Genomic DNA, 456,732 nt, shown 5'->3' with positions numbered 1-456,732 from the left:
GATAGAGATCGTTGAGGTCCGAGGTCGCGAAGCGGCCGCCATCCAGCGGAACCAGCGGGCGCAGTTCCGGCGGAATGACCGGCACCACGTCGAGGATCATCCATTCCGGGCGGTTGCCGGAATCGATGAAGCTTTCCACGACCTTGAGGCGCTTGATGATCTTCTTGGGCTTCAGCTCCGACTTGGTTGTCGCCAGCTCTTCCATCAGCGCCTTCTGCTCGCCCTCGAGATCGAGGTCCATGAGCATCTGCTTGACCGCCTCGGCACCGATGCCGGCGGAGAAGGCGTCCTCACCATATTCGTCCTGGGCTTCGACCAGCTCGTCCTCGTTGAGCAGCTGATACTTCTCCAGCGGGGTGAGGCCCGGCTCGATGACGATGTAGCTCTCGAAGTAGAGGACGCGCTCAAGCTGCTTGAGCTGCATGTCGAGCAGCAGGCCGATGCGCGAAGGCAGCGACTTCAGGAACCAGATGTGGGCAACCGGCGCGGCCAGCTCGATATGGCCCATGCGCTCGCGGCGGACCTTGGAAACGGTCACTTCCACGCCGCACTTTTCGCAGACGATGCCCTTGTACTTCATGCGCTTGTACTTGCCGCACAGGCACTCATAGTCCTTGATCGGGCCGAAGATGCGCGCGCAGAACAGGCCGTCACGCTCGGGCTTGAACGTGCGATAGTTGATCGTCTCCGGCTTCTTGATCTCGCCGAAGGACCAGCTGCGGATGCGCTCGGGCGACGCAATGCCGATCTGGATCTGGTCGAAGGTTTCCGGCTTGGCCATCGGATTGGCGAAGGTGGTCAGTTCGTTCATGTCTCAATTCCCTGCAGAGGGCTGAAGTTCGTAAAGGGGCGAAGGGGAGGGGCGCCGCGCGAGCAGCGCCCCTTTTCCCATTATTCCGCCGCCTCGGGCAGTTCGTCGTCGCCATCGCTGTCGGAGAGGTCTTCCAGCGCCGCCAGCTCCACATTGAGGCCGAGCGAGCGCATTTCCTTCACGAGCACGTTGAAGCTTTCCGGAATGCCGGCCTCGAAGGTGTCGTCACCCTTGACGATCGCCTCATAGACCTTGGTACGGCCGACCACGTCGTCGGACTTGACCGTGAGCATTTCCTGCAGCGTGTAAGCTGCACCATAAGCCTGCAGTGCCCAGACCTCCATCTCACCGAAGCGCTGACCACCGAACTGGGCCTTACCGCCCAGCGGCTGCTGGGTGACGAGGCTGTAGGGGCCGATGGAACGGGCGTGGATCTTGTCGTCCACAAGGTGGTGCAGCTTGAGCATGTAGATGATGCCCACCGTCACCTTGCGGTCGAACGCGTCACCGGTCCGGCCGTCATAGAGCGTGGACTGGCCCGACGTATCGAGCCCTGCCAGCTGCAGCATAGCGGAAACGTCGGCTTCACGCGCACCGTCGAACACCGGTGTCGCGATCGGAACGCCGGTCACGAGGTTGGAAGCGAGCTCGATGACCTGCTCAGCCGAGCGGGACTTGATCTCGTCCGCATAATCCTCGCCATAGACGGTCAGCAGACGCTCCTTCACCGCTTCCGGCATTTCACCGCCGGTTGCGTTCGGGTTGGCCTCGCGCCAGTCGCGCAGGGCATGCTTGATCTGCTGGCCAAGGCCGCGGGCGGCCCAACCAAGGTGCGTCTCGAAGATCTGCCCGACGTTCATGCGCGACGGCACGCCCAGCGGATTGAGCACGATGTCGACCGGGGTGCCATCCTCCAGGAACGGCATGTCCTCGACCGGCAGGATGCGCGAGATGACGCCCTTGTTGCCGTGACGGCCGGCCATCTTGTCGCCCGGCTGCAGCTTGCGCTTCACCGCGACGAAGACCTTGACCATCTTGAGCACGCCCGGGGGCAACTCGTCGCCGCGTTGCAGCTTCTCGACACGGTCCTCGAACTTCTCGACGATGACCTTCACGGCCTCGTCATACTGCGTCTTGACCGCTTCGAGCTGCGACTGGCGGGCATCGTCCGCAACTGCGAACTTCCACCATTCGTGACGCTCGACCTCGGAGAGCAGCTCCCCGGTGATGTCGATGCCCTTCTTGACGCCCTTGGGTGCTGCCGTGGCCGTCTGGCCGATCAGCATCTCGCGCAGGCGGTTGAAGGTGGCGCGATTGAGGATCGCGCGCTCGTCCTCGCGGTCCTTGGCGAGACGGTCGATTTCCTCGCGCTCGATGGCCATCGCGCGCTCGTCCTTGTCGATGCCGTGCCGGTTGAACACGCGCACCTCGACGATCGTACCAGCCACGCCCGGCGGCAGGCGAAGCGAGGTGTCGCGCACGTCGCTGGCCTTCTCGCCGAAGATGGCGCGGAGGAGCTTCTCTTCCGGCGTCATCGGGCTTTCACCCTTGGGCGTGATCTTGCCGACGAGAATATCGCCAGGCTCCACCTCGGCGCCGATGTATACAATGCCCGCCTCGTCGAGGTTGCGCAGGGCTTCCTCGCCGACGTTGGGGATGTCGCGGGTGATGTCTTCCGGCCCGAGCTTGGTGTCGCGGGCCATCACTTCGAACTCCTCGATGTGGATCGAGGTGAAGACGTCGTCCTTCACGATCCGCTCGGAGATCAGGATGGAGTCCTCGTAGTTGTAGCCATTCCAGGGCATGAACGCGACGAGGCTGTTGCGGCCCAGGGCCAGTTCGCCCAGCTCGGTCGAGGGACCGTCGGCGATCACGTCGCCAGCCTTCACATGCTCGCCCACTTTCACCAGCGGACGCTGGTTGATGCAGGTATCCTGGTTGGAGCGCTGGAACTTCATCAGCGTGTAGATGTCGACGCCGGACTTGCCGGCCTCGATCTCTTCGGTGGCGCGGATCACGATGCGGGTGGCGTCCACCTGATCGACGATGCCCGACCGCTTGGCCGCGATGGCGGCGCCGGAGTCGCGCGCAACCGTCTCTTCCATGCCGGTGCCGACGAACGGCGCTTCAGCCTGAACGAGCGGCACGGCCTGACGCTGCATGTTCGATCCCATGAGCGCGCGGTTGGCGTCATCGTTTTCCAGGAATGGAATGAGCGATGCGGCAACGGAAACGAGCTGCTTGGGGCTGACGTCCATCAGCGTGATGTGGTCGCGGGGCGCCATCAGGAACTCGCCGGCCTCACGGGCGGAGATGAGATCTTCGGCGAAGGTGCCGTCCGGGTTCACTTCGGCGTTGGCCTGCGCGATCGTGTGCTTGGCCTCTTCCATGGCGGAGAGGTACACGACCTCGTCCGTCACCTTGTTATCGATGACCTTGCGATAGGGCGTCTCGATGAAGCCGTACTTGTTGACGCGCGAGAAGCTCGCCAGCGAGTTGATCAGACCGATGTTCGGGCCTTCCGGCGTCTCAATCGGGCAGATGCGGCCATAATGGGTTGGGTGAACGTCGCGGACCTCGAAGCCGGCGCGCTCACGGGTGAGACCACCCGGGCCCAAGGCCGAAACGCGACGCTTGTGCGTGATTTCGGAGAGCGGGTTGGTCTGGTCCATGAACTGCGAGAGCTGCGAGGAGCCGAAGAACTCGCGCACCGCGGCCACGGCGGGCTTGGCGTTGATGAGGTCGTTCGGCATCACCGTCGAGACGTCGACGCTGGACATGCGCTCCTTCACGGCGCGCTCCATGCGGAGCAGGCCGACGCGATACTGGTTCTCCAGCAGCTCGCCGACCGAACGCACGCGGCGGTTGCCGAGATTGTCGATGTCGTCGATCTCGCCCTTGCCGTCCTTGAGGTTCACCAGTTCCTTGACCACGGCGAGGATGTCCTCGCGGCGCAGCGTCGTGATGGTGTCCTCGGCGTCGAGGCCAAGACGCATGTTCAGCTTCACGCGGCCCACGGCCGAGAGGTCATAGCGCTCGCCGTCGAAGAACAGGCCTTCGAACAGGGCTTCGGCAGTCTCGCGCGTCGGCGGCTCGCCGGGGCGCATGACGCGGTAGATGTCCGAGAGCGCGTGGTCGCGGTCCTCGGCCTTGTCGACCTTGAGCGTGTTGCGGATCCACGGACCCGTATTCACATGGTCGATGTCGAGCAGTTCGAGGCGGTCGATGCCGGCCGCATCCAGCTTGGCGAGGTTCTCGGGCGAGACCTCGTCGCCGGCTTCGATGTAGATCTCGCCGGTGCTCTCGTTGATGAGGTCATAGGCGCTGTAGCGACCATAGACTTCCTCGGTCGGGATCACGAGCGCTTCCAAGCCGTCCTTGGCAGCCTTCAGCGCCGCACGCGGGCTGATCTTCTGCCCGGCCGCGAACACCACTTCGCCGGTCTTGGCGTCGATGATGTCGAAGGTGGGCTTGAGGCCGCGCCAGGCGTCCGCCGTATAGGGGATCTGCCAGCCATTCTCGCCGCGCACATAGGTGACCTTGTTGTAGAACTCGCCGAGGATTTCCTCGCTGTTCAGGCCAAGCGCGAAGAGCAGGGCAGTGACCGGTAGCTTGCGCTTGCGGTCGATACGCACGTTCACGATGTCCTTGGCGTCGAACTCGAAGTCGAGCCAGGAGCCGCGATACGGGATCACGCGCGCGGCGAAGAGATACTTGCCGGAGGAGTGGGTCTTGCCACGGTCATGGTCGAACAGGACGCCCGGCGAGCGGTGCATCTGGGACACGATGACGCGCTCTGTACCATTGACGATGAAGGTGCCGTTGCCGGTCATGAGCGGCATGTCGCCCATGTAGACATCCTGCTCCTTGATATCGAGAACCGAGCGGGTCTCGGTGTCCTGATCGACTTCGAAGACAATCAGGCGGAGCGTGACGCGCATCGGCGCGGCGTAGGTGATGCCGCGCTGACGGCATTCCTCGGTGTCGTACTTGGGATCTTCCAGCTCATAGTGGACGAAGTCCAGCTCGGCCGTGCCGGCAAAGTCGCGGATCGGGAAGACGCTGCGCAGCGTCTTCTCAAGGCCGGACACATAGCCGATTGCGGGATTGGACCGCAGGAACTGCTCATAGCTTTCGCGCTGAACCTCGATGAGGTTCGGCATTTCCACGACCTCGTGGATGTTGCCGAACACCTTGCGGATGCGCTTGGTGGCGCTTTCGCCGGGCTTGATGGGGAGAGCCTTGGTTGCCATGCCAGAGATACCTGACCTTCCTGCGTGTTGTGGTCCCGATAATATTTTTCGCATTGCAGCGAAAATTCAGCCTTTTGCTGCGTCTGCGCACCTCGATTCGAGGGCTGCGAGCACGCAAAAAAGTGCGGGCCGGGGCTGTCCGATCCGCACTTGAGCGTCATATGAACCTCGCCGTCACCCCATATGTGATGCATGTCGTGCGCAACGCGTCATGCTTGCCCGGGTAGCGGAAGGCGACTGGCGGGCAGATACCCGACCAATCCGAATGACCAGCGATATAAGGCCATCGCGCGGCATTGCAAGGGGCTTACGGCCCGCTGCAATGCCTTTGCGGCGCCGGTCGGAGACGAACCCAGATCTGCGATCAGGATTCCTTGCGGTAGAACACGCCGCACATCACCCGGCCGCCGCTGTTACCGGTGGGATCGGTGCGCATATCGTCGGCGTCTGCGTGGATCACCAGCGCCGCGCCATCGTCGTCCAGTAGGGTTGCCATGTTGGTGTGCGCCATGAACGTCACCTTGGCCGCGCCGCGTGCGTCAGCCGTGACCATCGGCAGGTCGCCGGCATGGGGGCCTTGCGGGTTCTCGGTGCCGTGCTGCTTGCTTTCGGGGTTGAGATGACCGCCGGCCGATACGAAATCGGGCAGGGTGCATTTGCCGATGGCGTGAATGTGCATCCCGTGCGCGCCCGGCGTCAGCCCGCGTGTCACCTCGACGCTGCCGCGCATATGGCCGTCTTCCGGCACCAGCGTCGCGACACCGGTGCGGTTGCCCTGGCCATCATAGAGGATCGCTTCAGCGAACGGCTCGGGCGTGGGCATCGGCCCCGCCGGGGCCTTGGCGCCGCAGCCCTGCAAGGCCAGGCAGAAGCCGGTGGCGGTGAGGAGGAGGGGGGAAGCAGCAAAATGAGCCATCATGTCTCTCTGTGTTGGGGCGATGCAGTCGGCGTAATCTAGCGTGTTGTCCGGCGAGGTCAAAGCAGGTCAAGCGCCCGTTCCATGGCAAGCGCCGCCCGGCGGGAAGCGGCGCGGAGGTTGGCGTGGAAATCCCCCGCGCTGTCGGGATTGGCGTCGTCCGTCGTCGCCTTGATGCCGCCCCAGGGGAGGCCGCACAGGGCGGCATATTGGGCGAGCGCGCCGGTTTCCATGTCGACGATGTCGGCATCCAGCGCAGCCACGAGATGGGCGGCATAGGCGCCATCCTCGATGAATGCGTCACCGCTGGCGATGCAAGCATGGGGCAGGGCGCTCCCGGGATCGGGCATGGCCGCATAAGGCGTGACATTTGCAGGCCCCATCGGCCAGGCGCCAGCGGGATAGTGCACGAAGGCATCCGGGCGACGCGCGCCATAATCATGCTGGACGGCGCGGGCGAGCCAGAAGCAATCGCCGGCGAGGGCGCTCAGCTTGCCGGCCGTCCCGAGGATCATCAGCATATCCGCTGCGTGGAGCGCGTGCAGCCGCGCGGCGGCGGCGGCGATGTTGACCTTGCCGATCCCGGTCGTCGCGATGTGCACCAGATGGCGCCCGGTGTCGACGCGGCGCACCAGCGGCCAGTCGCCGTCCAGCCTGTCCCCCGCATCCGGCAGGAAGGCATCGGCCTCTTCGGGCAGGGCGGCGAGCATCAGGATGCGCATGCGTCTCAATGCCCTTCAAAGGTGATGAGGGAGAGGGGCGTGATGCCCACGTCCCTGAGGCGTTCCGCGCCGCCCAACTCTGGCAGGTCGATCACGAACGCCGCCTGATCGACAATGGCACCTTCGCCCCGCAGCAAGGCGGCGCCGGCGAGCGCGGTCCCGCCGGTCGCCAGCAGGTCGTCCACCAGCAGCACCCGTTGCCCCGGCCGCACGGCGCCCTGATGCATTTCGATCCGGTCGGTGCCATATTCGAGCGCATAATCGATGCCGACCGTCGCGCCGGGCAGCTTGCCGGACTTGCGCAGCATCAGCTTGCCCTTGCCGAGCTTGTAGGAGAGCCCGGCTGCGACGATGAACCCGCGCGCCTCGATGCCGGCGACGAGGTCGACCTGCGCTGGATCGACCAATGCCGCGATCCGGTCGATCGTCGCCCGAAAGCCCTCGCCATCCAGCAACAGGGTCGAAACGTCGCGAAACTGGATGCCGGGAATCGGATAATCCGGGATGGTCCGCACCAGCGCTTTGAGATCGTCATTGTTCGTCGTGGTCAGAGAAGATGTCTCGGCCATGATGATGTGTCCCTTCGATAATCGGCTGGCGCAGGCCGCACGTGTCGGCGCAAGGATCGGGCGGCACAGGGCGCCTTGTGTCCCTCACGCTTTACATTGGCGCGACGATATGCTGATCGCAGTCTGTCCCGAAATGGGTCGGTGGGGTCATAATGAGATTGCCTGTTGTCTTTCCAGGGATGGCGTCGATCGCCTGCCTTCTCGCCGTGAGTCCGGCGGCAGGGCAAGCGGAAACTGCGTTTGCCCGGGCAAGCTCCAGCCTTATCGATCTCCAGAAGCTGACCAGCCTGCTGCTCCCGCCTGCCTTCGGGCAGGATAATCAGGTGCGGGCGCCGATGCTGATCGCCAATGAGGTGCGGCCCGAGAGCCAGGACCGTCTGGCCCAGCCCTCCGCGCGGCCGGAGTCGCGCGACCGCCTCGCCCGGCCGGTGAGCGAACTGCCAGCCTATCGCCCGGAGAGCCGCGATCCCTTGGCGCGCTCCTATGAGGATGTGCGCAAGGCGCGCCCGGAGTTGCTGGACTCTGGTTCAAAGGCGGTGGCTCTGGCGCAGGATGTCGCGCCGGCCAACGAGGGCGCTGCCACCGCGCTTTCCATGAATAGCGCGGATGGGCCACCCGTGCCGATCGCGCTGTCCGCAGTGCCGATGGGCGCCGGGCCGGCGGGCCCCACCTTGCAGCGCACGCAGGGCAAGGCCGAGGGGCTTGGTCTGGCGCAATATCTTTCCGCGCCATGGCAGCAGATCGGCTTCATCGCCGGCCTGGTTTTGTTGGCCAGTCTGCTCTTCTGGCGGCTCGGGATGCGCGGGCGGCAGGGGCCATTGGCCCTGACCGACTATGGACGGGCCGATCGCTCCGCTGCCCGAGAGGAAGGCGACCGGGCGCGCTACCCGACGCTGCGCGAAGCCATCGAGGCGATGAAGGCCGAGGCTGCCACACGCCGTTGATCGGCCTCCGGGCGCCCATCGATCACGCCTGATCCACGCGACGATCCCTCAAACGCAAAAAAGAAGCGCGCCCGGATCGCTCCGGACGCGCTTCTTTTGTCGGGCGGGAACGGCTGGGCCGCTCCCCTCCCATCAAGCTTACTTGATCTCGACGGTCGCGCCGGCTTCCTCGAGCTTCTTCTTCAGCTCTTCGGATTCCGCCTTGTTCACGCCTTCCTTCACAGCCTTCGGCGCGCCTTCGACGAGCGCCTTGGCTTCCGTCAGGCCGAGACCGGTGATGGCGCGGACTTCCTTGATGACGTTGATCTTCTTGCCACCGTCGTTGACGAGGATCACGTCGAACTCGGTCTTCTCTTCAGCAGCGGGGGCATCGCCACCGGCGCCACCGGCGGGCGCAGCAACCGCGACTGCGGCAGCAGCGGAAACGCCCCACTTCTCTTCGAGAGCCTTCGACAGCTCGGCAGCTTCGAGAACGGTCAGCGCGGAGAGCTGGTCGACGAGCGAGTTGATATCAGCCATGTAATTCACTCCATTTTCTAGCGGGGCCGGGTCTGGCCCAAGTCAATTGATTGCAACTGTCTGCCGGGGAGGCGGCCTGAAGATCAGGCAGCATCCTTGGTGGCATAAGCGTTGAAGACGCGCGCGAGCTGCGCGGCCGGTTCCTTGGTGACGACTGCGAGCTTGGTTGCCGGGGCCTGAATGAGGCCGATCAGCGTTGCGCGCATCTGGTCGAGCGACGGCATCGAAGCCAGCGCCTTGATGCCATTGGCGTCCAGGAGCGTAGTGCCCATGGCGCCGCCGACGATCTCCAGCTTGTCGTTCGTCTTGGCGAAATCGATCGCGACCTTTGCAGCCGCAACCGGATCGGAAGACGTCGCCAGGCCCACCGGTCCAACCAGCATCTCTTCGATGCTGGCATAATCGGTGTCCTTGATGGCGATCTTGGCAAGGCGGTTCTTCGTTACCTTGTAGGTCGCGCCCGCATCGCGCATCTTCTGACGGAGCTGGGTCGACTGGGCCACGCTAAGGCCCAGATTGCGGGTCACGACGACCACGCCCATTTCCTTCAGAGATTCGTGAAGCGCGGAAACGACCTCGGTCTTTTCATTGCGATCCATGCCATTCTCCTCTGCGGCAAGGCCCGGAAGGCCCGGCCGCGTTCACACATGTGCCGCGCACGACCCGAGAGGGGCCGCAAGCGGCGAAGCAGTCCGAGGGGAAGGGTTGACTGGTCCAGCACGAGAGTGCGGACAGACCCGGATTGAGCTGCGCATCGAAGCGGAGCGCCGTCCGGCAAGAACTTTTCCCCGTCTCGGCTGGACATTAAGATGGGCAGATCCCATCACCAGCTGTCTCGGACGGTGCACCGGGACGGACCCGGTGAGCGAAGGCCCGATAGGCGGGGCGGCGGTGAAAAGCAAGCCGTTTCCAATTCCGGCCACGGCGAGGGAGCCGGGGAGGGCGGTAGACGCCTAATTTGTGACCCTTTGGCAACGTCCTTCCGCCATCTGCGCAAAGGTGGTTAAGACGTGGGAAAAGAAGGTTAAAGCGCTTTAATTCTTTCCGCCGCAGGTTTAGCACGGGTTCATGGAAAGCTTATCGACAGACTCGCTCCGTTGGGCGCGCCGTGAAATTGAACGGCACCGGGCTTTGATCGGTCTGGCCGTGGTGGCCAGCGCCTTGATCGCAGCCGCGCCGCACAATGAGCGCCGGATGTTCACCATCCCCGAGTTCGCCTCGGCGTTCGTCGCCGTGCCCGCGCCGGAAGAGACGTCGCTGCGCTCCGCGATCATGGGCTATCTTCGCGATGGCTGCGCGCCTGAGTTCGTCAATTCCAAGGGTGACCTGACCCAGCTGGTCAATCGCGCCGATTGCGGTCCTGGCCGTTCGCGCAACCAGGGCAGCAGCCCGTTCGCGCAGAAGCCGACCGCGACGCCGAACAAGTCGCCGGTCGCGCCGACCGCCTTCTTCGCCGAGCCGGAAGCTGCCGATTTCGTATCGAACCTCAACAGCCCGCTGATCGTGACGCAGCCGACGCTGGAGCCCTCCATGGCCTCCTTCACGCCGCCCACAGGCGGTACGGGCGGTGGCGGCGGGTTCATCCCCGGCATTCCCATTCCTTTGCCCGATTTCGTGCCGCCGGTGTTCGGTTCGGTTCCCGAGCCGTCGACCTGGGCGCTGATGATCGCGGGCTTCGGTCTGGCCGGCACGATGATGCGCCGCCGCAATCCGGTGAAGGTTACCTTCGCCGCTAGCTGATGGCTGGCCTCACACGCGTTTCCCGCTGAAAAGGCCAGTCCGGGGGGGCTGGCCTTTTCTTTGCCGATTGCGAGGCGGGATCGGTTTGGCACGGAAGCCCGGTTCAGTGGATGGTCAAGGTGTCGCCGCTCAGGGTGACGGTGCCGAGCTGCTGCAACGCGTTCTGGCCCATCAGCGAAACCGGCAGGGCGCCGTCGACCACGGCGGCGCTGATCTGCTCGATGCGCTTGCCGGCCATTTCCATCCGCTCGATCTTCGCCCAGCGCATCGCGGACGATCCGTTGACGGTGCGCATCTGCGCGCGACCGGGCAGGCTCTCATAAGTCAGGCCGAGCTTGGCCGCGTCGGCGCGATTGAGCACGACGACCGTCGCGCCGGTATCCACCACGAAGCGGATCGAATGGCCATTGGCCTTCGCCTCGACATAGAAGAGGCCGTCGGCATGGCGCTGCACGGTGTTGGCAGGCAGTTGGATGGCCGAGGCATCCAGAACTGCGGCCTCCGGCACAGCGATGTTTGCGGCGGCTTCCTTCTGGATGTTCTGGTGATCCGTGAACGGGTTGCTCAGCGCGACGGCAATGGATGCCATTGCCGCCATGATGCTACCGAATTCGAGATGGATGCCGATCATGCCGCATTATCACCCCGACTCACCCAAGAAGCGGTTTCGAGATTGAGTTAGCGCGGCATTAAGAAAGGGCGGTCAGGCGGGCGCCTGTGCCGTGCGGGAGGCCTCGATCTCGTCCTCCATCCGCTGCTTCACCCGGCGGCGGCGGCGGCCGAAGATGAAGGCGGCAAGGCCGGAGATCAGGGCTGAAATCCCGAATTCGGCGGCAAGGACGTTGTAGCGCCAGGTCAGCTTGTTGAGCCCGCTGAACAGTACGAAATTATCGTCCTCGACGTCATAGCCTGCATGGCGATACAGGTTGACGATCTCGCCCGGCAGGGCCTCGCGCCGCAGAACACCGTCGAGATAGGGGGTGAAGACGAGGTGCGAGAGGCGGAACCGCCAGACGCGCACCAGATCCTCATCCTTGGGGAAGGTGATGGGATGATAGCCTTCCGGCACATCGTTGCGCCGCACCTCGACGAAATAGCGCAGCGGCGAGCGGTCGTCCGGCCCGGAGCGAACCGGTGCGAAATAGAGCGAGCGCTTGACCAGCAGCAGATCCTCATTGAACTGCGCCGTCTCGCGCAGATCGATGCTGCCGGTGATGACGGCGCGGCCTTCCACCGGCGCGATCGCGTCGGGCGAGCCGACGACGATGCTGCGCGGGGTGCCCTCATCGGATGGCAATTGCAGCCGCAGGATCAGCACAATGACTGCCGCAAGCAGACTGCCGACGCAAACGCCGGCGAAAAAGCCCTGGAGGCGAGCGAGGCGTCCCTTCACGATGCGCAGATCGTCCTGCCGGGCAGGGCCGAAGGATTCGGTGCGGCGTTGGCGCGTACGCAGCAGCCACACCGCAGCGATCAGCGGCGCGGAGAACAATGCCGTCACCGCGACGAAGGTCAGGGTGGGCCAGTAACGATCGAAATGAAGAAACTGCCATTCGGCCAGTCGCGCGATCAACCCGCGATAATCGAGCGCCTGAAAGAGGAAGAACAGGCTGACAAGAGCGATCCAGAAGCCGAGCAGGCGAACCGCCAGATTGAGCTGTTTCGACACCCGGTCATAGGCATCCTGTCCAGCAGTTGGATGTCGCTTCTTCACCCCAATTTCCCTGTTTTTCATCTGAGTTCTATCGTCGCGTGCCTCGCCAAGCAATGCCATCGCAGGGTTAACAGGCGCTTTACGAAAAAACGCCTAATCAGACAGCCGACTCAGATCACAACATCGGGCAATAAAAAAGCCCCGCCGCGGTGGATACCGGGCGGGGCGTTTTTAGAATTGGGTGAGATCAGGCCGAGGCGACCTGAGCCACGTCCACCTTCACTCCCGGGCCCATCGAGGACGACAGAGCGATCTTGCGGACATACTTGCCCTTCGAGCCCGAGGGCTTGGCCTTCACAATGGCATCGACGAAGGCGTCGAAGTTCTTGCGCAGGTCGGCTTCGGTGAAGCTGGCCTTGCCGAGACCGGCGTGAATGATGCCGGCCTTCTCGACGCGGAACTCGATCTGGCCGCCCTTGGCAGCCTTCACGGCTTCGGCGACGTTCGGCGTGACGGTGCCGAGCTTCGGGTTCGGCATCAGGCCCTTGGGACCCAGCACCTTACCGAGGCGACCGACCAGGCCCATCATGTCGGGCGTCGCGATCACGCGGTCGAAGTCAAAATTGCCGTTCTGGATGTGCTCGAGCAGATCCTCGGCACCCACGATCTCGGCGCCGGCTGCCTTGGCGGCATCAGCCTTGTCGGCGCGGGCGAAGACGGCAACGCGCACATCCTTGCCGGTGCCGGCGGGCAGGGTGACGACGCCACGGACCATCTGGTCGGCGTGACGCGGGTCGACGCCCAGGTTCATCGCGACTTCGACGGTCTCGTCGAACTTGGCGGTGGCGTTCTTCTTGATGAGCGCGATGGCTTCATCGACGCCGTGCAGCTTGTTCGCATCGACTGCGGCGGCCATTGCCTTGGCCTTCTTGGTCAGCTTTGCCATGTTCTTAGCCCTCCACCACGGTCAGGCCCATCGCGCGGGCGCTGCCTTCGATGATCTTCGTCGCGGCCTCGATGTCGTTGGCATTGAGGTCGACCATCTTCGCTTCGGCGATCTCGGCGAGCTGGGCACGCGTGATCTTGCCGGCGGAGACCTTGCCGGGCTCCTTGGAGCCGGACTTGAGGTTCACGGCCTGCTTGATGAGATAGGTTGCCGGCGGCTTCTTGGTGACGAAGGAGAAGCTGCGGTCAGCGTAGACGGTGATGATCGTGGGCAGGGGCGTACCCTTCTGCTCCTTTTCGGTCGCCGCGTTGAACGCCTTGCAGAATTCCATGATGTTCACGCCGCGCTGACCCAGGGCAGGGCCGATCGGCGGCGAGGGGTTGGCGGCTCCAGCGGGCACCTGGAGCTTGATATAGCCCGTGATTTTCTTGGCCATTACACTCACTCTGTAGAAGGCGGGGCCAATGGCGCCGCCCGGTTCAAGCTTAGCGGTCAAACGGCTGACCCTAAGGGGTCGTCCTCCCGCAATGGGCTTCCATCAGGCCTGCAAGACCGTCCGGAAGCCGGCGCCTATAGCGGTGACCGGTACAAAAGGAAAGAGCGGTCTTCTCGATTCACTTTTGCCCGGCAGTACGCCGCGCCAGCGCATGAAGCTCCGCCTGGGAGAGCAGCAGGGCGAGATCGTCCCGGCTGATGTCGAAACTCTCGTCCATATCCTCCAGCGCCTTGTCGATATCCTCGCTGTGCAGCCCTGAAGCCTCCCGCATTTGGTCGCTATGGATTGTGGGCGCAGCCGGCTGATGCGGGTAGCTGTGCCCGGTCATGCGATGGAAGAACATGGCAAGCGACACCAGCGCGATGGAATTGAGCCCAACGGGCGCGAAGGCGAAGGCATAGCCGGCATCGTGAATGCCCTGGCTGCCGATCACGGCGGTCAGCGCCGCCGCCCCGCCGGGCGGGTGTAGGCAGCGGCAGAGCGACATCACGAGGATCGCGCCGCCGACAGCCACCCCGGCGGCCAGCGCCATTGGCGGAATCCAGCGGGCCGCCGCCACGCCCACCAGTGCCGAGAGGATGTTACCGCCCACCACCGACCAGGGCTGGGCGAGCGGACTGGTCGGCACGGCAAAGACCAGCACTGCCGAAGCGCCAATGGGCGCGACGATGATCGGCAGATCAGCATAAGCGATCGGGAATTGCAGGCAGAGCACGATCGTCAGCCCGATCCCCGCCGTCGCGCCGATCACGGCCAGCAGGCGCGGCATCAGCCGGGCGCCGGCGAGGATCGGTTTGAAGAGGCGCTCTGTGGTCATGGGTTTCGTCGCACTGGCTTGGAAGAGAGGCGCGCTATTGGCGCGGCTTCACCCAGAAGACCAGCGAGCATTTCCGCTTGCCGATCAAGCGGGGCTTTCAGTCCGTTGCGCCGCCACTCATTCGGCCGCCGCAGGTTGTGCCGTGTTGAGCACGTCTGCTGGTGCTTTGCGGCGCTTCACGATCATGCCGATGCCGAGCGCGCACAGTGCCAGAACGGCAGGGCACAGCGCCAGAATGGCAAAGCTGCGCACGATCGGCAGGCCGCTCGCCAGCACGAACGCGCCGATGATCGGCCCTGCAATGCCGCCGATCTTGGCTACGGATGTTGCCCAGCCGGCGCCGTTCGCCCGGATTGCGGAGGGATAGAAGACGCCGGCAATCGACAGAATACCGAAATGCGCGCCGCCCACGAAGCTGGTTGCGGCGACCGAGACGATCAGGAAGAGCGTCGGTTCCATCGGCACCAGGCCGACCAGCAGCAGGAGCGGGAAGGCGACGGCGGGATAGACCGCGACCGCGAGCGGCCCCTTGCCATCGGTAAAGCGCATCAGCAGCAGGCCCAGCACCGCGCCAGCAATGCCCCCGATGGACGAGACATAGGCTGCCGTCTCCCGCGAGAATTTGAGATCCTCATAGACGATCGGGCCCCAATTGGCCTTGAAATAGACGGCCAGCGTGCTGGCGATATAGGCCAGCCAGAGCAGCGGCGTCAGCCATTTAAGGTCGCCCTTGAACAGCTTGGCGGCGGTGAAGTTGCTGGTGTCCTGCTTCTCGTCGCTGAGCACGAAGCGGTCCTGCGCGGTCGCGCCGAGCGTGGGATCGACCTTGTTCAGCGTCTTGGCGATGAGGTCCGGCTTGAGGTTCTTGCTGGCGAGGAAGCGTACCGATTCCGGCAACCAGAACAGCAGGGCAAAGGCGCAGACGATTGTACCGAGGCCGCCGAAAACGAACACGCCCTCCCAGCCATAGGTGGGGGCAAGCCACACGGTCACCGGCCCGGCCAGCGAGGAGCCGAGGCTGTAGCCGACCATGATCACCGTCACCACGGTCGAGCGGTATTTGGTGGGCACATATTCGATGTTGAGCGCCCAGGCGAGCGGCAGCATGCCACCAATGGCAAAGCCATCGAGGAAGCGCAGGATGAGAAGGGCTTCATAGCTCTGCGCCAGCGCGGTGGCGGTCGTCAAAATGCCGAATGCGAAGGCGGCGCCGATGATCGTCTGTCGCCGCCCGATCCTGTCGCCAATGTATGCGAAGGCAAAACCGCCGACCATCATGCCGAACAGACCGGCGGAAAACACGTTGCCCAACTGGTGCGTGGAGAGGCTCAACTCATCGCGCATCCAAGGCGCGGTGAAGCTGATCAACATCATGTCGAACCCGTCGAACACCGTGATCAGCCAAGAGAGAACGATCAGCCGGAAATTGAACGGGCCGAGCTTCCGCTCGTTGATGAACGTGGCGATATCGATCGAGCGGGGCGCGCTGGCCATGCTGGCTGTCCTCTCCGGCTGTGCCTCGAATCGTTCGTAAGGCAACTATTCTTTTAATGGTTAGCAATCTATCGGGCGGCGGCAAGCGATACCTGCTGCGCCGCCCGGTTCAGATATCGGTCGAAAGTACGAAACCACGCAAGGCGCGGGCGTCGTGCAGCGCATTATGCGGCACCTGGCTGTTGCGCGCACTGCTGAACCCGGCGGCGTTGACCAGCTCGAAGCGGAGGCCGCGCACATCGATCATCTCGCCGGGGCCTGTCATCAGCAGCGTTGCGAAATGCGCGATGTCCTCGGGCCAGTCTGCGACGATCATCGGCTCATTGTCGCCGGCGAGGTAGGTGGCGACCAGTTCGGACGCATTGGCCCGCTCCACGGCATAATCCAGCCCGGTCGGCACATGGCGCAGATAAGGGATCACATTATGCTCGACCCAAGGGTGGAGCGGTTCGGGAAGCGGCAGAAGCGAGAGATACAGCTCCTGATCGCCATATTCGGGCACCAGGGCCAGGCTGATCAGGGCGCCGCCAAAACCATTATATTCGGTATCGAGAAAGTAACGCATGAAGCTCCGGGGATTGGATTGGGGGGAGAGTCGCGCGGAGGCATACAGTGCCGGGACCGTTTGCGCGATGCCTCCGGGTCTGCCAGAGGGACGGCTCGGTTGAAAGGAACGATATGAAGCCCCGCGAACATCTCGGCACGGCAAAGGTGCCCGGCGGCGAGGATCTGCGCCTGTTCCGGCGCGGCGACGATTTCATGATCGTGCTGGACCGCAACGAACTGATGAACAGCCGGATGAGCGGATCGGAAAAGGCGCTGGCGCTGATGACGCTGGAGCGGCTGCCTTCCCGCGCGGGGCGTCACCTGCTGATCGGCGGCTATGGCATGGGCTTCACGCTGCGCGCGGCGCTGGGCGCGCTCGACGCCCAGGCGAAGGTCACGGTGGCCGAGCTGGTGCCGGAAATCATCGAATGGGCGCGGGGGCCGATGGCCGAATTGGCGGCCGGCTGCCTGGATGATCCGCGCGTGGATCTCGTTCACAGCGACGTCGCGGAACTGATCGAGGACGGGCAGGGGCACTACGATGCCATCTTGCTCGACGTCGATAACGGCCCCGACGGCCTCACCGTGCCGGCCAATGACCGGCTCTATTCCGCGCGCGGCCTCCCCCAGGCGATGCGGGCACTCAAGCCGGGCGGCATTCTCGCCGTCTGGTCCGCCGGCTCTGACGAAGCCTTCACCCGCCGGCTGAAGAGCGCGGGGTTCATCGTCGACGAGGTGGCGGTGAAGGCGCGGGAGAACGGCAAGGGGCCGCGCCACGTCATCTGGTTTGCCCAGCGGCGCGGCTAGGCCGCACGCAGCGACCCGTCATTGTCGCACGGCATCGTCCTGCCAGTCCTCATTGCCGCGCGCGATGAGGTAGGCGTGGATCGCCTCCGCCTGTGCCTTGTCCAGCACGCCCTTGAAGCTGGCCATGCCCAGATCGGCCTTGGTGCCCTCCAGCACGATATCGAGGAAGTGCGCGCGGGTATCGGGCGTCATGTAGCGCAGATCCTTGAGGCCACCGCGCGCATTCTCGCCATGGCAGCGGGCGCAAGTCTCGCCATAAAGTTGCGCGCCCAGCCGCACCTGCGCTTCGGTGGCGCGGAGGAAGGGCGGGCGGGGCAGGGCCGTCGGCGGCGGTAGGGGCGGCAGCGTCACGCCTTTGGCATCCAGGCGGAACACCAGCAGTCGCGCCGGTGACACCCGGAAGCCGCCGGGTATCTTGCTCAGCCCCGCGACGATCGATCCGCCCCAGCCGACATTCACCGCCACATATTGCACGCCGTCGATGGCGTAAGTGACGGGCCCGCCGATGGCGACATTGTCGACATTCATGTCCCAGAGCTTCTGCCCCGTGTCGGCGCGATACGCCGCGAAGGTCTTCTCGATGGTGCCCTGAAAGACGAGATTGCCCGCCGTTGCCAGCGTGCCACCCGAACCCGGGAGCGAATAGGGCACCCGCCAGGCTTCCGTCTGTGTCACCGGGTTCCAGGCGAGCAGATAGCCTTTCTCCATGGCGTCCGCCTCTGCCTGCAAGGCCTTGCGTTGCGCGGCCCATTCCGGCGTTGCGCCGGCATAATCGAAGCCGGCATTGTTGCGGAACGGCACGAATGCGAAATCCTTGTCCCGCTGCCGGGCATAGACGATGGACTGTTCCATGGCCGGGAAATAGACCAGCCCGGTCTTCGGGCTGAACGACATGGGATGCCAGCTATGCGCGGCGAGCAGGCTCGGCGTGATCCGCTGGGGCGTCGTCGTCAGGTGCACGCCCGGATACAGCACCGGCCGCCCGGTCTTCATGTCGATATGGCTGGCCCAGTTGCTCGGCACGAATTTCTCGGCCGAGAGCAATTCCCCGGTCTTGCGGTCGAGCACGTAGAAAAAGCCGTTCTTGGGCGCCTGCATGATGACCGGGCGGGTCTTGCCTTTGATCTTGAGGTCCGCGAGCATCATCGGCTGGGTGCAGGTAAAGTCCCAGTCTTCTTCCGGCACCGCCTGATAATGCCAGCGATAGGCGCCGGTATCGGCATCCACCGCCACGATGGAGCACAGGAACAGATTGTCCCCCTTGCCCGCGCTGCGGAAATGCCAGCTGATCGGCGATCCGTTGCCGGTGCCGATATAGACGAGGTTGAGCGCCGGATCGTAGACGAAGCTGTCCCACGCAGTCCCGCCACCGCCATATTTCCACCACTCCCCGTGCCAGGTCGGCAGCGCGATCTTCATCGCCGCGTCCGAGGCTTCGCCGTCGGGGCCATCGGCGGGGTTGCCGGGTACGGTGTAGAACTTCCACAGCCGCTTACCCGTCTCCGCATCCCAGGCGCTGACGAAACCGCGCACGCCATAGTCCGCGCCGCCATGGCCGATCACCACCTTGCCGTCGAACACGCGCGGCGCGCCGGTGATGGAATAGGGATGCGCGCGGTCGAAGGTCTGCACCGTCCAGACCTCCTTGCCTGTCCGCGCATCCACGGCGATCAGCCGGCCGTCGAGCGCGGCGACGTAGATCTTGCCGTTCCACGCCGCAATGCCACGGGTCGAGGGGCCGCAACAGGCCAGCCGCGCCCACTGCCGCTCGACCTGCGGATCATAGGTCCACAGCTTGCGGCCGGTCCGTCCATCATAGGCGGTCACGATGTTGAAGGCGGAGGCGTTGTAGATCACGCCATCGACCACCAGCGGCGTCGCCTGCACGCCGCGATAGGTGTTTAGATCATCGTACCAGGCCAGTCCCAGCCTTTGGATGGTCTTGTCGTTGATCTGGGTGAGCGGCGAATAACGCTGCTCGTCATAGCTGCGCCCATAGGCCATCCAACTGCCGGCGCTGGCCGGTGCGTCTGGCGCCCGCATCCGCTCGCTGGTGACATGGGCTAGCTGCATTCCGCCTGATCGTGCGTCCTGCCCCGCGAGGAGCAGCGGCGCCGTTATCAGCGCGATGCCTGCGATCCACGATCTCCTGCTCCCTGCCACGACCATTCCCTCCCGATGCCGCACCGTTGCGGTGCTTGCGCAATCAAGGGATCATTCGCCGCGCCAACGCAATCGCCCTGCGCGATGGTCAGGTTGGATGAGGTGGAAGAACGGCTGAGACCGGCGCGGCGCGTTTGTGCCTTTTCGGCGTTTCCTGCCCGTCATTCCCGCGTTCGACACAAGAAAAGAGCCGCCGATCAGGGACCGGCGGCTCGAAAAATTGGCTGTCGAAGGCCTTATTTGGAAAGCTCGACTTCCTCGAAGTCCAGTTCCACCGGCGTCGCGCGGCCGAAGATCGAAACCGAGACCTTCACGCGGCTCTTCTCGAAATCCAGTTCCTCGACGGTGCCGATGAAGCTAGCGAACGGGCCGCTCATCACCTTCACGCTGTCGCCGATTTCGTAATCGACATTGACCTTGTGACGCGGCTGGGCGGCTGCTTCCTCGCGCGCGCCGAAGAAGCGGGCGGCTTCCGCCTCGCTAATCGGCTGCGGCTTGCCGGAGTTGCCGAGGAAGCCGGTGACCTTGGGGGTGTTCTTGATGAGGTGGTAGATATCATCGTTCATGCTGAGCTTGGCGAGCACATAGCCCGGCATGTTCTTGCGCTCGACCTGAACCTTCTTGCCGCGCTTCACTTCGGTCACGGTCTCGGTCGGCACCTCGACCTGCTCGATGAGCTGGGCCAGACCCATGCGCTCGGCTTCGGACAGGATGGACTCGCGGACCTTGTTCTCGAAGCCCGAATAAGCGTGGATGATGTACCAGCGCGCCATAATTTTATCGTTTCCTCAATTCGTCTTGGTCGGGAGAGCGGCGATCAGCTCTGGCCCGCGGCCAAACCCAGCAGCGTGCGAACGATCCAGCCAAAGAACGTGTCGATGCCAAAGAAGAAAAGTCCGAGCACCGTGGTCAGGATCACCACCATGATCGTGGTCATCACCGTCTCGCGCGAGGTCGGCCAGGTGACCTTGTTCCACTCGGCCTTGACCTGGTTCACGAATTCGATGGGGGAGGTTTTCGCCACGCTCAGCCTGCTCTTTCAGATGAAACCAGAACTCTTTGAAACACAAGAAAGCGGACCGCACCCGGAGCTTTCTCCGGCCGGCCCGCCGCCTGCATTTCGCAACCGTCCTTGCCTCTACGCGCTCGGGCGCCTCGGGGCAAGTTTTGGCAGGGGCGATAGGATTCGAACCTACGACATTCGGTTTTGGAGACCGACGCTCTACCAGCTGAGCTACACCCCTATGCCGGTGAAGGCGCTGCCCTTAACGCGACCCGAAGGCGGGCGCAAGCGGTCAACGGCGCTTTCCGCAACTTGTCGTCATTCGTCCTTCGCTGCGTCATCGAGGAGGATGCGGGTAATGCCCGGGAGATCATCGTCCCACATCATATGGCTGGTGGGGAGTTCGTGGACGTCCCAGGCCGGGTCTGCGGTGCAGCGCGCGCGGAACGGCGCGAAAGAGCCGAGCGGGCTGGCCGACGCAAAGACGTAAGTCCGCCGGGCGACCGCGTCCTCCTCGCCACCCAGTTTGACCGGTTCGAGCAGGGTGAGGAGCGGGTGGCCGGAGACGCGCCCGGCCCGGCCCGGCGGAATCGGGAAGATCGGCTGGACGAGGCCCGGCGACTGCCGCTGATTCTCGATATACATCGCCCGCGTCCCGTCATCGACGATGTCCCAGAGCATTTCGCCATCCTTCGGCAGGAAGGCGTCGAGATAGATGAGGCTGCGGATGCGGGTGCCGCGCAGGGCCGCGACGCCGGAGATGACCATGCCGCCATAGCTATGACCGACGAGGATGATGTCGCGCAGGCCCTCGCAATCGATGAGGCCGACCACATCGGCGATATGATCGCTGAGCCTAAGGCCGCCATGAGCCAGATGAGCACGCTCCCCAAGGCCGGTCAGCGAGGGGACATACACCTCATGGCCGGCGGACCGCAGTTCGCGGGCAAGGGGGCCATAACCCCAGCTGCCGCCCCAGGCGCCATGAACCAGCACGAAAATTGCCACAGGCTTGCTCCTCTCCAGACTATGCCGGATCGCTATCGCCTCCCCGTGGGGCCTGCCAGCGCTTTTTGCACCAAGGGACGGGCGCGACAAAGGCCGGTGGGGATGCTAAAGGCCGGGAATGGCGATCGATTTACCGATCCTGTTGCGCGCTTATGCGGTCGGGCTGTTCCCTATGGCCGACGACCGTGCCGCCAATTCGGTCTTCTGGGTGGAGCCTGAGCGGCGGGCAATCCTGCCGCTCGATGCGTTTCATCTCTCCAAATCCCTGCGCAAGACCGTGCGCGCCGACCGGTTCGAGGTCACGGCGGATACCGCGTTCGAGCAGGTCATCGCTCTGTGCGCGCAGAGCGCCACAGATCGCCCGACGACGTGGATCAATCGGGACATTGAGGAAGCCTTTGTGCGCCTGCACCACGGCAAGCTGGCGCACAGCGTGGAAGTGTGGAGCTACGAGGATGGGGAGCGCCATCTCGTCGGCGGGCTCTACGGTCTGGCGTTGGGGCGGGGGTTCTTCGGGGAGAGCATGTTCAGCCGCCGGCGCGATGCCTCAAAGGTGGCGATGGCCTGGCTGGTCGCCCGGTTGCGGGTCGGCGGATTCACACTGCTCGATTGTCAGTTCATGACCCCGCACCTTGCCTCTCTGGGCGCGGTGGAGATCGACGCGCAGACCTATTCGGGATTGCTCGGCGATGCGCTGTCGGCAGGCGCGGACGGCGCTGCGGGGGCTTCTGCCGCGTTCGATGCGCTCGATTCGTTGCCGGATGCGCCGGCCGAACGTGCGCTGCGATCCGCCACGCGCACCGTATCCGGCCCGGTCTCCGGCCAGCTCATCGCGCAGCTGATCACCCAGACGTCGTAGATCGGATGCAGCACCACATTACGGTCGGGCCGTTCCTTGAACAGCCAGCCGGAGAAGGTGCGGTGCCATTTATTGTCGCGGCTTTCCAGCACGTCGAGCTGCACGAATGCGCCGGTTTCCTTGTCCATTTCCCACGGCGCGGTGGTTTCGCAAGCGCGCAGGCGGATGATGGCATTGCCCGAGCGCAACGCCACGCCCGGCTTCATCGTGAATTTCTGGGTGATCCCGTTGCGCTTGTTGAGCAGGCCGATCTCCGCGACGCGCTCTGCCATCGGCGTTCCGGGCAAGCCGGTCTCGACCTTCACGGGGCGCTCGTCCTGCGTGCGTTCTTCCGGCACGACCGCGACATTGCGGGCTGCCTCGGGGTCTCCGCAGGCCGTCAGCGGTCCAATGATGCCGAGCGCGAGCAACCATCGGCCCGGCCGCGCGGACCGGAGAATCGTCACGTATTCGGAGTCCAGGCTTCGTAATCGCCCGTCGCCATCTGGCGGCGACCGCCGGCAGCTATGGCGCCGGACGGCAGATGGGCCTGCGGCGTGCCGGTCTGGTTGGGCGTGAATTCGGTTTCCCAGATGCGGGGCGGCGGCAAATGGCTCTCAGGCGTGCCGTCGATGCTGTGATGCAGCCAGCCATGCCATTCTGCAGGCACGCGGCTGGCATCATTGGCGCCCTTGTAGATCACCCAGCGGCGCGTGAGGCCGTTGGGGTCCGTGCCGCCTTCATAATAGACATTGCCCTGATGGTCCTCGCCCACTTTCGTGCCTTTGCGCGAAGTGAACAGCGAGGTGCCGATGGTGGCGCCGTCCCACCAGGTGAAGATCTTGCCGAGCAGTCCCATGGCCAGAGCGCTTAGCCGCACTCACGGGGGATTGGCAACGTGGAATCGAATGAAGTGCGCTCAGCGCTGCGACGAGGGGCAGAAGCGATCCGCTCGCCACACGGGCGCGCGACCTGCACCGGCGCCTGCATCCGTGGCGCAATCGCCCCATTCGATCCGGTCACCCTTGGCGATGCCGAGCGCCTCTGCACGTCCCTGCCGGATTTCCAGCACCGCCGTCACCGGCTCATTGGCCGCGAGCGGGCGCAGGCTGTTCGGCTCGCCCTGCAGGATGTCGGCAATCGTGCCGTCGGTGCGGATGAACAACAGGTCCAGCGGAACGCGCGTGTCCTTCATCCAGAAGGATGCCATGTTAGGATAGGCGAACGGAAAGATCATGCCGGCATCGTCGGCCAGCGTCTCGCGGCCCATCAGGCCGTGCTGCTGGGCCTCCTTGTCCACCGCCAGTTCCGCGACGAAGCGATGGGTCTGGCCGCTGGACGTGTGAATGCGAACTTCGGTGCTGCCAGCGGGCAGGGCCGCGCTATTGGCAACCGCTGAGGTGTTAGCGCTGTCCTCCGGCGCCGCATGGCAGGCGGCCAGCGCGAGCGCTGTCGCCAGCGCGCCGATGTTCAGACCACGCCCGATCCGCCGCCTCTTCGTCATTCCCAATCCTCTGCTGACAGGGTCTCTGGTCGCTCGGGCAACTCGCCCGGCGCGCTTTCGATCCAGTCGCGGGCGGTCTGCATGCTGTGGCCGGCCCGCAAAAAGGTCGCGATCTGCTTTTCCCGCATCGGCCGGTCGGCGGGCTCGGCCGCGAACGGCCCGATTCGCTTGCGGCGGGCGAGGCGCTCGGCCGCATCCCATTGCGCGGCAGCGTCGGGGGCGGCCTGCTCGGATGTCGTCTCGTCGATGTCGTCCTGCCGCAGCGTCTGCGCGATGCGGCGTTGCCCGAGGCCCCGCCGCTGCATCGCCCCGGATTTCATCTCGGCATAGGCCCGGTCGTCCACATAGCCGAGATCGACCAGCTTTTGCGTGATCCGCTCGGTCGGGGGCGGGGAATCGCCGGCCCAGCCACGCTCGCGCAGCTTGCGCGCAAGATAGGCGGCGAGCCGGCCCCGGCTGGTGGCGAAGCGCCCGACATAGTGGATAGCCAGCGCCTCAAGGCTCGCTTCCACAAGCGGTTTTGGCGGCGATTTTTGCGGGCGCGGCGTCATGCGCCATTTTTGTGCCACACTCCCTGTCTTAAAGTAAACGCGCCTAACTCGCGCAAGAACGGGGTAGGGCCAGGCATAGAATGCGGCTTTTCGGTTCAGACAAGCGCAAGCCAGCCAGGCGTAGACGCAAGAGAACAGCCGCCATGCCTTGACTTAAGGGGATGATATCTGGCGGAAAAAGAAGGGTCATTTAAGATGCAGCCAACACCGACGGAAGATCGGCTTGAGCGGCGCTTTGCCGATTTCGATACTTTGGGTGCCGCGCTTGATTATGCGGCGCAGGGTGTTCGTGGAGTTAACTTTCACGATGCCCGCGGCAATCTTGCGCGTCCTTATCCCTTTTCGGAGATGCGCGGCGATGCACTGGCCTGCGCCTATCGGTTGATTGCGCGGGGCGTTCAGCCCCAGCAGCGGATCGCCCTGATCGCCGAGACCGGCCCCGAGTTCGCCCAATTGTTCTTCGGCATTGTCTATGCCGGTGCCTGGCCTGTGCCGCTACCGTTGCCCACCAGCTTCGGCGGCAAGGAAAGCTATATCGACCAGCTGTGCGTCCAGCTCGACAGCTGCGACCCGATCATGCTGCTCTTCCCCGCCGAGCTGAGCGAGATGGCCGGTGAGGCCGCGCGCCGCAAGGGCGTGGAACCGCTCAGTTTCGATGACTTTCTCGCGGCACCGGTCGCGGCCTGTGCGCTGCCGCAAGCGGGTCCGGATGACATCTGCTATCTGCAATATTCCAGCGGATCGACGCGGTTTCCGCATGGCGTGGCGGTGACGCACAAGGCACTGCTCAGCAATCTCGCCGCCCATAGCCACGGCATGGAACTGATCGCGAGCGACCGCTGCATCAGCTGGCTGCCCTGGTATCATGACATGGGCCTCGTCGGCTGCTTCCTGTCGGTCGTCGCCAATCAGGTCTCGACCGATTACCTCAAGACCGAGGATTTCGCGCGCCGCCCGCTGGCGTGGCTGGATATGATCTCGCGCCATCAGGGCACCGCGATCAGCTACTCGCCTACTTTCGGGTACGATATTTGCGCCCGTCGCATGTCCAGCCAGACGCGGGCATCCGAACGCTTCGACCTGTCCCGCTGGCGCTTGGCCGGTAACGGCGCGGACATGATCCGCCCGGATGTGATGCAGCAGTTTGTCGATGCCTTTGCGGAAGCCGGCTTCTCGCCCAAGGCCTTCCTGCCGAGCTATGGCCTGGCTGAAGCGACGCTGGCCGTGACCATCATGCCGCCGGGTGAAGGCATCATGGTGGAGCTGGTCGAGGAAACCGAACTGTCCGGCGGCCATGCCGTGGAGGATCGCCCGCAGCGCTTCCGCGCGATCGTCAATTGCGGCAAGCCCGTGATGGGCATGACTGTCGAAATCCGCGACGAATTCGGCGGCCCGCTGCCTGAGCGGACCATCGGCAAGGTGTGGACGACCGGTCCCTCGCTCATGGTCGGCTATTTCCGCGATCAGGAATCGACCGAGGCCTGCATGGCCGACGGCTGGCTGGACACTGGCGACATGGGCTATCTCTCGGATGGCTATCTGTACATTGTCGGCCGCGCCAAGGACATGATCATCATCAACGGCAAGAATCACTGGCCGCAGGATATCGAGTGGGCGGTGGAGCAGCTTCCGGGCTTCAAGCAGGGGGACATTGCCGCCTTCGCCATCACCACCGCTGGAGGCGAGGAAGCACCCGCCGTCCTCGTGCATTGCCGCGTCTCCGACAATGTCGAGCGCGCACGGCTGCGGGAAGAGATTCGCGAGCGCGTCCGTTCGATCACCGGCATGAACTGCGTGGTTGAACTGGTACCGCCGCGCTCGCTGCCGCGCACCAGCTCGGGCAAACTCAGCCGCTCGAAGGCGCGGACCCTGTATTTGACCGGGGAAATCGTGCCCTATGACATCGCGGCCTGATCGGGGCGGTTGACGCGGTAAAAGACTGCGAGCGCTTGCTTACGGGTTGATAACCTGCGCGCGATATGACCGCGCCGTGACCAAGCGTTCAACCGTCCCAGACCAGCGCGCAGCGCCCGCCACGGAAGTCGTTTCGCTCGGCTTGTTGTGCGGATTCCGCCCGCTTCCCGGGGCGCAGGGGCGCCTTGTATGCGGGAGCCAGATGCGCTCCGCAGACCGGATGCTGGGGCTCTTCACCACGATCACGGCCATCTCTGCCATGCTCGTGGGCGCGCGGTTTTACAACCATATCAATATCTGGATGTTCGTTGTCTGGATGTTGGTGCTCGGTATTTCACAAGCGCAGTTGCTGCGGTTACGCCGGGTCAATGTGGCGTCGGATTATGCCGATGCGACGCGGGCCGCATTGTTGCGACATGGCGCGATCTGCTGGCTGCAGGGCGCCATATGGGTCGCCGCAATGGTGCTCTTCACCGGTGAGGCCAGGCCGGAAGAAGTGGTCACATTCTGGACCATCGCCTGCTGCCTGATGGCGTCGGTGGCCATTTCGTTCCAGTCGACTCCCTTGTCCGCCAGTGGCTTCATCCTCTCGATCGGCACGGGCACCGTCTGGATGATGCTCCGCCATGCCGATCCCTTTCTGGCGGGCGTAGTGGCGATCTATGCTCTGCTCGCTTTGGCGACAAGCCTCTGGCAGGCGCACCAGTTCGGCGTGCAGGTCTCGACCAGCAAGGCGCTGGCCGAAAAGCGGGAGGTCGTCAGTCTCCTGCTGCGCGAGCATGATCGCGACGGGGCCGATGTGCTGTGGCAGACCGACCCCGCCCGGCGTCTGACCGGGGTTTCCCCGGCCTTTGCGCGGATGCTCGGCAAGACGGTGGAAGAGGTGGACGGCCAGTCCATCCTTCAGGTGCTGGCGGGATCGACCTGGACGAATGGGGACTTCGACCCGGCCCTTCATGTGCTGGCGGAGAAGCTCAAGGACCGCGTGTCCTTTTCCGACCTGTGCCTGTCCGGCATAGTCGATGGTGCGCGACGCTGGTGGTCATTGTCCGCATCTCCCCGGCTGGATGAGGCCGGCAATTTCCTGGGCTTTCGCGGGGTCGGCTCAGACATCACGGTGCAGAAGGAGACGAACGAGCGCATTTCGCAGCTTGCCCGGCTGGATACGCTCACCAATCTTCCCAACCGCCTCAATCTGGGCGAGGAACTGGCTAAATCCGTCGAAGACACGCAGACGTGGCAGACGCGGTGTGCCTTCATGATGATCGATCTCGATCGGTTCAAATCGGTGAACGACACGTTGGGTCACCACGTCGGCGACCAGCTTCTGGCCCAAGTTGCCGAACGTTTGCGCGGCGTCTGCTCGCTCAACGAAGTTTGCGGACGGCTCGGCGGCGATGAGTTCGCGGTGGTCGTCCGTGAGGTGGCCGACCCCATCTATGTCGACCGGCTGGCGAGCGCGATCATCGAGGTCGTGTCCAGACCCTATGTGCTCGATGGGCAGACGCTGTTCATCGGCGCCAGCATCGGCTCGGCCATGGCACCGCAGGACGGCACGGATGCGGATATGCTGATGCGCAGCGCCGATCTGGCCATGTATCGCGCCAAGGAGGCCGGGCGCGGCAAGCATCTGCGCTTTACGGCATCGATGCACGCCGATGCAGAGGAGCGTCGCAATCTCGAACTGGCGTTGCGCAACGCAATCGAGGCCGGCGAATTTCACTTGGTCTACCAGCCCATCGTCAACGCGCGGTCCCGCCATGTCATCGGCTTCGAAGCGCTCTGCCGGTGGACGCACCCCCAGCTTGGTCCGATTCCGCCCAGCCGCTTCATTCCTATCGCCGAAGATACAAGGCTCATCTCCCGCCTCGGGGCTTGGGTGCTGGAGACGGCGTGCAAGACAGCCTGTCACTGGCCCGACGCGGTGAGCCTCTCGGTCAATGTGTCGGCCCAGCAACTATGCGATCCCGAGATCGTCCCACAGATCAGCGCAGCTCTGGCGCAGTCCGGGCTTCCCGCCAGCCGGTTGGAGCTGGAGGTGACCGAGAGCGTATTCATGCAGGAGGAGACGGGCGCGTCGCAGGCGCTCGATCGGTTGGCGAAAATGGGCATCCGGCTTTCGCTGGACGATTTCGGGACGGGCTACTCGTCGCTCGGCTACCTTTCCCGTGCACGGTTCGACACCATCAAGGTCGATCAAAGCTTCATTCACGGCGCCGCTCGCGGCCAGCGTGAGAGCCTCGCCATCATCAACGCGGTGGTGGCCATGGCCACCAGCCTTGGGCTGGAGACCACCGCCGAGGGTGTAGAAACCGAAGGGGAATATGACATCATCCGGGCGCTGGGATGCTCGAAGATTCAGGGCTATTATTTCGGCCGGCCCATGTCGCGAGACGAGAGCATCGGCCTGTTCGGGCGCTCGGCGACGCAGGTCGCCTAATCCTTTCGCCTCACCCTTTGGCGAGACGGCGCTCGATGGCTTGCCAGATCGTCGCAAATTGCTCGGCCGGCTGGCTCTGGGCGGCATAAGTGGCGAGCGGCGCACGCCGGAAGCCCATCTGCTCGACAAGGCTGGAGTAGCTGACGATCGGCCAGTCTGGATGGGCTTCGAGCGCCTCGGCATGGAGCTTGCGCCGCCGGTCCACCATCGAGAACACCGGCAGGATCGGGGGATGCCATCCGCCGCGCCGGATCAGGATGCTGGCCAGATCATCGAGCGATTTGCGGGCGAGCGGTGAGGGGATCACCGGCGCCACGACAAGATCTGCGCCCCGCAGCACCTGCTCGGCTGTCTCGGTGAGCCCGGGCGGGCAATCCAGGATGACGCGGTCATAACGCGGCGCGAGGCCCGAGAGGAGCTTCGCCAACCGGCGCTTTTTACCCAGATCGAAGAGCAGCCGCTCCAGACCGTGAAGGGACATGTCTGCGGCCAAGAGATCGAGGCCGGGGATGGCGGTGGGTTGGCAGATGTCTTCCGGTTCCAGCTGCCGCGCGAAGACCGCTCGGGCGGCGTCGCGCGTTTCTGTTTGCGCGGCCAGGAGCCAGGTCGCTGCGCCCTGCGGGTCGAGATCCCACAGCAACGTTCGCCGCGCAGAGAGGCTTGCCGAGGCCCATGCCAGATTAACGGCAAAGGTGGATTTGCCGACGCCTCCCTTGAGGCTGAACACCGCGATTGTCTTCATCTCGGGTTGCGCTGCCATGATCCTGTGATGGATCGATGACAGAAATGTTGCAAATTAAAGTCATGCGATGGGCCCGTCCGCGCCACCCGCCGGGCACCCGCACGCGATCCCTGCTTGCAAGATCGCCCGCTGCTGCGCAAAGGTCACCGGCGAAACAGGAGCAGAATTCCCATGCAATGGCAGTTGCCGGCCCTTGTCGCGCTTGTCGGCTATCTTCTGGGGTCCATCCCCTTCGGCATCATCCTTACGCGGCTGGCTGGGGCAGGGGACCTGCGCGCGATCGGCTCCGGCAATATCGGCGCGACCAATGTGCTGCGCACCGGGCGCAAGGGCCTCGCGGCTGCGACGCTCCTGCTGGATGGCGCGAAAGGCGCCGTCGCGGCGATGGTCGGCGCATGGCTGATGCCGGTCGGTGATATGGCCCTCAGCGGCGCCACTATTGGCGGCGTCATGGCCTTTGTGGGGCATTGCTATCCGGTCTGGCTGAGTTTTCGCGGCGGCAAGGGCGTGGCGACGATGCTGGGCGTATGTCTTGCACTGTCCTGGATCGCCGGACTGGTCTTTGCGGCGGTCTGGCTGGCCGCGCTTGCCCTGTTTCGGATCAGTTCGGTGGGCGGCATGAGCGCGGCCATCAGCGCGCCGGTGGCAGCGTTGCTGATTGGCCGGCCCGATCTGGCGGCGCCCATCGCCGGCATGGCGCTCGTGGTGCTGTGGCGGCATCGGTTGAACATCGCGCGCCTGCTGCGCGGGGAAGAACCGCGCGTGGGAAGCTCCCGCGCCGCATGACGACGCTCAACGCAGATCGGTACGATCGCCTGCGGCTCATCCGGACGCCGAATATCGGCCCGGTCGCCTATCGGCAACTGCTAGCCCGCTTCGGCACGGCGGGACGCGCTCTGGAGGCGCTGCCCGATCTCGCCTCGCGCGGCGGAAACCGGCGCTTCAAGCCCTGTGATCGCCACAGCGTCGATGCCGAAATCGCGCAGGTCGAGCGGCTGGGCGCGCATTATCTGTTTCTGGGCGAGGCGGATTACCCGGCTCTGCTCGGCCAGGCCGAAGGTGCCCCGCCGGTGCTCATCGCCCGGGGCAACGTGGGGCTGGGCGTTGAGCGCTGTGTCGCCATCGTCGGTGCGCGCAATGCCTCCGCCGCAGCCTGCCGATTTGCGCGAGAACTGGCCCATGCCCTGCAAGAGGCCGGCATCGTCGTGGTCTCCGGTCTCGCGCGCGGCATCGACACCGCCGCGCATCAGGGGGCCGGGATCGCGCGGACCGTTGCGGTGATCGGGTCCGGCATCGACGTCAATTTCCCGGCGGAAAATGCCGATCTGCAGGAGCGGGTTGCGCGCGAGGGCTTGCTGCTCACCGAACTGCCGCCCGGCGCTGAGCCGCTTGCCCGCCACTTTCCCGCCCGCAACCGGATCATCGCCTGGATGAGCCTGGGTACGGTGGTGGTGGAGGCTGCGCCGCGCTCGGGCTCGCTGCTGACTGCGCGGCTGGCGGGCGAGGAGGGGCGGGAGGTGATGGCCGTGCCCGGCTTTCCGGCCGATCCGCGCGCCCATGGCTGTAATGCCCTCATTCGCGACGGCGCCACGCTGGTGCAAAGCGCGCAGGATGTCGTGGAGGCGATCGCGTCGCTCGATCCGCGCGCGCTGCGCTCGGGGCAGCGCGACTTCCTGTCGCAGCCGCCATCTGACGATCTGGGGGAGGCGGAACGGCAGCGCGTGACGGGCTTGCTCAGCCTCAGCCCGGTGGCGGTTGACGAACTGATCCGGCAGAGCGGCTTAGCACCGGCGAGCGTGCAGACGGCGCTGCTGGAGCTTGAGATTGCCGGTCGTCTGCAGCGCCATGCCGGGGGACGGGTGAGCTTTGCCTGAGGTGGCATCGCCTGACACGCCGCCCGCCTGGCAGGGGCGAGGACTGCCCGGCGCGATGATGCGCCGGCTGCTATCCTTGTTGCTCCTTGCGCTCATCGCGGTGCAGGCATGGCCCGACGGTGCCGCGACATTCCAGCCGCGCAACGGCTCGGCTTTCAGCGCTTCGACGGTGGAAGTTGCGCTGGTCCCGCCGGGGCGGAGCGAGTTTACCAAGGCGGAGTTGCATCAGGCGCTGCCGCCGCTCCCCTATGCGCCCGATGTCGTGGCGGCAGGGCACACAGAGGCTTTCCCCCAATTCTTGCCGCGGCTGGACCGCACTGACCCAACCCACGATCAGGCGGCGCGCCGCAATCGAGGCCCACGCCCACCTCCCTCTGTCTGAAGCTCGGTAATCGCGCCTTCTCGGCGCCCTATCTCACCCGAACTTCGGACAATTATCATGAAACAACTGACGACCCCCGACTCCGGGGCTGTCGCTGCGCAGGCGCGCATCGACGCCTTGATCGCCGCATATCCTGACCTGAACGAGGACGATTTGCGCCGCCTTCTCCACTGGTATCGCAAGGAGGCCTCCTCCTATGATGTCGCGATGCTGTCCGCTCGCGATGACCTGCGGCCCGGCTATGAGCGCTTCTACAAGGATCATATCGAGCGGATTTCGCCCTTCGGCTATACGGCGATATCGATAATTGTTCTGCTCTGCGCCATCGGCGTTTATGCGATCATCAACTATTTGCGCTGATGGGTGTTGAGGCAGGGCGGGTCTGCGTGTTGCAGATCCGCCCGTCTCCTAACGCTAACGCGCGCTGGACTGGAGTTTTCAATGCAGGATTGGGTGTTTGATATCGTGGAGAGCACCGGCCTGTTCGGCGTGTTCCTGCTCATGCTTCTGGAGACCGTGTTCCCCCCAATCCCATCGGAAGTGATCATGCCGGTCGCGGGCGTGCTCGCCGCGCGGGGTGGCATGGGGCTGGGCGGCGTGATCCTGGCCGGTACTGCGGGCGCGATGGCCGGCAATCTGTTCTGGTATGCGCTGGCGCGGATGATCGGCCTGCATCGCTTCCGCCCGCTCATCGAGCGATATGGCCGCTGGCTGACGCTCGACTGGCCAGAGGTGGAGCGCGCGCAGGGCCTGTTTCGGCGCTTCGGCGGGCCGATCGTGATGATCGGCCGGGTCCTCCCGACCATTCGCTCGGTCATTTCCATTCCCGCCGGCGTTCTGCGGATGCGGCTGATCCGCTTTTTTGTGTGGTCGGCGGTCGGCACTGCGGCATGGAGCTCCGGCCTGGCGATTGCCGGTTGGGTGCTCGGGCGGCGATTCAGCAATATCGAGCAGTTCCTCGGGCCGCTGTCGACGGGCATCATCCTGTTGATCGTGCTGATCTATATCTGGCGGCAGGCGACGTGGCACCGCCGGCATGTGGCAGCCGACAAGCCCGATGTCGGCGAGTAAGCATTTCGCTTGACGTTGCGGCCGAGCCGTTTCCAGACTCGCGCGTACACGTAAGGATCGTTAGCGGAACTCTATGCAACTCGTCATCGTCGAATCACCGGCCAAGGCCAAGACCATCGAAAAATATCTGGGAGGCGACTTCCGGGTGTTGGCGTCCTACGGCCATGTTCGAGATTTGCCTGCCAAGGATGGCTCGGTCGATCCGGACGATGGTTTCTCGATGGCCTGGGAAAATTACGGCGACAAGGCCCGTCAGCTCAAGGCGATTACCGACGAGGCCAAGAAGGCCGACCGTCTGATCCTCGCGACTGACCCTGATCGCGAGGGGGAGGCGATCAGCTGGCATGTGCAGGAGGTGCTGCGCAATAAGAAGGCGCTGCCCAAGCTGGTCGATCGCGTGACGTTCAATGCCATCACCAAGGCCGCCGTGACGGAGGCGATGAAGGCGCCGCGCGCCCTCGATGAAGATTTGATCGATGCCTATCGCGCCCGCCGCGCGCTGGATTATCTGGTCGGCTTCACGCTCTCGCCGGTGCTGTGGCGCAAGCTGCCCGGCGCCAAGTCCGCCGGGCGCGTTCAATCGGTTGCGTTGCGCATCATCGTCGAGCGTGAGCGCGAGATCGAGGCGTTCACGCCGCAGGAATATTGGTCGGTCACCGCCGATCTGGAGCAGGCCGGGCAGAGCTTCGAGGCGCGGCTGGTGCGCTGGCGTGGCGACAAGATCGACCGGCTGACCATCGGCAAGGAAGGCGATGCCAAGGCTGCCAAGGCTGATGTGGAGGCCGGCCGCTTCACCGTCTCCTCTGTCGAGACCAAGCCGGCCACCCGCAATCCGCCGCCGCCCTTCACCACCTCGACGCTGCAGCAGGAGGCCGCGCGCAAGCTCGGTCTTTCAGCCAACGAAACCATGCGCGTCGCCCAACAGCTCTACGAAGATGGCGCGATCACCTATATGCGGACCGACGGCGTGCAGATGGATGGCAGCGCCATTTCCGCCGCGCGCAAGGCCATCGCGGACCGCTATGACGGTGGCTATCTGCCGGACAAGCCGCGCATGTACCAGACCAAGGCCAAGAACGCGCAGGAAGCGCACGAGGCGATCCGCCCAACCGAGTTCACGCGCGAGAGCGTGGGTTCGGGCGTTCATGCCAAGCTGTACGATCTGATCTTCAAGCGCGCGCTGGCGAGCCAGATGGCCTCGGCGCGGCTGGAGCGCACGGCGGTCGAGTTCACCGACGGCACCGGACAGCACGCGCTGCGGGCGACCGGGCAGGTCGTGCTGTTCCCCGGCTTCCTGGCCCTGTATGAGGAAGGTCGCGACGACGTGGCCGATGAGGACAGCAAGCTGCTGCCCGCGATGTCCGCAGGTGACCAACCGGCCAAGCGCGATGTGCGCGCGGAGCAGCACTTCACCCAGCCGCCGCCGCGCTACAGCGAGGCGAGCCTCGTCAAGCGGCTGGAGGAACTGGGCATCGGGCGCCCGTCCACCTACGCCTCGACGATCCAGACACTCAAGGATCGCGATTATGTCCGTGTCGAGAAGAACCGGTTCTTCGCTGAAGAGAGCGGGCGGCTGCTGACGGCCTTCCTCGAGCGCTTCTTCGAGCGCTACGTGGCCTATGAGTTCACTGCCGGCCTTGAAGATGAGCTGGACGAGATTTCCGGCGGCCGCGCCCAGTGGCAGGCGGTGCTGGAAGCCTTCTGGCGCGACTTCAAGCCCAAGACGGTCGAGATCATGGATCGCAAGCCGTCCGAGATCACCGCGGAGCTGGACGAATTTCTCGCGCCGATGCTCTTCCCGGACAGGGCCGACGGCAGCGATCCGCGAGCCTGTCCGCTGTGCGCGGACGGGCGCCTGTCGCTACGCGGCGGGCGCTTCGGCGCATTCATCGCCTGCTCCAATTATCCCGAGTGCAAGTTCACCCGCAAATTCGGCCAGCCTGGGGGCAGTGGCGAGGCGGATACCGGGCCCGAGGAGCTTGGCAAGCACCCCGAGACCGGGGAGCCTATCCTGCGCAAGTCGGGTCGCTTCGGGCCTTATGTCGAAATGGGCAATGGTAAGGAGGCCAAGCGCGCCTCGATCCCCAAGGATCTGCCGGATGGCGAACTGACGCTCGACTGGGCGGTCAAGCTGCTCTCGCTGCCGCGCACGATCGGCGACCATCCCGAAACCGGCAAGCCGATCGTGGCCAGCCTCGGGCGCTATGGCCCCTATCTAGCGCATGAGGGCAAATATGCCCGGCTGGGCTCTACCGTGGAGATTTTCGAGACGGGCATGAATGCCGCCGTCGCGAAGCTAGCCGATGCCGCCAATCGCGGCGGCCCCCGCAAGGCCGCCGAGCCGCTCAAGGTTTTAGGCGCCCATCCCCGCACCGAGGCCGAGATCAAGCTGATGGAAGGCCGCTATGGCCCCTATGTCACCGATGGCACCACCAATGCGACTCTGCCCAAGAGCGTGGCGCCGGACGCGCTGACGCTGGAGGAAGCGGCTCAGCTTATCGATGCGCGCGCGGCCGCCGCGCCGGCCAAGAAGAAGGGCAAGAAGGCACCGGCCAAGAAGAAGGCCGCGACCGCCAAGGCGCCTGCCAAAAAGGCCGCCGCCAAGAAGCCTGCCGCGAAGAAAGCGCCGGCAAAGAAGAAGGCGGCAGAAGAGGCTTAAGGGCCCGCTTCTCACGGGGCAGTCGCAAACTCAGGCGCGACTGCCCAAGCCAAACTGTGGCGGATCGTAGGAAAAGCTTGCTGCACCGCCTCTGGTGCTGGGCTAGCAGCGTGGCCAGATTAATCGGCCACGATTAATCGACATGCCACCGGCCCTTCCAGTCCAGGACTTTCCATGACCCGTACGCTCACGCATCTCGAACGCCTCGAAGCCGAGAGCATCCACATCATGCGTGAGGTGGCGGCCGAGGCGGAAAAGCCGGTGATGCTCTACTCGGTGGGCAAGGACAGCGCGGTGATGCTGCATCTGGCGCGCAAGGCCTTCTATCCCTCACCGCCGCCCTTTCCGCTGCTCCATGTCGATACGACATGGAAGTTCAAGGCGATGTACGAGCTGCGCAACCGCATGGCGGAAGAAAGCGGGATGGAACTGCTCGTCTACCAGAATCCCGAGGCCAAGGAGCGGGGCATCAACCCGTTCGATCATGGCCCGCTCCACACGGACATGTGGAAGACCGAGGGTCTCAAGCAGGCGCTCAATCTCTACGGCTTCGACGTCGCCTTCGGCGGCGCGCGCCGCGATGAGGAGAAGAGCCGCGCCAAGGAGCGCATCTTCTCCTTCCGCACCGCAAGCCATGGCTGGGACCCCAAGAACCAGCGGCCCGAGCTGTGGAACCTCTACAATGCGAAGAAGGCCAAGGGCGAGAGCATCCGTGTCTTCCCGATCAGCAACTGGACTGAGCTGGACATCTGGCAATATATCCAGCTCAATCGCATCCCCATCGTGCCGCTCTACTTCGCGCAGCCGCGCCCGACGGTGGAGCGCGACGGGATGCTGCTGATGGTCGATGACGAGCGCTTCCCGCTGCGCCCCGGCGAGGAGCCGGTGATGCGTTCGATCCGCTTTCGCACGCTGGGCTGCTATCCGCTCACCGGCGCGGTCGAAAGCGAGGCGAGCACGCTGTCCGAGGTTATTCAGGAAATGCTGCTCACCACCACCAGCGAGCGGCAGGGGCGCATCATCGACAAGGATGGTGGTGCCGCCAGCATGGAGAAGAAGAAGCAGGAGGGCTATTTCTGATGGCCGACGCCACCCTCGAGACGCCGGTCTACCAGACCGATGCCCTCATCGCGCAGGATATCGATGCCTATCTGGAGCAGCATCAGCACAAGTCGCTACTGCGCTTCATCACCTGTGGCAGCGTGGACGACGGCAAGTCGACCCTGATCGGGCGGCTGCTCTACGACAGCAAGATGATCTTCGAGGATCAGCTTGCCGCGCTGGAGGCCGACAGCAAGCGCGTCGGCACGCAGGGGCAGGAGATCGACTTCGCGCTGCTGGTGGATGGTCTCGCCGCCGAGCGCGAGCAGGGCATCACCATCGATGTCGCCTACCGCTTCTTCACGACGGAAAAGCGCAAGTTCATCGTCGCCGACACGCCGGGCCATGAGCAATATACCCGCAACATGGTGACGGGTGCTTCCACGGCCGACCTCGCCGTGATCCTCATCGACGCGCGCAAGGGCGTGCTGACCCAGACGCGGCGGCATAGCTATCTCGCGCAGCTTGTCGGCATCCGCCACATCGTGCTTGCCGTGAACAAAATGGATCTGGTCGGTTACGACCGCGCCCTGTTCGACAAGATCGTCGCGGATTATGGTGCTTTCGCCAAGGAAATCGGCATCGAGCAGTTCGTGCCCATGCCGATCTCCGGCTTCAAGGGCGACAACATCACGACCCTCTCGGCCAACACGCCCTGGTATCAGGGGCCGACGCTGGTCGATTATCTGGAAACGGTCGAGGTTGATAACAGCGCCGATCAGGCCCGTCCGTTCCGCATGCCGGTGCAATGGGTCAATCGGCCGAACCTGGATTTCCGCGGTTTCTCGGGCCTGGTCGCCAGCGGCGCGATCAAGCCGGGTGATGCCATCCGCGTGCTCCCCTCGGGCAAGACCAGCACGGTCACGCGCATCGTGACGCTGGATAGCGATCTGGACGAAGCCGTTGCCGGCCAGTCGGTCACGCTCTGCCTTGCCGATGAGGTCGACTGCTCGCGTGGCGATGTGATCGCGTCCGCCGAAAACCCGCCGCAGGCGGCCGATCAGTTCGAATCCACCGTCGTGTGGATGTCCGACGATGCCCTGATTCCCGGCCGGGCCTATTGGCTCAAGATCGGCACGCAGACTGTCTCCGCGACGGTCCAGCCGCCCAAATATGTCGTCAACGTCAACACCATGGAGCATCTCGCAGCCAAGACGCTGGAGCTGAATGCCATCGGCGTCGCCGAGCTGACGACCGACAAGGCCATCGTGTTCGAGCCTTATGCCGAGAACCGCACGCTGGGCGGCTTCATCCTCATCGACAAGATCACCAATTCCACCGTTGCGGCCGGCATGCTGAACTTCTCGCTGCGGCGGGCGCAGAATGTTCACTGGCAGGCGATGGATGTCAGCCGTGAAGCTCATGCGGCGCAGAAGGGCCAGCAGCCTGCAGTGCTTTGGTTCACCGGCCTGTCCGGCTCCGGCAAGTCGACCATCGCCAACATCGTCGAGAAGAAGCTGTTCGCGCTGGGCCGCCACAGCTTCCTGCTCGACGGCGACAATGTCCGCCATGGCCTGAACAAGGATCTGGGCTTTACCGAGGCCGACCGGATCGAGAATATCCGCCGCGTCGGCGAGGTGACCAAGCTGATGGCAGATGCCGGGCTGATCGTGATCACCGCCTTCATCTCACCCTTCCGTGCCGAGCGGGACATGGTCCGCGCGATGTTGCCGGCGGGCGAGTTCATCGAGGTGTTCGTCGACACCCCGCTGGCCGAGGCGGAGCGCCGGGACGTCAAGGGCCTCTACAAGAAGGCCCGCGCCGGGGAGCTCAAGAACTTCACCGGGATCGACAGCCCCTATGAGGCGCCCGAGAAGCCGGAAATCCGCATCGATACCCAAGCCCTCACGCCCGAGCAGGCGGCGGACCTCATCGTGGAGCGTATCGTGGGCGTGTGGAGCCCGGATCTGTGACGGACGCAGAGCTGGCCGCGCACCTCGCGGAGGAAGCGGGCCGGCGGCTGCTCGCCTTGCGGGATGAAGCGCGCTTCGACGGAAAGGCGCTGGGCAATGAGGGCGATGCCCTCGCCAATGCCTATCTGTGCGAGGCGCTCGGACGCGAGAGACCCGACGACGGCCTGCTCTCCGAAGAGAGCCGCGACACAAAGGATCGGCTCGCCAAGTCCCGCGTCTGGATCGTCGATCCGGTCGATGGCACGCGCGAATATGGCGAGGCGCGAGCGGACTGGGCGGTCCATGTCGCGCTCGCCGTGGATGGCGTGGCCACCCTTGGCGCCGTCGCCCTGCCGGACATGGGGCTGGTGATGCGCTCGGACCGGCCGATTGCCGTACCGCCGGCACCTGCGACGCCCCGCATGGTCGTCAGCCGCACTCGCCCGGCGCCCGAGGCGCTGTCGGTCGCGCAGGCGCTGGGTGCCGAACTGGTCCCGATGGGCTCGGCCGGCGCCAAGGCGATGGCGGTCGTGCGCGGCGCGGCGGATATCTACCTGCACAGCGGCGGCCAATATGAGTGGGACAGTTGCGCACCCGTCGCCGTCGCGCTGGCTCATGGTTTGCATTGCTCGCGCATCGACGGCACGCCGCTGCGCTACAATCAGGCCGATGTCTACATGCCCGATTTGCTGATCTGCCGCCCCGACTATGCCGACCGGGTGCTGGACCTGGTCGGCGCGAAGGCGGGGTGACGGGCGGGCTTACCGCTTGATGATCAGCGATTCCGGGCGCTTGCGGGGCACCCATTCGCCCTTGCCGGGGAAGTTCTTCAGCACTTCGCCATCCCAAAGGCGCACGGTGCGGCGATGGAGCAGCCAGCCCCCGTCCGCGCCCTTCACGGCATGGTCGTCATACCAGCCGGCAAAGCGCAGCAGATAGGGCGGCTCGCCCTCGCATTCGGTCACGAAGGCGAAGGAGCGCATCTTCACCGATCCGTCCGGCTGCGGCATGAACTGCGTCTGGGTGACATGATGCTGCCGGCCCGGAAAGCCCGGCGCATTGCGATAATGCTCGGCAATGCCGCGAATGCCCTCATGGCCTTCCCAGATGTCTGGATCCTCGAAGACCTCCTCCACCATGCGCGCATCGGGGGTGAAGCAGGCGACCAGCCCATCGACATCGCCGGTATCCAGCGCCCAGCTATAATTGGCGATAAGATCCTGCAGGCCGAGCCTGTCTTCGATCGGCAAAGTCATTGCGCGCCTCTCCTCTTATGTGTGCCATCCCCGCCACGGACGGGGTGACATTTTAGTACAAATTGCAGGATTGAAGGCGGCGGCGGCATTTTGCAATGCGGTCTTGGCGGACAGGCCAGAAATGAACCCGTTTCGCTGTTTGCCATCCCCATCCGGTCGAGCCTCGGCTCTCCCTCGTTCTGAAGGTTTCTATGCCAGCCAAACGACGCACTGCCGCCGCTCTGTTCCTGGCGACCTCTTCCTTTCCCCTGATCCCAGCAATGGGCCAGGCGCAGGAAGCGGATACCCATCTCGATGAGGGCGTGGGGACGGATATCGAGGAGATCGTGGTCAGCGGTCAGCGCGAGCGGGGCGCGGTCATCGGCAATGCCACCCCTGAGTTGCAGCTGCGCCCAGCGGACATCCGGGCCCTGGGCGTCAGCACGATCAGCGACCTGCTGACCGAACTCGGTCCTGAGCTGCAGAGCGCGAGCGGAAAGCCGCCGGTGACATTGCTCGAAGGGCACCGCATTTCCGGCTTCCGCGAGATCGCCCGCCTCCCGGCCGAGGCCATCGCGCGGATCGACATCCTGCCGGAAGAGGTTGGGCTTCGCTATGGTTACGGCGCCGACCAGAAGGTAATGAACATCGTCCTGCGCCAGCGCTTCCGCGCGGTCACGGCCGAGGTCGATGGCCGGGTGCCGACCGCTGGCGATGGCGCTTCGCTGGAGCTGCAGGGCGGGCTCTTCCTGATCCGCAACAGCCAGCGGGTGAACATCAGCGCCGAGCATGAGAGCGTCGATCCGATTCTGGAGAGCGATCGCGGGCTGGACCGTGCAGAGAGCCCGGCGCGCAGTCTGCAGGCCGCGCAGGAGACGCTGACGCTCAATGCCAGCTATAGCCGCCCTTTGGGCGAACGCACCAAGGCGACGTTGAGCGGCGAGCTGGTAACCAATCGGCGGGACAGCCTCGTTGGCCTTACCCTGCCGGGCGTGACGATTCCCGCCGGAACGCCTTATGCGCCGGGCGCCGACGATCTGCTCTTCTACCCGCAACTGGCGGGCGCCAGCGCTCTGGGGCGCGCCTCCAAGAGCCAGACGGGCACGGTCGGCCTCACCGTCAATGCCGAGCGCAGCACGGGGCAATGGACGCTGACCGCCAATTATGCGCGCGCCGAGAGCCGCGTCATCACCGGCCGCCCGTTCGATCTGTCAGATTATGCCGACGCGCTGGCGGCCGGCGATCCGGCGGCCGACCCTAGCCTGCCGATCGATGCCGCCTTTCTCAACGCGCGCGCTGCGGACCTCACACGCAGCACCTCGGATACGGCGGACATCACCTTCATCCATAACCGGCCGCTGTTCAGGCTGCCGGCCGGTGAGGTCATGGCCACGATGAAGCTGGGCGGCGCGCTCACGCGGATCGAGAATATGCGCGAGCGCGATCTGGTCCCTTCGGTTCGCGACCTTGGGCGGGACAGCGCGACCGGGTCGCTCACCGTGGACATCCCCCTCGTGCCCGCCTCCTCGGGCATCGGGCGCATGTCCGCCAACGCTACGCTCGGGCTCGATCATTATTCGGATGCCGGCACGTTGCGGAACTTCGGGCTGGGTCTCAACTGGTCGCCGCTTGGCTTCCTGTCCCTCTCGGCCGGTTACAGCGATGAAGACTCCGCCGCGACGGTGGCTCAGATCGGCGACGCGCAGACCTTTACGCCCTTCGTACCGATCTTCGATTTCGCGCGCGGCGAATCCGTGCTGGTGACAACAATCACCGGCGGCAATCCCGATCTCGACAAGGCGCGGGTGAAGACGTTCCGGCTCGGGGCGGACATCTCGGTTCTGCGCGAGCCGCGCCTGCGGTTCGACATATCCTACAATCACCGCGCGACCGAGGGTGGCGTGTCGGCCTTTCCGGGCGTGACGGCGGACACCATCGGCGCTTTCCCGGAGCGGTTCCTGCGCGATGAAAGCGGCCGCCTCACGCAGGTAGACCTGCGCCCGATCAACATCGCCGAGCAGACGCGGGAAGTGCTCCGCTGGGGTTTCAGCTTCAGCAAACGCCTTGCCACCCCGCAGAGCCAGATCGATGCCATGCGGGCTGCGTTCCAGCGGCGGCAGGCCGAGCGGGCCGCGCGCGGGGAAACGGGCGGTGCGGATCGGCCGGGCAGGGGCGGACAGGCCGGAGCCCAGACGCCACCCGGCGCGGATGGACCCCCTCCGGGCGATGCACCCGGCCCCCGGCCGGGCGGCTTTGGTCCCGGTGGTCCCGGTGGACGGGGCGGTGCAGGCGGTGGCGGCGGCGGACGCGTCGACTTCTCCATCCATCACGAGTGGGCGCTGACCAACACCACGCAATTGGCCCCGAGCCTGCCCGTGCTCGATCTGCTAGATGGCGATACGCTGGGCGACACCAGCGGGCCGTCGCGGCATCTGATCGAGCTGCGCACCGGCGTTTCGCAGAGCGGCTATGGTCTGCGGCTGACCGGCAGCTGGCGCAGCCCCTCGCGCGTTAATGGCACGGCAGGGCTGCCGGCCAGCCAGCTGCGCTTCGGTGCGCTGGCCAAGGTGGACGTGCGGGCGTTCGTGAACTTCAATCAGATGCCCGGCCTGATCGAGAAAGCCTCGTTCCTGCGCGGCGCGCGGCTCCAGCTTGGGGTCGATAACGTCTTCGATGCGCGCCAGCGCGTCACGGATGGCAATGGCGCAGTGCCCTTCGCCTATCAGCCTGCCTTCATCGATCCTCTGGGCCGCACCGTCCGGTTGAGCTTCCGCAAGCTGTTCTAGGGTTACAGGTCGCGGGACCAGAACTGCATCGGGTGGCTGGTCTCGTCCGTCTGGTCGATGTCCTTCCAGCGATATTCCGCCATGATGCGCTCCAGCAGCTGATAGCCCCGCTTGCGCCAGAATGGGCCAAGGTCGCGGGCCTCAGCGGGGCGGAGCGGATGATCGGCAGGGCGAATGACGCCGCAAAAGCAGGTCGCCGTCGCGCCGGCCTCGCGTGCGGCGGCTTCGCGCGCATCGAAAAAGGCGTGGCCAAGGCCGTGGCCACGATAGGCATCGAGCAGCACGGACTCGCCGAAGTAGAAGAGCCGATCCACCTCGATGCCCTGCGCGCGGAATGGCGCCTGCAGCGGTTCGTCCTGCCCGCTCATGGGCGAGGCGGTGGCTGCGCCGATGATGGCGCTGCCATCCCGTGCGATGACCAACGCCGCATCGGCGCCGTCGAGAAACGCGCTCAGATAGCGCTGCTCGTAATCGACCGAGCCGTCATAGAGATAGGGCCATTCACGAAAGACGGTGATGCGCAGGCGGGCGAGATCGTCGATGGCGGCATGGCGCGCCTCGCGGTCCCGCAGCGTCTCGACGGTCAGGTTGCTCACGCTGGCGCGTCTTCCCGGCTGACCTGCGCGATCCAGTCGGCAAGATTGTAGTACACCGTGACACGGCGGATCAGCTCGTCCCGCACCTCGAAGAAGGCCGCGGCCGGCAGCACATAGCTTTGGCCATGCGCGGGAGGCAGGCCGGCCTCGCCGACGAGATATTCGCCATGGACGATGAATTCCGCCGCGGCGCGACTGCCGTCCTCATTCACCATCAGCGCGATGTCGGCGAGGCGCTCGCGATAGGCGCGGTCCATCCGGCCCAGAAAGGCGCGGAAGGCGTCCTTGCCGGATTCCCGTTCGCCCTGATTGATATCATGCACCACATCGTCGGCGAGGCAGGCCAGCATGGTCTCGGCATCGCCGACATTGAAGGCGTCATAATATCGCGCGAGGAGGGCGCGGGTCTGGCTTGCTGAGGTCATCGCAGGTCTTTCCTGATCCATGGGAGGCGGATCGCAAACCTATTCACGGTTCAACAATCGAGCGCAAGACATGGCCGAACTGGGTGCGCCTTGGCGTCAGTGGCAGTAGGTCTGCTTGAGGGTCACCCCATCGATCATCAGGCCGCCCACGATCATCACCGCGCCGCAGCAGCTGGCGTAGAGCAGATAGCCCGGAAAGCCGGGATAGATCTCAAGATAATGGGCCCCCCGCGCGGTCGCGCCCATCGCGACGCCGAAGATCGCGAGATAGGCCTCGAACTTGGTGCGAATGGTGAAGAGGCGGGCGATCTTGCGCATCTCTGGTCCTGTGCATCGCGAGTCCGAAGGGCGAGATGCAAAGGTAAGGATCGCGTTAACCATGCGCAATCGCAGGCGGCGGGCGCGTGCTGCAGTTGTTTCAGGATGGGACGGTGCCGGCGTGCCTGCCGGCCCCGATTTTTAGAGCAGGTGCGCAAATTCCTGCACGACGGCGCGATAGACCGGGCGCTTGAACGGCACGATCAGATCCACCAGCCGGTCGGACGTGACCCACTGCCACGCCATGAACTCCTGATGCTCGGTGGCAATGTCGATATCGCTGTCCTCGCCCTTGAAGCGTAGCAGGAACCAGCGTTGCGTCTGGCCGCGATATTTGCCGCCCCACAGCCGGCCCATCAGCTCTTCGGGCAGATCGTAAAGATGCTCTTCGGTCGAGCGGGCGATGATGTCGACGAGATCGGCCGCAATGCCGGTTTCCTCGCCCAGTTCGCGCAGCAGTGCCTGCTCTGCCGTCTCGCCCTTGTCGATGCCGCCCTGCGGCATCTGCCAGGCGTCGCCTTCCTTGGAATCGAGTCGCTGACCTACGAACACCTCGCCCTGACGGTTGGCCAGCATGATGCCGACGCAGGGGCGATAGGGGAGAGAGGCGGGGTCGATCTTGGTCATGACGAGGTCGCGATTTCATCCGTTAAAATATGTTCACGGCCGCGATGGCAAGCCGGAGAGAAAAAGGCAATGCTCTGTCGCGCGCAGCTTTTCTACTTTGCTCGGCTGGGCTCGACGGACTAGGGGCGATGCAACCACTGCATTACTAGAGTCTGAGCATGGCATCTGCCGCACCCACATCGACCATAATTCACAGCAGCGAAGAGGCTGCGCCCGAAGCCGTTGTCGTCCGTTTTGCCGGAGACAGTGGCGATGGCATGCAGCTCACCGGCGGGCAGTTCACCCTGTCTACCGCGCTGGCAGGCAATGACCTTGCGACCTTCCCCGATTTTCCGGCGGAAATCCGCGCGCCGCAGGGCACGTTGTTCGGCGTTTCGGCGTTCCAGATCAATTTCGGCTCGTCCGAGATCACGACGGCGGGCGATGCGCCCGATATCCTGATCGCGATGAACCCGGCTGCGCTCAAGACCAACGTCGTTGATTTGAAGCCCGGAGGACTCATCATCGCCGACACCGGCGAGTTCAACGAGCGCAATCTCGCCAAGGCGAAATATGAGAGCAATCCGCTGGAGGATGGCTCGCTGGCGCGCTGGCAGGTGCTGGCGTTCGATATTTCCGCGCTGACGCTGGAAAGCGTGAAGCCCTTCGGCCTTGGCAACAAGGAAGCGCTGCGCTCCAAGAATATGTGGACGCTCGGTCTGGCGTTGTGGATGTTCGACCGCAGCCGCCAGCCGATCATCGACTGGCTGAAGGCCAAGTTCGCCAAGGCGCCGGAAATCGCTGATGCCAACATCGCCGCGCTCAATGCCGGCCATGCCTATGGCGAGACCGCCGAGCTGGCCGCGCCGCTCAAGCAACTCCATGTCGCGCCGGCGCCGGCCCCCGAGGGCCTGTATCGCACGGTGACGGGCGCCGAAGCGATCTCGCTCGGTCTCGTCGCGGGCGCACAGTTGGCCAGCCTGCCGATGTTCTTCGGCGGCTATCCCATCACGCCGGCCAGCTCGATCCTGCATCATCTCTCGCGCCTCAAGGAATATGGCGTGACGACGTTCCAGGCCGAGGACGAGATTGCCGCGATCGCCAGCGCGATTGGCGCGAGCTATGCCGGTTCGCTGGGCGTCACCAGCTCGTCCGGCCCCGGCATCGCGCTCAAGGGCGAGGCGATGGGCCTTGCGATCATGACCGAGCTGCCGCTGGTGATCGTGAACTCACAGCGTGGCGGTCCGTCCACGGGCCTGCCGACCAAGACCGAGCAATCCGACCTCTATCAGGCCGTCTACGGCCGCAATGGCGACGCGCCGATGCCGGTCATTGCCGCGCGCTCGCCCGCCGATGCGTTCGATTGCGCCATCGAGGCCTGCCGGATCGCCATCGAATATATGACGCCGGTGATGCTGCTGACCGACGGCTATATCGCCAATGCCGCCGAGCCGTGGAAGGTGCCGGATATGAGCGGCTACACGCCGTTCCCGGTGAAGTTTCAGGATGCGGTGCCGGAAGGCGGCCTCAAGCCTTATGCCCGCAATGAGAAGCTTGCGCGGCCGTGGATCAAGCCGGGCACGCCCGATCTCATGCACCGCATCGGCGGCATCGAGAAGGAAGTGAACACCGGCCACATCAATTATGCGCCGGCCAATCACCAGGCGATGACCGAACTGCGCCGCGACAAGGTGCTGGGCATCGCCAAGGGCGTGCGGCAAGATGTGTCGCTGGGCGAGGAGAGCGGCAAGCTCGTCGTCGTCGGCTGGGGCTCGACCTACGGCCCGATCCATCAGGCGGTCCGGCGCGCCCGGCGCAAGGGGCTGGATGTCTCGCACATCCACATCCGCCATATCTGGCCGCTGCCGGAAAATCTGGGTGAGCTGCTCGCCGGCTATGAGAAGATTCTCGTGCCGGAGATGAACACCGGTCAGCTCAAGACCGTGCTGCGCGACCAGTATCTGCTGGATGCCCGCCCGCTCAACAAGATCTCGGGTCAGCCCTTCCGCATCGCGGAAATCGAGGCGGCCATCGAGGGGATGCTCGCATGAACGACATGACCACATTGACCAAGCCGCGCGTCGAGACCAGCCTCAAGGACTGGGAGACCGATCAGGAGGTGCGCTGGTGCCCCGGCTGCGGTGACTATGCCATCCTCAAGGCCGTGCAGCGTACGCTGCCGCAATTGGGCGCGGACCCGAAGAACACCGTGTTCGTTTCGGGCATCGGCTGCTCATCGCGCTTTCCTTATTATGTCGAGAGCTACGGCTTCCACACCATCCACGGCCGCGCGCCGGCGGTGGCGACTGGCGTGAAGCTGGCCAATCCGGAGCTGGACGTGTGGATCGTTACTGGCGACGGCGACGGCCTCTCCATCGGCGGCAACCACACGATGCATATCCTGCGTCGCAACCTCGATTGCCAGATCCTGCTGTTCAACAACGAGATCTACGGCCTCACCAAGGGGCAGTACTCGCCGACCAGCCGGGAGGGAACCAAGAGCCCGTCGACGCCATTCGGTTCGGTGGACCATCCGGCCCGGCCCTGCGCCTTCGCGCTCGGCTCGGGCGCCCGCTTCATTGCGCGGGCCTATGACGTGTCCAAGCAGCTGCCGGACGTGCTCAAGGCCGCCTATGAGCACAAGGGCGCGGCGTTCGTGGAAATTTTCCAGAACTGCATCGTGTACAACAAGGATGTGTTCGCCGACTTCACCGAGAAGAAGAATGCCGATATCGGCCAGCTCTGGGTGGAGCATGGCAAGCCGCTCCTTTTCGATAAGGGCGCTAAGGGCATCGCACTCGACCGTGACGCGCTGACGCTCAAGGTCGTGGATGTGGTCGATGGGGACTGGCAGGCAGCCGGCGTGATCGTCCATGACGTCACCAACCGCGCCGTGGCGCACATGCTGGTGGAAATGCCCTTCGGCCTGTTCCCGATGGCGCTGGGCGTGCTCTACGATGCCCCCAAGGCGAGCTTCGAGCAGGCGGTGGTGGAGCAGAACGCGCTGCTGGCCAAGGGCAAGACGCCGGACCTGCAGAAGCTGGTGAGCCAGGGCCAGACCTGGACGGTGACGAAGGACGGCCCGGCGCTCTGAGGGCGCCGGTTCCGTTTCTTATCCGGCCAACGCCAAAGAAGGCGCAAGCCGACCTTGTCTCAGGGTGGATTGGCCCGTAATCCACTCCCGTGATTGCCAATGTCCCGTTCTTTCCGCTGATCGTGGGTGCCGTGCTGGCCGTGTGGCTGGTGCTGGCGGTCTGGGCGCTGTTCACCGGCCTCTCGATGCGGCGCAAGGCGGCGCTGGCGCGCACGCACGCCGCGCAACTGGTCGATCTGCTCAACTCTGCTCCCGCCGTCCCCCTGCTCATTCGCCCCGATGGCAAGCTGGATGCGCCGGACAGGCTGGCCGCATGGCTCGGCCGTGAGACGGCGCCCACCGACCTTGATGCGCTACTGGATGCAGATGGCGGCCTGGAGCCGGATCATGCCCGCGCGCTCGCGGCGGAGATCGCAGCAGCGCAGCAGGGCGGCCGACCCTTTACGCTACCGGTGCGGGTCAACGGGTCGGACCGGATGCTGCTCGTGCGTGGCGGTCCGGTGGGCACGCGGCTCGGCAAGGCCGGCACGGTGGTGCTTTGGGTCTTCGACACGACTGACAGCTTCGCGCAGATCCAGGAGCTGCGCGGGCAGGTCGGGCAGTATCGCCAGGCCCTCGATGCGCTATCGGGTGTGATCGAGGCGGCGCCCATGCCGGTCTGGCATCGCGGCGCCGATCATCAGATCAGCTTGGTCAACAGCGCCTATGTGAAGGCGGTGGACGGAAAGTCCGCGCAGGATGTCATCGAGCAGGGCATTGAGCTTGTCGAAGCGGTCGACGGCATTTCCCCGCGCGCATCCGCTGCCAATGCCGCCGCGCGCAAGGCCCCAACCGCCCGGATGCTGCCGGTCACCATCGATGGCAAGCGCCGGTTGATGAAGGTCGTCGATGTCCCGCTCGGCCCCTCGGGCGTTGCAGGTTACGCGATCGACATGCAGGAGCTGGAGGAGGTGCGGGCCGAACTGCGCCACCTCTCGCAGGCCAACCGGGACATGCTGGACAGGCTGTCGGCCGGCGTCGTCCAGTTCGGTGCCAATCAACTGCTGCAGTTCTGCAATCAGCCCTTCCTCAGCCTGTTCGGCCTGACGCCGGAGACAGCGGCGTTCGATACCCATTTTGACCGCGTGCTGGATGCCATGCGGGACAGCGGGCAGGTGCCCGACACACCGGATTTCCGCGCGTGGCGGCAGGAGCGCCGCAACTGGTTCCTCTCGCCCTCCGCGCATGAGGAGCAGTGGCGCCTGCGCGATGGCGTGCATCTGCGCGTCTACGCCCAGCCGCTGCCCGATGGCGGCCTGCTGGTCATCTTCGAGGACCGTACCGAGCATGTCCAGTTGGCCTCGGCGCGCGATACCCTGCTGCGGGTGCGCACGGCCACGCTCGACAATCTGTTCGAGGCGATTGCCGTGTTCGCCTCCGACGGTCGTCTGCATCTGTGGAACAGCCGCTTCACTAAGATCTGGTCGGTGCCCGACACAACCATGGCGGCGCATCCGCGCGTCGATGAACTCATGTCGGCGCTGGCGGATCGCCTGGCGCGACCCGAACAGGCAGGCCTTGTCCATCAACTCATCCGCGCGGCGACGATGGAGCGCCGCCAGCGGGGGGGACGCATCGCCTTTGCCGACGGGCGCTTCTTCGAGTTCGCGGCCATCCCGCTGCCGGACGGCAACGCGCTGTTCACCATGCTCGACACCACCGACAGCCGCCACATCGAGCAGGCCCTGCGGGACCGCAATGAGGCGCTGGAGGATGCGGACCGGGTGAAGACCGCGTTTGTCTCCAACATGAGCTACGAGTTGCGCACGCCGCTCACCTCGATCGTCGGCTTCGCCGAGATGATGGAAGCCGGCTATGCGGGCGAATTGAGCGCCCAGTCGCGCGATTATGTGAATGCCATCATGACGGCAACGACGCGGCTGACGCGGCTGATCGATAATGTGCTGGACCTGACTCAGGGTGCAGCGGGCGGCTTGCCTATCGAGAGGCGCGATATCGATGTGGCCGCGATGGTGCGGCAGGTGGTCGAGGGCCTGAGCGACAAGGCGGACTCGCGCGACGTGACGGTCGACATGTCGTTCGAGCAGGAGCCGGGCACCGTGTCGGGCGACGAGCGCCGGCTGCGGCAGGCTCTCGCCCATGTGGTGGATAATGGCGTGAGTTTCGTGAGCCGGGGCGGGCGGGTGCTTGTGCATGTGCAGCCCGCGCCGGACGTGGTGCGCATCATCGTGTCCGATGACGGCCCGGGCATCGATGCTAAGACACAGGCGCATCTGTTCGACGTTTTCGTGCGGTTCGGGCGTCACGGCGATGGGGCCAATCAGGGGCTCGGACTGCCCTTGGTGCGCCAGTTCGTGGAAGCGCATGGCGGCAGCGTCGATCTCGTCTCCGAGCCGGGGCAGGGGACCAGCGTCACGCTCACTCTGCCGCGCGGAGAATGATGGCGTGTCCGATCGTGCCCTTGCCTTCTCCTCAGCAGACGCGCTCGCCGATTTCGGGGCAGCTTTGGGCGCAAAGTTGCGGCCCGGCGATGTGATCACGCTCACCGGCGGGCTGGGCGCCGGCAAGACGACGCTCGCCCGCGGCCTGCTCAGGGGCCTTGGGCATGAAGGCGATGTGCCGAGCCCGACCTTCGCCATCCTGCAGGGCTATGAGCCGCCCGAGACGCGTCTGCCTGTGGGCCATGTCGATCTCTATCGTATAGAGGATGCGGGTGATCTCGGCGAACTCGGGTTGGACGAATGGCTCGAAGATGGCGCGTTGGCGATCGAATGGCCCGATCGGCTGGCGGGGCGCTACGATGCCATTGCCCTCGCCCTGCAAATCGACATTTTGGCGGACAGCACGCGCCGCTTGACAGCGCGGGTGCCGCGCGTTTGGGAGAGCCGATGGCCAGTCACATGATCCCGCCGCCAAGCGCGCGCCCGTTTCTCGATCAAGCCGGATGGGAAGGGGCCGAGATCCTGCCGCTTGCCGGTGACGCCTCGTTCCGGCGCTATTTCCGCGTGGTCGAGGGTGATCGTCGCGCCATTTTGATGGACGCCCCGCCGCCGCACGAAGATCCGCGCCCGTTCATCAGCGTGGGCGAGTGGCTGTGCGAAAGCGGATTCGCGGCGCCCGCCATATTGGCGCGGGATCTGACGCCGGGCCTCGTTCTGCTCGAGGATTTCGGCGATGCGCGGGTGCGCGAGCATCTGGATGCCGCGCCGGCCGAGGAAATGGCGATCTACACCCGCGCCGTGGACCTTCTCGTCGATCTTCATGAGCAGCCGGCCCAGAGTGGCCTCGCGCCTTATGACCGCGCCGTCTTCCAGCGTGAGGCAGCGCTGTTGACCGAATGGTTCGCTCCGGCGGCAGGGCTTGCGGTCGATGCGTCGGGATACACCGCAGCGTGGGACAAGGTGCTCCCCATTGCCGAGCAGGATGTCGCGCCAGTGGTGACGGTGCTGCGCGATTATCATGCCGAGAACATCATGCTGCTGCCGGACCATGCGCGCTCGCATGGGCTCGGTCTGCTGGACTTTCAGGACGCGCTGGCGGGCCACCCGGCCTATGACCTCGTCTCGCTGCTGCAGGATGCCCGGCGGGATGTGAGCCCGGCCGTGGAGCAGGCAATGCTGGCGCATTATCAGGCGCGCGCGAAAGTCTCGCCGGATTTCGAGGCGGCTTATGCGGTGCTGGGTGCCCAGCGCAATGCCAAGATCATCGGCATTTTCACGCGGCTGTGGAAGCGCGACGGAAAGCCGCGCTATCTCGATTTCCTGCCGCGCATGTGGGGGCTGCTGGAGCGCGATCTCGCCCATCCCGCGCTGGCGCCCGTGGCCGACTGGTTCGCGCAGAATGTGCCCGCCTCGGCGCGGGGCCAGCTCGATGCGGGGCAATCCGCGCAATGAGCACCACGCTTGAGACGGCGATGCTGATGGCCGCTGGCCTCGGCAAGCGGATGCGTCCGCTCACGGCCACACGGCCCAAGCCGCTGATCCGCGTCGCCGGCCAGCCGCTCATGGATCATGCGCTCGATCGCATCGAGGATGCCGGCATCCGTCGCACGGTGGTGAACGTCCATTATCTTGCCGGGCCCATCGAGGCGCATCTGGAGTCGCGTGCCCGGCGAACGGGTGCGAGCTATCCTGTCTCCGATGAGCGCGCCCGGTTGCTGGAAACCGGCGGCGGCCTCGTCAAGGCGCTGCCGCTGCTTAGCGACAAGCCCTTTCTTTGCGCGAACAGCGACAATCTGTGGATCAACGGGCCGTTCGATTCCATCCGCGCGCTGGCGGACCGCTGGGATGACGATGCGATGGATGCGCTGCTGCTGCTCGTCCCGCATGCCCGCGCCACCGGTCATCGTGGCCTTGGCGATTTCCACATGGAGGCCAATGGCCGCCTGAGCCGCCGCAAGCCCGGTCGCGTGGCGCCCTTCGTCTTTACCGGGGTGCAAATCCTCTCGCCGCGGCTGGTGCGCGATCCGCCAGGCGAGGTCTTCTCGACCAATATTTTCTGGGACCGTGCGATCGAACAGGGCCGCGCCTTTGGCCTCAGCCATGGCGGCCAATGGTTCGATGTCGGCACCCCGCAGGCGATTCCGCTGGTCGAGGCAGGATTGGCCGATGGCTGAGCGCCGCGCGCCGGCCCTCTTTACCATCCCCGCTCACCGGGCATTTTCGGATGCGCTCGCCGCCGGGCTGCTCGCCCAGCATGGTGGGCGTGATGGCGGGCTGGCGCTGGCGCGCGGGATCATATTGCTGCCGAACAATCGTGCGGTGCGGGCGGTGCGCGATGCGTTCGTGCGCGCGTCCGGCAACGGGCTGCTGCTGCCGAGGCTGGTGCCCATCGGCGATATCGATTTGGACGAAGCGCTGGGCAGCGCGCTCAGCCCGATCGGGGCGGAAGCGGATATTCCGCAAGCCATCGCGCCGGCCGCGCGGCTGATGATCCTGACCCGGCTGGTGATCGATCAGCGCGCGCGTCGCGGCGAGCGGCTGGAAACGGGCGAGGGCTGGCGGCTGGCGACGGCGCTGGCGGCCGCTTTCGATCAGCTCACCGTCGAGCGCAAGGCGCTGGCCGATCTCAAGGCGCTGCAGCCCGATGACCTCTCGCACCACTGGCAAGCCGCGTTCAGCGATTTCGATGCATTGGCGGCCCAGTGGCAGCAGGAACTGACCGCGCGCGGGCTGATCGACACGGCCGAGCGGCGCAATCGCCTGCTCGATCATGTCGCGGCCCGCTGGCGCGAGGTGCCGCCGGAGCGCTTCGTGGTTGCCGCGGGTATCGTCACCAATGCGCCAGCGGTGGCCGGGCTGCTCAAGACGGTCGCCGGCCTGCCGCGTGGTGCGGTGGTGCTGCCCGATCTGGATCAGAATCTCTCGGATGAGCAATGGGATGCGATTGGCCCCGTCGCGCGGCCCGAGCCGGGGCGCGATCTGCCGCCCCCCGCCAATGAATCGCACCCGCAATTCGCGCTCAAGCTTTTGCTGGAGCGGATGGATGCCCACCGGGCCGAGGTGGCGCTCTGGCGCTGGGGCAGCGAGCATGATGCCCGCGCCGCACGGGGCAAGGCGATCAGCAACGCCCTGCTACCTGCCTTGCTCACCGGGGGCTGGCCGGATGTGCCGACCGCGCAGCGCTCGCTCAAGGATGTGCGCGCCATCGAGGCGGCGAACCCGGCGGAGGAGGCGCAGGCCATCGCCATCGCCCTGCGCGAGGCGGTGGAGACGGAAGGGCGCACGGCCGCGCTCGTGACGCCGGATCGCACACTCGCGACGCGCGTGTCCGCACATCTGCGCCGCTGGGGGATCGAGGCGGATGACAGCGCCGGCCGCCCGCTCTCCCAGCTTCCGCCCGGCACGCTGCTGCTGGCGCTGGTGCAGGCCGGGGCGGAACAGTTCGCGCCGGTGCCGCTGCTCGCCCTGCTCAAGCATCCGCTGGTGATGGCCGGCGACGAGCGGCTGGCGTGGCTGGAATCGGTGCGCCGCCTCGATCTGGTGCTGCGCGGCCCCCGGCCGGCGGCGGGATTGGCCGGTGTCACCGCCTTGCTCGCGGAGAAGGGCGGCCGGCAGCAGGCGATGAGGGAATCGCTGCGTCCCTGGTGGGCGCAGGTCGTGGCACTGCTGGCGCCTCTGGAGGTCGCCTTTGCCGGTGAGCAGAGCCTGCCCGCCTTGTTCGCCGCCGTTCGCGAGGCAGCCTCGGCCCTGACGGAGGAGCGCGTCTGGGCCGGTCATCAGGGCCATGCCGCCGCGCAATGCCTGGGCGATGCGGAAGCCGCAGCACCGCAAGGGCCGGCGCGCGCGGATGGCGCCGGCTTCGTGGGGATGCTCGCGCAGATCCTCGGCGGGCAGGCCGTGCGTCCCCCGCAGGGCGGTCACCCGCGCCTGCAGATCCTGGGCTTGCTGGAAGCGCGGCTGCAGCAGGCCGATCGGATGATCCTCGCCGGCCTCAATGAAGGCGTCTGGCCCGGCCTGCCATCGCCTGACCCATGGCTCGCCCCGCGCATCCGCCGCGCGCTTGGCCTGCCGGGGCTGGATTATCGCATCGGCCTCTCCGCGCATGATTTCGCCAATGGGCTGGGCGCGCCGCAGGTGCTCCTCTCCCGCGCGCGGCGGGATGCCTCTGCGCCAACCGTCGCCTCGCGCTTCTGGCTGCGGCTCAAGGCCATGACCGGCGCGCGCTGGGTGGAGGATGACAGGCTGATCGCGCTGGCACGGGCCATCGACCGGCCCGATGCTCCTGCGCCGGCCTATCGCGCGCCTGCACCTCGCCCCCGCGTCGACCTGCGCCCGCGCGAGATCGCCGTCACCGATGTCGATCGCTTGCGGGCCGATCCCTATGCGTTCTACGCCGCGCGCATTCTGCGTCTGGCGCCGCTGGACGTCGTGGATGCCGATCCCGGCCCGGCTTGGCGCGGCACCCGCGCGCATGATGTCCTCCAGCGCTGGATGGAAGAAGGCGGGCACGATCCCGCGCGGCTCTCCGCGCTGGCGCAAGAGATGATCGCGCAGGCGCAAGCCCATCCGCTGCTCAAGACGCTCTGGCAGCCGCGTTTACTGGCCGCGCTGGACTGGGTGGCGAGCGCGGTGCGCGATCAGGCCGGGCAGGGGCGCGAGGTGCTGTTCGGCGAAAAATGGGGCCGCATCGAGCGGGCAGGCGTGACCCTGCGCGGCAAGCCGGACCGGATCGACCGGTTTGCAGACGGCACACTCGCCATTGTCGATTACAAGAGCGGCGCGACCGCCTCGGTCAAGCAGGTGAAGGCCGGTTTCTCGCTCCAGCTCGGTTTGCTGGGGCTGATCGCGCAGGCCGGCGGGTTCGCCAAGGAAGCGGGTCTTGCCGCCGGATCGGATGTGAGCGCCTTTGAATATTGGAAGCTCGGCAAGGGCACGGATGGCAATTTCGGCTTCAAGCGTCCGTTGACCGACCCCAAGGGCAGCTACAAGCGGATCGTGACCGCAGACTTCCTGGCGATGGTCGCCGGCTTCTTCGATGATGCCGTAGCGCGCTGGCTGATAGGCGACGAGCCATTCGCCGCACGCCCGCACAGCGATGCGCCCGTGTTTACCGACTATGACCAGCTCATGCGACTGGATGAGTGGTTCGCGCGGGATCGGCGGGCCGAGCCCCTGCCGGAGGTGAGCCATGGCTGAGGCGGGCGAACTCAACCGGCTGACGCACGAGCAGGCCAGCGCCTCGGACCCCGCTGCCCATCGCTGGGTGCGCGCCTCTGCCGGCACCGGCAAGACCGCCGTGCTGTCGGCGCGGGTGCTGCGGCTGCTGCTGAGCGGCGTCGCGCCCGAGCGCATCTTGTGCCTGACCTTCACCAAGGCTGGCGCGGCGGAAATGGCCGAGCGCGTCCACAGCCGGCTTGCCCGCTGGGTGCAGGGGCAATCGGTCGATGTGGCGCGCGATCTCGTGGCGCTCGGCGAGGATCCGGGGCCGGAGGCGATCGCCCGCGCCCGCCTGCTGTTCGCGCGCGTGCTGGATGCGACCGGCGGCGGGCTGCGCATCCAGACCATCCACAGCTTCTGTCAGGCGCTGCTCGCCGCCTTCCCGCTGGAGGCCGGGCTGGTCCCCGGGTTCCGCCCGCTCGACGAGCGCGGGCAGGGCGAGCTGGCCCGGCGTGCGTTGATCGCGATGATCGAGGAGGCCGGGCAGGCGCAGGACGATCCGGTGCTGGCGGCGCTGGAGATGCTGGCCCTGCGGCTGGGCGAGGAAGGCACGCAGGCCTATCTCGCGCGCTGCGTGCCCGCGGCGCAACTGCTGGAGATGTTGCCGGAAGATCTGGCGGGCTTCCTCCTTGCCTTCCTCGACCTGCCGGATGGCGACATCGATGCGCATCTGGCGGATCGCTGCGCCGAGGGCGTGTTTCCGGTGGCCGCGTTGCAGGCCGTCGCGCGGGCCAATGGTGCATGGGGTGCCAAATCCGGCCTAGCGTGCGCTGATATGATCGCGGCTTGGCTAAGCGGCTCCGAGGTCCAGCGCGCCGAGGGACTGGCGGACCTGCTCGGCGTGCTGCTCACCAAGGAAGGCGAGGTCAAGAACCGCGCCAACAAGAACCTGCTGGAAGCCGAGCCGGATTATGTCGATCTCGCCAGCGCGTGCGGCGCGGCGATCAAGGCTCTGCTCGATCTGCGCAAGCAAGCCGCCTTCGCGCGCACGGCGGCGCAGGGACTGACGGCGGGCCGTGCTTATGCGCGGGCCTATGCCAAGGCCAAGCGACAGGCTGGCGCTGTCGATTTCGATGATCTGATCGGCCGCGCGAGCGCGCTGCTCATCCAGCCCGGCATGGCGGACTGGATCCGCTACAAGCTCGATCAGCAGGTCGACCATATCCTGGTGGACGAGGCGCAGGACACCAATGACGCGCAGTGGGACATCGTCTGGTCCATCGTCGAGGAGTTCCTCGAGGTTGAGCCCGACGAGCAGGCGCGGCTGCGCACCCTGTTCGTGGTGGGCGATACCAAGCAGGCGATCTTCGGCTTTCAGGGCACCAGTCCCGAGGCCTTTTCCAGCGCCCTGCAGCGCTTCCGCGAGGCAACCGAGCGCGTCGGCCACCCCTTCGCCGAATTGCCTTTGGCCCGCAGCTTCCGCTCCATGCCGGCCGTGCTCGATGTCGTCGACGCGGTGCTGGACGCGGTGGGGCATGATCGCCTGGGGCTGGAGTCGCCGTCCGCCCCCCATCAGGCCGCCCGCCAGCATCCCGGCGAGGTGCTGCTGCTTCCGCCGACCTCATTGCTGCCGAGCGAGAGCGATGAGGACGGCGAGGCTGACGAGACTGCCGGCGAGGGAGAGGAAGACTGGCTGGCCGATCACCAGCGCCGCCATGCCGAGAAGATCGCGCGGCTGGTCAAGGGCATGATCGGCACGCCGCTGGCCACGCAAGGTCGCCCGGCGCGCGCCGGCGATGTGCTGATCCTGCTCCGTAGCCGCAGCGCGCTCTCCCGGCTGATCGTCGCGCGGCTGTATGAGGCGGGGGTGCCGGTGGCGGGTGTGGACCGGCTGCGGCTTCAGGCCCCGCTCGCCGTGCGCGATCTGTTGGCGGCCCTGCGCTTTGCGGTGCAGCCCGAAGACGATCTCAATCTCGCCAACCTGCTGGTCTCGCCGCTGATCGGCTGGACGCAGGATGAATTGCTGGCGCGCGCCGTCCCGCGCGATGGCTCGCTGTGGAGCCATGTCCGGGCCACGTTGGCGGCGGAGCTTCAGGCCCCGCTGCGCACGCTGCTGGGGCAGGCCGATTTCACGACGCCCTATCGCTATCTCGAGGCCATTCTCTCCGGCGCCATGGACGGTCGGCGCAAGCTGATCGCCCGGCTCGGCGAGGAAGCGCGCGATGCCATTGACGAGCTGCTCAATGTCGCTCTGGGCTTCGAGGCCGACGATCATCCCTCGCTGCAGCGGTTCATCGACTGGTTCGACCGTGGCGACGCGGACATCAAGCGCGAACTGGGCGAGGGCGGTGACATGGTGCGGGTGATGACCGTGCATGGCGCCAAGGGGCTGGAGGCGCCCATCGTCATTCTGGCCGATGCCGCCTTTGATCCCAGCCAGCGCCCCCGCGCCGACGCCGTGAGCCTGCCGGTGACCGAGGCCGCCCGCTTGCCGCTCATCCGCCCCGCCAAGGGCGAAGCCGCGCCGGCGATCGAACAAGCCATGCAGTCCGCCGAGCGGCTCGACATGGAGGAGCATTGGCGCTTGCTCTATGTCGGCCTCACGCGCGCAGAAGAGCGGCTGATCGTCACCGGATCGCTCGGCAGCCGCGCCAAGGGCGAGCCGCCCCGCGAAAGCTGGTATCAGGCCGTCGATCTGGCGATGCGGACGCTCGGGGCCGCCGATGCGGACGTGCCCGACTGGGGCAAATCCCTGCGCTGGTCGGGCCCGGCGGATCTCGCCCCAGCCAAGCCCAAGAAGGTACGCGAGTCAGACGCCAGCAGCGCAGAACCCGCGCTGCCCGCCTGGCTGCGCGCACCGGCGCCGCAGGAAGCACGGCCGCCGCGTCCGCTGTCTCCCTCCGCACTGGTCGAGGATGATGTGCCCAATCCACCGCCGGATGCCGCCATGCGTGCGGCGGCAGAGCGGGGGCGGCTTCTCCATGCGCTGTTCGAGCGTCTGCCGGATCTGCCGGCCGCCCAGCGTTCCGCCGCCGCCCTGCGCTGGCTGGAGCGTGCCGGCGTGGCCGATGCCGGGATGCGCGCGGACCTGCTCGCGCATGTCAGCGCAGTGCTGGACGACCCTGACCATGCCGCGCTGTTCGGCCCGGACGCACTTGCAGAGGCGCCAATCGCCGCCGTGGTGGCCGGGCAGGTGATCGCGGGAACAGTGGACCGGTTGCTGGTGACGGATGATCTCGTTCATATCGTTGATTTCAAGACCGGACGGCATGTCCCTGACAATGCGCTAGATTTGCCTGTGACGCATGTCCGTCAGATGGCGGCCTATGCGGCTGCGATGGCCGAAATTTTCCCAAGTCGTCCGCAACGGGTCAGCCTGCTCTACACGGCGGCGCCCCGGCTCATCGATCTGCCACCGGCCATGCTTGACGCGCACAAGCCCTCCTTGCTGGCACAGGAGCACAAGTTGGGCAGCACTGACCTTGAGGCCGACGCTTCGGCAACCTAGATAGGCGTTCGACAGAAGGAGTTTCGACGATGGCTACCAAGGCAATTTCCGACGCCAGCTTCCATGAGGACGTGATTGCGTCCGACAAGCCCGTTCTGGTCGATTTCTGGGCGGAATGGTGCGGCCCGTGCAAGATGATCGGACCCGCTCTGGAGGAAATCAGCGAGGAACTGGGCGAGAAGGTGACCATCGCCAAGCTCAATATCGATGACCATCCCGATGCGCCGACTCGCTATGGTGTGCGCGGCATCCCCACGATGATCCTGTTCAAGAATGGCGCGCCGGCTGCCACCAAGGTTGGTGCCGCCCCCAAGAGCGCGCTCAAGGGCTGGATCGAAGGCGAACTGTAAGGCAACCGACCACCATTGGCGGTGAACCGAAGAAAGGGCGCCAAACGGCGCCCTTTTTGTTTTCAGTTATCGTTAAAAAACAGCATTTTGTGCTGGGTATTGATTAACCGTACAGAACCGCCGCTGCGCGATCCCACAGAGCCGGAGACGCCGCCGCAAGCAGGCCGCGCCCCGGATCGGCCGCCAGCCGATAGGGTGAGCTATCCGGGCGGGCGACACGGCCACCCGCCTCGTTGACGAACAGCGCGCCGGGAGCGTGGTCCCAAGGCAAGGTGCGCTCGAAGGCCGCGAGATCATGCACGCCCAGCACGATGCGGGGATATTGCTCCCCGGCACAGCGCGGAATGTCGGCAATGGCGAACTCGCCTTCGACGCGGTCGATCATCGCCTGCCGGTCGGCGGGGTTCAGGAACAGCACCGACAGTCCGGCGACCGGGATATCCGCACCGCTCTCCCTGGCCGCGACCCGTTCGCCATCGATCCACGCCCCCTGTCCGAGCGAGGCCTCGCACAGGCGCCCGGTCAGCGGATCAAGAATCCAGCCCGCCTGGATCACGCCGGCATCGGCCAGCGCGACCATGATGGCAAAGGGCGGCTTTCCGGAAGCGAAATTCGCTGTCCCATCAATGGGATCGATCACCCAGTTGAGGCCGGTTTCGAGCTTTTCAGTAAGGCCGGGGTCGGTCGCGCAGGCTTCCTCGCCGACAAGGCCCGCCTCGGGCAGGATGCGGCTCAGCCCCTCGTTGAGGCGCAACTCGGCTTCGCGGTCGGCAATGGTCACCAGCTCGCCGACCGTCTTTTCCTCCACCTCATGATTGGCAAGGTTCTGGTAGCGCGGCAGGACAACGTCGCGCGCGACATCACGCAGGAGCGCGCTGACGGCGCTGCTGAGGCTGTTCATGAGGCTTAGCTCCGGTAATCGGCGTTGATCGAGATGTAGCCATGGGTGAGATCGCAGGTCCACACGGTCGCGCGGCCTGTGCCCAGCCCAAGGTCGACACCGATGCGGACATCCTGCCCCTTGAGATGCGCTGCCACCGGGGCCTCGTCATAACTGTCCACGGCAAGCCCCTCCTGCGCCACCCATTTGTCGGCAAAGCGGATGGCCAGCTTGTCGCGATCCGCCGGCTCGCCGGCCTTGCCGACCGCCATGACTACGCGGCCCCAATTGGCGTCTTCTCCGGCGATTGCCGTCTTCACCAGCGGGGAATTGGCGATGGAGAGTCCGATGCGCCGGGCGCTCTCGTCGCTGACGGCACCGGTCACCTCCACCTCGATGAACTTTTGCGCCCCTTCGCCATCACGCACCACCAGCTGCGCGAGCTGCGTGCAGATGTCATTGAGCGCCGCCTGAAACGCGTCGGCACCGGCATCGTCCGTGCTCGTAAGGGGGACGTTGCCGGCCTTGCCGGTCGCGAAGAGCAGCACGGTGTCGCTGGTGGAGGTGTCGCCATCCACGGTGATGCACGAGAAGCTGCGCCGGTTGGCGGCGCTCAGCATCTGCTGGAGCAAATCGGGGGCGATGGCGGCATCGGTGAAGATATAGCCCAGCATCGTCGCCATATCAGGTGCGATCATGCCCGAGCCCTTGATGATGCCGGAGAGGCGGACGGTCTTGTCGCCGATCACCGCGCTTGTCGTCGCACCTTTGGCAAAAGTGTCGGTGGTGCCGATGGTCTCGGCCGCCTGCTCCCAGGTGCAGGGCGTAGCGGCCAGTGCCGCCTCGACGCCAGCGCGGGCCTTGTCGCGGGGCAGGGGCACGCCGATCACCCCGGTCGAGCTCACAAACACGTCGCTGGCGGCGCAACCCAGGTGCCCGGCGACCTGATCGCGAATCTGGTCCACGGCTTCGCGCCCCCGAAAACCGGTGAAGGCGTTGCTGTTTCCGGCATTGACGATCAATGCGCGCGCCTTGCCCTGCGCGGCGCTTTCGCGGCCAAGCTCGACCTCGGTCGAGCAGCAGACGTTCCGGGTGAAGACGCCGGCCACAGCGGTGCCTTCCGCCAGTTCCACATAAGTGAGGTCGCAGCGATCCCATTGCTTGTATCGGGCGCGGGCGACGCGCGGCGTCACGCCGGCAATATCCGGGAGGGCGGGGAAGGGGCGAGCGAGAGGCGATCGATCAGTCATGCCGCGCGATTAGCGCAAGATGGGGCAGGGGCCAATGCTTCTGGTGCGGCTATCGATATGGTCAGGGTGAGCGGTTGCGCCTTGGCGGAAGCGGTGGTCCTCGGCGCGCCCGAAGCGATCGAGGACGACTATGCGCATGTCGAGGTTCCGCCGCCTTATGATCCGGCAAAAGATGCCCTGAAAGCGCCAGCAACGCGGGCCAGGCTGCAGGGAGCCGTGCCAGCCGTCGACTATCCTCGCCCGGCGTAACGGCTGGGAAGACGCGACCGTCATCCATTTCACCGTCGGTGAGACCGGCCAGCCTTCCGATCGCAGGCTGGTGGAAAGCAGCGGTCGTGATGTGCTGGACAAGGCCTCATGCGAGATGATCACGACGCGTGCGCGGTACACGCCGGCGCGCGATGCGCTGGGCCAGCCCGTGATGAGCGGCTTTAACCAGCGTATTCACTGGCGGCTGGAGGAGTGATGCGCGCCGAGTTTGCGCCATAAAAAGCGCCCGGGTCTCCCCGGGCGCTCATCTCTCCGACTGGTGAGAGAGGGTTGAAACGGATCAGGCGGCGTTCTTGTCGCTTGAGAGGTCAATAACCTCGCCCTTGCCGTTAATGGCGATCTTGCGCGGCTTCATCGCATCCGGCACCTCACGGACCAGCTCTACGATGAGCAGGCCGTCGGCGAGGTCGGCGCGCTCGACGCGCACGAAGTCGGCCAGCTCGAACCGGCGCTCGAAGCTGCGGTTCGCGATGCCGAGGTGAAGATAATTGGCGCGCTCGCTCTCCGCGACCTCGGCTTTGCGACCAGTGATCTGGAGCAGGTTCTGCTGCGCCGTGATGTCGATTTCTTCCGCCTTGAAACCGGCGACGGCGACCGTCACGCGATAGCGATCCTCATCAAGGCGCTCGATGTTATAGGGCGGATAATTGTCCGTCTGCTGCAGGCGCGCGCTGTTCTCGATAAGGTCGAACAGGCGATCGAAGCCGACAGTGGAGCGGCGATAGGGAGTCAAATCAAAGCCACGCATAATCAAATCCTCCATTGGAGCGTGTTTGAACTGCGATGCCAGGCCCGAAGTCGGCGCCCGGTGCATCAGCCGATCCCCATCATGGGCGACCGGACAGGGCAGAGATATGCGCGCGCCATGCCCTTTCAAGAGGGGCAGGTGAGGCGACTGATCATGATTTTTGCACAGCCAAGCGGTGCCGCTCGCGCTGACATCATCCGGCAACAATCGGGTGCTAGGCGTGCGGGGAAGATCGCCACAAAGACTAAGCGCCCAGATCGTTGCCGATCCGGGCGCCCGTGGACGATTAATCGTCTCCCCCTTTGGCGTCGCTTCCGCTCACCTGTCCGGCCCCCTCAAGCGAGTCAGGCGGGATGCGACATCCCTGAACCACGGCCTGCTATGATTGCCTGTGTTTCGCCGCTGACGCTAGGATGGCGCACGGCGGCTGTCATCAGGCAAGTTACGACGCTACGAAATTGTTAAGCGCCCTGTGCCATATCCGCAACAGGCGCGCCATGCCCCCGGTCAGGCCGCAGGGCCTTGCCACTCCCTCCCCCGCACCATAGAGGTGCGCAGACTGTCCCCCCGCGAGGCTTCTGCCCCTGCCATGATCCTCAATCGTTACGAACGCATGATCGCCCGGCGCTACCTGCTGCCTGGCAAGGGCGAGGGATTCATCTTCCTCGTCGCCTCCATCAGCCTCGTCGCGGTGATGCTGGGCGTGGGCGCGCTGATCGTCGTGATGAGCGTGATGAATGGCTTTCGGGCCGAGCTGTTCGACAAGATCGTGGGTTTGAATGGCCATGCGGTGGTGCAGGGCTATGGCGGGCGGCTGGACAATTGGGAGGAGATCGCGCGGCAGTCGCGAGCCACGCCTGGTGTGACCAGCGCGACCCCTCTGATCGAGCAGCCGCTGCTGGCGACGTTTAACGGCCGCGTGGAAGCGGCCCTGATTCGCGGCATGACGGAAGCGGATATTCACGACAATGCCTCGCTCTCCGGTAAGGTGCTGGCAGGCTCGCTCAAGGATGTGCGGGCCGGCAGTGGCAAGGTGGCGATCGGCTCCCGCCTGGCCGAGGCGCTGGGCGTGGGCGTTGGCCAGTCGATCAGCGTCATTAATCCGGCCGGGCGCTCGACGCCCTTCGGCACGGTGCCGCGCCAGCTCCCCTATGAGATCGGCGCCATCTTCGAGATCGGCATCTACGATTATGACAAGGCGTTCGTGATCATGCCGATGCAGGATGCGCAGACCCTGCTGCTGATGGGCGACAAGGTCGGTATGGTCGAGCTGCAGACGGAAGATCCGGACCGGGTCGGCGAGATCCTGGCGCCACTGGCCAAGCAGGTAGCGACGCAAGGCCAGGTGATCGACTGGCGGCAGATGAATGCCAGCCTGTTCGAGGCCTTGCAGGTGGACCGTGTGGTCTCCTTCGTCATCCTCTCGCTGATCATTCTCGTCGCGGTGTTCAACATTCTCTCCTCCCTGATCATGCTGGTCCGCGCCAAGACGCGCGACATCGCGATTCTGCGCACGATGGGCGCGACTCGCGCCAGCCTGTTGCGGATTTTCGTGACAGTGGGCGTGACCATCGGCACGCTCGGCACCGGCGCGGGGCTTGTCCTTGGCTCGGTGATCCTGTTCTTCCGTCAGGGCATTGTCGATGGCGTGCAGATGCTCACCGGCCAGCAGCTCTGGGACCCGTCGATCCGCTTCCTGACCTCGCTGCCGTCCAAGCCCGATCCGGTCGAGATCGGCGCGATCTGCATCATGGCGGTGGGCTTCAGCTTCCTCGCCACGCTTTATCCGGCCTTCAAGGCTGCCAATACCGACCCCGTACAGGTGCTGCGCTATGAGTGAGGTGCTCTCCGTTCACAGCCTGTCGCGCAGCTTCACGCAGGGCGGCGCCAAGATCGACGTGCTGCGCGGCGTGGACCTGAACGTTCAGGCCGGCGAGATCGTGGCGCTGCTCGGCCCGTCCGGCTCCGGCAAGTCGACCATGTTGCAGGCGATCGGGCTGCTGGAGGGCGGCTTTGGCGGCTCGATCCGCCTCTGCGGCGTTGAAGTTGCAAGCGAGGGCAATGATGGCCGCACGACGCTGCGGCGGGAGAAGCTCGGCTTCGTCTATCAGTTCCATCATCTGCTGCCGGATTTCAGCGCGGTCGAGAATGTCATCCTCCCGCAGCTGATCCTCGGCAAGAGCAAGGCTGAGGCGCGGGCGCGTGCGGAAAGCCTGCTCACCAGCCTTGGTCTCGGGCATCGGCTCGAGCACAAGCCCAGCCAGCTTTCCGGCGGCGAGCAACAGCGCGTCGCGGTGGCCCGGGCCCTTGCCAATCGACCGGCGCTGGTGCTGGCAGATGAGCCGACCGGCAATCTGGATGAGCGCACGGCCGATGTGGTGCTGGACGAATTCATCCGGCTGGTCCGCGAGCAGGGCTCAGCCGCGCTCATCGCAACGCATAATGAGCGGCTGGCGGCACGGATGGACCGGATCGTTCGGCTGCATGACGGGTTTCTCGATTAGCGATTTGTGCCGGCGCGCCATGGTGGCCGGCGGCACGCGACAGGAGACGACTCATGGCAACCATCGTGATCGCCGGCGCCAATCGGGGCATCGGCCTGGAACTGGCGCGGCAATATGCGCAGGACGGGCATGATGTGATCCGCGCCATGCGCGGCGAAGACCGGGCCGACCCCATCTTCGGCACCACCATGGCGCTGGATGTGGCGGATGCGCAATCGGTCAGCAAGTTCGCTGCGGCGCTCGATGGCAGGCCGGTCGACCTGCTGCTTGCCAATGCCGGAGTGATCGGCCCCGAGCGTCAGAGCAGCACGGACATGGACTTCGATGGCTTCCTGCGCACGCTCGATGTGAACGTGCTCGGCCCGCTGCGGGTGATCCAGGCACTGCTGCCCAATTTGCGCAGGGCGGCTCATCCCCGCGTGGCGGTGACCTCCAGCCGCATGGGGTCGATGGCCGCGCCGCAGTCGGGCCATCTCGCCTATCGTGCCTCCAAGGCGGCGGTCAACAAGATCGTCCAGTGCCTCGCCGCCGATCTGGCAGGCGAGGGGATTGCGGTGGCCTCCCTCCACCCCGGCTGGGTGCGCACCGATATGGGTGGCCCCGGCGCGGACATCGACGTCGAGACCAGCGCGGCGGGGCTGCGGCAGGTGCTCGATGGCCTGAGCATGGCGAACACGGGCCGCTTCTGGGCCTATGATGGCGAAGTGCTGGACTGGTAATCGCCGACGCTTTCAGCCTCGCGCCTGAACCGCTCAGGCGCAGCCTATTTTTGAACGGATCGGCGCCTGATTAGCGCCCCAGGCCTTTCAGCTTGGCCATGTCGATGGCAGCGACGGCGGCCTTCAATTCGTCGATGCTGCCCGCGTCGCCCTCTGCCTCGACCATGAAGCGCTTGTCGACCGTGGTTGCGAACGATCCGTTGCCGGCGCCGCGGTCCCACCGCTCGATGACCATATTGTCGTCCACCGTCGTGGTGCGCTCGTAGCTGTCGCCATCCTCACGGTTGGATTCAACGCCCATGGCGCTCGCCATGCCGGCAATCGCGCCCATCGCCGCCATATCGGAGACCTTGAGGGTGAAGCGCTTGCCACCTGCCTCATAGCTTGCCTCGGCCTGGCTGGTGGGGCCGGCCTTGACGCTGCTGATCGCCGTGCGCTGATAGACACCGATGCTGGCAGGCAGGAGCGCCTGCAATTGCGCCGGCGCGACGGCTTCACGGGTCTGCGCGGCTTCCATGTCGCGCGCTGCCTGCTCGATCTTGCCGGTATCGATGTTGCCGACGCCGGGCAGGGTAATCGTATCGCCATCTTCGGTCGTCACCGTGCCGCCGCCCAGGCTTCCCGAGGGCGAGAAGCCGAAGGTGCGGCCCACCGTGGCGGTGATCGCGCCGATGACGATATAGATCACCAGCACGCACAGCACCGTCACGATCGTGTAGGTCAGCGCCTTCTCGGGCAGCACTTTCATCAGCGGGGCCGCGCCGACATAGAAGAGATAGAAAGAATAGAGGCCGAGAATTCCAAGGAAGCTGAGCGACGGCATGATACTGAAGATGCCGGCTAGCCAACTGGCCGTCATCGAATAGGCGACGAGCTTGAAGGCGTTGCGAGAACTGCCGACGCCGCCGAATTTGGGCGCGAGCTTGTTGGCGATGAAGCTGATGAGGAACAGGCTGACCAGCGCCAGAATGAAGCTCGTCACCGCCATGGAGAGGCCGCCCATCAGCGACGGGCGATAGCTGAAGCCGAACGCGCCGAAGCCGAAGAGCTGGCCGCCGACGAAGGCCGCGATCGGGCTGATCCCCGCCAGTGGCAGGGCGTAGTTGGTGAAGATGTCACCGCTCGGCGTCGTCTCCGCCGCAATCACCGGCCATTCCGCCTTGGGCTTGAGAATGATCGCCTTCGCGCGTTCCATGAGCGATGGCGCCCTGCCACCCGTCGGTTCGATGTCCATAATCCCGTCCCCTGTTTCTGCGACTCATTGAACCATCTTGGGTCCGGGGCGCAAGTCCTTGCAAGATCGGGCGTTCAGGGGGATTGCGGGAATGACCCAGTGCCGGCGGTCTCAGTGGTGCAAAGCCTGTGGGTAACTTGCGCGCGGCCCTTTCCAGATGGGCGCCAAGGCCCCATAACAGCGGTCATGCCGCACCAGCCCTATGTTCCGCTCCGTAACCTGTCGGCCTACACCCTGCTGGAAGGCGCGATTGCGCCCAAGCAGCTTGCCGCGCGGGCCAAGGAGCTGGGCTTTCCTGCCGCCGCGCTAACCGATCGGAACGGCCTCTATGCGGCCATGGCCTTCTCGGATGCGGCGGCGAAGGCCGGCGTGCAGCCGATCATCGGCACGACGCTTGCGGTGGCGCGCCCCGGCCGGCCGGACAATGCGCCGGTGCAGATCGACTGGCTGGTCCTGCTGGCGCAGGATGATGTCGGCTATGGCAATCTTTGCGCGCTGGCGAGCCGCGCCCATGTCGAGCGGCCGGAAATGGAGGAGGCGCATGTCTCCTTCGAGGCGCTGGAGCGCCATGCCGACGGTCTTATCTGCCTGACGGCCAGCGGCGAAGGTGCACTCGCCCGGTTGCTGGCGGAGGGCCTGCCGGAGGAAGCCGGTCGCTATCTGGGCCGTCTCTCCGCGCTGTTCGGCGATCGCCTCTATATCGAGCTGTCCCGCACGGACGATGCGATCATGGCGGCGGCGGAAGACGCGCTGATCGACCTCGCTTATGCGCGCAACCTGCCGCTCGTGGCTACCAATCCCGCCTGTTATGCCGATGCCGGCTTCCATCCGGCCCATGACGTGCTGCTCTGCATCGCCAACAGCAGCTATGTGGAGAGCGAGGACCGCCCGAAAAGTTCGCCGCAAAGCTGGATGAAGCCGGCCGATGCGATGCAGCAATTGTTCGCCGATCTGCCGGAGGCCATCGCCAACACCCTTGTCGTTGCGCAGCGCTGCGCGGTGATGGCGCCCAAGCGCAAGCCGATCCTGCCCAGCCTCGCCGGCGACCGCGACGGTGAGGAGGCGCAGTTGCGCGTCGATGCGACGGCGGGTCTGGTCGGGCGCCTGCGCAAGATCCACCAGCAGACGCATGGCGAGGCCGCGGCCGAGCTTGACGAAGCTGCGCTGCGGGCGCGCTATCCGGATTATTTCACCCGGCTCGATTTCGAGCTGGATATCATCATCCAGATGGGCTTCCCCGGCTACTTCCTGATCGTGGCCGACTTTATCAAATGGGCCAAGGCGCAAGATATTCCGGTGGGGCCGGGGCGTGGTTCGGGCGCTGGCTCGGTCGTCGCCTGGGCGCTGACGATCACCGATCTTGATCCGCTGGCGCTGGGCTTGCTGTTCGAGCGCTTCCTCAATCCCGAGCGCGTCTCGATGCCGGACTTCGACATCGACTTCTGCGAAACTCGGCGTGGTGAAGTCATTCGCTATGTGCAGGGCAAATATGGCCATGATCAGGTCGCGCAGATCATCACCTTCGGTACGTTGAAGGCGCGCGCGGCACTCAAGGATACCGGCCGCGTGCTGCAGATGGGCTATAATCAGGTCGATCGGCTGGCCAAGCTGGTTCCCAATCACCCCACCGACCCATGGACGCTGGAGCGAACGATGAACGGCTCCGCCGAGTTCGTGGCCGAATATAAGGCGGACGGGCAGATTAAGCGGCTGGTCGATCAGGCGATGATGCTGGAAGGCCTGCCGCGCAACAGCTCCACCCACGCCGCCGGCGTGGTGATCGGCGACCGTCCGTTGTCGGAGCTGATCCCGCTCTACCGTGATCCCAAGTCCGACATGCCGGTGACCCAGTTCGACATGAAATATGTCGAGAGCGCCGGGCTGGTGAAGTTCGACTTTCTGGGCCTCAAGACCCTCTCGGTGCTCCAGCGCGCGGTCAAGCTGCTCGCCAAGCGCGGTGTTAGCGTCGATCTGGAAGGGCTGAGCTGGGACGACGCGAAAGTCTACGATCTGCTCAAGCGCGGCGACACGGTCGGCGTGTTCCAGCTGGAATCCGAGGGCATGCGCAAGACGCTCGCCGCCGTGAAGCCGACCAATTTCGGCGACATCATCGCGCTCGTCTCGCTCTACCGGCCCGGCCCGATGGACAATATCCCGCTGTTCGGACGCCGTAAGAATGGCGAGGAGGCGATTGAATATCCGCATGATCTTCTCGAGCCGATCCTGAACGAGACCTACGGCATCTTCGTCTATCAGGAACAGGTGATGCAGGCCGCGCAGATACTTGCCGGCTACTCGCTCGGCGGCGCCGATCTGCTGCGCCGCGCCATGGGCAAGAAGGTGAAGGCGGAGATGGACGCCCAGCGCGCGACCTTCGTCGAAGGCTGCAAGGCGCACAACCAGATCGACAAGAAGAAGGCCAATGAGCTGTTCGACTTGATCGACAAGTTCGCCGGATATGGCTTCAACAAGAGCCACGCGGCCGCCTACGCGTTGCTCGCCTATCAGACCGCGTGGCTCAAGGCGCATTATCCGGCCGAATTCTACGCCGCCTCCATGGCCTTCGATATCCACCAGACGGACAAGCTGACCGTGTTCGTGGATGATATGCGCCGCATGGGGCTGACCTGCCTGCCGCCCGACATCAACGTGAGCGAAGCCGATTTCTCGGTGGAGCCGGACCCGGAGGACGCCAGCCGCCATGCCGTCCGTTATGCGCTTGGTGGCCTCAAGGGCGTGGGCGAGAAGGCGATGGAGACGCTGGTTGAGGAGCGGGTCCGGGGCGGCGCGTTTCGCGATCTCGATGATCTGGCCGGGCGGATCGAGCCGCGCCTGCTCAATCGCCGGCAGCTTGAGAGTCTCGCGGCGGCCGGCGCCTTCGACAGCCTGGGGCTGGACCGCGCGGTGGTCCATGCCGCGGCCGAGGCGCTGCTGGCGGTTGCCGCCAAAGCCGCCGAGCAGCGCGAGAGCGGGCAGGGCGGTTTGTTCGGCGGGGAGGATGTTTCCCATGCGGATGTGCCGCTGCCGGATGTGAAATGGGCCGCCGTCGAGCGCATGGCGCAGGAGAAGGAGGCGTTCGGCTTCTATTTCTCGGCGCACCCCGTGGACCGCTACCGCATCCTCGCGCGCGGCAAAGGCGTGCGCAGCTATGCGGAACTGTGCGGCCAGTCGGATGGCATTGGCGGGGGCGACCGCACGGGCGCGATGATGGCCGGGCTGATCGAGGATATACGCTGGCGCGAGACCAAGCGCGGCGCCCGCTATGCTTCGGCGACCTTCTCGGATTCGAGCGGGCAGTTCCAGGCCAGTTGCTTCGATGAGGAAAGCTGCAAGCTGCTCGCAACCCTGCACGAGAGCAACGAGTGCGCCCTGCTGACCGTGGAGCTGGATCGCCAGCCCGGTGAGGAGACCCCGCGCGTCACCGTGCGCAACGTCCAGTCCTTTGCGCGCCTCGCGGGCACGGCGCGAATGCGGATGGTCATTTCCGTGGAGGAGCCGAGCGCTATTCCTTCGCTCCGGCAGATGCTGGGCGAACGGCGCGGCACGCGCTCGACGGTGGAGCTGGACGCGGCGCTGCCCGATGGCGGGCGGGCGCGGGTCATCCTCGGCGAGGATTTTCAGCTCGATGCAGAGCTTGGCGAGCGCGTGGAAACGGTGCGCGGTGTGACCAAGGTGGTGCTCGCTCAGCACGGCCCACAGCTGGCGTTGGTCGCCTCCCGCTAAACCGTGCCTGACGCGCGATGTGTTGCACTGCACAGCGCGGGAGCGCGAACCAACGCGGCTTTCCTCGCCTCGTGAGCACAATTGAACGCAGCGCTATTGTGCGTTTGCGAAATGTTAACCATCGCAACGGCGGGGGTGCCATCCCGTTCCATCGGGTGGCGCCGGGGGTGACTCTTAGGATTTGGGAGTTACCGATGAAAACTATGTACAAACTGCCGCTTGTCACAGCGGCGCTCATGGCCGGAGCCGCCTTGGCGGCACCATCACAGGCCGCAATCATCAGCTTCGATGGTCTCTCCGGATCGGGTGATCCGTTCACCAGCTACACGCAGGATGGGTTTACCTTCGCCAATGTGCTGGGGTCTTCCGTGGTCGATACCGGCTCGGGCAATAGCGCGCCCAGCGTCGGCTTTGGCGGCGGGACGGCGCTCAGCCTGTTCGATCTGACGGCGGGCGGCGCGAGCTTCACGCTGGACAGCTTCGATCTGGCGACCGTGGACAGCAACCTGCTCTACAGCGTGACCGGCTTTGCGGGTCAGGTGCCGGTGTTCAGCCTGCTCTCGACCTTCTCCGGGGATTTCTCCACCATCGCCGGCGCCAGTAATTTGGTTGACCGGGTCGTCTTCGGCTTCGTCGTCGGTGGCGCTTCGGCGAACATCGACAATATTGCCGTAAACGGAACCAACGCTCCGCCGGTGCCCGAGCCGGCTGTCTGGGCCATGCTGGTCATCGGCTTCGGCGCGGTTGGCTACACGTTGAGGGGGCGCAAGGCGACGATGCGCGTGTCCTTCAACTGATCTGACATAGCCGAAGGGCGGTCTGTTCATCGCAGCATGCTGAACAGATCGCCCTGATCGGATGGCGGCACGAACAGGTCATGCCGCAGCGCAAGGCGGCCCTTGCCAAGGCCATGGCGTGCCTGAGCGACGCGGAAGCGGGTGCCGATCAGCTCCGCATAAGCCCCGGACCCGCGCATGCGCGTGCCGAAATTGGGATCATTGTCGCGCCCGCCCCGCATCGACTGAATGAGGCTCATCACCTTGGCGGCCCGGTCTGGATAATGTGCCTCGAGCCAGTCCCGGAATAACGGCGCGACCTCGAAGGGCAGCCGCACCGGAATGAACGAGACCGATTGCGCGCCCGCCTCTGCGGCCGCCGCGACAAGCGCCTCGATCTCATGATCGTTGATCGCCGGGATCATCGGTGACAGGCTGGCATGGGCCGGCACCCCCGCCTGTGAGAGCCCGCGGATCGCCGCGAGCCGACTGGCAGGCGAGGGCGCGCGCGGCTCCAGCTTGCGGTGCAGCCCGGCATCCAGCGTGGTCAGCGAAATCGCCACCGCGACCAGCCCCTGCGCCGCCATCGGCGCCAGCAGATCGAGATCCCGCAACACCCGGTTGGATTTGGTGGTGATCATCAGCGGATGGCGGCAGTCCGCCAGCACCTCGATGCACGCCCGCGTGATGCGATACCGCGCTTCGATGGGCTGATAGGGGTCGGTGTTCGTCCCCATCGCGATGGTCTTCACCAGATAAGCACGCTTGGCGAGTTCCTGCCGCAGCAGCCTGGCCGCGTCCGGCTTGGCGAACAACCGGCTCTCGAAGTCCAGCCCCGGCGAGAGATCGAACCGGGCATGGCTCGGCCGCGCAAAGCAATAAATGCACCCATGTTCGCAGCCCCGATAGGCATTCACCGATTGCTCAAACCCAATGTCGGGGGAATTGTTCCGGGTGATGATCGTGCGCGCCTGCTCCAGCGTCACGGTGGTGCGCAGGGGGGGCGGCTGATCCTCCTCGTCCGCCAGTCGCGCATCCAGCCAGTCGCCATCCACCTCGCGCGCGGGCAGGTGGAAACGGCTCGATACCTCGTTGGCCGGGGCGCCGCGCCCCTTGATCGCACTCATGCGTCAATAGAACATATGAAGAACATATCTGCAATAGGCTTTGCGGTGTGGCGATGTCCGCTTCATCGCGATAAGGCCGTGGCGGTAACGAGCAATGGGGACGACGATGAAGACGACCGCTTGGATTTCCGCTGCGGCATGTGCGTTTGTGATGATGACGGCGCCCGCTCATGCGGCCGATGAGGAACCGTGCGGCAAGGGGCTCGTCTGCGCCAATGCGCCCGAGACGGTGGTGAAGGCGATCCAGGACGCCGGCTACAAGGCCAGCCTGAGCAAGAGTGAGTCGAGCGGCAACCCGATGATCACCAGCGCGGCGAGCGGCTACAACTTCAACATCTATTTCTACGAATGCGAGGACGGCAAGAACTGCGCCTCGCTGCACTTCTCGACCAGCTTCGTGGATGACGGCAAGAACACGCCAGAGCTCGCCAATTTGTGGAACCGCAAGAACCGGTTCAGCCAGATGGCGGTGGACGAGGATGGCTCGCTCGACCTGACTTATGACGTGACGACCTATGGGGGCCTGACCCAGCGCAATTTCGCCGATGTCGTCGATTGGTGGCAGACGATGCTCGGCGCTCTCAACAGCTTCTTCCGCGAGCAGGGCCATATCGACTGACGGGCTTGCGCGATAAGGACAATTTCTGTGGGTAAGAGGTTTTAATCTCTTTTCATCCGTCCAGATGGGCGTAACCTCATGATGTTCTCCGTGAACCGAGAACCGTATCGAGGAGGCGCCCATGACCTAGCGATATTCACCTAAAGCATGTCATTCGGTCGATATGAAGACACGAAACGACGAGGATCTTTGGAGCGAAGCGCAAACGGTAAATCCATGCGCGCCTAGCCCTCGTACAGGTTGTTTCTCAAGATCCGATATCGCCCGATCGGTCCCACCTTTTTTAGGAGGTCGCCATGGCGTGTCTCAATCCTCTCACGAAAATGGGCTCAGATGGCCGTTGGCGTTGGTATTTTTCCGACGCTTTCGGAAACGCTATCTTCGAGTCCACTGGCATCTTCGCTTCGCGATCCGATGCCTTGAGGGATTTTGAAGCTATGTTGCCGATCATTCGGCAGCAGTTGATCTAATCTAACTTTGTTCACGGGGAACGCGGGCGGCCTCAGGCTGCCCGCAACACCGGGAGAAAAATTGTGGAAGTGGGAAGTATTCTGGTTGGGTTAGTTGCCTTGCTTATTGGGCTTGCTATCGGCTGGCTGATGCGCGCCCGCATGGCTGCCCCGGTAGAGGCCGAGCGCAAGGCTCTTGCCGACCGACTCGCCACCATTGAGGACATGCGCAACGCCGCGCTGCGCGACCTCGCGGTGGCGGCGAGCCGGGCGGAAGAAACGGACCTGTTGCGCGCGAAATTGGAGGACACCGATCGCGCGCGGGACGAGGCCGAACGGATGCTCGCGGCTGTGCAGGCCGATCAGAAGGCGCGGATGGAGGGCTTCGAGGCCCAAATTCGCGCGCTGGGTGAGGCGCGCGAGCAATTGTCTGCGCAGTTCAGCGAGACCGCCGGCAAGTTGCTGAACGAGGCGCAGCGCATGCTCATCGAGCGCGCCGATCAGCGCTTCCATCAGGCCCATGAGAAAAGCGAGGCCAGTCTCAAGGCGCTGTTGCAACCGGTCGAGACGACGCTGAAGCGCTATGAGGAAGGCCTCGGTAAGGTCGAGAAAGAGCGGGTGGACAGCTACGCCGCGCTGCGCGAGGCCGTCGAGCAGGTGCGGTTGGGCAGTGCCGAGGCGCGGGTGGAGACGGCGCGACTGGTGAATGCGCTGCGCTCCAGCCCCAAGGCGCGCGGGCGCTGGGGCGAGCAGCAATTGCGTAACGTGCTGGAAATGGCGGGGCTGAGCCAGTTCGCCGATTTCCGCTCGGAAGTTTCGGTGGATACTGCTGACGGGCGCTTGCGCCCGGACGTGATCGTGCGTCTGCCCGGGGGGCGGCAATTGGTAATCGACGCGAAGTGCTCACTCAATGCTTATCTGGAAGCGGCAGACGCTGTGGATGAGGTGGTGCGCACGGGGCATCTTAAGGCTCATGCCAGCGCAATCCGCAACCATGCGCAGCAGCTCGGTGCCAAGGACTACTGGACGCATTTTGGTCAAGCTGCCGATTATGTGGTCATGTTCATTCCTGGCGAGCATTTCCTCACTGCAGCGCTCGAACAAGACGATGGTTTGTGGGAATGGGCCTTCGAGAAGCGCGTCTTGCTGGCAACCCCGACCAATCTGGTTGCCATTGCGCGCACCGTGGCGAGCGTCTGGCGTCAGGAAAAAATGGAGGAAGAAGCGCAACAGGTCGCGGCTTTGGGTAAAGAGATGTATGAACGGCTCGCGGTGGCAGCCGGGCATCTCTCATCGCTCGGACGTAGTTTAAACGGATCAGTCGCGAGTTATAATAAGTTCGTCGCCAGCTTTGAGAATCGCGTGCTAGTGACTGGCCGGCGTTTTAAGGAGTTTAGCGTGGAAACTGGGTCGAGGGACATTGATGTCATAGAGCCGGTCGAGGCGCTTGGGCGCTTGCCAGCGCCATCACCCGTCGAAGGCGCCCCTCAAGAGGCCGATGCCATGGCCGGCGAGCGAGTGACAGGGCGCGCGGACTAGCGTCGTTCGACCAGGTGGCCTTCCGAAAGCGACGTCAGCACGATGTCGCGCACGGCATGCAGATCCTCGACGATGTGGGCGCACAGGTCCTGCATTTCTGATGTGGGCGCCATCAGATCCGGCACCATCACCGTCATCATGCCTGCCGCGGCTGCAGAGCGCACGCCATTGTGCGAATCCTCGAGGGCTAGGCAATCGGCGGGCGCGATGCCCAATCGCTCCGCGGCGAGGAGATAGGGATCGGGCGCCGGTTTTCCCGCCTGATAATCGCCGAACGCGACGACATGCATGAACCGATCCGCCAAACCATGATGCGCCAGATGATGCCGGACCTGCTCATGGCCTGAGGATGTGGCGATCGCGCGGGGCAACCCCGCTGCATCGAGCACATCGAGCAAGGCCACGACGCCGGGCTTGAGCGGCAAGTCCTGCGCCACGAACTGGTCGAAATAGGCCCGCACGCGATGCCGAAAATCATCGGCCGGAAAATCGCTGCCGAAATGGTCGAGCAAGTGCTGGCGCGCCGTCGGCCATGGGCACCCCAATGTGGCATTGAACAGCGCCTCGGTGATCGTATGACCGCCCTCATCGCCGGCGGAAAACATCGCCGCGCGATAGAGCATCTCGGTGTCGAACAGCACGCCGTCCATATCGAACACCACGGCTTTTGGGGGGCGGTCCAGCTTCATGCCTGCCTCATAGGCAGAGAGCAGGCGGGTTGGAAGCGCTGCGGTCTCACCGCCCTTCCAAGGCGCGCAAAAGCGCCTATGATCGTGACCATCAAGGGCAAAAGGAACGTCCATGTCTTTCAACGAAGCGTCCAACGAAGCCATTGCGGCCTCCCAGATAGACGCGACCATCGATGCGGCGCTGCCCGAACTGCTGGAGATCTACCGCGACCTGCACGCCAACCCGGAACTGAGCTTTCAGGAAGTACGCACCGCGGCGACGCTGGCGGCGCGGATGCGGGCGCTTGGCTTTGCCGTTACCGAGCAGGTCGGGCAGACGGGCGTCGTGGCTGTGCTGGAGAACGGCCCCGGCGCGGTGGTGATGATCCGGGCCGACATGGATGCGCTTCCGCTCGAGGAAAAGACCGGTCTGCCCTACGCCTCAAGGGTCCGGGCGACGACGCGCGACGGCATCGAGAGCCCGGTGATGCACGCCTGCGGCCACGATACTCACATGACGGCCTGGACCGGCGCGGCGCAGGCGCTGATTGGGCTGCGGGCGCGATGGTCGGGGACGCTGGTGATGATCCTGCAGCCGGCCGAGGAGATCGGTCTGGGCGCCAAGGCCATGCTGGACGATGGGTTGTTCACGCGCTTCCCCAAGCCGAGCCATGTCCTTGCCTTCCATGACAGCGCCGAGCTTGCATCCGGCACCATCGGCTACACGCCGGGCTGGATATTGGCGAATGTGGACAGCGTCGACCTCACCGTGCGCGGCCAGGGCGGCCATGGCGCCTATCCGCACAAGACCATCGACCCGATCGTGATCGCCGCGCGCATCGTCACCAGCCTGCAGACGCTGGTCAGCCGCGAGTGCGATCCGCAGGAGGCGGCCGTGGTCACGGTCGGCAGCTTCGTCGCCGGCGCCAAACACAATGTCATTCCGGACGAGGCAAAGCTGCTGATCACCGTGCGCAGCTATTCCGATGAGACGCGCGGGCGCCTGCTGGGCGGCATCGAACGGATCGCGCGGGGCGAGGCGATGGCGGCCGGCGTGCCGGAGGACCGGATGCCGATCATGGCGGTGGAGCAGGATTATACGCCCGCCACCTACAACACGCCGCAGTTCAGCGATCATGTCGCGGGCGTGCTGCGCGCCCATTTCGGCGCCGATCGGGTCCGCCAGGTGCCCTCGGTAATGGGCGGGGAAGATTTCGGCCAATATCACCGCGCCGATAGCAGCATCGAGAGCATGATCTTCTGGGTCGGAGGGGTGGACCCTGACAAGGTGGCCGCTGCGCAGCGCGGCGAGATCAGCCTGCCGTCGCTCCACAGCCCGCTCTGGACGCCCGATCCCCATGCGGTGATCGGCACGGCCGCAAAGGCGCTGACGGTGGCGGCGCTGGATATTTTTGGGAAATCGTAGGCTGACTTTGCCGGGGGGCATAGCTTATGTTTTTCGGTTCGAAATACGTTGGTCCGAAACAGCAAAATGCGGACCTTTAGGTCAGATTTCGAAATGCTGGCCAGGAAGCTCATCCTCCCCCTGCTGATCATGTTCACCGCGGCTTGCTCTAACGCGCTGCCAGATGACCAGTCCACGACTGATGCGCCGTCTCACGCCCCTCAAACGCAGGCGGAAGTCGCACCCATTGGCCGCGTCAACGACTTCGCCAACATCATTCCGGACAAGCAAGAAGCGGCACTTTCCAAGCGTCTGGCGCGGTTCGAGAAGACCACCCGTCATCAAATGGTTGTGGTGACCGTCAAATCTCTGGGCGGGCGGGATGTTTCAGAGTTCACCCGTGACCTTGCCAATGCATGGGGGATCGGCCGCAAGGATTATAATGACGGCGTGGTTCTGCTTGTCGCGCCTCACGAGCGGCACGTGCGGATCGAGGTTGGCTATGGGTTGGAACAAGCGTTGCCCAACTCACTTTGCAGAAAGATCATCGCCGAACGGATATTGCCGCGCTTCCGAGCGGGGCAGATGAGCATCGGGATTGACGCCAGTGTGAGCGCCCTGATTGACATTTTGACAACGCCGCGCTGAGCGGCCGGCCTCCCGCTTCGTCCGTCAAGATCACGCGCGCCTCAATAATGCGGTTTGCCGTCGTCGCCGCCAAAACCGGACTGCGGCGAGAAGTTTTCCGCGTGGGCAGGGGGCGGCGGTGCGGGAACATCCTCGGCGACCGGCTCGGGAAGCGAGACGCGAGCGGACTCCACGTCCAGCGTCGGGTTGGCATCGAAGAGGGGATCGGTCGATCCGGGCGCCTGTTCCACCATCGGCGGGGGCGGTGCCTCCGGGTCCGGCTCGGACTGCGCCTGTTCCACCGACGGTTCTGGGGCCTGCCCGCCGTTTGCCGCCACCTCTACCGCCGGGTCCGAAGGGAGGACATTGCTGATGCCCATCACAAGCATCGGGCCACCGATGATGAAGGCGAGGGCGATCAGCAGATAGATGCGGTTGGGCATGAATGGCTCCGGCTCGTCCGGTCTTCGCGGACGTGGGCATGATAAGCAAACAGGCTTAGCATCCGGTAAAAATCGGCATCGCGCACGGGCAGTCTGCGACGTTCAGCATATTTTTGCTATTTGACCATAAGTCGGACGGGTGTCGGATCATCTTACACTGACCTGTAAAGCGGGATGGCGGAGCTGCGGCGTGGGCGGCGTGATCTTCACGGCCGCGCAGTCGCTTAGCCCGGGGGGGGGATGCACATGGCTGTCTGGCTGATTGCCGGCCATCTGGGTCACGCGCTCGCGGCGATCCTGTTCGCCACGCTCGCGATCCTGATTTCGCGGCAGCCCCACCGGATTGCCGCGCCGCAGTTCGTCATCGTCGCGCTGGCGCTGACGGCGCTATGGTCGCTGCGGCACGCCTTTGTCGGCTTCAGCCCGCTCGGCCAATTGAGCGATGGAGTCACCGAGACCATGCGCAACGCGGCCTGGCTGGCGGCACTGGCCAGCCTTTCGCGGGTCTGGCGACCGGGCGGGCGGGCCGGCCCCAAGGTCGTGGTGCTGGCTCTGGCGCTTGTGCTCGCTGTTCAGCTGATTTTCGATCTGCAGATGGGCGAAGGCATTCGGTTTGATCGCCGCATTCTCGTTTATTTCGAAATGACCTGGATGTTGCGCGCTGCCTTCGCTCTGGGCGCGCTGCTCCTCCTGTTTCGCTGGAATACCGGGCGCGGTGACCCGGAATCGGCCCGCCGCGAGGGCTGGCTGGCCGCCGCGCTGGCCTGCATGTGGGCCTATGATTTCAACCATTATCTGCTGGTCTGGTTCGCCGAAGGGAGCATGACCCCGCTCGCGCCGATGCGCGGGTTCGTGATGGCGGTGCTGGCGATCATGCTCGCATTGGGCCTGCGCAGCGACGGCACGCGCGCCTTCGCGCTCTCGCGCACACTGAAGACCCGGCTCGTCTCTGCAGGCCTCGCGCTGTTCTATATCTGCGTCATCCTGCTGCTGGTCGGCTTGCTGAGCGGCATGAGCGCTCCCATGGCGCGCATCGTCCAGTTCGCGCTCCTGTTCACCCTTGCCGTCGCGGTCCTGGCCTTTCTGCCGTCGGCATCCATGCGCTCCTGGCTGCGGGGCGAAATCTCCAAGCATGTGTTCGCGCATCGATATGACTATCGCAGCCTCTGGCTCCGCTTCTCCGCCACGATGGATGGCGGAGACACGGATGACACCAGCCTCGATTGCCGGATCGCGCGGGCGATTACCCAGGCGGTCGATGCGCCTGCCGGTGCGCTGTATCTGAGGCAGGATGAGCATCTGGTCCGCGTCTGCGCCTATGCGTGGCCAGAGGCTAGCGCCCCGCCGCTGACCCTGCCACTCGCCGTCACCGACCGGATGGTTCCGGCCGGAAAGATCCTCGACATCGCACGCGAGGGACATGATCTGGGCGACCTTCTCCCGGCCTCGATGCTGGAGAGCCGTGTCGCTTGGGCACTTGCGCCGCTCATCTGCCGCGATGAGATCATCGGCGTGATGCTGCTCGCGGCACCGCCACGCTCTCGCGCGCTCGACTGGGAGGATTTTGACGTTCTGCGCGTCGTGTGCGGCGAAGCTGCCGCACGCGTCGCGGAGGAGCGCCATCGCGAGGCTTTGGCTGAAGCGCAGCGGTTCGAAGAGTTCAACCGTCGCTTCGCCTTCATCCTGCACGATCTCAAGAATCTCGTGAGCCAGATGACGCTGTTGGCCGGCAACGCCCGCCGCCACGCAGACAATCCGGCGTTCCGGGAAGATATGATCCTGACGCTGGAAGAAACTTCATCGCGGATGAACGACCTCATCCAGCGCCTTGGGCGTGGCGGGCAGGCACGCCCCTCCGAGCGCGAGGAACTGCTGCTGGGGCCATGGCTCGGCGATCTCGCCCGCGCCTGGGCCGGCGGCACGCGCAATGTCGTCGTGGAGGGCGCGCTCGACCAGCAGGTGATCGTCGACGCCGATAATCTGCAGCGCGCGCTCACCCATCTGGTGCGCAATGCCATCGAGGCCAGCCCGGATGAGGCCTTGGTGCGGATCGTCGTGGAGCAAGGCGATGCCGGGCTGGATCTTCACGTGATCGATCGGGGCAAGGGGATGAGCGCCGCCTTCATGCGCGACCGTCTGTTCCGCCCGTTCAGCTCGACCAAAGCCAATGGATTTGGCCTTGGCGCGCATGAGACGCGCGCGCTGGTCGAGGCGATGGGCGGCCGGCTTCTCGTCCAGAGTGTCGAAGGAGAAGGCAGCCAGTTCACGATCCGGCTGCCAGTCACCAGCCCAAGTGAGAACGCAACAGACATGCCGATGCGGAGTGCGATGTGATGGGGGATAGCCGCCCGAAATTGCTGATCGTCGAAGATGATCCAGGTCTGCAGCGCCAGTTGCGCTGGTCCTATGACGGTTATCACATCCTCATCGCCGGAGACCGGGAGGAGGCGATGGACATCCTGCGCGCAGAAGCGCCGCCGGTGGTCACGCTCGACCTGGGGTTGCCGCCGGACCCGGATGGAATCACCGAAGGCATGGCCGCGCTGGCGCAGATCCTGGCCGAAGCCCCGGCGACCAAGGTGATCGTAGCGTCCGGTCAGGGCGACCGCGCCAGTGCCCGGCGTGCGATCGGGCAGGGGGCGTGGGACTTCTACCAGAAGCCGCTCGACATCGACTCGCTGGGGCACATCGTCGCCCGCGCCTTCCACGTCCACACGCTGGAGCAGGAGAACCGGCGGCTTGCCGAGGCGGTCCCCGCCGATGCGCGGGTGCTCGGGCATATGATCACGGCATCGCCGGAAATGCTCAAGGTCGCGCGCATGATTGAGCGCGTGGCGAGCGCCAGCGTGTCCGTGATGCTGCTTGGCGCCAGCGGCACTGGCAAGGAGTTGCTCGCGCGCGGCCTGCACCAAAAGAGCGACCGCGCCGCCGGGCCGTTCGTCGCGATCAACTGCGCGGCGATCCCTGAGACGCTGCTGGAAAGCGAACTGTTCGGGCACGAGAAGGGTGCATTCACCGGTGCAGTCAAAACCACGCCCGGCAAGATCGAGCAGGCGCAGGGCGGCACGCTGTTCCTCGATGAAGTGGGCGACATTCCGCTGGCCCTGCAGGTGAAGCTGCTGCGCTTCTTGCAGGAGCGGACCATCGAGCGGATCGGCGGACGCCAGCAGATCGCGGTCGATTGCCGGATCGTTTGCGCGACCCACCAGAATCTGGAGGAGATGATCGCGCAGAGCCGCTTCCGCGAGGACCTCTATTACCGCTTGGCAGAGATCATCGTGCGCATCCCGGCTCTGGCGGAGCGAACCGGCGACGCCGTGCTGCTCGCACGCCATTTCGTCGCCCGCTTCGCTCCGGAACTGAATGCACAGGTGCGCGGCCTGGCCAGCGATGCCATTGCCGCCATCGATGCCTGGCACTGGCCGGGTAATGTGCGAGAGCTGGAAAACCGCGTCAAACGTGCGGTCATCCTGGCCGAGGGCAAGATGGTCACCGCAGGCGATCTTGATCTGGATGGAGCAGCTGGCGAGGATGGGCCGGTGGTCAATCTGCGCGCGGTCCGCGAGGCGGCCGATCAGGCGGCGATCCGGCGGGCCATTGCCCGGTCCGAGGGCAATATCTCAGGCGCGGCGCGGATGCTGGGGGTGAGCCGGCCGACGCTCTACGACCTCATGAAAAGCTATAATCTTCAGGGTTGAGCGGCTCGTGCCGGAGCGACCTCATGGCCACTCTGGCACGTCCAAACTCAAGCGGCGATCAGCGGCAGCGCGCGCCGCTGCGCTCGATTTCCCGACCGAGCAAAGCGCCACCAGCCGCACCGAGCACGGTGCCGAGCGTGCGGTCGCCCCGCGTGTCGATGGTCCGGCCGAGCAGTGCGCCACCGGCCGCGCCGATGATCAGGCCCGTCGTGCCGTTCGCGCGCTTGCAATAATAGCGGCCATCGTCGCCGCGCCATGTGCGCGTGTCGCGAGTGATCGGGCGGGGTTCGCGATAATAGCCGCGGTCGTCATACATACGGCTGGCGCCATGCCCGTGCCGGTGCTTGCTCTTATGGGCTTCCGCAGGGGCTGCGCTCATCATCACGCCGACGGCGGCGAGGGTAGCAAGGGCGGTCTTGATCATGTCTTGTCTCCGTTCAACCTGATGCGACAAGTCTGGCGAGGCCAACCGCAACGGCAGATGAACGAGAGATCAGACGCGATAGATCGATGGGTTGGGGCGACGGGCCGTGATCAACCAGTGGTTACGCGATCTCGCTCGATCAGCTCTTCCAGCGTGATTCCAATGCGATGCATCTGCTCGGAGACGCCCGGCCAGACCGCGCTGAAGAAGCGTTCGCGCTCCATCGCCCGCAAGCGCCGCGATGCGCCCGGCGCGACAAACATGCCAACGCCGCGGCGGACCTGCACCAGCCCTTCATCCTGAAAGCTCTGATAGGCTTTGGCGACGGTCAGGGGATTCGCGCCTTGCTGGGCCGCAAAGGCCCGCACCGATGGCAAGACATCGCCATCGGCAAAGCGTCCATCCAGAATGGCAGCGGCGATTTCGTCGCGCAGGCGCAGATAGACAGGCCGGCTCTCATCGATCATGCTGCATCAGTGACATAATACAGTGGATCGGTCAAGGCGCCGGTCAGGAAGCGTGCGGTCAGCCGCCCGACCAGATCGACAACACGTAGTGCAGCTCCGGCCGGGGGCGCTCGTCCAGATCCCGCGAGGGCGTGCCGATGAACACGAAGCCGGCGATCCGCTCCTCGCTGGTGCCGAACGCATCGCGCACGGCCTCGTTGTAGGACGGCCAGCCGGTCAGCCATCCTCCCGCAAAACCCATCGCATGGGCGGCGTGCAGCAGGTTCATGGTTGCCGCACCGACGGAGAGCTCCTGCTCCCACACCGGAATCTTGGAAGGCTTGGGCGAGGACAGCACGACGATCAGCGCCGGCGCCTGATGCGCGAACTGATGCATCGCCTCGATTTCCAGCCGACCGGCGTTGGGCTTTTCGGCCAAATAGGCGCGCTCGAGCAGGGCCGCCAGCGCCGCGCGCTGGTCGTCGGCCACGATCACGAACCGCCAGGGGGCGAGCTTGCCATGATCGGGGGTCCGCGTCGCGATCCGCACCATCTCGCGTTGCTCATCGAGCGAGGGGCCAGGCGCCGCGAGGTCGCGCGGTTTGCCGGACCGGCGGGATGCGAGATAGGCGGGGAGGGAAGAGCGGTCGTTGAACATGCCGCATCGCTAGACAAATCCGGTCGATCCGCCAAGCGCCTTTGCGAATTGATCGCAATGTCGGTGCGGTAGCGGCGGTTTTCGCTACGGCAGGGCCGATGGAGCGGCTCCCATCGAGGCCGGCGGAAAAAAGCGCTTTTCTCAAATGTCAGACTCTCTAAGTCTCGTGGGCATATTGTCGCGGCCGGCGTCTCGCCGTTGCCCGGACCAGGAGACTTTATGGCGACCATTCCAGCCATCGCCCTCATCGCGCTCGTCGTGCTTCTTGCCGGCGGCGCGGTCGGGCTTGTGAGCAAGAAGCAGGAGTTTATCGGCCATCCCAAGGGCCTCTACATCCTGTTCTTTGCCGAGATGTGGGAGCGCTTTTCCTATTATGGCATGCGCGCCCTGCTGATTTTCTACCTCACCAAGCATTGGCTGTTCAGCGATGGACAGGCGAACCTCGTCTACGGGGCCTATACCAGCCTCGTCTACGTCACCCCGGTGCTGGGCGGCTATCTCGCCGACCGTTATCTGGGCCAGCGCAAGGCCGTGCTGTTCGGCGCGCTGATCCTCACCGCCGGCCACTGCCTGATGGCATTCGAGGGATCGGGCGGACAGGATGATCCCACGATCAATATCTTCTGGCTGGCGCTGAGTTGCATCGTTGTCGGCTCCGGCTTCCTCAAGGCCAATATCTCGGTGATCGTCGGGCAGCTTTACGGCCTTACCGATCCCCGCCGTGATGGCGCCTACACGATCTTCTATGTCGGCGTGAATGTGGGCGCGGCCATCGGCACCATCATGGCCGGTTGGCTCGGCGAGACCTACGGCTGGAAATATGGCTTCGGCGCGGCGGGCGTTGGCATGTTGCTGGGCGCGGCGGTGTTCGTCATCGGCAAGCCGTTCCTGATGGGCAAGGGAGAGCCGCCCAAGCCGCTCACCTTGCGCACCGAATGGCTGCTCTACGCTATCGGCGTTGCCTCCATCGGCGTGATCTGGTTCCTCGTCCAGTATCAGGATATCATCGAGACGCTGCTCATCGTCGCCGGCGTCGCCCTGCTCGGCTATGTGCTCTACGCCGCGATGAAGCTGCAACCGGATGCGCGCGACCGCATCTTTGCGATCGTTTTCCTCGTCGCGCTCAACCCGGTGTTCTGGGGTCTGTTCGAGCAGGCGGGCGGCAGCCTCAATCTGTACACGGATCGCTATGTCGACCGTGGCGGGTTCCAGACCACCTTCTTCCAGTCGCTCAACCCCATCTACATCGTGCTGCTCGGGCCGGTCTTCGCCTGGCTTTGGTTGTGGCTGGGCAAGCGCGGCTGGGAACCGTCCGCACCGGCCAAATTCGGTCTGGCGCTGGCGCAGGTCGGCTTCTCCTTCCTCATCTTCGTATGGGGTGCCCAGTCCGCGGGCATGGCGGCGCTGACGCCGGTGCTGTTCGTGTTCCTGGTGTATCTGTTCCAGACCACCGGTGAACTGTGCCTTTCGCCTGTCGGGCTCTCCGCGATGAACCGGCTGGCGCCCAAGCATCTCGCCAGCCTCATCATGGGCGCCTGGTTCTACATGTCGGCGGTCGGCAATTTCGTCGCTGGCAAGATCGGCGAGGCGACCGGCGGTCATGATGGCGAGATGACCAAGGAGGCGACGCTTTCCGTCTACAACACCATCGGCTGGTGGACGATTGGCATCGCCGTCGCGGTGCTGGCGGTCTCCCCGCTGGTCAAGCGCCTGATGCATCTCGACACGCTGAAGGAAGAGGATGCACCGGTCGATGATCGCCCGGAGGAAGGTCTGCGGGACCAGACGGCGCCCGTGCGATAAGCAGTTATGGGGGCTGGCGTTGCCGGCCCCCGATCCGCTAAGCACCGGCGATGACCAGACGCTTCTTCGGCACGGATGGCATCCGGGGCCGCACCAACCAGTCCACGATGACGGCCGAAATGGCCATGCGAGTGGGCATGGCCGCCGGCCGCCACTTCATGCGCGGCAGCCATCGCCACCGCGTGGTGATTGGCAAGGATACCCGGCTTTCCGGCTATATGATCGAGAATGCGCTGGTCGCAGGCTTTACCAGCGTTGGCATGGACGTGGTGCAATTCGGCCCGATCCCGACCCCCGCCGTGGCGATGCTGGCCGCATCGATGCGCGCCGATCTCGGCGTGATGATCTCCGCCAGCCACAATCCTTATTATGACAATGGCATCAAGCTGTTCGGGCCGGATGGATACAAGCTCTCCGACGCCGATGAACTGAAGATCGAGGCGCTGATCGAGGGCGGCGAGATACCGCTGGCTCCGTCCGAAGGCATCGGGCGCGCGCGGCGGGTCGAGGATGGGCGGGGGCGCTACATCCACTTCGTCAAATCGACCTTCCCGCAGCATCTGCGGCTCGATGGGCTCAAGGTCGCGCTCGATTGTGCCAATGGCGCCGCCTACAACACCGCGCCCTACACCTTCTGGGAGCTGGGTGCTGAGCTAGTCCAGATCGGCGTGACGCCCAACGGCACCAACATCAACGATGGTTGCGGCTCGACCGCGCCGCTGCTGCTGCAGGAGACGGTCGTGGCATCCGGCGCCGACATCGGCATCGCGCTCGATGGCGATGCCGACCGGCTGATCGTGGTGGATGAGACCGGCACCATCGTGGATGGCGACCAGATCATGGCGCTGATCGGCACGAGCTGGGCGCGGCAGGGCATGTTGAAGGGCGAGGGGGTCGTCGCCACGGTGATGTCCAACCTGGGGCTGGAGCGAAAGCTCGCTAGCGAGGGCATTCCCCTCATCCGCACCAAGGTCGGTGACCGTTATGTGCTGGAGGAGATGAAGGCGTGCGGGTGCAATGTCGGGGGCGAGCAGTCCGGCCACATGATCCTCTCCGATTATGCGACGACGGGCGACGGCACCATTGCCGCGCTCCAGGTGCTCGCCGCGCTCGTGCAGAGCGGCAAGCCGGCGAGCGCGCTGCTGCGCCAGTTCGAGCCGGTCCCGCAATTGCTCAAGAATGTCCGTTTCGCCGGCGGCAAGCCGCTGGAGGCGCAGAGCGTCCAGGCCGTGATCGCGCAGGCCGAAGCGGAGCTGGAAGGGGTGGGGCGCCTCCTCATTCGGCCGTCCGGCACCGAGCCGGTGATCCGCGTGATGGCCGAAGGGGACGATGGCGATCAGGTCGTCCGCGTGGTGGACCGCATCTGCGATGCCGTGGCAAGCGCGGCAGCCGCCCATGCTTGAGATGCGCCCGGACTGCGAGCGCTGCGGCGCCGATCTCCCCGCCGATGCCGGCGGCGCCTTCATCTGCTCGTTCGAATGCACCTTCTGCGCCGAGTGCGCCGAGGACATGGATGATCGCTGCCCCAATTGCGGGGGCGAGTTGCTGGATCGGCCAAGCCGGACTGGCGACGCGCTCCAGCGGAACCCGGCTTCGACGGAGCGCCGCTTCAAGGGCTGAGCGTCCGCGCGACCTGTTTGATCTGGCGCATGGATTGGCGCGCATCACCGCCTAGATTGGCATCAAGCAGTCGGACGGAGAGGGGGTTGCCATGGACATGATGGACGCAAAAGCACGGCTTCTGGCCATGCGCGATGATCTGAAAGCTCGGCAAAAGCGGCTTGCGGTCGATCTGGACGAACCACTGAATGCCGATTCAGCTGAACAGGCAAGCGAAGTGCAGGATGATCGCGCGCTGGAGCAGCAATCTGCACTGGTGGCGCGCGAGATCGGTTCGGTCAATCGTGCGCTCGCGCGGATCGAGGCGGGCGTTTACGGCGCCTGCCTGCTGTGCGGCGAGCCCATTGCCCCGGCGCGTCTGGCGGCCCGGCCTGAGGCATCGCTGTGCATCGCCTGCGCCCGCAAGGAACAGTGAGGCGCAGCGCCAGCGGCTCGACTTCCGCGCTGGCAAGGGGCAAAAGCGCCTCATGAGCTATCCTCGAATCCTGATCATCGCCGGCTCGGACTCCGGCGGCGGCGCCGGCATCCCGGCGGACGTCAAGACCGTCACCATGCTGGGTGGCCACGCCATGACGGCGATCACCGCGATCACCGCGCAGAATACGCTGGGCGTGCAGGCCGTACATCCCGTGCCGACGGACATGGTGCTCGCGCAGATCGACAGCGTGGTCAGCGACATCGGCGTGGACGCCGTGAAGATCGGCATGATCGGCTCTGCGGAGACGGCGCTGGCGGTCGCCGACCGGCTTGAGAGCATTGGCGCGCCGGTGGTGCTCGATCCGGTGATGGTCGCGACGAGCGGCGGCGTGCTGGCGGACGCAGCCACCATCGAGAGCTTGCACGAGCTGATGGGCTGGGCGTTCGTCACGACGCCGAACCTGCCGGAGCTGGCGGCGCTTGGCGGCGAAGCAGAACTGACCGCGCGCGGCGAGATGCTGCTCATTAAGGGCGGCCACGCCCCCGGCGAGATCATCACCGACCGGCTGGTCGGATCGGAAGGCGAAATCGCCCGTTGGGAAGGGGCACGCATCCATACCGAGGATACCCATGGCACGGGCTGCACCCTGGCCAGCGCCATCGCGACCGGGCTGGGGCAGGGGCTGGACCTGCCGGAAGCGATCGCTCGGGCGCGCCTGTTCGTACGGCTGGCTTTGCGTACTGCGCCCGGCCTCGGTCGCGGGCATGGTCCGATGGCGCATGGCGCGGTGCGGCTCGATATGGGACCGAGCGGCCGGCTCAATCAGATATCCGTGCCGGTCAGCGACTATGCCGCCTCCCGCGATTTCTACGAGGATCTGGGCCTGACCCTGATCGTGGACAGCCCGGACCAGCCCTATGCCCGGTTCGAGGCGCCGGGCGGCGCAACGCTGTCTCTCCATGGCCAGCAGCATGGCGTCTATCTGGAATGCGATGATCTCGATGCCCGGGTGACGGCGTTGATCTCGGCGGGCCTCGTCTTCGATAATGAGCCGGTGGATCAGGCATGGGGCTGGCGCGAGGCCTGGCTGGTCGATCCCGCCGGTAACCGCGTCTGCCTCTATTCGGCGGGCGAGAACCGGCGCTATCCGCCCTGGCGGGTCGAGGGATGATCGCGGGGGTCGACGAGGCCGGGCGCGGGCCGCTGGCCGGGCCGGTGGTCGCGGCGGCGGTGGTGCTCTGCAAGCCGCGCCCGTCCGGCTTGGATGACAGCAAGAAGCTGAGCGCCGCCAAGCGCGCGGGTCTGGAAGCGACGATCAAGCGCCGCTGCCACTGGGCGGTCGGCGTGGTGGACGTCGCCGAGATCGACCGGCTCAACATCTTTGGCGCGACGATGCTGGCGATGACGCTCGCGGTCGAGGGGCTGTGCGCCCGCCTAGGATGCGATCCGCGCGAGGTGCTGGTGGACGGCAATCTCACGCCCCATGGCCGGCGCCCCGAGTGGCGCTGGTCGGCGCGGGCGATCGTCGGGGGGGACGCATTGGAGCCCTGCATTTCCGCCGCGTCGATCATCGCCAAGCAGCATCGCGACGCGCTGATGCGGGAAGCCGCGCGCGACCATCCGCATTATGGCTGGGAGCGGAACAAGGGGTACGGCACCGCCGATCATCTCGCCGCGCTGCGCCAGCACGGCCCGAGCCCGCTTCACCGCCGCAGCTTCGCGCCAGTCGCGCAACTGGCCTTTCTGTAGGGCGCCCGTTGACGGGAGACGGCCGAAGGCCTAAGGCGCTGGGGTCATCTGGGGAGTAGCCAGCTGCCGGTTTCCGGCAGGCCTGCCCGTCAACATACTCGGTCGAGAGGCCGTGGCGGCAGGGAATCCAAGCATTCCGGCGAGACCAATGACATCGAGCTTCCGTCCAGGCCGGGCGGGAGGCGCGGTGTCATTGTTTGTCTTGTTGCCCGGCTGAGGATTTTTCATGGAAGCCCTGTTCACCTCCACCGCCGTCGTTGCGCTCGCCGAAATCGGTGACAAGACGCAGTTGCTGGCCATCCTGCTCGCCACCCGGTTCAAGAAGCCGGTGCCGATCATCCTCGGCATTCTCGCGGCGACGCTGGCCAACCACTTTCTGGCGGCTCTGCTCGGCGCGAGCGTGGCGTCCATCTTTCAGCAAAATTGGTTCCACTATCTGGTCGCAGCCGGCTTTCTCGCCATGGCGATCTGGACGCTGATCCCCGACAAGATCGACGATCTGGAGGACAAGCCGGCCCGCTTCGGCGCGTTCGTCACCACCACGATCGCCTTCTTCCTGGTGGAGATGGGCGACAAGACGCAGATCGCGACCGTCGCGCTTGGCGCGCAGTTCCATCAGGTCGGCCTCGTGACGATGGGCACGACCCTCGGGATGCTGATCGCCAATGTCCCGGCAGTGTTCCTCGGGCACGAACTGCTCCGCCGCGTGCCGCTCAAGGTGGTGCGCATCGTGGCGGCCAGCCTGTTCGCGGTCATCGGCCTGTGGTTGCTGATCCAGGGGCCGGGTAGCTTCTGAAAATCGATAATGCCGGAGGCTCGGGTAAAATATTTTTCGGCCCCTCGCGGCCCTGAGTCTTCGGCGCAACACCACAACATGTTGAGTCCTGCCTGAATCGCAGGACTCCATCCCTCGTGTGGGACTCGTTTCGTTCTCATTTCCGGCCCGGATTCTTCGCGTGACTACAGTCCGTTACCGCTCTTGACGGTGGACTCGTCGTGACTCACACCGGGCGCACAAACGGGGGTGAGACGACATGAGCGTGATGGAAAAACTGACGAAGCGACCGGTGCGCGCAAAGGTCCTGCCGGCCAACGCGCCGCCGGTCCTGCCACTCGACACGCTGCTGCAGGGCGACTGCATCGCCATCATGCGCACGCTGCCGACGGCAAGCGTAGACATGATCTTCGCCGATCCGCCGTACAATCTCCAGCTCGGCGGCGATCTGTTCCGGCCCGAGGGCGGGCGCGTGGATGCCGTCGATGATGCCTGGGACCAGTTCGACAGCTATGCCGCCTATGATGCCTTCTGCCGCGAGTGGCTGGCCGAAGCACGCCGCATCCTCAAGCCGGATGGCACGATCTGGGTGATCGGCAGCTATCACAATATCTTCCGCGTCGGCGCGCTGATGCAGGATCACGGCTTCTGGATCCTCAACGATATCGTGTGGCGCAAGGCCAACCCCATGCCCAATTTCAAGGGCACGCGCTTTACCAATGCGCATGAGACGATGATCTGGGCGAGCCAGGGCGAAAAGGCGAAATACACCTTCAATTATCGCGCCATGAAGACGCTGAACGACGAGCTGCAGATGCGCTCGGACTGGGTGCTGCCGATCTGCGCCGGGCAGGAGCGCCTCAAGCGCGGCGGCACCAAGGCCCATCCCACCCAGAAGCCGGAGGCGCTGCTGTACCGCGTGCTGCTCTCCTGCACCAACAAGGGCGATGTCGTGCTCGATCCCTTCTTCGGCACCGGCACCACCGGCGCCGTGGCCCGCCGCCTCGGGCGCCGCTGGATCGGCATCGAGCGGGAAGACAGTTATTGCGAGGTCGCGCGGGAGCGTATTGCTGCAGCGCTCCCGCTCGATGAGAGCGCGCTGACCATCATGCAATCCCCCAAGAGCCAGCCGCGCGTGGCGTTCGGCACGCTGGTCGAGACTGGCATGATCGCGCCCGGCACCTTGCTCACCGCCAGCAAGGGGCGCTTCAAGGCGCATGTCCGCGCCGATGGCTCGCTGGAGTGCAATGGCCAGACTGGCTCGATCCACAAGATGGGCGCCACGCTGCAGGGCGCGCCAAGCTGCAATGGCTGGACCTTCTGGCAGATCGAGCACGAAGGCGCCGTGAAGCCGCTCGATGCAATGCGCCAGCTTTACCTGCTCGCGACGGAGCCATAAGGCACCGTCGTTGGGGCCCGGACGGCGCGCTCCCACCGCGGGTCCGGGCTCCTGCTTCCGCTTTTCTGTCGGGCAAGCTAAGGCGCGCGGGATGCACAAGGATATCGCCCGATGATGATGGAAATCCCGCCGCCGGACGCCCGCCTCTATCTGCGCCCGATCTGGTTCATCGACACGCCTGTCGGGCTGGAGACGCATGAATTCCGCAGGCTTGCCGGGGGACTGATCTGGTTTCAGGGCCTCGAGGTTCGTTGGGCGGGCGCGGAAGGCACCGCCGGCAAGGCCAGCGTTCCCGTCTCCATGTTTGAGGACTGGCAAAGCCGCCTGAGCGATGCGCAGGCTGAGCGGATCGCAGCGCAAATGCAGGGGCTGACGGCGCCTCGCGCACCGTTGACGCTGGGCGAGCGCGTCATTCGCTTCGATACGCCGCAGGTCATGGGCATCCTCAACATGACGCCGGACAGTTTCTCGGATGGCGGCAAGCTCATCGGCGATGCCGAGCGCGCCGCCGATGCCGGCTTTGCGATGCAGCTGGCCGGCGCCTCGATCATCGACGTCGGCGGCGAGTCCACCCGGCCCGGCGCCGCCACCGTGTGGGAGGGCGACGAGATCGCCCGGACCGTGCCGGTGATCGAGCGACTGGCCAGGAACGGCATCGTGGTCTCCATCGATACGCGCAAGGCGGCGGTGATGGAGGCCGCGCTCGCGGCCGGTGCCGGCATCGTCAATGATGTGACCGGCCTCACCCACGATCCGCGCGGGCTTGAGGTGGTGGCGAAGGCGGGGTGCCCCGTCATCCTGATGCACAGCCCGTCCGCCGGCGACGATCCGCATGGCGGGCCAGTCAAGTACAAGGCCGGTGCCGTCGCTGGCCCGACTGTGGACATGGCCGTGTTCGACTGGCTGGAGGCGCGGATCGCCGCCTGCCTCGATGCCGGCATGGCGCGGAGCAAGATCATCCTCGATCCCGGTGTCGGCTTCGGCAAGGCGTTGCAGGACGATACGCGGATCATCAACAATCTGGCCATGTATCAGGCGCTGGGCGTGCCGCTGCTGTTCGGCGCCAGCCGCAAGCGCATTGTCGGCGCGCTGACCGATGGTGCGCCGGTCGAGGAGCGGCTCGGCGGCTCGGTCGCCTTGGCGCAGGTCGCGATCGGGCTGGGCGCGCAGATCGTTCGGGTGCACGATGTGCAGGAAAGCGTGCAGGCCGCCCGGGTGTGGCGCGGCTTGCGCGACGCCGCCTTGGTTGCTGGCTGATCGCCGGGGAAGCGGAGGGCCTGTCATGTTGAACATGGCCATGATCGGCGGAGGCGGGCCCATGTCCATCGGCCAGACCCACCGCATCGCAGCGGAGGCGACCGGGCAGATCAGGCTGGTTGCGGGCGTGTTTTCATCCGATCCGGCGCGATCCCGACAGGCTGGCCTTGCTTATGGCATCGATCCCGCCCGCGCCTATGCCGATGTCCCCGCCTTGCTGGCGGGCGAGCGGGACCGGGCGGATGGGGCCGATTTCGCGACCATCGTCACGCCCAATCATCTCCATTACCCGGCGGCCGTGGCCGCTCTTGAGGCTGGCCTCGCCGTGATGAGCGACAAGCCCATGACCGCGCGGCTCGATGAAGCCCGCAGGCTCGCCGCGCTTGTGAAGGAGACGGGCCGCCCCTTTGCGGTCAGCTATCCTTATGGTGGCTTTGCCGCCGTGCGCGCCGCCCGCGCGATGATCGCCGAGGGAGAGTTGGGCGCGATCCGCAAGGTCAGCGCGACCTATGCGCAGGGCTGGCTGGCGAGCGCAGCCAGGGATGCGCAGGCGGCCTGGCGTGTAGACCCCGCGCGCTCCGGAGTAGGCGGCTGCATCGCGGACATCGGCGTCCACGCCTTCCATCTCGCCGAGTTCGTCTCCGGCCTGCATGTAAGCCGGATCATGGCCGACCTTGGCAGCGTCGTCCTGGGGCGCACGCTGGACGATGACTGCGCCGTGCTCCTGCGGTTCGAGAACGACGCCCGCGGGACCATAATGGCCTCGCAGATCGAGGCGGGGGAGGGCAACCGGCTGCGCCTGCGCTGCGATGGGGAGGCCGCCAGTCTGGTCTGGACGCTTGATGATCCGCATGCCCTTACGCTGCATCCGATCGACGGTGCCAGCCTTCGGCTCTCATTCGAAGAGGCCGCGCCGGCGATCGCCTGTCCGCCGGGCGTCCACCATGCCGAAGGTTATATGGCGGCCTTCGCCACCCTCTATCGCGATTTCGCGGCGGTTCTTCAGGGCAATGCGGCGCCTTCGCTGCCCGGCGTGCAGGAGGGGTTGCGCGGCGTGGCGTTTATCGAGACGGCCGTCGCCGCCTCTCGGGCCCAAAGTGGGTTGGTGGATCTGGCGCTCTAGGCCCGCGCTGTCCCCTCAACTGCTGCAGGTCGAAGCGGTGACGCCTTCATTATTGTAGACGCCCGTGCCGCCATTGCCATTATAGTCGCGGTCGTCGCGCACAGTCATAGCGGCAGTGTCCACAATGACGGTCGTCGGCACGATGCTCGCCGAAATGAGCGGCGTATAATCATAGGCCACTTCAACGAAAATGACCGCGCCGCCATCGGGCGCCGTCACCTGCTTGCCGGTTTCGCCCATCGCCGGGAGATCGGTGTCGCCCTGCACGCCATGGGTGGAGGCCCAGCTTTTGGCGCCGAAGCAACGCTGCCAGTGAATGTGGAATTTTTTGGGTTCGGGATTGGGATTGGCGACCGGCTCCAAGCTTGAAATGATGATCCGCCCATTGGTAGCAAGATCGAGCGAGCCGGACTGCATATTGGCGCCGATCAGTAAATCGTTGATCTGCGCCTCGCTGATCTGCGGCGCGGTGAGCAGGCTGTTGGTGCCGATGCGGGAGGCATTATCGGCAACATGCAGGGCGATCTGGCTCACCTGCATCCGCGTGATCGCAAAATTAGTGAGTTCCGCGCCGGCGAGGAACATCCCAAGGATCACCGGAGCCGTGAGTGCGAATTCCACGGCGGCTACACCGCTCTGGGCGTGCCCTACACGCGCGACGTTGCCAAGCCGAACACCGCAGAGCGCGCTTTTGCGCTTGAGGAGCCTCACCGCACTCATGAGCAATACCGCACGGTCGGCGTGCCATCGGTGCCCTGGTCGCCATAGGGCTGGTTTGAGAGCACGGTTCTGGCCACGACATGCGTGGTCCCATGCCCGCCGATCAGTCTGTCGATCGGAAAAAGGCGCGGATAGGAGACCGTCACCGTGAACACGACATTGTCACGCGCGCCCGCGGCGTTGATGGCATTGCCACCGTCGGCATCCCAAACGCCGTTGTTATTGTTGTCTACAAACGGCTCCCCGCCGTCGCAAACGCCATTCTTGTTGGGGCCGCTCGCACTGTCCGTAAAGGGCTCGGCCTGAGCAGCAGCGGCTTGCGAGAAGCTGCGATAAAAGCGCCGCTGGACCGAAACCTCCGCGTCATTATGCAATTGCTTGATCTGGCTTTCCACGACTGCGTCGATCGCATCGCGCGAGGTCGCGTTGGTGCCGGCGGATGTCTCCAGCGTGCCGTCCCGCGCGGCCTTCTGCACGGCGCCCTGCACGACGCTCTGCATGTAGAGCGTGTGCCCAACATCCAGCGCGCCCAGCAGCATGATGAGGAAGCCCGGCAGAATGAGCGCGAACTCGATGATCGTCACGCCGTCCTGCGCCCGCGCGAAACGGCGCAGGACAGGCAAGGCGCGTGCGCCGAACAGATGAGGCGCGCGCCTCATCTCAGTTGGTCAGCCTCAAATCGGCGATTTCGGACGCGATCTGCTTGAAGTTGCTGATCAGCGTCGGTGTATCATCGGCCTTGAAATATTTGCCCGGCGTTGCGCAGTTCTGCAGCCGCGCTTCGGTCGTACTGTCGACGCCGCCGCCATAGGAGACCACCCACAAGGTGATATTGCGGTTGCGGATCGCGGTACACAGCGCAACGAGCCGGCTGTTGAGAACGCTATCGAGCTGGCTATCGCTGGGCGCGTAGGTCGTCTGGCGGCGGTCCCACCACGGAATGCCATAGGCGGTATAGTTTGTGTTGCTCGTCATCGTCGCCCCATCGGTCATGAAGATGATGTGACGCTGTATGGCACCGCCGGTCGGAGTCTCTCTGTTCTCGTCGGCAAAGATTCCGGTCGGCGAAATGAATCGGGCACCCCAGATCATCCCGATGTCATGATAGGTGTTACCGATGGCGCGCAATGAATTGACATAGTTCACAAAGCTGCCCGGTGTGTACCAGGTCTGCAGTTTCTTGGCTTCCGTCGAACAGTAGTAAGTGAATCTGTCTTTGCGAGGGTGAGAAGGGTCGACACCGGAAGCGTCGACATTGTTCAGGGTCCAGTTATTGTTATAGTTTGTCCCCGTATACCGCGCCCACGCCGCGCCGGGCAACATTGGCTTCCACTGCGTGTCCGGGTTGGACGGATCAGGCACGGCGTCGATGTTCATGTCGCGAGCGCCGGTGGGAATGGAGTTCCACTCGTCGCTGGGGTCGCCGTCACTGTTTTTGACTGTGGCCCGCTCCTCGATACAGCCGTCCCAGCCCACATCGGCATTTGCCGGGAAATAGAGCGTCGTGTCGCTGGTGGAGCCGGACAATTTGACCGTCGGCCCTGTGGTCGTGGTCAAGGGTAGTGCGACGCTATTGTTCCAGCTGGAACCGCCAGCCTTCAGCCCGGAGACGTCGAACGAGACCTGCTTGTATCGCCATCCAAAAACGCGTTCGTAATCCGTCCAGCTGATCTGGCGCGTGCCAGTTGTCGTCCTCGACCGGGTGTAGGTGCGCGCACTGCTGCTCTGCAGGCGGCAACTGCTGTTTGACCACGCATAGCGATACGCGACGACGGTGTGATTATCATTCTGCTGGTACGTCCGCGTCTGTTGAGTGGCCGGATATGTGGGCGCGGCATAGTCAGAGACCGTCGCGGCTTGCAGGCTGCCGTTGTCCGTGTAAGTTAAAATGGTGCCGTTGGTGTTAAGGTTCGTGCAGTTTGAAGAGGTCCGGTCTGTTCGATTGTTGCTGTAGGACGTGCCGTTAATTGTGGTTGAGCCATTATTGCCGAGGTTAGTCCCCCAGGAATAGCTGCTGGCAGTGTTCAGATTGGTTGGCGCGCTCGACCAGTTGCTCCAGTTGCCCATGGCCTCCCCGCTTGCCTGCCATGCATAGACCGTTTCCATCCGGGGTTCGCGTGACTGATAGGACCAGTTGTTGGCGATCCAGTCATTGTTCAGTAGCTTGCCCACATTCACGTTCACCGAATAGGGCATGAACCCAAGGCGGATCTGCGCTGTGCCGGTGTAAGTGGTGGCCGTAGGGTCGCTGCCGCAGACCTCGGCTGTGTTGACCCGCAGCAATGCTTCATAAAAGCACTTTACTGCGCTCTTCAGGCCGACAAGGCGAGCATTGGTGGCTGGAACATTATTGTTGTTGCCGCTCGGGCAGTAGCTACCATCGGCCGGGCAATTCATCGATCCCGTAACGTCCAGCACGAACATCACGTCGGTGTTCGGGATTTCCATCTTGGCGGTGCAGGTTACGTGCATGGTCCGCTCGGTGATGCCGAAGATGCGCATGATGGTCATGGGCACGGAGACGTCCGCAAAGCCGGTGACCTCGCCGTCATCCTCCGAGAAATCGTGGTCGAGCAAGGTCGTGCCGTAGGCGCCATCCGTGAAATTGGCGTTGAACAGTTCGAGCGCGCGGCTGCGGGTGCTGGTGCTGCCCTCTTCGGTCCAGCTTCCCGATCCCATCGCGCGGCGACCGGCCAGCACGCCGGCGTCACAAGCCTGTTGCAGTCGCGTCTTTGTGAGGTAGAGACGGCTCATGTCCACGCCGCCGCCAATCAGCCCCGCCAGCGGAATGAGCGCCGCTGCCGAAATGGCGATGACGTTGCCGCGCACGTCGCGGCCAAGCCTGGTCATGAAGCTTGCGCCTGCCCGGTTGCGCATTCCTGTCCTCACTGCCCTTGAAGCCACCCATCCGGCGAACGATTGCACCGCCACCGGCCCGATCCTCGCCTTATTCAGAAGTGGTGGACAAATGCCTAATTCGGTTGGTTGATCGTTGGTGAATGCGCCGCCTACCGCGCTCGGTGCCGATCACGAGCCCGCCCCGTTGCAGCGCCTGTTGCTCGCACACACGCCTGCGGCGGAACGCTCATGGCATGCGCTGTGCTGGCAATTGGATGCCCGGTTGGCGGAACTGATCCGTCGACGGGCCGATCCGACCATCGCCGCCATTCGCTTCGCCTGGTGGGATGCCGTGCTGGTGGAACGGGATGATGCCAAGGGGCGCGGCGAGCCTCTGGTCGATGCCTGGCGCCAGCAAGCGGACGCCGGTGCCAGCACCGCGGCCGAACGGCTGATCGACGGATGGCGCGTGCTTGCCTCGCCCGATCCTCTCAGCGACGAGGATTTGCTGGACTATGCGCTGGCTCGTGGCGGGGGGCTGTTTGCGCTGCTGGCCGGAGGAGAGAGCGAGGCGGCCAATCGGCTCGGCGCGCTCTGGGCCTTGTGGGATCTGGCCGGTCACGCCAGCGAGGAGGCTCTTGGGCGCCGGAGCCTCACGCTTGCCTCGGATTTTCTGCCTCGGGATGCACGATCAGCCCGCAGTCTGCCGCGCCCCCTGCGTTTGCTCGCCGCTGTTGCCATGCCGGACGTCCGCGCCGCCCGGCTGCCATCGCGCGGCTTCACGCCCCGCCAGTACAGCCGCTTGCTGATCGCCGCCCTGCGCGGTTAATCTCCCTGCGGGGGGCCTGCGATGGGGCGATTCTTTGCCGGTGTACTTTCCGCGCTGCTGTTCGTCGCGGCGGGGCTGTTCTGGTGGCAGTCCGCCGTGGATGCGGACATGCAGCCGCGCGTCGCCAATGGTGGCCTGCGCGCAGAAGCGCCGCCCTTGCCCGGGCCGGGCGATCCCAATGCACGCGGGGCGCCGCCGCCCGACGTCCCGGAAGCCACAGAGCGCACCCGCGAGCAGAAGCGCTTCGACCGCTATGATCGCAATCGCGATGGCGTGGTGACGCGTCTGGAAATGATGGCGAGCCGAACGAGCGCGTTCCGCAAGCTGGATAAGGACGGCAACAACCTCCTCTCGTTCGAGGAGTGGGCCGTGGCGACATCGACCCGTTTTGCCGGAGCGGATGCAAACCGCGATGGGCGTCTGGTCCCAGTCGAATTCGCGACGACCGCACCCCGGCCCAGCGCGACGCGCGCGGGGCCGGTCTGCAAGTGCGAAGAGGATTGAGCCGAAGCGGATTGGGCCGGAGGCGGGAAGGGGGCCGTAGCCCCCTTGGCCTTACTTGGCGGCGTCAGTCTGCTCGACCAGATCGAGCAGACCATTGACAATGCCGCTTTCCGCGCAGCCGGGCTTCAGGCGCGAGGACACCACCTCGAAGGTATATTGGCCAAAAGCCGCATCGTTCGGGATGTAGCCCGATGGGCCAAAGCCGTTCGTCAGCGTCGCCATCATCGTGCGGCGCGAGGGCGCCTGCGCCTTGAAGCTGGTCGCGATGGGATTGAACACCTCGCCATTCACGCCGCCGATGAAGACATCGCCGATCTTCAGCATGCTGAGGTGAATGGGGATATCTGCCGCGTCGACATAGGTGCCGGCATAGCCTGCGCGGCCCTTGTCGGTGCGCTCGCGACCGGGGCACACCAACGTCTTGCTGGCGCCGGCGATGCCGTTCACCTTCTCGGGCCGTTCGAGGCGCAGGCGCATGGTCTGCAGCACTTCCTCACCCAGCATCTGGCCCATGGACTGGGCCATCTGCTTTTGCTGTTCCATCAGCTTGGCGACTTGCGGGTTCTTGCGGTCCATGCCGACGCCGCCGGGCGGCATGGCATTGCTGATGTCTTCGCCGCGCTTGGCATAATCGGCGATGCGGATCGCGCGCAGATCGTAGGTCTGCTGGAAGAAGATCGGGTTTTGGTCGCCCGCAGCACCCTCGGACCATACGGCCACCACATCATCGCCCATCGCATTTTCGATATAGCGGGAGGCGGCGCCGGGCAGATCGCCGCTCACCAGATCGAGATTGCCGGTCAGCACGGCATGGACGGCGTAGTTATAATAGATGGCGACCGGCTTTCCGGCCGCATTCTCGAAGCGCAGCACGGCCACGGTCTTGTCGGACGGGCCATCGACATTGGGGCCTTCCCACCAACGACGGTTGTCCGGGTCGATGATGTTGCGGTTCACGTTGATGTAGGACTTGCCTTCGCCGAAGGCGACCTTGCCCGGCTGCATCTTGCCGACCGCTTCGCGCACGGCCTGGACGATCTGGTCCTCCAGCTTGGGGTGCGGACCCCAGGGCACGCTGTGGGTGTGGGTCGCGGTGAGCATGACGCGCTCCGGCGCGATGCCGAGATCGCTGCTCAGGCGAGCGGTGACGCCGCTCCACAGGTCCGTCGGGATTGCACCCACATCCACCGTCACGAGCGCGGCGCGCTCGCCATTGCTCTCCAGCGCGATGGCGCGGACGTAAATGGGGTCCAGAACGCCGGTATAGGGCTCTTTCAGGCTCTTGGCGGCCGGGGTCCAATCGACCTTGGCGGCGCCGACTTTCAGTTCTGCCTGAGCAGGCGCGGCGATCGCGGTCCCCATGGCCAGCATGGCGGCGCCGGCGATCAAAAATCTCTTCATTTCAAAGCCTCCTCATCCTCGTGCGGCTGCGGCGAGTCTCGCATCCAGCGGGCCGATGGGTGGGAGGGGTAGCGAAGCGAGGCGGGAAGGGCCAGCAAAAATGCAATCGATTGCCGCGGGGAGTGTCCCCCTTCAGCCGGACTGCGGCGGGACGACGCCCAGAATCAGGTCGGCGGCCTTTTCCGCGATCATGATCACCGGCGCATTGGTATTGCCGCCCACAATGCGAGGCATGACAGAGGCGTCGGCCACGCGCAGGCCCTCAATGCCACGGACCCGCAAGGCCGGGTCGACCACAGCCTGCTCATCGGTGCCCATGGCGCAAGTCGAGGAGGCATGATGGGCGAGCACGCTGCTGCGGCGATTATAGGCGTCGATCTCCGCATCGCTCTGCACGCGATCGCCGGGCATGATCTCGCCTCCGGCAAGGTCGCGCAGCGGCGCGGTGGCAAAGAACTCCCGCAACATGCGCACCGCCCGGCGCATCGTCACCAGATCCCGTTCGTCCTCATACATGTTGATTCGGATCTCGGGCGCGTCCGCCGGGTTGCGCGAGCGCAGGCGCACGCTGCCCCGGCTTTCGGGCCTCAGCAACACGGCGAACGCGCTCATGGCATGACCGGCGCCCTTGCGGATGCCGGGGAACCAGACGCGGGCATCGAGCCGGGTGGGGTAGATATTGGCCTTGATATCCGGCCGCGCCAGCCCGGGCCTGGTCGGCATGAAGCCAAAGGCGGTGACCGGCAATTGAGTCGCCCGGTCCCCCCGGCCGAGGAAGAAGCGTCCCACATTCAACAGAAGCCGGTCGAAGCGCAGATTGCTTTCGAAGCCGATGGGCTCGGTCAGCGTGTAGCCAAGGCCGGTGAGGGGATGCTCCTGAAGATTGCGGCCAACCCCGGGCAAATCGGTCACGACATCGATACCGAGCGCGCGCAAGTCGTCCGCCGGGCCGATCCCGGAAAGCATCAGCAACTGCGGCGAGTTGTAGGTGCCCGCGCACAATATGACCTCGCGACGTGCGCGCAGCAAAGTCGGCCGGCCTTTATCGATGATCTCGACGCCCACCGCGCGCCCGGCCTCGATGACGATCCGGGTGACCGTGCAGCCGGTCCGAATGGCCAGATTGGGTCGATGCGCGACGGGATGCAGGAACTGCCGCGCACTGCTGGCGCGGCGGCCTTTGTCCACCGTCACTTCGGGCGGTGCAAAGCCGTGCCCGCTATTTGGCCCATGCTGATCGTCGAGAATTGGATGGCCAAGGGCGCGCGCGGTCTGCATCACCGCATCATGCAAAGGCCCAGTCGTCTCGACCGGGCTGACCGTCAGCGGCCCGTCGACGCCATGATCTGCGCTGTCGCCGCGCCAGCTCCGTTCGGAGCGGCGGAAATAGGGGAGCACCTCGTCCCAACTCCAGCCGGTGGCGCCGAGTGCCGACCATTCATCATAGTCTGCTGGATGGCCGCGCGCGTAGACCATGCCGTTGATCGAGGAGGTGCCGCCCAAAACCTTGCCCCGTGGCAGCCACAGGCGCCGGCCATCCAGCCCCGGCTCGGGCTCGCTCCAATAGGGCCAGGTCAGGAACGGCATGGTTTGCAGCTTCATGAAGGCAAAGGGCATGCGGATCAGCGGGTGGCGATCGTGCCCGCCTGCCTCCAGCAACAAGACCCGGTTTTCCGGCGCGGCCGACAGGCGGCTGGCGAGGACGCATCCCGCCGACCCCGCGCCGATGATGATATAATCTGCGCTTTCCGATTGCGGCACCGGCGCCTCTCTGAAATAGTATATTCTCGTGCTATACAATCCTCACGCCAAGGTGTCACGACTTTGAATGCTCCGCTGTATCAGGATCGTCTCTTCATCGGCGGCGCTTGGGTCGAGCCGCACGGCCGGGACATCATCGAGGTTCGGTCTCCGGCGGATGGAACGTTGCTCGGGCGCGCGGTCCTCGGCGATGCGATCGACGCAGATCGCGCCGTCGCTGCTGCCCGGCAGGCGTTCACCTCATGGTCGCAGAGCAGCATCGCGGAAAGGCTGGACGTGCTCGCCCGGATGCGCGCCGCCTTCGAGACGCTGGCACCCGCGCTGGAGGATCATCTCATGCGGGAGATCGGCCTGACGCGCATGGTCGCGCAGGGGCAGAGCATGATGTGCCGGGCGCATTTCGATAGCATGACCGAGATTCTCGCGCGCTATCCCTTCGCCCGGACGATGCCCGGCGGCTTCGAGATCGTGCGGGAACCGATTGGCGTGGTGGTGGCGATCACCAGCTGGAATGCCCCGGTCAATCAGATGCTGTGCAAGGCTGTACCGGCGATCGCTGCGGGATGCACGGTGATCGTCAAGCCGAGCGAACATGCGCCATTGTGCGGCGGGCTGCTCGCGGAGGCGATGGCACAGGCGGACCTGCCGCCCGGCCTGTTCAATCTCGTCAACGGTCGCGGCGCGGATTGCGGGCAGCGCCTCGCCGCGCATCCCGATGTAGACATGATCTCGATCACCGGATCGGTGGCGGGCGGCGCGGCGGTCGCGGCGGCGGCCGCACCGACGATCAAGCGGGTGCATCAGGAATTGGGCGGGAAGGGCGCCAATATCCTGCTGCCGGAAGCTGATTTTGCGGCGGTCGTCCCGCGCAGCGTGGCGGCGTGCATGATGGTGGCAGGGCAAGTCTGCGCCGCGCCGACCCGGCTGATCGTCCCGGCCGACCGGTTCGAGGAGGTTGCCGCGCTTGCCGTGGCCGCCGCGCAGGGCCTTGTCGTGGGGCCGCCTGATGATCCCGCAACAAGCTTCGGCCCGCTGATGAACGCGGCGCAGTTCGATCGCGTTCAGGGCCTGATCCAGCAGGCGATCGATGAAGGCCAGTCCCTATTGACCGGGGGTCTCGGACGACCCGCCCATCTGCCGACCGGCTATTACGCCAGGCCAACCATCTTCGGTCCGGTCGCACCGGATGCCGCCATCGCCACGCAGGAGGTCTTCGGCCCGGTCCTGTGCATCCTCACCTATCCCAATGTTGACGAGGCCATCGAAATCGCCAATGCCACCGACTTCGGCCTCGCCGCCTATGTGCAGTCGGCCCATCCCGCGTCGGCGCGGGCCGTCGCAGCCCGTGTGCGGGCCGGTTATGTGTCGATCAACTTTCCGCCATGGACGGCGGCGGCGCCGTTCGGGGGATACAGAAGGTCCGGCAATGGCCGGCAATATGGTGTCTGGGGACTGGAAGAGTTTCTGGAGACCAAAACAATCATCGCAAGCTAAAAGGGGCAGGAGCAATCATGGGTGTGGTCGTACAGAATATCGAGCGTGCTGATCCTGAGGTGATTGACGGTTTGGCGGCGTGCGGTGTTGCGACGGTTCATGAGGCGCAAGGGCGCACGGGTTTGCTGGCCAGCTATATGCGGCCGATTTATGCCGGCGCGCGGATCGCGGGTAGTGCAGTGACGATCAGCGCGCCTCCGGGTGACAATTGGATGGTGCATGTCGCCATCGAGCAGTTGAAGGCCGGCGACATCCTGCTGCTGGCCCCGACCAGCCCCTGCGAGGATGGCTATTTCGGCGATCTGCTGGCGACCTCGGCGCAGGCGCGGGGGTGCCGCGGCCTGATCATTGATGCCGGCGTGCGCGATGTGCGCGACCTCACCGAGATGAACTTCCCGGTCTGGTCCAAGGCCGTCTATGCGCAGGGCACAGTCAAGAACACCCTGGGCAGCGTGAACATCCCGGTGGTCTGCGCCAACGCGCTGGTCAATCCCGGGGATGTGATTGTCGCTGATGATGACGGCGTGTGCGTCGTCCCCCGCGCCAACGCCGCCAAGGTGCTGGAAGCATCGCGGGCCCGTGAGGCGAACGAGGCTGGCAAGCGTACGCGCCTTGCAGCCGGAGAGTTCAGTCTCGACGTATTCGATCTGCGCCAGCGGATCATGGACGCCGGGTTGCGCTACGTCTGAGCCAAAGATTCGCTCGGATCGGGCTGCATCCAATATCGGCCTTGCGCGTTAGGCTATCGGGTTCCCGATCAAGCGTGGAGGCAATTGTGGCCGATCTCAGCAACGTCAAAGAGCATATGTCCATCATCGGCGCGGATGGCGTGCATATCGGCACCGTCGACCATGTCGAGGGCGACCGCATCAAGATGACGCGCGCGGACAGCGGTTCGCATGGCAAGCATCACCATTATCTGTCGGGCGGGCTCGTTGCAGAGGTGGAAGGCGACAAGGTGCGCTTGTCCGCAACCGGAGCAGCGGCCCTGCTGTTCGAAGAGGAGCAGGACGGGAAGCCGATCGCGGACATGAATCCCTGAGATGGCGAGCCGCGCGCAGGTCGCCGAGGCATGTTCTGCGGACCTGGCTGACCGCTTCCAATCCGTCCGCTCGCTTTCTCTCGACCTGTCGGCGCCGCTGAGCGATCCTGACGCGACGGTGCAGTCGATGCCCGACGCCTCGCCGGCCAAGTGGCACCTCGCCCATACGACCTGGTTTTTCGAAACCTTCGTGCTGCGCGACCATGTGCCGGGCTATGTCGCGCATGACGATCGCTGGGCCTATCTCTTCAACAGCTATTATGAAGCGGAGGGGCCGCGACACCCGCGCCCTCATCGAGGCCTGCTCACGCGCCCCACGCTCGCGGAGGTCCGCGATTATCGGGGGCGGGTCGATGAGGCGGTCCTGAATGCGATGCCTCGGCTTGCGGAGGCGTGCCCGGACTTGCTCACCCTCGGCCTCCATCATGAGCAGCAGCATCAGGAACTGATGCTGACCGATCTCAAGCATCTGTTTTCGTGCAACCCGCTGGATGTCGCTTTGTGGCCCGCACAACCGCGAGGACATAGCGAGACCCCGGCCGTGCGCTGGATCGAGCGACCCAACGGCCTTGCCGACATTGGCCACGCAGATGGCGATGCCGCCTTCGCCTTCGATAATGAGCAGCCGCGTCATCCCCATTATCTCGCGCCCCACGCGCTCGCCAATCGACCGGTCAGCAATGGCGAGTGGCGCGCGTTCATCGAGGATGGCGGCTATCGCACGGCATCCCTGTGGCTGTCAGACGGATGGGACTGGTGCAATCGTGAGGGGATCGGCCATCCGCTTTACTGGCGGAAGTCGGATGGCGCCTGCGAGCAGTTCAGTCTTTCGGGCTGGCAGGCCGTGGATGATGCCGATCCGGTCACGCATATCAGCTTCTACGAGGCCGATGCCTTTGCGAGCTGGTCCGGCGCGCGCCTGCCCACCGAGCAGGAACTGGAAGCGGCGGCACAGGGTGCCGATCCTCACGGCGGCATCCAGCTTGACGGGCCGGGACCGGTCGCGCCGCGATGCCCGGAAGATGGGCCCGGCCTTCTCTCGCTGTTCGGCAATGTCTGGGAATGGACCGGTTCGGCCTATCGACCCTATCCCGGCTTTCGCACCGCCGAGGGCGCGGTCGGCGAATATAATGGCAAGTTCATGAGCAGCCAGTTCGTGCTGAAGGGCGGGAGTTGCGCCACGCCGCGCGGCCATATGCGCGCCTCGTACCGGAATTTCTTTCACCCCCATCAGCGCTGGCAGTTCACCGGACTGCGGCTCGCAAAGGACTGCTAACCATGGCGACGATGCCCAAACTCGATCTGCTGGACCGCTGCGCACCGGATGAAGGCACCAGTGCATTTTGCGAGGACGTCCTGTCGGGGCTTTCGCAACGGCAAAAGGCCATCCCGGCGCGCTGGTTTTACGATCTTGTCGGCTCGGAACTGTTCGAGGATATCACGCGGCTGCCCGAATATTACCCGACCCGCACGGAAGTCGGCTTGCTCAAGACCCATTGCGGTGATGTCGCAGGCCTGATCGGGGAGGGGCGGGTCGTTGTGGAGTTCGGCTCCGGCAGTTCGCTCAAGACCCCGCATCTGCTGCGGCAGGTCATCCCTTCCGCTTATGTGCCGATCGATATTTCGGGGGAATTTCTCCTCCAGTCCAACGCCGATCTCGCGCAATTGCTGCCGGACCTGCCGATCTATCCGGTCGAAGCCGACTTCACCAAAGCCGTGGCGCTGCCCTCCGCGCTGCGTGGCAGTGCGATGCTCGGCTTCTTTCCGGGCTCCACCATCGGCAATCTCGCGCCCTTCGCCGCGACGGACCTTCTGCGCTCGATGCGCGACACGCTCGGCCATGGCTCGTGGCTGCTGATCGGCATCGACCGGGTGAAACCAATCGATCGCCTGATTGCCGCTTATGACGACGCGCAAGGCGTGACCGCGCAATTCAACCTCAATCTCCTGCACCGGATTAACCGGGAGCTGGGCGCGGACATTCCCGTGGACGATTTCCACCATGTCGCCCGTTGGAACCCCTCCGCGAGCCGGATCGAAATGCATCTTGAGGCGCAGCGGGACGTCGCGTTCCAGGTCGAGGACCGCCTGTTCTTCATGCGCGATGGGGAAACCATCCATACTGAGAACAGCCACAAATATACTGAACAGTCCGCTCGCGCTCTGCTTTCAGCCGGTGGCTGGACCCCCCGACAGGTTTGGACCGACGCCCGGGAGGACTTCCTCCTGATCCTCGCCGAGGCTGAGACGATTCCCCTCGCTCCCTGACCTCGCTGGGGGGGTCTGGTGCTCAGAAACCGCCATCCGAGTGGACTTTTTCAACGCAACACGCCAGTTTTGTGACCGATATGTCACACCTCGCCAATGAGGCAGTTAACTCGCGCTAAAGGTGTTGAGGGATCAATTCTCCCTTGATAGTCCGTCATCGTTGTTTTTCCAGCATGTCGAACGGGGGCGGGCATTGTCTTTGCGCGCGCGTCGTTCGGCAAAGCTTGTGCCTAGTGCCTGATCAGGAGAGGAGATTGTCCATGTCCCCATTCATTACCCGTTCGCGCATTTTGCGGGCCGGTGCCGGTGCCAGCCTGAGCGCTCTCGCGCTCGGCATGGCTTTTGTCGCCACGCCCGCTTTCGCCCAGGACGCCGCGCAGCCGCAGGATGATGAGGCCGGCGAGGCGATCATCGTCACCGGCTCGCGCATCGCGCGCACCGGCTTCGATCAGCCCACGCCCGTTTCCGTCGTCGGCGGTGAGCAGATCGCGCGCCAGGCCGCCGTCAACGTCGCGCAGGTGCTGAACGAGCTGCCGTCCTTCCGTCCGCAGGCGACGCCGAGCACCAACGCGATCTTCGCCAACAACATCGGCGCCTCCACCGCCGACTTGCGCGGCCTCGGCGCCAACCGCACGCTCGTGCTCATCAACGGTCGCCGCGTGGTGGCCTCGACCGTGCAGGGCAGCTCCTTCGCCAATGCCGGCGCGGTCGACCTCAACATCATCCCGACCTCGCTGGTCGAGCGCGTCGACGTGGTGACCGGCGGTGCCTCGGCCGCTTACGGCTCGGACGCCGTCGCGGGCGTCGTCAACGTCATTCTCGACACCAACCTGACCGGCCTCAAGGGCTCGGCGCAGTACGGCATCAACGATGCAGGCGATGGCAAGGAATATCAGTTCGCCCTCGCCGGCGGCATGGGCTTTGCCGGTGGCCGTGGTCACATCGTCGCGGGCGTTGAATATTCCGACAACAAGGGCACAGGCGACTGCTACACCCGCGACTGGTGCGCGCTGGGCTACAACACGGTTGCCAATCCCTATCGTGTTGCGACCAATCCCTCACTCGGCCGGGTGGCGCCGGGTCTGCCGGCAACATTGATCCTGCCGAACACGACCACCGGTTCTTCGTCCTATAATGGTTTGATCCCTCTGGTTCCCAACACGCCGGCAAACGCGGCACTGATTGCCTCGGGACTTCCGGGTCTGGAGTTCCGGTCCAATGGCACGACGGGTCGTCACGACTTTGGAACCTACTACGGCTCCGGCCTCTTCCAGAGCGGCGGCGGCGATGGGCGTCAGCCTTTTTACGATAACTTCCCCATCGCCGCGCCTGTCGAGCGTCTGAACGCCTTTGTTCATGCAAAGTTCGAGGTCGCAGACGGCATCGAGCTGTTCACCGAAGGCTCGTACAGCCGGGTGAACGGTTCCACCATCGGCGCCCAGCGCCGTGACCTCGGCAATCTGACGATCCGTCAGGACAATGCCTATCTCCCTGATTCCGTCGCGAATACCATGGCAACGTTCGGCCTCGCATCCATTCCCTTCGGTCGCGTGTGGGAGGATCTTGGACCGCAGCGTTCGACGGTGAAGCGTGACACCTACCGCGCGGTCGTGGGTATCAATGCTGAAATGTGGGGCGACTGGAAATTCGATGCTTATTACCAGTTCGGTCGCACCGATTACTGGCAGCGTGGTTACAACACCTCGATCACGCCGCGCATTCAGCTGGCGATCGATGCCGTCGATCAAGGTGAATTCACCACCGGCGTTGCGAATGGCAACATTGTCTGCCGTGGCACCCTACAGGGCGTTGCCGCTGCTGCAGGCTGTGTGCCTCTGAACCCGTTCGGCGAGGGTAATGTCTCGGCTGCGGCCAAGGCTTGGACGCACGGCACGGTTGAACAGGACACCCGCCTGACCCAGAACGTTGTGGCAGCCTCGATGAACGGTACGCTCTTCCAAGGTTGGGCTGGCCCGATCAAGGCGGCGACTGGCGTGGAATTGCGCCAGGACATCGCACGCGGCCGTGCCGACGCGATTTCCCGCGCGCTCCAGTTCTACACCGGTCCGGGTGCGCCGATCGATGGTAAGGTCGACATTTTCGAAGCATTCGGCGAGCTCGATGTGCCGCTCGCGCCAGGTGTGTTCTTTAACGGTGCCGTTCGCTACACCGATTATTCCACCAGTGGCGATGTGATTACCTGGAAGGCCGGCCTGGAAGCCGCGCCGCTCGACTGGCTGCGCTTGCGCGGTACGCGGTCGCGCGACATTCGTGCGCCCAATCTGTTCGAGCTGTTCGGCCCGACGCAGACCAGCTTCCAGAGCGTCAACCCGGCAGCCGGTGGCCAGGTGCTCGCCTCGGTTCTGCTGGGCGGCAATCCCAATCTCGTCCCTGAGGAAGCGGATACGCTCACTGTTGGCGTGGTTCTCCAGCCCGACCTCGGCAGTGCTGGGCGCCTTCGGTTCTCGGTTGATTACTTCGACATCAAACTCAAGAACGCCGTTTCTCAACTTGGGGCGCAGGTGATCGTCACGGGTTGCGAGGTGAGCAATATCGCGACACTCTGCGACCTCATCACACGCGCTCCGCTGCAGTCCGGTCAGACGCTGGGTACGATCCAGTCGATCACCAACCGCAACATCAATCTGGGTAGCCTCATCACGCGGGGCTGGGATATTGAGGCGGCCTACACGTTGCCGATCAACGTGTTGGGCGGTAGCGTTTCGTTGCGCGGCATGGCCACGATCATCGACGATCTGATCACCGACTCGGCAAGTGGCGTCATCGACCGTGCGGGCATGAATGGCTCGCCCGTGTCGCAGCCCTCGGGCATGCCGCGTTACATCATCAATGGCTATGTGACGTTCAACGCTGATCCTGCGACCCTGCAGGTTCAGGTGCGGCACATCTCCGGCGGTACCTATAACAATGCGCTCGTGGGGCCGGGGCAGTACGGCTACGATCCGAACCGTACGGACAGCATCAACGACAACTACATCGCGCCTTGGACCTATGTGAACCTGAACGGCAGCGTCGCGGTCTGGAACCGTGGCGACCAGAAGATGGAGATCTTCGGCGCGATCAACAATCTGTTCGACAAGGATCCGCCGGTGGACGCACCGTCCAGCTTCGGTCCGACCAACAACGTGCTGTATGACGTGGTTGGCCGTTCCTACCGCATCGGTGCCCGGTTCAAGTTCTGATCCGTTAATGATGTGCCCGGCGGTCGAACCGATCGCCGGGCATTTTTAATTTCCAGACGAGAGGATAGTCGATGAGCGATACGGCCGGCTTCACGCTGATCATGAAGGATAGCATTGATCCCACGACAGCACCGGGCAAGCCGCCGCTGCCGCCGATTGCCCATGAGCAGTGGGAAGAGGACGGCCTCCTCATCGACCGCAATATCCAGGTGACGCTGCGCGACGGCGTTCACATCTACGTCGATCTCTATCGTCCCGCCGATGCCGCGGACGGCCCGCTGCCCGTGCTGCTGGGGTGGAGCCCTTATGGCAAGCATGGCCTGTCCGATAAGCTCTTCCCGCCTCATTCGGGCGTGGAGGCCGGTTGGATGTCCCGCTTCACCGCCTTCGAGGCGCCCGATCCGGCCTTCTGGTGCGCGCATGGCTATGCCGTGTGCAATGCGGATTCTCGCGGCATGTGGCAGTCCGAAGGGGACGTGCGCCACAACGGCCTTGGCGAGGGCGAGGATTGCTACGATCTCATCGAATGGCTCGCCGTGCAGGATTGGAGCAATGGCAAGGTCGGCATGACCGGCGTCTCCTATCTCGCGGCGATCCAGTATCTCGTCGGTCAGCTCAAGCCGCCGCATCTGGCCGCCATCAATCCATGGGAAGGCTTCTCGGACTGGTATCGCGAGTTCGCATATCATGGCGGCATTCGAGAGACGGGCTTCCTGCCGCGCGGCAGCAGCAATCTGCGCTTTGGCCATCAGCGCTACGAGGATACCAACGCCAATGTGCAGGCGCACCCTTTGTACGATGCCTATTGGGCGAGCAAGGAAGTCGACCTGTCGGCCATCGACATTCCGGCGCTGGTCGTCGGCAGCTGGGCGGATCAGGCGCTGCATACCCGCGGCACCTTCGAGGCCTTCCGCCAGTTCTCCTCGGCGGATAAATGGCTGATCGGCCATGGCCGCAAGAAATGGGCGCATTATTATATGCCCGAGAGCAAGGAACTGGCCCGCGTCTTTTTCGATCGCTATCTCAAAGGCGTCGAGAGCGGCCTTGCCGACTGGCCCAAGGTGCTACTCGAAGTCCGCGAAAGCGCGCAGACATGGACCATGCGCGGCGAGCAGGAATGGCCGCTGGCACGCACGGTCTACACGCCGCTCTATCTCGATGCCGCGACCGGCACGATGCAAGGCGAGCCCGTGGGCAATGCAGCCAGCGCCTCCTATGACCCGCTCGATGAAGCCGGCGAGGCCGGCTTCGATATCCGCTTCGACACGGATACCGAGCTGACCGGCTACATGAAGCTGCGCCTGTGGGTGGAAGCGCAGGGCGCGGACGACATGGACCTGTTCGTCGCGCTGCAGAAGCTCGATGCCGATGGCAATCCGGTGGGCATGACCTTCTACGCCTTTTTCGAGAACGGCCCTGTGGCGCTCGGTTGGCTGCGCGCCAGCCATCGTGCCCTGGATGACGCACGCTCGACGCCGTTCCAACCGGTCCACAGCCATCTGGTCGAGGAGCCGCTGGAGCCGGGCGTTCCGGTGCCTGTCGATATCGAGATCTGGCCGTCCTCCACGCTGTTCCGGGCGGGCGAGCAATTGCGCGTCGTCGTGAAGGGCATGGATATCTATCGCGAGGGCCTGCCGATGCTGCCCTTCGCGCGCCACGAAGAACTGCGCAACGCCGGCACACATATCATCCACACCGGTGGTCAGTATGACAGCCATCTACTGGTGCCGGTGATCCCCAAGGCTTGAATGCGAACGCCCGCGACGTGGAGTTTTCCACGTTGCGGGCGCGCTGGCGCAGTCTCAATGCTGGTGGAACTGAGAGGGTGGGCGGCTGCGCGTTGTTCAGGCTTCGCTCCCTGATTGGCGGCGCTTAGCGTTGAATAGCGGGCTGCTTCAGAGGTAGCGTTCCGACCAATTAAATGCCTCCATGCCTTGAAAGACATGATATACCATATCATAATAGTGGCATGGAAATGAATCACGCAGCCGCCGCATCTCCCCTCACGCAAACCCGGAGCAGAAACGACTGGCTGGATGGCTTTGCCGTCTGCGCCTCCGTCGCCTGCATGATCCACTGTCTGGGACTGCCGCTGCTGCTGGCAGCCCTCCCGGCCTTCGCCGATCAGATCGATCCGGGCGAGAGCTTCCACGCGATCGTCCTCGCGCTCGCGGTGCCGACCAGCGCCTTGGCGCTGGTGAGTGGTTGGCGCAGGCATCGCGCGCCCGTGCCCTTGGCGATCGGCGCGGTCGGCCTGGCGCTGATGGCGGTCGGCATCCTGTTCGCCAGTCTAGAGATTCTGGAAACGGCGATCACGGTCTCGGGCAGCCTGCTGCTCGCGGGGGCGCACATCGCCAACTGGAGGCTGCGGCGCGCGCGGAACCGGTGATGTCCTTCACGACACCGGCAATGGCTCCCGCCCGACATGCAAGGTCGAACGCGGTGGTTTGATAGGCCTCGTTGATCCAGTTGGCGAACAGCAGATGGGCGTGGCTCCGCCAGCTGTTCAGCGGTGGACGCGTTGGGTCATTCTGCGGGAAATAGTCGACAGGCAAACAGGCCCCGCCATCGCGGGCATATTCGCGTGCGAGCGTCTCCGTATCATATTCCAGATGGTTGAACATGTGGAGCATGTGCCGGGCCTCGTCATAAACCAGACCCGCGCCTGTTCCGGCCGCATCGGCAAGAATCTGCAGATGCGGCGCCGTCTCCAGCTCCATCTGCGGCACCTCGGTCCAGCGCGACACCGGCACGTCGAACACGTCGGACATGCCCCGCAGATATGGCGAGGTCGGCAGGCGATTGCGATGCGGGAAGATCCCGAACGCCTTCTGCTCCAAGGTGCGCTTGCGCAGGCCATGGAAGTGATAAAGCGCCGCCTGCGCCGCCCAGCAGATCGTCAGGCTGCGGTGAACATGCGTCTGCGTCCAGTCGAAGATGTCGGTCAGTTCCGGCCAGTAGCGTACATCCTCATAATCGAGCCGCTCCACCGGCGCCCCGGTGATGATGAAGCCATCGAACCGCTCATGACGTACCGCGCTCCACGGGCGATAAAAGGCGGCCATATGATCGGCGGAGGTATTGCGGGTGGCGTGATCCGTAATCCGCACCAGCGTCAGCTCGATCTGGAGCGGCGTGGCGCCGAGCAGCCGGGCAATCTGCGTCTCGGTGCTGATCTTGTCCGGCATCAGGTTCAGCAGGCCGATCCGCAATGGCCGGATGTCCTGCCGCGTTGCGGTGCCTTCGTCCATGACGAGGACGCCTTCCGCTTCCAGGGTACGGCGGGCGGGGAGGTGGTCTGGTATCTTGATCGGCACAGTGCGTCGGTCCTTGTCCGGGTCGACGCTGAGTGGCTTGATCCGCATAATTGCCGTTCGGCCACATCCTCCTTGCGGAGTGCCACCTTGCCCGGATTGGCAGGTTGGCGTTGGGCGTCGCCCCAACTCTTGATGTACCGAGCCTGCTAGACGCTCGCGCGGGCTTTGGCAACCGCGCCTGCTATCAGTCTGTGAGATCGATGCCGAAAAAGGCCTCGCCTTCCACCTGCTTGCCATCGACGAACCGCATCGTCTCCAGCGCGCGCCGGGATCGGCCGTTCCGCTGCGCGAGATAATGCACGTCCAGCACCTGTGCCTCGATGTCGCACACCGCCGCGATCAGGGTGAAGTGCATGTCCGTCGTGGCCGCAAGCGCATCGCACCAATAAGCGCGCAACGCGGCCTTGCCCTCGATAATGCGCGAACCGGTAACCTCCCTGGCCAAGGGACTGATGAAGCGCGCGTCCTCGGCGAAGTGCGAAAGCACCGCCTCCAGATCGCGCGCGTTCCAGTTGGCGATCCACCGGGCCGCAAAGCGCATCATCTCGTCGCGGGTCATGCGCCTATCTCCCTAGATCAGAAACAGCAGGGCGGTGAGCGCCGTCATGATGGCCATGGTACGCACGAAAAGTGTCATGGCCTTGCGACTCTCGAGCAATTCGCGCGCGCCGGCGCCCATGGCCGCCCAGCCCGCGATGGAGGGCAGGCCGACCAGCGAGAAAGCCGCGACGATCACCGCAAGCTGCAGACCCAGCGGACGGTCCGGCACGGTAAAGGTGGCGATGGCAGGCACGGTGATGGCCCATGCCTTGGGATTGATGAACTGGAAGGCCGCCGCCTGCCAGAAAGTCATCGGATGCGCGCCTTCACGCCGGGCCATGCCTTCGGATTGCCAGAGTTTCACTGCAAGCCAGGCCAGATAGGCTGCGCCCACGATGCGCAGCACCCAGCGCAGGATCGGCCAGGCTTCGAAGATCGCGCCAAGGCCCAACCCGCTCAAGGCCAGCATCGCCGCACAACCGAAGTTGATGCCGAAAATATGGGGCAGCGTCCGCCGGAATCCGAACACCAGCCCGGATGAGGCGAGCATGATGTTATTGGGGCCAGGCGTGGCCGTGCAGACGAAACTGTAGAGCGCCAAAGGCGCGAGCAGGCTGGTATCCATTATGATCTCCCGCTTGCGGAAATGATCGCGATTGACCCATGTGTCAAATGTGATATTGAACCGGTTCAATCTTATTGAGGATGGCAAATGAAGGGCTGGCGGCCGGAAGTGTCGGGCGACGATGCGCCGATGTACGAGCGTCTCGTCGCCGCGCTGGAGCGCGACGTGCGCGAGGGGCGGCTCGTCCCCGGTGATCGCCTTCCGCCGCAGCGCGACCTTGCTCATCGTCTGGCGCTGAGTGTCGGGACGGTCAGCCGCGCTTATGTCGAGGCGGAACGGCGGGGCTTTATCTCCAGCCATGTCGGGCGCGGTTCCTTCGTCGCGGACCGGGCGCGGCCGCAGTCGCCGGCCGAGGCGGGCGGGCCATTGGACATGGCGCGCAACATTCCGCCGCTCGCGCCTGCCGAGCGCTGGATCGGTGAAGGGTTGAGCCGTGTGCGACAGCGCGCGGATCTGGCGACAGCCGTCAATTATGCCCCGCCCGAGGGGCTTGAATCCATCCGGGAGGCCGGAGCCTCCTGGCTCCACCGTCGCCATGGCGTTCAGCGCGCCACGCGGGATCGCGTGATCCAGTGCAATGGCGGCCAACACGGCCTTGCGCTGGCCTTCTCGGCGCTGGCGCGGCCCGGCGATACGATCTTGTGCGAGGCGGCCACTTATCCCGGCATCCGGACGCTGGCCGATCATGCCGGCTATCGCCTGGGCGGTGTCGCCATGGATCAACGCGGGCTCGAACCCGAGGCACTGGCTCGGGCCGCCCGCGAAACCGGTGCGCGCGTGGTGGTGTTGATCCCGACCCTGCAGAACCCTACCACCATCACGCTCGATGCCGCGCGACGCGCAGAGATCATCGAGGTGGCGCGCGCGCAGGATCTGATGATCGTCGAGGACGATGCCTATCGCGTGTTCGCGGATCGCGACGCCCCGGAGAGTTTCGCCGATCTGGCGCCCGAGCGTACGCTCATGGTCGCGGCCGTGTCCAAGGCCGTGGCGCCGGGCCTTCGCCTCGGCTTTTTACTGCCGCCGGAGGATGCCGGGATTCGCGACCGACTGCTGCTCGGTGTCCGCGCCTTTGGTTATACGCCGCCGTCCTTGGGCGGTCTGGTGTTCAGCCAGTGGGAGCAGGATGGCACGGCCGATCGCATCGCCGACGAGCTGGTCGCCGAGACGGAGATGCGGACACAGCTTGCCCGCGACATTCTCGGCAAGGCCATGGCCGTGCCCGGCGCGTCGCGCAGCCTGCATGTGTGGATGCCGATGCCGATGCTCGATGCCGAGCGCCTGAGCGCCCGCGCCCTGCGTGCCGGCATTGCGCTCACCCCGCCCGATGCGCCGGCCGTCGATCCCTGTGCGCCCTCGGGCGTGCGGCTGTGCCTCGGCGCAATCCCGTCACGGGATCGTCTCGAGCACGCGCTTCATGAGGTGGTGGAGATGCTGACGCCGGCGGGCGACAGTACCGCGCGAGGGCTGGTGTAACGCGCGGTCGTTGGTCAGGCTGAGGCGTTGGCGCTGATCCTGCGCAGCACGAAATCCGCCCGCTCGTCTGGAGTCGTAAGCGGTAGCGGCACGAGATTATATCCAAGGTCGGAATAAACCCGGGCCATGACCTCATGGGTTGCCAAGGCTTCCGACCAGTCCTGTTTGCGCTCGGCATCCTGCGCATAAATGTCCGCCCAGGGCGGGGCGATGAAGACGTCGTTATTGTAGCGGTGCGCGCTGGCGGTCCGCTCCAGATCGTGCGGAATGGAAAGACCGCACAGAGTACGATAACCGATGACATCCGGGATGCCCCGGTCGAAGAGGATCGGGCCGAATTGTCCCTTTGCGGTCTCATAGGACGTCACGTCGAAGGCCAGCATCTTCTCCGCAAACGCCTCCCGGTCGGCCCAGGGCAGGGCGCTGCCGCCTGCGGCCATCTGTTGCTGGATGATCGCGCGCCCGGCCTCGGCCATGGTCGCGATGCCATGCCGGGCCAGCGCATCGAGCAGTGTGGTCTTGCCCGATCCGGAGCCGCCGGTGACGATGAAGAAGCGATCCAAGCTGGCCGCTCAGCGCCCCGCGGCGTTCGCGAAGGTCAGGACCAGCGTATCCCGCCAGGCCGGCAGATCCCCGGCTTCCGACTGAATCGGCGTGGTTCCGTGGCGCACCTTTCCATCATCGAGGAGCAGCGCTTCGCCGGCGTGCGCGAGCCGGTGTTCGAGCAGGCACGCGCCCGAAACAGTTTCGACGCGGGTCTCTCCGCCGGAATAATTGCTACCGCCGACCAGCAGGATCAACACCCAATCGCGCCCATCCTGATGCATCCCCTCAGGGGTCGGAAGGCCGGGGAGGTCGGGCAGGGCCTCAATGCGAAACTGATGGGCTTCGACCATCCATGCGTACTCTTCGCAACCGCTGGCCTGCGAAATGCGCGCCGCAGTATTCCGCATCAGATCGCGCAATAGCGCGCTCTCGGCCTGTTCGTCCGCCATTGGTGCAAACCAGCGTTCGACTCCGCCATTCAAGGGATTGTGATCGCGATCCTGATAATGGGCGCGATGCGGCAGGCGCGCGCAGGCGTCGCCATCGATCTCAAAGGCAGCGTAGCGGCGGCGGCGATAGGTTCCGCCATCGGCCATCCACATGTCGCGGGGCAGCTCATCCCAACTTTGCGCGAACGAGCGCCATTCGGGCCGGGCAGGGAGCGCCAAGTCGCCGGGCTGCAGCAGCAGCGCTGTGGGACTAGTCAGGATCTCGATGCGTGGCCTCATAGCGTGAGGCCAGCTGTACGGTGAATGTGCATGATTGAACCAATACATTAGTTCGTTTGGTCGGCGGACCTGATGATACAATGACGCCGGCCTGTGGGCAACCCTGCCGCGCTTGTTCACCTGGAAAGATCGGCGGCGCGGTCAGCGGAGCCGGTCAAACGGCCTTGTCATCATCTTCCTGCTTGGCTGGCCCATCGTCCTTCTTTGCGATGAAGCTCATTTTGCCATTGGGTTCAAGGATTGCCCAGGCGACCTCCGATATGTTGGCGATGCCCGCCAGCCGCATCTCGATTTCGACCTCGGCCCGGGTCACGCGATCACGGCGCATGTTGGGGGTAATCAGTTCCCCATCCTTGATCAGCACGCGTGGCACGCCTTCCAGCAGCCGCTCGGCGCGTGGGGAAAGATAGGTGATCCAGCTCAGCGCCAGTGCCCAGAAGGCGATGGTGCCAATGGCGAGGGCGGCGCCGGTCATGCTGAGATCATTATGGGTGATGCCCTGCTGGACGAGATCGCCCATCACCACCAGCAGCACCAGCTCGAACGGCGTGACCTGACTGAGCTCGCGTTTGCCCAGCAGCCGGAGCAGCATGTACATGATGAAGAACATCACGCTGGCGCGCAGGATGATATCCATCAGGGCAAGACCTTGATGTGGACGGGCAGGGCAGCGAGTTCGCGCTCCCCGTCGAGAGCGGCGATCTTGCCGCGTGTACCGGCGAACAGCGGCGGGTTGATCTGCCCGTCGATCTTGAAGCGGAAGGTCTCGCCGGGCTTCGCCTTGCCGAAGGAGAACTGACGAGAGCCGTCCTTATAACGTTCCTCGCTTGCAGCCGGGATCATCGTGTTGATCGTCATCTCCCGCCAGAGGTCATCCGACACGGCAATGACCAGATCGTCGATCGGTTTGCGCGGCGTCACCTCGACGATGGTCTCAAAAATCATCCCGTTGCGCAGCGTTTCCGGCGTTTGCACGACGAGGGTGATGCGGTCGTTCGAGGTGTTGCGCACGACAGGGGCCTGCCCCGCAAACAGGCCGGTCAGGCCGGCGCCCAAGATCACCGTGAGCAGAACCAGCGGCCAGGGATTGGCCCGCCGGCTGTTGCTCTCATGCTCCTGCGTGATACCATCGGGTGCCGGTGTCGCCATGGGCGGCCTCACGCGGCCCGCTGCGGATCGGCGGCCACCTCGGCGAGCATGACAAGCGCAACGCGCAGGCATTCGATCCTGGTCGCGCCGCGCCCGATGTCGCCGAAGTGATGGACGCCGTGGCGCGTATCCGCCCCATGCGCGGCGCAGGCGAAATGGACCAGCCCCGGCTCATCGTCCGAGGCACCGGGGCCGGCAAAGCCGGTGATCGCAATGGCCAGTCGCGCTCTGGATCGGCGCAAGGCCCCTTCAGCCATCGCGCGCGCGACAGGTTCACTCACCGCGCCGCAATCCTCGAGAAGCTCATGGCTGAGCCCGAGCAGATCGCATTTGGCATCCTTGCTGTAGACGACGAAGCCCCGGTCAAAGGCGTTGCTGGTCCCCTCGATATCGGTCAGCAGCGATGCGAGCAGGCCCCCGGTGCAACTTTCTGCGGTGGCGATCCCGATCGCCGCCTGCCTGGCGGTTTCGAGCACGGCCATGGCTGCCGCAATGATGTCATCGGGTAGTGCCGGGGATAGGGTCTCGGCATAAGCTTCTGAGGGTTTCTCCTGCGGAAACATCATCTCTCGACCTGTTATCCTCATCGCTGGAGAGAAACTTCCATCCGTTCGACATCGTTCCCGGCGCCGGGGGGCTCCGCGAAGAGGCGACCGGCGGTCGCCCCGTCCCTTGACCGTTCCAGTCCAAGCTTGCGTTGCATCTGAGACCGCGCAGTTATTTGGTCTTCTGATGCCTTTGCGCTTCCTCGCCGGCTTCGATCAGGCTCTCGCCCGTGGCAACGGCTGCGTCCGCCGTCATGGTTACAGCGATCCCGCCCGGGCCCTCGAGGATGACATGATCCTCCTCAGCCGTGGCGACGCCGGGTTCGGCATAGGGCTCGATTGGGGAGTGGACAGTCATGCTGGTCCTCCTTGCTGGATATCTGCGCAGGGGGCGAGATACAGATAATCTGATGAAAAATTGCCCCGGCGGGCCAGACCGGCATAATCGTTGATCTGGACCAGTGAGGCGTGCCTCTCGCACAGTCCGGCTTCTCTTAATTGGCGGAGCACCCGATTGGTGTGAACGGTGGTCAGGCCGCAAATCTCGGCAATGTCGCCCTGCGTCAGGGTCAGCACGAAGCGATGTCCGTCCGATAATCCCACTGCATAGAGTCGGGCATTCATCTCGCACAGGAAATGGGCGACACGCCCGACCGCGTCGAGCCTCCCGACCCGGAACAACCAAGCACGATGAAGGGCGGCATCGATCAGCGTCGAAAACCACAGCTTGCGCGCCAGATCGGGCCGGGGGTCGAGTACTTCCCTCAAGGCTTTGTGCGGCACGATGGCGATGCTCGCGGTTGTGAGCGTGCCGATAGCATGGTCCAGCTCCCGCATGGGATAAGCATGGAGATCAACGAATTCGCCAGGCACATGGATGGCGACGAGTTGCCGCAAGCCTTTGCGATCATCGATATAGCGCGACATGATCCCTTCGACCAGGAAGCTGCTGACATCCACAATCTGACCCGCGTCGACAATCGTCGTGCGGGGCTCAAAGGTGCGAACCTCGAGAATCGTGTCTTCGAGCGCGGCTCGTTCTTCCGGCGTCAGGGCCACGCCGCGGCGGTTTGCAAGGAGGCGATCCATCAACATCGAGTGGCTAACGGATAAGCCGCGCTGGCGATCCAGCCCCGATCGGCTTTCACTATGATCAATGTTAATTCCTAGCCTTAACAGGCAACTGTCATCCGGACGGCGTGTTGGTGAAGCACGAGACGAACTCGTTCACATCCCAGCAATGACAAGGAACCGCGATGGCGAAACAGGCAACGCGTGCGGCGAAAGGCCGTGCGCCTATGAAATCCGATCAGCAGCGGTCATCGGCAAACAGCCCTTCTGCAGATGCCGCCTTTGAGGACATGCCTGTTTTTGAAGGACCGATGGGCGAGGGTGGCGAAACGCGGCAGACCGCTGGCGGTGATGTCGCGACGCTGACGACCGCGCAGGGCGTTCCCGTTTCCGATGACCAGAACAGCCTCAAGCAGGGCGCGCGCGGCCCCGCGCTGCTGGAAGACTTCCATTTTCGCGAGAAGATGTTCCACTTCGATCATGAGCGTATCCCGGAGCGCGTGGTTCATGCGCGCGGTTATGGCGCCCACGGCTTTTTCGAGCTGACAGACAGCCTGTCCGACGTCACCCGTGCCGATCTCTTCCAGCGGGTAGGCGAGCGGACCGAGGCCTTCGTGCGCTTCTCGACCGTGGCTGGGTCCAAGGGCTCGTTCGATCTCGCGCGCGATGTGCGCGGCTTTGCGGTGAAGCTCTACACCAAGGAGGGGAATTGGGACCTCGTTGGCAACAATATCCCGGTCTTCTTCATCCAGGACGCGATGAAGTTTCCCGACCTGATCCATGCCGCCAAGCCCGAGCCGGATCGCGCCTTTCCGCAGGCCCAGACGGCGCACGACAATTTCTGGGATTTCATCAGCCTGACGCCGGAATCGATGCACATGGTCATGTGGATCATGTCCGACAGGACGATCCCGCGCTCCTTCCGCTTCATGGAAGGCTTTGGCGTCCACACCTTCCGGCTGGTCGATGCAGACGGAAAGTCGACATTCGTCAAGTTCCACTGGAAGCCCAAGCTGGGCCTTCAGTCGGTAGCTTGGAACGAAGCGGTCAAGATCAACGGCGCCGACCCCGACTTCCATCGGCGGGACCTCTGGGCCGCCATTGAAGCCGGCGACTTCCCGGAATGGGAACTGGGGCTCCAGCTTTTCGATCAGGAATTTGCTGACAGCTTCGATTTCGATGTGCTCGATGCCACCAAGATCATTCCCGAGGAACTGGTACCGATCCGCGTCGTGGGTCGTCTGGTGCTCGATCGTCTGGTCGATAACTTCTTCGCCGAGACCGAGCAGGTTGCTTTCTGCACGCAGAATGTCGTGCCGGGCATCGACTTCAGCAACGACCCGCTGTTGCAGGGGCGCAATTTCTCCTATCTGGATACGCAGCTCAAGCGCCTCGGCTCGCCCAATTTCACGCATTTGCCGATCAACGCCCCGCGCTGCCCGTTCACGCATTTCCAGCAGGATGGGCATATGGCGATGCGCAATCCCGTCGGCCGCGCCAATTACGAGCCCAATAGCTGGGGCGCGGAAATCGGCGGTCCGCGTGAGGACCCGCAGCGCGGGTTCAAGAGCTATGCGGAGGCGGCCGACGGCGACAAGCTGCGCATCCGCCCGGAAAGTTTTGCCGATCATTATAGCCAGGCCACGCAGTTCTATGCGAGCCAGACGTTGATCGAGCAAAAGCATATCGGCGATGCGCTGGTGTTTGAGCTCTCCCGCGTGGAGCGGCCGGACATCCGCTCCCGCATGGTTTCGCATCTGCTGAACATCGATGCGGACCTCGCGGCGACCGTCGCAAACGGGCTGGGGCTGGCCATGCCGCAGGCGGCGACCGCGGCGGTACAGCCGCGGACCGATCTGGCGCCGTCCGATGCGCTGAGCATCATCAAGCGTGGGCCGCAGAGCTTTGCCGGCCGCAAGCTGGGCCTGCTGGTGACGGACGGCGCCGACGCGACGCTCGTCCAGGCGATCATCAATGCGGTCGATGAAGCCGGTGCGATGATCGAGTTCATTGCCCCCAAGATCGGCGGGGTCACCTTGTCGGACGGTAAGATCCTTGGCGCCCACTACAAGGTGGATGGCGGGCCTTCGGTCCTGTTCGATGCCGTCGCGGTCGTCGCCTCGGCCGAAGGCGGGCAATTGCTCGCGCTCGATGCCACGGCGAAGGACTTCGTGACGGACGCTTTTGCCCACTGCAAGTTCATGGGCCTGAGCAAGGAAGCAGAGCCGCTGCTGACCAAGGCCGGTCTGATGCCCGACCTCGATGAAGGCTGCTTCGCCCTCAAGAGCAAATCCGATGCGACGGCATTCGTCGCAGCGCTGGCGCCGCTGCGGTTCTGGGCACGCGAGCCGATCGTCGATCTCGATGCCGTTGCCTGAGTTCCTTCGGAAAGGAGATTAATCATGTCCATCATCGATAAGGTCATTGCCGCCGTCACCCCGCCCGAAAGCGAGGAGGCGCGGGCCGAGGCCCGGGCCAAGGCCGAAGGGCTTGCGACGCGCGGCAGCTGGCTCGCGCATATTCTTGATCATCATCGGCAGATCGAGGCTCTGTTCGCTGCGGTGAAGGCCGCAGCCACGGCCGAGACGCGTCGCGATGCGCAGGAGCGGCTGGCGCTGCTCCTCACGGGCCATTCCATCGCGGAGGAAGCGGCGATCTATCCCGCGCTGGCCGCGGACAAGCAGGTCGGCCATGCCGAGCTTGCCTATCAGGAACAATCCGCCGCCAAGATGGAGGTGGGTCTGCTGGAACGGCTGGACCCGATGAGCCAGGATTATCTCGACAAGCTCGAGCATATCCGCGGCGCGGTCGCCCATCACATCTATTCCGAGGAGGGAACCTGGTTCCCCAAGCTGATGGAAGACGTCTCGTCCAGCGAGCAGGCGATGATCACCCGCCGCTATTCTGAGGAGTTCGTCCGATATGTGGGCAACGGTCCCAGCTGAGACGCGTTGACTGATCATATGCTCACTGAGCCAACCCGCGACAGGAGAAGTAGAATGCCCGATGCGCGCGACGACGCACCGCTGACGACCTCCAAAGATCGCCACGCGGTCGATGAGGCCGCGGCGACCCTGATCGAACCCCACGGCGACAGTCTGGTCGGCCGCTCCGTGACGATCAATCGCCCCCGTGCGGAGCTATACGCTTATTGGCGCGACTTCACCCGGCTGCCGACCTTCATGGACAATGTCGTGCGGGTTGACATGATCGATGATGTGACCAGCCATTGGGTGGTGAAGGCGCCCGGCGGCCGGACCGTCGAGTGGGATGCAGTGATCACCGAAGAGCAGCCCGACGCGTTCATCGCATGGGCCTCGACCGAGGGTGCCGACGTGCCGAACAGCGGTCGCATCGATTTTCGCGATGCAGGCGCGCGCGGCACCGTGGTCACGGCGACGATCCTCTACGATCCGCCCGCAGGGTTCATCGGCAAGGTCATCGCCAAGATGTTCCAGCGCGAGCCGGCCATTCAGGCCCGGCGCGACCTGCGGCGCTTCAAGCAACTCATGGAAACCGGCGAGATCGCCACGTCGGCGTGGACGCACAAGCAACTCGAAGAGGAGACGGCCTGATGCGCGCGCTCACCTGGCACGGCAAGCATGACGTCCGTGTGGACACCGTGGACGATCCCGAAATCATCAATCCGCGCGATGCGATCATCAAGGTCACATCCACCGCAATCTGCGGCTCGGACCTGCACCTCTACGATGGCTACATTCCCACGATGAAGTCCGGCGACATTCTCGGCCATGAGTTCATGGGCGAGGTGGTCGAGACCGGACCCGGCTCGACGCTCCAAAAAGGGCAGCGGGTGGTCGTGCCGTTCACCATTGCCTGCGGGAGCTGCTACCATTGCGGCAAGCACCAATATTCCGCCTGCGACAATTCCAACCCGGCCGACAATCAGGACATCGCACAGACGCTCTACGGCCAGCCGATGAGCGGGCTGTTCGGCTATAGCCACATGACAGGCGGCTATGCCGGCGGGCAGGCGGAATATGTCCGCGTGCCATTCAGCGACGTTGGCCCGATCGTCATTCCCGACGGGATCGACGACGACAAGGTGCTGTTCCTGTCCGACATTCTGCCTACAGGCTGGCAGGCCGCCGAGTTCGCGCAGATCGAGCCCGGCGATACGGTCGCTGTCTGGGGATGCGGGCCGGTCGGCCTGTTCTGCGTGCAGGCGGCCTTCCTGATGGGCGCCGAGCGAGTGATCGCCATCGACCATTTCCCCCGCCGCCTTGAGCTGGCGGCAAAGTTCGGCGCGGAAACCATCAACTTCGAGGAGAGCAAGACCTACGAGGCGCTGATGGAGATGACCGGCGGCATTGGCCCCGACGCCTGTATCGACGCAGTCGGACTGGAGGCGCACGGTCTTTTCGCCGACAATGTCTGGGACCAGATCAAAGTCTCCACTTTCACCGGCACCGACCGCACCCATTCGATCCGCCAGGCGATCATTGCCTGCCGCAAGGGTGGGCGCGTATCGATGCCGGCGGTCTACGGCGGCTTCGTCGACAAGTTTCCGCTCGGCGCCTTCATGGAGAAGGGGCTGACGCTCAAGACCGGCCAGACCCATGTGCAGCATTATCTGCCGGGCCTGTTGAATGCGATCATGGAGGGGAAGATCGATACCACCTTCCTCATCAGTCACCGCATGCCGCTGAGCGAAGCCGCGCAGGGCTACAAGATGTTCCACGATCACCAGAACGAAGTGACCAAAGTGGTGCTGAAACCAGGGCTCGACCGGGTCGCCGCATGACTCATGCAAGGAGACGGATGATGAAACTCTATTTTGCGATACCATTGGCGGCCTGTGTATTGGCTGGGTGCAGCCAGGGCAGCACACCGGCAAATGATACAGCCATGACCAACAACGACATGGCCATGACGGGAAATGCCACGAACATGTCCGTGGGCGCGCCGCCACCGGGCGAGATGTCCGCCACGCCCACCGACGCGACGGGCTATCTGGCCAAGGCAGGCGCCGGCGACCTGTTCGAGATCGAATCGTCCCGCGCCATCCTGGCGAAAAATCCGGACAAGCCGGTTGCCGACTTCGCGAACATGATGGTCGATGCGCATGGCCAATCCACCGCCAAGCTCAAGGCAGCGGCTGAGAAGGCTGGCCTGACCGTCACGCCGCCGGCGCTCGACGCCAACCAGCAAGCCAAGCTGGACGCCATCAAGGCTGCAGAAGGCACTGCCGCCACCACGGCTTATCTGACGGCCCAACGCGAAGCCCATGCAGCGGCGCTTGCGCTCCATCAGGGTTACGCCGCCAACGGCGACACGCCGACGCTCAAGGCTGCTGCGGGCGAGATCGTTCCGGTCGTCCAGAAGCATATCGACATGCTGGCAAAGATGCCGGGCGCATAAGGAGGCATGGGATGGGCGAGAAATTCGCAATCGTCACGGGCGCGTCTACCGGCATCGGTTTCGAACTCGCCCATCTCATCGCGCAGGATGGCTATGACCTGCTCGTCGTCGCTGACGAGCCGCTGATCGACGCGGCCGCGCAGGACTTCAGGCGCCATGGCGGCGACGTGCGATCGCTTGAGGCCGATCTCTCCACGCTCGACGGCGTGGATCGGCTTCTGGCCGCAGCGGAAGGCCGGAGGATCGACGTGCTTTGCGCCAATGCCGGGGTCGGTACGGGCGGACCCTTTCTGGAGCAGGATGTCGCCATGTGGCGACGGTCTGTCGACACCAATGTCACTGGCACCGTCTATCTTCTGCAGAAGGTGCTGGCCGACATGGTCGCGCGCAATGACGGCAAGATTCTCGTCACCGGCTCCATCGCCGGCTACATCCCAGGCACCTTCAATGCCGTGTACAACGCGACCAAGGCGTTCATCGACAATTTCACCGAAGCGCTGCGCAACGAGGTCAAGGAGGCCGAGGGCGTTACCCTCACCACATTGATGCCCGGCCCCACGGACACCGAGTTCTTCGAGCGCGCCGGTCTGCTGGATACGCAGGTCGGCCAGCAGGACAAGGCCGATCCCTCCAAAGTCGCACGCGATGGCTGGAAGGCGCTGCTGGATGGCAAGGGGCATATCGTCTCGGGCCTCTCCAACAAGCTGCAGGTTGCCGCCGCCGGCGTCGTGCCACAGGCGATGCTCGCCGAGCAACACCGCAAGCTGGCTGAGCCTGGCAGCGGGAAGGACTGAGCCATGGCCGACAAGAAATGGTCTCAGGATGTGACCGAACATTCGGACGCGCTCGATCTGGATGAGGGCGTCTTCAAGCAGGACGATCCGGCGAAGATCGCAGCCTCGCTCAAGCGCTCGGCGGAGCATAGCAAGCGGCGCAAGGGCACCGCGCTCCAGTCTGCGATGAGCATGCTCACCTTTTACATCAACCGCGCCGGCGACAATCTCGGCAAGGACCAACGTCAGATCCTCGAGAAAGCCAAGGATGAGCTGCGTGAGGCTTTTGGCAAGGAGCCAAAGACCGCTGGAAAGGAGAAAGCCCATGGATAAGGATCGCGAGGCGAAGGCCAATTCTCCCAAGGACAAGGGCGAGAAGGGCAATCCAACCGAGATGCCCCAAGGCCCCATGGGCGACGCCCGGCCGGACGCTGCCGAGAATGACAATCGCACCGGCGGTGGTCAGTCTCAGGAAAAGGTAGAAGACCGCCCCATGGTCGGCTCGGTCAAGCCAGAGGATTATCCCGAGCAGCAGTAGTCTGTTGCGGGAGGGCGAATACATCGCCTGACTTGGCATTCTGAACACCTGACTTGGCATTCTGAACATTTGCGCCATCACCGCCGGATGAAGATAGCACCGCGTACCATCTGCATCGTGCTTCCGCGTCATTGACGTGAGAAGCTGAAGGCGGGCAATCCAGTGATTGCCCGAGCACGTTGTCTTGCGCCAGCGGCCGTCTCAAGGCCCCGAAGCTGGCGATCAAATCTTCAGGCCAGACCAACCATGCAAAATATATTTGAAAGCCCCTTCAAGGGCATCACGCTTGATCGTCTTGTCGCGCACCCGAACATCCGCGTGGGACGCTACAGCTATTATTCCGGCTATTATCATGGCCAGGGTTTCGACGATTGCGCCCGCTACCTGTTGCCCGATGAAGGCGCGGACAAGCTCATCATCGGCTCGTTCTGCTCCATCGGATCGGGCGCGTCCTTCATCATGGCGGGCAATCAGGGGCATCGCAGTGACTGGATCAGCACCTTCCCCTTCTTCTGGATGCCGGACGTGCCGGCATTTGCCGGTGCGGACAATGGCTATCGGCCGGCAGGCGATACGGTCATCGGTCATGACGTGTGGATCGGGTCGGAAGCGGTGATCCTGCCCGGCATCACTATCGGGTATGGCGCGATCATCGGCACGCGCAGCGTCGTGACGAAGGACGTCGCCCCCTATGCGATCGTCGGCGGCAACCCCGCCAAGCTCATCCGGCAGCGCTTCGCAGAGGCAGACGTTGCGCGCCTACTTGAGCTGTGCTGGTGGGGCTGGAGCGATGACGACTTGCGACGCGCCATGCCCATCCTGACCAGCGGCGATATCCCGGCTCTCTACGAACATTGGCGCACGAACATCGCTGCCGACAGATAAGGGAGAAGCCTCGAGCCGGCGCTGGCGTCAGGGAAGGCGGCAGGCTAGATCACAGCTTGCCGGTGCCCTGGCGCCGCGCTGTCCGCTCGGATGATGGGGGAAGGAACATGGCGGGGCTTTTTACGACCTCCGATGGCTTGGCCCGTTGCAGCTGGTGCGCAGCGTCGGAGGATTACATCGCCTATCATGACAATGAATGGGGCTATCCCGTGTCCGACGATCGGCGTCTGTTCGAGAAGCTGAGCCTCGAAGGCTTCCAGTCAGGACTGAGCTGGCGCACGATCCTGACCAAGCGCGAGAATTTCCGGACCGCCTTTCGCGGCTTCGATTTTCATCGCGTTGCGGCGTTCGATGAAAGCGACGTCGAGCGCCTGCTGCAGGATGCCGGAATCGTCCGCCACCGCGGCAAGATCGACGCGGTGATCAATAACGCGCAGCGGGTGCAGGATCTCGTGCGCGAAAGCGGCTCCTTCGCAGCCTATGTCTGGAGCTTCGAACCCCGAGACGAGGTTCAGCATCTCGTTTCAACGTCCCCCGCATCCATCGCCATGTCCAAGGACCTCAAGAAGCGCGACTGGAAGTTCGTTGGCCCGACCACGGTCCATGCCTTCATGCAGGCCATGGGGCTGTTCAACGACCATGCCGAAGGCTGCGCGATCCGGGCGCGGGTTGCCAAGGCTCGCGCCGGGTTCCAACCCCCGCAGGGCTGAGTGGCCGTGCGGGCGTGCGATCAATCCGGCGCGCGCCTGTTGGCCTCGATCGCCGAGACCTCCGGGCCATATTCGTTGATCGTCGCGCGGCGCATGTCGCGCTTGTAGCGATAGCGCTCGAAAGACGTCGCGCTGTGCATCGTGCAGCGATTGTCCCATACGACCATGTCGCCCGGCCGCCATTTATGCGCGTATACATAGCGCTCCTGCGTGGCAAAGCGGTAGAGCTCGTCCAGGAAGGTGCGGGCCTCGTCTTCCGGCCACCCTTCGATGCCCACGCCATGCCAGCCCATGTACAACCCCTTGCGGCCATTGGCCGAGGTGCGGACCAGCGGATGAGCCATGCGCGGATAATTTTTGCGCATCTCCTCATCCTCGAATTTGACGCCGTTCAGCTGCAGCGCGCGGAAGAGGTCGTGGTCGACCTTGAGGTCGGCGACCTTTACCTTCATGTCCTCCGACAGATCGTCATAAACGGCACGGGTGTCGATGAACTCCGTATCGGCACCCTCCGGCGGCGTCACATAGGCCAGCAACATGGACCATTTCGTGGGCCAGGAATTGAACGGGCTGTCGGTATGGAACAGCTCGAAATCGGCCGGCTGCGCGCCATCGGGCTTGGGCTGGATGATCTCGCCCTCGGCCGTAAGATTGCTGATGTCGTAAAGCTCCGGCGCGATCCGCTTGCGCCCGGGCGGTGCCAGTTCCAGCGGGCCGAAGGACCGGGCGAAAGCGATATGATCCTCGTCCGACAGGCTGGCATTGCGGATCACGCAGACGGCATATTGCGCCATCGCCGCCTCGAAGAACTCGATGGTCTCGGGCGAGAGGGGGCCGGAGGTATCCAGATCGGTGATCTCGCCCACGAACCGGGGGTGCAGTTGGTTGATCATCATCGCTCCGCTCATTCCTCATCCCACTCTTTATCTCAGCCCGGCGCGCGCAGGTGCTGCCGACGCGCAAAGCCATTCTTCCTCGATCTGACATCAGCGCTGGCCCTCAAAATAGTGTGTTCTTTTGCAGCGGCCACTTCATGCCTGTCGCCAGGCTGCTTTCATGATGCTTTGGGACCGCAACCAATTCACAGCACTATTTTCGTCCCGCGTGCTTAGCCCAAAGGCGAGTGGACAAGAGAGGATGTCATCGACCGGACCTCGTCTGCGACACGCGAGCAATGCGGCGCAGTACCGGATGGTGCATCCCGAAACAGCCGCAAGGCCGGGAGGGTGAACATGACTGCAGGCCATCGTCTTTCATTCACGTCGCGCGCGCAATTCGCGCTTCTGCTGCTCAGCAGCGCCTCGATGCTGGGGCTGGCCCAGCCGGCCGGCGCGCAAGCCGGCTCGGCGAGCGCGGATGTCGGAGCGCAGGATAGCAATGGCGATAATGAGCGCGCGATCATCGTCACCGGCACCCGCATCGGCGGCGAAGCACCGGTCGGCACGGCGCTCGTCCAGTTGGGCAAGGAGGAGATCAGGGCCACCGGCCTCTCCAGCACCGCCGACATTCTGGGCACGGTGCCCTCCATCCTGCGCCTGGGCGGCGGCGATAATTATGCCGGTGGGCAGGCGCAGCAGGCGAACACGATCAACTCCTTCAACTTCAACAAGTCGCCCAATGTTCGCGGCCTGGGCGTGGGCGCAACGCTCAGCCTCGTGAACGGGCACCGCGTGCCGTATGAAGGCGGCAACATGAACTCGTTCGACGGGGATAATTACCCCGCGCAGATGATCCAGCGGATCGACGTGGTGCAGGACGGCGGCTCGGCCCTCTACGGCGCGGACGCGATCGCGGGGACGGTCAACTATATCCTGCGACGGCCGGAGGACACGCTTGAAGTCCACGGCGGCTATCGCAAGAATGACGGTCAGGATGGCTGGTATGTGACCGGCATCGGCGGGGTGCGCTGGGGCGAGGGCAGCGTGGGTGAGGGCGGCATTATCCTCTCCTACCAGCACTCCTATCAGACCGCCTTCGCGGCCTCGGCACGCCCGGATCTCTATAATGACGATCTCTCGCCTTATGGCGGGGCGCCCTCATCGCTTTACTCGGCGCCGGGCAATGTCGTCATCAACGGCATCTATTACGGCATCCCGGCGGGTCAGGACGGGTCGAAGCTGACTCTCGCAGATCTCAAATCCACGCCCAACTATTTCAATACCTGGAGTGGCATCGAGGTTATTCCGCAGGTTGAGGCAGACCGCTTTGCGATGAACTTCGAGCAGAATGTTACCGATTGGCTCCGTGTGTTCGCGGACGCGCTCTATGTACGGCGCGACTTCACCATTAACGGTCCCAACTCGTCGACCAGCAACCGCGTCACCAATCTTGGCCAGTTGCCGCGCATTCCCAACAGCAATCCGTTCAGCCCGTGCAACCCCAGCCATTATGCGGGCGGCGTCGTCACCGGTCCCGCCAACCTCCTCGCCGCCTGCGCGACGGGCGCGCTCTCCGTGGCCTACAGCACCGTCTACGACATCGGGTCGCCGCGCCGCTTCGGCCAAACCGAAACCTGGACCTATGGCGGCGGTGTCGACATCAAGCTGCCCTATGACTGGTCGGTAACCCTGTCGGCCTTCGCCGGCACGCATGATGCGCCCTCGACCACCACGCAGACGGGCGGCGCGCCGGCGCCGGTCTTCGCGACGTTCAACTTCTTCTGCGATCCCACCGCCTTCCAGTGCACCGATCAGGCGACGGCCGATTCCATCAACGCGCGCGGCACCTCGCTCATCAACCGGACCAAATATGACATGCAGGTCTATTCGGCGACCGCGGACGGCCCGCTCTTCTCTCTCCCGGCCGGGCAGGTGAAGCTGGCTGTGGGCGTCGAGCGCTATGAAGGCTCGCTGCTCAACGAGAATAATTTCGGCGGCAACAACTTCAATCCCCGCAGCGTCTCTTCGGTGTTCGGCGAATTGTTCGTGCCGGTCGTGAGCCCGGATGCGGAAAGCGGCCTCATCTACAAGCTCGAGCTCAATGGCTCGATCCGCTACGATGATTATAGCGACGCCGGCACCACGACCAATCCGCGTCTGGGCTTCAACTTCTGGCCGACGCGCGGCCTCAAGATCTTCGGCAGCTGGGGCACGTCCTTCCGGGCGCCGGGCCTTGCCGATAATGATCCCTTCTCGCAGACAGGTGTCATCCCGCTGGTGACGGCCGGCAACCAGCTCTCGCCGGCGATCTGCGCGGCGTGCCAGGGCGTGCCGATGGGCGCGATCTATCAGTCGATCGGTGGCGCCAATCGCGATCTCGCGCCCGAGACCTCCGAGACCTATGCCATCGGCGTCGACTGGACACCGCCCTCGCTGCCGGGCCTCACCATGTCCGCCAAATATTGGTGGCTGAGCTATGAGGGCCAGATCACCACGCCGGCCTTCAACGTCGGCAGCGTGCCGGCGATCAACCAGCAGATCTACAATTCGCAGATCATCTACAACCCGGCCTATTTCCCGACTTTGGCGGCAAACAACCCGACTGCCTTCTTTGGCGATTTCCCGACGATCAATCAGGCAAACCCTTCCTGCGCCGCAGCCTTCGGGAAGAATGTGACGACGCAGGCGCTCTACGATGCGATGATCAGCTGCTACAACACCGGCGGGGAGCGGGGCGGTCTGTTCGGTCCGCCAACGGCGCCGGGCAATGTGTTCGCGCTGGTGAGCGGTCGCCGGATCAACGCGGGCAAGACGGTCGGCCGGGGCATCGATTTCAACATCGATTACGCCTTCGATAGTAGCGTGGGCCGGTTCAACCTGGGCGCGGTTGCCTCCTACACGATGAGCTGGAAGGTGTCCCCGCTGCCCGGCGCCGACCTTGTGCAGGAAGTAAACCAGCTCGGCTTCCCGCTCACCTTCCAGGCGCGCGGCCAGCTTGGTTGGCGGCGCGATATCGGCATGGGCGATCTGTTCGCCAGCACCTTCATCAACTTCCGCAATTCCTATGAGATCGATCAGGCACAACTACCGGTCGGCGTCGACCCGTCCTATGCCAAGATCGGCTCCTACACGACCTTCGACCTGACCATCGGCTTCGACACCGGGGACCGGGGCGGCTCATGGCTGACGGACAATTTCAGCATCGTCCTCAGCATGCAGAACGTCTTCGATAAGGACCCGCCACTGGTCGTCAATCAGGCGGGCCTCGCCGGCAGTGCGATCCGCTTCGACCCGACTTATGGCAGCGCGCTGGGCCGTGTGATGCAGATCCAGGTCGGCAAACGCTTTTGACGCGGGGTTCGCTGGGCGGGGTGGCGGCCTGCATGCTGCTTGCGGCATGCACGGCCTCCTCGGGCGACGGGTCGCCCTCGCTCGCACCGCCCGTGGCTGCCGCGAGGGAGGGAAGCGTCGTGCCGGTCATGGGTCACCCTGCGCCACTGTCTCTGCTGGAGGACAAGGACCCGCGCCTGGCCCAGAACAAGCGCCTCGCGTTCGACATGTGGCGCAGCATCGTCAATGCCGGCCATGTCGAGCGGGCAGACGATCTTCTGACGGAAGACTATATCCAGCACAGCCCGGTGCTGCCGAGCGGGCGCGCGGCCTTCAAGCAGATTTTCTCGGCCGTCCCCCGCCGCGACATCCCGGCACTGGTTTCGCCGCCGCTCGTCACGATGGTTGCAGAAGGCGATCTGGTGGTGATGGCCTTGCGGGAAGAGCTGCCCGAGCCGGAGGGGGCCGGGCGCTATACCAGCACGCACTTCAACCTGTTCCGGGTGGAAGGGGATCGTCTGGCCGAGCATTGGCACTCGGTCGAGGCCCCGCCCGGACCAGATCTGCCTTCGCCGGAGGAGGGTGGTCCGCAGCCGGTGACGGGCGCGACCGGGCCGGCCCAACAAGCGCGGCTCCAATCGGACGATCCGGCGCTGGCAGCCAACAAGCGGCTCGTGTTCGATGCCTGGCGCCATCTGGTTGACGCCGGTGAAGCGGCGGCGGCTAAGAGGTATCTGGCCGACGACTTCATCGAACATGATCCACGCGCCACGCACGGCGCGCCCGCGATCATCGCCGCAGCCAAGGGTCGCACTGCGGTACCGCTTGCGCAGGCCATGCAGGCCACACTGGTCGCCATGGTCGCGCAGGGCGATCTCGTGATCGTCGTCACCGGCCATGAGCATCCGCATCCGAGCCGGGCAGGGGCCAGCTACACGACAACCCAGTTCAACATGTTCCGGATCGAGAAGGGGCGCCTCGCGGAGCATTGGACCGGCGCGATGAAGCCGGGGACCGTGCCCGGCCCCTATACCGATTGATGACCTGCTGCGTGGAGAGACGATTTGACTGACATCACCGCCGCGCAGCCCGATCCGGATCGCGCCGCCAGTCCCGCTTATCGCCCCCATTATTCGGAAGAAGCCTGGCCGGCCGCGCGCCAGGCCTATCATGTCGCCTGGGTGCTGGCCGCCGTGCAGATGTGCGCCCAGCTCAATAACGGCGTCATGACGCTGCTGGTGGAGCCCATCAAGCGCGACCTGCAATTGACCGATATGGAGATGAGCTATCTGCTCGGCTTCTCGGTCAGTCTCTTCTACGTGCTGATCGGCATTCCCGCCGCTCGACTGGTGGACCGGCATAATCGCAAACATCTGCTCGCCGCATCGGTCTTCCTGTGGAGCCTTGCCAGCGCGGCATGCGGCCTAGCCCAGAATTTCTGGCAGTTCTTCGCGGCACGCTTTGGCATCGGCGCTGGGGAATCGATCAGCGGGCCGCTCTCCTATTCACTGATGGCCGACTATTTTCCGCCGGAAAAGCTGCCCCGCGCCATCGCGATCTACAATGTCGGCTTTCAAGGCGGCACGGCGCTCTCGCTGCTGCTGGGCGCGGTGATGATCCATCTGCTTTCCGGGATGCCCGCCATTCACCTGCCCCTGCTCGGCGCCGTGCGCGAGTGGCAGGTCGTGTGGGTGGTGACCGGCCTGATGGGCATCCCGATCCTGCTGCTGGTCGCCACGATCGTGGAGCCCAAGCGCCGCGGGTTCAGCGCGGCCGCGGTCGTGGGGATGCAACCGCGCAAGGTCGGCCTGCGCGAGACCTTGCGCTATCTGCTCGCCCATTGGCGGCTTTACGGCCCGATGTTCCTCGGCCTGTGCTTCACCGCCATGCACATGTTCGGCACGGCGGCATGGAGCGCGGCCTTTTACGCGCGGACCTATGGATGGGCACCGGCGAGCACGGGCCTCTACACCGGGCTTCTCAGCCTCATCCTGGCGGTTCCGGCCCTGTTCGGTGCGGTCTGGCTCAACGATCATTTCCGCAACCGCGGCCATGCCGATGCGAACATGCGGGTGCTGGCCATCGGCTTTACTGCATCGGCGCCCTTCATGATCGCGGCGCCACTCATGCCCAGCCCGTGGCTGGCGCTCGGCATGGGCGGCATCGGCACGGCCTTGATGCTGATGGCGGCGCCATCGCTCAACTCGGCCTTGCAGGTGGTGACGCCCAACGAGATTCGGGGGCAGATCACCGCGCTCTATCTGTTCACCATGACGGCAGTGGGCGGCGGGCTCGGACCGACCTACTTCGCCTTCCTCACCCAATATGTGTGGGGGGACGAGGCGCTGTTGCGATATGCCATCGCCACCTCTGCGGCGATTTCCTTCCCGCTGGCGGCGATCACCTATTGGGCGGGGGTGAAGCCCTATCGGCGGCGCATCCTGGAGATGCGGGCCGATGGCGCGCCGCTCTGAACCGCCCACCGCATCTGCCTATTGTCGCCACTATTTTCGCGCCCGGCGCAGCGGCACTCGCTGGGGAAATCAACGGCATGCCTCTTGCGTGAGGCGACGCCGGCAAGCTGACACATATCGAGGGAGAGAATGATGGCGAACAAGCGTGGAACGATCGTGATCGTGCATGGCGCGTGGGTTGGCGGGTGGCGCTGGCGCAAGGTAGCCGATCTGCTGCGCGATCGCGGCCATTATGTGTTCACGCCCACGCTGACCGGGCTGGGTGAGCGCGCCCACCTCACCAGTCGCGACGTCAATCTGGCCATGCACGCGCAGGATATCGCCAATGTCATCCGCTATGAAGAACTGGAGAATGTGCTGCTGGTCGGCCACTCCTATGGCGGCATGCCGATCTCGCAGGCGACCGAACTGATCCCCGAGGGGGTGATCCAGTCGATCCTCTATATGGACGCTTTCATGCCGGAGAACGGCCAGTCGCTGAACGATCTGGTGCCCGGCGAGCCGCACCTCCCGCCCGAGGAAGGGGATTATCTCGTGCCGCCGCCCCGGCTGCTGCTGCAGGGCTTCAATGCGCATATGGACCCCGCCTCGCGCGCCTCCTACGAGGATCGGCGCACGGCGCAGTCCGTCTACTGCTTCTCGCAGAAGGCGGAGCTGACGGGTGCACGCGACCGCATCCCGCAAAAGACCTATGTGATCGCCACCGGCTACAAGAACGATACGTTCGCCCCCGTGGCCGAACGGTTGCGCACTCAGCCGGACTGGCGCGTGGAGGAAATGCCCTTCACGCACGATCTCCAGCATGTCGCCGTGACGGAATCTGCCGACATGATCGAATCCGCGCTGCCCTGAGGCCACTCTGCTCGGCTCAGCCTTGCAATGTAGGCACTATTTTCAAGCCGGCCCGTCCGCACACTGGCGCGAATTGAACGAAAGGCGGCCGCAGCGGCATCGCCAGATCGGTCGGATAGCCCGTCGACTGCGATACCCCGGCCGCCATGAGGAGAGAGAATCGTGAAGAATCAGGCTGCCGCAGTCGCCTCGCGCCCGACCTCGGTCGAGAGCTTCATTCGCTATTCGGAGCGTGCGGCCGATGGGGGCTGGATCGAGAAGAACGGCTCCTATTCCTTCTCGATGGAAGACCATGACGTGACCGTGCACAACGCCCGGCTGGCGGACACCTCGTTCGATGCGCAGGGCTTCACCCTGGTGAAGCACGCCACGGATGTCGATTTTACGGACAAGGATGATTTCGAGCGCCGCTATTATCCCGAGGTGGCGCGTCTGGTGAAAGAGCTGACGGGCGCCAGTGAAGTGTTCGCCTTCATGGGAATTTTAAGGGGCGGGGAGGATGCCAAGGGCGGCGGTCCGGCGCTGAGTGCTCATGTGGATTTCAACGGGCCCGCGCTGCAGCAGTGGATCGCGCGGCTCGCGCCCGATCGGGCCGAGGAACTGGCGGCGAAGCGGCTCGTCAACATCAATGTCTGGCGTGGCACCAAGCCGGTCGAGAATTATCCGCTGGCGGTCTGCGACAGCCGCAGCGTCGAGAAGCGCGACTTCTTGAGCGTATCGCTGGGCAAGCCAGAAGGCGGCTTCCGCCAGGGCATGCCGGCCGGCCTCAACATGGCCTACAATCCCCGGCATCAATGGTATTATTATCCGGATATGCAGCCCGATGAGGCGCTGATCTTTCGCCTGTACGATACCGGCAATCCCGATTGGCAGATGACCGGCCATACAGCGTTCGAGGATCCGACGAGCAAAGCGGGTTCGCCGCGCCGGGAGAGCTTCGAGGTCAGGACCATCGCGGTGTTCGACGCATGATGGCGCAGCGCTCTCCTGTCCGCTCCGCCACCCTGCGCGCCGGATCAGCCCGAAGCTGCGCCGGCCGGCGCGCCGATGCGGAAATGGCCTTCCTCCAGCCGGGTGAGCTTCGCCCGTCCGCTCTGCTGCCAGGGGTCTTTCGCCAGTCGATCGAGCACCTCTTCGCGGCTGTCGGCCAGAAACACGAACAGCACGTCCTCGGATTCGGCCAGCAGGCCCGCCATGGCGATGAAGCCCTCCTCCTCGAGCGCGCCCATATAGCCCGCATGGTCCGCAAAGCCGGGCTGCTCATGCGCTTCCTTGCTGGGGTCCCAAAGGTCTGTTCGCTCGACCAGAGCGACGAAGGTCTTTTTCATAAGAACGCCTTTCAAGTTTTTCAGACTGCATCAGTATAAGTTCAGTCTAACAATATATTCAAGCGTTACGTTGGAGAATAAATCATGAAGGTCTTTGTATTCGACTGGACCGCTTATCAGGATAATGTTGATAAGTATCGCGAGGATGGTGTTCTTCCGCGCTTGGGTGCAAGTCATTTTGATCCGCAGGCCGCTGCAAAGACTTACAAGAACCATCTCGAAGCATGGGCGGAGATGGACAAGCAGGGTTTTGATGGCATTGCGATCAATGAACATCATGGCACGCCCTTCGGTCTGGGCAATTCGCCCAATCTGATGGCGGCGGCGCTGTCGCAGGTGACGGAGCGCCTGAAGATCCTGGTCTACGCCAATCTGCTGCCCATCCACGAGCCGCTGCGCCTGGCTGAAGAGATCGCCATGCTCGATTGCATGAGCAACGGACGGCTGATCTGTGGTGTGGGTCGCGGCGCGCCCCGCGAATATAAGATATTCAACGTGCCCATGGGTGAATCACGCGGTCGCTTCAATGAGGGCTTTGAGGTGATGCGGCGCGCCTGGACGCAGGACAGCTTCTCCTTTGACGGGGAGTTCTACAAGTTCGACGACGTGTCGCTGTGGCCGCGCACCTTCCAGCAACCCCACCCGCCGATCTGGGTGCCGCTCACCGGCTCGAAGGAGTCCATCGAATGGGCCGCCGAGCATGATGCGACCATCACGCCGGGTATCTTCCGTGGGTCCATGCGCGAGGATACCATCCGCTATTTCGCCGAATGCCAGGCCCGCCATGGACGCGAGGTCCAGTCGGACAAGATCAGCATCATGGTCGACTGCTACGTAGCCGATTCCAAGGAGCAGGCCATCGAGGAATATGGCAGCCACCTGATGTATCTGTTCAACACGCTGCTGCGCTACGATCAGGTCTGGCAGTCGGATGTGCGCAAGACGAAATATTATAGCTCCACGGCGTTCGAGCATCTGCGCGAAGGCGCGAAAGGCACGCTGGCCGAGGATGACACGGTGTTCAACGAGTGGACGATGGACACGGTCCGTGGCGCAGCCCAGCACATGCCGATCGGCACCGCCGACGAGATCGTCGCGCGCATCATCGATGAGTGCAACGATGCCGGCGCCAACAATGTGCTCCTGGTATGCAACCGCGGCGACATGCCCCACGACATGTACATGAATCAGGTGCGCCGTATCGGCAAGGAAGTCTTGCCCCGCCTGCAGGCACACAATGTCACCTTCGTTCCCCATGCCGAGCGGCAGCAGGCAGCGGAATAGCAGTCGGTCAAAAATACAGTAGAACCGACGGACGAAATGGGGGGAGTGACGATGGCGACGACGACACAGCATGACACGGCTGAGCCGGTCGCGGACGAAACGCATCCGCTGCTGCGACCCGGCTACAAGAAATGGGCCGTGTTCGTGCTGCTGCTCGTCAGCATTTTCAACTTCGCCGATCGCGCGATCCTCGCGGTGCTCGCCCAGCCGATCAAGGAAGACCTCGGGCTCACCGATACCGATCTCGGCATTTTGCAGGGGCTGGGTTTTGCGATCATGTATTCTGTGCTGGGGGTGCCGCTCGGCATGTTGGCCGAGCGCGTCAACCGGACGCGACTGATCGCCATCTGTGTGGCCGCCTGGTCTGCCATGACCGCGGTCTGCGGCCTTGCGACGGGTTTCACGACCTTGCTTTTGGGGCGGATCGGCGTGGGCATCGGCGAAGCGGGGGTGCAACCGCCGACATCATCACTCCTGTCCGATCATTACAAGGCTAATCGCCGCGCCTCGGTGCTGGCCGTCATCTCGCTCGGTTCGCCGTTCGGCTTTCTGCTGGGCCAGTCGCTGGGCGGTTGGGTGGCAACGCAATGGGACTGGCGCACGGCCTTCTTCGTCATGGCCGCACCGGGCATCATGGTCTCGCTGCTGGTCTGGTTCACCCTGCGCGAGCCGCCGCGTGGATTGGCGGATGGCCGCATCACCCGCGCACCCGTGCCCTCGCTGGGGACGGTGCTGCGCTTCCTCCTGGCCAAGAAGACCTACATCCATTTGCTCGCGGGGGTGACCATTGCCGGTTTCACCCTCAACGCTATCGCCAACTTCGTGCTGCCCTTCTATCTGCGCAGCTTCGAGATCAACCTGGCGACGCTCGGGGTGATCTTCGGCATCGTCACCTTCACCTCCAACGGCATTGGCATGCTGCTGGGCGGGTTCGGCTTCGACTGGCTGTCGCGTCGTGACATGCGCTGGGTGCTCTGGGGCCCGGCCCTGTGCATGTCGCTGTGCGTGCCCATCTATTTCGGCGCCTTCATGAGCCGCGAACTGTACGTCTCGCTCGCCTGCATCTTCTTCGGCAATATGGCCCTCATCACCTTCATGGCCCCCACGATGGGCACGATGCAGAACCTTGCCGGGCCGCAGATGCGCGCCATGACCGCCGCGATCACCGCGCTGGTCGGCGGTCTGCTGGGTGCCGGCCTCGGACCGACTGTCACCGGGGTGCTCAGTGACTTCTACGCTAGGCGCGCTTATGGCGCGGCTGATTTCGCCACATCTTGTCCGGGGGGCAGGGGGCCGGACGGCATCGGCACGGCTCTGGACGCCGCGTGTCTCACGGCGTCTTCGACGGGTCTGCGCTATGCACTCGTCACAGTGCTGGTGCTGTTTTTCTGGGCAGCTCTGCACTATGTCCTCGCCGCACGCGATCTGCGCAAGGACGTCTACAAGCCCGAGGATGAGGGAGGGGTCGCGTAAGAACCGCGCCCCCTCGCGCGCGCCCTCAGATCGGGCGCGTCGAACTCATGGACAGCATGACCCGCGAGGCTTCTGCCTTCGCCCAGTCCAGTTGCGTGTCGCCGCCGATCGGCATCCGGTCGAGAAGTGTGCGGAGCAACTGGAAATATTCGGCCTGCTTGTGCGCCGGCAGGCGCTCCAGCAGGAAGGGATGGAACCGCGCCTCATAAGCCGCGAGGCAGCGCGAGAAGAGATCGATGATCGGGCTTCTGGCCAGCTTGGAGACATATTGGACCAGCGCCAGCAGATCATAGCGATCGATGGGGTCGCTGCGCTGTGCCCGGTCGAGAAGTTCCTGCAGCCGTGCTCGCTCCGCCGCACTGGCGCGGCTCACGGCCAGCGCCGGTACGAAGCGATTCAATTGGAACAGCGTCGTGCCGGCGGTCTGGGGATCGACCTGCCGGCTGATCAGGAAGGCAAGGACAAGCCGGATGCTGCCGGTGCCGCGCAGATCCCGCACGATGAGGCCATTGCCCCGGCCCCGGCGGCACTCGACGAGCCCGCTGTCCTGCAACTGCCGGATCGCCTGGCGCAAGGTAACGCGGCTGACGCTGAAGCGCTCGCACAAATCCCATTCGGAGCCGAGGCGCTGGCCGGCATTGCCGCTCGGCAGGATTTCGGCCGCCAGCCGGCGGGCGACGAGGAGGGCGAGCGTCCGGTCGGCATCCTGACGGGATGCCTCGATGGTCGGCGGCGAAAGCGGCGCATCGCGCGCGGCCAGCCAGTCGCCGAGGCGCCGGTGAAGTGTGTCGGCCTCTTGCTGTGCGGCCGCCACGTCACGGTGAGCGACGGCCTGGTTGATCGCTTCGGCCTGCTGCTTGGCTTGCCCAAGCCAATCGCCGTCATGCGATTCAACGCCGGCAAACAGCATCGTCAGTTCGTTGAGGCATTGCACGAACAGCGGCAGGACGGGGTCTCCACTCATCGCCGCCAGGTGGGAGCGCACCCGCAAATGCCAGGCAAGGCCGCCCTCGCGTTCGTCCGGCGCGTCCAGTCGCATCCCATGGTCTGAACGATCGGCTGTGGCCGCAAGCGTTGCGAGCAGCGGGTCGACAGCTTCGCGCGCATCCAGCACCTGCTCGCACGTCACGCCAGCCAGCTGGAAGTAATTGGCGAGCTCAAGCCCGATCCGGCCCACGTCGGGCTGCGCCACCATGAAGCCACCGCTCGGTCCGGGACGTAGCCGGCCCAATCCGCGGCGCTCGAGCAGGGCGACCGCTTCGCGCATAGCTGCGCGCCCCACGGCATAATGCTCGCACAGACCCCGCAGTGACCCCATCACGCCACCGACGGGCAAAGGGCTGGAGGCGATATCGTCCTCGATCCTGCGGGCCAGCCGCTCGGCCAGGCGGGCCGTGCCGGCGTCCTCGCTGGTGGACGCGCTATATATCTTTTCCGCTGTGTTCATGCGATCCTCTACGGACCGATTGAAACTGTCTGATCCTTGTTATGCAAGCGAAATTCAGCCAGCGACAACTATATTTTCGCTCGGAATTGTTGCCACTATTTTAGTCTGCCCAAGTCCGCCAAGCTCTGGCACACTCGTATCTGTCATACGCATGATGGAACTCAGGAAGATATCTTGAAAAGGCAGCTGCTCGGCGACCTAAGCGCCAAGGTCGTGATCTCTCCATTTCGTCGCAAGCTGCCCCCGCCGCCGGTGATGACGGTCCAAGGTCGCCTCGCGTGACCATTTCCATGCCTGCCCCGGACCCACACATTCTGGGTCGTCGCGCGGATATCGTGCGGGCGATGCAGGCGATCGTGCCGGGGGAGGGCGTCGTCTCCCATCCCGATGGCCTGCGCCCGTTCGAGACCGATGCGCTCACCGCCTATCGGCAGATGCCGCTGGCCGCTGTGCTGCCTGAGACGGTCGCGCAAGTCTCGCAGGTGCTGGCCTGGTGCCACACCCATGATGTGAAAGTCGTCCCGCGTGGGGCAGGGACGTCGCTTTCGGGCGGCGCGCTGCCACTGGCCGATGGCATCCTGCTCGGCCTCTCCCGCATGAACCGCATCATCGAGATCGATTATGCCAACCGGGTCGCCGTCGTGCAGCCCGGCGTCACCAACCTCGCGATCACCAAGGCGGTAGAAGCGCAGGGCTTCTATTATGCGCCGGACCCCTCCAGCCAGATCGCCTGCTCCATCGGCGGCAATGTCGCCGAGAATAGCGGCGGCGTGCATTGCCTCAAATATGGGCTCACGACCAACAATGTGCTCGGCGTCGAGCTGGTGCTGATGACCGGCGAGATCATCCGCCTCGGCGGGCGCCATCTCGATGCGGCTGATCTGGATCTGCTGGGTGTGGTGACCGGATCGGAAGGGCTGCTAGGTGTCGTGACGGAAGTCACCGTGCGCATTCTCCCCAAGCCGCTGCAGGCACGAGCAATGCTGATCGGCTTCCCGAGCATCGAGACGGCGGGGCGCTGCGTGGCGGATGTGATCGGCGCCGGCATTATTCCGGCCGGCATGGAGATGATGGACCGCGCCGCCGTCGGCGCTGCCGAAGCCTTCGTGAAGGTCGGCTATCCGCTCGATGTCGAGGCCTTGCTGATCGTCGAGATCGATGGCGTCGATGCTGAATGCGATCATCTCGCGGCGGAGATCAGCGCCATTGCGACGGCGAATTGCGCCGTGAGCCTTCAGGTCTCGCAGGATGAGACGCAGCGCCTCGCCTTCTGGGCGGGGCGCAAGGCCGCTTTTCCCGCCGTGGGCCGCCTCGCGCCGGACTATTATTGCATGGACGGCACCATTCCCCGCCGCCACCTGCCGCATGTGCTGCGACGCATCTCCGAGCTGGCCGCAGCGCATGGCCTTGCCGTCGCCAATGTCTTTCATGCCGGCGATGGCAATCTCCATCCGTTGATCCTCTACGATGCCAACCAGCCCGGCGAGCTCGACCGCGCGGAAAAGCTCGGCAATGAGATCCTTCGCCTGTGCGTCGAGGTGGGCGGCGTGCTCACAGGCGAACATGGCGTCGGAATCGAGAAGCGTGATCTGATGCCGGAGATGTTCAGCGAGACCGATCTCGCGCATCAACAGCGGGTGAAATGCGCGTTCGATCCGGCCTTGCGCCTCAACCCCGGAAAGGTCTTCCCCACCTTGCATCGCTGCGCCGAGCTGGGCCGCATGCATGTGCACAAGGGGCAGGTGCCTTTCCCCGAGCTGCCGAGATTTTGATGACCACCAATATGGTCACGCCGACCGACATCGCTGAGCTCTGCGCGATCATTCGCGATGCGGGTCGCGACGGCATGCCTGCGGAACTGCGCGGCGGCGGGACAAAGGCGGATATCGGCCAGCCGGACCGGCAGGCGTTGATCGTGGAAATGTCCGCTTTTGCAGGGATCATCGATTATGATCCCGCCGAACTTGTGCTCACGGTAGGGGCTGGCACCCGCTTGTCCGAGATCGAGCTACTTCTGGCGGAGCAGGGCCAGATGCTGGCGTTCGACCCGTTCGATTACGGCCCGGTCTTCGCGCGCTCATCCGGCGCCTCGACCATCGGGGGTATCATCGCGGCCGGCGTCTCAGGCTCGCGCCGCCTCTCGGCCGGGGCGGCGCGCGATCACATGCTGGGCTTCGAGGCCGTCTCGGGGCGGGGCGAGGCCTTTATCGGCGGCGGCAAGGTGATGAAGAACGTCACTGGCTACGACCTGCCCAAGCTGATGACTGGCAACTGGGGCAGGCTGGCCGCGCTCACCAGCCTCACTGTGAAGGTCATGCCCCGCCCGCAGACATGCGCGACGCTGCTGTTGCGCGGACTGGACGACGAAGCGGCCATCGCCGCAATGGCCCGCGCCATGGGCTCCCCGGCCGAGGTCGCCTGCGCCGCGCATCTGCCCGAAGCGGGGATCACGCTGCTGCGCGTCGAAGGCTTTGCGCCATCGGTGGCAGCGCGCAGCGACATGTTGCGGGCGCTGCTCGGGCAGGCGGATCTGCTCGCTGACGGTGCCGACGAGCCTTTGTGGGCAACGGTGAGGGGTGGAGGCGCCCTGCAGGGCGAGGCCGTGTTGTGGCGGATCAGCACCGCGCCGTCCCGTGGGCCGGAGGTCTTCCGGGCGCTCCAGCATCTGGGTGCGCGACGCTGCTATGACTGGGCGGGCGGCCTCGTCTGGCTGAGTTTGCCGCAAGATGCCGATCAGCACCGCGTGCGCCAGGTCATCGCGCAGACGGGCGGGCACGCGACGCTGATCCGCGCGCCAGCCGCGCTGCGCACCAGCATGTCGGCCCTCCATGTCGAAGAGCCCGGCGTCGCCGCACTCTCGGCGCGGGTGCGGGCGGCGTTTGATCCGCTGGGCATCCTGTCACCCGATCGCTTTGGAGCCGCCCATGCGCACTGATTTCACGGCCGAGCAACTGGCCGATCCGGCGATGGCAAGCAGTGAGCGCGCGATCCGCAAATGCGTCCATTGCGGCTTCTGCACCGCGACATGCCCGACCTATGTGCTGCTCGGCGATGAGCGGGATTCGCCGCGCGGGCGCATCTACATGATGCAGGATATGCTCCAGAACGAGCGCGTGCCCTCCGGCGAGACCGTGCGCCATATCGATCGCTGCCTGTCCTGCCTCTCCTGCATGACGACCTGCCCCTCGGGCGTGAACTACATGCACCTTGTCGATCATGCGCGCAGCTGGATCGCGACGCATTACAGGCGCCCCTGGCACGAGCGGCTGATGCGGCGGCTGCTGGGCGCGGTCTTGCCGCACCCGCGCCGCCTTGCCCTGGCCCTGCGCCTCGCACCGTTCGGTCGCCCCTTCGCACCGCTGCTGGCGCGCTGGCCCGTGACGCGCCCGCTGGCTGCCATGTTGCGACTGGCGCCGTCCGAACGCCCAACGGCTGCTGGGGTGCCGCCACCCGCCATCGGCAATCTGGGCCGCGTCATTCTCCTGCAAGGCTGTGCAGAGCCGGTCCTGAAGCCCAACATCCGCGCTGCCACGCACCGACTGCTATCGCGCGCCGGCTATGATGTCCTGTTCGCCAAAGGCGAGGTTTGCTGCGGCGCGCTGGTCCGGCACATGGGGCAGGACGCCGAGAGCCTGAACGCCGCGCGTCGGAATGTCGATGCCTGGACTCCTCATATGGACGCCGGCCTGAAAGCCATCATCATCACCGCCTCGGGCTGCGGCACGACGATCAAGGATTATGGCTTCATGCTGCGCGACGACCCGCTTTATGCGGAGAGGGCCGCCCGCCTATCGGCGCTGGCCTGCGATATCAGCGAGTTTCTCGCGAAAATCACGCTTCCGCGGGGACGTCCGCAGGGCATCCGCGTCGCCTATCAATCGGCCTGTTCGCTCCTGCACGGGCAGTCGGTCGACCATGAGCCGCGCGCGCTGCTGGAGCGTGCTGGTTATGAGGTCGCGACCCCCGCCGAGCCCCATTTGTGCTGCGGCTCTGCCGGCACCTACAATATCCTGCAGCCGGAAATCTCCGCACAACTGCGCGATCGCAAGGTCGCGAATCTGCGAGCCTTGCGGCCCGATGTCATCGCCACGGGCAATATCGGCTGCGCGATGCAGATCGGCAGCGCCACGAACATTCCCGTTCTGCACGTCGTTGAACTGCTGGATCGGGCGTGGGGCGGAGTGGACGCCCGCTAGAGTCCCAGACGCCCAAGCCCTTCATTCGCCGCAGCTTCGATCAGTGCGGCGCAAGCCCCATTTCTACGCCGGTTTTGTCGTGCAACGCGAAGCGGTCGACAATGTCGGCGCTGGCGCGGTTGTAGCCCACGACCTCGACCTCGCGTCCATCGCGGCGGAGTCGCGCGACGATCTTGTCGAGCGCCCCGACAGCCGAGATGTCCCAGAAATGCGCGCCGGTCACGTCGATGACGACGCGCGTCGCTGTGCCTTCCGATTGGAACGCGCGGGTGAAGCGGTCGACCGACGCGAAGAAAATCTCGCCAGTCACGCGGTAGATGGCCTGCGCGCCGTCCGCAGTTTCGTCACGCTCGACGGCGAACATGCGCTGGACCTTACCGGCGAAGAAGATGCCGGAGAGCAGCACGCCCGCCAGCACGCCAAGCGAGAGGTCATGCGTGGCGACGACCACGATGACCGTGGTCAGCATCACCACTGACGAGGTTGCAGGATGGCGGCGCAGATTGGGGATGGAGTTCCAGCTGAACGTACCAATCGAGACCATGATCATCACCGCGACCAGCGCCGGCATCGGCACCCGGCCTACGAACGGCCCGAGCACGGCCAGAAGGAAGAGGAGGAAGGCACCGGCGACGAAGGTCGAGAGGCGTCCACGGCCGCCCGACGTGACGTTGATCACCGACTGGCCGATCATCGCGCACCCGCCCATGCCGCCAAACAGCGCGGCGACGATGTTGGAGCCGCCCTGGCCGGCGCATTCGACCCGCTTGTTACTGTCCGTATCGGTCATGTCGTCGACGATCTGCGCGGTAAGCAGGGATTCCAGCAGGCCGACCGCAGCCATCGTCAGGGAATAGGGTAGGATGATCCGCAGGGTATCGAGGGTCAAGGGCACGTTGGGCAGCGCCAGGCTGGGCAGTCCCTCGGGCAGCTTGCCCATATCGCCTACCGTGTTGACCGGCAGGCCCATGCCGATGCTGATTGCGCTGAGCACGAGGATGGCGACGAGCGGCGAGGGGATGGCCTTCGTGATGCGCGGGAAGCCATAGATGATGACCAGGCCGCCGGCGACCATGGCATATGTCTGCCACCCGACATTGGTCAGCTGGGGCAACTGAGCCAGGAAGATGAGGACCGCCAGCGCGTTGACGAAGCCCGTGATGACCGAGCGGGACACGAACTGCATCACCAGATCGAGGCGCAGCAGACCCGCGATCATCTGGATAAGGCCCATCAGGATGGTGGCCGCGAAGAGATAGTCGACCCCATGCTCGCGGACGAGCGGCACGACGAGGACGGCGACAGCCGCCGTGGCCGCAGAGATCATGCCCGGGCGGCCGCCGATCAGGGCGATGGTCATGGCAATCGCGACGGACGCATAAAGGCCAACGCGCGGATCGACGCCGGCGATGATCGAAAAGCCGATCGCCTCCGGAATGAGGGCGAGAGCGACGACGACGCCCGCCAAGATGTCGCGACGGGCGGTCGGTCCGTCAGTGAACCACTGGCGGCGGTAAGATGTCAGATGAGAGGTCATGCGGATTCCACAACAAGGCACATGGCGCACATTGGGCGCGGGGGGAGTTGCATGTGTGATGTTGTCCGGCGGATCGGCGGCCGGAATAGCCACCCGGGGTTTCACCGGGTCCTTGCGATTGCCCGCCTGCTACACGGCAGAACGCGGTCGGGCAAGGGACTGTTGGGTATCAGCAAGAACCACCGCTTGGCATCGCCTTGGGGTCGGCCGCATAGTCCTGACCGCCCTATCGGCGCTCATCGCCCATCGGTCAGCGCCGCCGCCGCGCGGTCCGCAGAAGGATCCACGCTGACACCCCGCGCTTTCCGTTCGGAATAGCGGTCGACCAGTTGCGCCGCATGCGGCCGCATGAGCACGGTGATCCGCACCAGCTCCTCCATCACATCGACGATGCGGTCATAATAGCTGGAGGGCTTCATGCGGCCGGCCTCATCGAACTCCTTATAGGCCATGGCCACCGACGACTGGTTGGGGATGGTGAACATCCGCATCCAGCGGCCCAGCAGGCGGAGCGTGTTGACCGCGTTGAAGGACTGCGATCCGCCCGACACCTGCATGACCGCGAGCGTCCGGCCCTGTGTCGGGCGCAGGCCTTTCATCTCCAGCGGCAGATGATCGATCTGCGCTTTCATGATGCCGGTGATCTGCCCATGCCGCTCCGGGCTGCACCAGACCTGTCCCTCCGACCACAGCGACAGCGCGCGCAGCTCATGCACGGCCGGGTGATCGTCGCCGGGCACCTGATCGGGCAGCGGCAGGTCCGAGGGATCGAAGATGCGGGGCTCCGCGCCGAAGAACCGCAGCAGGCGCGCGGCTTCCTCGACCGCAAGGCGCGAGAAGGACCGCTCCCGGAGCGACCCGTAGAGCAGCAGGATGCGGGGCGGCGGCTGATCCTCGCCAATCCCGAGGGCGGGCCTGGGTATCGCATAGGAACGGTCCAGCGCCGGAAGATGATCAGGATCGGGCAGGATGCGCACACGGCTCACGAAACGAGGTTCCTTTCATACCAGGGCCGGCTGCGCTTCACGATTGCGACAACGGAGAGCATCACCCGCACTTCGACCAGCACGATCATCAGCCAGATCAGGGCGGCGACGATGAGGTTCACTTGCGCCACTTCGGCCGATGCGATCGCGGCGAAGACACCGGGCACGGCCTGCCCAAGCAGAATGCCGACGACGATGCACAGGGCCACCCAGAGCGAGAGATAGCGCTCGAACGTGCCCATCAGCTCACCCGCTGCCCGGCGGCATCGACGACCGGCTCGCCATCCTCCTTGGTGAAGGCGCCGCGCTGCGCACCGGGCAGGATATCGAGGACAAGCTCGGACGGGCGACAAAGCCGCACGCCCAGCGGCGTGACCACCAGCGGGCGATTGATGAGGATCGGGTGCGCCATCATGACATCAAGCAGCGCGTCATCGCTCAGGCTCTCATCATCCAGTCCGAGTTCGGCAAACGGCGTGCCCTTTTCCCGCAGCAGTGCGCGCGGCGTCAGCCCGGCCCGCGCGATCATCTGGGCGAGCAGCGCTCGCGTCGGCGGGCATTTCAGATATTCAATGACATGCGGCTCGACCCCGGAATTGCGGATGAGCGCCAGCGTGTTGCGCGAGGTTCCGCAATCGGGGTTATGATAGATGACGATGGTGGTCATGATCCCGTCCTTCAGCAGCAGGAGAGTTCGGCAAGCAGCGGCGCACACAAATCCGCGCGGCCCTGGCAGCAATCCTTGGCGAGGAAGAGCATCAGATCGCGTAAAGCTGCGATATTGGCGCGCTGGATTTGCTGGCGCCCCCGCTTTTCCGAGATCACCAGCCCTGCCTTCGCCATGACTGCCAGATGGGTCGAGAATGTGCTCTGCGTCAGCCCGCTCGCCGCGACAAGCTGACCCGTCGAAAGGCCCTCCGGCTCATGCCGCACGAGCAACTGGAAGGTCGTCAGCCGGATCGGGTGGGAGAGGGCCGCCAGAATGCCGAGGGCGTTATCGGTGTTCATCCATCGGAAATATCCGATAGGACGGGCGCGCGTCAATATCGAACGGGAAAACCCGATGCTACTTTCCAGATGACGAACGGCGGCTGCCGCTGGACGCCTGGAACCTAAAGCGGAAGCAATGTCTCGCTTCGCTCTAGAGATTGAAATTTAGGAGAAAAGTGGTGGACGCACTTGGGCTCGAACCAAGGACCCGCTGATTAAGAGTCAGCTGCTCTACCAACTGAGCTATGCGTCCACTTCGGCGGCTCGTTGATCGTTTGATCAACATCCCGTCGGGAGGTGGGCCGTTAACATGGTGTTTTCAGGATGCCAACAAAAAATCCGAGGCGCGGCGAAAAAAGATGCTGCTTTGCGAGAAAACCGCGTGCGGTTCAGTCGGTGTCGCGGGTGCCGGGGCCGACGGGGGCATCGATGTCACCATCCTCGCTTGTATTGGCGCCGTCTTCGCTCCCGGTCTGCGCCGGGGTGGCGGGAGTCGGGGCGGCCGGGGAGGCCGCATTGCCGGGCTCGGGCATGAGGGGCGCAGACTCAAGGCCGCGCGCAATGCGGAAGGCGTTGAGCTGGCGTTCCATGCGCATCTGCGGCGTGCCGCCCCAGGTCGCTTCGAAGCGCTGCAGCTTCTCCATCGCCTTGGCGGGATCGTAGAGATAGGTGATGCAATCGCCCGAGATCATCGGCGCGTCCTGCACCCGGTCCATGTGCCCGCCATGTTCGATGATCGTGGCGATGGCGTAGCGCGGATTGTCATGCGGCGCGAAGCCCTGGAACAGGGCGTGATCGCGCAGGCGGAAGGGCTGGCTTGCCGCGCGCTGGCCGCGGGTGCTGATCGCCCCGACCTGCGCCGTGCCGGTCTTGGCGGCGAGCATCACGCCGGGAACGTCCAGCCGCGCTGCACGGCCGGTGCCGCCGCCGTTGACCACATCCTTCATGGCATTGCGGATGACCGTAAGATGCTCGAGCGACACGCCCAGCGGCTCGCCCTGATGGCGCTTGCCATCGACGATGAAGTGCGGATCGAGATCGAGCCCGGTGGCGAGGCGCGCGGCCATCACGCACATCTGTGTCGGGTTCACCAGCATATAGCCCTGGCCGATGGTCGCGTTGACCGTGTCATAGGTCTGCCAGGGCTGGTTGTATTTCTTCATCTTCCAGGCCGGGTCCGGCACGGTGCCATAGCTCTGGTTGGGGAAGGGCAGGTCGAAGCGCTGGCCGAGGCCCAGCCGCCGCGCCATCATGGCGATGGCGTCCATGCCGATCTTCTGGGCGAAGTAATAGAAATAGATGTTGCAGCTCTGCTCGATGGCGCGGTGCATGTTCGTCGTGCCATGGCCCCGGCGCGCATGGCAGTGGAACAGGCGATTGCCCACCCGCAGCGCCCCGGTGCAGTTCACCGTCGCATCCGCTGGCAACCCGGCTTCGAGGAAGGAGAGGGCGATCATCGGCTTGACGGTCGATCCGGGCGGATACAGCCCGCCCAGCGTCTTGTTGCGCAGCGGCACATGGTCGTCTTGCGAGAGCATCTGCCATTCGTGATGCGAAATGCCCTCGGAGAAGCTGTTGGGGTCGAAGCTCGGCATCGAGGTCGAGCAGAGAATGTCCCCGGTGTGGCAATCCATGATCACCACGGCGCCGCTTTGCGTGCCCAGCCGCCGGCCGGCAAATTCCTGCAGGCCAGCATCGATGGTCAGCTTGATCGAGCGGCCCGGCGTATCGGGCCGGGTTTCGAGGTCGCGCACCATCGCCCCGCGCGCCGTCACTTCCACGCGGCGGGCACCGGGCTTGCCGGTGAGAACGGAATTGAGCGACTTCTCCAGACCCTGCTTGCCGAGCTTGAAGCCTGGCGTGATCAGCAAGGGGTCGCGCGATGCGTTATATTCTTCGGCTGACGGCGTGCCGACATAACCGAGTAGATGGCCGACTGGCGGGCCAGCAGGATAGTAACGCGAAAAGCCTTGCGAGGGCACGACGCCGGGAAAATCGGGCAACCGCACCGAGAGCGCCGCATATTGCTCGTAGCTCAGGTCGTCGGCCACCTGAACGGGCTGATAGCCCGCCGCGCGGTCAAGATGCTCGTTTATGCGGTCCACATCATTGGGCGTCAGGGCCAGCAGCGTGGCCAACTCGCGCACCACCCGCTCCCGGTCGCGCAGGCGATCGGGAATGATGTCGACACGGAAATTGGTGCGGTTCGAGGCCAGCGCCTGCCCGCGCCGATCCAGAATCCAGCCGCGCCGTGGCGGGGTGATGGTCAGGTTGATGCGGTTGCTGTCGGAAAGGAGCTGGTACTTCTCATTCTCTGCAATGGCGATCCACCCCATGCGCCCCACCAGCAGGCCGCCCACCGCCAGTTGCGCCCCACCGAGCACGAAGGTGCGGCGGTTGAAGCTGTAGGCCTGGCTGGCGGGGGTGACGACTTTGTTGGGGAACAGGATCTTGCGGAAGGAAATCACGGAAGCCGCCATTTGTCCAACGCGGCACAGATGCGCACGATGAAGGGGAACAAGGCGACACTATAGAGGAACTGCGGGAGGATTTGAATGATTTCCCCGCCATGGCCGGAGAGATGTACGGCAAGCCAGCCACCGGCCAGCGCAAAGCCGATTGCCAGCGAGCCGAGTAGCCAGCCATGCCAGTAATCGCGCCACAGGTTCCGCTGCCCCTCAAAGTCGAAAGCGAGCAGCAGGATCGTCCACAGAAATACGGCGCTGCCGACCGGCTGCCCGTTCATAAGATCATCGGCCAGCCCCAGCGGCACGCCGATCCACAGCGGCCAGATGTCCGGACGCAGCACCCGCCAGGCGATCAGCATCATCAGGCCGAACGGCGGGAGCAGGGGGGTCTGCGCGATGACCGGCATGAGCGGCGCCAGCATCGATCCCAGAATGACGGACGCGACCGGCACGCCGCGCAGGTGCAGCCAGGTCCGCTTGCGGCCGATCCGGTTGCTGTAGCGGCTGTTCATGGCGCGGCGGGCGGCTGCGCGGCATTGCCGGCACGCTCGGCTTCTTCCGGCCGGAACGGAGCCTGCACGACCACCAGCTCAACGCGCGAGGGATTGGCGAGCGGAATGGCGATGGCCTTCTCGCCTTCGCGCCGCGCGACGATCGCCACGGGGATATTAGAGCGATACAGGCCGCCAATGCCGGACGTGACCAGCACATCACCGGGCTTGAAGGGATTGCGCTCGGCATTGAGGGCGCGGATCTCGACCGTGCCGTCGCCCCGGCCGGAGCTAATGCCCGGAATATTGTCGCTCGTGCGTCGTACCGGCACGATATTGCCTTCATCGATGAGCAGTAGGACGTCGGCGGTGTTCGGCCCGGCACGCAGCACGCGGCCAACCAGGCCCTCCGGCGCGCGCACCGGCATGCCCGCGCTCACGCCCTCGCTGCGGCCCATGTCGAGGCGCGCCAGGCGGGCGGCGCTCGCCGGTGTAGAGGAAATCAGATGGCCGGCAGCAACGACGCCCTGATCGGTTTCGGTCAGCTTGAGCAGGTCGCGCAGGCGGATATTCTCCTGGCGGATCGCTTCGGCCTCGATGAGGCGCGTGCGGTTCGCTTCCACCTGCCGGCGCAGGGCGGCGTTCTGCGAGCCTGCGTTGATATAGGCGGCAAACTCTTCCTCGATATTGCCGACGCCGACGACGACCGAGCGCAGATTGCTGGAGATGGGGCGCGTGACTTCCGCCGCCGCCGACCGCAGGCCAGCAAAGCCAGCGGGATCGGCAATGGAGACGATCAGCATCAGCAGGCCAGTGACCGCGCCGAGCAGCGCGATCACATAGCTGGCGAACAGTCCATATTGCGCTTTCCGGTTGAAGCCGGGGCGCCTGTTGCCGGGTGGCGCCATGCGAACAACCTCGGGCTTAGGCGGTCTGGAGCACGCCGCGGAAGACCGGGTCCTCCATCGCGCGCCCCGTGCCGATGGCGACGCAGGTCAGCGGGTCTTCCGCAACGGTCACGGGAAGCCCCGTCTCGTCGCGCAGTTCCTCGTCCAGCCCCTTGAGCAGCGCGCCGCCGCCGGTGAGGACGATGCCCTGATCGACGATATCGGCGGCCAGCTCCGGCGCGGTGTTTTCAAGCGCGATGCGCACGCCTTCCACGATGGTGCCAATGGGCTCGGCCAGCGCATCGGCGATCTGGCCCTGATTGATCGCGATTTCCTTCGGCACGCCGTTCACGAGGTCGCGGCCCTTGATGTGGATCGTCGCGCCCACGCCGTCGGCCGGCTTCTGGGCGATGCCATATTCCTTCTTGATCCGCTCGGCCGTGGCCTCGCCGATCAGCAGATTGTGGTGGCGACGGACATAGGAGACGATGGCTTCATCCATCTTGTCACCGCCCACGCGCACGCTGGTGGTGTAGGCCAGGCCGCGCAGCGAGAGCACGGCGACCTCGGTCGTGCCGCCGCCAATGTCAACGACCATTGAGCCGATGGGCTCGGTCACGGGCATATCGGCGCCGATCGCAGCGGCCATTGGCTCCTCGATCAGGAAGACCTGGCTCGCGCCGGCATTGCTGGCGGCATCACGGATCGCGCGGCGCTCGACGCTGGTCGAGCCGGACGGCACGCAGATCACGATCTCGGGGAAGCGGGGGAAGCGGCGGTGGCCATGGACCTTGCTGATGAACCATTTGATCATCTGCTCGGCAATGTCGATGTCGGCGATCACGCCGTCGCGCAGCGGGCGGATGGCCTCGATGGATTCCGGCGTCTTGCCCATCATCAGCTTGGCGTCTTCGCCGACGGCCTTGACGCGCTTCACGCCGTTGATCGTCTCCACCGCAACCACGGATGGTTCATTGAGGACAATGCCGTGACCGCGCACATACACCACTGTGTTGGCCGTGCCGAGGTCGATCGCCATGTCCCTGGAAGTGAACTTGAACCAATTGGAGAAGAACGCCATTGACTGTCCTGTTCATGCCGGTCGCGCCGGTGAGGACGCGGCTTTCAGATGCTCCGGGGAATGCCCGCCCTGCCGACTCCAGCCACCGGAAAAAGGGGTGGCTTTCGCTCGCGTAGGAGGCTCGCTTGGTCTAGTCGCAATCCAATGTCAATACGCCGCCTCCCCGAGTCCCTCGTTAATCGAATTGCCGCCGGAGAGGTGGTCGAGCGCCCTGCGAGCGCGCTCAAGGAGTTGCTGGAAAACGCGCTGGATGCGCAGGCCCGCTCCGTTGCGATCTCGCTGCAGCAGGGCGGCCTCGGTGGCCTGAGCGTCACCGATGATGGCCATGGCATGAGCCGCGACGATCTGCCCCTCGCGCTGGAGCGCCACGCCACATCCAAGCTGCCGGACGAGGCCATTGAGGCGGTCAGGACGCTCGGTTTTCGGGGTGAGGCGCTGCCCTCCATCGGCAGCGTCTCGCGCCTCAGCATCGCCAGCCGCCAGCGCGATGCGGATGGCTGGCGCGTGGTGTGCGACAATGGCGTGCTGGCCACCGCTGCCCCCTGCGCGATGGCGCCCGGCACGAGGGTGGAGATGAATGGGCTGTTCGAGCGCGTTCCGGCGCGCCGCAAGTTCCTGCGCTCGGCCCGGTCGGAATATGCCGCCTGCCTCGACATCGTCCGGCGCCTCGCCATGGCGCGCAACGATGTCGCCTTCGTGCTGGAGCATGACGGACGCCGGGTGTTCTCGCTGCCGGGCGGGCAGACCCGCGAGGATCGCGTCGCCCAGCTCATCGATCGCGAGCTGGCCGACAATCACGTCATCGTGTCGCTGGAACGGGAGGCGGTGACGATCAGCGGCGTCGCCTCGTTGCCCACCTATCATCGCGGCTCGGCCGATCATCAGTATCTCTTCGTCAACGGCCGCCCGGTGCGCGACCGCCTGCTGGTGGGCGCTGTGCGCGGCGCCTATGCCGATTTCATCGCGCGGGACCGGCATCCGGTGCTGGCCTTGTTCCTGAATGTGCCGATGCCGGACGTGGACGTGAACGTGCACCCTGCCAAGACAGAAGTACGCTTCCGCGATCCCGCCTTCATGCGCGGGATGATCGTCAGCGGCCTGCGCCGGGCGCTCGATGATGCCGGGATGCGCGTCGCCAACCGGCCCGAGGCCAGCGCCGCCGATCTGTGGCAGCGCGAAGAGGCGCCGGCACCCGAGGCTCCCACAACTTGGCGGGCGCCGTCATCCGGCGGTGCTTATAGCGCCGCGCCGCTGTTCGCGGACCGCCAAGCCCGTTTCACCGGTTTCGCACCGTCTGGCCGGGCGGAAGCGCCGGTCGCGCAGCCGCCGGCCGAGCATCGCGAGTTTCCGTTGGGCGTGGCGCGCGGGCAGGTGGCGCGAACCTATATCGTCGCCGAAGCCGAGGATGGGCTGGTGCTGGTCGATCAGCATGCCGCGCACGAACGCCTCGTGCTGGAGCGGATGCGGCGGGCTTTGGCCGACGGCGCGGTCGCGCGGCAGGCGCTGCTGTTGCCGGAAGTGGTCGAGCTGGATGAGCCGGCCTGCGACCGGATCGAGGCGCGCGCCGCCGAGCTGGCCGAACTCGGTTTGGAGGTCGAGCGCTTCGGCCCGGCCGCAATTCTCGTCCGCGCTGCACCGGCCCTACTTGGCACCAGCGACGTGCCCGGCCTCGTCCGCGATCTCGCCGACGATCTGGCCGCGCTTGGCGATGCCGCCTCGCTCAAGGCCCGGCTCGATCTTGTCGCGGCGACCATGGCCTGCCACGGCTCGGTTCGGGCAGGGCGGGTGCTCTCCGTGGCAGAAATGAACGCGCTGCTCCGCGAGATGGAGGTCACCCCCCATAGCGGGCAATGCAACCATGGCCGGCCGACCTGGATCAAGCTGGCGCATGGCGACATCGAGAAGCTGTTCGGCCGGCATTGAGCCGGCGCGGCCTGTTCGCTCTGCTTATTCGCTCTTGCCGGCCGGGATGAATTCCCGCCGGAACACCGCCGAGCGGATGTTGGTGAAGACGTCGCCCACATATTCATACAGCGCGAAGCTATTGATGTGGATGCGGTCGCCCTTCTTGAGCGGGCCGGAGGTGAAATCGGGCGCATCGACCGTGGCCAGAAACTCCGATTCCAGCTCGGCGACCAGCCGCTTGCCGTCGGTGAAGACATTGCGGACCTGGATGATCCGCCGCGTCTGCTGGTTCACCTTCTTGTAGAAGGCGACAATGGCATCGTGCCCGATCAGCTCTGTGCCATTGCCGATGACCAGATGCACGTCCGGCGCGTAATTCTTCACCAGCGCGGGCCAGTCCTGCGCGTTGAACGAGGCGATATAGGCCCGGAAGCGCTCTTCCTGTGTCATGCGCTGCGCCCCTTCTGCGGACTGAACCGGGCCGAGCGGACCCGCGTGAACCGACCATCCTTGATGTCGTACATGACGAAGTTGACGCTCGAGCGCGTGTCGCCCGCCTTGAGCGCACCGGTGGGCATGTCGGGCCAGTCGGTATGGGCCACCAGCGTCGTGCGCAGCACCGCGAGGATATGCGCGCCGGACGGATCGCCCACATAGGTCAGCAGATCGACCTTCTCGTGCAGATGCTTGCGCACACCGCGATAGAAATCGATCACCGCCTGTCGGCCGGTTACCTGCGCGGCCTGGCCGAAGAACTGCACGTCATCGGCATAATAAGCGCTGAAAACCGCTTCGTCGGCGCGGTTGAACGCGGCTAGATACGCCTCGAACCAGGGCTGCGACGGCACGGTGCCCTCCTGCGTTGCGGCCCTTGCAAGCGCGCTGGTGCTGCCGATGCCGAGCGCTGCCGCCCCGGCGATGAACGTCCGCCGCGATGGTGCGAGCGCACCCGGCACAGCCTTGTCGTCCTTCATGATCCTCTCCTTGCCGCCCCCATGGCCGACGCGCACAGGGTGCAGCAAGGATGTTGAGAGATCAATACATCTTGTGCAGCATTCGTCGCATCAGGCCTTCGGGCGGCGACGATGGAGCACGACGGAGACGAGGCTGAGCACTTCCTGATCGTCCTGATTGAGCAGGCGGGTGCGCCATTTGAGGATGCCCGTCTCCGGACGGCTGCGCGATTCCAGCTTCTCGACCAACTCGCTCGATCCGCGTAGCACGTCACCCGGGAAAACCGGCCGGCGCCAGCGCAGTTCGTCCAGACCCATCGCGCCCAGCGCATTGGCCTGCCAGCCGCCGCTATTCTGCCGCGCCCGCACCATCGCGCCCATCATCATCGCGCAGGTCTGCCAGCCGCTCGCCGCGAGACGGCCGAAATGCGTCTTGGCGGCGGCTTCTTCATCGAGGTGGAAGGGCTGCGGATCATAGCGCTCGGCAAAGGCGATCACTTCATCGCGATCCACTTCGAACGGGCCGAAATGCTCGGTGAGGCCGAGTTCCAGGTCTTCCCAATAATAGTCCATGTCTGTGCCTTCGGTTCCGGGATCGGATGACCGTTTGCCTAAGCGGCGAGGGCAAGAAGGGCAAGCGGCGCTCATTTGGCTTGAACAGGGCGCGAATATGTAACATGATATGTTGCATGAGTCGCAACAGCAGCAAATTGTCCGGCGTCCTTCACGTCCTCCTCCACATGGCCGAGCAGCAGCGTCCGGTTACATCGGAGATGCTGGCCAGGATCATGCAGACCAACCCGGTGGTGATCCGGCGCGTCATGGGCGGGCTGCGGGATGCCGGTTATGTCCGCTCGGAAAAGGGGCATGGCGGGGGCTGGTCGGTCGCTTGCGATCCGGCGGCTGTCACGCTGCTCGATATTTATCGGGCCATCGGGGCGCCGCCGCTCTTCGCCATCGGCAATCGCAGCGACAACCCCGGCTGCGCGGTCGAGCGAGCCGTTAACGCCGCGCTCGATGCACCGCTGCGGCAGGCCGAGTCGTTGCTGCTCGACTCCTACGCCACCGTCACGCTCGCCAGTCTCAGCGCCGGCTTCCACCGTCTCTTGCCGCCCGATTATCCGGGCCAACATAGGATCGAAAATCCATGACCACGCACGACACCGCACCGGACGAGACAGTGGACCCGGACATGTTCATCAAGGCCTTCGATGATCCGGCGGCCACGGCGCGCTACTGGGATAGCCCGCGCCGCTTCGTGCCGGGGCTGGATGCGCTGCACCGGATGACCGGACTGCTGCTCGCCGAGCGCGCCCCATCGGAGGCTAGGGTGCTCGTGCTCGGCGCGGGCGGCGGCATGGAATTGAAGGCGCTCGCGGAGGCACAACCAAACTGGCGCTTCGTGGGCGTGGACCCGGCCGGCGAAATGCTGAAACTGGCCGAACGGCAGCTCGGTCCGCTGATGGAGCGCGTCGAGCTGGTGCAGGGGCTGATCGATGACGCACCGGACGGGCCATTTGACGCGGCGGTCTGCCTCCTGACCCTTCATTTTCTCGATCCCACAGAGCGGACGCGCACCGTGCAGCAAATCCACCGCCGCCTGCGCGCAGGCGCGCCCTTCGTCGCTGCCCATAGCAGCTTCCCGCAGGATGCCGAGACCCGCGATGTCTGGCTGGACCGCTATGCGGCTTACCCCAAGGCGATGGGCGCGGACCCGGCGGACACCGCCAAGGCCCGTGCCGCCGTCGCCGCCAGCCTCCACTGCCTCTCGCCTGAAGAAGACGAAGCCATCTTGAGAGCCGGCGGCTTTGCGGACGTGGCGCTGTTCTACGCCGCCTTCACATGGCGGGGCTGGGTCGGCCACGCCTGACAGCTCAATTAGCCCCTCCTGTTGAGCTTCGCTCGCCTGCGGCTCAGAGAAGGGGTTGGGGTGGTGCAGCAACCTCGCGGTCAAACACTGACTGTGCGATGCTGGCGCCACCACCCCCGGCCCCTCCTTGCAGGAGGAGGGGAGGCTGATGTCAGCGCCCCAAGGAAAGCCGCGCGAACAGCGTGTAGCCCCAGGGATTATCCCCATAGACCGCATCCAGCGCCGCGGGCTTGGCGTAGAGATTGACGCTGCCGCCAAGCGCGAGGTGGACCGGGCCGTCACCGATCGGGGTGTTCCACGCATAGCCAGCCTTCATCTTGGTGATGCGGAACGGCACGTCGTGGAGCGGATCGTCATGATCGGGGATCAGCTCATCATTGGCGACATTCTCGACCCGGCCGAACAGGCTGTGTCGCGGCGTCAGGTCGTAAGTGATCTCGCCGAGCCAGGCGGTCAGCGTATCGCCGGGGTCGCGGTTCTTGGCGGAGAAGGCCGCGGTCGCCGAGAGGGCGCCGTCCGCATAATGGACGCTCGCCGTGGTACGATGCTCGTTCTGGTCGCCATGAAGCGTCTCGGGATTTTTGAGGAAGCCATGGCTGACCTGCGCGGCCCAGTTTGGCGTCGGCGTCCAGCTCAGCCGCACCGACCAGCTATCGAGCTTGGGCGTCTCGATGCCCCAGCGCTCCTCATCCGGCTCACGCCCCCGGAAGGCCGAGCCTTCGAGCTGCCATTGCGGCAAGGCGACGCCCGCAGTCACCACGCCATAAGTGATATGGGTGGAATCGAACCAGTGGTGCGTGATCGGCGGCTCGGGATTATAATGCGCGCTCGCCCGATGCATGAAGGCCGATGGCCCCAGCGCCGGCTCGCCGACCGGTCCGCCATAGAGGAAGACGCTTGCGCCGGGCGCGATGTCCACGTCCAGGCGCGCGGCCAGCTCCATGAAGAGATCGTGCGGATGCTGGCGGTCGACCAGCGCCGCGCCGCCCGCCGTCTCGCCCGTGGCAAAGAGATTGGGGTAGCCCCGCGCTGACATGGTCGGTTCAAGGCTGAGCATCGAGCGGAGCGCGAGCCGCGCGCCGCCGAGATCCCGCTCCGCCGCCAGCATCAGCATGGAGGTGGCGTAGACCAGATCGTCGCCGCGCGGCCCCTTGTGGTCGGTGTAATTGAGCTGGACATTGCCGTGCGCCATCAACATCCAGTCGCCGCTCATCGCATGAAGGCCGCTCATCGGGCCTTGCGCCGCCGGGAGCCGCGCCGTGCCGGAGCCATCGACATAAGGTTGGGCGGTGTCGGTGGGGTGGATGTGGTTCGGCGCCGAGGCGGGCGCTTCGGCATTGTGCTGGGCGTGATCCATCCCCGAATGATCCATGCCAGAGTGGTTCATGCCGGCATGGTCCATCGCGCCATGATCCATGGTCGAATGGTCCATCGTCTCGCCAGCATTTTCGGCGGACGGCGTCACCGGGCTGGCGCTCTGGTGTCCGGCATGGTCACGCCCGGCCATCGGCGCCTGCGCGAAGAGGGCAACGGGCGAGGCTGCCGCGAGCAGGCTCGCAGCCACGTTCAATCGAAAACTCATGATATAAAAGTCCTGTCTGAGGCTGTGTGGGAAAAGCGTTCAGAGGACCTGTCGGGGAGGGGGCGTGTCGGGCGAACCCAGCCAGTCGGTCAGCCGGGCAGGGTTGGGGGACCAGTTCGCCTTGCCCGGCAGCAAGGACAGTCGATCGACCGGGCGATAGGTCCGGCTGTCGATCGGCGCTACGCAGCCAATGCAATCGTGATGTGCCACCGCCGGCTTGGACCCATCCGGCACGGACGGCGCATGGCCGCTATGGGCAGCGTGGTCGCCATGCGGCACGGCAGTCTCGGCGCTCGCTTGGTGCGCGACGCCCGTCCCCTCGCTCCCCGGCGCGCATGCGCTGGCCTGCATCGCCGGCAAGGCCAGCAGCAGCGTCAGCAGCGCGCAGAGGAGTCGGCGGGGGAACGACATGATGGCGAGGTTATCGCACCGATCTAGCTGTGAAGGAAGTGCATCACGTCGCCGTCCTGCACCACATAGGCCTTGCCTTCGGCGCGCAGCTTGCCGGCCTCACGCGCCTTCGCTTCGCCGCCGAGTGAGATGAAATCGTCGAAGGCGACGGTTTCGGCGCGGATGAAGCCCTTCTGGAAATCGCTGTGGATTTCGCCCGCCGCTTCCGGTGCGCTGGCGCCGCGATGGACCGTCCAGGCGCGCGCTTCCTTGGGGCCGACAGTGAAGAAGGTGATGAGGTGCAGCAGGTCGTAGCCGGCGCGGATCACGCGCGCCAGACCGGCTTCCTCCAGACCCATGGCCTCGAGGAATTCGGCGCGGTCCTCGATTGGCATCGTGACGAGATCGGCCTCGATCGCGGCGGAGACCACCACGGCTTGCGCGCCCTCGGCCTTGGCCTTCTCGAACACGCGGGCGCTGAAGGCATTGCCCTCGGCCGCGCTCTCTTCCTCGACATTGCACACATAGAGCACGGGCTTGGAGGTCAGTAGCTGCGCCTGCTGGAAGATGCGCGCTTCCTCCTCATCGTTGATCTCGACGAGCCGCGCCGGCTTGCCCTCACGCAGCAGATCGAGCGCACGGCCGAGCACGGCTGCGGCGATCTTGGCTTCCTTGTCGCCGCCGGTCGCCTTCTTGGCGAACGCCGGCACGCGCTTTTCGAGGCTTTCAAGGTCGGAGAGCATCAGCTCGGTCTCGACGGTCTCGGCATCGGCAATGGGGTCCACGCGGTTGTCGACATGCTGGATGTCGTCATTCTCGAAGCAGCGCAGCACATGCACGATCGCGTCGACTTCGCGGATGTTGCCGAGGAACTGGTTGCCCAAGCCCTCGCCCTTGGAGGCGCCGCGCACCAGGCCCGCGATATCCACAAAGGCCAGCTGGGTCGGAATGATCTTCTGGCTGCCGGCAATCGCCGCGAGCTTGTCGAGCCGCGCATCCGGCACCGAGACCTGGCCGACATTCGGCTCGATGGTGCAGAAGGGATAGTTGGCAGCCTGCGCGGCCTGCGTCTCGGTCAGCGCATTGAAGAGAGTCGACTTGCCGACATTGGGCAGGCCGACGATCCCGCATTTGAAACCCATGGAAATCTGTCCGTTCGATCTGGAAGCACGTGATGTGGCCCCTTAGCGCCGTGTCGCTGCCATGGCCAGCCGTCTCGACCGTAGCGCCCAACAAGAAACCGCCGCGCCGGGGTGGGCGCGGCGGTGATGCTGTGTCGGATCGTGAACCGATCAGGCGCCGACAGGCTTGCCGTCCGTCCGGGTGATGACGACGGTCGAGGAGCGCGGCTGCTCCCCGGCGATCGGCCAGTTGCCGGTCGGGTGCTGGATGTTCACGAAGAAGGTCTTGAGGTCCGGCGTATAGGCAAGGCCGGTGATCTCGCAGCCCGTCGGGCCGACGAGGAAGCGTTTGCTCTTCTTGCTCGTCTGGTCGATGTAGAACATCGCATTGTGCCCGACGACCTGCTCGATGGTGACGCCGCTCGCGCCCGATGTGCCCGGCACGCTATGGTCGGTCTGCACCCACAGGCGCCCCTGCGGATCGATGCGGATGCCATCCGGGCTGGAGAAGGTGTCGCCATTGATGTTGCCGACCAGATTGGTGCCGCCGGCTGCATAACCGGGGTCGCCGGCCAGCAGGAACAGTTCCCAGGTGAAGCCGGTCGCCAGCGGAGAATCGCCACTCTCGCGGAACTTGAGGATATGGCCGTGGCGGTTGGTGACGCGCGGGTTCGCCGCATCCGTCACCTTGCGGCCGCTGTTGTTGGTCAGCGTCACGAAGATCGCCTTGCCGTCCGGCGAAACCGTGATCCACTCCGGCCGATCCATCACGGTGCCACCAGCAACGCGCGCGGCCGAGGCGCAATTGATCAGCACGTCGGCCTGGCTGTTGAAGCTCACCGGCGTCGGCGCAGGGGCCGTCGTGAATTGGCTGACATCGCCCGGATCGGACGCATTGGCGACGAGGCCGTTCTGGCCCTGCACCAGCGCTTTCCACTCGCCCGAGCCGTCCGCATTGAACTTGGCGACATAGAGCGTGCCATAGTCGAGCAGGTTGCTGTTCGCCGCCCGGTTGGTGGTGCTGTAGGCCTGATCCGGCACGAACTTGTAGATGCAGCCCGGCGTCGAATCATCGCCCATGTAGAAGGCCACGCGGCGATCGCTGTTGGTGAGGTGCGCGACATTCTCGTGGCTGAACCGGCCCATGGCGGTCCGCTTAGTCGCCGGAGCCAGCTCCTGCAGCGGATCGATCTCGACCACCCAGCCATAATCCCGCTCGGGGCGCGTGGGGTCGAGATAATTGTCCGTCGTTTCCTCGCAGGTGAGGTAGGTGCCCCACGGCGTGCGGCCGCTCGAACAATTGTTGAGCATGCCCTTGATCGTGCCGGAGAGCAGCCCGGCGGCCGGCCCACCCGCGCGGTAATTGGAGTTGCCGGTATAGCGCTTGTTATATTGCGAGCCGGCCTTCACCGCCCAGCTGCCATCACTGCCCTTGGCGACTTCCACCACGCCGATGCCCACAGCCGAGAGGGCGAGCGCCTTCTGGTCCGCGGTGGCGGTAGCGGCATCGTAATTGCCGTTCATCAGAATGTTGAAATCGGGATATTCAAAGTTGATCGCCAGCAGGCCGCCCTTGTTGGGGTCGACGCCGGAGAGTTCGAAATATTCCATGCCGTCATGGTTGCCGCCGGCCCATTTCTCGGCCGTGGCAGGCGTCGGGAAGCTGCCGGCATAGCCGCTCACGCCGGCCTCGATCGCGTCGCCCGCCTTTAGCAGGACCTTCACGTCATAGCCCGCCGGCACCGTCACCTTGTCATCCTGGTTGGCGGCGACGGAGGTGAACTCGATGGCGTAGCTGACCGCCGGCGTGGGCGTGGGGGTCGGCGTCGGACTGGGTGTCGGCGTGGGATTGGGAATGGTCACCATCCCGTCCTTGTCCTCCCCGCAGGCCGAGAGCATCGCCGCGACCGGGAAGATCGACAGGCCGAACAGGCCGTTCTTGATGATCGTGCGGCGCGAGGGATTGGCCTCGACAATGGCTTCCAGACTGTTGGGATTGGCCTCGTCAGACATCGCGGTCCGGTAGGGCGCGCGGGCTTCGTCGGTAAGATGTGACATGTTTTCCCCTGATTTGGTTCCGCCACGGCTCGCGGAAGGTGCATTTGCCGCTCAGGCGGGGCCTGATCGCAGAGGCGCATGACATCATGATTGCGAGGCGATGGCACCGCCGTGAAGATTGCAAGTCAGTTCTGTGACTTAGGTGAGGTGAGGGATGGGGCGGAACGGGAGGCACAAAGCTCGGAGCTACAAAACTCGGTCATTCCCGCGCACGCCGGAACGACGCGGGGCTGGGCGGCTTGGATAAATTCAGGGGCATGCGACGTCCGGTTTCAGACACAGCCCAGGAGGTCTGTACGGCTGACTTGGCGTAGAAAGCGGCCGTTGCAACAAGGCCCAACTCCTATAGTCTGTAGGCGTGGAAATGGACGAGCTACGCAGCCGCTTAGCGGCCATTCTGGCTGTCGAACAACGAGAGCCAACAGATTGGCTTGAGGTGGATCGGCTAGCAAGCGAGCTTCAGCAGGAACTGCCAATCGACGCGACGCCGGAGGCCGTTCACCACTATCTTAATGATGCTGACATTCGATCCCGCGACGGCGCATACGGGGCGCGTCAAAGGCAAGCAGTGCAACGGTATGTCGACTTGGGAGATTATGACGATGGCACCCTCATCCCGTGGTCGGGATGCGGTCTGGTCCTCTTGGCTGGCGCGTGCGTCGTGAAGTGGCTGCTGCTATAGTGAGCGAATTTCGGCAATGTTGTCGTGTCGGGAATATCTGCATCGCGACGACAATGCAGGATAGCCGACATTACCGGAAGCAGCCAGCTTGTGCCCGCACCCTAGCTGACGACTCATCTCTTCACCGTGGCGGCCCAGTGGGTTAGGGGAAGGCAATGCTTGCGATCCGCTCTTCCATGCCGCGCGCCTTGCCGGGGCGTTCTCTCTGGCTCGCGTTGCTTGTCGTGCCGGCCCTCGCCGGGTGCGCCGGCAGCACCAAGTTCCGTCCGGTCAGCGATACGCCGGTGCGCATTGGCCCGCCTTATGTGGTGCGGGGCGTCACCTACACGCCGACCGATGATCGCACGCTGGACATGCTGGGCGATGCGAGCTGGTACGGCGGCGAGTCCGGCAATCAGACCGCCAATGGCGAGCGCTTTGCAAAGCACGGTATTTCCGCCGCGCACACCACCTTGCCGCTGCCCAGCTATGTCGAGGTGACGGCGCTGGATACAGGGCGGACGATCCTGGTGCGCGTCAACGATCGCGGGCCGTTCGCCCGGAACCGGATCATCGATCTCTCGCAAGGGGCGGCAGAACTGCTCGGGATCAGGCAGCAGGGCACGGTGCAGGTGCGGGTGCGCCGGGTCGAGCCGCCCGAGGCCGATCGGGCGCGGCTGCGGGCGGGAAAACCGGCCATGGCCCGGCCGGACGTGCCGCAACAGACGCTGGCGCCTTGGCGTGCCCGTCTCGCGGCCTATCGCGCCGCGCAGGCGCAGAATGGCGGCAGCCGGTAACGGCGCCCGCGCCCGCTGTCAGTCCTGCAGGCGGCGCGCGACCTCGTTCATGAAGCGCACATCGTCGCCCGCAGCCAGCCATTCCGCCTCGCGCGACATGGCGCCGAGCAGGTCGGCCAGCGGATCGATCTCGATCTTGGCATAATTGCCGAGCACATGGCCGGTCACGCGGTCCTTGTCGCCGGGATGGCCGATGCCGATGCGCACGCGGCGAAAGTCCTTGTCCAGATGCGCGTCGGTCGAGCGCAGGCCGTTGTGGCCGGCAGTGCCGCCGCCGCGCTTCACCTTCATCTTCATCGGGGCAAGGTCGAGCTCGTCGTGGAAGACGGTCACGTCCTCGACACCGAGCTTGTAGAAATCACAGGCAGCACGGATCGATTGGCCGCTTTTATTCATGAATGTCTGGGGTTTGAGCAGCAGCACCTTGTGCGGGCCGATGCGGCCTTCGGAAACGAGGCCCTGAAACTGCTTCTTCCACGGCGAAAAGCCGTAGTCTGCGGCAATGACGTCCAGCGCCATGAAGCCGACATTGTGGCGGTGGAGCGCATATTGCGATCCGGGATTGCCGAGGCCAACCCAGAGTTGCACAGATGCGCTCCCCCCGCGCGGAGAGGCTTACGCCTCGCCGGCCTCTTCGCCGTCCTTCGTCGTGTCGCCTTCGCTCGACTTGAGCGCGGACGGTGCAACGATGGTGGCAATGGTGAAATCGCGATCGGTGATCGCCGGCTCGGCGCCCTTGGGCAGCTTCACCGCGCTGATGTGGATCGAATCGCCCACATCGAAGCCGGTGAGGTCAACCGTGATGCTGTCCGGAATCTCGGCGGCGTCCACGATCATTTCCAGCTCGTGACGGACGACGTTGAGCACGCCACCGCGCTTGAGACCGGGAGCGGCCTCTTCGTTCTCGAACACCACGGGCACATTCACATGCACCTGGGCGTGTTCGGAAACACGCAGGAAGTCGGCATGGAGCGGACGATCCGTAACCGGATGGAACGCCACGTCCTTGGGGAGCGTGCGGACCTTCTTGCCGCCCACTTCGACCATGACGACCGAATTGAAGAAATGGCCCGTGCCGAGCAGCTTGTTGACGATCTTTTCCTCAACGTGAATCGACTGCGGCTCTTCATTATTGCCATAAATGACGGCGGGAACGCGGCCCTCACGGCGGAGAGCGCGGGAGGCTCCCTTGCCTGCCCGATCGCGTGCCTCGGCCGACAGCGTAAGCGTATCGCTCATGTGCGTGTCTCCAGAAGCTTAGTGCTAGAATCTCCGCCACGCCTCCAGGGATGACCATGACGGAAGCCGGGGCGCTTAGCGGCAAATTGCGGGGAAAGCAAGCGAAGCGACCGAGCGCGCGTTCATTGCACCCGATCGATGCGCCATCCGCGCGCGGCAAGGCGGGCCTGCAGGCTGGCATCGCCGACCAGATGCCCGGCGCCGACCGCGACGAAAGCGGTGCCGGGTTGGGCCGTCATGGCCGCATCGAGATGCCGCGCCCAGCGCTCATTGCGCCCGTCGATCAGTCTTGCGCGCAGAGCCGGCGCGCGCGCGAACGGGGCGATGAACTCGCGCTCCAGCCGGGCCACATCGCCCCCCGCCCAGGCGGTGAACAGGCTGCGGTAGAGGGCAGGGGCCTGCGCCGCATCGGTAAGGGACTGGCTGAGTAGCAGCCGTTGCTCGCTCTCCGGCATCCTGTCGAACAGGCCCAGCTGCTGGTCGATGGTCTCCAGCCCCAGAACCGGCCGGGAGGCCTTGTTGAAGCGCTGCTCCAGCACTGCTTCGCCCGCCTCCGCGGCGGTGAGCGAGAGGCCGGAGGCGGCCGCAGCGTTGAGGAGCAGCGCGGCGGCCCAGCTCTCATAGCTGTCCAGCTGATCGAGCGCCGCGCCGTGGTTCGCCTGCAGCGCCCGATAGCGCTCGGCATCCTCAGGCGAGAGGCGCGCGGCGATGGGCGGCAGGCCGGCGCGCCGCCCCAGCCGCTCGAACACCGCCCGGCTCTTGCGCTCACCTTCAAGCCCGGTGACCTCCAGATACAAGCGGTCGCTTTCGTCGGCCGCCTTGGCGATGGCCGGCGAGAGCCAGGCCTCGCCGCGCGGCACGGCATGGATGGTGCCGAACAGCCAGAGCCGCGCCTCGCCCTTGCTGGCCTGCCACAGCGCCGGGCGCGCCGTGACGGTGGCGGGATCGGGCTGCGTCGGCGCGCCGATCCGCCAGCCCAGCCACAGCAGGGCCGCCAGTGAGGCCAGCGCGAGCAGCAGCAGCGGCGCTAGGCGGCGCTTGTTCAAGGCTGGGTGCGGCGCACTCATCGATCAGCCCTTATGCTGCCCCGTCCATCACCGGGGCCATTTCACCCGCTTGGCGAACAGACCGTGCTTTTCCAGCATCGCCTGCACGCTCTTGTCTCCCGACAGATGACCCGCGCCCACCGCCATGAAGACCGTGCCGGGCTGCTTCATCCGCGCGGCGATCCACTCGGCCCAGCGGGCATTGCGGTCGGTGAGCAGGATGCGCTCGATCTCTTCGCTGCTCTCGGTCGTCTCGTTCATCAGCGCCGCGAGCCGCTCTTCGTCGCCAGCGCTCCACGCGGCGACCATGCCGTCGATGGTTTCGGCCAGCGTCGGCAGCTCCGCCAGCGTCTCCTTGAGCAGCGTCAGTTGCACGCCCTCGGCCATCTGGTCGAAAAAGCCGATCTGCTCGCTGGAGGTCTCCAGCCCGACCAGCGCCTTGCCCGCGTTGACCGCCGCAGTCTTCACGGCCTTGTCGACGCCGCTTTCCGGCGAATAGCCGAGGGCATCCAGGGGCAGCACGGTCAGGGTCGTGGCCGCGAACCAGGGCTTCACATGGTCGAACAGCAGGGTCGAGACGCCATATTTCTCCAGCGCGGCGAAATAAGCGGTGCGGGTCGCCTCATCGAGCTTGTTGGAGAGCGGCAGGCCCGGCGCCACCGCCCGCTGCATGATTGCCTCCCGCGTGGCGCCCTGATCCTGATCGATGACCTCCAGCACGACGGTATCCGCCTTGTCGAACGCCTTGCGCACCGGTCCCTCGAACCAGCTGATGCCGGGCTTGAGCAGGTGGATGGTGCCGAAGAGGTAGATCGTCGTATCCCTGTCCCGCACTACCCACAGGGCGGGGCGCGCGTGAATGGTGGGCGCCTCCGCAGCGGCTGCCGGTGTGGCCGGCGCCTTGGGTTGCTGGGCGAGCGCGGGGCCGGCGAGGGCCGGGGGCAGCAGCAGCGCCCAACCGAGGATCAATGTTTTCCAGTTCATGCACGCGCTCCTCAAATCACCGCCTGCATTGGGCAAGTTGGCGCGCGGACGCAACCCCGCCCGGCGGCCTGCTACCGCGCGGCTTGACCGCGTTAGCCCCATGGGCCAAAGCGCGCGCGTTCAGACGGGCGGCGAACAGCCGCTCAAGCTTAGACGTGAAACGGTTGAACCATGCAGGATAAGGCCTCCAAACCGCTGAGCTTTCAGCAACTCATCCTGACGCTGCATGACTATTGGGCAGCGCAGGGGTGCGTGATCCTCCAGCCCTTCGACATGCGGGTCGGGGCGGGCACCTTCCACCCCGCGACCACGCTGCGCAGCCTGGGGCCGAACCCGTGGAACTGCGCCTATGTGCAGCCCTCGCGCCGGCCGACGGACGGCCGCTATGGCGAGAACCCCAACCGGCTGCAGCATTATTACCAATATCAGGTGATCATGAAGCCGAGCCCGCCGGATCTACAGGATCTGTATCTTGGCTCGCTCAAGGCGATCGGCATCGATCCGCTGCTGCACGACATCCGCTTCGTCGAGGACGATTGGGAGAGCCCGACGCTCGGTGCCTGGGGCCTGGGCTGGGAAGTCTGGTGCGATGGCATGGAGGTGACGCAGTTCACCTATTTCCAGCAGATGGGCGGCTTCGACTGCAAGCCGGTGGCGGGCGAGCTCACCTACGGGCTTGAGCGCCTCGCCATGTATATCCAGGGCGTCGACAGCGTGTACGACCTTGTGTTCAACGAGGCCGTGGGGGACCGGCCCGCCGTCACTTATGGCGACGTGTTCCTCGAAAATGAGCGCCAGCTCTCCAAGTGGAACTTCGAGGTGGCGGATACGGACAAGCTGTTCCGCTGGTTCAAGGATTGCGAGGAAGAGTGCAAGGCGAGCATCGCGGCCGGCGTTCCCCTCGCGGCCTATGAGCAGGCCATTGAGGCGAGCCATGTCTTCAATCTGCTGCAGGCGCGCGGCGTGATCAGCGTGCAGGAGCGCGCCAGCTACATGGGCCGCGTGCGCGATCTCGCCAAGGGAAGCTGCGAGGCCTGGATGACGCATAACGGGTGGTCGGAATGATGTTGACCAGAACTAAGCCCCCGTTCGGTTCGAGCGAAGTCGAGAACCGTTTTGGGCTGCGTGAGCGTGTCTCGACTTCGCTCGACACGAACGGAGAGCGATGATGAGCGCTGACTTCCTTCTCGAGCTGCGCTGCGAGGAAATCCCGGCGCGCATGCAGGCCAAGGCCAGCGAGGATTTCGCCCGGCTGTTCAGCGACGCACTGGCACAGGCTGGTCTCAAGCCCGAGGGCCTGACCGTCCATGTAACGCCCCGCCGCCTCGCGCTCATCGCGCGCAGCCTGCCGCTCTCGACGCAGGCCGTGAGCGAGGAATTCAAAGGCCCGCGCACCTCGGCCCCGCCGCAGGCGCTGGAGGGCTTCCTGCGCAAGACCGGCCTGACGCAGGACCAGCTTGAGGATCGCGACGGCGTGTGGTTCGCCACGGTCGAGAAGCCCGGCCGCGCGACTGCCGATGTGCTGGCCGAGGCGATCCCGCAGGTGGTGCGCGCCTTCCCCTGGCCCAAGTCGATGCGCTGGGGCGATGCCAGCCTCTCCACCGAGAGCCTGCGCTGGGTCCGTCCGCTGCAGGGCATCATCGCGCTGCTCGGCAATGATGTGGTGCCCTTCGCCATCGAGGGGATCGCAACCGGGCGGGCGACGCGCGGCCACCGCTTCCATTCCAGCGGCGAGATCACCATCGAGAGCGCCGCAACCTATGCCGATCAATTGCGTGCGGCCTATGTCATCGTCGATCAGGAGGAGCGCAAGGCGATCATCGACCGGCGCGCCAACGAACTGGCGACGCAGGCCGGTCTGGAGCTGATCCCCGATGCCGGCCTCGGCGCCGAGAATGCCGGGCTGACAGAATGGCCGGTGCCGCTGCTCGGCCGCTTCGATGCCGCGTTTCTGGAGGTGCCGCCCGAGGTCATCCAGCTCACGCTGCGCATCAACCAGAAATATTTCGTGCTGCGGGATAGTGCTGGCAAGCTCGCCAATGCCTTCATCTGCACGGCGAATATCGAGGCGATTGATGGCGGCACGGCGATTGTCGAAGGCAATGGCAAGGTGCTCGCCGCGCGCCTCTCCGATGCCCGCTTCTTCTGGGAGCAGGACAAGAAGACGAAGCTTGAGGATCACGCGAAGAAGCTGTCGCGCATCACCTTCCACGAGAAGCTGGGCACCGTTGCCGACAAGGTGGAGCGGGTCGCGAAGCTCGCCCGCTGGCTGGTGGAATCGGGTGTCGTTGGTGCCGATAACCAACCCCGTGTTCCTGCGAAGGCAGGAAGCCAAGGCGATGTCGCCCAAGCTGGCCCGGGGCTCCTGCCTTCGCAGGAGCACAGCAAAGCGCAACTGGCCGACCTCGCCGAACAGGCCGCCCGCCTGTGCAAGGCCGATCTCGTCACCGAAATGGTCGGCGAGTTCCCCGAGTTGCAGGGCCTGATGGGCGGCTATTACGCCCGCGCCGAAGGTCTGCCGGATGCCGTCGCCGATGCCATCCGCGATCACTACAAGCCGGTCGGGCAGGGGGATGAGGTTCCGACTGCGCCAGTGACGGTGGCGGTGTCGCTGGCGGATAAGCTGGATAATATTACTGGATTTTTCGTTATTGATCAGCAACCCAGCGGATCACGTGACCCTTACGCACTACGCCGCGCTGCAATTGCGGCCTCATTGGTAGTGACAGCAAATGGTCTCCGTATTCGGCTATTAAATGCCTTCGCTAACTCTATTCTTGGCTATGCCGAAACCGCAACAAATTGGGCCGGTCGCCTTCTTCCTGAACTTCGCGAGGAAACGATCAAGCTCGAGCGATGGACCGCACTTCGAGAGTATGCGACCCAGCAGAGTTATTTTGAAGCCTTCCCTCCTAAGCCTGAGCTTAAAACAGACGTGTTGCGTCCGGCCTTTGAACTGAAATCTGCGCTTAGTTATTCTTCTCCCCAAGCGATGTATGAGAAGATTCTCTCGATCGTTACCTTTGTTGCCGACCGCCTCAAGGTCCAGCAGCGGGAAGCCGGCGTCCGCCACGATCTCATCGACGCCGTGTTCGCGCTCGGTAGCGAGGACGATATCGTTCGCTTGCTCGCCCGCGTCCATGCGCTCCAATCCTTCGTCAGCACCGAGGACGGCAAGAACCTCCTCGCCGGCTACAAGCGCGCAGCCAATATCCTCAAGAAGGAACAGCCCGAGGGCGGCAAGCCGCAGAGCCAGCTTGGCGAGGAAGACCCCGGCGAAGCGCTGACCGATCCGGAAATGGCCGATGCCATGCGCGCCCACGAGGCGCAGTTTGCGGCTGAGCCGGGTTACGCGCTGGAGCCGGCCGAGGCTGTGCTGGTCAATGCGCTGGACGAGGCGGAGCCGCGCGCCCAGGCCGCGATCGAGGCGGAGGATTTTGAAAGCGCCATGGCCGCGCTGGCCACACTTCGCGCGCCGATCGATGCGTTCTTCGAGACGGTGACGGTGAACGATGCCGATCCGGTCAAGCGCCAATCACGGTTAAGTCTGTTGACCCGTATTCGCGCTGCGGTGCACAAAGTTGCCGACTTCTCGAAAATCGAAGGTTAGGTTCGCGAGCAATAATCGCGCGTCGGCGGCGAGACCATAACGGCTGCTTGCGCGCGCATTCCAATGCAGGTGGAGTGTCTGAATGACGAAATATGTGTACCGTTTCGGTGGTGGCGTCGATGATGGCGGCAAGGGCGACAAGAACCTGCTTGGCGGCAAGGGCGCCAATCTGGATGGCATGGCCGCCATCGGCCTGCCGGTGCCGCCGGGCTTCACCATCACCACCGAGATGTGCACGCGCTATTATGAGGATGGCGAGACCTATCCCGAGAGCCTGAATGCGGAAGTCGCGGGCGGCATCGCGCATATCGAGGGCGTGACCGGCAAGCGCTTTGGCGACAAGGCCGATCCGCTGCTCGTCTCCGTCCGCTCCGGTGCCCGCGTCTCGATGCCGGGCATGATGGACACCGTGCTCAACCTCGGCCTCAACGACGAAACCGTGGAAGGCCTCGCCACCGTCTCCGGCGACGCGCGCTTCGCGTGGGACAGCTATCGCCGCTTCATCCAGATGTATTCGGACGTCGTGCTCGGCCTCGATCACGGCAAGTTCGAGGAAGCGCTGGAGATCGCCAAGGAAGACAAGGGCGCCTTCCTCGATACCGAGCTGAGCGCGCAGGACTGGCAGGCGCTGGTCGCCGAATATAAGGCGCTGGTGCAGCAGCTTTGGGGCAAGCCTTTCCCGCAGGATGTGCATGAGCAGCTCTGGGGTGCCGTGGGCGCCGTGTTCGGCAGCTGGCAGGCTGATCGCGCCAAGGTCTATCGCCGCCTCAACAATATTCCGGGCGACTGGGGCACGGCCGTCAACGTGCAGGCCATGGTGTTCGGCAATATGGGCGAAACGTCCGCCACCGGCGTCGCCTTCACCCGCGATCCCGCGACCGGTGAGAACGCTTATTATGGCGAATATCTGATCAATGCGCAGGGTGAGGATGTCGTCGCCGGCATCCGCACGCCGCAATATCTGACCAAGGCCGCGCGCGAGCGGGCCGGAGCCAAACCGCTGAGCATGGAGGAGTCCATGCCGGAGACCTATGCCGAGCTGGCCAAGGTCTTCCAGATTCTCGAGACGCATTATCGCGACATGCAGGATATCGAGTTCACCGTGCAGCAGGGCAAGCTGTGGATGCTGCAGACCCGATCGGGCAAGCGCACCGCCAAGGCTGCGCTCAAGATCGCGGTGGACATGGCCCATGAAGGCCTGATCAGCAATGAGGAAGCCGTGGCGCGCGTCGATGCCGCCGCGCTCGACCAGCTGCTGCACCCGACGCTTGATCCGCAGGCGCCGCGCGATGTGCTGACCAAGGGCCTGCCGGCTTCGCCGGGCGCGGCCTCCGGTCAGGTGGTGTTCGATGCCGAGACCGCCGAGCGGCTCAATGAGCTGGGAGAGGCGGTGATCCTCGTGCGCATCGAGACCAGCCCCGAGGACATTCACGGCATGCACGCCGCCAAGGGCATCCTCACCGCGCGCGGTGGCATGACCAGCCACGCCGCCGTGGTGGCGCGCGGCATGGGGCGGCCTTGTGTGTCCGGCGCAGGCAGCATCTCCATCGACACCGCCGGCAAGCTGATGCGGATCGGCGACCGTCTGCTCAAGGAGCGCGAGATCATCACCATCGACGGCGCGACCGGCGAAGTGATGGCCGGCGAAGTGCCGACCGTGCAGCCCGAGCTGGCCGGCGATTTCGGCACGCTGATGGAATGGGCCGATCAGGTCCGCCGCCTCAAGGTGCGCGCCAATGCCGAGACGCCGCTCGATTGCCGCACCGCGCGCGAGTTCGGCGCGGAGGGCGTGGGCCTGTGCCGCACCGAGCATATGTTCTTCGATGCCGCGCGGATCACCGCCGTGCGCCAGATGATCCTCGCCGAGACCGAGGCAGGCCGTCGCGAGGCGCTGGCCAAGCTGCTCCCCGAGCAGCGCGCCGACTTCACGGAGATCTTCACCGAGATGGCCGGCCTGCCGGTCACGATTCGCCTGCTCGATCCGCCGCTGCACGAGTTCCTGCCGCATGAGGATGTCGATTTCGCCGATGTGGCCGAGGCTGCCGGGGTGAGCGTCGATCTGCTCAAGCGTCGCGCGGCTGAACTGCACGAGTTCAACCCGATGCTCGGCCATCGCGGCTGTCGTCTGGGCGTCACCTATCCCGAGATCTACGAGATGCAGGCCCGCGCCATCTTCGAGGCGGCGCTGGATGTCGCCAAGGCCAGCGGTGACGCGCCGATCCCCGAGGTCATGATTCCCCTCGTCGCCACCAAGCGCGAGCTGGAGCTGATGAAGGACATCGTCGACAAGACCGCCAAGGCCGTGTTCGCCGAGCGCGGTGCCTCGGTCGAGTATCTGGTCGGCACCATGATTGAACTGCCGCGCGCCGCGCTCAAGGCCGGCGAGATTGCCGAGGCCGGCGAGTTCTTCTCCTTCGGCACCAACGATCTGACGCAGACGACCATCGGCATCAGCCGGGATGACGCCGGGCGGTTCCTCACCCAATATGTCGACAAGGGCATCTTCGCCCGCGATCCGTTCGTGAGTCTCGATGTCGAGGGCGTGGGTGAGCTGATCGAGATCGCGGTGGAGCGGGGCAGGGCGACGCGCCCGGCCATCAAGCTCGGCATTTGCGGCGAGCATGGCGGCGATCCGGCCTCCATCGCCTTCTGCGAAAAGGCGGGCCTCGATTATGTCAGCGCCTCGCCCTACCGGGTGCCGATCGCCCGTCTGGCGGCCGCGCAGGCAGCGCTCGCCGCGCGCGGTTGAAAGGACAAAAAGAATGCAAAAAAGGGGGTTGCCACGGACGGCGCCCCCGACTATCTGCGCCTCTCCCACGGCGGCCAACCGGCACCGTGAGATTGGCAAGCGCCCGTAGCTCAGCTGGATAGAGCATCAGACTACGAATCTGAGGGTCGGACGTTCGAATCGTTCCGGGCGCGCCATTTCTCCCCATCGCAAGCATGATGACCCGCACGGCCTAGCGCCGGCGGATGGGGCTAGAGGGCGGTCCAGACCACATAGCCGCCGACGCCGATCACCAGCATCGCAAAGCCCTGCTCGAGCAGCTTTTTGTGCGCAGCAAGCGCCGACCCCGCGCGCATCCCCAGCACCGAGCCCGCAGCACCGCCGGCGATCAGCAGCGCCGTCAGCGGCCAGTCGACATAGCCGGACAGCGCATAGGATGTCGCAGTGGTTAGTCCCAATGCCGTCACCACCACCAGCGAGGTACCGACGGCCGTGGCGAAGGGCATGGCCGTCGCCGCGATGAGCGCCGGGACGATCAGAAACCCGCCACCAATCCCGAAGAACCCCGCCGCCAGACCCACGCCGGCGCCCATGGGGATCAGCCGCGGCAGCAGCCGCCCGGCGGACTGGCGGGTGAGGCGCACGTCGGGATCGTCAACGCCCTTGCGCCTGCGCAGCATCGCGATACCGACGCCGATCATCAGCAGGCCGAACAGCGCGAGCAGCCGCCGGCCGTCCACCGCCTTGCCGATCTCTGCCCCCAGCGCTGCCGCCACGACGCCCGACGCCGCGAACACCAACGCGCAGGGCCATTTGACCCGCCCGGCCCGCGCGTGACCCGCAAGCCCCGTCGCCGCATTGGCCGCGACTGCCACGGCTGCTGTTGCAATCGCGGCATGGGTCGATCCGACCCCGACGACATAGACGAGCAGCGGCACGGCAAGGATCGATCCTCCGCCGCCCACCATTCCGAGTACGATGCCGATAATGCCGCCCGAGAGGAGCGCGAGGAGGATCTGCGCGGTCGTCATGGCCTCAGGCCGCCTTGCGACGGTTCCAGGGCATGCGCTGGAGCAGCGTCGCCATGCCGCACCAACCGGTCGCCCCCGCGAACATCAAGCCCGCGCCGACAAAGGCGGAAAGGCCGAAGAACCCCGGCGCGACGAGGAAGCCGAGCAGCACACCGATGAGCACCAGCCCGCCGGCGGTCAGTTGCACCTGCCGCATGATCTCCAGCGGCTGCCCGCTGTCGATGTGCACATCCAGCCCGGCCTTGCGCCAGGCGTCGATGCCGCCCTCCAGAATGAAGCAGGGGGCATCGCTGGCTGCGGCCAGACGGTCGGCATTGGCCTGTGTCCGCATGCCCGAGCGGCAGTGAAACACGATGGCATTGTTGCCGGGGTCGACCGTGTCGATGCGCTCCAGCGGCACGTTAATGGCCCCCGGAATGCGCTCGCGGGCATGTTCGTCCGCCGCGCGGATATCGATGAGCTTGGCGCCACCCTCAATGAGGCGCTTGGCGTCGGCGGGGGAAAGTGTCTGGATCGTCATGGGGTCAGTCCCCTGTGCAATAGAGTTGATAGAGCGTGGCGAGCAGGGTCTCGATCCGCGGATCGGCGATCCTGTACCAGATGGTCTGGCTCTCGCGGCGGGAGGTCACGAGGCCTTCCTCGCGGAGCCGGGCGAGATGTTGCGAGAGGGCCGATTGAGAGAGGCCGACATCGTCCGCCAGATCGCCCACCATGCGCTCGCCATGTTCGACGAGCTTGCACAGCAGCATCAGGCGACGGCCGTTGCCCAACTCCTTCAGCACCTGCGCAACCTCTCCGGCGCGCGCCTCGAACGTGTCGAGATCCATGGCAGCTTTTAACATCAGTATCCTCTAAATTAGATATTGCTAATGTAGAAGACGCTTCTATATTGTCAAGCATCGAATGGAGGCACTTATGACCCAACCCATCATTGAGGCATTTTTTGACGAGCCCACCAACACGGTGAGCTATCTGGTGGTCGATCCGCAGACGCACATCGCGGCCGTGATCGATCCTGTGTTGGATTTCGATCCGGCCAGTGGCGAGGTCGATACCGGCTCAGCCGAGCGCATTCTTGCCCGCGCCCAGGCGCAGAACTGGTCGATTGCCATGGTGCTGGAAACCCATGCCCATGCCGATCATCTTTCCGCCGCGCCCTTCTTCAAAGCGAAGACGGGCGCGAAGATCGGCATTGGCGAGCACATCCGGGACGTTCAAAAGATCTTCCGCCCGGTCTTCGCGCTGGACGATTTGCAGACCAACGGCTCGGATTTCGATTGCCTGTTCGCCGATGGCGAGCGGTTCTCGATCGGGTCGCTGGAGGTCGAGGTGCTTCATCTTCCCGGTCACACCCCGGCGGACATCGCCTACCGGGTCGGCGATGCAGTTTTCGTGGGTGATACGCTGTTCATGCCGGATTATGGCACCGCGCGGGCCGACTTCCCCGGCGGCGATGCGCGCACCCTCTACCGCTCGATCCGCCGCTTGCTGAGCCTGCCTGACGAGACCCGCCTGTTCATGTGCCATGATTACAAGGCGCCGGGGCGGGATGATTATCGCTGGGAGAGCACCGTCGGCCAGCAGCGGAAAAACAGCGTGCATGTGCGCGATGATGTCAGCGAGGAGGACTTTGTGGCGATGCGCACCAAGCGGGACGCCGGATTGTCCGCGCCGCGCCTGTTGCTGCCCTCGATCCAAGTCAACATCCGCGCTGGGCGCTTCCCGAAGGCGGAGGCCAATGGCGTGCGCTATCTGCGCATTCCGGTGACGGTGAAGGGCGAAGCCGCGATAGGTTGATGCCCGGGAGGGGAGGGGCCGTAGCCCCGCTCAGCCCAACGCTTCCAGCGCGGCGAGCAGCGCCTTTTCCTCGATGGTCAGGCGTTTTTGGAACTTGCGATTGCTCGCCTTCACCCGCTTCATCGCTTCGCGCTGCAGGGCTTCCCCCTGCGGCGTGAGCGTCAGGCTCAGGGATCGCCCGTCAATGGGCGCATCGCTGATGAGATCGCGAGCTTTGAGCCGGCCGATGAGTGGCGTCAGGTTGGCGCGCTTGATCGCCAGCGCCCGCCCGACATCGCTCTGCCGGCAACCCGGATTATGGCCGACGAGAATCAGCAAGGAGGCCTCGCCGACACTCAGGTCAATGGCGCGCAGCGCGGCGATGACATCGCCCATCATCGCCATGGAGGCGCGGCGCAGCCGATAGCCGAGCGTCCCGTCGAGCGGGCTGGCGAGCGTGGTGGCGACCGGGGGTTCAGCCGGTGAATCCAGCGCCTTGTCGCGTCCCTGCCTCTGGTCCCTTGCCATCATGCCCCCGGATGAAAACCAGTCGCCAGCCCCTTGTGAGCCATGGTCGATAATGCTATGGCGCATAGCATAAATTGCCTTGAAGGGAAATCAAATGGCTGAGGAAAATACGTCCGTCGAGCGGGAAGAGGATACCGTTCGGGTCGAGATCGAGAATAATATCGCATGGGTCTATTATAATCGCCCCGCCAAGCGGAACGCTCAGAGCCCCAAGCTCAACCGCCAGATGCTCAAGGTTCTGACGGATCTCGAATTCCGTGACGATGTCGGTGTCGTGGTTCTGGGTGGCGAAGGTCCCGCCTGGTGCGCCGGCATGGACCTCAAGGAATATTTCCGCGAGACTGAGGCGCAGGGCCTGGCCGGCACGCGCAAGGCACAGCGTGAGGCCTATACTTGGTGGGAGCGTCTGCGCTGGTTCCAGAAGCCGACCATCGCCATGGTGCATGGCTGGTGCTTCGGCGGCGCTTATGGCCCGCTGTTCGCCTGCGATCTCGCTTTTGCCGCTGACGAAGCGCAGTTCGGCCTGTCGGAAGTCAACTGGGGCATTCTCCCCGGCGGTGGCGCCACCAAGGTGGCCGTGGACCTGATGCCCATGCGCGTGGCCATGTATCACGCTATGATGGGCGAGAACCTCTCCGGTCAGGAAGCGGCCCGTTACAATCTCGTCAACGAGTCGATGCCGGTCGGCCAGCTCAAGGCCCGCGTGAAGCAGGTCGCCGAGACGCTGATCGCCAAGAACTGGGCGACGGTGAAGTACACCAAGGACGCAGTCCGTCGGGTGAAGGAAATGACCTACGACAATGCGGAGGATTATCTGATCCGCCTGCAAGAAGGCCTCAACTGGTTCGACAAGTCGGATGGCCGCCATGTCGCGATGAAGCAGTTCCTCGACGACAAGACCTTCAAGCCGGGCCTGGGTCACTACGACAAGACCAAGACCGACGTCTGAGTTGCCGGAAGGGTGGCCCAAGCAGGGCCGCCCTTTCCTGTGTGTTATCCTTCGCCCCGGCTGCATCCGCCTCCGGGGCGAAAGGTCTGATTGCCACGAGCTGGTTTCGCGAAGGAGAGTTGAGTTATGACGGTTGAGGCCGGAGAGCGCCCGCAGGCGGGAACGCGTGACATCAATCGGTTGCTGCGTCCGCGGTCCATCGCGATCGTCGGGGCGTCCGAAACGCCGGGTTCGCTCGGTGCCAGCGTTCTGGCCAATCTCGTTCGGAACGACTTTTCCGGTGACATCCATCTCGTCAATCCCAAGCGCGAAACGATCAGCGGTCGCCCTGCGGTGCCCAGCGTCGAGGCGCTGCCCGAGGGCGTGGACTGCGCGATCCTCGCCATTCCCCGCGTCGCCGTGCTGGATACGATGCGTCAGCTTGCTGCGCGCAAGGCCGGCGCCGCCATCATCTTTGCTGCAGGCTTTGCCGAGGGCGGCGAGCAGGGCATGGCCGACCAGCAGGAAATCGGGCGCATTGCGCGCGAGGCCGGCATCGTGGTCGAGGGGCCGAATTGCCTGGGTTCGGTGAACTATCTGGACCGCATTCCGCTCACCTTCATCGATACCGACATCAAGGCCCCGAGCCCCGGTGGCGTCGGCATCGTCTCGCAGAGCGGCGCCATGGCGGCCGTGCTCGCGGTGATGCTGGAGAGCCGCACGCTCGACCTCACTTACTCGGTCTCCACCGGCAATGAAGCTGGCAGCGGTGTCGAGGATTATGTCGAGTTCATGATCGCCGACGAGAAGACGCGCATCATTGCGATGATCGTCGAGCAGTTCCGCGATCCCGCCCGCTTCCTGGCGCTGATGGACAAGGCCCGCGCCGCCGGCAAGCTCGTTGCCTTGCTGCACCCCGGCAAGAGCAGCGCGGCGCGCGAATCCGCCGCCACGCACACCGGTGCCATGGCTGGCGACTACAAGCTGATGCGCGCCAAGGTGGAGCGGGCAGGGATCGTCGTCGCCGAGACACTAGAAGAGCTGGGCGACATCACCGAGATCGCGGCGCGTTGCCCGGCGCTGCCGAGCGGCGGCACCGCCGTGCTCGGCGAATCCGGTGCGCTCAAGGCACTGACGCTGGATCTGGCTGAAGAGCTGGACCTGGCGCTCCCGACCCTCGATGACAGCAATGCACCTGCCTTGCGCGCGGCGCTCCCCGAGTTCGTCCCGGTCAGCAATCCGCTCGATCTGACCGCACAGGGCCTTGTCGATCCGGACATGTATTACCGCACACTCGCGGCGCTGTTCGAGGATGATCGCGTCGGCACCATCTTCGCCGGGATCATCCAGACCAACCCGGCGACGATCGGCATCAAGCTGCCGCCGTTCCTCAAGGCCGTTCGTGAGCTCAAGGCGACCAAGCCGGTGATCTTCGGTGGCGTGGATGAGGGCGCGCACGTGCCGGCCGACTGGATCGAGCAGCTTCGCGCCGAGGGTATTCCCTATTTCCCGACCACCGAGCGGGCGTTGCGCGCCATCAAGCGGCTCTCGGCCGCCGGTCAGCGCGATGCGACCAAGACGGACGCAGCGCCGGCAAGCGTGCCTGCGCTCGCCAGCGAGAAGGGCGTCGTGCCGGAATATAAGGCCAAGGCCTTGCTCGCGCCGCTCGGCATTCCCTTCCCCAAGGGTCAGTTTGCCGCGACCGTCGAAGAGGCGATTGCCGCGGCCGACGCTATTGGTGGCCCAGTGGTGATGAAGGCGCAGGCTGCCGCGCTTAGTCACAAGAGCGATGCCGGCGGCGTGGCGCTCAATCTGGTCGGCGCCGACGCGATCCGCGCGGCGTGGGACAAGATGTTCGCGGACGTGAAGCGCTATGACGCATCCATCATTCTCGATGGCGTGCTGATCGAGGCGATGGGCGCGCGCGGCATGGAGCTGATCGTCGGCGCCAAGAACGATCCGCAATGGGGTCCGGTGATCCTCGCCGGCTTTGGCGGCGTGACGGCGGAAATCCTGCAGGACGTGCGCCTGCTCTCGCCGGACATGACCAAGGCGGCCATCGTGGGTGAACTCGGCAAGCTCAAGCAGGCCGCGTTGCTCAACGGCTATCGCGGTGCGCCCGCGCTGGACGTCGAGGCGGTGGCCGATCTTATCGGCGGCATCGGTCGTCTGCTGCGCGGTGAGCCGCGCATTCAGGAGCTCGATCTCAACCCGGTGGTCGTCTATCCCAAGGGCCAGGGCGTGGTCGCTCTCGACGCGCTGATGCTCGTCGACTGATACCAGCAGGTCAATTCGTCCCGCAAGGACACCGCCTTATATAGTAGACCCTCCCGCGCCCGGCGTGGGAGGGTTGCTTGCATTGGGTGCCTGTGCATTCCTGACGTGCAGCAAAATTGCAGTCTGAACTTCGAATTGGTCTGGCCTTGCGCGGCGTTTTCGGGTAGATGAAGTTTTCGTATATACGAACGATTGGAAGCGATGAACGACTCGCCCTCTCTGGCTGTGCCGGTCTTATTGTTGCCGGGCCTCATCTGCGATGCGCGCATCTGGGCGCCCCAGGTCGCCGCCTTGGGGCCGATCATGCCGATCACAGCCGTGGATGGATATGGCGAGGCGGACAGCCTCACCGCCATGGCCGATCAGGTGATCGAATCCGCCCCTGCGCGCTTTGCAGTCATCGGCCATTCGATGGGCGGCCGGGTCGCGCTCGAAATCTTCCGCAAAGTGCCCGAGCGGCTTGCCGGCATCGGCCTTATCAGCACCGGTGTTCATCTGCCCAAACCCAATGAGGCGGACGGGCGCTTCGCGCTGCTTAACCGCGGCGTGGAAGAGGGCATGGACGCCCTGATCGATTCCTGGCTGCCGCCGATGGTGTGGGAGCGCAACCGGCTCAAGCCGCAGCTGATGGACATGCTCTGGCAGATGTGCAGCGATGCCGGTATCGACATGTTCGAGCGGCAGATCCGCGCCCTGCTGGCACGCCCCGAAGTCGAGAGCCTGTTGCCGCAAATCCATTGCCCCGCGCTTGTCGCGACCGGCGCGCATGATGCCTGGGCGCCGCCGGTGCAGCATGAGCGAATTGCTGCAGCAATTGCGGGCGCGACTTATGCTGTGATCCCGGATTCAGGGCATATGCTCCCGGTCGAACAGCCCGATGCGATGTCCGCCCTGTTGCGCACCTGGCTCGACCGGGTCGCGCAGCAAGAGGCTGCGGCCACCGCGAACCCCTAACCAATTATAACTGCGTTTCTAACTTCAGTCCGAAGGAGAGTATCATGGCGAAGAATCTTCAAGACGTGCTGGATGGCGCCGGCAATGCCGTCGACTTCCTGCGCAACCAGCAGACCGGTCCGAACGTCTATCCGGGTGTGCCGGCGGAATATTCGAACTGGCGCAACGAGCAGCGCGCATGGGCCAAGACGGCCGTGCTGTTCAACCAGAGCTACCACATGGTCGAGCTGATGGTCGAAGGCCCCGACGCTTTCGAGTTCCTCAACTATCTCGGCATCAACAGCTTCAAGAACTTCAAGCCCGGCAAGGCCAAGCAGTGGGTCCCGGTGACGCCTGAGGGTTATGTCATTGGCGACGTGATCCTGTTCTATCTCGCCGAGAACCAGTTCAATCTCGTCGGCCGCGCGCCGGCCATCGAGTGGGCCGAGTTCCACGCCTCCACCGGCAAGTGGAACGTCACGCTGACCCGCGACGAGCGCACCGCGCTGCGCACGGACGGCAAGCGTCGCCACTATCGCTTCCAGCTGCAGGGCCCCAACGCCATGGCGATCCTGACGGACGCGATGGGCCAGGCCGCGCCGGACCTCAAGTTCTTCAACATGGCGGACGTCCAGATCGCCGGCAAGACTGTTGGCGCCCTGCGTCACGGCATGGCCGGTCAGCCGGGCTATGAGCTTTATGGTCCCTGGGCCGATTACGAAGCGGTGCACAGCGCGCTCGTCGCCGCCGGCAAGAAGCACGACCTCGCCCTCGTCGGCGGTCGCGCTTACTCGTCGAACACGCTGGAGTCGGGCTGGATCCCATCCCCGTTCCCGGGCTATCTGTTCGGCGAAGGCTCTGCGGACTTCCGCAAGTGGGCCGGCGAGAACAGCTATGGCGCCAAGTGCTCCGCGGGCGGTTCGTTCGTGCCCGAGACGCTCGAAGGCTACGGCCTGACGCCGTGGGATGTCGGCTATGGCATCATCGTCAAGTTCGACCATGACTTCATCGGCAAGGAAGCCCTTGAGAAGATGGCGAACGAGCCGCACCTGGAAAAGGTGACGCTGGCGCTCGACGACGAGGACATGCTGCGCGTGATGAGCAGCTACTTCGCCGAGTCCGGCCGCGCGAAGTATTTCGAGTTCCCGAGCGCAGTCTACTCGATGCACCCCTACGACTCGGTGATGGTCGACGGCAAGCACATCGGCGTCTCCACCTGGGTGGGTTACTCGTCGAACGAGGGCAAGATGCTCACGCTCGCCATGATCGACCCGAAGTACGCCAAGCCCGGCACGGAAGTCTCCCTGCTGTGGGGCGAGCCCAATGGCGGCACCTCCAAGCCGACCGTCGAGCCGCACGAGCAGACCGAGATCAAGGCGATCGTCGCACCGGTGCCTTACTCGGCCGTGGCCCGCACCGGCTATGCCGACAGCTGGCGCACCAAGAAGGCCTGATCGGTCTCAAGAGTTCAAGAGCGGGGCTGCCGAAAGGCGGCCCCGTTTTTTATGGGCTGGACGACAGCTCAGTGAATAGCGATGAGTTTTGTGCCAGTGCCGACCGCAGAATGACGCGGCGGACTGGGCAGGCAGCGCGCAGGGGGCAAAGATGGTCGAAGACGAGAAACTCCCGCCATTCGAGCAATCGCTGGCTGCGATCCTGTTGAGCGCCAAGGAAGCGGTGATCGCCCCGATGCGCACCAAGTTGCGCGACTTCGACATCACCGAGCCGCAGTGGCGCGTGCTGCGGGTGATCAACGACCGGGGCACCACCGATGCAACCGACCTGGCCGAAGTCGCGCTGCTCCATGCGCCAAGCGTCACCCGCATCTTGCGCGAGCTGGAAGGGCGCGCGCTGATCGTTCGCACGGCGGATCCCGACGATCGCAGGCGCTCCACCATCGCGCTCTCGCCGGCCGGCGCGCAGATCGTGACAGCGATTTCCGCCCATGTCGCGGCCATGATGCGGGTCTATTCAGCCCGTTTCGGCGCGACCCGCCTTGAGGGGCTCGCCGCTGAGTTGCGCGCATTGTGCGCAGCAATCGATGAGGAGTGAGCCCACGCGTCCCTCTTGCGGCAGTTGCGACGATATGCTTATCATGTTAAGTGATTTCGCATGATGCGCGCGATGGTCTTCCAGCATCTTGTCGCGCGACCAACATGACCCTTGGGAGATGAGTGAACGATGACCGGCTTTGCGCTTCGCGACCTGATCGACGACCGTCCGGAAGACGGCGTGTTCCGCGTCAACCGCGCCCTGTTCCGCGACCCCGATCTGTTCGATCTGGAGATGAAGCACATCTTCGAAGGCGGGTGGGTGTTCATCGGGCTCGCCACGCAAGCCGAGAATCCCCATGATTATTTCACCGGCTTCATCGGGCGAGTACCGATCATTGTCAGTCGTGATGGCGAAGGGGTGCTGCACTGTTTCGTCAATGCGTGTCCACACAAGGGCGTGCGCCTCATCCAGAAGCTGTGTGGCAATGCGCGCCGGCACGTTTGCCCCTATCACAGCTGGACGTTCGACAGCGCCGGCGCGAACAAGAACATCAAGTGGCAGAAGAGCGGCTGCTATGGCGCCGGGTTCGACGATGAGAACCACGATCTGGCACCCGTTGCAAAGTTCGGCGAGTATCGCGGCTTCCTGTTCGCCAGCCTGAATGCCGAAGTGCCCAGCCTAGACGAGCATCTTGGCGAGGCCCGCAAGTTGCTGGATCTGGTGGTCGACAAGAGCCCGGAAGGCGTGGAGCTGGTCCCCGGCCGCGTCACCTTCACTTATGCTGCGAACTGGAAGATGCAGCTCGAAAACTGCTCGGACCAGTATCACTTCACCTCCACCCACCCGAGCTACATCCGCATTCTCGATCAGCGCGCCAAGGAGCAGGCCGAAGATGTCGTGCAGTCCTCGCTGGGGGCCTCCGACTTCTGGCAGGAGGAAGCCAGCGGCACCAGCGGCGGCACGATGAGCTTCGATCATGGCCATGTGCTCAACTGGGGCATCATGCCCGTCTCCTCGGCCATTCCAGAGTTTGAGCGAGCCGAACAGCTCGCCCGCGATCACGGCGAGGCCAAGCGCAACTGGATGTTCAACATGCGCAACCTGACCATTTTCCCCAACCTGCAGATCGCCGAAAATGCGTCGAGCCAGATGCGCGTCATCCGCCCATTGGCTGCCGGCCTCACCGAGATGCAGACCTGGTGCATCGCGCCGCGCGGGGAGAGTGCGCAGGCGCGGACATTCCGCATCCGGCAATATGAGGATTTCTTCAATCCGACCGGCATGGCGACACCGGACGACACCGTCTGCTATGAGGAGGCCCAGCTGGGCATGGCTGAGCAGGACCGTCCCTGGCTGCAAGGCCACGCGCGCGGTCTGACCGCCTCGAAAGAGGGCGGGAACATGTATGCCGACATGATCGACCTCAAGCCCGCGCGCAACGTCGTCGCGGATGCGCAGCTGTGCGACGAGAGCCTGTTCGCGAGCTACTATCGCGCCTGGGCGCAGCGCATGGCGGAGGTGATCGCATGAGCCAACTGAGCCACGCCGACGCCGCGCAACTGCTATATCGCGAGGCGCTGCTGCTCGACAGTCTCGATCTCGAGGCCTGGCTTGAGCTGTTCACCAAGGATTGCGTGTTCTGGATGCCCGCCTGGCGCGACGACGGCACGCAGACCGAAGACCCTGAGGCTGAACTCTCGCTGATCTACTATCGCGGTCGCCGCAACCTGGCGGACCGGATCCAGCGCATCCGCTCCGGCTTTTCGGTGGCGTCTGCGGTCATGCCGCGCGTGTCCCACATGATCGGCAATGTTATCGCCGAACCGGCGGGCGAAGGGATGGCGCGCGTGAATTCGACCTTCATCGTGAATGTGCACGATGTGCGCAGCAATCGCTCGCACGCCTATTTCGGGCGTTACGAGCATGAGCTGCGACACGAGGACGGCGCGTGGAAAATCTCTCGCAAGGTCATCCGCCTGCTGAACGACCGGGTGCCGACCATGCTGGACATCTACGGCATCTGACCGCCCAGAAGGCGCCCGCTTACATCGCCCGGTAGAAGCGGATGCGGACGGCGCTCACCTTGCCATCCGCCATCACCGGCTCCAGCGTGCCCAGGAATGCGCTCTGCCCGAGCCATTCATATTTGCCGAGCGGTGCCTCGAACACCGGGTGGGTTCGCCCGGGCCGGGGCTTACCGTCCTTGTCCGGCCCGCACAGCGTGCCCTTGTTGACGACGTTGATGATCACGCCATCATCGGTGCGGATCATATAATCGGCCTTGATGTCCGTGCAGCCATCGCTGCGCCGCAACTGCCAGTCCCATCCGCCGGGAATGATTGTGCCCTTGATGCCCGGTCCCTCAAACGTCCCGCCGGTGATCGGAATGATCAGGCGCTCGCCATAGGGCGTCTTCCCGGCCGGCATGGCCGGCGAGAGCGTGACCATCTCTTCAAAGGCGAACTCCAGGCTGGGCTTGCTGGGGTCAGCGTCGGCGGCATGAGCCGGGAGCGCCAACACGGATATCAGCGCGACTGCACCGAGGCCGCGGCTCATGGCTTTTCCTCCACGTCAGGTTGGGTGCAGGTGAAGCTGCTGGCCTTCGTGGCATCGCCGCCGGTATAGCGCGCATATCCCGGGAACGGGCAGAGCGGACGACTGGCCGATCCATCGCGCCGGCTCGCAGTCACGCCTTCTGGCGCCTTGCCTTGCTCGACCCAGTCCACCACGGCGCCGAGCAGATCGAACTGGTCGAAGGCATTGCCGCCGCCGCAATGGGCCATGCCCGGCACCATGTAGAAGCGGCTCGCCTTGTCCCAGGCTTCTCCATTGGTTTCGGACGCGCGCAGCCAGTAATCCCACGTATCCCAGGCCGAGAACCAGGGATCGCTCACGCCGTGGAAGAAGAGGATCTTGCTGCCCTTGTCGAGGAAGGTGTTGAGGTTGGTCCAGTAGGATGTGTCGGTGAGCCGCTGCTGGGCGTCGTTGCGCACCTTGTTGATGCGGGCATCGAGATCGATCGTGAGGTCGCGCAGTGGCGGGCCGAACACGCCTGGCGCGCCGGTGGTGATGTAGCCGGATACCGGGCCGGAGGTATCGACGATGCCGGTATCAAAGGGCACCGGCGCATAGAGCGGATAACCGGACCTGTCGCGCGGCCCGGCAAAGGCGCGCTCAAGGGCCTCGACCTGCGCCTTGCTCAGGCACGAATCCGCCTTCGCGCCGGTGCATTGCAGCCGGGCAGGCTGGAAGCGGCATTGACCGACATTCTCGATCATCCCGTCCTTAATGCCATCGAGACCGTCGCACTGGTTGAGCAGCCCCTTGAGGATGAGCTGGCGGTCCGCCGGCGAGAAGGTTTTGTCGATCAAGGGCGAGCCCTTGTCATCCTTGGGTGCGGCCTGGTTGAACATTACCTGTGCATAGCTCATGCCGAGATTTGAGTTGCCGGTCCGCATGGCCGGCGCGCCGACCACAATTCCATCGAACAACTCGGGATAACGCTGTGCGGCGAGCATGCCCTCCCGACCGCCGGTCGAGCATCCGGTCATGTAGCTGCGCGTGGCCGATTTGCCGTAGAAGCCCTGCGCGATCGCCTTGCCGGCGAGCGTGACGGTGCGCACCGAACTCTCCGCAAAGTCGAGCGTCGCGCGCTGGTCGACCATGAAGGCGTTGTCGAACACCGCGCCTTTGTGGCCGCTGTCATGGCTGAGCACCGCAAAGCCGCGGGCGAGGGCAGGGCGGTTGCCGGCCGCAACCGGACCGATCGGCTCGCGAATGCTGCCATTCAGTCCGCCGCCGCCCATCAGGAGGAAGCGACCGCTCCAATCCTTCGGCAGCGCAAGGGCGAAGCCGATGCCATAGGTCTTGCCACCGGCGCCCGTGCGCTGGTTGATGACGCCATCCACGCGGCAGTGCTCAGGGAGGACCAGCGTGGCGGGAGGCTCGCCCGGGGGTGGCGGGGCCTTGGAGAGGCCGGCCGGTACCAGCATAGCGCTGGTGATCTTCACCTCGGCGCCGAAAGTCTGGCTGGTGAGGGCCGCACAGCGCTGGGCCGCGTCCTGTGCGGCTGCGGGCGTCGGCGCAAACGCGGCGCCGGCCAGCAAGGCGGCCAGAGAGGCGATGGATTTGCCGTTCATATATTCTCCCCTGTCTTTGCGTCTTATTGGATCGTCGCCGTCGCGCACGCAAGGCGCTCCGCCTTAGTTAGGTGAGGTCGCTCAAGCCGATCTTTGCGCCTTCCAGCGCGGCCTTGTTAGCGGCCCGGCGCATCCGCTCGACCTCAAGGCGCTCCGGCGGCGCGAGTTCATCCGGCAGGGCGGCGAGGCTGGTTTCGTAGATGTCCTTGAAGTCTTCCGCAAATTCGGGGTGGGTGAAGATCAGGCCCCGGTTCTCGACCATGCCGGCAAAAATCTTCTCACCGGCCTCCAGAGGGTCCATGCCATTCTCGAAAGCGGTCGCGAACTGGCGGATTTCCGCCTCGTCCACCGGTGCGAAACCGCTGCCCGAAAATTCGGCCGGGCGCTTGAGCGCGGAGAGCGCCGCATCCGTCGCGACCAGCGCCGGGCAGACCAGCGAGACGCCAATGCCATAGGGCACCAGATTATAGCGCAGGCACTCCGTCAGGCCGCGCACGGCAAATTTGCTGGCGGTATAGATCCCGGCTTGCGGCCCGGAGAGATAGGCCGCCATGCTCGCGACGTTGACCACATGGCCGCCTTCGCCGCTCGCCTTGATCTTGGGCAGGAAGGACACGATGCCGTTCACCACTCCGCCAAAGTTGACGCCCATGATCCAATCATAATCGTCATAGCTGGCTTCATCTGTTGGGCCGAAGACGGAGACGCCGGCATTGTTTACCAGCACATGGCAGGCGCCGAAATGGTCGACGACCTGCTCTGCCGCCTGTTGGAACGCTGCCCGGTCGGTCACGTCGAGCTTGATCCAGAGCGGCACTTCCCGCTCGCGCTCCTCGAACCATTTGGTACAGCGCGCCCGCTGCTCTTCATTGCGGTAGGAGAGGGCAAGGCGCATGCCGGCGTTGCTGAAAGCCCGCGCGATCCCGAAGCCGATTCCGGTGCCCGCGCCGGTGATGAACGCGACTTTTCCGGACCAATCCGTGCTGCTCATGATGACTCTTTCCTCTCGCCGGCTATTTGTGCTTTGTTAGCAAAACATACAGTCAAAGAGAGAGGAGTCGATAATGTCTGAGGTGGAATCGCGCCTGGCCAAGCTGGAAAAGAAGGTTCAGGAACTCGAAGATATCAACGCGATCCGTCGGCTCCAATGGGCCTATGGCTATTATATCGACTATAACCGCCCCGAGGAGGTTGCCGGCCTCTTCGCCAAGGAGGGTGTCGTGGTGTTCCTCTCCGGCGAATATGTCGGATATGAGGGCGTGATGCGGCTCTATGGAACATGGTTCCAGAACCTATTCACCGGCGGCCGGCGCGGCCCGGTTCATGGCCTGTTGCTCGACCATTTCCAGCTGCAGGATGTGATCACCATTGCCGAGGACGGCCAGACGGCCAAGGGTCGCTTCCGCGGCATTCTTGCGGGTGGCTGGCATGACGACGCGCTGCACGAAAAGCCCGAAGGGGTGCCGCAGCAATTCTGGGAGTCCGGCATCTACGAGAATGACTATGTCAAGGAAGACGGCGTCTGGAAGATCAAGCGCCTCGACTATATGATGCAGTGGCAGGGCGACTATGAGAAGGGCTGGGCGCACACCACCGCGCACCTGCAGCCGGCGCAGAAGCCTTATCCAGAAGATCCCAACGGCCCTGACCGCATCCTGCCCGAGAAGGAAGTGCGGCAGACCTGGCCGCACCGCTACGAAGTGCCGATGAGCTTCGCGCATCCGGTGCTGGGCCGCGCCTTCATCATCGAGAATTTCACACCGATGATGACCAAGCATCCGCGCGGCAACTGATCGGCTACGCTCCGCCCGGCAGTTCAGTCTGCCGGGCCATCCTGCGGGAAATGCACAGCCAGCCAGACGGTCGGCGGTGCCGCCTGCGTCCAGACGACCCGATGACGGACATGAGCCGGAATGAGCAGCGCATCCCCGGGTGACAGCGGGCACTCGCCACGGTCCTCCAGCCAGAGCCGGGCCGCGCCGGCCATCAGCATTACCCACTCGTCATGGGGTTGATCGTATGGCGCGACCTCGGGCGTGGTCTGACCCTGCGACACGATCCGCTCGATCCGGGCGCCTGCCTTTTCGAGGATCAGGTCGAAGACTTCCTCGACGCTGGCATCGGGAAGCGGTGCGAGGAGGTTGATGACCCCCTGCGCCTTGCCTTCATTCTCCGCCAAGGGCCTGGGCCGCCTGGGTGAGCAGGACGGCCGCGCGCTCCTCAAGCTCTGATGTAGCCCGCGCAACCGGGATGGCGGCGCTGATCGCGCCGACCAGACTCGCGCCCACATGCACGGCATGGCCGATGCCGATGATGCCGGGGGTGAACTCTTCAGCAGTGCGCGCAATACCGGTTTGCGCGATCTGTGCCAGTTCGCGGCGCAGCTCTGCCTCGGCAGTGCGCGTCTGTGGCGTGAACGCGGCGCGACTGGCCGCCGCGAAATAGGCGTCCAACTCCTGCGGATCGAGCGCGGCCAGAATGGCCTTGCCGGCGGCAAAGGCATGGAGCGGGACTAGGCGGCCAACCTCGATGGTATAGCGCAGGGCTTGCGGCGCCACTTCCCCCGCAATCGCCTCCATATTCTCACCATGGCGGACGAAGAAGGAGACGGTCTCGTTGAGTTGCCGCGAGACTGATCTCAGCACCGGATAGACCCGGTCCTTGAGCGGGATGGCCTCGGGCGCTGGGTTTAGACGGGCGAGCGCTGGCCCGGGCGAATGGAGCCGGCCGCTGCGTAACAGATAGCCGCGCTCGACCAGCGTCCCGAGCAGATAGGAGAGGCTGCTGACGGGAATCGCCAGGGAGAGCGCAATCTCGGCAGCACTGACCGGACGGCCACTGCTGACGACATATTCCAGAATGTCGAGCGTCCGCGTGGCCGATTTGACCGACGAGGACTCCGCCTTCGCTTCCATGCCGCGATCCCCCAATAGCCGTCGGCGGGCCTGCCCTATTGTGCCCGCCTCACTGCTTAAGCCCGAGCATCTGCCGGGTCTCACCCGGCGTGGCAAGCTCACCGCCGATCTTCTCAAGAATCTCGACGCCCTGCCGCACCAGATCGGCATTGCTCTGCGCCAGCACGCCCTTGCGCAGGTAGATGGTATCCTCGAACCCGACCCGCATATGCCCGCCCAGCAACACGGACTGCGCCGCCATGGGGAAGCTGTGGCGGGAAATGCCAAAGCCGGTGAAAGGCGCACCGCGCGGAATCTGGTTCTTGGAATACATCATCGCCTCCGGCGTCGCGGGCAGACCATATTTGGTGCCGAGGACGAAGGTGAACGGTGCGTTCTTTGGAATGAGGCCCTTGGCCATCAGATCGTCCGCGAAGACGAAATCGCCGGCCTCGAAGCATTCGATCTCGGTCAGCACGCCGGCATCCTGCAGCATGGTGCCCATCTTACCGACGATCATCTCCAGATTCATGGCGATGCCGCCCCACAGGTTCATGGTGCAGATGTCGAGCGTGCACATGTCGGGCTTGAGGTCGAGAATGTGCTCGATGCGCCGCTCCGCGGTGAACATCAGGGTCTTTTCGAGGTCCGGCATCGCCGGCTCCTCGGCGCTCTTGGGGAACCACATGCAGCCCGGGCCGGTCGTGACGTTGAGGATCACGTCGGTGTTCCTTTCCCGGATGAGGCTCACCACCTTGCGATAGTCGTCCATCTCCTGGCTCGGCGTGCCATCTTCGCCATTGCGGACATGGACATGGATGATCGACGCGCCGGCCTCGGCCGCGTCGAGCGCTTCCTGCGCCACATGCTCGGGGCGGAAGGGAAAGTTGGGATGCTTGGGCATCGGCGATGCGCCGGTGATCGCGCAGGTAATGAATGTCTTGCTCATCTTTTTCTCCTATCGGACACCGGCGCTCGCCGCTCATGCTGCGTGCAGCATAAGCCTCAGCGCGCCCGTTCCACCATGACTTCCAGCAAGCGGGGGCCGCTGCCGGCAAACAGATCCCGGATCGCATCGTCCAGCGCCGCAGGATCGGAAACGCGCGCGCCGGGCACGCCCATGCTCTCACCGAGCTTCACGAAATCGATGCCCGGGAGCTTGCTGCCAACCACCTCGATGTCGAACAGCGCGCCGAATTGATCGAGCGCTGCATAGCCACCGTTGTTGACGATGAGGAAACGCACGTCGAGCTTGAGGTCGCCCGCCGTCCAAAGGCCCTGGATCGAATACATGGACGACCCATCGCCTAGCAGGCAAAGCACCGTGCGGTTTGGCTGCGCGAGCGCTGCACCGACTGCCGCAGGCAGCGCAAAGCCCAGCCCGCCGCTGGCGGTGGCCATGAACTCATCCTCGAGCCGGATCGGGAAATGATCGTGTAGCGGTCCGCGCGTGCTCGGCGCTTCCTCGCTGATGATGATGCCCTTGGGACGCAGGGCATCAAGGCGCTGCATCAGATAGGGCTCGAAGATGGCGGCGCCATCGGGGCTTTCAGCTGCATGGCTCGCGGCCGGTGCGGGCGGCGTCCGGGGTGCAGCATTGGATGCAGCATTGAGGCGCGCAATCGCATCCGCGACATTGCCGACGATAGCGGTGCCGACCGGCGTGCGAGCGGCCGTGGCGGGATCATCGACAATCTGTATGATCTGCGCGCCCTCGGGCACATATGGGCCGAAGCCCTCGACATGATAAGTGAAGACCGGTGCACCGAGCACCAGCACGAGATCATGACCGTCCAGCGCGCCCACAATGGCTTCACGCGAAGCCGGAAGGAAGCCTGCGAACAGGGCATTGTCTTCCGGGAACACGGCGCGAGCAGCCATTGGCGCGACCCAGACGGGTGCCTGGTGCGCAGTCGCCAAGGCATGGAGCGCGGCGCGCGCATTTTCGCGACCCACGCCTGCGCCGGCAACGATCACCGGGGATTTCGCGGCGTTCAATGCATCCGCGGCGGCACCGATGAGGGCAGGGGACGCCATCGATTCCTGAGAGACAGTCGATACGCTGATCGGCTGACAGGCGCGATCCCAATCGTCGATGGGCACCGAGACGAACACCGGACCGCGCGGCGCCTGCATCGCCATATGATAAGCGCGCAGGATCGCCAGTGGCACATCCTCTGCGCGCGCCGGCTCGCACGTCCATTTGACGAAGGGTTGCGGAAACTCCGTGGCGCGCTCGGCATAGAGGAACGGGTCGTAGGGGAAGATGCTGCGGGCCTGCTGCCCTGCGGTGATCACCAGCGGCGTCTGGTTGCGGAACGCGGTGAAGATGTTGCCAAGCGCATGGCCCGTGCCGGCAGAGGAATGCAGGTTCACAAAGGCGGCATTGCCGCTCATTTGCGCGAAGCCGTCCGCCATGCCGACGACGACGCTTTCCTGCAGGCCCAGGACATATTGGAAGTCCTGCGGCATGTCGCGGAACAACGGCAGCTCAGTCGAGCCGGGATTGCCGAACAATGTCGTCATGCCTAGATCGCGCAGCAGGCTCATCACGGCATCACGCACCGTCGGTCCTTCGACTGCCTTGGGCTTCTCGACTGCCAGACCCCGCGCCGTCATGCCGCCGCTCCCATCATGTTTGTTGCTGCCGTCATCGTCATTCTCTCTATATATGAAATTATCACATACGCGAACGCATAATCGCTCCCGCGGCCGGGCCGTCAGCCCACGCAAAGTAATTAACATGTTCAGCAAAAGATGGAAGCGGCAACGCTCGCTGATCATCAGCGAGCGAGCCAAGCCGCACCCGAAGGAGAACGGGCGCGGCTTGTCGGAGATCAGGCTACCGGTCAGGCGTCCATCACAAGGACGGGCTTCACCACCGCGCCGCTCTCGCCGGCATGGAAGGCTTCATCGATCTGCGCGAAGGGGAACGTCTTGATCAACCGATCGTGCGGGAAACGACCCGCAAGATGATGGTCGATCAATTCGGGCAGAAAGCCGAACAGATCGGAATCGCCACCCAGGATGCCCATCAGCCGCTTGCCGCCGCCCATGAATGCCGACTCATTAAGCGTCAGATTGGCGGCGGGGTCGGATGCACCGACGATGCCGACGATACCCAGCGGTGCAATCAGTCCGGCGGCGCTCTCGATAATCGCCTTCAGGCCCGTCGTATCGAACGCGTAGCCCAGCCCCTGCGGGCAGAGTTTGCGGATTTCCTCCTCGGCATTGCTGGTCTTGCCGTTGATCGTGTGGGTCGCGCCCAGTTCGCGGGCCAGCGCCAGGCGGTTGTCGTGGATGTCGACGGCAATGATCGGATTCGCGCCAGCGATCTTGGCGGCCATGATCGCGCCGAGACCGACAGCACCCGTCCCGAAGACGGCGATGGGCATGCCGGCGCGCACCTTCATGCTGCGCAGCACGGCACCGGCGCCGGTCATGAAACCGCAGCCGAGCGGCGCGAGGGTCGAGAGCGGTATATGCGCGGCGCTTTCGGGCACCTTCACGACGTTGCGAGCATGGCCGATGGCGTGGGTGGCGAAGGAAGACTGGCCAAAGAAATTCGCATTCACGCCCTCGCCATCGCGATGCAGCGTGTGGCTGCCGTCCGGCCTGGTGCCGATCCAGTTCTCGGGCACGAAATTGTAGCAATAAGTGGGCTTGTCGACCTCGCAGCTCGGGCAGGTGCCGCAGCTGTTGAAGCTCATCAGCACCCGGTCGCCCGGCTTCACATGCGTCACCTCGGACCCGACCTTCTCGACCACGCCGGCCCCTTCATGGCCCAGCACCATGGGGAGCGGGGTCGGGAGCTGCCCATCGCGTGCGGCCATATCGGTGTGGCAGATGCCGCAGGCGTGGATGCGCACCAACACCTCGTCAGCGCGGGGCTCGTCCAGCGTCACGGCTTCGATTGCGAAAGGCGCTTCGCCGCCCTTGCAGATGGCGGCCTGTGCGGATGTGGTCATGCGTGTCACTCCTGTTCTGGTCTTGGCTTGAGGCGGCGCGATGTTGCTCAGCCGAGCCGGCCGAGCGACATGCCGCCATCGATCATCATCTGCGCCCCGGTTACATAGCTCGATGCGTCGGAGGCAAGGAACAACGCCAGCGGCTTGATCTGATATGTCTCGGCAATCCGCCCCATCAAGGTCGCATCGTCCCAGGCCTTGCGAACCACGGGGTCCTTGAGCGATCCATCCGCGATGTTTGTGACGAACGGCCCGGGCAAGATGGCGTTGACGCGGATCTGATAGGCCCCCAGCTCCAGCGCGAGGTGGCGGACCATATGGCTCACCCCGGCCTTGGACGGCATATAGGGCATCGGCACAATCGGCTCGCAGATCACGGCGGCGTTGGACGAGGTGGCGATGATCGAGCCGCCTTTGCCGCCCTTCTTCATCAGCCGCGCAGCATCGCGCATCGTATTGTAGGCGCCGGTCAGGTTGATCGCGATGATCCGGTCCCAGATGGCCGGATCGTAGGTGTCGATCTGGCCCTGCGGGTCGCGGCCGCCTTCCGGCTTCCAGAAGCCGGGGCCGATCCCAAGCCCGGCATTGGCAAAGGCGATGTCCAGTCCGCCATAAGCAGCCTCGTGCGCATCGAACACCTGGGTGGTGCGGGCGCGGTCGGAAACATCGAGCTGGTCGGCGCGCACCTCATAGCCTTGCGCCCGCAGGCGTGCTGCTTCCCGCTCGGCGGCGGCACCATCGACATCCGTCAGCGTGACCCGTGCTCCGGCTTCCGCCATCGCCTCGGCATAAGCGAGGCCGATGCCGGAGGCGGCGCCTGTCACGAGCGCGCTGCGCCCCGCGATGTCGAACTGCTCAAGTGCCTTGGGCGGCTGTCCCGTGCCGGCTTCGGTCATTCTGTGCGGTCCTCTCCGGTTAGGCGCGTTCAGGCCGGGTCTTCGTCGAACACATTCAGCTCGATCTGCACACCTGTTGGGTCGTGCAGGAAGACCTGCGTCATCTTGATCACCTCGACCCGATTCTCCCGCCAGGGCACGCCATGCGCCTCGAGCCGCTCGATCAGCGGACCGAGGCCGACGCACTGGAAGGCGACATGATCGAGGCCGCCCGTCGTCCCGGTGATATTGTCGTAAACCCCATGTTCGGACAGCGCGCCCGGCGTGCTGATGTGGACGATCGGATCGTCCTTGTGATCGTACATCCATCGCACCATCGTCCGGTCCAGATTGGACGGCGGATCGCGCTCCTCAAGCAGCAGAATGTCGCGGTAAAACGCCACCACCGGCGGCAGGTCACGGGTGCGGATGTTGACGTGGTCGAGCCGTTTGATGAGCATGTACGAGTCCTGTTCGTGGGAAGGCAGGCGGTCGGCTTATTGATAGTGTCCAAAGTATCTGCGGCGCAACCGCTTCCGACCTTTTTGTGCGGCGATTGTGCGCACAATAAGATCGGGAGAGGCGACGGCGCGCCACTCCCGATACATTGGCTTGACGAGGCGGTCAGAAACTGCGGCGCACGGAGACCGCCCAGGTCCGCAATGGCGCAGGTACGCCCGTCACGACGCCAAGCGACGCGCTGACATCGCTCTTGGTCAGGAAGTAATATTTGTTGAACATGTTCTGCACTTCCAGCGAGACGCGCCAGTCCTTGTCCGTCGTGGTGAAGGACAGGCGGCCGTTGGCGAGGAAGTTGCCCTCGACCCGGCTCCACTCAGAGTTGGATGTCTCGGTGAAGACATCGGACTGATAGGAGCCATCGAACCGCACGCTCACCGTGCCGGGCGTGATCTCATGATCATATTGCAGGCCGAAGCTGTAGGTCCATTCCGGCGTGTAAGGCGTCACCGCATCCAGTGAGATGCCGGACGTGCCGACTTCCTTATACTGGAAGTTGATGTAGCTAAGGCTCCCATCGACGGTGAATCCCGCGAACGGATGAATGGTCGTTTCCAGCTCGAAGCCCTTGACGTCCGCCTTGCCGACATTGGTCGGCTTGAGGCACGGCACGGATGGGCAGGCCGAGAGCGTGAGGATCATGTCATTATATTTGTTCAGGAACACCGCGCCGTTCAGCCGCACGCGCCGGTCGAACAGGTCGGACTTGAACCCCAGTTCATAGGTGGTGAGCGTTTCCGGGTTGAAACTGCCGAGCTGGTTGCAAGGCGCCGGAGCGACATAGCCCGGTGCCGTGCACGAACCCGCCGACGGCCCGAAGAACGGCCGAGGGTTGACGCCGCCACCTTTGAAGCCAGTAGCGACTGAGCCATAGACCAGCAATTCCGGTGAGAAACGGAAGTCGGTTGAAATCCGCCAGTCCCAGCGATCGCCCTTGAAGCTGTCGCTGACATTGTAGAGGCCGGAAAGCAGGCAGTTGGGCGTATTGCCGATGCCGGTCGGTCCTGCGGTCGGCGCGCCCTGGAAGAACTCGCAGATCGGCAGGGACGGCAATTGCGCCGGCGTCCAGTTGCCGAACGGAACCGTGCCGTCCGGGTTGCGGCGGAAGTAGGTGTAGGTCTTTTCATCCCGTGTGTAGCGCAGACCGCCAGAGATGCTCCATCCTTCCATCGGCCTGATCACGCCATTGGCAAACAGCGCTTTCGAGGTGGACGGCGTGGTGTCAGGACCATGCAGGAAATCGATGCCGGCATAGTTGAGGTCGACACGGGCGGAGTAGGTGCCTTTCTGATCGAAGTAGAAGCCGCCGAGGGTGAAGTCGGCGAACGTGCCGACCTTGCCATTCAGGCGGAGTTCCTGGCTCCAGGCATGATGGTTGAGCTGGTTATCCAGTTGCGCCACCGGAACCGGAGTCGCGTCCTGATCCTGCCCGAAGTTCGACTGATATTCTCGATAGGAGGAAATCCACACGACATTGAGGCTGTCGCTCAACGTCCACGTCACATTCCCGTGAATGCCCCAGCCCTTGAAGTCCTGGTTCTGCAAGGCCGTGTAGGGCTTGTAGGGGGATTGGGACGTGGGCAGCATTCCATCCACGAAATTGGCGTAGCTGATGAAGCGGCGGTCACCGCCATAGGCCGAGCTGGCCAGGGAATCGCAGCCATAGGCCCCATAAGGCACGAAGGCGCAGCCTACCGGCACGGGGCTGCCATTCTTGCCGGGCAGCCAGGCACCGCCATTGGCATTCGTGCCGGGGTTGGGGATGGCCGGGTTGAACGGATTGGGGTTGGTCGAGGTCGGCCCCGGCAGACCGGCCGCGATCAGCACGGTTGGCGCCGGCTCTGACTTATCCGACGTATAGTCCCCGGACAGGTTCACTTCGAGCGCATCGGACGGCAGCCAGCGCAGCGCGATCCGCCCGGCGACATAGGATTGGCCGCCCTGCGTCCCGACGACGGGGTCGGCGCCCCGGTTGTTGCTGGCCGGCACGTTGGAGCCGGGGTGGGTCGCGCCATAATCCAGAAGTTTGAGGTAGCCATCGCGGCTCTTCGCGGCGCCAGACAGGCGGACGAACAGATTGTCCGTCACAGCGAAGTCGGCCACGCCGCGCAGATCGAGACGGTTGTAGGAGCCGTAGGTGGCCTCGAGCGTGCCGCCGCCAGAACCATCGGGCTTGGCACTGAACAGCTTGATGGCGCCGCCGATCGAGTTCTTGCCCGCCAGCGTCCCCTGCGGGCCGCGAAGGATCTCCACCCGGTCCAGATCCATGAGGTCCAGCAGCGAGCTGGAGAGGGTCGGAATGTAGACATCATCAATATAAACGCCCACGCCGGGGTCGAGGGCATAGTTGAAGTCGGTCTGCCCCACGCCGCGGATGAAGGCGATGAGGCCGGCGCCGCCATTTTGCGGTTGTGGCCGCAAGGTCACGTTGGGTGACTGGTTGGCGATGTCGGCAATGCTGGTCTGCCCGCGCTGTTCCAGCAGGGCGGCGTTGACCGCCGTGATGGCGATCGGCGTATCCTGAAGCCGTGTCTCGCGAAACTGGGCAGTGACGATGATATCGCCGGTAACATCCGTATTCTGGGCACTTTGGGGCTGTTCGCCGCTCTGGGCATAAACCGGCGCGGCTAGCGCACAGGCCAGGGCATAGGACGCAACGGATCGCGCGCAAAATCTGCGCATGGGCAATCTCCTCTCCATGTTGCCGTTGCTGATTTTCATGTCTCGTAGCGGACATGCAACGGCGTGGCGGCGGCATAACATGAGGGTTTGGGGCCAGCAATATGTGCAATAGTGTGAACAGCGGCGGGCCGGGCGGCTGCCCGGGTGATGCTGAGACATCATTGGATATTGTCAACAATGGCCGTCTCCGCAAATGGCGGTAACCCTTGCGTTTTTGGCCCGGCCTCTCTCGGGCTTGCCTGATTGCATCGGTCGTGCGAGGGGCGGCGGCATAGCGTTGACTTGAAGAAAGGGTTGAGTACTGTGATCGCAACGACACATGTCGGAAGTCTGCCGCGCGGGCCGGAACTTGTTCCCTTGCTGCTCGCGAAGGATCATGGCGAGCCTTATGACGCCGCGCAGTTCGAGACGGTTGTGCAGCAAGCCATCGACGATGCCGTCGCCAAGCAGGTCGAGGCCGGAGTCAGCGTCGTGTCCGATGGCGAACTCGGCAAGGTCGGTTACTCAACCTATATCATCGAGCGTCTGGAGGGCTTTGGTGGCCACACCGATCGCAAGCCGGCGCTCGACCTCGCGCCCTTGCCGGAGCTGCGCAAGAAGTTGGCCGCGATCATGGGCGATCAGGAGTTCACCCGCGCCTCATGCATCGCACCGGTGAAGCTCAAGAACCTGCAGCCCTGCCATGACGACATTCGCCGGTTCGATCAGGCGCTCAAGGCGCAGGGTAGGGGTGCGCGGGGCTTTATGAATGCCGCGTCACCGGGTCTGATCACGGCCTTCCAGCCCAACGCCTACTATCCCAGCCACGAGGCCTATCTCGCGGATCTGGTGACGGCCATGCGCCCTGAATATCAGGCGATCATCGATGCGGGCTTCGACCTGCAGCTTGATTGCCCCGACCTCGCCATGTCCCGCCACACCGGCTATCAGGATGTGAGCGACGCAGAGTTCGTGAAGATTGCCGAGGCCAATGTCGAGGCACTGAACGCGGCCACCGAAGGCCTCCCGCGCGACCGGCTGCGGATGCACATCTGCTGGGGCAATTATGAAGGCCCGCATGATTGCGACATCGATCTTGCTAAGGTGCTGCCGACGATCCTGCGGGCCCGCCCCGGCGTGGTGCTGTTTGAATCGGCCAATCCGCGCCACGAGCATGAGTGGACCGTGTGGCGGGATGCGAAGTTGCCCGACGATCTCGTCTTGGCGCCCGGCCTCATCGACAGCTGCTCGAACTATGTCGAGCATCCGGAACTGGTCGCCCAGCGGATCGAGCGCTTTGCGGGCATCGTCGGCGCTGAGCGCGTGATCGGCAGCACGGATTGCGGCTTCGGCACCTTTGCCGGCTATGGCAAGATCGATCCCGCCGTCACGTGGAAGAAGCTGCAGGCCCTGCGGGAAGGCGCCGATATTGCAGCCAAACGCCTCGCGAGCGTGCCGGCCTAATCGCAAGAACTACGATGCCGGGCCGCGCTTTCCAGATGCGTGGCCCGGCATCGGATTCTGTCAGGCCGCGACTGCCGTCCTTGCGCGTTGCGAGGGGGCGGTTTCGGTGAGGAACATCGCCACGATCCCGCCGAGGATCGCCAGCACCACCATGATCCACAAGGGCGCGGCAAGGCTGGTCGCGTCCGCCGCTACACCGGCCAGCGAAGGCGCGAAGACCCCGCCCAGGATTTCCGCCGATCCCATGGTGAGCCCGAGCGCGGTCGCGGCTTGGCGCGGATCGACGCTTTCGGATGGGACGGTGGCCATAAACAATGGGAAGATCCCGTTCAGGCCCCAACCAAAGAAGAAGATCGGGACCAGCCCCCAGATCGACCCGCTCCAGTAGAGAGCGCCCAGCGGCAGGATGATGCCGAGCAGAGGCATGGCGATCATGACGGGCCGCCGCCCGATCCAGTCCGAAAGGCCGGAGATCGCGAAGCTGCCGATGGTGGCGGAAATGCCGAGCGTTGCAATCAGCCAACTCATTTCCGTCGGCGTGTAGCTTCTGACGCTGGTCAGGTAGATCGGCAGGAAGGTTAGGCAGATGACGAAATAGCTGACCATCAGCACGCCCAGCAGCACGCAGACCAGCACATTGCGGGTGCGCAACACACTGAGGACACCTTGGGCTTGGCCATCCTGTACCTGTGGCCGTGCCGGCGCTGCGGGCTCCTCCAGCGTGAACCAGATCAGCAGGGCACAGATGATGCCGGGAATGGACGCGAGGAAAAAGGCGTTGCGCCATCCGAATTCCAGGCCGAACCACACCAGCAAGACCGGCGCGAGAAAAGACCCAAGCAGGTTGGACCCGAAATTCTGGGCGATGCCCTGCGCAAGGCCGCGACGGCGCGGATCGACTTCGCTGGCGACCATGGCATGGCTGATGGGCATCACGCCGCCCTCCGCCGCGCCCATCAGCATCCGTGCGCACAGCATGAAGAGGAAGCTTGTCGCCATGCCGCTCAGAAAGCAACAGAGCGAGAAGCCGAGCGTCGCGCCGACGAGCAGCAGCTTGCGATTGCCGATCGTGTCCGACAGGCGCCCGATGGCGAAGGCGGCAATGGCCCAGGTAAAGGAGAGGCCGCCCGCGAGCAGGCCGATCTGAGCGTTGGACAATCCCAGCTCGGGCTGGACGAATGGCATCAGCACGTTAAGTGCCTGCCGATCGAAAAAGACGATGCCGAAATTCAGGCTGAGCAGTCCGACCAGCCACGCCTGATAGCCGCCGCTACGCAGACGCGGCGTGCCCGCATCCCCCATCACCATAAGCCCCTCCATGAGTCCTCTTGTTATGAGGGTATCATGGCGCAGGCTTTGGGAAATGAATAGCCCTCTATCGAATGGCGGTGCGCCCTCGATAGTTGGGCAGCCTTACGCTCCGGGCAGAGCGAACCGGGCCCGAATGTCATCGGGCACGCGCTCCGCGCGCATCCCGCCCGGGCGCTCGCTATCCCGCACGGTCCACACCCTCTTTTCCGTGCCGCTCACGCAGACATGCCCGTCCTTGAGCAGGCGATGCCGAATGGTGAAGCTGGAATTGCCGAAATCGGGCGCTTCCACCTCCAGCACCACATCATCGCCATAGGCGGCGGGGCGCTGGAACTTGGCCGACACATCGACCATCGGAAAGCCGACCACGCTCTGGGTTTTCAGCATGTCCCGCTTGCGCACGCCCAGCGCCTTCTCGAACAGCATGATCGTGCTCTCGCCGAACATCTCGAGGAAGCGCGGCGCATAGACGATGCCCGCGGGGTCGCAATGTCCCCATTCGATGCGATAGGGTCGGGAGAGGAACGCCTGGAAGTCATCCGGCTGTGATGCAGGGGCGCCGGTCATGCCGCGAAATCCAGACCGCCGCGCCGTTCTGCAAAGCGCCAACCCTCCGGTGTCTTGCGCAGGCGGTCCGCATAGGTACCGATCAGCGGCCCCTTGGGATCGCGCACGGGCAGCCCACCAGTGTCGCTCGCGACGCCCTGATACAGGACGATGACGGACAGCGCCGTCGCTTCGGTCTCGCTTACGACGTCCACGACCACGTTGGAAACCACATGGCGCGCCGCACGGGCCGGCCTGCTTTTGAAGGTCGCAAGAATGGCGTCACGTCCCTTGATGGGCTGATCCGGCGCGCTTGGCCGGGCCATCTGACCATCCTCGGTATAGAGGGCCGCGACGGCGTCCCAGTCGGCCGCATCGTTGAGCAGCGTGTAGCGATTGATGAGCGTGGTGCAGTCCCACTCGATCGCCCGCCGCGTCGCGTCGTCCAGTGTCACGCTCATGCCGCGTCCGCCTCTTCGGGCAGCAATTCGGTATCGATCTGCTTCTGCACCGGTGCGGGATAACGCGCGCCGGCAACCGCGCCAGGCGCGAAGATCTCGTCCACGGCTGCGATGGATTCCGGTGCGAGGGTCATGGAGGCCGCTTTCACATTCTCCTCGAGATGCGCGATGGAGCGCGTGCCGGGAATGGCGATGATCTCGGGTGCGCGCGCCAGCACCCAGGCCAGGCTGAGCTGGGCAGGCGTGATGCCGAGATCGGCCGCAACTACATTGAAACGCTCGGCGAGCTTGAGATTGTGGCTGAAATTGGGTTCCTGAAAGCGCGGCATCGGGATGCGGATGTCGCCGGCCTTGAAATCGATGCTGCTGATGGCGCCGGCGAGCATCCCGCGCGCGACCGGCGAGAAGGCGACGAAGGCGATGCCGAGTTCCCGGCAGGCATCCAGCACAGCGACTTCCGGATTGCGCACCCAGGGCGAATATTCGGACTGAATGGCCGCGACGGGATGCACGGCATGGGCGCGGCGGATGCTCGCTGCGGACATTTCGGAAAGGCCGATGGCGCCGATCTTCCCGGCTTCCTTCGCCCGCACCAAAGCGCCCATCGAGTCTTCGATGGGCACGTTCCGATCGAGCCGGTGCATATAATAGAGATCGATAAAATCGGTATCGAGCCGCTTGAGCGAGCGTTCCAGCGATCCAGTGATCGTCTCCGGTCGCCCGTCGAGCACACGCTCGCCGTCGATCAGATCGAGCACGCACTTGCTCGACAGTACGAAGTCCTTGCGGCGATGGCCGACAGCGCGGGCAATCAGGCCCTCATTCTTGCCACCGCCATACAGCGCTGCGCTGTCGAGATGCGTCACGCCGATGGCGAGCGCATGATTGAGCAGGCGCCCGCCTTCCTCCTCGCTCGGCGGGGCATCATAAGCGTGAGAGAGGTTCATGCAGCCCAGACTGATGGCGGAGACGGCCATGTCCGCGATGCGGCGGGTGGGGAGGGGTGTCGATGGCGAAGTCATGGCCCGGCTTGTGTCGCCCCGGGCATCAAAAATCAATCCTCGCGGCGCTTTTGGCGAGGATTGCGTGCCTATCGCCCAAAGCCGAGGGTGGTTTCGGTCCAGTCCCAGAAGTCCCAGGACGCATCCTTCACATGCTGGGATGCGTCGCGATAAGCGATGGGATCGTCCCGAACACGGATGACCGGCCAGTCCGCCTGATTGATGGCATTGCGTGAGCGGAAAGCCGCGAGCAGACGCATGGCCTGCGTCATCAGAGCTGGCGAGGCGAGCAAGAGGGGTTCGCGCTGGAGCGCGGCGCTTACCAGCCCGAATTGCTCGACGAACTGCCGACGGAGCTGGAGCAATTCATGCATCCGCGCCGCTTGCGCGATCGTGCCTAACTGCACGATTTCAGTTTCGGTGGCAGAAAACGCGCGCAGCAGGTCCGCGAGATCTGAACTTAGCCCGGTCGCCACTGACATGCATCTCTCCCGCCGCCTATGGTCTGACGGTAGAGCGGCGCCTTAAACGGCAAAGCTTGAGAAATGCCTACGGGCATGACGCCGATGATTGAGCGTCGCCGGAAATGAAGCGGTGTGCAGCCGCGAACAGGCCGCACACCGCCAGTCTTTATCAGCCGGCCTTGTTGAGCTGAACTTCCAGCTCGCCGAGCACGCGATAGCAATCGAGCACCTGTGCGACCGAGCTGTTGGGCTCGCGGCCCTCGCGGATCGCGGCGATGAACTCGCGGTCCTGCAACTCGATGCCGTTGCTGGAGACGGCGACGCCGCTCAGGTCCACAGGCTCTTCCTTGCCGGTGACGAGATCGTCATAGCGCGCGATCCAGGTGCCATTGTCGCAGATGTAGCGGAAGAAGGTGCCGAGCGGCCCATCATTGTTGAACGAGAGGGAGAGGGTGCAGATCGCGCCGCTCTCGCTCTTGAGCTGGATGGACATGTCCATCGCGATGCCCAGTTCCGGGTGCATCGGACCTTGCACGGCATTGGCCTGCACGATCTTGCCGGCCTGATAGGCGAACAGGTCGACCGTGTGCGCGGCGTGGTGCCACAGCAGATGGTCCGTCCAGGAGCGCGCTTCGCCCTTGGCATTCATGTTCTTGCGGCGGAAGAAATAGGTCTGCACATCCATCTGCTGGATTGCGAGTTCGCCCGCCGTAATCTTGTTATGGATATACTGGTGGCTCGGGTTGAAGCGGCGGGTGTGGCCGACCATGCAGACGAGGCCGGTTTCCTTCTGCGTGTCGATGACCGCCTGGGCGTCGGCCCAGCTGTCCGACAGCGGGATTTCCACCTGCACATGCTTGCCGGCCTTCATGCAGGCAATGGCCTGCTGGGCGTGCATCTGCGTGGGCGTGCAGAGGATCACCGCGTCCACGTCATCACGTGCAAGCGCTTCGTCCAGTTCGGTGCCGCTGTGCTTCGCGCGATATTTGGCGGCGACTTCGGCGGCCTGCTCGGCACGACGGCTGATGATCGAGACGATCTCCACGCCGTCGATGTTCTTGAGGCCGTCGAGATGCTTTTCGCCGAATGCGCCGGCGCCTGCGAGTGCTATTCTCATGAGGGGGAGTCCTTTCTCCAGCTAACCCCTCCCTTTCAAGGGAGGGGCAAGGGGTGGGTGAGAGGTATCTAAACGAACGGCGGGGGCTCAATGCCCCCGAAGTCACTTCAAATGGGGTGATGGCCAGCACCACCCCAACCCCTCCTCTGAAGAGGAGGGGTCTTTGCGCGTGTCAGGGCTTCGCCATGCTGTGGCCGCTCATGACCTTGCGCGGTTCCAGCGGCGCTCCGGCCGTTTCTTCCGGCTGCAGGATCATCGCGCCGAGCGCGGTGTTGGAGGCCGGGATGTGGTAGAAGGTGTAGAGGTCACGCACCTTCTCCGGCAGCGCGCCGCGCATGATCAGCCACATGACCAGCTCAATGCCTTCCGATCCGCTTTCGCGCAGATACTGGATGTGCGGCATCTTGCTCAGCTCTGCGGGGTCGCTGATCAGCTTGTCGATGAAGTTCAGGTCGAACTCCTTGTTGATCAGGCCAGCGCGCGGCCCCTGAAGCTGGTGGCTCATGCCGCCTGTGCCCCAGACGTGGACGTTGAGGTCTTCCGGGAAGCTCTCGACCGCGGCGCGGATGCTGTCGCCCAGGCTGAAGCAGCGCTTGCCCGACGGCGGCGGATAGGTGACCACGTTGACCGGGAAGGGAATGACCTTGCACGGCCACTCTTCCGGCTCGCCGAAGATCATCGAGAGCGGCACGGTGCAGCCATGGTCGACGTCCATCTGATTCATGATGGTCATGTCGAACTCGTCCAGGATCAGGCTCTGGGCGATGTGCCAGGCAAGGTCCGGATGGCCCTTCACGTCGGGCACGGGACGCGGGCCCCAGCCTTCGTCAGCCGGCTTGAAGCTCTCGGCGCAGCCGATCGCAAAGGTCGGGATGATGTTCATGTCGAACGCCGAGGCGTGGTCGTTATAGACCAAGATCACAACGTCGGGGGTGTTGCCCGGCTGCTTGATCCACTCCCGGATCGGCTCATAGCCCTTGAACACCGGACCCCAATAATCGTTGTCGCTGGTCTTGGTTTGCATCGCCGCGCCGAGCGCGGGAATGTGGCTGGACGTAATGCCCGTGGTAACGCGTGCCATGATCAAAATCCTCCCTTGATCGAGCGCACGCCCTCGGGCGAACGACCACCGTCGATCATCATCTGTGCATATTCTTCCTGCGTCATGCCGGTCATCGATCCGGCTGCGAACTGGAAGCTCTTGCCATCGGTCGAGAAAAGTTTGGAGAGGAAGTAAACATTCCCGCCCTCGTCGATCATGGCATTGTAGTCGCGGGCCAGCACGGCCGCTTTGGCGGCGGGCGTCAGGTTCCACTCGTCGAGATAGGCGCTCTCGTCCGCCTTGAACCGCTCGCGATTCTCGGCCTTCATCAGGCTCATCGCGAACTGGTTGAGGTTATAGCCCCGGCGCGCGCGCTGGGCCGTGAACACGCGGGTGCCGGGAATGTCGTCAAACTCGGCAAGATAGGCGTGAACGTCGATTCTCTCTTTCTTCTCGGTCATGATATCCTCTCTTAGAGCCCGCGGGCGTTCAGCTTGGCGTCGAGACGCGGGAAGACGCGGCGGGTATTGCCCTCAAAAATCGCGTGACGCTCCTCGTCAGAAATGTCGAGCGCATCGATATAGCGCTTCGTATCGTCGAAATAATGACCTGTGGTCGGGTCGATCCCACGCACGGCACCGACCATCTCGCTACCGAACAGGATGTTCTTGTTGTCGATCACGTCCGCCAGCAGGTTGATGCCGGGCTGGTGATACACGCAGGTGTCGAAGAACACGTTGTTCATCAGCAGCGTATCAAGGCTGGGCTGCTTGAGCATGTCCGCGAGGCCCCGGAACCGGCCCCAGTGATAGGGCACCGCGCCGCCGCCATGCGGGATGATGAAGCGCAGCGTCGGGAAATCGGCGAACAGATTGCCCTGCAGCAGCTGCATGAAGGCGATCGTATCGGCCGCCAGATAATAAGCACCCGTCGCGTGCATCGCGGGATTGCAGCTGCCCGAGACGTGGATCATCGCCGGGACGTCCAGTTCGACCATCTTCTCGTAGAAGGGATACCAGAATTTGTCGGTCAACGGCGGCTGCTTGAAGTGGCCACCGCTCGCATCCGGGTTCAGGTTGCAGCCGATGAAGCCCAGCTCGTTAACGCAGCGATCCAGCTCGGCGATCGAGCTGGTCATGTCCGCCTCTGGCGACTGCGGCAACATGCACACGCCAGCGAAGGTCTCGGGATAGAGGTCAACCACGCGGGCAATCAGGTTGTTGCAAGCCTGCGCCCACGGGACCGCCACCGACTGATCGCCGACATGCGGCGCCATGGCCGAGGCGCGGGGCGAGAAGATCGTCATGTCCGCGCCGCGCTCCTTGATGAGGCGCAACTGGTTCTGCTCGATGGTCTCGCGAATGTCGTCGTCAGAAATCTCGGGATAGGGCGGGCAGGGCGTGCCATTCTTGAACGCCGCCTTCTGCTGCTCGCGCCACTCATCATGCGCCTTGGGCAGCACGGTATAGTGGCCATGGCAGTCGATGATCATCGTCATTCCGTCACCTTCCAGACTTTTCTGTTTCTGTAATTTTGGGCTGCGCAGCGGACACGGGCTTCGCGATCATTTCGGGATGCATGGCATCCAGAAAGGCCAGCTTTGCCTCAAGCCCCTGCGGCATCTCGATCGAACCGAGCAAGGCGCCCATCGCCCGCTGGCGTGCCACTGTCCCGCGTGTCATGGCCGGTTCGATGCCCAGCTCGGTAAGCGTCACGACCACCTCGTCCATCTCGGCAGCGCGGCGCGTGCCATGGGCGAGCATGCGGTCGAGATTATAATCGATCTTTTCGGGCCAGTCTCCGCCGAGTGAGGCCAGCACGTTCTCGGTCACGCCCGCACGACGGGCCGCGAGGATCATCTCCGCCGTCAGCGCCTCGATGCCCTTGATCATGACAGAACGGACCATCTTCGTCGCGCTGGCGGCGCCGACCTGATCGCCCGCAATCGTAACCTTGCTGAAGCCGATCGCGCGCAGCGCCGCTTCGCCCTGCGCAGCGTGCGGGCCGCCGATCAGCAGCGGCACAGTCATCGCGGCGGGCTGCACGGGCGACATGACCGCTACATCGACGTAACGACCGCCAGCCTGCTCGATCGCTGCGGCATTGCGCATCTTGGCGCCCGGCGACACGGAATTCATGTCGAAGAACAGCGCGCCGGGGGACAGGTGCCGCGCGGCTGCGGACGCTGCCGCCTCGGTCTGATCGGCGGTGACGAGGCTCAGGATCATTTCCGCGCCGGCTAGCGCGTCCGCCAGAGACTCGCAGCCCGTGACGCCCGTTTCGGTGTAAGCGGCGCGGATTGGGGCGGCCGTCTGCGGTTCGATTGCCTTGAGGTCGAATGCGCGCGCGTCGCTGCGCCATCCGGCGGCACCGGCGAAGGTTCGGCCCGCTTCCCCGAAGCCGATAAGGGCAATTCTCCCGCTCATGATCGACGCTGTGCCGCCTATCGAGCAGAATCGCAAATTTGTTCCCGCTCCGTGCCATAAGCAGAAGCGAATGGTTCCGTCGCGGCCCGGTCCAGCTCGGCGATGAAGGCGGCTTGTGCCGGGGCCGGTCGCCACTGCGCCCGGGTGGTGAGCGCGACCGCGCGGGAGAAGCCCCCGGGCGGGGCGCCAAGCGAGACGAGCCAGCCCGCCTCCTGCTCGACCGAGACCTGATCGGGCGAGAGCAGGGTCAGAAAGTCGGTTTGCATCAGGATCTCGCGGATCATCATCACCGAACCGCATTCGATCGGAACGGGCGGCGGGGCAAGTCCGGCCGTGCGGAACATCTCGTCGAAGCGCGTCCGCAGGGGCGCGCCGGGCGACGGCAAGATCCAGGCATAGCCCGCGAGATCGCTCAACGGGCGATCCCGTGCTGGCCCTGCCTCGGGATGGCCCGCCCGCGCGATGATAATCACCTCATCCTCGAACAGGGGGCGCTGCATGAGGTCCGGGCCGGGCGGCGGATCGCGCATGGCGCCGACCATCATGTCGATGCTGCCGTCGCGCAGGGATTCCGCCAGTTCGCCATGCGATCCTTCCACGATCACGATTTCGATGGCCGGAAATGCGGTGTTGAACCTTGCCAGCGCGCGCGGCAGCACCCGAGCGCGGGAGAGCGGCATCGCCCCGATGGTGATCCGCGCGGGCACGCCGCCGGATTGGCCTAAGGCTTCGTCGAGGCCTGCTTCAAGCTCTGTTCGGGCAAGACGAAAGTTACGGGCGGTGCGCCGGCCCGCGTCGGTCAGCGCAATCCCCCGTCCGCGCCGTTCGACGAGCGAGCGCCGGAGGATCAGCGACAGATCGCCAATGGCGCGATGCAGGGTCGGCTGCGAAAGGCCGCTCTGTGCTGCTGCCGCCGCATAACTTCCGCTATCCGCGACGGCGAGGAAGGCCCGCAATTGCGCCATGGTCACCCGTCGCGAGCCGATCAGTTCGGCCGCTTGCTCGACGCGCTCCGCCAGCGCCATCGCGGGAGGGAGGGGCGTCATGCCGTCCGTGCGCCGCTCGAACAGTTGCACGTCCATGATGCTTTCCACGCGGGCAATGGCTTGGGTCACAGCAGGCTGCGTCAGGTGGAGCGTGCTCGCGGCGGCGGACACACTTCCCTTGTGCGTCACCGCCGCCACGGCGGCGAGGTGGCGCAGATTGAACGAAAAGGGTGAGAGGCCCGATGCCATGAGGGCCAGACTTAGCAGATGCTTATGATCTGCGCAAAGTTCGGGGTGGATTGACCGGACGCCGTTCCCCTATTCTATACGGGAGCAAGGCTGTTGCCAATTAATGTTGATCGAGAGGAGCAATCATGGGTGTGGTCGTACAGAATATCGAGCGTGCTGATCCTGAGGTGATTGACGGTCTGGCGGCGTGCGGTGTTGCGACGGTTCATGAGGCGCAGGGACGCACGGGCCTGCTGGCGAGCTATATGCGGCCGATCTATGCCGGTGCGCGGATCGCGGGCAGCGCGGTGACCATCAGCGCGCCTCCGGGCGACAACTGGATGGTGCATGTCGCCATCGAGCAGTTGAAGGCGGGCGACATCCTGCTACTGGCCCCGACCAGCCCGTGCGAGGATGGCTATTTCGGCGATCTGCTGGCCACCTCGGCGCAGGCGCGCGGCTGTCGCGGCCTGATCATCGATGCCGGCGTGCGCGATGTGCGCGATCTCACCGAGATGAACTTCCCGGTTTGGTCCAAGGCGGTTTATGCGCAAGGCACGGTCAAGAACACGCTGGGCAGCGTGAACATCCCAGTCGTCTGCGCCAATGCGCTGGTCAATCCGGGCGATGTGATTGTCGCTGATGATGACGGCGTGTGCGTCGTCCCCCGCGCCAATGCCGCCAAGGTGCTGGAAGCGGCCCGTGCGCGGGAAGCGAATGAAGGCGAGAAGCGCGAGAAGCTGGCCTCCGGCGTGCTCGGCCTCGACATGTACAAGATGCGTGAGCGTCTGGAGAAGGAAGGCCTGAAATATGTGTGAGGATTTTCAGTCCGAAACCATCCTTCCGTTCGCTTCGAGCGAAGTCGAGAAGCGTGCTCTCCGTGTCTCGACTTCGCTCGACACGAACGGGATTGTGAAATGAAGTCCGCACCCTGCATGTGGATGCGCGGCGGCACGTCCAAGGGCGGCTATTTCCTGGCGGACGATCTGCCCACGGATACCGCCGCCCGCGATGCCTTCCTGCTGCGCGTCATGGGCTCGCCAGACCCGCGCCAGATCGATGGCATGGGCGGTGCCGATCCGCTGACCAGCAAGGTTGGCGTTGTCAGGAAATCGAGCCGCGAAGGCGTCGATGTCGATTATCTCTTCCTGCAGGTGTTCGTCGATCAGGCGATCGTCACCGACGCGCAGAATTGCGGCAACATCCTTGCGGGCATCGGCCCGTTCGCCATTGAGCGCGGTCTCGTGCAGCCAACCGGCGATGAAACCCGCGTCGCCATCTTCATGGAGAATACCGGCCAGGTCGCCGTCGCCACCGTGCAGACGCCCGGCGGCCAGGTTCGCTATGATGGTGACGCCTCGATCAGTGGCGTGCCTGGTACATCGGCGCCCATTCCGCTGTTGTTCCGCGATACCGCTGGCTCATCCTGCGGGGCTCTGCTGCCGACCGGCAATGGCGTCGACGAGATCAATGGCATCAAGGTCACGATGATCGACAATGGCATGCCCTGCGTGGTCATGCTTGCCAGTGACGTCGGCGTGACCGGCTATGAGGATCGCGACACGCTCGACGCCAATGCGGAAATGAAGGCGAAGGTCGAGGCCATCCGCCTCAAGGTCGGCGAGATGATGAACCTTGGCGACGTGACCGAAAAGTCCGTCCCCAAGATGATGCTGGTGGCGCCCCCGCGCGAGGGCGGGGCGGTCACGGTGCGTTCGCTCATCCCGCATCGTGTTCACGCCTCCATCGGCGTGCTGGGCGCGGTGAGCGTGGCGACCGCGTGCCTCATCGAAGGCTCGCCCGCCGCCTCCGTCGCCAAGGTGCCCGGGGGCGCGACGAAGACGCTGGGGGTGGAGCATCCGACCGGCGTCACCGAATGCGTCGTGACCGTGGACGCCGATGGACAACCGGTGGAAGCCGGCATGTTGCGCACCGCCCGCAAGCTGATGGACGGGGTGGTGTTCGGCTGAACATCCCATGCGTCCATGGCAGGCTCCCTGCACCTCGGAGCAAGTCCGTTCGCCCTATACTTGTCAAAGGGCTGTTTCATCTGGAACAACCGAGCGGAAAGTGAGAACCGGGCTTCGACAGGCCCAGCCCGAACGGAACCAATGAGATGACCGAACGCATCCTTTCCTGGCATAGCAACCCGAGCAAGCCCGCCTACACGCCGCCGCCGGGCGCCGTGGATGCGCATTGCCACGTGTTCGGGCCGATGGCGCAGTTCCCGTTCAGCGCGAAGGCCAAATATCTGCCGCAGGATGCAGGCCCGGACATGCTCTTTGCCCTGCGCGATCATCTGGGCTTTTCCCGCAACGTGATCGTCCAGGCGAGCTGCCACGGCACCGACAATGCTGCGACCTTGAACGGCATTGCCGTTTCTGACGGGAAGGCGCGCGGTGTCGCCGTGGTCGATCCCGCGATCAGCGAGGCCGAGCTTGAGGCGCTGCACGCCGGCGGCATGCGCGGCATCCGCTTCAACTTCCTCAAGCGCCTGGTAGACGATGCTCCCAAGGACAAGTTCCTCGAGGTCGCGAGCCGACTGCCGGAGGGCTGGCATGTGGTCATCTATTTCGAGGCGGACATTCTCGAAGAACTGCGCCCGTTCATGGATGCGATCCCGGTGCCGCTGGTGATCGACCATATGGGCCGGCCCGATGTACGCCAGGGACCGGACGGTGCTGACATGAAGGCCTTCCGCAACCTGCTCGATAGTCGCGATGACATCTGGTTCAAGGCGACCTGCCCGGACCGGCTCGATCCCGCCGGTGCGCCTTGGAATGATTTTGCCAATGCCGTCGCGCCGCTTGTCGCCGATTATCAGGATCGGGTCATCTGGGGCACCGACTGGCCGCACCCCAACATGCAGGATGCCATCCCGGACGATGGCTTGCTTGTGGACATGATCCCACGCATCGCGCCGACGGAAGCGTTGCAGCGCAAGATGCTGGTGACCAACCCGATGCGTCTATACTGGCCTGAAGAACTTCGCGCTGGGTCATAGCCAGTTCGATAACGAGAGACCAAACAGGCCCGAAACCGCAAGCTGACTGGAGAGAAGAATGCCGTTTCCCGCAACGCCGGACTATATGGGCCTCAACACGCCAGTCCGTCAGGAAGTTTCGCTCAAGGGCCTCACGGCATCCGAGGGCACCATTCCGGCGGATGTGCGCGGCGCTTTCTTCCGGGCAGTGCCCGATCCGCAGTTCGAGCCGTTCTTCCAGCCCGATACCGCGCTCTCCGACGACGGCATGATCAGCCGCATCCTCTTCAATGAGGACGGCACGGTCGATTATGACATCAAATATGTCCAGACCCCGCGCTGGAAGGCCGAGAACGCCGCCGGCAAGCGTCTGTTCGGCCGCTATCGCAACCCCTTCACCAATGACGCGTCGGCCGAGGGCGTGGAGGGGACCGTCTCCAACACCACGCCGGTCTGGCATGCGGGCAAGCTCATCATGACCAAGGAGGATGGGCCGGGTCATCAGGTCGATCCGCACACGCTGGAGACCATCGGCGCCTATGATTTCGGTGGCGCGCTCAAGTCGCAGACGATGACGGCCCATGTCCGCATCGATCCCGAGACCAAGGAGATGTTCGTCTATGGCTATGAGGCGGATGGCCTCTGCTCTAAGACCATCGCTTATTGGTGGACCGACAAGGACGGCAAACTTGTCAAGGAACAGTCGTTCGAGGCGCCGTTCTGCAGCCTTGTCCATGACTTCGTGATCACCGAGAACTACGCGATCTTCCCGCTGCAGCCCACCACCGCCGATCTTGAACGCGTGAAGGCGAAGGGCGCGCACTGGGTTCACCAGCAAGATCTGGAATATCACATCGGGGTGATGCCGCGTTATGGCGATGTGTCCGAGATCCGTTGGTTCAAGGGACCGAAGGGCTCCTCCAGCTTCCATATGATGAATGCGTTCGAGACGCCGGACGGCAAGGTCCATATCGATCATCACATCACCGACACCATCGCCTTCCCGCACATCCGCGCGGACAGCGGTATCGATGTACAGCCTTGGGAGCTGGGCGGCGGCTTTCAGCGCTGGACGGTCGATATGAAAGGCGACGGCGATGGCGTGGAGGTCACGCCGCTCGGGCCTCCGGGAGACATGCCGCGCATTGCCGATGCCGATCAGGGGCGCCCGTACAAGCGGGGCTGGTATTGCAGCATGAACCCGCAGCCCATGGGGCCGCCGCTGATGGGCGGCGTCGTCGGCGCCATGTTCACCGCGCTCCTCCGGAAGGATTTCGAAACCGGCGCAATCGTCGGCTATAATCTGCCGCCGGCGCATGGAATGAGCGAGACCGTGCATGTGCCATCGAGCGAGCCCGGTCATGAAGGCTGGCTGGTCGGCGTCGTCGATCATGAGACCGCGCCGGACCAGTTCGAGCACGCGGTGTGGATCTGGAACGCGGGGGATCTTCCGGCCGGGCCAGTCGCCAAGGTGCCCGTGCCCACCCGGATGCGGCCGCAGGTCCATGGCTGGTGGGTGCCGATGGCGGCCTATCAGGCGGCGAAAGCGGCCTGATCCTTTCGCACGCCCAAGGGCGCAGGTGTTAGAGCCTGCCCCCTTGGACGGCGGTGATGTTTCGTCATACCACCTTGGCGATCAAAGCGTGCTGATCATCCGCACAGTCTCGGCAAACCGTCCCTCGCGCTCCGCCGAGCGAAGGAAGCGGACATTCTCGACGAGAATTTCCTCGGGCGTGGGCACTTGCTGAAAGAGCGCCATCACTTCCGCAGCATAATCATCGAGCGGCATATAGTTTTCCCGGGTGGACTGGCCCGGGGTTAGCTCGGTGCGCACAGCTGGCGGGGCCAGCTCGATCACCTCCACCTTGCCGCGCAGCTGTTCCCGCAGGGAGACCGTCCAGCTATGCAGGGCCGCCTTGCTCGCGCTGTAGCTCGGCGTGCCGATCAGTGGCACGAAGGCGAGGCCGGAGGTCGTGTTGACGATCGCGGCGTCTTCCTGCGCCGTCAGATGCTCGATCAAGGCATTGGTGAGACGGATCGGCCCCAGCACATTGGTGATAAAGGTCTGCTCCGCCACAGTCGTGTCGCCACGTCGCGTCAGATCCTCGCGCTGCATGATGCCGGCATTGTTGAACAGGATGTTGATCGCCGGAAAGCGGGCGATCGCTTCGGCCGCGAATGCTTCGATGCTTCCCGGATCGCTCGAATCGACGGTGAGCATGTGCATGCCCGCGCGACCCTCGATGGTTTCAGCCAATGTCGCTGCGGTCCGCCCCGCGACGATCACCGTGTTGCCGAGCTCGTGGAAATGGCGCGCCAATGCGCGGCCAATACCGGAGCCGCCGCCGGTGATGAGAATGGTGTTGCCCGTGGTCTTCATGCCGTCTGCTCCAAATTCTGCTGGTGGACGACTGCTCATTTAAGTCCTAGCTTTCAGAACGAAAGAAGGCACCGGAAAGATTGATACTCACCGGAAAGAGAGTGTGAATGACGACTCAAGCGGAGCGCCCAAGCGTGCCAGCCAGCCCGGACCGCTACGACCAGATCGATCCCCGCGTAGAAGCGCTGGTCAATGACCTTATCGGCCAGGTCGCAGACAAATGGACCATGCTGCTGATCGAAGTGCTGCACGATCATGGCGAGCAGCGCTTCACACGCATCTTCGAGAAGATGCCCGGCATCAGCCAAAAGATGCTGACGCAGACCCTGCGGCAGATGGAGCGCAACGGTCTGGTCCACCGCACGGTGCATCCGGTCGTGCCTCCCCATGTGGATTATCGGCTGACGGAGCTGGGTGCCAGTCTGGGCGAAGCATTTTGTGGCGTGTGGACCTGGGCGGAAGATCATCTGCAGGCCATCGACGCCGCTCGCCTGAGATTTGATGAGGCACGCGCTCGCTAAGTGAGCCGGGCAGGGCGACCGCTAACTCGCCACATTCTGTTTTCACGAACGCAGCGGCAACGAATCGCGCAGCCAAGTTGGGGCCTTAGCGACCTCCGCCTCCATCGCGGCGGCTGTTCGCCTTTGCCGTGCTTCAAAGATGCACAACCAGACATGTTTCTGCGCTCCTGAACAAGCGCCCTGATGCATAAGTCCCACGCCGGGACCAAAAGTTTGGCCGTCACGCTGCCGCCGTCTCCTTTAAGTTGATCCTGTCCGGAATTCCTGCCTATATCAACGAGCCTAAAAAACGGCTCCTGTATGCTCCGCGAGAGGTCGCAAAGACCCGCGCGATGTGAGGCTGCATCGAGCCGCACAGGTGAGGAGAAGATGTGATGAACAGGAAGTCCAGAATCCGCCCATTGCTGTGCGCCGGTTCGGTTATGGTGTTGGCCACCGCGGCAACGACGCCCGCTATCGCGCAGCAAGATACCGCCCCGCAGGCCGACAGCACCCCCGATATCATTGTTACTGCACAATTTCGGTCCCAGCGCCTGCAGGATACGCCTTTGGCGATCACGGCGGTGGATGCGGCGCTGCTCGAGGCGCGCAATCAGGATGACATCGCTGCGGTCGCCCGGCAGGCGCCCAGCGTGACCCTCACCCCCATGGGTGGCGCGTTCGGCGATTCCATGGGCGCCTCCATCCGCGGCATCGGGCAGTTCGATTTCAACCCGGCTTATGAGCCGGGCGTCGGGCTTTATGTTGATGATGTCTATTATCCCACCCTCACCGGTGCCAATTTCGACCTGCTTGACCTGGAGCGCGTGGAGGTGTTGCGCGGCCCGCAGGGAACGCTCAGGGGTCGCAACTCGATTGGCGGCGCGATCAAATTGTTCTCGAAGAAGCCGGAGGCGGATCCGAGCGGTTTTGCCGAAGTGAGCTATGGCTCGCGCAACCGCGTGGAAGTACGGGCCGGGGCGAATTTCCCCATTACGGACATGCTCTTCGCTCGCGTGTCCGGCGTCCACAAGAGCCAGCGCGGTTACGTCCAGCAGATCGATTATGGCTGTGCCAATCCCGGCAATCCCGAGGGCATCCTGCCGGCCGTGCCGACCAACACCGACTGCGTGGTCGAGGATCTGGGCGGCATCAACTATTCAGGCGTGCGCGGCGCGCTGCGTTATGCCGGCGAGAAGCTCGATATCCAGATCATCGGCGACTATCAGTATTCCGACCGACCGAGCGCTGCGGAAGTGCCGATCGTGGCGCAGGGCGACGCCTCGAACTTCCTGTGCGGACCGTGGTGCACCTATGCAAGCTGGGGGCTGCCGGCCGGCGGTCAAGCCGGCAACTGGAATACGGGCAATCGCAACAAGTTCCGTGGCTGGGGCGTGTCTGGTCATATCGATTGGGACGTGACCGACAATCTTCAGGTCCAGTCGATCACGGCCTACCGCTCCTACAATAACCGCTGGGGCACGGACGATGATTTCACGCCGACGCTGACGCGGGCTGCCGGCGGCTTCAACGATCTCGATTTCTGGTTCGTGAGCCAGGAACTGCGGGTCAACGCCAAGCTTGGCGACATGGCCGATTTGACCGTGGGCGGATACTATTCCGACCAGCGTAGCACCTACTTCACCATTCAGGATATTCGCTACATCATCCCCGGCGTTCCGCTCCAGTTCCTCGGCAACGATCCGATCAATGCGGATAGCAAGGCTGTGTTCGGCACTGCGATCGTCCGTCCGGTTGATGGCATGACGATCACGGGCGGTATCCGCTACACTGAGGAGCATAAGGACTACACGTTCATCCGGCGGAACCTCGACAATACCGCGCCGCTCTTCCCCGATCCGTTCGGCCTCTCGGCTCTCAACAATCTGAAGGCCGTGTATGACGGTAGCCGGGTCGACTGGCGCTTGTCCGTCGATTACCGCTTCTCGCCGGAAGTGTTGCTCTATGGAACCGTGGGCACGGGCTTCAAGGGTGGCGGCGTCACCGCGCGCCCGTTCCTGCCGACGCACGCGACCCAAGGCACGTTCGGGCCGGAGACCGTCACAGCCTATGAGATCGGCCTCAAGACAGACTTGCTGGACCGTCGCCTGCGGGTGAACCTCGCGGGCTTCTATAACGACTATAAGGCGATCCAGCTGCCGCTCTCCGACTGTTCGGCTTATGGTGGCGGGCCCTGCGCGGTCATCGCCAATGCCGGCGACGGCAAGATGTGGGGCTTTGAAGCCGAGGTTTCGGCAACCCCGGTCGACAATCTGATGATCGACGCGTCGCTGAGCCTGATCGGTTCGGAGTACAAGTCGATCTCGCCCGCCGTCGGCAGCACGATCACCGCCGGCAGCCCCATCGTTTCGCCCGAAACACAGTGGAGCGCAGGCATTCAATATGAGATCGACATGGGCGGGTCCGGCTCGATTACACCGAGGCTGGACGTCGCCTATCGCGGCCGGCAGTTGGCCAGCAGAACGCTGAACGCGGTCAATCCGGACTTCGAATATTTTCCGTCCTACGTGCTCGGCAGCACCCGGCTGACCTGGCGCAATCAGGATCGCGACCTCGCCGTGTCGTTCGAAGTGACCAACCTCTTCGACGAATATTACTACACGTCGCGGTTTGACGCCGTCTACGGCTTCGCGGGCACGGCCTATGCCAATGTCGGCGCGCCGCGCGAATGGCGCGTGTCGATCAAGAAGGACTTCTGAGGCCCTAGGGCGAGATAAACTTGAGGAGGGCGGCCGCGTGGTCGCCCTCATTTCCTTTGACCGCCCCATGATCCCACAATAGCAATAGTCGCAAGAGCGAGAGGCTGCACAGGCCCGCAAGGAGAGGTGAGCGCATGAAGCTAGTTTTGCCGCCTGGAATGTCACCGCAACGCTTCGATGCCGCTGTTAAGGCGTTGCAGGCTGCGGTCGGTGCGGGCTGGGTGATGACCAGCGATGAAGATCGCGATGCCTATGCGGATATTTACGCGCCGGGGCCCGAGACGCTTTGGACGGCATCGGGCGCGGTAGCGCCAAGCACGGTCGAGGAAGTGCAGGCGGTGGTGCGCATCGCCAATGAGCACAAGCTCCCCCTGTGGACTGTCGCGCGCGGCAAGAACCTTGGTTATGGCACGGCAGCGCCGCGGATGCCGGGCTGTATGGTGCTGGATCTCGGGCGCATGAACCGCATTCTCGAGGTCGATTCGGAGCTGGGCTATTGCGTCATCGAGCCGGGCGTCGGCTTCATCGACTTGTATGAGCATATCCAGCGCGAGAAGCTGCCGCTGATGATGTCTGTCCCCGGCAATGGCTGGGGCTCGGTGCTTGGCAACGCGCTCGATCACGGCATCGGCTACACGCCTTATGGCGTCCACGCCAGCAACCTGTGCGGCATGGAAGTCGTGCTCGCCAATGGCGATGTGGTGCGCACGGGCCTTGGTGCCATGGAGAACAACAAGGCCGCGCATCTTTTCCCGTTCAGCTATGGCCCGAGCTGGGACCAGATGTTCACCCAGTCCAACCTGGGCGTCGTGACCAAGGCCGGCATGTGGCTGATGCCGGAGCCGGAAACCTCCGTAGAGCTGAACCTTGAAATCCCACAGGCCGAAGACATTGCCTGGGTGATCGATACCCTCACACCCTTGCGGCTTAATCGGATCATCGATCAGTCGATCTTCATTCCGAGTTGGCTTGGCAAGATGACGATCCTGGGGCAACGCAAGGACTTTTGGGACAAGCCGGGCGCCATTCCTGACTGGCGCGTGCAGGAGCTGCTCAAGGAGCACAAGCTCAGCTACTGGAACATGCAGCTGCGCCTCTATGGCGAGGAATCGGTGACCAAGGCCAAGGCGGCTGTCGTGAAGGCGGCTTTCGCGCCGCACCTCAAGACGCCGATCGGCGAGCGCTGGTGGCGCAAGGGCGATGCGACCAATGTGATGGACCTGACGCTCGGCGTACCATCGGCCGTTCCGCTGCAGATGGGCGACTGGGTTGGCGGGCGCAGTGCCCATATGGGCTTCTCGCCGGTCGTCCCGGCCACCGGCAAGCATGTGCTCGATCAGATGCGCCGCAGCCGCAAGATCATCAACGATCATGATGTGGATTTCTACGCCAGCTTCACCATCGGCGGGCGGTTCTGCAACAATGTGAACATGCTGATGTACGATCGCGACAACGACAAGCAGGTCGAGACGATCAAGACGCTGTTCAACGCGCTGATCGCCGACGCTGCCGCCCATGGCTATGCCGAATATCGCACCCACCTCGGCTGGATGGACGCGATCTCCGATACCTTCGGGTTCAACAACCACGCCATGCGGCGGATGACCGAGCAGGTGAAGAACACGCTCGACCCGAACGGCATTCTCTCTCCCGGCAAGAACGGCATCTGGCCCAGCGCCTATGCCGACCAGCGAGGAAAGGCACTGGCATGAGGATAGGGCAGGTCACGAGCCTCATGACGCTGATGGCGGTCGGCGTGCTGATGACGACCTATGATCTGGGGACAAGGGATGCGCGGGCTGCCCAGCCCGGCGGTGCTCCGGCAGGCGGCCCGCCGCCGCCCTCTGCTTACGGTATGCGGGCGCAGATGGCGCCAGGGGACCGGCAGCATAATGCCAATAGCGGTGAAGCCCTTTTCTCCAACCGGTGCGGGGCCTGCCATTTCGATTGGGGGATGGGCACCAATCTGATCACGAAGCAGCAGGTGATGATGGGGAACCCGCCCGCCATGGGCCTGATCGCCAACCGGGACGATCTGACCGCCGATTATGTGAAGGCGGTCGTGCGCATGGGCAAGGGCGCGATGCCGCGCCAGACGCGCGTGGACATCACCGATTCCGAACTGGAAGCCGTGGCGGCCTATCTGGGGAAGGGCAAATGAGCGGCGTCTCCCGGCGGCAATTGCTGGGCGGCGCGGCGGTTGCAGGGGCTGTCGGCTTATTCGGCGCCCGGGCCGTCGCTGGCGCGGAGAAGGCAGCTCGCATCGTCGTCTATGACAGCCGGAGAGCCGCAAGCCGGTCTTTCGCCGGGCAGTTCTTCGGCGTGCAGCAGATCGATCTTGCCGGAGAGCATAGCCGTAACTGGGCCGGCGTCCGCGCGATCCGTCGCAGCGGTGGGATGTCTGGTCCGGTGGCCGGTCTGACCGGCTGGAATGACTATGTCGCCGCCCGGACCTGGCTTGAGGATCGCGGGCTGCGTCTGCGCTCTGAACGGCGCGACGCGACGCATGACCTCATCGCCTGGACGATGGCCTGAAATTGATCGAGAGGAGAGGGCAGCGGCCCGCGTTACGATGAGCAGCAGCAACGACGTCACTTTGTACCATTGGGAGCCCAACGCCAATTCGGGCAAGCCCATGCTTACTCTCATCGAGAAAGGCGTGGCCTTCAACAGCCATTATCTCGACCTGCTCTCGTTCGATCAGCACAAGCCGGACTATCTTGCGATCAACCCGATGGGGACGATCCCGGCGATGACCCATAGCGGCCGGCTGCTCAATGAATCGACCGCCATGATGGAATATGTGGAGGAGGCCTTTCCCGGCCCCTCGATGATGCCTGAAGACCCGGTCGATCGCTGGCGCGTGCGCTGGTGGATGAAATATCTCGACCAGTGGCTCTGCCCGTCGTTCAGCATGATCGGCTGGAGCATCTTCATCGGCCCGCAGGTCCGGGCGCGCGACCCTGAAGAACTCAAAGCGGCGATCGACCGCATTCCGTTGCCGGAGCGCCGCACTGCCTGGCGCAAGGCGATCTACGGCTTGTTCAGCGAAGCCGAGCTGGCAGAGTCGACGCGGCGGGTGAAGCTGGGCATCACCAAGCTGGAGGAGGCGCTGGGGCAGCGCGCGTATCTCGGCTCGGATCAATACTCGCTGGCGGATATCAATTGCTTCAATTCGGCTTACGGGCTCCCCTCCATGCAGCCCGATGACGTGAACGACGCAAAAACCCCCAACATCATGCGCTGGCTGCGCGCCATTGCGCGGCGCCCTGCGGTGCGGGAGACCTGGGCCTATAGCCGCGTGCCCCGTTTTGCCGAGCGCATCATTCCATTGATCGAGGAGGCAGCGTGATGGCGATGACCCTGTATCATGGCGAGCCGACCGGCCCCTCGCTCACGGTGCTCGCCGCGCTGTTCGAGAGCGGTCTGAACGCGGAGCTTCGCCCTATCGACCTCGGCATGGCCGAGCGCCATGGCGGGACTGTGCCGCGCGCTTTCGAGGTGGATTACAGCGTCGAAGGGGAAGGCCCCGTGCTCGTCGTCGACGGGCACGCGCTGTGCGATAGCGTGTTCATCGCCTGCTATCTGGATGACGCCGCGCCCGGTTGTGGCCTGCGCCCCACTGATCCCTATGCCCGGTGGGAAATGATGGCCTGGTGTCGCTGGATGATCGAGCGCGTCGCGCCCGGCGCGGCGGCCCTGGCCAACCTGGCGTGGACGACGCCGCGCTTGGCTGCGCTCGATGACGCGCGCTTCGATGCGCTGATTGCCCCCATTGCCTCGCAGGATCTGGCCGAGCGCTGGCGCGAGACGCGTAGCGGCCAGCTCTCGGCCGAGCATCGTGCTGCCAGCGAGGCACGGGTCCGGGAAGCCACGCAGAAGATTGAGGGCCGCCTTGAGGCGCGCGACTGGCTCATGGGCAGCTTCTCCATCGCCGATCTGGAAAGCTACGCCTGGGTGGCGCCGATGCGTGACCTGCTTTCCGATGCCTTCGCCGACAAGCCGCGCCTGGCGGCGTGGCTGGCGCGGGTTGAGGCGCGGCCCAGCGTGCAGCGGGCGCTCGCGCAGGCGGGCAGCCCGCAGCCGGCTCACGCTTTTGCGCCCGGGCCGGAAATCAATCGCTGGGGCTAGGGCGGAACGTCCGCCGCGCTCTCTCGTTGGATGATCGGCGGCGCCTCTCGCGCCGCTGAGCCATCGGAGAGGAGCAGCATGAGCACCCAAGCCCGCGACCTGACCAGCTTGCTGACCGTCTGTCTGGAAGACCTCTATGCAGGACGGGTTCTTGCCGCCGAGGCTTTGCCCTCAATCGCTGCTGCCGTCGGCCTGCCGGTCTCCCAGATTGTCGATGCCCTGGCGCGCAGCTGGGGGGATCAGGCCCGTGCGATCAACGCGCTCGAGCCGATCGACGATCCCGCTGAAAACCTCTGGATGGGCGGCATCGTCAAGGATGCCCACCGCGATACCGAGACGATCCCGCAGGGGTCGTTACGCGACATCGCCATCATTGGCGCCGTGCGAAAAGCCGTGGCGGCCGATGCCGTCTCCCTGGAGACCGCCATCGCTCTTGCGAACAGGCTATCCAATGATCGTGCGCAGGACGCTCTGACCGCGATGCGCACGCATGCCCACGCCACCGACGAGCAGTTCCGCACGCTGCTGCTCGATGTGACGCAAGCCGCCGGTTGAAGGCTCCCTTCTGCGGGCTAGAAGAGTCTGGAAGGCGGCGATGGCGCGAGCCTAGGCGGGAGGCGTTTTGCCGGTCTTACCATCGATGAGCACCGCCTGCTGCCATCGCCCGGGGGCCTTGTCCGTCCGGTGAATGCACCCGGCCCAACAGCAGGGCCGCTTCTTGCCTTCGCGCAGTTCTTCGCAAGTTCGCTGGATCCGCCTTTCGCGGGTCTTCGCCTGTTTGGCGTCCTCCACCCAGCAGATGAACTCGTTCCGGCCGAGTGGGGTCAGCTTTTCCCAGAGAGCGGGCAAATCGGCATCTGCGGTTAGCGCGTGCCGAAGATCGTCTGCGGCCCGATGGACGGTGCCATGCGGAAATGCGTCTGCCGTCTTGCCTACCAAATTACCCATGGCCGCATGGTGCCCGCGATGACCGGCCAATTCAATGGGAAGGAAGCGCTGACTGCGTAGGGCGGACCCGCATTTGCGCTGCCCCGGCGCGACCTCGCAATGCGTAGTTTGACGTATTCCCTCCGAGCCCCTGGCAGCGCTCAATCATGGCACTTTCCGGCCGGTTTCGGAGTGCCTTATGACCCAGACTTCCCCCTCACGCCGCCAGTTTCTCGCTGCCGTCGGCAATCTGGCCAGCGCGGCCTGGGTGACCTTGAACTGGCCACAGATCGCGTCCGCCGCAGAGCATGTCGGGCATGGTCATGGCGGCGCAGGAGCGGGCGAGGGGCATACGAGCTTTACGACGCTGAACCCTGCGGAAGCGGCCAATGTCGATGCGATCGCCAACCAGATCGTGCCGGGCGGCGCCATGCCGGGCGCGCGGGATGCGCATATCGTCTACTTCATCGACAATGCGATGGGCAGTTTCTTTGCTGAGCAATGGCCGTCCTTCAAGGCCGGCCTGACCGAGTTCAACGCTGGCTATGCCGCGAAATATGGAACGCAGGCGCCATTCTCCGCCGCGCCGGACGCCCAGCAGATCGCCTGGCTCAAGGAGGTCGACAAGACGCCCTTCTTCCTGGCGGTGCGTCGGCTCACGGTCCTCGGCCTCATCGCCATGCCCAAATATGGCGGCAATTTTGAGGGGGTTGGTACCAAGCTGATCGGCGTGGTCGACAGCCATTATTGGGAGCCGCCCTTCGGCTATTACGACAAGGATTATCCGGGGTTCGAGCCCTATCCCGGCACCAAGCCCTACATGGCCTGACGGAGGCGCCCCATGGATCGCAAGACATACAAGACCAGCGAAACAGTCGATTTCATTGTCGTCGGCTCGGGCGCTTCGGGCGGCATCATGGCGCGGGAACTGGCGCGCGCCGGCAACAGCGTCGTGGTGATGGAGCAGGGGCCTCGGCTGGAGGCCTACGAGTTCGAGCATGACGAACTGAAGTACCGGCACCTGTCCGGCATCACCAACAGCCCGACGGCCAATCCGCAAACCTTCCGTAGCGACCCGAGCAAGGCGGCGCAGCGCATGGAGCGGAATGCGCTGACCTATGCCCGCGTGGTCGGCGGCAGCAGCGCGCATTTCAACGCCAATTTCTGGCGACTGCACGAGATCGATTTTATCGAAGGCAGCCGGTGGGGCTCCATTCCCGGCGCCGATCTGGTCGACTGGCCGATCACCTATGCCGAACTCGAACCCTATTACACGATGGTGGAATGGGAAGTCGGGGTGTCCGGTCTCGCCGGTGCCAGCCCGTTCGACCCGCCGCGCAGCAAGCCTTATCCCATGCCGCCGCTGCCGGTGAAATCTTCCGGCGTGCTGTTCGAGCGCGGGGCGCGCAAGCTCGGCCTGCATCCGTTCCCGGCGCCGCTGGCGATCAATTCCGTGATCTACAAGGATCGGCCGCCTTGCGCGCAATGCGGTCTGTGCGGCGGCTTTGGCTGCGAGGTGATGGCCAAGTCCTCCTCGGTCTGGACGGTGATCCCCGAGGCCGAGGCAACCGGCAATTGCGAGATCCGCTCGGAGAGCTACGTGTTCCGCATCGGCATGAACGATGCCGGGCGCGCCACCGGCGTCCATTATTTCGACAAGGATCGCAAGGAGCAGTTCCAGAATGCCCGCGCCGTGGTGGTGTGCGCCAATGGTGCGGAGACGCCGCGGCTGCTGCTCAACTCCGCGACCAATGCCTTCCCGGATGGGCTGGCCAATTCCAGCGGCAAGGTCGGGCGCTATCTGATGTGCAACAAGGGCGGCGGGGCGATGGCCCGGTTCGAGCAGCCGCTCAACGAGTATAAGGGCGCGAACGTCACCCGCATCTTGCACGATTTCTATGACGCCGACGAGAAGCGCGGTTTCTACGGTGGCGGCGGGTTCGACGCGCGGTCGGGCGGGCCGCTCACCTGGGGGCAGAGCGTTCCCAAGGGCACGCCGACATGGGGGCCGGGATTCAAGGAATATCTCGAATCCTACACCTATTGGATGAACTGCTCGGGCCACGGCACGTCGCTGGCGCAGGAGACCAACCGCGTCGACATCGATCCCGAACTCAAGGACGAGTGGGGCATTCCGGCCATCCGGGTGACCTACAGGGATCACCCCGACGATACCAAGCATGCGAACTGGCAGGCCGATCGGGCAGTGGAGATCATGGATGCCGCCGGCGCGACGCAGGTCGTCCGCAGTGAAGTCGGCGAAGGGCGTGGCGGCGTCCACCTGCTCGGCACCTGCCGCATGGGGAACAACCCGGAGACGTCGGTCATCGACAAATATCACCGGACCCATGACGTACGGAACCTGTTCCTGTGCGATGGATCGAGCATGGTGACGTCCGGGCGCGGTCAGCCCACGCAGACGATCGAGGCCCTGGCCTTCCGCGCGGCCGAACATATCGCCCGGTTCGCGCGGACCAACCAGATCTGATCGCAGCCACAGGGGTCGTCTGACACCAATCAGACGGCCCCTGAGCACGCGCATTAGAAGCGTTCGCCGGCATGGATGGCGGCAATGACGGTTATCGCTACGCTCCCGCAATCACCCCATCGACTCTCATCATGACTTTGTCCTAAACCTGTCGTCGAGATCGATGATTTGGGTCATGCGCGTTCCTTCGCCGCCAAGTAGCGTCGGAGCGCTCTGGGCAGATGATATGCCCGGCACGCGGAGCCGGGTTCAAAGAGGAGCTGGATGAATGAACCAGATGAGCAACGTGAAGCTCGAGCAATTCCCTTATTCGGAAGCGGCCAAGAAGGCGCTCGCCCGCAAGCCGCAGCTGTTCATCGACGGGCAGTGGGTGGATTCCACCGGCGGCGAGACTCTGGGCGTGATCGATCCCAGCTCCGGCAAGGAAATCAGCCGCTTCGTTGACGCGAGCGACGCCGATGTTGATCGCGCCGTAGCCGCTGCCCGCCGCGCTTTCGACGATGGCCGCTGGTCCGACCTGCCGCCCATCGTTCGCGAGACGATGATGCGCAAGCTCGCCGACATCCTGGGCGCCCATGCCGATGAACTGGCTGAGCTGGAAGCCATCGACAATGGCAAGCCCAAGGGCATGGCCGGTGCCATCGACGTGCCCGGCGCCATCGGCATGATGCATTATATGGCAGGCTGGGCAACCAAGCTGGGCGGCGAGATGATCGAGCCAATGTCGGCACCGCGCGGTGCTTTCCACAGCTATGTCCGCCGCGAACCGATCGGCGTCGCCGCGCAGATCGTGCCCTGGAACTTCCCGCTGCTGATGGCGGTGCTGAAGATCAGCCCGGCGCTGGCCGCCGGTTGCACCGTGGTGCTCAAGCCGGCCGAGCAGACCTCGCTCACCGCGCTGCGCCTAGCCGACTTCATCGCCGAGGCCGGCATTCCGGCCGGCGTCGTGAACATCATCACCGGCAACGGTCATACCGCCGGCGATCGGCTCGTGCGGCACCCCGATGTCGACAAGGTCGCGTTCACCGGCTCGACGGAAGTGGGCAAGATCATCAACCGCACCGCGACGGACAGCCTCAAGCGCGTCACGCTGGAGCTGGGCGGCAAGTCGCCGGTGATCGTGCTGCCGGACGTCGACCCCAAGGTCGTCGGCCCCGGCACGGCGCAGGCGATCTTTTTCAATTCCGGCCAGGTCTGCGTGGCCGGCTCGCGGCTTTATGCGCACAAGAGCGTGTTCGACAGCGTGCTGGAGAACTTCGTGGAAGCCTCCGCATTCTGGCAGCCGCGCGCCAGCCTCGATCCCGATGCGCATATGGGGCCGCTGGTCAGCGACGAGCAGATGCAACGGGTGATGGGCTATATCGAGGACGGCAAGAAGGCGGGCGCCTCTGTCGCCGTCGGCGGCGATGCGCCGGCCAGCGAGGGTGGCTATTATGTCAACCCGACCGTGCTCGTCGACGTGAAGCCGGACATGCGGGTGGTGCGCGAGGAGATATTCGGCCCCGTCGTCGTGGCCCAGCGCTTCGATGATCTGGATGAAGTCGCGCGGCAGGCGAACGATACGAGCTTCGGCCTTGCGGCGGGCATCTGGACCAAGGATCTCTCAGCCATGCACAAGCTGGCCGCGAAGCTGAAGGCCGGCACGATCTGGGGCAATTGCCACTCGATGATCGACCCCGCGCTGCCGTTCGGTGGTTATAAGGAAAGCGGCCTTGGCCGCGAGCAGGGCCGTCAGGGCGTCGAGGCCTATACCGAGCTGAAGTCGGTCATCATCGCCCTCTAACTCACAAATGAGCGCCCCCTTCTCAGCCGGGGAGGGGGCGAGATCGGTCGAGGGACATGGCGGACCCGGACGACATCCGGAACTTTCTGCGCGTCGATGCGCGGATCACGACGTCCGGGCGACTTCAGTCGGGCGATCCTGCGCGCCTTGCCGAGATTGGCGTGCGCCATGTCATCAATCTCGCGCTGGATAGTCACCCGGAGGCCCTGCCGGATGAAGCCGGAGAGATGGCCGGGGCAGGGCTGCGCTACACGCATATCCCCATCCCCTTCGATGCGCCGACCGAAGATCACTATCAGGCGTTCGTCGCGGCGCTGGAGGCCGATGACGCGCCGGTGCATATCCACTGCATCATGAACTGGCGCGTTTCGGCCTTCGTCTATCGCTACCGCCGGGATGTGCTGGGCGTCACCGACGAACAAGCGCGGGCGCTGATGACGCAGATATGGGATCCTGCCGACATGGCGAAAGCCGCGAGCAGCCCGGACCTTGGGCCATGGATCGAGATCATCGCGCCGCGCTAGACGGCGCGCAGGGAGAGGAGAGAGGCCATGACAGACTTTGCGGGGCGGCATGTGATCGTCACGGGCGCATCCAGCGGCATAGGACTGGCGACGGCGCGGATGCTCGCCGCCCGTGGCGCGAGGGTTTCCATGCTCGCGCGGCGCAAAGAGGCGCTGGCCGATCAGGCGCGGGCCATCGGCGATCATGCCGCTGCCTTCGCCGCCGATGTCGGTGACAAAGCCGCGCTTGAAGCCGCGCTGGCAGAGGCCGTGGGGCATTTCGGGCCGGCTTATGGGTTGTTCGCCAATGCCGGGCTCGCGGGCAACTTCGCGCCGGCGCTGGCCTATTCGCCCGAGCTGTTCGACGAGGTGATCCGTGTCAACCTCACCAGCGTCTTCTGGGCGATCCAGGCGCTCGCGCCGGGAATGGTGGAAGCGGGCGAGGGCAGCATCCTCGTCACCGGATCGATGGCCAGCAAGCGCGGCATGGCGATGAACCCGGCTTATGTCGCGTCCAAACATGGCGTACTTGGGCTCTCGCGCGCCATCGCCGTCGAACTGGCGCCGCAGGGTGTGCGGTGCAACTGCATCGTCCCCGGCTTCATCGAAACGCCGGCCTTTGACCTGATCCCGCCCGAGCAAGCCGCGCGCATCAATCAGCGCGTGCCCCAGCGCCGGATGGGCAGCGCCGATGAACTGGCGGAGGTCGCCTGCTTCCTCCTTTCACCGGCTGCCAGTCATGTGACGGCGCAGAACTGGGCAGTCGATGGCGGCGTGCTCGATACGCTCGAAGTTTAAGGAAACCTCACGATGACGCTCAAATATTACCACGCCGAGCCGCTGGCCAATTCGCTCAAGTCGATGATCCCCTTGAAGGAGAAGGGGTTGGCTTATGAATCGATCTATGTCGATCTCCACAAGTTCGAGCAGCATTCGGACTGGTTCAAGGCGATCAACCCGGAGGGGCAGGTGCCGGTGCTGGTCCATAATGGCGCCGTGATCACCCACACGACCGTCATCAACGAGTATCTGGAAGACGTCTTTCCCGAAATCCCGCTGATGCCCTACGATCCGCTCGGCAAGACCAAGGTGCGCTACTGGAACAAGTTTGTGGACGAGCATGTCATGAACTATGTCTCCATGCATGGCTGGCACCGGCTCGTCGGCGTGATTGCCCGCAACATCGAGAATGGCGAGTTCGAGAAGTTGCTCGAGCATATTCCGCTCCCCGATCAGCGCAAGAAATGGGCGACCGCGCGCTCTGGCTTTTCCGAGACTGACCTCGCCAACGCGACCGATAAGATCATCTATGCACTGCGCAAGATCGAGGCCCAGCTTGGTGAGACGCCCTGGCTGGCCGGCGAGATGTACACGACGGCGGACATCAATTTCTTCAGCCATTGCGGCGCGATGGTGGAGCGGATGTTCCCGGAGCTGGATGTTACGACCAACTACCCGCGGATCGTCGATTGGCGCGAGCGGTTGAAGGCGCGCCCGGCCGTCGCCGAGGCGCTGGCCAGCGAAGACCGCACCGCGCCGGGCCTGCGGACTTGGTCTGGCGACCGCTAGGCGCTGTAGCCGGCGACACAGTGAATTGAGATGAGTGAAGGAGTTTGACGATGCGTGCATGGCAACTGGCGGCGGGGGCCACCTCGATCGACGATCTTCATCTGGTCGAGCGCGATCAGCCCGCGCCCGGCCCCGGCCAGGTGGCGATCCGGGTTCATGCCTGTTCACTCAACTATCGCGATCAGGCGGTGGTGCTCGGGCGCTATCTCGGCGGTCCGGTGCCCAACCCCACCATTCCCTTGTCTGACGGGGCGGGCGAAGTCATTGCCGTGGGTGCGGGCGTCAGGCAGTTCAAGCCTGGCGACCGGGTAGCCGGCACCTTCTTCCAGAGCTGGGACGATGGCCCGCCCAATCCGGCAGCTGGCCTCGCGCTCGGCGCGGCCGGCGCTGACGGGATGCTCGCCGAAGTGGTCGTTCTGCCGGAGCAGGGCGTGGTCCCCATCGCCAAGTCGCTCAGCTACGCCGAGGCTGCCTGCCTGCCCTGCGCCGGTGTGACGGCCTGGAACGCCCTGTTTGAAGGCCCACGGCCGGTCAAACCCGGCGAACGCGTGCTGCTGCTCGGCACCGGCGGGGTGTCGATCCTCGCCCTGCAGCTCGCCAAGGCGGCCGGCTGTGAGGTCATCATCACCTCTTCCAGCGACGCCAAGCTGGAGCGCGCCAAGGCGATGGGGGCCGATCATCTCATCAACTATCGCGAGATCGAGGACTGGGGTCAGCATGTCTCCACCACGATGGGCGGCGTCGACAAGGTGGTCGAGGTCGGCGGTGCTGGCACGGTGCAGCAAAGCATGGCCGCACTGCGCCACAATGGCGAGGTTGCACTGATCGGCGTGCTCAATCCGGTCGGCGGACCCAACCCGTCGGGCCTGATGTTCGTAGGTGGCACGCTGCGGGGCATTTTCGTCGGCTCGCGCGGCATGGCGCGGCGACTGGCTGCGGCAATTGACGTCAACGGGATTAAGCCGGTCATCGGCGCCCGTTATGCATTCGAGGATGCCAAGGCGGCCTTTGCGCATGGCAGCGGTACGGAGCATTTCAGCAAGGTGGTGATCGACGTTCGCTGAGATCGCGTGGCCCGCTTCCTGTTCATACCCGGCGCCTGGCATGGCGGGTCGTGCTTCGAACGGCTGCGTGCGCCGCTGGAGCGGGCCGGACACAGCATGCTTACGCCCGACCTACCGGGTGCCGGTGGCGATGCGCGCGCCATGGCGCAGGTCTCGTTGGAGGGCTGGGCGCAGTTTATCGTTGGGGAGGCCCGCCGCCAGGCTGAGCCGGTGATCCTGTGCGCCCATAGCCGCGGCGGCATCATCGCCAGCCAGGCCGCCGAGCTGGCGCCGGAGGCGTTCGCGGCGCTGGTCTATATCAGCGGCGCGCTCATCCCAGACGGGCAAAGCCTTTATGACATGATCGGGCGCTCGATGGAGACGGGCCGTTTCGGCGCCGCGCTCAGCCCCGTCCATGGGGGTCTTGGCTTGCGGTTCGATCCAGCGGCTGCGGCGGAATTCTTCTATCAGCTGTGCAGTCCTGAGGACCAGCGGCAGTCGGCCGCGCAGCTTATCGATGAGCCGGTCAGGCCATTCAGCACAGCGCTGCGCCTCACTGCGGCTCGCTTTGGCCGCGTACCGCGCCATTACATCGAATGCGCGCAGGACCGGACCTTTCCATTGGACGTGCAACGCGCGATGCAGGCGGTGCTGCCTTGCCGCAGTGTGACCACGCTCCAGAGCGACCACAGCCCGTTCATTTCCATGCCGGAAACCCTCGCGGGTGCTCTGGCGACCATCGCAGAACAAGAATGAAGAGGAGAGACGGATGACCAGGAAATTTGGCTTCGGCGGCGACATCGGCACCATCTGCCAGATGGCCTATGTGGTCCGCGACATCCATCAGGCGATCGACTGGTGGATCGAGCGCACCGGCGTCGGGCCCTGGTTCGTCCTGCCGAGCTTCGGGGGGCCGGATCATGTCTATCGCGGCGAGACCTGCAAGAGCAGCAGCGCCATTGCGATGAGCTTTGCCGGCTCGACCAATATCGAGCTGATCCAGCCTTTGGACGACCATCCATCGGTCTACAAGGAGACCATCGATCGCGTTGGCTATGGCTTCCATCACTTTGGCGTCGCGCGCGAGGACATCGAGGACGAGGTGGCGCGCCGGATTGCCCGTGGGGAAACATTGGTCCAGCGGGCGCCGGTTCCGACTGGTGGCTCTGTCGCGTTCTTCGAGGGTGGGCCGGGCGCGCCGGGCTTCGTCGAGCTGATTCCGGCAACGGCGGGCATGGATGCCGGCTTCACCGCCTTTTGGGAGCAGACGCAGGATTGGGACGGCCGCGACCCCATCCGGCCCTTCCTGTGAGCCGGTTTAGGCCCCGTGCGGCCTCAATCATATTGCGCAGCAACATCGCTGCGCCTGATACCGCCCGCCGTGGAAATGGCATGAACCGGCGATCCGTGCGAACCGGCTCCGAAGGGACCCGAAACTGGTTCGCTGGTGCAGCATGAACGTGCAATTTTTTGACGCCGTTGCGAGGTGATAAATCCCTATCAATTCGCTAATTTCTGCGCCGGAGGGTCTGGGCGGCCTTCCAATTTTTCGTTTGTGTAACATACAAAATTTCGTATGTTCCGCCCGTCCATCGATTCGACGTTCTCGTCGAACGCAGACCCTTGTTTCTCGCGATCCAAATGGAGAGGCTCTCTGATGTCCAACCCTACCAATCTTGAGCAAGTGCTCAACGCCGCCGGCAATCCGGTGGAAATGCTGCGCAACAGCCAGATCGGCGCCTATGTGTATCCGGTCGTTGCTCCGGAATTCTCCAACTGGCGCTCCGAGCAGTGGGCCTGGCGCAACGCTGCCGTGCTGTTCGATCAGTCGCACCACATGGTCAACCTGTTCATCAAGGGCAAGGACGCGCTCAAGCTCCTGACCGACACGATGATCAACTCGCCCAAGGGCTGGGAAGTCAACAAGGCCAAGCAGTATGTGCCCGTGACGCCTTATGGCCACGTCATCGGCGACGGCATCATCTTCTGGGAAGAGCCCGAAGTGTTCTGCTATGTCGGCCGTGCGCCGGCTGCCAACTGGCTGCAGTACCATGCCGAGACCGGCGGCTACGACGTCGAGATCGTCTATGACGACCGTTCGCCCTCGCGTCCGATGGGTAAGCCCGTCAACCGCAGCTACTGGCGCTTCCAGATCCAGGGCCCGAACGCCTGGGACGTGATCGAGAAGCTGCATGGCGGCAAGCTCGAGCAGCTCCGCTTCTTCAACATGTCCACCATGAACATCGCTGGCCGCTCGGTGCGCACGCTCCGTCACGGCATGGCCGGTGCGCCGGGCCTCGAAATCTGGGGTCCGTACGAAGAGATGGAAGACATCCGCGGCGCGATCGTCGAGGCTGGCAAGGATCTCGGCCTCGTGCAGGTCGGTTCGCGCGCTTATCCCTCGAACACGCTGGAATCCGGCTGGATCCCGAGCCCGCTGCCGGCCATCTACACCGGCGAGAAGCTGAAGGCCTATCGTGAGTGGCTGCCGGCCAAGAGCTACGAAGCTACCGGCGCGATCGGCGGTTCGTTCGTCTCGAACAACATCGAGGATTATTACACCAATCCTTATGAGATCGGTTACGGTCCGTTCGTGAAGTTCGACCACGACTTCATCGGCCGGGAAGCGCTCGAAGCCCTCGACGCTTCGACGCAGCGCAAGAAGGTCACGCTGGCCTGGAACGGCGACGACATGGCGAAGATTTACGGTTCGCTGTTCGATGCCGATGCGGACTCGCACTACAAGTTCTTCGACCTGCCGCTGGCCAACTATGCCAACACCAATGCCGACGCCGTCCTCGACGCCGCTGGCAACACGGTCGGCATCTCGATGTTCACCGGCTACTCGTACAACGAGAAGCGCGCGCTTTCGCTCGCGACGATCGACCATGAGATCCCGGTTGGCACCGAGCTGACGGTTCTGTGGGGCGAGGAAAATGGCGGCACGCGCAAGTCCACCGTCGAGCCGCACAAGCAGATCGCTGTTCGTGCCGTCGTGAGCCCGGTTCCCTATTCGGTGACCGCGCGCGAGACGTACGAAGGCGGCTGGCGCAGCGCTCGCGTCGACGCCTGATCCTGATCCGTTGCGGGCGGCCATCCTCCGGGGTGGTCGCCCCGACGACCTTCCGAAGACACTATAAGCCCCAATCGAGGCGAGGACTTTTCATGGCTACGGCAACCCTGGACAAGACCGCACTGGCGCGGCTGTTTGAAGACTACTCGCTCGAAATCACGCCCAAGGACGTGGAAGCGCTGCAGAATGCCGCGCACATGATCCCGCAGGGTACGCTCATTTCCTGCACCTTCTTGCCGGGTGCCGAGTTCGAGGATCGCGTCCGCGCGGCTCGGGCCATTCAGGATCTCGGTTTCAAGCCGGTTCCGCACATTTCCGCACGGCGCCTGCTGGTAAAGGAAGACCTCAACCGCTTCCTCGACATGCTCGCCGCCCAGATCGACCTCAAGCATGTCTTCGTGATCGCCGGCGATCCTTCCGAACCGCTCGGACCCTATGACGACGCGCTGGCCGTGATCTCCTCGGGCACGCTCAAGGAATATGGCATCCAGCATGTCGGCATCTCCGGCTATCCCGAAGGTCACCCGGACATCACCAACGAAAAGCTCGTCAAGGCGATGCATGACAAGGTCGCCTCGCTCAAGGAGCAGGGGATCGACTATTCGATCATGACCCAGTTCGGTTTCGATGCCGATCCGGTGCTCGATTGGCTCAAGCAGATCCGCGCCGAGGGCATTGACGGCCCCGTGCGCATCGGCCTTGCCGGCCCGGCCTCGATCAAGACGCTCCTCCGTTTCGCCGCGCGCTGCGGTGTCGGCACCTCCGCCAAGGTCGTCAAGAAGTACGGCCTCTCGATCACCAGTCTGATCGGCAGCGCCGGTCCCGATCCGGTGATCGCCGATCTCGTCCCCGCGCTGGGCGAGGAACATGGCAAGGTCCACCTCCATTTCTATCCGTTCGGCGGTCTGGTGAAGACCAATGAGTGGATCGTGAACTTCAAGGGCAAGCAGGGCATCTGACGCTCCGGCGTCCGTTGCCGCTCAATTAATTCCAGACAAAGACGGTCGGCCCGTTCCGGGCCGTATCATGGAAAGGCTAGGAGAATCATGGCTCAAGGCTCCGACATCGAAATCGCACGCGAAGCGAAGATGCAGAACATCGCCGAGGTCGGCGCAAAGGTCGGCATCCCGCAGGACGCGCTGCTGAACTACGGCCCTTACAAGGCGAAGCTGTCCTGGGACTTCATCAACAGCGTCCAGGGCAATCAGGATGGCAAGCTCATCCTCGTCACCGCGATCAACCCGACGCCAGCAGGCGAGGGCAAGACCACGACGACGGTCGGCCTTGCTGACGGCCTGAACGCCATCGGCAAGAAGACGGTTGCGGCGCTGCGTGAGCCGTCGCTCGGCCCGTGCTTCGGCGTCAAGGGCGGAGCCGCCGGCGGCGGTTATGCGCAGGTCGTGCCGATGGAGGACATCAACCTCCACTTCACCGGCGACTTCCACGCCATCACCTCGGCGAACAACCTGCTCGCCGCGCTGATCGACAACCACATCTACTGGGGCAACAAGCTCGGCCTCGACCCGCGTCGTATCGCGTGGCGTCGCGTGCTGGACATGAACGACCGCGCGCTGCGCTCGATCGTTAACTCGCTCGGTGGCGTGTCCAACGGCTATCCCCGCGAGGACGGCTTCGACATCACCGTGGCGTCGGAAGTTATGGCGATCCTCTGCCTCGCTTCGGACCTCAAGGATCTGGAGCGTCGCCTCGGCAACATCCACGCCGGCTACACGCGCGACCGCAAGGCCGTGCTGGCCCGCGAGCTGAACGCCTCGGGCGCGATGACCGTCCTGCTCAAGGACGCGCTGCAGCCCAACATCGTGCAGACGCTCGAGAACAACCCCGTGCTGATCCACGGCGGCCCGTTTGCGAACATCGCGCATGGCTGCAACTCGGTGCTCGCCACCAAGACGGCGCTCAAGATCGCCGACTATGTGGTGACCGAGGCCGGCTTTGGCGCTGATCTTGGCGCCGAGAAGTTCTTCGACATCAAATGCCGCAAGGCCGGCCTGAAGCCCTCCGCGGCCGTCATCGTTGCCACCATCCGCGCGCTCAAGATGCATGGCGGCGTCGACAAGGCCGATCTGGGCACGGCAAATCCGGACGCGGTCCGCAAGGGCGGCGTCAACCTCGCCCGCCACATCGAGAACGTCCGTCAGTTCGGCGTGCCCGTGGTCGTGGCGATCAACCAGTTCGTCACCGACACGGCCGAGGAAATGGCCGTTGTTCAGGAGATCGCGGAAGCCGCTGGCGCCGAGGCGGTCGAGTGCAGCCACTGGGCCAATGGCTCCAAGGGCACCGAAGAGTTGGCCCGCAAGGTTGTCGCCCTGGCCGAGGGCGGTTCGTCCAACTTCGCACCGATCTACGAGGACGGCCTCTCGCTGTTCGACAAGATCGACACGATCGCTAAGCGCATCTATCGCGCCAGCGAAGTGACGGCCGACAGCAGCGTGCGCAACAAGCTCAAGGGCTGGGAAGCCGATGGCTATGGCCATCTGCCGGTCTGCATGGCCAAGACGCAGTACAGCTTCTCGACCGACCCGAGCCTGCGTGGTGCGCCGACCAACCATGTCGTGCCGGTGCGCGACGTGATCCTGTCGGCAGGCGCCGAGTTCATCGTCGCGGTGTGCGGCGACATCATGCGCATGCCCGGCCTGCCCAAGACACCGTCGGCGGACTTCATCCGTCTGGACGACAAGGGTCAGATCGAAGGTCTGTTCTGATCAATTAAGACAGAGGGGAGGCGCACGGCCTCCTATTTTGAGAGATTGGCCCGTCGGCGTTGCTGGCGGGCCATTTTCTTTTCCGGTTAACAAATGTTTGCCACGCATTAACCATCGGTTAAATGAGACTTGTCTGTGGGGGGCAAGCGAACGATGGTGCGCTATAAAGTGATGCTGGTTTTCGGCACGAGGCCCGAAGCCATCAAGATGTTTCCTGTCTATGATGCGCTGAAATCTCTACCGCAGATCGAGACGAAGGTCTGCGTTTCCGCACAGCATCGGGCCTTGCTCGACCAGGTTCTCGACCTCGCCGGGATTGTGCCGGACTTCGATCTCGACATCATGGCGCCGGACCAGACGCTCGATACGTTGACGGCGCGGCTCATCCTCGCCTTGGGCGCCGTGTTCGACGCCGAACGGCCCGACAGGGTGCTGGTCCACGGCGATACCAAGACCGCAATGATGGCCGCCCTTGCGGCTTATTACCGCCGCATTCCGGTCGGGCATGTCGAGGCGGGCTTGCGCAGTGGCGATATCTATAACCCATGGCCCGAAGAGGTGAATCGCCGCATCATCGCCTGCGCGGCCAATCTGCATTTCGCCCCGACGCCGGGGGCAGCGGCAGCGCTGGAAGCCGAGCATACGCAAGGGCGGATTATCGTTACGGGCAACACGGTGGTGGATGCCTTGCTCGCGACTCAGGGCAGGCTGCGGGAGCAGCCTTTTTTGGCGGGCTCGATCGCCCCCGTGCTGCGGCACTTTTCAGGGCGCCGGATCGTTATCGTCACCAGCCACAGGCGGGAGAATCTGGGGCAGGGGCTCTCGAACATTGCCGCCGCCATCCGCACCCTCGCCCAGCGCGACGATGTGGCCATCATCTGGCCGGTCCATCCCAATCCACAGGTCCGCGCCACGCTGGAGCCCGCGCTTTCCGGCTTGGAGAATGTCGCGCTGATTGAACCGGTGGATTATCCAGGATTTGTGGGCCTGCTCGATGCAGCCTCCCTGGTGTTGACGGATAGTGGCGGCATCCAGGAGGAAGCGCCCACATTTGGCAAGCCCGTGCTGGTCATGCGGGAGACGACCGAACGGCCAGAGGGCATCGAGGCCGGCACCGCCCGTCTCGTCGGCACCGTCCCTGATCGCATAGTCGCCGAAGTCGCGCGGTTGCTGGACGACCCGCAGGCCTACGCCGCCATGGCCCATGCCCATAGTCCTTTCGGGGATGGCCAAGCCGCCGCGCGCATCGCGGCAGTGCTGGCCGAAGAAGCCGCAGCGCGATGGGTGGTGGTGCCCAGCCTCGGAAACCTGCAATCGGTTTCCCACGTGCCCAGCGCGCCATAGAGCGCGGCTTGGCATCATGATCTCGCCTGCGACCGGGCAAAAACCCGGCGGAGTCTATGCGGTGCGAGTGATTGTCGAAGTCGGGCGACCGGCCTGAATCGCGTTTATCGGCGATTTCTACGGGCTTGCCAGAGCAAGGCTGATTAGAATCGCCGACATCTCCTTTCGACGCAGTTCGATTTGTTCTCCTTCGCTCAGTCATCAGGAAAGAGCGGATCACCCAACGACCGACCAGCAGAATCCCACACAATCTAAAGCAGTTGTATTTGTCGGAGCAATCGATTGCAAAAATGTTTAGACAAAGTGTATTCATTTTCGTAAGTCGATATCGACGATCGACAGTAGGGCCGATCGCGCTGTCATATTGGGGAGGATCATGGCCAACAATGGCTTCCGGCGCGCATCTGCGCTTGGCTTCGTGTCGTTTGCCGCGCTTGTTGCGTCGCAGGGTGTCAGCGCTCAGACGGGCACCGCACAGACCAATCAGTCCGAGGATGATGCCGCGAACACCGCTGACATCGTGGTGACCGGCACCCAGCTGCGCGGCGTTGCGCCGGTGGGTTCCTCGGTGATCGCGGTCGGCCAGCAAGAAATCCGCGACACGGGGCTGGCCACGACATCGGATATCCTCAAGACCATTCCGCAGGTGTCCGCCTTGGGGCCGGGCGAAGCCACGCTGGGCACCAACGTCAACAGCGCGACGCTCAACAGCACCCGCGCCAATGGCGTTAACCTGCGCGGCCTCGGCACGCAGGCGACGCTCACCTTGCTCGATGGCCGCCGCGCCCCTCCGGGCGGTGTTGCCGGCCAGCTCTTCGATGCCTCGGTGATCCCGGCCATTGCGCTCGAACGGATCGACATCGTGGCGGACGGCGCTTCGGCCACTTACGGCTCGGACGCTGTCGCGGGCGTTGCCAACCTGATCCTGCGCCGCAACTTCGACGGGCTGGAGGCCAGCGCGCGTTACGGCTTCGCTGATGGCTATGACGAATGGCAGGGCAATGCCATTCTCGGTAAGAAGTGGGACACCGGCTCGGTGATGATTGCCGGCGACTATTATTACCACAGCCGCCTGCGCCAGGAAGATCGCGCGGAGCTGTTCCAGTGCGATCAGCGTGCTTTTGGCGGGTTGAACAACTGCGCCTTCGCCAGCTCGCCGGGCAATGTGATCGATCCCGCGACCTTCACCCGCTACGGACTTCCGGGTGGCAGCGGTGAGAATCTGACGCCTGCCAACCTCTCGACCACGCCCAACTTCCAGCAAAGCTATGTGAACAATGATCTTCTGCCGCAGCTCAAGCGCTGGAGCGTCATTGGCCGCCTCGATCAGGAACTGACGCCTGCGCTCAAGATGTGGGCCAGCGGCTTTTACTCCAAGCGGACCCTGAACCAGCGCGCGGGGTCTCTGACGCTGGGCGCCGCGACGCCCGTACCGAGCAGCAATCCCTATTTCATCGAGTTCGCGCCGGGGCAGACCTCGCAGATCGTCGAATATGCCTTTAACGAATATGGGCCGATCCAGGGCAATATCTACGAAAGCTCATACCAGCTGGCGACCGGGTTTGACTATTCGCTGGATGGCAACTGGCAGCTTTCCATCTACGGCTCCCATGGCGCCACGGAAGGCGGCGCCAAGACGGACGGTTTCCTGAACACGGCTTTGCTCTCCGCCGCGCTGGCTGATTCCAACCCCGCGACGGCCCTGAACGTCTACGGGACCGGGCAGAACAGCCGCGATCAGATCGACCGCCTTGTCGCCTTCTTCGACGTGACCGGCCTCTACACGGTCGACCTCGTCAACGTGAAGACGGACGGTGCGCTCTTCAACATCGGCGGCGGCGCGGTGCGCATGGCGGTGGGCGGCGAGTTCCACCATGATTATTACCGCAACACCGCCGCCGAGAATATCAACGGGCCGTCGCTCTCGCAGATCAACCTCTTTGGCGATACGGCCAGCTCTCGCGACGTCTGGTCGGCCTTTGCGGAAGTAAACGTGCCGCTGGTCGGTGCGGCCAATGCCATGCCGGGCATCGATCGGCTCGAGTTGAACATTGCCGGCCGCTATGATCACTATAGCGACGTCGGCGGAACGACCAATCCGAAGTTTGGCATTCGCTACGATCCCGTGCCGGGCGTCTCGGCTCATGCCAGCTACGGCACCTCATTCCGGGCGCCGACGCTGTCCGATACCAACCCCGCCAGTACGGCGACGGTGTTTTCGATCCCCAATTTCGGGCCGTTCGGCAATGTGATCGAATATGTCGGCGGCAATCCCGATCTCAAGCCTGAGAAGGCCACGACCTGGTCGGTTGGCGTCAAGTTCACCCCGCCGAGCAGCGGCTTCACTGCGTCGCTGGATTACTTCAACATCGATTATAAGGACGTGATCGAGACAGCGCCGGTGTTCAGCGTGCAGGTCTTCACCGACCCGGCCTACGCGCCGTTCGTGACCTTCAACCCGACCGTCGCGCAGGTGAACGCGATTTACGATCTGCCCTGGGCGCCGCCGGCGATCATTGCAGCTTCCGATGTCGATGCCATTGTCGATGCCCGCCGCAACAATGTCGGGCGCATCAAGATGGACGGGCTGGATTTCCTCGCCAACTATGCGTTCGATCTGGGCGGTGGATCGGCCAATATCGGCGTCTCGGGCACCTATCTGCTCAGCTATGGGCGAGCGACCGGCCCGACCTCGCCAACGGTGGACCGACTGAACCTGGCCAACTTCCCGCTGCGGTTCCGTGGCCGCGCCAATCTCGGGTGGCGAGGCGACAATTTCGGCGCCACGATGTTCGTGAACTATACCAATGCCTACACCAACACGGTGGGCACCATCGCGCCATCGCAGTCCGTCGACTCCTACACGACGGTCGATCTGACGCTGACCTACGACGTGCCCAAGGCGGATGGCGTGCTGAGCGGCCTGTCCTTCTCGCTGAGTGCGCTCAACCTGTTCGATGCCGCGCCACCCTTCGCGGCGATCGCCAACAATCAGGTCTATGACTCGACTGTGGCAAATCCGCTCGGCCGGTTTGTCTCGTTGACAGTCCGCAAGGCGTTCTGACCCGGTGTCACCCGTGCCCTCCAGCAGGGCGCGGGTGGCCGGATTGCTCTCGACGGGCAGGGGCGAGCGCGCTACCCCGCCGACATGATCGACTGTCCCTCATCGCCGCTGGCCCTGCATCTGGATCGTGACGCGCTGATCGCCAATTGGCGCTGGCTCGCAGGGCAGAGTGGGGCGGCAGCCTGCGGGGCAGCCCTCAAGGCCAATGGCTACGGCCTCGGCGCGACCGAGGTTCTTCAGCATCTGCTGGCCGCCGGGTGCCGGGATTTTTTCGTCGCGACATGGCAGGAAGCGGCAACACTGCTGCCATTGCTGGAAGGCGCATCGCTCAGTGTGTTGCACGGGGTGCGCGCGGAAGATTTGGCTTTTGCGCTGACAGCACCGGCAAGACCGGTGCTGAACAGCGCCGCGCAAGTCGCCCGATGGAAAGCTGCAGGCGGCGGCCCGTGCGATGTCATGATCGATACCGGCATGAACAGGCTGGGTCTGCGCCCCGATGAGCTTGGCTCCGGCGTGCTCGATGGGCTGGAGATCGAGACATTATGCAGCCATCTGGCCTGCGCCGATGAAGCGTCCGATCTGAACGCTGTGCAGCGCGCGCGCTTCGATGCCGTGCGCCAGCAGGTGCCAGCGCGGCGCTACAGCCTGGCCAACAGCGCAGGCATTCTGCTCGGAAGCGACTACGCCTTCGACCTCACCCGTCCGGGCCTGGCGCTCTATGGCGGCTTGCCGACGCAGGTTGCGTCCGGCCATATCCGCCCGGTCGTGCGGCCCCATGCCCAGATTCTCCAGCGTCGCCGGGTCGAAGCTGGCGAAACCGTGGGCTATGGCGCAACCTTCACCGCGACAGCACCTGTCGAGACGGCGATCGTGAATCTCGGTTATGCCGATGGTTATCTGCGCGCCTTTGCCGGTGGAGGGGTGATGCTCCACGATGGACAGCGACTGCCGCTGCTGGGGCGTGTGTCCATGGATTTGATCGCCGTAGATGTCAGCACGGCGCCTGATCTGGAGGAAGGGGCGTGGCTGGAGGTCGCTTATGACCTGCCCGGCGCCTCAGCACACACGGGGCTATCTCAATATGAATTGCTGACTGGGCTCGGCCAGCGGTTCGAGCGGCGCTGGGTCTGATCATGAACCGCCCGCCAGCGCGCTCAAGGCAACGCTGACGGGCCTGTTCCTCATTCCGCGGTGTCGGAGGCCTCGCCCTCGGCCGCCGGCATGTCCGCCTCGACCTCGTCCGTGCTTTCCTCAATCCGCGCGGCACTCACGACATGCTCGTTCTGCGCCACGTCGAACAGGCGCACGCCCGCAGAACCACGGCCGATCACGCGCAAACTGCTTAGCCCCATGCGGATGAGCTTGGCCTGATCGGTCACCAGCATGAGCTGATGCTCGCGGGTCGCCGGGAAGCTCGCCACGACCGGGCCGTTACGCTCGATATTGTCGATGTTGGTGATGCCCTGGCCACCACGCCCGGTGCGGCGATACTCGAAGGCTGAGGAGAGCTTGCCATAGCCATTGGCGCAGACGGTCAGGATGAACTGCTCGCGGGCGCGCAGGGCCTCGAAACGGTCGGCAGCCATCTTCGGCTCGCCCTCCTTCTCGCCCTTCCATGGAGCAAAGCGCAGATACTCCTCGCGCTCTTCCATGTCCTGAATACCGGCACGCTGGAGCACGGAGAGCGAGATGACCTCGTCGCCTTCCTTCAGCGTCATGCCGCGCACACCGGTGGAGTTGCGGCTCTGGAACTCGCGCACATCATCGCCGCGGAAGCGGATCGCCTTGCCCTGGCGGGAGGCCAGCAGCACGTCATCTTCTTCGCTGAGGAGTGCGACGCCGATCAGGCGGTCGTCGGCGTCCTCACCCTCAAACTTCATCGCGATCTTGCCGTTCGAGGGGATATTCGCGAACGCATCCATGCTGTTGCGGCGCACACTACCCTTGGCGGTGGCGAACATGACATGGAGCTGCGCCCATTCATTCTCGTCTTCCGGCAGTGGCAGCACCGTCTGGATGGTCTCGCCCTCGGCCAGCGGCAGCAGGTTGACCATCGGACGTCCGCGTGTGGCCGGCCCGCCTTCCGGCAAGCGCCAGACCTTGAGGCGATAGACCTTGCCCAGCGTCGAGAAGAACAGCACCGGCGTGTGCGTGGAGGTCACGAACAGCTCGGTGACGACGTCCTCTTCCTTGGTCGCCATGCCGGCGCGGCCCTTGCCGCCGCGATTCTGGGCGCGGAAGGTATCGAGCGGCGTGCGCTTGATGTAACCTGACATGGTCACGGTCACGACCATGTCTTCGCGCTCGATCAGATCCTCATCCTCAATGCCGTCGGCAGCGGGGGCGAGGGTGGAGCGACGCGGCGTGGCGAATTCAGCTTCGATCGCATCGAACTCGGCGCGCATCACCTCGAACAGGCGAACGCGGCTGGCGAGGATCTCGAGATAGCCAGCAATCGCATCGGCCAGCCCCTTGAGCTCATTGCCGATCTCGTCGCGGCCAAGCGCCGTCAGCCGGTGCAGGCGCAGATCGAGAATGGCGCGAACCTGCGCGTCCGACAGATGATAGACGCTGCCCGAGGGCTCATCATCCGCGGCCTCGACCAGCTTGAGATAGGGCGCGATGTCCCCGATCGGCCAGGCGCGCGCCAGCAGCGCCTCGCGGGCCGCCGCCGGACTGCTCGCCCCGCGGATCATGCGCACGACTTCATCAAGATTGCTGACCGCAATGACGAGGCCGAGCAAGATGTGGGCGCGGTCCCGTGCCTTCGCCAGCTCGAACTTGGTCCGGCGCGTGATCACTTCCTCACGGAAGCGCACAAACGCCTCGATGATGTCGCGCAGCGTCAGCAGCTCCGGCCGCCCGCCACGGATGGCGAGCATATTGGCCGGGAAGCTCGACTGGGCGGGCGTGTGCCGCCACAGCTGATTGAGCACCACATCCGCCGTGGCATCGCGCTTCAGCTCGATGACGACGCGAACGCCCTCGCGGTTGGATTCATCGCGAATGTCCGAGATGCCCTCAATCCGCTTGTCCTTGGCCGCCTCGGCGATCTTTTCGACGAGACCGGCCTTGCCGACCTGGAACGGAATTTCGGTGAGGACGATCTGTTGGCGGTCCCCGCGCAGAGTCTCGATGATATGGCGCGAGCGCATGATGATCGATCCGCGCCCGGTCGTATAGGCCGAGCGGGCGCCAGACTGGCCCAGGATGAGCGCGCCGGTCGGGAAGTCCGGCCCCGGCACGATTTCCATCAGCTCTTCAGCCGAGATCGCGCCATTATCCATGTACGCCTTGCAGGCGCGCAGCACTTCGCCGAGATTGTGCGGCGGGATATTGGTGGCCATGCCGACCGCGATGCCGCCGGCACCGTTGACCAGCAGGTTCGGGAAGCGGGCAGGAAGCACCTGCGGCTCGCTCTCGCTGCCATCATAGTTCGGCAGGAAATCGACGGTGTTCTTGTCGAGATCGTCGAGCAGCGCATTGGCGACCTTGGCGAGGCGCGCCTCAGTATAGCGCATGGCCGCCGGCGAATCCGGGTCCATCGAGCCGAAATTGCCCTGACCGTCGATGAGCGGCACGCGCATCGACCAGTCCTGCGTCATGCGCGCCAATGCGTCGTAGATCGAGCTGTCACCGTGCGGGTGATATTTACCCATCACGTCGCCGACGATGCGGGCCGATTTTCGGTAGGGCTTGTTATAAGTGAAGCCCATTTCGTGGGCGCCGAACAGGATGCGGCGATGCACGGGCTTCAGCCCGTCGCGCACATCCGGCAGCGCGCGGGACACGATCACCGACATGGCGTAGTCGAGATAGCTCGACTTCATCTCATCGACGATGTTGATCGGGCTGATATCCGAGGGTTCGGCGAGGATTGTCTCGTCGCTCAAGCGTTTTCTCTTATGATTACGTGGTGGGAACTCGAAGCGGTGTGACTAGCCCGCGACTGCAGAAAAGGCCAGAGAAAAGGGCAAAATTGCACGCTGTCACGAACCGGTCGAAGCCGAATGGGGGCGGGAGCACGACGGCTTGCCGATTTCCCGTACCAACCGGCATCGCGCCCTCATGACAAGCCCCGGAACGGTGGTTATAGCGACATTCAATTCCCGTTCACGCGTGATCCTGCAGTGCAGGGCCATGAAGTCAGCGGGATCCGCGACTTGGGGGCCGAGATCTTAGTTCTGGAGGAATATTTGATGCGTCTGTTCAATACCACTGCTCTTACGATCACCCTGGCCGCGTTTGCGGCGGGCGCCTTCGCAACGGCTCCCGCATCGGCGCAGAGCCGGGATGGCAAGCAGGCCGAACAGAGTTCGGCACCCAAGATTTCGCTGAGCCGCAGCTTCCAGAAGGGAGCGGTCGAGGCCCAGGAGCTGGTCAAGAAGCAGGATTTTGCGGGCGCCAAGGCGAAACTGGACGAGATCCAGTCCACGGCCACCAAGCCCGACGATCGCTACTTCTTCGGCAGCCTGCTGCTGCAGGTCGGCATCAACCAGAAGGATGAGGCCATCCAGCGCCAGGCTCTGGAAGCGATGATCGACTCCGGCATGACGCCGGCGACCGAAGTGGCGAAGTTCCACTATTTCGTCGGCCAGTTCGCCTTCAACGCCAAGCAATATGATCAGGCCCGCACGCACTTCCAGTCGGCGATCGATGGCGGCTACGGCGGCCCCACGCCCGACGTGCTGATCGCCAACACCTATTTCAACGAGGCGCAGGACCAGATCGTCAACAACCAGTTCACCGATGCCGGCAAGGCCAAGGTGGAGCAGGGCCTGCCGCACCTCAAGCGCGCGATCGAACTGCAGAAGGCATCCGGCCAGCCTGTCGATGCGAGCTGGTACAACAAGGGCCTGAGCATGGCGGTGTTCGCCAAGTCGCCGACCCTCTCCGACTGGACCAAGCTGGCACTGCCGGTCAGCGGCACCCCGGACAACTGGGCGCTGGTGCTGCGGATGTTGCAGGACGAATATCCCAATGCGACCCGCGACGAGAGCATCGACATCATGCGTCTGATGGCGGCCACCAAGTCGCTCAAGAGCGCCTATAACTACAATGAATATGCAGAGGCGGCCAATCGCCTCGGCCTGCCCGGCGAGGTCAAGGCAGTGATCGATCAGGGTCGCTCCAGCGGCGTTCTGAGCGGCACCACGCTGTCCGACCTCTATCAGGTCGCGACCAGCGGGATCACGCAGGATCGCGCGTCGCTTGCAACCTCTGAGAAGAGCGCCGCGTCCGCCGCTACTGGCAAGCCCGCCGCCAACACCGCCAGCGCCTTCATGAGCTATGGCGACAATGCCAAGGCCGTGACCCTGTATCGCCTCGCGCTGCAGAAGGGCGGCGTGGACGCGGACGAGGTGAACACACGCCTCGGCATCGCGCTCGCTCGGTCGGGCGACAAGGCCGGTGCTCTGGAGGCATTCGGCAAGGTCAGCGGCACCGGCGTGCGCAAGCGGACCGCCGACCTCTGGACGGTTTGGCTGAACAGCTCCAACGCCTGAACCCCTGCGGTTCGATTGAAAAAAGTTAGAATGCCGGCGGCTCTGTCGCCGGCATTTTTATTGGGCGTTGGACGGACTGCCTCAGCCCTCAGCCACGCCCGGGCTCAGCGGCCGACCGGCACCCCTGGCAGGTTCTTGGACGTGCGGATCGTCAACGACGTCTTCACGCTGGCCACATTGGGCGCTTGCGTCAGCTGCGAGGTGAGGAACTGCTGAAAGCTGCGCAGGTCCTGCGCCACCACCTTGAGGATGAAATCGATCTCGCCGTTCAGCATGTGGCATTCGCGGACCTCCGGCAGCGCCGCGACATGGGCCTCGAACGCCTGCAAATCCTCTTCCGCCTGACTTTTCAAGCTGACCATGGCGAACACCGTCGTCGTGTAGCCCAAGGCGACCGGATCGAGATGGGCGTGATAGGAGGCGATGAAGCCGCGATCCTCCAGGCTTTTCACCCGGCGCAGGCAGGGCGGGGCGGTCAGGCCGACGCGCCGTGCCAGCTCGACATTGGTCAGGCGGCCATCCTCCTGAAGCAGGTCGAGCAATTTGACGTCGGTCTCATCCAGCGAACTACCGGGCATAGAGGACATTTCCTTTCACGGCAGATGTTCTTGCAGACATATAATGTCGCTGCAACGTAATTGTCCCACAATGCAACGTCCCATTTTTTAACGCTAGGCGGGTGGGTTTACCATCAGTACACGCGGTTCCGTTACAGGGGCCAACTGAATGCGTTTCAACGATCTTCTGCGGACGGTGCTGGCCAATGGCGGCGAGGGCACAGGTGCCGCCGTGACGCGCTGGCGCCAGTGCATGGATCTGCTTGCCCAATATGATGTCTCCGGCGCGGAAACCCAGAAGCTTTCACCGGACGAGGCGCACACCATCCTGACCATCCTGCAGGAGGCCCGGCCGAAGGTGAGCTTGGAAGGCCGCATCGCATCCGTCGTGGAGCTTGGGTCCAGACTCCGCTCGCCCACGCTGGTGCAATGGTTGGCGGGCGACCATCCTTCGGTTGTCGTGGCGATGATGAAGTCGGTCCGGCTGACCGGCGAAGACTGGGCCGCGATCATACCGCATCTGGGTCCGCTGGCGCGCAGTGTTCTGCGTCGCCGTCCGGATCTGCCGGAAGCCGCAATGGCCGCGTTACGACGCTTCGGCGAAGTCGATCTGTCGCTGCCGGCGGCCGAGGTTCGGCAGGCGGAAGCAGAGACGTTGAGTGCGGACCGGGTCGCTGGGACCGACGAGCTTGATCGCTCGGGCAGCACAGACGAGGCAAGCCAGATCGGCCGTCTCGTTGCGCAGATCGAGCGGTTTAAGAAGGCGAACCCGTTCAAGGCGGCCGGCGCCGCTGACCCGGTGCCGGATGCAGTCCAGCAAGAGTCTCGGGTCCAGAATACGCCGGACGCCGATGTCGACAGCTTTCAGTTCGAGACCGATGCTTCGGGCCTCGTTCGCCTGACCGACGGCGCATTTCCCGAAGCGATCATTGGCCTGAGCATTGCGACGCCGGGCGTGGATGTCAGCCATGGAGTGGATGGCGCCACGCTTGGGGCATTTCGGCACCGCGCCGCATTCGAGAATAGCCGCCTGACCTTGCAGGACGGTGCGCTGGCGGGCGAATGGCGCATCTCTGGCGAACCGCATTTTGACCGGCAGAGCGGTCGCTTCCGGGGCTATACCGGCATTGCCCGGCGTGAGCGGCGGTTCGAGGCGCCGGTTCGCCCCATCGACACGCAGCCGAGCGACGAGGGCACCACGCTCTCCGCCACCAGCACGCGGCAACTGATCCATGAGCTGCGCACGCCGTTGAACGCCGTTCAGGGCTATGGCGAAATGATAGAAGCGCAGATCCTGGGCCCGGTCCCTGAGGTCTATCGCGACATCGCCCGGGCCATCCTAGCGGATGCACGGGCATTGCTGACGACCTTCGACGATCTCGACGCGGCAAGCCGACTGGAGCGGGGAGACCTCTCGGCCCAGCAGGATGATGTCGATCTGACCGCTGCCCTGCATAGGGTGGTGGACGCCGCCGGCTTTGGCCAGGCCGTCAATCTCTCGGTCGAGAGCGGCTCCAGCCTTGTGCATGGCGACCGCAACCAGATCGAACGCATGTTGAATCACCTGATCCGCATCGGCCATGCCGGTTTGGCTGCGGGGGAACAGCTTGTCCTGTGCGTCTGTCCGGCGCCGGAGCGCGCCTCCGTGAGCTTGACGATGAGTCGCCCGACGGCCTTGCGCGGCATCGAGGCGCGCGCCTTTCTCGAACAGGGTTATGTGGTCGAGCAGCGCCTCTATGGCGACACGCCGCCGCTCGGCCTTGCGTTCACCCTCAAACTGGTGCGGGGAATCGTCCGCCATCTCGGCGGGGAGTTCGCCATCACGGCACAGGCCTTTGGCATCGTGCTTCCGACCGCGCCCGAGGCCTATCGCGAGCAGGGCCATAACGGCTGATCCGACGCCTGTTCGCTCCGCTCGCCACCATGCATCAAGACTTGCCAAGCAGGATCGCCGCAAGCTAACGCGCCCAGAGCCGGCGCCATGCGCTGCGGTGGAGAATGGGGCCTGTAGCTCAATGGTTAGAGCTGGCCGCTCATAACGGCTAGGTTGCGGGTTCGAGTCCTGCCGGGCCCACCATCCATCGAAGAGCGGACGTTGCTGCGCCTTGCGCTTGCCGCAAAGGCAGAGCGACCGCCCGGCCCAATCATGGCCGCGCGGGTTATGATATTCAGAAAATAAGGGAAAAGTGGTCGGGGAGACAGGATTCGAACCTGCGACCCTCTGCTCCCAAAGCAGATGCGCTACCAGGCTGCGCTACTCCCCGATCCAGGGCGGGCCTTAGCTTTCGCTTTGCCCTTGATGCAAGCACAAAGGCCGCGCCGATGCCGGATGTGCCCGGTGGCGAGGCGGCGATGATCGCAAGGAGATCACCGGTGCCTGTAACTGGCGGGCACGATCCAAACGGCAGAGCCGGCGACCGTACCACCAAATGTAAAGGCGGCGCCGATGATCGACGCCGCCCTTGAACAATGCGCAGAAGCGCAGTCGCAGATTACTCTGCTGCGTTCGCCGCGTTGTTCGAGACGTTGGCGAGGTTGTCCATCGCGTTCGCAGCATTGTCAGCAGCGTTGGCAGCGGCGTCCAGCTCGTTCACAACCAGCTCGTTGGAGACGTTGTTGGTCTCAGCAGCCGGCTTCTCGCCGCACGCTGCAAGGCTCATGAGCGCGATCGCGGCGCCGGCCACAGCAAACTTCTTCATATTATTAGGCTCCCATAGCAAAGGTCGTGCACAGCAAAGGGCACGAGCGGCCCAATTAACGCATGCCGCAGGGAAATCAATAGCCTTATCAACCAAAGTGCTTGGCAATAAGGGACGGTTTTTCGCGTGGGACAGCGCTTTGATGGTGATGGGGCGAAGAGCGGCGGAGCGGGACAACCCGGGATTTGCCAATGGACCCGCCGTAAGCTAACCGGGCGCCAATTCAAAGACACTCCATTCCGCTCAAGAGGACCGTTTCCCAATGGCCGTCCAGTACAGCTTTGTCATGAAGGGTCTGACCAAGACCTTCCCCGGCGCAAACAAGCCGCTTTTCAATAACATCCACCTTCAGTTCCTGCCGGGAACGAAGATCGCGATCATCGGCGTCAACGGCGCCGGTAAATCGACGCTGATGAAGGTGATGGCCGGCATCGACAATGATTACACGGGCGAGGCCTGGGCCGCTGAGGGGATTCGCGTCGGCTATCTGCCGCAGGAGCCGCAGCTCGACCCCGACAAGACGGTGATCGAGAATGTGAAGGACGGCGTGCGGCCTGTCGCCGATCTGGTCGACCGGTTCAACGAGATCAGCGCGATCATGGGCGATCCGCCGGAAGATTGCGATTTCGATGCGCTGATGACGGAGATGGGCGAGCTTCAGGAGAAGATCGACGCGGTCGACGGCTGGACGCTCGACAATCAGCTTGAGATCGCCATGGAGGCGTTGCGCTGCCCGCCGGGCGACTGGAGCGTCGACAATCTCTCGGGCGGTGAGAAGCGCCGTATCGCCCTGTGCCGCCTGCTGCTGGAAAAGCCGGACATCCTGCTGCTCGACGAGCCGACCAACCACCTCGATGCCGAGAGCGTCCAGTGGCTGGAGCAACACCTGATCAACTACACCGGCAACGTGATTCTCGTCACCCACGACCGCTACTTCCTAGACAATGTCGTCGGCTGGGTGCTGGAGCTGGATCGCGGCCGGGGCATCCCCTTCGAGGGCAATTATTCGAGCTGGCTAGACGCCAAGGCCAAGCGCATGGCGCAGGAAGAGCGTGAGGATGCGGGCCGCCAGAAGGCGATCAAGGAGGAGCTGGAGTGGATCCGGCAGTCGCCCAAGGCGCGCCAGACCAAGAGCAAGGCGCGTATCCGGGCGTTCGACGAACTGGTCGAGAAGCAGGAGAATCGCGCGCCGGGCAAGGCCCAGATCGTCATCCAGACACCCGAGCGCCTTGGCGGCAAGGTGATCGAGGCCAAGAACCTCACCAAATCCTATGGCGACAAGCTGCTGTTCGATGATCTCTCCTTCACGCTGCCGCCGGGCGGCATTGTCGGCGTGATCGGCCCGAACGGCGCGGGTAAATCTACGCTGTTCCGGCTCATCACCGGGCAGGAACAGCCCGATTCGGGCAGCATCGAAGTCGGGCCGACCGTGCGCCTGGGCTATGTCGACCAGAGCCGCGATGCGCTCGATCCGAATCATAACGTCTGGGAAGAAATCTCCGGCGGGCATGATCTGATGACCATCGGCAAGCATGAGTTGCAGACGCGCGCCTATGTCGGCGCCTTCAACTTCAAGGGGCCGGACCAGCAGAAGAAGGTCGGCCAGCTATCGGGCGGTGAGCGCAACCGCGTCCACATGGCCAAGATGCTCAAGGAGGGTGGCAACGTCCTCCTGCTCGACGAACCGACCAACGACCTCGACGTCGAGACGCTGCGCGCGCTGGAAGACGCGCTCGAGAACTTCGCCGGCTGCGCCGTAGTCATCAGCCACGATCGCTTCTTCCTCGACCGCCTGGCGACTCACATCCTCGCCTTCGAGGGCAACAGCCATGTCGAATGGTTCGAAGGCAATTTCGAGGCCTATGAGGAAGACAAGCGCCGCCGCATGGGCGACGCGGCGGATCGGCCGACGCGACTCGCTTACAAGAAGCTGACCCGCTAGCGGAGGCTTGCAGGAGGGGCAGGGAGCTCGGTGGGTCAGAGACTCATCGCCGCTCCCGTCAGGCCGCTCGGCTGCCCCTTACTGGAGAATCGGACCCGGTCTGGTGCTCCGGCGGATTGCTTTTGACGGACAAGGGGTCGCCACCATGCTGGCGATTTGTACCAGCTGCTTCACGAGCGTCCGCCGACTCAGCGCGGATCGACCCAATGGCGAGGGCGCTGGATGTCGGCGTGACGCCGGGCTAGGCATTGCGCCATTGGCCGTTGGCGATGACCGGCAGGCCCTCGACACTGCGATTATACTCATAGGTCCAGACCCGGCGCCCACTGTCCAGCAGGTCAACCTCGATGCGGCGATACTCTGACGCACCGGGCTTCTCGGGGTCGTACAACTCGTAGACATCCATTTTCTCGAGCAGCACTGGGTCGCGGATGCCGATCAGTTCGCCATGCACCACGCCGGACTCGCCCGTGACCAACCCGGGATAATCGCCCAAATGATAGAGCCGGCCGACAACCCGATCCGGCCCGATACGGCGAACGCCGCCCTCCATGCCGAGCGCCGCGAAGCCCGGTCCGCCTGTCATCAATAGTCCGTAGACGAAGAAGGCGACTTCTGTGTCCATTGCCTATTCGAACGGAGCGAAGTCGCCGCTCTGCTCATCGAGCACATGCAGGACGCCATCGGATATGGCGAAGAATGCGCCTCGCAGGGCCAGCGCACCGCTGGCTTCCTTTTCCGCGATCCACGGGAACGTGCGCAGATTAGCGAGGCTGACCTTGACGGCCGCCAGTTCCATCGCCCGGCCCGCCGCGCCGCCATGGTCGCTGCCATGCGTCGCGACGACCTCTGCCCGCGCATCATCGAGCAGGGATATCCAGTTCGCGATGAACCCGCCCTCGCCGGGCGCCGCATCGTGCATGGCCCGGGTGAGCGCCGCGTTGCAGCCGCCGCACATGCCGTGGCCCATCACAAGAATTTCCCCCACGCCGAGGAACTGCACGGCGAACTCGACGGCAGCGGAGACGCCGTGCCGCCCGGGATTGGTCTCGAACGGCGGGACTAGCGCCGCCACGTTGCGGACGACGAAGATTTCCCCGGGACTGGTGTCGAAAATCTGGGTCGGATCGACGCGGCTATCCGAACAGGCGATCACCATAACGCGCGGGCTCTGGCCCTCGCTCAGTTCCGCCCAGCGCGTGCGCTGTTCAGACCAGTCCTGACCGCGAAACCGGCGATATCCTTCGAGCATGTCTGAAAACTGTACCATGGCAATTTCTTTGCCGATGATCGTGGGGGCTGGCAAGCGGGCTTTGCGGTCGCTATCTGGGCGGCATGAACGATCTCTCGTCCGATCCCGCAGGCTTCCGCCCGCGCAAGCCCGACTGGATCCGCGTCAAGGCGCCGGTGAGCGCCGGTTACGAAGCCACACGCAAGCTGATGCGCGACAAGGGGCTGGCGACGGTCTGTGAAGAAGCGGCCTGCCCGAACATCGGTGAGTGCTGGACCAAGAAGCATGCCACGGTGATGATCCTGGGCGACACCTGCACGCGGGCCTGCGCCTTCTGCAATGTGAAGACCGGGATGCCCCGGCCCGTCGATCCGCGCGAGCCGCAGAATCTGGCCGATGCCTGCGCCGAAATGGGCCTTGAGCACATCGTCGTGACGTCGGTGGACCGCGATGATCTGGCCGATGGCGGGGCAGGGCAGTTCGTGAAGGTGATCGAGGCGTTGCGCCGCACCACGCCGGAAACGACGATCGAAATTCTGACGCCGGATTTCCGCAACAAGCATGAGGCCGCCGTGGAGGCCATCGTCGCGGCGCGGCCGGATGTGTATAATCACAATCTCGAGACGGTGCCCCGGCTGTATCCCACGATCCGCCCCGGCGCGCGCTACTATGCCTCGCTTCGGCTGCTGGAGACGGTGAAGCGCCTCGATCCCTCGATCTTCACAAAGTCCGGCATCATGCTCGGCCTTGGCGAGCAGCGGCTTGAGGTCCATCAGGTGATGGACGACATGCGTTCGGCGGATATCGATTTCCTGACCATGGGCCAGTATCTGCGCCCGACGCCAAAGCACGCTGCCGTCGCGGAGTTCGTGACCCCGCAGGCGTTCAAGGCTTATGCCGCCATCGCGCGTGCGAAGGGCTTCCTGCAGGTCGCTTCCAGCCCGCTGACCCGCTCAAGCTATCATGCCGGCGACGACTTTGCCCAGATGCGCGCCGCGCGCGAAACCGCGCTCGCCAAAGCCGCGATGAAAAGCAGCCTGTGAACCCCCATGCCCAAGCATAACGAAACCCGCCATCTGCCTTACTCGCCCGAACAGATGTTCGATCTGGTGGCTGACGTCGCGTCTTATCCGGAGTTCCTGCCCTGGGTCAGCGCCATGCGGGTCCGCTCGAACAGCGACACGGAGATGCTGGCGGACATGGTCGTGGGCTTCAAGGGGCTGCGGGAGACCTTCACCTCGCGCGTCGTGAAGGAGCGGCCGCACCATGTGCATGTCGATTATGTCGACGGGCCGTTGCGCCATCTCTCCAACGACTGGCGTTTCCGGCCGGACGGGGAGGGCGGGGTGCTGATCGACTTCGAAGTCGATTTCGCGTTCAAGAGCCGCATGTTCGAAATGCTGGCCGGCCAGGTGTTCGACCGGGCGCTGCGCAAGATGATCGGCGCTTTTGAAGAGCGGGCGGCGGCCCTTTACGGCGCCGATGCCTCGGGCAGCAGCAGTTCGAGCGCACATAGCGCCGCCTGAAGCCGCACTTTCGCGCGGCCTTCATCCTCAAATTTCCGCAAGTCAGCGACGGCATCGGCATCCTGCATGCCTTTTTCCGCGCGGGCGAACACGACCGTCCCCACCGGCTTCAGCTCCGTTCCCCCATCGGGACCGGCCACGCCGGTGATCGAGACGGCGACATCGGCGCCCGTCCGGTTGAGGGCACCATGCGCCATTGCCCAAGCGGTGGCGATGGAGACCGCCCCGAAGGCATCGATCACATCTTCGCTCACACCGAGCAGCTTGACCTTCTGCGCGTTGGAGTAGGTCACGAAGCCTGCCTCGAACACGGCGGACGAGCCCGGAATTTCGGTCAATGCAGCCGCGACGAGTCCCCCGGTGCAGCTCTCCGCTACCGCCACAGTGCGGCCAATGGCGCGATTTTCCGCGATAACGCGGCGGGCCAGAGCAACGAGTTCGGGCGGCAGCACGCCATCGGCTTTGTTCAGGGTCGACTCACTCATGATCGTCCACGCATGATCGCATCGAGTGGAAAAGCCAACGCCAATAATGATGGCCTCGATGAGCGGGAACGGTGGCGGGCCGCAGTTGGTTGCCTTGGGGCCGCGTCACGATGCCGCTTCAGCATCGTCGTCCGGCAGGCGCAGGGTGACCACCGCCTGCGCCGCGATGCCCTCGCCGCGGCCGGTCAGCCCCAGTCGCTCGGTCGTGGTGGCCTTCACGCTGATCCGGGCTTCCTGCAACATCATGATCTCCGCCAAGCGGGCGCGCATCGTCCCGCGACGCGGCCCGATCTTGGGTGCCTCGCAAATGATCGTCACGTCGACATGATCGATCCGACCGCCGCGCGCCGACACGCGATCGCAGGCGAAGGCCAGGAACCGATCCGAAGCCGCGCCCTTCCATTGCGGGTCGCTGGGTGGAAAATGGCTCCCGATATCCCCCTCCGCCAGCGCGCCAAGTATCGCATCGACCAGCGCATGGATCGCCACGTCGGCATCGCTATGGCCGGAGAGGCCATGACTGTGGGGGATCTGCACGCCGCACAGCCAGAGATCTTCGCCTTCCACAAGGCGATGCACATCGAAACCCATGCCCACGCGCGTGCTCATGCCGGCCGTCAATATTCGCTCCATCCGTTCGTGATCGCCCGGTCCCGTGATCTTCTCAAGCGCGCTGTCGCCTGGCACCAATGCCACGTCGATGCCCGCGCGCCGCAACATCTGCGCGTCGTCGGTCGGTTCTTCGGGGCCCGTCCACTGCTGATGGGCGGCCATGAGCGCAGCAAAATCGAAGCCCTGCGGAGTCTGCACGCGCGCGAGGGTCGACCGATCGACCACCTGGCCGGCCTCGTCGCCACCGGAGCGCACCAGCGTGTCGACCACCGGGAGTACCGGAACCACGCATCGCGCGCCATCGGCGAGTGCGCCGAGCACGCGGTCGATGACGGCAACCGGAAGCAGCGGTCGGGCGCTGTCATGAACGAGCACATGGGCTGCACCGGGCTCGCTGCCGGCCAACGCCTCAAGACCTGCGCGAACCGATAGGCGCCGGCTGCTGCCCCCTGCGACGATCGTCAGGCCTTCCGCGCGGGGACCGAGCAGGCTGCGCATCGCATCCTCGCTGCCTGGCGGCACGACGAGCGCCATAGGGCCAACGCCGGGATGGGCGCGCAACGCATCCAGCGCATGGGCCACAACCGGCTTGCCGGCGAGCGTTCGCACCTGCTTGGGTGTCTCGTGACCGGTGCGCAAGCCGGCACCGGCAGCGAGCAAAATCGCGGCTGACAGGCCTGCGCGAGGGGCTTGATCGGGCATGGAGGCGCGCTTAGCGCACGGCTTGCTTGCCCGCCAGCGTCATTCGCGGTAAGGGCTGCCTGTTTTTTAGGCAACATTCCGGTCATGACGCTGCTCAAACCCATCCAGATCGGTCCCGTGCGGATCGAGACACCGGTCGTTCTTGCGCCCATGACGGGCGTGACTGACATGCCGTTCCGCACGCTCGTGCGGCGCTATGGATCGGGCCTTAACGTCACCGAAATGATCGCCTCGCCCGCGATGATCCGCGAGACGCGGCAATCGCTGCAGAAGGCCGCCTGGCACCCGGTCGAGGAACCGGTGTCGCTTCAGCTCGCCGGCTGCCAGCCCGCTGAAATGGCTGAGGCAGCCAAGCTCAATGCCGATCGAGGCGCGGCCATCATCGACATCAACATGGGTTGCCCGGTCAAGAAAGTGGTGAATGGCGATGCCGGCTCAGCGCTGATGCGCGACCTGCCGCTCGCTGCCCGACTGATCGAAGCGACCGTGAAGGCGGTCGATGTGCCGGTGACCGTCAAGATGCGGATGGGCTGGTGCCATGACAGCCTGAACGCGCCGGAGCTTGCGCACATCGCCGAGGATCTCGGGGCCAAGCTGATCACGGTTCACGGGCGGACCCGCAACCAGATGTACAAGGGCAGCGCGGACTGGGCGTTCGTGCGCCGCGTCAAGGATGCGGTGAGGTTGCCCGTCATCGTGAATGGCGACATCTGCTCGCTCGACGACGCGCGCACCGCGCTGGCGCAGAGCGGTGCCGATGGCGTGATGATCGGGCGCGGCGCCTATGGCAGGCCCTGGCTACTGGGGCAGGTTATGCAGGGGCTGGTGAGCGGCCGGACCGTTGAGAACCCCGACATTGCCGAGCAATATGCCGTGATCGTCGAGCATTATCGCGCGATGCTGGATCACTATGGTGAGACGACCGGCGTCAATATGGCCCGCAAGCATCTCGGCTGGTACACCAAGGGCCTGCCCGGCTCGGCCGAGTTCCGCAACATGGTCAATCAGGTGCCGGATGCGGCGACCGTGCTCGATATGCTGGAGCGCTTCTACGCCCCGTTCGTGACGCACCCTGAACGGCTCGATCAGGAACCGGAACAGGCCAGGAATGCAGCCTGAGGCCGATTTCAGGGCTGGGGCGGATGCGAATGCACCGACCCGATCCCTGCCTGCCGCTGCCGAAATCGTCTCCGCGCATCCCGTCGCGACATTGATGATCGATCCGGACGGCCGGATCGTCCTGGCTAATGCCCGCGCAGAGAATCTGCTCAATATGGCCCGCTCGGCACTGGTCGGCAGCGCCATCGGGCGTGTGCTGCGCATTGCCGATCCACGCGTCGATGCGGCGATCTGGATGACGGACAAGCCGCTGTCTGCCTATGATATTCAGGTCCATGCCGGGCGGAATGAAGCGCTGGAGATGGATATTCTCATTCATCCGCTGCTGGAGGACGATCGCTGGCGGATCGTCGCCCTGCATGTCCATGGCCAATCGCAGGCGCTCGGCACCCGCCGCACGTCGATGGGCGTGCGCTCGGCGACCGGCGCGGCAGCGATGCTCGCTCATGAGATCAAGAACCCGCTTTCGGGCATTCGCGGCGCGGCGCAATTGCTGGAGGGCGATGCCGGGGAGGCAACCCGGCCGCTCACCAAGCTGATCTGCGACGAGGTGGACAGGATCGCCGCCCTGATCGACCGGATGCAGCATTTCACCAGCAATCAGCCGCTCGAATGCCGACCGGAGAATATCTATCCGCTGCTCGACCGGGCCGTGGAACTGGCGTGCGCCGGGTTCGCCCGCAATTGCACGATCACCCGCACCTATGACCCGTCTCTCCCATTCGCACAGGTGAATGGCGACGCGCTGGTGCAGATCATGCTCAATCTGGTCAAGAATGCGGTGGAGGCCGTGGATGGCATGGCGGATGGCGCGGTTCAGGTCGCGACCGCTTATCGCCATGGCCTGTCGGTGATGGGCGCGCGCGGCAAGGGCGCCGCACCGCTGCAGATCGAGATTCAGGTGATCGACAATGGCCCCGGCGTGCCGGACAATATTCGCGATGTGCTGTTTAACCCCTTCATTTCCAACAAGCGCAGCGGACAGGGCCTTGGCCTAGCGCTGGTCGACAAGCTGGTGCGCGATATGAACGGCCTTGTGCAATATGAGCGCGACAAGGTGGCCGGGCGGTCGATCTTCCGGGTTCTCCTGCCCATGGGAGGGAGCCTATGACGCGCCTGACCGGCAAGGTTCTGGTGGTCGATGACGATCCGGCGATCTGCATGGTCGTCAGCGAGGCGCTCAAGCGGCAAGGCCACATCATCCGCACCGCCGGCTCGATAGCCGAGCGCCATGAGGCGCTGGCGAGCTTCACGCCCGATGTGCTGATTACCGACGTGATCCTGCCGGACGGCGATGGTCTCGATGATGTCGGCAATATTCTGGCTTCCGAGCCTGACCTCAAGGTCATCATCCTCTCGGCGCAGAACACGCTCAACACGGCCGTACGCGCCACGGGGCAGGGGGCATTTGAATATCTGCCCAAGCCGTTCGATCTGAATGAGCTTAGCCGCGCGGTAGCCGAAGCCCTCAGTGTTCGGGCCAAGGGCAAGCTGGCGGAACCCGCGGCTGGTGAGGGCACGGACGACGGCCTGCCCCTCATCGGGCGCTCGCCGCAGATGCAGGAGGTCTATCGCACGATCGCGCGGGTGGTGGGCAATGATCTCAACATTCTGGTTTTAGGCGAATCCGGCACCGGCAAAGAACTGGTGGCCGAGGCGATCCACAGCCTGGGGCCGCGCCGCAATGAACCCTTTGTGGCCATCAACATGGCTGCCATTCCCCGTGAGCTGATCGAGGCCGAACTGTTCGGATACGAAAAGGGCGCGTTTACGGGTGCCTTCGCCCGAACGGCGGGCCGGTTCGAGCAGGCCGAGCGCGGCACGCTGTTTCTCGACGAAATCGGCGACATGCCGATGGATGCGCAAACGCGGCTGCTGCGGGTGCTCCAGTCCGGCGAAATCACGACGGTGGGCGGCACGAGGCCGGTGCGGGTGAACGTGCGCATCATTGCCGCCACCAATCAGGATCTGCCAACCCTGATTAGCGAAGGCCGGTTCCGCGAAGACCTGTTCTACCGGCTCAACGTCGTGCCGATTCGCCTGCCGGCGCTGCGCGAGCGAACGGGTGATGTCGCAATCCTCGCGCGGCATTTCCTCGATCAGGCGGTCTTCGAGGGGTTGCCGAGCAAGCTGCTCTCCGAGCAAGCCGCCGCGCTGCTCGAGCGCTATGACTGGCCGGGCAATGTGCGCGAACTCCAGAACCTGATGAAGCGTCTGACCGTGCTCACGCGCGATCAGGAAATTCAGGTCCAGCATGTCCGCCAAGTGCTGCGCGTGCAGGACAGCGTGGGCGACCCGGCCGACAGCAGCGCCGCCGATCTGGCGGAAGCGGCGCGGCGCTGGGCGCGGGATCACCTCGCGGTCGGCGGCAATGCGAGTCCTTGCGAGCTTTACGACCGGCTGCTCGACGTCATCGAACCTGTGCTCCTGAGTGAAGTTCTCGCCGCAATGGATGGCAATCAAATCAGGGCGGCGGCCACACTGGGGCTCAATCGCAACACCTTGCGCAAGAAGCTTAACCACTATGATATCGACCCCACCATGCCGCTGCGCCATCGCTGATTGCGGTGCGATAGACCGGGGCCGGCCAGCGCCGTAACTTCCACCGTGGCGCGTTAAGCGTGTTTGCTCCGCCACGCTGATGTTGTATCGGTGCCACGATGGATCAAAGATCGACCGTGCTGGACAATGTAAGCGATCCGTCGCGGCCGTTGCGCATCTGGCAGCGGCTCAGTCGTCTGGCTGTTCCGCTCACAGCGGGGGTCTTTGTCGCCACGGCGGGGTTCACCTGGTGGTTGCTCACGCGTCCGCAGGATGATGATACATTGCTCAGCGCCGCCGTGGTGGCGCTGCTGCTGGTCCTCAATCTTCTCCCCGCTATTCTGCTGCTCGTTCTGCTTGGGCAAAGGATCGCCCGTCGGCGCGCCAATCGCAGTCTCGTGGGCGGCAACGGGCGTCTGCACGTCCGCCTCGTCGCCCTGTTCTCGGTGATCGCGAGCCTTCCGCTCCTGCTGGTGGTGATCTTTGCCTCGCTGCTCTTCCAATATGGTGTGCAGTTCTGGTTCTCGGCCGACGCGCGCGGCATGCTCCAGAACGCCTCTGATCTCGCGCGCGGCTATTATCAGTCCAACCTCAAGGAGTTGAGCGACGAGACCGTGACGATGGCGGGAGACCTGCGCAATTATCTCTCCCAATCAAGCATTTCCAGCCCGTCCTTCGCGGAGGGTTATATCTATCAGGTGGTCACGCGGAAACTGAACCGCTCAGCGATCATCGAGATCGGCAAGGACGGCGTCGCGCGGACGGCAGCGACGGTCGATCCGGAACGGCAGACGGCCACGGATATGCTGACGCCGGAGATCATCCGCGATCTGCGCAATGGCCAGCCCGTCGTGGTGCAGGCCAAGCCCAACCAGATCGAAGCCTTTGTGCTGCTCTATCCAGAGTCCAACACCTTCCTCTACGCCACCCGCGATTCGGCCGTTTCCGCTTTCAGCGAGATGGAGCGCGCACAGGCCGTGCTCGCCGATTATGATGAGTTTGCCGCGCGGTCCCGGCAGTTGCAGCTGCGCTTCAACATCGCGTTGTTCATCGGCACCTTGATGCTGGTGGGCACAGCAGTTTGGATTGCGCTGGCCGTGGCGGATCGACTCGTTAGACCGGTGGGAGAGCTGGTGGATGCTGCCCGGCGCGTGACGGCAGGCGATCTCTCCGCGCGGGTCACCGATTCCCACTCCCGCGATGAGCTGGGCACGCTGGCAAGCGCATTCAACCGGATGACCCAGCGGTTGGAGGCGCAGACCGGCGCGCTCGTTTCGGCCAATAATCAGCTCGCCGATCGGCGGGCGCTGATCGAGGCCGTGCTATCCGGTGTCAGCGCGGGCGTGGTGTCTGTCGACCGCGATGGCACCATCCAGATCCTGAACAGCTCGGCAGCGGGTCTGCTCGTGCGCCCCGGCGAACAGGCGGTCGGCCAAAGGCTTGCTGATGTGTCCGAAGAGCTAGCAGCGCTGATGGAGGCTGGCACCGGCGCCGACATTATCCAAATCCGCGCCCGGGGCGAAGTGCGGACCCTCGCGGTTCGGGTGGTCGTCGAGGACGGCAATCAGGTACTGACCTTCGATGATATCACCGAGCAACTGCTCGACCAGCGCCGCGCCGCCTGGTCGGATGTCGCCCGCCGCATCGCCCACGAAATCAAGAATCCGCTGACCCCGATCCAGCTCGCCGCCGAGCGGCTACAGCGGCGCTATGGCAAGGAGATCGAGTCCGACCCCAGCACCTTCCGCCGCCTGACCGAGACGATCGTGCGGCAGGTCGGCGATCTGCGCCGTATTGTCGATGAGTTTACCTCCTTCGCACGCATGCCCAAGCCCGTCTTCCGCGAGGAAGCGGTGATCGACATCGCTCGCCATGCGATGTTCCTGCATGAGGTCGCGCACCCCGAGATTACTTTCACCTTCGCTAGCGAGGAAGCCGATCCGGCCTTGGTCTGCGACCGCCGGCAGATCGGCCAGGCGCTGACCAATATCGTCAAGAACGCGGTCGAGGCCATCGAGCAGCGGCATCTTGCCGACACGCCGAAGGGGGAAGGCGATCAACCGCCCGCCAATGCCCCGCATGGCCATGTGACGATGCTCGTGCTGCGTGAGGAAGGGCAGCTCGCCATCTCCGTGACCGACGACGGCATCGGCCTGCCCGAGCAGCGCGAGCGGATCATCGAACCCTATATGACGACGCGCGCCAAGGGCACCGGCCTCGGGCTCGCGATCGTGAAGAAGATCGTCGAGGAGCATTTCGGCTCCATCACCTTCGGCGATGCCGAAAGCGGAGGCACGGTCGTGACTCTCCGCTTCGACGTGGAACGGCTGTCGCGCCTCGCAGAGGGCGACGAGAGGGCCGAGACAATATGAAAGAGACGTTGAATGGCGCTTGATGTTCTGATCGTCGATGACGAAGCCGATATCCGGGAACTGGTCGCGGGTGTCCTCGAGGATGAGGGGTTCGAGACGCGCCTAGCCGCCAATAGTGACGAGACGTTGGAAGCGCTTGCCGCGCGGCGCCCATCGCTGGTGTTGCTGGACGTGTGGCTGCAGGGGTCAAAGCTGGATGGCCTCGAACTGCTCGACATCATCAAGGAGCGAGACCCCAGCATTCCGGTGCTGATGATCTCGGGCCATGGCAATATCGATACGGCCGTCGCGGCGATCCGGCGCGGGGCGGTCGATTTCATCGAGAAGCCGTTTGAATCCGACCAGCTTCTTCACATCGTCAACCGGGCGACGGAAACCGAGCGCCTGCGCCGGGAAAATCAGGTGCTGCGCGCGCGCTTCGGACAGGAAGAGGAACTGACCGGCACCAGCAATGCGATCAACACGGTGCGTGCCACGATCAAGAAGGTCGCCGGCACCGGCAGCCGGGTGCTGATTACCGGACCGGCCGGCGTCGGCAAGGAAGTGGCGGCGCGGATGCTCCACAATTGGTCGACCCGGGCGAGCGGTCCGTTCGTGATCGTCACGGCGGCGCGGATCGAGCCGGAGCGCGCCGAAGAAGCGCTGTTCGGCGTTGAGGGTTCGGACGGGGTGATCCGGCCCGGCCTGCTGGAGCAGGCCCATGGCGGCACATTGTTCCTCGACGAAATCGCGGACATGCCCCTCACCACGCAGGGCAAGATCCTGCGGGTGCTGACCGACCAAAGCTTTACGCGCATCGGCGGCCAGCGGCAGGTGAAGGTCGACATCCGGGTCATCTCATCCACGGCCCGTGATCTCAAGGAAGAGATTGCCGAGCGGCGGTTCCGGGAAGATCTCTATTACCGGCTCAACGTCGTGCCGCTCACCCTGCCACCGCTGGCAGAACGGCGGGACGACATTCCTGGGCTGGTCGAGCATTATCTGGCGCGCTTTGCCGCCGAGCGCGGCATGGCCTCGCCGAACATGGCGCCCAATGCGATGGCCGCCCTGCAATCGGCTGATTGGCCGGGCAATGTCCGCCAGCTCCGCAATGTCGTGGAGCGCACCGTCATTCTGGCGCCGATGAATTCGGGCGGCGTCATCGAGCTGGAGATGCTGCCGGCGGAGGCCACTGGCGGCGGCGACGACAGCGGCATGTCCACCGCGATCATGGGGGCGCCGCTGCGGGAAGCGCGCGAGAATTTCGAGCGGGAGTATCTGCGCATCCAAATCAAGCGCTTTTCCGGCAACATTTCGCGGACCGCTGCGTTTATTGGCATGGAGCGGTCGGCCTTGCACCGCAAGCTGAAGTCGCTTGGCTTGGGAGATGAACGCGATAGTTGAGCACTCAGAACCTTTGTGCAGCGCAACAAACCGGGGCTGGATTTCTCCCTGGGAATCACATAGCGTGCACCAGTCACCCCACTCATGGGGCATATCGACGCTTTGACAGAGCGCGACGCGGACAGCGAGCCGCCAATAATGGAGTAGAAAATGGCCGAAAAACTCAATAACTTACAGGACATATTTCTCAACAGCCTTCGCAAGAGCAAGACCCCGGTGACCATGTTTCTGGTCAAGGGCGTCAAGCTTCAGGGCATCGTCACCTGGTTTGATAATTTCTCGGTCCTGCTTCGGCGCGACGGTCAAACCCAACTGGTCTACAAGCACGCCATTTCCACGGTCATGCCAGCGCATCCGATGGATCTCGCCAAGATTGAATCCGCTTTCTCATCAAATGAGCGCAAGCCGAAGCTTCTGCAGGAAATTTTCCTGTCGGCGGTCCATAAGTCCGGTGACCCGGTGACCATGTTCCTGGTCAACGGCGTGATGCTTCAGGGTGAGATCGCGGCTTATGACCTGTTCTGCATGTTGCTCCAGCGCGATGGCCTCGTGCAGCTCGTCTACAAGCATGCCATCTCGACCGTTCAGCCCACCCATCCGCTCGATCTCTCGGGCGAAAATGATGAAGATGAGGACTGAACAGATGGGGATGACCCATTAGTTTTCATCTCGATCAGGAAGAAGTGACGCGTGGAACGCGGGCCATCGTGGTCCACGCCGATCTCGGGCGACGCCAGCGGCGGGATGTGTCGGCCCGGCTGGAAGAAGCCAAAGGCCTCGCGCTCGCCATCGGACTGGACGTGTGCGGGACCGCGGCGTTCCGCGTGCGACAGTCCCGCCCTGCCACGCTGTTCGGCTCCGGGCAGGTGGAAGAAATCGCCGCACTGGCCGCGCGCGAGCAGGCCGAGCTCATCGTCGTCGATAATAATCTGACGCCGGTCCAGCAGAGCAATCTAGAGAAGAATTGCGCCGCCAAGGTCATCGACCGCACCGGCCTTATCCTCGAGATTTTCGGCGAGCGCGCCGCCACGGCCGAGGGACGGTTGCAGGTCGAGCTGGCGCATCTCGATTATCAGGCCGGCCGGCTGGTGCGCAGCTGGACGCACCTTGAACGGCAGCGGGGCGGCTTTGGCTTTCTTGGCGGCCCCGGCGAAACGCAGATCGAGGCCGACCGGCGGATGATCCGCGATCGCATGGCCCGCATCCGGCGCGAGCTTGAGCAGGTCACGCGAACCCGTGGGCTCCATCGTGCCCGGCGCCAGCGCGCGCCTTGGCCGGTGATCGCGCTCGCCGGCTATACCAATGCGGGCAAATCGACCTTGTTCAATCGCCTGACCGGATCGGCGGTGGTCGCGCAGGACATGCTTTTCGCCACGCTCGACCCCACGATGCGGCAGATTAGCCTGCCGGGCATCGACAAGGCTATTCTGTCGGATACGGTGGGCTTCGTGTCGGATCTGCCGCACCAGCTCGTCGCAGCGTTCCGCGCAACGCTGGAAGAGGTGCTGTCCGCCGATCTCATCCTCCATGTGCGTGATATCGCGCATCCCGACAGCGACGCGCAGAAAGCCGATGTGCTGGACGTGCTGGCCGATCTGGGCGCGGTCGCCGGTGAGGACGACGATGCGCCCGTGGATAGCGCCGTGCCGGTGCTGGAAGTCTGGAACAAGGTCGATCTGATCGACGATCCCGACCATCAGGCCGCGATCCGCAACCGGGCTGAGCATGAGCCCGATGTCGCCCTTGTTTCCGCGCTGACGGGCGAGGGGATCGAGGCGCTACGCCGACGCCTTTCCGATATCCTCGGCAAGAGTCACCGGCGCTACGAGTTCGATCTGAGCGGACGTGAAGGCGCGGCGCTTGCCTGGCTTCATGCCCATGGCGAAGTGCTGTCGGAAGCGGCGGAGGCCGACGGGGCCGAGGTCACCATCCACGTTTCTGTGCGAATGGAGCCGGCCGATTATGATCGCTTCGTGCGCGTGCATGGCGACCAGGCCGGGCTGATCGCCTGAGGGTCGCTTTCAACGCTCGGCGCGCTTGATCTTCTGCCAGAGCGCTTCCTTTTCATCCAGAGACAAGCCGGGAAATGCCTTGCCCGCATCGGCTTCCATGGCGCGGAACCGCCGCTCGAACTTCCCGCTCGCCCGGCGGAGCGCCGTCTCGGGATCGACATGATGATGCCGCGCGAGATTGACGGCGGCGAACAACAGGTCGCCGATCTCGTCATCTAACTCTGCCTGATCGGTGGCCTGTTCGACCTCCTCCAGCTCTTCCAGCACCTTGGCGCGCACATCTGCGATGTCATCCCAATCGAACCCGACGCGCGCGGCACGGTTCTGGATTTTCTCCGCCCGCGAGAGCGCGGGCAGGGAGAGGGCAACCCCTGACAAGGCCGAGCGGTCCTCCGAGGGCTTGCCGGCGCGCTCTGCAGCCTTGATCTCATCCCAACCGGGCGAGACCGACCCTGGCGCCGCAAAAACATGCGGATGGCGCCGCAACATCTTCTCGCAAATCGCGGAGATGACATCGGAAAGATCGAAGGCCTTTTGCTCCGAAGCCATCTGGCTGTGAAACACGACCTGAAACAGCAGATCGCCCAGCTCATCCTTGAGCGCCGCCATATCGCCGGACTCGATGGCGTCGGCGACCTCATAGGCCTCCTCGATCGTGTAAGGCGCGATGGTGGCGAAGGTCTGGGCGACATCCCACGGACAGCCATCATCCGGATTGCGAAGCCGAGCCATGATGTCCTGAAGCGGTGCGATGTCTGCGGGTGTCTTGCTCAATGAAGGTTCCGTCACGATAGGATAGCTCGCCAGACGGTAGACAGGTCGATGTCCAAACTCCAGCGTCGACCGGAAAGAGCCCCCATCGGGCAGGGAGCCACCTTAAAAGTGGACCCGATTTTTCTTTTTTTATGAATGCGCTGAGGAATTCCGGGTAACGACGCTCATAGAAAACAGAACAAATGGACCTCTCACGGAGATGGCATAGGTGCAGGATAAATCCGTGCCCGTTTTGGATGACGAACGCGTGTCGCTGCACCGGCGCGCTTTGCATCGCTATTTCAGCAAACGGGTGCCCATCGGCGAGGTTGAGGATCTCGTGCAGGAAGTGCTGGCCAATCTGCACAGCCGCCAGAAAAGCGCGGAAATCGAGAATGTGCAGGGCTATCTCTTCACCATCGCCTCCCATGTGCTGGCGCGGCGGCACCACAAAAATGCCCAGTTGCGCTATGCCGACGAAGAGGTGCCGGATCAGATCGATCCCTTCTCGCCAGAACGCATCCTGATCGGGCAGCAAAGCCTCACCGCCGCTCTGGAGGTGATCCGCACACTGCCTCCGCGCACCCAGCAGGTGTTCGTCCTTCATCGCTTCGAGGAGATGACCTACGCCCGGATCGCAGCGCATCTGGGCATCTCGGCGAGCGCGGTCGAAAAGCACATCATGCAGGCTTTGAAAGCATTGCACGACAATGCCAGGGGGACGGAATGAAGTTTCTGCCTCGCCTCGTGCGACCCGCCGACCGGCCGACGCCGGTGGATGCCCCCGGATGGGTCGCCCGTGTGCGCTCAGGGACATTGCCTCCGCAAGAGGTTCGCCAGTTCGAGCGCTGGCTGGCCGAACGCGACGAGAACCGACGCGACTATGACGCGCTGGTCGCCCAGTTTCTGGAACTCGACCGCCTCCGCTCCCATCCGGAAATTATGGCCTTGCGCGAAGAGGCGCGCCAGGCGCCTCGGGGCAAACGCCGGCTCGCCATCGCGGCGGCTCTCGGCTTGCTGCTCACCGGCGCCGTGGCGGCCGTCGTTGCGCTCGATCTGCTGCCCACCAGCAGCGAACAGCGAGCGTCCGTCGTCACAGCCTATTACGAAACGCCGGAGGGCAAGACGTCGGCGATCGTCCTGCCCGATGGCAGCAAGGTCTTCCTCGATGCGAGCAGCGCGCTCAAGGCGAGCATGGGCGAGACGACCCGGCGCATCGAGTTGCTGAGCGGCCGCGCCAACTTTGCGGTGGCGAAAGATCGCGAGCGGCCCTTCGTCGTGATGGCCGGTGGTCAGCGGATCAAGGCGCTCGGCACCCAGTTCGACGTCAATCTCGTCGAGCGGACCGTCGAGCTGACGCTCATGGAGGGCCATGTCGTCGTGCAGGGCCTCAAGACAAAGTCGGACACGGCGTCGACCGTCTTCATGCGCCCCGGCTACCGCCTCGTCGCAGGGGACGGCAATTGGACACTCGCCCCGGTCGATCTGCGCAATGTTTCGCGCTGGCGGGAGGGTGTCCTGATTTTCGACGAAGCCCGGCTCGGCGACATCGTGGCCGAGATGAATCGCTATCTCCCGGCCAAGATCCTCATTGGCACGCCCGCCATTGCCGAGCGGCGGATGAGTGCCGTGCTCCGCGCCGGCGACGTCTCCACATTTCTTTCGGCCATCGATGCCATGGGCGTGGCCCGGTGGGCGCGGGTTTCCGACGGGGAGTATCGGTTGCTGGATATCGCCCGTGAAAGAAATCTGAATGCACGACTGAGGTAAATCGCGCGAACCGCCTCATCAGGTAGAGAAGTCTAAAAACAGGTGAGGGGATTTTCATGTTCATGTCTGGTTTCAACACGCGCGGCGCCTTGATGCTCGGCGCGGCGGCGACCGCGCTGGTCGCTTCGGCGGCGCAGGCCAAGCCGGTCGATTTCGATATTCCATCGCAGCCTCTGCCATCAGCCCTGCGGACGTTCGGGCTGCAAAGCGGCACGTCGATCGTCTTCTCCGCCTCGTCCACGGGCTATGGCCCTTCGGTGCCGATCAAGGGGCAGTATGAGCCCAAGGAAGCGCTGGCCCGGCTGCTAGGAAGCGCGCCGCTGCAGCCGCTGGAGCGCGGCAGCGGCTTCACCGTCGTGCGCATGGAACCTCAGCCTGCCGCCGCCATGGCTGCACCAGCGCCCGCCGCGCCTGCGCCGCAAGCTATGGCTCAGGCAGAGCCGGCGCCGGAGGCCGAAGAGGGCGATGCGATTGTCGTCACCGGCTCGCGTATCGCCCGTTCCGGCTTTACCGCGCCGACGCCTGTCACGCAGCTCGGCAGCGAGCGCCTGGCGAATACCTCGGCGGCCAGCGTCGGTGAGGCGCTTGCCCAGCTTCCGGCCTTTCGCGCCACGACCTCGCCAACAACCTCCGGCGTGACCATCGGCGCCGGTGGTGCCCGCACGGTCGATCTTCGCGGTTTGGGCGCGCAGCGCTCGCTGGTTCTGGTCGACGGGCGCAGGTTCGTGCCCAGCACGATTGCCGGCGCTGTCGACACCAATCTCATTCCCGGCATCCTCATCAATCGCGTCGAGCTCGTGACGGGCGGTGCCTCGGCGGCCTATGGCTCGGATGCCGTCGCCGGCGTCGTGAACTTCATCCTCGACAAGAAGCTGCAGGGCTTCCGGGTCAATGTGCAGGCTGGCATCTCCGAGCGAGGCGAGGATAGCGATCAACTGATCGCCGCCGCAGCGGGCACCAGCTTTGCCGGTGGACGCGGCCACATCATCATCGGCGGCGAGTATAACAATAATCGCGGCATGGGCGGCTGCTACAGCTATGATCTGTGTGCGCAGGAATGGCAGGTTCTGACCAACACCGCCTACCGCACCAACGGCCAGGCGGCGCGGATCATCAGCCCGAACGTGCGCACGGCGACACAGACCTACGCCGGCAAGATCAACGCCCCGACCGCGCTCGCGACGATCCAGTTCGACGATGCAGGCAACCCGGTTCCGTTCGTGCGGGGCCAATATGCGACGCTGTTCATGCAGGGCGGGAGCGGGCAGGGGCAAAACGCCTTCCGGTCCGCCGGCGTGCTCAAAGTGCCTGTGGAGCGCTATGCCCTCTACGGACGCACCGAATATGAGCTGGGCGCGGTGACGCCCTTCATCGATGTGTCCTACGGCCGGGTGCGAGTCATCACGCCGGGCGCGCAGACCCGCGACACCAATCTGACCATCAATCGCGACAACCCCTATCTGCCGCGGTCGATCGTCAATCAGATGACAACGCTTGGCGCGCAGACGCTCACTTTCGGGCGCGTCGGGCAGGACCTTGGCGTGGCCGTCGGCGACAATGTCACCAAGACCTTCCGCATCGTCGGCGGTTTCGATGCCGATCTGGGCAATGGCTGGAAGGCGGATGCCTATTATCAATTCGGCCAGACCGACGCGAGCCAGATCGTCGAGAACAACCGCATCACCGCCAACTTCACGCGGGCGCTGGATGCCGTGGACGAAGGCCGGTTCCGCACCGGGGTGGACAATGGCAATATCGTGTGCCGTGCGACCCTCAGCCCCAATGCTGCGGTCCGGGCGGCCGCGACGGGCTGTCAGCCCCTCAACCTGTTCGGCCAGTATCGCTTCTCGGAGGCGGCGCGCGCCTACAGCTTCGGCACCTCCGAACAGCGCACGCGCTTTCAGCAGCATGTGGTCGCCGCCAACCTGCGGGGCGATCTGTTCGACTTCGGCTCCGGCCCCGTCTCCATCGCGGTGGGCGGCGAGTATCGCAGCGAGCGTGTGAGCGGCACGGCAGACCCGATCTCGCTGACCAACGGCTTCTACATCGCCAATGCCTCGTCCTTCGGGCCGGAAACGATCAACATCGTGGAAGGCTATGCGGAAACCGTCGTTCCGCTGCTCCGCGACATGTCCGGCATAGAACTGCTCGAGTTCAACGGCGCGATCCGCCGCACGAATTACAGCACCAGCGGTTCTGTGACGACGTGGAAGCTAGGCGGCATATATGAGCCGGTCGAGGGCGTGCGCTTTCGTGGCACGCGGTCGCGTGACATCCGGGCGCCCAACGCCGCCGAACTCTATACGCCGCTGGTCGCCTCCCAAGGCTCCATCTTCGACATATCCAACAGCAGTCAGGTGCTTGCCCGCGTGTTTCGCGGCGGCAACCAGGCACTGCGACCGGAAATTGCGGATACCACCACCGCCGGCGTCGTGCTTCAGCCGCGGATGATCCCGGGCCTGCGCTTCTCTGCGGATTATTACGACATCAAGATCCGCGACGCGATCGATCTCGTCGGCGCGCAGGTCATCACGGATCGCTGTAACGCGGGCGGGGCCAGCTATTGCGCGCTGATCACGCGCGACACCGGCCCCAGCGGCCTGATCACGGACGTGGTGGACCAGTATCTCAACGTCAACCAGATCAAGACGCGCGGAATCGACTTCGAGCTGGATTTCTCGAACCGCTTCGGGGCCGACAATCGCATCGCCATCAACCTGCTGGCGACCCGCGTGTTCGATCTGATCCAGGTGGATGCCACCGGCTCTTTGGACCGCGCCGGGCAGACCGGCCGTCAGGTCGGCGGCCCGATCGGCGTGCCGAAATACACGCTGGATGGGACCTTCACCTTCGAGAAGGGACCGTTCGGTGCCACGGTGCAGGGGCACTACATTCCCAAGGGCAGCTACGACGCGAGCCTGATCGGTCCGGACGATCCCAATTACAGCAACACCCTGGCCAACAGCATCGACAATAATGTCGTGGACGACATGCTGACCTTCAATCTCTCGCTGCGCTACACCATCGGTGGGGCAGGGGATTCCACGATGCAGATCTATGCCGCGATCAATAATCTGTTCGATACGGACCCGCCCATCGCGCCGGGCAACTCGGTGACCAACCCTGTTTTCTTTGACCAGACCGGCCGCAGCTACCGCGCCGGCGTGCGTCTGAAATTTTAAGAGGAGAGAAAGAGATGACCCTGGAACGCAGAGATATTCTGACCGGCGCGGCGGGCCTCGGCCTTGCTGCTATGGCCGGCAGTGCCGGCGCGCAGCGACGCGGCGGCGCGAAAGTGCCTGTCATCGACGTTCACACCCACAATTTCACCCCGCGCTGGGTGGAAATGCTGCGCAAGCACCCGGATGCGGACACGAGCCTCCTCCCGACCAAGCCGGACGAAACGATCTCCTATCGTGGCGCGCCGATTGTGCGATTGGCGCCGGATATGACCGATCTCGACATGCGCATCGCCGCCATGGACAAGGCCGGGGTCGATATCGCGATCATCAGCCTCACGGCGCCGAACGTGTTCTGGAGCACGCGCGAGGTTGCGATCCAGACCGCGCGCGAGGTGAATGACGACTTCGCGGCGGCGGAGAAGAAATATCCCGGCCGCATCAAATGGATGGCATCGCTGCCCTGGCAATATCCCGATGCCGCCATCGAGGAACTCGCCCGCGTGCGCGGCATGGGCGCCGCTGGCCTCTGCCTGCTCACCAACATGGTCGGCATGCTGCCGGACAATGAGCATTTCCATCCGGTCTGGAAGGCGGTGGAGGAATCCGGCCTGCCGGCGTTCATCCACCCGACGGTGCCGATGGTCGACATCAAGAAGTGGGGCGTGGAATCTTTCGGCCTCGCCAACACCATCGGCTTCACCAGCGACACGACGCTGGTGTATGCGCGCTTCATCCTCACCGGCTTCATGGACAAGTTCGAAGGGCTGAAGCTGATTGCCTGCCACGGCGGCGGCACGCTGCCCTACCTCATCGCACGGATGGACAAGATGTGGGAGAACACTACCAGCCGCCGGCTCGTCAACAAGCCGCCAAGCGCCTATTTCCGCAAGTTCTGGTATGACGCGATCGTCTATGACCAGCCCACGCTCGAATTTCTTGTGAAGCAAGTGGGCGAGGACCGGGTGCTCTACGGCTCGGACTATCCCTTCTCCATCCAGGACATGGTCGGCGTGAAGGCAAGGGTCAGCGCGCTGCCGCCGGTGCAGCGGGACAAGATCCTGGGCACCAACGCGCAGCAGCTTTTCAAGATCTGAGCCACAGCGGCGAAAGCAAAAACAGGGCAGGCCGCACCACTGGGTTGGTGCGGCCTGTTTCTTTTGGCTGAGGCGGGCCGGCCTGGCGGCCTCATATCGGCAACCTTGCTGAGCTTGTTCGTTCTGCTGACATTATACGCGCGCTAAGGCGCACGGATGGCGTAGGCAGCGAATGCCCACAAGCTGGCGATGGAAGGAGTCCGACATGGCGCATGATCATCACGGTGGTGGGCACGCCCATGATCATACCGCCGGAGCCAGCGCCCGGATGCTGGTCCTGGCTCTCATCCTCACCTCGATCTATCTCGTCGCGGAGGTGGTGGGCGCGTTCGTCTTCAACAGCCTCGCCCTGCTTTCCGACGCAGCGCACATGTTGACGGACGTGGCAGCTCTGGGGATCGCGCTGCTAGCCATCCGCATCGGCCGCAGGCCCGCCGATGACAAGCGGACGTTCGGCTATCGAAGGTTCGAAATTCTGGCAGCCGCTTTCAACGCGGTTCTGCTCTTCATGATCGCGATCTACGTCTTCGCCGAAGCGATCTCGCGCTTCAACGCGCCGCAGGAGACGCAATCCCTGGGCATGATGATCGTGGCGGCGATCGGGCTGGTGGTTAACCTCGTCTCGATGCGGCTGCTCTCGGCCGGCAAGGACAAGAGCCTCAACGTGAAAGGGGCTTATCTGGAGGTATGGGCCGACATGATCGGCTCGATCGGGGTGATCGCGGGTGCCATTGCCATTCGCCTCACCGGGGCGACATGGATTGACCCCGCCGTGGCGATCGCGATCGGCCTGTGGGTCTTGCCGCGGACCTGGGTCCTCCTGCGCGATACAACCAACATCCTACTGGAAGGCACGCCCCAGGGGCTCGATCTGGGCGAGGTCCGCCGCGTTATCGCTGATGTGCCCGGTGTCGCCGGTGTCCATGATCTCCATGTCTGGTCGATGTCGAACGATGACATCAGCTGTACCTGTCATGTCAACCTGAGCGGGGAGGGGCGGGCGGATGCCATCCGCATGGCGGTGACCAAAGCCATCGCATCGCGCTTCGCCATTCACCATGTGACGGTGCAGACCGAAGCGGCCGATCTCGCCTGTGCGGAAGAGCATCGGCACGGATGAGAAGGCGAAGCCCCGACCGACTTAGAACATCTCCTGATCAAAGACTTTCCTGATCGAGCTCAAAACTCTCTTTTGAATATCATCTGAGCTTTTCTTGCTGCAGACGAACGTAATCCAGAAGGTCGTTTCGTCATGAGATAATTTCACGATGTCACCACTCTCAACGGCAGAGCGGGCGTGATGATCGAGCAGGAACGTCTTGGCGCCCCTCTCAATGGCTTCCGCAATAATCTGATCTGAAAAAACCTGAGACTGGATTATGTTGTGATTAAATTCACGGGATTGAATTTCCTTGATGCAAATCTCGTTGACCCCATGATTGGAGCTCGGAGTCACATAAGGCAAATCGTCGATGTTTATTTTTCCATCTACGCACATTTTATAAACGTTCGTAGGAACATAGACCGAGGCCAGAGACTTTTTGAGATAATGAAAATTCACTTGATCATTCTGCTGCACATATAATCTCGCGATGCAGAATGCACTGTGATTTGTGGAAAGACGGCTCACGATCTCCGATGTTGATTCAAGGATCGTCAACCGCAATTTACTCGGATAAACGGCTTCATTTATAATTTTTATTTTAGGCTTCACGAATGTTTCGAAGAAATATGGCCTCGTTATAAACTCCAAATCCTCTTCGATACCTGCGTTCAATTTTGGCGATTGTATTTGCTTTTTAAGCTGAAGGGTTTCGTTCGCGAGTTTCAGCGTGCGCTGACCGCCGCTGGTTAGTTCCGGCGATTTTCCAGCCGCGCGGTCGAAGAGGGCGGTGCCGCACGCGCGTTCCAGAGCTTTTATCTGCTTGCTGACAGAGGCTTCACTGATGTCGAGCTTATCCGCAGCCCGGCGGAATCCGCCTGCTTCCACCACCGCCAGAAAAATCTCGAGTTGCCTCGTCGTCGCCATACCCACACCATACCGATAACCAATTGGTTATCACGGTGATAGCCCGCCGGTACATTGCTTCTCAAGCGCTTTCCTCCGAACTGACGATCAACCGGCCCGCGAGAGGGGACGGATCAATGTTTATAAGGGGGAGGAATCGTGTCCAAGATTCGCACTTTACTCGCACGTGCCAGCGTCGCGGCCGTCGCATTATCTGCCGTCACGCCTGTCATGGCACAGGGACAAGCCACAACCGACAATAGCGCGCAGGAGGCCGATGGGGGCGTCGGCGACATCGTGGTGACCGCCCAATTCCGCTCGCAGCGCCTTCAGGACACACCGATCGCCATTACCGCGATGGACAGCGCGATGATGGAGTCGCGCAGCTACAACACCGTCACCGACCTCACGAACAGCGCGCCCAACGTCGTCTTGAAGCCGACGACCTCGGCCTTCGGCCCTGGCGCGGCGATCTATGTGCGTGGTGTAGGACAGGCGGATACCAACTTCGCTTATGAGCCGGGCGTCGGCCTGTATGTCGACGATGTCTATCATGGCACGGTCTTCGGTTCTCAGCTGGACCTGCTCGATCTCGAGCGCGTGGAGATCCTGCGCGGGCCGCAAGGAACGCTGGCGGGCAAGAACTCCATCGGCGGCGCCGTCAAGCTCTTCACCAAGAAGCCCTCGGGCGAAGGCGGCTTCATCGAGGCCACGACGGGGAGCTTCGACCGCCTCGACTTGCGCGGTGCAGGCGATTTCGCGCTCGTGCCGGACCGGCTCTTCGTGCGTGTATCGGGCGCCACGCGTAGCAAGAAGGGCTATCTCGACCGACTGGATTTCGGCTGCGTCTACCCGACTAACGGAGTGTTCACGGCCTCTGCCGCGGTTGGCAAAGATTGCGTGATCGGACAGGAAGGCGGCACGAAGTACACCGCCGGGCGTGTCGCTATGCGCTGGATCGCCAGTGACGACATCGAGGTCAATGTGGCGGCCAGCCGTTTGGTGGACGATTCAGAGCCGAGCGCAACCAAGCTGCTCGCGATTACGGTGGCGCCGACGCTGACGCCCGGCATCACCAACCGCAACGTTTTCATCACCGGGCCGGAATCGTACACAAACTACGCCAATTACACGACGCCCGCATTCACCGATGCCGGCGGCAGCCACAATACGGTCGTGTGGCAGCCCAATACGCGTCTTCGCACCTGGGAAGTCTCTGGTTCGATCGACTGGAAGCTCGGCCCTGATCTGGCTCTGAAGTCGATCACCTCGTATCAAAGCATATCCGGCCGCTATGGCACGGATTTTGACACGACGCCCTATGGCATCAACACCAACAACATCACCAATACCCACCACCAGTTCACCCAGGAACTGCGCCTCAATGGCACGAGCATTTCGGGGCTGCTGGATTGGACGCTGGGCGGCTATTATTACAAGGCCACCAGCTATATCGAAGGCGGCAGCATCATTGCGCCGGGGGCTGCGACCTCTTCCGTCTTCTATTCGGATGACACCATTCCGGCACGCAGCGTTTCCGGATTTGCCCATGTCACGGCGCATCTCACGGATCGCCTCAACCTGACCGGCGGTATTCGCTACACCGACGACAAGAAGGACTACAACTTCCGCCGCTTCAACCCGTTCAACACGAGCCAGGTGAGCTATACCGCACAGCGCCTGATCGACGGTGCGGTGGGCAGTTACAGCGGGAAGCGCTGGGATTATCGCGCCAACATCGATTATCGCCTGACCGACGATCTGATGGTGTTCGCACAATATTCCACGGGCTTCCGCGGTGGTGGCGTCAATCCGCGGCCGTTCGTCATTCAGCAGGTGGTGCCGTTCAATCCCGAATCGCTGGAAGCCTATGAAATCGGCTTCAAGAGCGATCTGCTGAATCGCGCTGTTCGGTTGAATGCGTCTGCCTTCATCAACAATTACAAGGACATCATCTTCTCGAACACGGCGCCAACCGTTGTGAACGGGGTTGTCCTGACACCGCAGAACGCGACCCCCACCAATGCCGGCGACGCCCGGTTCAAGGGGTTCGAGGCAGAACTGACCGTTAATCCGCTCCGTGGTCTGTCGTTCGACGGCAGTGTCAGCTACCTCGATTTCCAGCTCACGAAGCTGGGCGCGGCGGGCGCCACGATTGCCGGCATCACGCTCAATTCGATCGCGCCTTTCGTGACCGAGTGGAAAGTCAGCGCCGGTGCGCAATATGAGATCCTCGTCGGGAACGCGGGCACGCTGACCCCGCGCCTCGATCTCGCCTATCAGTCGTCCTTCTACACCAATTCGGACAATAACCCGGCGTCCCTGGTGCCGGCCTATACGATGCTGAATGGTCGACTGACCTGGCAGTCCGCCGACGAGGATTGGAAGGTCTCGCTCGCCGTGACCAATCTCACCGACAAGTTCTACTACCAGAACAAGACACGCCTGCCGATCGGCCTCGTCATCGGGACGCCCGGCGCGCCGCGTGAATGGTCGCTCACCGTCAGGCGGGCGTTCTGATCCGTTCCTGCCGCCCGGACACGCGCCGGGCGGCAGGGCATGTGAGGTTTTCTCTGATGCAACTGATCGCAGGCGGAACATTCACAATGGGGTCCGACGATCACGATCAGGAAGAAGCGCCGGCCCGGAAAGTGAGAGTTCGCTGCGCGCGGGATGCGTGAGCCAGAATAAGAGGACTGCCCCAATGTCACCCCGCTCTGCCAAGCTCCGCCTCTCTCTCCTCGTCGCCTCATTGCCGGTCCTGACCATGCAACCGGTGCCGGCCGTCGCGGCCGATGAGCCGGCGCAAACATGGCAGGCCTATCCCAAGGAGCCGGTCGCTCCCAAGGACGCACCCAATGTGCTGCTAATCATGACCGACGATGTCGGCTTCGGCGCAGCCTCGACCTTTGGCGGACCTGTCCCCACGCCGGCCTTCGATGCCCTGGCGCAGAGCGGACTGCGCTACAATGCCTTCCACACGACGGCGATGTGTTCCCCGACCCGCGCCGCACTGCTGACCGGGCGCAATCATCATGCGGTGGGGAGCGGATCGATTGCCGATGTGTCGCTCGATGCGCCCGGTTATACGTCCGTCATTCCGAAGAGCGCGGCGACCATCGCCCAGGTGCTCAAGATGAACGGGTATGACACCAGCTTCGTGGGCAAAAATCACAATACGCCCGTATGGGAGAACACCCCGGTCGGGCCGTTTGACAACTGGCCCAACGGCATGGGCTTCGATTATTTCTACGGGTTCAACGCGCCCTATGCTGATCAGTTCAATCCCGCGTTGATCGAGAACCGCAACACCGTGCGGGCGCCAGAGGACCCCGATTATATTCTGGATCGGGATCTTGCCGACAAGTTGATCCACTGGATTGACGTGCAACATAACCTGCGGCCGGAGCATCCCTTCTTCGCCTATTTCGCCTCTGGCTCGACGCATGCGCCGCATCAGGCACCGCCCGAGTGGATCGCGCGCTTCAGGGGCCAGTTCGATCAGGGATGGGACGTGCTGCGCCAGCAGACCTTCGAGCGGCAGAAACGGCAGGGCATCATTCCGGCCAACGCCCAGATCTCTCCGCGCCCGGAGCAGATTCCGGCGTGGGATCAGGTCAGCCCCGAAGTTCAGCGCGCCTACGCGAAGCAGATGGAAGTGGCCGCAGCGCAGCTCGCTTTCTTCGATTTCCAGATCGGGCGCGTGCTCGATACGCTTCGGCAGAACGGCCAGCTCGACAATACCATGGTCGTCTACATTCAGGGCGATAACGGCGCGAGCGAGGAAGACCTGCGCGGCAGCGCGGACCTGCTCCGGGTGATCGCCGGCAATCCGACGACCGACCAAGACCTGATTGCCGCGATGGGCGACTATGGTGGCCCCAAATCCTTCGGCACTTATCCGGCCGGCTGGGCCTGGGCGACCAACGCGCCGTTCCAGTGGGGCAAGCGCGTCGCATCGCATCTGGGCGGCCTGCGCGATGGGATGGTGGTGAGCTGGCCGGCGGGCATCAAGAAGGGCGGGGCGATCCGCCAGCAATTCACCCACGTCATCGACGTCGCGCCGACCATTTTCGAGGCCGCAGGCGTCTCCGCGCCCGACGTCGTGAACGGCGTCCAGCAGCAGCCGATTGATGGGACGAGCTTTCTCTACACGTTCAGCGACGCGGCGGCGCCAGAGCGGCATCGCGAGCAATATTTCGAGATGCTGGGCAACCGGGCCTATTACAAGGATGGCTGGATGGCATCGACCCTGCCGGGCCGGGCCCCGTGGGATGGGGCAGCCAAGACGCAGCCGGCCGATTTCAAATGGGCGCTCTACAACCTTCGGAGCGACTGGTCCCAGACGGAGGATGTCTCCTCCCAACATCCCGCGAAACTGGAAGAGCTCAAAGCGGATTTCGACGCCGCCGCGCGTCGATACGCGGTTTACCCCCTGGACGCCGATCTTCACACGCGGATGGCGCCCCAGTTCCGGCCGTCCTTGCTCGGGCAGAGGACCAGCTTCACTTACTACCCCGGCGATACGCGGTATACGAACTACGCTTTCCCGACGATCGCGGCCGGCTGGACCGTGACCGCCGACGTATCGACTGCGGGCCCAAGCTCCAGTGGGCCGATCTACGTGCAGGGGGACCATTTTGGCGGCATGGCGCTGGTGCTGAACGCAGGGCGCCCCACCTTTATCGTGAATCCCGGCAGTGCCGGGACGCCGGTGGAGATTTCTCCGCGAGATGCGCTGCCAGCGGGCCGTTACAAGATTGCGGTAGATTTCGAACCCGCCCCCGCAGGCGGCACCACCGTACGCCTCAGGGTCGACGGCGCCGAGGTCGCGTCCACGGCGCTAAGCCAGGCCCTCCGCGGCCGTGGCGATGCCTATATCGGGCGCGCCGGTACGGCGCCGCTCTCCTACACCCCGTCCATAGCGCCAGTCGCAAGCCGCTGCACCTGCGACATCGCATCCGTCACGATCAGCAAGAACGCCCGGTAAACCAGGAAAGACCGATCATGCCCATGAAATCCCGTATCGCCCGCATCGCAGGATCGACGGCGCTCTCGCTCCTGGTTCTGGCCCACGTCGGCGCAGCGATGGCGAAAGAGCCCGCAGACCGCACACAAGCGCCGGAATGGCGCTATTATCCTAAGGCACCCACCGCCCCCAAGGGCGCGCCGAATGTGCTGCTGATCATGACCGACGATGTGGGCTTCGGGTCGGCAAGCACCTTCGGCGGCCTGATCCCGACGCCCACATTCGACGCCCTTGCCAAGCGGGGCCTGCGGTACAATGAGTTCCATACGACCGCGATGTGCTCGCCCACCCGCGCGGCTCTCCTCACCGGCCGCAATGCCCATGCCGTCGCCTCGGGCTCGATCACCAATGTCGCCATCGATGAGCCGGGCTATACCTCTGTCATGCCCAAAAGCGCGGCGACCATCGCACGCGTGCTGCGCGACAATGGCTATGACACGGCGTTCTTCGGCAAGAACCACAACACGCCGGTCTGGGAAACCGGGCCGATGGGCCCCTTCGATCGCTGGCCCAACGGGATGGGCTTCGACTATTTCTACGGCTTCAACGCTGCCGCCAGCGACCAGTTTCGCCCCGAGCTGATCGAGAACCGCAACGCCATCGAGCCTCCCAAGGATGGCGATTACATTTTCGACAAGGACATGACCAACCATCTGGTGGACTGGTTGCGGGTGAAGTGGAGCCAGAAGCCCGACAATCCCTTCTTTGTCTATCTCTCCCCCGGCACCATGCACTCGCCGCATCAGGCGCCGGCAGAATGGATCGCGCGTTTCAAGGGGCGTTTCGACATGGGCTGGGATGTCCTGCGCCAGCAGATCTTCGACCGGCAGAAGCAGTCAGGCACGATTCCGGCCAATGCGGTTCTGACGCCCCGGCCCGATGCAGTGCCTGCCTGGGACAGCCTCAGTCCGGAGGCCAAGCGGACCTACGCCCATCAAATGGAAGTGGCGGCCGCGCAGCTCGCATATTTCGATGACCAGCTTGGCCGGGTGATCCGCGAGATCGAGGCTAATGGCCAGCTCGACAACACCATGATCATCTATCTGCAGGGCGACAATGGCGCCAGCATGGATAGCCGGCGCGGCGCGGTGCAGGAGTTGCAGAGCCTGATCGGGATCGAGCCGACCGAAGCGGAACTGATCGAAACATCGGACCAGAACGGAACCCCGCATAGCTACTCGAACTACAATGCCGGCTGGGCATGGGCGCAAAATGCACCCTTCCCCTGGGGTAAGCAGATCGCCTCGCATCTCGGCGGGTTGCGCGATGGGCTGGTCATCAGCTGGCCGCAGCGCATCAAGACGACCGGGCAGGTCCGCAGCCAGTTCCACCATGTGATCGATATCGCGCCGACGATCTATGAGGCAGCCGGCGTCGTGCCGCCGACGGAAGTCGATGGCGTGACGCAGCAGCCGATCGACGGCGTCAGCATGGTCTATAGCTTTGGCAACGCGACCGCGCCCTCCACGCGCCGCGCGCAATATTTCGAGATGCTGGGCAACCGCTCCTATTACAAGGATGGCTGGCTGGCCTCGACTACGCCGCCCCGCGCGCCCTTTGACCGGTCTACCACCCCGCTGGACCCGTCGACGTTCAAATGGGAGCTCTACAACCTCACGCAGGACTATTCGCAGTCGCGCGATCTGGCCGCTCAGCATCCCCAGAAACTGGCCGAATTGCAGAAGGATTTCGAAGAAGCGGCACGCCGCTATCAGGTCAATCCGATCCAGGCCGATCTGATCGGGCGCGTGGGGGCAGGGAAGCGGCCCTCGCTCGTCGATGGTCGCAACCAGTTCACTTATTATCCGGGGCCGACCCGTTATCCGCAGGGGACGTTCCCAGCCCTCGGCATGGACTGGACCATGCGCGCCGCGATCACCACCGCGAGCACGAACGCGAAAGGGCCGATCGTGATCATCGGCGATGAGGCCGGGGGCGGGGGTCTGATCATGCAGGATGGTCGCCCCACCTATCTCTACAACCCGAGCGGGCGGGAAGCCGAACGCGTGCGGCTGGAAGGCGAGCCAGTCTCCGTCGGGCGGCATGATGTCAGCATCTTGGTCACGGCGGCACCCAAGGTCGGCCCGCGCGCCGCGACGATCGCCATGATCGTGGATGGCAAGGTGGTGCAGTCGCAGGCCGTCGCAGTCTATTACCCGCTGCGGGGCAGCGGTGTGATCGGCCGGTACAATGTCCGCACCCTGCTGGAGAACATGGCCGAGCCGGCCATGTCCGAACTCTCGATCGACCGCGTGACCTTCGAGAAATCAGCCAAGTGAACTGAGAGGGAGGGGGCGGCCAGCTGCTGCCTCCCTTGTCCTGGCCGAATCTAGGATAACAAGCGCATGAAAACATTCGTCAAAGTCTCGGCAGCCGCTTTCAGGGCCACCACAAGCGCGCTGGGCCTCTCGCTGATGCTGTGGGCACAACCCGGCGTCGCGCGAACCGAAGATGCGCCTAAGGCTCGGCCGAACATCGTCCTCGTCATCCTGGACGATGTGGGCGTTGACGCGGTGTCCGACATGTATCCTGGCATGATCGCTCGTCTCGTGGAGCAGTACGGACCCTTGGGGCTCAGTCATCCGAATTACCGCGCGATCAAGGGGCGTCCGGCCTCCACCCCCGTACTGGATCGTCTGGCGGGGGAGGGGCGCACCTTCACCAACGCCTGGGCACAGCCCTTCTGCTCACCGACCCGCGCATCCATGCTCACGGGCCTCTATGCCCACAACACGGGCCTGCGCGATTATGAGGATTGGCTGTCGCAAAAGCAGCATTCCTTCGTGGAGGATCTGCAGGCCGCCGGCTACACATCCGCGGTGTTCGGCAAATGGCACATGGCTGGCCTTAACCAATATCCCGGCATGAAGCCCAAGGAAGCCGGTTTCGCGCTGTTCGAAGGCAATCTGAACGGGGCGATCACCGATTACTGGCATCATGATTATCAAGTGCAGGATTCTGCCAGCCCTGACTCGGAATGGCGAACCGAGCCGGCGCCGGTCCGCTCGCTGCCGGGCATCGCTCCGACCAGTTTCGAGCCGGTCGTGCGGGCCGCCGATACGCTCAACTGGATCAGGCGCAACCAGGCTGAAGCGCCCGACAAGCCGTGGTTCGCCTGGCTCGCGTTCAACATGGTCCATATCACGGCAGGACCGCAACCGTCCTTCGTGCCGAACGCAGATACGCTCGATGCGAAGTCTCGCGCCGAGATTCAGGCGTGCGGCGGAAAGTTCGGCACCACCGACCTCGGCAACTGCTCCCCGCCGGCCCTGAACCGGTCCTGGGTCAATTCGACCGATACGGTCCTCGGGATATTTCTCAAGGAGCTCAAGAAGCTCAGCCCGGACACCTATGTGATCATTCTGGGCGACAATGGCACGCCCATGTATGGCCGCCCGGCGGTCGATTTCATCGACAATATGTACCTGACGGCGAAGGGCAGGGCCAAGGGCACCGGTTATGAAAGTGGGATGCGGGTTCCGCTGGTCATGCTGGGGCCGGACATCAAGCCGGGCTATAGCGATGCGCTCACGCACGTTGTCGATATCTACTCGACCGTCCTCGATCTGGCGCATGTGGCCACGCCTCAGCAGGTTCCCAATCGCGCCGGAAACATGATCCCGCTGGATTCAGTATCTCTCGCGCCTGTCCTCTTCGATGGAAAAGACAGTGTCCGGGATGAAGAGAAAGACTTCATCATATCCGAGACCGTGATCCCTCTCAAAAACAGGGAAAGGCAGGTCGCCATCCGCAACAAGCGCTATAAGCTACTGTATATCAAGTCAGAAACGGGCAATCCCTCCTGCGCGTATTACGACCTCGCGAAAGACCCGCTGGAAGAGTTTCCGATATCCAAGGCCGAGGTCGGCAGCCTGTTCGACGGAAGCATGAAGGGGCTGAACATATCCTGTGAGGGCGGATCTTGATAACTTTGGCAGGCGTGCAGGATGACAGAATTTCGTCCTGCACGTATACCGGACTTGTCCGAAACCGCGTTGAGCGAGCGGACGCCCGACACGCGGGCATGACGGAAGGGTCGGTTCAAATCATCGCGGCGCGTGTGGGGGCAGAGCGTACCAGCTCGTGAAGCGAACCCTACCGCCCTGACACAAGTTCGATAATATATATTATGTTAAATGAGGCCCTCAGGCAGGGACGCGTGCGCTATCGAATTCCTTGATAAGCCCAACAGTCTGCTCGATGTTGGCGCGACTGGATGCCCCGAACAAAATCGATTCCACATGCGGCTCGGCACAAATCCACTCTATGGCCTCTCGCGGACGAATGGCGCCTGATCCCAACACGGACATCGCAATCATTCGGGCCGGATGCTTCTCCAGCACCTCACGATAGCCATCAATTCCGCCGGACATGCGGAATCCGATCTTGTTATAGTTCGCGCAGACAATCGGATTCTCAATGCCCACGCTTTTCAGCATCGGCAAAAGCTTCGGCACATTCATGGTGATGAAGCCGGCCTCTGCATTGTAGCGGCTTTTGATGTGATCCGAGAAAACACGGAACGCGTCGGCGAAACCCAAGCCCTGGACGAGATCCGTGACGACGTTCTGGAGGAAAACGACCGGCGTGTGCAGACCACGGAACATCTTCATTTCGGCATCGACAAGCAATGTCATCATGCTCTCGATGTCCTTATTTAGCACGGCCTTGGAACCGCGCATGATCGTGTCGACCAGGCCTTCCTTGGGCAGAAATTTGAGGACGGCATCGAAATAGCCAAGCTCGGTGACCGCATTGGCATATTTGTGAGCATAAGGCATGCCTGGGTAGAAAGTGAACCCGCTCCATTTCTCCGGATTGGCCCGGACGTCATCGGCGATCTTCTCGATCTTGTCATGGGTGGTGCACATGAAGCCCCCCGCCCCGGCATGCAGCGCAATCTGCAAAACATCTACGATGGCGTCGATACTCTGAAACCGCATGGCCTGCTGACGCGCTTTCTCCTCCGACATATGATTGATGCCGAAGAACTGATTATCGCCGAAAAGGATACGTTCCATAGTTTTGTAAAACCTCGATAATCTTTGTCAGGCCCGCTCAGGGGCAGAGTCTGTTTGGGCACCGAAGCGCGGGGTCGCCGTCATTGGCGAGGGGAATCCAGGAGGGCGATAAAGGCCCAGCCAATCGGCCAGAACCAGCCAGAAGAACTCCATCGTTCGTGCATAACGCCGCCAGTAGCGCCTGGGTTCGGTGACCATGCGATAGACCCATTCCAGTCCATTGCGGTTCATCCAAGCTGGCGCCCGCTTTACTGCGTCCGCTTCATAATCGATGACCGCGCCGACCCCCATATAGACCTTCACGCCGGGCATGAGGTGACGGTGCCGATGCATCCATACCTCTTGCTTGGGAGCGCCGAGCCCCACAATCAGACAGGTCGCGCCGGAAGTGTTGATCATATCGATCACCGCAGCGCTCTCCGCCTCGTCATTGACGAAATTGAACGAGGGGCCGTGAGCGCCGACAACAATATCTCGTCCCACGAGTCCATTGACCCGTGTAAGTGCTTGCTGTGCAACCCCCGGCCGCGCGCCGAGAAAGAAGATGCGAACATCAGGATTATTGGCGTGGTGCTTGTAGTAAGCCGGAACGATATCGGAGCCTGAGGTCTTACATTTGATTTTCCGGCCAATAAGACCAAGCGCCCAGTAGACATATTTGCTGTCAGACGAGACCATCACAGCATCAGAATATGCCGCGGCAAATGCCGGATTGCGCTGAAGGTGATAGAGATGATCGGGATTGAGGGTGAAAAGCATGCCCTCATCCAGTCGATCGATGATCTCGGGGATCGTCAGGGAATCTACCCAGGCGTTGAGAAGGCGTGATTGGTGCCACGTCCCAAAGCCAGGGCGCGAGGCCAGCCGAATCTTATCGCTCATCGGCCGAGTAACCTGCCGAACACCCCGCTGGAGCGTTGCGGACGTGCCGACATCGATACGCCACTGCTGATCCCGCCGAGCGCGGCGGCGCGGATCATCTCGATCGTGGCGTCCGTTTCAGCGGCGGCAGCGAGATCGTTCTGGACGTCGACGCCGCCAGCCTTGATCGCCTTGCCGAACGCTTCAAGCTGCGCGCTATACTCCTCGCCGCGCAGGTAGAAGCTGACCGGGGCCTGCAACTCGGTGATGTATTTGACGGTCCATCCTTCCTGATAGCCGTCCGGAATGGGCGCGCCGCCCGTGAGGAACACCTGGAGTTCCTGTCGGTCGGCATAGATCTTCCCCCCCTCGCCCCAGATCGAGATGCGCGTCGTCATCTTGCGCACCGAGGGATCGGACCAATTGACGGAGAGCTGAGCGGTAGGGCCGTCGCCAAAGGTCAGGCCTGCATAGACTTCATCATCGACTTCCGCGGAAAAGCCACTCTTCAGCATGGCCCCCGTGCAGCCGGTTGGACGCCCAAAGTACCAGTTGACCAAATTGAGCGGATGCGCGGCATAATCATAGAGGCAGCCGCCGCCCTGCCCGGCCTTGCCACGCCAAGTCGGCTTTGAGGGCTTGAGCACTACCGGGCCATAGGCCTCCGCTTGAACATGGCTCACGCGGCCCAAGGCCCCGGCTTCAAGCAGTGATTTGATCTGATTGAAAGTGCCGATGAAGCGATTGTGATAGCCGACCTGCGCGACGAGCCCGCGAGATTGAGCAAGCTGGGCGAGAGCTTCGCTCTCTACCGCAGAAAGCGTCAAAGGCTTCTCGCAAAAGACATGCAGCCCCTTCTCCAAGGCGGCCCGGACCATGGGGGCATGCGTGGTCGTGGGAGTGGCAATGATCACCGCGTCCAAGCCGGGTTGCGAAATCACGTCGTCATAACTGGCCACATAGGAGAGCTTGCCGTACTTCTCGATAACCTGCCCAACCAGAGCGGTGGAATCGCAGATTGCGGCGACCTCGAAATCCTCCAACGCATTGACGATGCCAAGATGCGATATGCCCATCTTGCCCAAACCAACGACCGCAACACGAATTGCCAAGACCTACCTCCGAACTGTGCGCCGGGCCTATGGCATCCGGGCATAACGCTAGTCAATTCAACAGCCCGGCAGGAGAAAACTGCAGCCGAAGGCTATAAACGCCCCGTTTTGCGCCGCTTTGGCGACACAAATGGAGCGCTGCTTGTCCTCTCCGATTAGTCGATGCGTGCTTACATCCAGTTAAAGCCGCTGCATTTCGCTCGTGAACGCGCGATAAAGATAACGGTGCCCACCACGACAAGAAGTTTTGTGCTGGGCGTGCGCGTCTGCCTGCCGTGATTGACCCATATGCTTCCGCGCAATAAAGCCATGCCTGCGCGCCCGTAGCTCAGCAGGATAGAGCATCAGATTCCTAATCTGGGGGCCACAGGTTCGAATCCTGTCGGGCGCACCACCCTCCAGCGCCGATCAGTTGACCTGATCGGGCGGGGCGATCGGAATCAGCAAGGGGGCGACGGGCAGCCCCTCTTCCAGCATCTCGCGGGTTTCCCTGACGTTGGCCGTCCCATGGATCAAGCGGCTCTCCGTTTCGCCATAATGCATCGCGCGGGCCTTGTCCGCAAAACGTTCGCCAACCCATTCAGATTGGCCGATCATTTCTGATTGAGCTTGAGCCAGCTCTGTCATCAACGCACCGATCCGCTCGGCATCCGCCTTGGACATAACTGGAATGGCACCCGCGCCCCCCGGCATGGCGAGATCGGTGCGACTCGATGTTCTCTGGTTACCCTTGGCCGCCACGGCGGGAGCCATCACCGCTTTTTCGATCCTGTCATCCCCGCAGGTGGGACACAGCAACAGCCCCCCTCCCCGCTGGGTTTCGTAGTCTGCGGATGACCGGAACCACACTTCGAAGACATGATGGTGGCCGCATTTGAGATCGAAGGAAATCACGACAAAACAACGTCCTGAATAGACTTTCTATGAGCCAGTACCGGGATTTTCGAGCGGACCTCGGCAATGCGATCAAGGTCAAGGTCCGCGAAATACAGCCCCGGCGCCTCCCCCGCATCGAGCAGTACTGTGCCCCAAGGGTCGATGACCAGACTGTGCCCGTAGGTCCGCCGACCATCCTCATGCAGCCCGCATTGGGCGCTCGCAATTACGAAGGCGGCGGATTCTATAGCGCGGGCACGCAGCAGCACATGCCAGTGCGCCTCGCCCGTCGGCACGGTGAAGGCGGCGGGCACGGAGATGATGTCCGCCCCGGCATTGCTCAGCGCACGGAAAAGGTCAGGAAAGCGCAGGTCGTAACAGATCGTGAGGCCGATCCCGCCCCACGGCGTTTGCACCAGAACCGCCTCGTGGCCGCTCTGGTACACTCTGGACTCGCGCCAGCGCTCGCCGCTCGGCAGATCAACGTCGAACAGGTGGATCTTGTCATAGCGCGCGCGGATCTCGCCGGCGGCGTCGATGACAAAGCCGCGGTTGAAACGTTTGCCGGTTTCCGGCTCGCGCAGAGCCAGCGATCCGAGATGCACCCACAAGCCCGAAGCCTGCGCGGCCTCACGGACGGCGCGGAGCGTCTCATCCTCATCCTCAGTCGCCAGCGCGGCTTCTGATCGGGCGCGATCCTGATCAAGCAGGCCACTCATTTCAGGTGTGAAAAGCATCGCAGCGCCATCAGCCGCAGCGTCCTGCACCGCCGTGACCAGCGTCTCCCGATTGCGGACCGGATCGATGCCGGCATTCATCTGCAAAATGGCAACGCGCACGGCGATAGCATGGGTCAGGCGTTCAGCAACGAGTCGAGCTTGCCGCTCCGTTCGAGCGCCATCAGATCGTCGCTGCCGCCAATATGCTGGCCGTCGATGAAGATTTGCGGAAAAGTGGCGCGGCCATTGGCGCGCTCGATCATCTCGGCGCGCTTCTCGCCGCCCATGGTCAGATCATATTCCTCGAAGTCGACGCCTTTCTCTCGCAGCAGCGCCGTGGCTCGTGCGCAATATCCGCAAAAGGCCCGCGTGTAGATCTCGACATGCGCCATGCGTGGCTGTTTCCCTTGTGATAAGTCTCAAGACCGGATGTCGTGCGCATGGAAACGAATGTCAATGTTCGCCCATGCCCACCCGGGTCCAGCACAGCACCTCAATCCGCCGCGCGCCCGCAGACCGCAGCACGCGCGCGCAGGCGCTCGCGGTGGCGCCGGTCGTCCAGATATCGTCGATCAGGATCACATGGCGGCCCGCCAAACGCGCGGCCGCTCCGGGGGCGAGCGCGAAGGCGCCCTTCACGATCTTTTGTCGCTCCCGCCGGCTCAGCATATGGAGTGGCGGCGTCGCCTTCACGCGGCGCAAAAGCTCCGGCTCCAGCACGCCGCCAGTCCGGCGGGCAATATGGCGGCCAATCAGCGCGGACTGATTGAACCCACGGGACCAGAGTCGCCAGCGATGCAGCGGGACCGGCAGGAAAAGAGGGGGATCGGCTGATCCTGCGGCTTCTTCCAGCACGACCAGTCGCGTCATATGCTCTGCCATGACCCGCGCGAGGCTGAGCCGCCGCCCGTATTTCAGGCGATGGGCCACGGTTCGTGCAATCTCGCCATAGGTCATGACGGCGCGCGCGCGATCATAGGGCGGCGGCTCGGATAGGCAGGCCCCGCACGTCATATCCCCGCCGAGCGGGCTTGGTAGGTCGACGCCGCATGTCGCGCAGATCGGCTCGCCGATAAAATCGATGGACAGCCAACAGTCCGTGCAGAACGTCCCCACCGCGCCGACCACGACGCCGCAGCCGGGGCATCGCGGCGGCAGCGCATAATCGAGCAGAGGCGCGAGTGCGGCCTGCAAAATCGTCCGAACGGCCATAAGCGGCTTGTTCCACGCAGCGGGAGTCGGCACAAGCCCGGCCATGACTGTCCCGGTGATCTTCAACGAGGCTTTGCGGGCCCAGCGCCGCGACCGCGCCGCTGGCAATTTCGCAGCGCATGACTTTTTGTACGCCGCGATGGCCGACGCCATGCTGGAACGACTGGATGACGTGACGCGTGCCTTTGGGGACGCACTCGTCATCGGATGCCCGGATCGCCGCCTGATCGATGCCCTCGCCGCCCGGGGTTGCTCGGTAACGGCGGCCGATCCCGGCGCGCGGTTCGCGCAGGCCTGCGGCGGCGACATTATTCGAGAGGATGCCCTCCCCTACCCGCCGGAAAGCTTCGACCTCATCCTGTGCTGCGGCACGCTCGATACGATCAACGACCTGCCGGGCGCCCTGATTGCCCTGCGCCGCGCGTTGCGGCCCGACGGTTTGCTCCTCCTGACGATGATCGGCGCGGGATCGCTGGCGCGGCTCAAGGCGGCCCTGCTGGCGGCCGACGGGGAGCGGCCCGCCCAGCGCATTCATCCGCAGATCGACGTCCGCGCGCTCGGCGATCTGCTCGCCCGTGCCGGCTTCACCATGCCGGTGGCGGATGGCGACAGTCTGGACGTGCGCTATGGCTCGATCTTCAGCCTTATGGCAGATCTGCGCGGCATGGGCGCGGCGCAGTGCCTCGCCTCGCCGCCGCCGCCGCTGACGCGCGCAGGGCTATCGCTGGCAGCGGCGCACTTCGCGCAGGCCGCTGACCCGGATGGGCGGACGCGGGAACGCTTCGTAGTCCTGCATGGCAGCGGATGGGCGCCCGATCCCGACCAGCCTCGCCCTGCAAGGCGTGGCAGCGCCACGGTGTCGCTGGCGGAGGCTTTGCGCCCCTCCCGCGCCACCGAGACTTAGGCGCTAGAGCAGCGCGTCCAGCATCGCTACGAGCGGGGCGTCGGCGGGGGGCATGTCGAGCGCGAACAACTGGTGGGTGTGGAGCCAGCGGCTGTCCGGCGCTTCTGTCGGCTGAACAACGCCCTGCCATTTGCGGCAGACGTACAGCAGAAGCAGTAGCGGTCGCTCCCCGATCATGCCTGTCGCGAAGCTCGCCGGCGCGAGGCAAGCGGTTTCGGTCTCGATCGTGAGTTCTTCGCGCAGCTCGCGGATCAGCGCTGCTTCGGGGGTTTCATCGGGCTCGACCTTGCCGCCGGGAAACTCCCACAAGCCGCCCATCGCCTTGTCGTGCGGACGCTGCTGCACGAACACCCGGCCTTGCGCATCCACCAGCGCCGCGGCGACGACGACCAGCGGCGGTTTGCTTTGGTTCATTCCGGTCATGCTCGGGCGATCATCCTGCAAATTGTTAACGGCTTGCGCTTTACACCGCGTTGGACCGACATCTGCTTCAGGAAACCCTCGTGCGGGCCTTCATCCACAGCCTTCTCGCATCCCAAAAAGGCGCCACCGCCGTCGAATATGGTTTGATCCTCTCCCTGATCGTGCTGGCGCTCGTCACAGGGGTATCGCACCTTGGTTCATCGACGACCCGCACCTGGAATGAAGTGTCGAACGAAGTGACCAGCCATTAACCACCATTTTTTTACAACTCGGCCCCAGATTAGGAATTTGGAAATCAATCGGCCGTATCGATAGCCTGCTTGCTGACCCCATTCAGTGGCCGGGTGTGATTGATACCAAGGAATTGAGGAGACATCCTATGAAGACCCTTCGCAAGTTGTTCAAGAACGACAAGGGCGCGACCGCCATCGAATATGGCCTGATCGCAGCCCTGATCGCCGTCGCCGCCATCGCCGGCATGAGCGCCATTGGCGGAAGCCTCGGCAACACGTTCAACAACGTGTCGGACGAGCTTGAGACGCCAGCCGCATCCTGACGAGTTATCAGTTTACTGAGGCTGTTTCGACGACTCCCTCATAAGAACGGGTGGCGACCTCGCGGTTGCCACCCGTTTTTGTTTATTCAAACGAGCGCTCAGTAGGTCACGATCTTGACCCGACTGCCTGCGGCCAAAGCGGTGTTGGACGACAATCCGTTCAGCACCAGGAACCGCTCGACCCTGTAATCGTCGAACTCCATGCGGCTGGAGAGTGCCTGGACGGTATCGCCCTGACGCACCGTCACCAGTTGCAAGCGACGCGGTTTGATCGCCGCCGCCTCCTTGTCCGTCATGCGCGTCACGGAGTTGATCAGCGTGGAGAGCGATCCAAGGCCGCGGCCGGCCGGCGTGACCGTGATGAAATGATAGGCCGTGGACGGGCCGAACTGATAGGCAACCACCGTCACGTCGAGCCGTGTCCCCTGGCTGTTGGCCATGCTGGCCGAGCCCGACGCGACCGGCAGGCCGTTGATGGTGGTGCGCTGGACGCGGATGTCCGGCGCCTGTCCCTGCCCTGCCAGCTGATTGAAGACCGACTGGACGTAGCCGTCGAGATTGCCATTGAACTGCACCATCGAGAATTGCGCCTGACCGGATTGGCCGACTACGGCCACGGCGCTGGCGCCGTTCTGGATCGAGAAGCCCTGCGGCGCCGTGAACTTGAGCTTCATCACCGGATGCAGGAACTGATTGCCCTGCACAATCCCATCCTTGGGATCGTCGCCGTAGATCATGCCGCCCAGCTGATTGAGGAATACGTCGCGGTTGCGCAGCGTGTTGGTGGAGCGGGTCGCCTGCGCATTGGTGAGCGCGCGGCGAACGCGGGAGGCGGGATCGGGGTGTGTGCTGGCCCATTCGGGCACCGCCGTGCCCTGACCGCGCACCTGCCCATCGAGCGTGTTCTGCGCGGCCAGCGAGGCGAGCATGGAGGACAGCGCCTTGGGGTCGTAGCCCGCGCTCGCGAGATATCGGATTCCCAGATCGTCCGCTTCATATTCCTGCGAGCGGGAGAATTTGAGGGTCAGCAATTGCGTGCCCGTACCGATGCCGCGTTGCAGGAGCTGGCCCAGCCCGGAGTCGCCCGCGACAGCGCCAACCAGCACCTGCCCCAGCACGCCGAGGATCGAGTTGCGGGTGGCTGCGCTTTGGCGGCGCTGGCCGTGCTGGGCTGCGACGTGGCCGACTTCGTGGCCAAGGACGCCCGCCAGCTCGGCTTCGTCATTCATGAGTGCCAGCAACTGGCGAGTTACATAGACATAGCCGCCGGGGATCGCGAACGCGTTGTTCACTGATGAATTGAGCAGGCTAATCGTGAAATCATTCTGCTGGTTCGACAGGCTCGACTGCACTGCGATGCGTTTGCCGACGCTGGTCACATAGGTGGCCTGCGGACCATTATAGACGCCGCCGAATTCCGCCAGAAGCTCCGGGTGTGCCTTGGCGCCCTGCTGGCGCTCGGACTGGCTCATCGAGGTCGCCGTGCGGATACCCCCCTGCTGTGCCTCGCTCGATTGCGTGGTTGCGCAGCCTGCCACGAGGGCGCCGCTCAACCACAGCATCAGATATTTGCGGCCCATGGCCTCCCCTTCTCATTCAGGTCTATTTTGCGACGAACCGAAAATAGACAGACGTTGAGGGAATGCAAATCGCCTTGGGCTGTTCCCGTTGTCAGGCACCCATGGCCAGAAACTTCTGCGCTCGCTGCGTGCGCAGCGCATTCGAATCTTCGCTGGCGAGGGCACCAAGCTCTTCCAGAATTGCGCCCTTGAGGCTCCCGATGGCCGAGTCGGGCGCCCGATGAGCACCGCCCACCGGCTCCGGAACGATCCGGTCGATCACCCCCAGGCTGGCGAGCTGCTGCGCGGTGACCTGCATGGCTTGCGCCGCGTCCGCCGCCTTGTCGGCAGTCCGCCAGAGGATGGAGGCACAACCCTCAGGCGAGATCACAGAATAGATCGCATGTTCGAACATCAGCACGCGATTGGCAGACGCCAGCGCCACGGCGCCGCCCGATCCGCCTTCGCCCACCACGGCCGCGACCAGCGGCACGCCGAGGGTGAGGCAAGCCTCGGTCGCACGCGCGATCGCCTCCGCCTGGCCCCGCTCTTCGGCCTGCACGCCGGGGAAGGCGCCTGAGGTGTCGACCAGCGTTACCACGGGCAGGCCAAAACGATCGGCCAGCTGCATCAGCCGGATCGCCTTGCGATAACCATCCGGCATGCCCATGCCGAAATTATGCTTTACCCGGCTAGCGGTATCATTGCCCTTCTCATGGCCGATCAGCATCACCTTGCGGCCCTCGATGGTCGCAAAGCCGCCCTGAATGGCCTGATCGTCGGCAAAGGCGCGGTCGCCAGCCAGCGGCATAAAGTCGCTGCACATGCCCTCGACGAAATCGCGGAAGTGCGGCCGCTGGGCATGGCGCGCGACCTGCGTCTTCTGCCAGGGCGTCAACCGCGCGTAGAGGTCCCCGAGCATCGCCGTCGAGCGCTGCTGCAGCTTTTCGACCTCCGCATCGATATCGATGGAATCATTGTCCGCCGTCTCGCGCAATTCGTCGATCCGGGCCTGGAGTGCCGCTACCGGCTTCTCAAAGTCGAGATAACTGATCATGCTCGCGCGCTATACGCCGCGTCGCTTGAGGTCAACGAGCGGATGGCGTGCGTTAACGAGGGCGACCAGTCGAGCCGCGTCGACATGGGTGTAAATCTGCGTCGTGGCGATGTCGGCATGGCCCAGCATCGCCTGCAATGCGCGCAGGTCCGCGCCTCCTTCCAGCAGATGGGTCGCGAAGGCATGACGCAGGACATGCGGGCTGACTCGCCCCGGATCGATGCCCGCCTCGGCGGCCAAAGCGCGCACCAGCTGGAAGAGGCGCACCCGGCTCAAATAGGATTTGCCTGATGGGAAGAGCCAGGCACTGTCCTCCGGCACATGCGCCCGCCAAGCGGCCACGGCCGCGCGCGCCCGGTCGGAGATCGGCACGAGCCGCTCGCGCCCGCCCTTACCCCGCAGGATGAGAAAGGGGCGATCGGTCGCCATGGCCTTGGCGGGCAACGAAACCAGTTCGGTCGCACGCAGCCCGGAACCGTAGAGCAACTCGATCAGCGCCGCGAGCCGTAGGTCGAGCGGATTGACCGGCACGCGCGCAATCCGTTCGGCGATGACCGCAAAAATCGCATCGACATCCTGATGAGACAGTATTTTGGGGAGCGGACGCTGCAGGCTGGGCCTTGCCAGACTCGCGGCGGGATTGTCAGCCCGGACCGCCTCTGCCTCCAGAAAAGCGAAGAAACCTCGTAGCGCCGAAAGTTTGCGCGCGACCGTCGATGTCGCGAGATCTCGCCATGATGCAGCCAGCGAGGTGAGCCGGGTAGCGTCCGCATGTGCCAACCCCTGGCAGCGCACCGCAGCGTCTTCGAGATCGGTTCGATAGGCAAGCAATGTGTTGCGCGAGGCGCCACGCTCGGCCGCCATCATGGTGAGATAGCGGCTGATCAGCGTGGCATCGCGCGAACCGACGATCGACTCGCGCTCGTCCGCACCGGTCATCAGAGCCGGGCCATCGCCTCGGCGCCGATCATCCGCGCATAAGCCTCAAGACCGACAGCGTTCAGGCTCGATATGATGTAATAGAGTTGCTCGGGCGTCATGTTGCGCCAGTTGAGGCTCTGCATCCCGACGCCCGCCAGCAGCGCTACCGTGCCCTGCTCCCGGCGTGCCGCCGCCGCAACGATTGCCCGGACCCATGGACGCCGCGAGGACATGTTGATCCCGGCATCCTGCAAAAGCTGCGCCCGCTCGCCAGCAGGCAGTCGATTGAGCCCACCCAGCACGGCGACAAGGCTATGACCACGCAACTTGTCTTCTGCCTCATCGGCGTCGACAAAAGCGGCGATACGATTTGCGGACAGGTCCACCGCTGCATCGGGCAGGCCGGTCGCCAACAGGGCCCAGCTGCGTTGCTGCGCATCGCCATCCAGCTCCTCGAGCACGCTGCGCCAGCGCGCCGCGCTGCGATCATAGCCGCCCGCAAGCATGGCAGCGATCAGCCAGGGCGTATCCTCGCCTGCTTCGGCGTAGACCGGCAGCGCCGCAGCCGCGCGCGCGACAGCGGGCAAAGCGCCATAGTAAACGCCGCCCGGCCCGGCACTCCAGCCACCTGACGGCTGGGCCTGCCAGAAATCGCGCATCGCGGAAATTCGCGTGCCGGTATCGCCCAAGCCATAGGCCGTCCGCAACCAGTCGACGCGATCATTCGCGGTAGCCTCGGCGGACTCGTCCTCTGCCAAGGCAGCGAAGAAGCCCAATGTTGCGGCGCCTGAGAAAACGCCCAGCTGTGAGGCGACTCCTACGCCGGCCAAACGATCCATCGGCGACAGATTGGCCGCGCGAGCCTGCCAGGCGAGCACCTGCGGCCCGGCTGTCTGGAACAGCGCTGGCGGAATGGCGACATTGGTTGCCGTCGCCAAGCCATAGCGCCATGTCGTAAGCTGGCTCACGCCATCCCACTCGATCTTCACCGAACGGCGGCTGTTCGGCCCGGCGCCGACCACTTTTTCGGCAAGCCGGTAATCGATGCCACGCGCGATGCCGCGCCGCTGCGCCTGGCTGAGCAATGCGCTTGCCGTGCCCTGATCCGCCGAGAAGGACGCGCAGATGGCCTGCGCCATGAACCAGCCCGGCTCGTCGCTCATGTCCCGCGCGCGCGGCAGCTGCGGGCAGAAGCCGGCGGGATCGGCGGTAGCGAGTTGCACCTGCATCGCCACGGAATAGAGCCGGCGGCTATACTGATCGGCATCGACCTGCTGGATCAGCAGGCGCGCATTATCCGCCTCGCCCATGCGCAGCAGCAGCCATGCGCGCTCGGCTGCCCAGTCCGCGCCGTTGATATCCGACGGCGTGGCGAGCTGGGAGAGCAACGCCCGGCGCATCAAAATGCTCGCCCAGCGGGACATGACCGGCGCGCGCATCGTGCGCATTACGCCGGCAAGGGCCTGCCCATTGCGTTGCCCGAAGGCACTCTCGCCCAGGCCGCCCTGCGCCACCTTGAGCGGGCCGATCCGGTCCAGAGACCGGCGCGCGGACGGCGGCAGATCGTATTTCTCGGCGATTTCGTCCGCTGCCGTCTCGTTCACCGCCTCGTCGGCCGCCATGGCATTGGCGGCGCGGTCGACGACAGCGCCGGGCGGCAGCAGCGGCGTTGGCGCGGGCGCGGCCGGCCGCGCGGGCTGCGGTGTCGCCGGCTGCGGCCCGCTGGGCGACGGCGTCGGCGCGGCATCGCCAAATCCGGGCGGCAGCAGCGATTCAGGGCCGCTCTGCGCCAGCACGGGAATGCTGAGCGCCAGCGCGCTCAAACCCGCCAGCAAGCCAATCTGTCTGCCTCGCACTGCCCTGCCCTAACCGGCAAGTTGCTCGGCGGAAACCGGCAGCTCGATCTCGGTGACGGGTCGTTCGGCGCCGTTCCACCAGGAGAGCACGAGGAGCAGCACGATGACGACCAACAGAATGACGCCGATCAGCGACAGCGGATTACGCGGACGGCGTGAGCGATAGGACTGTTGATAAGGGTCGCGGCGGCTGAGTTTCATGATGGGGGATCGGGCCTTACCGTTGCAGTGACATATGCCTGATGGCGTTCGAACGCCGTTGCCTCAGACGTTGGCGGCTGTATAGCCGCGCAGATCATGGGGCGAAACGATAAATATCGCGAAGAGGCCATCGCAGGGGCATCCGCAGGACCATCCATCGTCCTGGTGGGCCTGATGGGCGTGGGAAAGTCCACCATCGGCCGCCGCCTCGCAGCCCGGCTCAACCTGCCCTTTGTCGATGCCGACGACGAGATCGAGCGGGCGGCCGGGATGACAATTCAGGAAATCTTCGACACCTATGGCGAGCCGGCCTTTCGCGATGGCGAGCGGCGCGTGATCGCTCGGCTGATCGACGGCGTGCCCAAGGTTGTCGCCACCGGTGGCGGCGCTTTCGTCAATGACGAGACGCGGGCGCTGATCTTGGCGCACGCCACGGCCGTCTGGCTGGATGCCGATATCGACATTCTCGTTGACCGTGTTTCCCGGCGCGATGGCCGCCCCCTGCTCAAGGGCCGTGAGCCGCGCGAAGTGCTCAAGAGCCTCGCTGCGGCGCGCACGCCCTTTTATCAGCAAGCCCCCATCCACATCAAAAGCTCGGACTCGCCGCATGAGGCGACCATCGACAAGATCGTGAAAGCGCTCAACCCATGACCACCGTCCCCGTTTCCCTTGGCGAGCGCAGCTATGATGTCCGCATCGAAGCCGGGCTGATGGAGCGCGCGGGCGAGGCGCTGGCGCCCTTTGCCAGCAGCCGACCCTTTCTGGTCGTGACGGACGCGCATGTCGCTTCGGCTCAATGGCCCCGCCTTGCCGCCGCGCTGGAGCGGGCTGGACTGGCGGCCGAGCTGGTGACGCTTCCGGCGGGCGAATCCACCAAGAGCTGGCAGCATCTCGAAGCCCTGACCGACCGGATGATCGCCCACGGCATCGAACGGCGGGACCATGTAGTTGCACTGGGCGGCGGGGTGATCGGCGATCTGGTCGGCTTCGCGGCATCCATCGTCAAGCGCGGCTGCAACTTCGTGCAGATCCCGACGACATTGCTCTCGCAAGTGGATAGCTCGGTCGGCGGCAAGACCGCGATCAACAGCCGGGCGGGCAAGAACCTGCTGGGAGCCTTCCACCAGCCCGCGCTGGTGCTGATCGACCCAGACACGCTCGACACGCTCGGCCCACGCGAAGTGCGCGCCGGCTATGCCGAGGTGGTGAAATACGGCCTGATCGACGATGCCGAGTTCTTCGCGTGGTGCGAGGCGAACGGCACGGCGCTGATGGCTGGCGATCCGGATGCCCGCGCCCATGCCATTGCCCGCAGCGTCGCCGCCAAGGCCGCCATCGTCGCCGAGGATGAGCGCGAGACCAGCGGTCGCCGGGCGCTCCTCAACCTTGGCCACACCTTTGGCCATGCGCTTGAGGCGGAAACCGGCTTTTCGGATCGGCTGCTCCATGGCGAGGGCGTCGCGGCGGGTATGGCCCTAGCCTTTGGATACTCCGTGCGGCGCGGCGAATGCCCGCCCGAGGATGCAGAGCGGGTCGTCGCGCATCTGCGCGCGGTCGGCCTGCCCGCCTCGCTGGCGGATGCGGGTGTCTCCGCTTCTGGTGCGCGGCTCGTCGAGCATATGCTGCATGACAAGAAGATGAGCAGCGGCACCCTGCCCTTCCTGCTCGCCCGTGGTATCGGCAAGACCTATCTCGCCAAGGATGTCGATCTGGCGGACGTTGCCGCCTATCTCGACGGCGCCTGAAACAGGCAGATCGCCTCAGTCAGCGCGCGCGAGTTGCCAGGCCAACCAGAGCCATCCCAGGATCATCACCACGCCGCCAATCGGCGTGATTGCGCCGAGCCAGCGCGGGGCACCCAGCGCCATGGCGTAGAGCGTCGTGGCGAACAGCGCGCTCCCGCACAGCAGCGCCCAGGATGGACCGCTGCTGACCGGCAGGCGCAGCAACGCAAGCACCGCCACGGCATGGACAAGCTGATAGACGCCGCCGGTCCGTAACCACTCCGCCGCCTGCGGGCTGCTGGCCGCATGAGCGCCGAACGCAGACGCACCAATGGACAAGGCGGCGCTCAGCGCGGCCAGTATGCCGATCATGACGACGTCTCCCCGTGCGCATCCCCTTGCGCGCGAGCGAGGGCGGCGGCCGTCGCCTCGAATGCCAGTCGCATCGAGGGGTGCCGGGCGGGATAATCGCGACCGGCTGCGAGCAAGGCGAGATCCGGCCAGTCCGGCAGGGCATCCTGCTCCCCGGCCAGATAGCCCCGCCATGCCTCGCTCACCGACTCGATGGTTGCCCGATCAGCCCCGACAGCTTGCGCGGCGAGAATGGCCGAGGCGGCCTGCCCCAGCGCGCAAGCCTTCGCATCGACCCCGAAGGCGGTGATGCGGCCGGCCTCATCCACCTGCAGGCTGACCGAGACACGACTGCCGCAGGTCGGCGAGCGCCGCTCCTCGACGAAATCAGCCTGCTCGAGCGGCGGATAGGCGGAAACGCCGGCAGCGCGGCGCAGCACGTCCATGCTGTAGAGCGCGCTGCTCATGCGCCGGTGCATTCACTGCGCGGCATTGCTGTCCTCGCCACTCGCGTTGCTACTCTCAGCGCCATCATCCTCAAGAATACCGAGCAGGCCGCCGCGCCGGCTGTTCTCCGCCATCCAGCCGCTCATCGCCGCACCGCTCGCGCTCAGGAGCGGATAGGACCGGGACAGCCGCATCCAGTCCGGCCGATTGGTCTGCACGCCGTAGATGGCATCATAGCCGATCGTGAACAGCACGAAGGCGATGGTCGCCACCAGCAGGCCCTTGATGGCGCCGAAGCCAAGGCCCAGCGTCCGGTCGAACAGGCCGAGCAGCGAGGTCTTGGTCTTGTCGCCGATCCAGCGCGCCAGCAGCGTGCCCAGCATGAAGACGACGCCGAACACCGCGACGAATGCCAGCAGCGCCGCCACATATTCCGCCCCCACGATGGTGTCGAGCAGAGCCGTGAATGGCGCGTGGAAAAGCCGCACCGCGACGATGGCGCCAATCAGTGCAGCAAGCGACAGCGATTCGGTCACGAAACCGCGCAGGAAGCCCCGCACGGCCAAGCCACCGATGAGCAGAAGAACGGCAAAATCCAGCACGGTCATGCCGGCTGGCTAGTCCCGCCCAAGCAGATGGTCAACAAGATCGCCGAGCCGGCGGAATCCGGTCGTCGAAATGCCACTGGCCTGCGCCGCGCTGGATGCCGGCAACAAGGCACGCCCGAAGCCGAGCTTGGCAGCTTCCCGCAGGCGCAGCGCACTATGGGCGACCGGGCGCAATTCGCCGGACAGCGCAATTTCTCCGAGCATCACCGCATCATGCGGCACGGGTTTTTCGGAAAGCGCCGAGATCAGGGCGGCAGCGACAGCAAGGTCTGCGGCAGGGTCCTGCAAGCGGTAACCGCCAGCGACATTGAGATAGACCTCGCAAGTCGCGAAGCTCAAGCCGCAGCGCGCTTCGAGCACGGCCAGCACCATGGCGAGCCGGCCGCTGTCCCAGCCGACCACGGCCCGGCGCGGGGTCGCGCCGCTGGCCAGCCGCACCGTCAGCGCCTGCACTTCGACCAACACCGGCCGCGTACCTTCAAGCGCGGGGAAGACGGCCGTGCCCGCCACGCGCTCCTCGCGGTCGGTCAGGAACAGCGCCGAGGGATTGCCGACTTCCTGCAGTCCCTCCTCGACCATTGCGAACACGCCGATCTCGTCGGTGCCGCCAAAGCGATTCTTGATCGCGCGCAGGATGCGATACTGATGGCTGCGTTCGCCCTCAAAGCTCAGGACGGTGTCCACCATATGCTCCAGCACGCGCGGGCCGGCAATGGTGCCATCCTTGGTGACGTGGCCGACAAGAATGAGAGCCGTTCCACCCCGCTTAGCAAAGCGGATCAACTCCTGAGCGCTCGCCCGCACCTGGCTGACCGTGCCCGGCGCACCTTCGATCAGGTCGCTGTGCATGGTCTGGATCGAATCGATGATGAGCAGATCGGGTTCTTCCCGCTGCCCCAATGTCGTCAGAATATCCCGCACCGACGTAGCGCTGGCGAGATGCACCGGGGCATCGCCCAGCCCCAGCCGCCGGGCGCGCAGCCTGACCTGATCCGCAGCTTCCTCGCCACTCACATAAACGACATGCCGCCCGGCCTTGGCCATCCGCGCCGCAGCTTGAAGCAGCAGGGTGGACTTGCCGATGCCCGGATCGCCGCCGATCAGACTGGCGGACCCGGCCACCAGCCCGCCGCCGACTGCGCGATCGAACTCCGGCAGGCCGGTGGTCATCCGCTCGGGCAGAGCGATATCCGCGTCCAAGCCAATCAGATTGATCGCCTGCCCGCCGGCCTGAAGATCGTGCTTGGCCGAGAACGCCGTGGGCGGCGCTTCCTCGATCAGACTGTTCCATTCTCCGCAGTCATCGCACTGCCCTTGCCAGCGGGACGCCACCGCCCCGCAGGCCTGGCACACATATCGACGTTTCACTTTCGCCATGCGCCCTCTTAGCAGAACGAAGAGGGAACGCCAGAGGCGAGATCAGCTCTTCATGAGGATCTGTTCGATCTCGTCGACCGGATGGCTGGTGAGCGTCTTGCCGATTTCGCCGGCGAGCCGATCCTTGAGCGTCTTGTGATAATGGCGGCGCATCTCACCTAGGGTGATCGGCGCTGCGACAATGACGAGCTGATCAAACGATCCCTCCATGGCGCGCTTGTTGAGCAGCGCGACCGCATCCGCTGCGAAGCGGTCTTCCGCCTGCTGCTTGAAGTCGGTTTCTTCCATCGCACTGCGATCCTGGCTGTTGGGTGCCGAAGCGAAGCTGCGCCCCGGCCGATCGGTCGAAAGATCCTGATCCTGCTCGGATTTCTGCTCCACCGCCTCTTCGACCTGAAGGTTGAGAAACTCCTCGTCGCCAGTATTACGGAACAGCAGCATCTTGCTGCCATCGACCACCATCACGAGCGCGTCATGAGCAACTTTCATCATCATCCTCCAAGATTGTGATATAAGTTGAATGGCTGAGCCGGCGCGGAGTTGCCTTTTTCTTGGCCATGGGGTTGCCTTGCGGCCGATAAGGCCAAATCTACGGCGCAATGATCAAGGTCGCTTCCTACAACATCCGCAAAGCCGTCGGCACCGATCGGCGCCGTATGCCAGAGCGCATCATCGATGTGCTGAACGAGCTGGATGCCGATGTGATTGCCCTGCAGGAAGCCGACCGCCGCTTCGGCATCCGTCATGCGGTGCTGCCGGATCGCCTGCTGGAGATGCATTCGGATTATCGCGCCATCGAGTTGCCGACGCGAGTCGAGAGCATGGGCTGGCACGGCAATGCGCTTCTCGTCCGGCGCGACCAGAGTCATGCCGATGCCAGCGTGATCCATCTCCCCTGCCTGGAGCCGCGCGGCGCTGTGATGGCCTGTATCGAGATCAAGGGCATTCGCCTGCGGACGGTGGGGATGCACCTCGACCTCTCCGGCCTCTGGCGGCGGCGGCAGGCTGCGGCGGTTCAGCATCATGTCGATATGGTAGATGTCCAGCATCCCGCCGATGCGACCATCCTGATGGGCGACACCAACGAGTGGACCGCCAATCGCGGGTGCCTGCAGGATTTCTCGCGCCACTATGACATCGCGCCATGCGGCCGCAGTTTCCACGCCCGCCGCCAGATTGCGGAACTCGACCGGATCATGTGGCGGGGCGGCCTGACGCTGACCGACAGCGGCGTCCATTCCTCCGTGCTGGCCCGGCGCGCGTCCGATCATCTGCCGGTCTGGGCCACGTTCGACCTTCGCTGATTTGCGGATAATCCGTGCAACGGCTCGACAAGCCGGCCGTAGCGCGCCAATCTGCGCTCATGCGGGAGAAGGAACTGAGGCTGGCGCTGGTCTGCTATGGTGGAGTCAGCCTCGCCGTCTACATGCACGGGGTCACCAAGGAGATCTGGCATCTGGCGCAGGCCAGCCGGGATTTCCGCAGTGGTCGACCGGGCAATCTTGTTTATCAGCGCATTCTGGAGACCTGCCTTGCAGAGACCGGCCTGCGAGTGCGGATTCTGCCGGACATCATCGCCGGGGCCAGCGCGGGCGGCATCAACGGCGTGTATCTGGCGCAGGCCATAGAGAGCGGTCAGTCGCTCGACCCGCTGACCGAACTGTGGCTGCGCTGCGCCGATGTCGACATCTTGCTCGATCCGGACGCGCGCCCGCTCTCGCGCTTCACCAAATTCTGGGCCGCGCCGCTGCTCTGGCTGCTGCTGCGCCGCCGCAATGACACGGTGTCCCGCACCGTGGCGCCGGAAACGCGCTCGGAAGTGCGACGCAAGCTCTCCAACTTCATCCGGGCGCGCTGGTTCGCGCCTCCCTTCGGCGGCAAGGGGTTTACCGAGCTGCTGCTCAACGCCTTCGATGCGATGGAAAAAGCGCGCGAGACAGAGCCGGAGAAGAGCGGAGGATCGCTGCTGCCACGCGGGCATCCGTTGGACCTGTTCGTCACCGCCACGGATTTCACCGGCCATGAGGAACGGCTGCGCCTCAACAGTCCGCCGGAGATCAGCGAGACGGAGCACCGGCTCACGATAGGCTTCCATGCCCGTGGCGGGCAACCGCGCACCCTCGCCGACCCTGCCGAACTCGCGTTTGCCGCCCGCGCGACGGCCAGCTTTCCGGGCGCCTTTCCGCCGTTCACGGCTCGGGAAATGGACAAGGTGCTTGCCGACCGCAGTCGCGCTTGGCCCGGTCGCGATGCGTTTTTGCGCCGTGTGCTCCCCGGTCACAGCGCCACCGGCGATGCGGAGGATGCCGTGCTGATCGACGGATCGGTGCTGGCCAATGCGCCCTTCGCCCAAGCGATCGATGCGCTCAAGAATCGCCCGGCGCGGCGGACGGTCGACCGGCGCTTCGTGTTCATCGAGCCGACGCCGAGTGCGCCCGGCTTTCGCCTCACCTCCCCTTCCCACCACGCCCAAAATGGTGAGCGCCCTGTCCCCGGCTTCTTCCGCACGATCTTCGGCGCGGTCAGCGATATTCCGCGCGAACAGCCGATCCGGGACAATCTGGAGGCGATTGGCGCACGCTCCGGCCGCATTCACCGGATGCTGGAAATCACCGAGCGCTTGCGGCCGGACATCGAACGAACCGTGGACCAGACTGTTGGCCTCAGCCTTCTGCTCAGCCGGCCCTCGCCGCGCCGTCTGGCGCATCTGCGGGCGAAGCTGCAGCAAAAGGCTTCGCGGGCGGCGGACTTTGCCTATCCCGCTTATGGCTATCTCAAATATGCCGGCATCATCGATGACCTAGCCGATCTGCTCAGCCAACTCCGCGATGGCCCACGCACGGCCACACGCGAAAGCCTGCGGGAGCGCCTGCGAGCGCAGCTCCATGCGGCGGGCGTGGACCAGATGGATCCCGGGTCGGGCGATGGCGCAAGCGCGGCGCTCATTCTGTTCTATCGCAATCACGACATTGCGTTCCGCATCCGCCGATTGCGCTTCCTCGCCCGGCGCCTCGTCCAGCTCCGTGAGCAGGCTGTGGAAGGCGAGAGCGAGGAGGATGAGGGGAAAGGCGCCGCCCTCTCCGCCATGCAGGATATGCTCTACGAGGCCATCGGCCTTTATGCCGAACGTCAGACGCCGGCATGGTTTGGCGCGGGCACACGCGAAGCCCTGCGGCCGCACGGCGATAACCTGATGGCGTCCCTTGCGATCATCGCGGAGGCGCGGGGCTTGCGGGATCTGGACCAGCAGATCGACGCGCGCTTTGCGGCTGCGTGTGTGGCGCTCCCGGCCGAGGACCGGCGGACCTTGCTCAAGGCCTATCTCGGCTTCCCTTATTACGACATTGCGACCTTTCCGCTGCTGCAGGGAGAAGGTCTGGACGAGTACGACCCCATCAAGGTGGATCGCATATCTCCCGAAGATGCCGTGGCGATCCGCAAAGGCGGCGCACCGGCGACGCTGCGTGGCATCGAATTCAACTGCTTCGGTGCGTTCTTCAGCCGTGCCTATCGCGAAAATGATTATCTCTGGGGCCGGCTCCATGGGGCTGATCGACTGATCGACATCCTGCTCTCCACCATGCCGCCGGAAATCGCCGCCGATGACGCCCGCAAGGCGGCATGGAAGCGCGCGGCATTTGAAGCGATTCTGGATGAGGAAGAACCAAGACTGACCCTGATCCCGGGCCAGATTGAGGCCATCCGCGCCGAGATCGCGCTGATCGGCGCCTAGGCCGCGTGGGCACATTCGGTGCTTTTACGCAATGTAGGCTATCCGGCGTTGTCGTCTCGGAGCAGGCATTCAGGATACGACGACCTTGCAGACATTGAACAACCATCTGATACAGTCCTATGGATCGAATAGTGACTAAGATATGGGCGCATAACTTCGCGGCAGCTTGTGGCCTGATTTCTCTGACAGCTTGCTTTTCAGCATCAAAGCAAGATCAGAGTGCATCGGCAGAACAAAAATCTGTCATCCTTAGCATCACCGATCTAACAGGCGGCGCAATCGAGGGCGCTGCCGAATGCACGGACAAAGCAGGCAGGATGCTCATGAGGGACGAATGCTTGCCTTCGGAAAGAGCTTTGACAGACGCGGTTCTTGCCTGTGGCCCCTCGATAGCAACGATTGATGTCTCATGGACTCATGCAAGATATGTGGCGTTTCCGACCAACTGGCGGCCAGACAAACCATCGAGTCTGGAAGTCGTGCGGTGCGTGCAAAGTAAAGTAGGATTTGCATTTTCTGCTATGGTCGGCGACGGACCAAGGCCCGGCGAGAGTCCCCAAGGCGACGACACCGCATTCTTGAGCCTTCATTCACCACGGCCATGAACGTCAGCTAACCACCCCAAATCAGAGGTACAGACCTCTCGGGACTCTGTCTGAAACCGGACGCCACCTGCGCCCTGAATTTGTCCACGCCGCCGCCTAGCGCTTAATCAGCGTTACTTGCGATACGTCGATGCTCCGCCCTGCAAAACCGCCTTCGCAATACATGAGATAGTAGCGCCACATGTCCACGAACCGGGCATCGAACCGGGCAGGCAGACGACCTGCATCCACCACTGCGTCAAAGTGCGCGCGCCACTGCCGCAGCGTCCACGCATAATCGAGGCCGAAGCGCGTCTGGTCTGCCCATTCCAGCCCTTCGCGCTTGGCAAGATCGCGAAAGCGCCGCTCGGCGATCAGGCAACCGCCGGGGAAGATGTAGCGCTGGATGAAGTCGGCCCGTGCGGCATAGGCCGGGAAAATCTCGTCATCGATGCTGATATACTGGATGGCCGCGCGCCCACCGGGCTTGAGCAGCCGGGCAATGCAGCCGAGGTAAGTCGGCCAATAGCTTTCGCCGACGGCCTCCACCATCTCCACGCTGGCAATGGCATCGAACTGGCCCTCGCAATCGCGATAATCCTGCAGCAGCACATGGGCACGGTCCTGCGCGCCCAACCCCTCGATCCGCCCCTGCACGATCTGCTGCTGCTCGGTGGAGAGTGTAAGGCCGGTATAGTCGACATCGCACCGCTCCAGCACGCGCTCGGCCAATCCTCCCCAGCCGCATCCGATTTCAAGCAGTTGCCGGCCATCGTCGAGATCGATTCGCGCCAAAAGCTCATCGATCTTGCGGATCTGCGCGGCTTCTAACGCTTCCTGGGGATGCGCCGGTCGGGCGCTGGAATAAGTCAGCGTCTCGTCCAGCCACAGCCGATAGAAATCATTGCCCAGATCATAATGCTCGGCGATGTTCCGCCGCGCGCCCCGCCGGCTGTTATGCCGCCGCGCCAGCTTCCAGCGGCCCATCAGGCGCGGCAGGCCAGTCGAGCGCGCGGACTTCCCCAGCGAACGGGCGTTGGCACCAAAGAGGGCGAACAGCGCCACCGGATCGGGGCTCGACCAGTCGCCATCCGCCCAGGCGCGATACCAGCCGGTTGAGCCGGAGGCCGCCAGCCGGATCAAGGCCCGCCAGTTGGCAAGGTGCACGATCGCCGAAAAGCCCTGCTTGCGCCCGCCTAGCAAGCGCACCGATCCATCCGGCAGATGCAGTTCGAGTGATCCCCGCATCAGACCCCGGTCGACCCGCACGAGCATCGGCTCGAACAGCCGGGTCGGCAAAGCCCGCCAGAAACGCCCACCCACCTGCGCGCCGGCCCGGCGCATCATGGCGCGCTGGCGGCTGGCTTTGGGATTGTGAATGGTCATGCGCCCATATGAACGCATTCCTCACGCAAAGACAACCGGGGCCCGCTCAGCCTTTCGCGCGGGCATAGGCGGCGAGCGCCCGCTCTCGCGCGGCGCGATGCTCGATTAATTTGGCCGGATATTGCGCTGGCCTAACACCCGCGGACTCGGGATCGTGGATTGCGGCGTCCTTCACATGCGCCAGCTCCGGCACCCAGCGCCGGATATAGGCGGCCGCGTCGAACTTCTCGGACTGGGTGAGCGGCGCCATGATCCGCACGAACATGTTGGAATCGATCCCGGTGCCCGCGACCCACTGCCAGTTGACTGCATTGTTGCCATAATCGGCATCGACCAGCGTATCCCAGAACCAGCGCTCCCCTGCCCGCCAGTCAATGAGCAGATGCTTGATGAGGAAGCTCGCCGCGATCATCCGCACCCGGTTATGCATCCATCCGGTCTGCCAGAGCTGGCGCATCCCCGCATCGACAATCGGGTAGCCGGTGCAGCCCTCCTGCCAGGCCTTGAGGTCGTCCCGCGCCTCATGGCCCGAGCGCCAGGGAAAGGCATCGAACTGCGCGCGACCGTTCCGACTCCCATAATCACTTATCTGCGCGATCACATTCTGGGCATAATCACGCCAGCCCAGTTCACGCAGATAGACCTCGCTGGCGCCATCCTCCCGGTCGAGTGCGTGCCACAGTGTTGCCGGCGAAATCTCGCCGAAATGGAGATGCGGCGACAAGCGCGAGGAGCCTTCGATGGAAGGCAGATTGCGGCCTTCGTCATAGCCATCGACATGGTCGATAAAGGCATCGAGCCGATCGTGGGCGCCCGCCTCGCCAGGCGACCAATCATGCGCGAACCCGTCCGCCCAGTCGGGCGAGGTCGGCAGCAAGGCCCAGTTTTCGAGTTGATCGCTCACCGGCCATTTTTGGGGAGCAGGAACGGTATCAGGCGCCGGCACGGGCCGACCCGGCGGCATGACCTCTCGCAGCGCACGCCAGAAGGGCGTGAAGATCTTGTACGGGCCACCGCTGCCCGTGGTCAGGGCGCCCGGCGGCAGGAGATAATTGCCATCGTGCAGTATCAGTTCGTGGGAGCGCGCAACCGCCTTCTCTGCCTGGCGCCACCAGGGCTCATAATGATGCAAGGCATGGATGCGGGTGGCGCCGGTCTCCGTGGCCAACGCGGCGAGAACCGCCTCGGACTTGCCGCGGCGCAGGATCAGCCGCGAACCGCGCGCGCGAAGGGCGGCGTCAAGGCTCTCGAGACTATGATGCAGCCACCAGCGCGATGCGCCGCCCATCGCCCGGTGCCGCGCCGTCTCATCATCGAGAATATAGACCGGGATCACCTGCCCTTCCGCACACGCCTGTATGAGCGCGGCCTGATCGGCCAAGCGAAGATCCCGCCGGAACCACAAGATGCTCGCTGCCGACATCGCCCTACCGCACTGCTTGCGCAGGCACCTGCACGGAAAAGCTCGCGCTGGCGCCACGCCCCGCAAAGCGCTGGTCGGAGATCAGCAGGTCGCCATTCTCCGCCCGCTGCGCGAGGGGCATCCGCGACCAGAACAGGAACGCCCGTGCATCAGCATCCCGCTGCCGCGCGCGCTCGACGCCGGGATCGTCCATCCCGGTCGGCATCCCTTCCGCTGCGCCTGCATCGGCTTCAAGCCCGCTGGCGAGGCTGTAGGGAAAGCCGCCGAAGCGCCCGTCCCCACGCCAGAGCATTTCGCGTGACCAGGGTGCGAACGGACGCGGATTGGCGACCACCAGGTCCGGCTCGCGGCCTTGGGCGCGCAGCCATGCGGCGGCTTTCGCCTCCGCCGATCCGGTGATCAGTCCGTTGACGAAGATATAGGCGCAGGCGGCCGTCGCGATGATCCGCGCGCGCTGCATCATCGGCGCGGGCCCGGTGCGTTCGCCGCGCCGTGCCCAGAGATAGCCGCCGATCAGCAGCGCCCAGAGCCAGATATCGATGATGAACAGCGTATCGCCATGGAACCACTGGTCGCTGAACGGCGAGAGCAATCGGATGCCATAGCTGTTGAGCCAGTCGAACGCGGGGTGGCTGAGCGTCCCGATCTGCGCGACGACCCACAGCCAGACTATGTTCACCGGCGGCCGCGTCTCTGGCCGTGTCCCACGCTTCGCCTGCCACCGGTCGAATGCGACCATGATCGCGGTGAGGATCAATGGCAGCACGATCATCGCGATCGGGCCGTGCGTCAGCCCGCGTCGCAGTGCCAGCGCCTGTGTCCCCAGCAGCGTACAGGTCGCGTCGATATCCGGGATGTTCGCCGCGATGATAATCGTCGGCATGGCAAGGCCGGAGGTGCGCTTGAGCCCGATCTGGCCCAGCACGGCGCCCACCATGCTGTGTGTGAGATTATCCATGCCCCCTGTCTTCACGACCCCACCGCTGCAGGTCAAGTTGCCCGAGAGGGCGGGAACGGATCAGGGGCGCGACCGGGATCACGAAAAAAGGCGCGGACTTAGCCCGCGCCTTCTCACGTCTTCTCAGCCTTATGCGGCTTAGTAGCGGTAGTGATCCGGTTTGAACGGACCCTCGGGCGTCACGCCGATGTAAGCGGCCTGCTTGTCGGTCAGCTTGGAGAGCTTCACGCCCAGCTTCTCGAGGTGAAGCGCTGCGACCTTCTCATCGAGATGCTTGGGCAGAACATAGACCTCGTTCTTATAGGCATCGCTCTTGGTCCACAGCTCGATCTGCGCCAGCACCTGGTTGGTGAAGCTAGAGGACATGACGAAGCTCGGGTGGCCGGTCGCGCAGCCCAGGTTCACCAGACGGCCCTTGGCGAGCATGATGATCTTCTTGCCATCGGGGAACTCGACCTCGTCGACCTGCGGCTTGATCTCGGTCCACTTCATGTTGCTGAGCGCCGCGATCTGGATCTCGCTGTCGAAGTGGCCGATGTTGCAGACGATGGCCATGTTCTTCATCGCGCGCATGTGGTCGAGCGTGATGATGTCTTCATTGCCCGTCGCCGTCACGAAGATGTCGGCACGGGTGGCCGCTTCTTCCATGGTCACGACTTCATAGCCTTCCATCGCCGCCTGCAGGGCGCAGATCGGGTCGATCTCGGTCACCAGCACACGGGCGCCGCCATTGCGGAGCGAGGCAGCCGAGCCCTTGCCGACATCGCCGAAGCCGGCGACGCACGCGACCTTGCCGGCCAGCATCACGTCCGTGGCGCGACGGATGGCATCGACCAGCGATTCCTTGCAGCCATAGAGATTGTCGAACTTGGACTTGGTGACGCTATCGTTCACGTTGATCGCCGGGAAGGGCAGTTTGCCCTTCTTGGCCAGCTCGTAGAGCCGGTGGACGCCGGTGGTCGTCTCTTCGGACACGCCCTTGATCGCCGCGACGGTCTTGGTGAGATAGCCGGGACGCTCGGCGAGGAAGCGCTTGAGGGTTGCGACGAAGATCGTCTCTTCCTCGTTGGACGGCGCGAACAGCTCTTCACCGGCCTCGACACGGGCGCCCCACAGCGCGAACATTGTGGCGTCGCCGCCATCGTCCAGGATCATGTTGCAGGTCGTGTCCTGACCCCAATCGAAGATCTTGATGACATAATCCCAATATTCCTCGAGCGTCTCGCCCTTGATGGCGAACACGGGGATGCCCCGCTCGGCGATCGCGGCGGCGGCATGGTCCTGGGTCGAGAAGATGTTGCAGGTGGCCCAGCGCAACTCTGCGCCCAGCTCAGCCAGCGTCTCGATGAGCACAGCGGTCTGGATCGTCATGTGCAGCGAGCCGGTGATCCGCGCGCCCTTGAGCGGCTTGGATGCGCCGAATTCCTCGCGCAGCGCCATCAGGCCCGGCATTTCGGTCTCGGCGATCTCGATCTCCTTGCGGCCGAAGCCAGCGAGGGAGATGTCCTTTACGATATAGTCCTGGGCCACGGTCGCCACTGATGATTCTCCTGATTGCCTGAGCCGGGGCCGCTACGCACGCCACCGGCAACACCGCGGCGCCTTACCAAGGCTGTCGCCCCGTCGCAAATATAAAGATATCTTTATGTGATTGGGGTCGGGCGAGAGGGATGAAGGAAACCAGCCTGCCGCGTCAGGCGTGCCCCATATTGCCGGTCAGCATCGCGGGATCGATGCCTTCGAGCGAAAACGCACCGGCCCAGCGGTTCTCTGGCGCCATCGAGAACAGCCGATAAGGCTGCGCCTTGCTGAGATACCAGCCCGGCGCGGCCAGCTCCGTTTCCAGCTGTCCCGCGCTCCACCCGGCATAGCCCAAGGCGACCAGCCAGCGCGCCGGCCCGCCGCCCGAAGCAACGGCGTGCAGCACCTCCATCGACCCGGTGAGCGCAATCTCGTCATCAATGGGGTGGCTGTCCGCCGTCATCCAGTCCCGACTGTGCAGCACAAAGCCGCGGCGCGGTTCGACGGGTCCGCCTTGCAGCACCGGCTCATCGCCGACCGACTGCGCGTCGATGCTCAATGACCCAAGCAGAGCGTGCAGCCCCATGCCCTCCATCGGCTCGTGCAGCGCGATGCCCAGGGCGCCGCCCTCGTCATGCACGCACAGGAGAATGACTGCGCGCTCGAACCGCGCGTCCGGCATATCCGGCATGGCCAGCAACAATTTGCCGGCGAGGGAGAGTCTCGGTTGCGCGGGCGCGCTCATGCGATGGGCCTCCTGATCGCGACCATGCCTTGTTGGGGACAATGCGTCCACCCCGCAGGCGCTTGACCCGTCCGGCTGAGCGGCCATCGTACCGCAGAGCCGCCCGGCCCCGCACAGCATCGACCTTGACAGGCGCAAGCCGAACCCCGACTTGCTCGCTACGCGCTGGTTCACCAGCCGAGCCCTTTCCCCCAGAACAGGAGACACCGATGACGATCAAAGTTGGCGACACGCTGCCCGAAACGACCTTCGTCAAGATGACCGAAAACGGCCCCGAACCGGTTGACAGCAAGAATTATTTTGCTGGCCGCAAGGTCGCGCTCTTCTCCGTTCCGGGCGCCTTCACGCCCACCTGCTCGGCCAAGCACCTGCCGGGCTATATCGAGAAGGAAAGCGAATTGAAGGCCAAGGGCGTCGACGAGATCGCCTGCACCGCCGTCAACGATCCGTTCGTCATGGGCGCGTGGGGCAAGGCCTCGTCGGCTGATGGCAAGGTGACGATGCTCGCAGATGGCAATGGCAGCTTCGCCGAAGCCGTCGGCCTCACCATGGACGGCAGCAAGTTCGGTCTCGGCACGCGCGGCCAGCGCTTCTCGATGCTGGTCAATGATGGCGTGGTCGAGCAGCTCCATGTCGAAGCGCCGGGCGAATTCCGCGTCTCCAGCGCAGATTTCATGCTCGAGCAGCTCTAAGACCATTGCGAGCGGGGCGGTGGCACAGGTCGCTGCTGCCCCGCCCCGCGCCCCCTCTTCCGCCTGTCATACAGGCCAGCTATGAAGGGGCATGAACCAAGCTTCCAGCACCCACATCGTCGAAGCGCTGATCGCGGGCTATGAAACAGCGACCGCCAATCTGCGCGAGGCCATTTTCGCTTATGCCAAGGATGGCACCGTGCCTTCCGCCCGCTCGGTGGCGGACCGGGATTTCTGCTATCCCTCGCTGATCATCGATTATCATCAGACCAATGACGGCGTGCCGAGCCGCCGCTCCTTCGCGCGCCTCTCTCGCCCCGGCCATTATGTGACGACGATCACCCGGCCGCAGATGTTCGCGCGCTATCTGACCGAACAGCTCGATCTGCTGATGGCCGATTATGAGGTGGAAGTCAGCGTCGGCCGTAGCGATCAGGCGATCCCGTTCCCCTATGTGCTGGATTCGCTGCCCGCCGGTACACTTGCTGCGATCCCGCCCAGCGAACTGGCGCGCCATTTCCCGTCGACGGAGCTCGCGCAGATCGGCGATGAGGTGGCGGACGGGCTGCTGCTGCCGGGCCCATCAGGCGAGCGACCGCTGGCGCTGTTCGATGCGCTGCGCACGGATTTCAGTCTGGCGCGTCTGCGGCATTATACCGGCACGCCGCCCGAGCACGTCCAGCGCTACATCCTGTTCACCAACTATCACCGCTATGTCGATGAATTCGTGCGTTGGGGCTGCACCGAACTCAAGCGACCCGGTACGCGCTTCACGGCGCTTTCCGGCGCGGGGGGAGTCGAGGTCACCGCCGACACCGCCAATCCGGAAAGCGCGATCGCTGACAGCGCCTGGCGGCGTCACCAGATGCCGGCCTATCATCTGATCGCCCCGGATGGCACGGGCATCACGCTGGTCAACATCGGCGTCGGCCCCGCCAACGCGAAGACCATCTGCGATCATCTCGCCGTGTTGCGGCCCGAGGCATGGCTGATGATCGGCCACTGCGGCGGCCTGCGCCCCAGCCAGCGGATCGGCGACTATGTGCTGGCCCATGCCTATCTACGCGACGACCATGTGCTCGACGAAATGCTACCGCCGGAAATTCCGGTGCCCGCAATTGCCGAGGTGCAGGTGGCCATGGCCGAGGCGTGCGAGCATATTCTGGGCGCCAGCGGCGACATGAAGCGCCGCCTGCGCACCGGCACCATCGTGACGACGGACGACCGCAACTGGGAACTGCGCTATTCCCGCTCAGCCCTGCGCTTCTCCCTATCCCGCGCGGTCGGCGTGGATATGGAGAGCGCGACCATCGCTGCCCAGGGATATCGCTTCCGGGTGCCCTATGGCACGTTGCTGTGCGTCTCCGACAAGCCGATCCATGGCGAGCTCAAGCTGCCGGGCCAGGCCAATCGTTTCTACGAGGAGGCCATTGCCGGGCACCTCGCCATCGGCATCGAGACCTGCGAACGCCTGCGCCAGCAGGGCGACCGCCTGCACAGCCGCAAGCTGCGCGCGTTCAACGAGCCGCCCTTTCGCTGACGGCGCGAAGGGACGTCAGGCCGGGCTCTCCTCCGCCAGCCGGCCGGCAACGCAAAGCCGATCGCGGCCCCCGCGCTTGGCCTCATACAGCGCATCGTCCGCCCGGCGCAGGAAGGTCGTGCGCCCCTCCGCCTCCGCAAGCGTGGCCGCGCCGATGCTGGCGGTGACCGCCAGCGTGTCGCCATTGGGCAAATCGATGCTGTGGTCGCGCAACTGTCGCAGCAGCCGGTGCCCCAGCCGCGCCGCATCTTCCAGGCTGCTGTCCGGCGTGATGACGACGAACTCTTCGCCGCCATAGCGCACCACGATGTCGTTCAGACGCACCTGGCTCTGGATCAACGAACTGACATGCCGCAGCACCTGATCACCGACCAGATGCCCATAGAAATCATTGACGCCTTTGAAATGGTCGAGATCGATCATCAGCGTCGAGAGGGGGAGTCCCGAGCGGCGGGAGCGGCTGATCTCTTCGTCCAGCCGTGTGTCGAGATAGCGTCGGTTGAAAGTGCCGGTGAGCGGATCGCGCACCACATCGCGCTCCAGTATGGCGATGCGCACGAGATCCTGCGTGGTCAGCGCGGAGAGCCGGGCCACGGCGAGCACGAAGAACCCGCCCGCCAGAAGAATCAGACTGCCAAGCAAATCCGTTGGCTCCGACACCGTGGCAAAGCGGGTGCTGCCGTACACGGCATAGGCCATGATGAAGCCGACGACCAACCAGCGAAGGCGATTCCAGCGGCGGTACAAATCGCCACCTTTGAGGGCCTTGAGGATCGAATGGATCGAGGGAAGGGACGATGCGAGCAAGCCAATGCCGGCCGAGACGATTAACAGGAGAAGCCAGACCATATGCCCACCAGACCATCTAACATGCTGTCAAATAGCATGTTTATCTAAGCATTGCGCGCATTCCCTGCTGCGTTAACCATCATTCGCACGTCCACTCGCCTCGCCCGCGCCTAGCGCATCAGCGGACGATCAAGGCTTCGGTGTAGGACGGGGCAGAGCGGCTCGCCCTGCCCCGCTGGCGGCTCACCAGCCGCAGCTCTTTCCCTTGTTCTGCCGGTCAAGCCAGGTCTTCAGCGGCGAGAAATAGGCGGCTAGCGCCTTGCCGCTCATCTCGCGCGAGCCGGTGAAGGCCTGCAGCGCGTCCGGCCACGGGCGGGAGGCGCCCATTTCCAGCATGGCGTTCAGCTTTTCACCAACGGCCTTGTTGCCGTAGAAGGAACAGCGGTGGAGCGGCCCCTTCCAGCCCGATTGCTTGCACGCAGCCTCATAGAATTGGAACTGCAGCAGCCGCGCCAGGAAGTAGCGGGTATAGGGCACGCTCGCCGGAATGTGATATTTCGCCCCGGCGTCGAACGCGTCATCCGGACGGTCCGTCGGCGGAACGATGCCCTGATATTGCAGCCGCATGGCATTCCACGCCTTATTGTAGTCCGCGGGTTGGATGGAGCCGTCGAACACGCCCCAGCGCCAGCGATCGATCAGCAGACCGAAGGGCAGGAAGGCGATCTTGTCCATCGCCTGCCGCAGCAGCAGGCCGATGTCCTTGTCCGTGCCTGGCACCTTGGACGGATCGAGCAGGCCGATGTCGACCAGATATTGCGGCGTAATCGACAGCGCGATGGTGTCGCCAATGGCCTCATGGAAGCCGTCATTGGCGCCGTTCAGATAGAGGAAGCTCTTGTCCTTATAGGCGCGCTGATAATAATTGTGCCCCAGCTCATGGTGGATGGTGACGAAGTCACCGCTGTCCACCTTGGTGCACATCTTGATGCGGATATCGTTCTTGTTGTCGATATCCCAGGCGGAAGCGTGGCAGACCACTTCCCGGTCGAGCGGCTTGATGAATTGGGTGCGCGTCCAGAAGGTTTCCGGTAGCGGATCGAAGCCAAGCGAGGAGAAGAAGCCCTCGCCGAACTTGAACATCTGCGTTTCCCACTTGCCACGCTTGGCGGGGTCCGCCTCGGTCGGGCTGGTTTCCACGTAGCCCTTGGCCTTGAGCAGGGCACCGATGTCATAGCCCAGATCCCCAGCCCCGGCCGGCGCGACCAGCGGGTAGATATTGCCCCACTCCTGCGCCCACATGTTGCCGAGCAGATCGGCGCGGATCGGCCCGGTCTTTGGCTGGACGGCATCGCCATATTTGGCGTTCAGCTTGTCCCGGACATAACAGTGCAGCGAATCGTAGAGCGGTTTCACATCCTGCCAGAGCTTCTCGGTCAGCTTGGCGAAGTCGTCCGGCGGCATATCGTAATTGGAGCGCCACATCGCGCCTGCATCCGCAAAGCCCAGCTCCTTGGCGCCTTCATTGGCGATGGTTACCAGCCGCTCGAACTCGCCGCGCATCGGTTTGCCGACATTGTCGTGCCAGCTCGTCCACATCTCCCGATACTCGTTCGGCGTGTGGTCGAGATTGCCCATCTCCGCTTCGATATCGCTGCCATTGATCGGCTTGCCGTCCAGCGTACCGCGGCCCTTGCCATAATCGGACTGCAGCTTGGTCGCGATGGCATTCAGCTCGGCGGCAGCGCCGGGCGTGGTCGGCGCCGGCAGCACGATGCCTGCCCGCAAGATGTCGAGCTTGCGCTTGGTGTCATAGGAGAGGCCCGGCACCTTCTCGAACTTGGCGGCCTCCAGCGCATAGTGGACCGACATCTCGGTGCCCTTGGCGCCGACGCGGGCGGCAAGCGCATCGGTATCCTCGGTCAGATAGGTCGCGTTGACCCAATAGACCTGATTGGCCTCCAGCGAATAATCGAAGAATTCCTTCTCGGCTTGCGCGACGAGCGCATCGGCCTGCGCCGCCGTGGGGGTTGCCTGCCCCGGAGCCGAATCGGCCTGGGCCAAAGCCGGCGCGCCGCAAACGGCCAATGAGAGCGCTGCCGCTACGGCAAGGCGCGAAACGGGGTTGAGCATGATTGGTGTCCCTGAACCTGTGGCCTGAGCCTGTGGATTGCGGCCAAGCTGGCCTGTCAGGGCTAGGTTCGTCAACCCGCGAGATAATCGGCGATGGCCTGTCCGAATTCCGGCTTGGTGATCGCTGTCATATGCGTGCCGGGGCATGTGCCGCGTTGCGCATTGGGCAGAGCCCCGACCAGCGCATCGGCCGAGCCGTTATCGTCATCATCCTCGCCGCACAGCACCAGGGTCGGCATCGTCACCTTGGCCAGCACCGCGTGATCCATATCGCTCATGCTCATCAGCAGCAGGCGCAAGGCGACCGGATCGATCTTCATGGTCTTCATGAACTGGATCGCCATATAGTCGCGGTCGCCCGGCCGTACCGTCTCGAAATGATCGAGTGCATTGAGGAAGAACTGCCGACGGCGCGCCCACTCCAGCAGGCCTTCCAGCCCCATGCCACCCAGCACCAGTCGCCGTGGTGTCATGCCACGGTCGATCAGTCCCAGGCACAGCCGCGCGCCCATTGAATAGCCGACTAGATCGAACTGCGTGACGCCCAGCGCCCCGATCACCGCTTCCATGTCGAGCAGCATCACGTCCTGCGGATAGGCATCGGCATCCGTCGGCGCATCGCTGCAGCCATGCACGCGCTGATCGATCATGATCGCCTCGAAACCGGCATCAGCGATTTTCTGGGCCGTGCCATATCGCTGCCAGTTGATTTGCGCGCTGGAACTGAGGCCATGCAGCATGATGACCGCCGGCCCATCGCCGAGCCGATGGACGGCGATGCGCGTGCCGTCATGGCCCTGAAGATGCTCGAGGCGGATCGTCGATGTCTCTGTCATCGCCCGATTGTGGCGGAGATCGGGTCCGAAAGGCAAGGCCAATGCGCGGGAGATGAGCGCCCTGTCCCGCCATTGGGTGACAGAGTCTGGACTTGCTTTTAATAAGCCCGCTTACTAAATGCGCCGGCATCATGGACGGCAATCATCTCGCCTTTGCGATCGGCGACCTCGGGCGCCTGTATCGTCGCCGGTTCGACGAGCGCACCCGCAGCCTTGGCATCACCGGGCCGCAGATGCGCGCGCTCGCGCAGATCATGCGCTTTCCCGGCATCAACCAAGGCGCGCTTGCCGAGCGGTTGGATGTCGAGCCGATCACGACCTGCCGGATGGTGGACCGCCTCGAGCAGGCCGACATGGTCGAGCGCCGCCGCGATCCGCAGGACCGCCGCGCCTGGCAGCTGTTCCTGACCGAGGCGGCCAAGCCGCTCGCCGCCGAATTGCAGCAGATCGGCCAGCGGGTGCTCAATGAATCACTCGCCGGCATTTCAGCGGAGGAGCAGGACACCGTGCTTTCCGTGCTCTTCCGCATCCGTGACAATCTGTCCGGTGATAGCCAGCCTGCCACTGACGAGGCCGCAAAGGAGGCGGCAGTCCATGTCTGAAGCCGATCCTGCCCTGCGTCCGACCGCTCAGGCGCCTGCGCCTGCCGAGACCGTGGCCGCACCCGATGAATCAGCCGCAGCGGAGCCGCGCGGCAAGCGTTTGCGCAACCGCCTGCTCATGATTTCGGTACCGTTGATCATTCTGGCGGTGGGCGCGTGGTTCTGGGCGACGAGCGGGCGCACCGTCTCCACCGACAATGCCTATGTGAAGCAGGACATCGTGGCGGTCGGCAGCGATGTCGCCGGGCGGATCATCGAGGTGAAGGTTCGCGAGAACCAGATGGTGAAGGCCGGAGACGTGCTGTTCGTCGTCGACCAGCAGCCCTACAAGGTCGCGCTCCAGCAGGCCAACGCCCAGATCGCCAACGCGCAGGTCGCGGTCGGGCGCCTCCGCACGGATTTTCAGGCAACGAACGTCGACATCACCGGTGCGCGTGAGGATGTCTATTACGCCCAGCAGGATCTCGACCGGCAGCAGGCGCTGATGAAGGACGGGTTCACCACCCGCGCCCGTCTCCAGCAATCCCAGCAGGCGCTCGACAATGCCCGCACGCGGCTGCGCACGGCGGAGGCCGATGCCGCCAAGGCCAAGGCGGCGCTCGCCAACGGCGCGCAGGTGCCGGGCGTCAATCCTGAAATCGCCGCGGCCCAAGCCCAGCGCGATCAGGCCGCCCTTAACCTCGATCGCACCGTGGTCCACGCCCCAGTCTCCGGCCGGATCAGCCAGGCCAGTCGCCTGCAGGTGGGCCAGATGGCCGTGCAGGGTCTGCCGCTGGTCAGCATCGTCGCCAGCGACCGGATCTGGGTGACCGCGAATTTCAAGGAAACCGATCTCGACAGGATGCGCCCGGGCCAGAGCGCGGATATCAAGATCGATGCCTATCCCGGCTCGCATATCCGTGGCCATGTCGATAGCATCGGCGCGGGCACAGGCTCGGAATTCTCCGTGCTCCCGGCCCAGAATGCCAATGGCAACTGGGTGAAAGTGACGCAGCGCGTGCCGGTGCGCATCGCTATCGACGGCCATCCGCAGCGGCCGATGATCGCTGGCCTGAGCGCGAAGGTGACGGTGGACATTCACGCGACCAAAGCTGGCGCCGCAGTCGCCTCCGCCCGCTGACGCAAACCGGCATCATGGCCCCTACGTCGGATCTTCCGCAACTGCAGGTGCGCCACAAGGCGCTGCTGACCATGGCGATCATGTCGGCCATGATCATGCAGGTGCTCGATACGACGATCACCAACGTGGCGCTGCCGCACATGCGCGCTTCGCTCGGTGCCAGTGACGAGACAATCAGCTGGGTACTCACCAGCTACATCCTCGCCGCCGCCATCGCCATTCCCATCACCGGCTGGCTTGCGGACCGGATCGGGACGCGGCGCCTGCTGCTGATTTCCGTCTTCGTCTTCGTGGTGGCCTCCGTGCTCTGCGGCATTGCGCAGAGCCTGACGGAGATGGTGCTGTTCCGCGCGCTGCAGGGTGTTGGCGGCGCCTTTGTCGGCCCGCTGGCGCAAAGCCTGATGCTCGACATCAATCGCCCGTCCCAGCACGCCAAGGCGATGTCCGTCTATGGCATGGGCGTCATGATCGGCCCGATCATGGGTCCGGTAGTCGGCGGGTGGCTCACTGAGTGGATCGACTGGCGCTGGTGCTTCTTCGTCAACGTCCCTTTCGGCATCGTCTGCCTGGTCGGACTTTACGCTCTTCTCCCCGAGAAGCCGCTCCAGCGGCGGAACTTCGACCTGTTCGGTTTCGCGCTGATCGCCTTGGGTCTGGCGAGCCTCCAGCTCATGCTCGATCGCGGGCAACATGCCGACTGGTTCTCCTCGACGGAGATCTGGGTCGAGGCCGCTCTGGCCGTCAGCGGCCTGTGGATGTTCGCAGTCCACACGCTCACCGCCCGCAAACCGCTCTTCGCCCCTGCCCTCTTCGCAGATCGCAATTTCCTGAGCGCCGCTGCGTTCATGTTCATCATCGGGCTGGTGATGTTCGCCGCCATGGCGCTGCTCCCGCCGCTGCTCCAGGGCCTCTATGGCTATTCAGTGGTCGACACCGGCTGGATCCTGGCGACGCGCGGTGCCGGTCTGCTGGTCGCCATGGCCCTTTCCAGCCGCCTCACCAGCCTCATCGATCCGCGCGTGCTGATTGCCGGCGGCTTCTCGGTCACGGCCAGTTCTTTGTGGATGATGACCGGCTGGTCACTGGAGCAGAATTGGGTGCCGTTCGTGGTCACCGGCGTGGTTCAGGGGGCCGGCATCGGCATCGTATTCGTGCCCCTGCAGATGCTCGCCTTCGGCACCCTGCCACCCGGCGCCCGCACCGAGGGCGCCGCCGTGCTCAACCTTACCCGGAACATCGGCTCGTCGATCGGCATCGCAGTGGTTATGGCGCTGCTAGCGCGCAACAGTCAGGTCAGCCATGCCGATCTCACGCAGCATATCTCGTCGGCCAATCTGCCGGTGGACCCGAGCGAGTTGCAGCGCTTCGGCAGCTTCGGCACGACCGTGCTCGCGACAATCGATGGGATCGTGAACCAGCAGGCGACGATGATCGCCTTCCTCGACGATTTCTACGCCATGGCCATCGTCAGCACGCTGATCATCCCGGCCGCCTTCTTCCTGCGCAAGCCCAAACGAGGGCCAGGATCGCCCCCGCCACCGCCGATCAGCGAGTGAGGGGACTCCAACGACCAATCGCAGCGCGTGAGATCAGACACGCGAAGCCGCTGCCGATCTGCGCAAGTGCCATGTCCTTCTGCGGGTCCCACATGTCGCCTTGCTGGCCGTTATAATAATCGGCGGTATCGCCGGCGAGCATCAGCGTCAGTAGCCACTCGAACACTTCGTAGAGCGCACTAGCCAGACCTACCAACGCGAAGGCGAGCAGCCACGCCGTCCCGCGCCGCAACGCGCCATGCCGCTGGCCGATCTCGGCGAACACTGGCGTGAGGAGTAACCCGAACATAAGGTGGATGAACCGGTCATAGCCATTGCGCGCCGATCCCAGGAGAGCCGCTGCGGCATCGCCAGTGACCCCGGCGATCCAACCTCCGTAAGGCACGTAGGAATAGATATAACGTCCGCCAACCGTGTGCAGCAGCAGGAACAGCCAGATCAGTCCCACGCTGCGCACGGTGAGCGGCCAGCGGCGCAGCAGCCAGGGCGCCACAATCACCAGCAACACCGTCGGCGCATGTTGAAGCGGCGCCAGCGCCGGAAAGGGCTGATCGATATTGGCGAGCCCAATGGCAGAGAGCAGCGATCCGAGTAGCCCCCATTGCAATGCGGGCAAGGCTTCGCGCGCTCGAGCCCGGCCCATTACGGTCAGCCCTTCTGCAGGTGCTTGCGGCCGAGCAGTTCGGCGATCTGCACCGCATTCAGCGCTGCGCCCTTGCGCAGATTATCCGAGACGCACCAGAGCGACAGGCCGTTCTCGACGGTCGAATCCTCGCGTACGCGGCTGACGAAGGTTGCATAGTCGCCCACGCACTCGACCGGGGTGACGTATCCGCCGTCCTCATGCTTGTCGACGAGCATCACGCCCGGCGCCTCACGCAGGATCTTCTGCGCTTCCTTCGCGCTGATCTCATCCTCGAACTCGATGTTCACGGCCTCGCTGTGGCCGACGAATACCGGAACGCGCACGCAGGTCGCCGTGACCTTGATCTTGGGATCGAGGATCTTCTTGGTCTCAACGACCATCTTCCACTCTTCCTTGGTGGAGCCATCGTCGAGAAACACGTCAATGTGGGGAATGACGTTGAAGGCGATCTGCTTGGTGAACTTCTTCGGCTCGGCAGAATCGCCGACGAAGATGTTACGGCTCTGCTCGAACAGCTCGTCCATCCCCTCCTTGCCGGCGCCGGAGACGGACTGATAAGTCGCCACCACCACGCGCTTGATCTTGGCGGCATCGTGCAGTGGCTTGAGCGCCACGACGAGCTGGGCTGTCGAGCAATTGGGGTTGGCGATGATGTTCTTGCGCTTGTAGCCCTCGATGGCCTCGGGATTCACCTCCGGCACGATGAGCGGAACATCGGGGTCCATGCGGTAGAGCGAGCTGTTGTCGATCACCACGCAGCCGGCCGCAGCAGCCTTGGGGGCATATTCCTTGGTCGGTCCGGAGCCGGCGGCGAACAGGGCCATATCCCAGCCCGTAAAATCGAAATGCTCGATATTCTTGACCTTGAGCATCTTGCCGGTCTCGCCGAACTCGATCTCGTCGCCCGTCGACCGCGCGCTGGCAACGGCCGCGATCTCGTCGATGGGGAACTCCCGCTCGGCAAGGATGTTGAGCATTTCGCGACCGACGTTGCCGGTGGCGCCTACGACGACGACACGATATCCCACAGGGGCTTCTCCAGCGGTTGAATGAGGGGAACTGCGGGCCGGATACCGCAAAAGAGCCGCAGAGGCAAAAGCGCAATCTTGGTGGCGGGTACTTGTACCCCGCCGGTGAAGCGTCAGGGCTTTTCGGGTGGCGGCGCGCCGGTCAGCGCGCGCATATCCTCGTCTTTCCACGGTGCCGGCAGGCTGCTCTGCGGGCAGTAGCGCGCCTTGTTGGCCCAGCCGCTGTCCGATTGGGCGGCGTAATTTTCCGCATCGGTCACGTCATAGGTCCGGGTGCTGGTGCGCACCTCCTGCCGGTTCGCGATGGCATCGCCTTCGCGGCATGTCTCGGTCACCCGATAGGTGGTGGGTCCGGTTTTCTCGATGGTGCCGAAGGTGCAACTGTAGCGCGCGCCGCTATAGCCATTCCGGCCGATCAGCGTGACCGTGGCTTTAGAGGCTGACTCACACGCCGTTTCATTGGAAACATAATAGCCCAGCCGCAAAGGCAGGCCACCGACGAGCACTTTGCCGGGTTCTGCGCTATTCGCTGCGCTATTGCCGGCGCCGTTCATCGCATTGGCTGCCTTGGCTTGCGATCCGACATCGCCTTCCAGCACGTTGAGGCTGTTCGAGACGTCCTCCGACAGATTTGACCCGGATTGGCCGCAGGCAGAAAGAAGCGCCAGTGCCGCCATCAGGGTCAATCGTCTCATCATGCCTCCTCCATCTCATCAGCTTCGATAGAGAATGGGCGTTGGGGGCCGCAGTGACAACCCCGCGCGGCTGCATTTTTCCGCGAAACATGGACTTCGCCGCCTCGCGCGCCTAAATGCGCCGCATGTCTGCCAACCCCGCCCTTTTCTCTTTCGCCAAGATGCATGGCCTCGGAAATGACTTCGTGGTCATCGATGCCCGCGAGCGACCGGTCGTCATGACCGAGCAGCTGGCGCGGGCCATTGCCGACCGTCGGACCGGGGTGGGATGCGATCAGCTGATCGTCGTCGGCGCCTCCGAGCGCGCCGATGTCTCCATGCGCATCTTCAACCAGGATGGCAGCGAGGTCGATGCGTGCGGCAATGCCACCCGCTGCGTGCCGCTGTTCGTGGGACGGGACGTGACCATCGAGACCAATGCCGGACTGCTGGAGGCCCATCGCCAGGGCGATCTGGTCAGCGTCGACATGGGCGAGGCGCGGACGGATTGGGAGCAGGTGCCGCTGGCTTATGCCATGGACACGCTCACCATGCCGGTGAGCTGGGACGATCTGCCGGCGCCGTCCGCGGTGAGCATTGGCAACCCGCATGTGGTGTTCTTCGTCGATGCGCTGGATGATGTGGACATGGCGCGCCTCGGGCCGCTGATCGAGCATGATCCGCTGTTCCCAGCCCGCGTGAACGTGAATTTCGCGCAGATGCTCGCGCCCGATCATATTCGGTTGGTGGTCTGGGAACGCGGAGCTGGCTTCACCCAGGCCTGCGGGACCGGCGCCTGCGCGACGGCAGTCAGCGCGCTTCGCCGGCGGATCGCGCAAGGGCCGGTGCGGGTTAGCCTGCCGGGCGGCGATCTTCTCATCGATTGGGCGCCCGGCGGCCATATCAGCATGACCGGCCCGGCTGCCCATGTGTTCGACGGCACGCTCGATCCGGCAGAGTTCGCACCCGCCGCATGACCGGCCCCGAGGTCATCACGCTCGGCTGCCGGCTCAACATCGCCGAGAGTGAGGCCATTCGCCAGCAGCTGGGGGGGCGGGATGATCTTGTCGTGGTGAACAGCTGCGCGGTCACCGGCGAGGCCGTTCGCCAGACCCGCCAGGCCATTCGCCGCGCCCACCGCACCCGGCCGGAAGCGCGCATCGTGGTCACGGGCTGCGCGGCGCAGACCGACCCCGGAATGTTCGCTGCTATGCCGGAGGTGACTGCCGTCATCGGCAATGGCGAGAAAGCAGCCTTTGCAGAGCATCTCCGGACCTCTCCGTTCGTATCGAGCGAAGTCGAGATACGGCCAGGCTCGTCCTCTGGTGTCTCGACTTCGCTCGACACGAACGGAGGAGAGATTCCATCGCCCGAGCGGGTCCGTGTCGCCGATATCATGACGCTGGAACATCAGGCGCCGCACATGCTGGCTGCCTTTGCCGAGCGGGTTCGCGCCTTCGTCGTGGTGCAGAATGGCTGCGATCATCGCTGCACCTTCTGCATCATCCCCTTCGGGCGTGGGCCGAGCCGCTCGGTGCCGGCCGGCGCCGTCGTGGATCAGGTTCGCGCGCTGGTCGATGAGGGCGTGCAGGAAATCGTGCTCACCGGCGTCGACGTGACGAGCTATGGCCCGGACCTGCCCGGCACGCCCAGTCTCGGGCTGCTGGTCGAGCGCATCCTGCGCCATGTGCCCGATCTGCCCCGCCTGCGCCTCTCCTCGCTCGACGGCATCGAGATCGACGACCGGCTGTTCGACCTCATCTCCGGCGAACCGCGGCTCATGCCGCATGTCCATCTCTCGCTGCAGGCAGGCGACGACATGATCCTCAAGCGGATGAAGCGTCGGCATAGCCGTGCCCAAGCCGTCGATCTGGTCGAGCGCTTGCACGCGCGGCGCCCGGAGATCGCCATCGGCGCGGACATCATCGCCGGCTTCCCGACCGAGGATGACGCGATGTTCGAGAACAGCTTGGCGCTGGTCCGCGATTGCCGCATCGTTCACGGCCATATTTTCCCTTATTCTCCGCGTGACGCCACCCCGGCAGCGCGGATGCCCCAGCTCGACCGGGCCGTAATCCGTGAGCGCGCCGCGCGGCTTCGGGCCGCCTGTGAAGCGGAACGGACGGTATGGCTTCGCGCCCTCGTCGGCTCCACCCAGAGCGTGCTGATCGAGACCAGCGGCCTCATAGGCCATGGCGAGAGCTTCGCATCGGTCCGCTTTGCTACCCCACAAAAGCCCGGCGAGATTGTCCGCGCCCGCATCACGGGGCTTGAGGGAAACACGCTCATCGCGCATGGAGCCGAGCATGGCTGAACTTTCCTGGCGCGACCGTCTTTTCGGCGGCTTCAAACGCACTTCCGACCGGCTCGGTGAGAGCATTTCCGGCGTCTTTGCCAAGGCCGCTCTGGATGAGCAGACGCTCGATGAACTCGAGGAAGCGCTCTACACCACCGATCTCGGGCCGGCGATGGCCGCGCGCATCCGTGACCGGCTGGCCGAGGGGCGCTTCAACAAGGAACTGACCGAGGAATATCTGCGCGAGATCCTCGCCGAGGAAATCGAGAAGGTGCTGACCCCGGTAGCCAAGCCCATCGAGATCGAGGCTTTCCCGCGCCCGCAGGTCATCCTAGTCATCGGCGTCAACGGCTCGGGCAAGACGACGACCATCGCCAAGCTCGCGCATCTGTTCCAGGAGCAGGACTACAGCGTGATGCTGGCGGCCGGCGACACCTTCCGCGCCGCGGCCATCGGCCAGTTGCGCATCTGGGCCGAGCGGTTGGGCGTGCCCATCGTCACCGGGCCCGAAGGCGGCGATGCGGCAGGCGTGGTGTTCGACGCGGTCAAGCAGGCGACCGCGCAGGGCACGGACATCCTTATCGTCGATACCGCCGGGCGGTTGCAGAACCGCACCGAGTTGATGGACGAGCTGGCCAAGATCCGCCGCGTGCTGGGGCGCCTCAATCCCGCCGCGCCGCACGATGTCGTGCTCGTGCTCGACGCGACGACCGGCCAGAATGCGCTGTCGCAGATCGAGATTTTCCAGAATGTCGCTAACGTCACCGGGCTGGTGATGACCAAGCTGGATGGCACGGCGCGGGGCGGCGTTCTGGTCGCGGCGGCCGAGAAATTCGGCCTGCCCATTCACGCCATCGGCGTAGGCGAGAAGATCGACGATCTGCGCCCCTTCGACCCCGGCGAACTCGCCCACGCCATTGCAGGAGCGGCTTATGCACGCTGACGACAAAGCCCCGCCCCGCGTCGATGCGACCATCGATTCCGCGCCGATCGCGCCCGGCCCCAAGGGCGAAAGCTGGCTGCCGATGGCGCTCGATTTCGGGCCGTTGCTCGTCTTCTTCCTCGCCACCAAGGTCATCGGGATGTTTGCCGGCACCGCCGCCTTCATGGCCGCGATTGCGGTGGCCGTCGTGGTCAGCAAATGGCGGCTGGGCAAAGTGTCGCCGATGCTCTGGCTCTCGGCGATCCTCGTCCTCTTCTTCGGCGCCCTGACGCTGTATTTCCATGATCCGGCCTTCATCCAGCTCAAGCCGACGATCATTTACGGCTTCTTCGCGCTGATGCTGATCGGCGGCTGGATGGGCGGCCGCCCGTTGCTGCGCTACCTGCTGCAGTCGGCCTATAGCGGGCTGGATGAAACGGGCTGGCTCAAGCTCTCGCGCAACTGGGGCTTCTTCTTCGCGGCGCTGGGCGTGGCGAATGAACTGATGCGGATGTCGCTCGATTTCGATACCTGGCTGCTGGTCAAGGTTTGGGGCGTCACCGCTGCCTCGATGCTGTTCGCCATGGCCAATGTCCCCATGCTCATGAAGCACGGTCTGGAGCTGGGCGACAAGCAGAGCGGCCCAACAGCCTAAGACAAGCGCGCGATAAGAATTGGTGTCGGCCGAAGAATTTTAGCAATATTCTTCAAGGCTTAAGAAACGACCTTGCGCGTCGCGCGTTAATTTGTCACGTCAAAGAGAGGGAAGCCCGGAAAGTGACCGCAACGACGTTGGCAATGTCTCCCAAATTTTTGTTCCTTCAACAGTTCATCCGCCATCCGCGGATGGTAGGATCGGTGATCCCCACATCCGACATCGCGATCCACGCCCTGCTTGATCCAGTCGACTGGCAGGATGTGCCTTGCGTCGTCGAATATGGGCCGGGCACCGGAGTGTTCACCCGGCGTATTCTTGAGCGGCTTGGGCCGGACGCGCGGCTGATCGCCATCGACACCAATCCCATGTTCGTGAACCATCTGCGCCAGCATATTGCGGATCCGAGGCTCATCTGCGTGGAAGGATCGGCCGCCGATGTGGAAGCCATTCTTGCGCGCGAGGGCTTCGAGGCGGCGGACTACATCATCTCCGGCCTGCCCTTTTCCACCCTGCCCCCCGCCGTCGCCGACGACATCGCGGCCGCGACGGCGCGTGCGATCCGTCCGGGCGGCCAGTTTCTCGTCTATCAATATTCGCGCTTCGTGCTCTCGCGCCTTGAAGCCAATTTCGCGAATGTGGCGCAGGGCATGGTGTGGCGGTGCATCCCCCCTGCCCGCCTTTTCTGGGCCCGCAAGGGCGACGAAGCGAGTGCCGCGCTCAGCGACGCCGAAAGTTTAGCCGTCGCGTAACGGTATAGTCGGCCACGCCGACCAGAAGATAATCAATCCACCAGCGAAACCGACTGAATGGACTGGCGAGCGCCGCATAAGTGCGGCCGTCGATGACCGTGCTGTCCTTCGCCATCGTGTCGACCAGCGCGCGCGCGGCGCGGGCAAATTCGGCATCCTCGATGCGCAGCATCAGCTCCAGATTGAGGAACAGGCTGCGCATATCGAAATTTGCGGACCCGACATAGACGACGTCATCGATGACGATCAGCTTCATGTGCAGCTTCTGCGGCTGATATTCCAGGATTCGCACCCCGGCCCGCAGCAGCCGCCGATACAAGTGCCGGGCAGCCCCGACCGTGGTGGTGTTGTCGGATCGCTCCGGCGTGATGAGCCGGGCGCTCCCACGCTGGGCGATGCCGGCTATGCGGCGCATGATGCCGGGGCTCGGGGAAAAATAGGCCGCGACCAGATCGAGCGTGCGGCCATGGTGCAAATCTGTCTTCACGCACTTGGCCCAGCTGTTGAGAAACCGGGTTGGCCCGCCGATCAGCCAGCGCGCCTTTCCTTCGCCGGGCTGCCAGGTGCGGACCAGCCGCCGCAACTGACTGAACCGCTGCCGGCTCTCCAGGCTCCACTTCGCCAATCCCTCATACCATCGAGCGAGATTTGCGACGAGCGGTCCTTCAAGCGCGAGGCCGAGGTCGCACCAGCCATCCGCGTCCTCGGGACCGGCGAAGTAGCTGTTCTCACAATTGAACCCGCCGATCATCGCCCGGCGGCCGTCGCAGATCACGATCTTCTGATGATTGCGGATCAGGTAGCGCATCGATCGGCGTGCACCAAACCGCGCAAAACGCCCGCCAGCACCGATGAAGGCATCGAAGAACCCATGGGGCGTCCGCGCCGATCCGAACGCGTCGATCATCAGTGTGACGGCGACGCCGCGCTTGCAGGCCTCGATGAGAGCGTCACGGATCAGCCTGCTGCAGTCGTCGGACGCGAAAATATAAAAATAGAGGTCGAGCGTCTCGCGCGCGTTGCCAATCAGGCTGAGCAGCGTATCGAGCCGGTCCTGCCCGCCGGGCAGCAACCTGAGCTTGTTACCGGCCACCTCGTGCAGGCGATCATCGTGCACGGGCGGTGCCAGCGTAGAGACGTTGCCTGTCATGCCCCCCTCATGCGTCAACCACCCTGCCTTGCCAATCATCACGCGCGCATCCCACCCTTTCAATGCCGGATGGACACTATTGTTTCCATGATCGCAGCGCCGCGAGCCTCCCATCGCCCCTGCGATTTTCTTGACTTTCGCTCCCTCGACTGTTAGCCGACAGCCTTTCCCGCATTCTCCTTAATCTGCTCAGGAGCCAAGCATGGCGCGCGTTACTGTCGAAGATTGCATCGACAAGGTTCCCAACCGGTTCGACCTCGTTCTCCTGGCGGCGCAGCGCGCCCGGACCATCTCCGGTGGCGCCGAACTGACCGTTGATCGGGATCGCGACAAGAACCCGGTCGTGGCTCTGCGCGAGATCGCCGAAGAGACGATCATGCCGGACGACCTCAAGCATGATCTCGTCGGTTCGATGCAGAAGATGCAGATCGACGACGACGACACGCCGGACGAAATCGGCTCGATCGCACGCTCTGCCGAGGCGCTGCGCCTCACCGCTGCGACGCCCCCGCGCTCGCACAGCCTGGGTGCCGATTACGACGGCTAAGCCCTGAGAACATCAGATCGAAAGGCGGTTTCGGCACAAGTCGAAGCCGCCTTTTTTGATGCGGCTAGGGACTGAATTCGACGTCAATCGTGCCTTGCCGCCACCGGACGCGGCGCGCGGGGTGCTGGCCTGTGGCGCAAATCGCTGGTTTGCAGCACGCCGCCTGTAAGAAAGGGGTCGACAATGGTTTCGATCCGCGCGGAGCGACCAGACCGGATCGCGATGTTGTAGAAACTGTTGGCGACGACATCGGCAATCTGCACCCCCGCCGAGCGCCTGCTGTCGATCATCTGCGCGCTGCCGCATCGCGCGAGCCTTTTGGCAATGTCGTGCCGCACGGATTCCAGCACCAGCGTGTCGTAACGACCCGCGTCGATGAAGACCTGCAGACAATCCTCCTCCGCGTCCGGTCGCCATTCGTCCACCAGCTGCGTGAGCAGCGCGACATAGACGTCGAGGTCTTCGGGACGGTGACCGGCGTCTTGCGGGTCGGCGCGGATGATGCAGATCTTGGCCCGGGCACCGAACCGGTCGAGCAGTTCGAAGAAGAAGGCGCGTTCGACCAGACCGATCCGGCTGCCCTTGAGCTCGCCGCGCAGACCCACAACCGCACGAAACCGCGCCAGCAACCGGTCGGCGGCATCCGCCTCGATCTCGACGCCAGCCATGATCATGGCGCCCGCGGGAAGACTGCCGCTTTCGTCGATATAGATGGGCATCCGTCCTCCCGTGCCGCTTCTTGTAATAGCCGCCTGCTGAAATGAATGTCGCCGCAAAGCCCGTGGGCTCGCGGCGACAATCAGTCTTTCGTGTCCACCCTCATGAGGGTCAGACGTTTTGCGGCGTCGGATCGCTGATCGGGCCTTTGCGCTTGCCCGTCTTGGGGATCGACGTGCCGGTCACCGGGACGGGAGAGGGCCGGATCTTCTCACCACTCGGACGGACGAGTTCGCCCTTGTCGATCAAAGTCTTGATCTCGTCGCCCGAGAGTGTTTCAAACTCCAGCAGCGCATTGGCCAGCAGGTGAAGCTGGTCGAGATGATCGCTCAGCACCGTCTTGGCCCGATCATAACCGGACTCGACGACCTTACGGATTTCCGCGTCGATCTTCTGCGCGGTTTCATTGGACATGTGCACGCGCTGGCTTTGCGAGTAGCCGAGGAAGGTCTCGCCCTGCGGCTCCTCATATTGCAGCGGCCCCAGCTCGTCGGACATGCCCCATTGAGTGACCATGTCGCGCGCGAGCCGCGTGGCGTACTGGATGTCGCCGGAGGCACCGGACGACACCTTCTCGTGGCCGAAGATCACTTCCTCAGCCACTCGCCCGCCCATGGCGACCGCCAGATTGGCGTGCATCTTATCGCGGTGATAGCTGTAGCTGTCCCGCTCCGGCAGACGCATCACCATGCCCAGCGCGCGGCCGCGCGGGATAATGGTGGCCTTGTGGATCGGATCGGACGCCGGCTCGTGGATCGCGACGATGGCATGACCAGCCTCATGATAGGCCGTCATCTTCTTCTCGTCCTCGGTCATGACCATGGAGCGCCGCTCGGAGCCCATCATGACCTTATCCTTGGCCGCCTCGAACTCGGCGCTCGCGACAAGACGCTTGCCGCGCCGCGCGGCCATCAGCGCCGCCTCGTTGACGAGATTGGCGAGATCGGCACCGGAGAAGCCGGGCGTACCGCGCGCGATCGTGCGCGCATCGACGTCGGGCGCCAGCGGCACCTTGGCCATATGGACTTCGAGGATCTTGATGCGCCCCTCGATATCCGGGCGCGGCACGACGACCTGACGGTCGAAACGACCCGGGCGCAGCAGCGCCGGATCAAGCACGTCGGGCCGGTTGGTCGCGGCGATGATGATGATGCCTTCGTTCGATTCAAAGCCGTCCATCTCGACCAGCAGCTGGTTCAGCGTCTGCTCGCGCTCGTCATTGCCATTGCCCAGGCCCGCACCACGATGGCGACCGACGGCGTCGATTTCGTCGATGAAGACGATGCAGGGTGCGTTCTTCTTGGCCTGCTCGAACATGTCGCGCACGCGGCTTGCGCCGACACCCACGAACATTTCGACGAAGTCAGAGCCCGAAATGGTGAAGAACGGCACGCCCGCCTCGCCCGCGATCGCGCGCGCCAGCAGCGTTTTGCCGGTGCCCGGCGAGCCGACCAGCAGCGCCCCCTTGGGGATCTTGCCGCCCAGTCGCGCAAACTTGCTCGGGTCCTTGAGGAACTCGACAATCTCCTGGAGCTCCTCACGGGCCTCATCGATGCCGGCCACGTCGTCGAACGTCACCCGGCCCTGCTTTTCCGTCAGCAGCTTGGCCTTGGACTTGCCAAAGCCCATCGCGCCGCCGGCGCCGCCGCCCTTCTGCATCTGGCGCAAAACGAAAAAGGCGATGCCGAGGATCAGGATGAACGGCAGCGACTGGTAGAGCAGGATCATCCAGAAGTTCGGCTGTTCTTCGGGCTGGCCGCTATATTTGACCTTATGCTCGTCCAGCAGCGCCGTGAGCTGCGGGTCCGGCACGGCGTAGGTGACGAAACGCTGATCGTTCTTGAGCACGCCACTGATCCGGTCCGGACCGATCGCCACTTCCTTCACCGCATCGGCCGAAACCCGGTCGCGGAAATCGGAATAGGCAATCGCGGTGCCGTTGTTGCTCATGCCCTTGCTGTCGAACACCGTCACGAACATCAGCAGCGCAAGAAACACGCCCGCCAATATGAGGGCGCTCTTGATCCATGGATTGCCTTGCGGCTCTTTGTTATCGTTCATCAACCACTCGCTTTCGCGGTCCAAAATAGGACTTCCTGCCCGGAACACAATGCCCGGAACGGCTTTGGGCTCAGCACGACCTGCGCGGTGGTGCCCGCCGCATCGTCCATCGCGCCCCTCCGGTGACAAGGCAGTCTGCCAAGGTGACGGTCTTACCATCGAAAAGTTGAACAAGCGCTTGATCCAGCGATGGCCCGCGCGGTTTTTCTGCCTGCGGATTGAGATGGGCAATCATGCACAAGATCAGGCGGCGAAGGAGCTCGGGCGGCAGGTCCGTTCGGGCGAGCTCGGCGCGATCCTCGAACAGCATGAGGTGCTCGGTGGTGAGCCGGTCCAGCATCCAGGCGATGGTGTCCTCCGCTTCGCCCAGCGCTTCTAGCGCGCGGTTCATGCCACCGGGGTCGATGAGATCGCAGCCAGCCAGCGCCTGCCGAACTCTTACGCGGTCGAACCGCTGGTTCTCGTTGCTCGGATCGTCGATGAACGGGACGTTTTGGCTCTTGCACCACGCGCGCAGATCAGCGCGGCGCTCATTGAGCAGCGGCCGCAGCAATGTCCCGCGCCGGGCCCGGATGGCTGACAGTCCCGCCACCCCTGCCCCGCGATTGAGCCGCAGGACCAGCGTTTCAAGCTGATCGTCCGCCTGATGCGCCGTCATCAGCCAGTCGACGCCCCGCGCCTGCTGCCAATCCTCCAGCAACGCATAGCGCGCAGCGCGTGCCGCCGCCTGAAGATTGCCTTCGAGGGACTGTGCGACTGTCAAAATCGCGTGGGGTACGCCCTCGTTTTGGCACCAGCGCGCGACCATGGCCGCTTCTGCTGCGGAGTCGGCCCGCAATCCGTGATCGACCGTCGCCGCCTCGACCTGCCCGGGCCAGCAACGCCCCGCCAGCGCGAGCAGCGCCATGCTGTCCGCCCCGCCCGAAACTGCGATGCCGATGCGCTCGGATGCATGCAGGGCGCGCCCCAGCAGATGGTGAACCGCCTGGGGCAACCGCTGCGCGAGCGTGTCAGCCACTACATTTGGCGCGGGTCCGGCCCTTGGTCATCATGTCGCGCACGCTGGCCGGCATGTTGGCGCCGAACACCTCGTTCAGCTCGTCATAGGCGAGGCACGCGTCCTTCAGCCGGTTGAGCTGAATGAGCGACTCACCGACCCAGGCAAGGCTTTCCGCCGCGCGGTCGCCAGCGGGGCGCTGCCGGTAGTTTTCGTAGAAGATCTTGGCTGCAGCCGCCGGCTTCTTGTCATCGAGAAACGCACGGCCGAGCAGATTGTGGGCGCGGCTGGCGACCGGATCCTTGCCATATTTGTCGACGGTCTGCTGCAGTTGCACCTGCGCCTCGGGGTAGAATTTCGCAGTCCAGAGGCGGAAGCCATAGGTGTAACTATCCAGCGCGGCATTGCCGGTGCTGGGCCGCTCGACCGCCGCCACCGCTTCGGTGCGGGCCACGAGAGACGGCTGCGCGGCCGGACGCGGGGTCGCCGCCGGCGCAGCCTGGGCCGCGCGGTCGGGCAGAGGCGCGCTGGGCGGGCCAAAGGGACTGGCCGGATCGACCGCCGGAGCAGCCTGAGCGGTGCTCATCGTCTTGAAATTCTCTTCCAGCTGACGGAGCCGGTGCTCATTCTCCTCAATCTGTCCGGTGAGGCGAGCGAGTTGCGCCTCGACGGCGTTGATTCGCGCCGTCAGATCGGCAATAGGCGTCGTCGCGGGCGCACCGGCTGCGACACCGGGCGTCGGCGCCGGCGGCGTGACTTCCGGCGCCATGATCTGGCCCGCCCCGCCGGGGAACACCTTGCGCTGCACGGCCCGCATTTCCTGCTCGAGGCGGTCCACGCGGCCTTCCACCGTGCGCTGGGCGCTCGCCGGGGCACTGAACAGCAGCGGCAGACCGGCGCCGGCAAGGAGCAGGGCGCGGACAATCCCGCCGCCGGTCCGTTTGCTGGTCATCTCGTGGGGGAAAAGCTCTGCTGCCATGGTGAAATTCCTGATATGTTCAAATCATGTTGGCCGGTGGCGGAGGCGCAATGAGCGCTGCGCCATCCGTTGACGAGGCCCTGCCTGCTAGCATCAACCTGCCGGCGGTGCATCACCATTGCTGGTCTGCGATGCCGCCGGATCGGTGTCTGTGGGCTGAACGCGCCGTTCAAGCAAAGCCGCAGCCGTCAGCGGAACGTCCGATATCGTCCGCTCGGCAGTCCCGAGTGGCGGGATGGCCTGCCCGCCAACGGTCACCGCCAGCGCATCCGGGCGTCCGGTGAGGATCATCGGGTCCTGCGCCTCGGCCGGGACGGTGAAGCTCTTGTCCTTCTCCAGCGTCCCTTCGAAGAGACGCTTTCCGTCCGGCTGATAGATGCGCAGCCAAACCTCGTTTACCGCGGTCAGGACCACCGGGCCGTTTGGGCGTGCCTGTGCCGGGCTCTGCGCGGGCGCCGCCGATTTGTTGCGTGGATCGGCGATACGCGGCTCGGTCCGCTGCTCGATCGCAAGCTGGTCGTCAGTCGGCGGCGTGATGTACTGCGTCCGCCAGATCGCATAACCGCCCGCAAACAGCAGCGCGATTACGGCGGCGGCGATCACCAGATAGCGCGGTGGAACGCTGCTGGGATCGACCGGCTCCTCAATCTCATAAGGGTCCTGCTCGACGCCCATTTCCGCGATTTCTTCACGCACCTTGCTGACAAGGGCATGTTCGTCGATGCCGACCGCGCGGGCATAAGCGCGCGAGAAGCCCGCGCAATAGGTCGTTCCGGGAAGGGCCTGATAGTCACCGGCTTCCAGCGCGGTGAGATGGCGCAAGGTGATCCGCGTGCGGTTCGCAACATCATCAAGTGACATGCCCGCAGCCTCACGCGCCTGCCGCATCTGCGCCGATGCACTCAGTCCGCTGCGCGCGACCGTCTCTTTTTCGTTCGCATCTTCGCGCATTGAGGCCTTTTTCCGTCTATTTTCGGTCTTTTTGCCAGTTCCTTTGTTTCATCAGTCGCTATGCGGTGTCAACGCGCGAATTCGCTGGCGCAGCACCGCACAGGCTCTCAGCCGAGATCGACGCCGTTATCGTCGGCCCATTGCGACAGCGGCTCGCGAAGGTTGGCAACCCCGCCTTTTAGCAAATCGACCGTGACCTGCGACAAGGCCGTGAGGTCCACCGAGCGCACCATTGCCTTGACCGGGCCTATCGAGGCTGGCGTGATCGAAAGGCGGCGGATGCCAAGGCCGAGCAGGGCCATGGCTTCCAGCGTGCGTCCGCCCATTTCGCCACAGACCCCCACCGGCACCCCATGTTCGGAGCAGGTCCGCGTGACGCGTGCGAGAAAGCGAAGGATCGCAACGCTCAGCCAATCGTAACGCTCAGCCAGTTTGGGGTTGGCGCGGTCGGCAGCGAACAGGAACTGGGTGAGATCGTTGGTGCCGATGGAGAGAAAGTCCAGGTCCGGCAGCACGAAGTCGAGCGCTTCGGCGAGCGCCGGCACTTCCAGCATCGCGCCATATTTTACGCTCTTGGGAAGCTTTCGGCCTCGCTTTGCGAGCCAGTCCTTCTGTTCGCGAAACAGCGTCATCGCTTGCGTCAGTTCCCAAGGTTCGGAGATCATCGGGAACATGACATGCAAGGTCCGTCCGGCTGCGGCCTCCAGCAATGCCCGGGCCTGCGCCTTCATCAGGCCGTCTCGCTCAAGGGCGAGGCGCACCGCGCGCCAGCCCATGGCGGGGTTTTCCTCATCGTCGGAATCGCTCTTGCGCAGATAAGGCAGCGCCTTGTCCCCACCGATATCGACCGTGCGGAAAATGACCGGACGGTTGCCCGCTGCGTCGAGCACTTCCTTGTACAGCCGCTGCTGGCGCTCGCGCTGCGGCAGGGTGGCCGAGACGAGGAACTGGAACTCGGTGCGGAACAGGCCGATCCCATCGGCGCCCGTCACATCCAGCGCGGCGACATCGTCGCGCAGGCCGGCATTCACCATCAGCTCGATGCGCTGGCCATCCTTTGTCTCCGCCGGCAGATCGCGCTGCCCAGCATAGGCCGCGCGCCGCTTCTGCGTGAGCGCCAGGCCGCTCTCGAACGCCTCGTCCATCGGCTCGGAGGGGCGGATGTAAAGGCGGTTCTGATTGACATCGAGCAGCAGCAGATCGCCCTCGTTGATCAGCGCCCGGGTATTCTTGACCCGGCCCAACACCGGCACGCCCATCGCCCGCGCCACGATGGTGACGTGCGCGGTCAGCGAGCCTTCTTCCAGCACGACGCCCTTCAACCGCCGCCGGTCATATTCCAGCAATTCCGCCGGCCCGAGATTGCGCGCGATCAGGATCGTGTCCTGTCGCAGGCCAAGCTGTGCTGCCGTGCCGAGCTGCCCGGCCACGATCCGCAGCAGGCGATTGGAAAGATCCTCCAGATCGTGCATCCGGTCCTGCAGTAGCGGATCGTCGATCTGCCGCATCCGCATCCGGGTGCGTTGCTGCACCCGCTCGATTGCCGCCTCGGCCGTGAGGCCGGAGTCGATCGCTTCGTTGATCCGCCGCGACCAGCCTTCATCATAGGCGAACATCTTGTAGGTCTCGAGCACCTCCTTGTGCTCGCCGTCCATGCCGAACTCCGCCTGCCCAGCCATGCGCTCGATCTGCTCGCGCATCTTGGCGAACGCCGAGTAGACGCGCTGCCGCTCGACCTCGACATCCTCGGCGACGGTATGCTCGATGGTCACGCGCGGTTGGTGGAAGACCGCGTGGCCGCGCGCCATGCCCATCACGAGTTGCAAGCCCGAGAGGATGCTCGCGCCCGTTTCGAGCGGGCGATCTTCGCCGGGATTTTCATCGACCAGATTGGCGTTATTGATCAGCTCGGCGAGCACCATCGCCACCGTCTGCAGCGCCTCGATCTCGACTTCCTCATAGCCGCGCGGGTCAAGATGCTGGACGCACAATGCACCAATCGCATTTTCACGGCGGACGATCGGCACGCCGGCGAAGCTGTGAAAGCGCTCCTCGCCCGTTTCCGGCCGATAGGCAAAGTCTGGATGGCCGGAGGCTTCCTCGAGGTTGAGCGTTTCGACATTCTGGGCGATCGTGCCAACAAGTCCCTCGCCCGGCGCCAGGCGCGTGACGTGAACGGCCTCCTGCTTGAGGCCGCGCGTCGCGAACAGCTCCAGCATGCCATCGCGCAGCAGGTAAATCGAGCAGACCTCACTGGAAAGCTCCTGTCCGACAATCTCGACGACCTTGTTGAGCTTCACCTGCGTCTGCGTACGCGCCGCCATCACCTCATGGAGGCGAGAGAGAATTCTGCGCGCGGCCGTGGCCGCACTGCTCGATGGGGATTCCGGGCGCCGCGTTTGATCCATGCGTTCCTGCTATCAGAAACTGCCGCCGGGAACCAACCTCGTCTCGATCTTTCCGGGCGAGAAACCCGGCAAAGACGATGATGGAATGGCGAGCAGCAGAGGAAGAAAGCCAGTCGGAAAAGAAGGAGACGCGGCAGACACGCATGCAGGCGTTGAAACGCGCAAAAATGCGCCCCTCATGCACCTGTCATTTGACCGGCCCTTCAGCACGGCACCTCTCCCGACGTCTTGTTCTTTTCGACGGTCGCACCAGTCGGCGCGTCCGCACCGCTGTAAACGGAACGCCGTGATATCGCTACCCGTTAACCAATGATCGACAGGCTGTCTGCGAGAGCAGCGCCGCGATCAGCCGACCCGGCGCGTCAACGCGGCCCGCGCCTCGGCCACCAGGGTCGTGATGATCTCGGCGACGGGTTCTTCCTTCGTCACCATGCCCACGGACTGGCCGGCCATCAGCGAGCCATTTTCGATGTCGCCATCGATCACCGCCCGGCGCAGGGCGCCGGCCCAATAATGCTCGATCTGCAGCTGCGCTTCACCCATATCGACCTTGCCGTCGTCGAGCAGTTGCGCGACTTCGCGCTGCTTGGCGGTGAAGGCGTCGGTTCCGGCGTTGCGCAGGGCGCGCACGGGGATCACCGGTAGCCGCGAATCGATCTGCACGCTGGCAATGGCATCGCGCGCCGACGCCCGGAAGAACGCCTTCTTGAAATTGGCGTGGGCGATGCTCTCGCTGGCGCAGGCAAAGCGGGTTCCGAGCTGCACGCCGGCCGCGCCCATGTCGAGATAAGCAGCGATCGCCTCGCCATGGCCGATGCCGCCGGCAACGAAGACCGGCAGCTCACTTGCCATCACCGGCAGGATTTCCTGTGCGAGCACACTGGTCGCCACGGGGCCGATATGGCCGCCCGCTTCCATGCCTTCGATGACCAGCGCATCGACGCCCGACCGGTGCAGCTTCTTGGCCAAGGACAAGGCTGGGGCGAAGCAGATCACCTTGGCGCCGCTCGCCTTGATCGCCTCGATGCTGCCCTTGGGCGGCAGGCCGCCGGCCAGCACGATATGCGTCACCGAATGACGTGCGCAGACTGCGATCAAATCGAACAGCTGCGGGTGCATGGTGATGAGGTTCACGCCAAAGGGCTTGTCCGTCATCGCCTTGGTCGCGGCGATCTCGGTATCGAGCAGATCCGGGGTCATCGCGCCGCACGCGATCAGGCCGAAGCCGCCGGCATTGCTGACGGCTGACACGAGATGCCGCTCGGACACCCAGCTCATCGCGCCACAGATGATCGCGGTCTCGCTGCCGAGAAATGCGGTGCCGCGGGCCATGAGGGAAGAAAGACGGTCGGTCATCACGATACCCAATCTGACCCTTCCCACCGGGAAGCGACGGCAAAGAGGAGATCAGCGGCCGACCGGATGCCGGCACGCTGCCTCGGAGCCTCTCCCCAATGGAAGCGGCCCGAAAAGATCAAGCGGGCGCCTGCTCCGCATCAAGACCGTAGGCGGTGTGCAGCACGCGAACGGCCAGTTCGGTTTCGTCCTCGTCGATCAGCACCGAGACCTTGATCTCGCTGGTGGAGATCGCCTCGATATTGATGCCGCGCTCGGCCAGCGTCTTGAACATGGTCGCCGCGACGCCGGCATGGCTGCGCATGCCAACACCCACGACGCTGATCTTGGCGACCTGATCGTCGGTGATGATGCGACGAAAGCCGATCTCGTTCTGCAGCTTCTCCAGAATGTCGACGCTGCGCGCGAGGTCGGTACGGGGGACGGTGAAAGTCACGTCCGTCTCCGCATTGTCCTTACTGTCATTCTGGATGATCATGTCGACATTGATGCTCGCATCGGCCAGCGGGCCGAAGATGCTGGCAACCGCACCGGGCTTGTCCGGCACGCGCGTGACGATGATCTTGGCTTCGTTCTTGTCATGAGCGATGCCGGTGATGAGCTGCCGTTCCATGTCGCTTTCCTCAATTTCTGCTTCGCTGACGATCATCGTGCCGGGTTCGGGATCGTCCCCTGGCGCGTCGAAGGACGAGAGCACCTGCACGCGTACCTTCTCCTTCATCGCCAGCGCGACGGACCGCGTCTGCAGCACTTTCGAGCCGACACTCGCCAGCTCCAGCATTTCCTCATAGGTAACCTTGTCGAGCTTGCGGGCCCGGCTGACGATGCGCGGATCGGTCGTGTAGACGCCATCGACATCCGTATAGATATCGCACCGATCGGCCTGCACTGCGGCGGCGACCGCCACGGCGGAGGTATCGGACCCGCCACGACCCAGGGTCGAGACCCGGCCGCTCTCCATCTGCCCCTGAAAGCCCGGAATGACCGCTACCTGCCCGGAGGTCATCGCCGCCAGCAGACCTTCGGTCTCGACCGTGTCGATCCGCGCCTTGCTATGTGCCTCGCTCGTGCGGATCGGCAACTGCCAGCCCAGCCAGCTGCGCGCATCGACGCCCAGCGCCTTGAGCGTCATCGCCAGCAACCCGGACGTCACCTGCTCGCCGGCCGCGACAACCACGTCATATTCGGCGGGGTCGTAAAGCGGGCTGGCTTCCTTGCAGAAGTTGACCAGACGATCGGTCTCGCCGGCCATCGCGGAGACGACGACAGCGACCTCGTTGCCCAGGCCAACCTCATGCTTCACCCGAAGCGCAACGTTGCGGATTCGCTCCATGCCGGCCATCGACGTGCCGCCAAATTTCATCACAATACGCGCCATGGACTTGCCGCGGACCTTTCTTGGACTATCAAGGGGGCATGAAATGCCGACGGATCGGTATTCACCGGCCTTCGAGCCGGCGCCCTATTAGTCAGCAGGATCGGCAATGGCAAGCGAACCGCACAGCAGCACCATCGACCCCAAAGAAGCCGCGCATTTCGGCGCGCACGCGGCCGATTGGTGGGATCCCAATGGCTCCAGCGCCATGCTCCACAAGCTGGGGCCGGTGCGCCTTGGCTTCATCCGCGCCGCTATCGATGTGCACTGGGGTGGATCGGCCCAGGATCTGCGCCCGCTGGCCGGCAAGCGCGTTCTCGATGTCGGCTGCGGGGCCGGGCTGGTCGCCGAGCCGCTCGCCCGCATGGGCGGCGCCGTAACGGCTGTAGATGCGGCGCCAGAGAATATCGCCGTCGCCCGTGACCATGCCGCCGGAATGGGCCTGCCCATCGATTATCGCAATTGCGGGGTGGAGACGCTGGCCGATCCGCAATTCGACCTGATCACGGCGCTGGAAGTCATCGAGCATGTCACTGATCCGGCGATGTTCCTCTCCGCCGTCGCGCGGCTGCTCAAGCCGAATGGGCTGCTGATTATCTCGACGCCAAACCGGACGCCGCTCTCCAAGTTGATGGTGGTGACGCTGGCAGAGGGCTTCGGCCGCATCGCCAAGGGCACGCATGACGCAGCCCGCTTCATCACCCCGGAGGAAATGGAAGCGCTGCTGTCCGACCGTGGCCTGCACGTCATGACGACCAAGGGCCTGATGGCCGATCCGCGATATGGCTTCGTGCTCAGTGACAATCTGTCCGTGAACTACATCCTCTCTGCGGCGTTCTCATCGCACGACATCCCCCAATTTGCGAGCACGCCAGCCTGATGACTGCTGCCCCGACGACAACTTCATCCCACGCCAATCCCCTCCGCAGTCTCGAACATGCCATGACATGGCTGGGCGAGAACTGGATCGAGGTGGCGATCGCCGTGGCCATCGGTATCGCCATCTATTTTGCGCTGGGGCTGCTCAAGCGGATCATGCAGCGCTTGCTGCTCAGGGCGGCCCACAGCGCCCCGATCATGGGCGTCGCCGCCAGCACCGTCGGGAAAACCGGGCATCTGTTCATGATGCTCATCGCGGCGCGCCTCGTCGTCAATTATTTCCCGGTGCCGCCGGCATTGTTCAATGCGATCAACTTCCTGTTCATCGTGGTGACGGCCTGGCAGATCGCGGTCTGGGTGCGCCAGATGGCGCTCGGCTTCATCCAGATGCGCTCGGACCCGGAGCTGGGCGGCAGCGAAGCCCTGGCCAACGCCAGCGGTCTTATCAAAGTCCTCCTCTCCATCGCGATCTTCGCCGTTGCGGCCATCGTCGTGCTGGACAATCTGGGCGTCAACGTCACCGGTCTTGTGGCCGGTCTCGGCATAGGCGGCATCGCCATTGGTCTTGCCGCCCAAGGCATTTTCTCGGACCTGTTTGCGTCCCTCTCGATCATTTTCGACAAGCCGTTCAAGGTCGGCGATGCGATCAATTTCGGTACGCAGACCGGCGTCGTGGAGCGCATTGGCCTCAAATCCACGCGCCTGCGCGTGGTGACGGGCGAACGCATGATCGTCTCCAATGCGCAGCTGCTGAACAAGGAGATCACGAGCTACACCGGTCTCGACCGGCGCCGGATCAAGTTCGCCATCGGCGTCATCTACCAGACCCCGCCGGCCGAAGCGGCGAAAATACCGGATCTGCTACGAGAGATCGTCAACGCGCATGGCGGCGACTTCGTGCGCTCGGGCTTCATCGGCTTTGGGGCGAGTTCACTAGACTTCGAGCTGGAGTTCGACGTGCACTCGGCCGATTGGGATAAAATCTATATGATCCGCCACGCGATCGGCCTCGATATTCTCGGCCGCTTCAACGATCTCGGGCTGGAATTTGCCTATCCCACGCAGACCACATTTACCGCCGATCCGTCCGGCAAGATGATCATGCCCTACCCGGTCCTCCACGAACTGCCGGGCGCTCTCGCCCCGCGCAGCATCGGGAGCGCCGATCAGGCCACGTCGGAATAATAACCGGCCCAGACATGGTTCTGCTTGCGCTCGATCCGCATGAGCGCAAGCACGGCGACCATCATCGCGAGCAGCGCCAGCGCGGTGAACACCGGCCAGACCGATTCCGGCGACACCATCAGGCTGAGCACGGCGCTCGCCATCAGCAGCGGCACGAACAGAACCGTCGCGAGCGCGGCGCGCTTGCGAGCTTTCTTGCGCTTGGGTGCCGTGCGCCAGAACCAGAGGCACAGGCCGACGCCAATCGCCGCAGGGACGATCTGCAGCCAGGCGAAGGGCATGCGATAGAGGAAATAGGCCGACACGCCGACAGTCGCGAGTACCACCAATAATGCGAGAATTCGTGCTAGGCGCACGTACAGCCTCCTCCAATCGCGACCCGGCAATTGCCGGTCCTCGGCCTTTACGACCGCTTCAAAACCCTATTGTCGTTCAACTTCGTTGAGCATCCGTTATAATCGCCTCGCCCCATAAAGTTCCGGGCGAAAGATATCCGCTGGCGACATTCATGGCGCCCTCGCGATCATGAGCTAGCAGCAAGGCGCCATCGAGGTCCACCCAATCGGCGAACTGTGCAAGCAGAAAGGCAGGCGCAATGCCGAGCGAGCTTGCGAGCATGCAGCCGACCATGATGCGCTTCCCCGCAGCCCTTGCCGCATGGGCCATGGCGAGCGCCTCGGTGAGTCCACCGGCCTTGTCGAGCTTGATATTGATTGCTTGATAGGCCCCAAGCCGCGCGAGATCATCCAGCGACTGGCAGCTCTCGTCCGCGCAGATCGGCACCGGCAGAGCCAGCCCGGCCAGCGCCGCATCAGCCTGTGCCGGCAAGGGCTGCTCGATCAATGCGACGCCCAGATCGGCCAATGCACGGGCTTGCGCCTGCACGTCCAGATCGGCCCAGCTCTCATTGGCATCCACGATCAGGTCGACATCCGGCGCACCTTGGCGCACCGCTTCGATGCGGGCCTGATCGCCGTCGCCGGTGAGCTTGCACTTGAGCAGCGTGAACCCCCGCGCCCGCGCGTCTGCGGCCGCCTGCGCCATCTTCTCCGGCGTATCGAGGCTGATCGTATAGGCCGTCCGGACCGGCTGGGGCGCCTTCAGTCCGGCCAGCGCCCAAACCGGCTTGCCGGTCCGCGCTGCCTCCAGATCCCACAGTGCGCAATCGAGCGCATTGCGTGCGGCGCCCGGTGGCATCAGGGTGCGCAACGTCTCGCGGTCCGGCACGCCGCCCTGCGCCTGCACGAGCGCCTCGATCGCAGCCGCACACCCTTCGGCCGTCTCGCCATGATAATAGATCGGCGTGCCCTCGCCTCGGCCGATGAATATGCCATCCGTGACCACGCACATGACCACATCGACAAACGTCTTGGCGCCACGGCTGATGGTGAAAGCGTCGCGCACGGCGAAGCGCTCGACCGCGACTTGCTGCAGGCCAATGTCGATCACTGCCAATCCGACCTCATGAGAACGGGCGATCAGCCGCGCGGCAGATCATCGTGGCGGGCAATCCATGCCTCGACCACTGGCGCAATGCGGTTCCGCCATTTCGAGCCATTGAAGATGCCGTAATGGCCGACCGTCTCGGCGAGATAATATTGCTTCATCTCGTCCGGCAGGTTCGGGGAAATCTTGAGCGCCGCCCTCGTCTGGCCGATGCCCGAAATATCGTCATTCTCGCCTTCGACCGCGAGCAGCGCGACATCCGTGATCGCTGCCGTGTCGATGCGGACGCCACGATGCATGAACTCGCCCTTGGGCAGGCTGTGCTTCTTGAACACCTCATTGACGGTCTGCAGGTAGAATTCGGCGGTCATGTCGCAGACCGAGCGATATTCCTCGTAGAACTTCTTGGTCGCGTCCGCGCTCTCATCATCGCCCTGAACGAGGTGACGGAACATCTGCCAATGGCTCATCAGGTGGTTGCCGAGGTTCATGGTCATGAAGCCGGCCAGTTGCATGAAGCCGGGGTAGACCTTCCGCCCGGCGCCGGGATAATTGAACGGAACCGAGGTCACGACATTCTGGCTGAACCAGCTCAGCGGCCGCTCCTGCGCCAGCTGATTGACGGCCGTCGGCCCCTCGCGAGTATCGATCGGGCCGCCCATCATCGTCAATGTGCGCGGACGGCACGGATGCTTGGAGGCGGACATGAGGCTCGCGGCAGCCAGACAGGGCACCGACGGCTGGCAGACCGCCAGCATATGTGCGCCCGGTCCGATATGCTCGAGCCACCCGACGAGATAATCGACATAATCATCCAGATCGAACGACCCGTCGGAAAGCGGCACATCGCGGGCATCGCGCCAGTCGGTGATATAGACGTCATGCCCCGGCAGCATCCGGGCCACCGTGCCGCGCAGGAGCGTCGCGAAATGGCCGGACATCGGCGCGACGATCAGCAGCTTGGGGTGCCGGCCCTCCTGCCCTTCCCGCACGAAATGACGCAGCTGGCCGAAGACCTGGCGCGCCTCGATGACTTCGTGCACCGCTACGGTCTGCCCGTCCACCTCGGTAGTCGGCAGGTCGAAGGCGGGCTTGCCGCGCGGCGCCGCGGCATGCGCGAACACATCCAGCGCGGAGGCGAGCATCGGACCGCCACCGAAATAAGCAAAGGGATTTGCGGGATTTTGGAGCAGTTCCACGCTCGCGGTCGCCATGGCACTGGCGCTTGCCAGAAAGCTGCGCTGAATTTCATAGGCACTATAGAGCATGTGTTTCCTTACTCGGGGCCATCTGTCTAAACCAGCACATCCAACGCCCTGACGCCAGCGCCGATAACGGGCTTAGAAGCACTAAATAGTGCCGACGCGTCTCCTTTGCCACACCAGAAGGCACAGCGCAGGTGCAAAAGCCCTCCCCTTGGTTGCAAAGTTGGTCTAGGGCGCGGCCATGGCTACCTCGGCGTCCACCCCAGACAATGACGATCGGCGCAAAGCGGGCGATCTTGGCAATCTGCGACTGATCTGGCGCGCCGCGCTCCGCTACCCCGGCCGCATAGCCGGCGCCGGCTTCGCCCTGGTTCTCGCCTCTGCAGCAACGCTTGCCATCCCCAGTGGTTTCAAGCTGGTCATCGATCGCGGTTTTGCTTCGGGGCTCGATGGGGACATCAGCCGCTGGTTCCAGTATCTGCTGCTCATCGTGGTCATCCTGGCCTTTGCGACCGCCATGCGCTTCTACTTCGTCGCCTGGCTGGGCGAGCGCGTGGTGGCCGATCTGCGGATCGCCGCGCAGGCCAATCTGCTGCGGCAGGAGCCGGCCTTTTTCGAGCATAACCGCCCCTCCGAGATCGCCTCTCGGATGACGGCGGATACGGCGATCATCGAGCAGGTCGTCGGCTCGACGGTCTCGGTGGCGATGCGCAATCTGCTCACCGGTTTTGGCGGCATCGTCTATCTGTTCATGCTCGCGCCGCGCCTTACGGCGATGCTGCTGTTCGGCATTCCCATCGTGCTCGGGCCGATCATTCTGGTCGGTCGGCGCCTGCGCGCGCTCTCGCGCAACAGTCAGGATCGGCTGGCTGCGGTCGGCAGCATCACCAACGAAGTGCTGAGCGCCATGAAGATCGTCCAGGCCTTCGGTCAGGAAGAGCGTGAAGCCGGGCGGTTCCGGCGCGCGGTCGAGGACAGCTTCCGCACGGCCCGCCAGCGCATCACCCTGCGAGCGGCCATGACCGCGACGATCATTCTGGTGATCTTCGGCTCCATCACCCTCATCATGTGGCAGGGCGCGCTTGACGTCGCGGCGGGCCGGATGTCCGGCGGCAGCATCGCGGCCTTCGTCATGACGGGCGGCCTGGTCGCGGGTGCCTTCGGGGCGCTCACCGAGGTCTATGGCGATCTGCTGCGCGGGGCCGGCGCCGCCACCCGGCTGAGCGAACTGACCAGCGCCGTCTCCGAAATCCGCCAACCGGCGCGGCCGGTCGCGATCCCGCAGCCCGGTCAGGCGCGACTAACGTTCGAGAACGTGGCCTTCCGCTATCCGACGCGGCCGGATTTGCCGGCCCTCATGGATTTCTCGCTGGATGTTGCACCGGGCGAGACCGTGGCAATCGTTGGCCCATCCGGTGCGGGCAAATCCACGCTCCTTCAGCTTGCCGAGCGGTTTTACGATCCGTCCCACGGGCGGGTGCTCCTCAACGGCGTCGACCTGCGGGAGGCAGACCTGCTGAGCCTCCGCAGCATGATCGCGCTGGTGCCGCAAGAAACCGTGATCTTCGCCGCCAGTGCGCGCGACAATCTGCGTTACGGACGCTGGGATGCCACCGACGAGCAGTTGATGGAGGCCGCGCGCGCAGCCAATGCCGACGGCTTCCTCAAGGCGCTGCCGCAGGGCTTGGACACCGAACTCGGCGAGAGCGGCGCCCGCCTCTCCGGCGGCCAACGCCAACGCGTCGCGATCGCCCGCGCGCTGCTCAAGGATGCGCCGCTGCTGCTGCTCGATGAAGCGACCTCCGCGCTGGACGCAGAATCCGAGAGCCTGGTGCAGGATGCCCTCGCCCGGCTGATGAAGGATCGCACGACTATCGTCATCGCCCATCGCCTGGCGACCGTCCGCGCCGCCGACCGCATCGTCGTCCTCGATCAGGGCCGGATCGCGGACATCGGCACCCACGCTGACCTGATTGCCCGCGGTGGCCTCTATGCGCGGCTCGCATCGCTGCAGTTCGACGAACCCGCCTGATCTCCGGACGTTGACGGAGGTGGGCGCGGTGATCAGCTGCTGCTGATGCGGCGCCGGCTCTTAGCTGCTTAGGCTCGCGAAGGGCGTGCATGTTTGACCGGCAGCCGCGTGGCCAAGTGAGCGACGCTCAAACATAAGTAGGTTGCGTAGGGTTCAGGGTCTCAACTGGCAGCACCGAGAGCGGCAGCGCGCCCACGCGCAGCCCGAGCACATCCAAGCCCTAAAGAACGCATGCAGAATGGCATCGAAGCATCAACCAAGTCCTTACCACGCCCCGTCGATGTCGGAAGCGAGGTCCCTTTCGGTGCTGCCTGTTGTCTGCAGCAAACCGGCAATGGGTCGTCTGCATAAGTTGCACGGAACTGACCGAGTGTCCCACGATCAGGCCGAGCAAGCCTCAGTGCGCGCTCTTGCCCTTCTTCCGGCGAAGCGGCTCATTTGCCGAGCCCGCGCGCTTGCTTGGCCCGATGTCGTCAGTCCGCCTCAGCGCCGCGAACGATGTGATCGAAAATCGCCGGATGCATCGGTGTCTCGAACTCGCACCCCGCTTCATGGTCGCACACCCAGGTGACGAATGCCTTGCGTCCTTCAAAGCCGGCAAACATCACCCACACTTCCATACCGACCTGCAGCTTGACGTAGCTCATCAGCCGGAAGCCGGTGAGTGACATGTCCGAGATTCGGCTCTTAAACCAGCTTTCGCCCTTCCGGCGCACACGGACGCCAATCAAGACCGACTGCCGCGCTGACGAACGAGCGGACGGCTCATTCATTCTGTCTGGAACTGCGCCCATATCGACCTGCCTGCCTGGAACATCGCACGATACGACAGGGAAGCTTACCATCGTCCTAATCATAGGAAGTCCTTCCGGCCCAGCAGATGAGGACTCTAAGACCTAGGAGAACCTCGACCGGCGGCCACTTCCTCATCCTGACCGCTTGCAATCTGCAGCGCTGCCTCAGCGCCCGAGCCGAGTGCTAATGGCATCACCGGCGCCGTTGAAAGGTCCAGAACCGCCAACTGGCTTGCGTGTTTGTCCGCCACTCGCGTGCTGGCCTCTCAGCTCAATACAACTATGCTCGCACGCGCAGCGCAGGATCGAGGTCTTGAAGGCTGCTGACCCGCGCTCACGCCTAGGGCCGAAGCCTGCCCCCCAGACGCCTTCCATCTTAATCCCAGACGCCTCGCTCTGAAACCCAACAAAAAAAGGGGGCCGAAGCCCCCTTTTCCAAACACATCCAGATCCGCGACGAAGCGCGTTTCCGCTATGATCAGAACACGCCGCCGTAACGGTCGTTGCCGACGAAGCCCAGCTTGGTCACGCCAGCGCGCTTGATGATGGCAAGCACCTCATCAACCACCACATAACGAGCCGACTGGTCAGGCTCGAACTGCAGTTCAGGCTCCGGGGCCATACGGCTGGTCTGATCGAGATACTGGCGCAGCGTCACCCGGTCGACCGGGGCGCCATTCCAGTAGATCGTGCCTGCCGGATCGATGGTCAGACGATTCTTGACCGGATCGATCGTGTTCTGCGGCGCGTCCGCATTCTGCGGAAGGTCGATCTTCACCGCGTGGGTCTGGATCGGGATCGTGATAATGAACATGATGAGGAGCACGAGCATGACGTCGATCAACGGCGTCGTGTTCATTTCCATCATCGGCTCGCCGTCGTCGCGGCCACCACTCATTGCCATGGGACTGGTCTCCTAAACTTGGGCGTCAGAGGCGACGGACGGAAATCGAAGCCGGGTCGGGCTCGGAAATGAAGCCAACCTTCGGATAACCAGCGCGCTGCATCGTGAAGATCGTGCCGCCGATGCACCGGTACGGCGTATCGATGTCTGCACGGATGTGCGCTTCGGGCAGATCGTCGGGGTTCATGTTCTCCACGCCACCGGCCTTCTCGATATCCGCTTCCAGCTTCTTGACAGCGCGGTTGAGAAGATCGCCGGCCGTGACCTTGGTCACGTTCCAGTACACTTCGCACTGCCCATCCACTGCGCGAACCGTAAGGCTCACATTTTCCGGCTTCGTGGTCGTTGGCTCGAAGGCGATCTTCGGCAGCTTCACGTCCACTGTCTGGATCACCACCGGAATTGCGATGAGGAAGATGATGAGAAGCACCAGCATGACGTCCACGAGAGGCGTCGTGTTGATGTCCGACATCGGGGTGTCATCACCACCACCCCCAGAGCTAATTGCCATCGATCAAAATCCTAACTCTTGGCTTTGGAAGCACGCACGTCCTTGCGGAGGCTTGATGTGGCGACCGCTCGAGGGTCGCCACACCTGCTTCATTTGATAGCTCAGGCCTTGGCGGCAGCCGGCTTGGCAGCGGGCGCGGCCGGTGCAGCAACCACGGTCGGACGGACCGCACCGTTGGACACCATGTAGCCAAGCAGGTCGTTGTTGAAGCCGCTCAGGTCTTCAGCAATCGACTTGTTACGACGCTGCAGCCAGTTGTAGGCAAGCACCGCCGGAACGGCCACGGCCAGACCCAGCGCGGTCATGATCAGAGCTTCACCGACCGGGCCGGCAACGGCGTCGATCGAGGCCTGACCGGACGCACCGATCTTGATGAGCGCGCGGTAAATACCGATAACCGTACCGAACAGACCGATGAACGGCGCGGTCGCACCGACGGTCGCGAGGAACGCGAGGCCACCGCCGAGCTTGGAGTTGATGGCAGCTTCCGAACGCGCGAGCGAAGCGTGCATCCAGTCATGCGCCTCGACCGGATCGGTCAGCTTGGCATGCTGTTCCTGCGCCATGATGCCGTCGTCGACCAGCTGCTTGTAGGCGCTGTTCTTCTCGAGCTTGGCCGAACCCTCCTTGAGGGTCGCCGAACGCCAGAACGTGGTACGGACCTTCTTGGCCTGGCCGATCACCTTCTGCTGCTCGATGAGCTTCGAGAACAGAATGAAGAACGAGAACACGGACATGCCGCAAAGAATGATGAAAACGGTCCAGGCGATCACGCCGCCCTGCTCGAGGGCTTCCATGAGACCGTAAGGGTTATCGGCCGGCGCAGCGGCTGCGGACAAATAAATCAACATTCGTGTATTCCTCTCAAACCAGTCGGTGAATGGGCCGTCCCTCGCCCCGGTTCGGGACGGCCGAAATCAGGATTAACGTTCAAGCTTCCAGACCACGCGGCGCGAGCTGCTCGACTTGATCGGATTGCCGGCTTGATCGAGCGCGGGAGAATAACGTCCCCGGCGCGTGATCAGGCTGCAAGCGGTTTCGTCGAGGTCCTTGCGGCCGCTCGATGCGGTCACCCGGCAATTTTCGACGCGCCCCTGGGCATTGATATCCCAAGCGATCGTCACCGAACCCTCGGCCTCGTCACGACGAGCACCGGCAGGATAGTCGTCAGACGTAATCCAACTCGCAGGGTTACCCCTGGCACCAGCGGCCTTGCTGACAACCGGCGCAGGCGGCGGCGGTGGTGCAGGCGGAGCCGGCGGCGGCGGCGTGGGAGGCGGCGGCGGCGCCAGAACCGGAGCCGTGCTCGGCAGCGAAATCATCGGCGGCGGCGCTGTGGGCGGCGGCGGCGGTGGCGGCGGCATGTCTGGCGGAGGCGGAGGCGGTGGCGGCGGCTCCTCCTCTGGCGGCGGCGGCTCCTCTGCCACGTCGATGACGTTCAGCTGTTCTGCAGCCTGCTTGACATACTTGATGCCAAGCCCCGTCACAAACGCATAACCGAGGATCGCGTGAATGATTGCCACGATGATAAGAGAAACCGTCCTACCGGACGATTGTGACTGGTCAGCATAGGCCATTCAGCAATGACACTCCCTAGCTCGATACAGCGCTGACAATCAGACCACGAATCGACGAAATGCCGTAAAGCACGACGTCTTCCGTGCGATACTGATCGCTCGGGCTCCTAAATTCCGAGGCATGTCCTATCGTGGCAAAACGTGTGAAGCAAACGCTTTGTTGACGGTGGTCACCTCTGCTTAACCCCCTATGTTAGAGGCTGAGGAAGGCCTATCAGGAGAATTGCGTATGACCGACACAATCCGACGCCAAAAGGCCCGGTTCAAACTGGCGGCAATCGGTTGCAGCGTCCTGTTGACGGCCGCTTTCCCCTTTATTTCCACTTCCGCTACGGCACAGGTGGCAGAATCGCCAGAGCCGGCAAGCTTGAGTTACGCGCGGATGGCCGAACTGGCATCGTCATCCCCCACGGTGGCGCGCATTACCGTGCGTTCTATCGTCGCCCTCAAGCGCGAGCGCGCGCCCGATCTGCCGGAAACGCGGAGCCGTTTTTACGTCCAGGCTGAAACGCTCGGCTTGATTCGCAGCGATGGCGTGATGTCCAAGCGAATCTCTTTCCTTGTGGACGGGTCCGCGGAAAATGCCCGACGCCCCAACCTCAAGAACAAGATTTTTCTCGCTTTCGGCAAAGTCGGCCAGCAGGTGAGCGAGTTCCAGTTGAGCGCGAGCACGGCGCTCGTGCCCTGGACCCCCGCCAACGAGGCGCTGGCCCGAAAGGTCATCGAAGATCTTTACGCGCCGGGCGCACCAGGTCCGATCACCGCAATCACCTCTGCCTTTCATGTGCCGGGCGCGATTGTGGGCGAAGGTGAGACTCAGATCTTCCTCGGCACGGCGGACGGCTCGCCGATTTCACTGTCGGTGATCCGCAGACCGCAGGAGCAACCGCATTTCAGCGTGTCGCTGGGCGAGGTTGTGGATGATTCGGCGAAGCTCCCCGAGCGGGACACCTTGCTGTGGTATCGCCTCGCGTGCAGCCTGCCCGACCAGCTCCCGCCCTTGTCCCTCACCGAACTGGCGCGCAACGATGCGGAAGCCGCCAGTCGCGATTACAGCGCATTCCGGGCCGCACTGGGACCATGCGACCGCACGCAAACGCCGGTCATTTAGGCAGAGGGCTCTTTCCTGTACGGGATTACCCGCTATGAGCGGCGGCGGACCTCCGTGCGACCGCCGCTCACACCTTTTTGCAGGACATGATTATGACCGACGCCTCTTCCCGCCCCCTTCGCCTCGCCATCGTCGGCTTGGGAACCGTGGGCGCCGGTGTCATTCGCCTGCTGGAGACCAATCGGGATCTGATTGCCCGGCGTGCAGGCCGCCCGATCGAGGTGGTCGCCATTTCCGCGCGGGACCGCAGCAAGGATCGCGGACTTGATCTCTCCGCCTATGAATGGGTCGACGACATGGCGACCCTCGCGCAGCGCGAGGACATCGACACGGTCGTTGAACTGATCGGCGGCGCGGATGGCCCGGCCCTGACGCTGGCCCGCCAATGCCTGAGCCAGGGCAAGCCTTTCGTTACCGCCAACAAGGCAATGATCGCCCATCACGGTCTCGATTTGGCACATGAGGCCGAGCGGAGCGGCGTTGCGCTGAAATATGAAGCGGCCGTCGCGGGCGGCGTGCCAGTCATCAAGGGCCTGCGTGAGGGCGCCGCTGCCAATCGCATCATGCGGGTCTATGGCATCCTCAACGGCACCTGCAATTACATCCTCTCCACCATGGAACAGCATGGCAGCCCGTTCGACCAGGTGCTGGAGGAAGCGCAGGCCAAGGGCTATGCCGAGGCTGACCCTACCTTCGACATTGACGGTATCGACGCCGCCCACAAGCTGTCGATCCTCGCCAGCCTCGCCTTCGGCACGGAGATCGATTTCGGCTCGGTGGATATCACCGGCATTCGCAATGTCATGGCAGCCGATATCCGCGAGGCCGCCTCGCTCGGGTTCAAGATCAGGCTGGTCGGCATGGCGGAATGCGAGGCGGACGGCAGCGAGAATGTCGGCCTCTTCCAGCGCGTCCACCCCATGCTGGTGCCGCTCGACCACCCGCTTTCCCATGTCGATGGCGCGCTCAACGCTGTCGTGGCGGAGGGCAATTTCGTCGGACGTCTGTTCTTCCAGGGCGCCGGTGCCGGTGAAGGCCCCACCGCCTCCGCCGTGGTCGCAGACGTTATCGACGTGGCGCGCGATGAATATGGTCCTGCCTTCGCCATGCCGGCCGAATGGCTGCAGCGCCAGGTCAAGGCCGATGCCGGGCAGCGCACCGGCCGCGCCTATCTGCGCTTCCAGGTTCAAGATCGCCCCGGCGTGCTGGCGGAAATCACGGCGTCGATGCGGGATTCGGGCGTGTCGATCGAAAGCGTGATCCAGCGGGCCGCCACCGCGGACGAGGGCGTTCTTGTCGCCATCGTCACTCACCCGGGCGCCCTCTCCGCCATCGATGATCTGCTGCGCAGGCTCGGCGGATCGGACAGCCTGTTGGGCGCGCCGATGTTGATGCACATCCTCGACTGACAGGCGGCGACCCCGCGCTTACAGGCCGGGATGCGATATGCGCCCGGCCGCACCGGTAAGACGCTGGCTCATTATCGACATTGCAACAATCCTCGCCTATCGCGTCCCATCAATTCAGCAAAGGATGCCGCAGGATGGGGAAGTCGAATACCGTCGAAGCCAGTTCCGTACTCGATCGGGTACTTGTTCTTGAGATGGTGCGCGTCACCGAGGCCGCCGCGATCGCCGCGTCCAAGCTCGTGGGGCGCGGCGACGAGAAGGCCGCTGACGCTGCTGCCGTCGAAGCGATGCGCAAGGCCTTCGATGGCCTGTACATGGATGGCACGGTGGTGATCGGCGAAGGTGAGCGCGACGAAGCCCCCATGCTGTACATCGGGGAGAAGGTCGGTGGCGCGCCCGGCCGTGGCCCCAAGATCGACATCGCGCTCGATCCGCTGGAGGGCACGACCATCACCGCCAAGGCCGGCCCCAATGCGCTTGCGGTTCTCGCTGCCGCCGAGGAAGGCAATCTGCTCAACGCGCCGGATGTGTACATGGAGAAGCTGGCGGTTGGCCCCGGCTATCCGCCGGATATCATCGACATGCGCAAGAGCGCGACGGAGAATGTCGAGGCCGTGGCCAAGGCCAAGGGCGTGAAGCCCTCCGAGATCATCGTGTGCGTGCTGGATCGCCCCCGCCATGAGAAGCTGATTGCCGAACTGCGCGGCATCGGCTGCGGCGTGGTGCTGATCGGCGACGGCGACGTGGCCGGCGTGATCGCCACGACGGACCCGGACACCACGATCGACATGTACATGGGCTCTGGCGGCGCGCCTGAAGGCGTGCTCGCCTGTGCGGCGCTGCGCTGCGTCGGCGGCCAGTTCAACGGCAAGCTCCTGTTCCGCAACGAGGACGAGAAGGCCCGCGCCCGCAAGTGGGGCATCACCGACCTCGACCGCATCTACAAGCTGGAGGACCTCGCCAAGGGCGACTGCATCTTCGCTGCAACCGGCGTCACCGATGGCTCGCTGCTCGAGGGCGTCAAGCTCCTGCGCGGCGGTAAGATGACCACGAACAGCGTCGTGATGCGCGCCTCGTCCGGCACGGTCCGCTGGGTCAAGGGCGAGCACCGCGCCCGCGACTGACGCACCGAGTATTCAGAGACTGAACCGCCTGCCTGCGTTCGCGCATGACGGGCGTTTTGGTATCTGACGCCCGTTCGCTCTACTTCTTGAGGCGATATCCGGTCTTGAACATCCAGGCGATTACCGCGAGGCAGATGACCAGCATCGCGCTGACGAACGCCACGGAGACGCCCATCGCGACATCGCCCTTCCCGAAGAAGGTCCAGCGGAACCCGCTGATCAGATAGACCACCGGATTGAACATGGTGATCGTCCGCCAGGGCTCGGGCAGCATATGGATCGAGTAAAACGCGCCGCCCAGAAAGGTCATCGGCATGACGACGATCAGCGGGATGACCTGCAACTGCTCGAAACTCTGCGCCCAGATGCCCAGGATGAACCCGAACAGGCAAAAGCTGATCGCGATCACCATCATGAACAGGAGCATCGCGGCAGGGTGCGCGATGGGCAGATCGACGAACAGATGCGCCGTCGCGAGAATCACCAGCCCGATGATCATCGACTTGGTCGCCGCCGCGCCCACATAGGCGATGATCGTCTCCAGCGCGGAAATGGGCGCGGAGAGCAGCTCGTAGATCGTGCCGCTATATTTGGGCATGTAGATGCCGAAGCTGGCATTGAAGATGCTCTCCGTGAACATCGACAGCATGATGAGGCCCGGCACAATGAACGCGCCATAGGGAATCCCGTCGACCTCAGTCATCCGCGAGCCGATGGCGCTGCCGAACACCACGAAATAGAGCGTGGTGGTCAACGCCGGCACGACCAGCCCCGTCATCAGCGTGCGCTGAAAGCGGTGCAGCTCGAACAGATAGATCGCGCGGATCGCGTGGATATTGATGCCGCTCATGCCGCCTGCTCCGACCGGGCCGTGGGCTTGTGGACAAGATCCACGAAAATGTCCTCCAACGAGCTTTCCTTGGTATTGAGGTCCTTGTAGCCGATGCCGAGGGCGCTCAGCTGGCCGAGCAGCGCCGAGATCCCGGTGCGCTCGGCCTGGCTGTCGAACACATATTCAAGCTCGGCGCCGTCGCTCTCCAGAGTCACGCGCCAGTCAGACAGGGCAGCAGGCACAGCCGACATCGGCTCATTGAGCGTGATCCGCAGCGTCTTCTTGCCCAGCTTCTTCATCAGCCGCGCCTTGTCTTCCACGAGGATCAGCTCGCCGCCGGTGATGACCCCCACGCGATCGGCCATGTCCTCGGCTTCCTCGATATAATGGGTCGTGAGGATGATCGTCGCGCCATTGTCCCGCAGCTGGCGGACCAGCGCCCACATGTCGCGGCGCAGTTCCACGTCGACGCCGGCAGTCGGCTCATCCAGAAACAGCAGGCGCGGCTCATGGGCGAGTGCCTTGGCGATCATGACCCGCCGCTTCATGCCGCCGGAAAGCTCCTGCAGCTTGGCGTGGCGCTTGTCCCAAAGCGTCAGGTCGCGCAGCACCCTCTCGATATAGGCATCGTCGCGCGGCTTGCCGAACAGGCCACGGCTGAAGCGCACCGTATCGATCACGCGCTCGAACTGATCGGTCGAGAGTTCCTGCGGCACAAGGCCGATGGTGGCGCGCGTCTGGCGATAATCCCGCACGATATCGTGCCCGCCGACATGCACCGTCCCGCCACTGGCGCGCACGATGCCGCAGATGATGGATATGAGCGTGGTCTTGCCAGCGCCATTCGGCCCGAGAAGCGCGAAGATCTCGCCCTCCTCCACATCGAGATCGACGCTGCCGAGCGCCTTGTGACCGCTGGCATATTGCTTGGTGACGCCGCGGAGCGAGAGGATTGCCGTCATGATAGCGCAGCTACTCCATCGGCCGGGTCTTGCAAAGAGCGGCGTGCGGATAAACGCCGTTCCGCCCGAAAGACGCCGTGCGCAAAATGACGACATCTCGGATATCTCCGTTCGTCCTGAGCAGCTGCTGCGCCTGTAGAAGCGGCTTATCGAAGGATTCGATGCTTCGATACGCCTCCTCGATACGCGCCTGCGGCGCACCTCAGATCCTACTCAGCACAAACGGCGAAGACTAACCCCACCCCTATCACGACGCTCCTATCCTTTCCCCCACAAGCTCGGCTAAGGTGCCGCCATGCGCTTTGCTCTGGATATCGATCGCTCGCTCACCGGCCGTGCCTGGCGCTGGCGCGGGCCTGAGCCGTGCGGCAGCGGCGGCAATCTCGTGGACGATCTGCTGCGCGCGCGGGGTTGCACGCACGACAGCCTGGAGCGCGAGCGGGCGCCGACCATCCGCAGCTTCCTGCCCGATCCGTCCATCTTCCAGGATATGGACCGCGCCGCCGAGCGGCTCGCCGCAGCCGTTATCGATCGGGAATCGGTGACTATCTTCGGCGACTATGACGTGGACGGCGCGACGAGCGCGGCACTGCTCGTCCGGCTGCTGCGCGAGCTCGGGCTTGATGCCGGCGTTTACATCCCCGACCGACTGATGGAGGGCTATGGCCCATCCGGTGAGGCGCTGGTAGCGCTTGCACGCAGCGGTGCCAGCCTTGTCGTCACGGTCGATTGCGGCGCCCAGGCCTTTGCCGCGCTGGAGGCCGCACGCTCCGTGGGGCTGGATGTCATCGTCGTCGATCACCACAAATGCGCCGCCTCGCTCCCCCCTGCCCTTGCGCTGGTCAACCCCAATCGGCTCGATGAGGCCGATGAGGCCGCCGGTCATGGCCATCTCGCTGCGGTCGGCGTTGCCTTCCTGCTGGGTGCCGCGCTGGTCCGCACCTTGCGCGCGCGGGGCTGGTTCGCCGCCCGCCCGGAACCGCGCTTGCTGGACCTGCTCGATCTCGTCGCGCTGGGCACTGTCGCAGATGTGGCGCCCATCCGGGGCCTCAACCGCGCCTTTGTCGCCCAGGGGCTCAAGACGATGGCGCGGCGCGGCAATATCGGCCTCAACGCCCTGCTTTCCGCAAGCCGGCTGGAGCGTGCTCCGCAATGCTCGGACCTGGGCTTTGCCCTGGGGCCCCGCATCAACGCGGGCGGACGCGTGGGCCGCTCCGATCTGGGCGTGCGCCTGCTCACCACCGCCGACCCCGATGAAGCCGCCATGCTCGCCGCAGAGCTTGACCACCTCAATCAGGAGCGGCGCGCGATCGAGGCGACCGTGCAGGAGGAAGCCGAGGCCCTTCTCACAGAGTTGGGCGAGCGCTCCGTCGCCGTGATCGCCGGCGATCTGTGGCATCCGGGCGTAATCGGCATCGTGGCGGGGCGCCTGAAGGAAAAGATCACCCGCCCGGCCATCGTCATCGCCATTGACGAGGACGGCATCGGCAAGGGCTCGGGGCGCTCTATCACTGGCGTTGATCTGGGTGCCGCCATTCTGGCCGCCAAGGACCACGGCCTGCTCGTGGCCGGTGGCGGGCATGCCATGGCGGCCGGGCTCACCGTTCGCCGCGAGCATGTGACCGCGCTGGCGGAGTTTCTGGAGGAGCGGCTGCGCGAGGATGTCGCCCGCGCCGCCACCGCCCGCGCTCTCCTCATCGACCTGCTGGTGGCGCCGGCCGGACTGACACCGGAGCTGATCCAATCGATGGAGCAGGCCGGCCCCTTCGGCAATGGCTGGCCGGCGCCCCGCGTTGCGCTGGGGCCGGTGCGCGTCGTCCGCGCCGATATCGTCGGGACGAGCCACGTCCGCGCCATCGTGGCGGGCGAGGATGGCCGCTCGCTCAAGGCCATGGCCTTCCGTCAGGCCGAGACCGAGCTTGGGCAGATGCTGCTCTCCTCCCGCGCCGGCACGCGCTTCTGGCTCGCCGGCCGCGCAAAGATCGACGACTGGGGGCCCCGCCCCGCCGCCGAGCTGCATATCGAGGATCTTGCCATCGCCTGAGCAAATGGCCTTGACCGCGCCAGACCATCCCCGTAAAGGCGCCCTCTCACGGCAGCGATACACATCGCTCGCTCAGTGGCCCCTTCGTCTAGCGGTCAGGACGCGGCCCTCTCACGGCTGAAACACGGGTTCGATTCCCGTAGGGGTCACCAGCCTTCCCGGCTGGGCAGGCTTGGAAAAGCCCTTCACCTCCCAACATAGATTGTCGACCTGCGATCATTCCCTTCGATGATCGCATGTGCGCATGTATGGCTCGCGATCGCGAAATTTCGCGCGACGCCAGAGGGCAGGCTACAAGGGAAAAGTCACAGCGCCCAAACCCCTTCCCGAGCGCGGGAAGAGCGAAATCATCGCTATTTGGGGGTGTCAGAAAATGGTGCCCAGAAGAGGACTCGAACCTCCACGACCTTGCGATCGCCAGCACCTGAAGCTGGTGCGTCTACCAATTCCGCCATCTGGGCACGGGGTAGGACCGGCGCTTTAGGGGGGCTGTTCGGGGGTGTCAACAGCCTCGAACAGATAAGATGGGATTGATGCAAAATATTGTGTTGGGGTCAGCCAGAGAGGCCGTGAATGGCCAGAACGACGATCCAGACAGCGCCGAAAATCGCGATCCAGACGAGGATCATCTTCACCAGATGGTGGAGCGGAAGGCGGCGCAGGGCCAGGCTGCTGCCGACGAGGACGAAGGCCAGGACGAACCAGAGGCTTTGGGCAATCATATCGGCCATGGCCAACTCTCCTGCTGGAACGGACGCCCGCGAAGGGAGATCAGATCAGGGCGGTCAGACCATCGTAGCCGGGCTCAACGCCTTCGGGAAGCATGGCGCGCAGACGGGCATAGTCCATGCTGTTATCCATGTGGGTGAGGATGGCGCGGCCGGGGCGTATCCGCGCGATCGCCTCCAGCGTCAGAGCCAGATGGGCGTGGGTCGGGTGCGGCCGCTCGCGTAGCGCATCGATGACGAGACAATCCACGCCCGCATAGAGCGAGACCATCGCATCGGTCATCTCGTGAAAATCCGTGGCATAGGCCAGCGACCGGCCGCCGCAGGAGAATCGGAAGCCGCTTGAGGAGATGAAGCCATGGGGCTGATCGACATGGGTGACCGCGATGTCGCCCACCGTCACCCCTTCGTCGGGCAGGTCATGGCCCGCGATGGTCGCGCGATACCCCTCGCGCCCATCGAACGCATAGTCGAAGCGGCTGCGCAGGGCCGCCATGGTCGCCTTGTGACCATAGCCGGGCACAGGGGTGCCACGATGATGCATGATCTGCCGCAGATCATCGATGCCGTGGCAGTGATCGGCATGGTCGTGGGTCCAGAAGACGGCATCCAGATGCACGACATCGGCCGCCAGCATCTGCGCGCGGAAATCCGGGGAGGTGTCGACCAGCAACCGCGTGGTCGCGCTCTCGACAAAGATCGAGACGCGGGTGCGACGATTGCGCGGCTCGGCGGGATCACACTGCCCCCAATCATTGCCGATGCGCGGAACGCCCGAGGAGGTGCCGCTCCCCAACATGACCAGCTTGAGCGTCATGGCGTCACGCGACCGGCGCGGCGCGGGAGAACAAAGCAAAGAAGTTCCGCGTCGTTGCCTGCGTCAGCGCCTCGAGGGACTCGCCACGGAGATCGGCCAGGAAGCGCGCGGTATCGGCGACGAACGCCGGTTCGCAGGGCCGTCCGCGGTGCGGCACCGGCGCGAGGAAGGGCGAGTCTGTCTCTACCAGCAAACGGTCGGCCGGAATGCGCGCCGCCGTCTGCTGCAAAGCCTTGGCGTTCTTGAAGGTCACGATCCCGGAAATACTGATGACCAGGCCGAGGTCCAGTGCGATGTCGGCAAAGGCATCGCTGGCGGTGAAGCAGTGGATCACTCCGGTGAATGTCCCCTGCCCCATCTCGTCCCGCAGAATAGCGGCGGTGTCCGCCTCGGCATCGCGGGTATGGATGATGATCGGCAGACCGGTCTCGCGCGCGGCGGCGATATGGGCGCGAAAGCTCGTCTGCTGCTGGACGCGATCGCTATGGTCGTAATAATAATCCAGCCCGGTCTCGCCGATACCGACGACACGGGGATTGGCCGCAGCGGCCACAAGCTTGGCGGTATCGACATGGGCATGGCTGTCCGCCTCATGCGGATGAATGCCGACGCTCGCCCAGACGTCCGCCTCGCGCTCGGCCAGTCCGATAATCGCGGCCCACTCCCGCTCGCGGGTGGAGATGTTGAGCATCGTGCCCACCCCCGCCGCACGCGCACGGGCGAGGACGGCGGGCTGATCCTCCACCAGCCCCTCATAATTGAGGTGACAATGGCTATCGACGAGCATCAGGCCTCCGCGGCGGGGAGTTCAAGGCGGGGGAAGAGCGGCTGCTGCGCGCCGACGACGTGGCCGCTCGCGCGCAGTGGCGTGTACCAGTCCGTGCCGATGGCGCTGAAGGTGCGCGCATCCTGGGGCAGCCCCATGCGGTCGAGCAGTTCCTCTGCGCTGCGCGGGATGACCGGCAGTGCCGAGACGGCCAGGGTGGCAATACAGACGTAGAGCGTCGCCAGCACGGCCTCCATACGGGCCGGATCGGTCTTGCGGAGCGCCCAGGGCGCCTGCGCATCCACATAGGCATTGCAGGCATAGGCCGCGCGCAGCCAGGCCTGGATCGCCTCGTGCGGGGCGAAGCGCTCGAATGCGCCCGGAACATCCTGCATGGCAATCTGCCGCACCTGCGCCAGCAAGGCCTCATCATCGGCATTGGGTGCCGGTGTGGGCACACGGCCTTCCAGGTTCTTGGCAATGAAGCTCAGCACGCGCTGGGCGAGATTGCCGAAGGCGTTGCCAAGCTCGGTATTCGATTTATGAACAATGGCTTCCGCGCTATAGCTGCCATCATTGCCGAAGCCGACCTCGGCCAGCAGGAAGTAGCGCAGCGGATCGACGCCGAAGGCCTCGGCCAGCTCGACCGGATCGGCAACATTCCCCAGTGACTTGGACATCTTCTCGCCGCGGTTGAGCAGGAAGCCGTGGCCGAACACCGTTTTCGGCAAAGGCAGTTTCGCGCTCATCAGGAAGGCCGGCCAGTAGACCGTGTGGAAGCGTACGATATCCTTGCCGATGATGTGGACGATGTCGCCCCCTTCCGCCCAGTAGCGCGCCATGCGTTCCGGATCAGAGGGATAGCCGCAACCCGTGAGATAGTTGGTGAGCGCATCGACCCACACATACATGACGTGATCCGGCGAGCCGGGGACCTTCACGCCCCAATCGAAGCTGGTGCGCGAGACGGACAAATCGCGCAGCCCGCCCTCCACGAAACGGAGAATTTCGTTGCGGCGGCTCTCGGGCTGAATGAAGTCCGGCTGATCGAGATACAGCGCGAGCAGGCGGTCCTGATAGGCCGAGAGGCGGAAGAACCAGCTTTCCTCCACGGTCCACTCCACCGGCGTGCCCTGCGGAGAGAGCTTTTCCCCGCCATCGCTGACACTTAGCTCGCTTTCATCATAATAGGCCTCATCGCGGACCGAGTACCAACCTTCATAGCGATCGAGATACAGGTCGCCATTGTCGACCATCGCCTGCCAAATGGCCTGGCTTGCGACATGATGGGCAGGCTCACTAGTGCGAATGAAGCGATCATAGCTGATGTTCAGAAGATCATCCATCTCCCTGAAATAGCCTGACATCTCATCGGCCAGGACGACGGGCTCAACGCCGCGCGCACGGGCGGCCTGCGCCATTTTGAGGCCATGCTCGTCGGTGCCTGTCTGGAAGAACACGTCCCGCCCCATCATCCGGGCCGCGCGGGCGAAGGCGTCCGTCGCGATTGCTTCATAGGCATGGCCGATATGCGGGCGGCCATTGGGGTAACTGATCGCCGTGGTAATGGTGAAGGGTTTGGGCATGATGTCCTGCTGGATAAGGGCCGTCTGAGGCGCGGCCTTCGCTTGCGGCTTCTCTAGCCGGGTACAGGGAGGATGCCTAGACTCCTCTCACCCGCAGCACAGCGCCGCGCGGCAAGCCGTGACCTATAGCAGCGAGCGGATCTGATCCACGCACAACACCGCAAACAGCAGCGAGGCTAGCCCCAGCATCAGGTTCGACCACCAGCCCGAGCGCCACTCCGCAGGCACGGCTTTCGAATTGAGCAGCCACATGAGCGTGACGGCGAGGAAGGGCATGAAGAAGGCCCCGAACGCCCCGTAGGCAATGATGAGCGCGAAAGGCTGGCCCAGAAACAGCAGGAGCATGGGCGGGAAGGTGAGCCAGAGGATGTAGAAGCGGAAAGCCGGCGTCCGGTCCAGCGTCGCCGCAATGGCCGGATCATGCACGGCAGTCTCCCCCGCCCGCTCCGCCCGGATACTGCGGACGAAGTCCGCGAACAGCAGCGACACGCCTTGCCAGACGCCGAGCACCGACGAAAAGGTCGTCGCTGCGAACCCGATGAGGAACAAGGTCGCCACGGTGCGCCCGAAGCGCGCTTCCAGCACCGCGCCCAGATCGAGCAAGCCCCGATCGCCGCCGGAAAGCGCGATCTGCGCGGTGTAGAGCAGTTCGGCACCGACGATGAGCATGGCGATCACAAAGACCCCTGTCGCGATATAGGCCACGCGATTGTCGAACCGCATCATCGGGATCCAGGCTGGAGAGCGCCAACCCTTCGCGTTGACCCAATAGCCATAGGCCGCGAGCGTAATCGTGCCGCCGACGCCGCCGATGAGGCCCAAAGTGTAAATGGCCGAGCCCTCCGGCAGCGTGGGCGCGAGGCCGATCAGTGCTGCGTCGAGATCCGGCATGACGAGGATCGCAAGCCCGACAACGACGACGAACATGACGCCGATCAGCAGCTTCATCACGGCCTCGAACACCGCATAGCGATTGAACAGGACGAACAGCGCGCCGGCGAGGCCCGACGCCATGCCCCACGCCCAGAACGGCAACAGGCCGGGAAACATCGCAGCGAGCGGCAGCGCAGTCGCGCTCATCGCCGTGCCGCCGTACACAAAGCCCCAGATCAGAATGTAGATGCCGAAATACCAGCTCGTCCAATGGCCGAGCGAGCGCCAGCCCTGCAGCATCGTCGATCCGGTGGCGAGATGATAGCGCCCGGTCGCCTCGGCCAGCGCGATCTTGATGATGCAGCCGATGACGGCGGCCCAGAGCAACGCATAGCCAAAGCGCGCGCCGGCAACGAGCGTGGCGACAAGATCGCCCGCGCCCACGCCGGTCGCGGCCACGACGATGCCGGGGCCGAGCCGTTTCCAGCGCTCCAGTCCGACGGGCGGGGTTTCGTCTAGCGGTGTGTAAGGCAAGTCGGGCGCATCTCGGTTTTGCCTGTGCTCGCTCGCCATCCTGTCAGTCCCCCACACTTGCCGTCCGCGAGGGGTATAGCGCGATTTTGGCGGTGTGGTGATTTTCCTGCGGAGCGAGCCGATGATGTACGCTTGGATGCGCTCCTGCGAAGGCAGGAGCCTGGGGCGGCTAGGCTCGTCGGTTTGGCCCTGGGCTCCTGCCTTCGCAGGAGCACCCTATTCAGAAAGGCCAGCGAGCACCTATCGCCCGACGCGCGCCACGGTCTCGCACAGGGTGTAGACCAGCGCGCCGGGCTCGAGCTGCAGCGGGGTGACAGCGCCGGCGCCGAGACGCTGCGCTTCCTCATAGGCGGCGATGCCCGGCCCGAGACTGGGTGCGGGCGCACCCCGCAGACGGCGGGCAATATAGCGCGGCACAAGATCGACAAAGGCTTCGAGGCGTGGGCGAGCCGCGACACCCGAGAGCGCGCTCATCAGGCCGGCGCGGGCGCCTTCCCCACCGCGTCCACCCTGCGCGATGGCATCGAGCGCACGCTCCAGCCCGGGCAGATCCAGATCCCGATTGACGATCGCCTGCCCCGGCGATCCCTCGGCACTGGCCGCCAGCGCGGCGCGCTCAGGCTCTGGCACCTCCGGCAGCGCGGTCGCCAGCGCCTGCGCCATGCTCGCATCATCGAGCGGTGCGAAGCGCATCACCCGGCAGCGCGAGCGGATAGTGGGCAGCAGGCGACCGGGCCGATGCGCCACGAGCAGGAAGATCGCACCCGTCGGCGGCTCTTCCAAGCTCTTGAGCAGGGCGTTGGCCGCGCCCGCCTCCAGATCATCCGCGCTGTCGATCAGTACGACCCGCCGGCTGCCCATGGAGGGCGCGCTGTGCAGCAGCCGCGAGAGGCTGCGCACCTGATCGACGGTGATGTTGCGGGCGAGTGCGCCGCTGTCAGTCTTGCTGTCGCGCTCAAGTCGTTCGAGCCGCATGAAATCGGGATGGGCCCCGCCGTCGAAAAGGCGCATGGCCGGGTCGGTGGGGTCCGGTGCGAGCCGGTCGGACGGAACGGGACGACCCGCGCCGCTCACCAGTAGCCGCCGAGCGAAATCATAGGCGATCCCGGCCTTGCCCAGCCCTCGCGGCCCGGCGAAGATCCACCCATGATGGAGCCGGGTCGTCGCGCTGGCCTCGATCAGCGCCGCGATCTGCTCGTCATGGCCGAGCCAGCGCGTCATGGCAGCCAGTCGGCGAGCGCGGCCAGCAGCCGATCGCGCACCGTCTCCATCGATCCGCTGGCATCAATGTCCCGGAAACGCACAGGTTCAGCAGCTGCGAACCGACGAAAGGACTCGGCCACATCGCGGTGAAAACCAGCATCGCGCCCGCCGATCCGGTCCACCGCCCCGGCATCCCGCGTGCCGGCCCGCTCGCTGCTCTCATCGAGCGGCAGGGCGAGGAGCAGGGTGCGATCCGGCAACAGCCCGCCCGAGCCGATGCGGTGAAGGGTCAGAATGTCCTCGTCGCTCAGCGCGCCGCCCACGCCCTGATAGGCACGGCTGCTGTCCAGAAAACGGTCGCAGATCACCCATTTGCCGGCCTCCACGGCCGGCAGAATGGTGCGCTCGGCATGATCGGCCCGGGCCGCAGCGAACAGCAGCGCCTCGGCGCGCACACTCCAGCGATCCGCCGCACCGGAGAGCAGGAGGCCGCGAATGGCCTCGGCCCCCTCGCTGCCACCGGGCTCGCGGGTCAGCACTGTCTCGATGCCGCGTGCCTCAAGCGCCTCCGCGAGCAGACGGGCCTGCGTGGACTTGCCGACGCCCTCCCCGCCTTCCAGCGTGATGAAGCGGCCGCGCGTCATGTCGGTACTCAGCTAAAGAAGGAGAGGAAGCCGTTCCACAGGCGCGCGAAGAAGCCGCCTTCTGCGACAGCTTCCTTGGCTACAAGCGGCAAGGTCTGCGTGGTGCCGTCCCCGGCATCCACCACCAGATGAGCAATCTCCTGCCCCTGCGCGATCGGCGCCTTGATCGGGCCGCGATAGACGACACGCGCCTTGATCTCGCCATTCGCCGCCGCAATCGGCACGGTCGCGACGAGATCGCGCGGCGTCACCAGATCGACCGAGCGTGCCCAGCCGCCCTGAACCTGCGCCTGTCCCAGGGTAACGCCCTTCTTCGCCAGCGGCTTGGACCGCCAGGCCTTGAAGCCCCAGTCCATGAAGCGCACCGATTCCTCCACGCGGCCATTGAAGCTGGTGAGGCCCGCAACGACCATCACGAGACGGCGGCCATTCTGCTGGGCCGAGCCGGTGAAGCCGTAGCCTGCCTCCTCGGTATGGCCGGTCTTGAGGCCATCCGCGCCATCCACACGCCCGAGAATCGGGTTGCGATTGGCCTGGCTGATCTCCGATCCGCCCATGGTCTGGCCCCAGGTGAAGGATTTGACCGTGTAGAATTGCTTGTAGAGGTCCGGCGTCTCGTCCAGCGTGTTGCGGGCCAGCGTCGCGAGATCGCGGGCGGTGGTGTAGGTGCGGCCTTCGTCGGGCCAACCGGTGGTGTTCGCAAAATGGCTGTTGGTCATGCCCAGCCGCTTGGCTTCGGCATTCATGAGATCGGTGAAGGCCTCTTCCGAGCCGGCAATGCCCTCGGCCAGCACCACGCAGGCATCATTGCCCGAGAGCGTGACGATGCCGTGCAGCAGGTTCTCGACCGAGACTTCCTCATTGACGGAGAGGAACATGGTCGAGCCCTGGCTGTGCCACTTGCGCCAGGTTTCCGGACGGACGGTGAACTTCTGGTCGAGCCGCAGCTTGCCCTGCTTGATGAGATTGAACGCCACATGCGCGGTCATCATCTTGGCCATCGAGGCCGGCGGCATCCGCCGGTCCGCATCCTTGTCGAACAGCACCCGGCCGGACGACAGATCGATCATATAGGCCACAGAGGCCTCGGAGGTGTAGCTCGGCGTGTTCGCCTGCGCGGCGGACAGGAAGAGCGGCAGAACGAGGGCAATCGGCAGAAGTGCGCGCATGGGAAAATCCGGTCGTTGACAGGTCATCGCGCGCCCTGCGGGCATCGCGGCTTCGCTTCGTCCTTAGCCATCCGCCATGGCTCTGCCTAGCCCCGGATCAAGGCCGCACCGCATCGGCCAGCAGGCCGACGGACAGCGCGTAGAAGTTCGAGCAATTGTAATCGAGGATCACGCGGTAATTGCCGGTGAGCAGATAGGCCGTCTTGCCCGGGCCATCCGGCTCGATCAGCGTCGCCTGAATGCTGCCATCCGGCCAGGAGCCGCCCTCCGGCGTGATTCCGAGCGCCTGCCACTCGCGCATCGAAAGCCAGCGACTGTGACGACCGAACACGCGCGGGCAGCGAGTGGGATTGAGCGTGCTGGTGATCCGGCCTCGATCGAACCCGGTCGGCAAGCGCACCGCGACGCCCCAAGGCTCGCCCTTGCGCCAGCCGGCGCGCTGGAAATAATTGGCGATGGAGGCCAGCGCATCGGGCTCGCTCGACCAGATATTGGGCGTCCCGTCACCATCGGCATCCACCGCATCGCGCAGATAGACGCTGGGCAGGAACTGCGGATAGCCAAACGCGCCAGCATAGCTGCCGACCAGCCGCTCACGCGGCACGCCGCGCTGCATCATCGCCATCACGGCCAGCAGCTCCGGCTCGAACAGCGCACGCCGGCGCCCTTCATAAGCCAGCGTCGCCAGCGAGCGGAGCAGGTCGAAATCGCCGCTGATCGTGCCGTAATTGGTCTCATGGCCGTAAATCGCGACCATGATCTCCTCCGGTACGCCCGTATCGCGCTCGATCGCCACCAGCAGCGCGCGATTGGCATTATAGACGGCGCGGCCGCGGGCAATCTTCCGCGCATCGATATGGCGCTGGCGATACGGCTCGAAATCGGGAATCGGGGCATTGTCGGCTGTCGGCAAATTGCCGCGATCCAGGGCCGCGACGCGCGGATTGAAGCTCAGCCCAGCAATTGCACGGTCGAATGTCGCATCGCTCACGCCCTGCGCCCGCGCCTTACCCCGCAGGCTCTCCAGATAGCCGGTGAACCCGGCCGCCGTCTGCGCATCCACCGGATCGTTCGACGATGGCAGCGCCTGCGCATTTGCAGGAACCTGCGCCGCGAGGGATAGACCAAGAGCGAGACCGCATAGCGGCAGGAGCCGACGGCGAAGCGAGTGCGTTGTCATCGGTGCATATTGGCAGAGTTGACGCACGGCGCGCAAGGCAAGCCTCCGCAATTGGACGCATCGCCCCTGCGACGAACCGCCCGCGCAACAATCCCTCGCTCGCGCGGGCTTCCTTTGCTGAACAGTTTCGATTAGGGCGCGGGACAACGGACAGGTGGCCGAGTGGTTTAAGGCAGCGGTCTTGAAAACCGCCGTGGGTGGAAGCTCACCGTGGGTTCGAATCCCACCCTGTCCGCCAAATCTTCTCACGCGGACTTTCTCTTCCGGTCGCTATTCTTTGGCGGCAGCGGATCGTGCGCCACCCCGCTTGCCCACATGTCCAAAAGTTCATGCAGGCGCCATGCTCCGGTTCGGTGCGCGGGGCCATAAGGGGCTTGCGATCCACGAAGGGTCGCTTGTTGAAGGAGATACCCTCATGAACCGTCGCCTGATCATTGCCGGCCTGGCATCCCTCGCAGCCATCGCCACGCCGGTTGTCGCGTCGGCCAAGACGGCACCGGCAAAGGAAAGCCATCACAAGGTGGCCAAGCCCGCCAAGTCGGCCAAGAGCACGACGACTGCATCGCTCGCTGCCCCGGCCAAGAGCACGACCGACAAGAAGTGACCCCCGTCACCGGAGCCATGCCGTCCCTCCCCTTGCCCGCATGGCTCCGGTCGACCGCTTCATCGAGACAGGCATGATCCTGTCGGCAGCGGAAGCAGACCGAAGGCCGCTCAGCCTCCCACGCCGATGAGAATTTCAACCGCGAACAGACCATGGCGGCGGGTGAAACGGACCTGACCGCCATGCATGCGCGCTACGGCCGCGACGAGCGATAACCCAAGGCCTGCCCCGGCCTGCCCGCGCGCGGCATCCAGCCGACCGAAGCGCCGCAAGGCCTCTGCTTCCCGATCCGGCCCGATGCCCGCCCCTTCATCGGCAAGGCCGACGATCACGTCTGCGCCCTCGCGATCCAGATACAGCGTCATCGCACCCGCGCCATATTTGAGCGCATTGTCGAGGAGGTTGGCGAGCGCCTGACCCAGCAATTCGCGATGGACGCTGACCTCGACCGGCCGCTCGATTGCGATGGAAAGGCTGCGGCCTTGCTCCTCGACCAGCGGCGCATACAAGTCTTCCAGATCGGCGAGCATCTCGCCCAGCAGCGTGGGCCGGAAGCGCTCGCGCCCGATGCCCGCCTCTGCGCGGCTGATCTCCAGCGCGGTGGTGAGCATGGCGAGCAGTTGGTCCGCCTCGCGGCTGATGCCCTCGATGGCCGTGCGCATCGCGGCCGGATCGTCCGTCTCCAGCGCCCGGTCGATTCGTGCGCGCAGACGGGTCAACGGCGAGCGCAGATCGTGCGCCATGCTATCGGTGACCGTGCGCAGTTCGCCGATCAGGCTGCCGATCCTGTCCAGCATCCCATTGATCGCCTCCCCCAACCGGTCGAAGCTGTCCCCGGAACCGTGCAGCGGCACGCGCTGCTCGATATCACCCGCGCCGACGCCCTCTGCCGTCGCGGCGATGTGTCCGATCCGCCGATCGATGATCTGCACCACGAACCAGGCGCCGGCGAGCGCGAGCGGCAAAGCGAGCGCCAGTGCGGTCAGCAGGGCCTCGTGGACGGTCTGGCGGATTTGATCGCTGGCCTCGGCGCGGCGGCCGACGAGCAAGCGGCGCCCATCGCCCAGCCGCGCGGCGGTGATGCCGAACGGGGCCGGCTCTGCATCTCCCAGCCGATAAAGCTCGGCACGGGTCCAGCCCGCCTCGGCCGTGACATTGGGCGGCCAGTCCGAGAGGTTTCCCGCCACTTTGCGCCCGTTGCGATCCACGAGCAGAATGAGGGCATCGTCATCTTCCGCCGTTCGCTCGGCAATCGCCCGGTTGAGCGCCTGCGCACCTTCGTCCCGGCCGATCATCAGCAGGCTGCCGCGATCCTCAACGGCAATGCTGCGGTCGGCCGCCGCGAGGTCGGCGCGCACGAATTGCGTGACCGAGGCCAGCAACGCCGCACCGAAGACCAGCTCCAGCAGCAAGATCCAGCCCATGAAGCGGACAGGCGACGAGCGCAGCCAGCGCAGGCCCGCCCCGGATGCGACACCCGGTCGACTCATTCGCCCAGCCGGTAGCCCGCGCCGCGCACGGTGTGGATCAGCGGGGCATCGCCCTCGACATCGATCTTCCGACGCAAGCGGCTGACATGCACGTCGATGACGTTGGTGCCGGGGTCGAAATGATAATCCCACACGCCTTCGAGCAGCATCGTGCGCGTGACGACCTGACCTGCGTAGCGCATCAGATATTCGAGCAGCCGGAATTCGCGCGGCTGAAGGTCGATCCGCCGGCCGCCGCGCTGTACCGTGCGCTTGAGCAGGTCCATGTGGAGATCGCTGCAGGCAAGCGTCGTCTCCACCGATGTACCATGGCCGCGCTTGCGCATCAGCAGTTCCAGCCGGGCGAGCAGTTCGGCAAAGGCAAAGGGCTTGACCAGATAATCGTCGGCACCCGCCGTCAGCCCCGTCACGCGGTCGTCGACTGAGCCGAGCGCGGTAAGCAGGATCACCGGTGTTTCGATGCCGGCAGCACGCAGCGCGCCCAGCACGGCCATACCGTCCATGCCCGGCAGCATCCGGTCGAGAATAATCGCGTCATAGCCGCCATCGGTCGCCATGAAGAGGCCGTCGCGCCCATCCGCGCTGTGATCGCCGACATGGCCGTGCTCCGCCACCCCCTTCAGGATGAACTCGGCCGTCGCACGATCATCTTCAATCAGGAGTATTTTTCTGCCCATTCCACCGTCCCTGCCGCCATCAACTGCCGCATCGCCGAGCGCGGGCCTCATATCGCACGGCGCCATGCGCCAGCGATAGCGGAATGTCGCAATGGGCGGGGTCGTCGATCATGTGCCGCGCCACGCCGAGCCTTCGCACTGCATGCCCATCCACAGCGCGCAATTGATCGCCCACCGCGATCGGCCCGCCCCCTGCCTGCCCGTCCCGCAGGCTGGTCACAACGATCCGGCCAGCCTTGTCCTCGCCCAGCGTAAACCCGGCATGCGCAGCATGGCGAGGCGCGGCCGCGGACGGGGGCACGAGGTGAGAGGACAGCAAGGGTGGCGCTCCCGCCAGCGGAACGAGAAAGATATAGAGGAGGCGGTTCGGGAGGCCCATGACATCCGGCCTAGACCATCGCGAATGGCGAGCGGCTGACCGCCACATGACATGAAGTTCATGAAGCGGCCACCGCGTTGACCGGCTGTCGCTGCCAGAGGATAACCCTCGGACGATCATGAACATGAGAGCAGCATGACGAGGCGCGGAGGACGGATGCGGAAGACGGCAATCACGCTCGCGGCCCTCACGGCTCTGGTGCTTATGGCGTTCGGCTGGCTGGGCTATCTCGGCAGCGACCCGTTTACGGTCTTGCGGCCCGCCGGCTACCAGCCCCGCGCCGGTGCGCCCGTGGCGGTCATCTTTTCCGGCGACATGGGCTTTCGCGTCGGCATGGGCCCCAAGATCGCGCAGCGCCTTGAGGCGGCTGGCATCCCGGTGGTTGGCGTCAACAGCCTGACCTATTATCGCCAGACCCGCACCCCATCTGAGGCTGCTGCGCTCATCACCCAGGCACTGGCGCAGGCGCGCGCCGTGAACCCGCAGGGGCGCGTGGTGCTGATCGGCCAATCCTTTGGCGCGGATATGCTCCATGTCGGCCTCGCCAACCTGCCGCAGGCGCAGCGGCGCGATATCGCTCTGGCGGCGCTCTTCGTGCCCGGCGCGACGGTCGAGTATCGTGCATCGCCAGGCGAGGTGCTGAGCTTCTGGGAGACCGAGCATGATGCCCTGCCTACCGCGAGCACGCTCAGCTGGCTCCCCTTGCTCTGCGTCTACGGCAAGGAAGAACCGCACAGCCTCTGTCCGCGCCTGCACCTGCCTAATTTGCGCAGTCAGGGTCTGCCCGGTGGGCATCAGCTGAACTGGGATGTCGAGGCGGTTAGGGGGCTATTGTTCGACGCGATGACCTCGGCCGGGATCAATCCTCATGGGTAAGCTGCTCGCCATAGCCGTTGCCGCCATGATCGGCGCCTTCACGCCGGCCCATGCCGAGAATGCCATTGCCGGGCATTGGATCAATCCGCGCGGCACGGTGGTCGTCACCACGGGCGATTGCGACGGCGGCCTGTGCGGCTGGGTGAGCTGGGCGAACGCGACCGCCCTTGCCGATGCCGCCGACGCTGGGGTCTCCAGGCTGATCGGGACCAAACTCCTGCAGGATTATCATGCCAAGTCACCGGGGCATTGGGCGGGCCGCGTCTATGTGCCGGACCTTGGCCGCACCTTCTCGTCCACCATCGAGCAGCTCGACCGGGATCGGGTGAAGATTTCCGGTTGCCTGATCGGCGGCTGGCTGTGCAAAAGCCAGATCTGGGTCCGCCAGGTTCAGGCCGATTAGCGCCCGATGGCCTCCGGGGGGGCAGATGAAGACCATGACTCAGCGCAATCGCACGATCCTGACCATCGGCGTTGCCTTGCTGTTGGCGGTGCTCGGTTTCGTGGCGCTCAGCCACTTGCTGCGCGAGGTCCATCTGCACGACGTGCGGGCGGCATTCCACGCCTTGCCTCCCCTCGCCTTTCTGGCTGCCGCGCTCCTCACCGCGTGCAGCTATGCCGCGCTGACGCTGTATGATGTGATGGCCCTGCGCACCATCGGGCGCCCACTACCTTACCGCACAGCCGCGATCGCCTCGTTCACCAGCTACACTCTGAGCCATAATCTCGGCCTCTCGCTGCTGACCGGCGGGTCGGCGCGATATCGGGTGTACAGCGCCGCCGGTTTGGGCGCCGGGGATATTGCCCGCGTGATCCTGATCGCCAGCCTGACCTTCTGGAGCGGTGTGTTCGTGCTCTCAGGCGCCATGCTCGCCTGGCGGCCCGAAGCGCTGGCTTATGACGGGATGGTCGCCCCGCCCGCTTTGCTGCGTGCGATCGGGCTCTCCCTGCTGCTCGCCACCGCTGCAGTCCTCCTCTGGTCCGGACGACGAGGGCGGACGCTTCATGTGCGTCGCTGGTCGGTCCCGTTGCCGCCGGCCAAGCAGATCATCGCGCTCATCGGGATCAGCGCGCTCGATCTTGCGGCGGCCAGCGCGGCGTTGTTCGTGCTGATCCCCGGCATCGAGATCAGCGCCTGGCCGGCCTTCTTCATCGGCTATACCCTGGCAATCGTCGCCGTGCTCATCACCCATGTGCCGGGCGGCATCGGCGTGTTCGAGGCGATCATGCTGATTGCCTTGCCCAATGTGGACCGGCCGGAGCTGGTCGCCGCCCTGCTGGCCTATCGCCTCATCTACTATATCGCTCCGCTGATTGTGGCGGCCGTGCTGATCGTGGTGCAGGAGGGCGCGCGCTGGCATAAGCCCATCGGACGAACGCTGCGTGGTGCTCAGGTCGTCGCCTCCGGCATGGCGCCACTGATGATCTCTGCGCTGGTCTTTTTCGGCGGCACGGTGCTGCTGATCTCCGGATCGCTGCCGACCATCCCCTGGCGCGCCAACACCGTGTCCGACATCGTGCCGCTGCCGTTCGTGGAGCTTTCCCACATGGCTGGTAGCCTGATCGGCGCGGCTCTACTGGTGCTCTCCGCCGGCCTCTACCGTCGCCTCGACGGGGCCTTCTGGCTCACGCGGCTCCTGCTGCTCGCTGGTGCGGTCTTCTCGATCGTGAAGGGGCTGGATTATGAGGAAGCAGGCGTCATGCTGCTCATCGCGGCCGCGCTGCAATGGTCCAAGCCCGCGTTCTACCGGCGCACACGCCTGCTGGCGGAGGCCTTCTCGCCCGGCTGGCTGGCGACGATTGCGGTGGTGGTCGGCCTCTCGATCTGGATCGGGCTGTTCGCCTATCGCCATGTCGATTATCAGAACGATCTATGGTGGCGCTTTGCCGAACGTGCCGACGCCGCGCGGTTCCTGCGCGCCAGCCTTGCCGTCGCGGTGTTGCTCGTGGGCGTCGGCCTTGCCCGACTGTTCGAGCCGGCCCGGGCCGAACGCGCCGTAGAAGCTGGGGTAGATGAGCCGTCCCCCGCCGCTATCGCGCTGGCCGACCGGACTGACGCAAATCTTGCCTTCACCGGAGACAAGCGCTTCCTCCACTCGCAAAGCGGCCGCGCTTTTCTGATGTATCAGATCAAGGGCGCCAGTTGGATCGTGATGGGCGATCCTGTTGGCGCCGAGGACGAATGGTCCGATTTGCTCTGGGACCTGCGCGAAAAGGCGGACGCGGCGCAGGGACGCCTGCTGCTCTACCAGATCAGCCCGGTCGCCCTGCCGATGGCCATTGAGTTGGGCCTGCGCATCACCAAATACGGCGAGGAAGCCCATGTGGACCTCGCGACATTCTCGCTCGATGGCCCCAGCGCCAAGTCGCTGCGCCATGCAGAGCGCCGGGCGACGCGCGAGGGCGCGACGTTCGAGGTGATCCCTGCGACCGACGTGCCCACCCATATGGGCGAACTCGAGCGCGTCTCCGATTTCTGGCTCAAGGCCAAGGGCCAGCGCGAGAAAGGCTTTAGCGTCGGCCGCTTCGACCCGGCCTATCTGGCAAGATTCGATTGCGCCGTCGTGCGCAGTCAGGGGCAGATCGTCGCCTTCGCCAACATCTGGCCGACACAGACCCGCTCGGAACTCTCCATCGACCTCATGCGCCATGACGACGCCGCGCCTTATGGCACCATGGACTTTCTGTTCATCCGCCTGATGCAATGGGGGCAGCAACAGGGCTATCGCTGGTTCAACATCGGCATGGCGCCGCTCTCCGGGCTGGAAGCGCGCCGCCTCGCGCCTTTGTGGTCAAAGCTCGGGGCGTTTCTCTATCAGCATGGCAATGCCTTTTACGGCTTTGAGGGGCTGCGCGCCTATAAGGAGAAATTCTCGCCCGAATGGGAGCCGCGGTACATCGCCGGGCCTCAGGGCATCTCGCTCGCCCGCGCGCTGATCGACCTGCAGAGCCTCATCGGCGGCAGCCCCCAGACCTGATCCATCGTCAGCGCTTCAGGGGCGCTTGCGAGCGAGGATGATCTGCGCCAGCAACGCCGCATTGCTATCGAAATGATGACCCCCCGGCACGACATATTGCTGGGCCAGCCCCTGCGGGATCTTGCCGCAGGCGCTCTCGTCTTCTTCCTGCCCGCGCACGCATTGGACCGCCAGGCCGCGCAGCCGGGTAATCGCCGGAATGATCGGCAGCCCGCCGCTATCGCCCACGTCCAGCCAGCTACTGAGGTGAAACTGGAAATCCGCCGTGCTGCTCAAGCCCAGGAGGGACACGCGCTCGATCTTGCTGCGGATGGCCGGCGGTAGAGCATCGACCATGAACGGGAGGGCATCCGCGCCGAAGCTGTAACCGATGAGCAGAACTCGCGGACGCGCCCATCGCTCGCTAAACGTCTCGATGAGCGCCGCGAGATCGCGGCCAGTCCCGGCAGGGGTGCGCGCAGTCCAGAAATATTCGAGGCTGTCCACGCCGACCACCGGTATCCCTGCCGCAGCGAGTTGGCTCGCCACGTCGCGGTCGATGCTCGCCCAGCCGCCATCGCCCGAATAGATGATCGCCATCAGATCGCGGTTCATCGGCGTCGGCGCCGCCTGCACCAATGTGAGCGGCATGGTGAGGTGCGGGAGCGCGCCGGCGGGAGGGCGTGGCTGGTCGCGCGGCAGGAGCGCCATCGTCGCATCGGCGATGGCTTGCGGCCATGCCTGCGCGGCTGGGGGCAGCGTTTTCTGGTTGGCGCCCGGCACCGCGCGCACGAAGGATTGCGTCCGGCCGACTTGCGCCGCCGTGCCCATGACGAGCCACGGCACGCCAATCTGCCTGTTCGGCTTCAACGACCAGCGGCCGGTCTGCCCGGCTCGCGCAAAGGACGCGCCGCCGGTCGCGCACCAAGGGCTGGCGCTGGTCACCTGCGGCGTGAAACCAATCGAAATCACCCCACGGTAGGGCGCGTTGGGCCATTGCGAGAGCGCAGCATAAGCAAGGGCGGCCCCCGCACCCTGGCCGATCAGCACGGGCTTGAGATAGGCCTCAATTCCCGCACGATGCTGGAGATCCTTGGAAAGATCGTTGATCGGCGCATTCAGGTTGAGGCAGCGTTGATGCCAACCCTGAACGGTCTTGAGCAACGTAGCGGCCGAAACCGTCGCAACGAGCAGCCCGCGCTGGCTCAAGCCCCGCGCGATCGGGGCGGCCGTCGGCGAATCCGAAAGAAAAATTACGGCACCCTGCGGCGTACCGGCCGGCCGGTCGACATGCACGGCGCCAAAGGGCGCCAGCCGATAGGATGCGCCCGGCGCGGCGGCGGGTGTGCGCCCCTGCGCAGTCGCGGTGACCGCACCCAGCAATCCCAACGCCAGAAAGCCGAGCAGTTTCTTGCGCATGTTTCTACCTCGCCTTCGATCCGACCGTCGGCGACCGCGTCGCCCGATGCCTGCAGCGGGCCGGGATACTACAGCGCCCGCTGCTCCGCGAGATGCTAGATGGGCTCGTCGCAAAAGTGGTCACTCACCCCTCTTGACGTGCCCCCTGCCCAGGCCGACTAGAGCGCGGCGAGGATGGAGCAGAGCATGACCGGCAGAGCAGTTCAGATGGCGGGATGGCAGACCGAGCATGTCATCGGATTTCGCCCGACCATGTCCGCCTTCCTGCTTAAATCCTTCAAGGGCTGGCTGACCCTGGCCGGATCGATCCTGCTGCTCGGGATTCCGTTTATTGCCGTGGGCGTGGTCGCGCTGCGCTATCGCATGACATGGTACGAGTTGAGCGGCGAGCGCCTGTTCATTCGGCAGGGCATCCTCGCCCGGACGGAAGAGGAGATCGAACTCTACCGCATCAAGGATGTGCGCGCGGATTTCTCCATCATTCAGCAGATGTTCGACGTCGGCAATCTGCAGATCATCTCCTCGGACCTGACGGGCGAAGGCGTCGATCGGCGCACCGTGCTGCGCATCAGCAACCTGGAAAATGCGCGCCATATCCGCACGGAGCTTCGCAACCGCGTGGAGCGCGCGCGCAGGCTCAAGGGCGTGCGCGAAATCGACATGTAAGCGCACCGGGCGCGCCGCCGGACCGGCGAGAACGGCGCGCACAAAAAAGCCCGGCCGTTTCCAGCCGGGCTTCCTTGAAATCGAGCGTTCGACTCAGGCGAAGCTGACAGTCGTGCGACGACGACGCATCATCGTACCAGCAATCGCAAACCCGCCGATCAGCATCATCCACGTTGCCGGCTCAGGCACGGGTGCCGCAACCGGCGAAACGCTGCCGGACAGGGCGAAGCGCGTGCCGCCATTCCACTTCACGACGGTCTCGTTCGAGAGCGCCAGCGACGTGCCATCAGCCGTCAGCGGGCTTTCGAAGACCAGCGCGATCGCCGAAATCGGCGAAACGAAGGTAGCGCCCAGACCGAGGGTGGACGACCAGGCGACGCTCGTCGCATCCGCAAGCGTGTAGGTGTCACCCGGGAAATTGCCGAAGAAGCCGTAATTATTTGCCGTGGTGCTGATCGAGAAATCGAGCAGTGTCGACAGATCGTCGCTGGTGGTGAACGATCCCGTCAGCGCACCGCCGCCGATGAAGTTCACGTCATCCAGCGTGAAGGTGATTGCTGCAGAGGCAGGCGCTGCCGCCAGCAGCATCGCACCGAGCGAAGCCGCCGCCAAAAGTGATTTACGCATGATAGTCTCCCACATGTGTCGCTGCGACTCTGCAGCTGACAGCGAGCGACATAGCAGACCTTTAAAATTGATTAACAACGATATTAACCATTGCTGTTCTAAAATGGGCCACTCTTTATCGCTTCGATGGTCCAGCGCGGTAAGGCTACGCCGGGCCCATCAGGCATTCCTGAGAAAGCCCCAGCCTCGTTTGACTTGAATTATCCCGCCACTTATGGACGGCGCCAAAGATCAATTGCTTGGCTGCACCTGCTGCGTCGCGGCCCTTAAAGAGCAGAAGGCTCTATGAGGGCATTCCACCTGGGAGAGATCAAGCGTGACGCGCGCGACCGCCGGGCATGGGATCGGGACGAACAGCAAATGGGCCGACATCACAGGCCGCATCAGAAAGGCAGGATCGCGTGAACGCTCTCGCAACGGACAATCGGCCAGTGGGCGGCGCCAAGCTGATCGACGGCAAGACCGTCGCCCTCAAGATGCGCGACGAGCAGCGCGCGCGGGTCGAGGCACTTCAGGCGCGCGGCGTAACGCCGGGTCTTGCGGTTGTGCTGGTTGGTGAGGATCCCGCCTCCGCCATCTATGTCAGCCGCAAGGTGAAGGCCTGCGAGGCGGTCGGCATCAAGTCGATCAGCCATCGTCACCCGGCCACCATCACCAATGAGGAATTGCTCGTGCTGATCGGCAAGCTGAATGCCGATCCCAATGTCCACGGTATTCTCGTCCAGTTGCCCCTGCCCAAGCATATCGACATGGAGAAGGTGCTGGAGACGATCGCGCCCGAGAAGGACGTGGATGGCTTCCACCTTTACAATGTCGGCGCGCTGGTGGTGGGGCGCCAGGTCTTCCCGCCCTGCACGCCTTATGGCGTGATGAACCTGCTCAAGCATGAGGGCATCCCCATCGAAGGGCGCAATGTCGTCGTGGTCGGCGCATCCAACATCGTCGGCAAGCCGATGGCGCTGATGCTCATGGCCAATGATGCGACGGTCGCGATCTGCCATGCCAAGACGCGGGATCTCGGCCAGTGGACCATCCTCGCCGATATTCTCGTCGTCGCGGCCGGCGTCCCGAACCTGATCGTGCCGCAGATGGTGAAGACCGGTGTGGTGGTGATCGACGTCGGTATCAATCGCCTGCCCGATGGCCGCGTGGTCGGCGATGTGGATTTCGAGGGCGTTTCCAAAAAGGCGAGCCACATCACGCCCGTGCCGGGTGGCGTCGGCCCGATGACCATCGCGATGCTGCTGGAGAACACCATCCAGTCAGCCGAGCGAATCGCGGCCAATAAGGAAGGCTGATCAGTGTTCCAGCGCACTGGCGGATCGCCCGCCGGTGCGCTCCGCTTCAATCGATCAGCCGACGCGCCGCGCTTCAATGGCCGCATAACGGTCATCGATCGGGGTGATGCCGGTCATTTCGAGCCCAGTCGCGCTCAGCAAGGTGCGATATTCGGCCTCCGTTCGCTCCTTGCCGCCAACGCTGAGCATGATGAGGTCGCCCCGGATCACGTCTTCGTCGCCCGGCCCGACACGCTCGGGCACGATCCGCTCGATGATCAGGATGCGCCCGTCCCCTATTGCATCCCGACAGTTGGACAGGATTGTCCGACACCGCGCGTCGTTCCAATCGTGCAGAATGAATTTGAGAAGAATAAGGTCCGCGCCGGGCGGAACGGTATCGAAAAAGCTGCCGCCGAGATAGGCAATGCGATCTCGAACGGACTGCCCATCCTGCCACTTGAGCGCAGCATCGCCGAGCGTTGCCAGGTCGAAAATTTCGCCGCGCAGATGGGGATGGGCTTCGAGCAGGCCAACGAGCAGTGCGCCATAGCCGCCGCCGACGTCCCGCACCGTCTTCACATCCGAAAAGTCATAAGCCCGCGCGAGAGCCCGGCCGGCACGCAGGCTCCCTTCTGCCATGGCGCGGTTAAAGACATCCGCCCGCGCCGGATCAGCTTGCTGCTGGACGAAATGATCAGGACCGGAGGGCACGGAGGGCTCCCCGCTCTTCACGCTGACACCCAAATTGGCGAAGCTGTTCCACATCCGCTCATTCCAATGTCCGCTCATGCCATACAGCGAATCTGGCGCGTCCTTGCGCAGGCAATCCCCGACCGGCGTAAGCGAGAAGCGATCCGCGCCCTCATGCGTGACAAGGCCAAGCACCGCCAGTGCGCGCAGCAGGCGCATGACCCCGTCCTCACTGGCACCCAGTGACTGAGCGATAGCCGCGCTATCGTGGTGTCCGGCCGCGAGTTCCTCGACGAGGCCCAGCCCAACCGCCTCGCCAATCACCTTGGTCTTCCAGGCCGCCGTGATCATGTCTATAAGCCGATGCCGCTCTTCACGGTCGATTGTGCCGTCCATGCTCTTCCTCCCTTATCGGATGCCATGATGGCAGAGCCGCCATCAGCGCTCAACCGCGCCCATCATCGACGATTGACTTGTGCGAACACGCAGCGTCAAGAGAAGCGCCATGGCTGAACCGACCCGCCCGCCTGAAGCGGCTCCCGTCCTGTTCTTCGATTCCGGCGTGGGGGGGCTTTCCATCTTGCGCCCCGCCATGGCCCTGCTGCCGACGATGCCCATCGTCTATGCCGCCGATAATGCCGGCTTTCCCTACGGCATCAAGAGCGAGGCGGAGATCGCGGCACGCGTCCCGGCGCTCCTGGGCCGGCTGGTGGAGCGCTATCGCCCCCGCATGGCCGTGATCGCCTGCAACACCGCTTCGACCATCGCCCTCGCCTCCGTACGTGCGGCGCTCGATATTCCCGTCGTCGGCACGGTGCCGGCGATCAAGCCGGCCGCTCTGGCCTCGAAAACTCGAGTCATCGGCGTGCTCGGTACCGATGCCACGGTGCGACAGCCCTATGTGGATCGGCTCGCCCGCGAGCATGGCGCGGACTGTACGGTCTTGCGGCATGGCAGCGCCGCTCTGGTCGCTTATGCCGAGGCGCGGCTGCGCGGTGCACCGGCCGACCCGGAAATTCCGGCTACTGCTCTCGCCGGCCTGCTCGAGCAGCCGGGCGGAGACCGGATGGACATGGTGGTCCTCGCCTGCACGCACTTTCCGTTGGTGGAAGCTGAACTGGCCGAGGCCGCGCCGCACCCCATCACCTTTCTCCACGGTGGCGACGGAATCGCGCGGCGGATCGCCTGGCTGAACGGCGATGCGCCCTGGCCGGCCGACCCGGCGCCGGGCAAAGCCGTCTTCACCGGCCCCTCACCGGACATCGAAGCACTCAGCCCCGCGCTGCAGACCTACGGCATCACCAAAACCGAACTACTTTGAGCCAAATCAAAGCGTAGCGGCGCCACATCATTAGACGCCAATATCGACTTGCAAGCCATTATCAGTGGAATTGCGAGCCATAGACCGCTAGAGGCGCGGTATCGAGACGGGACAAGCTGCCGACCATGAATTATCAGCATGTTTTCACGCAGGCGATCGAGCGCCTGCATGGCGAGGGCCGCTACCGGGTCTTCATCGACATTCTGCGGAACAAGGGCGCCTTCCCCAATGCGCGCTGCTTTGCCGGGCATAACGGTCCGAAGCCGATCACCGTCTGGTGCTCCAACGATTATCTCGCCATGGGCCAGCATCCCAAGGTGATCGCGGCCATGGAAGAGGCGCTGCACGATGTCGGCGCCGGCTCCGGCGGCACCCGCAATATCGGCGGCAACACCCATTATCATATCGATCTGGAAGCCGAGCTGGCTGACCTGCACGGCAAGGAGAGCGCGCTGCTCTTCACATCCGGCTATGTCTCCAACGAGGCGACACTCGCCACGCTGGGCAAGCTGCTGCCCGGCTGCATCATCTTTTCTGATGCGCTCAACCACGCCTCGATGATTGCGGGCATCCGCAATTCGGGCTGCGAGAAGCGCGTGTTCCGTCATAATGACGTGGCCCATCTGCGCGAACTGCTGGCCGAGGCCGATCCGGATGCGCCCAAGCTGATCGCCTTCGAGAGCGTTTATTCGATGGACGGCGACGTGGCGCCCATCCACGACATCTGCGACCTTGCCGATGAGTTCAACGCGCTCACCTACTGCGATGAAGTGCATGCCGTAGGAATGTACGGCCAGCGCGGCGGTGGCATCACCGAGCGGGACGAGGCGGCGCACCGCATCACGATCCTCGAGGGCACGTTGGGCAAAGCCTTTGGCGTGATGGGCGGCTATATCGCTGCCGACAAGGTGATCATCGATGTGATCCGCAGCTATGCGCCGGGTTTTATCTTCACTACCTCCCTCTCGCCCGTGCTCGTTGCCGGCGTGCTCGCGGCCGTGCGTCACCTCAAGCAGAGCCAGGTCGAGCGCGACGCGCAACAGGCTGCAGCGGCGTTCCTCAAGGCCGAGATGGCCAATGCCAATCTGCCGGTCATGCCGTCGGTCACCCATATCGTGCCGCTGATGGTGGGCGATCCGGTGAAGGCCAAGCGGATCAGCGACATTCTGCTCGCCGAATATGGCGTGTATGTGCAGCCCATCAACTTCCCCACCGTGCCGCGTGGTACGGAGCGGCTGCGGTTCACGCCCGGCCCGTCCCACAGCGAAGAGATGATGCGTGAGCTCGTCTCCGCGCTGGTCGAGATTTGGGATCGGCTGGACCTGGAGTTCCGCAAGGCGGCCTGATCGGCGGCACGGGAAATCGGGCGAGCGGTTCCGATTTCCCACCCATTTTTTGCCAGCTGTGTTACACTTCTCGCGTTGAGGCGGGGAGTTTCGCTGTTTATCATCGAGTCGGCTGTGCATTGCAGCAGACGGTGCGCGGAATTCCGCTTTGCCCCTCGATAGGAGGGACATCCGATGAGAAAATTAACCGACGAATGCACGGACATGGCGAGAGCCATGCTCGATGCCGAGTTATACGCAATCGCCCGTCGTGCGGCTGCGCGCGAGTCGAATACCCCGCTGCAACAGGCGGTGAACACCGAAATTGCCCGTCGTAATCTGCCCTTCCGGGGTGAACTGCGTTACGGTTGATCTGGCCGCGCTAGGTGGCGGGGCGCTGGCTCGTGCGCACGAGATCGGCGAGCTTGTCGCTGGCAATGGCCGGCGAACGCAGAAAACCCTGATAGCAAGTGCAGCCCGCCCGCGCGAGAAGCGCGAGTTGCTGCTCGGTTTCCACACCCTCGGCGATCACGCCCAGCCCCAGCGAGCGCCCCATATCGATGATCGCCCGGACGATCACACGATCACGCGCAGTGCCCTCGATATCGCGCGCGATGCTCCGGTCGATCTTGAGATAATCGAGCGGCAGGGCCTTGAGATAGGCAAGGCTTGAATAGCCGGTTCCGAAATCGTCGACCGCGACCTTGAGCCCCGCCTCTCGCAATTGCGTGAGCAGAAGCGAGGCGCCGGCGAGATGCTCGACCAGGCCGCTTTCGGTCAGTTCGACGGTCAAACGCTCGCGCGCGAAGCCCGATGCATCGACGGTCCGGAGGAAGTTCTGCAGGAAATCCGGCTCGGAGATATCGGCCGCGGTCACGTTGATCGCTAACCGCAGATCGCGCAGCTCATCGGGCCATGCCGCCGCCTCCGCCAATGCCCGCGCATGAATATGATCGGAGAGCGGCAGCATGAAATCGGATCGCTCGGCGATGGCAAACAGCGCGCCGGCGCCGATCTCGCCATAATGGGGGTGCTGCCAGCGGGCGAGCGCCTCGACGCCCACGATGCTGTCATCCTCCATGGCATATTGCGGCTGGAACAGGAGCTGGATCTGCCCGGAATCGAGGGCGTGGCGCAGGTCGTTCTGCAAGCGATCGTCATCCACGATGCGGCTGGCTTCGTCCGCCACCCGGATGCGGATGCCGCCCTGCGCACTCCCGCGCCGGGCGTCCGCGAGCGCATTGCTCGCGCGGCGCAGAATCGTCTCGGCCGCATCGCCCGATTGACCGGGCGCAAGGCCGCAGCGCGCCGTCAGGCGAATGAGATAGTCGCCCGCGTTGAAAGGCCGACTGATTTCCGCGACGATTTGCTGCGCGAGCAGCGTTGCCCGCTCGACGGAAGGCAGCGCGGTTTCAGGCCCACCCAGCACGGCGATGACGAACTCCGTGCCGGTGATCCGCGCCACCAGCGAGTCGCGCGGCGCCATGGCATCCACGAGCCGCTGGAGGCGGATCGCCACCCGAGAGAGCATCGCATCGCCGACCAACCGCCCATAAGCGCTGTTGACCCGGTCGAAATCGCCAAGCCCGATCAGCAGAACCGCCGGCAGCCGCCCTTGCGCCAAATGATGGTCGAGCCAGCGGATCGCGCCTTGGCGGCTGGCAAGGCCAGTCATCGGGTCCCGATCCCGCCGGTTGGCGCGATGATGCACATCGAGTTCCTCGACCTCACCGCTAAAGCCCTGCGCGTCCGGATAGAGATGCTGGACCAGCCGTCGATCCGGCTGGGACGGGACGGCATGGGCAAAGGCGGAGGGCATCAGGTCGTCAACGGCGCGGCGGATCGCGGCCACGGCCCCTGCCCGGTCCGCCCGATCCAGCGCGCGGACCAGATCGGCAATGCCCAGCCGGGCATGATCGGCATCCGGCACCATGATCCGCAGCAGATCGCCCAGCGCCGGGCTGATCGCGAGCGTCCGCTCCGCCCCGTTCCAGCGCCAGAACAGGCCATCGCTGCGTGCGACAGCATGGCGGTTGCCCGCCGCGGCAAGACTGCCGATCAATCGCTCGGCGAGTTTGTCCGCGGTGCGCAGCGCGATGGTGAAGCGGGCCTCGTCGATCTCGCCATCAAGCAGATGGGTGGCGCCGGCGGCGATCAGCCCGGGGACGTGCGGCGCGCCGACGTCTTCAACGAGCAGCAGCAAGGCGCCCCCGGAGGCTTCGACGGCGGCGGCAAGGGCTTTCACCATTTCGAGGGCATCATCCGGCGTCACGCCGCGCAGATCGATGACCGCGATGCGCGCTAGGCTCCCGAGATAGCGGCTCTCGGCCCGGTCCAACCGCCGCGCCGCGATGGGCTTCCACCCGGCCTGCGCAGCACAGGCGGAAAGCGCGTCACGGTGCGCGGCCGAGAGAATGAACAGCGGCAGCCCGCCCATGTCCCCGGACAGGCCGGAGGACTGGTCGCCCTCTTCATGGGGCCGGGTTGCGGCAGGCTCACTCACAATGGTCGCGATCCGTTCAGGCTCGTGGATTAGCGGACGGGATCGAGCGCAACCGACGCGCGATGGTTGCGCCTTCCCCCCGCATCGCCTAGCTAATGCGTATGGCGAACGCAATCGACAGCCTCCCCGACGCAGCTCCGGCCATGCGCGACAGTCACGGTCGCCGCATCGACTATCTGCGGATTTCGGTGACGGATCGCTGCGATCTGCGCTGCCGCTACTGCATGAGCGAGACAATGCAGTTCCTCCCCCGGCGGGAAATCCTGACGCTGGAGGAAATTGCAGTCATCGCCGAGCGCTTCATTGCCCGGGGCGTCCGCCGGATTCGCCTGTCCGGCGGCGAGCCGCTCGTGCGTCGTGATTTCGGCGACCTCGCCCGTGCGCTGGGGCGCCATGTGAAGGCCGGCCGGCTGGACGAACTGACGCTGACGACCAACGGCACGCAACTCGCGACCTATGCCGACATGCTGTTCGATGCCGGCATCCGGCGCATCAACGTCAGCCTCGATGCGCTCGATCCGGACATTTTCGCGCATGTGACGCGCGGGGGCGATATCGCCAAGGTGCTCGGCGGTCTTGAGGCCGCGCGGCAGGCGGGCCTCAAGGTCAAGCTCAACACTGTGGCGCTGCGGGATACCAACGAAGGCCAGATGCTGCCGCTGCTCGATTATTGCGCGCAGCAGGGCTTCGACCTCACCCTGATCGAGACAATGCCGCTCGGCGAAGTGGCAGAGGATCGCTCGGATCGCTTCCTGCCGCTGATCGAGGCAATCGCTCCGATTCGCGAGCGGCACGCTCTCATCCCGCTGGATGACCGCACCGGCGGGCCGGCGCGCTATTTTGCCCTCTCCGGCCTCAAGACCCGGCTGGGCCTCATCACGCCGCTCTCCCAGAATTTCTGCGCCGATTGCAACCGGATGCGCCTCACCTGCCAGGGACGCATCTACATGTGCCTGGGGCATGAAGATCATATCGATCTCAAGGCCGCATTCCGCGAACAGGGTGTCGCGGGGATCGACGCCCTGCTCGACCGGGCGCTGGCTGCCAAGCCGCTGGCACATGACTTCAGCGTCGCGGCTGGCGCGCAGCCCGCCACGCGCCGCCACATGAGCGTGACGGGCGGATAACGCCACCTCATGGCTGATCGCAAACTTGCCCTGCTCGCCTCGCCCACGGACGCTGCGCAGGAAGCCGCGCGGCGGCTGCAGGCGGTCATCCCGTTCGTGGCCATGAACGAGGCCGATATCATCATCGCGTTGGGCGGCGACGGCTTCATGCTGCAGACGCTCCATGCGCTGCTGGAGAGCCATCGCCGGGTACCCGTGTTCGGCATGAACCTCGGCACCGTCGGCTTCCTGATGAACGAATGGCGGCAGGACGGGCTGGACCAGCGCCTCGACAAGGCCAAGGCCTTCAAGGTGAACCCTTTGCGGATGCACGCCGTGACAGTGAGCGGTGAAACCTTCGCGATGCCCGCGATCAACGAAATCTCCCTTCTGCGCGAGACGCGCCAGACCGCCTGGCTCGAAGTTTCGGTCAATGGGCGAGTCGTGATTCAGGAACTGGTTTGCGACGGCGCGCTGGTGGCCACGCCAGCCGGCTCCACGGCCTATAATCTCTCGGCACATGGGCCCATTCTCCCGCTCGACTGTGGCCTCGTCGCGCTCACGCCGATCAGCCCCTTCCGTCCGCGCCGCTGGCGGGGCGCGATTCTGCCGGAGCGCAGCAAGATTCGGCTGCGCGTGGTCGACCCCGTCAAGCGTCCGGTTTCCGCCGTGGCCGACCAGCGCGAAGTGCGCGACGTCTCGCAGGTCGAGATCGCCGTGGATTTCGCCATGCCGCTCACGCTTTTGTTCGATCCTGAGCACACGCTCGACGATCGGATCGCGGCTGAACAATTTATCTCATGAGTGCTCTTGCGTTTCTTTCAAACCCGCTGCTATAGGCGCGGCCTCGCCGGACGAAAGCCCGGCTGCTCCCCGATAGCTCAGCGGTAGAGCATTCGACTGTTAATCGAATGGCCGTAGGTTCGAATCCTACTCGGGGAGCCACTTTCCACACATTGCCGGACTGCTCGGCCGGACCTGCCGGCCCGCACTGCCGCAAAAAGGGTTAGCCGCGTTGACAGGCTCGCCTCTCCGCTCCCATGAGCGGTCGGCCATGAAACTTGCTTATCTTCTCAACATGTATCCGCTGATCAGCACGACGTTCATCCGTCGCGAGATCGGTGCGATCGAGGCGCTTGGTCAGCCGGTCGAGCGTTTTGCCCTGCGGCACTGGGATGGTAAGCTGGTCGACCCGGAAGATATCGCCGAACAGGCGCGCACCCACTATATCATCACCGGCAGCAAGGCTGCGCTGCTGTGCGACGTGCTGCTCACCTGCCTGCTGCATCCGGTCAGAACGCTGCGGGTGCTGCCGCTCTGGTGGCGGGTGTGGCGCAACGCGGGGCGAAACCTCGTCGCCCACGTCGCCTATCTGCTGGAGGCCATGGCTTTCGCCCGCCGCGCCAATGCGCAAGGGATCGATCACGTCCACACCCACTTCTCGACCAACGCGACCACGGTGGCGATGCTGGCGCGGCGGCTAGGCGGGCCATCCTACAGCTTCACGGTCCATGGTCCCGATGAGTTGGTGCCCGGCGAGCCGGCCCGCCTCTCCATCCGCGAGAAGGCGCGCGACGCGGCCTTCATCGTTGCCATCACCGGTTATTGCCACGATCGCATCCTTGACGAGGCCCCAGAGGCTGCCCGGAAGGTCCGCATCGTCCCTTGCGGCATCAATCTCGCCGACTTCCCCTATCAGCCCGCCCCGCCCGAGAGCAGCCGTGTGATCTGCATCGGCCGCCTGTGCGCCAACAAGGGCCAGATTCATATTCCGCCCGCCGTCGCTGCCGTGATCGGGGAGTTTCCAGACCTAGTTGTCGAGCTGATCGGGGGTGGCGACGACGAGGCGGCGCTGCGGGAGGCGATCCGGGCACATGGCGTCGAGGATCATGTCATCCTGCACGGCTGGGGCACTGGCGCCTATGTGCGGGAGCAATTGCTCGCCGGTCGCGCCATGCTGCTGCCGAGCTATGCCGAGGGCCTGCCCATCGGGATCATGGAAGCCTTCGCCATCGGCCGACCGGTGCTGAGCACGACCATCGCCGGCATTCCCGAGTTGCTGGACGAGGGCTGCGGCTGGATTTTCGCGCCTGGCGATGAGGACGCCATTGCCGAGGCGTTGCGCGGGATCATGCGCGCCACGCCCGATCAGCGGGCTGCGCTGGGCGCCGAGGGGCGGCGCCGCGTGGAAGAGCGGCACGATCTGTTCAAATCGGCCCAGACCTTGCTCGATTATTTCAAGGCGGAAGCAGCCTCCGGCCGGCAGCGTTAAGCCAAACAAAAAGGCGCCGGACCCGATGGTCTGGCGCCCTTTTTTAGAAGGCCGACGGTTAGACGGCCATCCGATTAGCCGACGATTTCTTCCGGCTTGAAGAAGTAGGCGATCTCGATCGCGGCATTCTCTTCGCTGTCCGACCCGTGAACGCTGTTGGCTTCGATCGACTCGGCCAGTTCCTTGCGGATGGTGCCGGGCTCGGCATTGGCGGGGTTGGTGGCGCCCATGATGTCGCGATTGCGCTTCACGGCGTCCTCGCCTTCCAGAACCTGCACGACGACCGGGCCGGAAATCATGAACTCGACCAGCTCACCGAAGAAGGGACGCTCCTTGTGCACCGCGTAGAAACCCTCAGCCTGCTCGCGGCTCATGTGGATGCGCTTGGATGCCACGACGCGCAGGCCGGCTTCCTCCAGCATCTTGGTGACAGCACCGGTCAGGTTGCGACGGGTCGCGTCGGGCTTGATGATCGAGAAGGTGCGGGTCGCCGCCATGAGAAATGCTCCGGTAAAGAAAACGAACGAGTTGAGGTCGCGCGCGCTCTACCCGCGAAGCGACAACCGATCAAGAGCAGCAGTCCCCCAACGGGTTACGATCAATTAAGCGCTTTGAGTTCAAATTGTTACAGTTTGCCATAGTTGAGTGCGCAAAGGGGGAATGGGAACATGCAGGGCGCGGAGGCGAAGGAATCCATTTATCGGATCGACAGGCATGATGACGGGTCGCTGCGCTTTCACAGCATTGCGCCGGGGCAGCTGCGCCGCTTTCCGGACGCGGCGACGGTGACGACGCCCTGCCTGACCCTACCAGCAGAGGCGGCGGAGCCGGCACTGGCTCGAGCCGCTGCGCGTAAAAGCTCAACCTGCAACCGGGCTTCCCAATATCCTGCCATTTGCTGGCCCGACCTCGGACCGGGCGAGAGCCTGAATGCCTTTGGCATGTTCTGGAAACGCGAACTGGTGCCCTGGTCTGGACCGCCCCTCCTCCTCGGCCGGCGCACCAAAGGGACGCCATTGTTCAACTTTGCCCGTCAGGTGGGTCTTTATCTGCTGCAGGATGGCGCGCGGACCGTCTATGTCGGGCGTGCGAGCAACGATCTCTATGCGCGACTCAAGACGCATACGACCGACCGACTTGCCGGCCGGTGGAATCGCTTTTCCTGGTTCGGCCTGCGAGACGCCAGTCAGCATCTGCCTTTCGCGCAAAGCGCGTGCTGGAGCGAAGCCAATATGCTCAGAACCATGGAAGCGCTGTTGATCGAAACGCTCGAACCGCCGCTCAACCGACGCGGCGGAGACGGGCTGAGCGGCCGTGAATTTCTTCAGGCCAGCGCACCGACGTCCCTCAAGAGCCGTCACGCAGAAGCGCGCGCCGATACCACCAAGAAGCCGCGTCACATGCGGTGAGCGAATCCGGCGCGCCGGCGGTGCCTCAAGGCCCTTGGCGCCACCGCCCGCCATCCTGCTTCCAGAAGCGCGGCGTGACGTCCTCCGATCGGCTCAGCGCCTTCCAGGCCAGCCGCGCACCGGCCACCGTGGCATCATCGAAAAAGTAGAAAACCCGCTCGAAGCCCAGCGCTTCATCCCGCCACAGGCCATCGGCCAGCGCGACATGCCGCGCGCCATTGGCTGCATCGCAACTCGGCGCAAGGAGGATCGGCTGGACCTGCGGCATGGGTGCATCCGCATGATCGTTGGCCAGATAGCTCTCCGGCCCAGCACTCCACAGACCCTCGGAGATACGGTCGAGCTGGTCGCGCTCGGCGGAAACGACCAGCAGCCGCCCGCCGCCATCAAGCACCCTGCGCGCGATGGCGGGTACCGTCGCCTCGACGGGATCCCGGCTGAGCTGATAGAAATCCACCTGCATGTTGCGGCTCTAGCGCGATCCGGCCCGGCTGCGAAGGCCGGGCCGAAATATGCGCAAGACCTCAACCGGCCTGATAATGATCGCGGATCAACTGGTCGAGCAGGCGCACGCCATAGCCGGTGGCGCCCTTCTCCCATGTCGCGCCGGGCTTGTCGGCCCAGACCATGCCGGCAATGTCCAGATGCGCCCATTTTACGCCCTCCTGCACATAGCGCTTGATGAACTGCGCCGCCGTGATCGAGCCGGCATAACGCGGCCCGATGTTCTTCATGTCGGCAATGGGGCTGTCGATCAGCTTGTCATAAGCGGGCGACAGCGGGAAGCGCCACAATTTGTCACCGCTCTCGCGACCGGCCGCGAGGAGCTGTTCGGCAAGACCATCGTCATTGCTGAACAAGCCGCCATGCTCGCTGCCGAGCGAGATCAGCATCGCCCCGGTGAGGGTTGCAAGATCGATCACCGTCTCGGGCTTGTAGGTCTGCTGGGTCCACCAGATCGCATCGCACAGCACCAGACGCCCCTCGGCGTCCGTGTTCAGCACTTCCACGGTCTGGCCGGACATGGTCTTGACGATATCGCCGGGACGCTGCGCGCCGCCGTCGGGCATATTCTCGACCAGCCCGCAGATGCCGACGACATGCGTGGGTGCTTTGCGCAGGGCCAGCGCCTTCATCGCGCCGGCAACGGCACCGGCGCCGCCCATATCCCACTTCATGTCTTCCATGCCCGCACCGGGCTTGAGCGAAATGCCGCCGGTATCGAAGGTGACGCCCTTGCCGACCAGCGCCAGCGGCTTGGCCTGCGCGCCATTGGTACCGTCCCAACGCATCGCAAGAATGCGCGGCTTGCGCACCGAGCCCTGTGCCACGCCGAGCAACGCACCCATGCCGAGATTGGCCATATCCGTCTGATCCAGCACGCTGATTTCAATGCCGAGATCGACCAGATGCCGACAGCGCTCTACGAAGCTCTCGGGATAGATGATGTTGCCTGGCTCGGCGACCAGTTCGCGCGTGAATGCAACACCTTGTGCGACGGCTTTAGCATCATCCACGAGCGCCGCCAGATCGCCGGACTCATGAACCAGCGTTACGGTTTCGAGCGTCGGCTTGGCCTTCTCCGCCAGCTTAGTGCGATAGGTGTCGATGCGCCATGCGCGCAGTTCGGCCCCCAGCGCGATTCGGGCGAGCGCGTCGGCGGTAAGCCCCGCGCCATCGATCGCGACATGCTTGACGCCGGAGGTCTGCAGCCGTGCCGTCACCGCGCCGCCTGCCTTCTCTAGATCGGCCGGCGTGCCCTCGCCCGTCCCGACGAGCAGGACGCGGAGAGTCTTGCCCGCCTCGGCCACGAACAGTTCCACCACGGCGCCTGCCTCGCCGCCAAAGCGCGATGCCTCCGCCGCCTGCGCCGCCAGAGCCTGCGCCTCGATGCCCGGCGACACGGCGGCGCCCTTTGCGACCGGGAAAACGAGGCAGTCCATGTCGGCAGGGCGACTGGCGGAAATGGCAATGTGCATGGATACAAGCTCCTGGAAAGGAATTATGTGGCCAGATGACCTGGTGTGAATATGGAAGCGGAATAGCGCCTTGCCAGGGGGTATGCCACGGCAAAGGGACCGTTAAGCGCGATTTCACGCTTGGGAAGGCAATTGCGGAGCGGGCGCTGCAGTGCAATAGGGCAGCGTTGCACACGGCGCGCGCAGACCGCGAGCCGCGCTGGGAGAATGACGATTGGTTGCCACGATGAGCCGTGACACGCGCGAGCGGACCATGATGCGCGTGCACCTGTGCATCAGCGCGCCAGCTCTGATTCTGGCGATGGTCATGGCCGCGCCGGCCTACGCCCAGACGCAGGCCGAGCCGCCTACGCAGGGCGAACCGCCGCTCACCATCGACAATGTGGCGCCGCAGGATATTCCCGCTGGCGCTGAACCCGATTTTCAAGACCGCCCGGCGAAGGCAGAGGCCGAGGCCGTGCCCATGCCGGCAGCGCCGGTCTCCAAGAACGAGATCAATTTCCAGGCCGACCGGATCGACTACGACAGCAATGCCGATATCGTGCGCGCCTCCGGCAATGTCCGCGTTGCCCGACAGGATGCCAATCTGTCCGCCGATCAGGTGGAGTGGGATCGCAAGGCCGGCACCGTCATCGCGCGCGGCGATGTGCTGCTCGTCAATGAGCGTGGCGACCGCGCTTATGCCGACGAGATGGACGTCACCGAAAGCCTGCGGGACGGCGTCATCGAAAATCTGCTGATCGTCACCAACAGCGAGAATCGTCTGGCGGCGGTAAAGGCCCAGCGCACCGACAATATCTACGTGCTGGACAAGGCGGCGTTCACGCCCTGCAAGGTCGAGACGGTCAAGGGCTGCCCCAAGGAGCCGACCTGGCAGATTCAGGCCGATCGCGTCATTCTGGACGAGGCTCGCCAGCGGGTGCGTTATGAGAATGCGCGCGTCAGCATGTTCGGCCTGCCCCTGCTTCCCCTGCCGGGCCTGCGCCACAGCATTGGCGATGAAGGAAGCAGCGGCTTGCTGGTGCCGGATATCGGCTATGATCGGCGCAACGGCGTGCAATATGTACAGCCCTATTACTGGCGGCTTGCGCCCAATCGCGATCTGACGCTCACGCCCTATGTCTACAGCGCGGTGCTGCCGATGCTCGGCGCAAGCTATCGCGCACTCCTGCCCAAAGGCGCCTATCAGATCACCGGCTACGGCACAGTCAGCGCCGTTACGCCGGTCACGGGCGAAACCGATGTCACCAGCGATGAGCGTCTGCGCGGCTACATCGCTGCGAGCGGCAAATTCCAGTTCGACCCGCTCTGGTCGTTGACCGGATCGCTGCGTTACGCGTCCGACCGCACCTTTCTCAATCGCTATGACCTGAGCCACGAGGACCGGCTGCGCTCCACGCTCAATCTTGAGCGGATCGGCACGCGCAGTTATCTCTCGATTGCCGGTTGGGCCTTCCAGTCGTTGCGCTCGGGGGACCGGGCCGGCCAGGTTCCTATCGCCATTCCCGCCATCGACTACCGCCTGCGCACCACCGATCCGCTATTCGGCGGACGGGTGGAACTGCAGGCCAACAGCCTGTCGATCCTCCGCACGGATGGGCAGGATACCCAGCGCGCGTTCGTCGGCTTCACCTGGAAGCAGAGCCGGCTGACCGGCATGGGACAGGAAGTCTCGTTGACCGCCTATGCCCGTGGCGACGTCTACAACAGCGCGCAGAACGATCTTTCGCCAACGGTGGTCTATCGCGGTGAGGAAGGCTGGCAGACGCGAGGAATCGCCGCGTTGGCGCTCGATGTGCGCTGGCCGTTCATCGGGCAGGCTTTTGGCGGCACCCAGCGCCTGACACCACGCATCCAGCTGGTTGCCGCGCCGCGCCTCGCCAATCTGAATGTGCCGAACGAAGATGCCCGCGCGATTGACCTGGAGGATTCCAACCTCTTCGCGCTCAATCGCTTCCCCGGCTATGACCGCTTCGAGGATTCGACGCGCATCACCTACGGGTTCGACTACCGCTTCGACCTGCCGAATTTCTCGTTCGATACCACCGTCGGTCAGAGCTACCGCATAGATGACCGCCCGTCCCTGCTGCCCAATGGCACCGGGCTATCCGATCGGCTGTCAGACATCGTTGGTCGGTCGGAAATCCGCTATAAGGATTTTCTGTCCTTCACCCACCGTTTCCGGCTCGACAAGGATGGCTTTGCCGTCCGACGCAACGAGATCGAGGCGACGGTTGGTACGCGCCGCACTTATGCCGAGGTCGGCTATCTGCGACTGGACCGGAACATCACGTCCGGCGTCGAGGATCTGCGCGATGTCGAAGAAATCCGCCTCGCAGCGCGCGTCGCCTTTGCGCGCTTCTGGTCGGTCTTCGGCTCGACGAACATCGATCTGACCGGCCAGCGGGACGATACGACGAGCACGCTGTCCGGCTTCGAGCCGGTGCGTCACCGCCTCGGCATCGCCTATGAGGATGACTGCCTGGAACTCGGCTTCACCTGGCGGCGCGATTACCAGACGGTCGGCGATGCCCGTCGCGGCAATTCGTTTCAACTGCGGCTGGTATTTAAGAATCTCGGCCTGTAAAGACTCCAGCTTCGCAAAGGGTGTGAAGGCCGGGCGTCATCCGTCGCTCAGGCCCGGTTCAGCCGCCGCGCATTAATCCGCCGGGCAGGTCGCGGCCTCTTGAGGCCGCCTGCTTCTGAATGGAGAGCAAGTTTGACTGACGTGAACAGCGTGAAAAGGATTTCCTCCCGTTTCACCGCCCGGATTCTTGCAGGCGCCGCGACGGGCCTTTTGGCGTGCTCAGCCATTGCTCAAGCGCCGGAAGGCCAGACCGAGGATGCCGCCGGAGCCACCGCGTCCGCGCTCGATATTCCCGCCTCGGTGGTGCTCTTCGGCAAGCGCGACCCCAATGTCCGCACTGCGACGGCGCTGGTGAACGGCGAGGTCATTACCCAGACGGATGTGGAGCAGCGGCTCGCACTGGTGGTTCTCGCCAATGGCGGCAATGTCAGCGCCGAGGAAAAGGACCGCCTGCGCCTGCAGGTGCTGCGCAACCTCATCGACGAGACGCTGCAGATTCAGGAGGCAGCGGCCAAGGACATTCGCGTCCCCGCCGCCGAGCTTGACGAGAACTTCGCCCGCGTCGCCGCGAACTTCCGCTACACGCCGGACAATTTCGCGAAGTATCTTGCCGCGCAGGGCTCGTCCGCACGCAGCATCCGGCGCCAGATCGAAGGCGAGGTTGCTTGGAGCCGCCTGCTGCGGCGTCAGGTCCAGCCTTTCGTGAACGTCTCCGAGGACGAGGTCCGCTCGACCTATGAGCGCCTCCAGGCCGCCAAGGGCAAGGAAGAGTTTCACATCGGCGAGATCTATCTCTCCGCCAACCCGTCGAACAGCCAGCAGGTGGCCGAAAACGCCCAGAAGATCATGGCGCAGATTCGCCAGGGTGGCTCGTTCCAGGCCTATGCGCGGCAATATTCGGAAGCATCGACCGCCGCGGTCGGCGGCGACCTTGGCTGGGTGCGCGCCGCGCAGTTGCCCGAGCCACTGGCCGAAGCTGCGCAGCAGCTTCAGGTCGGCCAGATCGCCGGCCCGATTGCTATTCCGGGCGGATTTTCGCTCGTCTATCTGATCGACAAGCGCCAGGTGCTGATGGCCGACGCACGCGACGCCGTTCTGAGCCTCAAGCAGGTCGCCATCGACTTTCCCGCCGGCACATCGGCGGCCGAAGCCCAGCGCCGGGCCAACGCATTCGGGGAAGCCCTCAAGAAGCTTCAGGGCTGTGGATCGGTAGAGGCGATGGCCAAGGGCGTCGGTGCGACAGTCATCGAAAACGATATTCAGGCGCGCAACCTGCCGCCGCAGCTCCAGTCCATTCTGCTCTCGATGCAGGTCGGCGAATCCACGCCGCCCTTTGGCTCGGCAACGGAAGGCGTCCGCGCGCTCGTTTTATGCGGCCGGGACGATCCGCCAGACGCGAGCGCACCCTCGGTGGAGTCGATCATGGCGCAGATGGAGGAAGACCGCGTGAACAAGCGTGCACGCACATATCTCCGCGACCTCCGTCGCGATGCGGTGATCGACTATAACTGACGTCTTCCGCACGATGTATTCCGCGTCCGCGCTGCCGCGGCCGATCGCGATATCGCTGGGCGATCCCGCAGGGATCGGCCCGGAGGTCACCGCGAAAGCCTGGGAAGCGCGGGACGCGCACACTCTCCCGCCTTTCTTTGCGGTCGGTGACAGCGCCGCCATCGCTGCGGTCTGGCAAGGCCCGGTAGCGATGATCGGCGACCCGATCGAAGCCGATGCGGTGTTCGGCAAGGCGCTGCCCTGCCTGCAGGTCGCCGACGCCGGTGAGATCATCCCCGGCCAGCCCTCGATCGATGGCGCGCGCTGCGCGTTCCAAGCGCTGGAAGCGGCCACGGGGCTGGTGAGGGCGGAAAGCGCCAGCGCCCTTGTGACCGCGCCCGTCTCCAAATCCCAGCTGTCCCAAGTCGGCTTCACGCACCCGGGTCAAACCGAGTTCGTGGCCGAGCGCTGCGGCGTCTCGCGCGGCAATGTGGTGATGATGCTGGCGGGCCCTTCGCTACGGGTTGTGCCGCTCACCATCCATATTCCCTATACAGAGGTGCCGGAGGCACTCACTGCCGCGCTCATCCGCTCCCGCGCGTTGGCCACCGCGCGCGGTCTCAAGCGCCTGTTCGGCATCGAGAACCCGCGCCTCGCCATGGCCGGTCTTAATCCTCATGCCGGCGAAAATGGGATGCTCGGCACGGAAGAAACAACGCTGATTGCGCCGGTGCTCGAGCAATTGCGCGAAGACGGGCTCGACATTTCCGGGCCGCATTCGCCGGACGCCTTGTTCACGCCCCGCGCCCGTGCGCTCTACGATGCGGCCTTGTGCTGCTATCACGATCAGGCGCTGATCCCCATCAAGGCGCTGGACTTTGACGAGGGCGTCAACATCACGCTGGGCCTGCCGATCGTGCGGACCTCGCCCGACCATGGCACGGCGTTCGATCTGGCGGGCAAGGATCAGGCGCATCCCGGCGCGATGATCGCCGCCATTCGCATGGCGCAGCAGGCCGAGCTCAATCGCCGCGCCTGGGTCGATCCCTGCCAGCCCTCATGACCCCACTTCCACCGCTGCGCGAGGTCATTGCCACGCATGGCCTGCGGGCCAGCAAGGCGCTGGGCCAGAACTTCCTGCTGGACGAGCAGTTGCTGGATCGCATCGCCGCGATTCCGGGGGATCTGACCGGCGCGCGCGTATTCGAGGTTGGCCCCGGTCCCGGCGGGCTGACCCGTGCCCTGCTCCGCGCCGGCGCGCAGGTCACGGCCGTCGAACGTGATGCCCGCTGCATTCCGGCGTTGGCCGAAGTCGCAGCGGCCTTTCCGGGCCAGTTGCGCGTCATCGAGGATGACGCGTTGCGGGTCGACCCCGTGGAGGTCTGCGGAGGACCGGCGCATATCGTTGCGAACCTGCCTTATAATATCGGCACAGCCCTGCTCGTCGGCTGGCTGGAGAGCGGCGTGTGGCCGCCCTGGTGGCTCTCCGCCTCGCTCATGTTCCAAGCCGAGGTTGCCGAGCGGATCGTCGCGCAGCCCGGCAGCGATGCCTATGGGCGGCTCGCGGTACTGGCCCAGTGGCGCAGCCGTGCGCGCATCGCGATGAAAGTCCATCGCTCCGCCTTCACGCCGCCCCCCAAGGTCATGTCCGCTGTGGTCCATATCGTCCCGGCCGACGCGCCCGGCGGCGTCGAGGTCGCAACGCTCAGCCGGTTGACGGCCGCCGCCTTCGGTCAGCGCCGCAAGATGCTGCGGCAGAGCCTCAAGGGGCTGCAGGGCGCGCTCGATGCTTTGGCGGAAGCCGGGGTCGACCCCAGCCGCCGCGCCGAGACACTCAGCGTGGACGATTTCGTGATGCTCGCGCGCCTGATGGGGCGCTGAGCAAGTTCACAGCGCGAAATTTACTGCTGCTCGACCTTCGGTGCGTTGGTCACCGCCTCAGCCGTGGTCACCGGCGGCTTGGTCGTGGCGATCGCGGCGGCCAGCTGATCCGCACTGGCACATTGCGTCTTGCAGAGCAGGCGCAGCTTGGCGAGCGTCTCGCGGGCGCTTTCCACCGCGCCCTTGTCCAGCATCGCGAGCCCTTCGCCTTGCAGGGCCGCCTGATTGCCGGGCTCCAGATCCAGCGCGCGACCATAATAGCGGATCGCCTTGCCGGGGAGCTTCTGGGCGCGGGCGATCTTGGCCAGCGACATGAAGATGCCGGGCTGATCGGGCGCCAGAAGCAGCGCCGTTTCGTAGGCATCGCGGGCCTTGGTAAGATCGCCGGCATCTGCCGCCGCCTTGCCCTTCGCCATCCACTCGGCTGCGCGCGGGCTGGGCGCGGGCGTCGCGCTCTGCTGGGAAAATCCACTGCTCGCCGACAGGGCAAGCGCACTCGCAAGTAAAATGGAGGCGGGGGTGAACCGCATGATTGTCTCCCAGATCGAGCCCTGCGCAACAGACGCCATGGTCGACGACGCTAGCATGGTTTTTCAAGCACCGCGAAGAAAAAGCCGTCGGTTCCGTCATGTGCAGGCGTGAGTAAAATGCCCTCGCCCCATGAACGACCCGGCGCCTGTTCCGACCCGGTAGAGTGTACCGGCTGCCATAGGGGATCGGTCCTGACGATTTGCTGAATTTGATCGCGCCCTTCCCGGTCGATCAACGAGCAGACCGCATAGACGAGCCGCCCGCCCGGCTTCACCAGCGGCAGCGCGAGCCGCAGCAGTCGCGCCTGCAACGCAACCACGCGCTCCAGCCGCGCGGGTGTGAGCCGCCAGCGCGCCTCGGGGTTGCGCCGCCAGGTGCCCGATCCACTGCAGGGCGCATCGATCAGCACGATGTCGCACTGCCCGGCGAGCGGCCTGAGGCCTGCCTCTTCCCGCCCGGAATCGAGCAGCAGTGTTTCGATCTGCCCGCCATAGCCGGCGCGGTCCGCACGCGGCGTCAATCTGGCGAGGCGGTCCCGCACCGCATCGGCCGCGATCAGCCGCCCAGCAAGACCGCCGTCGTTCACCATGTCTGCGGCCAAAGCGAGGGTCTTACCCCCTGCCCCTGCGCACAGATCGAGCACCGTCAGGCCCGGCGCGGCGCGGCAAGCCTGCGCGATGAACTGGCTCCCGGCATCCTGCACCTCGGCGGTGCCATCATCGGGCACGTCCGTGCCGGTTGGCAGCGCATAGCCATATGTTGCGCCCTCGATCGGCCGGGCATCCGGCCAGCGGGCCAGCGTCTCGGCATTGCTCGCGATCAACGGGTTGCGCCGAATGTGGAGAGGCGCCCGGTCGAGCAGGGCCGCCTGCTCGGCCTCATCGATCAGGGCGGAAAACCTATCGGCGATCCAGCCCGGCAGGCGGGAGCCATCCGGGCCAGACTCTGCCTCGCCCAACGGCGCCGGCGCATGGGCCGAGCCATCGAACAGCGCGGCGAGCGCCGCATCCTCGCGCGCCAGACCCGCCATGGCCCCACGGCCGGATGCCGGCGGATCGCCATAGGCCCGGACCGCACGATAGACGAGATCGCGCACCGCCCGGCGATCCTTCGATCCGGCGTAGCGACGCTCACGGAAATAGCGGGTAATCAGCGTATCGGCAGCAGCGCCATCATCGCGCGCGCTGGCGATGATGAGATCGAGCAGGTCGATCGCGGCCTGCATCCGCGCGGCAGGCGTCACAACGCTGCCCCCGGTGCAGGGCGTATATCGTTATCGTGTGGGATAATTCGGCGCTTCCCGCGTGATCGTCACGTCATGCACATGGCTCTCGGAGAGGCCGGCATTGGTGATCTGCACGAAGCGGGCGCGCTCCTGCAGTTCGCGGATCGTCTTGCTGCCGGTATAGCCCATGGCGGCCTTCACACCGCCAACCAGCTGGTGGATGACATCGCGCGCCGGCCCCTTATAGGGCACCTGGCCTTCGATCCCCTCCGGCACCAGCTTCATCTGATCCTTGATGTCCTGCTGGAAGTAGCGATCCGCGCTGCCGCGCGCCATCGCACCGACGGATCCCATGCCGCGATAGCTCTTATAGGCCCGGCCCTGATAAAGGAACGTCTCGCCCGGTGCTTCCTGCGTGCCGGCCAGCATCGATCCGATCATCACCGCAGCGCCGCCCGCAGCCAGCGCCTTGGCAACGTCCCCCGAGGTGCGCAGGCCGCCATCGGCGATGACCGGAATACCGCTCTTGAGCGCTTCCTCCGCCGCATCCATGATTGCGGTGAGCTGCGGAACGCCGACACCGGCAACCACGCGCGTGGTGCAGATCGAACCGGGGCCGATGCCGACCTTCACGCCGTCAGCGCCGGCATCGATCAGCGCGCGCGTGGCCTCTGCCGTGGCGACATTGCCGGCCACGAGCTGAATCTCGTTGGAGAGCTTGCGAATACGCGCGACGCTCTCGGCCACCATCTTGGAGTGGCCATGGGCAGTATCGACGACGATCAGGTCGCATTCCGCATCGATCAGCGCCTCGGTGCGCTCAATGCCCTTGTCGCCGACCGTCGTTGCTGCAGCCACGCGCAGGCGGCCGGAAGCATCCTTGGTGGCCTGCGGATAGGTGACCGCCTTCTCGATATCCTTGACGGTAATGAGCCCGACGCAGCGAAACGCATCATCGACCACCAGCAGCTTCTCGATCCGGCGCTGATGCAGCAGGCGGCGGGCCTCGTCCTGCGAGACCCCCGTACGCACGGTCGCGAGATTCTCATGCGTCATCAGCTCGCGCACCGGCTGGGCCGGGTTTTCGGCAAAGCGCACGTCGCGGTTCGTCAGGATGCCGACCAGCTTGCCGGTCGACTCCACAACCGGAATGCCGCTGATCTTGTGCCGTGCCATCAGCGCCTGCGCCTCCGACAAAGGCTGATCCGGGCCGATGGTGATCGGGTTGACGACCATACCGCTCTCGAACCGCTTGACCGCGCGCACCGCCGCGCACTGCTCCTCGATGGAGAGATTGCGGTGCAAGACGCCGATGCCGCCAAGCTGCGCCATCACGATGGCCATGTCTTCCTCAGTTACGGTGTCCATGGCCGAGGAAAGAATGGGGATATTCAGTGAAATATTGCGGCTGACCCGCGTGGACACATCGGCCTGACTCGGCAGCACATCGGACTCGCCCGGCTGAAGAAGCACGTCGTCGAAAGTGAGGCCGAGCCGAATGTCCATATATGTCGCCACCTGATCTGGAGAGACCCCTTGGGGGAATCAGTGGCGGCCCATGTAACCATTTCCCCCGTGCAGGGCTAGGGGGTCGTCAAAGAGAAGGGCGCGAAGGCTGGTTTGCGCCTATCCGAGGGCGGGACGGACCACCCCGCGCCCCGCACGACCGCCGGCCATCATCTGCGTCAACGCGAGCAGGAGGGCTGGCACTGCAAGCGTCCAGACCAGATCGGCCAGCGTATCATCAAGGCGTAGCGACCGGTAATAAGCGGCCTGCAGGCTCTCATTGATGAGCTCGGCCAGCGCCACCACAGCAAATGGCAAGGCCGGATGGCGGCGCGTGAGCGGCCAGGCAGCGACCAGAGCATAGAGCAGCAAGCCGCCGATCAGGTGCGCGCGCTCGTGCGAAATGGCGAGAAAGCGCAGGCTCCCCTCCGTCAGGGCGACATAAGCGGCGGGAATATCCATGTAGCGATTCGTAAAGAAAGCAGGTTAGCGATCCGTTACGACGCGATCCAAAGCCTAGCTGCGCAGATGTTCGGCCCGATCGATAATCGCCTTGGCTTCCTCGACGTGCATCGCCTCGATCATGCGCCCATCATAGCGCTGGGCGCCACCGGTGAAGGCCTCAACCAATGCGCGGGCCTGTTCCACCGCCGGGCCGCTGGGGGAGAAGGCATCATTGGCGATGTCGATATGGCTGGGGTGGATGATGGTCTTGCCATCGAACCCCATCTGCCGCCCCTCGTCGCACTCGGCGGCAAGACCGGCCGGATCTTCCAGATTATTGTAGACGCCGTCGAACGCGGCGACACCGGCGGCGCGCGCCGCCAGCACGATCGACTGCAGCGAGTAGGAAATCGCGCTGCGCGGTGCATCAGGCGGCACGGCCAGGCCCCGGCGCAGATCGTTAGTGCCGGCAATCAGGGCTGCGACGCCCGGCTCGCGCGCGATGGACAAGGCATTGATGATCCCCGCCGGGCTCTCGATCATCGCAATGACCGGCCGCTGCGTCACACGATTGACGTCGTGGACCTGCCGGGCCTCGATCACCTTGGGCACGATGACATAGGGCACCCCGGCACTGCGGGCCGCGACCATGTCCAGCCCATGCTCGGGACGCCCCTCGGCATTGATGCGGATGGCGCAGGGGCGCCCGTCGAACCCGGCCTGCACAGCCTCCACGGCGCGCTGCCGGGCCGCGTCGCGGTCTTCGGCGATCACCGAATCCTCAAGGTCGAGAATAATGAAGTCACAGTCGAGTTGGCGCGCTTTCTCAATCGCGCGCGGGCGCGACGCCGGGACGAACAGCAGCGTCCGTACGAGGCGCAAAGGCAAATCAATTCTTTCGACCGGACGACGCTTCTGCATGCCTTTTCAATCCTCTTATCCTGCCGATTCCGCTTTCCGGCAATGTTCTGAAGGGCCATAGTAGCGACCGCAAGCGCAGGAGGCTATCGACCATGGATCTGGTCACGTTCGCAATGTTCATCGCCATTCTGGTGATCTTCTATCTGTTTGCCAGCGTGAAGATCGTCCGGCAGGGCCATCGCTACACCATTGAGCGGTTCGGCCGGTTTACCGAAGTCGCGTCTCCCGGTTTCAACATCTACCCCGCCTTCTTCTACCGGGTTGGCCGCAAGATCAACATGATGGAGCAGGTGATTGATGTTCCGTCTCAGGAAATCATCACCCGCGATAATGCCATGGTGGCCGTGGATGCGGTGGTGTTCTTCCAGGTGCTGGATGCCGCCAAGGCTGCTTATGAGGTGAGCCACCTCAATACGGCCCTGCTCCAACTCTCGACCACCAATCTGCGCACGGTGATGGGGTCGATGGACCTGGACGAGACCCTCTCCAAGCGGGATGAAATCAACGCCCGGCTGTTGAGCGTGGTGGACCACGCCACCAATGCCTGGGGCGTCAAGATCACCCGCGTCGAGATCAAGGACATCCGCCCACCGCAGGATATCGTCAACGCGATGGCCCGGCAGATGAAGGCCGAGCGTGAGAAGCGCGCCAATATCCTTGATGCCGAAGGGTTCAAAAGCGCCGAGATCCTGCGGGCCGAAGGCGCCAAGCAGGCGCAGATCCTCGAAGCCGAGGGCCGGCGTGAGGCAGCGTTCCGTGACGCCGAGGCGCGCGAACGCGAGGCGGAGGCCGAGGCGCGGGCGACCCAAGTGGTGAGCGAGGCCATTGCGGGCGGCAATGCCCAGGCGATCAACTATTTCGTGGCGCAGAAATATGTCGAGGCGGTGGAGAAGTTCGCGACCTCCAGCAACGCCAAGACAATCCTCTTCCCGGTGGAAGCTACCCAGCTCATCGGCACGCTCGGCGGCATCGGCCAGCTCGCCAAGGAAGCGCTGGGCGATCATGCAGCAACGCAGCCTGCACGGCCCGTGTCCGGCACCGGCGTGCCTCACACGCGGACGCCGTGACGCCGATGCTGGACGGCATGCATCCTTCCATCCTCTGGGGTGTGTTCGCGGTGATCCTCGCCGGGGCGGAGATCATCGTGCCCGGCGTGTTTCTCATCTGGCTGGGCGTGGCTGCGGCGCTCACGGCCGGGCTCAGTCTGGTCCTGCCGATCAACCCGGCCTTCCAGCTGCTCGCCTTTGCCATCTTCACGGCCATTTCGGTGAGCGGCGGACGGCTCTGGTATCTCGCCCGCCCGGTCGCATCCCAAGACCCGATGCTCAATGACCGGGCCGCGCGCCTTGTTGGCCGCGAACTGCTGGTGGTCGAACCGATTAATCATGGCGTCGGTCGGGTGAAGGTGGATGACGGAAGCTGGACGGCGACCGGGCCGGATGCAGATGCAGGCAGCTATGTGCGGGTGACGGGCACCAAGGGCGCGGCGCTGATTGTCGAACCCCTGCCCACTCCGCTCGCCCCGCCCGACTTGGCCCGTGACGGCAAGGACATGCCGGAGCCGGAATGACTGCTTTCGCCTTTATCGGCGCGGCGCTGGCAGAGATCGCCGGTTGCTTTGCATTTTGGGCATGGTTGCGGCTCGACAAATCACCGCTCTGGCTGCTCCCGGGCCTTGCCTCACTGGCGGTTTTTGCCTGGCTTCTCACGCTGGTGGAAGCCGATTATGCGGGGCGGACTTACGCCGCTTATGGGGGTGTTTATATTGCCAGCGCGCTTGCCTGGCTCTGGCTTGCAGAGGGCACCAGGCCGGATCGCTGGGATGTGCTGGGCGGCGCAGTCTGTTTGTGCGGCGCCGCGATCATCGTCTTCGGGCCACGCACAGCCTAGCGATCACCCGGCATGCGCCCGTTCAGTGACATCCCGCGCCAGCAGGCCGCGGTGGCGGGGCAGCGCCTCAGGCATCTCATCGCGGATGAAGGCCAGCACCTTCTCACGAATCTCACAGCGCAGGTCGAATGCCTCGCCCGCATTGCGCGCGCTGGCGAGGCCGCGCACCTCGATGGCGTCCGGGCGCACCTCCGTCACCTGAAGCACCTTCACCCGCCCATCCCAGAGCGGCGAGGCAGCCACGATCGCTTCATAGCGGGCACGCAACTGATCGATATCGGCCGTTGGGTCGAGATGGAAGAAAACCGAGCCAAGCAACTGACTTGTCGAACGAGTCCAGTTCTGGAAACTGTCTTCGAGAAAGCGGGAGATGGGCACGACCAGCCGTCGCTCGTCCCACACCGCCACGACCACATAGGTCATGTAGATCGCCTCGATCTTGCCCCATTCGCCTTCGATGATGACAACGTCATCGATGCGGATCGGCTCGGTGAAGGCAAGCTGGATGCCCGCGATTACGTTTTTGAGCAAGGGCTGCGCCGCCGCGCCGACCGCCAGTGCCGCAAGGCCGGCCGAGGCCATCAGTGTCACACCCACCGCCCGCACCGAGGGGATGCTGAACAGCATGAGGCACAGGGTGATGAAGATCACCAGCACCACGGCGATCCTGCCGAGAATGCCCGTCCGCGTTCGCTTTCGCCGGGCGCGGAGATTGTCGGCCACGCTGATATCCGTCCGCTGCTCGACCACATCCTGCGTGCCCCGAATGAGGGCAACGGCCAGCCAGCCGATCAATCCCGGCACGATCATCGCCGCCGCCTGGCTCCAGATCAGGTGACCGCGCTCTCCCAACGTTAGCGACGGACGGAGGAACGCCAGCGCGAAGGCAACCAGCAGCCAGCGCGACGGCCATTGCGCCCGGCGGAGCAAGGCGAGGCCACCTTCAGAATGCGCATGGGTCAGCAGACGGCGCAGCACCCGCACGCTGAGCCAGTGCAGAGCCAGAGCCGCCAGAACGGCGAGAACGCCCAGCATCAGCGATTCCAATAATGGCGGCAGGGTCCAATGGTGGGGAAACATGTCCCTTTTACTGCTCAGGCGCGATCCGGTTCCCGCGGCAGATAGGGAAGCAACGCTGCCAGCGCAGGCGTTTCCAGGTCCGGCGGCTTGTAGGACAGCCGCGCTTCGACCGAGAAGAGGCGCTCACGCGACCAGAAATTGAGCGGCCAATCCCGCGCGCTTTGCGCTGAGGTCAGCAGGCCATTGACCTGATCGAGCAGATCACCGCCTATATGCTCGGCCCGATAAAGCCGCACTCCCCCGAGGAACGCGCGCGTGATCGTTTCATGATAGCCGTGGCGATCATCGTTCGGCACGCCCACGCTGGCATTGTAACGGCGGATGGTCGGCGCGATCTCCCGGTCCAGATCGATATCCGGTCGCTCGACCATCAGCCAGAAGCAGGCGGCAAGGTGGGCCTCATGCGTCCAGCGCTCGCGCGGCAAGGTGCAATCCAGCAGCCCCGCTCCAATTGCGTGGATGGGGGCGGCATCGCTGAACAAGCGATGATTGTTATCCGTCGTCACAACGGCGCCCTAAGCTTGCGCGGCATCATTTGCGACCGACAGGCCATTCCATCTGCTCATGCGCACCCCCCGCAGATATGAGAACGGCGGCCACCCTAGCATGGGCAGCCGCCGCTCTTAAGCCTCGAAAGGCGTCAGCCGGCGCGGGTTCAGGCCGCGACGGGCGCCTTCAGCACGTCGCGGACGGACGCGTCCACGTCGGCCTCGAACTGCGCGAAGTTGGCGACGAACTTGCCGACCAGCTCGGCGGCCGTCTCGTCATAGCGCGCCTTGTCGCTCCACGCGGCGCGCGGATCGAGCATATTGGGGTCGATATCACCGACAGCCACCGGCACCTCGAACCCGAAATTGGGATCGATGCGGAATTCGGCGTTGTTCAGGCTGCCATCGAGCGCCGCGTTGAGCAGCGCGCGCGTCACCTTGATCGGCATGCGGCTGATGCCCGGATCGGTCGCCTTGCCGCCGGTCCAGCCGGTGTTGACCAGCCAGCACTTCACGCCGCCCTTGGCGATCCGCTCCTTGAGCAGATTGCCGTAGACGCTGGGGCGACGCGGCATGAACGGCGCACCGAAGCAGGTCGAGAAGGTCGCCTGCGGTTCGGTCACGCCGATTTCCGTACCCGCGACGCGCGCGGTATAACCCGAGAGGAAGTGATACATCGCCTGATCGGGCGTGAGACGCGCGATCGGCGGCAGCACACCATAGGCATCGGCGGTGAGGAAGATGATGTTCTTCGGCACCGGGCCGAGATTGTCGGCCGAGGCATTGGGGATGAAGTCGATCGGGTAGGAGCCGCGGCTGTTCTCCGCCAGCGTCGCATCGTCCAGATCGATCTCGCGCGTGTCGGGATCGATCACGACATTTTCCAGCACCGTGCCGAAGCGCTTGGTGGTGGCAAAGATTTCCGGCTCAGCCTCGGCCGAGAGGCGGATCATCTTGGCGTAGCAGCCACCCTCGAAGTTGAAGACGGCGGTATCCGACCAGCCATGCTCGTCATCACCGATCAGCGTGCGGCTGGCATCGGCGCTGAGCGTCGTCTTGCCGGTGCCGGAGAGGCCGAAGAACACCGCCGTATCGCCATTCGGGCCGATATTGGCCGAACAGTGCATCGGCATGATGCCCTTGGCCGGCAGCAGATAGTTGAGGATGGAGAAGACCGACTTCTTCATCTCGCCGGCATAGGCCGTGCCGCCGATCAGGATCAGCTTCTCGGTGAAGTTGACCGCGATGATCGTCTCGCTGCGGCAACCATATTTGGCGGGGTTCGCGCGGAAGGTCGGCAGATCGATGATCGTATATTCGGGCTTGAAGCCCGCCAGCTCATCGCGCTCGGGGCGCACGAGCAGCGTGCGGATGAACAAATTGTGCCAGGCAAACTCGTTGATCACGCGCACGTTGACGCGATGCTCGGGCTGCGACCCGCCGAACAGGTCGGCGACGTAAAGCTGCTTCTTGTCGCCCAGTGCCGCGAAGAAATCCGCCTTGAGCGTGGCGAACTGCGCCGGCGTCATCGGCACGTTCACGTCGCCCCAGGCGACCGTGTCCTCGGTCGTACCATCGCGCACAATGAACTTGTCTTTCGCGCTGCGGCCGGTGTGCTTGCCGGTCTCGACAACCAGCGGCCCATCCTTGGCCAGCACGCCCTCGCCGTTGCGAACCGCTTCTTCCACCAACGGCGCGGTCAGAAGATTCCATTTGACGTCAGCCGACGTCGATATGCCTTGGTCGCCAAGACCAAAGGAAGAGATAACCTGCACACCTGTCTCCTAAGCAAAAACGCAGGGCGGGCTCCTACGGCCGTCCTCCGCGAGAAAACTTCAAATTCAGCCCCGTCCCCGGCGCATAAGGGTTTGATGGCCCAGCGTCAAACGCCACCCGTTGTGCAGTGCCGCGCATCTGTCGCTTTCGTCCGGTGGCGGGACAAAACAGCGGATTCCCTATCGTCCGCCCGGCCCAGGTTGCGCCCGGTCCCGCGTTCGTCTAGGCCGAATGACCAGCAATAGTCAGAGGATCGGCGCAAAGCTCGATGAGCGCTACCATCGCCCTGGTCGACGACGATCGGAACATCCTGTCTTCGCTCAGCATCGCCCTGATCGCGGAAGGGTTCATGACGCGGCTCTATCCCGATGGGCAGGCTGCGCTCAAGGCGCTGATCGAGAACCCGCCGGATATCGTGGTGTGCGACATCAAGATGCCCAATCTGGACGGCATCGAGCTGCTCCGCCGGCTGCGGGAGAAGAGCGATCTGCCCTTCATCTTCCTGACTTCCAAGACCGACGAGCTGGACGAAGCGCTCGGCTTTGCGATGGGCGCGGACGATTATATCGCCAAGCCCTTCTCGCAGCGGCTGCTGATTGCGCGGGTGCGGGCGCTGCTCCGCCGCACGGCACTCAGCCAGCCGCGCGATGATAATGGCGGCGAAGGCGAGACCGAAACCATCGCACGCGGCCGGCTGAGCATGGACCCCGCCCGCCACCGGGTGCAATGGGATGGCCGGGACGTCGCGCTGACCGTCACCGAGTTCCTGATTCTCGAAGCGCTCGCCCAGCGGCCAGGCATTGTGAAAACCCGTAATCAACTGATGGATGCCGCCTATCAGGACGACATCTATGTGGACGACCGCACCATCGACAGCCACATCAAGCGCCTGCGCCGGAAATTCCGCGAAGTTGCTCCCGAGTTCAACGCAATCGATACGCTCTATGGCGCCGGATATCGCTTCAACGAGGAATGAGGAGCGCCTGGCGAGCGGCGAATGGACCACGCGCATCTCGCTCACCCGGCGGATCCTCGCGGTCAACATCTTCGCGCTTGCCATTCTGGCTGGCGGCTTCTTCTATCTCGATAGCTATCGGGCGCGGCTGATCGACGGCCGGCTGGTGTCGATCAGCCGGGAAACCGCGCTGATCGCCGCTGCGATGGAGACTGCCCCGGCCAGCGATCGCGCCCGGTTACTGCTGCGCACAGCGCAGACCACGGGTTTGCGGCTGCGCATCTATGATGCGGACGGCACGAAATTGGCCGACAGCTTTCGCCTCATCCCACCCAGCTACACGCTGCGTGATCCGATGCGCGATCCGCTCCACATCAAGCTGGCGCGCGTCTTGGACCGCGTTGTCGAGACCATCGCCCTCGCCGACCGTCCTGCCTATGTGAAGGAGCCGGCGCAGGATCGCCGCGATGCCTGGCCGGAAGCCCGCGAGGCCGCCCGCACCCGCGCGCCCGCTTCGGCCTATCGGTTCGCGCCGGACCGCACACCTTTCCTCAGCGTCGCCCGCCCGCTCGACGAAGCCGGGCGCGGCGATGTACTGCTCGCCACCGCAAACACGCGGGACATCACGGATATCGTCCGTGCCGAGCGCCTGCGCATCGCCCTCGTCTTTGCGGCGGCGATTCTGGTGTCCGTGCTGCTCTCGCTCTTTCTTGCGCGGACGATCGTGCTCCCGCTCCGTCGCCTCGCCCGCGCTGCGGTGCGCGTGCGCCTGGGGCGCGCGCGGGAAGTGATCGTGCCGCGCCTGCCGGATCGGCGCGACGAAATCGGGATGCTGGCCCGCGCCGTCTCCGACATGAGCCAGGCATTGCGCCAGCGCATCGATGCGACCGATGCCTTCGCGGCAGATGTGAGCCATGAGCTCAAGAACCCCATCGCGTCGCTGCGCTCGGCGCTCGAGGGGCTGGCCCAGATCAAGGACCCGGCCTTGCAGGCCAAGTTGCTCGCCATCGCGCAGGACGACGTGCGCCGGCTCGACCGGCTGGTCAGCGACATTGCCGAGGCAACCCGCATCGACGCACAGCTCTCGCGCACGCCGTTCGAGACCATCGATCTCGGGCGGATGATCGGACGGATGGTGCGCAACCATGCACCGCGGGAGGATGGTCCCGCCGTTCGGCTGAGCTATGCAGGGTCGGGACGTGGCGCCGTATTCGTCTCCGGTGACCCGCAGAAGCTGGTCCGCGTGGTGGATAATCTCGTCGACAATGCCCGCTCCTTTTCACCCGATGGCGGGCGGATTCGCCTGACGCTGTCAGCCGAAGACGGCAAGGCTATCGTGGCGGTGGAAGACGAGGGACCCGGCGTGCCGGAGAGCGAGCGGGAAGCGATCTTCCGGCGGTTTCACAGCGTGCGCCCGGAGCGGGATGGCTTTGGCAAGCACAGCGGCCTGGGCCTTGCCATCGCCCGCACAATTCTGGAGGGCCACCACGGCTCCATCCATGTCGAGGCGCGTCTCGATGGCAAGGCCGGTGCGCGATTTGTCGTGACCCTGCCGCTGGCCGAGCAGGATGTGCCCCCGCCAAACAGCGCGAAGGCGCGCAGCGGCACATGAGCAACGATCCCGCCCATTGCCAAACCATCCACGCTACCAGTGTCGCCATCGGAGGCAAGGGCGTGCTGCTGATCGGCGGAAGCGGGTCCGGCAAGTCGGACCTTGCCCTGCGCCTCATCGATCGCGGCGCGATGCTGATCAGCGACGATTACACCCGCGCCTCAAAGCGGGACGGCAAGCTGATCCTTGACGCGCCGGAAACCATTGCGGGCAAGCTGGAAATTCGCCACCTTGGCATTGTCGAAACGCCCCATGTCGGTGGCGTGATTGCGTGTCTTGCGATCAGACTGGATGAAGCGCCCGTGCGCATGCCTGACATCGGGTCCACATTCTCCCTTCTGGGTGTCGAACTCCCGCTGGTCGTGCTGGCCGGTCTGGAGCCTTCCGCCCCGATCAAGGCCGAATGGGCATTGCTTCGTCTCGATGGGCAGGCGAAGGGGTAGGCATGGACCAGCCCCCTGCCCTGTCACCTGCCCCCCATGCTCCCGGCGCCAAGCGCATCCTGGTGGTCACCGGCCTTTCGGGCGCCGGCAAATCGACCAGCCTGCGCACGCTCGAAGATGCCGGCTGGGAAACGGTCGACAATCTGCCGCTGGTGCTGCTCGACCGGCTGCTGGCTGCCCCGCTGCCGGCCGGTCATGAGCAACAGGCGGGCCGCCCGGTCGCCATCGGCATCGACAGCCGCACGCGCGGCTTTGCGGCGGATACGATCCTCTCTGCAATTGCCGCCCTGCGCGAGCGCACCGGCTATGAGGTCGAGATGCTGTTCCTCGATTGCTCGGGGACGGTGCTTGAGCAGCGTTACGCCGAGACGCGGCGGCGCCACCCTCTGGCGTTGGATCGCCCGGCGGCGGACGGCATTGCCCGCGAGCGCGAGCTGCTGGAACCGCTCCGCCGCGCGGCGGAGCATGTCGTCGATAGCTCGGACCTCACCAGCAACGGCCTGCAGCAGGCGATCCGCCAGCGCTTTGCCGGCAGTTTCGAGTCGACCCTGACCTTGCTGTCCTTCGGCTTCGCACGCGGCGTGCCCCGCAATGCGGACCTGATGTTCGACATGCGGTTCCTGCGCAATCCCTTTTGGGACGAGACGCTGCGCCCGCTCACCGGCCTCGATCCCGATGTCCGCGATTATGTGATGGCGGACACGCTGTTCGAGGCGGCCGTGGGCCAGATCGAGAAGCTGCTGGTCACCATTCTCCCGCGCTATAGCGAGGAGGGGAAAGCCTATGTCACCATCGCCTTTGGCTGCACCGGCGGTCGCCACCGCTCGGTGTGCGTGACGGAAGAGATCGCAGAACGCTTGCGCCGGGCGGGCTTTTCGCCCACCATTGCGCACCGCAATCTGGATTCAGTCCAGTTGGACGCCTATGAGAACCGGCGCCAGGGCAAAAAAGAAATCGTACCAACGGAAATCGAAGGGCGGGGCGCACACTCACCATGATTGGACTCGTGCTCGTAACCCATGGCGGGCTCGCGACGGAATTTCGCGTCGCCATGGAACATGTCGTAGGGCCACAACAGGCCATAGAAACCGTCTGCATCGGCCCCGATGACGATATGGAGGTGCGGCGCGCCGACATCGCCGCCGCCGTGCAGCGCGTCGATGATGGCTCGGGCGTGATCCTGCTGACCGATCTGTTTGGTGGCACGCCCTCCAACCTTGCCATTTCCCTGCTCGACGCAGGGCGGGTGGAAGTCATCGCCGGCGTCAATCTCCCCATGCTGATCCGTCTCGAAAGCGCCCGCCGCAATATGAGCGTCACGCAGGCGGTCGCCGCCGCGCGGGAGGCGGGCCGCAAATATATCAGCGTCGCCTCGGAACTGCTCGGAGACGCCACTTGAGTGGCGAGACAGCCAGCGCGACCGTGCGCATCGCCAACCGGCGTGGCCTGCACGCGCGGGCCAGCGCCAAGTTCGTCACGCTGGCGAGCAGCCTGCCGGCGACCATCATGGTACGCAAGGATGGCCAGGAAGTGGTCGGCACCTCGATCATGGGCCTGATGATGCTGGGCGCCGCCATGGGCGATGATATCACCGTCTCTGTGAGCGGTGACGATGCCCCAGCGGCGCTGGCTGCCGTCATCGAGCTGGTCGAAAATCGCTTCGGCGAAGACTGATCCTGTGCGGCCCTGCTGACCATGCCCCGCGAGATCACCGGCTTTTCCAACCCGCTCGTCAAGCGCGTGCGCGGCTTGCGGGAAAAGAAGCTGCGCAAGCGCGAAGGCCTGTTTCTGGCCGAGGGCCTGCGCATCCTCACTGAGGCCCGCGAGCGCGGCATCCTGCCCGAGATGCTGTTCATGGCGAGCGATGCCCGCTCGCATCCGCTGGCCGACGAGCTGATCGCGGCGGTCGAGGCGCAAGGCGGCGATGTCATCCTCACCAGCGCGGATATTCTCGGCAAGATCTCCGGCAAGGACAATGCGCAAACGCTCGTCGGCGTCTATCCCGACCGGCTGACACCCCTCCCCGCGCTCGATCGCAGCGCGGCGCCAATCTGGTTCGTCGCGCAGGCCATGCGCGATCCCGGCAATCTGGGGACGCTGCTGCGCATTGGCGATGCGGTCGGCGCGGGCGGCGTGATCCTTGTGGATGACTGTGTCGATCCCTTCTCCGTCGAGACGGTGCGAGCTTCGATGGGTGCCCTCTTCACCCAATCCATCGCGCAGGCAAGTTGGACGGACTTCCTCACTTGGCTCCGCACGGGGCCGGGCCAGCTTGTCGGCACCAGCCTCAACACCGAGCATGATTATCAGGCGCCGCACTACGAGGCCCCGACCTTTCTGGTGATCGGCAATGAGGCGCGAGGCCTGCCCGCCGATTATGAGGCCGCCTGCGACCTGCTGGTCAAAATCCCGATGATGGGCCGTGCGGACAGCCTCAATGCGTCCGTCGCCGGGGCCGTGATGGCTTATGAAGTGCTGAACCAGCAACGCCGGGGCTGATCCCTCTCCTGTCACCCCCCATTCGCGCCATCTAGCGCTGCGGCCCGGAATTGAGCTAGGGCATCGCCGTCATGTGTGAGGGGGGCCGACTTTGAACGACGCAGCAACCGCCGGAACGCCGGCGCCCAGCGGCCTGTCCGCCATGGTGAAGCACCGCCGCGTGCTTGTCGCGAGTCTGGCCGGCACCACGGTCGAGTTCTATGATTTCTATATCTATGCGACGGCGGCGAGCCTCGTCTTCGGGCCGCTCTTCTTCCCCGCCACGTCGCCGACAGCACAGCTCATGGCAGCTTATGCCAGCTTCGCCCTCGCCTTTCTGGCGCGCCCGCTCGGTGCCGCCGTGTTCGGCCATTATGGCGACCGGATCGGCCGCAAATCGACGCTCGTCGCCTCGCTCATGCTCATGGGCGGCTCGACCTTCCTCATCGCCTTCCTGCCAACTTATGCGATGATCGGCTGGGTCGCGCCGCTGTTGCTCTGCATCCTGCGCTTTGGCCAGGGCTTCGGCCTGGGCGGCGAATGGGGTGGTGCTGCGCTGCTGGCGGTGGAGAATGCCCCGCCGGGCTGGCGCGCGCGCTTCGGCATGATGCCTCAGCTTGGGGCACCGCTGGGCTTTGTCGCCGCCAACGGCCTGTTCCTGCTGCTCGGCCTGTGGCTGAGCGATGCGCAATTCATGGCGTGGGGCTGGCGCCTTCCCTTCCTTGCCAGCGCGCTGCTGGTCATCATCGGCCTGTGGGTGCGCTTGAAGATGGGCGAGACGCCGGAATTCAAGGCGGCGCTTGAGGCCGAGCCACCGGCAGCCATTCCGTTAGCGGAACTGCTCACGCGCCATGTGCGCGCGACCATGGCCGGAACGCTCGCCGTCGTCTGCTGCTTCGCGCTGTTCTACATCTCCACGGCCTTCGCGCTGGGCTACGCCACGGTGAACATCGGCATGGCGCGCAGCGAGGTGCTGACCATACAGCTTGCGGCGATCCTGATGCTCGCGCTGGGGATCATTGTGGCCGGCTGGTGGTCGGACATGCGCTCGGCGAGCCGTGTGCTGATCGCCGGCTGCGCCGCGACGGTGCCGCTCGGCATCGTCTTCGGCGCCGGGTTCGACGCCGCCAATCCGCTCGCGCTGTTCCTCATCCTCGCCATGTCGCTGCTGCTGATGGGATTCACCTATGGCCCGCTCGGCGAATGGCTGACCGCCCTCTTCCCGCCGCGCGTGCGCTATTCCGGCTCTTCCTTCGCCTTCAACGTGGGCGGGATCATCGGCGGGGCTATGGCACCCATTGCCGCGCAATATCTGGTGAGCACGCATGGCGTGGGCGCCGTTGGCCTCTACCTCTCTGGCGCGGCGGTGATCAGCCTCATCGGGCTGGTGTGGCTGGCGCCCAAGGACTCGCAGCCCGACTGACGGCCGCCGGGCGGACGTGACCGGGCTTTCGCCCGGCCATCAGATCCTTGTCAGGATCGTTGTCAGGCGAGCGCGCCGTGACAATGCTTGTACTTCTCGCCGGAACCACAGGGGCACGGCGCGTTGCGGCTGATTTCCTCACCCGCATAGGGATTGCCCTCACCCACCGCCGCAGCCGTCGCGGCGCGCGGAATGGTCGTGGTGATGAACCCGCGCGTGCCTGCATCGATGTCCGCGCTGTTATCCTCGCCCGTGAACGGGTCGATATGGCTGGTGAGGAAGTCCGGCAGCTCAGGCAGCGGCGGCGGTGCCGGGTCCTGCATCTGGAACTGCACATGACTCACCGTGCGGCTGACATCCTCGCGGATGTTCTCGAGCATCCGCTCGAAGAGCGCGAACGCCTCCTGCTTATACTCGTTGATCGGCGTCTTCTGCGCATAAGCGCGCAGGTGGACGACCTGACGGAGGGCATCCAGCGTCGCCAGATGCTCTTTCCAGTGATGGTCGAGATTTTGCAGCAGGATGCTCTTCTCGATCTGCGCCCAGGTCTCGGGCTTGAGATCGTTGACCTTCTCGGCCAGCGCCGCATCGGACAGCGCGGTGAGGCGCTCGACGAACAGCTCCGGATCGACCACGTCCTCGGTCAGCCAGCCATCGATGTCCGGCGTCAGGCTCATCACCGCCTCGAGGCGCTCCTTGAGCTGCGGAATGTTCCACTGCTCGGGGTAGGTGCCCGGAGGACAGGCGGCGCCGACGATGTCGTTGATCGTCTCGTGCCGCATCTCGGTGACGACGTCGCCGACCGTCTCGGCATCCATGATCTCGCTGCGCTGCTCGTAGATCACCTTGCGCTGGTCGTTCATCACGTCGTCATACTCGACGACCTGCTTGCGGATCTCGTAGTTGCGCTGTTCGACCTTTTTCTGCGCGGTCTCGATCGCCTTGCTCATCCACTTGGAGGGCGGAAGCGCCTCGCCATCCTCAAGGCTGGAGCGCATCATGCGCGCGAACAGCGTGTCCGGGCCGAAGATGCGCAGCAGATCGTCATCGAGGCTGAGGTAGAAGCGGGACAGGCCCGGATCGCCCTGACGGCCCGAGCGGCCACGCAGCTGGTTGTCGATACGGCGGCTCTCATGCCGCTCCGTGCCGAGCACGAACAGACCGCCGGCGGCGAGCACCTGCTGGCGCTCTGCCTCGATTTCCTCTTCGATCCGCGCAATTGCGGCATCGCGCTCCGGGCCTTCCGGCATGTCCTTGAGCTCATCCTCAACCCGGAATTCCAGGTTGCCGCCCAGCTTGATGTCGGTGCCGCGGCCGGCCATGTTCGTCGCGATGGTGACCGCGCCGAGCCGCCCGGCCTGCGCCACGATCCCGGCTTCCTGCTCGTGGAAGCGCGCGTTCAACACCGAGTGCTTCACGCCCTCCTCCTTGAGGAAGCTGGAGAGCAGTTCGGACTTCTCGATGGAGACGGTGCCGACCAGCACCGGCTGACCCTTGGCGGCATGTTCGCCAATCGTCCGGGCGATACCTTTGAACTTGTCCTCAAGGCTCTTGTAGAACAGGTCCTGATCGTCCTGACGCTGCACCGGCAGGTTGGTCGGGATGGTCACCACGTTCATCTTGTAGATGTCGTAGAATTCCGCCGCCTCGGTCGCCGCCGTACCGGTCATGCCCGAGAGCTTGGGATACATGCGGAAATAATTCTGGAAGGTGATCGAGGCGAGCGTCTGGTTCTCCGGCTCGATATTCACGCCTTCCTTGGCTTCCACGGCCTGGTGCAGACCGTCGGACCAGCGGCGCCCGTCCATCATTCGGCCGGTGAACTCATCGATGATGACGACCTTGCCGTCCTTCACGATATAATCGATGTCGCGCCGGAACATGAAGTTGGCGCGCAGAGCCTGGTTCACATGGTGGACGACCTGTGTGTTCTCGAAATCGTAGAGATTGGCGCCCTGAAGCAGCCCTGCGTCCTCCAGCATCCGCTCCACCTTCTCGGTGCCGTCCTCGGTCAGCACGATGGAGCGCTGCTTCTCGTCCTTTTCGTAATCCTCATCCGCGAGGTTCTTCACCAGCGCGTTGACGGACATGTACATCTCGGACTTGTCGTCCGTCGGGCCGGAAATGATCAGCGGCGTGCGCGCCTCGTCGATCAGGATTGAGTCCACCTCGTCGACGATCGCGTAATTGAACGGGCGCTGGACCATCTGGTCACGCTCATACTTCATGTTGTCGCGCAGATAATCGAAGCCAAGCTCGTTGTTCGTGGCGTAGGTAATGTCCGCGTCATAAGCCGCGCGACGCTCCGGCTCGGAGAGGTTGGGCACGATCACGCCCGTGGTCAGCCCCAGGAAATTATAGAGCTGGCTCATCCACTCGCAGTCGCGCCGGGCGAGATAGTCGTTGACGGTGACGACATGGACGCCCTTGCCGGGCAGCGCGTTGAGATAGGTGGCGAGCGTGGCGACCAGCGTCTTGCCTTCACCGGTGCGCATCTCGGCAATCTCGCCGCGGTGGAGCACAATGCCGCCGACCATCTGCACGTCATAATGCCGCTGGCCGAGCGCGCGCTTCGCGCCCTCGCGCACCGTCGCGAACGCCTCGGGCAGGATCTGATCGAGCGTCGCGCCGTCGGCGAGCTGGCTGCGGAACTTGGCCGTCTGCGCCTTGAGCTCATCATCGCTCATGGCAACCATCGTCGGCTCGAACGCGGCAATCTGATTGACCGTCTTGCTGAGAGACTTGACGTAACGCTCATTTGAAGAGCCGAAGAAGAATTTGGCAACGCCGCCGAGCATATCGGAAATTCCTGTCTGAAAACGGAAAGGTCGGGCGCCGGTTCACACACCGGCAAGCGAACGCGCCGGGAGCCAGCGCGCGAACAGCAAAATGGCAGACCGACACAGGGCGGCCTGCGGCGGGCTTAGATCAGCCAGCTCTGCTTCAGGGAAAGGTGGGTGCGGCCACTGCGGGCCGGCAGCGCCAGCACCATAGCCTGATCGGCCCGGACAAGGACGGCCTCGGCCCCCGTGTCAGCCCTGGACAAGACCCGTGCGACTGCAATCGCCTGCTCACTGGAGGGAGCCTGCTGCGATTCTGCACTGAGTTCCACCTGCGCAGGCGCCACGCGGCTCTCGCCGACCATCAGGCCGGAGAGCGACGCAAGAAGCGCAGACAGAAGGATCATCAATTGCAAGTCGCAGGCACCCCGGCCGGTAAGACGCACCCCACATAGGATGCGGCAAGCGGTTCGTCTACGCCCTTCACCATGAACGATCCGGAAACGGGCCGTCCATGGCTGGTGCAGGATCAGACGAGCCGGCTCTGCTTGAGCGCCGCCGCAATGAAGCTGGCGAACAGCGGGTGCGGATCGAACGGCTTGGACTTGAGCTCCGGGTGGAACTGCACGCCGATGAACCATGGGTGATCCGGCCGCTCGACAATCTCCGGCAGCGTGCCATCCGGCGACATGCCCGAGAAGATGAGGCCGCCCTGTTCGAGCGGTTGGCGATAGGCTGCGTTCACCTCATAGCGATGACGATGACGCTCGCTGATATCCTCGGCACCGTAGATGCTGGAAACGACGCTATTGCCGCTCAGCTTGGCCGGATAGGCACCCAGGCGCATGGTGCCGCCAAGGTCGGTATCGACATTGCGGGTTTGCAGCCCCTCGGCGCTCATCCACTCCGTGATGAGGCCCACGACCGGCTCGCTGGTCTCGCCGAACTCGGTGGTCGAGGCGCGCTCGATCCCGGCGGTGTTCCGCGCACCCTCGATGCAGGCCATCTGCATTCCGAGGCAGATGCCGAAGAAGGGCACGCCCCGCTCCCGCGCGAACCGCACGGAGGCAATCTTTCCTTCCGAACCGCGCACGCCAAAGCCGCCAGGCACAAGAATGCCATGCATCGGCTCGAGCTGGGCCGCGATGTCGCTGTCTTCGGCCTCGAACAGCTCGGCATCGAGCCACTGGACCTTCACCTTCACGCGATTGGCCAGCCCGCCATGCACGAGCGCCTCGTGCAGCGACTTGTAGGCATCCGGCAAGCCGACATATTTGCCGACGACACCGATGGTCACTTCCCCTTCGGGGTGGACCTGCCGGTCCATAATGTCGAACCAGCGGGTCAGGTCCGGCTCGCGCGAGCCTTCGATGCCGAAGGCGCTCAGCACGGCGCGGTCCAGCCCTTCGCGGTGATACTGCACCGGCACGGCATAGATGCTGCTGGCATCGAGCGCGGGAATCACGGCTTCCGTGCGCACATTACAGAACAAGGCGATCTTCGCCCGCTCGCTGTCCGGCAGCGGATGCTCGGTGCGGCAGAGCAGAATGTCGGGCTGAATGCCGAGCGAGGTCAGCTCGCGCACGCTGTGCTGGGTCGGCTTGGTCTTCAGCTCGCCGGCCGCCGCAATATAGGGCACCAGCGTCACATGGACGAGCACGGTCTGGCCGTGGCCCAGCTCATTGCGGAGCTGGCGGATGGCCTCCATGAACGGCAGGCTCTCGATGTCGCCCACCGTGCCTCCGATCTCGCACAGCACGAAATCGACATCGTCCGTCTCGGCCAGAGCGAAGCGCTTGATCTCGTCCGTCACGTGCGGGATCACCTGCACGGTGGCTCCCAGATAATCGCCGCGCCGCTCGCGCTGGATGATCGTCTGGTAGATGCGCCCTTGCGTGACGTTGTCGGCCTGCCGGCTCGCAACGCCCGTAAAGCGCTCATAATGGCCAAGATCGAGATCGGTCTCCGCCCCGTCGTCCGTCACATAGACTTCGCCATGTTGATAAGGCGACATCGTGCCGGGATCGACATTGAGGTAAGGATCGAACTTACGGGTGCGGACCTTGTAGCCACGCGCTTGGAGGAGCGCCGCGAGCGACGCAGCCATAAGGCCTTTTCCAAGCGAGGAGACCACGCCGCCGGTGATGAATATGAACCGCGCCATGGGAGAGGAGGCTTACGCTGAACTCGAACGGAAGGGCAAGCGGACGAATCCACTACCGGTGAAAAAAACTGGTGGATCGTTACTGCGCGAGCGGTGCGCCGGCCGCGCCATTGGCAGGCGCCGAGGCCGGACCGGCCGGTGCCGCCGCGCTGTTGGCCGCGCCGGAAATGCCATCGCCATCCGCAATCGGCGCCGACATGTCGCTGGTGCCGGACTGGCCGACCAGCGAGGTATCGATCGTCGCGGCCCGGTGCTGCGTAGCGGCAATCACCGCCAGCACGATGCTCATGCCCACGAACAAAGTCGCGAGAATCTTGGTCGCCCGGCTAAGGAAATCCGCCGCGCCCCGCGCCGACATCAGACCGGACGGGCTGCCACCGCCACCCATGCCAAGGCCGCCACCCTCGGACCGCTGCATCAGAATGACAGTGACGAGCGCGAAGGCGATGATCGCCTGGACGACAAGAAGAAAGGTGAACAGCATGAGCGGTTAGGACATCCCGACGGGTGTTGAAGCAGCGCCCTTAGCGCGCATTGCGCCGGGCATCAACCTTTGCGGCAGGTCGCAATGAATCCGCTCAGCCATGGAAATAATCATAGACTGTCTGCGCGACCGCCGATGAAACGCCGGGCGCGCGCTGGAGGTCATCCAGACTGGCGTTGCGCACGGCGCGCGCCGTGCCGAAATGCATGAGCAGCGCTTTCTTGCGTGCCGGGCCAATGCCGGGCACTTCGTCCAGCGAACTGACGGTGATGGCCTTGGCCCGTTTCTGCCGGTGCGCACCGATGGCGAAACGGTGGGCCTCGTCGCGCAGGCGCTGCAGGTAGAACAGCACCGGGTGATTGACTGGCAGTTGGAAGTCCCGCCCGTCCAGCAGATGGAAGACCTCCCGTCCCTCGCGGCCATGATGCGGCCCCTTGGCGACGCCGACCATCGGCACATCCTCGATGCCCATCTCTTCCAGCGCCTTGCGGGCTGCGTTGAGCTGGCCCCGCCCGCCATCGATCAGCACCAGGTCTGGCCATTCCCCGGATTCGCGATCGGGATCTTCCTCGGCGGCGCGGCCGAAGCGGCGGCCGAGCACTTCGCGCATCATGCCATAATCGTCGCCCGCGACCGTCTCGGGGCGCTTGATGTTGAACTTGCGATAGCCGCTCTTGCGGAACCCCTCCGGCCCCGCGACGACCATCGCGCCGAGCGCACTGGTCCCCTGGATGTGGCTGTTATCGTAAATCTCGATGCGATTGGGCGGGCCTTCCAGACCTAACAGTTCAGCCATGTCGGCGAGAATCTTGCCTTGCGCGCTGCTCTCGGCCTGACGGCGCTCCAGCGCTTCCTCGGCATTGCGCTGGGCCTGCTTGATGAGCTTCACACGGCTGCCCCGCTGCGGCACCTCGATGCGCACCTTGCGCTCCAGCTTCTGGCTCAGTGCCTCGGCCAGCAGCAGCGTTTCGGACGGCTCGCGGTCGCACAGCACCAGCGGCGCCGGCGGCACATCCTCATAGAATTGCGCCATGAACTGCATCAGCACTTCGTCCTCGCCCACCTCGGCGGTGTGGACCGGGAAGAAGCTGCGATGCCCCCAATTCTGCCCGCCGCGAATGAAGAAAGCCTGGATGCACATGCCGCCATTGCGGCTGGCGAGCGCGAAGATATCGGCATCGCCCAGCCCCTCGGCGTGGATCGCCTGACTGCCCTGGATGAAGGTCAGCGCCTTGAGCCGATCCCGGTAGACGGCAGCCATCTCGTAATCGAGCGACTCCGCTGCCGCATTCATCGCCTCGCCGAGCCGCGCCTGTACCGCCGTGGACTTGCCGCCGAGAAAGTCCTGCGCGTCCTGCGTCAGGGCCGCATAATCGGCCTCGTTGATCCGCCCGACGCAGGGCGCGGAGCAGCGGCGAATTTGGTAGAGCAGGCATGGGCGCGAGCGATTGGCGAAGAAGCTGTCCGTGCAACTGCGCAGCAAGAACAGCTTCTGCAGCGCGTTGAGCGTCTTGCGCACCTGCCCTGCCCCGGCGAACGGCCCGTAATATTGCCCCTTGTAGCGCCGCGCACCACGGTGGAGCTGGACGCGCGGAAAGGCGTGATCCTCGCGCAGCAGGATGAACGGGAAGCTTTTGTCATCGCGCAGCAGCACATTGTAGGGTGGCCGAAAGCGCTTGATGAGCTGCGCTTCCAGCAGCAGCGCCTCGGCCTCGCTCTGGGTGGTGACGATCGTCATCGAGCGGGTCTGCGAGACCATGCGCTGAAGCCGACGCGGCAGGCGATCGACCTGCGTATAGTTGGACACGCGATTCTTGAGCGCCCGCGCCTTGCCGACATACAGCACGTCGCCGCGCGCATCCTGCATCCGATACACGCCCGGTCGCGTGCCCAAGGTCTTGAGCGTTTCGCGAATCGCCGCGACGCCAGCGTCCACGTCCGGCAATTCACTGCCACGGATTGTGGAGGTCGCCTTTTCTTCGTTGAAGCGATTGGGGGACGATGGCCGCTCGGTCATCCGCGCCATTTAGGGGCGAGAGGCGGACAGGACAACGGCCTCCTGCCTCAACCGGCCGAACCACGACCCTTCAAAAGCAGAAAGGCCGGACCGATCGCTCGGCCCGGCCTTTCTAAAGCCATCAATCTGCGGGCCGCTCAGTGCGCGAGCTTGCCGATCACGTCGTCGACGAGGCCCTTGTCGGCCGCGGCACTGTGGGTCTCGCGGATCAGCACGCCGGCTGCTGCCGTCGCCGCTGCAGCCGCCTTGGCGCGCACATCAGCAATGGCCGCGCGCTCAGCTGCGGCGATCTTGTCTTCCGCCATCTTCTGGCGACGGACGACCAGCGCTTCAGCTTCCGCCTGGGCTGCGGTGATGAGATCGGCCGCTTCCTGCTCGGCGGCAGCGCGCATCGCGTCGGCTTCCTTGGCGACGGAGGCGATCCGGCCTTCATACTCGGCCTTAAGCGCTTCGGCTTCCTTGCGGAGCCGCCCGGCTTCGTCGAGCTGATTGCGGATCGTCGCGATCTTGGCGTCCAGCGACCGGGCGATGAGCGCTGGCACCTTCTTCCAGATCAACACCGCGATGAAGACCAACATCGAGAGGCTGACCCAGCCCGTAGCGTCCATCCACAGCGCGGTGGGGTCCTGGATGTGCTCCTCAGGCCCGCCGACCGCTTCTGTCGCGGCATGAACGTCGCCGCTCAGGGCCTGGACCTTGTCGGCATTCTCGAGATTGAACTGGACGGCCTGCGATCCATTGTCGCTCGCCGATGCCGCATTGGCGGCCTGTGCCATGTGGGAATTGGCCATATCAGAGTACCGCCTTCACTGCCTTGAGCGCCGCATCCGGCGACACCTGCGTGCCTGCGACCTTCTGCACGATGTCCGCTGCGGCGTCCGCTGCAACGGTTTCGATCTGCGCCAGCGCCTTCACGCGGCCGGCCTCGATCTCGCCTTCCGCTGCGGCCAGCTTTTCGCTGAGCGCGGCGTCGGTCTTGGCCAGCGCAGCCTCGCGATTGCGAGCAGCTTCGGCCTTTGCCTGGGCCAGACGGCCCTGCGCAGCGGCACGCGCTTCATTTTCCTTCGCCCGCCAGTCGGCTTCGAGCGCATCGGCCTTGGCCGAATTCGCACGGGCCGCTTCGAGATCGTCGGCGATCTTCTTGTCGCGCGCGTCCACCGTGGACTGGATCTTCGGCACCATGCCGCGACCGATCACGAAAAACACGAACCCGAATGTCAGCAGAACCCAGAAGATCTGCGACGAGTAGGTTGCGGCGAGCTGGGCTATCTGAGGCATATCACCTGTCCGTTTGCGCGGTCCGGCGGCAGCCCGTCATTGGGCAGCCGCCGGCTCCACATCATCGTCTGTCGTCTTGCGGGCGATCAGGCGACGAAGATCAGGATCATCGCGACGACGAACGCCAGCAGGCCGAGAAGCTCTGCGGCGGCGAAGCCGATGAACAGACGGCCCTGCTGGCCGTCGGCAGCGCCCGGATTGCGCAGCGCGCTCTCAAGGAACGAGCCGAAGACGTTACCCACGCCGAGCGCGGCCACGCCGGCACCGATAGCAGCCAGACCGGCACCGATCAGCTTTGCGGCTTCTGCGTCCATGTTACTTAACTCCTTTTCTGAAACTCGATTTGGTCGTTGGTTGAAACTCAGTGCAGATGCTCGGCGTCGTGAATGTACAGCGACGTGAGCAGTGCGAAAACATAGGCCTGGATGCCAGCGACCAGGATCTCCAGCGCGGAGATGCCGACCATCAGGGCAAAGCTTGGGATGCCGACGCCAAGGCCGGGCGCCACGCCGGCAGCCGAAGCATTGATCACGAAGCCGGCAAGCACCTTGAGCAGAATGTGACCGGCGATCATCGCGACGAACAGTCGCAGGCCCAGCGAGAAGGGACGCACCATGAACGAGACGAACTCGATGATGGGGATCAGCCAGATCAGCCACAACGGCGTGCCATGCGGCACGAACAGCGAGAAGAACTTGAGGCCATGCTTCCAGAAGCCGACGATCAGCACGATCGAGAAGCTCAGGATCGCCAGCACGCCGGTCACCGTGAAGTGGCTGGTGAAGGTGAAGGGATGCAGGCCGAAAATGCCGATGGGCAGCAGGCCGAGCAGATTGGCGAAGAGGATGAACATGAACAGCGAGAAGATGTAGGGCACATATTTGCGCCCGCCCTTGCCGATATTGTCATCGGTCAGCTTCGCGATGAAGCCGGTCATCGACTCTACAGCCGCCTGCCAGCGCCCCGGCACCAGATCGCGCTTCATGCCGAGCAGCATGAAGCCCCACAGAACGACGACCGTGATCACCATCCACAGCGCGCTGTTGGTGAACGCAATGTTGTAACCACCGAGGCTCCACTGTTCGGTACCGAACAGCGGCTCGATGGCGAACTGGTGCATAGGATCGATCTTGCCGGGTTCTGCCACGTCTGATTCCCAAAAAGCCGTCTGCGATTATGACGAAAGCGCCCTTACTTCTCAGGACGCTTCATCGAAATCTTCCAAATGTTCCTGAAGGCTACGATGATCCCCAGAAAGAGGAAAACCAGCAGGAGCCAAGGCGATGTGCCGATGAACCGGTCCAGGACCCATCCAATCAGCGCGCCGCCGACAAGACCGCCGATCAGCTCCGCAAGAACCCGGTTGCCGAGGCGATAATTCTTATCGCCGCCAACTTCCCGGTCCGCTCCGGTCCTGACCTTTTCGACTGCCTCGGCACGTTCCAACCGCTCGCTGAGCGACTTGATGCGTTCATCTTCGGCAATCGGGTCTCGCCCAGGTTCGGTCTCTGTCATCGTGCCAACTCCCGTTCACGCCAAGAGACGTAAAAACCAGCGCTGCATGACGTGCCTGAGCCGCCCCCGTCAAGGCGCGGCCCGTGTAGAAAGCGTTGGCGTGCAAGTCAACACTGGTGACCGCGCCGGAGGGATCAGGCGGATTTTCGAGGAAAATTAGGCCCTCAGTGGCGCGAATCGCTCAGCGTGTGGCGGTGGCGCAATAATCCGGCAGCGCAATCGGCCCGGCGCCTTTGGTCTGCCACGGACCATTGCCGATCCGGTAGATCTGCCCTTCCGAGACGCGCCCGGCCAGCGTCTGACAACCGGTCACGGCCGCCATGTCCTGCACGGTCACGCCACGCTTGGCCGCCAGATCGGTATAGGCCGCGCGGCGCTTGATGTTGAGCGCATCCACGGCGGCGCGCACATCGCTGCTCACCGAGCCGTTGACGCCCAGATAGCCATCCGACTGCTCACCGACCGTGCCGGCCGACTTGGCGGCGCTCACTACGGCGTCCTGCGCGACGGCCGGAGCCGCTCCGACGACGCCGAGACCGAAAACTGCCGCAAGCGCTGCGGCGCGAATGCTGTGCATATATGTCATTTCGGGAATAGCTCCGGATTGTTCTCGATGAGGTCCTTGGCGTCCTGCTGAAGGCGCACGACCACTTCCTGCTGAATCTTCACGTTGAGATTGATCTCGATCGGCTTTTCGGGCGCGCGCACCTGAATGCAGCCGCCTGCCGCTCCGGCAAGCGCCAGCCCCAAGCCCAGTCGCGTTGCGCGCGATGTCCATCGTCGGTGCCTCATTTCACGTCCCCTTCTATCGTCTTGTCGCTGTCCGCCGGCTGAACGGTCACCCCGGATGTGGCTGCGCCGCTACCGATGGGCACAAACTGATCGCCCAAACTGCCATTGATAAGCTTGGTCGGATCGGCAAGCCCGGTCGCGGTATTCAGCAAGCCCCTGAACGGCGCCTCGATCCGCACATTGAACAGGAAGGGCAGACCGAGGAACGGCCGGGCCAGGAAGCTGCGGCGCGCCTCTTCCGTGCCCTGATTGACCCCATTGATGCTCACCTGCGTCACGAACTCGCCATCGATGGCGCCGTCCAGCCGGATCGCGAGGCAGCGATAGCCCAGATTCTTGAGCGCATCAAAGGCCAGCCGCGCCATCGCGTTGAGCTGCGCGTTGGAGACCTCGCCGACGTAAGAGAGGCGCCCGGCCTGCCGCGCCGGATCGCACGGGATGGTCAGGCCTTGCGTGGTGGTGAGATAGCGGGGCTCGTCGCCCTCCTGCCGCGCAACCAGCAAGCCGCCCACGATGCGCCCGCCATCCTTGTCGAACACCATGGGCAACAGGCCATCGAAGGTGCCCGTCGCGGAGATATTCTCCAGCTCCAGCGTATTGATGAAGGCACCGGCATCCAGCCCGACGACGCGGAAAGTAAGATTGCGCGGCTGACGCGAATCCAGCGCGAGGGGCGCGGGCATCAGCTCCAGCATACCGCCGGAGAACGGCCAGCGCCCGCCCTCGATCTCCGCCACCTCGCTGGAGAGCAATTGATAGCGAATGGTGCCGTCGCGCACCTCGATGCCCGGGTTGACGCTTTCCACCGTCACCACCTGGCCGGGTTCGGTGCGCAGGCCGAGCAGGTCCGTGAAGCGGATCGTCGTCGACAGGCCGGCGACCGGGCCGAAGGCGGCCGCGAAAGCCATGTTCTCCGTCGAGAAGGTCCCATCGCTGGTCACCTTGTCGCCGGTCCAGCGGATCTGGCCGGCGCCGTTCACCATCCCGACCACGTTAGCGACCACGCCCAGCGAGAGCGGCGTGAGATCGTCCGGCTGAAGCGCATTGCCGAAGCGCAGGCCGTTCACTGTCAGATCGGCGCGGCCTGCGCCACGACTGAGGTCGTGCCGGATTACCACATCGGCAACCTTGGCCTTTCGTTCCGGATGCACCAGAACACCGGTCGCCTCGATGCGATTGTCGGCCAGGGTCAGGCGCACCTGCTCGCCGGCCAGCGGATTGAAGCGCCGATCGGCCTGCGTGTCCGCGACGCGCAGATTGCCATCGACGGCCAGACGTCCGTCGGCGAACTGCCATTGCCCTTCCATGGCGGTGAGATCGAGCGGCACAGAGCCGATCCGCCCACGCCCCGCCGAAATCGTCCCGGCGAGGCCACCCGCCGACCCACGTCCGCCCGTCAGGCGATCGGCAGCGAGCCGGACCGGGGCTTCGGCCGCGCCAATGCGCACGTTCGGCTGCTGGATTTCGAAGCGGCCGGTGGTGAGGGCGTAACGCGCTGCGCTGGCATCAAATGCGAAGGGATTGTCGCCCAGCCGGCCGCGCAATGCCACATCGCGGATCGCGGCCGCGCCCTCCCCCAGCCCGCAAACCTGTAACGCCGCAGGATCGAGCACGAGGCCGGACATGCTGAGCGAAGCCCAGCGCAAGGGCACGCAAGTCCCTGATAGACTAACCGCCCCGCCTGCCCCGATGCGAGCATCCAGCGGCATCTGCAGGCCCTTGACTGCACCGCCCGGCAAGGGACCGTCTAGCGTCACCTGGGTCTGCACGCTGCCGCGCCCCGCGCCATCCATGGCAAAGCGCAGCGGGTTGAGCGCCAGCCGCGCCCCGCCCGCATCATAAGGCCTCAATGTGGCGATGCCGCGCACACCGCCCTGCTCCTGCGTGGCGAACTCGATGCGGCCCTCCGGCAGATCGCCACCGGCGATGTCCAGCCGTCCCGACGCGCGCAGGCCGCCCGGCCAGTCGATGCGCACCGCGCTGCCTTCCCAATTCTCGATCCGCGCGCCGCTCGCCGAGCGCAGCGCGAAGCGGTCAAGCCGGGCATTACCTTGCGCGCCGAGCATATTGACCTGGCCTGCCAGTTCGATGTGATTGCGCCGGCCTATTGCCTCGACTGCGCGCGCCAGCTTGTGCGCGATCGGTTCCAGGGGGCTGCCATCGGCCGCCGAGGCGAGGCGCGCGAGATTGATCCCCCGCGCCGGCCGGGCATTGTCGATGGTCCCGGTGCCTTGCCATGCCAAAGCGCGATTGCGGGAATCGAGCTGCACGGCGAAATTGCCACCCAGCTTCGCGGCGTCACTTTCAAGGCCGTCGACAAGCGCGCTGACGGCGGCAAGCGAAGCGCTCCCCCGCAGGGCATCGCCTTCGCCCTTGAAGGTAATGAGCCCGGACAGTTCCTTGAACTCGCGCTTCCCCTGCCCGTCCCCTTGCTCGGCCAATGGCGCTGCGAGGCTCACTGCACCGCCCAAGGGTTCCAACGCCAAATTTGTGCGGATGTTGAGATCGAGCGTGGGCGCCGTCAGCCGAAGCTTCGCCGCCTCGCATCCAACGCCGCTGGCGTGAGCCGGGCCTTTGAGGTGAATTTCGCCGTTCTCGGTCGCCACATCGACCGGCGCCCGCAGTGCCCGCAGCCTGCAATCGCCAAAGGCAAGCGCCGGGCTCGCGAGGTTGAGCTGACCGTTGAACCCCGACGACAACGGCCCGCTGCCATCCAGCCCCAGCTCGACCGTGCCGTTGTCGGTCACGATCAGCGCCTGTGCATCCTCGATCACCGCCGTCCAGTCGGGCAGCTTGGGATCGCCCGTGCCGCCTTCCAGCAAGCGACTGACCTGCCCGAGGTCCAGCGTGCCATCGGCAATCCGCCCACGCAGCCGAACGCCGCTCGCCTCGAGCCGATCAATATAGGGTCCGGTCAGGCCCCAGGCGAGTTCGAGCTCGATGAAGCGGACCGTGAGATCGGGCGATTTCGGATCGCCAATGACGAGATTGTCCAACCGCTGGTGCTGCGGACCGATCCGCGTGATCTCATATCGGCCCTGCACGCCCCGCTTGGCCAGTTCCCGCGCGATGAAGCTGTCAGCAATCGGCTCGCGCGCCAGCCAGAGGCCGCCCGCGACCAGCAGCAGCGCCGTCGCGCTCCCTCCGGCAATCCAGCGCAGACGTTGACGGCGCCGGTGCAGCCGCTCTGCTGCACCCGCCTCTAGTCCGTCATCCTCTTCGACCCACTCGGTCAGACGTTTATCCCCGTCATTCCCGCTTGCCGCTCTGCCGGCTCGCGCTTAGCTACAATGTTCATGGGCGAAGGGCGATCCCGGGGCAAGAGCGAGACGAGTCATGATGGCGTTGGCCACCGCGCCCGCCTGCGGCAGCGACTCGCGTCCGGACCGGATGGGCTGCTCGACCATGAACTGATTGAATATCTGCTTGCGCTCGCCCTGCCGCGCCGGGATACCAAGCCGCTGGCAAAGGCCCTGATCGCCCGCTTCGGCTCGTTGGGCGCCGTGCTCAGCGCCGATTGGGCCACGCTGATGCAGGTCAACGGCATGGGCGAGACCACGACCGCCGCGCTCAAGGCGACACAGGCCGCCGCCCTGCGGATGCTGCGCAACGAGGTGGCGGAGCGGCCGGTGCTGGCATCATGGCAGGCCCTGCTCGATTATTTGCGCGCCGACATGGCCCATCTCTCGATCGAGCGCGTGCGCGTGCTTCATCTCAACGCCCGCAACATCCTGCTGCGTGACGATCATATGGGGGACGGCTCGGTGGATGAAGCGGCCATCTACGCCCGGCAAGTTGCCCGGCGCGCACTGGAGTTCGGCTCTGCGGGCGTCATCCTCGTGCACAATCATCCCAGCGGCCTGCCCGAGCCGAGCCGGCAGGACATCCTCATGACTCGCGACGTCATCGCCGCGCTCAAGCCCCTCGGCGTGACCGTCCACGATCATGTTATTGTCGCGACCGAAGGTCACCGTTCAATGCGGGCCATGGGACTGATCTGAGGTTGCGGCACGCGGACGAGGCTCTGATCAATCGGTCGACGCGCACCCATCTGCGGACGATTCGCTTCATGTCGCCGCTACCACCCACCACGGACAGCATTGATTTTTATCGCTATATCTCAGTACCTTGAGTCATAGCCACCGCCCTCACCCGCGCGATTTGCCCGTTTCGCCGCAGCCTGCTAGGGGCAGCCCGTCTCCAATCTGTCTCATCAGGAACCCGCCTCATGGTGCCTCGTTACGCCCGCCCGCAAATGACCGCGATCTGGGAGCCAGAAGCGCGCTTCCGCATCTGGTTCGAGATCGAGGCTCATGCGACCGAGGCGCTGGCCGAGCTGGGTGTGGTGCCCAAGAGCGCCGCCAAGGCCCTGTGGGACTGGTGGGCAACCAATCCCTCCATCGACGTGCCCGCCATTGATGCTATCGAGGCCGTGACCAAGCATGACGTGATCGCCTTCCTGACCTGGGTGGCCGAGCAGGTCGGCGATGAGGCCCGGTTCATGCATCAGGGCATGACCAGCTCGGACGTGCTGGACACCTGCCTCAACGTGCAGCTTGCCCGCGCGGCCGATCTACTGATCGCCGATCTCGATGCGCTGCTGGAGGCGATCAAGCGCCGCGCCTTCGAGCACAAGCTGACCCCGACCATCGGCCGCAGTCACGGCATCCACGCCGAGCCGGTCACCTTCGGCCTCAAGATGGCGGAAGCCTATGCCGAGTTCTCCCGCTGCAAGGCGCGCCTGATCGCAGCGCGTGAAGATGTCGCCACTTGCGCCATTTCCGGCGCGGTCGGCACCTTCGCCAATATCGATCCCAAGGTCGAAGAGCATGTCGCCGCCAAGCTTGGCCTCACGGTCGAGCCAGTCAGCACGCAGGTCATCCCGCGCGATCGCCACGCCATGTTCTTCTCGACGCTGGCCGTGATCGCCGGCTCCATCGAGCGGCTGTCGGTCGAAGTGCGCCATCTGCAGCGCACCGAGGTGCTGGAAGCCGAGGAATATTTCTCGCCCGGCCAGAAGGGCTCGTCGGCGATGCCGCACAAGCGTAACCCGGTGCTCACCGAGAATCTGACCGGCCTTGCCCGCATGGTGCGCGCTTATGCCCTGCCCGCGCTGGAAAATGTCGCGCTCTGGCATGAGCGGGACATCTCCCACTCCTCTGTCGAACGCTTCATCGGCCCCGACGCCACGATCACGCTCGACTTCGCCCTAGGCCGGCTCACGGGCGTGATCGACAAGCTGCTCGTCTATCCCGAGCGGATGATGAAGAACATGAACCGCATGGGCGGCCTCATCCATTCGCAGCGCGTGCTGCTGGCGCTCACGCAAGCCGGTGTGAGCCGCGAGGACAGCTATGCGATGGTCCAGCGCAACGCCATGCAGGTGTGGCAGTCGGACGGCGCACAATCGCTGCTCGATCTGCTCAAGGCCGACCCGGCCGTCTCCGCACATCTCTCCGGTCCGCAGCTCGAGGCACTGTTCGACCTCGACTATCACCTGAAGCATGTCGACACGATCTTCACGCGGGTGTTTGGAACCGCCGACTGACACGCCCGTTCCGGAAGCTCCCATGTCCGCAGGGAGGCGTTGAACTGCGCCCCTAGGCAAGCCGTCCCGGCGCGCTTATGGTCAGGCTCTACGGACCAAGCAGAGGAAGAGAAGCCATGCAGTTCCTCCGGACAGCCTTCTGGGTCGTACTGGCGATCATCATCGTCATTTTCAGCTTCGCCAACTGGACCCCCGTGATGATCAATCTGTGGGGCGGTCTCCAGCTTGAAACCAAGCTGCCGGTGCTCGTGATCGTCGCGTTTCTTGCCGGCTCGCTGCCCTTCTGGGCACTGCACAAGGCCACGAAATACCGGATGCGCCGCCGGCTCGACAGTGCCGAGCGTGCCTTGGCCGCCTCTGCGCCCGTCGCGACGGCACCGGTGATCCACACGACGGACCACAGTGCCGCACCCGATCACATCACGCCCGCGGGGCTCGATCCCGCACCCCCCGTACGGACCATCGACGTCCGGGTAGACGACGATCATAAACCGGCAGGCAGAACCGATATTCCATGACCAGCATTATCTACATCGCCATCGACACCCCCTCCCTGCCTCGTGCGCAGGAGCTGGTTCAAAAGGTCCGCAATCATGTCGGCGGCATCAAGCTGGGGCTGGAATTCTTCTGCGCCAATGGTCACCACGGTGTGCATGAAATGCGCAAGTTCGGCCTGCCGATCTTCCTCGACCTAAAGCTCCATGACATTCCGAACACGGTCGCAAAGGCGGTACAGTCGCTGCATGCGCTTGAGCCGTCGATCATTACCGTTCACGCTGCCGGCGGTCGCGCGATGCTGGAAGATGCCAAGGCTGCGGCGGGGGTCCACACCAAGGTCGTTGCAGTCACCACATTGACCAGCCTCGACCAGACTGATCTGGATGAAACCGGTGTCCACGGCACCGCGCAGGAACAGGTCGATCGGCTCACCCTGCTCTCGAAGGAGGCTGGGCTGGACGGGATCGTCTGTTCCGGTAACGAGGTCGCTCGCGCCCGCAAGCTGTGGCCGGCCGGCTTCTTCGTCGTTCCGGGCGTTCGCCCCAGCGGCGCCAGTATGGGCGATCAGAAGCGCGCGGTAACGCCGCGCGAGGCACTGGATGCCGGGGCCTCGCTGCTGGTCATCGGTCGTCCGATTACCCAGTCGCCCGAGCCTGACCAGGCCGCTCGCGAAATCGAGGCGACGCTTTAGGCGGCGTGGACGAATTCGCGGTGGTGCTCCACGGCGGCTATTCCTGATCGATCTGGGCGTTTTGTTTTTCGGCCAGTGAACTGGCCGGACACGACGAAGTGACAAACAGACCGCCCCTCCTCTTTAGAGGAGGGGCCGGGGGTGGTGGTGATGCGGAGCATCGCTCTGTCAGTGAATATCTGCGAGGTTGCTGCACCACCCCAACCCCTCCTCTAAAGAGGAGGGGCTAAGTGGGGCTCCAGACTTCCCGACTCCACTGCAGGAGTGTCCGGGCAACTCGGCGCTCATCGCCCACGACTCCGGCGTAGATCCGGCCCTTTGCCCGAGCAACTTCCCACCGCAAATACGCAAAACCTCGTATCAACAGCAGCGACCCGCAGGCCGATCACTCGCTTTGCGACGAGGTGCTGCACAGGTTGGTGCGAGTCGGGTCAAGACCCGGTTCGCCCACCATGGCTCCCTCACGCAAAGGGGTGACATGGGATTTAACCACATATGACAGACACTAACGCGCTGCGCATGAGCAAGCGTGATCTGCTGGCGCTCATCGGCACGACGGCGGGCGCATCGGCCATGTATATGGCCATGTCGAGCCTCGGTCAGGCGCAGGCCTCGACGTTCAAGGGACCGATCAAGCTGGAGGGCGGCGCCAAGGGCGCAAGCGTGCTCATTCTGGGGGCCGGCGTCGCGGGGATGACCGCCGCGCTGGAACTCAGCCGCGCCGGCTACAAGGTTCAGGTGTTGGAGTATAACGATCGCGTGGGCGGCCGCTCCTGGACGCTCAAGGGCGGCGATACCTACACTGAACTCGGCGGCGCGACGCAGAAGTGCGACTTTGCGCCCGGCAATTACATCAATCCCGGCCCGTGGCGCATTCCATGGCACCACCATGGCATCATGCATTATTGCCGCGAACTGGGCGTGGCGCTCGAGCCGTTCATGCAGGTCAATTACAACGCCTATGTCCACTCGACGAAGGCGTTTGGCGGGGCGCCGCAGCGCTACCGGCATGTGCAGGCGGATTTCTACGGCCATGTCAGCGAATTGCTCGCCAAGGCGGTGAACAAGAACGCGCTGGCAGACACGCTCAGCAAGGAGGATGGCGACATCCTGCTCGAATCCCTGCGAAACTGGGGCGCCCTCGACAAGGACATGCGCTATGTGAAGGGCCGCGAGTCCAGCAACCGCCGGGGCTGGGAAAAGCAGCCGGGCGGCGGCCTGACTGCCGAGCCAATCCCCTCCGAGCCGATGACCGCCGAGACCGTGCTTCGCTCACGCCTGTGGCGCGCGATCGGCGGCAACCTCACCTGGGATCATGAGTTCGCCATCTTCCAGCCGGTTGGCGGCATGGAAATGGTCGCCAAGGGCTTTGAGCGGGCCGTGGGTCATCTGGTCCGCCTCAACAGCAAGGTCACCGCGATCAAGCAGGGCGGGAAAGGCGTCACGGTCGATTATGTCGACACCAAGTCCGGCGCCGCCGCGCAGGCCAAGGCGGATTGGTGCATCTGTACCATTCCTCTGCCGATCCTCGCGCAGATCGACATGAATGTCGGCCCCAAACTGGCCGGGGCGATCCGCGCCGTGCCCTACTCGACCAGCGTCAAGGTCGGGCTGGAGTTCAAGCGACGCTTCTGGGAGCAGGATGACCAGATTTACGGCGGCATCACCACCACGGATTTGCCAATTTCGCAGATCAGCTACCCCAGCAGCAATTATGGCGCCAGCGGCCCGGGCGTGCTCCTCGGCGCCTATACCGGCGGCTCGACCGGGTTCGAGCTGACTGCTTTGCCACCGGAAGAGCGCGTCAAGCGTGCGCTCGAATGGGGCGCGCAGATCCATCCGCAATATAAGGCCGAGTTCATGAACGGCGTGGCCGTCGGCTGGCACCGGGTGCCCTGGGTGCTCGGCTGTTTCGGGCAATGGACCGAAGAGGCCCGCGCCGAACATTATCGGGATTTGTGCGAATTCGACGGGCGGATCGTCCTTGCCGGCGAGCATGCCTCCTATATCGGCGGATGGCAGGAGGGCGGCATCACCTCCGCCGTCGATGCAATCACGCGGCTCCACCAACGTGTCACGGCGAGCTAATATCATGAAAATCAGAACCTTGGCCTTTGGCCTCGCCGCAGGCATTCTCGCCGGCTCGGTGTCCGTCGCACTCGCGCAGGATGCCGCCCAGCCCCGCAGGGGCGATCCCGCCGCACTGGTCGCTCAGCAAGGCGATGCAGATGGCGCGTTCGTGATGCCGGGGCGGTTCAGCGAGCCCGACGGCGAAAAATTGTACCGGAGGGTCTGTGCCGCCTGCCACATGCCGGACGCAGCCGGCGCAACGGGCGCTGGCAAATATCCCGCGCTCGCCAACAACCCCAATCTCGCCGCCAGTGGCTATCCTATGCTGGTGACGCTCAAGGGCCTGAACGGCATGCCGCCGGTCGGGGAGATGATGACGGACCAACAGGTCGCCAATGTGGTGAACTATGTCCGCACGCATTTCGGCAATCATTATGAGGACGCGATCACCGCCGAGGACGTCAAGGCGATGCGCTGAGCCGGTGCAGGCCTCGCCCCTTAACGGCGGGGCTTGCGCGTCGGCGCGTGGAAGTCCGCTGGCTTGCCGGCGACCCAGCGCAGAAAGGCAGCGAGCGCGGGATCGCCGCGCAACGCCGCCTGATCGCGCCCCATGCGCGCCAGCTGGCCATTGCTGAAATGCGCGTGGATTGCGCGATGGCAGATCGGATGCAACGGCACCGTCTCCCGGCCGCCCTTGGCCTTGGGCACGGGATGATGCCATTCGATGCGTGCGCCCAATGGCCGCTCGCACAGCCAGCATGAATCAGGCGTGCGCTCCAACGCGTAGCTCAGCGCGCCAGCTTTTCCGCCCGCACCCGCCACGCGTCGGCGAGGACGCGGGTCTCGGCCAATTGTGCGACGCCCGCCGGATCGGCCTTATGTCCGCCTGCGATCAGCAGGTTGAACACCCGCGCAATCGGCCAGTCTTCCAAGGGGCGCTCCAGCAGGATCATCGCATCGCCCGCCTTGGCCTCACCCTGCTCGATCACGCGCAGATAGAGACCGCAATGGCCGCTCGCGATGGCCTGACCCAGCACGTCTTTGCGGCCGAAGCGCGCGTTGAGCTTGGCGCAGGGCTGGCGGCCGTGGCTGATCTCCAGCACAGCGCTGCCCAGCGCGAACCGGTCTCCCAAGCACAGATTGGCTTCGGTGGCACCACGCGTCGAAATATTCTCACCAAACGCGCCCGGCCCGTCGAGCAGCGGATGATCGTCGAGCACGCCGCGCCACCAGGCATAATGCTCATGCGGCACGAGGTGGACAGCCTTGTCATGTCCGCCATGATGAACGGGATCGGCGACACTATCGCCCTCCAGCCCCAGCCAGCCGATCCGGACCGGCCCGCGAACGGATCGTTTGCCCATGGCGCTCATCACGCCCGGCGCCAGCAAGGCCGGCGACCCGACCAGCAGCGCGTCAACGGAAAGGGAAAGGGATGGCTCGTCCATGTCCTGTCATGGCACGACCCTTGTGAGTCGCGCCAGTGCAACAACGGACGGACAAGTTCCCGCCGATGGTGCAGCAGCACTTTGACCGCACGGCCCGCCTCGCTATAGGGCCCCGATGCTCCCCAGCGACCTCCGCATTGCCTTGTTCAGCGGCAACTATAATTACGTCCGCGATGGCGCCAATCAGGCCCTCAACAATCTGATGGCCTCTGCGCTCGCGAGCGGCGCCAGCGTGCGCGTCTATTCCCCCACCATCGATCCACCGGCGTTCGAACCGGCTGGCGAGCTGGTGTCGGTGCCGAGCTGGTCCATGCCGGGCGGCCGGGGCGAATATCGGCTCGCCAAGGGGCTTTCAGCGCAGACTCGGGCGGACCTGGCAGCTTATGCCCCCAATATCGTCCATGTCTCCGCGCCGGACATTCTAGGGCATCGCGCATCGAGCTGGGCGCGGCGAGAGGGCATTCCCTGCGTCGCCTCCCTGCACACCCGCTTTGAAACCTATCCGCGCTATTATGGCCTTGGCGTCATCGAACCGCTGCTGGTCCGCCTGCAGACGCGCTTCTACAATCGCGTCGACCAGGTGATGGTGCCAAGCGGCAGCATGGCGACGCTGCTGCGCGAATGGGGCGTGACGACGCCCATCGGCATCTGGTCGCGCGGCATCGATCATGCCCGGTTCAACCCGCAGCGGCGGGACAATGGCTGGCGGCGCTCGCTCGGCATCGCCGATGACGAGATCGCGATCGGCTTCCTTGGGCGGCTTGTTCTGGAAAAGGGCCTCGGCGTCTTTGCCGATGTGATCGCGGCGCTCAAGGCGCGCGGCGTGCGTCATCGGGTGCTGGTGATCGGCGAAGGACCCGCGCGCCAGTGGTTTGCGGAGCGGGTACCGGAGGCGGTGTTTGCGGGTTTTCAGGGCGGCGATGACCTCGGTCGGGCGGCCGCCTGCATGGATATCTTCTTCATGCCCTCGGTCACCGAGACTTTTGGCAATGTGACGACCGAAGCCATGGCGGCGGGCGTGCCGGTGGTCGCTGCCCGCGCCACAGGCGCGATTGATCTGGTCGCGGACGGTGAGACCGGCTTCCTCGTTCCGCCGCGCGACGTGCAGGCTTATGCCGACGCCATCCAGCGTCTCATCGAAGATCCCGCCTTGCGCGCAGCGGCGGGGCAAGCCGGGCATCTGCGGGTGCAGGATTACAAATGGGATCAGGTGAACGCCGCGATGATCGAAACATATTGCGGCTTGGCGAAACGCCGGGCCGGCTGAGCACACGGCGACGAAGACTGAGTGTGACGGCCTGCAACCGTTCATCTCTCGGCGCGTTATGTGTCCGATGAGACAAAGGCCGCCCCTGCCCCGAATTGCGCCATTCCTTTCGCCGCGGCTCGCAAGATCACGCGTTGTATATTGCCGGCACGCGCTGTAAATTCACGACAATGTCTTTCGATACTGATCCCGGCGTGGCGGAAATCCCGACAACAGCCGCGGTTCAGCCAGTGGCCTTCCATCAAGTCCTGAAGAAAGAGACGCGCGCGGATCACGACGAAGTCGACAGCCTGTTCAGCCAGTTCGATCTGACGAGCCGTGCGAGTTACGGCCGCTTTCTGTCTGCCCATGCTGCAGCGCTGGTGCCGCTCGAGCGCTGGCTGCGTTCAGCCTCGCCCAATATCGACACATCCGCGCGCGTGCGGGCCCTGACGGCCGACCTCGACGCCTTGGGCCAGGCCGTTCCCGAGGCCGAGCCGCTGACATGGGCCCCGAGCACGGCGGCTCATTGGGGTGCCGCCTATGTGACGGAAGGCTCCCGCCTTGGCGGCGCGATGCTCGCGCGCCGCGTGCCTGACGATCTTCCGCGTGATTATCTGAGCGCCGTGCATCCCCAAGGCGCGTGGCGCGCCTTCATCGCCGCTCTGGAAGATCAGGCCCTGACTCACGGCCCCGTCTGGCAGCGCGAAACCCGCGCAGCAGCGACCCGGACCTTCGCCCTTTACCGAAATTGCGCCATCGCGATGGGAGCCAGACTTGGCCAATGATCCTGCCGGCTTTCGGGTCGATCTCACCAACTGCGACCGCGAACCGATCCATATTCTCGGGACGATCCAGCCGTTCGGTTTCCTGTTGGCGGTCAGTGCCGATTGGATGATCGGGCGCGTCTCGGACAATATCGCCGCGTTCACGGGCAAATCGGCGGATGCGCTGCTGGGTTCCAAGCTCACCGATCTCATCACGCCCGCTGCCCAGCATGACATCCGCAACCGGATCTCGATGCTGCGCGGCAGTGATTCCGTAGAGCGCCTGTTCTCGCAGCCGCTGTTCGACGATGGCAAGCTCTACGATGTCGCCGTGCATTTCTCGGGCAACAGCATCGTCATCGAATGCGAGCCCGCGCTCGAAGATCCAGGCGAAGCGGCGACGCTCGTGCGCACGCTCATGTCGCGCCTCGCCCAAGCCGATACCCTCACCTCCTTCATTCGCGAGAGCGCCCGGCAGGTGAAGGCGATCACCGGTTTCGACCGGGTGATGGTCTATCGCTTCGATGCCGAGGGCTCGGGCGAGGTCGTGGCCGAGGCCCTGAGCGCTGGCGTCGACAGCTTCCTTGGCCTGCATTACCCCGCATCGGATATTCCGGCACAAGCGCGCCAGCTTTATGTGCGCAACCCGTTCCGCATCATCGCTGATGTGAATGCAGAGCCGGTGCCGATCGTACCGCAGACCGATCCCAGCGGCGCGGTCCTCGACCAGTCGCTCTGTCTGCTCCGCGCGGTTTCGCCCATCCATGTCGAGTATCTGCGCAACATGGGCGTCAGCGCGTCGCTGTCGATCTCGATCATTGTCGAAGGCAAGCTCTGGGGTCTGTTCGCCTGCCACCATTATCAGCCGCGCCTGCCTGGCCTCGCCATGCGTACGGCTGCTGAACTGTTCGGCCAGATCTTCTCGCTGATGCTCGAGAGCCGGGAACGCAGCGAGAATGCCGGCTATGAGTCGCGCGCACGCGGCGCCACCGATCGCTTGATGGCCTCCATCGCGCAGGATGGGAACCTGCTGCGGGACGCGGACTGGCTCGGCGAAGTCGTGTTCGATACCATTCCCGCCGATGGCGTTGGGGCTTATGTTGACGGCTCTGTCTCGCTCAGCGGCCTGACGCCCTCGCGCGAGCAGTTCATAAGCCTCGTCTCCATCCTCAATCAGCTTTCGCACGGCGAGGTATTTGCGACGGACTGCATTTCATCCGTCCTGCCCGAGGCGGCCGCTTATGCGGATGTCGCCGCCGGCCTCATCGCCATCCCGCTGTCACGCAAGCCGCGTGACTATGTGGTCTTCTTCCGCAGCGAGCAGATGCGCTCGGTGCGCTGGGGCGGCAACCCGGAGAAGCCGGTCGAACTCGGCCCTAATGGCGACCGGCTGACCCCGCGCAAGAGCTTCGAAAGCTGGTCGCAACTGGTGAAGGGCCGCAGCCTGCCGTTCACCACGGTCGAGCGCCGCGTTGCCGAAGCGCTGCGGGTCGGCATGCTGGAAGTGCTCATCCGCCTGTCCGAGAGCGCAGGCGAGGAGCGGCAGCGGGCGCAGGAGCGGCAGGAGCTGCTGATCGCCGAACTCAATCACCGCGTGCGCAACATCCTCTCGCTCATTCGCGGCCTCGTGTCGCAGACCCGCGACGGGGCGGCCAGCGTCGAGGATTTCACGCGCAATCTGGACGATCGCCTGCAGGCGCTCGCCCGTGCGCACGATCAGGTGACGCGCGATCGCTGGGGTCCGGCGCGGTTGCGAGATCTTATCGACATCGAGGCCAATGCCTTCCTGCGCGACAAGCGCACCAATGTGGAAACCAAAGGCGCCAACATCCTGTTGCAGCCGGTCGCCTTCACCGTGCTCTCGCTGGTCTTCCACGAGCTCATGACCAATGCCGCCAAATATGGTGCGCTCTCCGATAGCGGCACGGTACTGATCAGCTGGCAGCAGGACGAGGATGGCAGCCTGTTGATCGACTGGTCCGAACTCGGCGGGCCGGCGGTCACCCCGCCCTCCCGCCGCGGCTTTGGGTCGACGGTGATCGAAAAGACCGTCCCGCACGATCTGGGGGGCGATGCGAAGATTCACTACCGACTGAGCGGTGTGAAGGCGCATTTCTGCATTCCCTCCCGCTTCGTGGCCGGCGTCGCGCCGGAGGACCGAATCGACGCGACGGACGGCGCGTCTGCCGATCTGCGCGAGCCGGCGAAGCTGCCGCTTGCCGGGCAGCGCGTGCTGCTGGTGGAAGACAGCCTCATCATCGCGCTCGACGGGCAGGACGCGTTGATGGAACTCGGCGCCGAGAAGGTCGAGGTCGCCTCCAGCGTCACCGCTGCCCTGCGCGCCTGTGCGACCGTCCCGCTCGACGTCGCCATGCTCGATTATAATTTGGGCGCGGAGACCAGCGAGCCGGTCGCCAGGGCTCTCGCCGAGCGCGGCATCCCGTTCGTCTTTGCAACAGGCTATGGCAGCGGCTTGGATTCCTCGCGCTTCCACGCCGTGCCGATCGTCACCAAGCCTTATGGCACGGCGCAGATCGCAGCCGCTCTTGCAGAACTGAAGACCGAACCGGCGGACTGATCGCGCCGGTTCGAACTCTCAAGACCAGGGGAAGCTGAGCGGCGCCTCACGGAACGCGAAGCGATCGAGATGGCGGGCGACCGTGTTTTTGAGGCCTTCGAGATGCTCCGGGCTGCTGGCGTCGATGGTCACGTCGAGCGTGTCGGGTTGCGCGACCATCGTCACCAGAGCGTCGGCAGGCCAATCGGCGCCGCGCGCGTCGCGCGGAAACACGATCGTGCCGCGCTCGGGTGTGAACTCCACCTTGAGGTTGTGCGACCAGTGCTTGCACAGTTGCTGGAGGTAGCGGCTGCCGCTCTGCGTGGGCACCTTGGCTGTTGCGCTGTTCATGAGATTGTCTTTCTGTTGGTGGCTCCACCGTCCGGCGGTGGGGCGATTGGAATTATGCTGTGCAGTCTTACAACCGCTCGATCTTCCGCGCTGCCTCATCGAGGATCGCGGCGATTTCGTGCGGCAGATCGTCTGTGGTCTCGCCTTCGCGCAGCCGGCCCATCAGAGCCGTTTTGAGATTGCCCATGGCGCGGCGGACCGGGCCGCTGTTGGATCGATGTTGCTCGGCGCCAAGACCGGCGAGCCGGTCCATCAGGCCGCCGATCTCGTCGGCCTTCTCGGCAAGATGGGCCTCGCCTGCGGGGGTAATCGCGTACAGCTTACGCGCCCCTTCGCTCTCGCTGTCGGCGATGAGGTCCATTTCCGCAAGCAGGGTGAGCGTGGGATAAACGACGCCGGGGCTGGGCGCATAAGCGCCGCCGGTCAGTTCCTCGATCGCACGGATGAGGTCATAGCCGTGGCGCGGCCCCTCGCCGATCAACTTGAGCAACACGAGTCGTAACTCGCCGCCATCAAACAGGCGTCCGCGTCCGCGACGGCCGCCGCGCGGACCGCCATGGCCGCCCTGCCCGTCCCACTCTGCGCCGCCCCAGCCGCCGCCGAAACGACCGCCCCGGCCCATCATGGCCTTGAGCGCGTGACGGTGCCCATTCGGGCCGCACCGTCCATGTGTGCGTGTGTGAAACATCAATGATTCAATCCTTCCAAAATTCAGATTGATCTAAGATATATCTTAGACTGATTTTCACAAGGCCCCTTTTGCAATTTTTTGAGCATGCCTGCGAATGGCCCGTCGTCCGGTGCAAGCTGGCCCGTGCAACCGGTGACGGGCCGGCCTATATGAGTCCGCATGTCTGATCTCTTCGGCGGCCTTGCCGCCGCCTCCAGCCCTGCCGAGCCTCGCGCGGATGCGCCGCTGGCCGACCGTCTGCGCCCGCGCACGCTTGATGACGTGGTCGGGCAAGACCACCTCACCGGTGCTGACGGCGCCATCGGGCGCATGGTCGCGGCGGGACGGCTCTCCTCAATGATCCTGTGGGGACCGCCGGGCACCGGCAAGACCACGCTAGCGCGCCTGCTGGCCGAAGCGGTGGACATGCGCTTCGCGCCGATCTCTGCGGTCTTTTCCGGCGTGGCGGACCTCAAGGCTGCCTTTGCCGCCGCGCGCGACGCCGCCCGCGCCGGGCAGCGCACGCTTCTGTTCGTAGATGAAATTCATCGCTTCAATCGCGCGCAGCAGGATGGCTTCCTGCCTTATGTCGAGGATGGCACCGTCACGCTGGTCGGCGCCACCACCGAAAATCCGAGCTTTGCTCTCAACGCGGCGCTGCTCAGCCGCGCGCAGGTGCTCATCCTGCGCCGGCTGGACGAGACCGCGCTCGATACGTTGATCTCCCGCGCGGAAGCCCTGACCGGCGCACCGCTGCCGCTGACCGACGATGCCCGCGCCGCGCTCGTGGCTTCAGCTGATGGGGATGGCCGCTTCCTGCTCAATCAGGTGGAGACGCTGCAGGGCATCGGCCTCACCGAGCCGCTGGACCCGGCGGGCCTTGCCGCCCTTCTTCACCGCCGGATGCCCGTCTATGACAAGGATCGCGACGGGCATTACAATCTGATTTCCGCGCTCCACAAGGCACTGCGCGGCTCCGATCCGCAGGCCGCGCTCTATTATCTCGCGCGGATGCTGGTTGCCGGAGAGGAACCGCTTTACGTCCTGCGCCGGCTGGTGCGCTTCGCCAGCGAAGATGTCGGCCTGGCCGACCCACAGGCGCTCACCCAATGCCTCGCCGCCAAGGATGCATACGAGTTCCTCGGCTCGCCCGAGGGCGAACTGGCGATCGTGCAAGCCTGCCTGTATCTCGCGACCGCGCCCAAATCCAACGCCGCCTACAAGGCGCAAAAAGCGGCCTTTGCCAGCGCCAAACAAACCGGATCGCTGATGCCGCCCGCGAACATCCTCAATGCGCCGACCAAGCTCATGAAGGAGATCGGCTATGGCAAGGGCTATAGCTACGATCATGATGTGGAAGGCGGCTTCTCAGGCGACAATTACTGGCCCGAGGAGATGGCGCCGCAGACCTTTTACGCGCCCACCGAGCGCGGGTTCGAGAAGCGGATCGCCGAGCGCATCGCCTGGTGGGATGAGCGTCGGCGCGACTTGCGCGGTGACTGATCCCGCCCGCCACCCGTGAGCCGCTTCCGCCATTTCGCCGCAATCGACTGGTCGGGCGCACAGGGGCCGCGACAGCCGGGCATTGCCGTCGCCATCTGCGACGCGGATAGCGGCGCTGGCCCGGCGCTGGTCCGCCCCGGCCACATCTGGTCACGCCCCGACGTGCTCGACTGGATGCGCCGCGACATGCCGCGCGAGACGTTGGTCGGCCTTGATCTCGGCCCGTCCCTGCCCTTCGCCGACAAGGGCGCCTTCTTCCCGGGCTGGGATCGCACTCCACCCAACGCCCGCCAACTCTGGGCGCTTGTCGAGGACATCTGCGCCGACGAGCCGCATCTGGGGGCTGGCGCCTTTGTCGATCACCCGGAGGCCGCGCGGCATTTCCGGCGCCATGGGGGCCGGGAAGGCGATCTGTTCGGCGGGGGACGCGGGCGGCTGCGCCAGACGGAGCTGGCCCAGCAGGCGCAGGGCCTCAACCCCTGCAGCAACCTCAATCTCGTCGGCGCCGCCCAGGTCGGCAAATCCAGTCTAACCGGGATGCGGGTGCTGCACCGTATCCGGGCGGACATGCCGGTCTGGCCGTTCGACGCCGACCCCGGCTCGGGCAGTCTGATCGTGGAAATTTACACCAGCCTTGCCGCGCTCGCCGCCGGCAAGCGCAAGGGCCAGACCAAGGTTCGCGAGGCCGAACTGGATGCCTGCCTTGCGCGTCTCGCCAGCGGGCCGCATCTACCGTTCGCTGGCCGGTACAGCGACCATGCCACCGATGCGCTGCTCAGCGCGGCCTGGCTGCGGCTGGTCCATGGCGAGCCGGCCCTGTGGGCACCGCAGGCGCTGACGCCAGAGTTGGCGCGGACGGAAGGCTGGACGTTCGGCGTGTTTTGACGCGCAGGCGACAGCGCGGCCGGCCGAGCTAAACTATCACCCCTGCAAAGATCGCTTGATTGCCGGAATCATGCCTTCCGGCTTAAACCCCTCTTGTCCGGAATGACGGGAGGCGCTGCCGCCCCAGCCCGGAACGCGGCTTTTGATGTTTGTCAGCTTGCTCCGCGTCACCAACCGCTAAAGCGCACGAATCCCACGCGACAACGCCGGCTTCGTGCTCCGTATTGGAGAAACGATATGGCTATCCGTTCCATTCCCCGCCGTAGCCGTAATCATGCCCAGCGAGCCGGCCGCGCGCTGGCGCCGCTTCCGCACCCGAGCTGGCGACTGGCGCCTGCGGCCCCGCACGACTCGCCGCCCCTCGCCAGTGCCAGTGACTTCTGGTCGCGCCTCGGCCTCTGACGCTCATCTCGAGAGGCCAATGACGATGAAGCGCGCGCTTGTGATTCGGCACGTCCCCCATGAGGGCATGGCGGGATATCGGGAGCCGGTGGAAGCGGCCGGCTATGCGATCGACCGGATCGATGTGACCGACCCCGCCTTCGCCACGCTCGACCTGCGAGAACCCGATCTGCTCATCATGATGGGCGGGCCGATGGGGGTGTATGAGCAGGATCGCTATCCGTGGATCGCATGCCAGCTGCGCCGCCTGGCGCTGCGGCTGGCGGCCGACCGCCCCACGCTGGGCGTGTGCTTCGGCGCGCAGATGATCGCGGCGGCGCTCGGCGCGAAGGTCTATCCCGGCCCGGTCAAGGAGGTCGGCTTCCATTCGGTCAAGGTCAACGATGCCGGTCACACCGGCCCGCTCTGCCATCTTGTCGACGTGCCGGTGCTGCACTGGCACGGCGACACGTTCACCCTGCCGGAAGGCACCCAACTGCTTGCGTCCAGCGACCGCTATACGCATCAGGCCTTCCGGCGGGGACAACATGTACTAGCCCTACAATTCCATGCCGAAATGGGCGAGGATGCGCGCTTCTACCAGTGGATGGAGGAATGGCCGGAGGCTGCGGCGGAATCCGGCGGCTGCAACGACAGCCTGCGCGCCGCGCATGATCGGCTCGGGCCTCGGGCTGTCTCCGCCGGGCGCGCCATGCTCGGCGACTGGCTGGCGGGACTGAAAGCGCCCGCGTGATCCCCGCATCACCAGTCTGACCAGCGCCCAAGCCGTGAGTGCACACCGCCTTTTGCAAGCCTCTCGCAACAACGCGATCCAGCGGTTTGCGCTTGCCAGCCGCGCAAAAAATAGGCAGTAACACAAACGAATTTCAGCAACGAAAGAAGACTTGGGAGACCCGCGCGCATGAGAGACGCCAAAGCCGATCGGCTGGACGAGATCATCGCGAGCCATAGCCGCCGCGAAGGGCCTCTTCTCCCCATCCTCCATGACGTGCAGGCCGAGTTCGGCTGCGTGGACGAGGCGTCCAAGCGCCAGATCGCCCTCGCGCTCAACCTGAGCCGCGCCGAAGTGCATGGCGTGGTGAGCTTTTATCATGATTTCACCGCCGAGCCCAAGGCCGCGCCGGTGCTCAAGCTGTGCCGTGCGGAATCCTGCAAGGCACGCGGCGTCGAAGCTCTGGTCGATGGCGCGGTTGCCGCGGCCGGCGAGCGCGTGAAGATCGAAACCATTTATTGCCTCGGCCTGTGCAGCGTCGGCCCCAATGCGATGATCGGCAATGCCGTTCATGCCCGGCTGGACGCGCCCAAGCTCGACAAGCTGATCCGGGAGATTGCCTGACATGGTCATGGTGCGCATTTCTGACGACGCGCTGGCCATCGCTTGCGGTGCCGACGCGGTTGCCGATGCCTTTGCAAGGGCGGGCGTGACCGTCGAGCGGGTTTCGAGCTGGGGCATGCAGTGGCTGGAGCCGCTGGTGGAGATCGACGGCAAAGGCTTCGGCCCTGCAACGGCCGATGATGTTGCGGCGATTCTGGACGGCTCGTCGCCGCTCGGCATCGGCGTGATTGCCGAGCATCCGTTCATTGCCAAGCAGCAGCGGCTGACGTTCGCCCGCGCCGGCAAGACGCGCCCGACCGAGCTTGCGGACTATGAAGCGACCGGCGGCTGGAAAGGCCTCGCCCGCGCCCGCGAGATCGGCGCCGAGGCGACGGTCGAGGAAGTCGTGGCCTCGGGCCTGCGCGGTCGCGGCGGCGCCGGCTTCCCCACCGGCATCAAGTGGCGCACCGTCGCGGCTGCGGTAGCGGACCAGAAGTACATTGTCTGCAATGCCGACGAAGGCGATAGCGCGACCTTCGCCGACCGTATGCTGATGGAGGGCGACCCCTATTGCCTGATCGAAGGCATGGCGATTGCCGGCCTCGCGACCGGCGCGACCAAGGGTTATATCTACGTCCGCTCGGAATATCCCCACGCCATCGCCAAGCTGGAAGAAGCGATCCGCCGCAGCGCGCATCTCGTTGCGCCGTTCATGCTGGAAGTCCGCGTCGGCGCCGGCGCTTATGTGTGCGGTGAGGAAACCTCGCTGCTCAACAGCCTTGAGGGCAAGCGCGGCGAAGTGCGCGCCAAGCCGCCAATCCCGGCGCTGGTCGGCCTGTTCGGCAAGCCCACCATCGTCAACAATGTGCTCAGCCTTGCGGCTGTACCTTACATTCTGGCCGAGGGCGCCAAGGCCTATGCCGATTATGGCATGGGTCGCTCGCGCGGCACGATGCCGATCCAGCTTGCCGGCAACATCAAGCATGGCGGCCTTTACGAAACGGCGTTCGGCATCACGCTTGGCCAGCTCGTCAACGAGATTGGCGGCGGCACGGACGACGGCTCGCCGGTCAAGGCCGCGCAGGTTGGCGGCCCGCTCGGCGCCTATCTGCACCCGGACCAGTTCGACATTCCGTTCGATTATGAGGCTTATGCCGCCGTCGATGCGCTGATCGGCCATGGCGGCATCACCGTGTTCGGCGAGGGCGCGGACATGGCCGGCATGGCGCGCTTCGCCATGGAATTCTGCGCGGCGGAAAGCTGCGGCAAGTGCACGCCCTGCCGCATCGGCTCGGTACGCGGCAAGGAACTGATTGACCGGATCATGGCGCGCGTGCCGCGCCAGCGCGATACACTCGAGGGTCTGCCGCAGATGCACAACGCCCCCACCGCGCCGCGCAGCCTTGAGGACGAGATCGTCCTTCTGGAAGATCTGTGCGAGACGATGAAGTTCGGTTCGCTCTGCGCTCTGGGCGGCTTTACGCCCTATCCGGTGATGAGCGCGCTCAAGCACTGGCCCGAGGATTTCGGCGCCCGTCAGAGCCTCCCCGAGGCGGCTGAATGAGCTGCTGCGTCGGCCTGCTTCCCATCGATCGCGCGGCCGTTCTCGGCGCAGTGATCGCTGGCGGCAAGTCGACGCGCTTCGGCAGCGACAAGGCCGTGGCGCCCTTCCATGGTCGCGCTTTGATCGACCATGCCATCGACGCCGTGGCCGCACATAGTGCGCAGACAATCATGGTGGGGCGTGAACATGACGGCGTGGCCAGCATCGCCGATCAGCCCGCGCCGCACATGGGGCCGCTTGCCGGACTCGCTGCGGCCTTGCTCGAAGCGCAGGCGCGCGGGCTCCCCGCCGTGCTGAGCGTGCCGTGCGATGCCATCGATCTGCCGCAAGACCTCTTGCAGCGCCTGTCCCCATACCCAGCTTATGTCGAGAGCCTGCCGGTGATCGGCCTGTGGCCCGCCTCGGCGGCCGGCGACGCGCTCGACATCCTCAAGAGCGAGGGCGTGCATTCGATGAAGGCCTTCGCCAACCGTATTTCCGCGCGCGCCGTGCAATTGCCGCGCGAACCTGTTAATATCAACACTGCTGCTGACCTGGAGAGAGTTGAACGTCATGGGCTATGAACCTCAGGCCGATTTCGGCACGCCCGCTTCCACATCGGAGAAGATGGTCACGCTGACCATCGACGGTCGCTCCGTCACCGTCCCGGAAGGCACGAGCGTGATGCGCGCGGCTGCCGAATGCGGCGGCGACATTCCCAAACTCTGCGCCACGGACAGCGTGAAGAGCTTCGGCTCCTGCCGCCTCTGTCTGGTCGAAGTCGACGGGATGCGCGGCACCCCCGCTTCCTGCACCACGCCGGCGATGGATGGCATGACCGTTCACACCCAGAATCCGCGCCTGCAGAAGCTGCGCAAGGGTGTGATGGAGCTCTACATCTCCGATCACCCGCTCGACTGCCTGACCTGTTCGGACAATGGCGACTGCGAACTGCAGGACAATGCGGCCGCCGTCGGCCTCCGCGATGTGCGTTATGGGTACACGGGCGACAATCATCTGGGTCTCCAGAAGGACACGTCCAACCCCTATTTCGATTTCGACCCCAGCAAGTGCATCGTCTGCTCGCGCTGCGTGCGCGCCTGTGACGAGGTGCAGGGCACCTTCGCGCTCACGATCGATGGCCGCGGCTTCGGCTCCATGGTGTCTGCGGGTGTCGCGTCCGACGATTTCCTCTCTTCCGAATGCGTGTCGTGCGGCGCCTGTGTGCAGGCCTGCCCCACCGCCACGCTTCAGGAAAAGGCGATGGTCGAGATCGGCAAGCCCGAGCGGGCCGTCGTCACCACCTGCGCCTATTGCGGCGTCGGCTGCACCTTCCGCGCGGAAATGCGCGGTGAGCAGCTAGTGCGCATGGTGCCGTGGAAGGACGGCAAGGCCAATCGCGGCCATAGCTGCGTCAAGGGCCGCTTCGCCTGGGGCTATGCCAACCATCAGGACCGCATCACCCAGCCGATGATCCGCAAGAGCGTGGACGATCCCTGGCAGGTGGTGAGCTGGGACGAGGCGATTTCCTACGCCGCGTCCGAGATCAAGCGCATCAAGGCCACGCATGGCCCACGGTCGCTCGGCGGCATCACCTCCTCGCGCTGCACCAATGAGGAAACCTTCCTCATCCAGAAGATCATCCGGGCAGGCTTCGGCGCCAACAATGTCGACACCTGCGCGCGCGTCTGCCACTCGCCGACGGGCTACGGCCTGAAGACGACCTTCGGCACGTCCGCCGGCACGCAGGATTTCGATAGCGTGATGGACAGCGACGTGATCCTGATCATCGGCGCCAACCCGACGGACGGCCACCCGGTGTTCGCGAGCCGCATGAAGCGCCGGCTGCGTCAGGGCGCCAAGCTGATCGTCATTGATCCGCGCCGGACGGACATGGTCAAGTCGCCACACATCGCTGCGCAGCACCATCTTGCGCTGCAGCCCGGCACCAACGTCGCCGTGCTGACCGCCATGGCGCATGTGATCGTCACCGAAGGCCTGGCCGACGAGGCGTTCATCCGCGAGCGCTGCGACTGGGACGAGTATCAGGACTGGGCAGCGTTCGTTTCGCAAGAGCGCAACAGCCCCGAGACGCTGGAGCCCGTGACCCGCGTGCCCGCCGAGGAACTGCGCGGCGCGGCCCGTCTGTTTGCGACCGGCGGCAATGGCGCCATCTATTATGGCCTCGGCGTCACCGAGCACAGCCAGGGCAGCTCGACGGTGATGGCGATTGCCAACCTCGCCATGGTGACCGGCAATATCGGCCGCCGCGGTGTGGGCGTGAACCCGCTGCGTGGCCAGAATAACGTGCAGGGCGCCTGCGACATGGGCAGCTTCCCCCACGAGCTCTCCGGCTATCGCCACATCAGCGATGAGGAGACGCGCAAGCTGTTCGAGGCGGATTGGGGCGTCACGCTCGACGCCGAGCCGGGCCTGCGCATCCCCAACATGCTGGATGCCGCGCTCGATGGCTCGTTCCGCGCGATCTACATTCAGGGCGAGGATATTCTCCAGTCCGACCCCAACACCGCGCATGTCGCCGCTGGCCTCAAGGCCATGGAATGCGTCATCGTGCAGGATCTCTTCCTGAACGAGACCGCGAACTACGCGCACATCTTCCTGCCCGGCTCGACGTTCCTCGAGAAGGACGGCACCTTCACCAATGCCGAGCGGCGCATTCAGCCGGTCCGCAAGGTGATGGAGCCCGCCAATGGCTATGCCGACTGGGAAGTCACCCAGTTGCTCGCCAACGCGCTCGATCTGGGCTGGAGCTATACCCATCCGAGCGAAATCCTGGCCGAGATCGCCCGTCTCACCCCGTCCTTCGCGGGCGTTTCCTGGGCGCGTCTGGAGCGCGAGGGATCGTTGCAGTGGCCGGTCAAGGACGAGACGCATGAAGGTTCGCCGATCATGCACGTCGAAGGCTTTGTGCGCGGCAAGGGCAAGTTCGTCGTCACCGATTATGTGCCGACCGACGAAAAGACCGGCCCCCGCTTCCCGCTGTTGCTCACCACGGGCCGCATCCTCAGCCAGTATAATGTCGGCGCGCAGACACGGCGCACCGGCAACACGGCCTGGCACCCTGAGGATCTGCTGGAAATCCATCCGACCGATGCCGAGAATCGCGGCCTCAAGGATGGCGACTGGGTAAAGCTCTCCAGCCGTACCGGCGAGACGACGCTGCGGGCGACGATCACTGAGCGGGTGGCACCGGGCGTGGTCTACACCACCTTCCACCACCCCGCCACGCAGGCCAATGTCGTGACCACCGAATATTCGGACTGGGCCACCAACTGCCCCGAATACAAGGTGACAGCCGTCCAGATCACGCCTTCCAACGGCCCGACCGATTGGCAGGAGGATTATAACAGCTGGTCCGAACGCTCGCGGCGGATCGTGGCCAGCCTGACGGCTGAAGCGGCGGAGTAAGCATCATGGAAGCCAGCCGCCTCATCTATATGGCGAACCAGATCGCGCGGAATTTCGAAGCGTTGGGCCACGATCAGGCGGCCCTCGCCACCGCCGACCATATCAAGATGTATTGGGACCCGCGGATGCTCGCCGGGATCAAGGCCGTCGACCCCGCCGACATGTCGCCGCTCGCCGCGCGCGCCATCGCCATGGTGGATGGGCCGGTGCCGCACATGACGCGGGCCACCGAATTCGCGAGCGCGGATGAGAACGATCCTGGCTACAACGACGCCGGCTGACCTCGTCGCCCTTCGACCGGATGGCTCCAGCCGTCCGGTCGCGCGCCCTTTTGCGCCGGAAGTGCCGGTCGCGCTGGAATATAACGGCCTTTCCTATGCCGTGATGATGGCCAGTCCGTTTGATCTGGACGACTTCATCACCGGTTTCGCGCTGACCGAGGGCCTGGCCGCGCAACCGGGCGATGTCACTGACATCGATATCGTCGAGACCGATCTCGGTTGGATCGCGCGTGCGACCATCACCTCACTGGCGCTCGAAAAGCTTGAAGAGCGCGTGCGCACGCGCGTGGCCGAGTCGAGTTGCGGCCTGTGCGGCATCGATAATCTGGAAGCCGTTTCGCGTGCCCTCCCCCCGGTCGCCGCGCATGAGGCGCTCGCACCGGCGGCGATCTTCGCGGCGCTGGACGCCTTGCGGGCGCATCAGCCGGGCAATCGCGCCACAGGCGGGATGCACGCCGCTGCCTTTGTCGCGCAGGATGGCACAATCCTGATGGCCCGCGAGGATGTCGGCCGGCACAATGCGCTGGACAAGCTCGTCGGCGCCATGGCCCGCGCAGGGCAGACAATGGACGCCGGCTTCGTGCTTTCCACGGCGCGCTGCAGCTATGAGATCGTGGAGAAAACGGTCCGCGCCGGCGCCCACACCCTTGTGACCATCTCGGTCTCAACCAGCATGGCGGCAGCGCGGGCCGAGGCTGCGGGCCTCTCGCTCTATGCGCTGGCCCGGCCGGACGAAGTGCTCCGCGTCACGGCGGGCTGACCGTCTCGCCCCCCTGCCCTCGTCACATCAGTCAGTATCTGACTATCCACCGCCCCGCATAGAGGGGGGGCGGCGGACCCAGATCTCAGGCCTTGGCCTCGGCTTGAGCAATCGCATCGCCATCGCGCATCGGCAGCAACAGCAGCATGAAGATGGCGCATACCGAGCCAAGGCTCATGATGAGCGATACGGTGAGCAACTCGCCCTTGCCAAGCACGTCGAAGAGCAGCCCGGCGACGATGGGCGAGCCAGCCGCGCCAGCGCGCCCCACGCCGAGGACAAAGCCCGTACCCGTGGCGCGGGCATAAGCCGGGAAGCCCCGCGCGAAGGCGGCATAGAAGCCCACAATGGCCGCGTTGAGGAAGAACATCGACAGGAATGCCGCCACGCGCCATTCGCCAAGCTCACCATGCCCCATGCCGAACCATGCCACGGCGACCACGCCGGCGATCATCATGGCAATCGTTGGCCCCTTGATGTCCCATTTCTTGAGCAGGAAGCCGAACAGACCGCCGCCAATCGCACCGCCGATATTGGCCCAGGTGAGCGTGCTGGCGGCATCGGCCTGCGAGAAGCCGGAATCCGCAACGATCTGCACTGCGAACTTGAGGATGTAATAGAAGGTGAGCGTGTGGAACATGTAGCCGAAGGCCAACAGCCAGGTGACCTTGCGCAGGCCCGGCTTGGACAGGATATCGGTCACCTTGGGCTGCGGTCCTTCCGTACGCAGCGGCGGCAGTGCCTCGATGGTCCGCTTGCGCAGCGCGCGGAGCGAGCGGTTGACCTTCTCGATCACGTTCGCGGGCCGGCGCGCGGCGTAGAATGCAGGCGTCTCCGGCACGAGGAAGAAGACAAGTGGGATCATGATCGCGGTCACCACGGCGCCGAACATGAACACCGCGCGCCAATCATATTCCACCAGCAGCCAGCTCTGCGCGGCAAAGCCGCCCACCACGCCGCCGATCGGGTAGCCAATGACGTAGAGCGCCATGGCGAGACTGCGGGAGGATTTGCTGGTCGATTCCGCCGTCACGGCGTTGGTCGCCGCCAGCATCCCGCCGATGCCGAGGCCGGTGACGAAGCGCCATACCGTCAGGAGCGTCACGCCGGTCGCGGCATGGGCCAGATACATGCCGATCGCCATGACGACGAGGCAGATCAGCATCGTGTCCTTGCGGCCGATGCGGTCTGCGACACCACCGAGGATGACCGAGCCGAAGCCCATGCCGACCAGCTCGGCCGAGAGGACGATGCCCAGCGCCGAGCGCGGGATGCCCCATTCCGCCGAAATGCCCGGCGCCGCAAAGGCGCTCGACAGCACGTCGAAACCGTCCAGCGCGTTCAGCAGGATCATCAAGACCACGACAATCCACTGCCGAACGGACATCGGCGACTCATTAATGATCTCAACAGGATCAGACGATGACATGGTTGGGCTTTCCTCTCCAGGCAGTGGACCGCATCGGCGACCTCACAGGCCGAATCTACTCGTGAATACGGCGCAATAACTCGATGAGCAACGTGGCTTCTTTCTTGGTAAAACGGGACTTGAGCCATTGCTCATGCTCGTCGATGCAACGCCGCGCGTCGCTAAGGGCCGCCTGCCCGTCGGCGGTCAGCGTGAGCGTCTGCCGGCGCCGATCCAGCGTGGAGGCGCCGCGCACCAATAGGCCGCGCGCTTCCAACCGGTTGATGATCGCCATCGTTGTCGCCCGGTCCATCTGCAGGCGGCGGCCGATATCGGCCTGCGCGATGTGCGGATGATCGCTGATCAGCCAGAGGACGGAGACCATCTTCTGGGTCAGCCCAAGCTCGGAAAAAGTCTCGGTGAAATGCCGGTAGGCCGCGCCATGGGCAAGGCGGATATGGAAGCCGATAATGTCGTCGATCGCGCCGATATCATCGTCGATCTGCGCGGGCGCAGGCGATGGCGTCGCACTTCCACCACCCTTGGCGGCCACAAGAGGACGTTGACGTGCGCGTGCTTCCAAAATCTTTACCCCCGAGAACCGGAACGGTTCGGCCATTGATTAAGCAATGGGAATTGCCCAATTGGTATGCATAGCATACAAACCTGCGCAAGAGGAGCAAGCTATGGCGCAATTCCCCAATACCCCCGCTTTCACAGGTTTCAACAGCCCGTCGCGCATCGAATGCGACATTCCGAATCTCGTGCATGAGGGCACGATTCCGCCCGAGCTGAATGGCGCCTTCTTCCGCGTGCAGCCGGACCCGCAATTCCCGCCACGCCTGGGTGATGACATCAGCTTCAACGGCGATGGCATGATCACGCGCTTCCACATTCATGATGGCCAGTGCGACATCAAGCAGCGCTGGGCCAAGACCGCCAAGTGGAAGCTGGAGAACGAGGCCGGCAAGGCGCTCTTCGGTGCCTATCGCAATCCGCTGACGGACGATGAATCCGTCAAGGGCGAGTATCGCTCGACCGCGAACACCAACGCCTTTGTGTTCGCCGGCAAGCTCTGGGCCATGAAGGAGGACAGCCCGTCCCTCGTCATGGAACCGGACACGATGGAGACCATCGGGTTCGAGAAGTTCGGCGGCAAGATGACCGGCCAGACTTTCACCGCGCACCCCAAGATCGACCCGCACACGGGCAACATGGTTGCCATCGGCTATGCCGCGAGCGGCCTGTGCTCCGACGATGTGTGCCTCTATGAGGTCAGCCCTGAAGGCGAACTGGTCCGCGAACTGTGGTTCAAGGCGCCCTATTACTGCATGATGCACGACTTCGGCGTGACCAAGGATTATCTGGTCCTGCACATCGTGCCCTCGATTGGCAGCTGGGAGCGCCTCGAGAAGGGCCTGCCGCATTTCGGCTTCGATACCACCCTGCCCGTCTATCTCGGCATCATTCCCCGCCGTGACGACGTGAAACAGGAAGACATCCGCTGGTTCAAGCGCGACAATTGCTTCGCGTCGCATGTGATGAACGCCTATCAGGACGGCACCAAGGTCCACATCGACGTGCCGGAAGCGGCGAACAACATGTTCCCCTTCTTCCCGGACGTGCATGGCGCGCCCTTCAACCCGCAGCAGGCGGCGAGCTACCTCACCCGCTGGACGGTCGACATGGCGTCCAACAGCGACGAGTTCGACAGCGTCACCCGCCTCACGGAGACGTCGGGTGAATTCCCCCGCATTGATGACCGCGTCACCGGCCTGCCCTATCGCTATGGCTGGATGCTGGAGATGGACATGAAGCGTCCGGTCGAGCTCAAGGGCGGCAGCGCCGGCGGCTTCCTGATGAACTGCCTGTTCCTGATCGACCACCAGACCGGCAAGGAGCAGCACTGGTGGTGCGGCCCCACCTCTTCGCTGCAGGAGCCGGCCTTCGTGCCGCGCTCCAAGGACGCGCCGGAAGGCGACGGCTGGATCGTGCAGGTCTGCAATCGCCTGGCCGACCACAAGAGCGACCTGCTGATCTTCGAAGCGCTGGACATCGAGAAGGGGCCGGTCGCCACGATCCATATCCCCTTCGCGCTGCGCTTTGGCCTGCACGGCAACTGGGCCAGCGCGGACCAGATCGGCCTGGAACGCGAAGCCGCCTGACCCTAGCGATCATCCAGCCACAGCCCCGGCGCGCGCTTATGCGGGCGCGCCGGGGTTGCCGCCTCAAACTTCAAGTCTCAAGGAAGCACGTTCATGATTCAGCCCGGGCTGGAATTCGTCTATGAAGCCGGCGGCGATCTCGGCGCGCCGGTGCCGCTCGGCAACACCGTTGATGGCACCCGCCGCATCATCCCGATCTTCGAGGGTGGCCGTGTCGAAGGGCCGCTGATCAAGGGCAAGCTGCTCGGCAATGCCGCCGACTTCCAACTCACCCGGCCGGACGGCGTCACCGTCGCCGATGCCCTTTACGCGCTGCAGACCGATGACGGCGTCGTCATCCAGATCCGCAATCGTGGCCTGCGCCATGGCCCGCCCGATGTGATGGCGCGACTGGCGGCAGGCGATGAGGTCGATCCGGCGGATTATTATTTCCGCACCGTGCCGGAATTCATCGCGCCGGAAGGCAAATATGACTGGATGAACCGCAGCATCTTCGTCTGCTCGGGCGCGCGCTACAAGGCGGGCATCAAATTGTGGGTCTGGCGCGTCACCTGATCCCCAAGCGCCCCGCCCGCCACCGGTTGCGTAGCGGGGGTGCCGATCCCATCTTGGATCGATGACCAAACTCAGCTTCCTTGACCTCGTCAACGTTGTCGAAGGCGAGAGCGCCGGCGATGCGATCAAGCGCGTCGGCCCGCTCGCCGCCCATGCCGAAGCACTCGGCTATCATCGCTACTGGATCGCCGAACATCACGGCATGGCCGGCGTGGCAGCAGCGGCCACCGCGCTCATCATCGCTGAGGCCGGGCGGGCGACCAAGACCATCCGCGTCGGCTCGGGCGGCATCATGCTGCCCAATCACTCACCCTATATCATCGCCGAGCAGTTCGGCACGCTGGACGCGCTCTTCCCCGGCCGTGTCGATCTCGGCCTCGGGCGTGCACCCGGCGCCGACGGCCGACTGGCCCGCGCCATCCGCCATGACACCCGGCAGGAGGCCGAGGAATTTCCCCGCAGCGTGGTGGAATTGCGCGCTCACTTTACCGGTGAGCCTGACCTCGGCCTGCTCGCCGTGCCTGGGCGCGGTGCGCAGATCGACATGTGGATTCTGGGGTCCAGCCTGTTCGGCGCGCAACTCGCGGCGGCACTCGGGATGCCCTACGCCTTCGCCTCGCATTTCGCGCCCGATCTGCTGGATGAAGCGCTGACCATCTATCGCCGCGATTTCCGCCCGTCCGCCTCTCTGCGCGAACCCTATGCGGCGGCGGCGATGAGCGTCGTCGCTGCGGACACGGTGGCGGAGGCGGAATATGTCGCCAGCTCCATGATGCAGAACTTCGTGGCGCTGCGCACCGGCCGCCCCGGCAAGCTACCTCCGCCGGTGGAGAATTATGTCGCGAGCCTCGATCCATCGCTCAGCGCGATGCTGGGGCATGTCATGCAATGCAGCGCGTTCGGCACGGTCGATGATGTCGCGCGCGGCCTGCGCCAGTTCGTCCAGCGGACGCGGGTGGATGAGGTGATCGTCCACAGCCCCGCTTTCGATCCGCAGGCCCGCACCAAGTCGCTCACGCTGATCGCGCAAGCCTTCCATGAAATGACCGAAGCCGCCTGACGCGCAGGCGGCTTCGTTTTTCGTTCAGCATTGAAGCCGCACGCTGGCCCGTTCAGGCCGGTGCGAGTTTCTTCGCGTCTTCCAGGATCATTTCCGATCCCTTCTCGCCGATCATGATCGTCGCGGCATTGGTGTTGCCGGAGACGATCTTGGGCATGATCGAGGCATCGACCACGCGCAGGCCCTGAACGCCGTGGACGCGAAGACGCGCATCGACCACCGCCTTGGGGTCGCTGCCCATGCGCGCCGTG

Annotated in this window: 425 protein-coding genes, 10 tRNA genes, 1 pseudogene, 2 riboswitches and 1 other annotated feature (2 of these 439 cut by a window edge); of the genes and pseudogenes, 224 read left to right on the top strand and 212 right to left on the bottom strand. The window is 64.4% G+C overall.

The annotated features are described in order from the left end of the window. From rpoC to M2335_RS10275, 5 genes are all read right to left on the bottom strand, one after another. Nucleotides 1-811, bottom strand: partial view of a DNA-directed RNA polymerase subunit beta' gene (gene rpoC, locus M2335_RS10295; protein WP_181559466.1) — the 5' portion only. Its footprint begins 3,446 nt before the window's first position; 811 of the gene's 4,257 nt are visible here — the first part of the coding sequence; its start codon is at nt 809-811; its stop codon lies beyond the left edge, outside the window. Between the two features lie 80 nt (nt 812-891). Then, nucleotides 892-5,064 (bottom strand): DNA-directed RNA polymerase subunit beta, encoded by a 4,173-nt coding sequence (gene rpoB / locus M2335_RS10290; protein ID WP_264594623.1) that lies wholly within the window; start codon nt 5,062-5,064, stop codon nt 892-894. 364 nt (nt 5,065-5,428) lie between these two features. After that, complete coding sequence (locus tag M2335_RS10285; protein ID WP_264570129.1) at nt 5,429-5,980, bottom strand: superoxide dismutase family protein; 552 nt, start codon at nt 5,978-5,980, stop codon at nt 5,429-5,431. A gap of 59 nt (nt 5,981-6,039) precedes the next feature. Then, a complete protein-coding gene (locus M2335_RS10280) occupies nt 6,040-6,702 on the bottom strand; it encodes a purine phosphorylase (RefSeq protein WP_264594622.1) in 663 nt (220 codons plus the stop codon). Between the two features lie 5 nt (nt 6,703-6,707). Beyond that, entirely contained in the window at nt 6,708-7,271 is a 564-nt protein-coding gene (locus tag M2335_RS10275; protein WP_264594621.1) for an adenine phosphoribosyltransferase, read from the bottom strand. 152 nt (nt 7,272-7,423) lie between these two features. Here M2335_RS10275 and M2335_RS10270 point away from each other — a divergent pair, with 152 nt between their 5' ends. Then, the gene (locus tag M2335_RS10270) at nt 7,424-8,215 is read left to right on the top strand and encodes a hypothetical protein (RefSeq protein ID WP_264594620.1); all 792 of its coding nucleotides are present in this window, start codon (nt 7,424-7,426) and stop codon (nt 8,213-8,215) included. A 138-nt stretch (nt 8,216-8,353) separates the two neighbouring features. Here M2335_RS10270 and rplL read toward each other — a convergent pair whose 3' ends face one another. Together rplL and rplJ are read right to left on the bottom strand one after the other, a co-directional pair. After that, nucleotides 8,354-8,734: a 50S ribosomal protein L7/L12 gene (gene rplL, locus M2335_RS10265; protein ID WP_181559472.1), complete on the bottom strand. Its 381-nt coding sequence runs from the start codon at nt 8,732-8,734 to the stop codon at nt 8,354-8,356. Between the two features lie 83 nt (nt 8,735-8,817). Beyond that, nucleotides 8,818-9,333 carry a 50S ribosomal protein L10 gene (gene rplJ / locus M2335_RS10260; RefSeq protein WP_181559473.1) on the bottom strand — a complete coding sequence of 172 codons (516 nt, stop codon included), beginning with the start codon at nt 9,331-9,333 and terminating at the stop codon, nt 8,818-8,820. Nucleotides 9,334-9,865: 532 nt separating this feature from the next. Between rplJ and M2335_RS10255 the strand changes: the two genes are divergently transcribed. After that, complete coding sequence (locus M2335_RS10255) at nt 9,866-10,474, top strand: PEPxxWA-CTERM sorting domain-containing protein (RefSeq protein ID WP_264570133.1); 609 nt, start codon at nt 9,866-9,868, stop codon at nt 10,472-10,474. Between the two features lie 103 nt (nt 10,475-10,577). Here the strand turns inward: M2335_RS10255 and M2335_RS10250 are convergent, their stop codons facing one another. The 7 genes from M2335_RS10250 to M2335_RS10220 form a co-directional block, all read right to left on the bottom strand. Continuing rightward, the gene (locus M2335_RS10250) at nt 10,578-11,105 is read right to left on the bottom strand and encodes a TIGR02281 family clan AA aspartic protease (protein WP_181559475.1); all 528 of its coding nucleotides are present in this window, start codon (nt 11,103-11,105) and stop codon (nt 10,578-10,580) included. Nucleotides 11,106-11,177: 72 nt separating this feature from the next. After that, nucleotides 11,178-12,188, bottom strand: coding sequence for a hypothetical protein (locus M2335_RS10245; RefSeq protein WP_264594619.1), 1,011 nt, complete (start codon nt 12,186-12,188; stop codon nt 11,178-11,180). A 187-nt stretch (nt 12,189-12,375) separates the two neighbouring features. Beyond that, complete coding sequence (gene rplA, locus M2335_RS10240; RefSeq protein WP_181559477.1) at nt 12,376-13,074, bottom strand: 50S ribosomal protein L1; 699 nt, start codon at nt 13,072-13,074, stop codon at nt 12,376-12,378. Nucleotides 13,075-13,078: 4 nt separating this feature from the next. After that, complete coding sequence (rplK, locus tag M2335_RS10235; protein WP_181559478.1) at nt 13,079-13,510, bottom strand: 50S ribosomal protein L11; 432 nt, start codon at nt 13,508-13,510, stop codon at nt 13,079-13,081. Between the two features lie 178 nt (nt 13,511-13,688). Further along, nucleotides 13,689-14,387, bottom strand: coding sequence for an HPP family protein (locus M2335_RS10230; protein WP_264594618.1), 699 nt, complete (start codon nt 14,385-14,387; stop codon nt 13,689-13,691). A gap of 117 nt (nt 14,388-14,504) precedes the next feature. Next, a complete protein-coding gene (locus M2335_RS10225; protein WP_264594617.1) occupies nt 14,505-15,881 on the bottom strand; it encodes an MFS transporter in 1,377 nt (458 codons plus the stop codon). 109 nt (nt 15,882-15,990) lie between these two features. Next, entirely contained in the window at nt 15,991-16,446 is a 456-nt protein-coding gene (locus tag M2335_RS10220) for a hypothetical protein (protein ID WP_181559481.1), read from the bottom strand. 113 nt (nt 16,447-16,559) lie between these two features. Between M2335_RS10220 and M2335_RS10215 the strand changes: the two genes are divergently transcribed. Continuing rightward, nucleotides 16,560-17,234, top strand: a complete 675-nt coding sequence (locus M2335_RS10215) for a spermidine synthase (RefSeq protein WP_264594616.1) — start codon at nt 16,560-16,562, stop codon at nt 17,232-17,234. 18 nt (nt 17,235-17,252) lie between these two features. Here M2335_RS10215 and M2335_RS10210 read toward each other — a convergent pair whose 3' ends face one another. From M2335_RS10210 to M2335_RS10190, 5 genes are all read right to left on the bottom strand, one after another. Then, complete coding sequence (locus tag M2335_RS10210) at nt 17,253-19,307, bottom strand: PQQ-dependent dehydrogenase, methanol/ethanol family (protein WP_264594615.1); 2,055 nt, start codon at nt 19,305-19,307, stop codon at nt 17,253-17,255. 326 nt (nt 19,308-19,633) lie between these two features. Then, the gene (nusG, locus tag M2335_RS10205; RefSeq protein ID WP_181559484.1) at nt 19,634-20,170 is read right to left on the bottom strand and encodes a transcription termination/antitermination protein NusG; all 537 of its coding nucleotides are present in this window, start codon (nt 20,168-20,170) and stop codon (nt 19,634-19,636) included. Between the two features lie 44 nt (nt 20,171-20,214). Further along, the gene (secE, locus tag M2335_RS10200; RefSeq protein ID WP_181559485.1) at nt 20,215-20,421 is read right to left on the bottom strand and encodes a preprotein translocase subunit SecE; all 207 of its coding nucleotides are present in this window, start codon (nt 20,419-20,421) and stop codon (nt 20,215-20,217) included. A 144-nt stretch (nt 20,422-20,565) separates the two neighbouring features. Beyond that, nucleotides 20,566-20,641: transfer RNA gene (locus M2335_RS10195), tRNA-Trp, on the bottom strand. A gap of 77 nt (nt 20,642-20,718) precedes the next feature. Then, nucleotides 20,719-21,408 carry an alpha/beta fold hydrolase gene (locus tag M2335_RS10190; RefSeq protein ID WP_264594614.1) on the bottom strand — a complete coding sequence of 230 codons (690 nt, stop codon included), beginning with the start codon at nt 21,406-21,408 and terminating at the stop codon, nt 20,719-20,721. A gap of 118 nt (nt 21,409-21,526) precedes the next feature. On the opposite strand from M2335_RS10190, the gene aat reads away from it, so the two are divergent. Then, nucleotides 21,527-22,267: a leucyl/phenylalanyl-tRNA--protein transferase gene (gene aat, locus M2335_RS10185; RefSeq protein WP_264594613.1), complete on the top strand. Its 741-nt coding sequence runs from the start codon at nt 21,527-21,529 to the stop codon at nt 22,265-22,267. A gap of 35 nt (nt 22,268-22,302) precedes the next feature. Here aat and M2335_RS10180 read toward each other — a convergent pair. From M2335_RS10180 to M2335_RS10165, 4 genes and pseudogenes are all read right to left on the bottom strand, one after another. Further along, nucleotides 22,303-22,473 (bottom strand): annotated as a pseudogene (locus tag M2335_RS10180) (DUF2155 domain-containing protein); the annotation flags it as partial. A gap of 236 nt (nt 22,474-22,709) precedes the next feature. Continuing rightward, nucleotides 22,710-23,105 (bottom strand): NADH:ubiquinone oxidoreductase subunit NDUFA12, encoded by a 396-nt coding sequence (locus tag M2335_RS10175; protein ID WP_181559488.1) that lies wholly within the window; start codon nt 23,103-23,105, stop codon nt 22,710-22,712. Between the two features lie 60 nt (nt 23,106-23,165). Further along, the gene (locus M2335_RS10170; RefSeq protein ID WP_264594612.1) at nt 23,166-23,750 is read right to left on the bottom strand and encodes a DUF192 domain-containing protein; all 585 of its coding nucleotides are present in this window, start codon (nt 23,748-23,750) and stop codon (nt 23,166-23,168) included. Further along, nucleotides 23,747-24,301, bottom strand: coding sequence for a regulatory protein RecX (locus tag M2335_RS10165; protein ID WP_264594611.1), 555 nt, complete (start codon nt 24,299-24,301; stop codon nt 23,747-23,749). Before M2335_RS10165 ends, M2335_RS10170 begins: the two co-directional genes overlap by 4 nt. A 195-nt stretch (nt 24,302-24,496) precedes the next feature. Here M2335_RS10165 and M2335_RS10160 point away from each other — a divergent pair, with 195 nt between their 5' ends. Both M2335_RS10160 and M2335_RS10155 read left to right on the top strand, forming a co-directional pair. Continuing rightward, on the top strand, nt 24,497-26,215 hold the full coding sequence (locus tag M2335_RS10160; RefSeq protein ID WP_264594610.1) for a fatty acyl-AMP ligase: 1,719 nt from the start codon (nt 24,497-24,499) through the stop codon (nt 26,213-26,215). Nucleotides 26,216-26,417: 202 nt separating this feature from the next. Then, complete coding sequence (locus M2335_RS10155; RefSeq protein WP_264594609.1) at nt 26,418-28,655, top strand: putative bifunctional diguanylate cyclase/phosphodiesterase; 2,238 nt, start codon at nt 26,418-26,420, stop codon at nt 28,653-28,655. A 10-nt stretch (nt 28,656-28,665) separates the two neighbouring features. Here the strand turns inward: M2335_RS10155 and M2335_RS10150 are convergent, their stop codons facing one another. Next, entirely contained in the window at nt 28,666-29,415 is a 750-nt protein-coding gene (locus M2335_RS10150; protein ID WP_264594608.1) for a ParA family protein, read from the bottom strand. 153 nt (nt 29,416-29,568) lie between these two features. On the opposite strand from M2335_RS10150, the gene plsY reads away from it, so the two are divergent. From plsY to M2335_RS10105, 9 genes are all read left to right on the top strand, one after another. Continuing rightward, entirely contained in the window at nt 29,569-30,183 is a 615-nt protein-coding gene (plsY, locus tag M2335_RS10145) for a glycerol-3-phosphate 1-O-acyltransferase PlsY (protein ID WP_264594607.1), read from the top strand. Then, entirely contained in the window at nt 30,180-31,271 is a 1,092-nt protein-coding gene (dprA, locus tag M2335_RS10140) for a DNA-processing protein DprA (RefSeq protein ID WP_264594606.1), read from the top strand. The genes plsY and dprA overlap by 4 nt, the downstream gene beginning before the upstream one ends. A 1-nt stretch (nt 31,272) precedes the next feature. Next, nucleotides 31,273-31,653: a hypothetical protein gene (locus tag M2335_RS10135; RefSeq protein WP_264594605.1), complete on the top strand. Its 381-nt coding sequence runs from the start codon at nt 31,273-31,275 to the stop codon at nt 31,651-31,653. A gap of 57 nt (nt 31,654-31,710) precedes the next feature. Then, nucleotides 31,711-32,013, top strand: a complete 303-nt coding sequence (locus tag M2335_RS10130; RefSeq protein WP_264570147.1) for a hypothetical protein — start codon at nt 31,711-31,713, stop codon at nt 32,011-32,013. Nucleotides 32,014-32,094: 81 nt separating this feature from the next. After that, nucleotides 32,095-32,724: a DedA family protein gene (locus M2335_RS10125; RefSeq protein ID WP_264594604.1), complete on the top strand. Its 630-nt coding sequence runs from the start codon at nt 32,095-32,097 to the stop codon at nt 32,722-32,724. 73 nt (nt 32,725-32,797) lie between these two features. After that, nucleotides 32,798-35,383, top strand: a complete 2,586-nt coding sequence (gene topA / locus M2335_RS10120) for a type I DNA topoisomerase (RefSeq protein ID WP_264594603.1) — start codon at nt 32,798-32,800, stop codon at nt 35,381-35,383. Between the two features lie 174 nt (nt 35,384-35,557). Next, nucleotides 35,558-36,463 (top strand): sulfate adenylyltransferase subunit CysD, encoded by a 906-nt coding sequence (gene cysD / locus M2335_RS10115; protein ID WP_264570150.1) that lies wholly within the window; start codon nt 35,558-35,560, stop codon nt 36,461-36,463. Further along, nucleotides 36,463-38,397 (top strand): sulfate adenylyltransferase subunit CysN, encoded by a 1,935-nt coding sequence (cysN, locus tag M2335_RS10110; protein ID WP_264594602.1) that lies wholly within the window; start codon nt 36,463-36,465, stop codon nt 38,395-38,397. The genes cysD and cysN overlap by 1 nt, the downstream gene beginning before the upstream one ends. Then, nucleotides 38,394-39,128: a 3'(2'),5'-bisphosphate nucleotidase CysQ gene (locus M2335_RS10105; RefSeq protein ID WP_264594601.1), complete on the top strand. Its 735-nt coding sequence runs from the start codon at nt 38,394-38,396 to the stop codon at nt 39,126-39,128. Before cysN ends, M2335_RS10105 begins: the two co-directional genes overlap by 4 nt. A gap of 9 nt (nt 39,129-39,137) precedes the next feature. Here M2335_RS10105 and M2335_RS10100 read toward each other — a convergent pair whose 3' ends face one another. Then, the gene (locus M2335_RS10100; RefSeq protein WP_264594600.1) at nt 39,138-39,632 is read right to left on the bottom strand and encodes a nuclear transport factor 2 family protein; all 495 of its coding nucleotides are present in this window, start codon (nt 39,630-39,632) and stop codon (nt 39,138-39,140) included. A gap of 191 nt (nt 39,633-39,823) precedes the next feature. Between M2335_RS10100 and M2335_RS10095 the strand changes: the two genes are divergently transcribed. Further along, nucleotides 39,824-42,397: a TonB-dependent receptor gene (locus tag M2335_RS10095; RefSeq protein ID WP_264594599.1), complete on the top strand. Its 2,574-nt coding sequence runs from the start codon at nt 39,824-39,826 to the stop codon at nt 42,395-42,397. Between the two features lie 2 nt (nt 42,398-42,399). Here M2335_RS10095 and M2335_RS10090 read toward each other — a convergent pair whose 3' ends face one another. The 4 genes from M2335_RS10090 to M2335_RS10075 all read right to left on the bottom strand — a co-directional run bounded on the left by M2335_RS10090 (nt 42,400) and on the right by M2335_RS10075 (nt 44,363). Beyond that, entirely contained in the window at nt 42,400-42,993 is a 594-nt protein-coding gene (locus tag M2335_RS10090; protein WP_264594598.1) for a GNAT family N-acetyltransferase, read from the bottom strand. Beyond that, on the bottom strand, nt 42,990-43,418 hold the full coding sequence (locus tag M2335_RS10085) for a ketosteroid isomerase-related protein (protein ID WP_264594597.1): 429 nt from the start codon (nt 43,416-43,418) through the stop codon (nt 42,990-42,992). Before M2335_RS10085 ends, M2335_RS10090 begins: the two co-directional genes overlap by 4 nt. Nucleotides 43,419-43,514: 96 nt before the next feature. After that, a complete protein-coding gene (locus tag M2335_RS10080; RefSeq protein WP_264570155.1) occupies nt 43,515-43,736 on the bottom strand; it encodes a hypothetical protein in 222 nt (73 codons plus the stop codon). Between the two features lie 141 nt (nt 43,737-43,877). Next, nucleotides 43,878-44,363, bottom strand: a complete 486-nt coding sequence (locus M2335_RS10075; RefSeq protein WP_181559507.1) for an RNA pyrophosphohydrolase — start codon at nt 44,361-44,363, stop codon at nt 43,878-43,880. A gap of 158 nt (nt 44,364-44,521) precedes the next feature. Between M2335_RS10075 and M2335_RS10070 the strand changes: the two genes are divergently transcribed. The 9 genes from M2335_RS10070 to trxA all read left to right on the top strand — a co-directional run bounded on the left by M2335_RS10070 (nt 44,522) and on the right by trxA (nt 58,892). Further along, entirely contained in the window at nt 44,522-46,393 is a 1,872-nt protein-coding gene (locus tag M2335_RS10070) for a 2-oxoacid:acceptor oxidoreductase subunit alpha (protein ID WP_264594596.1), read from the top strand. Continuing rightward, complete coding sequence (locus M2335_RS10065; RefSeq protein WP_264594595.1) at nt 46,390-47,436, top strand: 2-oxoacid:ferredoxin oxidoreductase subunit beta; 1,047 nt, start codon at nt 46,390-46,392, stop codon at nt 47,434-47,436. The genes M2335_RS10070 and M2335_RS10065 overlap by 4 nt, the downstream gene beginning before the upstream one ends. Nucleotides 47,437-47,528: 92 nt before the next feature. Next, complete coding sequence (locus M2335_RS10060; RefSeq protein ID WP_413716140.1) at nt 47,529-49,877, top strand: PAS-domain containing protein; 2,349 nt, start codon at nt 47,529-47,531, stop codon at nt 49,875-49,877. 4 nt (nt 49,878-49,881) lie between these two features. Beyond that, complete coding sequence (gene tsaE / locus M2335_RS10055) at nt 49,882-50,340, top strand: tRNA (adenosine(37)-N6)-threonylcarbamoyltransferase complex ATPase subunit type 1 TsaE (RefSeq protein ID WP_264594594.1); 459 nt, start codon at nt 49,882-49,884, stop codon at nt 50,338-50,340. Then, on the top strand, nt 50,337-51,329 hold the full coding sequence (locus M2335_RS10050; protein ID WP_264595397.1) for an aminoglycoside phosphotransferase family protein: 993 nt from the start codon (nt 50,337-50,339) through the stop codon (nt 51,327-51,329). Before tsaE ends, M2335_RS10050 begins: the two co-directional genes overlap by 4 nt. After that, the gene (locus M2335_RS10045; RefSeq protein WP_264594593.1) at nt 51,326-52,051 is read left to right on the top strand and encodes a nucleotidyltransferase family protein; all 726 of its coding nucleotides are present in this window, start codon (nt 51,326-51,328) and stop codon (nt 52,049-52,051) included. The genes M2335_RS10050 and M2335_RS10045 overlap by 4 nt, the downstream gene beginning before the upstream one ends. Continuing rightward, entirely contained in the window at nt 52,044-55,073 is a 3,030-nt protein-coding gene (addB, locus tag M2335_RS10040) for a double-strand break repair protein AddB (RefSeq protein ID WP_264594592.1), read from the top strand. Before M2335_RS10045 ends, addB begins: the two co-directional genes overlap by 8 nt. After that, nucleotides 55,066-58,542, top strand: a complete 3,477-nt coding sequence (addA, locus tag M2335_RS10035; protein WP_264594591.1) for a double-strand break repair helicase AddA — start codon at nt 55,066-55,068, stop codon at nt 58,540-58,542. Before addB ends, addA begins: the two co-directional genes overlap by 8 nt. 29 nt (nt 58,543-58,571) lie before the next feature. Next, complete coding sequence (gene trxA / locus M2335_RS10030; protein WP_181559514.1) at nt 58,572-58,892, top strand: thioredoxin; 321 nt, start codon at nt 58,572-58,574, stop codon at nt 58,890-58,892. A gap of 103 nt (nt 58,893-58,995) precedes the next feature. Here trxA and M2335_RS10025 read toward each other — a convergent pair whose 3' ends face one another. After that, nucleotides 58,996-59,793, bottom strand: coding sequence for an inositol monophosphatase family protein (locus M2335_RS10025; RefSeq protein WP_264594590.1), 798 nt, complete (start codon nt 59,791-59,793; stop codon nt 58,996-58,998). 5 nt (nt 59,794-59,798) lie between these two features. Continuing rightward, nucleotides 59,799-61,022 (bottom strand): bifunctional glutamate N-acetyltransferase/amino-acid acetyltransferase ArgJ, encoded by a 1,224-nt coding sequence (gene argJ / locus M2335_RS10020; protein ID WP_264594589.1) that lies wholly within the window; start codon nt 61,020-61,022, stop codon nt 59,799-59,801. A gap of 232 nt (nt 61,023-61,254) precedes the next feature. On the opposite strand from argJ, the gene M2335_RS10015 reads away from it, so the two are divergent. Next, on the top strand, nt 61,255-61,488 hold the full coding sequence (locus M2335_RS10015; RefSeq protein WP_264595396.1) for an energy transducer TonB: 234 nt from the start codon (nt 61,255-61,257) through the stop codon (nt 61,486-61,488). A gap of 84 nt (nt 61,489-61,572) precedes the next feature. Here the strand turns inward: M2335_RS10015 and M2335_RS10010 are convergent, their stop codons facing one another. Continuing rightward, nucleotides 61,573-62,040, bottom strand: a complete 468-nt coding sequence (locus tag M2335_RS10010; protein WP_181559518.1) for an Hsp20 family protein — start codon at nt 62,038-62,040, stop codon at nt 61,573-61,575. A gap of 589 nt (nt 62,041-62,629) precedes the next feature. Between M2335_RS10010 and M2335_RS10005 the strand changes: the two genes are divergently transcribed. From M2335_RS10005 to M2335_RS09995, 3 genes are read left to right on the top strand one after another with little or no spacing between them, the layout of a single operon-like run. Beyond that, entirely contained in the window at nt 62,630-63,880 is a 1,251-nt protein-coding gene (locus tag M2335_RS10005; protein WP_264594588.1) for a lipoprotein-releasing ABC transporter permease subunit, read from the top strand. Continuing rightward, nucleotides 63,873-64,544, top strand: a complete 672-nt coding sequence (locus M2335_RS10000) for an ABC transporter ATP-binding protein (RefSeq protein ID WP_264572695.1) — start codon at nt 63,873-63,875, stop codon at nt 64,542-64,544. Before M2335_RS10005 ends, M2335_RS10000 begins: the two co-directional genes overlap by 8 nt. Nucleotides 64,545-64,597: 53 nt before the next feature. Further along, nucleotides 64,598-65,263, top strand: a complete 666-nt coding sequence (locus M2335_RS09995; protein WP_264594587.1) for an SDR family oxidoreductase — start codon at nt 64,598-64,600, stop codon at nt 65,261-65,263. A 70-nt stretch (nt 65,264-65,333) separates the two neighbouring features. Here M2335_RS09995 and M2335_RS09990 read toward each other — a convergent pair whose 3' ends face one another. Continuing rightward, the gene (locus M2335_RS09990; protein ID WP_264594586.1) at nt 65,334-66,497 is read right to left on the bottom strand and encodes a Yip1 family protein; all 1,164 of its coding nucleotides are present in this window, start codon (nt 66,495-66,497) and stop codon (nt 65,334-65,336) included. A gap of 186 nt (nt 66,498-66,683) precedes the next feature. Here M2335_RS09990 and dnaE point away from each other — a divergent pair, with 186 nt between their 5' ends. Together dnaE and M2335_RS09980 are read left to right on the top strand one after the other, a co-directional pair. After that, a complete protein-coding gene (gene dnaE, locus M2335_RS09985) occupies nt 66,684-70,220 on the top strand; it encodes a DNA polymerase III subunit alpha (protein WP_264594585.1) in 3,537 nt (1,178 codons plus the stop codon). 194 nt (nt 70,221-70,414) lie between these two features. Continuing rightward, a complete protein-coding gene (locus M2335_RS09980) occupies nt 70,415-71,017 on the top strand; it encodes a PEPxxWA-CTERM sorting domain-containing protein (RefSeq protein ID WP_181559524.1) in 603 nt (200 codons plus the stop codon). Nucleotides 71,018-71,043: 26 nt separating this feature from the next. Here M2335_RS09980 and M2335_RS09975 read toward each other — a convergent pair whose 3' ends face one another. Then, on the bottom strand, nt 71,044-72,123 hold the full coding sequence (locus M2335_RS09975; protein ID WP_264594584.1) for a PA0069 family radical SAM protein: 1,080 nt from the start codon (nt 72,121-72,123) through the stop codon (nt 71,044-71,046). Between the two features lie 106 nt (nt 72,124-72,229). On the opposite strand from M2335_RS09975, the gene M2335_RS09970 reads away from it, so the two are divergent. Further along, nucleotides 72,230-72,742, top strand: a complete 513-nt coding sequence (locus M2335_RS09970; RefSeq protein WP_264594583.1) for a YbjN domain-containing protein — start codon at nt 72,230-72,232, stop codon at nt 72,740-72,742. Nucleotides 72,743-73,353: 611 nt separating this feature from the next. Then, entirely contained in the window at nt 73,354-74,730 is a 1,377-nt protein-coding gene (gene rmuC, locus M2335_RS09965) for a DNA recombination protein RmuC (RefSeq protein WP_413716116.1), read from the top strand. Here rmuC and M2335_RS09960 read toward each other — a convergent pair. Further along, the gene (locus tag M2335_RS09960; protein ID WP_264594582.1) at nt 74,727-75,419 is read right to left on the bottom strand and encodes an HAD family hydrolase; all 693 of its coding nucleotides are present in this window, start codon (nt 75,417-75,419) and stop codon (nt 74,727-74,729) included. The genes rmuC and M2335_RS09960 overlap by 4 nt on opposite strands. Nucleotides 75,420-75,531: 112 nt before the next feature. Between M2335_RS09960 and M2335_RS09955 the strand changes: the two genes are divergently transcribed. Next, nucleotides 75,532-76,824, top strand: coding sequence for an amidohydrolase (locus M2335_RS09955; protein WP_264594581.1), 1,293 nt, complete (start codon nt 75,532-75,534; stop codon nt 76,822-76,824). A 93-nt stretch (nt 76,825-76,917) separates the two neighbouring features. Further along, nucleotides 76,918-77,451: a TPM domain-containing protein gene (locus M2335_RS09950; RefSeq protein WP_264594580.1), complete on the top strand. Its 534-nt coding sequence runs from the start codon at nt 76,918-76,920 to the stop codon at nt 77,449-77,451. A gap of 41 nt (nt 77,452-77,492) precedes the next feature. Here M2335_RS09950 and M2335_RS09945 read toward each other — a convergent pair whose 3' ends face one another. After that, nucleotides 77,493-77,873 (bottom strand): hypothetical protein, encoded by a 381-nt coding sequence (locus M2335_RS09945; protein WP_264594579.1) that lies wholly within the window; start codon nt 77,871-77,873, stop codon nt 77,493-77,495. Nucleotides 77,874-78,119: 246 nt separating this feature from the next. Here M2335_RS09945 and prsK point away from each other — a divergent pair, with 246 nt between their 5' ends. Then, on the top strand, nt 78,120-80,207 hold the full coding sequence (gene prsK, locus M2335_RS09940) for an XrtA/PEP-CTERM system histidine kinase PrsK (RefSeq protein WP_264594578.1): 2,088 nt from the start codon (nt 78,120-78,122) through the stop codon (nt 80,205-80,207). Continuing rightward, the gene (gene prsR / locus M2335_RS09935; protein ID WP_264594577.1) at nt 80,207-81,571 is read left to right on the top strand and encodes a PEP-CTERM-box response regulator transcription factor; all 1,365 of its coding nucleotides are present in this window, start codon (nt 80,207-80,209) and stop codon (nt 81,569-81,571) included. The genes prsK and prsR overlap by 1 nt, the downstream gene beginning before the upstream one ends. Before the next feature lie 58 nt (nt 81,572-81,629). Here prsR and M2335_RS09930 read toward each other — a convergent pair whose 3' ends face one another. The 3 genes from M2335_RS09930 to M2335_RS09920 form a co-directional block, all read right to left on the bottom strand. Continuing rightward, nucleotides 81,630-81,995 (bottom strand): glycine zipper 2TM domain-containing protein, encoded by a 366-nt coding sequence (locus M2335_RS09930; RefSeq protein ID WP_181559532.1) that lies wholly within the window; start codon nt 81,993-81,995, stop codon nt 81,630-81,632. A gap of 110 nt (nt 81,996-82,105) precedes the next feature. Then, nucleotides 82,106-82,462, bottom strand: coding sequence for a GntR family transcriptional regulator (locus M2335_RS09925; RefSeq protein WP_264594576.1), 357 nt, complete (start codon nt 82,460-82,462; stop codon nt 82,106-82,108). A gap of 58 nt (nt 82,463-82,520) precedes the next feature. After that, nucleotides 82,521-83,099 carry a nitroreductase gene (locus tag M2335_RS09920; RefSeq protein ID WP_264594575.1) on the bottom strand — a complete coding sequence of 193 codons (579 nt, stop codon included), beginning with the start codon at nt 83,097-83,099 and terminating at the stop codon, nt 82,521-82,523. Nucleotides 83,100-83,318: 219 nt separating this feature from the next. On the opposite strand from M2335_RS09920, the gene M2335_RS09915 reads away from it, so the two are divergent. From M2335_RS09915 to M2335_RS09870, 10 genes are all read left to right on the top strand, one after another. After that, nucleotides 83,319-84,902: a peptide MFS transporter gene (locus M2335_RS09915; protein ID WP_264572712.1), complete on the top strand. Its 1,584-nt coding sequence runs from the start codon at nt 83,319-83,321 to the stop codon at nt 84,900-84,902. A gap of 50 nt (nt 84,903-84,952) precedes the next feature. Further along, complete coding sequence (gene glmM / locus M2335_RS09910) at nt 84,953-86,305, top strand: phosphoglucosamine mutase (protein ID WP_264594574.1); 1,353 nt, start codon at nt 84,953-84,955, stop codon at nt 86,303-86,305. Beyond that, a complete protein-coding gene (locus tag M2335_RS09905) occupies nt 86,298-86,522 on the top strand; it encodes a DUF1272 domain-containing protein (RefSeq protein ID WP_264594573.1) in 225 nt (74 codons plus the stop codon). Before glmM ends, M2335_RS09905 begins: the two co-directional genes overlap by 8 nt. Nucleotides 86,523-86,613: 91 nt before the next feature. After that, nucleotides 86,614-86,937: a TraR/DksA family transcriptional regulator gene (locus M2335_RS09900; RefSeq protein WP_264594572.1), complete on the top strand. Its 324-nt coding sequence runs from the start codon at nt 86,614-86,616 to the stop codon at nt 86,935-86,937. Nucleotides 86,938-86,989: 52 nt separating this feature from the next. Further along, nucleotides 86,990-88,111, top strand: coding sequence for a bifunctional hydroxymethylpyrimidine kinase/phosphomethylpyrimidine kinase (gene thiD / locus M2335_RS09895; RefSeq protein ID WP_264594571.1), 1,122 nt, complete (start codon nt 86,990-86,992; stop codon nt 88,109-88,111). Then, the gene (locus M2335_RS09890) at nt 88,108-88,689 is read left to right on the top strand and encodes a ribonuclease HII (RefSeq protein ID WP_264594570.1); all 582 of its coding nucleotides are present in this window, start codon (nt 88,108-88,110) and stop codon (nt 88,687-88,689) included. Before thiD ends, M2335_RS09890 begins: the two co-directional genes overlap by 4 nt. A 37-nt stretch (nt 88,690-88,726) precedes the next feature. Further along, a riboswitch (yybP-ykoY riboswitch) is annotated at nt 88,727-88,912 on the top strand. 3 nt (nt 88,913-88,915) lie between these two features. Continuing rightward, a complete protein-coding gene (locus M2335_RS09885; RefSeq protein ID WP_264594569.1) occupies nt 88,916-89,485 on the top strand; it encodes a TMEM165/GDT1 family protein in 570 nt (189 codons plus the stop codon). Between the two features lie 238 nt (nt 89,486-89,723). Beyond that, the gene (locus M2335_RS09880) at nt 89,724-90,863 is read left to right on the top strand and encodes a site-specific DNA-methyltransferase (RefSeq protein WP_319801194.1); all 1,140 of its coding nucleotides are present in this window, start codon (nt 89,724-89,726) and stop codon (nt 90,861-90,863) included. A gap of 111 nt (nt 90,864-90,974) precedes the next feature. Beyond that, entirely contained in the window at nt 90,975-92,120 is a 1,146-nt protein-coding gene (folP, locus tag M2335_RS09875) for a dihydropteroate synthase (protein WP_264594568.1), read from the top strand. Nucleotides 92,121-92,145: 25 nt separating this feature from the next. Then, nucleotides 92,146-93,243: a Gfo/Idh/MocA family oxidoreductase gene (locus M2335_RS09870; RefSeq protein WP_319801193.1), complete on the top strand. Its 1,098-nt coding sequence runs from the start codon at nt 92,146-92,148 to the stop codon at nt 93,241-93,243. Nucleotides 93,244-93,258: 15 nt separating this feature from the next. Here the strand turns inward: M2335_RS09870 and M2335_RS09865 are convergent, their stop codons facing one another. From M2335_RS09865 to M2335_RS09855, 3 genes are read right to left on the bottom strand one after another with little or no spacing between them, the layout of a single operon-like run. Then, complete coding sequence (locus M2335_RS09865; protein ID WP_264594567.1) at nt 93,259-93,963, bottom strand: TadE/TadG family type IV pilus assembly protein; 705 nt, start codon at nt 93,961-93,963, stop codon at nt 93,259-93,261. Next, complete coding sequence (locus M2335_RS09860; RefSeq protein ID WP_181559544.1) at nt 93,960-94,622, bottom strand: TadE/TadG family type IV pilus assembly protein; 663 nt, start codon at nt 94,620-94,622, stop codon at nt 93,960-93,962. The genes M2335_RS09865 and M2335_RS09860 overlap by 4 nt, the downstream gene beginning before the upstream one ends. A 1-nt stretch (nt 94,623) precedes the next feature. Next, the gene (locus tag M2335_RS09855) at nt 94,624-96,894 is read right to left on the bottom strand and encodes a TadE/TadG family type IV pilus assembly protein (protein ID WP_264594566.1); all 2,271 of its coding nucleotides are present in this window, start codon (nt 96,892-96,894) and stop codon (nt 94,624-94,626) included. Between the two features lie 64 nt (nt 96,895-96,958). Between M2335_RS09855 and M2335_RS09850 the strand changes: the two genes are divergently transcribed. Next, the gene (locus tag M2335_RS09850) at nt 96,959-97,630 is read left to right on the top strand and encodes a hypothetical protein (RefSeq protein WP_264594565.1); all 672 of its coding nucleotides are present in this window, start codon (nt 96,959-96,961) and stop codon (nt 97,628-97,630) included. A gap of 21 nt (nt 97,631-97,651) precedes the next feature. Continuing rightward, nucleotides 97,652-98,134 carry an EF-hand domain-containing protein gene (locus M2335_RS09845; protein WP_264570194.1) on the top strand — a complete coding sequence of 161 codons (483 nt, stop codon included), beginning with the start codon at nt 97,652-97,654 and terminating at the stop codon, nt 98,132-98,134. A gap of 51 nt (nt 98,135-98,185) precedes the next feature. Here M2335_RS09845 and M2335_RS09840 read toward each other — a convergent pair whose 3' ends face one another. After that, on the bottom strand, nt 98,186-99,535 hold the full coding sequence (locus M2335_RS09840) for a neutral/alkaline non-lysosomal ceramidase N-terminal domain-containing protein (RefSeq protein WP_264594564.1): 1,350 nt from the start codon (nt 99,533-99,535) through the stop codon (nt 98,186-98,188). A 132-nt stretch (nt 99,536-99,667) separates the two neighbouring features. Further along, nucleotides 99,668-101,296 (bottom strand): GMC family oxidoreductase, encoded by a 1,629-nt coding sequence (locus M2335_RS09835; RefSeq protein ID WP_264594563.1) that lies wholly within the window; start codon nt 101,294-101,296, stop codon nt 99,668-99,670. Between the two features lie 63 nt (nt 101,297-101,359). Between M2335_RS09835 and M2335_RS09830 the strand changes: the two genes are divergently transcribed. The 8 genes from M2335_RS09830 (at nt 101,360) to M2335_RS09795 (ending at nt 111,692) form a co-directional block, all read left to right on the top strand. After that, nucleotides 101,360-102,790, top strand: coding sequence for an aldehyde dehydrogenase family protein (locus M2335_RS09830; RefSeq protein WP_264594562.1), 1,431 nt, complete (start codon nt 101,360-101,362; stop codon nt 102,788-102,790). Between the two features lie 14 nt (nt 102,791-102,804). Beyond that, complete coding sequence (gene ligK / locus M2335_RS09825) at nt 102,805-103,479, top strand: 4-carboxy-4-hydroxy-2-oxoadipate aldolase/oxaloacetate decarboxylase (RefSeq protein WP_319801208.1); 675 nt, start codon at nt 102,805-102,807, stop codon at nt 103,477-103,479. Nucleotides 103,480-103,565: 86 nt separating this feature from the next. Next, nucleotides 103,566-103,832: a DUF2171 domain-containing protein gene (locus M2335_RS09820; RefSeq protein ID WP_181559551.1), complete on the top strand. Its 267-nt coding sequence runs from the start codon at nt 103,566-103,568 to the stop codon at nt 103,830-103,832. Between the two features lies 1 nt (nt 103,833). Further along, entirely contained in the window at nt 103,834-105,108 is a 1,275-nt protein-coding gene (gene egtB / locus M2335_RS09815; protein ID WP_264594560.1) for an ergothioneine biosynthesis protein EgtB, read from the top strand. Between the two features lie 2 nt (nt 105,109-105,110). Further along, nucleotides 105,111-106,100, top strand: coding sequence for an L-histidine N(alpha)-methyltransferase (gene egtD, locus M2335_RS09810; RefSeq protein ID WP_413716115.1), 990 nt, complete (start codon nt 105,111-105,113; stop codon nt 106,098-106,100). 260 nt (nt 106,101-106,360) lie between these two features. Further along, nucleotides 106,361-109,303 (top strand): TonB-dependent receptor plug domain-containing protein, encoded by a 2,943-nt coding sequence (locus tag M2335_RS09805; RefSeq protein WP_264594559.1) that lies wholly within the window; start codon nt 106,361-106,363, stop codon nt 109,301-109,303. 71 nt (nt 109,304-109,374) lie between these two features. Then, a complete protein-coding gene (locus tag M2335_RS09800) occupies nt 109,375-111,051 on the top strand; it encodes a CocE/NonD family hydrolase (RefSeq protein WP_264594558.1) in 1,677 nt (558 codons plus the stop codon). A 221-nt stretch (nt 111,052-111,272) separates the two neighbouring features. Then, entirely contained in the window at nt 111,273-111,692 is a 420-nt protein-coding gene (locus M2335_RS09795) for a MerC domain-containing protein (protein ID WP_264594557.1), read from the top strand. On the opposite strand, the gene M2335_RS09790 is transcribed toward M2335_RS09795, so the two are convergent. The 3 genes from M2335_RS09790 to M2335_RS09780 form a co-directional block, all read right to left on the bottom strand. Continuing rightward, entirely contained in the window at nt 111,616-112,620 is a 1,005-nt protein-coding gene (locus M2335_RS09790) for a homoserine O-succinyltransferase (protein WP_264595391.1), read from the bottom strand. The two genes, M2335_RS09795 and M2335_RS09790, sit on opposite strands and share 77 nt — an antisense overlap. A gap of 36 nt (nt 112,621-112,656) precedes the next feature. After that, nucleotides 112,657-112,761, bottom strand: a riboswitch (SAM-I-IV-variant riboswitch). A 43-nt stretch (nt 112,762-112,804) separates the two neighbouring features. Beyond that, nucleotides 112,805-113,179 carry a nuclear transport factor 2 family protein gene (locus M2335_RS09785; protein ID WP_264594556.1) on the bottom strand — a complete coding sequence of 125 codons (375 nt, stop codon included), beginning with the start codon at nt 113,177-113,179 and terminating at the stop codon, nt 112,805-112,807. A gap of 12 nt (nt 113,180-113,191) precedes the next feature. Next, nucleotides 113,192-113,785 carry a LysE family translocator gene (locus M2335_RS09780; protein ID WP_181559558.1) on the bottom strand — a complete coding sequence of 198 codons (594 nt, stop codon included), beginning with the start codon at nt 113,783-113,785 and terminating at the stop codon, nt 113,192-113,194. Nucleotides 113,786-113,872: 87 nt separating this feature from the next. On the opposite strand from M2335_RS09780, the gene M2335_RS09775 reads away from it, so the two are divergent. Further along, nucleotides 113,873-115,261: a PLP-dependent aminotransferase family protein gene (locus M2335_RS09775; protein ID WP_264594555.1), complete on the top strand. Its 1,389-nt coding sequence runs from the start codon at nt 113,873-113,875 to the stop codon at nt 115,259-115,261. Nucleotides 115,262-115,275: 14 nt separating this feature from the next. Here the strand turns inward: M2335_RS09775 and M2335_RS09770 are convergent, their stop codons facing one another. The 7 genes from M2335_RS09770 to M2335_RS09740 form a co-directional block, all read right to left on the bottom strand. Further along, a complete protein-coding gene (locus M2335_RS09770; RefSeq protein ID WP_264594554.1) occupies nt 115,276-115,824 on the bottom strand; it encodes an AAA family ATPase in 549 nt (182 codons plus the stop codon). Between the two features lie 9 nt (nt 115,825-115,833). Next, nucleotides 115,834-116,616, bottom strand: a complete 783-nt coding sequence (locus M2335_RS09765) for a 2OG-Fe dioxygenase family protein (protein ID WP_264594553.1) — start codon at nt 116,614-116,616, stop codon at nt 115,834-115,836. A 73-nt stretch (nt 116,617-116,689) separates the two neighbouring features. Continuing rightward, nucleotides 116,690-117,172, bottom strand: coding sequence for a DUF421 domain-containing protein (locus M2335_RS09760; RefSeq protein ID WP_181559562.1), 483 nt, complete (start codon nt 117,170-117,172; stop codon nt 116,690-116,692). Next, the gene (locus M2335_RS09755; protein ID WP_264594552.1) at nt 117,172-117,684 is read right to left on the bottom strand and encodes a hypothetical protein; all 513 of its coding nucleotides are present in this window, start codon (nt 117,682-117,684) and stop codon (nt 117,172-117,174) included. The genes M2335_RS09760 and M2335_RS09755 overlap by 1 nt, the downstream gene beginning before the upstream one ends. Nucleotides 117,685-117,692: 8 nt before the next feature. After that, complete coding sequence (locus M2335_RS09750) at nt 117,693-118,250, bottom strand: CinA family protein (RefSeq protein WP_264594551.1); 558 nt, start codon at nt 118,248-118,250, stop codon at nt 117,693-117,695. A gap of 151 nt (nt 118,251-118,401) precedes the next feature. Then, on the bottom strand, nt 118,402-118,587 hold the full coding sequence (locus M2335_RS09745) for a hypothetical protein (RefSeq protein WP_181559564.1): 186 nt from the start codon (nt 118,585-118,587) through the stop codon (nt 118,402-118,404). Further along, nucleotides 118,584-119,324, bottom strand: coding sequence for a Crp/Fnr family transcriptional regulator (locus tag M2335_RS09740; protein WP_264570211.1), 741 nt, complete (start codon nt 119,322-119,324; stop codon nt 118,584-118,586). The genes M2335_RS09745 and M2335_RS09740 overlap by 4 nt, the downstream gene beginning before the upstream one ends. 266 nt (nt 119,325-119,590) lie before the next feature. Between M2335_RS09740 and M2335_RS09735 the strand changes: the two genes are divergently transcribed. From M2335_RS09735 to M2335_RS09690, 10 genes are all read left to right on the top strand, one after another. Further along, complete coding sequence (locus M2335_RS09735; RefSeq protein ID WP_413716114.1) at nt 119,591-121,678, top strand: catalase; 2,088 nt, start codon at nt 119,591-119,593, stop codon at nt 121,676-121,678. Nucleotides 121,679-121,702: 24 nt separating this feature from the next. Beyond that, nucleotides 121,703-122,245 carry a hemerythrin domain-containing protein gene (locus M2335_RS09730; protein WP_264594550.1) on the top strand — a complete coding sequence of 181 codons (543 nt, stop codon included), beginning with the start codon at nt 121,703-121,705 and terminating at the stop codon, nt 122,243-122,245. A 54-nt stretch (nt 122,246-122,299) separates the two neighbouring features. Beyond that, entirely contained in the window at nt 122,300-122,875 is a 576-nt protein-coding gene (locus tag M2335_RS09725) for an SRPBCC family protein (RefSeq protein WP_264594549.1), read from the top strand. Then, the gene (locus tag M2335_RS09720; protein ID WP_264594548.1) at nt 122,875-124,065 is read left to right on the top strand and encodes a zinc-dependent alcohol dehydrogenase; all 1,191 of its coding nucleotides are present in this window, start codon (nt 122,875-122,877) and stop codon (nt 124,063-124,065) included. Before M2335_RS09725 ends, M2335_RS09720 begins: the two co-directional genes overlap by 1 nt. 104 nt (nt 124,066-124,169) lie before the next feature. Then, entirely contained in the window at nt 124,170-124,682 is a 513-nt protein-coding gene (locus tag M2335_RS09715; RefSeq protein ID WP_264594547.1) for a DUF4142 domain-containing protein, read from the top strand. Nucleotides 124,683-124,693: 11 nt separating this feature from the next. After that, the gene (locus M2335_RS09710; protein ID WP_264594546.1) at nt 124,694-125,476 is read left to right on the top strand and encodes an SDR family NAD(P)-dependent oxidoreductase; all 783 of its coding nucleotides are present in this window, start codon (nt 124,694-124,696) and stop codon (nt 125,474-125,476) included. Between the two features lie 3 nt (nt 125,477-125,479). Next, the gene (locus tag M2335_RS09705; RefSeq protein WP_264594545.1) at nt 125,480-125,788 is read left to right on the top strand and encodes a DUF3175 domain-containing protein; all 309 of its coding nucleotides are present in this window, start codon (nt 125,480-125,482) and stop codon (nt 125,786-125,788) included. Further along, complete coding sequence (locus M2335_RS09700; RefSeq protein ID WP_264594544.1) at nt 125,781-125,993, top strand: hypothetical protein; 213 nt, start codon at nt 125,781-125,783, stop codon at nt 125,991-125,993. Before M2335_RS09705 ends, M2335_RS09700 begins: the two co-directional genes overlap by 8 nt. Nucleotides 125,994-126,239: 246 nt before the next feature. Then, entirely contained in the window at nt 126,240-126,878 is a 639-nt protein-coding gene (catB, locus tag M2335_RS09695; protein WP_264594543.1) for a type B chloramphenicol O-acetyltransferase, read from the top strand. Nucleotides 126,879-126,985: 107 nt separating this feature from the next. After that, complete coding sequence (locus tag M2335_RS09690) at nt 126,986-127,588, top strand: DNA-3-methyladenine glycosylase I (protein ID WP_264594542.1); 603 nt, start codon at nt 126,986-126,988, stop codon at nt 127,586-127,588. Between the two features lie 20 nt (nt 127,589-127,608). Here M2335_RS09690 and M2335_RS09685 read toward each other — a convergent pair whose 3' ends face one another. Next, complete coding sequence (locus tag M2335_RS09685; protein WP_264594541.1) at nt 127,609-128,484, bottom strand: TauD/TfdA dioxygenase family protein; 876 nt, start codon at nt 128,482-128,484, stop codon at nt 127,609-127,611. Between the two features lie 336 nt (nt 128,485-128,820). Here M2335_RS09685 and M2335_RS09680 point away from each other — a divergent pair, with 336 nt between their 5' ends. The 5 genes from M2335_RS09680 (at nt 128,821) to M2335_RS09660 (ending at nt 136,094) form a co-directional block, all read left to right on the top strand. After that, a complete protein-coding gene (locus M2335_RS09680) occupies nt 128,821-131,817 on the top strand; it encodes a TonB-dependent receptor plug domain-containing protein (RefSeq protein ID WP_264594540.1) in 2,997 nt (998 codons plus the stop codon). 32 nt (nt 131,818-131,849) lie between these two features. Continuing rightward, complete coding sequence (locus M2335_RS09675; RefSeq protein WP_264594539.1) at nt 131,850-132,836, top strand: nuclear transport factor 2 family protein; 987 nt, start codon at nt 131,850-131,852, stop codon at nt 132,834-132,836. Nucleotides 132,837-132,860: 24 nt separating this feature from the next. Next, a complete protein-coding gene (locus M2335_RS09670; RefSeq protein ID WP_264594538.1) occupies nt 132,861-134,270 on the top strand; it encodes an MFS transporter in 1,410 nt (469 codons plus the stop codon). Nucleotides 134,271-134,402: 132 nt separating this feature from the next. Further along, nucleotides 134,403-135,122, top strand: a complete 720-nt coding sequence (locus M2335_RS09665; protein ID WP_264572751.1) for an alpha/beta hydrolase — start codon at nt 134,403-134,405, stop codon at nt 135,120-135,122. Nucleotides 135,123-135,284: 162 nt separating this feature from the next. Continuing rightward, nucleotides 135,285-136,094: a CmcJ/NvfI family oxidoreductase gene (locus M2335_RS09660; RefSeq protein ID WP_264594537.1), complete on the top strand. Its 810-nt coding sequence runs from the start codon at nt 135,285-135,287 to the stop codon at nt 136,092-136,094. Between the two features lie 44 nt (nt 136,095-136,138). Here M2335_RS09660 and M2335_RS09655 read toward each other — a convergent pair whose 3' ends face one another. After that, entirely contained in the window at nt 136,139-136,450 is a 312-nt protein-coding gene (locus M2335_RS09655; RefSeq protein ID WP_264594536.1) for a hypothetical protein, read from the bottom strand. A gap of 84 nt (nt 136,451-136,534) precedes the next feature. On the opposite strand from M2335_RS09655, the gene M2335_RS09650 reads away from it, so the two are divergent. Continuing rightward, entirely contained in the window at nt 136,535-137,734 is a 1,200-nt protein-coding gene (locus M2335_RS09650) for an LLM class flavin-dependent oxidoreductase (RefSeq protein ID WP_264594535.1), read from the top strand. A gap of 51 nt (nt 137,735-137,785) precedes the next feature. Further along, nucleotides 137,786-139,207 carry a spinster family MFS transporter gene (locus tag M2335_RS09645; RefSeq protein ID WP_264594534.1) on the top strand — a complete coding sequence of 474 codons (1,422 nt, stop codon included), beginning with the start codon at nt 137,786-137,788 and terminating at the stop codon, nt 139,205-139,207. Between the two features lie 25 nt (nt 139,208-139,232). On the opposite strand, the gene M2335_RS09640 is transcribed toward M2335_RS09645, so the two are convergent. Beyond that, nucleotides 139,233-140,654, bottom strand: a complete 1,422-nt coding sequence (locus M2335_RS09640; protein ID WP_264594533.1) for a FadR/GntR family transcriptional regulator — start codon at nt 140,652-140,654, stop codon at nt 139,233-139,235. A 290-nt stretch (nt 140,655-140,944) separates the two neighbouring features. Between M2335_RS09640 and M2335_RS09635 the strand changes: the two genes are divergently transcribed. From M2335_RS09635 to glcF, 3 genes are read left to right on the top strand one after another with little or no spacing between them, the layout of a single operon-like run. Then, nucleotides 140,945-142,426: an FAD-linked oxidase C-terminal domain-containing protein gene (locus M2335_RS09635; protein ID WP_264594532.1), complete on the top strand. Its 1,482-nt coding sequence runs from the start codon at nt 140,945-140,947 to the stop codon at nt 142,424-142,426. Beyond that, nucleotides 142,426-143,589, top strand: coding sequence for an FAD-binding protein (locus M2335_RS09630; protein WP_264594531.1), 1,164 nt, complete (start codon nt 142,426-142,428; stop codon nt 143,587-143,589). The genes M2335_RS09635 and M2335_RS09630 overlap by 1 nt, the downstream gene beginning before the upstream one ends. Beyond that, entirely contained in the window at nt 143,579-144,850 is a 1,272-nt protein-coding gene (gene glcF, locus M2335_RS09625; protein WP_264587160.1) for a glycolate oxidase subunit GlcF, read from the top strand. The genes M2335_RS09630 and glcF overlap by 11 nt, the downstream gene beginning before the upstream one ends. Nucleotides 144,851-144,890: 40 nt before the next feature. Here the strand turns inward: glcF and M2335_RS09620 are convergent, their stop codons facing one another. The 10 genes from M2335_RS09620 to M2335_RS09575 all read right to left on the bottom strand — a co-directional run bounded on the left by M2335_RS09620 (nt 144,891) and on the right by M2335_RS09575 (nt 153,290). Then, complete coding sequence (locus M2335_RS09620; RefSeq protein WP_264587161.1) at nt 144,891-146,387, bottom strand: SulP family inorganic anion transporter; 1,497 nt, start codon at nt 146,385-146,387, stop codon at nt 144,891-144,893. Nucleotides 146,388-146,446: 59 nt separating this feature from the next. Then, nucleotides 146,447-146,502, bottom strand: a sequence feature (sul1 is cis-regulatory element that is thought to sense ions involved in sulfur or methionine metabolism; They are found in Alphaproteobacteria). A 121-nt stretch (nt 146,503-146,623) separates the two neighbouring features. Beyond that, nucleotides 146,624-147,373, bottom strand: a complete 750-nt coding sequence (arsH, locus tag M2335_RS09615) for an arsenical resistance protein ArsH (RefSeq protein ID WP_319801010.1) — start codon at nt 147,371-147,373, stop codon at nt 146,624-146,626. Next, nucleotides 147,370-147,615 (bottom strand): hypothetical protein, encoded by a 246-nt coding sequence (locus tag M2335_RS09610; RefSeq protein ID WP_413714739.1) that lies wholly within the window; start codon nt 147,613-147,615, stop codon nt 147,370-147,372. The genes arsH and M2335_RS09610 overlap by 4 nt, the downstream gene beginning before the upstream one ends. Then, nucleotides 147,615-148,040, bottom strand: coding sequence for an arsenate reductase (glutaredoxin) (gene arsC, locus M2335_RS09605; RefSeq protein WP_264594530.1), 426 nt, complete (start codon nt 148,038-148,040; stop codon nt 147,615-147,617). The genes M2335_RS09610 and arsC overlap by 1 nt, the downstream gene beginning before the upstream one ends. An 11-nt stretch (nt 148,041-148,051) precedes the next feature. After that, nucleotides 148,052-148,381, bottom strand: a complete 330-nt coding sequence (locus tag M2335_RS09600) for an ArsR/SmtB family transcription factor (RefSeq protein WP_264594529.1) — start codon at nt 148,379-148,381, stop codon at nt 148,052-148,054. A 159-nt stretch (nt 148,382-148,540) separates the two neighbouring features. Beyond that, nucleotides 148,541-148,616, bottom strand: a tRNA-Lys gene (locus tag M2335_RS09595). A gap of 136 nt (nt 148,617-148,752) precedes the next feature. Beyond that, on the bottom strand, nt 148,753-150,843 hold the full coding sequence (gene mrdA / locus M2335_RS09590) for a penicillin-binding protein 2 (protein WP_264594528.1): 2,091 nt from the start codon (nt 150,841-150,843) through the stop codon (nt 148,753-148,755). Next, nucleotides 150,828-151,343, bottom strand: coding sequence for a rod shape-determining protein MreD (locus M2335_RS09585; RefSeq protein WP_264572764.1), 516 nt, complete (start codon nt 151,341-151,343; stop codon nt 150,828-150,830). Before M2335_RS09585 ends, mrdA begins: the two co-directional genes overlap by 16 nt. After that, nucleotides 151,340-152,230, bottom strand: a complete 891-nt coding sequence (gene mreC / locus M2335_RS09580; RefSeq protein WP_181559592.1) for a rod shape-determining protein MreC — start codon at nt 152,228-152,230, stop codon at nt 151,340-151,342. Before mreC ends, M2335_RS09585 begins: the two co-directional genes overlap by 4 nt. A 16-nt stretch (nt 152,231-152,246) precedes the next feature. Then, nucleotides 152,247-153,290 (bottom strand): rod shape-determining protein, encoded by a 1,044-nt coding sequence (locus M2335_RS09575; protein WP_181559593.1) that lies wholly within the window; start codon nt 153,288-153,290, stop codon nt 152,247-152,249. Between the two features lie 144 nt (nt 153,291-153,434). Here M2335_RS09575 and mutL point away from each other — a divergent pair, with 144 nt between their 5' ends. Next, complete coding sequence (gene mutL / locus M2335_RS09570; protein ID WP_264594527.1) at nt 153,435-155,213, top strand: DNA mismatch repair endonuclease MutL; 1,779 nt, start codon at nt 153,435-153,437, stop codon at nt 155,211-155,213. A 24-nt stretch (nt 155,214-155,237) separates the two neighbouring features. Here mutL and M2335_RS09565 read toward each other — a convergent pair whose 3' ends face one another. The 3 genes from M2335_RS09565 to M2335_RS09555 all read right to left on the bottom strand — a co-directional run bounded on the left by M2335_RS09565 (nt 155,238) and on the right by M2335_RS09555 (nt 156,721). Further along, nucleotides 155,238-155,645, bottom strand: a complete 408-nt coding sequence (locus tag M2335_RS09565) for a nuclear transport factor 2 family protein (protein ID WP_264594526.1) — start codon at nt 155,643-155,645, stop codon at nt 155,238-155,240. Further along, nucleotides 155,642-156,169: a nuclear transport factor 2 family protein gene (locus M2335_RS09560; RefSeq protein ID WP_264594525.1), complete on the bottom strand. Its 528-nt coding sequence runs from the start codon at nt 156,167-156,169 to the stop codon at nt 155,642-155,644. The genes M2335_RS09565 and M2335_RS09560 overlap by 4 nt, the downstream gene beginning before the upstream one ends. A 90-nt stretch (nt 156,170-156,259) precedes the next feature. Then, nucleotides 156,260-156,721 carry a MaoC family dehydratase gene (locus M2335_RS09555; RefSeq protein ID WP_264572768.1) on the bottom strand — a complete coding sequence of 154 codons (462 nt, stop codon included), beginning with the start codon at nt 156,719-156,721 and terminating at the stop codon, nt 156,260-156,262. A 116-nt stretch (nt 156,722-156,837) separates the two neighbouring features. Between M2335_RS09555 and M2335_RS09550 the strand changes: the two genes are divergently transcribed. Further along, nucleotides 156,838-157,299, top strand: a complete 462-nt coding sequence (locus tag M2335_RS09550) for an Rrf2 family transcriptional regulator (protein ID WP_264594524.1) — start codon at nt 156,838-156,840, stop codon at nt 157,297-157,299. After that, nucleotides 157,296-158,018 (top strand): class I SAM-dependent methyltransferase, encoded by a 723-nt coding sequence (locus M2335_RS09545; protein WP_264594523.1) that lies wholly within the window; start codon nt 157,296-157,298, stop codon nt 158,016-158,018. The genes M2335_RS09550 and M2335_RS09545 overlap by 4 nt, the downstream gene beginning before the upstream one ends. 151 nt (nt 158,019-158,169) lie before the next feature. Here M2335_RS09545 and M2335_RS09540 read toward each other — a convergent pair whose 3' ends face one another. From M2335_RS09540 to M2335_RS09525, 4 genes are all read right to left on the bottom strand, one after another. Continuing rightward, entirely contained in the window at nt 158,170-159,600 is a 1,431-nt protein-coding gene (locus tag M2335_RS09540; RefSeq protein ID WP_264594522.1) for a hypothetical protein, read from the bottom strand. 39 nt (nt 159,601-159,639) lie between these two features. Further along, nucleotides 159,640-160,011, bottom strand: coding sequence for a hypothetical protein (locus M2335_RS09535; protein ID WP_264594521.1), 372 nt, complete (start codon nt 160,009-160,011; stop codon nt 159,640-159,642). Between the two features lie 23 nt (nt 160,012-160,034). Further along, the gene (ychF, locus tag M2335_RS09530; RefSeq protein ID WP_181559600.1) at nt 160,035-161,132 is read right to left on the bottom strand and encodes a redox-regulated ATPase YchF; all 1,098 of its coding nucleotides are present in this window, start codon (nt 161,130-161,132) and stop codon (nt 160,035-160,037) included. Between the two features lie 150 nt (nt 161,133-161,282). After that, the gene (locus M2335_RS09525; RefSeq protein ID WP_264594520.1) at nt 161,283-163,169 is read right to left on the bottom strand and encodes a PhoX family protein; all 1,887 of its coding nucleotides are present in this window, start codon (nt 163,167-163,169) and stop codon (nt 161,283-161,285) included. Nucleotides 163,170-164,006: 837 nt separating this feature from the next. Here M2335_RS09525 and M2335_RS09520 point away from each other — a divergent pair. After that, on the top strand, nt 164,007-164,627 hold the full coding sequence (locus tag M2335_RS09520; protein ID WP_413716113.1) for a septal ring lytic transglycosylase RlpA family protein: 621 nt from the start codon (nt 164,007-164,009) through the stop codon (nt 164,625-164,627). A gap of 18 nt (nt 164,628-164,645) precedes the next feature. On the opposite strand, the gene pth is transcribed toward M2335_RS09520, so the two are convergent. From pth to M2335_RS09500, 4 genes are all read right to left on the bottom strand, one after another. Beyond that, nucleotides 164,646-165,215: an aminoacyl-tRNA hydrolase gene (pth, locus tag M2335_RS09515; RefSeq protein WP_264594519.1), complete on the bottom strand. Its 570-nt coding sequence runs from the start codon at nt 165,213-165,215 to the stop codon at nt 164,646-164,648. A 27-nt stretch (nt 165,216-165,242) separates the two neighbouring features. Beyond that, the gene (locus M2335_RS09510; RefSeq protein WP_264594518.1) at nt 165,243-165,866 is read right to left on the bottom strand and encodes a 50S ribosomal protein L25/general stress protein Ctc; all 624 of its coding nucleotides are present in this window, start codon (nt 165,864-165,866) and stop codon (nt 165,243-165,245) included. A 122-nt stretch (nt 165,867-165,988) separates the two neighbouring features. Further along, a complete protein-coding gene (locus M2335_RS09505; RefSeq protein WP_264594517.1) occupies nt 165,989-166,933 on the bottom strand; it encodes a TraB/GumN family protein in 945 nt (314 codons plus the stop codon). A gap of 27 nt (nt 166,934-166,960) precedes the next feature. Further along, nucleotides 166,961-167,896, bottom strand: a complete 936-nt coding sequence (locus M2335_RS09500) for a TraB/GumN family protein (protein WP_264594516.1) — start codon at nt 167,894-167,896, stop codon at nt 166,961-166,963. 171 nt (nt 167,897-168,067) lie between these two features. Here M2335_RS09500 and M2335_RS09495 point away from each other — a divergent pair, with 171 nt between their 5' ends. From M2335_RS09495 to M2335_RS09480, 4 genes are all read left to right on the top strand, one after another. After that, entirely contained in the window at nt 168,068-168,961 is an 894-nt protein-coding gene (locus tag M2335_RS09495; RefSeq protein ID WP_264594515.1) for a glycine--tRNA ligase subunit alpha, read from the top strand. A 100-nt stretch (nt 168,962-169,061) separates the two neighbouring features. Beyond that, on the top strand, nt 169,062-171,506 hold the full coding sequence (gene glyS, locus M2335_RS09490; RefSeq protein WP_264594514.1) for a glycine--tRNA ligase subunit beta: 2,445 nt from the start codon (nt 169,062-169,064) through the stop codon (nt 171,504-171,506). A gap of 82 nt (nt 171,507-171,588) precedes the next feature. Then, nucleotides 171,589-174,255: a pyruvate, phosphate dikinase gene (gene ppdK / locus M2335_RS09485; RefSeq protein ID WP_264594513.1), complete on the top strand. Its 2,667-nt coding sequence runs from the start codon at nt 171,589-171,591 to the stop codon at nt 174,253-174,255. 99 nt (nt 174,256-174,354) lie between these two features. Then, nucleotides 174,355-174,431: transfer RNA gene (locus M2335_RS09480), tRNA-Arg, on the top strand. 54 nt (nt 174,432-174,485) lie between these two features. Here the strand turns inward: M2335_RS09480 and M2335_RS09475 are convergent. The 3 genes from M2335_RS09475 to M2335_RS09465 are packed head-to-tail and all read right to left on the bottom strand — an operon-like array spanning nt 174,486 to nt 176,107. After that, complete coding sequence (locus M2335_RS09475) at nt 174,486-175,265, bottom strand: sulfite exporter TauE/SafE family protein (RefSeq protein ID WP_264594512.1); 780 nt, start codon at nt 175,263-175,265, stop codon at nt 174,486-174,488. 4 nt (nt 175,266-175,269) lie between these two features. Beyond that, on the bottom strand, nt 175,270-175,785 hold the full coding sequence (locus tag M2335_RS09470) for a rhodanese family protein (protein ID WP_264594511.1): 516 nt from the start codon (nt 175,783-175,785) through the stop codon (nt 175,270-175,272). Nucleotides 175,786-175,789: 4 nt separating this feature from the next. After that, the gene (locus tag M2335_RS09465; RefSeq protein WP_264570254.1) at nt 175,790-176,107 is read right to left on the bottom strand and encodes an ArsR/SmtB family transcription factor; all 318 of its coding nucleotides are present in this window, start codon (nt 176,105-176,107) and stop codon (nt 175,790-175,792) included. Between the two features lie 73 nt (nt 176,108-176,180). Between M2335_RS09465 and M2335_RS09460 the strand changes: the two genes are divergently transcribed. Further along, nucleotides 176,181-177,062, top strand: a complete 882-nt coding sequence (locus M2335_RS09460; RefSeq protein WP_264594510.1) for an MBL fold metallo-hydrolase — start codon at nt 176,181-176,183, stop codon at nt 177,060-177,062. 30 nt (nt 177,063-177,092) lie between these two features. Here M2335_RS09460 and M2335_RS09455 read toward each other — a convergent pair whose 3' ends face one another. Then, a complete protein-coding gene (locus M2335_RS09455) occupies nt 177,093-177,635 on the bottom strand; it encodes a MarR family winged helix-turn-helix transcriptional regulator (protein ID WP_264594509.1) in 543 nt (180 codons plus the stop codon). A gap of 28 nt (nt 177,636-177,663) precedes the next feature. Between M2335_RS09455 and M2335_RS09450 the strand changes: the two genes are divergently transcribed. The 7 genes from M2335_RS09450 (at nt 177,664) to M2335_RS09420 (ending at nt 185,726) form a co-directional block, all read left to right on the top strand. Continuing rightward, nucleotides 177,664-178,518 (top strand): p-hydroxycinnamoyl CoA hydratase/lyase, encoded by an 855-nt coding sequence (locus M2335_RS09450; protein WP_264594508.1) that lies wholly within the window; start codon nt 177,664-177,666, stop codon nt 178,516-178,518. A 126-nt stretch (nt 178,519-178,644) separates the two neighbouring features. After that, nucleotides 178,645-180,774, top strand: coding sequence for an acetate--CoA ligase family protein (locus tag M2335_RS09445; RefSeq protein WP_264594507.1), 2,130 nt, complete (start codon nt 178,645-178,647; stop codon nt 180,772-180,774). A gap of 201 nt (nt 180,775-180,975) precedes the next feature. After that, the gene (locus M2335_RS09440; protein WP_264594506.1) at nt 180,976-181,728 is read left to right on the top strand and encodes an alpha/beta fold hydrolase; all 753 of its coding nucleotides are present in this window, start codon (nt 180,976-180,978) and stop codon (nt 181,726-181,728) included. Nucleotides 181,729-181,772: 44 nt separating this feature from the next. Continuing rightward, nucleotides 181,773-183,161, top strand: coding sequence for a syringate O-demethylase (desA, locus tag M2335_RS09435; RefSeq protein ID WP_264570260.1), 1,389 nt, complete (start codon nt 181,773-181,775; stop codon nt 183,159-183,161). 151 nt (nt 183,162-183,312) lie between these two features. Further along, complete coding sequence (locus tag M2335_RS09430) at nt 183,313-183,759, top strand: MarR family winged helix-turn-helix transcriptional regulator (RefSeq protein ID WP_264594505.1); 447 nt, start codon at nt 183,313-183,315, stop codon at nt 183,757-183,759. 129 nt (nt 183,760-183,888) lie between these two features. Further along, the gene (locus M2335_RS09425) at nt 183,889-185,232 is read left to right on the top strand and encodes an aromatic ring-hydroxylating oxygenase subunit alpha (protein ID WP_264572791.1); all 1,344 of its coding nucleotides are present in this window, start codon (nt 183,889-183,891) and stop codon (nt 185,230-185,232) included. Further along, the gene (locus M2335_RS09420) at nt 185,229-185,726 is read left to right on the top strand and encodes an aromatic-ring-hydroxylating dioxygenase subunit beta (protein ID WP_264594504.1); all 498 of its coding nucleotides are present in this window, start codon (nt 185,229-185,231) and stop codon (nt 185,724-185,726) included. The genes M2335_RS09425 and M2335_RS09420 overlap by 4 nt, the downstream gene beginning before the upstream one ends. Nucleotides 185,727-185,745: 19 nt before the next feature. On the opposite strand, the gene M2335_RS09415 is transcribed toward M2335_RS09420, so the two are convergent. The 3 genes from M2335_RS09415 to M2335_RS09405 all read right to left on the bottom strand — a co-directional run bounded on the left by M2335_RS09415 (nt 185,746) and on the right by M2335_RS09405 (nt 188,832). Then, nucleotides 185,746-186,258: a DUF3237 domain-containing protein gene (locus tag M2335_RS09415; RefSeq protein ID WP_264594503.1), complete on the bottom strand. Its 513-nt coding sequence runs from the start codon at nt 186,256-186,258 to the stop codon at nt 185,746-185,748. Beyond that, nucleotides 186,255-187,694, bottom strand: coding sequence for a tannase/feruloyl esterase family alpha/beta hydrolase (locus M2335_RS09410; protein ID WP_413716139.1), 1,440 nt, complete (start codon nt 187,692-187,694; stop codon nt 186,255-186,257). Before M2335_RS09410 ends, M2335_RS09415 begins: the two co-directional genes overlap by 4 nt. A 214-nt stretch (nt 187,695-187,908) precedes the next feature. Further along, nucleotides 187,909-188,832 (bottom strand): SDR family oxidoreductase, encoded by a 924-nt coding sequence (locus M2335_RS09405; protein ID WP_264594501.1) that lies wholly within the window; start codon nt 188,830-188,832, stop codon nt 187,909-187,911. A gap of 73 nt (nt 188,833-188,905) precedes the next feature. Here M2335_RS09405 and M2335_RS09400 point away from each other — a divergent pair, with 73 nt between their 5' ends. Continuing rightward, nucleotides 188,906-189,634, top strand: coding sequence for a nuclear transport factor 2 family protein (locus M2335_RS09400; protein WP_264575811.1), 729 nt, complete (start codon nt 188,906-188,908; stop codon nt 189,632-189,634). Nucleotides 189,635-189,657: 23 nt separating this feature from the next. Here the strand turns inward: M2335_RS09400 and M2335_RS09395 are convergent, their stop codons facing one another. The 8 genes from M2335_RS09395 to M2335_RS09360 form a co-directional block, all read right to left on the bottom strand. Then, complete coding sequence (locus M2335_RS09395) at nt 189,658-190,020, bottom strand: cupin domain-containing protein (RefSeq protein WP_264594500.1); 363 nt, start codon at nt 190,018-190,020, stop codon at nt 189,658-189,660. Continuing rightward, nucleotides 190,007-190,756: an IclR family transcriptional regulator gene (locus M2335_RS09390; RefSeq protein ID WP_264594499.1), complete on the bottom strand. Its 750-nt coding sequence runs from the start codon at nt 190,754-190,756 to the stop codon at nt 190,007-190,009. The genes M2335_RS09395 and M2335_RS09390 overlap by 14 nt, the downstream gene beginning before the upstream one ends. A 49-nt stretch (nt 190,757-190,805) precedes the next feature. Further along, nucleotides 190,806-191,684: a 3-keto-5-aminohexanoate cleavage protein gene (locus M2335_RS09385; protein WP_264594498.1), complete on the bottom strand. Its 879-nt coding sequence runs from the start codon at nt 191,682-191,684 to the stop codon at nt 190,806-190,808. 56 nt (nt 191,685-191,740) lie between these two features. Then, nucleotides 191,741-193,354, bottom strand: a complete 1,614-nt coding sequence (mdlC, locus tag M2335_RS09380) for a benzoylformate decarboxylase (RefSeq protein WP_264594497.1) — start codon at nt 193,352-193,354, stop codon at nt 191,741-191,743. A 230-nt stretch (nt 193,355-193,584) separates the two neighbouring features. Beyond that, nucleotides 193,585-194,703, bottom strand: a complete 1,119-nt coding sequence (locus M2335_RS09375; protein ID WP_264587194.1) for an NAD(P)-dependent alcohol dehydrogenase — start codon at nt 194,701-194,703, stop codon at nt 193,585-193,587. Between the two features lie 47 nt (nt 194,704-194,750). After that, nucleotides 194,751-195,599, bottom strand: coding sequence for an SDR family NAD(P)-dependent oxidoreductase (locus tag M2335_RS09370; RefSeq protein WP_264594496.1), 849 nt, complete (start codon nt 195,597-195,599; stop codon nt 194,751-194,753). A gap of 29 nt (nt 195,600-195,628) precedes the next feature. Continuing rightward, entirely contained in the window at nt 195,629-196,039 is a 411-nt protein-coding gene (locus tag M2335_RS09365) for a VOC family protein (RefSeq protein ID WP_264570272.1), read from the bottom strand. Between the two features lie 163 nt (nt 196,040-196,202). Continuing rightward, nucleotides 196,203-198,779 (bottom strand): TonB-dependent receptor, encoded by a 2,577-nt coding sequence (locus M2335_RS09360; protein WP_264587196.1) that lies wholly within the window; start codon nt 198,777-198,779, stop codon nt 196,203-196,205. A 303-nt stretch (nt 198,780-199,082) separates the two neighbouring features. Here M2335_RS09360 and M2335_RS09355 point away from each other — a divergent pair, with 303 nt between their 5' ends. Further along, nucleotides 199,083-200,222 (top strand): cobalamin-independent methionine synthase II family protein, encoded by a 1,140-nt coding sequence (locus tag M2335_RS09355; RefSeq protein WP_264587197.1) that lies wholly within the window; start codon nt 199,083-199,085, stop codon nt 200,220-200,222. 60 nt (nt 200,223-200,282) lie between these two features. Here the strand turns inward: M2335_RS09355 and M2335_RS09350 are convergent, their stop codons facing one another. From M2335_RS09350 to M2335_RS09300, 11 genes are all read right to left on the bottom strand, one after another. Beyond that, the gene (locus tag M2335_RS09350) at nt 200,283-201,542 is read right to left on the bottom strand and encodes an MFS transporter (RefSeq protein WP_264587198.1); all 1,260 of its coding nucleotides are present in this window, start codon (nt 201,540-201,542) and stop codon (nt 200,283-200,285) included. Nucleotides 201,543-201,635: 93 nt separating this feature from the next. Further along, nucleotides 201,636-202,100, bottom strand: coding sequence for an acyl-CoA thioesterase (locus M2335_RS09345; protein ID WP_264594495.1), 465 nt, complete (start codon nt 202,098-202,100; stop codon nt 201,636-201,638). Further along, nucleotides 202,097-202,540: a nuclear transport factor 2 family protein gene (locus M2335_RS09340; protein WP_264594494.1), complete on the bottom strand. Its 444-nt coding sequence runs from the start codon at nt 202,538-202,540 to the stop codon at nt 202,097-202,099. The genes M2335_RS09345 and M2335_RS09340 overlap by 4 nt, the downstream gene beginning before the upstream one ends. Continuing rightward, complete coding sequence (locus M2335_RS09335) at nt 202,537-203,562, bottom strand: aldo/keto reductase (RefSeq protein WP_264594493.1); 1,026 nt, start codon at nt 203,560-203,562, stop codon at nt 202,537-202,539. Before M2335_RS09335 ends, M2335_RS09340 begins: the two co-directional genes overlap by 4 nt. A gap of 68 nt (nt 203,563-203,630) precedes the next feature. Next, entirely contained in the window at nt 203,631-204,023 is a 393-nt protein-coding gene (locus M2335_RS09330) for a hypothetical protein (protein ID WP_264594492.1), read from the bottom strand. 151 nt (nt 204,024-204,174) lie between these two features. Then, nucleotides 204,175-205,122: a Gfo/Idh/MocA family oxidoreductase gene (locus tag M2335_RS09325; protein WP_264594491.1), complete on the bottom strand. Its 948-nt coding sequence runs from the start codon at nt 205,120-205,122 to the stop codon at nt 204,175-204,177. Between the two features lie 172 nt (nt 205,123-205,294). Then, complete coding sequence (locus M2335_RS09320; protein ID WP_264594490.1) at nt 205,295-206,203, bottom strand: class III extradiol dioxygenase subunit beta; 909 nt, start codon at nt 206,201-206,203, stop codon at nt 205,295-205,297. A gap of 2 nt (nt 206,204-206,205) precedes the next feature. Further along, nucleotides 206,206-206,625 (bottom strand): protocatechuate 4,5-dioxygenase subunit alpha, encoded by a 420-nt coding sequence (ligA, locus tag M2335_RS09315; protein ID WP_181559640.1) that lies wholly within the window; start codon nt 206,623-206,625, stop codon nt 206,206-206,208. A gap of 11 nt (nt 206,626-206,636) precedes the next feature. Next, entirely contained in the window at nt 206,637-207,662 is a 1,026-nt protein-coding gene (locus M2335_RS09310; RefSeq protein WP_181559641.1) for an amidohydrolase family protein, read from the bottom strand. 4 nt (nt 207,663-207,666) lie between these two features. Continuing rightward, nucleotides 207,667-208,590, bottom strand: coding sequence for an NAD(P)-dependent oxidoreductase (locus M2335_RS09305; protein WP_264594489.1), 924 nt, complete (start codon nt 208,588-208,590; stop codon nt 207,667-207,669). Between the two features lie 17 nt (nt 208,591-208,607). Continuing rightward, nucleotides 208,608-209,825 (bottom strand): LysR family transcriptional regulator, encoded by a 1,218-nt coding sequence (locus M2335_RS09300; RefSeq protein WP_264594488.1) that lies wholly within the window; start codon nt 209,823-209,825, stop codon nt 208,608-208,610. A gap of 122 nt (nt 209,826-209,947) precedes the next feature. Between M2335_RS09300 and ligK (M2335_RS09295) the strand changes: the two genes are divergently transcribed. From ligK (M2335_RS09295) to M2335_RS09280, 4 genes are all read left to right on the top strand, one after another. Further along, nucleotides 209,948-210,622 (top strand): 4-carboxy-4-hydroxy-2-oxoadipate aldolase/oxaloacetate decarboxylase, encoded by a 675-nt coding sequence (gene ligK / locus M2335_RS09295; RefSeq protein WP_319799422.1) that lies wholly within the window; start codon nt 209,948-209,950, stop codon nt 210,620-210,622. Nucleotides 210,623-210,721: 99 nt separating this feature from the next. Continuing rightward, complete coding sequence (locus tag M2335_RS09290) at nt 210,722-211,774, top strand: 4-oxalomesaconate tautomerase (RefSeq protein ID WP_264594487.1); 1,053 nt, start codon at nt 210,722-210,724, stop codon at nt 211,772-211,774. Between the two features lie 146 nt (nt 211,775-211,920). Then, nucleotides 211,921-212,808 (top strand): amidohydrolase family protein, encoded by an 888-nt coding sequence (locus M2335_RS09285; RefSeq protein ID WP_264594486.1) that lies wholly within the window; start codon nt 211,921-211,923, stop codon nt 212,806-212,808. A gap of 58 nt (nt 212,809-212,866) precedes the next feature. Beyond that, nucleotides 212,867-214,342 carry a carotenoid oxygenase family protein gene (locus M2335_RS09280; protein WP_264594485.1) on the top strand — a complete coding sequence of 492 codons (1,476 nt, stop codon included), beginning with the start codon at nt 212,867-212,869 and terminating at the stop codon, nt 214,340-214,342. 81 nt (nt 214,343-214,423) lie between these two features. On the opposite strand, the gene M2335_RS09275 is transcribed toward M2335_RS09280, so the two are convergent. Next, a complete protein-coding gene (locus tag M2335_RS09275) occupies nt 214,424-215,167 on the bottom strand; it encodes an SDR family oxidoreductase (RefSeq protein ID WP_264594484.1) in 744 nt (247 codons plus the stop codon). Nucleotides 215,168-215,274: 107 nt separating this feature from the next. On the opposite strand from M2335_RS09275, the gene M2335_RS09270 reads away from it, so the two are divergent. The 8 genes from M2335_RS09270 to M2335_RS09235 all read left to right on the top strand — a co-directional run bounded on the left by M2335_RS09270 (nt 215,275) and on the right by M2335_RS09235 (nt 223,073). After that, nucleotides 215,275-215,688 (top strand): winged helix-turn-helix transcriptional regulator, encoded by a 414-nt coding sequence (locus tag M2335_RS09270; RefSeq protein ID WP_264594483.1) that lies wholly within the window; start codon nt 215,275-215,277, stop codon nt 215,686-215,688. A gap of 374 nt (nt 215,689-216,062) precedes the next feature. After that, nucleotides 216,063-218,387 (top strand): TonB-dependent receptor, encoded by a 2,325-nt coding sequence (locus tag M2335_RS09265; protein ID WP_264594482.1) that lies wholly within the window; start codon nt 216,063-216,065, stop codon nt 218,385-218,387. 134 nt (nt 218,388-218,521) lie between these two features. Then, on the top strand, nt 218,522-220,099 hold the full coding sequence (locus tag M2335_RS09260; protein ID WP_264594481.1) for an FAD-binding oxidoreductase: 1,578 nt from the start codon (nt 218,522-218,524) through the stop codon (nt 220,097-220,099). After that, complete coding sequence (locus tag M2335_RS09255) at nt 220,096-220,548, top strand: c-type cytochrome (RefSeq protein WP_264570291.1); 453 nt, start codon at nt 220,096-220,098, stop codon at nt 220,546-220,548. The genes M2335_RS09260 and M2335_RS09255 overlap by 4 nt, the downstream gene beginning before the upstream one ends. Continuing rightward, on the top strand, nt 220,545-220,922 hold the full coding sequence (locus tag M2335_RS09250; protein WP_264594480.1) for a twin-arginine translocation signal domain-containing protein: 378 nt from the start codon (nt 220,545-220,547) through the stop codon (nt 220,920-220,922). Before M2335_RS09255 ends, M2335_RS09250 begins: the two co-directional genes overlap by 4 nt. A gap of 37 nt (nt 220,923-220,959) precedes the next feature. Continuing rightward, entirely contained in the window at nt 220,960-221,739 is a 780-nt protein-coding gene (locus M2335_RS09245; protein ID WP_264594479.1) for a glutathione S-transferase family protein, read from the top strand. Beyond that, nucleotides 221,739-222,518, top strand: a complete 780-nt coding sequence (locus M2335_RS09240; RefSeq protein WP_264594478.1) for a glutathione S-transferase family protein — start codon at nt 221,739-221,741, stop codon at nt 222,516-222,518. Before M2335_RS09245 ends, M2335_RS09240 begins: the two co-directional genes overlap by 1 nt. A 78-nt stretch (nt 222,519-222,596) precedes the next feature. Continuing rightward, complete coding sequence (locus M2335_RS09235; RefSeq protein ID WP_264570295.1) at nt 222,597-223,073, top strand: DUF892 family protein; 477 nt, start codon at nt 222,597-222,599, stop codon at nt 223,071-223,073. 51 nt (nt 223,074-223,124) lie between these two features. Here the strand turns inward: M2335_RS09235 and M2335_RS09230 are convergent, their stop codons facing one another. Then, a complete protein-coding gene (locus M2335_RS09230) occupies nt 223,125-223,466 on the bottom strand; it encodes a YdeI/OmpD-associated family protein (RefSeq protein ID WP_264570296.1) in 342 nt (113 codons plus the stop codon). A gap of 178 nt (nt 223,467-223,644) precedes the next feature. Here M2335_RS09230 and M2335_RS09225 point away from each other — a divergent pair, with 178 nt between their 5' ends. The 15 genes from M2335_RS09225 (at nt 223,645) to alr (ending at nt 242,166) form a co-directional block, all read left to right on the top strand. Beyond that, nucleotides 223,645-224,274, top strand: a complete 630-nt coding sequence (locus tag M2335_RS09225; RefSeq protein ID WP_264570297.1) for a gluconate 2-dehydrogenase subunit 3 family protein — start codon at nt 223,645-223,647, stop codon at nt 224,272-224,274. 12 nt (nt 224,275-224,286) lie between these two features. After that, nucleotides 224,287-225,933, top strand: coding sequence for a GMC family oxidoreductase (locus M2335_RS09220; RefSeq protein ID WP_264575781.1), 1,647 nt, complete (start codon nt 224,287-224,289; stop codon nt 225,931-225,933). 268 nt (nt 225,934-226,201) lie between these two features. Then, the gene (locus tag M2335_RS09215; protein WP_181559658.1) at nt 226,202-227,716 is read left to right on the top strand and encodes an aldehyde dehydrogenase family protein; all 1,515 of its coding nucleotides are present in this window, start codon (nt 226,202-226,204) and stop codon (nt 227,714-227,716) included. 56 nt (nt 227,717-227,772) lie between these two features. Then, nucleotides 227,773-228,240 (top strand): protein tyrosine phosphatase family protein, encoded by a 468-nt coding sequence (locus tag M2335_RS09210; RefSeq protein WP_264594477.1) that lies wholly within the window; start codon nt 227,773-227,775, stop codon nt 228,238-228,240. A 27-nt stretch (nt 228,241-228,267) separates the two neighbouring features. Continuing rightward, a complete protein-coding gene (locus M2335_RS09205) occupies nt 228,268-229,017 on the top strand; it encodes an SDR family NAD(P)-dependent oxidoreductase (protein ID WP_264594476.1) in 750 nt (249 codons plus the stop codon). A gap of 12 nt (nt 229,018-229,029) precedes the next feature. Next, entirely contained in the window at nt 229,030-229,788 is a 759-nt protein-coding gene (locus M2335_RS09200) for a glutathione S-transferase family protein (RefSeq protein ID WP_264594475.1), read from the top strand. Nucleotides 229,789-229,838: 50 nt separating this feature from the next. Continuing rightward, nucleotides 229,839-230,852: a zinc-dependent alcohol dehydrogenase family protein gene (locus tag M2335_RS09195; RefSeq protein ID WP_264594474.1), complete on the top strand. Its 1,014-nt coding sequence runs from the start codon at nt 229,839-229,841 to the stop codon at nt 230,850-230,852. A 6-nt stretch (nt 230,853-230,858) separates the two neighbouring features. Further along, nucleotides 230,859-231,587, top strand: coding sequence for an alpha/beta fold hydrolase (locus M2335_RS09190; protein ID WP_264594473.1), 729 nt, complete (start codon nt 230,859-230,861; stop codon nt 231,585-231,587). Between the two features lie 13 nt (nt 231,588-231,600). Beyond that, nucleotides 231,601-232,143 carry a VOC family protein gene (locus M2335_RS09185; RefSeq protein ID WP_264594472.1) on the top strand — a complete coding sequence of 181 codons (543 nt, stop codon included), beginning with the start codon at nt 231,601-231,603 and terminating at the stop codon, nt 232,141-232,143. A 345-nt stretch (nt 232,144-232,488) separates the two neighbouring features. Then, a complete protein-coding gene (ligM, locus tag M2335_RS09180; RefSeq protein WP_181559665.1) occupies nt 232,489-233,904 on the top strand; it encodes a vanillate/3-O-methylgallate O-demethylase in 1,416 nt (471 codons plus the stop codon). A 92-nt stretch (nt 233,905-233,996) separates the two neighbouring features. Beyond that, on the top strand, nt 233,997-234,863 hold the full coding sequence (locus M2335_RS09175; RefSeq protein WP_264570305.1) for a methylenetetrahydrofolate reductase: 867 nt from the start codon (nt 233,997-233,999) through the stop codon (nt 234,861-234,863). A gap of 87 nt (nt 234,864-234,950) precedes the next feature. Further along, entirely contained in the window at nt 234,951-236,627 is a 1,677-nt protein-coding gene (locus tag M2335_RS09170; protein ID WP_181559667.1) for a formate--tetrahydrofolate ligase, read from the top strand. 153 nt (nt 236,628-236,780) lie between these two features. Further along, nucleotides 236,781-237,971 (top strand): non-hydrolyzing UDP-N-acetylglucosamine 2-epimerase, encoded by a 1,191-nt coding sequence (wecB, locus tag M2335_RS09165; protein ID WP_264595388.1) that lies wholly within the window; start codon nt 236,781-236,783, stop codon nt 237,969-237,971. A gap of 376 nt (nt 237,972-238,347) precedes the next feature. Then, nucleotides 238,348-241,035: a TonB-dependent receptor plug domain-containing protein gene (locus tag M2335_RS09160; RefSeq protein WP_264594471.1), complete on the top strand. Its 2,688-nt coding sequence runs from the start codon at nt 238,348-238,350 to the stop codon at nt 241,033-241,035. Nucleotides 241,036-241,119: 84 nt separating this feature from the next. Beyond that, entirely contained in the window at nt 241,120-242,166 is a 1,047-nt protein-coding gene (gene alr / locus M2335_RS09155) for an alanine racemase (protein ID WP_264594470.1), read from the top strand. Between the two features lie 50 nt (nt 242,167-242,216). On the opposite strand, the gene gyrA is transcribed toward alr, so the two are convergent. After that, nucleotides 242,217-244,928 (bottom strand): DNA gyrase subunit A, encoded by a 2,712-nt coding sequence (gyrA, locus tag M2335_RS09150; RefSeq protein ID WP_264594469.1) that lies wholly within the window; start codon nt 244,926-244,928, stop codon nt 242,217-242,219. Nucleotides 244,929-245,234: 306 nt separating this feature from the next. On the opposite strand from gyrA, the gene M2335_RS09145 reads away from it, so the two are divergent. After that, a complete protein-coding gene (locus M2335_RS09145) occupies nt 245,235-246,539 on the top strand; it encodes a hypothetical protein (RefSeq protein ID WP_264594468.1) in 1,305 nt (434 codons plus the stop codon). Nucleotides 246,540-246,643: 104 nt separating this feature from the next. Here M2335_RS09145 and M2335_RS09140 read toward each other — a convergent pair whose 3' ends face one another. Then, complete coding sequence (locus tag M2335_RS09140) at nt 246,644-247,117, bottom strand: Lrp/AsnC family transcriptional regulator (RefSeq protein WP_181559673.1); 474 nt, start codon at nt 247,115-247,117, stop codon at nt 246,644-246,646. Nucleotides 247,118-247,265: 148 nt separating this feature from the next. On the opposite strand from M2335_RS09140, the gene M2335_RS09135 reads away from it, so the two are divergent. Then, the gene (locus M2335_RS09135; RefSeq protein ID WP_264594467.1) at nt 247,266-248,990 is read left to right on the top strand and encodes a histidine kinase dimerization/phospho-acceptor domain-containing protein; all 1,725 of its coding nucleotides are present in this window, start codon (nt 247,266-247,268) and stop codon (nt 248,988-248,990) included. 107 nt (nt 248,991-249,097) lie between these two features. Then, nucleotides 249,098-249,173: transfer RNA gene (locus M2335_RS09130), tRNA-Ile, on the top strand. A 110-nt stretch (nt 249,174-249,283) separates the two neighbouring features. On the opposite strand, the gene M2335_RS09125 is transcribed toward M2335_RS09130, so the two are convergent. Further along, nucleotides 249,284-249,360, bottom strand: a tRNA-Pro gene (locus tag M2335_RS09125). A gap of 228 nt (nt 249,361-249,588) precedes the next feature. Further along, nucleotides 249,589-249,795 (bottom strand): hypothetical protein, encoded by a 207-nt coding sequence (locus tag M2335_RS09120; RefSeq protein ID WP_181559675.1) that lies wholly within the window; start codon nt 249,793-249,795, stop codon nt 249,589-249,591. 262 nt (nt 249,796-250,057) lie between these two features. Between M2335_RS09120 and ettA the strand changes: the two genes are divergently transcribed. Further along, nucleotides 250,058-251,737 (top strand): energy-dependent translational throttle protein EttA, encoded by a 1,680-nt coding sequence (gene ettA / locus M2335_RS09115; RefSeq protein WP_264572842.1) that lies wholly within the window; start codon nt 250,058-250,060, stop codon nt 251,735-251,737. 241 nt (nt 251,738-251,978) lie between these two features. Here the strand turns inward: ettA and M2335_RS09110 are convergent, their stop codons facing one another. Beyond that, entirely contained in the window at nt 251,979-252,362 is a 384-nt protein-coding gene (locus M2335_RS09110) for a gamma-glutamylcyclotransferase (RefSeq protein ID WP_264594466.1), read from the bottom strand. A gap of 3 nt (nt 252,363-252,365) precedes the next feature. Beyond that, the gene (locus tag M2335_RS09105) at nt 252,366-253,007 is read right to left on the bottom strand and encodes a carbonic anhydrase (protein WP_181559678.1); all 642 of its coding nucleotides are present in this window, start codon (nt 253,005-253,007) and stop codon (nt 252,366-252,368) included. 65 nt (nt 253,008-253,072) lie between these two features. Between M2335_RS09105 and lipA the strand changes: the two genes are divergently transcribed. Further along, nucleotides 253,073-254,011: a lipoyl synthase gene (gene lipA, locus M2335_RS09100; RefSeq protein ID WP_264572844.1), complete on the top strand. Its 939-nt coding sequence runs from the start codon at nt 253,073-253,075 to the stop codon at nt 254,009-254,011. A 6-nt stretch (nt 254,012-254,017) separates the two neighbouring features. Then, nucleotides 254,018-254,494 (top strand): type II toxin-antitoxin system RatA family toxin, encoded by a 477-nt coding sequence (locus M2335_RS09095; RefSeq protein ID WP_181559680.1) that lies wholly within the window; start codon nt 254,018-254,020, stop codon nt 254,492-254,494. Here the strand turns inward: M2335_RS09095 and M2335_RS09090 are convergent. Next, complete coding sequence (locus M2335_RS09090) at nt 254,440-254,979, bottom strand: CinA family protein (protein WP_181559681.1); 540 nt, start codon at nt 254,977-254,979, stop codon at nt 254,440-254,442. The two genes, M2335_RS09095 and M2335_RS09090, sit on opposite strands and share 55 nt — an antisense overlap. A 105-nt stretch (nt 254,980-255,084) precedes the next feature. Next, the gene (locus M2335_RS09085; protein ID WP_264594465.1) at nt 255,085-256,293 is read right to left on the bottom strand and encodes a bifunctional 2-C-methyl-D-erythritol 4-phosphate cytidylyltransferase/2-C-methyl-D-erythritol 2,4-cyclodiphosphate synthase; all 1,209 of its coding nucleotides are present in this window, start codon (nt 256,291-256,293) and stop codon (nt 255,085-255,087) included. 84 nt (nt 256,294-256,377) lie between these two features. Here M2335_RS09085 and dusB point away from each other — a divergent pair, with 84 nt between their 5' ends. The 7 genes from dusB (at nt 256,378) to hflX (ending at nt 265,720) form a co-directional block, all read left to right on the top strand. Beyond that, on the top strand, nt 256,378-257,412 hold the full coding sequence (gene dusB, locus M2335_RS09080; protein ID WP_264594464.1) for a tRNA dihydrouridine synthase DusB: 1,035 nt from the start codon (nt 256,378-256,380) through the stop codon (nt 257,410-257,412). Next, nucleotides 257,402-258,523: a two-component system sensor histidine kinase NtrB gene (locus tag M2335_RS09075; protein WP_264578904.1), complete on the top strand. Its 1,122-nt coding sequence runs from the start codon at nt 257,402-257,404 to the stop codon at nt 258,521-258,523. The genes dusB and M2335_RS09075 overlap by 11 nt, the downstream gene beginning before the upstream one ends. After that, nucleotides 258,520-259,974 carry a nitrogen regulation protein NR(I) gene (gene ntrC, locus M2335_RS09070; RefSeq protein ID WP_264585061.1) on the top strand — a complete coding sequence of 485 codons (1,455 nt, stop codon included), beginning with the start codon at nt 258,520-258,522 and terminating at the stop codon, nt 259,972-259,974. The genes M2335_RS09075 and ntrC overlap by 4 nt, the downstream gene beginning before the upstream one ends. 98 nt (nt 259,975-260,072) lie before the next feature. Beyond that, a complete protein-coding gene (locus M2335_RS09065; RefSeq protein WP_264594463.1) occupies nt 260,073-262,325 on the top strand; it encodes an ATP-binding protein in 2,253 nt (750 codons plus the stop codon). Nucleotides 262,326-262,337: 12 nt separating this feature from the next. Continuing rightward, nucleotides 262,338-263,708, top strand: a complete 1,371-nt coding sequence (locus tag M2335_RS09060) for a sigma-54-dependent transcriptional regulator (RefSeq protein ID WP_264585063.1) — start codon at nt 262,338-262,340, stop codon at nt 263,706-263,708. 150 nt (nt 263,709-263,858) lie between these two features. Continuing rightward, complete coding sequence (hfq, locus tag M2335_RS09055) at nt 263,859-264,347, top strand: RNA chaperone Hfq (protein ID WP_264570320.1); 489 nt, start codon at nt 263,859-263,861, stop codon at nt 264,345-264,347. Between the two features lie 44 nt (nt 264,348-264,391). Continuing rightward, complete coding sequence (gene hflX, locus M2335_RS09050) at nt 264,392-265,720, top strand: GTPase HflX (RefSeq protein WP_264594462.1); 1,329 nt, start codon at nt 264,392-264,394, stop codon at nt 265,718-265,720. Nucleotides 265,721-265,729: 9 nt separating this feature from the next. On the opposite strand, the gene mazG is transcribed toward hflX, so the two are convergent. Further along, nucleotides 265,730-266,494 (bottom strand): nucleoside triphosphate pyrophosphohydrolase, encoded by a 765-nt coding sequence (gene mazG, locus M2335_RS09045; protein ID WP_264594461.1) that lies wholly within the window; start codon nt 266,492-266,494, stop codon nt 265,730-265,732. A gap of 223 nt (nt 266,495-266,717) precedes the next feature. Between mazG and M2335_RS09040 the strand changes: the two genes are divergently transcribed. The 5 genes from M2335_RS09040 to M2335_RS09020 all read left to right on the top strand — a co-directional run bounded on the left by M2335_RS09040 (nt 266,718) and on the right by M2335_RS09020 (nt 273,639). Then, entirely contained in the window at nt 266,718-267,203 is a 486-nt protein-coding gene (locus M2335_RS09040; protein ID WP_264572854.1) for an RNA polymerase sigma factor, read from the top strand. Next, entirely contained in the window at nt 267,200-268,243 is a 1,044-nt protein-coding gene (locus M2335_RS09035; protein WP_264594460.1) for a FecR family protein, read from the top strand. The genes M2335_RS09040 and M2335_RS09035 overlap by 4 nt, the downstream gene beginning before the upstream one ends. Before the next feature lie 56 nt (nt 268,244-268,299). Further along, nucleotides 268,300-271,425, top strand: coding sequence for a TonB-dependent receptor domain-containing protein (locus M2335_RS09030; RefSeq protein ID WP_264594459.1), 3,126 nt, complete (start codon nt 268,300-268,302; stop codon nt 271,423-271,425). 14 nt (nt 271,426-271,439) lie between these two features. After that, nucleotides 271,440-272,519, top strand: a complete 1,080-nt coding sequence (locus M2335_RS09025; protein WP_264594458.1) for an amidohydrolase family protein — start codon at nt 271,440-271,442, stop codon at nt 272,517-272,519. A gap of 205 nt (nt 272,520-272,724) precedes the next feature. Then, on the top strand, nt 272,725-273,639 hold the full coding sequence (locus M2335_RS09020) for a cation diffusion facilitator family transporter (protein ID WP_264594457.1): 915 nt from the start codon (nt 272,725-272,727) through the stop codon (nt 273,637-273,639). A 21-nt stretch (nt 273,640-273,660) separates the two neighbouring features. On the opposite strand, the gene M2335_RS09015 is transcribed toward M2335_RS09020, so the two are convergent. After that, nucleotides 273,661-274,548 (bottom strand): LysR family transcriptional regulator, encoded by an 888-nt coding sequence (locus tag M2335_RS09015; RefSeq protein ID WP_264587240.1) that lies wholly within the window; start codon nt 274,546-274,548, stop codon nt 273,661-273,663. 138 nt (nt 274,549-274,686) lie between these two features. Here M2335_RS09015 and M2335_RS09010 point away from each other — a divergent pair, with 138 nt between their 5' ends. From M2335_RS09010 to M2335_RS08995, 4 genes are all read left to right on the top strand, one after another. Next, on the top strand, nt 274,687-277,047 hold the full coding sequence (locus tag M2335_RS09010; protein ID WP_264594456.1) for a TonB-dependent receptor: 2,361 nt from the start codon (nt 274,687-274,689) through the stop codon (nt 277,045-277,047). Between the two features lie 184 nt (nt 277,048-277,231). After that, entirely contained in the window at nt 277,232-279,517 is a 2,286-nt protein-coding gene (locus M2335_RS09005) for an arylsulfatase (RefSeq protein WP_264594455.1), read from the top strand. 17 nt (nt 279,518-279,534) lie between these two features. Next, nucleotides 279,535-281,835, top strand: a complete 2,301-nt coding sequence (locus M2335_RS09000) for an arylsulfatase (protein ID WP_264594454.1) — start codon at nt 279,535-279,537, stop codon at nt 281,833-281,835. Nucleotides 281,836-281,901: 66 nt separating this feature from the next. Then, nucleotides 281,902-283,482, top strand: a complete 1,581-nt coding sequence (locus tag M2335_RS08995; RefSeq protein ID WP_264594453.1) for a sulfatase — start codon at nt 281,902-281,904, stop codon at nt 283,480-283,482. Between the two features lie 219 nt (nt 283,483-283,701). On the opposite strand, the gene M2335_RS08990 is transcribed toward M2335_RS08995, so the two are convergent. The 3 genes from M2335_RS08990 to M2335_RS08980 are packed head-to-tail and all read right to left on the bottom strand — an operon-like array spanning nt 283,702 to nt 286,550. Further along, the gene (locus M2335_RS08990) at nt 283,702-284,577 is read right to left on the bottom strand and encodes a hypothetical protein (RefSeq protein ID WP_264594452.1); all 876 of its coding nucleotides are present in this window, start codon (nt 284,575-284,577) and stop codon (nt 283,702-283,704) included. A 27-nt stretch (nt 284,578-284,604) separates the two neighbouring features. Beyond that, nucleotides 284,605-285,459, bottom strand: a complete 855-nt coding sequence (locus M2335_RS08985) for a WecB/TagA/CpsF family glycosyltransferase (RefSeq protein ID WP_264594451.1) — start codon at nt 285,457-285,459, stop codon at nt 284,605-284,607. Then, nucleotides 285,456-286,550, bottom strand: coding sequence for a Gfo/Idh/MocA family protein (locus M2335_RS08980; RefSeq protein ID WP_264594450.1), 1,095 nt, complete (start codon nt 286,548-286,550; stop codon nt 285,456-285,458). The genes M2335_RS08985 and M2335_RS08980 overlap by 4 nt, the downstream gene beginning before the upstream one ends. Nucleotides 286,551-286,867: 317 nt before the next feature. Here M2335_RS08980 and M2335_RS08975 point away from each other — a divergent pair. Further along, nucleotides 286,868-286,944 (top strand) — tRNA-Arg (locus tag M2335_RS08975). Nucleotides 286,945-286,958: 14 nt separating this feature from the next. Here the strand turns inward: M2335_RS08975 and M2335_RS08970 are convergent. From M2335_RS08970 to M2335_RS08955, 4 genes are all read right to left on the bottom strand, one after another. After that, nucleotides 286,959-287,444 carry a DUF1178 family protein gene (locus M2335_RS08970; RefSeq protein WP_264594449.1) on the bottom strand — a complete coding sequence of 162 codons (486 nt, stop codon included), beginning with the start codon at nt 287,442-287,444 and terminating at the stop codon, nt 286,959-286,961. Continuing rightward, complete coding sequence (locus M2335_RS08965; protein ID WP_264594448.1) at nt 287,441-288,265, bottom strand: carbon-nitrogen hydrolase family protein; 825 nt, start codon at nt 288,263-288,265, stop codon at nt 287,441-287,443. Before M2335_RS08965 ends, M2335_RS08970 begins: the two co-directional genes overlap by 4 nt. Before the next feature lie 14 nt (nt 288,266-288,279). After that, nucleotides 288,280-288,537, bottom strand: coding sequence for a glutaredoxin 3 (gene grxC / locus M2335_RS08960; RefSeq protein WP_264575745.1), 258 nt, complete (start codon nt 288,535-288,537; stop codon nt 288,280-288,282). Nucleotides 288,538-288,598: 61 nt separating this feature from the next. Then, entirely contained in the window at nt 288,599-289,357 is a 759-nt protein-coding gene (locus M2335_RS08955; protein ID WP_264594447.1) for a ComF family protein, read from the bottom strand. A gap of 43 nt (nt 289,358-289,400) precedes the next feature. Here M2335_RS08955 and M2335_RS08950 point away from each other — a divergent pair, with 43 nt between their 5' ends. Next, nucleotides 289,401-290,261 carry a class I SAM-dependent methyltransferase gene (locus M2335_RS08950; protein ID WP_264594446.1) on the top strand — a complete coding sequence of 287 codons (861 nt, stop codon included), beginning with the start codon at nt 289,401-289,403 and terminating at the stop codon, nt 290,259-290,261. 3 nt (nt 290,262-290,264) lie between these two features. Here M2335_RS08950 and M2335_RS08945 read toward each other — a convergent pair whose 3' ends face one another. Next, nucleotides 290,265-290,675: a (deoxy)nucleoside triphosphate pyrophosphohydrolase gene (locus M2335_RS08945; RefSeq protein ID WP_264575742.1), complete on the bottom strand. Its 411-nt coding sequence runs from the start codon at nt 290,673-290,675 to the stop codon at nt 290,265-290,267. An 89-nt stretch (nt 290,676-290,764) separates the two neighbouring features. On the opposite strand from M2335_RS08945, the gene M2335_RS08940 reads away from it, so the two are divergent. Together M2335_RS08940 and M2335_RS08935 are read left to right on the top strand one after the other, a co-directional pair. Then, entirely contained in the window at nt 290,765-290,935 is a 171-nt protein-coding gene (locus M2335_RS08940; RefSeq protein ID WP_264570342.1) for a Flp family type IVb pilin, read from the top strand. Nucleotides 290,936-291,063: 128 nt separating this feature from the next. Then, complete coding sequence (locus tag M2335_RS08935; RefSeq protein ID WP_181559709.1) at nt 291,064-291,240, top strand: Flp family type IVb pilin; 177 nt, start codon at nt 291,064-291,066, stop codon at nt 291,238-291,240. A 98-nt stretch (nt 291,241-291,338) separates the two neighbouring features. Here the strand turns inward: M2335_RS08935 and M2335_RS08930 are convergent, their stop codons facing one another. The 5 genes from M2335_RS08930 to M2335_RS08910 all read right to left on the bottom strand — a co-directional run bounded on the left by M2335_RS08930 (nt 291,339) and on the right by M2335_RS08910 (nt 296,834). Next, a complete protein-coding gene (locus tag M2335_RS08930) occupies nt 291,339-292,820 on the bottom strand; it encodes a M48 family metalloprotease (protein WP_264594445.1) in 1,482 nt (493 codons plus the stop codon). 91 nt (nt 292,821-292,911) lie between these two features. Further along, the gene (locus M2335_RS08925) at nt 292,912-293,856 is read right to left on the bottom strand and encodes an acetyl-CoA carboxylase carboxyltransferase subunit alpha (RefSeq protein ID WP_181559711.1); all 945 of its coding nucleotides are present in this window, start codon (nt 293,854-293,856) and stop codon (nt 292,912-292,914) included. Nucleotides 293,857-293,865: 9 nt separating this feature from the next. Beyond that, complete coding sequence (locus M2335_RS08920; RefSeq protein ID WP_264594444.1) at nt 293,866-294,795, bottom strand: tyrosine recombinase; 930 nt, start codon at nt 294,793-294,795, stop codon at nt 293,866-293,868. After that, the gene (locus M2335_RS08915) at nt 294,795-296,633 is read right to left on the bottom strand and encodes a hypothetical protein (protein WP_264594443.1); all 1,839 of its coding nucleotides are present in this window, start codon (nt 296,631-296,633) and stop codon (nt 294,795-294,797) included. Before M2335_RS08915 ends, M2335_RS08920 begins: the two co-directional genes overlap by 1 nt. 9 nt (nt 296,634-296,642) lie before the next feature. Then, nucleotides 296,643-296,834: a hypothetical protein gene (locus M2335_RS08910; RefSeq protein WP_181559713.1), complete on the bottom strand. Its 192-nt coding sequence runs from the start codon at nt 296,832-296,834 to the stop codon at nt 296,643-296,645. Between the two features lie 96 nt (nt 296,835-296,930). Between M2335_RS08910 and M2335_RS08905 the strand changes: the two genes are divergently transcribed. After that, nucleotides 296,931-297,485, top strand: coding sequence for a shikimate kinase (locus tag M2335_RS08905; RefSeq protein ID WP_264594442.1), 555 nt, complete (start codon nt 296,931-296,933; stop codon nt 297,483-297,485). Continuing rightward, nucleotides 297,482-298,579 (top strand): 3-dehydroquinate synthase, encoded by a 1,098-nt coding sequence (aroB, locus tag M2335_RS08900; protein ID WP_264594441.1) that lies wholly within the window; start codon nt 297,482-297,484, stop codon nt 298,577-298,579. The genes M2335_RS08905 and aroB overlap by 4 nt, the downstream gene beginning before the upstream one ends. A gap of 15 nt (nt 298,580-298,594) precedes the next feature. Here aroB and M2335_RS08895 read toward each other — a convergent pair whose 3' ends face one another. From M2335_RS08895 to M2335_RS08875, 5 genes are read right to left on the bottom strand one after another with little or no spacing between them, the layout of a single operon-like run. Beyond that, a complete protein-coding gene (locus tag M2335_RS08895) occupies nt 298,595-298,930 on the bottom strand; it encodes a DUF423 domain-containing protein (RefSeq protein WP_264594440.1) in 336 nt (111 codons plus the stop codon). After that, nucleotides 298,927-299,376 carry an iron-sulfur cluster assembly scaffold protein gene (locus M2335_RS08890; protein ID WP_264594439.1) on the bottom strand — a complete coding sequence of 150 codons (450 nt, stop codon included), beginning with the start codon at nt 299,374-299,376 and terminating at the stop codon, nt 298,927-298,929. Before M2335_RS08890 ends, M2335_RS08895 begins: the two co-directional genes overlap by 4 nt. A 12-nt stretch (nt 299,377-299,388) precedes the next feature. Next, nucleotides 299,389-299,964, bottom strand: coding sequence for a CvpA family protein (locus M2335_RS08885; RefSeq protein ID WP_181559718.1), 576 nt, complete (start codon nt 299,962-299,964; stop codon nt 299,389-299,391). Between the two features lie 9 nt (nt 299,965-299,973). After that, nucleotides 299,974-301,341 carry a DNA repair protein RadA gene (gene radA, locus M2335_RS08880; protein WP_264594438.1) on the bottom strand — a complete coding sequence of 456 codons (1,368 nt, stop codon included), beginning with the start codon at nt 301,339-301,341 and terminating at the stop codon, nt 299,974-299,976. Nucleotides 301,342-301,383: 42 nt separating this feature from the next. Continuing rightward, the gene (locus M2335_RS08875; RefSeq protein WP_264594437.1) at nt 301,384-301,830 is read right to left on the bottom strand and encodes a host attachment family protein; all 447 of its coding nucleotides are present in this window, start codon (nt 301,828-301,830) and stop codon (nt 301,384-301,386) included. Nucleotides 301,831-301,940: 110 nt separating this feature from the next. Between M2335_RS08875 and M2335_RS08870 the strand changes: the two genes are divergently transcribed. Both M2335_RS08870 and M2335_RS08865 read left to right on the top strand, forming a co-directional pair. Further along, entirely contained in the window at nt 301,941-302,645 is a 705-nt protein-coding gene (locus M2335_RS08870) for an endonuclease/exonuclease/phosphatase family protein (RefSeq protein ID WP_181559721.1), read from the top strand. Nucleotides 302,646-302,704: 59 nt separating this feature from the next. After that, a complete protein-coding gene (locus M2335_RS08865; protein ID WP_264595387.1) occupies nt 302,705-305,074 on the top strand; it encodes a patatin-like protein in 2,370 nt (789 codons plus the stop codon). Nucleotides 305,075-305,775: 701 nt separating this feature from the next. Here M2335_RS08865 and M2335_RS08860 read toward each other — a convergent pair. The 5 genes from M2335_RS08860 to M2335_RS08840 all read right to left on the bottom strand — a co-directional run bounded on the left by M2335_RS08860 (nt 305,776) and on the right by M2335_RS08840 (nt 311,691). Continuing rightward, entirely contained in the window at nt 305,776-307,044 is a 1,269-nt protein-coding gene (locus M2335_RS08860) for an SAM-dependent methyltransferase (RefSeq protein WP_264594436.1), read from the bottom strand. 46 nt (nt 307,045-307,090) lie between these two features. Further along, nucleotides 307,091-308,467 carry a cryptochrome/photolyase family protein gene (locus M2335_RS08855; RefSeq protein ID WP_264594435.1) on the bottom strand — a complete coding sequence of 459 codons (1,377 nt, stop codon included), beginning with the start codon at nt 308,465-308,467 and terminating at the stop codon, nt 307,091-307,093. 4 nt (nt 308,468-308,471) lie between these two features. Next, entirely contained in the window at nt 308,472-309,425 is a 954-nt protein-coding gene (locus M2335_RS08850) for a metal-dependent hydrolase (protein WP_264594434.1), read from the bottom strand. Between the two features lie 138 nt (nt 309,426-309,563). Further along, on the bottom strand, nt 309,564-310,964 hold the full coding sequence (gene ahcY / locus M2335_RS08845; protein WP_181559725.1) for an adenosylhomocysteinase: 1,401 nt from the start codon (nt 310,962-310,964) through the stop codon (nt 309,564-309,566). A gap of 154 nt (nt 310,965-311,118) precedes the next feature. Beyond that, entirely contained in the window at nt 311,119-311,691 is a 573-nt protein-coding gene (locus M2335_RS08840; protein ID WP_181559726.1) for a YqgE/AlgH family protein, read from the bottom strand. A 209-nt stretch (nt 311,692-311,900) separates the two neighbouring features. On the opposite strand from M2335_RS08840, the gene M2335_RS08835 reads away from it, so the two are divergent. Together M2335_RS08835 and M2335_RS08830 are read left to right on the top strand one after the other, a co-directional pair. Further along, nucleotides 311,901-312,383: a peroxiredoxin gene (locus M2335_RS08835; RefSeq protein WP_264594433.1), complete on the top strand. Its 483-nt coding sequence runs from the start codon at nt 311,901-311,903 to the stop codon at nt 312,381-312,383. 91 nt (nt 312,384-312,474) lie between these two features. After that, on the top strand, nt 312,475-313,923 hold the full coding sequence (locus tag M2335_RS08830) for an AMP nucleosidase (protein WP_181559728.1): 1,449 nt from the start codon (nt 312,475-312,477) through the stop codon (nt 313,921-313,923). Nucleotides 313,924-313,938: 15 nt separating this feature from the next. Here the strand turns inward: M2335_RS08830 and M2335_RS08825 are convergent, their stop codons facing one another. The 3 genes from M2335_RS08825 to M2335_RS08815 form a co-directional block, all read right to left on the bottom strand. Beyond that, nucleotides 313,939-314,772: a GGDEF domain-containing protein gene (locus tag M2335_RS08825; RefSeq protein ID WP_181559729.1), complete on the bottom strand. Its 834-nt coding sequence runs from the start codon at nt 314,770-314,772 to the stop codon at nt 313,939-313,941. Between the two features lie 183 nt (nt 314,773-314,955). Next, the gene (locus M2335_RS08820; RefSeq protein ID WP_264594432.1) at nt 314,956-316,845 is read right to left on the bottom strand and encodes a M2 family metallopeptidase; all 1,890 of its coding nucleotides are present in this window, start codon (nt 316,843-316,845) and stop codon (nt 314,956-314,958) included. Between the two features lie 71 nt (nt 316,846-316,916). Beyond that, nucleotides 316,917-317,681, bottom strand: coding sequence for an alpha/beta fold hydrolase (locus M2335_RS08815; RefSeq protein ID WP_264594431.1), 765 nt, complete (start codon nt 317,679-317,681; stop codon nt 316,917-316,919). Nucleotides 317,682-317,812: 131 nt separating this feature from the next. On the opposite strand from M2335_RS08815, the gene M2335_RS08810 reads away from it, so the two are divergent. The 3 genes from M2335_RS08810 to M2335_RS08800 are packed head-to-tail and all read left to right on the top strand — an operon-like array spanning nt 317,813 to nt 320,959. Continuing rightward, nucleotides 317,813-318,283 carry a MarR family winged helix-turn-helix transcriptional regulator gene (locus M2335_RS08810; RefSeq protein ID WP_264594430.1) on the top strand — a complete coding sequence of 157 codons (471 nt, stop codon included), beginning with the start codon at nt 317,813-317,815 and terminating at the stop codon, nt 318,281-318,283. Further along, nucleotides 318,276-319,403 (top strand): HlyD family secretion protein, encoded by a 1,128-nt coding sequence (locus tag M2335_RS08805; RefSeq protein WP_264585097.1) that lies wholly within the window; start codon nt 318,276-318,278, stop codon nt 319,401-319,403. Before M2335_RS08810 ends, M2335_RS08805 begins: the two co-directional genes overlap by 8 nt. 14 nt (nt 319,404-319,417) lie before the next feature. Beyond that, nucleotides 319,418-320,959 (top strand): DHA2 family efflux MFS transporter permease subunit, encoded by a 1,542-nt coding sequence (locus M2335_RS08800; RefSeq protein WP_264572885.1) that lies wholly within the window; start codon nt 319,418-319,420, stop codon nt 320,957-320,959. Here the strand turns inward: M2335_RS08800 and M2335_RS08795 are convergent. The 3 genes from M2335_RS08795 to M2335_RS08785 all read right to left on the bottom strand — a co-directional run bounded on the left by M2335_RS08795 (nt 320,949) and on the right by M2335_RS08785 (nt 323,328). After that, entirely contained in the window at nt 320,949-321,602 is a 654-nt protein-coding gene (locus tag M2335_RS08795) for a DUF2238 domain-containing protein (RefSeq protein ID WP_264594429.1), read from the bottom strand. The two genes, M2335_RS08800 and M2335_RS08795, sit on opposite strands and share 11 nt — an antisense overlap. A 5-nt stretch (nt 321,603-321,607) precedes the next feature. After that, nucleotides 321,608-322,633 (bottom strand): aspartate-semialdehyde dehydrogenase, encoded by a 1,026-nt coding sequence (locus M2335_RS08790; RefSeq protein WP_264570363.1) that lies wholly within the window; start codon nt 322,631-322,633, stop codon nt 321,608-321,610. Between the two features lie 113 nt (nt 322,634-322,746). Beyond that, complete coding sequence (locus M2335_RS08785) at nt 322,747-323,328, bottom strand: hypothetical protein (RefSeq protein ID WP_264594428.1); 582 nt, start codon at nt 323,326-323,328, stop codon at nt 322,747-322,749. Between the two features lie 125 nt (nt 323,329-323,453). Here M2335_RS08785 and dapF point away from each other — a divergent pair, with 125 nt between their 5' ends. The 5 genes from dapF to M2335_RS08760 all read left to right on the top strand — a co-directional run bounded on the left by dapF (nt 323,454) and on the right by M2335_RS08760 (nt 327,932). Continuing rightward, nucleotides 323,454-324,284 (top strand): diaminopimelate epimerase, encoded by an 831-nt coding sequence (gene dapF / locus M2335_RS08780; RefSeq protein ID WP_264594426.1) that lies wholly within the window; start codon nt 323,454-323,456, stop codon nt 324,282-324,284. Then, entirely contained in the window at nt 324,281-325,621 is a 1,341-nt protein-coding gene (gene mtaB, locus M2335_RS08775) for a tRNA (N(6)-L-threonylcarbamoyladenosine(37)-C(2))-methylthiotransferase MtaB (protein ID WP_264594425.1), read from the top strand. Before dapF ends, mtaB begins: the two co-directional genes overlap by 4 nt. After that, nucleotides 325,614-326,546: a signal recognition particle-docking protein FtsY gene (ftsY, locus tag M2335_RS08770; RefSeq protein ID WP_264572890.1), complete on the top strand. Its 933-nt coding sequence runs from the start codon at nt 325,614-325,616 to the stop codon at nt 326,544-326,546. Before mtaB ends, ftsY begins: the two co-directional genes overlap by 8 nt. Then, nucleotides 326,536-327,180: an inner membrane-spanning protein YciB gene (locus M2335_RS08765; RefSeq protein ID WP_413714723.1), complete on the top strand. Its 645-nt coding sequence runs from the start codon at nt 326,536-326,538 to the stop codon at nt 327,178-327,180. Before ftsY ends, M2335_RS08765 begins: the two co-directional genes overlap by 11 nt. Before the next feature lie 203 nt (nt 327,181-327,383). Further along, nucleotides 327,384-327,932 carry a class I SAM-dependent methyltransferase gene (locus M2335_RS08760; RefSeq protein WP_264594424.1) on the top strand — a complete coding sequence of 183 codons (549 nt, stop codon included), beginning with the start codon at nt 327,384-327,386 and terminating at the stop codon, nt 327,930-327,932. Here the strand turns inward: M2335_RS08760 and M2335_RS08755 are convergent. Further along, nucleotides 327,901-329,082 (bottom strand): phospholipase D-like domain-containing protein, encoded by a 1,182-nt coding sequence (locus tag M2335_RS08755; protein ID WP_264594423.1) that lies wholly within the window; start codon nt 329,080-329,082, stop codon nt 327,901-327,903. The two genes, M2335_RS08760 and M2335_RS08755, sit on opposite strands and share 32 nt — an antisense overlap. A 202-nt stretch (nt 329,083-329,284) precedes the next feature. On the opposite strand from M2335_RS08755, the gene rpoZ reads away from it, so the two are divergent. Beyond that, nucleotides 329,285-329,629 (top strand): DNA-directed RNA polymerase subunit omega, encoded by a 345-nt coding sequence (gene rpoZ / locus M2335_RS08750; RefSeq protein WP_181559744.1) that lies wholly within the window; start codon nt 329,285-329,287, stop codon nt 329,627-329,629. A gap of 83 nt (nt 329,630-329,712) precedes the next feature. Here rpoZ and M2335_RS08745 read toward each other — a convergent pair whose 3' ends face one another. From M2335_RS08745 to M2335_RS08710, 8 genes are all read right to left on the bottom strand, one after another. Continuing rightward, a complete protein-coding gene (locus M2335_RS08745; RefSeq protein WP_264575715.1) occupies nt 329,713-330,348 on the bottom strand; it encodes a DUF3800 domain-containing protein in 636 nt (211 codons plus the stop codon). Nucleotides 330,349-330,457: 109 nt separating this feature from the next. Then, the gene (gene ftsH / locus M2335_RS08740) at nt 330,458-332,407 is read right to left on the bottom strand and encodes an ATP-dependent zinc metalloprotease FtsH (protein WP_181559746.1); all 1,950 of its coding nucleotides are present in this window, start codon (nt 332,405-332,407) and stop codon (nt 330,458-330,460) included. Between the two features lie 70 nt (nt 332,408-332,477). Beyond that, on the bottom strand, nt 332,478-333,425 hold the full coding sequence (gene tilS, locus M2335_RS08735) for a tRNA lysidine(34) synthetase TilS (RefSeq protein WP_264594422.1): 948 nt from the start codon (nt 333,423-333,425) through the stop codon (nt 332,478-332,480). Continuing rightward, nucleotides 333,418-334,383: a hypothetical protein gene (locus M2335_RS08730; protein ID WP_413716112.1), complete on the bottom strand. Its 966-nt coding sequence runs from the start codon at nt 334,381-334,383 to the stop codon at nt 333,418-333,420. Before M2335_RS08730 ends, tilS begins: the two co-directional genes overlap by 8 nt. A 93-nt stretch (nt 334,384-334,476) precedes the next feature. Further along, a complete protein-coding gene (locus M2335_RS08725) occupies nt 334,477-335,334 on the bottom strand; it encodes a helix-turn-helix domain-containing protein (protein WP_264594421.1) in 858 nt (285 codons plus the stop codon). Between the two features lie 107 nt (nt 335,335-335,441). Further along, nucleotides 335,442-337,742: a phosphoenolpyruvate--protein phosphotransferase gene (gene ptsP / locus M2335_RS08720; protein WP_264594420.1), complete on the bottom strand. Its 2,301-nt coding sequence runs from the start codon at nt 337,740-337,742 to the stop codon at nt 335,442-335,444. Between the two features lie 345 nt (nt 337,743-338,087). Beyond that, entirely contained in the window at nt 338,088-339,098 is a 1,011-nt protein-coding gene (locus M2335_RS08715; protein WP_264578952.1) for an NAD(P)H-dependent flavin oxidoreductase, read from the bottom strand. A gap of 118 nt (nt 339,099-339,216) precedes the next feature. Then, nucleotides 339,217-340,476, bottom strand: a complete 1,260-nt coding sequence (locus M2335_RS08710; protein ID WP_264594419.1) for an aspartate kinase — start codon at nt 340,474-340,476, stop codon at nt 339,217-339,219. 106 nt (nt 340,477-340,582) lie between these two features. On the opposite strand from M2335_RS08710, the gene ubiG reads away from it, so the two are divergent. After that, entirely contained in the window at nt 340,583-341,353 is a 771-nt protein-coding gene (ubiG, locus tag M2335_RS08705; protein ID WP_264594418.1) for a bifunctional 2-polyprenyl-6-hydroxyphenol methylase/3-demethylubiquinol 3-O-methyltransferase UbiG, read from the top strand. Continuing rightward, nucleotides 341,353-342,537, top strand: coding sequence for a mechanosensitive ion channel family protein (locus M2335_RS08700; RefSeq protein ID WP_264594417.1), 1,185 nt, complete (start codon nt 341,353-341,355; stop codon nt 342,535-342,537). The genes ubiG and M2335_RS08700 overlap by 1 nt, the downstream gene beginning before the upstream one ends. Here M2335_RS08700 and M2335_RS08695 read toward each other — a convergent pair. The 3 genes from M2335_RS08695 to M2335_RS08685 all read right to left on the bottom strand — a co-directional run bounded on the left by M2335_RS08695 (nt 342,519) and on the right by M2335_RS08685 (nt 345,251). Beyond that, a complete protein-coding gene (locus M2335_RS08695) occupies nt 342,519-342,893 on the bottom strand; it encodes a hypothetical protein (protein WP_181559754.1) in 375 nt (124 codons plus the stop codon). The genes M2335_RS08700 and M2335_RS08695 overlap by 19 nt on opposite strands. A 76-nt stretch (nt 342,894-342,969) precedes the next feature. After that, nucleotides 342,970-343,992, bottom strand: coding sequence for an N-acetyl-D-Glu racemase DgcA (gene dgcA / locus M2335_RS08690; RefSeq protein ID WP_264594416.1), 1,023 nt, complete (start codon nt 343,990-343,992; stop codon nt 342,970-342,972). Between the two features lie 23 nt (nt 343,993-344,015). Then, entirely contained in the window at nt 344,016-345,251 is a 1,236-nt protein-coding gene (locus M2335_RS08685) for a polyhydroxyalkanoate depolymerase (protein ID WP_264587282.1), read from the bottom strand. A gap of 178 nt (nt 345,252-345,429) precedes the next feature. Here M2335_RS08685 and M2335_RS08680 point away from each other — a divergent pair, with 178 nt between their 5' ends. Continuing rightward, nucleotides 345,430-347,220 (top strand): ABC transporter transmembrane domain-containing protein, encoded by a 1,791-nt coding sequence (locus M2335_RS08680; RefSeq protein ID WP_264594415.1) that lies wholly within the window; start codon nt 345,430-345,432, stop codon nt 347,218-347,220. Nucleotides 347,221-347,693: 473 nt separating this feature from the next. On the opposite strand, the gene M2335_RS08675 is transcribed toward M2335_RS08680, so the two are convergent. The 5 genes from M2335_RS08675 to M2335_RS08655 form a co-directional block, all read right to left on the bottom strand. Continuing rightward, nucleotides 347,694-347,993 carry a PilZ domain-containing protein gene (locus M2335_RS08675; RefSeq protein WP_319801207.1) on the bottom strand — a complete coding sequence of 100 codons (300 nt, stop codon included), beginning with the start codon at nt 347,991-347,993 and terminating at the stop codon, nt 347,694-347,696. Between the two features lie 499 nt (nt 347,994-348,492). Beyond that, a complete protein-coding gene (locus M2335_RS08670) occupies nt 348,493-348,918 on the bottom strand; it encodes an ExbD/TolR family protein (RefSeq protein ID WP_181559759.1) in 426 nt (141 codons plus the stop codon). A 25-nt stretch (nt 348,919-348,943) separates the two neighbouring features. Beyond that, nucleotides 348,944-349,429 carry an ExbD/TolR family protein gene (locus tag M2335_RS08665; RefSeq protein ID WP_181559760.1) on the bottom strand — a complete coding sequence of 162 codons (486 nt, stop codon included), beginning with the start codon at nt 349,427-349,429 and terminating at the stop codon, nt 348,944-348,946. A 101-nt stretch (nt 349,430-349,530) separates the two neighbouring features. Continuing rightward, entirely contained in the window at nt 349,531-350,280 is a 750-nt protein-coding gene (locus M2335_RS08660) for a MotA/TolQ/ExbB proton channel family protein (protein WP_181559761.1), read from the bottom strand. 72 nt (nt 350,281-350,352) lie between these two features. Then, nucleotides 350,353-351,006, bottom strand: a complete 654-nt coding sequence (locus M2335_RS08655; protein WP_181559762.1) for an energy transducer TonB — start codon at nt 351,004-351,006, stop codon at nt 350,353-350,355. 229 nt (nt 351,007-351,235) lie between these two features. Between M2335_RS08655 and M2335_RS08650 the strand changes: the two genes are divergently transcribed. The 3 genes from M2335_RS08650 to glpX all read left to right on the top strand — a co-directional run bounded on the left by M2335_RS08650 (nt 351,236) and on the right by glpX (nt 354,650). Continuing rightward, the gene (locus M2335_RS08650) at nt 351,236-352,117 is read left to right on the top strand and encodes a hypothetical protein (RefSeq protein WP_264594414.1); all 882 of its coding nucleotides are present in this window, start codon (nt 351,236-351,238) and stop codon (nt 352,115-352,117) included. A 92-nt stretch (nt 352,118-352,209) separates the two neighbouring features. Beyond that, nucleotides 352,210-353,526, top strand: coding sequence for a homoserine dehydrogenase (locus M2335_RS08645; RefSeq protein WP_264594413.1), 1,317 nt, complete (start codon nt 352,210-352,212; stop codon nt 353,524-353,526). Nucleotides 353,527-353,660: 134 nt separating this feature from the next. Next, the gene (gene glpX, locus M2335_RS08640; RefSeq protein ID WP_181559765.1) at nt 353,661-354,650 is read left to right on the top strand and encodes a class II fructose-bisphosphatase; all 990 of its coding nucleotides are present in this window, start codon (nt 353,661-353,663) and stop codon (nt 354,648-354,650) included. Between the two features lie 79 nt (nt 354,651-354,729). Here glpX and M2335_RS08635 read toward each other — a convergent pair whose 3' ends face one another. Both M2335_RS08635 and M2335_RS08630 read right to left on the bottom strand, forming a co-directional pair. Then, nucleotides 354,730-355,500 carry an ABC transporter permease gene (locus M2335_RS08635; RefSeq protein ID WP_264572906.1) on the bottom strand — a complete coding sequence of 257 codons (771 nt, stop codon included), beginning with the start codon at nt 355,498-355,500 and terminating at the stop codon, nt 354,730-354,732. Further along, nucleotides 355,497-356,444, bottom strand: coding sequence for an ABC transporter ATP-binding protein (locus M2335_RS08630; protein ID WP_264594412.1), 948 nt, complete (start codon nt 356,442-356,444; stop codon nt 355,497-355,499). The genes M2335_RS08635 and M2335_RS08630 overlap by 4 nt, the downstream gene beginning before the upstream one ends. A gap of 295 nt (nt 356,445-356,739) precedes the next feature. Between M2335_RS08630 and recJ the strand changes: the two genes are divergently transcribed. Beyond that, nucleotides 356,740-358,488 carry a single-stranded-DNA-specific exonuclease RecJ gene (gene recJ / locus M2335_RS08625; protein ID WP_264594411.1) on the top strand — a complete coding sequence of 583 codons (1,749 nt, stop codon included), beginning with the start codon at nt 356,740-356,742 and terminating at the stop codon, nt 358,486-358,488. A gap of 77 nt (nt 358,489-358,565) precedes the next feature. Continuing rightward, nucleotides 358,566-358,640, top strand: a tRNA-Glu gene (locus M2335_RS08620). 222 nt (nt 358,641-358,862) lie between these two features. On the opposite strand, the gene M2335_RS08615 is transcribed toward M2335_RS08620, so the two are convergent. From M2335_RS08615 to M2335_RS08570, 10 genes are all read right to left on the bottom strand, one after another. Next, nucleotides 358,863-358,949: transfer RNA gene (locus M2335_RS08615), tRNA-Leu, on the bottom strand. 93 nt (nt 358,950-359,042) lie between these two features. Next, entirely contained in the window at nt 359,043-359,219 is a 177-nt protein-coding gene (locus tag M2335_RS08610) for a hypothetical protein (RefSeq protein WP_264594410.1), read from the bottom strand. Between the two features lie 40 nt (nt 359,220-359,259). Beyond that, nucleotides 359,260-360,033 (bottom strand): MBL fold metallo-hydrolase, encoded by a 774-nt coding sequence (locus M2335_RS08605; protein WP_264594409.1) that lies wholly within the window; start codon nt 360,031-360,033, stop codon nt 359,260-359,262. Nucleotides 360,034-360,037: 4 nt separating this feature from the next. Further along, nucleotides 360,038-360,820 carry a TatD family hydrolase gene (locus M2335_RS08600; RefSeq protein WP_264594408.1) on the bottom strand — a complete coding sequence of 261 codons (783 nt, stop codon included), beginning with the start codon at nt 360,818-360,820 and terminating at the stop codon, nt 360,038-360,040. Continuing rightward, entirely contained in the window at nt 360,820-362,385 is a 1,566-nt protein-coding gene (gene metG, locus M2335_RS08595; RefSeq protein ID WP_264594407.1) for a methionine--tRNA ligase, read from the bottom strand. The genes M2335_RS08600 and metG overlap by 1 nt, the downstream gene beginning before the upstream one ends. 123 nt (nt 362,386-362,508) lie before the next feature. Continuing rightward, nucleotides 362,509-363,792: an Nramp family divalent metal transporter gene (locus M2335_RS08590; RefSeq protein WP_264594406.1), complete on the bottom strand. Its 1,284-nt coding sequence runs from the start codon at nt 363,790-363,792 to the stop codon at nt 362,509-362,511. A gap of 240 nt (nt 363,793-364,032) precedes the next feature. Beyond that, nucleotides 364,033-365,013 (bottom strand): DNA polymerase III subunit delta', encoded by a 981-nt coding sequence (locus M2335_RS08585; RefSeq protein ID WP_264594405.1) that lies wholly within the window; start codon nt 365,011-365,013, stop codon nt 364,033-364,035. Further along, a complete protein-coding gene (gene tmk / locus M2335_RS08580; protein ID WP_264594404.1) occupies nt 365,010-365,639 on the bottom strand; it encodes a dTMP kinase in 630 nt (209 codons plus the stop codon). The genes M2335_RS08585 and tmk overlap by 4 nt, the downstream gene beginning before the upstream one ends. An 8-nt stretch (nt 365,640-365,647) precedes the next feature. Beyond that, nucleotides 365,648-366,808 (bottom strand): D-alanyl-D-alanine carboxypeptidase family protein, encoded by a 1,161-nt coding sequence (locus tag M2335_RS08575; protein WP_264594403.1) that lies wholly within the window; start codon nt 366,806-366,808, stop codon nt 365,648-365,650. Between the two features lie 97 nt (nt 366,809-366,905). Next, nucleotides 366,906-367,988 (bottom strand): lytic transglycosylase domain-containing protein, encoded by a 1,083-nt coding sequence (locus M2335_RS08570; protein WP_264594402.1) that lies wholly within the window; start codon nt 367,986-367,988, stop codon nt 366,906-366,908. A gap of 148 nt (nt 367,989-368,136) precedes the next feature. On the opposite strand from M2335_RS08570, the gene M2335_RS08565 reads away from it, so the two are divergent. Then, nucleotides 368,137-368,226 (top strand) — tRNA-Ser (locus tag M2335_RS08565). Nucleotides 368,227-368,403: 177 nt separating this feature from the next. Further along, nucleotides 368,404-368,592: a hypothetical protein gene (locus tag M2335_RS08560; RefSeq protein WP_264594401.1), complete on the top strand. Its 189-nt coding sequence runs from the start codon at nt 368,404-368,406 to the stop codon at nt 368,590-368,592. Nucleotides 368,593-368,702: 110 nt separating this feature from the next. On the opposite strand, the gene M2335_RS08555 is transcribed toward M2335_RS08560, so the two are convergent. The 3 genes from M2335_RS08555 to M2335_RS08545 are packed head-to-tail and all read right to left on the bottom strand — an operon-like array spanning nt 368,703 to nt 371,138. Beyond that, nucleotides 368,703-370,082, bottom strand: a complete 1,380-nt coding sequence (locus M2335_RS08555) for a sensor histidine kinase (protein ID WP_264594400.1) — start codon at nt 370,080-370,082, stop codon at nt 368,703-368,705. Next, complete coding sequence (locus M2335_RS08550; RefSeq protein WP_264594399.1) at nt 370,079-370,759, bottom strand: winged helix-turn-helix domain-containing protein; 681 nt, start codon at nt 370,757-370,759, stop codon at nt 370,079-370,081. Before M2335_RS08550 ends, M2335_RS08555 begins: the two co-directional genes overlap by 4 nt. 19 nt (nt 370,760-370,778) lie before the next feature. Then, nucleotides 370,779-371,138 carry a hypothetical protein gene (locus M2335_RS08545; protein ID WP_264594398.1) on the bottom strand — a complete coding sequence of 120 codons (360 nt, stop codon included), beginning with the start codon at nt 371,136-371,138 and terminating at the stop codon, nt 370,779-370,781. 156 nt (nt 371,139-371,294) lie between these two features. On the opposite strand from M2335_RS08545, the gene M2335_RS08540 reads away from it, so the two are divergent. Genes M2335_RS08540 through mprF form a run of 3 tightly spaced genes read left to right on the top strand, consistent with a single transcriptional unit; the run spans nt 371,295 to nt 374,992 of the window. Continuing rightward, a complete protein-coding gene (locus tag M2335_RS08540; RefSeq protein ID WP_264594397.1) occupies nt 371,295-372,014 on the top strand; it encodes a virulence factor in 720 nt (239 codons plus the stop codon). Next, on the top strand, nt 372,007-372,417 hold the full coding sequence (locus M2335_RS08535; protein WP_264594396.1) for a DUF2147 domain-containing protein: 411 nt from the start codon (nt 372,007-372,009) through the stop codon (nt 372,415-372,417). Before M2335_RS08540 ends, M2335_RS08535 begins: the two co-directional genes overlap by 8 nt. A 25-nt stretch (nt 372,418-372,442) precedes the next feature. Beyond that, a complete protein-coding gene (gene mprF / locus M2335_RS08530; RefSeq protein WP_264594395.1) occupies nt 372,443-374,992 on the top strand; it encodes a bifunctional lysylphosphatidylglycerol flippase/synthetase MprF in 2,550 nt (849 codons plus the stop codon). Between the two features lie 15 nt (nt 374,993-375,007). Here mprF and M2335_RS08525 read toward each other — a convergent pair whose 3' ends face one another. Beyond that, nucleotides 375,008-376,390, bottom strand: a complete 1,383-nt coding sequence (locus M2335_RS08525; RefSeq protein WP_264594394.1) for an AcvB/VirJ family lysyl-phosphatidylglycerol hydrolase — start codon at nt 376,388-376,390, stop codon at nt 375,008-375,010. Nucleotides 376,391-376,576: 186 nt separating this feature from the next. Between M2335_RS08525 and M2335_RS08520 the strand changes: the two genes are divergently transcribed. Further along, the gene (locus tag M2335_RS08520) at nt 376,577-377,056 is read left to right on the top strand and encodes a PH domain-containing protein (protein ID WP_264594393.1); all 480 of its coding nucleotides are present in this window, start codon (nt 376,577-376,579) and stop codon (nt 377,054-377,056) included. A gap of 93 nt (nt 377,057-377,149) precedes the next feature. Here the strand turns inward: M2335_RS08520 and M2335_RS08515 are convergent, their stop codons facing one another. Next, the gene (locus M2335_RS08515; protein WP_181559787.1) at nt 377,150-377,683 is read right to left on the bottom strand and encodes a PEPxxWA-CTERM sorting domain-containing protein; all 534 of its coding nucleotides are present in this window, start codon (nt 377,681-377,683) and stop codon (nt 377,150-377,152) included. A 401-nt stretch (nt 377,684-378,084) separates the two neighbouring features. Here M2335_RS08515 and folD point away from each other — a divergent pair, with 401 nt between their 5' ends. Then, complete coding sequence (gene folD, locus M2335_RS08510) at nt 378,085-378,981, top strand: bifunctional methylenetetrahydrofolate dehydrogenase/methenyltetrahydrofolate cyclohydrolase FolD (RefSeq protein WP_264578979.1); 897 nt, start codon at nt 378,085-378,087, stop codon at nt 378,979-378,981. A 54-nt stretch (nt 378,982-379,035) separates the two neighbouring features. Here folD and M2335_RS08505 read toward each other — a convergent pair whose 3' ends face one another. Next, nucleotides 379,036-380,049: an acetylserotonin O-methyltransferase gene (locus M2335_RS08505; RefSeq protein ID WP_264594392.1), complete on the bottom strand. Its 1,014-nt coding sequence runs from the start codon at nt 380,047-380,049 to the stop codon at nt 379,036-379,038. Between the two features lie 109 nt (nt 380,050-380,158). Between M2335_RS08505 and murI the strand changes: the two genes are divergently transcribed. The 3 genes from murI to M2335_RS08490 all read left to right on the top strand — a co-directional run bounded on the left by murI (nt 380,159) and on the right by M2335_RS08490 (nt 382,671). Continuing rightward, on the top strand, nt 380,159-380,974 hold the full coding sequence (gene murI / locus M2335_RS08500) for a glutamate racemase (RefSeq protein WP_264585135.1): 816 nt from the start codon (nt 380,159-380,161) through the stop codon (nt 380,972-380,974). Between the two features lie 125 nt (nt 380,975-381,099). Next, nucleotides 381,100-382,320, top strand: a complete 1,221-nt coding sequence (gene hemA / locus M2335_RS08495; protein WP_264572941.1) for a 5-aminolevulinate synthase — start codon at nt 381,100-381,102, stop codon at nt 382,318-382,320. 174 nt (nt 382,321-382,494) lie between these two features. Next, nucleotides 382,495-382,671, top strand: a complete 177-nt coding sequence (locus tag M2335_RS08490) for a hypothetical protein (protein ID WP_181559792.1) — start codon at nt 382,495-382,497, stop codon at nt 382,669-382,671. A 10-nt stretch (nt 382,672-382,681) separates the two neighbouring features. Here the strand turns inward: M2335_RS08490 and M2335_RS08485 are convergent, their stop codons facing one another. Further along, entirely contained in the window at nt 382,682-384,802 is a 2,121-nt protein-coding gene (locus tag M2335_RS08485) for a putative bifunctional diguanylate cyclase/phosphodiesterase (protein WP_264594391.1), read from the bottom strand. Nucleotides 384,803-384,945: 143 nt separating this feature from the next. Here M2335_RS08485 and moaA point away from each other — a divergent pair, with 143 nt between their 5' ends. From moaA to M2335_RS08465, 4 genes are all read left to right on the top strand, one after another. Further along, entirely contained in the window at nt 384,946-385,929 is a 984-nt protein-coding gene (gene moaA / locus M2335_RS08480; protein ID WP_264585138.1) for a GTP 3',8-cyclase MoaA, read from the top strand. 9 nt (nt 385,930-385,938) lie between these two features. Next, nucleotides 385,939-386,712, top strand: a complete 774-nt coding sequence (locus M2335_RS08475) for an NAD kinase (RefSeq protein ID WP_264594390.1) — start codon at nt 385,939-385,941, stop codon at nt 386,710-386,712. Between the two features lie 66 nt (nt 386,713-386,778). Then, nucleotides 386,779-386,853: transfer RNA gene (locus M2335_RS08470), tRNA-Asn, on the top strand. A gap of 109 nt (nt 386,854-386,962) precedes the next feature. Then, nucleotides 386,963-388,180, top strand: coding sequence for a glycosyltransferase family 4 protein (locus M2335_RS08465; protein WP_264594389.1), 1,218 nt, complete (start codon nt 386,963-386,965; stop codon nt 388,178-388,180). A 74-nt stretch (nt 388,181-388,254) separates the two neighbouring features. Here the strand turns inward: M2335_RS08465 and ndk are convergent, their stop codons facing one another. Beyond that, nucleotides 388,255-388,677, bottom strand: coding sequence for a nucleoside-diphosphate kinase (gene ndk, locus M2335_RS08460; protein WP_181559849.1), 423 nt, complete (start codon nt 388,675-388,677; stop codon nt 388,255-388,257). 171 nt (nt 388,678-388,848) lie between these two features. Between ndk and M2335_RS08455 the strand changes: the two genes are divergently transcribed. Continuing rightward, nucleotides 388,849-389,589 carry a hypothetical protein gene (locus M2335_RS08455; protein ID WP_264594388.1) on the top strand — a complete coding sequence of 247 codons (741 nt, stop codon included), beginning with the start codon at nt 388,849-388,851 and terminating at the stop codon, nt 389,587-389,589. 25 nt (nt 389,590-389,614) lie between these two features. Here the strand turns inward: M2335_RS08455 and M2335_RS08450 are convergent, their stop codons facing one another. Further along, a complete protein-coding gene (locus M2335_RS08450; protein ID WP_264575676.1) occupies nt 389,615-390,052 on the bottom strand; it encodes a DNA polymerase III subunit chi in 438 nt (145 codons plus the stop codon). A gap of 61 nt (nt 390,053-390,113) precedes the next feature. Beyond that, the gene (locus M2335_RS08445) at nt 390,114-391,568 is read right to left on the bottom strand and encodes a leucyl aminopeptidase (protein WP_264594387.1); all 1,455 of its coding nucleotides are present in this window, start codon (nt 391,566-391,568) and stop codon (nt 390,114-390,116) included. Between the two features lie 226 nt (nt 391,569-391,794). Here M2335_RS08445 and M2335_RS08440 point away from each other — a divergent pair, with 226 nt between their 5' ends. The 4 genes from M2335_RS08440 to rsmA all read left to right on the top strand — a co-directional run bounded on the left by M2335_RS08440 (nt 391,795) and on the right by rsmA (nt 397,527). Further along, entirely contained in the window at nt 391,795-394,155 is a 2,361-nt protein-coding gene (locus M2335_RS08440) for an LPS-assembly protein LptD (RefSeq protein ID WP_264594386.1), read from the top strand. Nucleotides 394,156-394,296: 141 nt separating this feature from the next. Next, complete coding sequence (locus M2335_RS08435; RefSeq protein ID WP_413715701.1) at nt 394,297-395,667, top strand: peptidylprolyl isomerase; 1,371 nt, start codon at nt 394,297-394,299, stop codon at nt 395,665-395,667. Nucleotides 395,668-395,680: 13 nt separating this feature from the next. Continuing rightward, nucleotides 395,681-396,709: a 4-hydroxythreonine-4-phosphate dehydrogenase PdxA gene (pdxA, locus tag M2335_RS08430; RefSeq protein ID WP_264594385.1), complete on the top strand. Its 1,029-nt coding sequence runs from the start codon at nt 395,681-395,683 to the stop codon at nt 396,707-396,709. Next, entirely contained in the window at nt 396,706-397,527 is an 822-nt protein-coding gene (rsmA, locus tag M2335_RS08425) for a 16S rRNA (adenine(1518)-N(6)/adenine(1519)-N(6))-dimethyltransferase RsmA (RefSeq protein ID WP_264594384.1), read from the top strand. Before pdxA ends, rsmA begins: the two co-directional genes overlap by 4 nt. Nucleotides 397,528-397,547: 20 nt before the next feature. Here the strand turns inward: rsmA and M2335_RS08420 are convergent, their stop codons facing one another. The 5 genes from M2335_RS08420 to M2335_RS08400 form a co-directional block, all read right to left on the bottom strand. Next, nucleotides 397,548-398,057 carry a tetratricopeptide repeat protein gene (locus M2335_RS08420; protein ID WP_264575670.1) on the bottom strand — a complete coding sequence of 170 codons (510 nt, stop codon included), beginning with the start codon at nt 398,055-398,057 and terminating at the stop codon, nt 397,548-397,550. 50 nt (nt 398,058-398,107) lie between these two features. After that, nucleotides 398,108-399,301, bottom strand: a complete 1,194-nt coding sequence (locus tag M2335_RS08415) for an RsmB/NOP family class I SAM-dependent RNA methyltransferase (RefSeq protein WP_264594383.1) — start codon at nt 399,299-399,301, stop codon at nt 398,108-398,110. A 30-nt stretch (nt 399,302-399,331) separates the two neighbouring features. Beyond that, nucleotides 399,332-400,789 (bottom strand): IMP dehydrogenase, encoded by a 1,458-nt coding sequence (guaB, locus tag M2335_RS08410; RefSeq protein ID WP_264594382.1) that lies wholly within the window; start codon nt 400,787-400,789, stop codon nt 399,332-399,334. Between the two features lie 120 nt (nt 400,790-400,909). Further along, the gene (locus tag M2335_RS08405; RefSeq protein WP_264594381.1) at nt 400,910-401,251 is read right to left on the bottom strand and encodes a hypothetical protein; all 342 of its coding nucleotides are present in this window, start codon (nt 401,249-401,251) and stop codon (nt 400,910-400,912) included. Between the two features lie 54 nt (nt 401,252-401,305). Beyond that, nucleotides 401,306-402,154 (bottom strand): HpcH/HpaI aldolase/citrate lyase family protein, encoded by an 849-nt coding sequence (locus M2335_RS08400; protein WP_413716111.1) that lies wholly within the window; start codon nt 402,152-402,154, stop codon nt 401,306-401,308. Between the two features lie 92 nt (nt 402,155-402,246). On the opposite strand from M2335_RS08400, the gene M2335_RS08395 reads away from it, so the two are divergent. Genes M2335_RS08395 through M2335_RS08385 form a run of 3 tightly spaced genes read left to right on the top strand, consistent with a single transcriptional unit; the run spans nt 402,247 to nt 404,044 of the window. Next, nucleotides 402,247-403,221 (top strand): SPFH domain-containing protein, encoded by a 975-nt coding sequence (locus tag M2335_RS08395; RefSeq protein WP_264579048.1) that lies wholly within the window; start codon nt 402,247-402,249, stop codon nt 403,219-403,221. 17 nt (nt 403,222-403,238) lie between these two features. After that, complete coding sequence (locus tag M2335_RS08390) at nt 403,239-403,724, top strand: NfeD family protein (protein WP_264570567.1); 486 nt, start codon at nt 403,239-403,241, stop codon at nt 403,722-403,724. Further along, nucleotides 403,721-404,044: a YnfA family protein gene (locus tag M2335_RS08385; RefSeq protein ID WP_264594380.1), complete on the top strand. Its 324-nt coding sequence runs from the start codon at nt 403,721-403,723 to the stop codon at nt 404,042-404,044. The genes M2335_RS08390 and M2335_RS08385 overlap by 4 nt, the downstream gene beginning before the upstream one ends. Before the next feature lie 3 nt (nt 404,045-404,047). On the opposite strand, the gene M2335_RS08380 is transcribed toward M2335_RS08385, so the two are convergent. The 3 genes from M2335_RS08380 to M2335_RS08370 all read right to left on the bottom strand — a co-directional run bounded on the left by M2335_RS08380 (nt 404,048) and on the right by M2335_RS08370 (nt 407,387). Continuing rightward, on the bottom strand, nt 404,048-405,079 hold the full coding sequence (locus M2335_RS08380) for a mechanosensitive ion channel family protein (protein WP_264594379.1): 1,032 nt from the start codon (nt 405,077-405,079) through the stop codon (nt 404,048-404,050). A gap of 59 nt (nt 405,080-405,138) precedes the next feature. Next, a complete protein-coding gene (locus tag M2335_RS08375) occupies nt 405,139-405,630 on the bottom strand; it encodes a hypothetical protein (RefSeq protein ID WP_264594378.1) in 492 nt (163 codons plus the stop codon). A gap of 149 nt (nt 405,631-405,779) precedes the next feature. Continuing rightward, entirely contained in the window at nt 405,780-407,387 is a 1,608-nt protein-coding gene (locus M2335_RS08370) for a phosphoenolpyruvate carboxykinase (protein ID WP_264594377.1), read from the bottom strand. A 269-nt stretch (nt 407,388-407,656) separates the two neighbouring features. Here M2335_RS08370 and M2335_RS08365 point away from each other — a divergent pair, with 269 nt between their 5' ends. The 8 genes from M2335_RS08365 (at nt 407,657) to M2335_RS08330 (ending at nt 414,299) form a co-directional block, all read left to right on the top strand. Beyond that, on the top strand, nt 407,657-408,364 hold the full coding sequence (locus tag M2335_RS08365; RefSeq protein WP_264573007.1) for a response regulator transcription factor: 708 nt from the start codon (nt 407,657-407,659) through the stop codon (nt 408,362-408,364). Beyond that, nucleotides 408,333-409,955 carry a sensor histidine kinase gene (locus M2335_RS08360; RefSeq protein ID WP_264594376.1) on the top strand — a complete coding sequence of 541 codons (1,623 nt, stop codon included), beginning with the start codon at nt 408,333-408,335 and terminating at the stop codon, nt 409,953-409,955. The genes M2335_RS08365 and M2335_RS08360 overlap by 32 nt, the downstream gene beginning before the upstream one ends. Next, nucleotides 409,952-410,398, top strand: a complete 447-nt coding sequence (locus tag M2335_RS08355; protein ID WP_264587318.1) for an HPr kinase/phosphorylase — start codon at nt 409,952-409,954, stop codon at nt 410,396-410,398. The genes M2335_RS08360 and M2335_RS08355 overlap by 4 nt, the downstream gene beginning before the upstream one ends. A 2-nt stretch (nt 410,399-410,400) precedes the next feature. After that, nucleotides 410,401-411,396: an RNase adapter RapZ gene (gene rapZ, locus M2335_RS08350; protein WP_264594375.1), complete on the top strand. Its 996-nt coding sequence runs from the start codon at nt 410,401-410,403 to the stop codon at nt 411,394-411,396. Further along, on the top strand, nt 411,393-411,797 hold the full coding sequence (locus M2335_RS08345; protein ID WP_181559869.1) for a PTS sugar transporter subunit IIA: 405 nt from the start codon (nt 411,393-411,395) through the stop codon (nt 411,795-411,797). Before rapZ ends, M2335_RS08345 begins: the two co-directional genes overlap by 4 nt. After that, nucleotides 411,794-412,072, top strand: a complete 279-nt coding sequence (locus M2335_RS08340; RefSeq protein WP_181559870.1) for an HPr family phosphocarrier protein — start codon at nt 411,794-411,796, stop codon at nt 412,070-412,072. Before M2335_RS08345 ends, M2335_RS08340 begins: the two co-directional genes overlap by 4 nt. Before the next feature lie 21 nt (nt 412,073-412,093). Continuing rightward, nucleotides 412,094-412,897: a TrmH family RNA methyltransferase gene (locus tag M2335_RS08335; protein ID WP_264594374.1), complete on the top strand. Its 804-nt coding sequence runs from the start codon at nt 412,094-412,096 to the stop codon at nt 412,895-412,897. A 142-nt stretch (nt 412,898-413,039) separates the two neighbouring features. Beyond that, the gene (locus tag M2335_RS08330; RefSeq protein WP_181561428.1) at nt 413,040-414,299 is read left to right on the top strand and encodes an MFS transporter; all 1,260 of its coding nucleotides are present in this window, start codon (nt 413,040-413,042) and stop codon (nt 414,297-414,299) included. 62 nt (nt 414,300-414,361) lie between these two features. Here the strand turns inward: M2335_RS08330 and secA are convergent, their stop codons facing one another. The 13 genes from secA to M2335_RS08265 form a co-directional block, all read right to left on the bottom strand. Beyond that, complete coding sequence (gene secA, locus M2335_RS08325) at nt 414,362-417,097, bottom strand: preprotein translocase subunit SecA (protein WP_264594373.1); 2,736 nt, start codon at nt 417,095-417,097, stop codon at nt 414,362-414,364. 125 nt (nt 417,098-417,222) lie between these two features. Then, a complete protein-coding gene (locus M2335_RS08320) occupies nt 417,223-417,486 on the bottom strand; it encodes a hypothetical protein (protein ID WP_264594372.1) in 264 nt (87 codons plus the stop codon). A 122-nt stretch (nt 417,487-417,608) separates the two neighbouring features. Then, a complete protein-coding gene (locus tag M2335_RS08315; RefSeq protein ID WP_264573014.1) occupies nt 417,609-419,243 on the bottom strand; it encodes a CTP synthase in 1,635 nt (544 codons plus the stop codon). A 79-nt stretch (nt 419,244-419,322) separates the two neighbouring features. After that, the gene (gene secG / locus M2335_RS08310) at nt 419,323-419,724 is read right to left on the bottom strand and encodes a preprotein translocase subunit SecG (RefSeq protein ID WP_181561429.1); all 402 of its coding nucleotides are present in this window, start codon (nt 419,722-419,724) and stop codon (nt 419,323-419,325) included. A 97-nt stretch (nt 419,725-419,821) separates the two neighbouring features. Continuing rightward, complete coding sequence (gene uvrC, locus M2335_RS08305) at nt 419,822-421,744, bottom strand: excinuclease ABC subunit UvrC (protein ID WP_181559875.1); 1,923 nt, start codon at nt 421,742-421,744, stop codon at nt 419,822-419,824. A 137-nt stretch (nt 421,745-421,881) separates the two neighbouring features. Next, the gene (locus M2335_RS08300) at nt 421,882-422,535 is read right to left on the bottom strand and encodes a F0F1 ATP synthase subunit B (RefSeq protein ID WP_413716110.1); all 654 of its coding nucleotides are present in this window, start codon (nt 422,533-422,535) and stop codon (nt 421,882-421,884) included. A gap of 1 nt (nt 422,536) precedes the next feature. After that, nucleotides 422,537-423,022 (bottom strand): ATPase, encoded by a 486-nt coding sequence (locus M2335_RS08295; RefSeq protein WP_181559876.1) that lies wholly within the window; start codon nt 423,020-423,022, stop codon nt 422,537-422,539. An 86-nt stretch (nt 423,023-423,108) separates the two neighbouring features. Further along, on the bottom strand, nt 423,109-423,336 hold the full coding sequence (locus M2335_RS08290) for a F0F1 ATP synthase subunit C (RefSeq protein ID WP_014076610.1): 228 nt from the start codon (nt 423,334-423,336) through the stop codon (nt 423,109-423,111). Between the two features lie 47 nt (nt 423,337-423,383). Beyond that, the gene (locus tag M2335_RS08285) at nt 423,384-424,169 is read right to left on the bottom strand and encodes a F0F1 ATP synthase subunit A (RefSeq protein WP_181559877.1); all 786 of its coding nucleotides are present in this window, start codon (nt 424,167-424,169) and stop codon (nt 423,384-423,386) included. 44 nt (nt 424,170-424,213) lie between these two features. Continuing rightward, the gene (locus tag M2335_RS08280) at nt 424,214-424,537 is read right to left on the bottom strand and encodes an AtpZ/AtpI family protein (protein WP_181559878.1); all 324 of its coding nucleotides are present in this window, start codon (nt 424,535-424,537) and stop codon (nt 424,214-424,216) included. Nucleotides 424,538-424,718: 181 nt separating this feature from the next. Beyond that, nucleotides 424,719-425,114: a YdbL family protein gene (locus M2335_RS08275; RefSeq protein WP_413716138.1), complete on the bottom strand. Its 396-nt coding sequence runs from the start codon at nt 425,112-425,114 to the stop codon at nt 424,719-424,721. Nucleotides 425,115-425,119: 5 nt separating this feature from the next. Further along, nucleotides 425,120-425,329, bottom strand: coding sequence for a YnbE family lipoprotein (locus tag M2335_RS08270; RefSeq protein ID WP_264594370.1), 210 nt, complete (start codon nt 425,327-425,329; stop codon nt 425,120-425,122). Then, on the bottom strand, nt 425,326-428,373 hold the full coding sequence (locus M2335_RS08265) for a YdbH domain-containing protein (RefSeq protein WP_264594369.1): 3,048 nt from the start codon (nt 428,371-428,373) through the stop codon (nt 425,326-425,328). Before M2335_RS08265 ends, M2335_RS08270 begins: the two co-directional genes overlap by 4 nt. Before the next feature lie 252 nt (nt 428,374-428,625). Here M2335_RS08265 and radC point away from each other — a divergent pair, with 252 nt between their 5' ends. The 6 genes from radC (at nt 428,626) to M2335_RS08235 (ending at nt 434,614) form a co-directional block, all read left to right on the top strand. Further along, a complete protein-coding gene (gene radC, locus M2335_RS08260) occupies nt 428,626-429,330 on the top strand; it encodes a RadC family protein (protein ID WP_264594368.1) in 705 nt (234 codons plus the stop codon). A gap of 227 nt (nt 429,331-429,557) precedes the next feature. Continuing rightward, complete coding sequence (gene purB / locus M2335_RS08255) at nt 429,558-430,877, top strand: adenylosuccinate lyase (RefSeq protein ID WP_264594367.1); 1,320 nt, start codon at nt 429,558-429,560, stop codon at nt 430,875-430,877. Between the two features lie 116 nt (nt 430,878-430,993). Further along, entirely contained in the window at nt 430,994-431,395 is a 402-nt protein-coding gene (locus M2335_RS08250) for a hypothetical protein (RefSeq protein WP_264594366.1), read from the top strand. Continuing rightward, nucleotides 431,392-432,066 carry an orotidine-5'-phosphate decarboxylase gene (gene pyrF, locus M2335_RS08245; RefSeq protein WP_264594365.1) on the top strand — a complete coding sequence of 225 codons (675 nt, stop codon included), beginning with the start codon at nt 431,392-431,394 and terminating at the stop codon, nt 432,064-432,066. The genes M2335_RS08250 and pyrF overlap by 4 nt, the downstream gene beginning before the upstream one ends. A 495-nt stretch (nt 432,067-432,561) precedes the next feature. Then, nucleotides 432,562-434,154, top strand: coding sequence for an NAD(P)/FAD-dependent oxidoreductase (locus M2335_RS08240; protein ID WP_264594364.1), 1,593 nt, complete (start codon nt 432,562-432,564; stop codon nt 434,152-434,154). Nucleotides 434,155-434,158: 4 nt separating this feature from the next. Continuing rightward, a complete protein-coding gene (locus M2335_RS08235; RefSeq protein WP_264594363.1) occupies nt 434,159-434,614 on the top strand; it encodes a c-type cytochrome in 456 nt (151 codons plus the stop codon). A 20-nt stretch (nt 434,615-434,634) separates the two neighbouring features. Here M2335_RS08235 and M2335_RS08230 read toward each other — a convergent pair whose 3' ends face one another. Next, entirely contained in the window at nt 434,635-434,916 is a 282-nt protein-coding gene (locus M2335_RS08230; protein WP_181559887.1) for an HNH endonuclease, read from the bottom strand. An 8-nt stretch (nt 434,917-434,924) separates the two neighbouring features. Beyond that, entirely contained in the window at nt 434,925-435,584 is a 660-nt protein-coding gene (locus tag M2335_RS08225; protein ID WP_264594362.1) for an MOSC domain-containing protein, read from the bottom strand. 115 nt (nt 435,585-435,699) lie between these two features. Between M2335_RS08225 and M2335_RS08220 the strand changes: the two genes are divergently transcribed. The 3 genes from M2335_RS08220 (at nt 435,700) to M2335_RS08210 (ending at nt 440,175) form a co-directional block, all read left to right on the top strand. Then, nucleotides 435,700-436,851, top strand: coding sequence for a glycosyltransferase family 4 protein (locus M2335_RS08220; RefSeq protein ID WP_264594361.1), 1,152 nt, complete (start codon nt 435,700-435,702; stop codon nt 436,849-436,851). A 194-nt stretch (nt 436,852-437,045) separates the two neighbouring features. Next, nucleotides 437,046-437,618, top strand: a complete 573-nt coding sequence (locus M2335_RS08215) for a biliverdin-producing heme oxygenase (RefSeq protein WP_264594360.1) — start codon at nt 437,046-437,048, stop codon at nt 437,616-437,618. Beyond that, nucleotides 437,608-440,175, top strand: a complete 2,568-nt coding sequence (locus M2335_RS08210) for an HWE histidine kinase domain-containing protein (protein WP_264594359.1) — start codon at nt 437,608-437,610, stop codon at nt 440,173-440,175. The genes M2335_RS08215 and M2335_RS08210 overlap by 11 nt, the downstream gene beginning before the upstream one ends. Nucleotides 440,176-440,193: 18 nt before the next feature. Here the strand turns inward: M2335_RS08210 and M2335_RS08205 are convergent, their stop codons facing one another. Beyond that, the gene (locus M2335_RS08205) at nt 440,194-440,505 is read right to left on the bottom strand and encodes a DUF2218 domain-containing protein (RefSeq protein ID WP_264573025.1); all 312 of its coding nucleotides are present in this window, start codon (nt 440,503-440,505) and stop codon (nt 440,194-440,196) included. Between the two features lie 67 nt (nt 440,506-440,572). Next, nucleotides 440,573-441,193, bottom strand: a complete 621-nt coding sequence (locus tag M2335_RS08200) for a PadR family transcriptional regulator (RefSeq protein WP_413716109.1) — start codon at nt 441,191-441,193, stop codon at nt 440,573-440,575. Nucleotides 441,194-441,355: 162 nt separating this feature from the next. On the opposite strand from M2335_RS08200, the gene M2335_RS08195 reads away from it, so the two are divergent. The 10 genes from M2335_RS08195 to fdhD all read left to right on the top strand — a co-directional run bounded on the left by M2335_RS08195 (nt 441,356) and on the right by fdhD (nt 451,293). Beyond that, the gene (locus M2335_RS08195; RefSeq protein WP_264594358.1) at nt 441,356-442,678 is read left to right on the top strand and encodes a replication-associated recombination protein A; all 1,323 of its coding nucleotides are present in this window, start codon (nt 441,356-441,358) and stop codon (nt 442,676-442,678) included. 15 nt (nt 442,679-442,693) lie between these two features. Continuing rightward, on the top strand, nt 442,694-443,563 hold the full coding sequence (locus tag M2335_RS08190; RefSeq protein WP_181559894.1) for a hypothetical protein: 870 nt from the start codon (nt 442,694-442,696) through the stop codon (nt 443,561-443,563). Between the two features lie 237 nt (nt 443,564-443,800). Next, nucleotides 443,801-443,965, top strand: a complete 165-nt coding sequence (locus tag M2335_RS08185; RefSeq protein ID WP_264585216.1) for a hypothetical protein — start codon at nt 443,801-443,803, stop codon at nt 443,963-443,965. Between the two features lie 25 nt (nt 443,966-443,990). After that, on the top strand, nt 443,991-444,698 hold the full coding sequence (locus M2335_RS08180; protein WP_264594357.1) for a glutamine amidotransferase: 708 nt from the start codon (nt 443,991-443,993) through the stop codon (nt 444,696-444,698). A gap of 168 nt (nt 444,699-444,866) precedes the next feature. After that, entirely contained in the window at nt 444,867-445,301 is a 435-nt protein-coding gene (locus tag M2335_RS08175; RefSeq protein ID WP_181559896.1) for an NAD(P)H-dependent oxidoreductase subunit E, read from the top strand. 1 nt (nt 445,302) lies between these two features. Next, complete coding sequence (locus M2335_RS08170) at nt 445,303-446,844, top strand: NADH-ubiquinone oxidoreductase-F iron-sulfur binding region domain-containing protein (protein ID WP_264594356.1); 1,542 nt, start codon at nt 445,303-445,305, stop codon at nt 446,842-446,844. Beyond that, nucleotides 446,841-447,407 carry a molybdenum cofactor guanylyltransferase gene (locus M2335_RS08165; RefSeq protein ID WP_264594355.1) on the top strand — a complete coding sequence of 189 codons (567 nt, stop codon included), beginning with the start codon at nt 446,841-446,843 and terminating at the stop codon, nt 447,405-447,407. The genes M2335_RS08170 and M2335_RS08165 overlap by 4 nt, the downstream gene beginning before the upstream one ends. Beyond that, a complete protein-coding gene (fdhF, locus tag M2335_RS08160; RefSeq protein WP_264594354.1) occupies nt 447,397-450,252 on the top strand; it encodes a formate dehydrogenase subunit alpha in 2,856 nt (951 codons plus the stop codon). Before M2335_RS08165 ends, fdhF begins: the two co-directional genes overlap by 11 nt. Nucleotides 450,253-450,257: 5 nt before the next feature. Further along, the gene (locus M2335_RS08155; protein WP_264573033.1) at nt 450,258-450,533 is read left to right on the top strand and encodes a formate dehydrogenase subunit delta; all 276 of its coding nucleotides are present in this window, start codon (nt 450,258-450,260) and stop codon (nt 450,531-450,533) included. Continuing rightward, nucleotides 450,499-451,293 (top strand): formate dehydrogenase accessory sulfurtransferase FdhD, encoded by a 795-nt coding sequence (gene fdhD, locus M2335_RS08150; protein WP_264594353.1) that lies wholly within the window; start codon nt 450,499-450,501, stop codon nt 451,291-451,293. Before M2335_RS08155 ends, fdhD begins: the two co-directional genes overlap by 35 nt. A gap of 85 nt (nt 451,294-451,378) precedes the next feature. On the opposite strand, the gene M2335_RS08145 is transcribed toward fdhD, so the two are convergent. Both M2335_RS08145 and M2335_RS08140 read right to left on the bottom strand, forming a co-directional pair. Beyond that, nucleotides 451,379-452,680: an MFS transporter gene (locus tag M2335_RS08145; protein ID WP_264585222.1), complete on the bottom strand. Its 1,302-nt coding sequence runs from the start codon at nt 452,678-452,680 to the stop codon at nt 451,379-451,381. Nucleotides 452,681-452,777: 97 nt separating this feature from the next. Further along, the gene (locus M2335_RS08140; RefSeq protein WP_264570599.1) at nt 452,778-453,320 is read right to left on the bottom strand and encodes a MarR family winged helix-turn-helix transcriptional regulator; all 543 of its coding nucleotides are present in this window, start codon (nt 453,318-453,320) and stop codon (nt 452,778-452,780) included. Between the two features lie 67 nt (nt 453,321-453,387). Here M2335_RS08140 and M2335_RS08135 point away from each other — a divergent pair, with 67 nt between their 5' ends. The 3 genes from M2335_RS08135 (at nt 453,388) to M2335_RS08125 (ending at nt 456,481) form a co-directional block, all read left to right on the top strand. After that, nucleotides 453,388-454,866 carry a carotenoid oxygenase family protein gene (locus M2335_RS08135; RefSeq protein ID WP_264570600.1) on the top strand — a complete coding sequence of 493 codons (1,479 nt, stop codon included), beginning with the start codon at nt 453,388-453,390 and terminating at the stop codon, nt 454,864-454,866. Between the two features lie 93 nt (nt 454,867-454,959). Continuing rightward, entirely contained in the window at nt 454,960-455,421 is a 462-nt protein-coding gene (locus M2335_RS08130; protein WP_181559904.1) for a DUF3237 domain-containing protein, read from the top strand. A gap of 61 nt (nt 455,422-455,482) precedes the next feature. After that, complete coding sequence (locus tag M2335_RS08125; RefSeq protein WP_264575634.1) at nt 455,483-456,481, top strand: LLM class flavin-dependent oxidoreductase; 999 nt, start codon at nt 455,483-455,485, stop codon at nt 456,479-456,481. Between the two features lie 52 nt (nt 456,482-456,533). Here the strand turns inward: M2335_RS08125 and M2335_RS08120 are convergent, their stop codons facing one another. Next, nucleotides 456,534-456,732, bottom strand: partial view of a GMC family oxidoreductase gene (locus tag M2335_RS08120; protein ID WP_264594352.1) — the 3' end only. It continues 1,460 nt past the right edge of the window; only the last 199 of its 1,659 coding nucleotides appear in the window; the start codon falls outside the window, past its right edge — the gene reads right to left on this strand; the stop codon is at nt 456,534-456,536.

Source organism: Sphingobium sp. B12D2B (assembly GCF_025961775.1).
Lineage (GTDB): Bacteria > Pseudomonadota > Alphaproteobacteria > Sphingomonadales > Sphingomonadaceae > Sphingobium.
Note: the sequence above shows the minus strand (reverse complement) of the source record. Positions and strands in the feature narration are given on the sequence as shown.

Bases quoted from the DNA above. Each gene is read 5' to 3' on its own strand.
- rpoB (WP_264594623.1), bottom strand. From the start codon at position 5,064: ATGGCAACCAAGGCTCTCCCCATCAAGCCCGGCGAAAGCGCCACCAAG.
- M2335_RS10285 (WP_264570129.1), bottom strand. From the start codon at position 5,980: ATGGCTCATTTTGCTGCTTCCCCCCTCCTCCTCACCGCCACCGGCTTC.
- M2335_RS10280 (WP_264594622.1), bottom strand. From the start codon at position 6,702: ATGCGCATCCTGATGCTCGCCGCCCTGCCCGAAGAGGCCGATGCCTTC.
- M2335_RS10275 (WP_264594621.1), bottom strand. From the start codon at position 7,271: ATGGCCGAGACATCTTCTCTGACCACGACGAACAATGACGATCTCAAA.
- M2335_RS10270 (WP_264594620.1), top strand. From the start codon at position 7,424: ATGAGATTGCCTGTTGTCTTTCCAGGGATGGCGTCGATCGCCTGCCTT.
- rplL (WP_181559472.1), bottom strand. From the start codon at position 8,734: ATGGCTGATATCAACTCGCTCGTCGACCAGCTCTCCGCGCTGACCGTT.
- rplJ (WP_181559473.1), bottom strand. From the start codon at position 9,333: ATGGATCGCAATGAAAAGACCGAGGTCGTTTCCGCGCTTCACGAATCT.
- M2335_RS10250 (WP_181559475.1), bottom strand. From the start codon at position 11,105: ATGATCGGCATCCATCTCGAATTCGGTAGCATCATGGCGGCAATGGCA.
- rplA (WP_181559477.1), bottom strand. From the start codon at position 13,074: ATGGCAAAGCTGACCAAGAAGGCCAAGGCAATGGCCGCCGCAGTCGAT.
- rplK (WP_181559478.1), bottom strand. From the start codon at position 13,510: ATGGCCAAGAAAATCACGGGCTATATCAAGCTCCAGGTGCCCGCTGGA.
- M2335_RS10230 (WP_264594618.1), bottom strand. From the start codon at position 14,387: ATGACCACAGAGCGCCTCTTCAAACCGATCCTCGCCGGCGCCCGGCTG.
- M2335_RS10225 (WP_264594617.1), bottom strand. From the start codon at position 15,881: ATGGCCAGCGCGCCCCGCTCGATCGATATCGCCACGTTCATCAACGAG.
- M2335_RS10220 (WP_181559481.1), bottom strand. From the start codon at position 16,446: ATGCGTTACTTTCTCGATACCGAATATAATGGTTTTGGCGGCGCCCTG.
- M2335_RS10215 (WP_264594616.1), top strand. From the start codon at position 16,560: ATGAAGCCCCGCGAACATCTCGGCACGGCAAAGGTGCCCGGCGGCGAG.
- M2335_RS10210 (WP_264594615.1), bottom strand. From the start codon at position 19,307: ATGCAGCTAGCCCATGTCACCAGCGAGCGGATGCGGGCGCCAGACGCA.
- nusG (WP_181559484.1), bottom strand. From the start codon at position 20,170: ATGGCGCGCTGGTACATCATCCACGCTTATTCGGGCTTCGAGAACAAG.
- aat (WP_264594613.1), top strand. From the start codon at position 21,527: ATGGCGATCGATTTACCGATCCTGTTGCGCGCTTATGCGGTCGGGCTG.
- M2335_RS10175 (WP_181559488.1), bottom strand. From the start codon at position 23,105: ATGGGACTGCTCGGCAAGATCTTCACCTGGTGGGACGGCGCCACCATC.
- M2335_RS10170 (WP_264594612.1), bottom strand. From the start codon at position 23,750: ATGACGAAGAGGCGGCGGATCGGGCGTGGTCTGAACATCGGCGCGCTG.
- M2335_RS10165 (WP_264594611.1), bottom strand. From the start codon at position 24,301: ATGACGCCGCGCCCGCAAAAATCGCCGCCAAAACCGCTTGTGGAAGCG.
- M2335_RS10160 (WP_264594610.1), top strand. From the start codon at position 24,497: ATGCAGCCAACACCGACGGAAGATCGGCTTGAGCGGCGCTTTGCCGAT.
- M2335_RS10155 (WP_264594609.1), top strand. From the start codon at position 26,418: ATGCGCTCCGCAGACCGGATGCTGGGGCTCTTCACCACGATCACGGCC.
- M2335_RS10150 (WP_264594608.1), bottom strand. From the start codon at position 29,415: ATGGCAGCGCAACCCGAGATGAAGACAATCGCGGTGTTCAGCCTCAAG.
- plsY (WP_264594607.1), top strand. From the start codon at position 29,569: ATGCAATGGCAGTTGCCGGCCCTTGTCGCGCTTGTCGGCTATCTTCTG.
- dprA (WP_264594606.1), top strand. From the start codon at position 30,180: ATGACGACGCTCAACGCAGATCGGTACGATCGCCTGCGGCTCATCCGG.
- M2335_RS10130 (WP_264570147.1), top strand. From the start codon at position 31,711: ATGAAACAACTGACGACCCCCGACTCCGGGGCTGTCGCTGCGCAGGCG.
- M2335_RS10125 (WP_264594604.1), top strand. From the start codon at position 32,095: ATGCAGGATTGGGTGTTTGATATCGTGGAGAGCACCGGCCTGTTCGGC.
- topA (WP_264594603.1), top strand. From the start codon at position 32,798: ATGCAACTCGTCATCGTCGAATCACCGGCCAAGGCCAAGACCATCGAA.
- cysD (WP_264570150.1), top strand. From the start codon at position 35,558: ATGACCCGTACGCTCACGCATCTCGAACGCCTCGAAGCCGAGAGCATC.
- cysN (WP_264594602.1), top strand. From the start codon at position 36,463: ATGGCCGACGCCACCCTCGAGACGCCGGTCTACCAGACCGATGCCCTC.
- M2335_RS10100 (WP_264594600.1), bottom strand. From the start codon at position 39,632: ATGACTTTGCCGATCGAAGACAGGCTCGGCCTGCAGGATCTTATCGCC.
- M2335_RS10095 (WP_264594599.1), top strand. From the start codon at position 39,824: ATGCCAGCCAAACGACGCACTGCCGCCGCTCTGTTCCTGGCGACCTCT.
- M2335_RS10085 (WP_264594597.1), bottom strand. From the start codon at position 43,418: ATGACCTCAGCAAGCCAGACCCGCGCCCTCCTCGCGCGATATTATGAC.
- M2335_RS10080 (WP_264570155.1), bottom strand. From the start codon at position 43,736: ATGCGCAAGATCGCCCGCCTCTTCACCATTCGCACCAAGTTCGAGGCC.
- M2335_RS10075 (WP_181559507.1), bottom strand. From the start codon at position 44,363: ATGACCAAGATCGACCCCGCCTCTCTCCCCTATCGCCCCTGCGTCGGC.
- M2335_RS10070 (WP_264594596.1), top strand. From the start codon at position 44,522: ATGGCATCTGCCGCACCCACATCGACCATAATTCACAGCAGCGAAGAG.
- M2335_RS10065 (WP_264594595.1), top strand. From the start codon at position 46,390: ATGAACGACATGACCACATTGACCAAGCCGCGCGTCGAGACCAGCCTC.
- M2335_RS10050 (WP_264595397.1), top strand. From the start codon at position 50,337: ATGATCCCGCCGCCAAGCGCGCGCCCGTTTCTCGATCAAGCCGGATGG.
- M2335_RS10045 (WP_264594593.1), top strand. From the start codon at position 51,326: ATGAGCACCACGCTTGAGACGGCGATGCTGATGGCCGCTGGCCTCGGC.
- addB (WP_264594592.1), top strand. From the start codon at position 52,044: ATGGCTGAGCGCCGCGCGCCGGCCCTCTTTACCATCCCCGCTCACCGG.
- addA (WP_264594591.1), top strand. From the start codon at position 55,066: ATGGCTGAGGCGGGCGAACTCAACCGGCTGACGCACGAGCAGGCCAGC.
- trxA (WP_181559514.1), top strand. From the start codon at position 58,572: ATGGCTACCAAGGCAATTTCCGACGCCAGCTTCCATGAGGACGTGATT.
- M2335_RS10025 (WP_264594590.1), bottom strand. From the start codon at position 59,793: ATGAACAGCCTCAGCAGCGCCGTCAGCGCGCTCCTGCGTGATGTCGCG.
- argJ (WP_264594589.1), bottom strand. From the start codon at position 61,022: ATGACTGATCGATCGCCTCTCGCTCGCCCCTTCCCCGCCCTCCCGGAT.
- M2335_RS10010 (WP_181559518.1), bottom strand. From the start codon at position 62,040: ATGCGTGGCTTTGATTTGACTCCCTATCGCCGCTCCACTGTCGGCTTC.
- M2335_RS10005 (WP_264594588.1), top strand. From the start codon at position 62,630: ATGATCCTCAATCGTTACGAACGCATGATCGCCCGGCGCTACCTGCTG.
- M2335_RS10000 (WP_264572695.1), top strand. From the start codon at position 63,873: ATGAGTGAGGTGCTCTCCGTTCACAGCCTGTCGCGCAGCTTCACGCAG.
- M2335_RS09995 (WP_264594587.1), top strand. From the start codon at position 64,598: ATGGCAACCATCGTGATCGCCGGCGCCAATCGGGGCATCGGCCTGGAA.
- M2335_RS09990 (WP_264594586.1), bottom strand. From the start codon at position 66,497: ATGGACATCGAACCGACGGGTGGCAGGGCGCCATCGCTCATGGAACGC.
- dnaE (WP_264594585.1), top strand. From the start codon at position 66,684: ATGCCGCACCAGCCCTATGTTCCGCTCCGTAACCTGTCGGCCTACACC.
- M2335_RS09980 (WP_181559524.1), top strand. From the start codon at position 70,415: ATGAAAACTATGTACAAACTGCCGCTTGTCACAGCGGCGCTCATGGCC.
- M2335_RS09975 (WP_264594584.1), bottom strand. From the start codon at position 72,123: ATGAGTGCGATCAAGGGGCGCGGCGCCCCGGCCAACGAGGTATCGAGC.
- M2335_RS09970 (WP_264594583.1), top strand. From the start codon at position 72,230: ATGAAGACGACCGCTTGGATTTCCGCTGCGGCATGTGCGTTTGTGATG.
- rmuC (WP_413716116.1), top strand. From the start codon at position 73,354: ATGGCTGCCCCGGTAGAGGCCGAGCGCAAGGCTCTTGCCGACCGACTC.
- M2335_RS09960 (WP_264594582.1), bottom strand. From the start codon at position 75,419: ATGAAGCTGGACCGCCCCCCAAAAGCCGTGGTGTTCGATATGGACGGC.
- M2335_RS09955 (WP_264594581.1), top strand. From the start codon at position 75,532: ATGTCTTTCAACGAAGCGTCCAACGAAGCCATTGCGGCCTCCCAGATA.
- M2335_RS09950 (WP_264594580.1), top strand. From the start codon at position 76,918: ATGCTGGCCAGGAAGCTCATCCTCCCCCTGCTGATCATGTTCACCGCG.
- M2335_RS09945 (WP_264594579.1), bottom strand. From the start codon at position 77,873: ATGCCCAACCGCATCTATCTGCTGATCGCCCTCGCCTTCATCATCGGT.
- prsK (WP_264594578.1), top strand. From the start codon at position 78,120: ATGGCTGTCTGGCTGATTGCCGGCCATCTGGGTCACGCGCTCGCGGCG.
- prsR (WP_264594577.1), top strand. From the start codon at position 80,207: ATGGGGGATAGCCGCCCGAAATTGCTGATCGTCGAAGATGATCCAGGT.
- M2335_RS09930 (WP_181559532.1), bottom strand. From the start codon at position 81,995: ATGATCAAGACCGCCCTTGCTACCCTCGCCGCCGTCGGCGTGATGATG.
- M2335_RS09925 (WP_264594576.1), bottom strand. From the start codon at position 82,462: ATGATCGATGAGAGCCGGCCTGTCTATCTGCGCCTGCGCGACGAAATC.
- M2335_RS09920 (WP_264594575.1), bottom strand. From the start codon at position 83,099: ATGTTCAACGACCGCTCTTCCCTCCCCGCCTATCTCGCATCCCGCCGG.
- M2335_RS09915 (WP_264572712.1), top strand. From the start codon at position 83,319: ATGGCGACCATTCCAGCCATCGCCCTCATCGCGCTCGTCGTGCTTCTT.
- glmM (WP_264594574.1), top strand. From the start codon at position 84,953: ATGACCAGACGCTTCTTCGGCACGGATGGCATCCGGGGCCGCACCAAC.
- M2335_RS09905 (WP_264594573.1), top strand. From the start codon at position 86,298: ATGCTTGAGATGCGCCCGGACTGCGAGCGCTGCGGCGCCGATCTCCCC.
- M2335_RS09900 (WP_264594572.1), top strand. From the start codon at position 86,614: ATGGACATGATGGACGCAAAAGCACGGCTTCTGGCCATGCGCGATGAT.
- thiD (WP_264594571.1), top strand. From the start codon at position 86,990: ATGAGCTATCCTCGAATCCTGATCATCGCCGGCTCGGACTCCGGCGGC.
- M2335_RS09890 (WP_264594570.1), top strand. From the start codon at position 88,108: ATGATCGCGGGGGTCGACGAGGCCGGGCGCGGGCCGCTGGCCGGGCCG.
- M2335_RS09885 (WP_264594569.1), top strand. From the start codon at position 88,916: ATGGAAGCCCTGTTCACCTCCACCGCCGTCGTTGCGCTCGCCGAAATC.
- M2335_RS09880 (WP_319801194.1), top strand. From the start codon at position 89,724: ATGAGCGTGATGGAAAAACTGACGAAGCGACCGGTGCGCGCAAAGGTC.
- folP (WP_264594568.1), top strand. From the start codon at position 90,975: ATGATGATGGAAATCCCGCCGCCGGACGCCCGCCTCTATCTGCGCCCG.
- M2335_RS09870 (WP_319801193.1), top strand. From the start codon at position 92,146: ATGTTGAACATGGCCATGATCGGCGGAGGCGGGCCCATGTCCATCGGC.
- M2335_RS09865 (WP_264594567.1), bottom strand. From the start codon at position 93,963: ATGAGTGCGGTGAGGCTCCTCAAGCGCAAAAGCGCGCTCTGCGGTGTT.
- M2335_RS09860 (WP_181559544.1), bottom strand. From the start codon at position 94,622: ATGAGGCGCGCGCCTCATCTGTTCGGCGCACGCGCCTTGCCTGTCCTG.
- M2335_RS09845 (WP_264570194.1), top strand. From the start codon at position 97,652: ATGGGGCGATTCTTTGCCGGTGTACTTTCCGCGCTGCTGTTCGTCGCG.
- M2335_RS09840 (WP_264594564.1), bottom strand. From the start codon at position 99,535: ATGAAGAGATTTTTGATCGCCGGCGCCGCCATGCTGGCCATGGGGACC.
- egtB (WP_264594560.1), top strand. From the start codon at position 103,834: ATGGCGAGCCGCGCGCAGGTCGCCGAGGCATGTTCTGCGGACCTGGCT.
- egtD (WP_413716115.1), top strand. From the start codon at position 105,111: ATGGCGACGATGCCCAAACTCGATCTGCTGGACCGCTGCGCACCGGAT.
- M2335_RS09805 (WP_264594559.1), top strand. From the start codon at position 106,361: ATGTCCCCATTCATTACCCGTTCGCGCATTTTGCGGGCCGGTGCCGGT.
- M2335_RS09800 (WP_264594558.1), top strand. From the start codon at position 109,375: ATGAGCGATACGGCCGGCTTCACGCTGATCATGAAGGATAGCATTGAT.
- M2335_RS09795 (WP_264594557.1), top strand. From the start codon at position 111,273: ATGGAAATGAATCACGCAGCCGCCGCATCTCCCCTCACGCAAACCCGG.
- M2335_RS09785 (WP_264594556.1), bottom strand. From the start codon at position 113,179: ATGACCCGCGACGAGATGATGCGCTTTGCGGCCCGGTGGATCGCCAAC.
- M2335_RS09780 (WP_181559558.1), bottom strand. From the start codon at position 113,785: ATGGATACCAGCCTGCTCGCGCCTTTGGCGCTCTACAGTTTCGTCTGC.
- M2335_RS09775 (WP_264594555.1), top strand. From the start codon at position 113,873: ATGAAGGGCTGGCGGCCGGAAGTGTCGGGCGACGATGCGCCGATGTAC.
- M2335_RS09760 (WP_181559562.1), bottom strand. From the start codon at position 117,172: ATGGATATCATCCTGCGCGCCAGCGTGATGTTCTTCATCATGTACATG.
- M2335_RS09755 (WP_264594552.1), bottom strand. From the start codon at position 117,684: ATGGCGACACCGGCACCCGATGGTATCACGCAGGAGCATGAGAGCAAC.
- M2335_RS09750 (WP_264594551.1), bottom strand. From the start codon at position 118,250: ATGATGTTTCCGCAGGAGAAACCCTCAGAAGCTTATGCCGAGACCCTA.
- M2335_RS09745 (WP_181559564.1), bottom strand. From the start codon at position 118,587: ATGACTGTCCACTCCCCAATCGAGCCCTATGCCGAACCCGGCGTCGCC.
- M2335_RS09740 (WP_264570211.1), bottom strand. From the start codon at position 119,324: ATGTTGATGGATCGCCTCCTTGCAAACCGCCGCGGCGTGGCCCTGACG.
- M2335_RS09735 (WP_413716114.1), top strand. From the start codon at position 119,591: ATGCCTGTTTTTGAAGGACCGATGGGCGAGGGTGGCGAAACGCGGCAG.
- M2335_RS09730 (WP_264594550.1), top strand. From the start codon at position 121,703: ATGTCCATCATCGATAAGGTCATTGCCGCCGTCACCCCGCCCGAAAGC.
- M2335_RS09725 (WP_264594549.1), top strand. From the start codon at position 122,300: ATGCCCGATGCGCGCGACGACGCACCGCTGACGACCTCCAAAGATCGC.
- M2335_RS09720 (WP_264594548.1), top strand. From the start codon at position 122,875: ATGCGCGCGCTCACCTGGCACGGCAAGCATGACGTCCGTGTGGACACC.
- M2335_RS09715 (WP_264594547.1), top strand. From the start codon at position 124,170: ATGACCAACAACGACATGGCCATGACGGGAAATGCCACGAACATGTCC.
- M2335_RS09710 (WP_264594546.1), top strand. From the start codon at position 124,694: ATGGGCGAGAAATTCGCAATCGTCACGGGCGCGTCTACCGGCATCGGT.
- M2335_RS09705 (WP_264594545.1), top strand. From the start codon at position 125,480: ATGGCCGACAAGAAATGGTCTCAGGATGTGACCGAACATTCGGACGCG.
- M2335_RS09700 (WP_264594544.1), top strand. From the start codon at position 125,781: ATGGATAAGGATCGCGAGGCGAAGGCCAATTCTCCCAAGGACAAGGGC.
- catB (WP_264594543.1), top strand. From the start codon at position 126,240: ATGCAAAATATATTTGAAAGCCCCTTCAAGGGCATCACGCTTGATCGT.
- M2335_RS09690 (WP_264594542.1), top strand. From the start codon at position 126,986: ATGGCGGGGCTTTTTACGACCTCCGATGGCTTGGCCCGTTGCAGCTGG.
- M2335_RS09685 (WP_264594541.1), bottom strand. From the start codon at position 128,484: ATGATGATCAACCAACTGCACCCCCGGTTCGTGGGCGAGATCACCGAT.
- M2335_RS09680 (WP_264594540.1), top strand. From the start codon at position 128,821: ATGACTGCAGGCCATCGTCTTTCATTCACGTCGCGCGCGCAATTCGCG.
- M2335_RS09675 (WP_264594539.1), top strand. From the start codon at position 131,850: ATGCTGCTTGCGGCATGCACGGCCTCCTCGGGCGACGGGTCGCCCTCG.
- M2335_RS09665 (WP_264572751.1), top strand. From the start codon at position 134,403: ATGGCGAACAAGCGTGGAACGATCGTGATCGTGCATGGCGCGTGGGTT.
- M2335_RS09655 (WP_264594536.1), bottom strand. From the start codon at position 136,450: ATGAAAAAGACCTTCGTCGCTCTGGTCGAGCGAACAGACCTTTGGGAC.
- M2335_RS09650 (WP_264594535.1), top strand. From the start codon at position 136,535: ATGAAGGTCTTTGTATTCGACTGGACCGCTTATCAGGATAATGTTGAT.
- M2335_RS09645 (WP_264594534.1), top strand. From the start codon at position 137,786: ATGGCGACGACGACACAGCATGACACGGCTGAGCCGGTCGCGGACGAA.
- M2335_RS09640 (WP_264594533.1), bottom strand. From the start codon at position 140,654: ATGAACACAGCGGAAAAGATATATAGCGCGTCCACCAGCGAGGACGCC.
- M2335_RS09635 (WP_264594532.1), top strand. From the start codon at position 140,945: ATGCCTGCCCCGGACCCACACATTCTGGGTCGTCGCGCGGATATCGTG.
- M2335_RS09630 (WP_264594531.1), top strand. From the start codon at position 142,426: ATGACCACCAATATGGTCACGCCGACCGACATCGCTGAGCTCTGCGCG.
- glcF (WP_264587160.1), top strand. From the start codon at position 143,579: ATGCGCACTGATTTCACGGCCGAGCAACTGGCCGATCCGGCGATGGCA.
- M2335_RS09620 (WP_264587161.1), bottom strand. From the start codon at position 146,387: ATGACCTCTCATCTGACATCTTACCGCCGCCAGTGGTTCACTGACGGA.
- M2335_RS09610 (WP_413714739.1), bottom strand. From the start codon at position 147,615: ATGGGCACGTTCGAGCGCTATCTCTCGCTCTGGGTGGCCCTGTGCATC.
- arsC (WP_264594530.1), bottom strand. From the start codon at position 148,040: ATGACCACCATCGTCATCTATCATAACCCCGATTGCGGAACCTCGCGC.
- M2335_RS09600 (WP_264594529.1), bottom strand. From the start codon at position 148,381: ATGAACACCGATAACGCCCTCGGCATTCTGGCGGCCCTCTCCCACCCG.
- mrdA (WP_264594528.1), bottom strand. From the start codon at position 150,843: ATGGCGGCTTCCGTGATTTCCTTCCGCAAGATCCTGTTCCCCAACAAA.
- M2335_RS09585 (WP_264572764.1), bottom strand. From the start codon at position 151,343: ATGAACAGCCGCTACAGCAACCGGATCGGCCGCAAGCGGACCTGGCTG.
- mreC (WP_181559592.1), bottom strand. From the start codon at position 152,230: ATGGCGCCACCCGGCAACAGGCGCCCCGGCTTCAACCGGAAAGCGCAA.
- M2335_RS09575 (WP_181559593.1), bottom strand. From the start codon at position 153,290: ATGGCGTTCTTCTCCAATTGGTTCAAGTTCACTTCCAGGGACATGGCG.
- mutL (WP_264594527.1), top strand. From the start codon at position 153,435: ATGTCAATACGCCGCCTCCCCGAGTCCCTCGTTAATCGAATTGCCGCC.
- M2335_RS09565 (WP_264594526.1), bottom strand. From the start codon at position 155,645: ATGACACAGGAAGAGCGCTTCCGGGCCTATATCGCCTCGTTCAACGCG.
- M2335_RS09560 (WP_264594525.1), bottom strand. From the start codon at position 156,169: ATGAAGGACGACAAGGCTGTGCCGGGTGCGCTCGCACCATCGCGGCGG.
- M2335_RS09555 (WP_264572768.1), bottom strand. From the start codon at position 156,721: ATGGACTATTATTGGGAAGACCTGGAACTCGGCCTCACCGAGCATTTC.
- M2335_RS09550 (WP_264594524.1), top strand. From the start codon at position 156,838: ATGAGTCGCAACAGCAGCAAATTGTCCGGCGTCCTTCACGTCCTCCTC.
- M2335_RS09545 (WP_264594523.1), top strand. From the start codon at position 157,296: ATGACCACGCACGACACCGCACCGGACGAGACAGTGGACCCGGACATG.
- M2335_RS09540 (WP_264594522.1), bottom strand. From the start codon at position 159,600: ATGAGTTTTCGATTGAACGTGGCTGCGAGCCTGCTCGCGGCAGCCTCG.
- M2335_RS09535 (WP_264594521.1), bottom strand. From the start codon at position 160,011: ATGTCGTTCCCCCGCCGACTCCTCTGCGCGCTGCTGACGCTGCTGCTG.
- ychF (WP_181559600.1), bottom strand. From the start codon at position 161,132: ATGGGTTTCAAATGCGGGATCGTCGGCCTGCCCAATGTCGGCAAGTCG.
- M2335_RS09525 (WP_264594520.1), bottom strand. From the start codon at position 163,169: ATGTCACATCTTACCGACGAAGCCCGCGCGCCCTACCGGACCGCGATG.
- M2335_RS09520 (WP_413716113.1), top strand. From the start codon at position 164,007: ATGCTTGCGATCCGCTCTTCCATGCCGCGCGCCTTGCCGGGGCGTTCT.
- M2335_RS09510 (WP_264594518.1), bottom strand. From the start codon at position 165,866: ATGAGCGATACGCTTACGCTGTCGGCCGAGGCACGCGATCGGGCAGGC.
- M2335_RS09505 (WP_264594517.1), bottom strand. From the start codon at position 166,933: ATGAGTGCGCCGCACCCAGCCTTGAACAAGCGCCGCCTAGCGCCGCTG.
- M2335_RS09500 (WP_264594516.1), bottom strand. From the start codon at position 167,896: ATGAACTGGAAAACATTGATCCTCGGTTGGGCGCTGCTGCTGCCCCCG.
- M2335_RS09495 (WP_264594515.1), top strand. From the start codon at position 168,068: ATGCAGGATAAGGCCTCCAAACCGCTGAGCTTTCAGCAACTCATCCTG.
- glyS (WP_264594514.1), top strand. From the start codon at position 169,062: ATGATGAGCGCTGACTTCCTTCTCGAGCTGCGCTGCGAGGAAATCCCG.
- ppdK (WP_264594513.1), top strand. From the start codon at position 171,589: ATGACGAAATATGTGTACCGTTTCGGTGGTGGCGTCGATGATGGCGGC.
- M2335_RS09475 (WP_264594512.1), bottom strand. From the start codon at position 175,265: ATGACGACCGCGCAGATCCTCCTCGCGCTCCTCTCGGGCGGCATTATC.
- M2335_RS09470 (WP_264594511.1), bottom strand. From the start codon at position 175,785: ATGACGATCCAGACACTTTCCCCCGCCGACGCCAAGCGCCTCATTGAG.
- M2335_RS09465 (WP_264570254.1), bottom strand. From the start codon at position 176,107: ATGTTAAAAGCTGCCATGGATCTCGACACGTTCGAGGCGCGCGCCGGA.
- M2335_RS09460 (WP_264594510.1), top strand. From the start codon at position 176,181: ATGACCCAACCCATCATTGAGGCATTTTTTGACGAGCCCACCAACACG.
- M2335_RS09455 (WP_264594509.1), bottom strand. From the start codon at position 177,635: ATGCGCCATAGCATTATCGACCATGGCTCACAAGGGGCTGGCGACTGG.
- M2335_RS09450 (WP_264594508.1), top strand. From the start codon at position 177,664: ATGGCTGAGGAAAATACGTCCGTCGAGCGGGAAGAGGATACCGTTCGG.
- M2335_RS09445 (WP_264594507.1), top strand. From the start codon at position 178,645: ATGACGGTTGAGGCCGGAGAGCGCCCGCAGGCGGGAACGCGTGACATC.
- M2335_RS09440 (WP_264594506.1), top strand. From the start codon at position 180,976: ATGAACGACTCGCCCTCTCTGGCTGTGCCGGTCTTATTGTTGCCGGGC.
- desA (WP_264570260.1), top strand. From the start codon at position 181,773: ATGGCGAAGAATCTTCAAGACGTGCTGGATGGCGCCGGCAATGCCGTC.
- M2335_RS09430 (WP_264594505.1), top strand. From the start codon at position 183,313: ATGGTCGAAGACGAGAAACTCCCGCCATTCGAGCAATCGCTGGCTGCG.
- M2335_RS09425 (WP_264572791.1), top strand. From the start codon at position 183,889: ATGACCGGCTTTGCGCTTCGCGACCTGATCGACGACCGTCCGGAAGAC.
- M2335_RS09420 (WP_264594504.1), top strand. From the start codon at position 185,229: ATGAGCCAACTGAGCCACGCCGACGCCGCGCAACTGCTATATCGCGAG.
- M2335_RS09415 (WP_264594503.1), bottom strand. From the start codon at position 186,258: ATGAGCCGCGGCCTCGGTGCAGTCGCGCTGATATCCGTGTTGGCGCTC.
- M2335_RS09410 (WP_413716139.1), bottom strand. From the start codon at position 187,694: ATGCTGGTACCGGCCGGCCTCTCCAAGGCCCCGCCACCCCCGGGCGAG.
- M2335_RS09405 (WP_264594501.1), bottom strand. From the start codon at position 188,832: ATGAGCAGCACGGATTGGTCCGGAAAAGTCGCGTTCATCACCGGCGCG.
- M2335_RS09400 (WP_264575811.1), top strand. From the start codon at position 188,906: ATGTCTGAGGTGGAATCGCGCCTGGCCAAGCTGGAAAAGAAGGTTCAG.
- M2335_RS09390 (WP_264594499.1), bottom strand. From the start codon at position 190,756: ATGGAAGCGAAGGCGGAGTCCTCGTCGGTCAAATCGGCCACGCGGACG.
- M2335_RS09385 (WP_264594498.1), bottom strand. From the start codon at position 191,684: ATGAGCAAGACATTCATTACCTGCGCGATCACCGGCGCATCGCCGATG.
- mdlC (WP_264594497.1), bottom strand. From the start codon at position 193,354: ATGACGGCGCGGGGTCTGGCAGTCGAGAAGCCCAAGGCAGTCGAAGGA.
- M2335_RS09375 (WP_264587194.1), bottom strand. From the start codon at position 194,703: ATGACCACATCCGCACAGGCCGCCATCTGCAAGGGCGGCGAAGCGCCT.
- M2335_RS09370 (WP_264594496.1), bottom strand. From the start codon at position 195,599: ATGACCGAAGCCGGCACGGGACAGCCGCCCAAGGCACTTGAGCAGTTC.
- M2335_RS09365 (WP_264570272.1), bottom strand. From the start codon at position 196,039: ATGCTCATCAAACGGCTCGACCACGTCAACATCCGCACCCGTGACCTG.
- M2335_RS09360 (WP_264587196.1), bottom strand. From the start codon at position 198,779: ATGCGCAGATTTTGCGCGCGATCCGTTGCGTCCTATGCCCTGGCCTGT.
- M2335_RS09350 (WP_264587198.1), bottom strand. From the start codon at position 201,542: ATGGAGGGGCTTATGGTGATGGGGGATGCGGGCACGCCGCGTCTGCGT.
- M2335_RS09345 (WP_264594495.1), bottom strand. From the start codon at position 202,100: ATGACCGGCGCCCCTGCATCACAGCCGGATGACTTCCAGGCGTTCCTC.
- M2335_RS09340 (WP_264594494.1), bottom strand. From the start codon at position 202,540: ATGAGCGTGACACTGGACGACGCGACGCGGCGGGCGATCGAGTGGGAC.
- M2335_RS09335 (WP_264594493.1), bottom strand. From the start codon at position 203,562: ATGACTTCGCCATCGACACCCCTCCCCACCCGCCGCATCGCGGACATG.
- M2335_RS09330 (WP_264594492.1), bottom strand. From the start codon at position 204,023: ATGTCAGTGGCGACCGGGCTAAGTTCAGATCTCGCGGACCTGCTGCGC.
- M2335_RS09325 (WP_264594491.1), bottom strand. From the start codon at position 205,122: ATGAGAATAGCACTCGCAGGCGCCGGCGCATTCGGCGAAAAGCATCTC.
- M2335_RS09320 (WP_264594490.1), bottom strand. From the start codon at position 206,203: ATGGCACGCGTTACCACGGGCATTACGTCCAGCCACATTCCCGCGCTC.
- ligA (WP_181559640.1), bottom strand. From the start codon at position 206,625: ATGACCGAGAAGAAAGAGAGAATCGACGTTCACGCCTATCTTGCCGAG.
- M2335_RS09310 (WP_181559641.1), bottom strand. From the start codon at position 207,662: ATGACGATGATCATCGACTGCCATGGCCACTATACCGTGCTGCCCAAG.
- M2335_RS09305 (WP_264594489.1), bottom strand. From the start codon at position 208,590: ATGAGCGGGAGAATTGCCCTTATCGGCTTCGGGGAAGCGGGCCGAACC.
- M2335_RS09300 (WP_264594488.1), bottom strand. From the start codon at position 209,825: ATGGCATCGGGCCTCTCACCCTTTTCGTTCAATCTGCGCCACCTCGCC.
- M2335_RS09290 (WP_264594487.1), top strand. From the start codon at position 210,722: ATGAAGTCCGCACCCTGCATGTGGATGCGCGGCGGCACGTCCAAGGGC.
- M2335_RS09285 (WP_264594486.1), top strand. From the start codon at position 211,921: ATGACCGAACGCATCCTTTCCTGGCATAGCAACCCGAGCAAGCCCGCC.
- M2335_RS09280 (WP_264594485.1), top strand. From the start codon at position 212,867: ATGCCGTTTCCCGCAACGCCGGACTATATGGGCCTCAACACGCCAGTC.
- M2335_RS09275 (WP_264594484.1), bottom strand. From the start codon at position 215,167: ATGAAGACCACGGGCAACACCATTCTCATCACCGGCGGCGGCTCCGGT.
- M2335_RS09270 (WP_264594483.1), top strand. From the start codon at position 215,275: ATGACGACTCAAGCGGAGCGCCCAAGCGTGCCAGCCAGCCCGGACCGC.
- M2335_RS09265 (WP_264594482.1), top strand. From the start codon at position 216,063: ATGAACAGGAAGTCCAGAATCCGCCCATTGCTGTGCGCCGGTTCGGTT.
- M2335_RS09260 (WP_264594481.1), top strand. From the start codon at position 218,522: ATGAAGCTAGTTTTGCCGCCTGGAATGTCACCGCAACGCTTCGATGCC.
- M2335_RS09255 (WP_264570291.1), top strand. From the start codon at position 220,096: ATGAGGATAGGGCAGGTCACGAGCCTCATGACGCTGATGGCGGTCGGC.
- M2335_RS09250 (WP_264594480.1), top strand. From the start codon at position 220,545: ATGAGCGGCGTCTCCCGGCGGCAATTGCTGGGCGGCGCGGCGGTTGCA.
- M2335_RS09245 (WP_264594479.1), top strand. From the start codon at position 220,960: ATGAGCAGCAGCAACGACGTCACTTTGTACCATTGGGAGCCCAACGCC.
- M2335_RS09240 (WP_264594478.1), top strand. From the start codon at position 221,739: ATGGCGATGACCCTGTATCATGGCGAGCCGACCGGCCCCTCGCTCACG.
- M2335_RS09235 (WP_264570295.1), top strand. From the start codon at position 222,597: ATGAGCACCCAAGCCCGCGACCTGACCAGCTTGCTGACCGTCTGTCTG.
- M2335_RS09230 (WP_264570296.1), bottom strand. From the start codon at position 223,466: ATGGGTAATTTGGTAGGCAAGACGGCAGACGCATTTCCGCATGGCACC.
- M2335_RS09225 (WP_264570297.1), top strand. From the start codon at position 223,645: ATGACCCAGACTTCCCCCTCACGCCGCCAGTTTCTCGCTGCCGTCGGC.
- M2335_RS09220 (WP_264575781.1), top strand. From the start codon at position 224,287: ATGGATCGCAAGACATACAAGACCAGCGAAACAGTCGATTTCATTGTC.
- M2335_RS09215 (WP_181559658.1), top strand. From the start codon at position 226,202: ATGAACCAGATGAGCAACGTGAAGCTCGAGCAATTCCCTTATTCGGAA.
- M2335_RS09210 (WP_264594477.1), top strand. From the start codon at position 227,773: ATGGCGGACCCGGACGACATCCGGAACTTTCTGCGCGTCGATGCGCGG.
- M2335_RS09205 (WP_264594476.1), top strand. From the start codon at position 228,268: ATGACAGACTTTGCGGGGCGGCATGTGATCGTCACGGGCGCATCCAGC.
- M2335_RS09200 (WP_264594475.1), top strand. From the start codon at position 229,030: ATGACGCTCAAATATTACCACGCCGAGCCGCTGGCCAATTCGCTCAAG.
- M2335_RS09195 (WP_264594474.1), top strand. From the start codon at position 229,839: ATGCGTGCATGGCAACTGGCGGCGGGGGCCACCTCGATCGACGATCTT.
- M2335_RS09185 (WP_264594472.1), top strand. From the start codon at position 231,601: ATGACCAGGAAATTTGGCTTCGGCGGCGACATCGGCACCATCTGCCAG.
- ligM (WP_181559665.1), top strand. From the start codon at position 232,489: ATGTCCAACCCTACCAATCTTGAGCAAGTGCTCAACGCCGCCGGCAAT.
- M2335_RS09175 (WP_264570305.1), top strand. From the start codon at position 233,997: ATGGCTACGGCAACCCTGGACAAGACCGCACTGGCGCGGCTGTTTGAA.
- M2335_RS09170 (WP_181559667.1), top strand. From the start codon at position 234,951: ATGGCTCAAGGCTCCGACATCGAAATCGCACGCGAAGCGAAGATGCAG.
- wecB (WP_264595388.1), top strand. From the start codon at position 236,781: ATGGTGCGCTATAAAGTGATGCTGGTTTTCGGCACGAGGCCCGAAGCC.
- M2335_RS09160 (WP_264594471.1), top strand. From the start codon at position 238,348: ATGGCCAACAATGGCTTCCGGCGCGCATCTGCGCTTGGCTTCGTGTCG.
- alr (WP_264594470.1), top strand. From the start codon at position 241,120: ATGATCGACTGTCCCTCATCGCCGCTGGCCCTGCATCTGGATCGTGAC.
- M2335_RS09145 (WP_264594468.1), top strand. From the start codon at position 245,235: ATGCGTCTGTTCAATACCACTGCTCTTACGATCACCCTGGCCGCGTTT.
- M2335_RS09140 (WP_181559673.1), bottom strand. From the start codon at position 247,117: ATGCCCGGTAGTTCGCTGGATGAGACCGACGTCAAATTGCTCGACCTG.
- M2335_RS09135 (WP_264594467.1), top strand. From the start codon at position 247,266: ATGCGTTTCAACGATCTTCTGCGGACGGTGCTGGCCAATGGCGGCGAG.
- M2335_RS09120 (WP_181559675.1), bottom strand. From the start codon at position 249,795: ATGAAGAAGTTTGCTGTGGCCGGCGCCGCGATCGCGCTCATGAGCCTT.
- ettA (WP_264572842.1), top strand. From the start codon at position 250,058: ATGGCCGTCCAGTACAGCTTTGTCATGAAGGGTCTGACCAAGACCTTC.
- M2335_RS09110 (WP_264594466.1), bottom strand. From the start codon at position 252,362: ATGGACACAGAAGTCGCCTTCTTCGTCTACGGACTATTGATGACAGGC.
- M2335_RS09105 (WP_181559678.1), bottom strand. From the start codon at position 253,007: ATGGTACAGTTTTCAGACATGCTCGAAGGATATCGCCGGTTTCGCGGT.
- lipA (WP_264572844.1), top strand. From the start codon at position 253,073: ATGAACGATCTCTCGTCCGATCCCGCAGGCTTCCGCCCGCGCAAGCCC.
- M2335_RS09095 (WP_181559680.1), top strand. From the start codon at position 254,018: ATGCCCAAGCATAACGAAACCCGCCATCTGCCTTACTCGCCCGAACAG.
- M2335_RS09090 (WP_181559681.1), bottom strand. From the start codon at position 254,979: ATGAGTGAGTCGACCCTGAACAAAGCCGATGGCGTGCTGCCGCCCGAA.
- M2335_RS09085 (WP_264594465.1), bottom strand. From the start codon at position 256,293: ATGCCCGATCAAGCCCCTCGCGCAGGCCTGTCAGCCGCGATTTTGCTC.
- dusB (WP_264594464.1), top strand. From the start codon at position 256,378: ATGACGCTGCTCAAACCCATCCAGATCGGTCCCGTGCGGATCGAGACA.
- M2335_RS09075 (WP_264578904.1), top strand. From the start codon at position 257,402: ATGCAGCCTGAGGCCGATTTCAGGGCTGGGGCGGATGCGAATGCACCG.
- ntrC (WP_264585061.1), top strand. From the start codon at position 258,520: ATGACGCGCCTGACCGGCAAGGTTCTGGTGGTCGATGACGATCCGGCG.
- M2335_RS09065 (WP_264594463.1), top strand. From the start codon at position 260,073: ATGGATCAAAGATCGACCGTGCTGGACAATGTAAGCGATCCGTCGCGG.
- M2335_RS09060 (WP_264585063.1), top strand. From the start codon at position 262,338: ATGGCGCTTGATGTTCTGATCGTCGATGACGAAGCCGATATCCGGGAA.
- hfq (WP_264570320.1), top strand. From the start codon at position 263,859: ATGGCCGAAAAACTCAATAACTTACAGGACATATTTCTCAACAGCCTT.
- M2335_RS09035 (WP_264594460.1), top strand. From the start codon at position 267,200: ATGAAGTTTCTGCCTCGCCTCGTGCGACCCGCCGACCGGCCGACGCCG.
- M2335_RS09030 (WP_264594459.1), top strand. From the start codon at position 268,300: ATGTTCATGTCTGGTTTCAACACGCGCGGCGCCTTGATGCTCGGCGCG.
- M2335_RS09025 (WP_264594458.1), top strand. From the start codon at position 271,440: ATGACCCTGGAACGCAGAGATATTCTGACCGGCGCGGCGGGCCTCGGC.
- M2335_RS09020 (WP_264594457.1), top strand. From the start codon at position 272,725: ATGGCGCATGATCATCACGGTGGTGGGCACGCCCATGATCATACCGCC.
- M2335_RS09015 (WP_264587240.1), bottom strand. From the start codon at position 274,548: ATGGCGACGACGAGGCAACTCGAGATTTTTCTGGCGGTGGTGGAAGCA.
- M2335_RS09005 (WP_264594455.1), top strand. From the start codon at position 277,232: ATGTCACCCCGCTCTGCCAAGCTCCGCCTCTCTCTCCTCGTCGCCTCA.
- M2335_RS09000 (WP_264594454.1), top strand. From the start codon at position 279,535: ATGCCCATGAAATCCCGTATCGCCCGCATCGCAGGATCGACGGCGCTC.
- M2335_RS08995 (WP_264594453.1), top strand. From the start codon at position 281,902: ATGAAAACATTCGTCAAAGTCTCGGCAGCCGCTTTCAGGGCCACCACA.
- M2335_RS08990 (WP_264594452.1), bottom strand. From the start codon at position 284,577: ATGGAACGTATCCTTTTCGGCGATAATCAGTTCTTCGGCATCAATCAT.
- M2335_RS08985 (WP_264594451.1), bottom strand. From the start codon at position 285,459: ATGAGCGATAAGATTCGGCTGGCCTCGCGCCCTGGCTTTGGGACGTGG.
- grxC (WP_264575745.1), bottom strand. From the start codon at position 288,537: ATGGCGCATGTCGAGATCTACACGCGGGCCTTTTGCGGATATTGCGCA.
- M2335_RS08955 (WP_264594447.1), bottom strand. From the start codon at position 289,357: ATGGCCGTTCGGACGATTTTGCAGGCCGCACTCGCGCCTCTGCTCGAT.
- M2335_RS08950 (WP_264594446.1), top strand. From the start codon at position 289,401: ATGACTGTCCCGGTGATCTTCAACGAGGCTTTGCGGGCCCAGCGCCGC.
- M2335_RS08945 (WP_264575742.1), bottom strand. From the start codon at position 290,675: ATGAACCAAAGCAAACCGCCGCTGGTCGTCGTCGCCGCGGCGCTGGTG.
- M2335_RS08935 (WP_181559709.1), top strand. From the start codon at position 291,064: ATGAAGACCCTTCGCAAGTTGTTCAAGAACGACAAGGGCGCGACCGCC.
- M2335_RS08930 (WP_264594445.1), bottom strand. From the start codon at position 292,820: ATGGGCCGCAAATATCTGATGCTGTGGTTGAGCGGCGCCCTCGTGGCA.
- M2335_RS08925 (WP_181559711.1), bottom strand. From the start codon at position 293,856: ATGATCAGTTATCTCGACTTTGAGAAGCCGGTAGCGGCACTCCAGGCC.
- M2335_RS08920 (WP_264594444.1), bottom strand. From the start codon at position 294,795: ATGACCGGTGCGGACGAGCGCGAGTCGATCGTCGGTTCGCGCGATGCC.
- M2335_RS08910 (WP_181559713.1), bottom strand. From the start codon at position 296,834: ATGAAACTCAGCCGCCGCGACCCTTATCAACAGTCCTATCGCTCACGC.
- M2335_RS08905 (WP_264594442.1), top strand. From the start codon at position 296,931: ATGGGGCGAAACGATAAATATCGCGAAGAGGCCATCGCAGGGGCATCC.
- aroB (WP_264594441.1), top strand. From the start codon at position 297,482: ATGACCACCGTCCCCGTTTCCCTTGGCGAGCGCAGCTATGATGTCCGC.
- M2335_RS08895 (WP_264594440.1), bottom strand. From the start codon at position 298,930: ATGATCGGCATACTGGCCGCGCTGAGCGCCGCCTTGTCCATTGGTGCG.
- M2335_RS08890 (WP_264594439.1), bottom strand. From the start codon at position 299,376: ATGAGCAGCGCGCTCTACAGCATGGACGTGCTGCGCCGCGCTGCCGGC.
- M2335_RS08885 (WP_181559718.1), bottom strand. From the start codon at position 299,964: ATGACCGTGCTGGATTTTGCCGTTCTTCTGCTCATCGGTGGCTTGGCC.
- radA (WP_264594438.1), bottom strand. From the start codon at position 301,341: ATGGCGAAAGTGAAACGTCGATATGTGTGCCAGGCCTGCGGGGCGGTG.
- M2335_RS08875 (WP_264594437.1), bottom strand. From the start codon at position 301,830: ATGAAAGTTGCTCATGACGCGCTCGTGATGGTGGTCGATGGCAGCAAG.
- M2335_RS08870 (WP_181559721.1), top strand. From the start codon at position 301,941: ATGATCAAGGTCGCTTCCTACAACATCCGCAAAGCCGTCGGCACCGAT.
- M2335_RS08865 (WP_264595387.1), top strand. From the start codon at position 302,705: ATGCGGGAGAAGGAACTGAGGCTGGCGCTGGTCTGCTATGGTGGAGTC.
- M2335_RS08860 (WP_264594436.1), bottom strand. From the start codon at position 307,044: ATGACCATTCACAATCCCAAAGCCAGCCGCCAGCGCGCCATGATGCGC.
- M2335_RS08855 (WP_264594435.1), bottom strand. From the start codon at position 308,467: ATGTCGGCAGCGAGCATCTTGTGGTTCCGGCGGGATCTTCGCTTGGCC.
- M2335_RS08850 (WP_264594434.1), bottom strand. From the start codon at position 309,425: ATGGATAATCTCACACACAGCATGGTGGGCGCCGTGCTGGGCCAGATC.
- M2335_RS08840 (WP_181559726.1), bottom strand. From the start codon at position 311,691: ATGAGCGCGCCCGCGCAACCGAGACTCTCCCTCGCCGGCAAATTGTTG.
- M2335_RS08835 (WP_264594433.1), top strand. From the start codon at position 311,901: ATGACGATCAAAGTTGGCGACACGCTGCCCGAAACGACCTTCGTCAAG.
- M2335_RS08830 (WP_181559728.1), top strand. From the start codon at position 312,475: ATGAACCAAGCTTCCAGCACCCACATCGTCGAAGCGCTGATCGCGGGC.
- M2335_RS08825 (WP_181559729.1), bottom strand. From the start codon at position 314,772: ATGGTCTGGCTTCTCCTGTTAATCGTCTCGGCCGGCATTGGCTTGCTC.
- M2335_RS08820 (WP_264594432.1), bottom strand. From the start codon at position 316,845: ATGCTCAACCCCGTTTCGCGCCTTGCCGTAGCGGCAGCGCTCTCATTG.
- M2335_RS08815 (WP_264594431.1), bottom strand. From the start codon at position 317,681: ATGACAGAGACATCGACGATCCGCCTCGAGCATCTTCAGGGCCATGAC.
- M2335_RS08810 (WP_264594430.1), top strand. From the start codon at position 317,813: ATGGACGGCAATCATCTCGCCTTTGCGATCGGCGACCTCGGGCGCCTG.
- M2335_RS08805 (WP_264585097.1), top strand. From the start codon at position 318,276: ATGTCTGAAGCCGATCCTGCCCTGCGTCCGACCGCTCAGGCGCCTGCG.
- M2335_RS08800 (WP_264572885.1), top strand. From the start codon at position 319,418: ATGGCCCCTACGTCGGATCTTCCGCAACTGCAGGTGCGCCACAAGGCG.
- M2335_RS08795 (WP_264594429.1), bottom strand. From the start codon at position 321,602: ATGGGCCGGGCTCGAGCGCGCGAAGCCTTGCCCGCATTGCAATGGGGG.
- M2335_RS08785 (WP_264594428.1), bottom strand. From the start codon at position 323,328: ATGAGACGATTGACCCTGATGGCGGCACTGGCGCTTCTTTCTGCCTGC.
- dapF (WP_264594426.1), top strand. From the start codon at position 323,454: ATGTCTGCCAACCCCGCCCTTTTCTCTTTCGCCAAGATGCATGGCCTC.
- mtaB (WP_264594425.1), top strand. From the start codon at position 324,281: ATGACCGGCCCCGAGGTCATCACGCTCGGCTGCCGGCTCAACATCGCC.
- ftsY (WP_264572890.1), top strand. From the start codon at position 325,614: ATGGCTGAACTTTCCTGGCGCGACCGTCTTTTCGGCGGCTTCAAACGC.
- M2335_RS08765 (WP_413714723.1), top strand. From the start codon at position 326,536: ATGCACGCTGACGACAAAGCCCCGCCCCGCGTCGATGCGACCATCGAT.
- M2335_RS08755 (WP_264594423.1), bottom strand. From the start codon at position 329,082: ATGACAGGCAACGTCTCTACGCTGGCACCGCCCGTGCACGATGATCGC.
- rpoZ (WP_181559744.1), top strand. From the start codon at position 329,285: ATGGCGCGCGTTACTGTCGAAGATTGCATCGACAAGGTTCCCAACCGG.
- M2335_RS08745 (WP_264575715.1), bottom strand. From the start codon at position 330,348: ATGCCCATCTATATCGACGAAAGCGGCAGTCTTCCCGCGGGCGCCATG.
- ftsH (WP_181559746.1), bottom strand. From the start codon at position 332,407: ATGAACGATAACAAAGAGCCGCAAGGCAATCCATGGATCAAGAGCGCC.
- M2335_RS08730 (WP_413716112.1), bottom strand. From the start codon at position 334,383: ATGGCAGCAGAGCTTTTCCCCCACGAGATGACCAGCAAACGGACCGGC.
- M2335_RS08725 (WP_264594421.1), bottom strand. From the start codon at position 335,334: ATGCGCGAAGATGCGAACGAAAAAGAGACGGTCGCGCGCAGCGGACTG.
- ptsP (WP_264594420.1), bottom strand. From the start codon at position 337,742: ATGGATCAAACGCGGCGCCCGGAATCCCCATCGAGCAGTGCGGCCACG.
- M2335_RS08715 (WP_264578952.1), bottom strand. From the start codon at position 339,098: ATGACCGACCGTCTTTCTTCCCTCATGGCCCGCGGCACCGCATTTCTC.
- M2335_RS08710 (WP_264594419.1), bottom strand. From the start codon at position 340,476: ATGGCGCGTATTGTGATGAAATTTGGCGGCACGTCGATGGCCGGCATG.
- ubiG (WP_264594418.1), top strand. From the start codon at position 340,583: ATGGCAAGCGAACCGCACAGCAGCACCATCGACCCCAAAGAAGCCGCG.
- M2335_RS08700 (WP_264594417.1), top strand. From the start codon at position 341,353: ATGACTGCTGCCCCGACGACAACTTCATCCCACGCCAATCCCCTCCGC.
- M2335_RS08685 (WP_264587282.1), bottom strand. From the start codon at position 345,251: ATGCTCTATAGTGCCTATGAAATTCAGCGCAGCTTTCTGGCAAGCGCC.
- M2335_RS08680 (WP_264594415.1), top strand. From the start codon at position 345,430: ATGGCTACCTCGGCGTCCACCCCAGACAATGACGATCGGCGCAAAGCG.
- M2335_RS08675 (WP_319801207.1), bottom strand. From the start codon at position 347,993: ATGAATGAGCCGTCCGCTCGTTCGTCAGCGCGGCAGTCGGTCTTGATT.
- M2335_RS08670 (WP_181559759.1), bottom strand. From the start codon at position 348,918: ATGGCAATGAGTGGTGGCCGCGACGACGGCGAGCCGATGATGGAAATG.
- M2335_RS08665 (WP_181559760.1), bottom strand. From the start codon at position 349,429: ATGGCAATTAGCTCTGGGGGTGGTGGTGATGACACCCCGATGTCGGAC.
- M2335_RS08660 (WP_181559761.1), bottom strand. From the start codon at position 350,280: ATGTTGATTTATTTGTCCGCAGCCGCTGCGCCGGCCGATAACCCTTAC.
- M2335_RS08655 (WP_181559762.1), bottom strand. From the start codon at position 351,006: ATGGCCTATGCTGACCAGTCACAATCGTCCGGTAGGACGGTTTCTCTT.
- M2335_RS08650 (WP_264594414.1), top strand. From the start codon at position 351,236: ATGACCGACACAATCCGACGCCAAAAGGCCCGGTTCAAACTGGCGGCA.
- M2335_RS08645 (WP_264594413.1), top strand. From the start codon at position 352,210: ATGACCGACGCCTCTTCCCGCCCCCTTCGCCTCGCCATCGTCGGCTTG.
- glpX (WP_181559765.1), top strand. From the start codon at position 353,661: ATGGGGAAGTCGAATACCGTCGAAGCCAGTTCCGTACTCGATCGGGTA.
- M2335_RS08635 (WP_264572906.1), bottom strand. From the start codon at position 355,500: ATGAGCGGCATCAATATCCACGCGATCCGCGCGATCTATCTGTTCGAG.
- M2335_RS08630 (WP_264594412.1), bottom strand. From the start codon at position 356,444: ATGACGGCAATCCTCTCGCTCCGCGGCGTCACCAAGCAATATGCCAGC.
- recJ (WP_264594411.1), top strand. From the start codon at position 356,740: ATGCGCTTTGCTCTGGATATCGATCGCTCGCTCACCGGCCGTGCCTGG.
- M2335_RS08610 (WP_264594410.1), bottom strand. From the start codon at position 359,219: ATGGCCGATATGATTGCCCAAAGCCTCTGGTTCGTCCTGGCCTTCGTC.
- M2335_RS08605 (WP_264594409.1), bottom strand. From the start codon at position 360,033: ATGACGCTCAAGCTGGTCATGTTGGGGAGCGGCACCTCCTCGGGCGTT.
- M2335_RS08600 (WP_264594408.1), bottom strand. From the start codon at position 360,820: ATGCTCGTCGATAGCCATTGTCACCTCAATTATGAGGGGCTGGTGGAG.
- metG (WP_264594407.1), bottom strand. From the start codon at position 362,385: ATGCCCAAACCCTTCACCATTACCACGGCGATCAGTTACCCCAATGGC.
- M2335_RS08585 (WP_264594405.1), bottom strand. From the start codon at position 365,013: ATGACGCGCTGGCTCGGCCATGACGAGCAGATCGCGGCGCTGATCGAG.
- tmk (WP_264594404.1), bottom strand. From the start codon at position 365,639: ATGACGCGCGGCCGCTTCATCACGCTGGAAGGCGGGGAGGGCGTCGGC.
- M2335_RS08575 (WP_264594403.1), bottom strand. From the start codon at position 366,808: ATGCGCGCACTTCTGCCGATTGCCCTCGTTCTGCCGCTCTTCCTGTCC.
- M2335_RS08570 (WP_264594402.1), bottom strand. From the start codon at position 367,988: ATGACAACGCACTCGCTTCGCCGTCGGCTCCTGCCGCTATGCGGTCTC.
- M2335_RS08560 (WP_264594401.1), top strand. From the start codon at position 368,404: ATGAACCGTCGCCTGATCATTGCCGGCCTGGCATCCCTCGCAGCCATC.
- M2335_RS08555 (WP_264594400.1), bottom strand. From the start codon at position 370,082: ATGAGTCGACCGGGTGTCGCATCCGGGGCGGGCCTGCGCTGGCTGCGC.
- M2335_RS08550 (WP_264594399.1), bottom strand. From the start codon at position 370,759: ATGGGCAGAAAAATACTCCTGATTGAAGATGATCGTGCGACGGCCGAG.
- M2335_RS08545 (WP_264594398.1), bottom strand. From the start codon at position 371,138: ATGGGCCTCCCGAACCGCCTCCTCTATATCTTTCTCGTTCCGCTGGCG.
- M2335_RS08540 (WP_264594397.1), top strand. From the start codon at position 371,295: ATGCGGAAGACGGCAATCACGCTCGCGGCCCTCACGGCTCTGGTGCTT.
- M2335_RS08535 (WP_264594396.1), top strand. From the start codon at position 372,007: ATGGGTAAGCTGCTCGCCATAGCCGTTGCCGCCATGATCGGCGCCTTC.
- mprF (WP_264594395.1), top strand. From the start codon at position 372,443: ATGAAGACCATGACTCAGCGCAATCGCACGATCCTGACCATCGGCGTT.
- M2335_RS08525 (WP_264594394.1), bottom strand. From the start codon at position 376,390: ATGCGCAAGAAACTGCTCGGCTTTCTGGCGTTGGGATTGCTGGGTGCG.
- M2335_RS08520 (WP_264594393.1), top strand. From the start codon at position 376,577: ATGACCGGCAGAGCAGTTCAGATGGCGGGATGGCAGACCGAGCATGTC.
- M2335_RS08515 (WP_181559787.1), bottom strand. From the start codon at position 377,683: ATGCGTAAATCACTTTTGGCGGCGGCTTCGCTCGGTGCGATGCTGCTG.
- M2335_RS08505 (WP_264594392.1), bottom strand. From the start codon at position 380,049: ATGGACGGCACAATCGACCGTGAAGAGCGGCATCGGCTTATAGACATG.
- murI (WP_264585135.1), top strand. From the start codon at position 380,159: ATGGCTGAACCGACCCGCCCGCCTGAAGCGGCTCCCGTCCTGTTCTTC.
- hemA (WP_264572941.1), top strand. From the start codon at position 381,100: ATGAATTATCAGCATGTTTTCACGCAGGCGATCGAGCGCCTGCATGGC.
- M2335_RS08490 (WP_181559792.1), top strand. From the start codon at position 382,495: ATGAGAAAATTAACCGACGAATGCACGGACATGGCGAGAGCCATGCTC.
- moaA (WP_264585138.1), top strand. From the start codon at position 384,946: ATGCGCGACAGTCACGGTCGCCGCATCGACTATCTGCGGATTTCGGTG.
- M2335_RS08475 (WP_264594390.1), top strand. From the start codon at position 385,939: ATGGCTGATCGCAAACTTGCCCTGCTCGCCTCGCCCACGGACGCTGCG.
- M2335_RS08465 (WP_264594389.1), top strand. From the start codon at position 386,963: ATGAAACTTGCTTATCTTCTCAACATGTATCCGCTGATCAGCACGACG.
- ndk (WP_181559849.1), bottom strand. From the start codon at position 388,677: ATGGCGGCGACCCGCACCTTCTCGATCATCAAGCCCGACGCGACCCGT.
- M2335_RS08455 (WP_264594388.1), top strand. From the start codon at position 388,849: ATGCAGGGCGCGGAGGCGAAGGAATCCATTTATCGGATCGACAGGCAT.
- M2335_RS08450 (WP_264575676.1), bottom strand. From the start codon at position 390,052: ATGCAGGTGGATTTCTATCAGCTCAGCCGGGATCCCGTCGAGGCGACG.
- M2335_RS08445 (WP_264594387.1), bottom strand. From the start codon at position 391,568: ATGCACATTGCCATTTCCGCCAGTCGCCCTGCCGACATGGACTGCCTC.
- M2335_RS08440 (WP_264594386.1), top strand. From the start codon at position 391,795: ATGAGCCGTGACACGCGCGAGCGGACCATGATGCGCGTGCACCTGTGC.
- pdxA (WP_264594385.1), top strand. From the start codon at position 395,681: ATGTATTCCGCGTCCGCGCTGCCGCGGCCGATCGCGATATCGCTGGGC.
- rsmA (WP_264594384.1), top strand. From the start codon at position 396,706: ATGACCCCACTTCCACCGCTGCGCGAGGTCATTGCCACGCATGGCCTG.
- M2335_RS08420 (WP_264575670.1), bottom strand. From the start codon at position 398,057: ATGCGGTTCACCCCCGCCTCCATTTTACTTGCGAGTGCGCTTGCCCTG.
- guaB (WP_264594382.1), bottom strand. From the start codon at position 400,789: ATGGACATTCGGCTCGGCCTCACTTTCGACGACGTGCTTCTTCAGCCG.
- M2335_RS08405 (WP_264594381.1), bottom strand. From the start codon at position 401,251: ATGGATATTCCCGCCGCTTATGTCGCCCTGACGGAGGGGAGCCTGCGC.
- M2335_RS08400 (WP_413716111.1), bottom strand. From the start codon at position 402,154: ATGCAGAAGCGTCGTCCGGTCGAAAGAATTGATTTGCCTTTGCGCCTC.
- M2335_RS08395 (WP_264579048.1), top strand. From the start codon at position 402,247: ATGGATCTGGTCACGTTCGCAATGTTCATCGCCATTCTGGTGATCTTC.
- M2335_RS08390 (WP_264570567.1), top strand. From the start codon at position 403,239: ATGCATCCTTCCATCCTCTGGGGTGTGTTCGCGGTGATCCTCGCCGGG.
- M2335_RS08385 (WP_264594380.1), top strand. From the start codon at position 403,721: ATGACTGCTTTCGCCTTTATCGGCGCGGCGCTGGCAGAGATCGCCGGT.
- M2335_RS08380 (WP_264594379.1), bottom strand. From the start codon at position 405,079: ATGCTGGGCGTTCTCGCCGTTCTGGCGGCTCTGGCTCTGCACTGGCTC.
- M2335_RS08365 (WP_264573007.1), top strand. From the start codon at position 407,657: ATGAGCGCTACCATCGCCCTGGTCGACGACGATCGGAACATCCTGTCT.
- M2335_RS08360 (WP_264594376.1), top strand. From the start codon at position 408,333: ATGGCGCCGGATATCGCTTCAACGAGGAATGAGGAGCGCCTGGCGAGC.
- M2335_RS08355 (WP_264587318.1), top strand. From the start codon at position 409,952: ATGAGCAACGATCCCGCCCATTGCCAAACCATCCACGCTACCAGTGTC.
- rapZ (WP_264594375.1), top strand. From the start codon at position 410,401: ATGGACCAGCCCCCTGCCCTGTCACCTGCCCCCCATGCTCCCGGCGCC.
- M2335_RS08345 (WP_181559869.1), top strand. From the start codon at position 411,393: ATGATTGGACTCGTGCTCGTAACCCATGGCGGGCTCGCGACGGAATTT.
- M2335_RS08335 (WP_264594374.1), top strand. From the start codon at position 412,094: ATGCCCCGCGAGATCACCGGCTTTTCCAACCCGCTCGTCAAGCGCGTG.
- M2335_RS08330 (WP_181561428.1), top strand. From the start codon at position 413,040: ATGGTGAAGCACCGCCGCGTGCTTGTCGCGAGTCTGGCCGGCACCACG.
- secA (WP_264594373.1), bottom strand. From the start codon at position 417,097: ATGCTCGGCGGCGTTGCCAAATTCTTCTTCGGCTCTTCAAATGAGCGT.
- M2335_RS08320 (WP_264594372.1), bottom strand. From the start codon at position 417,486: ATGATCCTTCTGTCTGCGCTTCTTGCGTCGCTCTCCGGCCTGATGGTC.
- M2335_RS08315 (WP_264573014.1), bottom strand. From the start codon at position 419,243: ATGGCGCGGTTCATATTCATCACCGGCGGCGTGGTCTCCTCGCTTGGA.
- uvrC (WP_181559875.1), bottom strand. From the start codon at position 421,744: ATGACCGAGCGGCCATCGTCCCCCAATCGCTTCAACGAAGAAAAGGCG.
- M2335_RS08300 (WP_413716110.1), bottom strand. From the start codon at position 422,535: ATGGCCAATTCCCACATGGCACAGGCCGCCAATGCGGCATCGGCGAGC.
- M2335_RS08295 (WP_181559876.1), bottom strand. From the start codon at position 423,022: ATGCCTCAGATAGCCCAGCTCGCCGCAACCTACTCGTCGCAGATCTTC.
- M2335_RS08290 (WP_014076610.1), bottom strand. From the start codon at position 423,336: ATGGACGCAGAAGCCGCAAAGCTGATCGGTGCCGGTCTGGCTGCTATC.
- M2335_RS08280 (WP_181559878.1), bottom strand. From the start codon at position 424,537: ATGACAGAGACCGAACCTGGGCGAGACCCGATTGCCGAAGATGAACGC.
- M2335_RS08275 (WP_413716138.1), bottom strand. From the start codon at position 425,114: ATGCACAGCATTCGCGCCGCAGCGCTTGCGGCAGTTTTCGGTCTCGGC.
- M2335_RS08270 (WP_264594370.1), bottom strand. From the start codon at position 425,329: ATGAGGCACCGACGATGGACATCGCGCGCAACGCGACTGGGCTTGGGG.
- radC (WP_264594368.1), top strand. From the start codon at position 428,626: ATGGGCGAAGGGCGATCCCGGGGCAAGAGCGAGACGAGTCATGATGGC.
- purB (WP_264594367.1), top strand. From the start codon at position 429,558: ATGGTGCCTCGTTACGCCCGCCCGCAAATGACCGCGATCTGGGAGCCA.
- M2335_RS08250 (WP_264594366.1), top strand. From the start codon at position 430,994: ATGCAGTTCCTCCGGACAGCCTTCTGGGTCGTACTGGCGATCATCATC.
- pyrF (WP_264594365.1), top strand. From the start codon at position 431,392: ATGACCAGCATTATCTACATCGCCATCGACACCCCCTCCCTGCCTCGT.
- M2335_RS08240 (WP_264594364.1), top strand. From the start codon at position 432,562: ATGACAGACACTAACGCGCTGCGCATGAGCAAGCGTGATCTGCTGGCG.
- M2335_RS08235 (WP_264594363.1), top strand. From the start codon at position 434,159: ATGAAAATCAGAACCTTGGCCTTTGGCCTCGCCGCAGGCATTCTCGCC.
- M2335_RS08225 (WP_264594362.1), bottom strand. From the start codon at position 435,584: ATGGACGAGCCATCCCTTTCCCTTTCCGTTGACGCGCTGCTGGTCGGG.
- M2335_RS08220 (WP_264594361.1), top strand. From the start codon at position 435,700: ATGCTCCCCAGCGACCTCCGCATTGCCTTGTTCAGCGGCAACTATAAT.
- M2335_RS08205 (WP_264573025.1), bottom strand. From the start codon at position 440,505: ATGAACAGCGCAACAGCCAAGGTGCCCACGCAGAGCGGCAGCCGCTAC.
- M2335_RS08200 (WP_413716109.1), bottom strand. From the start codon at position 441,193: ATGTTTCACACACGCACACATGGACGGTGCGGCCCGAATGGGCACCGT.
- M2335_RS08195 (WP_264594358.1), top strand. From the start codon at position 441,356: ATGTCTGATCTCTTCGGCGGCCTTGCCGCCGCCTCCAGCCCTGCCGAG.
- M2335_RS08185 (WP_264585216.1), top strand. From the start codon at position 443,801: ATGGCTATCCGTTCCATTCCCCGCCGTAGCCGTAATCATGCCCAGCGA.
- M2335_RS08180 (WP_264594357.1), top strand. From the start codon at position 443,991: ATGAAGCGCGCGCTTGTGATTCGGCACGTCCCCCATGAGGGCATGGCG.
- M2335_RS08175 (WP_181559896.1), top strand. From the start codon at position 444,867: ATGAGAGACGCCAAAGCCGATCGGCTGGACGAGATCATCGCGAGCCAT.
- M2335_RS08170 (WP_264594356.1), top strand. From the start codon at position 445,303: ATGGTCATGGTGCGCATTTCTGACGACGCGCTGGCCATCGCTTGCGGT.
- M2335_RS08165 (WP_264594355.1), top strand. From the start codon at position 446,841: ATGAGCTGCTGCGTCGGCCTGCTTCCCATCGATCGCGCGGCCGTTCTC.
- fdhF (WP_264594354.1), top strand. From the start codon at position 447,397: ATGGGCTATGAACCTCAGGCCGATTTCGGCACGCCCGCTTCCACATCG.
- M2335_RS08155 (WP_264573033.1), top strand. From the start codon at position 450,258: ATGGAAGCCAGCCGCCTCATCTATATGGCGAACCAGATCGCGCGGAAT.
- fdhD (WP_264594353.1), top strand. From the start codon at position 450,499: ATGAGAACGATCCTGGCTACAACGACGCCGGCTGACCTCGTCGCCCTT.
- M2335_RS08145 (WP_264585222.1), bottom strand. From the start codon at position 452,680: ATGTCCGTTCGGCAGTGGATTGTCGTGGTCTTGATGATCCTGCTGAAC.
- M2335_RS08140 (WP_264570599.1), bottom strand. From the start codon at position 453,320: ATGGCCGAACCGTTCCGGTTCTCGGGGGTAAAGATTTTGGAAGCACGC.
- M2335_RS08135 (WP_264570600.1), top strand. From the start codon at position 453,388: ATGGCGCAATTCCCCAATACCCCCGCTTTCACAGGTTTCAACAGCCCG.
- M2335_RS08130 (WP_181559904.1), top strand. From the start codon at position 454,960: ATGATTCAGCCCGGGCTGGAATTCGTCTATGAAGCCGGCGGCGATCTC.
- M2335_RS08125 (WP_264575634.1), top strand. From the start codon at position 455,483: ATGACCAAACTCAGCTTCCTTGACCTCGTCAACGTTGTCGAAGGCGAG.